This window comes from Salmonella sp. 2020_1459, assembly GCF_043847915.1.
GTDB classification, from domain to species: domain Bacteria; phylum Pseudomonadota; class Gammaproteobacteria; order Enterobacterales; family Enterobacteriaceae; genus Salmonella; species Salmonella enterica.
The window spans coordinates 346029-721362 of record NZ_JBCMFA010000003.1 but is presented as its reverse complement, the minus strand read 5'-3'; the positions used below and the strand labels follow the sequence as shown (position 1 = coordinate 721362).

Genomic DNA, 375334 nt, shown 5'->3' with positions numbered 1-375334 from the left:
GAATTTGCCTGGCGGCACTAGCGCGGTGGTCCCACCTGACCCCATGCCGAACTCAGAAGTGAAACGCCGTAGCGCCGATGGTAGTGTGGGGTCTCCCCATGCGAGAGTAGGGAACTGCCAGGCATCAGATTTAGTGTGCTGATATGGCTCAGTTGGTAGAGCGCACCCTTGGTAAGGGTGAGGTCCCCAGTTCGACTCTGGGTATCAGCACCACTTAATACGGTTAAAGTTCGGCATTTGAAAAAGAATTTGTCTGGCGGCAGTAGCGCGGTGGTCCCACCTGACCCCATGCCGAACTCAGAAGTGAAACGCCGTAGCGCCGATGGTAGTGTGGGGTCTCCCCATGCGAGAGTAGGGAACTGCCAGACATCAAATAAAACAAAAGGCTCAGTCGAAAGACTGGGCCTTTTGTTTTATCTGTTGTTTGTCGGTGAGCACTCTCCTGAGGAGGACAAATCCGCCGGGAGCGGATTTGAACGTTGCGCAGCAACGGCCCGGAGGGTGGCGGGCAGGACGCCCGCCATAAACTGCCAGACATCAAATAAAGCAAAAGGCCCAATCGAAAGATTGGGCCTTTTTGCATTTATCTCTCTATGGAAAAAGTTATCGGTTAATGGCGCCGACGCGTTTTATATTTGGTTTATACCCTTCATACTTCAAGTCGCTTATGTGTTGGCTACGGATTACTCGGCCCATTCATGGGCCTCGCCCTGACGGGCCGTCGCACGCGACGTTCAAATCTGCTCCCGGCAGATTTGTCGCTCACCCCAGTCACATAGTTATCTATGCTCCTGGGGACTCACTCCCTTGCCGCCTTTAAGCAACTCGAATTATTTTGGGTATATAACATCTTCGTAGAGTGGATAAAAACCGTTTTAGTCAACGTGATTTCCCGCCATATATCCGCCTGAACCATAGAATGTGAACCGTGCTGAAGTGGATGTACAAACGGCTTTTACTTACGCCTCTAATAAGCAATAGAGATATTCGCTGAGGACTAAGAATCTGGCCCATTAGGCTATTTTATTTGCCAGTTTGGCCCTGGGACAGTGCTCAAAATCCTCATGTATTACGTGTATGCTCCGGTTTTTATCCAGACTGTCTGCGATAATTACGCCTAATGACCACGCTCTAAGTCTTACTGTATAAAGCGTGTTTGTAATGCGGCTTACGATGCTATCAAGCTACAATTTTGTCTGCATCGGACAAGGAATAGAATAAATACCATCGGGATGGGCGAGTAAGAAAAGAGAGCGTTTTATCGTGTTAACTTTCGGGGGACAGGCTGAACAGATTACGTCGCTGAGTATCCTTACGACCTTTATATTATTACTGAAAGCGCGGCATTGCCGCGCCTGCATGTATCATTTAGAAAGCGCAATGATACCCATCGTCAACCCTGCTACCGCCGCAGCGCCGCCAGCGATAGCGCCTGCTGTCTCCCAGTTATCCTGCGTTGTACCTTTCATACATGTATTGGTATGAACCAGCCGCCCTTGATCGTCATAAACCGGTACGCAGGGAGAATCATGTGCACAACCTGCCAATAAGGTGGTAAGCAATGCAACTGGAATTAGTCTTTTCATGGTGTTACCTCATTAATCAGCGTTTCGCGAAGTACAGCAACGTAAATGCTGGCTCTAACCGCTGCGAAAACGAGAGTTATTTTACCACCACAGAAAAAATGGCCGACATGAGGAATCATCTCAATTCATGTGAATTGTAAAAACTATGGAGAATGCAAAAGTAAGCGGAGAGGGGGGGATAGCGGAGATAAAGACGTACCGTTTAAAAAGGCGTCCGAAGACGCCTCTGTTTACCGGTTAATCATGATGGCGATTAAATCGGCGTTTTACAACAACGAAGAATACTGGCACGAAGAAGATAGCTAATAAGGTTGCGGTTAACATTCCCCCCATAACCCCTGTGCCTACTGCGTTCTGTGCCCCACTACCTGCGCCACGACTGATAACTAACGGCATTACCCCGAGAATAAAGGCCAGCGAGGTCATTAGAATAGGACGTAAACGCATACGGGATGCTTCCAGCGTCGCTTCAATCAATCCACGTCCTTCTTTTTCCATGAGATCTTTGGCGAACTCGACAATCAGGATGGCGTTTTTAGCAGAAAGGCCAATAGTGGTTAACAAGCCAACCTGGAAGTAAACGTCATTGTTCAGACCGCGCAATGACGCTGCAAGCAGAGCGCCAACCACGCCAAGCGGTACGACCAGCATTACCGAGAACGGAATTGACCAGCTTTCATACAGAGCGGCAAGGCAGAGGAAAACGACAATGAGTGAGATTGCGTACAGCGCCGGCGCCTGGTTACCTGACAACCGTTCCTGATACGACATACCTGTCCAGTCATAGCCAATACCGTTTGGCAGCTGTGAAGCCAGGTTTTCCATTAACGACATGGCTTCACCGGTACTTCGTCCGGGCGCTGCTTCACCGAGCAGTTCCATTGACGGCATCCCGTTATAGCGTTCCAGGCGTGGCGAACCATAAATCCACCGTGCTGAGCTAAAGGTAGAGAAGGGCACCATCTCGCCATTAGCGCTGCGAACATAAAGATTGTTGATATCTCCCGGCAGCATACGGAACTGAGCGTCAGCCTGAACGTATACTTTTTTCACTCGTCCGCGATCGATAAAGTCGTTAACGTAATAGCCGCCCAACGCCGCGGAGATGGTTTCGTTGATATCAGACAGCGAAACGCCGAGCGCCTGCGCTTTTTCTTGATCGACATCCAGCTTGAACTGTGGCGTGTCTTCCAGCCCGTTCGGGCGTACGCGCACTAATAGATCAGGATGCTTCGCGACCATACCCAGGAGTTGATTACGCGCTTTTGTTAACGCATCGTGACCGAGTCCTCCCTGATCAATCAGTTCGAAGTCGAAACCTGTTGCGGTACCTAACTCGACAATTGCCGGCATGTTGAAGGGGAACACCAACCCGTCGCGAATCTGGCTAAAGGCGCGTGTCGCTCTGGCGATAACGGCTTCGACGCTATTTTCTTCACCGTTACGCTCTTCCCAGGGTTTAAGGCTGACAAATGCCATCCCTGAGTTTTGTCCCTGACCGCTAAAGCTAAAGCCGTTTACGGTAAACACGCTTTCGACGTTCGCTTTTTCATTATTCAGGTAGTAATGAGTGACTTGATCCAGCACTTTCTGCGTACGTTCTTGCGTAGCGCCAGAGGGGAGCTGAATCATGGTCAGGAATACCCCCTGATCTTCTTCCGGCAGGAAGGATGTCGGGAGGCGTAAAAACAGAACCGCCATTCCGACTACAATAAGTAGATAGATAATGAGATAGCGACCCGTATTACGCACGATGCCGCTTACGCTGTTAGTATAGTGGTTAACGCTGTGGTCAAACCTGGTATTGAACCAGCCAAAGAAGCCGCTTTTTTTCTCGTGATGTTCAGCAGATACGGGTTTAAGCAGCGTAGCGCACAGCGCTGGCGTCAGAATCAACGCAACCAGAACGGATAGCGCCATTGCTGAAACAATAGTAATAGAGAACTGGCGATAAATTGCCCCGGTCGAGCCGCCAAAAAAGGCCATCGGGATAAATACCGCAGACAGTACCATCGCGATACCAACCAGCGCTCCCTGAATCTGCGACATGGATTTTTCCGTCGCCTCTCGGGGAGGAAGGTTATCCTCCATCATTACACGTTCAACGTTTTCTACGACCACTATCGCATCGTCAACCAACAGCCCTATCGCCAGTACCATGCCGAACATCGTCAGGGTATTGATGGAATAGCCAAAGGCGGCGAGTACCGCAAAAGTGCCTAGCAACACGACAGGAACAGCGATGGTAGGAATCAGGGTTGCCCGGATATTCTGTAAGAACAGATACATTACCAGGAACACCAGAATAATCGCTTCAAACAGCGTTTTTACCACTTCGTGGATAGATATTTTTACGAAGGGCGTTGTGTCATAAGGATAAACCACCTTCATTCCCTGGGGGAAGAAAGGCTGCAGCTCCGCCAGTTTCGCTTTGATTGCGGTTGCGGTATCCAGCGCGTTAGCGCCGGTCGCCAGTTTAATACCGAGACCGGAGGCCGGTTTACCGTTAATGCGCGCTACAACGTTATAGTTTTCACCGCCAAGCTCAATACGCGCGACATCTTTGAGATGGACGACAGAGCCGTCGGTATTGACGCGCAACGTAACTTTGCCGAACTCTTCCGGATCTTTCAGACGCGTTTGGGCGATGATTGAGGCGTTAAGCTGCTGGCCCGGTAATGCTGGCGTACCGCCCAGTTGGCCTGCCGCAATCTGGTCGTTCTGTACTTTTAACTGGTTGATGACGTCAACTGGCGTGAGCTGGTATTTATTTAGCAGATTCGCATCCAGCCAGATACGCATGGCGTACTGTGCGCCAAAGAGCTGAACGTCGCCCACACCATTCAGACGGCTGATAGAATCCTTAATGTTAGAGGCGACATAGTCAGAGATGTCGTCCTGGGTAGTGTTCGGATTATCCGAGACGAACCCGGCGACCATCAAAAAGCTGCTGCTGGACTTTTCAACGCTAATCCCCTGCTGCTGGACTTCTTGCGGCAGTAAAGGCGTGGCGAGCTGCAATTTATTTTGCACCTGAACCTGCGCGATATCCGGATCGGTTCCGGACTGGAAGGTCAGGGTGATGGTCACGCTACCAGCAGAGTCGCTGGTAGAGGACATATACATCAGGTTATCGATACCGTTCATATTTTGTTCGATAACCTGAGTAACCGTATCCTGTACCGTCTGCGCATCCGCGCCAGGATAGGTTGCAGAAATAGAAACCGCTGGCGGCGCAATGGTTGGATACTGCGCAACGGGAAGTTGCATTATTGCCAGTGCGCCAGCCATCATCAGGATAATGGCCAGAACCCAGGCGAAAATAGGACGTCTAATAAAAAAGTTTGCCATGTACGGTTACCTTATTGCGCCGTTTTCGCTGCAGGAGCATCGGTAGTGGCTTTCACCTGGACGCCCGGTCGCGCTTTTTGTAAGCCGCTGACGATGACCTTATCGCCCGGTTTTAACCCTTCGCTGATGAGCCATTTATCGCCAATAGCCTGCGCCGCCACGACATTGCGGGCTTCGACCTGGCTTTTATCGTTAACCACCATCACCATTGCGTCGCCGCGCGGCGTGCGGGTTACGCCCTGCTGGGGGACAAGGATGGCATTGGGCTGGACGCCTTCATCAATGCGGGCGCGAACAAACATACCGGGAAGCAGACTGTGTTGCGGGTTAGGGAAAACCGCCCTGAGCGTGATAGAGCCGGTGCTTTCATCTACGGTAACGTCGGAAAATTGCAGCGTGCCTTTAATCGGGTAGACCTGACCATTTTCCATTACCAGTTGAACCGTGCTACTGGCGCTGTCTTTATGCAGGTTACCTTGTTCGACGGATTGCTTGAGTCGCATAAAGTCGTTGCTTGATTGCGTCACGTCGACATAAATCGGGTCGAGTTGTTGCACGGTAGCCAGTTCAGTTGACTGACCATTAGTCACCAGCGCGCCTTCAGTCACATTAGATTTTCCTATACGCCCGCTGATGGGTGAGGTGACTTTGGTATACGCAAGGTTAATACGCGCGCTTTCAACAGCGGCTTTTGCCGCCACAACGGCGGCATCGGCCTGGCGGGCGTCGGCAATCGCCTGATCATATTCCTGTTGGCTGATATATTTTGTGCCGACCAGTGGAACATAGCGTTTGACCGTCAGGTGCGCGATAGCCGCAGCCGCTTCGCTTTTAGCAAGTTCGCCTTTAGCGCTGTCATAATCAGCCTGATAAGTGGCAGGATCGATCTGATAGAGCGACTGCCCGGCCTCTACATCGCTACCTTCGGTGAAGTTTCTTTTAAGCACGATCCCGCTCACCTGGGGGCGAACCTCCGCAATGCGAAATGCGGACGTACGTCCGGGAAGTTCGGTCGTTACGGCTAGCGGCGCTGTTTCGACCACATGGACGGTGACTTGCGGCTCGCCGACATGAGCCTGGGTATCTCCCTGGTCATTACAACCGGCCAGCAGCGCAGCAGAGAATATGATGAATGAGGGCAGGAGTGAAAACCTGGCATGTTTCGTCATTACTGTTCCTTAAAAAACCGAAAGCTCGTTATTCACCGGATAACGGTAAGGCGTTAACGCGCGAAAAATAGAATAGCAGTGGGGTATCCTACAAATTATTAGCTTGTGATGTAAGCAATACTTATTTTGGGATGGGGTTCACGGCACATAAAAGCAAAAAAAAAGAACTATTCCCTGTCGTTTCATAATGTCCCGATTAGTAAAATCATGATGTTGAATAACATAAATAGAAATATATATTTTATATGAATGTGTTTTATTAATTTATTTGTTTTTATTATTGATTTGGCGATATTGTGCGAAATAAAAATAGCTGTCTCTCGTCTGACTAAAAAGGACATGATAAAGTTGTTTTTTGTGCTGAGTATTTTATCAGCGTATTTATCGTTTTTATGGTCCAGGATATCTTAATTATGGCGAAGAAAACGAAGGCGGATGCGCTTAAAACGCGGCAACATTTGATTGAAACCGCTATTGCGCAGTTCGCTTTGCGCGGCGTTGCCAACACGACGTTGAATGATATCGCTGATGCCGCTGATGTCACGCGGGGCGCCATCTACTGGCACTTTGAGAATAAAACGCAGTTGTTTAATGAGGTTTGGTTACAGCAACCACCTTTACGCGAACTTATTCAGGATAGGCTTACGGGATGCTGGAATGATAATCCTTTACAGGATCTACGAGAGAAATTTATTGCAGCCTTACAATATATTGCGGCAGTGCCTCGTCAGCAGGCATTAATGCAGATTTTATATCATAAATGTGAATTCCATAATGGTATGATATCGGAACAGGCCATTCGGGAGAAGATGGGTTTCCATCATCAGTCGCTGCTTGAAGTATTACAGCGATGTATGGATAAAAAACTGATCTCAGGCAGTCTTGATCTGGATGTCATATTAATTATTCTGCATGGTAGTTTTAGCGGAATAGTAAAAAACTGGTTAATGAATCCCACAAGTTATGATCTTTATAAGCAGGCGCCTGCATTAGTCGATAATGTATTAAAAATGCTAAGCCCGGATGGCAGTGTGAGGCAATTAATGCCAAATGAACAACAGGCGGAAGAAGCCTGAGATTATTTTGAGTTGATATTATATATTGACCTTGTGAATATATTGGCAGGATCCCGAATATCGCGAGCAATTTCCTCTGCCGTACGCGGCTTGCCAAGCAGGAACCCCTGAAGCGTATGGCATCCTAACTGGGTCAAAAATTGTTGCTGCGTTTCATTTTCTACCCCTTCTGCCACAATTTGCAGATTTAACGCTTTCGCCAGCGCGACAATAGCCGCAACAATGGTCGCGCCGTCGCCTGCCTCGCTGAGTTCATGTACGAAAGCGCGATCAATTTTTAGTTCGCACGCCGGAAGACGTTTCAGATAGAGAAGGCTGGAATAACCGGTGCCAAAGTCGTCAATAGAGGCCTTAACCCCCATTTCCGTTAATCTGGTGAGTATAGCGACGCTTTGCTCTGGCTTGTTCATCGCCGTGGTTTCGGTGATTTCCAGAATCAATAAATCGGGACGGATACTGTGTCGGGCCAGGCTCCGCGTAATGGTGTCCACAAGCCCGGGCTGCTCAAATTGTAAGGCGGACAGATTTACCGCCACTGACCATAAGGCGTATCCCTGTAAGTGCCACTCGCGGAGCTGTCGACACGCCTCGTCTATCACCCAGCTACCGATAGTGACGATAAGACCCGTTTTTTCCGCCAGCGGTAAAAACTGGTCAGGATTCAGTACGCCTTGTTTTGGATGATACCAGCGCAACAGGGCCTCAAATCCTACAATGGGGCCGGCAGGGGCCTGAAATTTAGGCTGGTACACCAGCCTGAGCTCTTGTCTTTCCAGCGCCAGCCACAGGTCATTCATTAGCTGAAGTTGGGTTTGCGCCAGCATATTCATTGATGGCTGAAAGAAATGGTATCCGTTACGCCCCGTATGTTTCGTGTAGTACATTGCGGCATCGGCGTTGAACATCAGTTCCCGTTCGTTTTTTCCGTCCAGCGGATAGAGCGCTATTCCCACGCTAAGGGTGACGACCAGTTCATACGGATCTATCGTAAAGGGCGCATCTATCGAATGTACCAGCGCGCTGGCAAGGGAAGCCGCTTCGTCAGGCGCGCTGACTTCTGCAAGCAGCACAAATTCGTCGCCGCCAATCCGCGCCAGGGTAAACTGACCGCTCAGCGGTTGGTTCAGACGATGCGTGACCGCCACCAGTAGCTTATCGCCAATATCATGACCATAGGCGTCATTAACGGTTTTAAAGCCATCCAGATCCATAAACAGTAGCGCGAAAGACGTGTTTTCCCGATTCGCTTTGCTGATGGCCTGTTCCAGACGATCCTCAAGGAGTACCCGGTTTGGTAAACGGGTGAGCGTATCATGCAGCGCCAGCTGCGCCAGTTCCTGGTTCGCCTGCGCCAGCGAAGAGGCAAGTAGTGCGGTACGGGCCTGAAGCCGGGCGTCAAATAAAGAAACCAGCAGAGTAATGCCCAAGATAGTCAGCGCGACCACGCTGACAAGAACAGCCAGCCAGTTGCTATCGACGCCACGATGCTCCATCGGCCAGTTTTGGGGAAAGTGTGCGGCCTTCATGCCGGCGTAATGCATGCCGGCGATAGCTATCCCCATTAATACCGCGGCGCCTGCTCGCCTCAGGGCGACATCTGTTCCCTCATGACGCAGGCGGAACGTGAGCCACAGCGCGCCGCAGGACGCCAGTAGCGCGATAATGATAGAGAGGGCAACCCACGCGCTATTCCAGACGATAATGGAAGCAAATTGCAGCGCCGCCATCCCGGTATAATGCATTGCGCTGATGCCCAGTCCCATCACCAGCGCGCCCGGTAGTAAACGGCGCAGGCGCAGTTTTTCAGCGCTAACCAGCCATAGCGCAAACAGGGAGGAGCCGATCGCGATCAGCATGGAGAGGCCGGTGAGGAACGGATCGAAGCGCATGTTCATCGCGTGATCCATCGCCAGCATCCCGACAAAATGCATCGCCCAAATACCGACGCCCAGCGCGAAGCCGCCGCCCATTAGCCATATTCTGGCGTTTGATCGGGCGCTTCCGGCTACGCGTCCGGCCATATTTAATGCGGTATAGGACGCAAAAATAGCGACAGCAAATGAAACCGCCACAAGGATGTGGTTGTACTCACTAACCGGCATGTATCATTAGCTCATTGGTTATGCAGGAAAAGAACAGGACGAGACAGTATCACCCCTTCTTTTATCCTCAACGTGTTTTAATTCCCTGTTTTTATAAGGGATAAAAGAAATCCGGGTGATAAATAATCATAGGTTAAATCGCCCGGTTCGCTACTCCAGATCGGTACAATTGATCAATTTGAGAGGGTTAACCGAATCCATGTTTCGGCACTTATCCTGTTCAGTTGCCATCAATTCGATCCATTGCATCAAAAGCGCATCAAAAAGAAAAACGGAGACGGCAAAAACAACCAGCCACCAATACTTACGTATCATCGTCAAATCCTGTGTATTCATGCCCATGCGTGCTGGGAATATACATGAAATTTTGACGCTGAAAAGCGGACTTACAATGCTTTTACTTCTCTGAAGATAGCGCGTTTATCCCGACATTTCGCTGCTTTTTGGACAAGTTTTGTGTTTTTCTCTTTTTGACTTTTGCAAGTTCATTTTCTGAATAATGCGAAGTGACGCTCAATCTTCTGAGCCCCATTTTTACGTACTCATTATTGAGTTCAATACCGATAAACTTACGACCTGACGCCGCTGCGACAGCGCCTGTGGTGAAACTGCCCGCGAAAGGGTCCAATACGGTATCGCTCGGGTTAGAAGAGGCCAGTATGATCCGTTTTAACAGCGCGCTGGGCTTTTGCGTAGGATGGTTTTCATATTCATCCATCAGATAACGTACGCGAGGAAATGACCAGACGTTGCCCGGCACTTTTTTCTGATTGTATGGTTGGGGCGGGTTTTTTCGATAATCGATTAGCGCGCGCTTAGCGCCCGTCGTGGTTTCGACCAGAATCGCGTCACGGTTAAAGGTATAGCTTTTCGGGTTTTTTACCATCATCAGGATCGGTTCATACATAGAACCAAAGTATTTTTTCGCCTGCACCCCGGAACTATCATAGGACCAGACGATACGGCTTTTGATGGTAAAAAGCGTTCGGCATTTGAGATCGATATACGGCATATTTTCTGTGCTATTCATGATGTACATGGTGCCGTGTTTCTTCAGTACGCGGTGGCACTCATCAATGCATTCATACAGCCAGGCCAGAAAAGACGCTTCGTCCCAGGATTCCACCATACCGTCGAAATCTTTTCCGATATTGTAAGGCGGATCGGCAAAAATTAAGTCAATGCTTTCAGAAGGCAGTTTTTTAAGTTCTGTTAGCGCGTCACCGTGAATAATCTTCTTCGATTCATCGCCAAAGTACTGAGGTTCACATTCCGCTTTCATGACCAAATTCCATGTGATGCGTATAAAAAAGGCGCTTCCCCATGCCGAGTAGCGCCTTTTTAAACAAGCAGTTAGCTAATCGAAATTAGTTCATGCCGTATTTTTTTAATTTTTTACGCAGCGTACCACGGTTGATGCCCATCATCAGAGCAGCACGGGTCTGGTTACCACGGGTGTATTGCATCACCATGTCCAACAGGGGCTGTTCTACTTCAGCCAGTACCAGCTCATACAGGTCATTAACGTCCTGACCATTCAGTTGAGCAAAATAGTTCTTCAGTGCCTGTTTAACCGAGTCACGCAGGGGTTTTTGGGTTACCTGATCCTGAGAGTTAACGGTAGAAACGGTCAGTACGTCAGAATTTACGCGTTGTTCGAACATAGTTCTGTCAGCTCTTTATTTCTGTTTACGCAAAATTTTCGAAGTATGCCTCCAACGCCTCCAGCTGTTCGCTGGCGTCCTCAATAGCGTTGAATGTGCGCCGAAACTGGTCGTCTGGAGCGTGCTCCTGGAGATACCAGGAGACGTGTTTACGCGCGATTCGGTACCCTTTTGCCTGACCGTAAAAGTCATGCAGTTCCCGAACATGCGTGCAAAGCAAGCGCTTTACCTCTGCCAGCGGCAGCGGCGGAAGCAGCTCCCCAGTGTCCAGATAATGCTGGATTTCCCGAAAGATCCAGGGTCTTCCCTGAGCTGCGCGGCCTATCATCAGGGCATCCGCCCCTGTATAGTCGAGAACAGCTCTGGCTTTATGCGGGTTAGTAATGTCGCCATTCGCGATAATCGGAATGGAAACTTTCTGCTTAACTGCCCGAATACTGTCGTATTCAGCTTCTCCGTTGAACAAACAGGCGCGGGTGCGGCCATGGATGGTCAGAGCCTGAATACCACAATCTTCAGCCAGTTGGGCAATCTCTACGCAGTTACGGTGTTCCGGCGCCCAGCCGGTGCGAATCTTGAGAGTCACAGGAACGTCCACTGCGTTTACGACCCCGATGAGTATAGACTTCACTAAATCCGGGTACTGCAAGAGGGCTGAACCTGCCAGCTTACGATTCACTTTCTTCGCCGGGCACCCCATATTGATATCAATAATCTGGGCGCCGCTTTCCACGTTAATACGTGCGGCATCGGCCATCTCAACAGGGTCGCTACCGGCAATTTGCACCGTGCGAATTCCTGGCTCATCAACGTGCACCATCCGTAAACGAGATTTATCGCTTTCCCACACTTGCGGGTTAGAAGACATCATCTCGGATACTGTCAATCCTGCTCCCATCTCATAGCACAGCGTCCGGAAAGGTCTGTCAGTAATGCCAGCCATGGGCGCTGCGATCAGGCGATTTCTGAGCTGATATTGTCCGATGCGCATGAGTTAAGAAATGACCATACTGTGACTGCAAGGCGGCGTATATTACGCATTTTTTGCACGAGATGAAAGGCCAAACTTTGAACAATCCACTGTTGTAGATCAATGAATCGTGCTTAAAAACAGCAAAATAAATTTATAATTCAGTAAAATCATAGGGTTATTTATTGTCGGCGGTTTTGTACGCGCTTACAAATTCCCGTAACTTCTCTCTATTTCTTCGTTCAGAAACAAGTTAAACGGAATAATCTGCTTTTTTTATAAGCTAATTACCCCAAATGAATGGGATCGCCGTCTCGTTTCAGGACAAGATCACTTCCCGCTGCGCGTGATTTTTCTCCATTGTCAGTCGGAAGGGGGCGCACAGACACGCTTTTGTGTTCATGAATGGCACGCATAAATTTTTCCAGCTGCGCTGAAGAGAGGGTTAGCGGATGCTGCAGAACAACCCGGACAGCATTTACTAAGCACGAGGACGATGGCTGCGACCCGTTAAAACGCCAGTATCTTTTGTCCGCTGGTAGCAGCTGTTTATCCAGACGGATAGTGACAAAGAAGTTATTTCAGGCATTTATTTGATGAATTTAATGATGTCTCGGTGACAGAAAGGTGTTAAGGCAGTTGTGTGGAGAAAAGCGTGGCCGGGCGACCACGCTGACAAGAATTATTTCTTACGGCCAGTAATGCGGCACCACTCTTCTTTTTCGACGACCGGGTCGAGAGTAAAAAGCTCGGCGTAAGCATCACAGACGCTTTCCGCCTGGCTGGCGAGAATACCTGAAAGCCCCAGCAGACCGCCCTCAACGGGCAGTACGCTGATTAACGGGGCCAGTTCGCGTAATGGGCCTGCCAGGATGTTAGCGACGACCACGTCGGCTTTCATGGCTTCTGGCTGGTCTTTCGGCAGGTACAGCTCCAGCCGGTCAGACACGCCGTTGCGTTCGGCATTATCGCGACTGGCCTGAATAGCTTGCGGATCGATATCAATACCAATCGCTTTTGCCGCTCCCAGTTTCAGCGCGGCAATCGCCAGAATGCCTGAACCGCAGCCAAAGTCGATCACGGTTTTGCCGTTGAGATCGAGCCCGTCCAGCCATTGCAGACATAAAGAGGTGGTGGGGTGCGTACCCGTACCGAACGCCAGTCCCGGGTCGAGCATCACGTTGACGGCATTCTCGTCCGGAATGTCACGCCAGCTGGGACAAATCCACAGACGCTCGCCAAAACGCATCGGATGGAAATTATCCATCCATTCGCGTTCCCAGTCTTTATCTTCCAGTTGTTCGATTTTATGGGCAAATCCGGCACCCAGCAGCGGATGTTGCTCCAGAATCGCGACAACGTCTTTCATGTCGGTTTCGGCGTCGAACAGACCGATCACATCGGTATCGCCCCACAGACGGGTTTCGCCCGGCAACGGCTCAAAAACCGGCGTATCGTGCGTATCCTGAAAGGTAATGGAAACGGCGCCCGCTTCCATCAGCGCATCACTCAGCTCTTCAGCATTCGCGCCGGTGGTATTCAGTTTCAATTGGATCCATGGCATGGCAAAACTCTTTATTTATCAGTAGACAATACGGTGGCTTGCGAAGCGGAAGAGCCGAATCGGTTTCCGATCAGAAAAGCCAATAAACTTAACAGTAACGCGGGCACAATCGGATGAAAGCCCAGGTACTGAATATTAAATGTGGCAAGCAGGGCATATAGCACGCCGCCCACGATCATGGCGCTTAATGCGCCTGCCGCGTTTGCCCGCTCCCAGTAAAGACCCAATACCAGCGGCCATAAGAACACCGCTTCCAGGCCGCCAAACGCCAGCAGGTTGAGCCAAATGATCATCTCTGGCGGTTTCCACGCGGCCAGCAGCAACAGCGCGCCTAGCAGTAATGTAATCACTGCCGACATACGCTTCAGCCGGATCTCATTTTGCATCTGATCGGGGCGCAGGTTGAGATAGAGATCTTTAATGATCGTCGCGGAACTTTGCAGCAGTTGGGCGTTAATTGTTGACATAATCGCCGCCATTGGCGCAGCAAGGAAGATCCCGGCGGCAAACGGCGGCAAAACTTTCACCATTAGCGTTGGGATCACCAGATCCGGCACCGTCAGATCCGGAAGCACCGCGCGACCCAGCGCGCCGGCAAGGTGCATCCCGAACATTAAAATCGCCACGACAATCGTACCGATAATAATGCCCCGGTGTACCGCTTTACTGTCTTTATAGGAGATGCAGCGCACCGCCGTATGCGGCAGGCCAATCACACCAAAACAGACCAGTACCCAAAAAGAGGTCATAAAGGCGGGAGAAAGTATGTCATCGGCGCCCTGCGGCGTTACCAGTTTGGGGTCGAGAGCGTGCAGCGTGTCAACGGCCTGATTTAGACCGCCCGCCGCATGGATCACGCCCACCAGCAGCACTATCGTGCCGACCAGCATCACCAGGCCCTGTAGCGTATCGTTAAGTACGCTGGCGCGAAAGCCGCCAAACGCCGTATAGAGTGCGATACTGACGCCAAATATTAGCAGGCCGGTTTCGTAGGGAATCCCCGCCGCGGTTTCCAGCAGTCGCGCGCCGCCGATAAATTGTACGGTCATTGCGCCAATAAACGCGACCAATAAACTCAGGCTTGCCAACCACACCAGCAGGCGGCTTTGGTAACGAGCGAATAGCATATCGTTAAGCGTGACGGCATTATAGCGACGCGCCAGGATAGCGAATTTTTTACCCAGAATACCCAGTGAAAGCCAGACGGCGGGAAGCTGGATCATCGCCAGCAAGACCCAGCCCAGACCGTATTTATAAGCCGCGCCGGGACCGCCGATAAATGAACTGGCGCTAATATAGGTGGCGGTAAGCGTCATCGCGAGCACGATCCCGCCCATCGAACGGCTGCCAAGAAAATATTCGTTTAAAAAGGTGCCGGCGGTACGCTTGCGCATAGCGTAAATCGAGACCCCGAAGACCACGACCAGATAGGCTACCAGCGGTAGAATGACCTCAAGCTGCATCGTCATCCTCCAGCGAAATATCGCGATAAATGAATTTCACCATCGCCCAGCACAGCAAAATAAAGACCAGCGGCGTCAATAAGCAGGCCATCTCGAACCAGTGCGGCAGACCGGTAATTCCCGGCGAGTCTCCAGGTAAGTAAGCAGCCACTAACCATGCCGCCAGATAGCAAAGGGTCAGCCACAGCGCCCAGCGCGCCTCTTTATGGGCCTGAACAAAACGAGCGTCCATTTTTTGTCCCTTATGGGTGAAGAAAGCGGGAATTGTACATGATGGGGCATCGCTATCCCCAGAAATAAAAAAGGCCGGATTCACCGGCCTTTTGAGATTAACGTGCGATTACTTTTCCTGAAGACCGAGTTTTTTCTCCAGATAGTGGATGTTGGTTCCACCGTGCTGGAAGTGCTCGTCATTCATGATGCGGGTCTGCAGATCGATATTGGTTTTGATACCATCGATAATCAGTTCCTGCAGGGCATTTTTCATACGGGCAATCGCCACGTCGCGGTTTTCACCGTAGCAGATGAGCTTGCCGATCATGGAATCATAGTACGGCGGCACCGTGTAGCCCGCGTAGATATGAGATTCCCAGCGAACGCCAAAGCCGCCAGGCGCATGGAAGCGCGTGATTTTGCCTGGGCTTGGCAGGAAGGTGTTCGGATCTTCGGCATTGATACGGCATTCTACCGCATGGCCTCGAACGACAACTTCGTCCTGTGTGATCGACAGCGGCTGACCCGCCGCGATGCGCAACTGCTCTTTGATCAAATCGACGCCGGTAATCATTTCAGTCACCGGGTGTTCAACCTGAATACGGGTGTTCATTTCGATGAAATAGAACTCGCCGTTTTCGAACAGGAATTCGAACGTCCCTGCGCCGCGATAGCCGATGTCTACGCACGCTTTCGCGCAGCGTTCGCCGATATAGCGACGCAGTTCCGGCGTAATGCCTGGCGCCGGGGCTTCTTCAACCACTTTCTGGTGGCGACGCTGCATGGAACAGTCGCGTTCCGCCAGATAGATAGCGTTGCCCTGGCCGTCCGCCAGCACCTGAATTTCGATGTGGCGTGGATTTTCCAGGTATTTTTCCATGTATACCATGTCGTTGCTGAAAGCTGCTTTCGCTTCCGCTTTGGTCATGGAGATGGACTGCGCCAGTTCAGCATCGCTACGAACTACGCGCATACCGCGGCCGCCGCCGCCGCCGGACGCTTTGATGATCACCGGATAGCCAATACGTTTGGCATGAGCGCGGTTCGCATTCATATCGTCGCCCAGCGGGCCGTCAGATCCTGGTACGGTCGGCACGCCCGCTTTTTTCATCGCGGTAATCGCGGACACTTTATCGCCCATCAGGCGGATGGTGTCCGCTTTCGGGCCGATAAAGATAAAGCCGGAGCGTTCAACCTGCTCGGCAAAATTGGCGTTCTCAGAAAGGAAGCCGTAACCCGGGTGGATTGCCACCGCGCCGGTGATTTCAGCGGCGCTAATGATAGCCGGGATGTTCAGATAACTTTTTACGGACGGTGCCGGGCCAATACAGACCGTCTCATCCGCCAGCAATACGTGTTTTAAATCGCGATCCGCGCTTGAGTGCACAGCGACGGTCTTGATGCCGAGTTCTTTACAGGCTCGAAGAATACGTAGTGCGATCTCGCCGCGGTTGGCGATGACAATTTTATCCAACATGTTCGCCTCGTTACTCGATGACGACCAGTGGCTCGTCAAATTCTACCGGTTGACCACTTTCGACCAGAATCGCTTTCACAGTACCTGCTTTGTCAGCTTCGATCTGGTTCATCATTTTCATGGCTTCAACGATGCACAGGGTATCGCCCACGTTCACTTTCTGGCCCACTTCGATGAACGCTTTCGCGTCCGGGCTTGGGGTGCGGTAGAAAGTACCAACCATTGGGGAGCGTACGATGTGACCACTGATTTCCGCTGCGGCAGGCGCTTCCATTGCTGGAGTAGCCGCTGGCGCGACAGCGTTAGACAGAGCGGGTTGCTGCATCATCGGCGCCGCATAAGCCTGCTGCATCACCGGAAAACCGGCGTTTGCCGTTGTGCGGCTGATGCGAACAGATTCTTCGCCTTCAGAAATTTCCAGTTCGGAGATACCTGATTCTTCAACCAGCTCGATCAGTTTTTTAATCTTACGAATATCCATGAGTGGGTTCCGTACTCTTTGTTTAGTGTGATTGTGACAGGCGTTTTAGCGCCGTCTGTAAAGCATGTGAATGACTGCCGCGGGTAAAATACCGCGCATCTTTGATTTGCCTGTTATGCCGTAGCACCCGAAGGTGAAATTCATGATTTGCCAGTCATTGTGTGGCTATCTTCTGCCATTTTCGGGCAAAAAACAAAATATACCTTCATTGCTCGATTGTCACCCTTTCTGCGAACGAAAATCGCCGTTGGGGAATGTAAAGTCGCACATTATAACTATTTCGTCGCAATTGGCAGCTAAATACTGGTCTTATCAGGGAAGATAATCAACCCGAAACATAAAAAGGACATTACCTGTTTTGCGTTTTGCAATCGACCGCACAGTTCACCAAACTAGCGCCACCACTGGCGAAACTTCCGGTAACGCAACGCTAAAAGGGCTAACGCTAATGCCGCGTAGATGACCGGTTGCGGTGATAAAATCTTTACCGACCACAGGTAATGTATGGGAGCCAGGATCGCGACAAGATAGACGACGTTATGCAGTGTTTGCCAGCGTTTGCCCAATTTACGCTGCGCAAATTGCGTTGAGGTCAACGTCAGCGCTAGTAACACCAGCCAGCTAATGACCCCAAGCGTCAAATAAGGGCGTGAAATCAACTCGCTTCCTAACAGCGCCAGGTTATGTATCCCCAGTTCCAGCAAGGCATAGCTGGTTAAATGCAGCGTAGCCCAAACGAAACACCATAACCCCAACAGGCGGCGTGTGCGTATCAATAATGGCTGTTTAGCGTAGCGCGCCAGCGGTGAAACCAGCAAGGTGGCGAGCAAAAATTTGAGCGCGGTTCTGCCGGTAAAGTGTTGGATATCCTTTACCGGGTCTGCGCTGAGTCCACCGTGATTTATCGCCCAAAAGAGCCACAGAAGCGGCAAAAAACCGGCAAGATGCAGACAAACTTTTAGCCAGGTTATCTGTTTTACTGTCAGACGCACTTAAAAATTCTCCCGCAAATTGAGACCGCGATACAGCGAAGCGACTTCATTGGCGTAGCCGTTAAACAGCAGCGTCGGCTGCCTTTGCACATCAAGGATACCGCCTGAACCAATAAAGCGTTCGGTAGCCTGAGACCAGCGTGGATGATCCACATGCGGGTTCACATTGGCGTAAAAACCATATTCGTTGGGAGCCGACAAATTCCAGGTGGTTGGCGGACGTTCGCGGGTGAGTTTAATGCTGACAATAGATTTAATACCTTTAAAACCATACTTCCATGGAACGATGAGTCGAATAGGCGCACCGTTTTGCGGGGGTAACGCCTTACCATAGACGCCAACGGTCATCAGAGTCAGCGGATGCATGGCTTCGTCCAGACGTAGCCCTTCGACATAAGGGTATTTCAGTCCGCCGCCAATAAAACGATCTTTCTGTCCTGGCATATCATCCGGCGCGTATAGCGTTTCGAATGCCACATATTTAGCGTGGCTGGTGGGCTGTGCCTGCGCGAGTAGCTTATATAAAGGGAAACCAATCCACGGCACGACCATGGACCACGCTTCGACGCAGCGCATTCGATAGATACGCTCTTCTAATGGGAAACGATGTGTTAAATCGTCATAATCCAGCGTAAATGGCTTCGCGACTTCCCCGCTGATTTTCAACGTCCACGGTTCGGTTTTCAGACTTCCGGCATTGGCCGCCGGGTCGGCTTTATCAAGGCCAAACTCATAGAAATTGTTGTAGCCCGTCACCTTATCTTCCGGCGTTAACGCTAAATCGCTTCGCCAGGCGGCAGGCTGACTAAACTCAAGCGGTTTACCGGCAGGCGCTTTCGGACGATCGTTGCCTTTAAACCAACTGAAGAGATCGGCCTGCGCCGTTGAGGGTAAGGATAAGGCGGCCGCGCTGATGCCTAATGCTTTTAGCACCTGTCGGCGCTGCATAAAAAAAGCCGATTCCGCAGTCACATCGGCTTCTGTTAATGGACGTATCTTTTTCATCACAGACTCCCGGTCTACCCACCACAACACAACATAGCGTGTAGTGAATATGACAGGGAGTGTGTCAATGTGTAAAAATAAATAGTTAATTAAGTGTAAATTTTTTTATACGTGACGTTATTTTATCTTCACCAGCGTACGGCCCTGAACCTGATTATTGATGATGGCATCGGCGAACTTCGGCGCATCCGCCAGCGTAATCTCTGTGGCGGCCTGAGCATAGAACGATTCCGGCAGATCCTTAACCAAACGCGCCCAGGCTTCTGCGCGACGTGCCGGTGGGGTCATCACCGAGTCCACCCCTTGCAAACGCACATTACGCAGAATGAATGGCATAACGGTGGTCGGCAGCGCGAAGCCGCCCGCCAGGCCGCAGGCGGCCACGCAACCGCCATAGTTCATCTGTGCCAGGACTTTCGCCAGCACTTTATCGCCAACGGTATCAATTGCACCGGCCCACAGCTGTTTTTCCAACGGGCGAGATTCAGCAAACTCATCGCGGCTGAGAATACGGTTAGCTCCCAGGCTCTTAAGATAGCCGTGGGTGCTTTCACGTCCTGATACTGCTGCAACCTGATAGCCCAGCTTATGCAGTAATGCAACGGCAGTGCTGCCCACGCCGCCGCTGGCGCCGGTGACGACAATCTCACCGTCTTGCGGGCGAATACCTGCATCTTCAAGCGCCATGACGCACAGCATGGCGGTAAAACCGGCGGTGCCGATGATCATGGCGTTACGGCTGCTCAGTCCCGCAGGCAGCGCGACCAGCCAGTCGCCTTTAACGCGTGCGCGTTCGGCCAGGCCGCCCCAGTGGTTTTCGCCCACGCCCCAGCCAGTCAGTAGTACTTCCTGGCCTGCATGAAAGCGAGGATCTTCGCTTGCGTGAACGGTGCCGGCGAAATCAATACCAGGAATCATCGGAAAATGACGGATAATTTTCCCTTTTCCGGTGATAGCCAGAGCATCTTTATAATTCAGGCTGGACCAGTGGACATCCACCGTCACATCACCTGCCGGCAGTTGACTCTCTTCGAGATGTTGCACGGATGCGAGGGTTTTACCGTCCTGCTGTTCTAAGATCAACGCCTGCATAACCTGTCCTCACTTTACATGGTAGATTGGAAAAATAGCTACGAAGACTATACTCGCTAATTAAAACGTGATGCCGATGCAACGCAATAAATTGCCAGATAGATCCATTTTGGTAGTATGCCTGCTTCATTGCGCGCCGTGGCGAATTCCGCCTTCAGATTCGCTTTTTCATACTGTTTATAACCGTCGGAGTTAACTCAAGGATGCGATTAACGACGAAATTCTCAGCTTTTATCACGCTGCTCACGGGGTTAACGATCTTCGTGACTCTGATAGGTTGCTCGCTAAGCTTTTATAACGCCGTACAGTATAAGTATGTCAGCCGTGTGCAGGCGACGGCGACAGCCATTGATACGCACCTGGTGACCCATGATATTGTCTCGCTGACGCCGCAAATCGACGAACTCATGATCGCTTCCGATATTGTGCGTGTCGATCTGTTGCAGGGGGAGCGCAGCGTCTACAGCCATTCTCGCGCCAGAGGTTATCGGCCAGCTGGCACCAGCGACATGTATCGCGAGCTGGTCGTACCGCTGATAAAACATCCAGGAATGTCGCTACGTCTGGTTTATCAGGACCCGATGGGTAACTATTTTCACTCACTGATCACCACGGCGCCGCTGACGCTGGCGATCGGTTTTATCGTTCTGATTTTGTTTTTATCGGTGCGCTGGCTGCAGCGGCAGCTTTCCGGGCAAGAGCTTCTGGAAATTCGCTCCACGCGTATTCTGAACGGCGAACGCGGGGCGAATGTCCGCGGTTCTGTTTACGAATGGCCAGCGCGCACCAGTAGCGCGCTTGATGTATTGCTTTCCGAAATTCAGTTTGCTCACGAACAGCGTAGTCGCCTGGACACCCTCATTCGCTCCTACGCCGCGCAGGACACCAAAACCGGACTCGGTAACCGTCTGTTCTTTGATAACCAACTGGCGACGCTGCTGGAAGATCAGGAAAAAGTGGGAGTGCATGGCGTGGTGATGATGATCCGCTTGCCAGACTTCAATCTTCTGCGCGACAGCCTGGGAGGCAATCAGGCGGAAGAGCAGATGTTTATGCTTATCAATCTGCTATCGACATTTATTATGCGTTACCCAGGCTCGCTGCTGGCGCGTTATCACCGCAGCGACTTTGCCGTGCTGCTACCGCATCGAACGCTGAAAGAAGCGGAAAGTATTGCCGGACAACTTTTAAAAGCTGTCGATGCGCTACCGGCTAACAAAATGCTCGATCGTGACGATATGGTACATATCGGCATTTGCGCCTGGCGCAGCGGACAGTCCACCGAGCAGGTGATGGAACATGCTGAAGCCGCGGCGCGGAATGCCGCCCTGCAGGGGGGAAATAGCTGGGCTATCTACGACGACACTCTGCCGGAAAAAGGGCGCGGCAATGTGCGCTGGCGCACATTGATTGAGCAGATGCTGAACCGGGGCGGACCGCGACTTTATCAAAAACCGGCGGTCACGCGAGAAGGTCGCGTACATCATCGGGAATTGATGTGTCGCATCTATGACGGTAAAGAAGAGGTGAGCTCGGCGGAGTATATGCCGATGGTGTTGCAATTTGGTTTATCGGAAGAGTATGACAGATTACAAATTAGCCGCCTGATTACGTTGCTGGGCTACTGGCCGGATGAAAATCTGGCAATGCAGTTGACGGTTGAGTCGCTGATTCGTCCGCGTTTTCAGCGCTGGTTGCGCGATACGTTAATGCAGTGTGAAAAATCACAGCGAAATCGCATAATTATTGAACTTGCGGAGGCAGATGTTTGTCAACACATCAGCCGGTTACAACCCATCCTTCGCTTAGTCAATGCGCTTGGCGTTCGGGTGGCGGTGACACAGGCGGGTTTGACGCTGGTTAGCACGAGCTGGATTAAAGCGCTCAATGTGGAATTACTCAAGCTGCATCCGAGTCTGGTCAGAAACATTGAGAAGCGAACGGAAAACCAGCTTCTGGTTCAAAGTCTGGTAGAGGCCTGCGCGGGCACGCCTACGCAGGTTTACGCGACGGGCGTCCGTTCGCGCGGCGAGTGGCAGACGCTGACAAAACGCGGCGTGGCTGGCGGGCAGGGTGATTTTTTTGCCTCCTCCCAACTACTTGACACAAACGTGAAAAAATATTCGCAAAGATACTCGGTTTAACCTGCCGTTTAATTTGTTTTCACGTAGAATAACGCGCGCTGCGCCTCATGGGGGTGTGCTTGTCTGCTCGCCAGATTGTTGCAGCAAATATGCAGGTGAATGACCTTTGACAGGTTGCAAACGAAGGCGAGGATTGCTGCTGATTTTTTCAGCCCTGAGGGACTCAGGCCGAGATTTGTAACAAAGGAAACGAACTGCACTAATTTTCACCGTAGCAGATGATTTTTGCGCCTTGTCGCTGCTGCGTGTGGTTGGTAAAGTAAGCGGATTTTGTTTTCCGCCCCAGCTTTCAGGATTATCCCTTAGTATGTTGAAAAAATTTCGTGGCATGTTTTCCAATGACCTGTCCATTGACCTGGGTACCGCGAATACCCTCATTTATGTAAAAGGACAAGGCATCGTATTGAATGAGCCTTCCGTTGTGGCCATTCGTCAGGATCGTGCCGGTTCGCCGAAAAGCGTGGCTGCAGTCGGTCATGATGCGAAGCAGATGCTGGGCCGTACGCCGGGCAATATCGCTGCGATCCGTCCGATGAAAGACGGCGTTATCGCTGACTTCTTTGTGACCGAAAAAATGCTCCAGCACTTTATTAAACAAGTGCACAGCAACAGCTTTATGCGCCCAAGCCCGCGCGTACTGGTATGCGTGCCGGTCGGCGCGACGCAGGTAGAACGCCGCGCAATTCGTGAATCCGCTCAGGGCGCAGGCGCCCGTGAAGTCTTTTTGATCGAAGAGCCGATGGCGGCCGCGATCGGCGCAGGTCTGCCAGTTTCTGAAGCAACCGGTTCAATGGTTGTGGATATCGGTGGTGGTACCACTGAAGTTGCCGTGATCTCCCTGAACGGCGTGGTTTACTCTTCTTCTGTCCGTATTGGTGGTGACCGCTTCGACGAAGCCATCATTAATTACGTTCGTCGTAACTACGGTTCTCTGATCGGTGAAGCCACCGCAGAACGTATTAAACACGAAATCGGTTCCGCTTATCCGGGCGACGAAGTCCGCGAGATTGAAGTGCGTGGCCGTAACCTGGCGGAAGGCGTTCCACGCGGCTTTACCCTGAACTCAAACGAGATTCTGGAAGCGTTGCAGGAACCGTTGACCGGTATCGTCAGCGCGGTAATGGTGGCGCTGGAACAGTGTCCGCCGGAGCTGGCGTCAGACATCTCCGAGCGCGGTATGGTGCTCACCGGCGGCGGCGCGCTGCTGCGTAACCTTGACCGTCTGTTAATGGAAGAGACGGGCATTCCTGTCGTGGTTGCTGAAGATCCGCTGACCTGTGTGGCGCGCGGCGGCGGCAAGGCGCTGGAAATGATCGATATGCACGGCGGCGACCTGTTCAGCGAAGAGTAGTTGGATACGGGCAGGATTATCCCTGGATTGTCCTGCCTCTCCGACGCGAGAATACGCATAGCCTATGAAGCCAATTTTTAGCCGTGGCCCGTCGCTACAGATTCGCCTTATTCTGGCGGTGCTGGTGGCGCTCGGCGTTATCATTGCCGACAGCCGCCTGGGGACGTTCAGTCAAATCCGAACGTACATGGACACTGCCGTCAGTCCTTTCTATTTTATTTCAAACGGCCCTCGTGAACTGCTCGACAGCGTGTCGCAAACGCTGGCTTCTCGCGACCAGCTTGAGCTGGAAAACCGGGCGCTGCGCCAGGAATTACTGCTAAAAAACAGCGACCTGCTGATGCTGGGGCAGTACAAACAGGAGAACGCGCGGTTGCGCGAGCTGCTGGGGTCTCCGCTGCGTCAGGACGAGCAGAAAATGGTGACTCAGGTTATTTCAACGGTTAACGATCCTTACAGCGATCAGGTCGTTATCGATAAAGGCAGCGTTAATGGCGTATATGAAGGTCAACCGGTCATTAGCGACAAAGGCGTCGTAGGGCAGGTTGTCGCCGTGGCGAAACTGACCAGTCGCGTACTGCTGATTTGCGATGCGACTCATGCGCTGCCGATTCAGGTACTGCGCAATGACATCCGCGTGATTGCCGCCGGTAACGGCTGCACTGACGATCTTCAGCTTGAACATCTGCCCGCCAATACCGATATTCGCGTCGGCGATGTGCTGGTAACGTCCGGACTTGGTGGGCGTTTCCCGGAAGGGTATCCGGTGGCGGTGGTCTCCTCCGTCAAGCTGGACACTCAGCGCGCCTATACCGTCATTCAGGCACGTCCAACCGCGGGTTTGCAGCGTTTACGCTATCTGCTGCTGTTGTGGGGAGCCGATCGTAACGGCGCCAATCCGATGACGCCGGAAGAGGTTCACCGCGTCGCCAATGAGCGCCTGATGCAGATGATGCCGCAGGTGTTGCCTTCTCCGGATGCGATGGGGCCGCCGGCGCCAGTGCCGGACCCGGCGACGGGGATTACTCAGCCATCTGCGGGCCAGACTGCGCCGGTATCAACGCAACCATCGCCTTCGGGCGCGACCACGCCGCCTGCGCGTGCGCCGGGAGGGTAATGGTGGCGAGCTATCGTAGCCAGGGGCGCTGGGTTATCTGGCTCTCTTTTCTTATTGCGCTGTTGCTGCAAATCATGCCCTGGCCGGACGACATCATTGTTTTCCGGCCAAACTGGGTTTTGCTCATCTTACTGTACTGGATTCTGGCCCTGCCGCACCGCGTAAATGTGGGGACGGGATTTGTGATGGGTGCCATACTTGATCTCATCAGCGGTTCCACACTTGGCGTGCGCGCTCTGTCGATGAGTATTGTCGCCTATCTGGTCGCTCTGAAATTCCAGCTCTTCCGTAACCTGGCGCTCTGGCAGCAGGCGCTGGTGGTAATGTTGCTTTCACTGGCCGTGGACATTATTGTTTTCTGGGCCGAGTTTTTAGTGATCAACGTCTCTTTCAGACCGGAAGTGTTCTGGAGTAGTGTAGTCAATGGCGTGCTGTGGCCCTGGCTCTTTTTGCTGATGCGTAAAGTACGCCAGCAGTTTGCTGTGCAATAAAGGTCGATATGACAACTCTGTATCTTGCTTCCGGTTCCCCGCGTCGCCAGGAATTATTGACTCAACTTGGATTTTCATTCGAGCAGGTCGTGCCTGGTATTGAAGAGCAACGGCGTGCTCAGGAAAGCGCGCAGCAGTATGTTGTTCGGCTGGCACGCGAAAAGGCGCAGGCTGGCGTGGCGCTGGTTCCCCGTGATCTGCCGGTGTTGGGCGCGGATACGATAGTCGTGTTAAACGGCGAGGTGCTGGAAAAGCCGCGCGACGCCGCTCATGCCGCAGAAATGCTGCGTTTGCTTTCCGGAAATACGCATCAGGTGATGACTGCTGTTGCGCTTGCGGACTCGCAGCAGACGCTGGATTGTCTGGTGGTAACGGAGGTGACTTTCCGCACGCTTTCTGCGCAGGATATTACTGGCTATGTCGCCAGCGGCGAGCCTTTAGATAAAGCAGGTGCATACGGTATTCAGGGGCGGGGTGGCTGTTTTGTCAGGAAGATAAATGGCAGCTATCACGCCGTGGTCGGCTTACCGCTGGTTGAAACGTATGAGTTGTTGAGTCATTTTAACGCACTGCGTGATAAAAGGGATAAACATGACGGCTGAATTGTTGGTAAACGTAACGCCATCGGAAACGCGCGTGGCGTACATTGATGGCGGTATTCTTCAGGAAATCCATATTGAGCGCGAAGCGCGACGCGGAATCGTAGGCAATATCTACAAAGGTCGTGTAAGTCGTGTACTTCCAGGTATGCAGGCGGCTTTTGTAGATATTGGGCTGGATAAAGCCGCATTTCTTCATGCTTCCGACATTATGCCGCATACCGAATGCGTGGCGGGCGACGAGCAAAAACAGTTTACCGTGCGCGATATCTCCGAACTGGTGCGTCAGGGACAGGATCTGATGGTGCAGGTAGTGAAAGATCCGCTCGGCACGAAAGGCGCGCGTTTGACCACGGACATCACGTTGCCCTCCCGTTACCTTGTTTTTATGCCCGGCGCGTCACACGTTGGCGTTTCCCAGCGCATCGAAAGCGAAAGTGAACGCGAGCGCCTGAAAAAGGTGGTGGCGGAATACTGCGACGAACAGGGCGGGTTTATTATCCGTACCGCGGCGGAAGGCGTGTGTGAAGAGGATCTCGCGTCTGACGCCGCCTATCTCAAGCGCGTCTGGACGAAAGTCATGGAGCGCAAAAAGCGTCCGCAAACGCGCTACCAGATGTATGGCGAACTGGCGCTGGCGCAGCGCGTGCTGCGCGATTTCGCCGATGCGCAGTTGGACCGAATTCGCGTCGACTCACGTCTGACCTATGAGTCGCTGCTGGAGTTTACCGCAGAATACATCCCGGAAATGACCAGTAAGCTGGAGCATTACAGTGGCCATCAGCCGATCTTCGATCTTTATGACGTGGAAAATGAGATCCAGCGCGCGCTGGAGCGTAAGGTTGAACTCAAGTCCGGCGGTTATCTGATTATCGACCAAACCGAAGCGATGACGACGGTAGATATCAATACCGGCGCGTTTGTCGGACACCGTAATCTCGACGACACCATTTTTAATACCAATATTGAAGCGACGCAGGCCATTGCCCGCCAGCTACGCCTGCGTAATCTGGGCGGCATTATCATTATCGATTTTATCGACATGAATAATGAAGATCATCGCCGTCGGGTGCTGCATTCGCTGGAACAGGCGTTAAGTAAGGATCGCGTGAAAACCAGTATTAACGGTTTTTCGCCGCTGGGACTGGTGGAAATGACCCGTAAACGGACCCGTGAAAGCGTGGAACATGTGCTTTGTAACGAGTGTCCAACCTGTCATGGCCGCGGGACGGTAAAAACGGTGGAAACCGTCTGCTATGAGATCATGCGTGAAATTGTACGTGTTCATCACGCTTATGACTCCGATCGCTTCCTGGTTTATGCTTCTCCTGCGGTGGCGGAAGCGCTGAAAGGCGAAGAATCACACGCGCTGGCGGAAGTCGAAATCTTTGTCGGCAAACAGGTTAAAGTTCAGGTCGAACCGCTTTATAACCAGGAGCAGTTTGACGTCGTAATGATGTAAAAGACCGCGACCCGTACGAGCATTTGCAGGCCGGATAAGGCGTTCACGCCGCCGTCCGGCAAAGCAAGGTTGTGAGTCGTATTTTTTGGCAGACAAGGAGAGACGCGTGAGGCGATTGCCGGGGATTTTATTGCTCACTGGAGCCGCGCTCATCGTCATTGCAGCGCTGCTGGTTAGCGGGCTGCGCCTGGCGTTGCCTCATCTTGACGCCTGGCGTCCAGCTATCCTGAATAAGATTGAGTCTGTGACCGGCGTGCCGGTGGCCGCCAGCCAACTCTCCGCAAGCTGGCAAAATTTTGGCCCTACGCTGGAAGCGCATAATATTCATGCCGCCCTGAAAGATGGCGGCGAACTGTCGATAAAACGCGTTACGCTGGCGCTGGACGTCTGGCAAAGCCTGTTGCACATGCGCTGGCAGTTTCGCGACCTGACCTTCTGGCAACTCAATTTCCGCACCAACACGCCTCTTCAAAGCAGCGACGGCGAAGGCATCGAAACCAGCCGTTTAAGCGATCTTTTCCTGCGTCAGTTCGATCATTTCGATCTGCGCGATAGCCAAATCAGTTTTCTGACGCTTTCCGGACAACGCGCGGAGCTGGCGATCCCACAGCTTACCTGGCTAAACGGCAAAGAGCGTCACCGCGCCGAAGGCGAGGTCAGCCTCTCCAGCCTGACTGGGCAGCACGGCGTGATGCAGGTGCGGATGGATTTACGCGATGACGACGGTTTGCTAAATAACGGCAGAGTCTGGTTACAGGCCGACGATATTGACGTCAAGCCGTGGCTGGGCAAATGGATGCAGGATAATGTGGCGCTCCAGACGGCGCGTTTCAGTCTGGAAGGCTGGATGACGCTCAGTAAAGGCGAAATCGCCGGAGGGGACGTCTGGCTGAAACAGGGCGGCGCAAGCTGGCTGGGCGATAACACGACGCACACGCTGTCTGTCGATAACCTGACGGCGCAGATTAGCCGCGAGCAGCCGGGCTGGCAGTTTTATATTCCGGACACACGGATTACGCTTGATGGTAAACCCTGGCCGAGCGGAGCCTTAACCGTGGCCTGGCTCCCGCAGCAGGACGTCGGCGGCGAGAATCACACACGTAGCGATGAACTACGCATTCGCGCCAGTAATCTTGAACTGGCGGGGCTGGAAGCATTACGTCCGCTGGCGGCTAAACTGTCGCCTGTGCTGGGCGAAATATGGCAGGCTACGCAGCCGAGCGGAAAGATCGCCACACTGGCGCTGGATATTCCGCTACAGGCGACCGAAAAAACGCGTTTTCAGGCATCGTGGGAAAATCTTGCATGGAAACAGTGGAAGCTGTTGCCCGGCGCGGAACATTTTTCCGGTACGCTGGCGGGAAGCGTAGAAGACGGGCAGATGAAGGTTGCGATGCAGCAGGCTAAAATGCCCTATGAAACCGTTTTTCGCGCGCCGCTGGAAATTGAAAACGGCGTCGCGACGCTTAGCTGGTTGAAGAATGAGAACGGCTTTCAGCTTGATGGCCGCGACATTGACGTCAAAGCAAAGGCGGTACATGCGCGCGGCGGGTTCCGCTATCTGCAACCGACGGGCGACGAACCGTGGCTGGGTATTCTGGCCGGAATCAGTACCGATGATGGATCTCAGGCGTGGCGCTATTTTCCGGAAAACCTGATGGGCAAAGCGCTGGTCGATTACCTTAGCGGCGCGATTCAGGGCGGCGAGGCGGATAACGCCACGTTGGTTTACGGTGGTAACCCGCACCTCTTTCCCTATAAGCATAACGAAGGTCAGTTTGAAGTGCTGGTGCCGCTACGCAATGCGACGTTTGCTTTTCAACCCGACTGGCCGGCGCTAAAAAATCTCAACATTGAACTGGATTTCCTGAACGACGGTCTGTGGATGCGTTCGGATAGCGTCGATTTGGGCGGGGTGAAGGCCAGCAAACTCGCGGCGGCGATTCCGGATTATTCCAAAGAGAAACTGCTCATTGATGCCGATATTAACGGGCCGGGAAAAGCCGTTGGGCCTTATTTTGACGAGACGCCGCTAAAAGACTCGCTTGGCTCGACGCTGGCGGAGCTCCAGTTAGATGGCGATGTGAATGCTCGCTTACATCTTGATATTCCGCTGGACGGCGAACAGGTTACCGCCGAGGGCGATGTCTCGTTGCGTAATAACAGTCTGTTTATTAAGCCGCTAAACAGCACGCTCAAAAATCTGAACGGTAAATTCAGCTTTGTGAATGGCGCGCTAAAAAGCGGGCCGCTGACGGCAAACTGGTTTAATCAGCCGCTTAACCTGGATTTCAGTACGACGGAAGGGGCAAAAGCCTATCAGGTCGCCGTCAACCTGAACGGTAACTGGCAACCAACGCGTATGGGCGTCTTACCGCCGCAACTGAATGACGCCCTGAGCGGCAGCGTGACGTGGAATGGTAAAGTCGGCATCGATCTTCCGTATCACGCTGACACCACTTATCACATCGAACTGAACGGCGATCTGAGAAATGTGAGCAGTCACTTACCTTCTCCGCTAAATAAACCCGCAGGCGAAGCCATTCCGGTGAACATTCAGGCTGACGGCAACCTGAAAAGTTTTGCGCTAACGGGGAGCGCAGGGAGTAAAAATCACTTTAACAGCCGCTGGTTATTAAATCAGAAGCTGACGTTGGATCGGGCTATCTGGACGACGGACAGCCGGACGATTCCACCATTACCTGCTCAACAAGGCGTTGAACTCAATCTGCCGGCGCTGGATGGCGCGCAATGGCTGGCGTTATTCCAGAAAGGCGCGGCGGATAACGTGAGCAGTTCGGCCGAGTTTCCTCAACGCGTCACGTTGCGTACTCCCGCGCTATCGCTGGGCGGCCAGCAGTGGAACAATTTGAGCGTCGTTTCAGCCCCCTCGCTGAATGGAACAAAAATTGAAGCGCAGGGCCGTGAGGTGAACGCCACGCTGCTCATGCGCAACCATGCGCCGTGGCTGGCGAACATTAAGTACCTGTATTACAACCCTGGTGTCGCAAAAACGCACGCCTCGTCACCAACGCCGACATCGCCGTTGGCTTCGGCGAACACGATTAGCTTCCGCGGCTGGCCGGACTTACAGCTTCGCTGCGAAGAGTGCTGGCTGTGGGGGCAAAAATATGGGCGTATTGATGGCGATTTCGCCATCAAAGGCAATACGCTGACTCTGGCGAATGGCCTGATCGATACCGGATTCGCCCGTTTGAAAGCGAACGGTGAGTGGGTGAATGCGCCGGGTAATGAACGAACCTCGCTGAAAGGTAGTCTGCATGGAAATAACCTCGACACAGCTGCCGGGTTCTTCGGCATCTCGACGCCAATCCAGAACGCGTCTTTTAACGTAGATTACGATCTGCACTGGCGAAACCCGCCCTGGCAACCTGAGGAAGCCACGCTCAACGGGATTTTACGTACGCGTCTGGGTAAAGGCGAGTTTACTGATCTCAGTAGCGGTCATGCCGGACAGTTACTGCGGTTGCTCAGTTTTGATGCGTTGCTGCGTAAGCTGCGGTTTGACTTCAGAGATACCTTTAGCGAGGGCTTCTATTTCGACTCTATTCATAGTACCGCGTGGATTAAAGATGGCGTCCTGCATACTGACGATACGCTGGTGGATGGGCTGGAAGCGGATATTGCAATGAAAGGTTCTGTTGATCTGGTGCGTCGTCGTCTTGATATGGAGGCCGTTGTCGCGCCGGAAATTTCCGCCACCGTGGGCGTCGCCGCCGCGTTTGCCGTTAACCCGATTGTCGGCGCGGCGGTATTTGCCGCCAGTAAAGTGTTGGGGCCGCTATGGAGCAAGGTCTCCATTCTGCGTTATCGCATTACCGGTCCGGTCGATGCGCCGCAGATCAACGAAGTTCTGCGCCAACCGAGAAAAGAAAGCCAGCAATGATTTGACGGGGGCGAGGAATTGCCCCACTCTCAGTAAATAGTCATGCCGGACGGCGCTGCGTTTATCCGGTTTGTACAATCTAACAACGTAGTCCGGATAAGGCGTGAACCGCCATCCGGCAGAAATCAACGAGTAGCAAAAACGATGAGTCTGAACCTGGTAAGTGAACAATTGCTAGCGGCGAATGGCCTGAACCATCAGGATCTGTTCGCTATTTTGGGCCAACTGGCCGAACGCCGTCTTGATTATGGCGACCTCTATTTTCAGTCGAGCTATCACGAATCCTGGGTTTTAGAAGACCGCATCATTAAAGATGGTTCATATAATATCGACCAGGGCGTTGGCGTTCGCGCCATTAGCGGCGAAAAAACCGGTTTTGCTTATGCTGACCAGATAAGCCTCCTGGCGCTGGAGCAGAGTGCGCAGGCAGCGCGAACCATTGTACGCGAGAACGGCGAAGGCAAGGTAAAAACGCTCGCCGCCGTAGCGCATCAGCCGCTCTACACCACCCTTGATCCGCTGCAAAGTATGAGCCGCGAAGAGAAGCTGGATATCCTCAGACGCGTTGACAAAGTGGCGCGAGAAGCCGATAAACGCGTGCAGGAAGTTAACGCCAGCCTGACCGGCGTATATGAATTAATCCTCGTGGCGGCGACCGACGGGACGCTGGCGGCGGATGTCCGTCCACTGGTGCGGTTGTCCGTTAGCGTGCAGGTGGAAGAAGACGGTAAACGCGAGCGCGGCGCCAGCGGCGGCGGCGGTCGCTTTGGTTATGAGTATTTTCTTGCCGATCTCGACGGCGAGGTTCGCGCCGACGCGTGGGCGAAAGAAGCGGTACGCATGGCGCTGGTTAATCTCTCCGCGGTCGCTGCGCCAGCGGGGACGTTACCGGTGGTTCTGGGCGCCGGGTGGCCGGGCGTATTGCTGCACGAAGCGGTCGGTCACGGGCTGGAAGGTGATTTTAACCGTCGTGGGACATCTGTGTTTAGCGGTCAGATCGGCGAGCAGGTTGCCTCCGCGCTTTGCACCGTAGTGGACGACGGCACAATGATGAACCGTCGCGGCTCCGTTGCTATCGATGATGAAGGTACGCCAGGCCAGTACAACGTATTGATTGAAAATGGCGTGCTGAAAGGATACATGCAGGACAAGCTGAACGCGCGCCTGATGGGCGCTACGCCGACCGGTAACGGGCGTCGCGAATCTTATGCGCATCTGCCGATGCCGCGTATGACGAATACCTATATGTTGGCGGGGCAGTCAACGCCGCAGGAAATTATCGAATCCGTTGAGTACGGCATCTATGCGCCTAACTTTGGCGGCGGTCAGGTGGATATCACCTCCGGCAAGTTTGTGTTTTCTACCTCGGAAGCGTATCTGATTGAAAACGGCAAAGTCACGACGCCGGTGAAGGGCGCGACGTTGATTGGATCAGGCATTGAAACGATGCAACAGATCTCCATGGTCGGCAATGACCTTAAGCTGGATAACGGGGTGGGGGTTTGCGGTAAAGAGGGGCAAAGTCTGCCGGTAGGCGTAGGCCAGCCGACGCTGAAAGTCGATAACCTGACGGTTGGCGGCACCGCATAACTGTCCGCCTTATCAGGCCTGTGGTATGTGCCCCCAGGCCTGATAAGCGCAGCGCCACCAGGCAATGTCTGCGTCGGGTGGCATCTGACCTACAATCGTCTTCAGCAATTACCCGGTGTTTTTATTTTTCTTTCCCTCGCCCGTGCATTCCCTGAAACAGGTGTGCGACATCGACAAAATAGTCAGTTAACGCGTTAATCACTACCTGCACTTTAAGCGGCAGCTTATCTTTTTCGGTGTACAGCGCGTACACCGGACGGGGATCGGACTGATAGCGAGGCAGCAGGATCTCCAGATCGCCACGATTGATCTCATCGATCACCCACATCAGCGGCACATAGGCGATTCCGGTTCCGGCGGTCAGCCAGCGTACCAGCGTCATCGGATCGTTAGTGACGAACCGCCCCTGTGGAATCAGTCGGGTAGAAATTCCTTCCGGCGCGATAAGTTCAAACTCATTATCCGGGCGCACGCTATATTCCAGCCAGGAATGGCTACTGAGATCGGCGGGTTTTTCCGGGACGCCGTACTGAGCGAGGTAGGGCTTGGCGGCGCACACAACCATCGGCATCGCGCCGAGTCGACGGGAAAACAGGCTGGAGTCTTGCAGCGCGCCCACGCGGATCACCACGTCCAGCCCGTCGGCAATTAAATCCGGGGCCGGAATTCCTGTCACCAGATTGACCGCCAGACCGGGATACTCTTTTAATAATTTTGCGGTAAGCCCGGCCAGCACATTTTGCGCCATGGTTGAAGAACAGCCGATACGCAATGTACCGATAGGCGTGTTATTAAAAGCGTAAAGCTGCTCATGAACATCCTGCACTTCATGCAGCATACGACGACAGCCCTGATAATAGATTTTTCCAGCTTCGGTGAGCCCAATGCTGCGTGTGCTGCGGTTGAGCAATTTAACCTGAAGCTCATCTTCCAGTTTCGCCACAGTCTGGCTGATGGACGATACGCTCATTTGCAGCTGTCTGGCTGCGGCGGTAAAAGAGCCAAACTCGACAACTTTGGCGAATACCGACATTCGTTTTAATCGTTCCATTATTCACTCTGGCTTAAAAGTGATTTAGATCACATAATATAGATAACAGCATAACAATTACGTTAATATACTATTATTCGAATAAGAGCTATGTCGCTCTCGCCTGGCGTCTCTTGCCCTTCTCTGCGGCGATGTAGCTTAACAATCTATCGCCTGCTCTCTCTCAGAAATCAAGGTCAACATGAGTCTGTTTCCCGTTATCGTGGTGTTTGGTCTTTCCTTCCCACCGATATTTTTCGAATTGCTTTTGTCACTGGCTATTTTTTGGCTGGTGCGTCGGATGCTTGTGCCGACGGGTATCTATGATTTTGTCTGGCATCCGGCTCTGTTCAATACCGCGCTGTATTGTTGTCTGTTTTATTTAATATCGCGCCTGTTCGTTTGAGGTTGAAGTGAAAACACTAACAAGAAAACTCTCCCGTACGGCCATTACCCTCGTACTGGTTATTCTGGCCTTTATCGCCATTTTCCGCGCCTGGGTGTATTACACCGAATCTCCCTGGACGCGCGACGCGCGTTTTAGCGCCGATGTCGTCGCTATTGCCCCGGATGTCGCGGGCCTGATTACCCATGTAAACGTGCATGATAACCAACTGGTGAAAAAGGATCAGGTCCTGTTTACCATCGATCAGCCACGCTATCAAAAAGCGCTGGCGGAAGCGGAAGCTGATGTAGCCTATTATCAGGTACTGGCGCAGGAAAAACGCCAGGAAGCCGGTCGCCGTAATCGCCTCGGCGTACAGGCGATGTCCCGGGAAGAGATCGATCAGGCGAACAACGTCTTGCAGACGGTACTGCATCAACTGGCTAAAGCCCAGGCGACGCGCGACCTGGCTAAACTCGATCTGGAGCGCACCGTTATTCGCGCGCCTGCTGACGGCTGGGTGACTAACCTCAATGTTTATGCCGGTGAATTTATTACCCGCGGTTCCACGGCCGTCGCCCTGGTGAAAAAGAACTCTTTTTACGTGCAGGCCTATATGGAAGAGACCAAGCTGGAAGGCGTGCGTCCGGGATATCGTGCCGAAATCACGCCGCTTGGCAGCAACCGGGTATTAAAAGGTACCGTCGATAGCGTGGCGGCAGGGGTAACGAATGCCAGCAGTACCAGCGATGCGAAAGGGATGGCGACGATAGACTCTAACCTCGAATGGGTGCGTCTGGCCCAGCGTGTTCCGGTGCGCATCCGGCTCGACGAGCAGCAGGGGAATTTGTGGCCTGCCGGTACGACGGCAACCGTCGTGATCACCGGTAAGCAGGATCGTGACGCAAGCCAGGACTCCTTCTTCCGTAAACTGGCGCACCGGCTGCGCGAATTCGGTTAATCGTCATGGGCATTTTCTCCATTGCCAACCAGCACATTCGTTTTGCGGTAAAGCTGGCGTGCGCCATTGTGCTGGCATTATTTATCGGCTTCCATTTTCAACTGGAGACGCCGCGTTGGGCGGTGCTGACCGCCGCGATCGTGGCGGCAGGCCCGGCATTTGCCGCCGGCGGAGAACCCTATTCCGGCGCTATCCGTTATCGCGGAATGTTGCGTATTATCGGGACGTTTATTGGCTGTATCGCCGCGCTTATCATTATTATCTCTATGATCCGCGCGCCGTTATTGATGATTCTGGTGTGCTGTGTCTGGGCCGGTTTTTGTACCTGGATCTCCTCTTTAGTACGGATCGAAAACTCTTATGCGTGGGGACTGTCAGGTTATACTGCGCTGATCATTGTGATTACCATTCAGACGGAGCCGCTGCTCACGCCGCAATTTGCGCTTGAGCGCTGTAGCGAAATCGTTATCGGCATTGGCTGCGCTATTTTAGCGGATCTGCTTTTCTCGCCGCGATCGATAAAGCAGGAGGTTGATCGCGAACTGGACAGTTTACTGGTAGCGCAATATCAGCTAATGCAGCTTTGTATTAAGCATGGCGACAGCGAAGAAGTCGACAACGCTTGGGGCGATCTGGTGCGACGCACGGCGGCGCTGGAGGGGATGCGAAGTAATCTGAATATGGAATCTTCGCGCTGGGTACGCGCTAACCGCCGCCTGAAAGCGTTGAATACGCTTTCGCTCACGCTGATTACGCAATCCTGTGAAACTTATCTTATTCAAAACACGCGGCCGGAACTGATTACCGATACATTCCGGGAACTGTTCGAGACGCCGGTTGAAACGGTACAGGACGTCCACAGACAGTTAAAACGGATGCGGCGTGTCATTGTCTGGACTGGCGAGCGCGAAACGCCCGTCACGCTTTATAGCTGGGTAGGCGCTGCGACGCGCTATCTATTGCTTAAACGCGGCGTGATCAGTAACACCAAAATCAGCGCGACGGAAGAAGAGATCCTGCAAGGCGAGCCCGTAGTTAAAGTGGAATCCGCTGAACGTCACCATGCGATGGTGAACTTCTGGCGCACCACGCTTTCCTGCATTCTGGGGACATTATTCTGGCTATGGACCGGCTGGACATCGGGTAATGGCGCGATGGTGATGATTGCCGTGGTGACCTCGCTGGCGATGCGTTTACCCAATCCGCGCATGGTCTGCATCGATTTTATTTATGGCACTCTGGCGGCGTTGCCGCTGGGATTGCTCTATTTCCTGGTGATTATTCCCAATACGCAGCAAAGTATGCTGTTGTTATGTTTGAGCCTGGCGGTATTGGGGTTCTTTATCGGCATTGAGGTCCAGAAACGGCGTCTGGGGTCGATGGGGGCGCTGGCCAGTACGATTAACATTATTGTGTTGGATAATCCGATGACGTTCCATTTCAGCCAGTTCCTCGACAGCGCGTTGGGGCAAATTGTCGGCTGTATGCTGGCGTTTATCGTTATCCTGCTGGTGCGTGATAAATCCAAAGATCGAACCGGTCGCGTGCTGCTTAATCAGTTTGTTTCCGCTGCGGTCTCGGCAATGACGACCAACGTGGTACGCCGTAAAGAAAACCGTCTGCCTGCGTTATATCAGCAACTCTTTTTGCTGATGAATAAATTTCCTGGCGATTTGCCGAAGTTCCGCCTGGCGCTAACGATGATCATTGCTCATCAACGTCTGCGCGACGCGCCGATACCGGTTAATGAAGATCTGTCAGTGTTCCACCGTCAGCTTCGTCGTACCGCAGACCATGTTATTTCCGCCGGAAGCGATGATAAACGGCGACGCTACTTTGGTCAGTTGCTGGATGAGCTGGATATCTATCAGGAGAAATTACGTATCTGGGAGGCGCCGCCGCAGGTGACGGAACCGGTTAAACGCCTGACGGGTATGTTACATAAATACCAGAACGCGCTTACCGATAGCTAACCCACAAGAACCGATGCCAAAAGCGTCGGTTTTTTTATGACTATACTTATTTGAGATACAAAAACAGCGCAAGAGTGCTCCGGGGCTAAAAGCGTTTCTGGAAGTGAAACCTCTGCATAATGATGCTTAGTAGTAAAACAGACAATTGTCTGTCGGGGATGGTGGCTGGCTATGAATGTCTATACTTTTGATTTTAATGATATTAAAAACCAAAGCGATTTTTATCGCGAGTTTACGCAGACGTTTGGTCTTGCCAGTGAGAAAGTAAGCGATCTTGATACATTATGGGATGCGGTAATGAGCGATATCTTACCCCTACCGCTAGAGATTGAGTTCGTTCACCTGCCTGATAAACTGCGCAGGCGCTACGGGGCGCTGATTTTACTCTTTGATGAAGCGGAAGAAGAGCTGGAGGGGCGGCTACGGTTTAATGTCCGGCATTGAAAAAGCATAAAAAAGCCCCGGCAGGCGGGGGCAAGTCGTCGGGTTAGACGACGAGGGTTTACTTATACAACTCGGCGGTGGCGTGCCAGTTATCACCTTCTTTTAATTCGATGATGCGATAGCTATTAGCGCCTGCTTTTTCAGCTTTAGCGACGATCTCCTGGCGCATATCCATTGGCGTACTACCAATCTGCGAGACGGAAATGGTGCCCATCGGTTGCAGATTCTGCGCCTGTTCCGCGTTGACCTGATGTACTGCGGCATTTGCGCCGAAAGAGAGCAGAGTGGCCAGGCCGAGTGATGCGATAATGTATTTCGTTTTCATGATCTTTTATTCCTTTATAGGGTCAACCTCGCGGATTAATGGGCTTTTCTTATGTGATATCTCCGCGAAGCAATGACACGTTATATGCGATGGCAGGTGAATTTTATTTGTACAGTTCGGCAGTGGCGTGCCAGTTGCTGCCGCTACGCGCTTCGGTAATGTGGTAGGCCGTAGCGCCTTGTTCATCCGCTTTTTTGCTCAGCATGGCGTTCATATCCATAGGCGATGAGCCGATAGCGCTGACTGAAACCGATCCGATTGCTTCACGGTTTTGCGCTTGCTCTGCGCTGATAGGTTCTGCGGCGAAAGCGCCAAAAGAGAGAACGGACAGAATACTTAATGTTGCAACAGTGGTTTTGATTTTCATGATTTTTACCTCGTCGAATTCCTTTACTGGGGTCTTTGTTTCGTGACCCTCATCACAAAATTAAGTATACACTAATCACGCGATTAATTAATACTACGCTAATTGTTTCTGCTTTTTAAAGACATTAAAAATTTTATTTTTTATAACGTTATGGAATTAAAATTGCTGTTTTTCGCCGCTGTCGTTTGAAAAATTAAAGAAAATCAATTGGTTAAAAAAATTGACATTTTGTGCGTTTTTTTGATTTGTCATTCATGTGGTGAATGTTTAAGGGCATGATTTGCCAAATGATAGCCGTACAGGAAAGCGGCGAGGGGAGAGGACAAAAAGGTGCCTCCGCCGTACGACGACGGAGGAAGTGGGACTAAAGCTCTTGTTCAAAAAGTTCCAGAATGGCTTCGTACAGATCTCTTACGGAAAAGCCGCTGGCAGGCGTAGTGAAGATAGTATCGTCGCCGGCAATCGTGCCGAGAATACCTTCTGCTTTCCCCAGTGAATCCAGCAGGCGCGCGATGAGTTGTGCCGCGCCGGGGCTGGTATGAATCACCACGACAGCGTCGTTATAGTCGATATCCAGCACCAGATTTTTCAACGGACTGGATGTTGTTGGGACGCCCAGTTCAGCCGGAAGACAGTACACCATTTCCATTTTTGCGTTACGTGTACGCACTGCGCCGAACTTAGTCAACATGCGCGAGACCTTGGACTGATTGATATTTTCAAAGCCCTGATCCTGCAACGCGAGGACGATTTCGCCCTGTGAGCTGAATTTTTCTTCTTTGAGGAGCGCTTTAAACGCTCTTACTAGTTCTTCTTGTTTAGCCGAGCTTCGCATAAGTCACCCGTAATATGGCAGTAGAAACAACATTATTGTGCATACAGATGAATTTTTATGCAAACAGTCTGCCTTGTTTAAGGCTGAAATAATGTTATGAAAGAGCGGAATTTTATCAAATTTCGTTATCAAGAAACATGCCTGTGTCACGCCTCGCAAATAAGATTAAAAGTAAATTAATTGTTATCAAAATGATGTTGTTTTGAGAGGATAGTAGGGTATATTGTCACCACCTGTAGGAACGTTGCTCTCTGGTTGCAGTCGATCCGGATTACGCAAATTAAATGCATAAAAGCCAAAATTGCGCGACTCCGCATTCTTGATGAGTGAGGATTGTAATCATTGAATTTGTGAATTAAGGTCGCCGCCGCGGAGCAATAGACACTTAGCTAATCATATAATAAGGAGTTTAGGATGAAAGTCGCAGTCCTCGGCGCTGCTGGTGGTATCGGTCAGGCGCTGGCATTACTTTTAAAAAACCAACTGCCTTCAGGTTCAGAACTCTCCCTGTACGACATCGCTCCAGTGACTCCCGGTGTGGCCGTTGATTTGAGCCACATCCCCACCGCTGTAAAAATCAAAGGTTTCTCCGGTGAAGACGCAACCCCGGCGCTTGAAGGCGCTGACGTAGTACTGATTTCTGCGGGTGTGGCGCGTAAGCCGGGTATGGACCGTTCCGACCTGTTTAACGTTAACGCTGGCATCGTGAAAAACCTGGTGCAGCAGATCGCTAAAACCTGCCCGAAAGCGTGCGTGGGCATTATCACCAACCCGGTGAACACCACCGTTGCGATTGCGGCGGAAGTGCTGAAAAAAGCAGGCGTATACGACAAAAACAAACTGTTTGGCGTTACCACGCTGGATATCATCCGCTCTAATACCTTTGTCGCAGAGCTGAAAGGTAAGCTGCCAACGGAAGTTGAAGTTCCGGTGATTGGCGGACACTCCGGCGTGACGATTCTGCCGCTGCTGTCGCAGATTCCAGGCGTAAGTTTTACCGAACAAGAAGCGGCCGAGCTGACTAAACGTATTCAGAACGCCGGTACTGAAGTCGTCGAGGCGAAAGCCGGCGGCGGATCGGCAACCCTCTCTATGGGCCAGGCTGCCGCGCGTTTCGGTCTTTCTCTGGTTCGCGCTCTGCAGGGCGAAAAAGGCGTGGTGGAATGCGCCTATGTGGAAGGCGACGGTCAGTATGCCCGTTTCTTCTCTCAGCCGCTGCTGCTGGGTAAAAACGGTGTAGAAGAGCGTAAATCCATCGGCACACTGAGCGCTTTCGAGCAACATTCGCTGGACGCTATGCTGGATACGCTGAAAAAAGATATTCAGTTGGGTGAAGATTTTATTAATAAATAAGCTGTTCCTGCCCGATGCCGGGGCTTTTGCTCCGGCTTCTTTGACTGTAAACAAGCCACGAAATCAAGTACTAAATCTGCTAAACTCCTCACGTCTTATCGGTTATTAACGAGAACGTCGTGAAAAAGATCCAAAGAACGCAAACCCGCGATCACATTACGCAAATGCTTCGCTATGAAATTCTTTCCGGCAATATAAAAGCGGGAGAAGAACTCGCGCAGGAATGTATTGCGGAGCAGCTTGGTCTTTCACGAATGCCGGTTCGAGAAGCGCTACAGTCACTCGAACAGGAAGGTTTTTTAATCCGACTGCCCAACAGGCACATGCAGGTCGCGCATCTTGAGGCCGATCGCGTGAGTCATATTTTTCGCGTGATTGCCGCGATGGCCGCCGAAATGTTTTCGCTGATACCCAGCGAAGTAGGCGATGCCCTCCTGATACGTGCGCAAGCGCTGGCTGTCGCAGAAGACAAATCCTGCGAACTGGAGTGTCATGCGATGCTGATTTCTTATGTGAATAACCGCTATCTGGAAAAGGTGTATCAGCAGTTCCTGGACGGTTATGTCTCTTATGTTATTTTGCATCTGAAAAAAGATAATCAGGAGTCGGCGCAGCTTTTCGCTGAACTGGCTGACGTCATACGCCAGGGGCGGCGTGATGAGATTGGGCAAGTTATGCAGCGTTATTTCCTCTCTTTAGCAGAAATAATGCGTCAACATATGAAGGATTGGGAAAGTGCAGAAGCCTAAGTTAGGGAAGATTAAGCTTCTTTCAGCGAAAGAACAGGTCGCGGCAGTGCTGCGTAAAGCGATTCTTTCGAGGGAGTTAGTGGAAGGGCAGGAGATTACGTTAGAAGGCATTGCCAGAATGGTCGGCGTGTCCAGTATGCCAGTGCGCGAGGCGTTTCAGATTCTGGCGGCGGATGGGCTGATAAAAGTGCGCCCTAATAAAGGGGCGGTGGTGTTGGGCATCAATGAACAAACGATCCGTGAACACTATGAAATTCGCGCGCTGTTAGAAAGTGAGGCGGTGGCTAAAGCTTCTCGTCCTGGCACCGATATCTCGCGGATAGCCCAGGTGCATTATGCCGCTGAAAAGGCTCTCGCGGAAAATAACTCGGCGGAATACTCCGACCTGAATCAGGCATTTCATATGGAAATATGGAATGTTGCTGGCAACGAAAAAATGAAAATGTTGCTCTGTAATATGTGGAACGGCCTGTCGATGGGCCATAAGGTCACCGAAGAAGAGTATGCCGTGATTTCCATTCAGGAACATAAAAGTATTCTGCAAGCTCTTGAACTTCATGATGAAACATTGGCACGCCAGCGCATGCGCGAACACATTATTCGCTCAATGGAGAATATGCTGACCCGCTATGTTGGTGACCCTTCTGCCTGATCTTTTCGCCTGCGTGAGCATCGCAGGCGCTTCAACCAATTCTTCAATTCTATTAATCACGTCCAGTAACGATCTAACCACGATCTTGATGTAGATCCCACTCCTGCATCTTTCCTGAGAAACGATTTGACTTAGTTTTTGTATGGGAATAATTTCTCCCTGTCAACATTGGATACAATATCATATATCATTGATTGGATAATTATAAATATGGAACCCATTACCCTTACCTTATGTTTATTGGTGTTCGCTATCGTCATGTTTGTATGGGAAAAAGTGCCACTGGCCGTCACTTCCATGATTGTCTGCGTGGCCTTAGTGATCACCGGAGTTCTGAATATCAAACAGGCCTTTGCTGGCTTTATCGACACTAACGTCATCCTCTTTGTCGCGATGTTCATCGTGGGCGGCGCGTTGTTCGAGACCGGTATGGCAAACAAAGTGGGCGGCGTCATCACGCGCTTCGCGAAAACAGAAAAACAGCTGATCTTCACCATTATGGTGGTGGTGGGTTTGATGTCTGGCGTCCTTTCTAACACCGGTACCGCTGCGGTTTTGATTCCGGTGGTGATCGGCGTGGCGGCAAAATCGGGCTTCTCGCGTTCTCGTCTACTGATGCCGCTGGTTTTCGCCGCTGCGTTGGGCGGTAACCTGTCGTTAATTGGCGCGCCGGGAAATCTTATCGCGCAGTCTGCGCTACAGAATATTGGCGGCGGCTTTGGCTTTTTTGAATACGCAAAAATCGGTCTCCCGATGCTCATCTGCGGCATTCTCTACTTCCTGACTATTGGCTATCGCTTTCTGCCGAATAATGCGACCGGCGGTGAGGTGGGGAGCGTCGGGGAGCAACGTGACTACAGCCATGTTCCACAGTGGAAACAACGGCTCTCACTGGTGGTGTTGATCGCAACGATCCTCGGCATGATCTTTGAGAAGAAGATCGGTGTCAGCCTGGCCGTGACCGGTTGTATTGGCGCTCTTGTGCTGGTAGTAAGCGGCGTACTCACGGAAAAACAGGCCTATAAAGCCATTGATTCACAGACTATTTTTATCTTTGGCGGCACCCTGGCGCTGGCAAAAGCGCTGGAAATGACCGGGGCAGGCAAGCTGGTTGCGGACTATGTAATCGGCATGCTGGGGCAAAACTCCTCACCGTTCATGTTGCTGATCGCCGTTTTCGCCTTATCCGTTGTGATGACCAACTTTATGTCCAATACCGCAACGACAGCGCTATTGGTGCCGGTGAGTTTGTCCATTGCCGCAGGCATGGGGGCCGACCCGCGTGCGGTTCTGATGGCGACGGTCATTGGCGGTTCCTGCGCCTACGCAACCCCTATCGGTATGCCTGCCAACATGATGGTGCTCTCCGCGGGTGGCTATAAATTTGTCGACTACGCTAAGGCCGGTATCCCCCTGATTATCGTTTCAACCATTGTCAGCTTGATCCTGCTGCCAATCCTTTTCCCTTTTCATCCGTAATTAACGGAAGCTGTTCTGACTAAGGAGCATTTATGAGTAAAAGTGAACAGATATCCCATATGACCGACGTTATGGCCAAGTTTGTGGGATATACCGGCAAAGTTTTGCCTGATGATGTCACTGCAAAACTGGAAGATTTGCATAAGAAAGAGACCAGTAAACTGGCCGACGTCATCTTTACTACCATGATTGAGAACCAGCGTCTGGCGAAAGAGCTGGATCGACCTTCCTGCCAGGACACCGGTGTCATTCAGTTTCTGGTGGAGTGCGGGACGAACTTTCCGCTGATTGGCGAGCTGGAAGCGTTGTTGCGTGAGGCGGTGATCAAAGCAACTGTAGATTCTCCGCTGCGCCACAACAGCGTAGAAACTTTTGATGAATACAACACCGGTAAAAACGTGGGTAAAGGTACGCCGACGGTCTTCTGGGAAATCGTTCCCAATTCCGATCAGTGCAGCATTTATACCTATATGGCGGGCGGTGGTTGTTCTCTGCCGGGGAAAGCGATGGTGCTGATGCCGGGTGCAGGCTATGAAGGTGTGACCCGCTTTGTACTGGATGTGATGACCAGCTACGGCCTCAACGCTTGTCCGCCGCTGCTGGTTGGCGTGGGCGTAGCGACCTCTGTTGAAACGGCGGCACTGCTATCGAAAAAAGCGCTGATGCGTCCGATCGGTTCGCATAACGAGAATGAGCGTGCAGCCTCGCTGGAAAAAATGCTGGAAGACGGCATTAACAAAATTGGCCTGGGGCCGCAGGGGATGTCCGGTAATACCTCCGTTATGGGCGTGAACATTGAAAACACCGCGCGTCATCCTTCTACCATCGGCGTGGCGGTAAACGTCGGCTGCTGGTCGCACCGTAAAGGGCATATCGTTTTCGATAAAGATTTGAATTACACCATTACGTCTCACAGCGGAGTGAATTTCTGATGACTAAAAAAATCCTGACTACGCCAATTAAAGATGAAGATTTAGCGGATATTAAGGCTGGCGATATTATTTATCTCAATGGTCATATTGTTACCTGCCGTGACGTAGCCCATCGCCGTTTAATTGAAGGTGGTCGCGAGCTTCCGGTAGATGTTCGCGGCGGCGCTATTTTACACGCTGGCCCCATTGTCCGCCCAATTAAAGGCGAAGACGATAAGTTTGAAATGGTCTCCGTGGGACCAACCACCAGCATGCGTATGGAGAAATTCGAAAAAGAATTTATTGCGCAAACCGGTGTGAAATTAATTGTGGGTAAAGGCGGTATGGGTAAAGGTACCGAAGAGGGCTGTGCTGAACACAAAGCGCTGCACTGCGTATTCCCTGCCGGTTGTGCGGTTGTAGCCGCCGTGTGCGTGGAAGAAATTGAAGATGCTCAATGGCGCGATCTGGGGATGCCGGAAACGCTGTGGGTCTGTCGGGTTAAAGAGTTTGGCCCGCTGATTGTTTCTATTGATACCCATGGGAATAATCTGTTTGAACAGAACAAAATTATTTTTAATCAGCGTAAAGAGATCGTCGCTGATGAAATATGCCAGAACGTAAGTTTCATCAAATAAACCTGATTACGTAAATTGCACGATAATGGTGGTAATACGTTATGACGATAATAATAACCAAGGGCTCTGGCCGGGGGCGGCTCAGGGAAATCCACCCTTATTATTTCATCGTCATAAATAGCCCCATTATCGTGCCTCCTGCCTGAAGACTATTTTATGACTAATGCAGCTCTGCTATTAGGTGAAGGCTTCACCCTGATGTTCCTCGGCATGGGGTTCGTGCTGGCGTTTCTGTTCCTGCTGATTTTCGCCATTCGCGGCATGTCTGCCGTGATTACTCGCTTCTTCCCGGAACCCGTCGCCGCGCCCGCACCGCGCGCCGTTCCCGCCGTGGACGACTTCACCCGCTTAAAGCCGGTGATTGCCGCCGCCATTCACCATCACCGCCTTAACGCTTAATTCCCGGAGGGATCCATGACCATTTCCATTACCGACGTCGTCCTGCGTGACGCCCACCAGTCCCTTTTCGCCACCCGTCTGCGCCTTGACGATATGCTGCCGATTGCCGCCGCGCTCGACGACGTGGGCTACGGGTCGCTGGAGTGCTGGGGCGGCGCCACCTTTGACGCCTGCATCCGTTTCCTCGGCGAAGACCCGTGGCTGCGCCTGCGCGAACTGAAAAAAGCCATGCCCAAAACCCCGTTGCAGATGCTGCTGCGTGGTCAGAACCTGCTCGGTTATCGCCACTACGCCGATGACGTGGTGGAACGCTTCGTTGAGCGGGCGGTGAAAAACGGCATGGACGTGTTCCGCGTCTTCGATGCCATGAACGACCCGCGCAATATGAAAGCCGCCCTGCAGGCGGTGCGCAGCCACGGCGCGCACGCCCAGGGCACGCTGAGCTATACCACCAGCCCGGCACACACGCTGCAGACCTGGCTGGACCTGACCGAACAGTTGTTAGAGACCGGCGTTGACTCGATTGCCATCAAGGATATGTCCGGCATTCTCACGCCGATGGCGGCGTATGAGCTGGTCAGCGAAATCAAAAAACGTTTTGAGGTACGCCTGCATCTGCACTGTCACGCCACCACCGGGATGGCGGAGATGGCCCTGCTGAAGGCCATTGAAGCGGGCGTCGACGGCGTGGACACGGCGATTTCCTCCATGAGCGCCACCTACGGCCACCCGGCCACCGAAGCGCTGGTGGCGACGCTTGCCGGCACGGAACACGACACCGGGCTGGATATCCTGAAGCTGGAAAATATCGCCGCGTACTTCCGCGAGGTGCGCAAAAAGTATCACGCCTTTGAAGGCCAGCTGAAGGGCTACGACAGCCGCATTCTGGTGGCCCAGGTGCCGGGCGGAATGCTCACTAACCTGGAAGGCCAGCTGAAGCAGCAGAACGCGGCGGACAAACTCGACCAGGTGCTGGCGGAAATCCCCCGCGTGCGCGAGGACCTCGGCTTTATCCCGCTGGTGACCCCGACCTCGCAGATTGTCGGCACCCAGGCGGTGCTCAACGTCCTGACCGGCGAGCGCTACAAAACCATTGCCAAAGAAACCGCCGGCATTCTGAAAGGCGAATACGGCCACACCCCGGTGCCGGTTAACGCCGCGCTACAGGCCCGCGTGCTGGAAGGGGGCACTCCGGTGACCTGCCGTCCGGCGGATTTACTCAAACCGGAACTGGCTGAACTGGAAGCGGACGTCAGGCGCCAGGCGCAGGAGAAGGGCATTCAGCTTGCGGGAAACGCCATCGACGACGTGCTCACCGTGGCGCTGTTCCCGCAAATCGGCCTCAAATTCCTTGAGAACCGCAATAACCCGGCGGCGTTTGAGCCACTGCCGCAGGCGGAAGCCGCGCAGCCGGTGGCAAAAGCAGAGAAGCCTGCCGCTTCCGGTATCTACACCGTGGAAGTGGAAGGCAAAGCCTTTGTGGTGAAGGTCAGCGACGGCGGCGATATCAGCCAGCTCACTGCGGCTGCACCTGCTGCCTCTTCTGCTCCTGCCACCGCCCCGGCAGGCGCCGGCACCCCGGTCACCGCGCCGCTGGCGGGCAACATCTGGAAGGTGATTGCCACCGAGGGCCAGACGGTGGCCGAAGGCGATGTGCTGCTGATTCTGGAAGCCATGAAGATGGAAACCGAAATCCGCGCCGCGCAGGCCGGGACGGTACTCGGTATCGCGGTGAAGTCCGGGGACGCGGTTTCCGTGGGCGACACCCTGATGACGCTGGCGTAAGGACGAGGAGCGGAAATGGAAAGTCTGAACGCCCTGCTTCAGGGCATGGGGCTGATGCACCTTGGCGCAGGCCAGGCCATCATGCTGCTGGTGAGCCTGCTGCTGCTGTGGCTGGCGATAGCGAAGAAGTTCGAGCCGTTACTGCTGCTGCCGATTGGCTTCGGCGGTCTGCTCTCCAACATCCCGGAAGCGGGTATGGCGCTGACCGCGCTGGAGAGCCTGCTGGCTCATCACGACGCCGGGCAGCTGGCGGTGATTGCCGCGAAGCTCAACTGCACGCCGGACGTGCACGCCATCAAGGAAGCATTAGCGCTGGCGCTGCCGTCGGTGCAGGGCCAGATGGAAAATCTGGCGGTGGACATGGGCTACACGCCGGGGGTGCTGGCGCTGTTCTATAAAGTGGCGATTGGCTCCGGTGTCGCGCCGCTGGTCATCTTTATGGGCGTGGGCGCGATGACCGACTTCGGCCCGCTGCTGGCCAACCCGCGCACCCTGCTGCTCGGCGCGGCGGCGCAGTTCGGCATCTTCGCCACCGTGCTGGGGGCGCTGACGCTGAACTACTTCGGCCTGATTTCCTTCACCCTGCCGCAGGCGGCGGCCATCGGCATTATCGGCGGCGCGGACGGCCCGACGGCGATTTATCTGTCGGGCAAGCTGGCGCCGGAGCTGCTGGGGGCCATCGCGGTGGCGGCGTACTCGTATATGGCGCTGGTGCCGTTAATCCAGCCGCCGATTATGCGCGCGCTGACCAGCGAGAAAGAGCGGAAAATCCGCATGGTGCAGCTGCGCACGGTGAGTAAGCGGGAAAAAATCCTCTTCCCGGTGGTGCTGTTACTGCTGGTGGCGCTGCTGCTGCCGGACGCCGCGCCGCTGCTGGGGATGTTCTGCTTTGGCAATCTGATGCGTGAAAGCGGCGTGGTGGAGCGTCTGAGCGACACGGTGCAGAACGGGCTGATTAATATCGTGACCATTTTCCTCGGGCTGTCGGTGGGCGCCAAGCTGGTGGCGGACAAGTTCCTGCAACCGCAGACGCTGGGCATTCTGCTGCTGGGGGTGGTTGCGTTCGGTATCGGCACCGCCGCCGGGGTGCTGATGGCGAAGCTGCTGAACCTGTGCAGTAAGAACAAAATCAACCCGCTGATTGGCTCCGCCGGCGTGTCGGCAGTGCCGATGGCGGCACGCGTATCGAACAAGGTGGGGCTGGAATCGGACCCGCAGAACTTCCTGCTGATGCACGCGATGGGCCCGAACGTGGCGGGGGTGATTGGCTCGGCCATTGCGGCGGGCGTGATGCTGAAGTACGTGCTGGCGATGTAATCCAATCTAATCGGGAGCAGTGATTCTGCTCCCGCAAAATGAGGACACAGTAATGAGTGAAATGGTTGCGTTTCGGCAAGGTACATCCATGCCATCCAGAGAAACCATCTTGCATTATGTTGTTGAGACGGTGAATCAGATAACTGAGCTTGAGCCAGCGCTGCATTTGCTGCCGTGGTCTGGCGTCAACTCAGCAATATATGAGCAACGTTTTGCACAGTGTTACGACGAGGGGCTTTGTGCCGCACAGACGTCGGCACCGAATGTTCCGCAGGGGATTCTGCCATCGACCGATTGGGCTCAGGGTATCGGGTTACTCTGTTTTGCCGCAGGGTATATGAGCGCAGGCGAGCGGCCATTAGCACACAATCAGTTATGCGATTTCGTCAAACAGGCGGCTGTTGGTTTATCGCCGATTGAGGGGGAGGCGGCGAGCGGTTTCTCGACGGTACGTAGTATTGCATTACCCATATTCAGGCGATTACAACGCGATGGTCACGCGTCTCGGATCCTGCTGTTACAAACGTTGCTGCATCTGGTTGCCTGGAAAAGCGCATCGCAGTATGCGCGTCAACAGGCGCAACGACTGCTCTGGATGGGCGGCATTCTGGGGGAAGGGGGCGAGTCTGGCTTATTGGCACTCGATAAGGCGCTGCGTGAAGAAGCCGTCGGGGAGAAAAGTCTCCCCGCTCTGCTGATCTTCACGAGTTTCCTGGCGCATTTTCCGGCAGGGCCAGTCTTTATTGACTAGTCGTCGAACGACGCGGGCAAAAGCCGCGTCGTTTTAGTTCGACGCCGGGTATTCCTGCACCGTCACCTGGAACGTGAGCTGCTTATCATCCCGCATTACCACGACCGGAATGACGGAGCCCGGGCGGATTTCCGCCACCTGATCCATCGTCTCCAGCGCGGACACAGCGGGTTTATTATTGACCGAAATAATCAAATCATTAACCTGAATACCGGCAAGCGCGGCGGGGCCGTTTGGCGTCACTTCATTAACGACAATGCCCTGAATCGGGTCCATGCCGCTACCCTGCTGCGCGTGCAGCGGCGCGATTTCTCGTCCGCCAATACCGATATAGCCGCGAATCACGCGACCGTCGCGGATAAGCTTATCCATAATTTTCGTGGCTAGCTGGAAGGGAATCGCAAAACCAAGGCCTTCCGGTGTTTCGCCATCGTTACTCTTATCAAAAGAGAGGGTGTTGATCCCCATCAGTTCGCCTAACGAGTTGACCAGCGCGCCGCCGGAATTACCGTGGTTAATCGAGGCGTCGGTCTGGAGAAAATTCTGTCGCCCTGTCGGGTTCAGGCCGATACGACCCGTTGCGCTGATGATTCCCTGGGTGATGGTCTGTCCCAGATTATATGGGTTGCCGATAGCCAGTACGACGTCGCCAATATGCGGTGTACGCTTTGTATTAATCGGGATGGTAGGCAGCCCGCCAGTGGCGTTGATCTTCAGCACCGCCAGGTCGGTAAGCGAATCGGAGCCAACCAGTAGCGCTTCAAAGACGCGGCCATCCTGTAGCGCGACGATAATCTGATCGGCATCGTTAATCACGTGCTTGTTGGTAATAATATAACCGCGTTGATCCATGATCACGCCGGAACCCAGCGTGCGGATCTCCAGTTGATTATGTGCGGTACTGTTCATACTGCGGTTATAGACATTGACGACGGCAGGCGCGGCGCGGCGAACCGCAAAATTATAACTGGCTGGCGTCTCATCGGTACTGTCGAATTGCGGGACGGCGATAGGATTAATTTTGCGCAAAGAAGGCATGACGGCCAACAGAATAGCGCCGACAATTAAACCTATTGCGACCGAACGTAAGAGCTTCACAAACATGATGGAGGCGTCGTTAAAAAAGGGAACGGCAGCAGCATACCATGAGTTAACCGGACATCACATCGCAGGCTGATGCCCGGTTTAAGACAGGATTAGCGCAGCAACAGATAAATATTCTCGTTGCCGCGTACTACCTGAAGAGCAATGATGGACGGTTTTGCCGCCATCACTTTGCGCATTTCGGCGATAGAACTGATGCGATCGCGATTAACGCCGATGATAACATCATCTTTTTGCAAACCGGCCTGCGCGGCAGGACTGCTTTTTTCGACGCTATCAACCTTAACGCCTTTCGTCCCGTCTTTCAGCTGGCCGTCGCTCAACGTCGCGCCTTGCAACGCCGGGGCGATCATTTCGGCGCTGGCGGAAGAAGAGGTATTGGAATCCAGCGTGACTTCCACCTCCAGCGGCTTACCATCGCGCAACAGGCCCAGTTTCACTTTCGTGCCCGGTTCGGTGGTGGCGATACGTGAACGCAGTTCGGCAAAGCTATTCAGCGGCTTACCGTTAAGACTGATAATCACGTCTCCGGATTTCACTCCAGCCTTCGCCGAACCTGAATTGGGTAAAACCTCGCTGACAAAAGCGCCACGCTGAACGTTCAGTTTGAATGCCTTGGCGATATCAGCGGTCATTTCAGTGCCTTTAATTCCCAGCAATCCGCGTTTGATTTCCCCGAACTGAATCAACTGCTGCGCCAGCGTCTGCGCCATATTGGAAGGAATAGCAAAGCCAATGCCGATGCTCCCGCCCCCTGGCGCGAGGATCGCGGTATTAATCCCGATCAGCTCGCCGTTCAGGTTAAGCAGCGCGCCGCCGGAGTTGCCGCGGTTAATAGAGGCATCGGTTTGAATAAAGTTCTCAAGCCCTTCCAGATTAAGCCCGCTGCGTCCCAGCGCTGAAATAATCCCGGAGGTGGCGGTTTGCCCAAGGCCAAACGGATTACCGACCGCCACGGCGAAATCGCCGACGCGGAGTTTGTCGGAATCGGCGATGGCAATTTGCGTTAACTTGCTGGGATTCTGAATTTGTAACAGAGCGATATCGCTCTGGTCGTCGCCGCCGATCAGCTTCGCGTCGAATTCGCGTCCGTCATTCAGTTGAATACTGATCTTCTGTGCCTGATTAATCACATGATTATTGGTTAATACATAGCCTTTCGCGGCATCAATAATCACCCCCGAACCGAGTCCTTCAAACGGCTGGGACGGCTGGTCTGGCAGATCCTCGCCAAAGAATTTTTTAAACTCCTCCGGCACTTTTTGGCTCTGGGCGGCGGTTCCCTCGACTTTTACGCTGACGACAGCAGGCAGCACTTTCTCCAGCATAGGGGCAAGGCTTGGCAGCGTCGCCTGGCCTGGCACCTGGCCTGGTATCGATGCAAGGGCTGGAAACGGCGCCGAAAGAGTTAACCCGACACTTAACGCTAATGCACTTAACAGCTGGGTGTGTTTTTTCATGGATGCTGCTCTCGTACCTTGAATGAACGGATAGACAATTCAAAACAGATTGATGTTATTGAATTTTCAGCCTGGTAACAATGATAATAGCTGGGACAGGAAAGATAGAGAGAGGGCGCAAGCGATGCGCCCGATAAATTTCTTAACGGCGTGCGATTAATCGCGCTTTGCGCCGCTACGTAACAGGCCAGACGCGCCTTCAGAATAATCACGTGGCATTTGTACTGGCGCCTGATCGTTGCTCGCCTCAGACTCCGCCAGACGGTTACGGAACGGATTCGACTCCGCAGACATTTCCGGCAGCAGGCTGCTGGAGCTTTTCGCCATATGCTGATACAGCTGGCGGTAATCATGCGCCATGGTATCCAGCAGTTCCGCGCTGCGGGCAAAGTGGCTAACCAGCTCTTCACGGTACTCTTCCAGCTCAGCTTTGTTTTTTTCCAGTTCGTACTGCAATGCCTGCTGTTGACGTAACTTACGATTACCAAAACGCATGGCCACGGCACCAATGATGATACCGACGACTAATCCAATTAGCGCATATTCCCAGGTCATGAACATCTCCCGTTGTCTTATGTTTCCGTAGGGTGTTGGCTCCAGGCTCCATGCCCGCGCCTGATTATGCCACTATAACCGCTAATTCCGTAGAAGTGGAATCCCGACAGCATATCGCGTAGTGTAGAACGGCCTTTTTTTCGTCAGCCGTGAACGACGGCACATCGATTTTCAAGGAATAACAATAACATTATGCAAAGCCTTTCCCCTACATCGCGTTATCTCCAGGCACTCAACGAAGGCACCCATCAGCCTGACGACGTACAGAAAGAGGCGGTCGACCGTCTGGAAACCCTTTATCAGGCGCTCACCGCGAAAAAATCGTCGGCTACGCCACCCGGCGGTCTGATAGCGCGACTGGGGAAATTATTAGGCAAAAACGAACCGGACGCGCAAATACCGGTTCGCGGGCTGTATATGTGGGGGGGCGTGGGTCGCGGCAAAACATGGCTCATGGATCTCTTCTACCACAGCCTGCCGGGCGAGCGAAAACTACGCCTGCATTTTCATCGGTTTATGCTGCGCGTGCATGAAGAGCTTACCGCGTTACAGGGACAGATCGATCCGTTAGACATTATTGCCGATCGGTTTAAAACCGAGACGGACGTACTGTGTTTCGATGAGTTTTTCGTCACCGATATTACCGACGCCATGCTGCTGGGCGGTTTAATGAAAGCGCTGTTTGCACGCGGCATTACGCTGGTCGCGACCTCCAATATTCCGCCGGATGAACTCTACCGCAACGGTTTGCAACGCGCCCGCTTCCTGCCGGCTATCGATGCCATTAAACAGCACTGCGACATTATGAATGTGGACGCCGGCGTCGATTACCGGCTGCGGACGCTGACGCAGGCCCATTTATGGCTAACGCCGCTTAATGATGAAACCCGGCGGCAAATGGATAAACTGTGGCTGGCGTTAGCGGGGGCCGCGCGCGAGCACGCTCCGACGCTGGAAATCAATCATCGCTCTTTATCCACCCTGGGCGTTGAAAACCAAACGCTAGCGGTCTCTTTCGCTACGCTGTGCGTCGAGGCCCGCAGCCAGCATGATTACATTGCGCTCTCAAGGTTATTTCACACGGTTCTGCTGTTTGACGTGCCGGTCATGACGCCGCTGATGGAGAACGAAGCGCGCCGCTTTATTGCGCTGGTGGATGAGTTTTACGAGCGCCACGTTAAGCTGGTGGTCAGCGCTGCCGCGCCGTTATATGAAATTTATCAGGGGGAGCGGCTCAAGTTTGAATTTCAGCGCTGTCTGTCGCGCCTGCAAGAGATGCAGAGTGCGGAGTATCTCAAGCGGGAGCATATGCCGTAAGCCGGACAAGCGCAGCGCTCCGGCATTATGCGGTATTATATCTGTGCAACCTCCCCGACCGGAGGGTGAACCAGGCCTGAACAAAACCCGCGGCAAATCGCAAAAAGGGGTCGATCTTTGACCTGGACTTCTCTATAATCCTGCGACCCCACGTTACAAGAGAGTTTTTTCCCAAACTTTCTCTGTGCCGGCCAAACATATCCGAGGGGGTAGGTTTACCGGACTTTGTCGTGTGAACCTCAACTATTTAAAACGTTTGGGTGTTCACCAACGTGTAACTTATTTATTTGGGTAAGCTTTTAATGAAAACTTTTACAGCTAAACCAGAAACCGTAAAACGCGACTGGTATGTTGTTGACGCGACCGGTAAAACTCTGGGCCGTCTGGCTACTGAACTGGCTCGTCGCCTGCGCGGTAAGCACAAAGCGGAATACACTCCGCACGTAGATACCGGTGATTACATCATCGTTCTGAACGCTGACAAAGTTGCTGTAACCGGCAACAAGCGTACTGACAAAGTGTACTATCACCACACCGGCCACATCGGTGGTATCAAACAAGCGACCTTTGAAGAGATGATTGCCCGCCGTCCTGAGCGTGTGATTGAAATCGCGGTTAAAGGCATGCTGCCAAAAGGCCCGCTGGGTCGTGCTATGTTCCGTAAACTGAAAGTTTACGCGGGCAACGAGCACAACCACGCGGCACAGCAACCGCAAGTTCTTGACATCTAATCGGGATTATAGGCAATGGCTGAAAATCAATACTACGGCACTGGTCGCCGCAAAAGTTCCGCAGCTCGCGTGTTCATCAAACCGGGCAACGGTAAAATCGTTATCAACCAACGTTCTCTGGAACAGTACTTCGGTCGTGAAACTGCCCGCATGGTAGTTCGTCAGCCGCTGGAACTGGTCGACATGGTTGAGAAACTGGATCTGTACATCACTGTTAAAGGTGGTGGTATCTCTGGTCAGGCTGGTGCGATCCGTCACGGTATCACCCGCGCTCTGATGGAGTACGACGAGTCCCTGCGTGGCGAACTGCGTAAAGCTGGCTTCGTTACTCGTGACGCTCGTCAGGTTGAACGTAAGAAAGTCGGCCTGCGTAAAGCACGTCGTCGTCCGCAGTTCTCCAAACGTTAATGGGTTTCTGCTTCGGCAGACAACTGTTAGCGAAAAAACCCGCTTCGGCGGGTTTTTTTATGGGCAATGCATTTCTGTCACGATGAAATGCGGATTGTTGTCTCTTTTTCCCCATTTCCAGAATCGACTCACCACAAAGGTCACAAAATCTGGTAAACTATCATCCAATTTTCTGCCCAAATAGCGGGGAATGTTCATTTTTTGTCTCGTTTCTGAGCAATGATGGCTTTTTTCGCCCTGGGTGACATAACATCTGGCTGGTCACATTGTGGCTGGTAGCAGTAAAAATTCTGAATATACCTGGAGGTTTTCATGGCTGTCGCTGCCAACAAACGTTCGGTAATGACGCTGTTTTCTGGTCCTACTGACATCTATAGCCATCAGGTCCGCATTGTGTTGGCTGAAAAGGGTGTTAGTTTTGAGATCGAACATGTGGAAAAGGACAATCCACCTCAGGATCTGATTGACCTCAACCCGAATCAAAGCGTTCCGACACTGGTGGATCGTGAGCTGACCCTGTGGGAATCTCGCATCATTATGGAATATCTGGATGAGCGTTTCCCTCATCCGCCGCTGATGCCGGTTTATCCGGTCGCGCGCGGTGAAAGCCGTCTGTACATGCACCGTATTGAAAAAGACTGGTATACGCTGATGAACGTCATCGTAAACGGGTCTGCTTCCGAGGCCGACTCTGCGCGTAAACAACTGCGTGAAGAGCTGCTGGCGATTGCGCCGGTATTTGGTCAGAAACCGTATTTCCTGAGCGACGAATTCAGCCTGGTTGATTGCTACCTGGCGCCTCTCCTGTGGCGTTTACCGCAGTTGGGTATTGAATTCAGCGGCGCAGGGGCGAAAGAGCTGAAAGGCTATATGACCCGCGTCTTTGAACGTGATTCTTTCCTGGCTTCTTTAACCGAAGCTGAACGTGAAATGCGCCTCGGTCGGGGTTAACCTGTATGGATTTGTCACAGTTGACGCCGCGTCGTCCCTATCTGTTGCGTGCTTTCTACGAGTGGTTGCTGGATAACCAGTTGACTCCGCATCTGGTGGTGGATGTGATGCTGCCTGGCGTGCATGTCCCTATGGAATATGCGCGCGATGGGCAAATCGTCCTCAATATTGCGCCGCGGGCGGTAGGTAATCTGGAGCTGTCTAATGATGAAGTGCGTTTTAATGCGCGCTTCGGCGGCGTTCCCCGTCAGGTTTCTGTGCCTTTGGCTGCGGTGCTGGCGATTTACGCCCGTGAAAACGGCGCAGGCACCATGTTTGAGCCTGAAGCCGCCTATGATGAAGACGTTGTCAGCTTAAATGATGATGACAATACCGCAGGCGCGGAAAGCGAGACCGTGATGTCCGTCATTGATGGCGATAAGCCCGACCACGATGACGACAGTAGTCCTGATGACGAGCCGCCTCCGCCGCGTGGCGGACGTCCGGCACTGCGCGTAGTAAAATAATCAACAGGCCCTGAAGGGCCTGTTTTGTTTGGCCTCCTCGCGGGTTCACCCTGCTTTTGAAGCTGTGTTACGATAAGCTTGCTATTATTTGCCACCGACCACTCATGAATGGACGTTATGAACGCATTTGATTCGCAAGCAGAAGATTCACCGACATCCCTCGGGCGTAGTTTGCGCCGCCGCCCGCTGGCGCGTAAAAAACTGTCTGAAATGGTTGAGGAAGAGCTGGAGCAGATGATCCGCCGTCATGAGTTTGGCGAGGGAGAACAGCTACCGTCTGAACGTGAATTAATGGCCTTCTTCAATGTGGGGCGTCCCTCCGTGCGTGAAGCGTTAGCTGCGCTGAAACGTAAAGGTCTGGTGCAAATCAATAACGGCGAACGCGCCCGCGTCTCGCGCCCCTCTGCTGATACCATCATCAGCGAACTGTCGGGTATGGCGAAAGATTTTCTTACTCATCCTGGCGGCATCGCTCACTTTGAACAGCTACGGCTTTTCTTTGAATCCAGCCTGGTACGCTATGCGGCGGAACATGCCACCGACGAGCAGATCGCGTTGTTAACGAAAGCGCTGGAAATTAATAGCCAGTCGCTGGATGACAACGCGCTGTTTATTCGTTCGGATGTCGAGTTTCACCGGGTGCTGGCTGAAATTCCCGGCAATCCGATCTTTATGGCTATTCATGTTGCTCTGCTGGACTGGCTAATCGCCGCTCGCCCAAGCGTTCCCGATCGTGAGCTGCATGAACATAATAACGTGAGTTATCAACAGCATATTGTGATTGTTGATGCCATTCGCCAGCGAGATCCCGATAAAGCGGATCGCGCTCTGCAAACCCACCTCAATAGCGTTTCCGCTACCTGGCACGCGCTCGGTAAAAAAAGTCAAAAAATGCGGTAGCGATCGCACCTCCGATCCCGGTTTAGTGAAGCAGATCGCACTATAAGCGTTCTGTATTATTTGCTGCTTATTTGATCTGGTATAACAGGTATAAAGGTAGGTAGTTAATATATTCATCATCCGTAGAGGTAGGTATGGCAAAAGCATTGCAAGGCGTAATGGCGGCGTTGTTGACCCCATTTGATCATCAGCAGCAACTGGATAGCGAAAGCCTGCGCCGTCTGGTGCGTTTTAACATCGGGCAGGGTATCGACGGGCTGTACGTTGGCGGTTCCACCGGGGAAGCATTCGTACAGAGCCTTGCTGAAAGAGAGCAGGTACTGGAGATTGTCGCCGAAGAGGCGAAGGGAAAAATCACGTTGATCGCCCATGTCGGGACAGTAAGCACCGCAGAAAGCCAGCAGCTTGCCAGCGCCGCAAAGCGTTACGGTTTTGATGCAGTCTCTGCGGTGACGCCTTTTTATTACCCTTTCAGTTTTGAAGAGCACTGTGACCATTATCGGGCAATCATTGATTCCGCAGATGGATTGCCGATGGTGGTATACAACATTCCGGCGTTAAGCGGCGTAAAACTTACCCTCGATCAGATCAATACGCTGGTGACATTACCGGGCGTGAGCGCGCTGAAGCAAACCTCCGGCGATCTCTTCCAGATGGAGCAGATCCGCCGCGCGCATCCGGATCTGGTGCTGTACAACGGTTATGACGAAATCTTCGCTTCCGGCCTGCTGGCGGGCGCGGACGGCGGTATCGGCAGCACATACAACATTATGGGCTGGCGTTATCAGGGGATTGTTCAGGCATTGCGTGAGGGCGATGTGGCGAAAGCGCAGCGTCTGCAAACCGAGTGCAATAAGGTTATTGATTTACTGATTAAAACCGGCGTATTCCGCGGCCTGAAAACGGTCCTGCATTATATGGACGTGGTATCGGTGCCGCTATGTCGTAAACCGTTTGCGCCTGTTGATGAAAAATATCTGCCGGCGCTCAAGGCGCTGGCTCAACAACTGATGGAAGAAAAGGCGTAACAGCATAATGCCGGGGGCGCTACGCTTGCCCGGCCTACAACAGTGCGAACAGTAGGCCGGATAAGGCGGAGCCGCCATTCGGCATAACGACAACAAAAATCGTCGGGAGAGTAAAATGAGTACTTCTACCCAGAACATCCCGTGGTATCGCCATCTCAACCGGGCGCAGTGGCGGGCATTTTCCGCTGCCTGGCTGGGATATCTGCTTGATGGTTTTGATTTTGTGTTAATTGCTCTTGTACTGACTGAGGTACAAAGCGAATTTGGGCTGACGACGGTACAGGCGGCAAGCCTGATTTCTGCGGCTTTTATCTCTCGCTGGTTCGGCGGGTTATTACTGGGCGCGATGGGCGATCGCTATGGGCGTCGTCTGGCGATGGTCAGCAGCATCATTCTGTTTTCGGTGGGAACCCTGGCATGCGGGTTTGCGCCCGGTTACACCACCATGTTCATCGCCCGACTGGTGATTGGTATGGGCATGGCGGGCGAATATGGTTCCAGCGCGACCTATGTGATTGAAAGCTGGCCAAAACATTTACGCAATAAAGCCAGCGGTTTTCTGATTTCCGGCTTCTCCGTCGGCGCGGTCGTTGCCGCGCAGGTGTACAGCCTGGTGGTGCCTGTCTGGGGCTGGCGCGCGCTGTTTTTCATTGGCATTTTGCCAATTATCTTCGCTCTCTGGCTGCGGAAAAACATTCCGGAAGCGGAAGACTGGAAAGAGAAACACGCGGGTAAAGCGCCGGTACGCACGATGGTCGACATTCTTTATCGGGGCGAGCATCGCATCATCAACATTTTAATGACTTTCGCCGCCGCCGCTGCGCTGTGGTTCTGTTTTGCCGGTAACCTACAAAATGCTGCGATTGTGGCGGGGCTGGGACTACTGTGCGCGGTTATCTTTATCAGCTTTATGGTGCAGAGCAGCGGTAAACGCTGGCCCACTGGCGTCATGCTGATGCTGGTGGTACTGTTTGCTTTCCTCTATTCCTGGCCGATTCAGGCGCTATTACCCACTTATCTGAAAACCGAGCTGGCCTACGATCCGCATACGGTGGCGAATGTCCTGTTCTTTAGCGGATTTGGCGCGGCGGTTGGTTGCTGCGTAGGCGGTTTTCTTGGCGACTGGCTGGGAACGCGTAAAGCATATGTCTGTAGCCTGCTGGCCTCGCAAATCCTCATTATTCCGGTCTTTGCGATTGGCGGCACAAACGTCTGGGTTCTGGGTCTGCTACTGTTTTTCCAACAGATGTTGGGGCAGGGGATTGCCGGGATTCTACCGAAACTGATCGGCGGTTACTTCGATACCGATCAGCGCGCGGCGGGGCTGGGCTTTACTTATAACGTCGGCGCGCTCGGCGGCGCGCTGGCGCCGATCCTGGGAGCGCTGATCGCTCAACGTCTGGATTTGGGCACTGCGCTGGCATCGCTCTCTTTCAGCCTGACGTTTGTCGTGATCCTGCTTATTGGGCTTGATATGCCGTCTCGCGTACAGCGTTGGCTACGTCCGGAAGCGTTACGCACCCACGATGCTATTGACGACAAACCGTTCAGCGGAGCCGTACCGCTTGGCAGTGGTAAAGGTGCCTTTGTAAAAACGAAAAGTTAATCCGCTTGCCCGGTTTTCAACCGGGCAATATTTGTAAGGGAGTAGTATGTCGTTACTTGAACAACTGGATAAAAATATTGCCGCTTCTGGCGGCCTGATTGTCTCCTGCCAGCCCGTTCCGGGCAGTCCGCTGGATAAGCCGGAGATTGTAGCGGCAATGGCGTTGGCAGCGGAACAGGCGGGCGCGGTTGCGGTGCGTATTGAAGGCATAGACAACCTGCGTATGACCCGCTCGCTCGTTTCGGTACCCATTATCGGCATTATCAAACGCGATCTGGACGACTCTCCAGTGCGCATTACCCCTTTTCTCGACGATGTAGATGCGCTGGCACAGGCCGGAGCAGCTATTATCGCCGTTGATGGAACCGCTCGGCAACGGCCGGTAGCCGTTGAGGCGTTGTTGGCGCGCATTCATCACCACCATCTACTGGCGATGGCCGACTGCTCATCCGTGGACGATGGTCTCGCCTGTCAACGGTTGGGTGCGGACATTATCGGCACGACAATGTCCGGCTACACCACCCCCGATACGCCGGAGGAACCCGATCTGCCCTTAGTCAAAGCGTTGCATGACGCCGGATGCCGGGTAATAGCCGAAGGGCGCTATAACTCGCCAGCACTGGCAGCGGAGGCGATCCGCTATGGCGCATGGGCGGTGACGGTGGGGTCCGCCATTACCCGTCTGGAACATATCTGTGGATGGTATAACGACGCATTAAAAAAGGCGGCGTCATGACTACGTTAGCAATTGATATTGGCGGGACTAAACTTGCCGCCGCGCTCATCGACAAAAACTTGCGCATTAGCCAGCGTCGCGAGCTACCGACCCCCGCGAGCAAAACGCCGGATGCGTTACGTGAAGCATTAAAGGCGCTGGTTGAACCACTACGGGCAGAGGCGCGTCAGGTAGCGATAGCTTCTACCGGGATCATTCAGGAAGGGATGCTGCTGGCGCTAAACCCCCATAATCTGGGCGGCTTGCTACACTTTCCGTTAGTACAAACACTGGAAACGATCGCTGGCCTGCCGACGTTGGCGGTGAACGACGCGCAGGCGGCGGCCTGGGCGGAGTATCACGCGCTCCCTGATGATATCCGCGATATGGTATTTATCACCGTTTCAACCGGCGTTGGCGGCGGCGTTGTCTGCGACGGCAAGCTCCTTACCGGAAAAGGCGGTCTGGCCGGGCACCTGGGACACACCCTGGCGGACCCACACGGGCCCGTATGCGGCTGTGGACGCGTTGGCTGCGTAGAGGCCATCGCCTCTGGACGAGGGATGGCCGCGGCGGCGCGGGACGATCTGGCGGGATGCGACGCCAAAACCCTATTTATTCGCGCTGGCGAAGGTCATCAGCAGGCGCGACATCTGGTAAGCCAATCCGCGCAGGTAATAGCGCGAATGATCGCCGATGTGAAAGCGACTACCGACTGCCAGTGTGTGGTCATTGGCGGCAGCGTAGGGTTAGCTGAGGGATACCTGGAGCAGGTTCGCGCGTTTTTGATGCAAGAGCCTGCGCCTTATCACGTGGCGCTGAGCGCCGCTCGCTATCGGCATGACGCAGGATTATTAGGCGCTGCGTTGTTAGCTCAAGGAGACACATTATGATGATGGGGGAAGTACAGTCGTTGCCTTCTTGCGGGTTGCATCCGCGATTGTTGGATGCCTTGACTCTCGCGCTGGCGGCAAGGCCGCAGGAGAAAGCGCCGGGGCGCTATGAATTGCAGGGCGACAATGTCTTTATGAATGTAATGCAGTTAACGACGCAAATGCCGGCCGAGAAGAAAGCGGAATTGCATGAACAATACATTGATATTCAGCTACTACTAACCGGCGTCGAGCGTATTGCGTTTGGGATGTCCGGTGCCGCTCGCCAGTGCGAGGAGATGCACGTTGAAGAGGATTACCAGCTTTGTAGTCAAATTGTCGACGAGCAGACTATTACGCTGCAAGCGGGGATGTTTGCTGTGTTTATGCCGGGAGAACCGCATAAACCGGGATGTGCAGTGGGTGAGCCGGATGACATCAAGAAAGTGGTAGTGAAAGTACGCGCCAGTCTGCTGACGGCCTGAATCTCTTGCCGGAGCAGTCTTCCGAACGCAGCCCCTTACGGGGCTGCGTGGTGAATGTGCCGGAGAGCGCGGGTATGACGGGTTAACGCTTAAACGTCACGGCTTCCGGCTGGGTCAGGTGCAGCGTCGTCTGGCTCGGCACCGTCTCGGCAATCACTCGCCCGTGGCGAATCGAGTAACGCGCAGGCGTCTGGCGACGTACCGCATCGAATCCATTCTCAGCGGGTAAGATAACCAGATTCGCGGCATTGCCGACGCTCAGACCGTAGTCCTGTAAATGCAGGGTTTTTGCGCTGTGGGTAGTGATCAGATTTAACCCGTCGTTGATTTGCCCATACCCCATCAACTGGCAAACGTGTAACCCCATATGCAGCACCTGCAGCATATTGGCGGTGCCTAATGGATACCACGGGTCGAAGACGTCATCATGGCCAAAGCAGACGTTGATCCCCGCTTCCAGCATCTCTTTCACCCGCGTGACGCCACGACGTTTCGGGTAAGTGTCAAACCGTCCTTGCAGATGAATATTCACCAGCGGGTTGGCGACGAAGTTAATCCCCGACATTTTCAACAGGCGGAACAAGCGTGACGCATACGCGCCGTTGTACGAGTGCATAGCCGTGGTATGGCTGGCGGTCACGCGCGCCCCCATGCCATCACGATGCGCCAGCGCCGCGACCGTTTCGACAAAGCGAGACTGCTCGTCATCAATTTCGTCGCAGTGCACATCGATCAAGCGATCGTATTTTTGCGCCAGGGCGAAGGTTTTGTGCAGCGATTCAACGCCATATTCCCGCGTGAACTCAAAGTGCGGAATGGCGCCAATAACGTCAGCGCCCAAACGCACGGCTTCCTCTAACAGCGCTTCACCGTTAGGATAAGACAGAATACCTTCTTGCGGAAAGGCGACAATTTGCAGGTCTACCCACGGCGCAACCTCTTGCTTCACTTCCAGCATGGCTTTCAGCGCGGTGAGCGTAGGATCTGAAACGTCAACGTGAGTACGAACGTACTGGATGCCGTTAGCCATCTGCCATTTCAGGGTCTGCATCGCGCGCGCTTTCACATCTTCATGCGTGAGCATTGCTTTACGTTCTGCCCAGCGCTCAATCCCTTCAAACAGTGTGCCGGACTGGTTCCAGCTCGGTTCACCCGCCGTTTGCGTGGTATCCAGGTGGATATGTGGCTCAACAAACGGTGGAATAGCCAGGCCGCCTTCGGCATCAAGCACTTCGCCCTGCGGTAACGATGCGGCTTCCTGAGGCTCAATCCGGCTAAAGCGCCCGTTTTCAATCGTAATCTGCCATAATCCTTCGTGTCCCTGCAGACGCGTCTGACGAATAGTGATGTTATTGTTCTGCATGGCTGACCTCTGGTGATTTAGCAAGGCTGCGGTTGAAAAGTGGATTCAGCAGGATATAGCTGAAGACGCCGCCGAGTACGGCGTTGACGGGCACAATACCAGGAACATAATGTCCGGCGGCGATGCCCAGCGCGACGGAAAGAATAGCAATCCAGTTAACGGGAATAAAGCGCACGGTGTTGAAGTCGGCATAGCGGCGGCGGTTCAACAGATAGTCGGCAATAATCACTCCGCCAATCGGTGGGATGGCAGATGACAGGAACGTCAGCCAGCCGACAAAATTATTGTAAAGCCACAGCGCGCACACGGTACCGATAATCCCGTTCACCACCGACAGCGTGCGGCTGGAAAGACCGGTAATATTGGCGAAGCCCAGACCCGATGCGTACAGCGCGTTATCGTTGGTGGTCCATATATTCAGGCCGAGCACCACAATCGCGGGCAGCAGCAGCCCCTGCGCTATCATCACGTCAGAGATATCCGCCTGACCGACAGCGGCAGCGCCTGCCGCGCCAAAGATAAACATCAGCGAGTTGCCGAGGAAAAAAGCGATCATCGCAATCAGTACGGCGCTTTTGGCATGACGCCCGAAGCGGACGAAGTCGGCGGTCAATGTACCGGCGCTGACAAACGATCCCACCACCAGCGCCAGCGCGCTGGAAAAATCCAGCGGCGTCTGCGGCACTATCGTTTTTAAATGCTCCAGCCCACCCACGCCGCTGATCGCCAGCCAGACGGAGTAGCTGCCCAGTATAACGATCGCGGGTACGGCAATGATAGACAAAATGGTCAACGCCGAGATGCCGAAAAAAATGGTCAGGGTCATCAGTAGACCCGAAACGGCAATCAGAATATTGGCATCAATGCCCGTCGCTTTACTGACCGGAATAGCGAACATCGCTACGCCAACGCCAAACCAGCCTACCTGTGTGCCGCCTAGCAGCAGCGAGGGAAGCCATGAGCCTTTAACGCCAAAGGAGTAACGTGCAAGGAGGTGGGTGGAGAGTCCGGTTTTTGCGCCGATGTAACCAAGAAATGCAGTGTAGATACCGAGGAGGAGATTACCGAAGAGAACTGCGAGGAAGAAATCATTATAAGAAAGACCGGTGCCGAGTGTCCCTCCGGTCCACATACTGGCGGAAAAAAACGTTAAACCCAACATGACAAACGTCAGTGGAATCACGCCCTTCCGCGCCGCCAGAGGGACGGGGCCCTGGCTATAATTGTTGTCCTGCGACACAACGCCTCCATGAATTTTGCCCAAAAAATCCGCCGCATAATATACAGTTCTCAGAATAAAGCAAACGTTTTCGTGTGATGTTTTTTTGATAATTATTCATGGCATTAATGGTTCGTTAGTTTTTCTCCGTTGTCAGTGAACCACCGCGTGTGAGTTGAGTTTCCAGCATGGTTTGCGAACGAATAAGTTCGTCTGTGAGTAATTTTTCGTCGGGCAGCTGCACTTTGTATTCGCTCGCCATGATGGTGTTTGGCAGGCCAGTCAGCGCGTAATGCGCTTCCCCCGCGCCTTTCCCTGCGCACAAAACCAGGCCGACTGGCGGGTTTTCTCCGGGCATTGTCCAGTGCTCTTTGGCATAGTTCAGGTACATATTCATCTGCCCGGCATCCGCATAACCGAATTTGCCTACCTTCAGGTCAACGAGCAACAGGCAGCGCAAGCGACGATGGAAGAACAGCAGGTCGACGCGGAACCAGCTATCGTCTATGCGTAGTCGGCGTTGGCGGCCAACAAAAGCAAAATCGTCACCGAGCTCCAGCATAAAGTCCATCAGGTGGCTGAGCAGCGCGTCTTCGAGATCTGATTCGGAATACTCGTCCTTCAGGTTAAGAAATTCCAGAATGAACGGGTCGCGTATGGCTTGCTCCGGCAAAACGTTTGGCTCGGCGGGTGCAGGCTGCTGCAACATGGCGGATTTGTCGTGGGACAGTAGCGTTCGTTCGTAAAATTGAGTGGCAATTTGCCTGTCGAGCTGCCTAACTGACCAGCCGTTACGTAGCGTCTCTTTCTCGTAAAAAGTGCGGGCATCGGGATTTTTTACCGACAAGAGGCGGACATACGCCGACCAGGGGAGTGGGAAAGATTTAGCCAGTTGCGCCAAATGGAGAGATTCTCCAGACACTGTCTGGAGAATCTCAATTTTTTGAAAATAAAGATAAAACTTTTTAAATTGCCATAGATTACTGGCAGAAAAACCTCGTTTATATCTTTGGCTTAAATCCTGTGATAAACGATCAATTAGCTGTTCACCATAAGCCGCTCTGGCTTCACCGCCTTGTTCAAATTCAACAATGCGTCGACCCATTTCCCAATAGGTTGCTGTCATGATGGTGTTGATGCTGCGAACGGTTTGTGTCCGCGCTGTGTCCAGCAGTTGAACAATTCCGTTATGGATTTGCTGATATTCATCAGACTGTGGCGCTAAAGTTGGATTCGTCATGTCATCCCTTACGTGATAGTTTCATTGTGAAATTAGAACGCTATCAATACGCTTCAGGCGTAAACGGATCAATCCATGAACGGATTTTACATGGCATTACATCTCGATTTACGAGCGGGTTTCCAGAATCGGCAGGAGAGATATTGAGGAGAGGAATATCGGCTCCCCAGCCATCAGCCAAGGCATCAAGTGGGGAGCCGGAAGGGTTACACTTCGAGGTAGTTCATAATCCCGTCAGCCGCCTTACGGCCTTCGGCAATCGCCGTCACCACCAGATCGGAACCGCGCACGATGTCGCCACCGGCGAAGATTTTCGGGTTGCTGGTCTGGAAAGCATTATCGCTGCGTTCCGGCGCGATAATTCGTCCCTGCGAGTCCAGTTCCACGCTGTGTTTCGCCAGCCATTCCATGCTGTGTGGACGAAAACCAAATGCCATCACCACCGCATCAGCTGGAACCACATGCTCGGAACCGGCGACGATCTCCGCCCGTCGACGGCCTTGGGCATCCGGTTCGCCCATTTCAGTGCGCACCATTTTTACGCCGCTCACTTTGCCGTTGGCATTGACTTCAATGCCCAGCGGTTGAACGTTAAACTGAAACTCGACACCTTCCTCGCGCGCGTTTTTCACTTCGCGTCTGGAACCCGGCATGTTCTCTTCATCACGACGATAAGCACAGGTTACGTGCGTTGCGCCCTGGCGTATGGAGGTACGTACGCAGTCCATTGCGGTATCGCCGCCGCCCAGCACCACCACGCGCTTTCCTTCCATACTGACATATGGTTCGTCGCTGGTTTCGCCAAACCCCATGATCTGCTTCGTATTGGCGATCAGGAACGGCAGAGCGTCGAAAACCCCGTCCGCATCTTCATTTTCCAGCCCGCCGCGCATCGACTGATAGGTGCCGACGCCAAGGAATACCGCATCGTAATCTTTCAGCAGATCTTCAAGCTGTACATCACGACCCACTTCGGTATTAAGTTTGAACTCAATACCCATGCCGGTGAAGATCTCGCGACGGCGGGTCATCACCTCTTTTTCCAGTTTGAAAGCTGGAATACCGAAGGTCAGCAGGCCGCCGATTTCCGGATGGCGATCAAAGACCACCGCCTTCACGCCGTTGCGGGTCAGCACGTCGGCGCACGCCAGCCCTGCCGGACCTGCGCCGATTATCGCTACCCGTTTGTCCGTCTGGCGTACGCCGGTCATATCCGGGCGCCAGCCCATCTCAAACGCTTTATCGTTGATATAGCGCTCAATGTTACCGATGGTCACTGCGCCGAACTCATCGTGCAGCGTACAGGAGCCTTCGCACAGGCGGTCCTGCGGGCAGACGCGGCCACACACTTCCGGCAGGGTGTTGGTCTGGTGCGATAGCTCAGCCGCCTCAAAAATACGCCCTTCGTTAGCCAGTTTCAGCCAGTTCGGGATGTAGTTATGTACCGGACATTTCCACTCGCAGTAGGGATTCCCGCAGGACAAACAGCGATCCGCCTGGGCTTTCGCCTGACCTTCAGAAAACGGTTCGTAGATTTCAACAAACTCGATCTTACGGATCTTCAGCGGTTTCTTCGGCGGATCAACGCGCTGCAGGTCGATAAATTGATAAACATTCTGGCTCATTTCAATTCCTTACTGCGCCTGCACGCGCAATTCTGCCGCACTACGACTACGGTGGCCCAACAGGGCTTTGACATCGCTGGACTTGGGCTTCACTAACGCGAATTGGGTTGAGAAGCTTGACCACCTGGACAGGATCTCTTCGCCGCGTTGCGAACCAGTATGCTGCACGTGCTCGGTGATCAGACCGCGCAGATGCTCTTCGTGGATAGCCAGCGAATCAACGTCCAGTACTTCTACCAGTTCCGGGTTCACGCGTTTACGGAATTCGCCATCTTCGTCCAGCACATAGGCGAAGCCGCCGGTCATCCCCGCGCCGAAGTTAACGCCGGTTTTACCCAGCACGCAGACGATGCCGCCGGTCATGTATTCACAGCCGTTGTCGCCGATGCCCTCTACTACGGTAATCGCCCCGGAGTTACGCACGCCGAAACGTTCGCCCGCGCGCCCCGCCGCGTACAGACGGCCACCGGTCGCTCCATACAGGCAGGTGTTGCCGATAATGCTGGCTTTATGACTGAGGAAGGCGGAACCTACCGGTGGTCTGATGGCGATCAAACCGCCTGCCATACCTTTACCGACATAGTCGTTGGCATCGCCAGTCAGATATAACTCCACGCCGCCCGCGTTCCACACGCCAAAGCTCTGGCCTGCGGTACCGCTGAAGTGCGCTTTAATCGGATCGGAAGCCAGCCCCTGATCGCCGTGGGTCTGTGCGATGTAGCCGGAAAGCGACGCGCCGACGGAACGATCGGTGTTGCGGATGTCGAACCAGAAGGTTTTGCTCTGGCGCGCATCGACAAACGGCTTCGCCTGCTGCAACAGTTGCGCATTCAGCACGCCGTTATCAAACGGCGGGTTATTCTCGGTGCAGTACAGCGCTTTACCCGGATGAGGTTCAGCGGTTTCCAGTAGACGAGACAGCGCCAGCTTCTGCTGTTTAGCGGTGAAGCCCTCCAGCTCTTTCAGCAGGTCGGTGCGGCCAATCAAATCCACCAGGCGGGTCACGCCAAGCGAAGCCATCAGCTCGCGCACTTCGCGGGCGATAAATTCAAAGTAGTTGGTTACTTTGAACGGCAGGCCGTGATAGTGGTTCTTACGCAGTTTTTCATCCTGCGTCGCCACGCCGGTTGCGCAGTTGTTCAGATGGCAAATGCGCAGGTATTTACAGCCCAGCGCCACCATCGGGCCGGTGCCGAAGCCGAAACTTTCCGCACCGAGAATTGCCGCTTTAATGATATCGACGCCGGTTTTCAGACCGCCGTCCACCTGCAGACGAATCTTGTGACGCAGACCGTTGGCGACCAGCGCCTGCTGGGTTTCAACAAGTCCGAGTTCCCACGGGCAGCCAGCATATTTCACCGAAGAGAGCGGGCTGGCGCCAGTACCGCCGTCGTAACCGGCGATAGTAATCAGATCCGCATAGGCTTTCGCCACGCCGGTCGCGATGGTGCCGACGCCCGGTTCGGACACCAGCTTCACGGAGATCATCGCCTTCGGGTTGACCTGTTTGAGGTCGAAAATGAGCTGCGCTAAGTCCTCGATAGAGTAGATATCGTGGTGCGGCGGCGGGGAGATCAGCGTCACGCCCGGCACTGAATAGCGCAGTTTGGCGATGTACGGAGTGACTTTATCCCCCGGCAACTGACCGCCTTCGCCCGGTTTCGCGCCCTGCGCGACTTTAATCTGAATCACATCGGCATTGACCAGGTAGGCCGGCGTCACGCCAAAGCGACCGGAGGCCACCTGTTTGATACGCGACACTTTATTGGTGCCGTAGCGCGCCGGGTCTTCGCCGCCTTCGCCGGAGTTGGAGTTGCCGCCGAGGCTGTTCATCGCTTCCGCCAGCGCTTCGTGCGCTTCCGGACTTAATGCGCCGATAGACATGGCTGCGGTATCAAAGCGTTTAAACAGCTCACTGGCGGGCTCAACCTCGTCGATAGTCACCGCCTCGCCGTCTGGATGTATCGCCAGCAGATCGCGCAGCGTTGCCGCCGGACGCTCATTGACCAGTTTGGCGTATTCCTGATAATCGCTGTACTCGCCGCTCTGTACCGCCTGTTGCAGGGTACGCACGACATCCGGGTTATAGGCGTGATATTCGCCGCCGTGGACGTACTTCAGCAGGCCGCCCGGGCTAATGGGTTTGCGCGCCAGCCAGGCGCGTTTGGAGAGATTCAGCAGATCCTGCTGGAAGTCATCAAAGCTCGCGCCGCCGATACGGCTGACCACGCCCTGGAAGCACAGGTTTACCACATCATCGTGCAGCCCGACCGCTTCAAACAGTTTGGAGCAGCGGTAAGAGGCAATGGTCGAAATGCCCATTTTGGACATAATTTTGTACAGCCCCTTGTTGATGCCGTTACGGTAGTTCTGCATCACGGTACGGTAGTTTTTGGCGATGGCCTGGGTATCAATCAGACGCCCCAGCGTTTCGTAGGCCAGGTACGGATAGATGGCCGTTGCGCCAAAGCCGAGCAGTACCGCAAAGTGATGCGGATCGCGGGCGCTTCCGGTTTCTACGATGATGTTGGCGTCGCAGCGCAGGCTTTGTTCTACCAGACGAGTCTGCACCGCGCCCACCGCCATCGGCGCGGGGACCGGCAGGCGATTCTTACCGATATTGCGATCCGAGAGGACCAGCAGCACGGTGCCGTTACGCACCATCTGTTCCGCTTTATCGCACAGCGCTTTAACCGTCGCGTCCAGTGTGGTTTCGGTGACATCAAAGGTAATATCAAGCCAGTCGGCGCGGTAGTGATGCTCGCTCATGGTGGTGAGCTGTTTGAAATCGGAGTACAGCAGAATTGGCGATTTAAAACTCAGGCGATGGGCCTGACCTTCCGCTTCGCAGAAGACGTTCATTTCGCGACCGATGCTGGTGGCGAGCGACATGACGTGCGCTTCACGCAGCGGGTCGATAGGCGGGTTAGTGACCTGCGCGAACTGCTGGCGGAAGTAGTCGTAAATAATACGCGGCTGGCTGGAGAGCACGGCAAAGGGGGTATCGTCGCCCATTGAACCGACGGCTTCCTGGCCGTTTTCGCCCAATACGCGGATAACCGAGTCCAGCTCTTCGGCGCTGTAGTTAAACTGTTTCTGATAGCTGGCGAGCAGGTCATCGTCCAGTTCGCGGCTACCAACTTCTTCATCAGGCAGCTCTTCAAACGGCACCAGGCGGCGGACGTTTTTCTCCATCCACTCTTTATATGGATGGCGGCTTTTCAGATCGTCATCGGTTTCCGCGGAATGCAGAATACGTCCGCCGCGGGTGTCGATCACCATCAGTTCACCTGGGCCGACGCGGCCTTTCTCGACCACTTCATCCGGCTGATAGTCCCAGATACCGACTTCGGAGGCGCAGGTGATCAGCTTATCTTTGGTAATGACATAGCGTGCCGGGCGCAGACCGTTACGGTCAAGGTTACAGGCGGCGAAGCGCCCGTCGGACATCACGATGCCTGCCGGACCATCCCACGGCTCCATATGCATGGAGTTAAAGTCAAAGAAGGCGCGCAGATCCTGGTCCATATCCGGGTTGTTCTGCCAGGCGGGCGGCACCAACAGGCGCATGGCGCGGATAATGTCCATCCCGCCTGCCAGCAGCAGTTCCAGCATGTTGTCCAGCGAGCTGGAATCCGAACCGGTTTCGTTAACAAACGGCGCAGCGGACTGTAAATCCGGGATCAGCGGCGTCTGGAATTTATAGGTACGGGCGCGCGCCCACTGGCGGTTGCCGGTGATGGTGTTAATCTCGCCGTTATGCGCCAGGTAGCGGAACGGCTGCGCCAGCGGCCAACGCGGCACGGTGTTAGTGGAAAAGCGCTGGTGGAACAGACAGATGGCCGATTCCAGACGCAGATCCGCAAGATCCAGGTAGAAGCGCGGCAGATCCGCCGGCATACACAGACCTTTATAAATGTTGACCAGGTTCGACAGGCTGCATACGTAGAAATCTTTGTCGTTCTGCAGGCGTTTTTCAATGCGTCGGCGGGCGATAAACAGACGGCGCTCCATATCGCGCGGACGCCAGCCCGCCGGAGCGTTGACAAAAATCTGCTCAATACGCGGCAGGGAGGAGAGGGCGATTTCACCGAGCACGCCTTCATTGGTTGGCACATCGCGCCAGCCGACAATCGACAGGGTTTCCTGCTGTAATTCTTCTTCGACAATATGGCGTGACGCGGCGGCCAGTTCAGGATCTTTATTCAAAAAGATCATCCCGACGGCGTAGTTTTTGGCTAAGCGCCAGCCGCGCTCTTCGGCCACGATGCGAAAGAAACGGTCAGGTTTTTGTAACAGCAAGCCGCAACCGTCGCCGGTTTTACCGTCGGCAAGGATCGCGCCACGGTGCTGCATCCGGGCCAGCGCGTGTATGGCGGTACGCACTACCTTGTGGCTAGGTTCGCCTTCTATGTGGGCGATCAGGCCGAAACCACAGTTATCCTTCTCAAGGGATTTATCGTACAACATATCAGTGAACCTCCCCAGGCTCTACGGGACGCTCTCCCAACCGACGGCGCGCGGGCACAGCAAGAGCATGGCGACGGGGCTGGCGCATCATACGCTTACCTCGCATTCGCCCTCTTTGTGTCCTTTGCGCATTGGTAAATACGGTTAAGAGGGAATCTCAATTACTGCATAAATATGATGAGCAGACGGCTCATCCAGAAAGCTTCCAGCGGATCCCCAACTTATCGGGAATCCACACCCAGGTCAAATGGCAAACTGATTTATGCAAAAGTGTGCTGTAGCACAGATAACTTTTTGAATCTGTTGAAATTAAAAGGTTTTTTATAGAAGGGCTGCTAATACGGAGCGGCAGAAAGCCTGTGATCTGTCTCACTATAAGAGTCGCTCGCCAGGCATTATCTGACCTTGCTTTTTCAAAAATCTTGGCATTTTATGCTGTTTTAAGCGTGAGCAGTATTGAATGCTACTGTTTTTATCGATGACCCAGCAAACGCTGAAAAAAGAGGGGAATATCAGGAAAAATCATCAGCGGGATTATGAATGAAATATCGTTTATTTTGCTTGATTATGCAATGGGTAAAAGCCTTCCGGGACGATTGATCCAGGTCATCGCCAAAGGAGACTAAAAATGGCAGGCTTTGGCCTCTTTTTAAGAGGCGGTCTATCAGATTATGCAGTTACAGAAATTAGTCAATATGTTTGGTGGGGATCTTTTACGTCGGTATGGGCAAAAGGTTCATAAGCTGACGCTTCATGGCGGTTTTAGCTGCCCTAATCGCGACGGCACCATCGGGCGTGGCGGTTGCACCTTCTGTAATGTCGCCTCTTTTGCCGATGAGGCGCAGCAGCATCATTCGATTGCCGAGCAGCTTGCGCATCAGGCGCATCTGGTGAACCGCGCTAAACGCTATCTGGCCTATTTCCAGGCCTACACCAGCACCTTTGCAGAAGTGCAGGTGCTGCGTTCCATGTATCAACAGGCGGTCAGCCAGGCCAGTATCGTCGGGTTATGCGTCGGTACGCGTCCGGATTGTGTCCCGCAGGCAGTAGTAGATTTACTGTGTGAATATAAAGATCAAGGCTACGAGGTGTGGCTGGAACTGGGATTGCAAACCGCACACGATAAAACCCTGCGCCGAATTAACCGCGGGCATGACTTCGCCTGCTATCAGCGTACCACCCGGATTGCCCGGGAGCGCGGGCTGAAAGTGTGCGCGCATCTGATTGTGGGGCTGCCGGGCGAAGGGCAGGCAGAATGCCTGCAAACCATGGAGCGTGTGGTGGAGACGGGCGTTGACGGTATTAAACTGCATCCGCTGCATATTGTGAAAGGCAGTACGATGGCCAAAGCCTGGGAAGCGGGGCGGCTGAACGGCATCGAACTGGACGACTACACGCTAACGGCAGGTGAGATGATTCGTCATACGCCGCCGGAGGTGATTTATCACCGAATTTCAGCCAGCGCTCGCCGTCCGACGCTGCTTGCCCCGCTGTGGTGCGAGAATCGCTGGACGGGGATGGTTGAGCTGGACAAATACCTGAATGAGCATGGCGTACAGGGCTCTGCGCTGGCCCGTCCCTGGATACCACCTGTAGCGTAGCGTGATGAGGGGCGCTACGCATATTTCGCACAATATTCAACGCGGTTCCCATAATTGGGTATTATGTGCGAAGTTGTGGTGAAGGAATCCTCTATGAAGCAAATTCGTATGCTGGCGCAATACTATGTCGACCTGATGATGAAATTGGGTCTGGTGCGCTTTTCCATGCTCCTGGCGTTGGCATTGGTGGTGCTGGCGATTGTCGTGCAGATGGCGGTGACCATGGTGCTGCATGGTCAGGTTGAAAGTATCGACGTTATTCGTTCCATCTTTTTTGGCCTGTTAATTACGCCCTGGGCGGTCTATTTCTTATCCGTTGTTGTTGAACAACTGGAAGAGTCAAGGCAGCGACTGTCGCGTCTGGTGCAAAAGCTGGAGGAGATGCGCGAGCGCGATCTCAAGCTTAACGTACAGTTGAAGGACAATATTGCCCAGCTTAATCAGGAAATTGCCGATCGCGAAAAAGCGGAAGCGGAGCTGCAAGAGACATTTGAACAGCTAAAAGTAGAAATTAAAGAGCGTGAAGAAGCGCAAATCCAGCTAGAACAGCAATCCTCTTTTCTGCGCTCCTTTCTGGACGCCTCGCCGGATTTGGTTTTTTATCGTAATGAGGATAAAGAATTTTCCGGCTGTAACCGCGCAATGGAATTGCTAACCGGCAAGAGCGAAAAACAGCTGGTGCATTTGAAGCCGGAAGATGTGTACTCTCCCGAAGCGGCGGAGAAAGTCATTGAAACCGATGAAAAAGTATTCCGCCATAACGTCTCCCTGACCTACGAACAGTGGCTGGATTACCCGGACGGACGAAAGGCCTGCTTTGAAATTCGTAAAGTGCCTTATTACGACCGTGTCGGTAAACGTCATGGCTTGATGGGATTTGGTCGTGATATTACCGAACGTAAGCGTTATCAGGACGCGCTGGAGCGCGCCAGCCGCGACAAGACCACGTTTATCTCTACCATCAGTCATGAGCTGCGCACCCCGCTTAACGGCATCGTCGGTTTAAGCCGCATCCTGCTGGATACCGATCTCACCGCCGAACAGGAAAAATACCTTAAGACAATCCATGTCTCCGCCGTGACGTTAGGCAATATTTTCAATGATATCATTGATATGGATAAGATGGAGCGGCGTAAGGTTCAGCTTGATAACCAACCCATTGATTTCACCAGCTTTATGGCCGATCTGGAAAACCTTTCCGGTTTGCAGGCGCAGCAAAAAGGGCTACGTTTTGTGCTTGAGCCGACGCTGCCGTTGCCGCACAAAGTCATTACCGACGGAACGCGTCTGCGCCAGATTTTGTGGAATTTGATCAGCAATGCGGTGAAGTTTACTCAGCAGGGCCAGGTGACGGTGCGGGCGCGCTATGATGAAGGCGACATGCTGCACTTTGAAGTGGAAGATTCCGGGATCGGCATTCCGCAGGATGAGCAGGATAAAATTTTCGCCATGTATTATCAGGTGAAAGACAGTAACGGCGGCAAACCGGCAACGGGTACCGGTATCGGGCTGGCGGTCTCCCGTCGGCTGGCGAAAAATATGGGCGGCGATATTACCGTTTCCAGTCTGCCGGGCAAAGGATCGACCTTTACGCTAACGGTTCATGCGCCAGCGGTGGCGGAAGAGGTGGAGGACGCCTTTGATGAAGATGACATGCCGCTGCCCGCGCTGCATGTTCTGCTGGTCGAAGATATTGAACTGAACGTGATCGTGGCGCGTTCGGTACTGGAAAAACTGGGGAACAGCGTGGATGTCGCGATGACCGGCAAGGCGGCGCTGGAGATGTTCGCGCCAGGCGAATATGACCTGGTCTTACTGGATATTCAGCTACCGGATATGACGGGTCTGGATATCGCCAGAGAACTGACCCGTCGCCACACGCGGGAAGATTTACCGCCGCTGGTAGCGCTTACGGCTAACGTTCTGAAAGATAAAAAAGAGTATCTGGACGCTGGTATGGACGATGTGCTGAGTAAGCCGCTGTCGGTGCCGGCCTTAACCGCGATGATTAAAAAATTCTGGGATGCCACCGATAAAGAGGAGAGTACCGTGACGCCTGAAGAGAGCGATAAAGCGCAAGCGCTGCTGGATATCCCGATGCTGGAACAATACATCGAGTTGGTTGGGCCTAAATTGATCACCGACGGTCTCGCGGTGTTTGAAAAAATGATGCCTGGCTATTTAAGCGTGCTGGAGTCCAATCTGACGGCGCGTGACAAAAAAGGCGTCGTTGAGGAAGGGCATAAGATTAAAGGCGCCGCCGGTTCGGTAGGGCTGCGTCATCTGCAACAGCTTGGCCAGCAAATCCAGTCGCCGGATCTTCCCGCCTGGGAAGATAATGTCGCGGAATGGATTGAAGAGATGAAGCAGGAGTGGCAGCACGATGTCGCGGTGCTGAAAGCCTGGGTGGCAAACGCGGAAAAAAAATGACCCCGGTTTGACCGGGGTGCGCGAATACTGCGCCAACACCAGGGAAATCGTGGCTGCGCCGTGCTTATTATGATGATGTCAAAGGCGCAGTCCTGTTTTCAGGCCGCACGCAGTTAAGATAGCAAATCCTAAATGATTTGTTACATGAATCATTTAAATGTGTGAAGCGTAGCATTTTAATCAAAATTATTAATGGGCTTGAGTCGGTTGCAGGAGGATGTTCACCATGAAAAAAATTGGCGTAGTGCTCAGCGGATGCGGCGTCTATGACGGCACCGAAATTCATGAGGCCGTTCTGACGCTGTTGGCCATTGCCCGCAGCGGCGCGCAGGCTGTCTGCTTCGCGCCGGATAAACCACAAGCGGATGTTATTAATCACCTGACCGGCGAAGCGATGGCGGAAACGCGTAACGTTCTGATTGAGGCGGCGCGTATTACGCGGGGCGATATTCGTCCCCTGTCCCAGGCGCAGCCAGAGGAACTGGATGCGCTCATTGTGCCCGGTGGTTTCGGCGCGGCGAAGAACCTGAGTAATTTCGCCAGCCAGGGGAGCGAATGCCGGGTGGATAGTGATGTCGTCGCGCTGGCGAAGGCCATGCACCAGTCCGGCAAGCCGCTGGGATTCATCTGTATCGCGCCCGCAATGTTGCCGAAAATCTTTGACTTCCCGCTACGTCTGACAATAGGGACGGATATTGATACCGCTGAAGTACTTGAAGAGATGGGGGCCGAACACGTACCTTGCCCGGTTGATGATATCGTTGTGGACGAGGATAACAAGGTCGTGACCACCCCTGCCTATATGCTGGCGCAGGATATCGCCCAGGCGGCAAGCGGCATTGATAAATTAGTGTCGCGCGTGCTGGTTCTGGCGGAATGAGCAAACGACGCATCGCGCCGTTAACGTTTTTGCGCCGTCTACTTTTACGTATCCTTGCTGCGCTCGCCGTCTTTTGGGGCGGCGGCATTGCGCTGTTTAGCGTGGTTCCGGTGCCTTTTTCGGCGGTGATGGCGGAACGGCAGATTAGCGCCTGGCTCGGCGGAGAGTTCGGTTATGTGGCGCATTCTGACTGGGTCAGTATGGCGGATATCTCGCCGTGGATGGGGCTGGCGGTAATTGCGGCGGAAGACCAGAAGTTCCCTGAGCACTGGGGCTTTGATGTTCCGGCGATTGAAAAAGCGCTGGCGCATAATGAGCGGAATGAGAGCCGTATTCGCGGCGCCTCTACGCTTTCGCAGCAAACGGCGAAAAATCTCTTTTTATGGGATGGGCGCAGTTGGGTGCGCAAAGGTCTGGAGGCCGGGCTAACGCTGGGCATTGAAACTGTCTGGAGCAAAAAGCGCATTCTCACGGTTTATCTGAATATCGCGGAGTTTGGCGATGGTATTTTCGGCGTGGAGGCTGCGGCACAACGGTATTTTCATAAACCTGCCAGTCGCTTGAGTGTGTCTGAAGCCGCGTTGCTGGCGGCGGTATTGCCAAATCCGTTACGCTATAAGGCGAATGCGCCGTCTGGCTATGTGCGTAGCCGGCAGGCGTGGATTATGCGCCAGATGCGACAACTGGGCGGGGAATCTTTTATGACGCGCAACCAGCTTAATTAATTTTGCCGATTGGCGGCGCGAACGCCTTATCCGGCCTGCGATCTGTGTCGTCCAGGCCTGATAAGCACAGGCCATTAAGCTTCGTGAGAAGTAAGCGCCAGCCGTTTCTTGTCTTTTGGCTGCGCGTCCCTCTCCAGGGCAACGGCCAGCGCAGGCTGGGCGATAAACCGCTGCCACACTCTCTCCAGTTTGCGTTCACAGCACCATGTTGACCAGGTCGCCAGCGGGATAAAGGTACTTTCCCCCAGATTGTCGCAAACCACCGGAACCACTTCTGACTCGCTGATACGCTGGCACAGGATATTTTGCGGCTTCAGCGACATCGTCACAATATGGTTATCCAGCAGGTAACGTTTCAGTTTTTTCAGTAGCCGCCGCAGGACAGCGACATCCTCTTCATAACGACATTGCGCGGCGAACTCGGTCAGGGTAATAGAGGGCGCGCCGTTGAAATCGGTAATCATGTCGTAGACATAGCCGGTGCCGCAATCGGTTTCTACCGTGCCGTAATAACGGGGGATAGCGCTCCAGTCCGTCAGGTAGCGGGACAGATGTGCATAGTAGCTCAGTTCACGCCGAATCTCTTTATCACCGCCGTGGTCACGGTTGTAAATAACTTTTATGCAACGCCGGGCATTATCCGGATGCGTATAGCATTTACGATGTCGACCAGCGCCCAGCGGAGTCTGTTTCGATAAGAGGATCATGGCAAGTCCTGGAAAAATTTATTCACATAAATTTAGTATGGACAAAGAACTTAAACAAAACCTAAACGAAATTTTTTAAGGTTTTCTTAATGTTTTTATGCATAGGTAAAGCGCACGAAATGTACAAATCTTACGAAAGGGCGGGGCTGCGGGACAAGAGGCAGGCAGGCGTAACACGCCCGGTTTTGGGGTGACTGTCATCAAATACCGGGACGGCGTTGGGGGAAATAGGGTATAGAGGGGGAGGTTTAGTCTTCGTCAAAGCCGGAATTGAACAGCGCGATAACCGCCGCCAGCGCTTCAACTTCTTGCGGGCCGGTGGCTTCAATTTCGATCTGACGCCCCTTGGCGGAGTCGAGCATTAACAGCGCGATGACGCTGTTCGCTTCCGCTTCAGTGCCTTCGTCATTGCGTAATAGCACCTCGGCGTCAAACCCCTGCATCAGTTCGAAAAGCTTCATGGCAGGCCGGGCATGCATGCCCAGCTTATTGGTGACTTCAACAGTTTGCTTTACGGTCATGTTTTGCGTTTTTCCAGCGTGCGATGGCGAGACTGGACATTTTTACCGCGCGAGCGGAAGTAGTCTGCCAGCTGTTCTGCAATATACACCGAACGGTGTTTCCCGCCGGTACAACCGATAGCGACGGTAAGGTAGCTGCGGTTGTTGGTCTCCAGCATCGGTAACCATAGCTCAAGATAGCTGCGAGTCTGATAGATAAAATTGTGAACTTCTGTGTGTCGGTCAAGAAACGCGGCTACCGGCTTATCAAGCCCGGTCATGGGGCGCAGTTTTGGATCCCAGTGCGGGTTGGGCAGAAAGCGGACATCGAACACATAGTCCGCATCAATCGGGATACCATGTTTAAAGCCGAAGGACTCAAATACCATCGTCAGTTCGCGCTCGCGTTTGCCCAACAGCCGGGTACGCAGCATCTCCGCCAGCTCATGGACGGACATTTCTGAAGTGTCGACGATCAGATCCGCACGTGAGCGTAACGGCTCCAGCAAGTCACTCTCTTTATCGATCGCACTCTCTAAAGAAAGATTTTTGCTGGAAAGCGGATGCAAACGGCGCGTGTCGCTGTAGCGGCGAATCAAGGTATTGCGGTCGGCATCAAGAAACAGCAATTGCGGCGAGAAAGCGCCAGGCAGATTATTCATCGCCTGTTCAAAAATCTCAGGTGATTCAGGCATATTGCGCACATCAATGCTGACGGCGGCGGAAATCTGGCGATCGGCCAGCGTTCGCGCCAGATCGGGCAACAGCACGACGGGGAGGTTATCCACGCAGTAAAATCCCATATCTTCCAGCGCGCGCAGAGCGACAGATTTACCTGATCCGGAACGCCCGCTGACGATCATCAGTACCATGTACCGTTTCTCCTCACAACGACAGAAAGAAATGCCATTGAGTTGTTATGCCTCATTCTGCTCACCTTCGGTGTCAGTAATGATTTGATACAGCTCTTCATCATTCAGCGCCGCGCGCAGGCGGCGGCAGATCGTTTTATCCGCCAGACGTTTCGCCACCAGCGACAGCGTGTGCAGATGCGTTTTAGTTTGATCGGCGGGCACCAGCAGGGCGAAGAGGAGATCGACCGGCTGGTTATCGATGGCGTCGAACGCGATCGGCGTTTCGAGCTGAACGAACACGCCGACGGCGCGTAAGGTATCTTCTTCCAGTTTCCCGTGCGGGATGGCGATACCATTACCAATACCGGTACTGCCCATTTTTTCGCGTGTCAGAATGGCTTCAAACACGACCTGAGGAGGTAAACTGAGCTGTTTTGCCGCCAGTTCGCTGATGATTTCCAGCGCGCGTTTCTTACTCTGACAATGAACGCCGCTACGCGTACACTCCTGGTTAAGTACACTGCTCAGTTGTAGAGTCGTATCGTTATTTATCATAATTTCACCTAAGAACCTGTCCTGTCAGGTTGATGGCCAGGTTCGGAGCGCTAACTGTACAAATGGCCCGTTGTGTCACACAACAGGCCGTCCTGCACTGGCTAACTGCCCGGACAATTAGTGTTGTTTCAGTTTATCTTTATGCCTGGTTAACTGCCTTGCCAGTTTATCAATCAAGCCGTCAATGGCGGCATACATATCCTGGCCTTCCGCGCTGGCGTGAATTTCGCCGCCGTTAACGTGTAGCGTCGCATCCGAGATATGCGTGACCTTCTCCACTTTCAACACCACGTATACCTGATTAATCCGCTCAAAATACTGTTCAAGTTTGGCGAATTTTGTCGTCACAAATTCACGCAGGGCTTCAGTAATTTCGACATTATGTCCGGTGATATTGAGCTGCATAGTGTCTTCCTTATCGGTTGGGTCAAACCAGCTGTTTGCGTTGGTTTGACGGCGGAATGGATAAAGACTCTCGGTACTTCGCAACAGTGCGGCGCGCCACCATGATACCTTGTTCTGACAGCAGAGAGGTTAACTTGCTGTCGCTCAGTGGTTTCGCGGGGTTTTCCGCCGCAATTAACTTCTTCACCAGCGCGCGAATCGCGGTGGAAGAGGCTTCGCCTCCGCCTTCGGTATTGACGTGGCTGGAAAAGAAATATTTGAGTTCAAAAATACCGCGCGGGCTGTGCAAATACTTCTGCGTGGTCACGCGGGATATAGTGGATTCGTGCATCTCGACGGCCTGGGCGATATCCGCCAGTACCATCGGTTTCATATATTCTTCGCCCTGTTCAAAAAAGGCTTGCTGTTGCTCGACGATGCAGCGACTGACGCGCAGCAGCGTGTCGTTGCGGCTTTCAAGGCTTTTTATCAGCCATTTCGCATCCTGTAAATTACTGCGGATGAACTGGCTGTCGGCATCGTTGCGCGCGCTATTGCACATGGCGGCATAGTGCTGGTTAATCTGTAAACGGGGAATACTGTCGCTATTAAGCTCCACCGTCCAGCGACCGTTATGCTTGCGTACCAGCACATCCGGGATAACGTACTCCGGCTCGCCGGTCTGGATCGATTGACCGGGTCTGGGATCGAGCGACTGAATCAGGTTTACCGCCTCTTTCAGCACCTCTTCTTTTAGTCGGGTAACGCGCATCAATGTGCGGAAATCGTGGTTGGCCAGCAGATCAAGGTGATCGCAGATAATAAGCCGCGCCTCTTCCAGCCACGGCGTGGATTTGTCGAATTGTGAAAGCTGGATCAGCAGACAGTCGCGAAGATCTTTTGCCGCGACGCCTACCGGATCAAAACGCTGAATGCGCTTCAGGACGGCTTCAACCTCATCGAGATCCACCTCTACATCGCCCATGCTTTCGCGAATTTCGTCCAGGGATACGGTGAGATAGCCGGTATCATCTACCGCGTCGACAATGGATGTCGCAATAGCGCGATCGGTATCCGAGAAGGGCGTTAGCTCAACCTGCCACATCAGATAATCCTGCAACGACTGCGTCGTTTCGCCCTGATAGACGGGCAGCTCATCGTCGATATAATCGCCGCTGGGGCCGGACGGCGTCCCGGCGGTGTAAATTTCATCCCAACTGGCGTCAAGCGGCAGCTCTTCCGGCATCTCTTTTTGTTCGAGCGCGTCGGCGGTATCGAGAGGATCGTTATCCTGAGGTTGCTGAGTGTCGATTTCGTCATGAAGATCGGTTTGCTCAAGCAGCGGGTTATTTTCCAGCGCTTGCTGGAGTTCCTGCTGAAGTTCCAGCGTAGACAACTGCAACAGACGGATGGCCTGTTGTAGCTGAGGCGTCATCGCCAGTTGTTGGCTAAGCCTGAGTTGCAAACCTTGCTTCATATTCAGAGTCGTTTTCTCCCGCTAGAGCAGCATAGCCCTCTACCCTATCAGAGTCTGAAGTCTTCCCCAAGATATACACGCTTAACGTGTTCGTCTTGCAGGATTTCTGTCGGCGTACCGTGGGCAATAAGGTGGCCCTGGCTCACGATATAGGCACGTTCACAGACTGCCAGCGTCTCACGGACGTTATGGTCGGTGATCAGCACGCCGAGCCCGCTATCGCGCAGATGCTCGATAATGCGTTTGATGTCGATAACGGAAATCGGGTCAACGCCGGCAAAGGGTTCATCCAGCAGGATAAATTTGGGATTAGCGGCCAACGCGCGGGCAATTTCTACACGACGGCGTTCACCACCGGACAACGCCTGTCCCATGCTGTCGCGCAGATGCTCAATATGAAACTCTTCCATCAGCTCGTTGGCGCGGTCTTCTCGCTGTTCTGCGGTCAAATCGTCACGAATTTGCAGTACCGCCATCAGGTTATCAAATACGCTGAGACGGCGGAAAATAGAGGCTTCCTGCGGCAAATAGCCGATACCGCGGCGCGCGCGCGCGTGCAGCGGCAGCAGACTGATATCTTCATCATCGATGATGATATTGCCCGCGTCACGCGGCACGATACCGACGACCATATAAAAGGTGGTGGTTTTACCCGCGCCGTTTGGACCGAGCAGCCCGACAATCTCCCCGGAGTTAACGGTCAGACTGACATCTTCCACTACGCGACGGCCTTTATAGGCCTTCGCCAGATTCTTTGCAGTTAATGTTGCCATAACGAATTAGTTACTCTTCTTTTGCGCCGGAGTCTGGCCTTTGTTTTTGTCTTGCAACTGCGACGGCACCAGAACGGTGGTGACGCGTTTGCCTTTCTCGCTGAAGGCCTGCATTTTCTGCTCTTTCACCAGGTAGGTGATTTTGTCGCCGGTAATGTTGCTGTCAAGCTGCTCCAGATAAGCGTTGCCGGTCAGCACCACAAAATCTTTCGCCAGCTCGTAATGCATATGGGAAGCGTGGCCTTTCACCGGCTTACCGTTGTCCTGCATCTGGTAGAAGGTGGCCGGATTGCCGTAACCGTCGATCACCTCTTTCCCCTGTTCGCCGCCAGGGCGGGTAACCACGACTTTATCGGCGTTGATCTTAATCGTGCCCTGGGTCATCACCACGTTGCCCGTAAAGGTCACGACGTTGCCTTGCATATCCAGCGACTGTTGATCCGAGTCAATATGAATAGGCTGTTCGGTATCGCCCGTGACGGCGAAAGCCGGAATGCTGGCGGCCAGCAGCGAGCCGGCAAGCATAAGATTAAGGCTGAGTTTGTTTGTTTTGAATTTCATAAGAGGTTCTAACCTTTTCAATCAGCTCGGCGTTCTTGCTGCGTAAGTTACCGCGCATTTTCAGTCCGCTGGAGTTAAATGTTGTGCCGTATAACGTCACCAGATCGTTCGAGGTAACATCCTGCGTCACCAGATTAATCTGCGCGTTATCGGTGGTAATTCTGCGTAATTGAGCGTCAGGCACCAGGGCGTTGACTTCAACATGGCCATACAGATAGAGCATCCGATCGTTAGTCAATTTGGCTTTATCGGCCTTGATCGACCATGTCGGCACTTTATCCTTATCAAAGGTGGTTAATACCGGTTGCGTAAACCATGAGACCGCCTGGTCGGAAAAATATTCAACGTGCTGCGCGATCAGACGATAGCTCAACGCGCCTTCCGGACTGTACACGACGGTATCCGTATGCTCGCTTTTATACGTGGGATCGTTGCTGTTGACCATCACGGCAGCAGGATCGTCTTTATCCGCCAGATTGATACCAATCAGTACCAGAATGGCCAGCGACAGTAGAATGATAACCCAACGTCTGGTTTTACTCATATCGATTGCCCTTTGGCCTCATCCAGCTTGCCCTGCGCCAGCAGCAGCAAATCGCACACCTCACGTACCGCGCCGCGCCCGCCGGCAATGTGCGTCACATAGTCAGCGCGGGGGATCAGCAGCGGATGCGCATCCGCAACGGCAACGCTTAACCCCACTTTTTCCATCACCGGCCAGTCAATCAGATCATCGCCGACATAGGCAACATTTTCCGGCGCAATGGCCAGTTTTTCCAGCAGATCGCTAAAGGCGATCAGCTTATTCGACTGTCCCTGATAAAGATGGACAATCCCCAGCGTGGCGCAGCGATCTTCTACAAGTTTAGCCTTTCGTCCGGTAATAATGGCAACCTCGATATTGGAGGTCAAAGCACAGCGAATACCATAGCCGTCACGAACGTTGAAAGCCTTCAGCTCTTCGCCGTTATTGCCCATATAAATCAGGCCGTCAGACAATACGCCATCCACGTCCAGGATGAGCAGGCGGATATTCTCCGCTTTGGTCATGACATGGGTGCTGACGGGGCCATAACAGGTCGCAAGCGACGCACCTGCTTTACTCATCGTTAATTATCCTTGAGTTTCTACACGACGCCTGCACGCAGGAGATCATGCATATGTAACACACCGAGTAACTGGTCGCCATCAGCAACCAGTACGGAGGTGATATGGCGGGACTGCATTAAATTCAGCGCATCGACAGCGAGAATACCGGGACGCACGCGAATGCCCCCTGGCGTCATCACCTCGGCGATCCCCAACTGGCGCATATCGCCGCCCATATCGAACACGCGACGTAAATCGCCGTCGGTGAAGATACCGTCGATCTTCATGGATTCATCGCAAATGACGGTCATACCGAGATTTTTACGCGTAATTTCTAACAGCGCATCACGCAGGGTGGCATGTTTATTAACATGCGGGATCTCATCGCCAGTATGCATAATATCGCTTACGCGCAGCAGTAGCTTACGTCCCAGCGCGCCGCCAGGATGCGACAGAGCGAAATCCTCGGCGGTAAAGCCGCGCGCTTTTAACAACGCCACGGCGAGCGCGTCGCCCATCACCAGCGTTGCGGTGGTACTAGTGGTAGGCGCCAGGCCTAACGGACACGCTTCTTTGGGCACTTTAACACACAGATGCACATCTGCCGCACGCGCCATGCTGCTTTCCGGTCGCCCGGTAATGCAAATTAACGGTACGTGCAGCCGTTTAAGCACCGGTATTAGCGCCGCGATCTCGCTGGATTCGCCGGAGTTGGAGATAGCGATAACCACATCCTGCGGCGTAACCATCCCCAAATCGCCGTGCGCGGCTTCGCCTGGATGTACAAAAAAGGAAGAGGTGCCGGTACTGGCGAACGTGGCGGCCATTTTCCGTCCGATATGACCGGATTTTCCCATTCCCATGACCACCACTTTTCCGGTGCAGTTGAATATTTTTTCACAGGCCAGCGTGAAATGCTGGTTGATATATTGATCAAGCTCCGCCAGGCCTTCACGTTCAATTTCCAGGACCTCTTTGCCTGCCTGCTGAAAGTCAAACCCCGGTTGCAACGCTAAATGCGACATAATCCGTTTCCAGTTATCCAACAAGAAGTGGCGATAGCCAATAGAGCATCGCCAGCCATACGATAAACCCGCCGGTCAGCAGTATACCTGCGCCCCGACCAATCTGGCGCGGATGCCGCCAGCAAAGTAAAGCGAAAACCACGCTAACCAGCAACATCACGCTATAATCTCGCCCAAACGCCAGCGGGTTGATCTCCCCCGGCGCGATCAGCGCAGGCAGTCCCAGCACGATGGCGAGATTAAAAATATTGGCGCCAATGAGATTACCAACGGCAATATCATTTTCGCCTTTTCGCACGCCGGCAATCGCCGTCGCCAGCTCTGGCAGACTGGTGCCGACAGCGATGACTGTCAGACCGAGCGTTAATTCACTCATGGCGAAATAGTTCGCCAGCACCGTAGCGTTATCGATTACCATGCGCGTCGCCATCGGCATGATGACCAGCGCAATGCCCAGCCATAAGAACGCGACGGGGAGCCCGCCTTCGCGCGGCAGCTCCGCCAGTTGTTCGCGGGTGAGGCTGTCATTCCCCTGGCGTTCGGCCAGACGCGCGATTTTAACAATGAATAACAGCCATAGCACAGCCAGAAGCAGGAGAAAGATACCATCACTGCGACTTAACTGTCCGTCATGCAGTACGGAACCGGCTACCACGCTAACAAATAACATTAATGGCAATTCGCGACGTAGAACATCGGAATGCACGGTAAATGGACGAACTAGCGCCGCCAGCCCTAAGATCAGCAAAATATTGGTGATGTTAGAACCGAGCGCCGCGCCGACGGCCAAATCGAGCTGACCGTGTAGCGATGCGGCGGCCGACACAATAATTTCCGGCAGCGAGGTGCCGATACTCACGACCGTCATCCCGATGATCAGCGGGGGAATACCGAATGTACGGCATAAAATAGAGGCCGCAAACACCAGACGATCGGCGCCGTAGGCCACCAGAAGCAAACCAATTATGAGTAGCGCCATCGCTAAAAGCATCTAAAGTCCTTTCTTCAGGTATACTCGCCGGTCCCCTGGAAGGGATATCTGGAAGCCGTAACGAAGTCCTAATTTTGACTTTATGCGGCTAAAAAGTAAAACGAATGCCAGCTTTCGCTAACCCTGTCAGTTAATATTCTGTAATTATGTCGAACCCATGGTTAAATTCAGCGCCATGGTTACCTCAACAAGGCAATACGAAGGATGAATCAATGGGTCAGTCTGCGGCCAATTTAGTCGATATGCGCGACGTCAGCTTTTCCCGTGGCGAACGCTGCATTTTCGATAATATTTCCCTGACGGTGCCGCGCGGGAAGATCACGGCGATCATGGGGCCGTCGGGCATCGGTAAAACCACGCTGTTGCGCCTGATTGGCGGACAGATCCCGCCGGATAAGGGCGAGATCTTATTTGATGGCGAGAATGTGCCGGCCATGTCCCGTTCGCGGCTCTACACCGTCCGCAAACGTATGAGTATGCTGTTTCAGTCGGGAGCACTGTTTACCGACATGAACGTGTTTGACAATGTGGCCTATCCGCTACGGGAGCACACCAATTTACCCGCGCCGCTGCTAAAAAGCGTCGTGATGATGAAACTGGAAGCTGTCGGGCTGCGCGGCGCGGCAAAACTGATGCCTTCCGAGCTCTCCGGTGGGATGGCGCGCCGCGCCGCGTTGGCGCGCGCCATCGCTCTGGAACCGGATCTCATCATGTTCGATGAGCCGTTTGTCGGCCAGGACCCGATTACCATGGGCGTTCTGGTGAAGTTGATTTCAGAATTGAACAGCGCGCTGGGCGTGACCTGCGTGGTGGTCTCGCATGATGTGCCAGAGGTGCTCAGTATTGCGGATCACGCCTGGATCATGGCGGACAAAAAAATCGTCGCTCACGGTAGCGCTCAGGCGTTGCAGGAGAATACGGACCCGCGCGTGCGTCAGTTCCTTGACGGTATTGCCGACGGGCCGGTTCCGTTCCGCTATCCGGCGGGCGACTATCACCTTGATTTACTCGAAACAGGGAGTTAAGCCACTCATGCTGTTAAATGCGCTGGCAGCACTCGGACACAGCGGGATCAAAACCGTCAGGACGTTCGGGCGCGCCGGGTTAATGTTATTCAATGCGATTATCGGTAAGCCGGAGTTTCGCAAACATGCGCCGCTGCTGGTGCGCCAGCTTTATAATGTGGGCGTCTTGTCGATGCTTATCATTATTGTCTCCGGCGTATTCATCGGTATGGTGCTGGGGCTGCAAGGCTATCTGGTTCTGACCACTTACAGCGCGGAGACCAGTCTTGGCATGTTAGTGGCGCTTTCGCTGCTGCGCGAGCTGGGGCCGGTGGTCGCGGCGTTGCTGTTTGCCGGGCGGGCCGGGTCGGCGTTGACGGCGGAAATCGGCCTGATGCGGGCGACGGAGCAGCTCTCCAGTATGGAGATGATGGCGGTCGATCCATTGCGCCGGGTGATTTCGCCGCGCTTTTGGGCGGGCGTGATTTCATTGCCGCTACTGACCATTATCTTTGTGGCGGTCGGTATCTGGGGCGGCTCGCTGGTCGGCGTAAGCTGGAAGGGAATCGACGCCGGGTTCTTCTGGTCCGCGATGCAGAATGCCGTCGACTGGCGTATGGACCTGGTGAACTGTCTGATAAAGAGCGTGGTGTTCGCCATTACGGTAACATGGATTGCGTTATTCAACGGTTATGACGCAATACCGACTTCTGCCGGGATTAGCCGGGCAACGACGCGTACCGTGGTTCACGCATCGTTGGCCGTTCTGGGGCTGGATTTTGTGCTGACCGCACTGATGTTTGGGAATTGAGTTCATGCAAACGAAAAAAAATGAAATTTGGGTAGGCGTTTTTTTGCTGGTAGCGTTGCTGGCGGCGCTGTTTGTTTGCCTGAAGGCGGCAAATGTGACCTCTATGCGCACGGAGCCGACCTATAAGGTTTATGCGACCTTCGATAACATCGGCGGTCTGAAAGTGCGTTCCCCGGTACGCATCGGCGGGGTGGTTGTCGGGCGGGTTGAAGATATCTCGCTTGATCCGAAAACATACCTGCCGCGCGTAACGCTCGACATCGAAGAGCGTTATAACCATATTCCCGATACCAGCTCGTTGAGTATTCGAACTTCCGGACTGCTGGGGGAGCAATATCTGGCATTAAACGTCGGTTTTGAAGATCCTGAGCTGGGAACGTCTATCCTCAAAGATGGGAGTACGATTCAGGACACCAAGTCTGCAATGGTGCTGGAAGATATGATTGGTCAGTTCCTTTATAACAGCAAAGGCGACGACAATAAGAATTCTGGCGATACGCCAGCCGCAACGGAAGGCCATACTGAAGCCACAACGCCCGCGGGCGAAACGAAATAATCTCAGGAGAATTGAGGCATGTTTAAACGACTGATGATGGTGGCCCTGCTGGTCATTGCGCCATTAAGCGCAGCAACGGCAGCGGATCAGAGCAATCCTTATAAACTGATGAACGAGGCGGCGCAGAAAACGTTTGATCGCCTGAAAAACGAACAGCCGAAAATTCGTGCCAATCCGGATTACCTGCGCGACGTTGTTGATCAGGAACTTCTGCCGTACGTGCAGGTAAAATATGCCGGCGCGCTGGTGTTGGGCCGCTATTACAAAGAGGCGACTCCGGCGCAGCGTGAAGCCTATTTTGCCGCGTTTCGCGAATACCTGAAACAGGCCTACGGTCAGGCGCTGGCGATGTACCACGGTCAGACTTACCAGATAGCGCCTGAGCAACCGCTGGGCGATGCGACCATTGTGCCTATCCGTGTAACGATTATCGATCCTAACGGTCGTCCGCCGGTACGCCTGGATTTCCAGTGGCGCAAAAACACCCAGACCGGCAACTGGCAGGCGTATGACATGATTGCGGAAGGCGTCAGCATGATCACCACCAAGCAAAATGAGTGGAGCGACCTGCTGCGTACTAAAGGCATCGACGGCCTGACCGCACAACTGAAATCTATCTCTCAACAGAAAATTACTTTGGACGAGAAACAGTAATGACGCCGCAACTCACCTGGACGCGTGAGGCGGACACTCTGGTGCTGGCGGGAGAGCTGGATCAGGACGTGTTGGCGCCGCTATGGGACGCGCGCGTAGAAGCGATGAATGGCGTTACCCGTATCGACCTGAGCCAGATCTCCAGGGTAGATACGGGGGGACTGGCGCTGCTGGCGCACCTTGTGAACCAGGCAAAAAAGCAGGGCAATGCCGTGTCGCTATCTGGCGTTAACGACAAGGTTTACGCGCTGGCGCAATTATATAACTTGCCCGAAGACGTACTTCCCCGTATGTAATGAATGCCGGATGGTTTATCCGGCCTACACTTCGCATGATCCCCGTAGGCCGGATAAGTTGCGTTAGCAGCACCATCCGGCACTTTTACCGCGCTGATTTATCAGCGTAATCTTTTGCTTATTTAAGACGGCGCGACTTTGCTCTAAGATGTTGGGCTGTTTTCACTATTTGACGAATAAAGAACCCATGGAAAATCATGAAATTCAGAGTGTGCTGATGAATGCCCTCTCCCTCCAGGAAGTCCACGTCTCCGGCGATGGCAGTCACTTTCAGGTTATTGCCGTGGGCGAGATGTTTGACGGCATGAGCCGGGTCAAGAAACAGCAAACGGTCTATGGGCCGCTAATGGAGTACATTGCGGACAACCGTATCCATGCCGTATCGATCAAAGCATATACCCCGGCAGAATGGGCGCGCGATCGTAAACTTAACGGATTTTAAGCTACGGGTAACCTGCCGGTAGCGGAGATGAATGCTTAACTGAGAATACAATAATGGATAAATTTCGTGTACAGGGGCCAACGACGCTCCAGGGCGAAGTCACAATTTCCGGCGCCAAAAACGCCGCGCTGCCGATCCTGTTCGCCGCTCTGCTGGCAGAAGAACCGGTAGAGATCCAAAACGTTCCAAAACTGAAAGACGTGGATACGTCGATGAAGCTTCTGAGCCAATTAGGCGCGAAAGTGGAACGCAATGGATCGGTACATATTGACGCCAGCCAGGTGAACGTGTTCTGCGCGCCTTATGATCTGGTTAAGACCATGCGCGCCTCGATATGGGCGCTGGGGCCGCTGGTTGCCCGTTTTGGTCAGGGACAAGTCTCTCTGCCGGGGGGCTGTACTATCGGCGCGCGTCCGGTTGATCTGCATATTACCGGTCTGGAACAACTGGGTGCGACCATCAAGCTGGAAGAGGGCTACGTAAAGGCCTCCGTAGAAGGGCGTCTTAAAGGGGCGCATATCGTGATGGATAAGGTCAGCGTCGGCGCGACCGTCACCATTATGTGCGCCGCCACGCTGGCGGAAGGGACGACCATCATTGAAAACGCCGCGCGCGAGCCGGAAATTGTCGACACCGCTAACTTCCTGGTTACGCTGGGGGCGAAGATCGCCGGGCAGGGCACCGATCGTATTACGATCGAGGGCGTAGAGCGTCTGGGCGGCGGCGTTTATCGTGTGCTGCCGGATCGCATCGAAACGGGGACTTTCCTGGTGGCGGCAGCGATCTCTCGCGGCAAAATCCTCTGCCGTAACGCGCAACCGGACACTCTGGACGCGGTACTGGCGAAACTGCGCGATGCTGGCGCGGATATCGAAGTGGGCGAGGACTGGATTAGTCTGGACATGCACGGCAAACGACCGAAGGCGGTCAATGTCCGTACCGCGCCGCACCCGGCATTCCCGACCGATATGCAGGCGCAGTTCACGTTGCTGAACCTGGTGGCGGAAGGGACGGGCTTTATCACTGAAACCGTCTTTGAAAACCGTTTTATGCACGTGCCTGAACTCAGTCGCATGGGCGCGCGTGCGGAAATTGAAAGCAATACCGTCATATGCCATGGCGTAGAAACGCTCTCTGGCGCCCAGGTCATGGCGACAGATCTGCGGGCATCTGCGAGCCTGGTGCTGGCGGGCTGTATTGCGGAAGGCACGACGATTGTGGATCGCATTTATCACATCGATCGCGGTTATGAGCGCATCGAAGACAAACTGCGCGCGCTAGGCGCGAATATTGAACGCGTGAAAGGCGAATAACCTTCTGTACGCTGAATAACCCCCGCGAACGCGATTGCGGGGGTTGTTTTACAGGCACTTACTCTACATTCTGTTTGTCTTTATTACGCGCTCTCATAAGCCGCGTTCTGTCGATAAACTCATGCGTGCGCGGATCGTGATAACGCGATGGCCAAATAACCCAGGGTTCCGTTCCCAATGCTTTCGCGATAATCAACTCTCCTTTCGGCCACGGGCGCGTTAATGCATTGGCCAGCGTGGATGAACTCAATCCATTCCGACGTGACTCAGCGGCCATTGAAGTCCCTTTTTTACGTAGTCCGGCAATGATATCGGCCGGATGCCAGTCAATAAGCTTGCTTTCCATACATCCATCACTCCTTAGGTTAATCACTTACGGTTTTAACAACCCGACGACGTTCGATACTATAACGCTTCGTGAAGGAATGTTCTAAAAAGTTCATGTAAGTGGCGGCAATATTCAGAATATGCCAGGGGAAATCCTGGATGAGTATGTGAAAAACAGGCGATAGGGTATCTGGAGTTTATTAGAACTTAATGGGATATCCCGCGCAGTACGCGGGATAAGAGAACGGCATTAACGATCGCGCTGCACCGCGATGTGTGCGAGACCGATTAGCGCCTCACGCCATGGAGTATCCGGCAATATCTGCAACGCGGATATCGCTTTGTCGGCTTCTTCTTCCGCTCGCTGACGCGTCCATTCCAGCGAGCCGCAGGTGGTCATCGCTTCCAGAACCGGTTCCAGAAGATGACGGCCATTACCTTGTTCAATAGCGGTACGGATCATCGCTGACTGTTCTGGCGTACCGTGGCGCATGGCGTGAAGCAACGGTAAGGTAGGTTTGCCCTCATTGAGGTCATCACCCACATTTTTACCGAGATGCTCGCCGTCGGCACTGTAATCCAGCAGATCGTCAATGAGCTGGAAAGCCGTACCAAGGTAGCGGCCATAGTCCTGCAACCCTTTCTCTTGCTCAGGCGTACAACCGGCAAGAATACCGGAGCACTGGGCGGCGGCTTCGAACAGACGCGCCGTTTTACTGTAAATCACCCGCATGTAATTTTCTTCGGTAATGTCCGGGTCATTCACGTTCATCAATTGCAGCACTTCGCCTTCTGCAATCACGTTGACCGCTTCCGACATCACTTCCAGCACTTTTAACGAGCCGAGGCTGGTCATCATCTGGAAGGCGCGGGTATAGATAAAGTCGCCGACCAACACGCTGGCGGCATTACCGAAAGCGGCATTTGCCGTCGCTTTGCCGCGACGCATATCGGATTCATCCACCACATCATCATGTAGCAGCGTCGCCGTGTGGATAAACTCGATCAGAGCGGCGATAGTCACGTGCGCGTTACCCTGATAACCCACCGCACGCGCGGCAAGAACGGCAATCATCGGACGAATGCGTTTTCCGCCGCCGCTAATAATGTAATATCCTAGCTGATTAATCAGTTGAACGTCGGAATTAAGCTGTTCAAGGATTGTCGCATTGACACCCGCCATATCTTGCGCGGTTAACTCGTTGATTTTTTCTAAATTCATCGCAAAAGCCGGGCTTATCGCCCCGATTATCCCATGTCTGAATGAGGTAACGTAGGGTTTATGGTTAGAAATATACCCTGATTGTACTGAAAAAACGCCGCAGATAAACGTTACCGTATGCGTTGTGTTTTTTTTCTTCATGTATTGATGGTAGCACTTGTCAAAGCCGTGCAATTTGCGTAATATTCGCGCCCTATTGTGAATATTTATAGCGCGCTCTGAATCATTGAAAGGTGTGCGCGGAAGCGGAGTTTTTTATGTACGCGGTTTTCCAAAGTGGTGGTAAACAACACCGAGTAAGCGAAGGTCAGACCGTTCGCCTGGAAAAGCTGGACATCGCAACTGGCGAAACTATCGAGTTCGCTGAAGTTCTGATGATCGCAAACGGTGAAGAAGTCAAAATCGGCGTTCCTTTCGTTGATGGCGGCGTAATCAAAGCTGAAGTTGTTGCCCACGGTCGTGGCGAGAAAGTTAAAATCGTTAAGTTTCGTCGCCGTAAACACTACCGTAAGCAGCAGGGCCATCGTCAGTGGTTCACTGATGTGAAAATTACCGGCATCAGCGCTTAAGATTAGGGGAGCAGATTAAATGGCACATAAAAAGGCTGGCGGCTCGACTCGTAACGGTCGCGATTCTGAAGCTAAACGTCTGGGCGTAAAACGCTTTGGCGGTGAAGCAGTTCTGGCAGGCAGCATCATCGTTCGTCAACGTGGTACTAAATTCCACGCTGGCACCAACGTTGGTTGCGGTCGTGACCACACTCTGTTTGCTAAAGCAGACGGTAAAGTGAAATTCGAAGTTAAAGGCCCGAAAAACCGTAAATACATCAGCATCGTTGCTGAGTAAGTTTTTTGTGGTCCGGTAACGGATGAAAGCCCCGCACCTGTTGCGGGGCTTTTTACATTCGATGGCCGACTAAAATATACCCGTGTGGCTGTGCGAATGCCGTTAACGGGTCTTTGCAGGGAACACGGCATGAAGCAGCAGGCAGGCATTGGCATTCTTTTAGCGCTCACTACCGCGATGTGCTGGGGAGCGTTGCCAATAGCAATGAAGCAAGTGCTGGAGGTGATGGAGCCTTCAACCATTGTCTTCTACCGCTTCTTAATGGCCAGTATTGGCCTCGGGGCGATACTGGCAGTAAAAAGAAAGCTGCCGCCGCTGCGTGTTTTTCGTAAGCCGCGCTGGTTGGTGTTATTGGCGATAGCGACCTGCGGACTGTTCGGTAATTTCATTTTGTTCAGTTCTTCCCTGCAATATTTAAGCCCAACCGCGTCGCAGGTTATCGGCCAGCTCTCGCCGGTTGGCATGATGGTCGCCAGCGTCTTTATTCTGAAAGAAAAGATGCGCGGTACGCAGGTGATTGGCGCGCTGATGTTATTGAGCGGGCTGGTGATGTTTTTTAACACCAGTCTGATCGAGATTTTTACCCGACTGACCGACTACACCTGGGGCGTTATTTTTGGCGTAGGCGCGGCGATGGTGTGGGTGAGCTATGGCGTGGCGCAAAAAGTATTATTGCGACGTCTGGCCTCGCAGCAGATCCTGTTTTTACTGTACACTTTATGTACGATAGCGCTCTTGCCGCTGGCAAAACCGATGGTGATAGCGCAACTGAGCGACTGGCAGCTCGCCTGTTTGATTTTCTGCGGGCTAAATACGCTGGTAGGATATGGCGCCCTGGCGGAAGCGATGGCGCGTTGGCAGGCGGCGCAGGTGAGCGCGATAATCACGCTTACACCGCTATTTACCCTGCTGTTTTCAGATCTTTTATCTATGGCCTGGCCCGATTTCTTCGCCAGACCGATGTTAAACCTTTTAGGTTATCTCGGTGCGTTTGTCGTGGTTGCGGGCGCGATGTATTCCGCCATTGGTCATCGTATTTGGGGCGGTTTACGCAAGCATGAAACGGTGGTTTCGCAACCCCGCTCAGGCGAATGATTTACGGAGAATAAAATGAAGTTTGTTGATGAAGCATCGATTCTGGTCGTTGCAGGCGATGGCGGTAATGGCTGTGTGAGCTTCCGCCGCGAAAAATATATCCCGAAAGGCGGCCCGGACGGCGGTGATGGCGGCGACGGCGGCGACGTCTGGATGGAAGCCGATGAAAACCTGAATACGCTGATCGATTACCGCTTTGAGAAATCGTTCCGCGCTGAACGTGGTCAGAATGGCGCGAGCCGCGACTGTACCGGTAAACGCGGTAAAGACGTGACCATCAAAGTGCCGGTCGGTACGCGCGTTATCGACCAGGGAACCGGTGAAACGATGGGCGACATGACCAAACACGGTCAGCGTCTGTTGGTCGCGAAGGGCGGCTGGCATGGGTTAGGCAATACCCGTTTTAAATCCTCGGTTAACCGTACGCCGCGCCAGAAAACCAATGGTACGCCGGGCGATAAGCGCGACCTGCTGCTGGAACTGATGCTGCTGGCGGATGTCGGGATGCTGGGGATGCCAAACGCCGGTAAATCAACGTTCATTCGCGCGGTATCGGCAGCAAAACCGAAAGTCGCGGACTATCCGTTTACCACGCTGGTGCCGAGCCTCGGCGTGGTACGTATGGACAGCGAAAAGAGTTTTGTGGTGGCCGATATTCCGGGGTTGATCGAAGGCGCGGCGGAAGGCGCGGGCCTGGGGATTCGCTTCCTGAAGCACCTCGAACGTTGCCGCGTACTGCTGCACCTCATTGATATCGATCCGATCGATGGTTCCGATCCGGTGGAAAACGCCCGTATCATTATTGGCGAACTGGAAAAATACAGCCAGGATCTGGCGGCTAAACCGCGCTGGTTAGTGTTCAACAAGATCGATCTGATGGATAAAACCGAAGCGGAAGAGAAAGCGAAAGCGATCGCCGAAGCGTTGGGCTGGGAAGGGAAATACTATCTGATTTCCGCCGCCAGTCAGCTAGGGGTGAAAGATCTCTGCTGGGATGTGATGACCTTTATCATCGAGAATCCGATTGCGCAGGCTGAAGAAGCAAAACAGCCGGAAAAAGTCGAGTTCATGTGGGACGATTATCATCGCCAGCAGTTGGCTGAAGTGGAAGAAGATGCAGACGATGACTGGGATGACGACTGGGATGAAGACGACGAAGAAGGCGTCGAGTTCATCTACAAACGTTAATCTCGTAGCCGGATGGCGCTAACGCTTATCCGGCCTATAAAAGCCAACGGGCCGCATTTGCGGCCCGTTTTATTATGTTCGTTGTAGGCCGGATAAGACGCGTTAGCGCCGCCATCCGGCAATAATGCACTCAGTTAGTCTGATAAATATCCTTATACAACCGACTCTCGAAGCGTACCAGCGGGATTCGGCGATTACGCTGATCGGCAGGTGGAACCGCGTAGCCGGACAAATACTGTACAAATGCCATCCGTTGCCCGCTTGCGGTGGTAATAAAGCCCGCCAGATTATACACGCCCTGCAGTGACCCGGTTTTCGCTGAAACCTTACCGTCTACGCCCGCCTGATGCAGCCCGGCGCGGTATTGTAATGAACCATCATAGCCCGCCAGCGGCAGCATAGAGATAAAGTTCAGCTCGTTATCATGTTGGGCGATATATTGCAGCACCTGCATCATCGTGGCGGGAGCGATCAGATTATGGCGAGAAAGACCGGAACCGTCGGCAATAATGGTATTGCCGATATCAATTCCCGCCTGTTGGCGCAGAATCTGGCGAACGGCATCCGATCCCGCCCGCCAGGTGCCAGGCACGTTAAACCTGACATGACCAATCATCCGAAAAACAGTATCGGCGATCATGTTGTCTGACTTTTTCAGCATAATCTTAAGCAGATCGTGCAGTGGCGCCGACTGTTTACTGGCGACGATCGTTCCGGGCTCGTTAACCTGCGTCTGGCGCAGCAGCGTGCCGCGGTAAGTTATCCCGGCCTCTTTCAGTTCCTGCTTGAGGATCGCGCCCGCGTAGCTGGCGCCGTCCTGAATAGCAAAGGCCAGCGGCAGCGGGTCGGCGCGCTGTGGTAAACAGCCGGTAAGCGTATAACGGTTCAAATCGCCAGGCACAACATCCAGCTCGCAATACTGCGCGTCTGCCGAACCGCGCGGTAGAGTCCGTACCTGGCTGAACATCGTTACCGGATAATAAGAGGCCACGCGAATAAAGGCTAAATCGTTTGGTTTTTGCGCGCTATAAAGCGACACAGAAAAACAGTTGCGGTCAACAATGGCGGCGGCGGGAGGCGCGCTGAAACACTGCGTCAGGTCGTTCCACGGCCAGCCTGGCGCTTTATCGTGGCTGGCGAAAATCGACGTGTCGATAAGCACATTGCCGTCGATTTGCGTGACGCCGGACTTTTTCAGCGTCGCGACCATATTGCGAATATCCTGACGTTTTAGCGTTGGATCGCCACCGAAGCGCGCAATTACGTCACCTTTCAGGATGCCGTTATCGACGTTGCCTTTAGTCTCCAGCGTGGTCGTAAAACGGAAATCCGGGCCGAGTTGAATCAGCGCCGCCAGCGCGGTAATCACCTTTTGGGTACTGGCGGGAAGCGCCATCTGCTGACTATGATAATCAATAGCCGGCGCGGGCGCGCCAATCTTTTGCACCATCAGCGCGAGGTTGGCGCCGGCCGGAAGCTGTTTGATGTATTCGTCAATATTCGCGGCCTGAACGCTGAACGCTATACTGGTGGTCAATCCGATGATAAATCTGGAAAATCGCATAATCTCGCGCTAACACCCTGGAAACAAGCCGTCATACTACGGCGCAACGCCCTAAAAAGTAAACGATGACCCATAGGGAACTCCAGGGTAAAATGGTTATCAAAGAGGAAATTGTAGCTGACCTGGGACTGCGCGCCCGGGTTGGTGTTTTTTTGCTTCTGACCCTGGTATGGCATATGCCGGGGCTGGCTTAGCAGCCGGGGTAGAGTTCATTGCCCCCTACAGGAATGTTCAAGAGGTATAACAAATGCAAGCTATTCCGATGACCTTACGCGGAGCCGAAAAACTGCGCGAAGAGCTGGATTTTCTGAAATCTGTGCGCCGTCCTGAAATCATCGCCGCTATCGCCGAAGCGCGCGAACATGGCGATTTAAAAGAAAACGCGGAGTATCATGCTGCACGCGAACAGCAGGGTTTCTGCGAAGGGCGCATTAAAGATATCGAAGCAAAACTGTCGAATGCGCAGGTGATTGATGTCACTAAAATGCCGAACAATGGTCGCGTGATTTTCGGTGCTACCGTCACGGTGCTGAACCTGGACACCGACGAAGAGCAGACCTACCGCATTGTTGGCGATGATGAGGCGGATTTTAAGCAAAATCTCATTTCGGTAAACTCGCCAATCGCTCGCGGTCTGATCGGCAAAGAGCAGGATGACGTCGTGGTGATCAAAACGCCTGGCGGCGATGTGGAATACGAAGTGCTTAAAGTGGAATACCTTTAAGCAGTACTCAATACGCAAATTGTTGGTGTATTGTAAAGAAAGGAAAAAGGCCGCATAGCGGCCTTTTATCAACGGAGAGAGCGTGGCATTTTGCTCTCCTGCTCGTGGAAAACCCCTCGTTTTACACAGATTTTGTGTTCGACTTTAGGATATCCTTAACGCGGCAGCGAGATTTTACGCTCTTTAGTTGGGCGATACAGCACCAGCGTTTTACCGATGACCTGTACGTTACAGGCGCCGGTTTCGCGCACGATAGCGTCCACGATCAAGGTTTTTGTTTCGCGATCTTCCGAGGCGATTTTCACCTTGATAAGTTCATGGTGCTCTAACGCTTGTTCAATCTCGGCCAGTACCCCTTCGGTCAAACCATTATTGCCAAGCATAACAACAGGCTTGAGCGGATGTGCCAGACCTTTTAGGTGCTGTTTTTGTTTAGTACTCAGATTCATCGTATATTTTTGCTTACGTTGGGATTGAAAACGGGTCATTCTACCGCCATCTCCCTTATATCGCCAAATAGGCGTGTAGAAATTTACGCCATTGGCTACGATGAACTGCCCCGACGGGAAAGTTAAATGACAGGTAAAAAGCGTTCTGCCAGCTCAAGCCGCTGGCTTCAGGAACACTTTAGCGATAAATATGTTCAACAGGCGCAGAAAAAGGGGCTACGCTCCCGTGCCTGGTTTAAACTTGATGAAATACAGCAAAGTGACAAACTTTTTAAGCCGGGAATGACGGTAGTCGATCTCGGCGCTGCGCCAGGAGGCTGGTCACAGTATGTGGTCACGCAGATTGGCGGCAAAGGCCGCATCATCGCTTGTGATCTTTTACCTATGGATCCTATCGTTGGTGTGGACTTTCTTCAGGGCGATTTTCGTGATGAACTTGTCATGAAAGCGTTACTGGAACGCGTGGGTGACAGTAAAGTACAAGTTGTCATGTCGGATATGGCACCAAACATGAGCGGAACACCGGCGGTGGATATCCCCCGCGCCATGTATCTGGTGGAGCTGGCGTTAGAGATGTGCCGCGATGTGCTGGCGCCAGGCGGAAGTTTTGTAGTGAAGGTGTTCCAGGGCGAAGGTTTCGATGAGTATCTAAGGGAAATTCGCTCCCTGTTTACGAAGGTTAAAGTTCGTAAGCCGGACTCTTCGCGTGCGCGTTCGCGTGAAGTGTACATTGTAGCGACCGGGCGAAAGTGATAACCGGCAGATTTCAGACGTAAGGTTTGAAAGAAACTGGATATAGAGTATCCTGACGCTGTTTTTAACACAGTTGTAATAAGAGGTTAATCCCTTGAGTGACATGGCGAAAAACCTAATACTCTGGCTGGTCATTGCCGTTGTGCTGATGTCAGTATTCCAGAGCTTTGGGCCCAGCGAGTCTAATGGCCGTAAGGTGGATTACTCTACCTTCCTGCAAGAGGTCAATCAGGACCAGGTTCGCGAAGCGCGTATCAACGGACGTGAGATCAACGTTACCAAGAAAGATAGTAACCGTTACACGACTTACATTCCGATTAATGATCCGAAGCTGCTTGATAACCTGCTGACTAAAAACGTCAAGGTTGTTGGCGAACCACCTGAAGAGCCAAGCCTGCTGGCTTCTATCTTCATTTCCTGGTTCCCGATGCTGTTGCTGATCGGCGTCTGGATCTTCTTCATGCGTCAGATGCAGGGCGGCGGTGGCAAAGGCGCCATGTCGTTCGGTAAGAGCAAGGCGCGTATGCTGACGGAAGATCAGATCAAAACCACGTTTGCTGACGTCGCGGGTTGTGACGAAGCGAAAGAAGAAGTGGCGGAACTGGTTGAATACCTGCGTGAACCGAGCCGTTTCCAGAAGCTGGGCGGTAAAATTCCGAAAGGCGTCCTGATGGTCGGCCCGCCGGGTACCGGTAAAACCCTGCTGGCAAAAGCCATTGCGGGTGAAGCGAAGGTGCCGTTCTTTACGATTTCCGGTTCTGACTTTGTGGAAATGTTCGTCGGTGTCGGCGCGTCTCGTGTGCGTGACATGTTCGAACAGGCCAAGAAAGCGGCGCCGTGCATTATCTTCATCGATGAAATCGACGCCGTAGGCCGCCAGCGTGGCGCAGGTCTGGGCGGCGGTCACGATGAACGTGAGCAGACGTTGAACCAGATGCTGGTTGAGATGGACGGCTTCGAAGGTAACGAAGGTATCATCGTTATCGCTGCAACTAACCGTCCGGACGTCCTTGATCCGGCGTTGCTGCGTCCAGGCCGTTTTGACCGTCAGGTGGTGGTAGGCTTGCCGGATGTTCGCGGTCGTGAGCAGATTCTGAAGGTGCATATGCGTCGCGTACCGTTAGCGACGGATATTGATGCGGCGATCATTGCGCGCGGTACGCCTGGCTTCTCCGGTGCTGACCTCGCGAACCTGGTCAACGAAGCGGCGCTGTTTGCCGCACGCGGCAACAAACGCGTTGTGTCGATGGTTGAGTTCGAGAAAGCGAAAGACAAAATCATGATGGGCGCCGAACGTCGCTCCATGGTGATGACGGAAGCGCAGAAAGAGTCGACCGCGTACCACGAAGCGGGCCACGCGATTATCGGTCGCCTGGTGCCGGAACACGATCCGGTGCACAAAGTGACGATTATCCCGCGCGGTCGTGCGCTGGGCGTGACCTTCTTCCTGCCTGAAGGCGACGCGATCAGCGCCAGCCGTCAGAAACTGGAAAGCCAGATCTCCACCCTGTACGGCGGTCGTCTGGCGGAAGAGATCATCTACGGTGCCGAACATGTTTCTACCGGGGCGTCGAACGATATTAAAGTCGCGACTAACCTGGCGCGTAACATGGTGACTCAGTGGGGCTTCTCCGACAAACTTGGTCCGCTGCTGTATGCGGAAGAAGAGGGCGAAGTGTTCCTCGGCCGTAGCGTCGCAAAAGCGAAACATATGTCTGATGAAACTGCGCGTATCATCGACCAGGAAGTGAAAGCGCTGATTGAACGTAACTACAATCGCGCTCGTCAGATCCTGACTGACAATATGGATATTCTGCACGCGATGAAAGATGCGTTGATGAAATATGAAACCATCGATGCGCCGCAGATTGATGACCTGATGGCGCGTCGTGAAGTGCGTCCGCCTGCGGGCTGGGAAGATCCAAACGGCACCAATAACTCTGACAGCAATGGTACGCCTCAGGCGCCGCGTCCGGTTGATGAACCACGCACGCCGAACCCGGGCAACACGATGTCAGAGCAGCTGGGCGACAAATAAACGTTTGTTGTGCAACATTATGTTTAGCGCTCACCGAAACCCTGGGGCTTGCCCCGGGGTTTTTCTTTTTTTAACTCACCACAAATAAAACAGGGATTTTGACCATGAAACTCTTCGCTCAGGGCGCCACGCTCGATCTCACTCATCCGCATGTTATGGGTATCCTGAACGTAACGCCGGATTCGTTCTCCGACGGCGGCGCGCATAACACGCTGATTGAGGCGGTGAAACATGCGAATTTAATGGTGAATGCCGGGGCGACAATTATTGATGTGGGGGGGGAATCAACGCGACCAGGCGCGGCAGAAGTGAGCGTGGAAGAAGAGCTGGATCGCGTTATTCCGGTACTGGAAGCAATCGCGCAACGTTTTGAAGTGTGGATTTCTGTGGATACCTCTAAACCCGAGGTGATCCGTGAAGCGGCAAGGGCGGGCGCGCATATTATCAATGATGTCCGTTCACTCTCCGAACCCGGCGCGTTGGAAGCGGCAGCGGAAACCGGCTTGCCGGTCAGTCTTATGCACATGCAGGGCAACCCCAAAACCATGCAGGAGGCGCCGAAATATGACGATGTCTTTGCCGAGGTGAATCGCTACTTTATTGAGCAAATAGCACGTTGTGAGAAGGCCGGCATCGCAAAAGAGAAATTGTTGCTCGACCCAGGATTCGGTTTCGGTAAAAATCTCTCTCACAATTATACCTTACTGGCGCGACTGGGTGAGTTTCATCATTTTAACCTGCCGCTGTTGGTGGGCATGTCACGTAAAACGATGGTTGGTCAGCTACTTAACGTGGGACCATCAGACCGTCTGAACGGCAGCCTTGCGTGCGCGGTAATTGCCGCGATGCAGGGCGCGCAGATCATTCGCGTCCATGACGTCAAAGAAACCGTAGAGGCAATGCGGGTGGTGGAAGCCACTCTGTCTGCAAAGGGAAACAAACGCTATGAGTAATCGTAAATATTTCGGTACCGATGGGATTCGCGGACGTGTAGGCAATGCCCCCATTACACCTGATTTCGTGCTTAAACTGGGTTGGGCTGCCGGAAAAGTGCTGGCGCGTCATGGCTCGCGTAAAATCATTATCGGTAAAGATACGCGTATTTCCGGCTATATGCTGGAGTCCGCGCTGGAGGCGGGCCTTGCCGCTGCGGGACTGTCGGCCTCGTTTACCGGACCTATGCCAACGCCAGCCGTCGCCTATCTGACGCGGACTTTCCGCGCGGAGGCGGGTATCGTTATCTCGGCTTCGCATAACCCGTTCTATGATAACGGCATTAAATTCTTCTCTATCGACGGTACGAAACTGCCTGACGATGTGGAAGAAGCCATCGAAGCCGAAATGGAAAAAGAGATCACCTGCGTAGACTCCGCCGAGCTGGGGAAAGCGAGCCGCATCGTCGATGCCGCCGGACGCTATATTGAGTTCTGTAAAGGCACCTTCCCGAACGAACTGAGCCTCAATGGCCTGAAAGTGGTTGTGGATTGCGCCAACGGCGCTACCTACCATATCGCGCCGAATGTGCTGCGCGAGCTGGGCGCGACCGTTATCGCCATCGGCTGTGAGCCAAACGGCGTCAACATTAACGAAGAAGTGGGCGCGACCGACGTGCGCGCGTTGCAGGCGCGCGTGTTGGCGGAGAAGGCGGACCTCGGCATCGCGCTTGACGGCGACGGCGACCGGGTCATCATGGTTGACCATGAAGGCAATAAAGTCGATGGCGATCAGATCATGTATATCATCGCGCGCGAAGGGCTGCGCCAGGGGCAACTGCGCGGCGGCGCGGTGGGGACGCTGATGAGCAATATGGGGCTGGAGCTGGCGCTCAAGCAGCTTGGCATTCCGTTTGCCCGGGCGAAAGTGGGCGACCGCTACGTGCTGGAAAAATTGCAGGAAAAAGGCTGGCGCATCGGCGCGGAAAACTCTGGTCACGTTATTCTGTTGGATAAAACGACCACTGGCGACGGTATTGTAGCGGGGCTACAAGTTCTGGCGGCGATGGTGCGTAATCATATGAGTCTGCACGATCTGTGCAGCGGTATGAAAATGTTCCCGCAGATTCTGGTTAACGTGCGTTACACCGCCGGTAGCGGCGATCCGCTGGAAAATGAAGCGGTGAAAGCGGTAACGGCGGACGTAGAAGCCACGCTCGGCAATCGTGGGCGGGTACTGCTACGTAAATCCGGTACCGAACCGCTGATTCGCGTGATGGTTGAAGGCGAGGATGAAGCGCAGGTTACGGCATTCGCCCATCGTATCGCGGATGCGGTAAAAGCCGTTTAAGCGTTTAAGTGACTAAAAAGGCGGCGGTTGCCGCCTTACGGCCCGCAAAAAACAACGCTTTTGCTGTTTTTTTCCGCAGTTGATACAATGCGCTTAAATTGCCCTTGCGAAGGTCATTCGCTTTGGTTAGTATTCACACCCGCTTCAGTGGGAAACAGTAAAAATCCCGCTTTATTGGTAGAAGCATTGGTACGCGGCAACTCCGCAAGGAACAGGTTGATTATGTACGAAGCTCTTTTAGTTGTTTTCCTTATTGTGGCAATTGGCCTTGTAGGTCTGATCATGCTGCAGCAAGGTAAAGGCGCTGATATGGGAGCCTCCTTCGGAGCAGGCGCTTCCGCTACGCTATTTGGTTCAAGTGGTTCTGGTAACTTCATGACCCGAATGACGGCGGTATTGGCGACGCTGTTCTTCATCATCAGTCTGGTGTTGGGTAATATCAATAGCAACAAAACCAATAAAGGAAGCGAGTGGGAAAATCTGAGCGCGCCGGCGAAGACCGAGCAGACTCAACCTGCTGCACCGGCCCAGCCGACCAGCGATATCCCGCGCTAATAGCAGTATCCGTGCCGAGGTGGTGGAATTGGTAGACACGCTACCTTGAGGTGGTAGTGCCCAATAGGGCTTACGGGTTCAAGTCCCGTCCTCGGTACCAATATCCCAGAAAAGAGACGCTGAAAAGCGTCTTTTTTTTCGTCTGTTATTTGTGGTTGTCTGTAGGTCGGATAAGGCGTTTACGCCGTCATCCGACATTATTACAACCCATGATGGCGCTACGTTTATCAGGCCTACAGACACCTTATATTCCGCGCATAAAAAAGGCCGCTTTCGCGGCCTTAAAATGATAAATGTTTACTTCGCTTTGTTTTCCAGATTCTCAACCTGCGGCAGACCGGTCGCGGAAGAGGCGGTTAACAGACCCGCTTTCGCGTAGCCGAACAGTTTCTCGCGGGTATCGGTAATGTCCAGATTACGCATGGTCAACTGGCCAATACGATCGTCCGGTGAGAATACGGACTCGCCTTTCTCCATGGTCAGACGCTCAGCCTTATAGGTCAGGTTGTCTGACACGGTGTTCAGGATGGAGTAGTCGTTGCCGCGACGCAGCTCCAACGTCACTTCACCGCTAATCTGGCTGGCGACCCAACGTTGCAGGCCGTCACGCAGCATCAGCGCCTGCGAGTCGAACCAGCGGCCCTGATACAGCAGTTTGCCCAACTGACGACCATGAGAGTGATATTGCTCAATGGTGTCTTCGTTGTGAATACCGGTCAACAGACGCTCGTAAGCGATGTGCAGCAGTGCCATTCCGGGGGCTTCATAAATACCGCGGCTTTTTGCTTCAATGATGCGGTTTTCAATTTGGTCGCTCATACCCAGGCCGTGACGGCCGCCGATGCGGTTCGCTTCCAGCATCATCTCAACATCATCGCTGAAGGTTTTACCGTTCAGGGCAACAGGGTGACCCTGCTCGAAGCGGACGGTCACAACTTCTGCCGGGATCTTCACGCTCTCGTCCCAGAACTTCACGCCCATAATCGGGTTGACGATCTTGACGCTGGAGTTAAGAAACTCCAGATCTTTCGCTTCATGCGTGGCGCCGAGCATGTTGGAGTCGGTGGAGTAGGCTTTTTCGACTGACATCTTATAGTCGAAACCGCAGGCAATCATAAATTCAGACATCTCATGGCGACCACCCAGCTCATCGATAAAGTCGGTATCCAGCCACGGTTTGTAAATCTGTAATTCAGCATTCGTCAGCAGGCCGTAACGATAGAAACGTTCAATATCGTTGCCTTTATAGGTACTGCCGTCGCCCCAGATATTCACGCCGTCTTCTTTCATCGCGGCGACCAGCATCGTGCCGGTTACGGCACGGCCCAGCGGCGTGGTATTGAAATAGGTCAGTCCGCCAGTCGTATTATGGAAAGCGCCGCACTGAATCGCTGCGATCCCTTCTGCAACCAACTGCTTGCGGCAATCAATCAGGCGAGCATTCTCTGCGCCATACTCCATTGCGCGACGAGGAATGGCGTCATAGTCATCCTCATCCGGTTGTCCCAGATTCGCAGTATAGGCATATGGGACAGCTCCTTTTTGTCGCATCCACAGCAGCGCGGCGCTGGTGTCCAGACCGCCGGAAAAAGCGATACCAATACGTTGACCTGCTGGAAGATGCTTAAGAATCGTCGTCATAGAATAGAACCCTGCTTGATTGACTGATAATGAGATCGGTTTCTGCTTTAGTGCATTTTTATGCAAAATAAATGAGTTTTCATTTAATCATCTTTTAGCAGAGACAGGAAGCGTTTAGTGAAGGTTTACTGAAATAACGTTGTGAAATGCATGTATAAGCCGGAGAGGTGGGATGAGTATAACGAAGAGTGATATTCATTCATCTGCATATTGGGAATAGGGTTGACATAACTCATGCCTGGTCACTATACTGTGCGCAGATTTTACGTCCCGTCCTCGGTACCAAATCCCAGCAGTATTTGCAAATTTTGCCCAAAACGAGTAGAATTTGCCACGTTTCAGGCGCGGGGTGGAGCAGCCTGGTAGCTCGTCGGGCTCATAACCCGAAGGTCGTCGGTTCAAATCCGGCCCCCGCAACCACTTTCCCTTAGAGTTCTTTTTCAAATATACTGTGAAGATTATGTCCTTCGTAGCTGGATTTGAAAAAAATTCTTTCGGAAGGTACACCAGACCGCCGTTGCGGTTATAGGGTTCAGTTATCTAAAGCCCCGATTTATCGGGGTTTTTTGTTATCTGACTACAGAATAACTGGGCTTTAGGCCCTTTTTTTATGTCTTGGGGGTGGGCTTGTCCACATTAGAGCAAAAATTAACAGAGATGATTACAGCGCCAGTTGAAGCCTTAGGCTACGAGCTGGTCGGCATCGAATTTATTCGCGGTCGCACATCCACACTGCGCATCTATATTGATAGTGAAGATGGCATCAATGTTGATGATTGTGCTGATGTGAGCCACCAGGTAAGCGCGGTGCTGGACGTTGAAGATCCTATCTCCGTGGCTTACAACCTTGAAGTCTCGTCACCGGGTCTCGACCGTCCTATGTTCACTGCCGATCATTATGCGCGTTTCCAGGGTGAAGAAGTTGCGCTGGTTCTTCGCATGGCGGTACAGAACCGTCGCAAGTGGCAGGGCATTATCAAAGCGGTGGACGGTGAAATGATTACCGTCACAGTCGAAGGCAAAGATGAAGTGTTCGCGCTGAGTAATATCCAGAAGGCGAACCTGGTTCCCCACTTTTAACAGTCTGGATGAGGTGAAAAGCCCGCGATGAACAAAGAAATTTTGGCTGTTGTTGAAGCCGTCTCCAACGAAAAAGCGCTGCCACGCGAGAAAATTTTTGAAGCGCTGGAAAGTGCGCTGGCGACAGCAACAAAGAAAAAATATGAGCAGGAGATCGATGTTCGTGTAGAAATCGATCGTAAAAGCGGTGATTTTGATACTTTCCGCCGTTGGTTGATCGTTGAAGAAGTGACCATGCCGACGAAGGAAATTACGCTGGAAGCGGCGCGTTTTGAAGACGAAAGCCTGAATGTCGGCGACTATGTTGAAGATCAGATTGAATCTGTCACCTTTGACCGTATCACCACGCAGACTGCGAAACAGGTTATCGTACAGAAGGTCCGTGAAGCTGAACGGGCGATGGTTGTCGATCAGTTCCGCGACCAGGAAGGCGAAATCGTCACTGGCGTGGTGAAGAAAGTGAACCGCGACAATATCTCTCTGGAAATTAAATCCGAAGGGATGGCCGGTAACGCTGAAGCGGTGATTCTGCGTGAAGATATGCTGCCGCGTGAAAACTTCCGTCCGGGCGACCGTATCCGCGGCGTGCTGTATGCTGTTCGACCGGAAGCGCGTGGCGCGCAGCTGTTTGTCACCCGTTCCAAGCCGGAAATGCTGATCGAACTGTTCCGCATCGAAGTGCCGGAAATCGGCGAAGAAGTGATTGAAATTAAAGCGGCGGCTCGCGATCCGGGTTCTCGTGCGAAAATCGCAGTGAAAACCAACGATAAACGTATCGATCCGGTCGGCGCTTGCGTGGGGATGCGCGGCGCGCGCGTTCAGGCGGTCTCTACCGAACTGGGCGGTGAGCGTATCGATATCGTGCTGTGGGATGATAACCCGGCGCAGTTCGTCATTAATGCGATGGCGCCGGCAGACGTCGCGTCTATCGTGGTGGACGAAGATAAACATACCATGGATATCGCCGTTGAAGCCGGTAATCTGGCGCAGGCGATCGGACGTAATGGTCAGAACGTCCGCCTGGCTTCGCAATTGAGCGGCTGGGAACTCAACGTAATGACCGTTGATGACTTGCAGGCTAAACATCAGGCTGAAGCACATGCCGCTATCGAGATCTTTACTAAATATCTTGATATTGATGAAGAGTTCGCGACCGTTCTGGTAGAAGAAGGTTTCTCCACGCTCGAAGAACTGGCCTATGTGCCAATGAAAGAACTGCTGGAAATTGACGGCCTTGATGAGCCGACCGTTGAAGCACTGCGCGAGCGTGCTAAAAACGCACTGGCCACTCTGGCGCAGGACCAGGAAGCAAGCCTCGGTGATAACAAACCGGCTGACGATCTGCTGAATCTGGAAGGATTAGATCGCGATATGGCTTTCAAACTGGCGGCTCGTGGTGTTTGTACGCTGGAAGATCTCGCCGACCAGGGCATTGATGATCTGGCTGATATCGAAGGGTTGACCGACGAAAAAGCCGGTGAGCTGATTATGGCTGCCCGTAATATTTGCTGGTTCGGCGACGAAGCGTAATAAACTGTAGCAGGAAGGAACAGCATGACAGATGTAACCCTAAAAGCGCTGGCCGCAGAGAGACAGGTTTCCGTGGATCGCCTGGTACAGCAGTTTGCTGATGCAGGTATCCGGAAATCTGCTGACGACTCTGTGTCCGCACAAGAAAAACAGACTTTACTGGCGCACCTGAACCGCGAAGCGGTTTCTGGTCCCGATAAACTGACGCTGCAGCGTAAAACGCGCAGCACCCTGAATATTCCAGGTACCGGTGGAAAAAGTAAATCGGTACAAATCGAAGTCCGCAAGAAGCGCACCTTTGTGAAACGCGATCCGCAAGAGGCTGAACGCCTGGCCGCGGAAGAGCAGGCGCAGCGTGAAGCGGAAGAGCAAGCCCGTCGTGAGGCAGAAGAACAGGCCAAACGCGAGGCGCAACAAAAAGCTGAACGCGAGGCCGCAGAACAAGCTAAGCGTGAAGCCGCTGAAAAAGCGAAACGTGAAGCTGCGGAAAAAGACAAAGTGAGCAATCAACAGACTGACGATATGACCAAAACCGCCCAGGCCGAAAAAGCCCGCCGTGAGAATGAAGCTGCAGAGCTGAAGCGTAAAGCGGAAGAAGAAGCACGTCGCAAACTCGAAGAAGAAGCGCGTCGTGTAGCAGAAGAAGCTCGCCGCATGGCGGAAGAAAACAAATGGACCGCAACGCCTGAGCCAGTAGAAGACACCAGTGACTATCATGTCACCACTTCTCAGCACGCGCGCCAGGCCGAAGACGAAAACGATCGTGAAGTAGAAGGCGGTCGTGGTCGTGGCCGTAATGCAAAAGCGGCGCGTCCGGCGAAAAAAGGCAAACATGCCGAATCCAAAGCCGATCGCGAAGAAGCGCGTGCTGCGGTTCGCGGCGGTAAAGGCGGCAAGCGTAAAGGGTCTTCTTTACAGCAAGGCTTCCAGAAGCCCGCTCAGGCCGTTAACCGTGACGTGGTGATCGGTGAAACCATCACCGTTGGCGAACTGGCGAACAAGATGGCGGTTAAAGGCTCTCAGGTCATCAAAGCGATGATGAAGCTGGGTGCTATGGCCACCATCAACCAGGTCATCGACCAGGAAACCGCACAGCTGGTTGCCGAAGAGATGGGCCACAAAGTTATCCTGCGTCGTGAAAACGAACTGGAAGAAGCGGTAATGAGCGACCGTGATACCGGCGCTGCTGCTGAACCGCGCGCACCGGTTGTGACCATCATGGGCCACGTTGACCACGGTAAAACCTCTCTGCTGGACTACATTCGTTCCACGAAAGTGGCCTCTGGCGAAGCGGGCGGCATTACCCAGCACATCGGTGCTTACCACGTTGAAACTGACAACGGGATGATCACCTTCCTGGATACCCCGGGTCACGCCGCGTTTACTTCTATGCGTGCTCGCGGCGCCCAGGCAACGGATATCGTGGTTCTGGTGGTAGCGGCAGACGACGGCGTGATGCCGCAGACTATCGAAGCTATCCAGCACGCGAAAGCGGCAGGTGTGCCGGTCGTGGTTGCAGTGAACAAAATCGATAAGCCGGAAGCCGATCCGGATCGCGTTAAGAACGAACTGTCCCAGTACGGCATTCTGCCGGAAGAGTGGGGCGGTGAAAGCCAGTTCGTTCACGTGTCTGCGAAAGCGGGTACCGGTATTGACGAACTGCTTGATGCTATCCTGCTGCAGGCCGAAGTTCTGGAACTGAAAGCGGTACGCAAAGGTATGGCGAGCGGCGCGGTGATCGAATCCTTCCTGGATAAAGGTCGTGGTCCGGTTGCAACCGTTCTGGTACGCGAAGGTACGCTGCATAAGGGCGATATCGTGCTGTGTGGCTTCGAATACGGCCGCGTGCGTGCGATGCGTAACGAACTGGGTCAGGAAGTGCTGGAAGCGGGTCCGTCCATTCCGGTGGAAATCCTCGGCCTGTCCGGCGTTCCGGCTGCCGGTGACGAAGTGACCGTGGTGCGTGACGAGAAGAAAGCCCGTGAAGTCGCTCTGTATCGTCAGGGTAAATTCCGTGAAGTTAAACTGGCGCGTCAGCAGAAATCTAAACTCGAGAACATGTTCGCCAACATGACCGAAGGCGAAGTTCACGAAGTGAACATCGTGCTGAAGGCCGACGTACAGGGTTCTGTGGAAGCGATCTCCGACTCCTTGCTGAAACTGTCTACCGACGAAGTGAAAGTGAAGATCATCGGTTCTGGCGTAGGTGGTATCACCGAAACCGACGCGACCCTGGCTGCGGCGTCCAACGCCATTCTGGTGGGCTTCAACGTTCGTGCCGATGCCTCTGCGCGTAAAGTGATCGAATCTGAAAGCCTGGATCTGCGTTACTACTCCGTCATCTATAACCTGATCGACGAAGTGAAAGCGGCGATGAGCGGTATGCTGTCTCCGGAACTGAAACAGCAGATCATCGGTCTGGCTGAAGTGCGCGATGTGTTCAAATCGCCGAAATTCGGCGCGATCGCGGGCTGTATGGTTACCGAAGGTACGATTAAACGCCATAACCCAATCCGCGTACTGCGCGACAACGTGGTTATCTATGAAGGCGAGCTGGAATCCCTGCGCCGCTTCAAAGATGACGTTAACGAAGTCCGTAACGGCATGGAATGTGGTATCGGCGTGAAGAACTACAACGACGTTCGCGTTGGCGATATGATCGAAGTATTCGAGATTATCGAGATCCAACGTACCATCGCTTAATCTTCGTCGTCTTTTGGGCCGCAACGGCGTTGGCTGCGCTCGCTCACCCCGGTCACATAGTTATCTATGCTCCCGGGGATTTACGAGCTTGCCGCCTTGTTGCAATCCAAAATCCTTAGAAGATGATTAGGCGTAGGCCGGGTAAGCGAAGCGCCACCCGGCAAGAAATTTAAAAAGGGGCTTATGGCCCCTTTTTTGTCTTTATTCTGGAGAATTTATTATGGCGAAAGAATTTGGTCGCCCTCAGCGCGTAGCGCAAGAGATGCAAAAAGAGATCGCAATCATCCTGCAGCGCGAAATTAAAGACCCGCGCCTGGGTATGATGACCACCGTTTCCGGTGTCGAAATGTCCCGTGACCTGGCCTATGCCAAAGTGTTTGTCACTTTTTTGAACGACAAAGATGAAGACGCAGTAAAAGCGGGCATCAAAGCGTTGCAGGAAGCGTCTGGTTTCATCCGCAGCTTGCTGGGTAAAGCGATGCGTCTGCGCATCGTACCGGAACTGACCTTCTTCTACGACAACTCGCTGGTGGAAGGGATGCGTATGTCCAACCTGGTGACTAACGTGGTGAAACATGACGAAGAACGTCGTGTGAACCCGGACGACAGCAAGGAGGACTGATGAGTCGTCCTCGTCGTCGTGGCCGCGACATTCACGGCGTTCTGCTGCTGGATAAGCCGCAGGGTATGTCCAGCAATGACGTGCTGCAGAAAGTTAAGCGCATCTACAATGCCAACCGCGCCGGGCATACCGGCGCGCTGGACCCGCTGGCGACCGGCATGTTGCCGATTTGCCTCGGCGAAGCGACCAAATTTTCGCAGTACCTGCTGGATTCTGACAAACGCTATCGTGTTATTGCCCGTCTGGGGCAGCGCACGGATACTTCTGACGCCGATGGTCAAATCGTGCAGGAGCGTCCGGTGACTTTCAGCGCTGAGCAGCTTGCGAGCGCGCTGGAGACCTTTCGTGGGGATATCGAACAGATTCCCTCGATGTATTCGGCGCTGAAGTATCAGGGCAAGAAGCTGTACGAATATGCCCGCCAGGGTATCGAAGTGCCGCGCGAAGCCCGCCCGATTACCGTCTATGAGCTGCTGTTTATTCGCCATGAAGGTAACGAGCTGGAGCTGGAAGTTCACTGCTCCAAAGGCACCTATATTCGTACCATTATTGATGATTTAGGTGAAAAACTGGGCTGTGGCGCGCACGTAACGTACCTGCGTCGTCTGACGGTCAGCAAGTATCCGGTGGATCGTATGGTGACGCTGGAGCATTTGCAGACGCTGGTAGCACAGGCGGAGCAGCAGGGCGTTCCGGCGGCGCAGTTGCTCGATCCATTATTGATGCCAATGGACAGTCCAGCTTCGGACTACCCTGTTGTTAATCTGCCGTTAACATCTTCGGTATACTTCAAAAATGGCAACCCGGTTCGTACCACGGGCGCGCCGTTGAAGGGACTGGTTCGTGTGACGGAAGGTGAAGACGATAAATTTATCGGTATGGGCGAAATTGACGACGAAGGCCGTGTCGCGCCTCGTCGGCTGGTAGTAGAGTACCCAGCGTAATGTCGCTTCGTCTTGCGATAAGAGAGCGCTGCGAGTAGAATACCGCCGCTTAACGTCGCGTAAATTATTTAACAGTTTACGCGGCGTACACTGGGATCGCTGAATTAGAGATCGGCGTCCTCTCATTCTTAAATACTTTGGAGTTTTAAAATGTCTCTAAGTACTGAAGCTACAGCTAAAATCGTTTCTGAGTTCGGTCATGACGCAAACGACACCGGTTCTACCGATGTTCAGGTTGCTCTGTTGACTGCACAGATTAACCACCTGCAGGGTCACTTTGCAGAGCATAAAAAAGATCACCACAGCCGTCGTGGTCTGCTGCGTATGGTTTCTCAGCGTCGTAAACTGCTCGACTACCTGAAACGTAAAGATGTTGCACGCTACACCGCGCTGATTGAGCGTCTGGGTCTGCGTCGCTAATTCTTTCGAGTTTCAGAAAGAGGGGGCCTTCATGGCCCCTTTTTTCCAGCAGATGGCAGCAATTCGCTGGAAACTAATGTATTGTTGCTATGAATGATCTTCCGTTGCAGAGGTTCGCGCGGCTAATGAGAGGCTTTACCCATATCAGGGTTAGGGTTGTCATTAGTCGCGAGGATGCGCAGAAGATCGGGTATTAACGACGGCGCGTATTATGCCGTCAAAAATTGGAAAGGATATTATTTTGCTTAATCCGATCGTTCGTAAATTCCAGTACGGTCAGCATACCGTTACGCTGGAAACTGGCATGATGGCGCGTCAGGCCACTGCCGCTGTTATGGTAAGCATGGATGACACCGCCGTATTCGTTACCGTTGTCGGCCAGAAAAAAGCCAAGCCAGGCCAGGACTTCTTCCCACTGACCGTTAACTATCAGGAGCGTACCTACGCTGCTGGTCGTATCCCGGGCAGCTTCTTCCGTCGTGAAGGCCGTCCAAGCGAAGGCGAAACCCTGATCGCGCGTCTGATTGACCGCCCGGTTCGTCCGCTGTTCCCGGAAGGCTTCGTTAACGAAGTGCAGGTTATCGCGACCGTCGTTTCCGTTAACCCGCAGGTTAACCCGGATATCGTGGCGATGATCGGCGCATCCGCTGCGCTGTCGCTGTCCGGCATTCCGTTCAACGGCCCAATCGGCGCGGCGCGCGTAGGTTACATCAATGACCAGTACGTGCTGAACCCGACCCAGGACGAGCTGAAAGAAAGCAAGCTGGACCTGGTGGTTGCCGGTACCGAAGCGGCTGTGCTGATGGTGGAATCCGAAGCTGAACTGCTGAGCGAAGACACTATGCTGGGCGCGGTGGTATTCGGTCACGAGCAGCAGCAGGTTGTTATCCAGGCGATCAACGATCTGGTGAAAGAAGCCGGTAAACCGCGTTGGGACTGGCAGCCGGAGGCCGTCAACGACGCGTTGAACGCGCGTGTTGCTGCGCTGGCTGAATCTCGTCTGAGCGACGCGTACCGCATTACCGATAAACAAGAGCGCTATGCTCAGGTTGACGTAATCAAATCCGAAACCATCGAGCAGCTTATTGCAGAAGATGAAACTCTGGATGCTAACGAGCTGGGCGAAATCCTGCACGCCATCGAGAAAAACGTGGTGCGTAGCCGCGTACTGGCAGGCGAGCCGCGTATTGATGGCCGTGAAAAAGACATGATTCGTGGTCTGGACGTGCGCACTGGCGTACTGCCGCGTACTCACGGTTCCGCTCTGTTTACCCGTGGTGAAACGCAGGCGCTGGTTACCGCGACTCTGGGTACTGCCCGTGACGCGCAGGTGCTTGATGAACTGATGGGCGAGCGTACTGACAGCTTCCTGTTCCACTACAACTTCCCTCCGTACTCCGTAGGCGAAACCGGCATGGTCGGTTCTCCGAAGCGTCGTGAAATTGGTCACGGTCGTCTGGCGAAGCGCGGCGTGCTGGCAGTGATGCCGGACATGGATAAATTCCCGTACACCGTTCGCGTAGTGTCTGAAATCACCGAATCCAACGGTTCTTCCTCTATGGCTTCCGTGTGCGGCGCTTCTCTGGCGCTGATGGACGCTGGCGTGCCAATTAAAGCCGCCGTAGCAGGTATCGCTATGGGTCTGGTGAAAGAAGGCGACAACTACGTTGTACTGTCTGACATTCTGGGCGACGAAGATCACCTGGGCGATATGGACTTCAAAGTGGCGGGTTCCCGCGACGGTATCTCTGCGCTGCAGATGGATATCAAAATTGAAGGTATCACCAAAGAGATCATGCAGGTTGCGTTGAACCAGGCTAAAGGTGCGCGTCTGCACATCCTGGGCGTGATGGAACAGGCGATCAACGCGCCGCGCGGCGATATCTCTGAATTCGCGCCGCGTATCCATACCATCAAGATCAGCACGGACAAGATCAAAGACGTGATCGGTAAAGGTGGTTCTGTGATCCGCGCGCTGACTGAAGAGACCGGCACCACCATCGAAATCGAAGATGACGGTACTGTGAAGATCGCGGCGACCGACGGTGAAAAAGCGAAATACGCTATCCGTCGTATCGAAGAGATTACCGCAGAGATCGAAGTCGGCCGTATCTACAATGGTAAAGTGACCCGTATCGTTGACTTTGGCGCGTTTGTTGCCATCGGCGGCGGTAAAGAAGGTCTGGTTCACATCTCTCAAATCGCGGATAAGCGTGTAGAGAAAGTGACCGATTATCTGCAGATGGGTCAGGAAGTCCCGGTTAAGGTTCTGGAAGTTGACCGCCAGGGCCGTGTACGTCTGAGCATTAAAGAAGCAACCGAGCAGTCTCAACCTGCGGCTGCGCCGGAAGCTCCGGCGAGCGAACAGGCCGAGTAAGGTAGCCTTTTGCCCTCCGCAGTGCGGAGGGCTTTAGACCTGGCTGGACGCCTTGTTGAGCCACCGGGGAACAGGACGTTCATTCAATCGTTGTCTTCGGGAGTGGGAAATGAAGCCTTTTTTGCGCTGGTGTTTCGTTGCGACAGCACTTACGCTTGCAGGATGCAGTAATTCCGCCTGGCGTAAAAGTGAAGTCCTCGCAGTACCATTGCAACCGACTTTACAGCAGGAAGTGATTCTGGCGCGTATGGAACAGATTCTTGCCAGTCGGGCTTTAACCGATGACGAACGCGCACAGCTTTTATATGAGCGCGGAGTGTTGTATGATAGTCTTGGTTTGAGGGCATTAGCGCGAAATGATTTTTCACAAGCGCTGGCAATCAGACCGGATATGCCTGAAGTATTCAATTACTTAGGCATTTATTTAACGCAGGCAGGCAATTTTGATGCTGCCTATGAAGCGTTTGATTCTGTACTAGAGCTTGATCCAACTTACAACTACGCGCACTTAAACCGCGGTATCGCATTGTATTACGGCGGCCGTGATAAGTTAGCGCAAGATGATCTGCTGGCGTTTTATCAAGACGATCCCAATGATCCTTACCGCAGCCTGTGGCTGTATCTTGTTGAGCAGAAGCTTAATGAGAAGCAGGCGAAAGAAGCGTTAAAAGCACGCTTCGAAAAATCGGATAAAGAGCAATGGGGATGGAACATTGTCGAGTTCTACCTGGGCGACATTAGCGAAGCAACGCTGATGGAAAGGCTCAAGGCGGACGCAACGGATAACACCTCGCTCGCTGAGCATCTCAGTGAAACCAACTTCTATTTAGGTAAGTATTACCTAAGTCTGGGGGATTTGGACAGCGCCACGGCTCTGTTCAAACTGGCGGTGGCCAACAACGTTCATAACTTTGTTGAGCACCGATACGCATTGTTGGAATTATCGCTCCTGGGCCAGGACCAAGATGACCTGGCAGAATCGGACCAGCAATAGCTGACGAACATATCAGCCCGTAATCTTTTTGATTGCCATCACCTTCGCGGGTGAGGGCGTTGTTGTTCGTTAATACACCTACTTTGAGCCGGTTCACACTTTTCAATGAAAATTGCAGATCAATTTCATGATGAGTTATGTAGACTGGCCGCCATTAATTTTGAGGCACACGTACTACATGGCTGAATTCGAAACCACTTTTGCAGATCTGGGGCTGAAGGCTCCTATCCTTGAAGCCCTTACCGATCTGGGTTACGAAAAACCATCTCCAATCCAGGCAGAGTGCATTCCGCATCTGCTGGGCGGTCGCGACGTGCTGGGCATGGCCCAGACCGGTAGCGGCAAAACCGCAGCGTTCTCTTTACCGCTGCTCAACAATCTTGATCCTGAGCTGAAGGCACCTCAGATTCTGGTGCTGGCGCCAACCCGCGAACTGGCGGTACAGGTTGCCGAAGCCATGACGGATTTCTCTAAACACATGAGCGGCGTAAACGTGGTTGCCCTGTACGGCGGTCAGCGTTATGACGTGCAGTTACGCGCCCTGCGTCAGGGGCCGCAGATCGTTGTCGGTACGCCGGGACGTCTGCTTGATCACTTAAAACGCGGCACCCTCGACCTCTCTAAACTGAGTGGTCTGGTGCTGGATGAAGCCGACGAAATGCTGCGTATGGGCTTCATCGAAGACGTTGAAACTATTATGGCGCAGATCCCGGAAGGTCATCAGACCGCTCTGTTCTCCGCCACCATGCCGGAAGCGATTCGTCGCATTACCCGCCGCTTTATGAAAGAGCCGCAGGAAGTGCGCATTCAGTCCAGCGTGACTACCCGTCCTGACATCAGCCAGAGCTACTGGACTGTCTGGGGTATGCGTAAAAACGAAGCGCTGGTGCGTTTCCTGGAAGCGGAAGACTTTGATGCGGCGATTATCTTCGTGCGTACCAAAAACGCGACCCTGGAAGTAGCAGAAGCGCTGGAACGTAGCGGCTACAACAGCGCCGCGTTGAATGGCGATATGAACCAGGCGCTGCGTGAGCAGACTCTGGAACGCCTGAAAGATGGTCGTCTGGACATCCTGATCGCTACCGACGTTGCGGCACGTGGTCTGGACGTTGAACGTATCAGCCTGGTGGTGAACTACGATATCCCGATGGATTCCGAGTCCTACGTTCACCGTATCGGTCGTACCGGCCGTGCGGGTCGCGCCGGTCGCGCGCTGCTGTTCGTTGAGAACCGCGAGCGTCGTCTGCTGCGCAACATCGAACGCACCATGAAGCTGACCATTCCGGAAGTGGAACTGCCGAACGCAGAACTGCTGGGTAAACGCCGTCTGGAAAAATTCGCCGCGAAAGTTCAGCAGCAACTGGAAAGCAGCGATCTGGATCAGTACCGTGCGCTGCTGGCGAAAATCCAGCCGTCTGCTGAAGGTGAAGAGCTGGATCTCGAAACGCTGGCTGCCGCACTGCTGAAAATGGCGCAGGGCGAGCGTCCGCTGATTCTGCCGCCGGATGCGCCGATGCGTCCTAAGCGTGAATTCCGTGACCGTGATGACCGTGGTCCGCGCGATCGTAACGACCGTGGCCCGCGTGGCGATCGTGAAGATCGTCCGCGTCGTGAACGTCGTGACGTTGGCGATATGCAGTTATACCGCATTGAAGTGGGCCGTGATGACGGCGTTGAAGTTCGTCATATCGTGGGCGCTATCGCTAACGAAGGCGACATCAGCAGCCGTTACATTGGTAACATTAAGCTGTTCGCGTCTCACTCCACCATCGAGCTGCCGAAAGGTATGCCGGGCGAAGTGCTCCAGCACTTCACGCGTACCCGCATTCTGAACAAGCCGATGAATATGCAGCTGTTGGGTGATGCTGTTCCGCACGCGGGCGGCGAACGTCGCGGCGGTGGTCGTAGCTTCAGTGGCGAGCGTCGTGAAGGCGGTCGTAATTTCAGCGGCGAACGTCGTGAAGGCGGTCGTGGTGATGGTCGTCGCTTCAGCGGCGAACGTCGTGAAAGCCGTGGTCCGCGTCGTGATGACTCTACCGGTCGCCGTCGTTTCGGCGGTGATGCGTAACTCACGCTGACCTGCGCATTCACAGCGTAAAGTAAAATATACAGCCCCGATCGTCACAATCGGGGCTTTTTTTATTTCTTTTGTACTCGTGTACTGGTACAGTGCAGCGTATTGAGAGATAGTCATACTATAAATGACTGGAGAGAGAGCTGAATGGCAACACTTACCACCACCCAAACGTCACCTTCGCTGCTTGGCGGCGTGGTGATTATCGGCGGCACCATCATTGGCGCGGGGATGTTCTCCCTGCCGGTGGTCATGTCCGGGGCGTGGTTCTTCTGGTCGATGGCGGCGCTGGTCTTTACCTGGTTTTGTATGCTGCACTCCGGGCTGATGATCCTCGAAGCCAACCTTAACTACCGCATTGGTTCGAGTTTCGACACCATCACCAAAGATCTGTTGGGGAAAGGCTGGAACATTGTCAACGGTATTTCCATTGCCTTTGTGCTCTACATCCTGACTTACGCCTATATCTCGGCGAGCGGCTCAATTCTGCATCATACCTTTGCTGAGATGTCGCTGAACGTTCCGGCGCGAGCGGCAGGTTTTGCCTTTGCGCTGCTGGTGGCGTTTGTTGTGTGGCTGAGTACGAAGGCGGTCAGTCGGATGACGGCGATTGTGCTGGGCGCGAAAGTGATTACTTTCTTCCTGACCTTCGGCAGCCTGTTGGGGCACGTCACGCCGACCACATTGTTTAACGTGGCTGAAAGCCACGCGTCATATACGCCGTACCTGCTGATGACGCTGCCATTTTGTCTGGCCTCTTTTGGTTATCACGGTAACGTACCGAGCCTGATGAAATATTACGGCAAAGATCCGCGCACCATCGTCAAATGCCTGATTTATGGGACGTTACTGGCGCTGGCGCTCTATTCCGTCTGGCTGCTGGGGACGATGGGCAACATCCCGCGTCCGGAATTTATCGGCATTGCGCAGAAAGGCGGCAATATTGATGTGCTGGTACAGGCGTTGAGCGGCGTGCTGAACAGCCGCAGCCTGGATCTGCTGCTGGTGGTGTTCTCTAACTTTGCTGTCGCCAGTTCCTTCCTTGGCGTGACGCTGGGGCTGTTTGACTATCTGGCGGATCTGTTTGGTTTGGATGACTCGGCAATGGGGCGTTTTAAAACCGCACTGCTGACGTTTGTGCCGCCAATTGTCGGTGGCCTGCTGTGGCCGAACGGCTTCCTGTACGCCATTGGCTATGCAGGTTTAGCTGCAACTATCTGGGCGGCCATTGTGCCTGCGCTGTTGGCGCGTAAATCTCGCGAACGTTTCGGCAGCCCGAAATTCCGCGTCTGGGGCGGTAAACCGATGATTGCCCTGATTTTGGTCTTCGGTGTTGGCAACGCGGTTATCCATATTCTGTCGAGCTTTAATTTGCTGCCGGTGTACCAGTAACGTTATTGTGCCGGATGGCGGTTGCACCTTATCCGGCCTACTTGATGCTGTAGGCCCGGTAAGCGAAGCGTCACCGGGCAAAACAACGCACTACCCCAACAATTCCTGCTTCACATCCATCGCCAAATCAAACGAATGCAGCCGCGCCTGATGATCGAAAATCTGCCCGTTTACCATAATTTCATCCGCCTGGGTCTCCCGCAGGATGGATTCCAGCCCGTGGCGGACTTTCGCCTTATCACCGACCAGCGACATACTCAGCGCCTGTTGCACGCCATACTGCTCGGATGGCGACCAGAAGGTCTCCATATTCTCAATCGGCGGCGGCAGTTGGCCGGTTTCTCCACGGCGTAGCTTCACAAAAGCCTGCTGCATAGAGGTAAACAGGAATTCGGCGTCGCGGTTGCTGTCGGCGGCGATAATATTGATACACACCATCGCGTACGGTTTTTCCAGCCGCGCTGAAGGTTTGAACTGGGTACGGTACAGATGCAGCGCCTGGAACAACATATCCGGCGCGAAATGCGAAGCAAAGGCGAACGGTAGGCCAAGCTGGGCCGCCAACTGTGCGCTATACAAGCTGGAGCCCAGCAGCCAGACCGGGACCTGCTCGCCGTAGCCGGGCACCGGGCGCACATGCGGATTAGGGTCGCGAGCGTCGAACCAGTCCACCAGCTCTGCGACATCGCGTGGAAAGTTATCGATATCGCCGCTCATATGGCGACGTAGCGCGCGCATCGTCGGCTGATCGCTACCCGGCGCGCGTCCCAACCCTAAGTCGATACGTCCCGGATAGAGCGTATTCAGCGTGCCGAACTGCTCGGCAATCACCAGCGGTGAATGGTTAGGCAGCATCACGCCGCCGGAGCCAAGATGTAATGTTGTGGTATTGGCCGCCAGATAACCAATCAATACCGAGGTCGCCGCGCTGGCGATACCGGTCATGTTGTGATGTTCTGCCAGCCAGTAGCGGTGATAACCGCGCTTTTCAGCCAGCCGTGCGAGATCCAGCGAGTGCGTGAAGGCTTCTTTTGCCGAAGCTCCTTCAGGGATCGGCGCCAGATCCAGCGCCGAGAACGGAATAGTTTTGTCAGTCATAACGGCTCACTTTGTTACCGGTTAATCTTTTAATACTGCATTAAAGATTAGCGAATGTTGTTAACAAAGTGAGCTTTATGAGACTGACGGCAAAAACAATGCCCGATAGCGCTGCGCTTATCGGGCCTACGGGATCGCTATTTGTAGGCCAGATAAGGTCTTTATGCCGCCATCCGGCTAGGCCTGTAGCTCCAGCCCGGCCAGCCGCTTCCAGTAGCCGTTGCAGTCGCTATGCGCGGCAAGCGCTAATGGCGCGCCGCCGTTTTCGTTAGCGCGAAAGGCATCAAGCATGGCAAATGTCTCCGTACCCAACGGCGACAGGCGCACGATATCGACCAATCCCTGCATCGACGTCAGTTCGTTGCCAAGGTTATAGACATAGCCGCTCATGGTCTGAATACCGTTAAGCACAAACACCTGCTGATTCTCTTGCGAGAGCACGTCACGACCGTTTGGATACTTGATACAGCAGGTTTCGCACTCATCTTTCGGGCGGTCTTCCGAACGGGCGGTAAAGCAGCGAGCGGAGTAGGCCAGCGGCAGATGCCCGTAGCTCAACACTTCCACTTCAAACTGATTGCGGATGCCCAGTTCATCGCACTGATTAAGCAAATTCACCAGCCAGTCGCGGGAGAGCTCCACCGGCATACACCAGCGTACCATGCCTTCTTTCAGCAACCGGCGCAGCGTGACCGCGTTGTAGCAGTTCAGCGCATGGCCAGCGACAAACGGCAGTTTGCGCTCGGCGCACAGATTCACCACGCCGAGATCGCTGGCTTCCAGCAGAAAATCGCCGTTGTCCACATAGCGTTTCAGTTCGCTTAATTCAGATGACGCCTGTACCAGCGCCAGGGTGGAGAGCGCCACCTGCTTACCGCTGGCAGCGAGGGATTTCGCCATTTCCAGCCAGTCGCCGACTTTAGTCGCGCGACGCTTGCTGCACACCGCTTCGCCCAGATAAATGACGTCAGCGCTGCTTTTTGCGGCCTGCTGATAAAAATCTTCCAGCGTCTCTTTCGGCCAGTAATAAAGCACCGGTCCTAAGGAATATTTCATAGCTCCTCTCACTGCCATTTACGGTGATATGCGCCAAGCGTGGTTTGAGTGCCTTCGGACATCGCGCCGAGCGTCTCCATCCAGTCGCGCTGTGGAACGAAGTTTTGCGGGGCGGCTTTGCAGCGATCGATCGCCTGGCGCCACACTTTCGCCACCTGGCTGACATAGGCCGGGCTGCGCTGGCGGCCTTCGATCTTCACCGAAGCGATGTTCGCCGCCATGAGCTCCGGCAGCAGTTCCAGCGTGTTCAGGCTGGTTGGCTCCTCCAGCGCGTGATAGCGCTCGCCGTCCACTAAATAGCGGCCTTTGCACAGCGTTGGGTAGCCCGCGTTTTCGCCATCCTGGTAACGGTCAATCAGGACATCATTCAGGCGCGATTCCAGCCCCTGCGGCGTTTGCTGCCAACGGACAAAGCGGGCGGGCGAGCAGGCGCCGACGGTATTGGGCGACTCCCCCGTCAGGTAGGAAGAAAGATAGCAGCGACCTTCCGCCATAATGCACAAGCTGCCAAACGCGAATACCTCCAGCGGCACCGGCGTGACGCGGGCCAGTTGTTTTACCTGGTGAATCGACAGTACACGCGGCAGTACTACGCGGTGGACATCAAAGTTGCGGTGATAAAAGCGAATCGCCTCTTCGTTGGTTGCCGAGGCCTGAACGGAAACATGGCGCTCAATATGCGGGTAACGCTCTGCGGCATATTCCAGCATAGCGAGGTCGGCGAGAATCAGCGCGTCGGCGCCAAGCTGCGCCGCCATATCCACGGCGCGCTGCCAGCGAGCATAGCCGTCCGGATGCGCAAAAGTATTAATGGCGATGTGTAATTTGCGGCGATGCTGGTGAACAAAACTCACCGCTTCCTGCAATTTTTTTTCGGTAAAGTTAAGGCCGGCAAAATGACGGGCATTGGTATCGTCTTTTAACCCGATATAAACGGCGTCAGCGCCGTTTTCGATGGCCGCCTTCAGCGCCGGGAGATTTCCGGCAGGGCAGAGCAGCTCCATAATTTATCCTGAGGGTTACGTCTGAGACGCAAAATTGTTAACGAACAGGGATTTTAGTTAACCTTGCTGCGACAATTTTTGATTTAAGGCAGTTAAAGGCGTATTGGTAACACCAATAATGGGGTAGAAAATCAGACCCAATTGTTGATTTACGCCGCCATGTGATTTATTGGATATGGCAAAATAACAGGACTATTGAAACAGGGAGTAAAGCTCGTGTTAGATAAACTGCGTTCACGCTTAGTCCATGCTGGCCCGTCTCTGATGAGTGTACCGGTTAAACTGACGCCCTTTGCGCTAAAGCGCCAGGTTCTGGAACAGGTTCTGAGCTGGCAGTTTCGTCAGGCGCTGGCCGATGGAGAGCTGGAATTCCTCGAAGGTCGTTGGTTAAGCATTCATGTTCGTGACATCGACTTAAAATGGTATACCACAGTTGAAAATGAAAAGCTGATCGTTAGCCAGCAGGCGGATGCCGACGTCAGTTTTAGCGCCGACGCCAGCGATCTGCTAATGATCGCCGCCCGTAAACAGGATCCGGATACGCTCTTTTTCCAGCGTCGACTGGTCATTGAAGGCGATACTGAGTTAGGGTTGTATGTGAAGAATCTGATGGACGCCATCGAACTGGAGCAGATGCCGAAAGCGTTACGCGTTATGCTGCTGCAACTGGCGGATTTTGTTGAGGCGGGAATGAAAAACTCGCCGGAAACCAAACAGACCTCGGTAGGTGAACCATGCTAATTCGAGTAGAAATTCCCATTGATGCGCCTGGTATTGATGCGCTGTTACGCCGTTCATTCGAAAGCGATGCGGAAGCGAAGCTGGTTCACGATTTGCGTGAAGATGGTTTTCTGACGCTCGGACTGGTGGCCACGGATGATGAAGGCCAGGTGGTGGGCTATGTCGCCTTTAGCCCGGTTGATGTGCAGGGCGAAGATTTACAGTGGGTCGGCATGGCGCCGCTGGCGGTCGATGAAAAGTATCGCGGGCAAGGGCTGGCGCGCCAGTTAGTGTATGAAGGGCTGGATTCGCTCAACGAGTTCGGCTACGCGGCGGTCGTGACGCTGGGCGACCCGGCGTTATATAGCCGCTTCGGTTTTGAACTGGCCGCGCATTACGATCTTCACTGCCGTTGGCCCGGTACGGAAAGCGCTTTCCAGGTACACCGTTTGGCTGAGGATGCGCTGGAAGGCGTGACGGGGCTGGTGGAGTATCACGACCACTTCAATCGTTTTTAAGCACCGGCGTTTGCAGGCTGGACAGCAGCGCCTCAAACGCTTCGCGTTCCGTCACAAGGCGCTCCTTCTGGCGCTTTGTGAGCTGTTTGATGCGATACTCTATGCGCAGGGCCAGCGAGCGATCGCCGACCTGCGCCGCAAACGCCAGCGTTAACTCGCCTTTTCCCCGTAATGCTTTTGCGCCTTTTCCCGTTTGATGCTGCCTGTAACGACGCGCCACATCGGTGGTTATTCCGGTGTAAAGCGCATTGTCTGCAGTACGAATCAGATACAGATACCAGGGTGTCATTGTCGCCATCAGCATGATAATTTTCAGGTTCCCAGTATAAGCGAGAATAAAGATGGACACACTTACCGCTATTGGCCGTTGGCTGGCGAAACAACACGTGGTGACCTGGTGCGTACACTATGAGGGAGAGCTGTGGTGCGCCAATGCGTTTTATTTGTTCGATGCGCAAAACGTCGCACTGTATCTGTTAACGGATGATAAAACCCGCCATGCGCAAATGTCCGGCGCGTGCGCGCCAGTTGCGGGAACGGTCAATGGGCAGCCGAAAACGGTGGCGCGCATTCGCGGCGTGCAGTTTAAAGGGGAAATTCGCCGTCTGGAGGGGCAGGAGAGCGACGCCGCGCGTAAAGCTTACCTTCGTCGCTTCCCGGTCGCCAGGGTGCTGCCAGCGCCGGTATGGGAAATTCGGCTGGATGAAATTAAATTCACCGACAACACGCTGGGGTTTGGTAAAAAACTGCACTGGTTACGCGACTCACGCGCCCAGCAGGCGTAGCGCCTCGCGGTTAAATGCCGGCAGGTCGTCAGGCGTGCGGCTGGTCACCAGCTGATCTTTATCGACGACGACTTCCTGATCGTAAAATTCCGCGCCCGCGTTCTTCACATCGATAATAATCGGTTTCACCGCCGTGAGTTTGCGGCCACGAATGACATCGGCGCTGATCAACAACTGCGGGCCGTGGCAAATGGCAAAAACCGGTTTACCGCTGTTAACGAAATCGCGGGTAAAATCCACGAAACGGCTGTCGCCGCGCAGGTAGTCCGGCGAATGACCTCCCGGCAATAGCAAGGCGTCGAACTCGTCGGGACGAACGTCATCAATAGCCTTATCAATGGTGACGCTGGCCTCGCCTTTTTTTCCTTTCACCGTTTTACCCGCCTCTTTTTCGATGGTGATGACCTCATGGCCGGCCTGACGGAATTCTGCAGCCGGCGAGGTAAATTCTGAATCTTCAAATTCATCGGTAATCAAAACGGCAATTTTCTTACTCATGCGTTTCCTCCGCAGTGGTGGCGTCGGGTAAGGCAAATTTTCCACAATGATGGATACTTACCTCGTAGACTATTAAGCCTGGTCGATAGGGCCGAGAGTGCAAGGTGGACAAATCTGTAAAGGAGCGAGGATGAGTCAGGTACTGATTACCGGCGCGACCGGACTGGTCGGCGGACATCTGCTGAGAATGTTAATCAACACGCCGCAGGTGAGCGCTATCGCCGCGCCGACGCGTCGCCCGCTGACGGATATTGTCGGCGTTTATAACCCTCACGATCCGCAGCTTACCGACGCGTTAGCTCAGGTGACCGACCCGGTAGATATTGTTTTTTGCTGCCTGGGCACGACCCGGCGTGAAGCGGGAAGTAAAGCGGCGTTTATTCATGCGGATTATACGCTGGTGGTTGATACCGCGCTGACCGGGCGTCGACTGGGCGCGCAGCACATGTTGGTGGTCAGCGCAATGGGAGCAAACGCGCACTCTCCGTTTTTCTACAATCGGGTGAAAGGAGAAATGGAGGAGGCGTTAATCGCGCAAAATTGGCCTCGTTTGACGATTGCCCGGCCTTCTATGCTGCTCGGCGACAGAACAACGCGGCGGGTGAATGAAACGCTTTTTGCTCCGCTATTTCGGCTGTTGCCAGGAAACTGGAAATCGATTGATGCGCGGGATGTGGCGCGGGCCATGCTGGCGGAAGCGCTGGCGCCAGCACAAGAAGGCGTGACGATTCTGACCTCATCGCAACTGCGGGAAAAAGCGGGGTAGCGAAGCCGGATGATTTACCGGATGGCGACGCGGTTTACACATTTTTATCGCCACCCGGCACACCGGTTACTTAATATACGTAAAGGCGGTGGTCACGCGTTTCACGCCGCTCACCCGGCTGGCGATGTCCGCTGCCGCTTTACCTTCACGTTCAGTCACCAGGCCCAGCAGGAACACTTCGCCATTCTCGGTGGTGACTTTCACATTTGACGATTTTACCTGATCGCTGGTCAGTAGCTGTGAGCGAACTTTCGTGGTGATCCAGGTATCGTTAGAGGCGGTCCCCAGGCCGATAGGCTGACCCTGGCGAATCTCGTTATAGACCTCGGTGGTGCCTTCAACGCCCATCGCTATCTGTTTAGCGCGTGCGGAGAGTTCGCTGTTTGGCGACTGCCCCACTAACAAAACTTTGCCCTGATAAGCCGTGACATTGATGCGCGTCTCTTTTTTGATTTGCTCATCTTTCGACAGCGCGCTGCTGACACGCAGTTCCAGCGTTCCGTCATCCACCTGGGTGCCCACGCTACGCGGGTCGGTTGCGGCTTTGGTGCCGACGGCTGCCGTACCCACTACCGCGGCGGCGACGCAACCTTGCAATAGCAACGCAGAAATAAGGACTGCGAGCGGCGAAAATGCCTTCATGTGTACTCCTTAATCATCCTGGTGAGGAAAAAGCGTGTTATCGATCAAATCGCACAGGCAGTTTACCGTCAGCATATGCATTTCCTGAATGCGCGCGCTGTGATGTGAAGGGATACGAATTTCAACATCCTGCGGCCCTAATAGTCCGGCCAGCTCACCCCCGTCATACCCGGTTAGCGCCACAATGGTCATGTCACGTGTGACGGCTGCTTCAACGGCTTTTACGATATCGCGACTATTACCACGCGTAGAGATCGCCAATAAAACATCGCCTGCATGTCCCAGCGCCCGGACTTGTTTTGCATAAACTTCATCGTGCAGGCGATCGTTAGCGATCGCAGTTAAGACCACATTATCGGTATTTAGTGCAATGGCGGGTAAACTGGGTCGCTCCGTTTCAAAGCGGTTAATCATGCTGGCAGCAAAATGCTGTGCGTTGGCCGCGGACGTCCCGTTTCCACAACAGAGGATTTTGTTGCCGTTAAGCAGGGAATGAACCAGCGTCATGGCGGCGCGGGAAATGGCATCCGGAAGCGCTTCCGCCGCAGCAATTTGAGTTTGAATGCTTTCTGTAAAGCAAACTTTGATTCTTTCGAGCACGCTAATCCTTAAAATCTTCAATTATGAGTGGTCGTTAAACGCATCCCGAAACCACTCAATCTCATTTCCGGTGAAGGCTAACACATCGAACCGACAATCCACAGTATCAAAACTCCCATTCTGGCGGGCGAGCCACAAGCGGGCAGTATGTAATAATTTGTGTTGCTTGCTGCGGGTCACACTGGCCGCCGCGCCGCCATAAAGTCCGGAGCGCCGATAGCGGACCTCAACAAAAACCGTCGTTTTTCCGTCGCACATGATCAGATCGATTTCGCCGCCGCGCTCGCGCACGTTGGCGGCGATAAACCGCAGTCCTTTGCTTTCCAGCCAGCGACGCGCGGCAGCTTCCCACGCGTCGCCAGCCTGTTTACGCGTTAGCTGGCGGGAACAATCTCCCCTTGCTGGTATTTGAGCCATGATAACTTCCTGTTAATCACACAATCCGGGCTGGCGGTTAATGCGCCGGTATTACCATTGATCTCAAACCCCTGCACCTGACGCATCTGCGAAAAGTGGTTCGCCAGCGTCCAGGCATCCACGCCCATGGCGTACATCCGCGCCAGAGAATAGTCGTTATGTACAGCGCTCAGCGCCTGCTGCATCAACGGCATATTGCCGCCTGCCAGCATAGGAATTTCACTGTATTGTAAACCTTCCATCTCCAGACGGAAGTCGGGGCCGGAGGTGCCTTGCGCGCTGCGGGAGCTGGCATACAGCGTCGCGCCGCTCTGGGTGCCGTTACGCATGGCGATCATCGGTTTGATAAAGCCAATCTCTTCCGGCGTAGCCAGAATATAGACCGCGTCTACGCGTCCGCCGCCGGTGATTTGCGCGTCGGTCGGCGGCGCAGGGATAGTCAGACCGCCAATGGTGACGCCCGGCTGCGCAGGCACGCTGGCGGCGACCGGACTGCCCGTCAACGCGATACCCGCGCCGCCGTTCACGCCCATTTTCAGCTCGGCTACGGAGCCGAATTTTTGCTGTAATACGATGCCGCCGCCCAGTTTTTGCCACTCCTGGGTGAAGGCGTTCGCCACGCGATCGCCAAGCGCGCTGCGTGGGATCAACAGCAGCGGCGACTGCTTGCCCTGGTCATAAATATGATGCGCCGCGTCACGGGCTTCATCTTCAGGAGAGAGCGCGAAATAGCAGATATTAGGGAAGCTACGTACAGTTTCCGGCTGGTTGAGCGCCAGCACGTTGAGCGGCGTGTTGCTTTTCATCAGCGCTTCCACATTGTTTTTCAACAGCGGCCCGACCACGATACTGGCGCCGTCTTGCTGAACCTGAGCGAGCACCTGATCCAACGGCTGGGAAGAGGTATCGTAGATTTTTAATTCAGCGGAGGGATCCGCCGGCGCGCTTGCTGTAGCAGGGGGAGTTTGTGGCGCGCTGACTGGCGTAGCGGACTGGGATGGAGCGTCATCAGTCAGATCGCTCACCGAGGCCTGCGACGGACTGGCGACGCCGTTGGTCATTTGTGGTTGCGTCTCCTCCACGCCAGGTTCGACCGGCGCGTCAGGCGCGGCGGCAGGCTGCATTTCCACCGCCTGGGTGCCGAGGTTTTTCGCGGCTTCGAAACCTTGCTGGATGGTATGGCCAAACACGGCAGCCTGACCGTTCAGCGGCAGCAGCAGAGCGATTTTGCTGGTGGAAGCTGGTTTAAAACGTTGTACATTGACGAGCTGCGTCGGCAGCATTTTCGCCCCCGGATTTTGCGGGTAGCGTTTTTGCCAGTCGGCGATCCCGGCTTTCAGCATGTCCGGATCGTTGCGGTTGTCAAACCAGACGCGTTGCAGATCCAGCCAGCCCTGAAGCACATTTTCATCGGCGTTGATAACCAGCGTCCTGGCCTGATCCGGCGTCATGGCGGAGAGCGCCTGCCAGGTGGCGTCGATATTTTTTTGTTTCTCTTTCGCCGCCAGTAGCGGTTCCTGGGCGATTAACGCCCGCAATAGGGTAAGCGACGGGCGTCCCTGGCTGGCAACGATCTGCGCCTGCCAGTAACGCGCTTGCTGATTTGGCGCAAAGTCGGCGGGTTTTAGTTTATCCAGCAAGGCCTGCGCGCCTGCGACATCTTTTTGCGCCAGTTTGATTTCTACCGCTAATAAAGACTGTTCGCGACGCTGGGTATCGTTCAGATTTTGCGGGAGTTGATTGAACAGGTCGACGGCCTGCTGGCTTTTTCCTTCTTTCAGCAGTGCATGAATGGCGAGTAATTGCCAGTTGGTCTTGCTATCATCTGCGCTTTGCTGCATCTGATGCAGGTAAAAGGCGGAGTCAGCTTGCGCTGAACCCTGCATATAGGCTGCGCTTTGATCTGGCGCCTGGGTGCCGCACCCGGCGAAAAGTAGCGCAGCCAGGACGACAGGCAGCGCGCGTGCGGCGTTCAAACGAGAAAATGTTGAGGGTACCATACTGTATCCAGTGATATTTTTTTACGCAATGCTCAATATTAAATCGGCAATACGGACGACACAATGAAACAAAACGAATCGGCGGATAATTCTCAGGGCCAACTCTTTATTGTACCTACTCCTATCGGTAATCTGGCGGATATTACCCAGCGTGCGTTGGAGGTGTTACAGGCTGTAGATCTGATTGCCGCCGAGGATACTCGTCACACCGGTTTATTGCTGCAACATTTTGGGATTAATGCCCGATTGTTCGCGCTGCACGACCATAACGAACAACAAAAAGCGGAAACGCTGGTCGCGAAGCTAAAAGAAGGGCAGAACATTGCGCTGGTTTCCGACGCCGGTACGCCACTAATTAATGACCCCGGCTATCACCTGGTGCGTACCTGCCGTGAAGCGGGGATTCGCGTGGTGCCGCTACCGGGGCCATGTGCGGCGATTACCGCCCTGAGCGCCGCTGGCCTGCCATCTGACCGTTTCTGCTATGAAGGCTTTTTACCGGCGAAATCCAAAGGCCGCCGTGATGCGCTAAAAGCCATTGAAACGGAACCGCGAACGCTGATTTTTTATGAGTCAACCCACCGCCTGTTAGATAGCCTGGAAGATATCGTCGCGGTATTGGGAGAATCCCGTTATGTGGTGCTGGCGCGTGAGCTGACCAAAACCTGGGAAACCATTCACGGCGCGCCGGTTGGCGAGCTGCTGGCGTGGGTCAAAGAAGATGAAAACCGTCGCAAAGGCGAAATGGTGCTGATTGTCGAAGGCCATAAAGCGCAAGAAGACGACCTGCCCGCCGACGCGCTGCGCACGCTGGCGCTGCTACAGGCAGAACTGCCGCTGAAAAAAGCGGCGGCGCTGGCAGCAGAAATTCACGGCGTGAAGAAAAATGCGCTGTATAAGTATGCGCTGGGGCAGCAGGAAGAGTAAAAGCGAGCGCCCGGGAACCGCCTTTTATCGCCATCGCGTTAATACTCAATCAGGTGATTGATGTGGGTAAATTGATGGGAGCATTGGGCGGTGATAGCGGGCCGGGCCTTTCCTTCGGGCTTACTCTCGCGATCAGCAACGCATAACCGACTCCTTTTTAGACGATCATTAATTCCACGCCTGTTTTCGCTAATGCCGCTTTATCCTGTTTGCTGATGGTGTCATCGGTTATCACACAGTCGATCTTGTCCATCGGCAATACCTGGTTAAAGCCGCGACGGTTAAATTTGGTCGCGTCCAGTACCGCGATAACTTTGTGTGCCGCCGCCGCCATGACGCCGCTAATGGAATAACCTTCGTTAAACGTGGTAATACCGTTTGTCGCATCAATACCATCCGCCCCGACAAACATGACATCGGCGCTGATGCCGTGTAGCGATCGTTCCGCAATCGTGCCGTGCATTGAGTGGGTTTTATGCCGTACCGTACCGCCGCAGACCACCAGCGTGAGATCTTTATTTTCTGATAGCGTAAAAGCGGCAGGCAAGCTGTTAGTGATCACCGTAATATTGCTTTTTCGCGCGAGCGCTTCCGCAATCAGTAATGTTGTGCTCCCGCTATCCAGAATGATGGTCATTCCTTCTTCAACCATTGCCGCAGCCGCCTGGGCAATCCGCTTTTTCGGATCGCTGGCGAGTTGATACCGATCTTCCAGAATGACTTCCTGATTGTCGCCTTCCGCCAGATGACTTCCCGGTTTTGCCGCGCCGCCATGAAAACGGGTGACAAGGCCTTTCTCTTCCAGCAGACGCAGGTCAGCACGGATAGTCACTTCAGAAATACCAAAGGTATTTGAAAGGTCCATCACCAGCACGCTGCCTTGCGTATTAATCAGGTCGACAATTTTATTTCTTCGCTCAAATGAGTTCATATTGATTTGCCTGATAATTAACTGTAACTAGTTTAAACGAAGGATTGCGAAAGGTGAACGCTAAATTTCGAAAGGAAATGTGAGCCAGCGCAGGTTGCTGGCTCGTACCATCAGGAAAGTTGAAGTAAAATTTTGCCCTGCATGGGCGCGCCATTAAGCGCTTTGACTGCTTCTGCAAAGCTTTCCGCATCGCCGCGATGGGCAATGAGAGGGGCCAGTTGAAGACGTTTTTCAGCCAACAGGCGCGCTGCGGTTTCCCATTCCTCTCCTGGCCATGGCGCGGAGTAGTTCATCCAACTGCCGAGGAGCGTGAGCTCTTTACGCAAAATTAACCCGAATGTACGCGTTGTCAGGGTGAGATCGTGATGTAACGTCCCCACCAGCGCCAGTTGCGCGCGCGGCCCGGCGATATCGATAGCCAGCGAGACGGTCTGGGGAGTTCCTGCCGTTTCGAGAACCAGTTGATCAAACTGAATGTCGGACAACGCGGTCTGGATGTCGTCGGCGGTCATTTCCCGGCTATTACAGGTATGCGTTGCGCCGAGCGCTTTCGCAAGTTCCAGTTTCTGCGGATTGATATCAATCGCCGTTACGCTTCGCGCGCCCAGTTCCCGCGCGCACTGTAAGGCCAACAGGCCAATTGTCCCGGCCCCGACGATAATTACGTTTTTCCCCTCGCAGCCCTGCGCCAGATGAAAGGCGTGTAAGCCCACGGTAATCGGTTCGATAAACGCGCCATCTTCAATTGGCATATCAGACGGCAAGCGGAAAAGATTGGCCCGTTTGACCACCACATATTCCGCATTACCGCCTTCGCTGCGCGATCCTACAAACTGATACTGTTTGCATAAAGAAAAGTAACCGCGTTCGCATTGCGGACAGTGAAAGCAGGGAAGAAGCGGGACACAAGCGACGGCATCGCCGGGCTGCATATCCGTTACGCCTGTGCCGTAGGATTCAACGTAGCCGCTGAATTCATGACCTAACGTAATAGGATAATAATGGGCGCCCTGCGCGAAAATACGCGGGATATCCGACCCGCAAAGCCCTGAGCTAACGACCTTGACCAACACATCGTCCTCGGCTTGCAGTTGTGGTAAGGGGCGTTCTTCAACGCGCACGTCTCCCTCAGCGTGAATAACCACTGATTTCATAACATTCTCCAGGAAGGTGAGGGGAGCGATTGCTCCCCTAAAATTAAGAGGCGATTTGACTTTGCTGTAGCGCCGTGGCTTTCTCAGCCGCGACAAACTGTCGGGCGCGACGCCAGGTCAGCAGTACACCGGCCAGATAGATAATGGCAATGACGGCGAAGCCGACGATATTCTGCCAGGTAAAAAGTTGAATCAGCAGCCAGGTGATGGGGGAACCGCCCTGATCCAGCGAGGCGACTTGTCCGCCAGCTTTTAGCGCTCCGGCATTGGCAGCCAGTTGGGTATGCAGGCCAATCGTCTGGGTGGCTATCCACAGGGTGATACCCATAATAATGACACCTGAAATCAGCGTGCGGAACAGGTTGCCCTGGTGTACCGCGACCGCCATCGCAATAAAGAAACCGATGGTGGCGAGGTCGCCGAACGGCAGCACCTGGTTCCCCGGTACTAAGACGGCAATCAGGATGGTCAGCGGAATGAATATCAGGCTCGCGGAGACAACAGAGGTATGACCGAGCAGTAGCGCTGGATCAAGGCCTATCAGGAACTCCTGCCCGCCAAATTTAGCCTGTAGACGTTTACGCGCATGTTTCGCGATAGGCGTTAGGCCATCCATAATAGGTTTAATGACGCGTGGCATAAGCAGCATCACCGCTGCGGTTTTGACCGCCAGTTGCAGAACGGCTTTGGCGTCGTAGCCTGCCAGTACACCAATCACCAGCCCCATCACGAAGCCGACAGTCACCGGCTCGCCAAACGGTCCGAAGCGTTTCTGGACATCATCTGCGCTAAAGTGAATACGATTGAGACCCGGAATTTTTTCGATAATGGTATCAACGAGCACCGCCACGGGGCCCAGGTATGCGGATGAACCGTGTGGGATAGCAATCCCCTCCAGGCCAAAATAGTCGCGGGTATCTTTGGCAAACCAGTCCCCCAGTTTGTAGACAAAGGCGGCATGAACCACAACGCCCAGAATCCCCAGCCAGTATGAACCGGTCGCCAGATGCAGCATGGCGCCCGTGAAGGTCATGTGCCAGATATTCCAGATATCGACATTCACCACGCGGGTCATGCGGGTCACCAGCATCAGGACGTTAACCCCGATGGCGACAGGGATCGCGACCAGCGCGATTTGTGACGCCCAGGTCATGGGCGATGAACCTGGCCAGCCGACGTCAATAACGTGGAGATTGATTTGGAAATGTTCCGCCATGGCTTTCGCCGCGGGGCCGATAGAATCCAGCATCAGGCCGATGACCAGACCAATACCCACGAAGCCGATACCAATATGCAAACCCGATTTAAAACAATCCCCAAGCTTCATTCCCAGCAGTTTAGAGAACACGATGATCACCAGAGGCAACATCACCGTTGGGCCTAAGTCGAGGATATAACGCATTATTTCGCTAAACATACGTTACCCCATGAGAATGGACAGAATTTTTTGCTGTAATGCTTCAATACCCACGCCGGAAACAAAAGGCATACCGTGAACGACGGGAATATCGCCGAAGGCGCGATCGACCCTGGCAGTGGTACAGATAAGATCGGCGCCGTCCATATAGGTTTCGATTTCGGTGACCCGGCATTGCACTAAGTCGAGCTCAATATGGTTGGCATCACATAGCTCTTTAATTTCTTCCGCAGCCATCGTTGAGGTTGCAACCGCACCGCCACAGGCCACAATTACTTTACGTTTCATAGGGTATTCCTCATTATTATCAATTTATTATCAAACCTGGACGCACTGCTCAGGCTCAAGGATGGTTTCCTGAAAGCGTATCGCCAGTTCGGCATCCGGCGCGCTTAACAGGGCATCGAGGGTGCTCGGGTTCTGTAGCTCACTAAACAGGCGGCGCAGAAGTTTTAGCTGTGCCGCCGGGTTTTCAACGATTAAGGCGATGATTAACGAAACAGCAATCTCTTCGTCATCATCCGCCTGTTGAAACATGACCGGCTTATCTGGACGAATCAGATAGATAGCGGGTGATTTCGCATGAACCGCCTCGCAATGAGGGATAGCGACGGCGTGACGCTCCAGCGCAATGCCGGTAGGAAAAGACGCTTCACGTTCCACCAGCGCCTGCGGATAACTATCATGTACCACGCCTTTCGCCAGCATCTCTTTGCCAATGTGCGCCAGCGCCTGTTGGCTCGAGTCGAATGTGATTCCGGTTCGGACAAATAGTTGGCTCATAAATTCTCCATTATTCAGGCGACATCCGGCGTGCAACCGAAGCGATAAGCGCGCAGAACATCCTGAATTTTGTCAATAATCAGGTTATGCGGCGTAGGGGTGAGCACGCCCTCAGACAGGCGTTCAAACTGTACGGGCATAAACTGGCTAATTAATCCCAGCGGCAATGTGACGTTGTTCAGATTGGCGATTAACTTCTCTACGCTTTGACGAATACGCGGGTGCGGCCAGTAATAGCGAATACGGTCAGACAAACTAAAGTGGATGTCGACCATCGCTTGGCTCCAGGTTGGACGGTAGTATTTTTTCCAGTAGCCCGGTTCGTTTAGCATAACTTCATCAATGACCTCCAGTACCCGACTACGTTGTTCCGGGGAGATCAGCTCGTTTTCCATTTGCGCAAGTGCGAAAATGGCTTCGCGCAGGGCGAAAGTGAGCGCCGGGCCGACCTTCAAAATGGCGTAATGATCGCGTACCAGCGCACGGTAGGCCTGTCGCGTCTGATAATCAGTCGAATGCGCTTCATAGACCATCGGCGTTTCTTTTATCCAGTCGGAAAGCGCTTTAGCGGCCTGCGGTTGATAGTGGATAATCTGTGTATGGTCGAATTCTACGCCCGGCTGTACGACAATCGCGATAACCCGGTTCAATGCCTCCTCCAGCCCCAGGGCGCGAAAAGCAGCCTGATGCGTTTGCAGCGTGCGGGCCGCATCCTGTTCGCGGGTAACATGCACGGCGTTAATGGCGCTGGCTTCCCCGCCAGGAACCGGAACTTCAGTGCCGATAACATAGGTTAAATGGCGTTTTTGTTCGTCGGTCGCCGTCGTTTCCGCTGCCTGGCAAAGCAGGGCGGCGCGTTTAGCGACAACCATTGGGTCCAGCGGCGTCGGGTCGTCAGCGCAGGACATAGAGGCATCAAGATGGATTTTGCTAAACCCGGCAGCGACGTAAGCCTTAATGAGTTCGACGGATTTTTCCATCGCCGTATCTGCAGGTTCGTTTTGCCAGCAGTTAGGTCCTAAATGATCGCCACCAAGAATCAACCGCTCACGTGGAAATCCCACTTCCTGAGCAATGCCATAAACAAAATCACGAAAATCAGCCGGTTTCATTCCGGTATAACCGCCAAACTGATTAACCTGGTTAGAGGTCGCTTCGATCAGAACTTTGTTCCCGCTATTCAGATCAAAACGTAATGCGGATTCAATCACCAGCGGGTGTGCTGAACATACGGAACAGATCCCTATCTGTTCTCCTGCTTTGTGACGAGAAATTATTTCTTTCACTTCTGGCTCCGATATCTTTTGTTTATCTTCATAATATTTTTGGTTTGAAGGCAAAGGATAATAATGGCTTTCGTGATCCAGCTATGAAAACGCCCTTTGCCGTGCTAAATCCGGGGGCTTTAGAGCTTCCCTTCACAACCGCAGTCGGCAATCACTTTACGTACAACCTCTTTCATGGCCGCTTTCGCGGGGATCATGTAATGGCGGGGATCGCTGGCCTCTGCGTGTTGCGTTAAATAGTTTTTAAGCGCGCCAGAAAAGGCGATTTTAAGCTCGGTGGCGACGTTAACTTTGCAGATGCCCAGCGAAATAGCGCGGGTAATATCGCGGGTCGGCAGGCCAGAGGCGCCGTGAAGGACTAAGGGGACATCAACCCGCTGACGAATTTCCGTCAGTCGTTCAAAATCAAGTTTTGGTTCAGCGGTGTAGAGGCCGTGAGCGGTGCCGATAGCAATGGCTAACGAGTCGATACCCGTTTTTTCTACAAATTCCCGGGCCTGTTCCGGATGGGTATAAAGCGCATCTTTACCGTCAACGATAAGATCGTCTTCCTGCCCGCCGAGACGCCCAAGTTCAGCTTCAACGCTGACATCGTAGCGATGACAGTAATCAACCACGCTTTTCACCAGCGCAATATTGTCGGCAAAGGGGAAATGCGACCCGTCGATCATGACCGAGCGTACCCCGGCGGCGACTTTCATTTTGATGTCGGCCAGTTTTTCATGATGATCGAGATGTACCGCGAGAGGATGGTTCCAGCTTTTCGCCAGTTCTGCGGCGATGGCCACGATATTACCGACGCCTGCGTAGCTAAAGGTGCCTGGCGTACCGGCGACAATCAGCGGAGAGCGCAATTCTGCGGCGGTTTCCACCACCACTTGCAATGTCTCCAGGTTGTGGATGTTAAACGCCGGCACAGCATAACCTTCCTGCTGCGCCTTCTTTAGCATTGTTCTGCCTGAAATGATAAACATCCTTCCTCCGAAATCTTTCGTTTGTTTTCTTTGAAAGAATTTATAGGCTTTCGGAATGTTTTTTTGTGATTTTGATCTGATAAATGAAAGTTTCGAAATAAAATGGAAGTTATCGAAAGTCAGGCGTAAAAAAAGCATGTCGGGCAGACATACTTCAGGCTACAGACTAAGGGCGAAAAAATACCGGGTAGCGCTGGCGCTTACCCGGTCTACAGATTATGCGGTTATACCCTGCTCGGAGAAGGGTACTGACTGGATCAGGTCACTGGTGCCGGGTTAAATATCGCCAGTTGGTTATGTAGGCCCCACTGGTCCGAGAAAGTCTTTTTCCGGCCGCTGGCGACATCGAGAATAAAGTGAAACAGCTTCCAGCCCACATCTTCGATTGTCTCTTCACCCGTGGCGATGGTGCCTGCATTGATATCCATTAAGTCATACCAGCGGTTCGCCAGCTCGGTACGCGTCGCCATTTTAATAACCGGTACTGCCATCAGGCCATATGGCGTGCCGCGTCCGGTGGTAAAGACCTGTACGGTAATGCCGGAAGCGACCTGCTGCGTGCCGCAGACGAAATCGCTGGCGGGCGTCGCGGCGTAAATCAGGCCGCGTTTGGTGGGGCGCTGGCCCGGCGACAATACTTCGACAATGGCGCTCTTACCCGATTTAGCGATAGAGCCCAACGCTTTTTCCACGACGTTCGCCAGGCCGCCTTTTTTGTTGCCAGGGGACGGGTTAGCGCTGCGATCGGTTTTCCCCATATCAAGGTAGTTATCGTACCAGGCCATTTCATCCAGCAGGCGTTTACCCACGGCTTCGTTGATAGCGCGCGGCGTCAGAAGATGAATGGCATCGCGCACTTCGGTGACCTCCGAGAACATGACGGTCGCGCCGCAGCGTACCAGCAGATCGGAAGCATAACCCACCGCCGGGTTTGCCGTGACGCCGGAAAACGCATCGCTGCCGCCACACTGCATCCCGACGACCAGCTCGGAGGCCGGGCAGGTTTCGCGCTGGCGCTGGTTCAGTTTCGTCAGATGGCGTTCGGCGACCCGTAAAATATCGTCGACCATTGATTTAAAGCCGACATGCTGCTCGTCCTGTAAACGCACAATACTGGCGCTTTCAACGGCGATGGCGGGAACATCCTCGGTGCCTTCCAGCAGCCGTTCCGGCTGCAGTTTTTCGCAACCGAGGCCAATCACCATCACTTCGCCGCCAAAATTGGGGTTGAGCGCGATATTATGAATCGTGCGAATCGGCACGACCGCCGCCGGCGCGTTGATTGCCACGCCGCAGCCGTACAGATGGTTTAGCCCTACAACGCCATCGACATTCGGGTATTTGGGCAGGAGATCGCGCTCAATCACTTTCACCACATAATCGACCACGCCCGCCACACAGTGCACGCTGGTGGTAATGCCAAGCAGATTTTTGGTGCCGACGCTGCCATCGGCGTTACGATAGCCCTCAAACGTATAGCCTTCCAGCGGCGGCAGCGGTTCCGGTACTTTGGTCGCCAGCGGTAGCGTATTCAGCGGCGGCGCTTTTGGCAGTTCAACCAGCGACTCGTCGATCCAGCTTCCGCGCGGGATGTCGCGTACCGCATAACCGATGACTTCGCCATAACGGATGATTTCGCCGTGAGCGGGGATATCCGTCAGAGCGACTTTATGGCCTTGCGGAATATGTTCAGTCAGTTCCAGGCCATCCGGAAAACGTGTTCCGGCTTTAAGGCCGTGGTCATTAACAATAATTGCGACATTATCGGTTTCATGTACTTTTATATAAAACGCCGATGGCGATTCCTGGCGAATTTCGATATTGGCCATTGTTCAACATTCTCCAGCCTGGATGATAGAAATAGGATTATCTATTTTGGTTATGGTTAAATCGTTAAATCTCAATATAAGAAATAAAGTTCATGCATAATGAAATAAGAATGACAGGAGTATAAATATAAGAATGTGATCCAGATCACCGCAAATTATGAAATTTTTTATGCAGGCCGGGTAAAGCGTAAATGTGTGCATTAGCGCCCAGTATCATGGGCGTATGCTCAAAAATAAGCGTTAAATAATCCCTTTTTAATGAGCGTTTGCACAATGATTATCCGCCATAGGCTGTTTATACTGAATGGCGAATTCAGTGTATCTGACGAGTTATTTGAAAATACCATGATAATAATAAAAGACGATAAAGATATCAGAACGGTATATTGTGCTACAGGATGTGTACCACATTAGAAATAGAATGCGGAGACCCATTCTGATTTCAGATAAGCATTTTATTGTCGTTGCTATAAGTTATGGTGGCGGCATCACATGTAGAGAATTAAAGAAATAAGCGAAGGTATAAGCGATGAATAACGCTATTTTCCCGAATAAGTTTAAAGCGGCGCTGGCGGCGCAACAGGTGCAGATTGGCTGCTGGTCTGCACTGGCAAGCCCAATCACCACCGAAGTTCTTGGTCTGGCGGGATTTGACTGGCTGGTGCTGGATGGCGAACATGCGCCGAACGATGTGACCACCTTAATTCCGCAGTTAATGGCATTGAAAGGCAGCGCCAGCGCGCCTGTGGTACGTGTGCCAACCAATGAACCGGTCATTATCAAACGGATGCTGGATATTGGGTTTTATAACTTCCTGATCCCCTTTGTTGAAACGCAAGAGGAAGCGGCTCGCGCCGTCGCCTCGACGCGTTACCCGCCGGAAGGCATTCGCGGCGTTTCCGTTTCTCACCGCGCGAATATGTTCGGTACGGTGCCTGATTACTTTGCGCAGTCGAACAAAAACATCACCATTATTGTTCAAATCGAAAGCCAGTTGGGTGTCGACAATGTTGATGCCATCGCCGCAACGGAAGGCGTTGATGGCATTTTTGTCGGCCCCAGCGATTTGGCCGCCGCGCTGGGTCATCTCGGCAATGCTTCTCACCCTGACGTGCAGCAGACGATTCAACATATTTTCGCCCGCGCTAAAGCGCACGGTAAACCGTGCGGCATTCTGGCGCCGGTAGAGGCGGATGCCCGCCGTTATCTGGAATGGGGCGCGACCTTTGTCGCCGTTGGCAGCGATTTAGGCGCATTCCGCGCCAGCACGCAGAAACTTGCCGACACCTTTAAAAAATAATCCTGGTATGGAAAGAGAGAACGCTATGACGATGAAAGTTGGCTTTATTGGCTTAGGCATCATGGGTAAGCCCATGAGCAAAAACTTACTGAAAGCAGGGTATTCGCTGGTGGTGTCCGATCGTAATCCTGAAGCGATTGCTGACGTCATTGCCGCAGGCGCGGAAACGGCCTCTACGGCGAAGGCGATCGCTGAACAGTGTGACGTCATCATCACGATGCTGCCTAACTCTCCGCATGTGAAAGAGGTTGCGCTGGGCGAGAACGGTATCATCGAAGGCGCGAAGCCAGGAACCGTATTGATTGATATGAGTTCTATCGCGCCGCTGGCAAGCCGTGAAATCAGCGATGCGCTGAAGGCGAAGGGCGTTGAGATGTTGGATGCGCCGGTCAGCGGCGGCGAGCCGAAGGCGATTGATGGCACGCTGTCGGTGATGGTGGGGGGCGATAAAGCCATTTTCGACAAGTACTACGACCTGATGAAAGCGATGGCGGGTTCAGTGGTGCATACCGGCGATATCGGCGCAGGCAACGTCACAAAACTGGCTAACCAGGTGATCGTGGCGTTGAATATCGCCGCCATGTCTGAAGCGCTGACGCTGGCGACTAAAGCGGGCGTCAACCCGGATCTGGTCTATCAGGCGATTCGCGGCGGTCTGGCTGGCAGCACGGTACTGGATGCGAAAGCGCCGATGGTCATGGACAGAAACTTTAAACCAGGTTTCCGTATCGATCTGCACATTAAAGATCTGGCGAATGCGCTGGATACCTCCCACGGCGTTGGCGCGCAGCTCCCGCTGACCGCCGCCGTTATGGAAATGATGCAGGCGTTACGCGCGGATGGACACGGTAATGACGACCATAGCGCGCTGGCGTGCTACTACGAAAAACTGGCGAAAGTGGAAGTCACTCGCTAACGACGTTGTGCCCGGATGGCGTGTAGCGATCCGGGCCTGAATTTCAGGCTGGATAAGTGAAACGCCATCCGGCGTTGTGCAGTAACAGGCTACCACTATGAAAATCGTAATTGCCCCCGACTCCTATAAAGAAAGCCTTTCTGCCGCCGAGGTAGCGCAGGCGATAGAAAAAGGATTTCGGGAAATTTTCCCCGATGCGCAATATGTCTCTGTTCCGGTTGCCGATGGCGGCGAAGGAACGGTCGAAGCCATGATTGCCGCGACGCAGGGCGTTGAACGCACCGCATGGGTGACCGGGCCGTTGGGTGAAAAAGTGAAAGCCTGCTGGGGAATGTCCGGGGATGGTAAAACCGCGTTTATTGAAATGGCGGCGGCCAGCGGACTGGCGCTGGTTCCACCAGAAAAACGCAACCCTTTGATTACTACCTCGCGGGGAACGGGGGAGCTGATATTGCAGGCGCTGGAAAGCGGCGCAAGCAATATCATTATCGGCATTGGCGGCAGCGCGACAAATGACGGCGGTGCGGGGATGATGCAGGCGTTAGGCGCAAAACTGCGCGATGCAAACGGCGCGGATATCGGTTACGGTGGCGGAAGCCTTCATTGTCTAAGCGACATTGATATTTCAGAGCTCGATCCCCGTTTAAAACTCTGCGCGATTCGTGTCGCTTGCGATGTCTCTAATCCTCTGATCGGCGACAACGGCGCATCACGAATTTTTGGGCCGCAGAAAGGCGCGACCGAAGAGAACATTGTTGAGCTGGACAGAAATCTTGCTCACTATGCCGACATCATAAAAAAATCGCTGAATGTCGACGTAAAGGCGGCGCCCGGCGCAGGCGCGGCAGGCGGTATGGGGGCGGCGTTAATGGCTTTTCTCGGTGCGGAATTACGCAGCGGGATCGAAATTGTCACGGCGGCACTGAACCTGGAGGAGCATATCCACGACTGTACGCTGGTGGTGACGGGAGAAGGGCGGATTGATAGCCAAAGTATTCGCGGTAAAGTGCCGATTGGCGTCGCGAATGTGGCGAAAAAATATCATAAGCCAGTGATTGGCATTGCCGGCAGCCTGACGCACGATGTAGGGATAGTACATCATTATGGCATCGACGCTGTCTTTAGCGTACTCACGCGCATCGTGACGCTGGAGGAGGCTTTTCGGGGCGCTTTTGACAATATTTATCGGGCATCCAGAAATGTTGCTGCCGCTCTGGCGATAGGAATGCGCAGCGCAGGGTGACAAAGTCGCGCGAACCCTCTATACTGCGCGCCGAAGCTGACCAGACAGTCGCCGCTTCGTCGTCGTCCTTTCGGGGAGACGGGCGGAGGGGAGGAAAGTCCGGGCTCCATAGGGCAGGGTGCCAGGTAACGCCTGGGGGGGAAACCCACGACCAGTGCAACAGAGAGCAAACCGCCGATGGCCCACGCAAGTGGGATCAGGTAAGGGTGAAAGGGTGCGGTAAGAGCGCACCGCGCGGCTGGTAACAGTCCGTGGCACGGTAAACTCCACCCGGAGCAAGGCCAAATAGGGGTTCATAAGGTACGGCCCGTACTGAACCCGGGTAGGCTGCTTGAGCCAGTGAGCGATTGCTGGCCTAGATGAATGACTGTCCACGACAGAACCCGGCTTATCGGTCAGTTTCACTTCTTCATGCAAAAACCCGTCAGTGTAAGCTGGCGGGTTTTTGCTTTTACCGGGCGACAGGATGAATGACAGTCCACGACGCTATACCCAAAAGAAAGCGGCTTATCGGTCAGTTTCACTTCTTCATAAAACCCGCTTCGGCGGGTTTTTGCTTTTACAGGGCGGCAGGATGAATGACTGTCCACGACGCTATACCCAAAAGAAAGCGGCTTATCGGTCAGTTTCACCTCTTCATAAAACCCGTCAGTGTAAGCTGGCGGGTTTTTGCTTATCAGGCCGGTGAGGGGTATAGAGGTTCCAGAAGACGCCAGCGTCACCATTCGGCAATTAATTGACAGCCGTGGTGACATAATATTATTCGTTTTTGTGATGAGAAACACAAAACGCTATGGATTGCGCTCTTTTTAGTTGAAGTGAAAAGCAATCGATTTCTTTCACAAAATTACATCCTGAAAAACAGCAAGAAAGCGGTGTAAATTATTTGTTGTAAATGAAAATTAAATGTATGAAATATTTTGGTTAAAATTTTATTAAATGTTTCTTTACAAACAAATAAGGTAAAAAAATGTGACGCGTAACGGTTTTTAAGCGCATTTACCTTCGGTTTATACTTAAATTTGAGAAATTACGCTTTAAATTTAACGCTGGAATTGCCGATAAAATGTCCCGTAATTGATTGAAATATCGTCTTCATGGGATGTCGAAAATAGGAGATAAAATAGGCTGGTTATCGCCATAATATATCGTTATCCCGACCCTGTTTTTTGATTGAAATCAGGCTAAGTTGCTGTTTTGTTTTTGTAACTCATTGAAGTGATGGGTTTTCTTTATTTAATAAAGACCATGTAAAAACTGCGGTAAGTTAATTTGTGAGTGGTCGCACATAACCTTTAAGATTTAATTTGCTACACTTCCTGCCGTTCACAATGTTATTTCAGAGCGGTAGATATGAATACTCTTGTTCTCCCTAAAACACAGCATTTGGTGGTCTTTCAGGAAGTCATTAGAAGTGGTTCTATCGGTTCTGCCGCAAAATCGTTAGGGTTAACCCAACCCGCCGTCAGTAAAATCATTAGCGATGTTGAGGCCTATTTTGGCGTTGAGCTAATTGTACGTAAAAATACCGGCGTTACGTTGACCGAAGCGGGACAGGTACTGCTTTCCTGGTCTGAATCTATCACCCGCGAAATGAAAAACATGATCAACGAGATGAACAGTATGACGTGCAATACCGTTGTCGACGTCTCGTTTGGCTTTCCTTCGCTGATTGGCTTTACCTTCATGTCCGATATGATTCATAAGTTCAAAGAGGTCTTTCCAAAAGCACAGGTATCCATGTACGAAGCCCAGCTCTCTTCATTCCTGCCGGCCCTGCGCGACGGGCGGCTGGACTTTGCTATCGGTACGCTCAGTAATGAAATGCAACTACAGGATCTGCATGTCGAGCCGCTGTTTGAATCAGAGTTTGTCCTGGTAGCCAGCAAGTCCCGAACATGCACCGGCACCATCACACTGGAATCGTTAAAAGACGAACAGTGGGTGTTGCCGCAAACGAATATGGGCTACTACAGCGAATTACTCACCACTCTACAACGAAATGGCATCAACATCGAAAACATTGTTAAAACAGATTCCGTTGTCACAATATATAATCTTGTTCTCAATGCTGATTTCTTAACTGTTATTCCCTGCGATATGACCACGCCTTTTGGCTCTAATCAATTTATCACGATACCAATCAAAGACACGTTACCCGTCGCACGTTATGCGGCGGTATGGTCTAAAAATTATCGTATCAAAAAAGCCGCTTCAGTATTAGTAGAATTGGCTAAACAATATTCATCATATAATGGATGCAGACGCAGGCAGTTAATAGAAATTGAATGATATGGAATAAACATATTTAGCGAAATTGACGTCACCTGTTTCTTTTGAACAGTGGGCAACGGTAACTTATTTTTAATACCCAGGTTAAGAGGTTATAATGCACATTACATACGATCTCCCGGTTGCAATTGAAGATATCCTCGAAGCGAAAAAAAGACTGGCGGGGAAGATATATAAAACGGGAATGCCTCGCTCTAACTATTTTAGTGAACGTTGCAAAGGCGAAATATTTCTCAAGTTTGAAAATATGCAGCGTACGGGTTCATTTAAAATTCGTGGCGCTTTTAACAAACTTAGCTCGTTAACGGAGGCGGAAAAACGTAAAGGCGTCGTGGCCTGTTCCGCAGGTAATCATGCACAGGGCGTTTCTCTTTCTTGCGCAATGCTGGGTATTGACGGCAAAGTCGTGATGCCGAAGGGCGCGCCAAAGTCAAAAGTGGCGGCCACCTGTGATTATTCGGCGGAAGTGGTGCTCCACGGTGACAACTTCAATGACACCATTGCTAAGGTGAGTGAAATTGTCGAAACCGAAGGCCGCATTTTTATTCCGCCTTACGACGATCCAAAAGTCATTGCCGGGCAGGGCACTATTGGTCTGGAAATTATGGAAGATCTGTACGATGTCGATAATGTCATCGTGCCTATTGGCGGCGGTGGTTTAATTGCAGGTATTGCCATTGCGATTAAATCGATTAACCCGACCATTAAAGTTATCGGCGTACAGGCCGAAAATGTTCACGGTATGGCGGCGTCTTATTACGCTGGCGAAATAACCACGCACCGAACGACCGGCACCCTGGCGGATGGTTGTGATGTCTCCCGCCCGGGTAATTTAACCTATGAAATTGTTCGTGAATTAGTCGATGACATTGTTCTGGTTAGCGAAGATGAAATTCGTAACAGCATGATCGCTTTAATTCAGCGCAATAAGGTTATTACTGAAGGCGCTGGCGCTCTGGCCTGCGCCGCACTATTAAGCGGGAAATTAGATAGCCATATTCAGAACAGAAAAACGGTCAGTATTATTTCTGGCGGCAATATCGATCTTTCTCGTGTATCACAAATTACGGGTTTAGTTGACGCTTAATCTTTTCGTGAGGATAGGATATGAGTACTACTGATAGCATTGTATCCAGCCAGGCAAAACAGTCGTCATGGCGTAAATCGGACACGACGTGGACGCTGGGTTTATTTGGTACCGCCATCGGCGCCGGGGTGCTGTTTTTCCCTATCCGCGCCGGGTTTGGCGGGCTTATCCCCATTCTGCTGATGCTGGTTTTAGCTTACCCCATTGCGTTCTATTGTCACCGGGCGCTGGCGCGTCTGTGTTTATCCGGATCTAATCCGTCCGGCAATATTACGGAAACGGTCGAAGAGCACTTTGGTAAAACGGGCGGGGTAGTTATCACGTTCCTTTACTTCTTTGCGATTTGTCCGCTGCTGTGGATTTATGGCGTCACCATCACTAACACGTTCATGACGTTTTGGGAAAACCAGTTGCAGATGCCAGCGTTGAATCGCGGTTTCGTGGCGCTGTTCTTGCTGCTGCTGATGGCCTTTGTGATCTGGTTTGGTAAAGATCTGATGGTTAAGGTGATGAGTTACCTGGTATGGCCGTTTATCGCCAGCCTGGTGCTAATCTCATTATCGCTGATTCCTTACTGGAACTCGGCGGTTATCGATCAGGTTGATCTCAGTAATATCGCGCTGACCGGGCACGATGGCATACTGGTTACGGTGTGGCTGGGCATCTCTATCATGGTGTTCTCCTTTAACTTTTCGCCCATCGTCTCTTCCTTCGTGGTGTCTAAGCGGGAAGAGTATGAGAAAGAGTTTGGCCGCGAATTTACCGAGCGTAAATGTTCACAGATCATCTCGCGCGCCAGTATGTTGATGGTCGCCGTGGTGATGTTCTTCGCCTTTAGCTGCCTGTTTACGCTCTCTCCACAGAACATGGCGGATGCGAAAGCGCAGAACATTCCGGTACTTTCCTACCTGGCCAACCATTTCGCCTCTTTGTCGGGGACAAAATCTACTTTTGCAACGGTGCTGGAGTATGGCGCGTCTATCATCGCGCTGGTTGCTATTTTCAAATCTTTCTTCGGTCACTACCTGGGGACGCTGGAAGGGCTGAACGGCCTGGTGCTGAAATTCGGTTATAAAGGCGATAAAACCAAAGTCTCTATGGGCAAGCTTAATACCATCAGCATGATCTTTATTATGGGGTCTACCTGGGTCGTAGCTTACGCAAACCCGAACATTCTGGACCTGATTGAAGCGATGGGCGCGCCGATTATCGCCTCGCTGTTATGCCTGCTGCCGATGTACGCCATTCGTAAAGCGCCGTCGCTGGCGAAGTACCGTGGTCGTCTGGATAACGTGTTCGTCACCCTGATTGGTCTGCTGACCATCCTGAATATTGTCTACAAATTGTTCTAATCCTCACGTTTAGCCTGCGTTCCGCCCCAGGGCGTGGACGCAGGCTGACATCGACGGAGGCACTACATGAATGAATTTCCGGTCGTTCTGGTCATTAATTGCGGATCATCTTCTATCAAATTCTCTGTACTGGATGTCGCTACCTGTGATGTTTTAATGGCGGGAATAGCAGATGGGATGAATACTGAAAACGCCTTTTTATCTATTAATGGCGATAAGCCGATAAACCTCGCGCACTCTAATTATGAGGACGCGTTAAAAGCCATTGCCTTTGAGCTGGAAAAACGTGATTTAACGGATAGCGTGGCATTAATTGGTCACCGTATCGCGCACGGTGGAGAGCTATTTACGCAGTCCGTCATTATTACCGATGAGATTATCGATAATATTCGTCGGGTATCACCTTTAGCGCCGCTGCATAATTACGCTAATTTAAGCGGCATTGACGCGGCGCGGCACCTTTTCCCGGCCGTGCGTCAGGTGGCGGTATTTGATACCAGTTTCCACCAGACGCTGGCGCCGGAAGCCTATTTGTACGGATTGCCGTGGGAATATTTTTCCAGCCTGGGTGTGCGTCGCTACGGCTTTCACGGTACGTCGCATCGCTATGTTTCGCGGCGCGCGTATGAACTGCTTGACCTCGATGAAAAAAACTCGGGTCTGATTGTCGCGCATCTGGGCAATGGGGCGTCTATCTGCGCGGTACGCAATGGTCAGAGCGTGGATACCTCAATGGGGATGACGCCGCTTGAGGGGCTGATGATGGGCACTCGCAGTGGCGACGTTGATTTCGGCGCGATGGCGTGGATAGCCAAAGAAACCGGGCAGACGTTGAGCGATCTGGAGCGAGTGGTGAATAAAGAGTCCGGTTTGCTCGGCATCTCCGGGTTGTCATCCGACCTTAGAGTCCTGGAAAAAGCCTGGCACGAAGGACATGAGCGCGCCCGGTTAGCGATAAAAACGTTTGTCCACCGTATCGCCCGTCACATTGCCGGACACGCGGCATCGTTACATCGGCTGGATGGCATTATTTTTACCGGCGGTATTGGTGAAAATTCAGTATTAATTCGCCAGTTGGTCATTGAACATCTGGGCGTGCTGGGGCTTACGTTAGACGTTGAAATGAATAAGCAGCCGAATTCTCACGGCGAGCGCATTATTTCCGCTAACCCTTCTCAGGTTATTTGCGCTGTTATTCCCACGAATGAAGAGAAAATGATTGCCCTTGATGCCATTCATTTAGGCAACGTGAAAGCACCAGTGGAATTTGCATAACTTAACGGCTGTTCTGTAGAGAGATTATTTTTCATGAAGGTAAATATCGATACCAGCGATATGCTGTATGCCGAAGCATGGCGTGATTTTAAAGGTACGGACTGGAAAGAAGAAATTAATGTCCGTGATTTTATTCAGCATAACTATACGCCCTATGAGGGGGATGAATCTTTTCTCGCCGACGCGACGCCAGCGACCACAGCGTTGTGGGAAAAGGTGATGGCGGGAATACGTATCGAGAACGCGACCCATGCGCCGGTGGATTTCGATACCAACATCGCGACGACGATTACCGCGCACGATGCGGGGTATATTGAAAAAGAGCTGGAAAAAATCGTCGGTTTACAAACGGATAAGCCGCTTAAACGCGCTTTGCATCCGTTTGGCGGCGTTAACATGATCAAAAGTTCATTCCACGCCTATGGCCGCGAAATGGACGCTGATTTTGAATATACCTTTACCGACCTGCGGAAAACCCATAATCAGGGCGTATTCGATGTTTACTCGCCGGATATGCTGCGCTGCCGTAAATCCGGCGTATTAACCGGTTTGCCGGATGGTTATGGTCGCGGGCGCATTATTGGCGATTATCGCCGCGTCGCGCTGTATGGCATCCGTTATCTGGTGCGCGAACGCGAGCTGCAATTCGCCGACCTGCAGTCGAATCTGGAGCGGGGACAGAATCTTGAGGCGACGATTCGCCTGCGTGAGGAGTTGGCGGAGCATCGTCGCGCGCTGCTGCAAATGCAGGAGATGGCGGCGAAATACGGCTACGATATCTCCCGCCCGGCGCGAAACGCGCAGGAAGCGGTACAGTGGCTCTACTTCGCTTATCTGGCGGCGGTAAAATCGCAAAATGGCGGTGCAATGTCGCTGGGAAGAACCGCCTCGTTCCTTGATATCTACATTGAGCGCGATTTCAACGCGGGCCTTCTGACAGAGCAGCAGGCGCAGGAACTGATCGACCATTTCATCATGAAGATCCGCATGGTGCGCTTCCTGCGCACGCCGGAATTTGATTCGCTCTTTTCCGGCGATCCGATCTGGGCCACCGAAGTTATTGGCGGAATGGGGCTTGATGGCCGCACGCTGGTGACGAAGAACTCTTTCCGTTATCTGCATACCCTGCACACGATGGGGCCAGCGCCGGAGCCGAACCTGACCATACTGTGGTCTGAAGCGTTGCCGGTGGCATTCAAAAAATATGCTGCGCAGGTCTCCATCGTGACCTCATCTTTGCAGTATGAAAACGACGATTTAATGCGTACCGACTTTAACAGCGACGATTACGCCATCGCTTGTTGCGTCAGCCCGATGGTCATCGGTAAGCAGATGCAGTTCTTCGGCGCGCGCGCCAACCTTGCCAAAACGTTGCTGTACGCTATCAATGGCGGCGTTGATGAGAAACTGAAAATCCAGGTCGGGCCGAAAACCGCGCCGTTAACGGATGAGGTGCTGGATTATGACGCGGTAATGGAGAGTCTCGACCATTTTATGGACTGGCTGGCGGTGCAGTACATTAGCGCGCTGAACATCATTCACTACATGCACGATAAGTACAGCTATGAAGCTTCGCTGATGGCGCTGCACGACCGTGATGTGTATCGGACGATGGCGTGCGGCATCGCCGGACTGTCGGTGGCGGCGGATTCCCTGTCCGCCATCAGGTACGCTCAGGTGAAGCCGATCCGCGACGAAAACGGCCTTGCCATCGACTTTGCTATTGAAGGCGAGTATCCGCAGTACGGCAACAACGATGAGCGCGTGGACAGCATCGCCTGCGACCTGGTGAAACGCTTTATGCAAAAAATTAGCGTGTTGCCGACGTATCGCAATGCGGTGCCGACGCAGTCCATTTTGACCATCACCTCGAACGTCGTGTACGGGCAGAAGACCGGCAATACGCCGGATGGACGCCGCGCCGGAACGCCGTTCGCGCCGGGGGCGAACCCGATGCATGGTCGTGACCGCAAAGGGGCGGTGGCCTCGCTGACGTCGGTGGCGAAACTGCCGTTTACCTACGCCAAAGACGGTATTTCGTACACCTTCTCGATTGTGCCTGCGGCGCTCGGGAAAGAAGATGCGGTGCGGAAAACCAATCTTGTCGGCCTGCTGGACGGCTATTTCCATCATGAAGCACAGGTAGAAGGCGGGCAGCATCTGAACGTCAATGTCATGAACCGTGAAATGTTGCTGGATGCGATTGAACATCCGGAAAACTACCCGAACCTGACGATCCGCGTTTCCGGCTATGCCGTGCGCTTCAATGCGCTGACGCGTGAACAGCAACAGGACGTTATTTCGCGCACCTTTACTCAGGCGATGTAACGTGAACGGGGCGATCGTGTGGATCGCCCCGCGACGGATCTTCGCTGAACGGTAATCTTAGGGGGAGATATGATTAGCGCATTTGATATTTTTAAGATTGGCATTGGACCTTCAAGCTCCCATACCGTAGGGCCAATGAATGCAGGAAAATGTTTTATCGATCGGCTGATCGACAGCGGCGACCTGCCGCGAACGACGCGCATCACGGTTGATCTTTACGGATCGCTATCGCTGACGGGCAAAGGCCACGCGACCGATACCGCCGTCATTATGGGCCTGGCGGGCAATACGCCGCAGGATGTCAATATTGATAGCATTCCGGCGTTTATCCAGGAGGTTGCCCGCAGCAGCCGTTTATCGGTGGCGGGTGGCGCGCATGTGGTGGATTTTCCCGTCGCCGACAGTATTTTCTTTCACGCTGAAACCCTGGCGCGCCATGAAAACGGTATGCGTATTACCGCCTGGAACGGACAAGCGCCGCTTTTACACAAAACGTATTACTCTATTGGCGGCGGCTTTATTGTCGAAGAGGAGCGTTTTGGTCAGTCGCACGACGTAGAAAAATCGGTGCCGTATGATTTTCATTCCGCCAGCGAACTGTTGACGCTGTGTGAAAGACAGGGGCTCTCGGTTTCCGGCCTGATGATGCAAAATGAACTGGCGTTGCGGAGCAAAGAGCAGATTGACGCTGGCTTTGCCCGCATCTGGCAGGTGATGGCGACCGGAATTGAACGTGGCATGAATACTGAGGGCGTGCTGCCGGGGCCGCTGAACGTTCCACGCCGCGCGGTAGCGTTACGGCGTCTGCTGGTCTCCAGCGATAATCTCTCCCGCGATCCGATGAACGTTATTGACTGGATTAACATGTTCGCCCTGGCCGTGAGCGAAGAGAACGCGGCGGGCGGGCGAGTGGTCACCGCGCCGACCAACGGCGCGTGCGGCATTATTCCTGCGGTGCTGGCCTATTACGACAAATTCCGTCGTCCGGTCAATGCCAACTCTATCGCCCGTTATCTGCTGTCGGCGGGGGCGATTGGTATGCTGTACAAGATGAACGCCTCGATATCCGGCGCGGAAGTGGGGTGTCAGGGCGAGGTTGGCGTCGCGTGTTCGATGGCGGCGGCGGGGCTGACAGAACTGCTGGGCGGCAGCCCGGCGCAGGTCTGTATTGCGGCGGAAATTGCGATGGAGCATAACCTTGGCCTCACCTGTGACCCGGTGGCGGGTCAGGTACAAATCCCTTGTATTGAACGTAATGCGATTAACGCCGTTAAAGCGGTAAATGCGGCGCGAATGGCGCTACGCCGTACCTCTGAACCGCGGGTTTCGCTCGATAAAGTAATCGAAACCATGTACGAAACGGGTAAAGACATGAACGACAAATATCGCGAGACGTCGCGCGGCGGTCTGGCGATTAAAGTCGTTTGTGGATAGGCCCGACAGGCGCAGAGTGAGCAGGCTATGGGATAACGTAGAAGACAGAAGTTGAGAAAAGGGCGCACCAAAGTGCGCCCTTTTTTGTTGTGATACGCGTCAAATAGAGAAAATAACAACATTAAACCAATAGTAAATAGAAAAGAATTCTTAACCCACAAGAAATGCAGGCGTTTTATTGGTAAGTTTTTCTCTTATCGTGCGCGTATGATTTTCTTATTACAAGAAAGTACCTGCACCTCACGTTCTGCATATCGCCTTGCTGCGGCACGAAAAATAAAAAAAACCTCTACCTACACATTGAGCGAGAATTTTATGGAATCGGCAAGTAATACCAGCGTAATCCTCGACGCATCAGCCCCGGCGCGTCGGGCAGGGATGACTGAAAGCGAATGGCGTGAAGCCATCAAATTTGATAGTACCGACACCGGTTGGGTCATTATGAGTATCGGGATGGCGATTGGCGCAGGGATCGTTTTTCTTCCTGTCCAGGTTGGCCTGATGGGACTTTGGGTCTTTTTACTCTCTTCTATTATTGGCTATCCGGCCATGTACCTGTTCCAGCGGCTGTTTATTAATACGCTGGCGGAATCCCCGGAATGTAAAGACTACCCCAGCGTGATCAGTGGCTATCTGGGCAAAAACTGGGGTATTTTATTAGGCGCGCTGTACTTTGTGATGCTCGTCATCTGGATGTTCGTCTATTCTACGGCGATTACTAACGACAGCGCCTCTTATCTGCATACTTTCGGCGTAACGGAAGGATTGCTTTCCGATAGTCCATTTTATGGTCTGGTGCTGATCTGCATCCTGGTGGCGATTTCCTCACGCGGTGAAAAATTACTGTTCAAAATCTCCACTGGCATGGTGCTGACCAAGCTACTGGTAGTGGCGGCGCTGGGCGTCTCTATGGTGGGTATGTGGCATCTGTATAACATTGGCGCGCTGCCGCCGATGGCCCTGCTGATTAAAAACGCCATTATTACCCTGCCATTTACGCTGACCTCGATTTTATTTATCCAGACGTTAAGCCCAATGGTGATCTCTTACCGTTCACGCGAAAAATCTATTGAGGTCGCACGCCATAAAGCGCTGCGTGCCATGAATATTGCGTTTGGCATCCTGTTCGTTACCGTATTTTTCTATGCGGTTTCCTTCACCCTGGCGATGGGGCATGACGAAGCGGTGAAAGCCTACGAGCAGAATATTTCCGCCCTGGCGATCGCCGCGCAATTTATTAGCGGCGATGGCGCTGGCTGGGTCAAAGTGGTTAGCGTAATTCTGAACATCTTTGCCGTCATGACCGCCTTCTTTGGCGTTTATTTAGGATTCCGCGAAGCGACGCAAGGCATTGTGATGAATATCCTGCGCCGTAAAATGCCCGCCGAGAAGATTAAGGAAAATCTGGTACAGCGCGGCATTATGATTTTCGCTATTTTGCTGGCCTGGAGCGCCATTGTGCTCAACGCGCCGGTACTGAGCTTCACCTCTATTTGTAGCCCTATCTTCGGTATGGTGGGCTGTTTAATTCCGGCATGGTTGGTCTACAAGGTTCCCGCATTGCACAAATATAAAGGCGCTTCGTTGTACCTGATTATTATTACCGGTCTGCTGCTATGCGTTTCTCCGTTCCTGGCATTCTCTTGATATACCTGAGATTAAGGTTGTTGTTATGTTTGAATCTAAAATAAATCCATTGTGGCAAAGTTTTATTCTGGCCGTACAGGAAGAAGTAAAACCGGCGCTGGGGTGTACTGAGCCAATTTCACTGGCGCTGGCGGCAGCGGCGGCGGCGGCTGAACTTAACGGCACAGTTGAACGCATTGACGCGTGGGTTTCGCCCAATCTGATGAAAAATGGTATGGGCGTTACCGTTCCAGGAACGGGAATGGTAGGGCTACCGATCGCCGCGGCGTTGGGCGCGTTGGGCGGTGATGCGAAAGCCGGGTTGGAGGTGTTAAAAGACGCTTCCGCTAAAGCCGTTGCCGATGCAAAAGCGATGCTGGCCGCTGGACATGTCGCGGTGATGTTGCAGGAGCCATGTAACGATATCCTGTTTTCACGGGCGAAAGTGTATAGCGGCGATAGCTGGGCATGTGTCACGATCGTCGGCGATCATACAAATATTGTGCGGATAGAAACCGACAAGGGTGTGGTATTTACCCAGGCCGATAATGCGCAGGAAGAAGAAAAAACCTCGCCACTGGGAGTGCTGTCTCATACCTCGCTGGAAGAGATCCTGGCGTTTGTGAATGCGGTGCCCTTTGACGCTATCCGCTTTATTCTCGATGCGGCCAGGCTAAACGGCGCGTTGTCGCAGGAGGGACTGCGTGGTTCCTGGGGGCTGCATATCGGTTCGACGCTGGCCAAACAGTGCGATCGCGGTCTGCTGGCGAAAGATCTCTCCACGGCGATTTTGATCCGTACCAGCGCGGCGTCAGACGCCAGAATGGGCGGTGCCACGTTGCCCGCGATGAGCAACTCCGGCTCCGGCAACCAGGGGATTACCGCCACGGTGCCAGTCATGGTGGTTGCTGAACATGTCGGCGCCGATGACGAGCGCCTGGCGCGCGCGCTAATGTTATCGCATTTGAGCGCTATCTATATTCACCATCAGCTTCCGCGTTTGTCGGCGCTGTGCGCGGCAACTACGGCGGCGATGGGCGCGGCAGCGGGTATGGCGTGGCTGATAGATGGTCGTTACGACACTATCGCAATGGCTATCAGCAGTATGATTGGTGATGTCAGCGGGATGATTTGCGATGGCGCGTCGAATAGCTGCGCGATGAAAGTCTCTACCAGCGCGTCGGCGGCGTGGAAAGCCGTACTGATGGCGTTGGATGATACGGCGGTGACCGGAAACGAAGGGATTGTGGCGCACAATGTCGAACAATCTATTTCGAATTTGTGTTCGCTGGCGTGTCGCTCAATGCAGCAGACCGACAAGCAGATCATCGAGATTATGGCCAGTAAAGCGCATTAATAATAACGCCCCGGCATGACGTCGGGGCAGCGTGTTGCCCGATGGCGCTGCGCTTATCGGGTCTACCCGTTATCAGCCGGATCGGGCGCTTGCGCCGCCATCCGGCATGATTTCAGGCTGCGGCCTCTTCTTCTGCCAGCCGGGCTTCGGCGTCCGCCACGATGGCTTCCAGTTCGGTTAGCATCTCTTCATAGCCCAGCGGCACAGCGGCGCTCATCGCCTCCTGTACGGCAGGTTTTACCACGGGCTGACGTTTCTTCGCCGATTTTTTGCTCATCTTGCGACTCCTTTTCTGGCTGGCTACACCGGTAAATCTACCAGTAATGCGCGCAGCGGCGTATCGGCAACCAGCGTAATGTTAGGTTCATCACGAATAAATGCGCCATCTCCGCAGGTTAACGCCTCGCGTTCTTCGTTGTGCGTCATCGCGTGGAACGTACCGTGAATCGACTGCAAATAGGCGCGCGGCCCGTGAAGCTGGAAATTAAGCGATTCGCCTTTCTCCAGCGTAATATGATGTACCCAGACCTGTTGGCGCAGTTGTAAGCTGTTTTGCTCACCGTCGGGCGAGGCAAGAAGCTGTTGTTGCGCCGCCAGGAGTGGGATTTTTTGTACCAGCGTGTTTTCCCGTTCAGGACAGGCGTCAAGCCACAGTTGCATTCGGGTTAACGGCTTAACTTTGCTGATATTATGTTCGCTGTAGCTAATGCCCGGCTGCGCGGCGAGCAGTAACGCTTCGCCCGCTTTAGCCTGTACATGGTTGCCGTCGCTGTCGCGGTATTCCGCTTCGCCGTCCAGAATCAGGTTTAAAATATCCACCTTTGGGTAAGTTCGAGGCTGAAAAGAGGCGCCCGGCGCCAGCACTTCCTGGTTCAGTACGCGCAACGACGCGTAGCCTAGCAGTGTAGGGTCGAAATAGTGTCCAAAGGAGAAGGTATAGCGGGCCTGTAGCCATCCGTAGTCTGCCTGTCCACATTGTTTGGCGGTTCGGGTCGTAATCATCGTTATTAACCTCTCTTTACTTCCTTTTATGTTAAGGGGCTGGACGCTGCATTGTTAGCCAGATATTCTGCCCGGTATGTTCAAATTTCCTGAATGAGAACGTTATGGCTAAAGAGAGAGCGCTGACGCTTGAAGCATTGCGTGTGATGGACGCCATTGACCGCCGGGGCAGTTTTGCCGCAGCGGCTGATGAGTTGGGGCGTGTGCCCTCCGCGCTGAGTTACACCATGCAGAAGCTGGAAGAAGAGTTGGACGTTGTACTGTTCGATCGCTCCGGCCATCGTACAAAATTCACCAACGTCGGACGTATGCTGCTGGAACGCGGGCGGGTATTGCTGGAAGCGGCAGACAAGTTAACGACGGATGCTGAAGCGTTGGCCCGCGGTTGGGAAACGCATCTGACGCTGGTCACTGAAGCTCTGGTACCGACGCCTGCTTTTTTTCCACTGATCGACCGGCTGGCCGCTAAAGCCAATACGCAGCTTTCATTGATTACCGAAGTACTGGCTGGCGCATGGGAGCGGCTTGAGCAGGGACGGGCGGATATCGTTATCGCTCCGGATATGCATTTTCGATCGTCGTCGGAAATTAACTCCCGTAAGTTGTATACGTTAATGAATGTGTATGTCGCCGCGCCTGACCACCCTATTCATCAGGAGCCGGAGCCGCTTTCGGAAGTGACGCGGGTTAAATACCGCGGCGTAGCGGTAGCGGATACCGCGCGCGAGCGGCCGGTATTAACGGTGCAACTGCTGGATAAGCAGCCACGTCTGACGGTAAGCACGATTGAAGATAAACGTCAGGCGCTGCTGGCCGGGCTTGGCGTCGCGACCATGCCATATTCGATGGTGGAACAGGATATTGCCGAAGGGCGGCTACGCGTGGTCAGCCCGGAATCGACCAGCGAAATCGATATTATTATGGCCTGGCGGCGCGACAGTATGGGGGAGGCAAAAGCCTGGTGCCTGCGGGAAATACCTAAGCTATTCGCCGGAAAATAAATAGCGCGCGGCGCTTTAAAAGCGGCGCCGCGCCGCCATCAGGAAAAACGTTTCGGATCGGGGCCGAAGCGGTTGTCGCCCGGCGTACCATTCTGGCAGTTGAACGCGATGATGATAAGCCAGCCGATAATGGGGATAAGTAGCAACAGTAGCCACCATGCGGAGCGGTCAGTGTCATGCAGACGACGGAACTGCACGGCCCACCACGGTAAAAAGATCAGAACGCCGTAAATGGTGGTCAGAACGCCTTCACCCCCGGCGCGTTGCCAGCCAAGCATGGCGTCCAGCAGGCCCAACACAAAGGTAAAGATGATATTGACCAGAATAAACATCCAGTACTCTTTGCGTCGCGCGCGGCCGCCAAATCCCAGATAATTTTTTAAAACCTTTAAATACCAATCCATTTTCGCCTCAATAATGGTTCAATCACTTGTTTTTAAAGTAATCAAACTAAGAATAGCCGCGAATGAAATGCTGGTAAATATTTGTGGTATTTATTAATAAGGCGTCCCGGAGGACGCCTGAAATTAGCCAAAGCGCACGTCGCGCCCGTGAGGTTCGAGCAGATCCTGCCACGGTCCGACAGAAATGATACCCGTGGGGTTAATCGTTTTATGGCTACGGAAATAGTGGTGACGAATATGGTCCATATTAACAGTTTCAGCAATGCCCGATATTTGATAGATATCGCGCAGGAAACCGTACAGATTCAGGTAGTCGCTGATTCGGTATTTGTCGCATTTGAAATGAGTCACGTAAACCGGATCAAAGCGTACCAGGGTCGTCCATAAGCGGATATCCGCCTCGGTCAACTGGTCGCCCGTCAGATAGCGGTGCTGTCCGAGAATCTGTTCCAGGCGCGCCAGCGCAGTAAATACCTTGTCTACCGCTTCATCATACGCTTGCTGGCTGGTGGCGAAGCCTGCTTTATAAACGCCGTTATTAACGTTGTCATAAATCCAGCCGTTTAACTCGTCAATTTTGCTTTGCAGCGCGGGGGGATAGTAATCCCCGGCTTTAGCGCCCAGCCCATCGAAGGCGGAGTTAAACATACGAATGATTTCGGCGGACTCGTTGCTGACGATAGTATGATTTTTTTTATCCCATAAGACCGGTACGGTGACGCGGCCGCTGTAGTGTGGATCGGCGTGCAGATACAACTGGTAGAGAAATTCATGCTGATAGAGGGTATCGCCGGTGGCCGCCGGAAAAGTATCATCAAACGTCCAGCCGTTTTCCAGCATCAATGGATTCACGACGGAAACCGGAATAAACGGCTCCAGACCTTTCAGTTTACGGAAAATGAGCGTGCGATGCGCCCAGGGGCAGGCAAGGGAAACGTACAGATGGTAACGATCTTTTTCTGCGGCGAATCCGCCTTCGCCGGAAGGTCCGGGCGCGCCGTCAGCGGTAAGCCAGTTGCGGAAAGCCGACGCTGAACGCTGAAATTTCCCCCCGGAAGATTTGGTGTCATACCAGGTATCGTGCCAGACGCCATCGATCAGTTGTCCCATGTCTCTCTCCTTCAGATGACAAAAGCGAGGCGCTATTCCCTCGCTTTTTTAATTGAGTATAGATTGCTTACCACTTTTTATTCAGCAGACGGTCAAGGCTGAACGCGCCAGGCCCGGTTAACGCCAGTAATAAGAATCCGCCGGCAATGGTCAGGTTTTTCATAAACATCAGCGAGTTTACACCTTCTGCAAAATTGCTATGGAAGATCAATGCCGTCAGCAACGTAAAACCAGCGGTGAAAAGCGCAGTGGTGCGGGTGAGGAACCCCAGCAGAATCGCCAGACCGCCGCCGAACTCAAGCAGTATGGTGAGCGGCAGCAGGAATCCTGGTACGCCCATCGCTTCCATATACTGCTGTGTGCCCGCATAGCCGCTAATTTTTCCCCATCCTGCGGTAATAAACAGAACTGGCATTAAAATACGCGCTATCAGTACACCAACATCTTCTAATTTTTTCATTTTATTCTCCAGGGGGCCGATTCGGCGGCTGCTGCTATTTTCATGAGCAATGACGCGGTTTGGCGCATCATTTTTATCGCTGGAGAGAATCATAAACGTGGCGTGCAGGAATTGTTAGCAAGGAAAATTGCCAAATTTTTTCAAAAAATTTGAGTGATTGCTAAAGAGACGATATGCATAAAAGTATCGCGCCACCAGGTGATAACCTGATGGCGCGATGCTATAAAAGAAAAGATATTAACCGCGGAGCTGTTGTTGACGGAGGGTAGTTTTTACCAGGCGCCAGGCGCTCCAGATACCCAGGCCGCGTTTCGCCCAGCGTACCAACATATTAGGATGACGGATGGTCCAGATGGCCATTACGCTGCTACCGACCAGCGCCCAGGAGCGCAGGCTTAACACCGTATTCCAGCCGCGATCGTACGCGCCGGTGGTCTCCAGCCAGTCGCGACGGCTGGCGGACAGATCCAGCCGTTGCTGCTGGATCTGACTGAGAAGCAGCGCTTTACGTTTTTCGCGTTCGCCTTTGCTGCTCACGACTGATCGTCCTCCAGAATTTGCCGATCGTTAGCCAGTTCGTGCCGCGTATGGCGCAATAGCGTGGACTGACGCGCTTTGCGCAAAGTCCAGATGCCGCCGATTAGCGCAAGCACTAACAGCACAACTGTGGTAGCGATCATCGCGTTCAAACGGTACTGAGGATCGATAGCCCAGATGACCAGAACCATCAGGCTCATTAAGCCAAACGCCGCGAAGAGCATGGTAAGACCTACCATCAGCAAAAGCTGAAAGAGGTTCGCTTTCTCTTCTTCCAGTTCTACTACCGCCAGTCGCAGCCGGGTTTCCACCATCTCAACGATAATGGTGACAATCCGCTGCCCGATACCCAGTACGCTTTTGCCTGGTCCTTGTGCCTGTCGAGAGTCCGCCATAATTAACGACGCGTCAGCAGTACGCCCAACACCAGACCGACAGCGGCGCCAATGCCTACGCCTGTCCAGGGATTTTCGCGCACATAATCATCGGCGCGGGCGGCGGCGACGCGAGTCTGTTTGGCAATCACATCACCCGTTTCGCCCAGGCGGTAACGGCTCTCTTTCAGCGCGCGCTCGGCTTTGCTACGAATCTTACTCAACTCTTCTTTCGACTTTTCGCCCGAAGAGCTCAGCACTTCTTCAAGCGTATCGGTCAGGGATTTCAACTCAGCGCGCAGATGTTCCGTAGTGTTATCTTTCGACATAGTTTTCTCCAGGTGAGTGAGTATTTACATTCGGCGTTAATTTAGTAGTCTCTGGCCTCAAGTTTTTTTAGCTCATCCTGAGCCTCGGCCAGCTTACGTTCACGTTTGTCTATTTTATCCGCATCGCCTTTTGCTTTTGCCTCGGCTAAATCACGTTGGCGTTCGGCTACCTCTTCTTTTTGCTCAGCGATCTTTTTCTGATGCTCGGCGCGCAGCTTGCTGTCAGTACAATTGGCGCGTACTTCGCTGAGCGCCTTGTTCAGACCCTCAATACGGCGCTGATTGTTGTGCTTTTCAGCGTAGCTAATTTCCTTTTGTATATCCTGCTCTTTTTCCTGACAAAGCGAATTAGCGTAGCTACCGGCGCTAAGTGTAAAAAGCGTGATAGCCAAAGCGATGCGGTATTTCATTCCTGAACTTTCCCTTATGTTCGGACCCGTTGTCCGGGGCGGTGATCCCGATAATAACGCGGTGGGTTAAACACCGCTTTATTAATCATAGTCATTAAACAATGAAATCACCAAAGTGAGTGATATGATTCGGATTCCTGGAGATTAGCCAAAGCGGTGTGAGCTTTCCCGTAAGCGGGACAGCCACTGTACCGTTTCGTTGTCATCGTCCTGCTGAGCGACGACATAACCGTGTGGTAACGTTTGATCAAGCACTGTTTTTGCTGCGGCGCTTTGCGCAGGGGAATCGAAGGTAATGAGCAACATGTCATTTTTAGGCGTAATGCTTTTAAAATGAATGCCGTTCGCATCCAGATGATGCAGAACTGAGAAGCCGTCTGGCATACTGGCGCCCTGGTTAACCGCGCGAATGGCCAGCGTCGACTCTTGCTGACGCAGCGTTGACCACGTCATCATGAGTATGGTCAGCATCAGTAGAAAAGCGCTGATCCAAATGAGTTGTCGGGCAGTTATGCGTGGTTTAAGCATAAGTTATCCCCGGCTCCCATACTTCTTTTTCCACAGCATGACCAGTGAACCCGCCAGGCCAAAAAAGAGCAGCACCACGGGCAGCAGCATCAGGCATGACATTAACTGATCTTCATACTTCATAAAGACGGGCGTTTTGCCCAGCAGATAGCCCAGCGACGTCAGGATAAGCACCCACAACAAGCCGCTCATCCAGTTGAAGAACTGAAAGCGCGCGTTATTCAGACCGGATATGCCGGCAATGGTGGGCAGCAGCGTTCTGACAAACGCGATAAAACGGCCTATCAATAGTGCCGACAGGCCGTGTTTATGGAAAAGGTGATGGGCGCGTTGATGATAATGTGCGGGGAGATGAGAGAGCCAGTTTTGCACGGTGCGGGTATTCCCCAGCCAGCGGCCCTGAATATAGCTGACCCAGCAACCCAGGCTGGCCGCGACGGTAAGCAGCAAAATGGTTTGTGGATAACCCATCGCGCCTTTGGCGATCAGCACGCCGACCAGGATCAACAGGCTGTCGCCAGGCAAAAAGGCGGCAGGGAGCAGCCCATTTTCCAGAAACAAAATCATAAATAACACAAAATATAACATGCCAATCATGGAAGGATTGGCCAGTGTTTCAAAGTCCTGAGCCCACAGGGCATTCAGCAATTGAGTCAGTAGTTCCATTCAGTATTCCTGGAGAATCGGTTAACGTCACGCCGGTGATCTGAGGTTTGCACTGCCGCAACAGAGTTGGAGTTTTTATCAGCGTTGCGGAAACGGCAAATTCGCGGCCTGAACTATTCCTTGTTAAGTTGTGAAGTAAGCAAGCACTAACACACAAAAATTCAAAATGCATCTAATTGTAACAAAGGTCAACGAAGTCCGTTATAGAAATTACGCGTCGTTGAGCTTTGATTTTGCTTATCGCAAGGGAGGGTGGCGAGAGGATTTACACAGGCTGACACTTTATACTTTACGCTGACCGAGCGCCGCGGCAGACGCCATCTACATATAACGTTACGCGAGGATGTTGCGCGTGAACATCAATTCGCTTTCCATCACAGCCTATGGATTGGGAGATTCAGATCTATCGTTACGCCGGATGGCATACGCCATCCGGCATCGATAATCACTTAGCTACGCAAGGCGTTATTCGCCAGACGTTCGTCCTCTGCCTGGCAGGCTGCCGCAGTGAACAGAACATCGGTAGACGAGTTCAGCGCCGTTTCACACGAATCCTGCAATACGCCGATAATAAAGCCGACCGCTACTACCTGCATCGCGATATCGTTCGGGATGCCAAACATGTTGCACGCCAGCGGGATCAGCAGCAATGAACCGCCTGCCACGCCGGAGGCGCCGCAAGCACACAGCGAGGCCACCACGCTCAGCAGCAGCGCTGTAGGCAGATCCACCGGGACGCCTAACGTATGGACTGCCGCCAACGTCAGAACCGTAATGGTAATTGCCGCGCCGGCCATATTGATAGTGGCGCCCAGCGGAATGGAAACGGAGTAAGTATCCCTGTCCAGATTCAGCTTTTCGCACAGCGCCATATTCACTGGAATATTGGCGGCAGAGCTGCGGGTAAAGAAGGCATAAACGCCGCTTTCACGCAGGCAGGCGAACACCAGCGGATAAGGGTTGCGACGAATTTTCCAGAATACCAACAGCGGGTTGACCATCAGCGCGACCAGCAGCATACAGCCAATCAAGACGACCAGCAGGTGCGCATAACCCCACAGGGTAGAGAAGCCGGTGGTTGCAAGCGTTGATGAAACCAGACCAAAAATACCGACTGGCGCGAAACGGATCACCAGTTTCACCATAAAGGTCACGGCGTTAGACATATCGTTCACGAGGTTTTTGGTGGTTTCATTGCCATGACGCAGGGCAAATCCCAGACCGACGGCCCATACCAGAATCCCGATATAGTTAGCGTTCAGCAGCGCGTCGATGGGGTTCGACACCATGCTCATCAGCAGACCGCGCAGGACTTCTACAATGCCGGACGGCGGCACGATATCCTGGGCGCTACTGGACAAATGCAGGGTTGAAGGGAAGGCGAAGCTGAACACAACGGCCGCCAGCGCGGCTGAAAAGGTGCCTAGCAGGTAAAGAAAGAGAATAGGGCGAATATTGGTTTTTTGGCCGTGCTGGTGGTTGGCGATCGAGGCCATTACCAGCATCAGCACCAGAACGGGGGCGACCGCTTTTAAGGCGCCGACGAACAGGGTGCCAAGCAAGCCAACCGCTTCTGCCGCAGGCTTAGAAATCCATGCCAGTAAAATCCCCAGTACCAGACCCACTAAAATTTGTTTAACCAGACTGCCTTGCGCTAAACGCTGCAGTAGCCCTGATGCTCGTTGCGTAGCCATTTCATGTTCCTTGTATTGTGTTGCTGGTCATCCCCTGCACGCTCTTACGGCGCATCTTTCAGGATGTAACAAAGTGTTTGCCTGGTTGAGTATAAGGAAAGTTGAAGGTTCGGGAAGCGAAATATCCTGGATTTTTTGCTGTGATCATGTTTTATAACTTTATATTAACAGTATTGTGACATGTTAAACAAAAACGCCCGACAGGTGTGCGCTGTCGGGCGTTTTTGACGGGGCAGGTTTACCCCGATAAAAGATTATTGCGCTCGTAGTTTCTTATCGCGCTGATGGTTAACCCAGGCGTTAATCACCAGCGTAATGGTCAGAATACCAAACACTACGCCCAGCGAAATCGCGATAGGAATATGGTAGAAGTCGACGATCAGCATCTTAATGCCGATAAAGACCAGAATGACCGCCAGACCATATTTCAGCATCGAGAAGCGTTCCGCCACGCCGGACAGCAGGAAGTACATCGCGCGCAGTCCTAAGATGGCAAACAGGTTAGAGGTCAGTACGATGAACGGGTCGGTGGTGACCGCAAAGATCGCCGGAATACTGTCAACGGCGAAGATCACATCGCTGAACTCAACCATAATCAGCACCAGCAGCAGCGGCGTGGCATACAGCAGGCCGTTTTTACGTACGAAAAAGTGCTCGTTCTCGATCGTATCGGTCATGCGCAGATGCCCGCGCAGCCAACGCACCATCGGTTTTTCGCCAATGCCGGATTCATCTTCCTTCGCCAGCGCCATTTTTACGCCGGTAAACAGCAGGAAGGCACCGAACACATACAGCAGCCATTCGAACTGAGTGATAAGCCAGGTACCGGCGAAAATCATGATAGTACGCAACACGATCGCGCCAAGAACCCCATACACCAGCACCCGGCGTTGCAGAGCCGGAGGGACGGAGAAATAGCTAAACAGCATCAGCCAGACAAAGACGTTATCTACGGCCAGCGACTTTTCAATCAGATAGCCGGTAAGGAACGCTAATGCCTGCGGGTCAGCAACTTCGCGCCCTTGCGTTTCAGCCAGATACCACCAGAAAGCGGCGTTAAACAGTAGCGAGAGCGTTACCCACAGGATTGACCATCCTGCCGCTTGTTTCATCGACATAGCATGTGCGCCACGGCGTCCCTGCAACAACAGGTCGATGGATAGCATTATCACCACAACAACCGCGAATCCACCCCATAATAATGGCGTACCAACAGTATTCATTATTTCTCCCTATGCAAAAAAAAAAAACGGCTAACGCCGAATGGCATTAGCCGCTGCTTTTATGCATAGACCTTGCCATTCGGCAAGGTCTCACTTACAACAATAAAGGAATACGCTGACGCATTCCTTTATGGCTGCCCGGTGACCGGATGTGGTTTTGCACACATCGTAATGACGATCGACCGGCAATGAAGTTACTCCCCTTTGCGCGTAACAAAGTATGACAGGCCACGCGTAGAGTCAATGACCTGTAACATATGATTTACATAATTTTACGCAGTAAGGGGATGGGTCAGATCGTCCGCCGGGAAGATGACCCCGGTTTGACGGCGTATTTCTGTCAGCCATTTTGCCGTGGCGCGACTTAGCGACAACCCCGGATGTTCCACGGCATGGTTTTCAATAAGCTGGGCAAACGCCCCGGCTTCATACAGCATGGTATTAATATGCTGAGGCTGGGTCAGATCCTGCATCAGCGCGCCGCGCGGCGCAAAACACACTTTCTGGCATTCCGACAGCTTTTCAATGACCAGCGATCCCCTCTCGCCCTGAATTTCACTGGCCAGTACCGAGTCGCTGACTTTGGAATGCTGTAGCGTGACGCTAAAATCGCCGTAATCCATAACCACGACGCCGTGCGCATCTACTCCGCTTTCCAATAAATTCGCCGACGCCTGAACACTGCGCGGCTCGCCCCATAGCGCGATCGCCGACGCCAGACAGTAATACCCGATATCCATAATCGAACCATTGGAGAAGGCCGGATTAAACGTATTCGGATTTTCACCGTTCAGATAGCGCTGATAACGTGAAGAGTACTGGCAGTAATTTAGGAATGCTTTATGCATTCTGCCGATTTTCGGCAACGATTCCCGCAGCAGCAGGAAATTGGGCAGGCAGGCGGTTTTAAAGGCTTCAAACAGTACCCGCTGATTATCGCGCGCGCAGGCGATAGCGGCATCAACCTCCGCCAGGTTAGAAGCCAGCGGCTTTTCGCACATGACATGCTTTTTATGCTGCAAAAAGCGCTGCGTCTGGGAGAAATGCAGGGAATTCGGGCTGGCGATATAAACCGCCTCAATCGCGTCGCTTTGCGCCATCGCTTCCAGCGAGGTAAACAGATGCTCGACGGGATAATCATTTGCGAAAGACTGCGCCTGTTCAAGACTACGGGAGTAAACGGCGGCGAGCCTGAATTTGCCGGTTTCATGGGCGGCGTCGACAAACTGGCGCGTGATCCAGTTAGTCCCAATTACAGCGAAACGTATCATAAACGTCAGCGGACTCCAGAAAGGGATTTTTCGTCAATGTAGCACGCCTTTCCGCCCTTGCCAGTGCGCTGCGACGCACTCTGGCATTTTACTGGCGAGAAGGGCACCCGTGTGCGCTATCAGCCCCAATAGTGACGCCAGCGCCCAGATATTTAGGCTGACGGTGCAAAATTTTGGCATCCAGCACCGCGCTAACCCGCGCCAGCTTTTCCCGAAGTCGTGTGTAGGTTCCGTGCCTTTTATTCAGATCCGGCGCGTTAACGCCGATAGCGTCAATGCCATATTGTTGCGCCAGCCAGATCGCCCGTTGATTATGGAATGCTTGCGAGATAATCGTAATGCGGCTTTCGCCAAACACTTTCCGGGCGCGAACTACGGAGTCCAGCGTGGAGAATCCGGCATAATCACAAAAAATGGCCGCTTCCGGCACACCTTTCGCTATCAGCGCCTGCTGCATCGCCGAAGGTTCATCGTACTCTTTTTTGCCGTTATCGCCGCTGACTAACAGCCACTTCACTTTACCGGCGTGATACAACGCGGCGGCAGTATTAATCCGCCGGGTAAAATACCGATTGCCGGGTTTGGCGCCTAACACCAGCCCGACGTTGCGGGCGGGAACGGTCTGAATGTCATTCCATGTCAGATGCTGTGAGGCGTTGACGATAAGCCAGTTGGAATAGAAAAGCGCGACGCCTGCTGCGACAAGCAGAAAACACGCCACTGTTAACGCCCGGCGTGTAAAACAGAGGCGGCGGATAAAACGGGCACATTGTGAGAGCATGGTCGTTGCGCGGTTCCGTTGGCGGTGGATAAAAAATACCCTCTACAGATCGTCATCCTTGACGTGGCGGCAGGCAATGAGCGAAATGTGAACGCGTCGATTTTATGCCCACGCCGTTAAAAAGATACGGGGGAAGGGGCATTTTCAGAATTTATTGTGCCGACAGCGCCTGATGCGTCAGCCACAGGCGCGTATCAAACTCCAGTTGATGGTACTGCGGCTCCATATGGCAACAGAGCTGATAAAACGCTTTGTTATGATCTTTCTCTTTCAGGTGTGCCAGTTCGTGAACCACAATCATCCGTAAGAATGGCTCCGGAGCGTTGCGAAACACGGTAGCGACGCGGATCTCCGCCTTTGCCTTGAGCTTGCCGCCCTGAACGCGCGAGACAGCGGTATGCAGTCCCAGCGCATTTTTCAGCACATGGATCTTGCTGTCATACATCACTTTATTGATGGGCGGCGCATTGCGCAGAAACTGACTTTTCAGTTCCTGAGTATAGTGATATAGCGCTTTGTCAGTAGCGTAATCATGCGCGCCGGGATAACGTTTTTCCAGCACCGCCCCCAGGCGCTGCTCGGCGATTAAGGCGCGCACCTGGGCAAGGAGATGTTCCGGATACCCCTGAAGGTAAGTTAGTGAGGTCATCAAAGCTCCATGTTGCTGATAAAAAGTGTATACTCACGCACCCTTTTCAGGGATAACGCCGCAATTTTACCATTCAGGAGGCCTAATGAGCCACGTAGACGACGGTTTCCGTTCACTGACGCTGAAACGTTTTCCGCAAACGGATGATGTTAACCCGCTTCTGGCGTGGGAGGCGGCCGATGAGTATCTGCTGCAACAGTTGGATGAGACGGAAATTCGCGGCCCGGTGCTGATCCTGAATGATACGTTTGGCGCGCTAAGCTGTGCGCTGGCGGAGCATTCGCCATACAGTATTGGCGATTCGTATTTAAGCGAACTGGGTACGCGAGAGAATTTACGCCATAACGGCATCGCGGAGTCCAGCGTAACGTTTCTCGACAGTACCGCTGACTACCCGCAGGCGCCGGGCGTGGTATTGATTAAGGTACCGAAAACGCTGGCGTTGCTGGAACAGCAGTTACGCGCTTTGCGTAAGGTCGTTACGGCGCAAACGCGTATTATCGCCGGCGCGAAAGCGCGAGATATTCATACCTCTACGCTGGAACTGTTTGAAAAAGTGCTGGGCCCAACCACGACGACGCTGGCGTGGAAGAAAGCGCGCCTGATTAACTGTACCTTCAGTCATCCGCAACTGGCCGACGCGCCGCAAACGCTAAACTGGAAACTGGAAGATACAGGCTGGACGATTCACAACCACGCGAATGTGTTTTCTCGTACCGGATTGGATATCGGCGCGCGCTTCTTTATGCAGCATTTGCCGGAAAACCTCGACGGGGAGATTGTCGATCTCGGCTGCGGCAATGGGGTGATTGGCCTGAGCTTACTGGCGAAAAATCCGCAGGCGAACGTGGTATTTGTCGATGAATCGCCGATGGCGGTAGATTCCAGCCGTTTGAATGTAGAAACGAACCTGCCGGAAGCGTTCGAACGCTGCGAATTTATGATCAACAACGCGCTCTCCGGCGTGGAGCCGTTCCGTTTTAACGCTGTGTTCTGCAACCCGCCGTTCCACCAGAAACATGCGCTGACGGATAATATCGCCTGGGAGATGTTCCATCATGCCCGCCGCTGCCTGAAAATCAACGGCGAACTGTATATTGTGGCGAACCGCCATCTGGACTATTTCCACAAGCTGAAGAAGATTTTCGGTAATTGCGCGACGATAGCAACCAACAATAAGTTTGTTATTTTGAAAGCGGTGAAGCAGGGACGCCGTCGATAAGGCGCTCAAGCGTCATACCGGCCTATAAAACCGGTATGACGACGTAAGCCCGATAAGCGCAGCGCCATCAGGTAAAGTCGTTAAATCTCCAGCGCCAGTCGGGTGCCCTGGGCAATCGCCCGTCGGGCATCCAGCTCCATCGCGACATCGCATCCGCCGATAAGATGTACCGTTTTACCTGCGGCGCGTAACGGGTCCGCCAGCTCGCGGCGAGGTTCCTGTCCGGCGCAGATCACCACATGATCCACTTCCAGCAACTGCGGTTCGCCGCCGATCAAGAGATGTAATCCGTCGTCGTCGATCTTCTGGTAACTGACCGCCGGGATCATCTTCACGCCGCGCGCCAGTAACGTCGCGCGATGGATCCAGCCGGTGGTTTTACCTAACCCTTCGCCCGGCTTGCTGGCTTTGCGTTGCAGCATGACGATTTGCCGTGGACTACGTGCCAGGCGCGGGCCTTCCGGGCGCAGACCGCCTGCCTGTTGCAGGCTGGTATCAATTCCCCATTCCGTACAAAATTCAGCAATATTTTGGCTGGTGGATTCGCCGTGCTGGCTCAGATACATGGCCGTGTCAAAACCGATCCCGCCGCAGCCAATGATCGCCACTCGCTTACCAACCGGCGCTTTATCGCGCAATACCTCCAGGTAGGTCAATACTTTTGGATGATCGATACCGTCTATCGGCGGGCGTCGCGGTACTATTCCGCAGGCGAGGATCGCTTCGTCAAACGGCTGAAGATCCTCTGCGTTCACCCGTTGGTTCAGTTTCAGCGTAACGCCAGTAACATCGATCATTCGACGGTAGTAGCGCAGCGTTTCATAAAACTCCTCTTTACCCGGGATCTGCCTGGCGATAGTAAACTGACCGCCAATTTCACTCTGGGCGTCAAACAGCGTGACATGATGGCCGCGCGACGCGGCGTTAATCGCGAAAGCCAGCCCCGCCGGGCCTGCGCCGACAACGGCCAGGTTCTTTTTGCGTATGGCCGGCGTTATCGGCATGTGGGTTTCGTGACAGGCGCGCGGGTTCACCAGACAGGAGGTCACTTTGCCGATGAAGATCCGATCCAGACAGGCCTGATTACAGCCGATACAGGTATTGATCTCATCTGCGCGTCCGGATTGCGCTTTAGTCAGGAATTCAGCATCGGCAAGGAAGGGACGCGCCATCGACACCATATCGGCATCGCCGCGCGTCAGGATCGTCTCGGCGACCTGCGGATCGTTAATGCGATTGGTCGCGATCAGCGGAACCGACACATGACCTTTGAGTTTCCGCGTCACCCAGCTAAAGGCGCCACGCGGTACTGGCGTGGCGATGGTCGGGATTCGCGCCTCATGCCAGCCAATGCCGGTATTAATTAGGCTTGCGCCTGCGGCTTCAATGGCTTGCGCCAGTTGTACCGTTTCGTCGAACGTGCCGCCATTTTCCACCAGATCGAGCATCGACAGGCGATAGATAATAATAAAGTCGTTCCCTACCCGCTGGCGTACCGCGCGTACTACCTCAACCGCGAAGCGCATACGGCTGGCATAGTCGCCGCCCCATTCGTCATCGCGATGGTTAGTTCGCCGCGTGAGAAATTCATTAATCAGATAGCCCTCTGATCCCATCACCTCTACGCCGTCGTAGCCTGCTTCCCGCGCCAGCTGCGCGCAATGCGCGAAGTCGTCGATTAACTGCAAGATTTCACCATGCGTCAGTTCGTGCGGCATAAAGCGGTTGATTGGCGCCTGAATTGCCGACGGCGCGACCAGGTGCGGCTGATAGCTGTAACGTCCGGTGTGCAGAATTTGCAGCGCGATTTTACCGCCTTGCGCATGTACGGCATCGGTCACCACGCGGTGAGGCGTTAACTGGCTGGCGTCGTTCAGCATCGCGCCGCCGGTCATCACGACCCCGGAGGGAACGGGCGCAATACCGCCGGTGACGATTAACGCTACGCCGTGTCGCGCGCGCTCGGCATAAAATGCCGCCAGGCGCTCGGCGCCATCAGGATGTTCTTCCAGACCCGTGTGCATCGATCCCATCAGCACGCGGTTTCTGAGAGTAGTAAAGCCCAGATCGAGCGGGGCGAACAGCGACGGGTAGCTCATAAGCGTATCCAGTATGTAAAATTATTGTTATGTGGTCGGATGAGTTACTACTGTAGCCGTCGCGAGGTAAAAGGGAAAAGGGGAATGTGGTGATTGTGATGGGATTCAAAAAAGAGGCCGCGACCCGGGGAAAACAGGCCGGATAAGCATAGCGCCATCCGGCATGTTTTTAAACCTCTTCAACGCTCACCTGCATCGCCGCCAGCGCATTACGCGCTGATTTCAATACCTGTTCGCACAGTTCAATGGTTAGCGTGAGCGGTGGCTCGATACGAATTGTTTTCGCATTATTCAGCGTACCAGCGACCAGCACGCGTTGACGGAACATCTCACTGGCAAAACGGTAGCCCGTTTCGTTATCGACAAATTCAATGGCCATCAACATACCTTTGCCGCGCGCCTCGTGTACCAGATTGGGATATTCACGCGCAAGTTGTCGAAAACCATCCAGGAGCGTATCGCCTTTTTGTTCCGCCTGGGCCGGGAGATTTTGCTCCAGCAGGACGTTAATGGTCGCCAGCGCGGCAGCACAAGCCAGCGGATTACCGCCAAAAGTGGTGGTATGCAGGAAGGGGTTGTCGAACAGAACCGAAAACACCTCTTCAGTCGCGATGGTGGCGCCAATCGGCATCACGCCGCCGCCCAGGGCTTTCGCCAGACACAGAATATCAGGCTGCACATTTTCGTGCTCACAGGCAAACATCTTGCCGGTACGCCCCATGCCGGTTTGTACTTCATCCAGAATCATCAGCGCGCCGAATTCGTCACAGAGCTTACGTACCTCTGTCAGGTATCCCTGCGGCGGCAGGATCACGCCGCCTTCACCCTGAATAGGCTCCAGAATCACGGCTGCTATCTCGTCGCCCGTTTTTTTGCCTTCGCTAAATGCCATGCTCATCGCGTCGATATTGCCAAACGGCACATGGCGGAAGCCCGGCAGTAAAGGCATAAAGGGTCTGCGGAAGGTGGATTTGGCCGTGGCGGAGAGCGCGCCCAATGATTTGCCATGAAATGCGCCGCTGGTGGCGATAAAGGTAAACTTGCCGCGCGGCGACTGATACGCTTTTGCCAGTTTTAGCGCCGCTTCGACGGATTCGGTGCCGCTGTTACAGAAAAAGCTGTACTTGAGTTTCCCCGGTGTCAGCGCCGCCAGCGTTTTTGCCAGCATCGCCCGCAAGGGATCAAGTAACTCCTGGCTGTGGAGAGGTTGTTTTGCGAGTTGATTCTGGACGGCGGATACCACAACAGGATTACGGTGCCCCACGTTAAAGATGCCAAACCCCCCAAGACAGTCGATAAACTCCTGCCCCTGGGTGTCGACAAGCGTATTCAAACTGCCCGCTTGCCACTCTACGGCTCCGTAATCCCCGCCGGCGGTAACAGATTTCCGGTATTCCAGAAATCCTGGATTTACATGCTCTTTAAAGTAGTCAATGACCTCTCGGTTTAGTGCTTTCATTTCCTCATGGTTTAGCGTTCGCTTCTCGATGAGATTCAGTGCGTGCGCGCTACAGGCCAAAGCCGATGCGCTGGAAGGTAACCTGTTCAAAATGAGCTCCAGAGGGCCGTGTATCACATGATACTGAATTAAGTATTGCAGGGATTAGCGGGGGTCTAAGCCCATAGTGAAAATCGGGATAAACACCAGGAATAATCACATTTACACAACATTTAATATCATGTGTTAACAATTGGATGCATTTTGAGCAGATCTTGTTTTACGGTTTACGGTGTGTTGCGTTAGCGGCGGCGTGAGAAAAAGGTGAGCCAGGGCAGATTTTAAAGAAAAAGGTTGTCCACGCTAAACAATTTCATAATGAAAATAAGGCGCAGGATGAGGTGAAAATCGTACAAATATTAAGGATTAATCGCAAATTGCGATCCAGAGCAATTTTAACAACTAAAGATAAATAGATTAGCGCCGAAATAACATCTGAGCGAAAAATTAACATCCAGATAACCTGCACAGGACGCTATCATGTCTTCTCATCCCTACGTCAGCCAGCTAAATACCCCGCTGGATGATGATACCACTCTGATGTCTACGACCGACCTGGAAAGCTATATCACTCACGCCAATGACACTTTTGTCCAGGTGAGCGGCTATCAGTTAAACGAGTTACTGGCGCAGCCACATAATCTGGTGCGTCATCCGGATATGCCGAAAGCTGCCTTCGCAGATATGTGGTACACCCTAAAACAGGGCGAACCGTGGAGCGGCATTGTGAAAAACCGGCGTAAAAACGGCGACCATTATTGGGTGCGGGCCAACGCGGTACCGATGATACGTGAAGGGCGTGTGACTGGATATATGTCGATCCGTACCCGCGCCACGGATGATGAGGTTGCCGCCGTCGAGCCTTTATATCAGGCGCTAAATGAAGGGCGGTGTAGTAAACGAATTCATAAAGGCCTGGTGGTTCGTCAGGGTTTGCTGGGCAAACTGCCCGCTATGCCTGTTCGCTGGCGAGTGCGTAGCATTATGGGGCTAATGGCCGTAATGCTGGCGTTGGCGTTGTTCGGTACGGATGCCTCATGGCAGGCGTTGCTGTTGGGCGCGTTGGCGATGCTGGCAGGTACGGCGCTATTGGAATGGCAAATTGTGCGTCCCATTGAAAATGTGGCGACGCAGGCGCTGAAAGTGGCGACCGGCGAACGCAACAGCGTACAACATCTTAATCGTAGCGATGAGTTGGGGCTGACGCTGAGGGCCGTGGGGCAGCTTGGCTTGATGTGCCGCTGGCTGATCAATGACGTATCAAGTCAGGTTTCCAGCGTCAGAAACGGCAGTGAAAGGCTGGCGAAGGGTAATAATGATCTGAACGAACACACCCGTCAGACCGTGGAGAATGTTCAGGAAACGGTAACGACCATGAACCAGATGGCGGAGTCCGTGAAGCTCAATTCCGAGACGGCTTCCGCTGCGGATAAGCTTTCCATGGCGGCCAGTAGCGCGGCGACTCAGGGAGGTGAGGCGATGGATACGGTGATTAAAACGATGGATGATATCGCTCACAGTACGCAACGTATCGGGACGATCACCACGCTAATTAACGATATCGCTTTTCAGACGAATATCCTGGCGCTGAATGCGGCGGTAGAAGCGGCGAGAGCGGGCGAGCAGGGGAAAGGGTTTGCCGTGGTTGCTGGCGAGGTACGCCATCTTGCCAGCCGCAGCGCTAATGCGGCGAACGATATTCGTAAATTAATTGATGCCAGCGCAACAAAGGTGCAGTCAGGCTCCGAGCAGGTTCACGCCGCAGGCCGTACCATGGATGACATTGTAGCTCAGGTGCAAAATGTCACCCTGCTTATCGCACGTATCAGTCAGTCGACGCAGGAACAGACAGATGGGCTTTCCAGCCTGACCCGCGCCGTGGACGAGTTGAACCGCATAACCCAGAAAAATGCGGCGCTGGTGGAAGAGAGCGCACAAGTCTCCGCAATGGTAAAACACCGTGCCAGCCGGCTGGAGGATGCGGTCACGGTACTGCATTAAGTTTATTTGTAGGTAGCAATGGTAATGACATCCGCCCGGTAGCAACAGGCTTACCGGGCGGATGCGCTCTGATAGAAGGCGGTGCCTGCCATCATAGAGAGTATCAGTGGCCTGTGATGTTAAAAATAATGTGATATTTATTCCTTCTCCCTTGTCTACCTATTAATAGGTATAAACTCAGTTAATAAATAAGAAATGGTTAACCTTTTAGCGTATTTCTTTCATTATTAGTGCCAATTTATGTCACTTTTGGTTCATCTTTCTGTGAACAATAAATATTACTTACTAATAATGTTCCGAAATAAAAAGCGATCAATATCATAAAGTTAGTAACATTATTGCCGATAAATCTTCCTGTATGAGGATATGCAATCCCAGGGAGAAAATATGTTTTTGCATAACATTAAAATACGTTCAAAATTATTTATGGCCTTTGGCTTATTCATTGTTCTCATGGTGGTGAGTTCCGCTCTGTCTTTGTTTAGCCTTGATCGGGCTAATACGGGTATGCAGAACATTATTACCAATGATTATCCCACCACGGTGAAAGCCAATCTGTTAATCGATAATTTTAATGATTTCATCATCGCGCAGCAGCTCATGTTACTGGATGAAGAGGGGCGCTGGAGCCAGAGTTCGCAGAAAGAGCTGGATGAAATAAGCCAGCGTATTACGGCGTTACTGGATGAGCTTTCCAGCAATCGTCACGATGCGGCTTCGCAGAAAATCATTACCGAGATCCGTGAAGCGCGCCAGCAATACCTGGAGTCCAGATTCCGTATTTTGCAAGATATTCAAAGCCATAATCGTCAGGCGGCCATTCAGGAGATGATGACCAGAACGGTGCAAGTGCAAAAGGTCTATAAGGACAAAGTTCAGGAACTTATCGCCGTTCAGGATGCGCAGATGCACAACGCGGGCGTGCAGGTCGAAGGAGATTTTAAAACTAACCGGACGCTGTTAATTACCCTGGCGCTGATAAGCATCGCTGCCGGATGCGTAATGGGATGGTATATCGTACGTTCCATTACCCGACCGCTTGATGAAGCGGTACGCTTTGCCGAGGCGATTGCCGATGGCGATCTGACTCGCCATATCACCACCGACTATAAAGATGAAACAGGCGTACTACTGCAAGCATTAATGGCGATGAAAACGCGTCTGCTGGATATCGTACAGGAAGTGCAAAACGGTTCGGAGAGTATCTCCACGGCGGCGGCGCAAATTGTCGCCGGTAACCAGGATTTGGCCGCGCGTACGGAAGAACAGGCCAGCTCGGTTGAAGAAACGGCGGCGTCGATGGAACAGATTACCGCCACGGTTAAAAACACAGCTGACCATACCAGTGAAGCGACCAAACTCTCTGCCGGCGCCGCCAGCGTAGTGAAAAACAATGGGGAGATGATGAATCAAGTGACGCAGAAAATGCGCGTCATTAACGATACGGCAAATCGTATGTCGGATATCATCAATATCATTGATTCCATTGCCTTTCAGACCAATATTCTGGCGCTGAACGCGGCGGTTGAAGCGGCGCGTGCGGGCGAACATGGACGTGGTTTTGCCGTTGTCGCCGGAGAGGTTCGCCAGTTGGCGCAAAAGAGCGCCTCGTCAGCCAGTGAAATCCGTAATTTGATTGAAGATTCAACCAGTCAGACTCAGGAAGGGATGCACCTGGTGGAGAAAGCCAGCGCCCTGATTAATGGCATGGTGGATAACGTCGAAGAGATGGATGTGATATTACGCGAGATTGGGCAGGCCAGCCGTGAGCAAACTGACGGTATTTCGCAGATTAACAGCGCGATTGGCCTGATTGACGCCGCCACGCAACAAAACTCCTGCCTTGTGGAAGAGTCTGTTGCCGCCGCGGCGTCGCTGAACGAACAGGCGTTACATTTAAAAGAGCTGGTTAACGTGTTCCGCGTCCGCGAAGAGGACACGCAGCCCGCTTAATCCAGTTCGGCGATTTCCAGCGCCGCGCGATCAATCACGCCGATAATGCGTTTGATTTGCGCGTCGTTGATATCGCTGTGGTTTATCCGCAGATCCAGCACGGCCTTGAAGTTATCCAGCGCCCGCTTCATCTGCGGATTTTTACGTAACTCCATGCCCACACAACGGGCTTTTAGCCGCGCCTGAATATGCGTCAGGTGTTCGCGATTTTCATCAAGCCATTGCGCGCCGTTCGCGGTAATCGCGATTTTTTTCCGCCCGCCTTCTTCGTCGCTAATCGTGATAAATTGCTGATCCTGTAAAAAATCCAGCGTAGGGTAGATCACACCAGCGCTTGGCGTATAGCCGCCCCCCGTCAGGTTTTCTATCGCTTTAATCAGTTCATAGCCGTGGCTGGCGTCCCGGGTCAGGATATCAAGAATGACCAGCCGAAGTTCCCCGTGGCCAAAAAATCGCTGACGTCGACCACCGCCCTGTCCATGACGACCACAGCCGTGTCCGTGACGGTGCTCGCCGCCGCAACTGGCGTTCTCATGCTGATGCGCGCTATGGCAGCCTTCATGCTGATGTTCTCGATCTTTGCAGCAACCATCGTGCATATGATCCCGGTTTTTGCAACACCCTTCATGTTGATTTTGCATCATTGCCTCCTGCTTATTTAGATATATCTAATTTATATCTAAATGATGGTTTTTAGCAAGGATAAAAGCGATTGTTGATATAATCTATTAATTTATAACGTTTTATTTTGAAGTTGTGATTAGCGATGTGTTGCCAGAACACTATCAAAAAACAGTTGCATTTTTACTGATTAACAATCATTATCATTTAAAACTTTAATTTAGATATATCGTATTACTTCACGAAGGCAAAAAATGACGACATCATCCGTACGCTACCCACAGCGTGTTCGTAATGAGCTGCGTTTTCGCGAGCTGATCGTTCTGCGGGTAGAACGTATTAGCGCAGGATTTCAGCGGATCGTACTTGGCGGCGAGGCGCTGGACGGTTTCATCTCCCTGGGCTTTGACGATCACACGAAAGTTTTTTTCCCTGAGCCAGGCTGTCGCTTTACGCCTCCGACAGTCACTGAGGAAGGCATTATCTGGGGGGAGGGCGTTCGCCCGGTCTCCAGGGATTACACGCCGCTGTATGACGAGGCGCGTCGCGAGCTGGCGCTGGATTTCTTTATCCACGATGGCGGCGTAGCCAGCCGTTGGGCAATGGAAGCCCGTGAAGGCGATACACTGACGATCGGCGGGCCGCGCGGTTCGCTGGTGGTGCCGGAAGAGTATGCCTGTCAGGTTTATGTCTGCGATGAGTCCGGTATGCCTGCGCTACGTCGTCGTCTGGAATCGCTTAGCCGTCTGCCTGTGCGCCCTGCGGTAACCGCGCTGGTGAGCATTCAGGATGCGGCATACCGCGATTATCTCACCCATTTGACGGATATTACTGTGGAATATGTTGTTGGCGGCGATGAACAGGCAATGCAAACGCGCCTGTCGCAGCTGACAATACCAGAATCAGACTATTTCATCTGGATTACTGGCGAAGGCAAAACGGTAAAACGTTTAAGTCAGTGCTTTGAAAAGGGGTTTGATCCACACCTGGTACGTGCGGCAGCCTATTGGCATCGTAAATAGCGGTATGGGGTGAGCCCTGTCAGAAACAAAAAGGCCACTCTTTAGAGTGGCTTAATTATATGATTTTAAAGCTAAAATTTGGTGGCCCCTGCTGGACTTGAACCAGCGACCAAGCGATTATGAGTCGCCTGCTCTAACCACTGAGCTAAGGGGCCGTGGCGGTGGATTATAATGTAACTTTACGCTGTAATCCAGCCGTAACCGTGCGGGTGCTGTTTTTATAAACAATGTGTTTTCAACCCGTTATACTTAAAGAACGTTGTATTGCTCAGGAGTAATAATGGTTAAGGACATACTGGCGCCAGGGCTACGGGTGGTTTTTTGCGGCATCAATCCGGGACTCTCCTCGGCGAATACCGGCTTTCCGTTTGCGCATCCCGCGAATCGTTTTTGGAAAGTTATTCATTTGGCCGGTTTCACCGATCGACAGTTGAAACCGGAAGAGGCGGAAAAATTACTGGATTTTCGCTGCGGGGTAACGAAACTCGTCGACCGACCGACGGTACAAGCGACTGAGGTGAAGTTGCATGAATTACGTAGCGGCGGACGAAACCTGATTGAAAAAATAGAGGACTACCAGCCCGCGGCGCTGGCGGTGCTTGGTAAACAGGCTTTTGAACAGGGGTTCAGCCAGCGCGGTATCGCCTGGGGTAAACAAAAGATCGCCATTGGCGCGACGATGGTGTGGGTGTTGCCGAATCCCAGCGGCTTAAACCGAATTAAAACGGAAAAACTGGTCGAGGCCTATCGCGAACTGGATCAAGCGCTCATTATGCGTGGGCTATAGCAATGGGGAATGAGGGCGCGAATACTCGCGCTGTGTAGAAATTCTGCAGGCCAAATAGGGCGCTTGCGCATGGCCTGATAAAAAAACGCCGCCTTGCGGCGGCGTTTATACGTGTGCGGCGAATTAATCGTCGAGGAAGCTGCGCAGCACTTCAGAACGGCTCGGGTGGCGCAGTTTACGCAGCGCCTTCGCTTCGATCTGACGGATACGTTCGCGGGTAACATCGAACTGTTTACCCACTTCTTCCAGCGTGTGGTCGGTGTTCATATCGATACCGAAACGCATACGCAGCACTTTCGCTTCACGAGCGGTCAGGCCAGCCAAAACGTCGTGAGTGGCGGCACGCAGGCTCTCGGTAGTGGCAGAGTCCAGCGGCAGCTCGAGGGTGGTATCCTCGATGAAATCACCCAGATGCGAATCTTCATCGTCGCCGATCGGCGTTTCCATGGAGATTGGCTCTTTGGCAATCTTTAGCACCTTACGAATTTTATCTTCCGGCATCAGCATCCGTTCAGCCAGCTCTTCCGGCGTTGGCTCGCGGCCCATCTCTTGCAGCATCTGGCGAGAAATACGGTTGAGCTTGTTGATGGTCTCAATCATATGCACCGGAATACGGATGGTGCGCGCCTGATCGGCGATAGAACGGGTGATCGCCTGACGGATCCACCAGGTTGCATAGGTGGAGAATTTGTAGCCGCGACGGTATTCGAACTTATCTACCGCTTTCATCAGACCGATGTTGCCTTCCTGAATCAGATCAAGGAATTGCAAGCCACGGTTGGTGTATTTCTTAGCGATAGAAATAACCAGACGCAAGTTCGCTTCAACCATCTCTTTCTTCGCACGGCGGGCTTTCGCTTCCCCGATGGACATGCGACGGTTGATGTCTTTCACCTGTTCGATGGTCAGACCGGTCTCTTCTTCAATCTGCCGCAGTTTTTGCAGGCAGCGTTGCACTTCTTCCGCGACATCGTGCAGTTTTTCCGACCACGGTTTGTTCATCGCGATAGCGGCATTGAACCAGGTTTCGCTGGTTTCATTACCGGTAAACAGCGTGATAAAGTTCTTCTTCGGCATTTTGCACTGCTCGACGCAGAGCTTCATGATCAGACGTTCCTGGGTACGCACGCGATCCATCATCACGCGCATACTGTTGACCAGATAGTCGAATTGCTTCGGTACCAGACGGAACTGTTTGAACACTTCAGACAGCTTCAGAATCTCTTCCTGCGCGGCAGCATGGCTGCGGCCTTTCGCTTTGATGGTGTCGCGCGTAACGACGTATTGCGCGCGCAGCTCAGCGAATTTTTCGCGTGCCAGTTCAGGGTCAATGCTGTTGTCGTCATCGGCGGCGTCATCGTCGCCGTCTTCTTCATCTTCGTCTTCGTCATCATCCAGGTCTTCCTGGGAGAGTTCAGAACCGACGTGAGTTGCGGTCGGCGCCATCTCTTCTTCCGCGTTCGGATCGACAAAGCCGGTGATAAGATCGGACAAACGAGCCTCTTCAGCCTCAACGCGATCGTACTGTTCCAGCAGATAGGTAATGGCTTCCGGGTATTCGGCAACGGAGCATTGAACCTGGTTGATCCCGTCTTCGATACGTTTAGCGATGTCGATTTCGCCTTCCCGGGTCAACAGTTCAACAGTGCCCATTTCACGCATATACATGCGTACCGGGTCAGTCGTACGACCGATTTCAGACTCAACACTGGACAGAACTTGTGCAGCAGCTTCTTCCGCATCTTCATCGGTGCTGGTGGTATTTTCAGCCAGCAGCAGATCATCGGCATCAGGCGCTTCTTCCATTACCTGAATACCCATGTCGTTGATCATTTGGATGATATCTTCAATTTGATCTGAATCGACGATATCTTCCGGCAGATGGTCATTGACCTCAGCATAGGTCAGATAGCCTTGCTCCTTACCACGGGTGACAAGAAGTTTCAGCTGTGACTGCGGGTTTTGCTCCATAAGACGGTATCCACACTTATTCGTTTGATTGGTGTCGACGGTATAGCTGTCGACATTTAAAGCGAGGGCATACTTATATTTTGGCCGCTGCCTCTCACTGCGGCTGTCGGGGGCTTCCCGATCGATATGCGGCATTTAAGCCGTTAAATTCATTTTCTGGCCAGCTCCTGGTTTAACGTCCAGAGCTCTCGGCGTTCTTCGCTGCTTAAACCGTGAGTGCGATCGCGAGCGATCAGCTCTTCTTGTCGCAGTTGCAGCAGCGAATCAAACATATGGTTGAGTGAGTCGGTAAAGGTCTTTTCGGCAATCGCCTTATCTGCTATATCGTCCCACATCGATAATTTTTCAAGGGTCGCAGCATCATTTGTGCCACGGTAGAGTTCCAGAAGTTGTCCGGTAGTAAGACCTGGCTGAGCCAAACAAGTTTTGACCAATTCTTTAAATAAGCCAAGTCCAGGCAGCTTATTCTGATCCAGCGCGTCTAAGGGCGGCACTAACGGCGCGAGATCCGGGTTTTGCACCAGTAATCCTATCAGTATACGCATGGTCGTGCGTTTTAGCTGCGGAGCCGGGCGGGAAACGCCGCTTTCCGCCTGTTTTGGCACTAAACGATCAAGCTGACTATCATCGAAAATGCCTAACTTCAGCCCCAACGTCTGGCGCAACTGAATACGGTGTGCGTCGCCAGGCACCTGATTAATGAGCGGCAGCGCCAGTGCGGCTAACTGCGTGCTGCCATCCGGCGAGCTTAAATCCACCTGCGGCAGGAGGCTATTAAACAGAAACGTAGAGAGCGGCTGCGCCTGCTCCATCCGCGCTTCAAAAGCCGCCTTGCCTTCTTTACGCACCAGCGTATCCGGGTCTTCGCCGTCAGGTAAAAACATAAAGCGTACCTGCCGACCGTCGGTCATATAAGGCATTGCTGTTTCCAGCGCTCTCCAGGCGGCATCACGGCCAGCCCGGTCGCCGTCGTAACAGCAAATTACGTTGTTCGTCGCCCGGAATAACATATGCATATGGTCTGCCGTGGTTGAGGTACCCAGCGAAGCGACCGCATAGTTAATGTCGTATTGCGCTAGTGCGACGACATCCATATAACCTTCGACCACAAGCAAGCGTTGCGGTTCAGCACTATATTGCTGAGCCTCATAAAGACCATATAGCTGGCGGCCTTTATGGAAAATGTCCGTTTCCGGAGAGTTAAGGTATTTCGGCGTGTCGTTCCCCAGTACTCGACCGCCAAAACCAATCACCCTGCCGCGTTTGTCCCGAATAGGGAACATGACCCGATTACGGAAACGATCGTAAGTGCTGCCCTGCTCGTTATTGACCAGCATCCCGGCATCCAGCAACAATGCCTTGTTATCGCTGTTATTACCGAAGCGCTTTAACGCGTTATCCCACCCTGGCGGCGCGAAGCCAATGGCGAAACGCTGAATAATTTCAGCGCTCAGACCGCGCTTTTGCAGATAGTCACGCGCAGGTTTTGCCGCAGGATGGGTAAGCGACTGCTGATAAAAGTCATTCAGACCATTCATCAACTGATAGAGGTTTTGCCGTTGATGGCGCTCTATCTGGCTAAGCCCGGTGCCTGCTTCATAGGGAATTTCCAGGTTATGCATGGCCGCTAATTCTTCGACGGTTTCGACAAATTCGAGCTTGTCGTAATTCATCAAAAAGTCGATCGCATTGCCATGCGCGCCGCATCCAAAGCAGTGATAAAACTGTTTTTCACCGTTTACGGTGAAAGAAGGGGTTTTCTCATTATGGAATGGACAACACGCGTGATAGTTCTTGCCCTGTTTCTTGAGTTTTACGCGCACGTCGATCAGATCGACGATATCGGTTCTCGCCAGCAGGTCATTAATGAATACGCGTGGGATTCGTCCAGCCATATGCCCCTTTTATACACGTCATTCTTCAGGCTGCCGTAGTGTTGGCTACGTTTGCTCACCCCTGTCGCTGACTTGCGTAAGCGCCGGGGATTTACTCTCTTGCCGCCTGGACGCAGCATGAATGATTTTGTGTATATGCTAATGCATAAACGAAAACAAGCCGCGCATTCCTTTCGGAAGCACGGCCTTACAACTACAACTCGATCTGAATTGAGAGCAGCCCGCTCTCAAAAGATTAGTACAGACGAGTACGGCGTGCGTTTTCGCGAGCCAGTTTCTTCGCGTGACGTTTCACTGCAGAAGCTTTAGCGCGCTTACGTTCGGTCGTCGGTTTTTCATAGAACTCACGACGACGAACTTCCGCCAGAACACCTGCTTTTTCGCAGGAACGCTTGAAGCGACGCAGAGCTACGTCGAACGGCTCGTTTTCACGTACTTTAATTACCGGCATGTGCCTCTCACCTTTGATTAATTCGGTTTGCCGCTGGCATCAACGCCAGCTTATTTCAAAATGGTGCGGAATTTTACTGCAATTGCTGCTGCTTTGTAAAGCACCGCGGCCTTTTTTGAAAGGGACTTTTATAAGGGGAGGGAGTATACACGAAGTCGGGACTGAGGGTATACATCCACCCGCATTCGACCTACACTGCGCGGTATTAGAGCGAGGTAAAACAAGTCATGCGTGTACTGGGTATTGAAACATCCTGCGATGAAACCGGCATCGCTATTTACGACGACAAAAAGGGTCTGTTAGCCAACCAATTGTATAGTCAGGTGAAATTACATGCTGACTACGGCGGCGTAGTGCCTGAACTGGCTTCCCGCGATCATGTGCGTAAAACCGTGCCGCTGATTCAGGCGGCATTAAAAGAAGCCGGTCTGACGGCGAGCGATATCGACGCGGTGGCCTATACCGCAGGCCCGGGCCTGGTCGGCGCGCTGCTGGTCGGCGCAACCGTCGGGCGTTCACTGGCATTTGCCTGGAATGTGCCGGCCATTCCTGTACACCATATGGAAGGTCATCTGCTGGCGCCAATGCTGGAAGATAATCCCCCGGAATTCCCGTTTGTGGCGCTACTGGTCTCCGGCGGACATACGCAGCTCATTAGCGTGACCGGAATCGGTCAGTACGAACTGCTGGGAGAGTCGATTGACGATGCCGCCGGTGAAGCGTTTGATAAAACCGCCAAATTGTTGGGGCTGGATTATCCTGGCGGCCCGATGCTGTCGAAAATGGCGTCGCAGGGGACGGCGGGGCGTTTTGTCTTTCCGCGCCCGATGACCGATCGTCCGGGGCTGGATTTTAGTTTTTCCGGTCTGAAAACCTTTGCCGCTAACACCATTCGTAGTAATGGCGGCGACGAACAAACTCGCGCTGATATCGCGCGCGCTTTTGAAGATGCGGTCGTGGATACGCTGATGATCAAGTGCAAGCGCGCGCTGGAAAGCACCGGTTTTAAGCGTCTGGTCATGGCGGGCGGCGTCAGCGCTAACCGCACGCTGCGCGCGAAGCTTGCCGAAATGATGCAAAAACGCCGCGGCGAAGTGTTCTATGCGCGTCCGGAGTTTTGTACCGACAATGGGGCGATGATCGCCTATGCCGGAATGGTGCGGTTTAAGGCGGGCGTTACGGCGGATCTTGGCGTAACGGTACGTCCGCGCTGGCCGCTGGCCGAGCTGCCGGCGGCGTAAAAGCGGAGAAAGGGGGCGACATCATGCCGCCCCAACGGGTTTACAGCAAAACGACGGGCATCCACAACAGTCTGGAGACGATCAGCAGCACCAGGAAGATCAGGCCGAAAATCGCGCCTAACCACGCCAATGGTGGAAGGGTGACGCGCGGCGGATTCGATATGTAAGCCCATCAACCGAGCTATTGCCGGTCAACCCTTGTGGGCCGATCCCCAGACGGTTGCGGCCCTCTTCCAGACGCAGCTCCAGCTCAATCTTTCTGGCGTTTCTTTTTCAGCTTCGTCCAGATTTTCGTCTCCTGGCGACGCCACAGACGCTGGATGTTGTCATGATGGCGCAGCAAAATGAGACATGACAGCATCGATACCGGGAAGGTGAACTGCGGTTTAAACCACCAGACGTAAAACGGCGCAATCAAGGCGCTGACAATCGCCCCTAACGATGAATAACCGCTTAACAGGACCGTCAGCAGCCAGGTGCCTGCCATGACGCCGGTTAAATCCCAGCCGATGGGCGCGATGGCGCCAAACGCGGTTGCTACGCCTTTCCCACCTTTAAAGCCAAAAAAGACCGGCCAGATATGCCCCAGACAGGCGGCGATAGCGATAAGCCCCAGCCAGAAAGGGGTAACGCCTAACGCATACGCGCCCCAGACGGGCAACATACCTTTAAGGATGTCAAAAATAAGTACCGCGACAGCCGCTCCCTTGCCACCGATTCGTAATACGTTCGTCGCGCCCGGGTTGCCGGAGCCGCTTTCTCGCGGATCGGGCAGCCCGGCGATGCGGCAAACCAGAATGGCACTGGAAATTGAGCCGCAGAGGTACGCGAAGAGGATCATTCCAGGCGCGATTGCACTCATAAGCTGTTCCGTATTGAAAGTGTCGTTTTATTTACTATTTCTGTGGATAATACGCACATTTCGCCGGAAGTGGTATCCGGGTTAGCCAAAAAGCAGGCAGGTCGTGATGGATATTGTATTTATAGAGCAACTTTCGGTAATCACCACTATCGGTGTTTACGACTGGGAACAGACTATCGAGCAAAAACTGGTGTTCGATATCGAAATGGCATGGGATAACCGCAAGTCGGCGAAAAGCGATGATGTCGCAGATTGTCTAAGTTACGCGGATATCGCCGACACGGTGATAAATCATGTTGAAGGCGGGCGTTTTGCTCTGGTCGAGCGTGTGGCGGAAGAGGTGGCGGATCTGCTGCTTAGCCGATTCAATTCTCCGTGGGTTCGCATCAAACTGAGTAAGCCTGGCGCCGTCGCGCGCGCGGCGAACGTAGGGGTAATTATTGAGCGTGGCAATAATCTGAAATAAAAATAAATAATTTTATATTTTTTAAACCAAACGGTTATATATGGGGTCTTAACGCGAGATCCATTTTTGCAGTGTTTTTCATTTTAGGGGTTTATTGATGAGCGATATGCACTCGCTGCTGATAGCGGCAATTTTGGGTGTGGTCGAAGGATTGACGGAGTTTTTGCCGGTATCCAGCACGGGCCATATGATTATTGTGGGTCATCTGCTGGGGTTTGAAGGCGATACGGCCAAGACATTCGAAGTGGTGATTCAACTTGGATCTATTCTGGCGGTCGTGGTGATGTTCTGGCGGCGGTTGTTTGGTCTCATCGGTATTCACTTTGGCCGCCCGCTACAGCGTGAAGGTGAAAGTAAAGGTCGATTAACGTTGATTCACATCCTGCTGGGCATGATTCCGGCGGTGGTGCTGGGGTTAGTCTTTCATGACACGATCAAGTCGCTATTTAACCCAATTAACGTGATGTACGCGCTGGTGGTAGGCGGTCTGTTGCTGATTGCCGCCGAGTGCCTGAAGCCGAAAGAACCGCGCGCGCCGGGGCTGGATGATATGACGTATCGTCAGGCGTTTATGATTGGCTGTTTCCAGTGTCTGGCGCTGTGGCCGGGCTTCTCGCGTTCCGGAGCGACCATTTCCGGTGGGATGCTGATGGGCGTCAGCCGTTACGCCGCCTCTGAGTTCTCGTTCTTACTGGCTGTGCCGATGATGATGGGCGCAACGGTTCTGGATCTCTACAAAAGTTGGTCATTCCTGACCGCAGCGGATATTCCAATGTTCGCGGTGGGCTTTGTGACGGCGTTTGTGGTGGCGCTGATCGCTATCAAGACCTTCCTGCAACTGATTAAGCGTATCTCGTTTATTCCGTTTGCGATTTACCGCTTTGTGGTGGCGGCTGCCGTTTACGTTGTCTTCTTCTGATGATTGACCGTGCCGGATGGCGGAGTACCGCCTTGTCCGGCCTAACTGTTTTGTCGGTCTGATAAGCGCAGCGCCATCAGGCAATTTATCGTGCCGGATGGCGTTTAGCTGGCGGGGTTCGGGCAGCGCTTCTCTTTCCAGTTGGCGACCGCTGCAATTCGTCGCTTCGTCAGCTCCTCGCGAATCTCAATGCCCTTAAATCCGGCCTCCACCACCTCTTTCGTCGGTACCGCTTGGGCCACCTGCCAGGCTTCGCGCAGCCAGCGCCCCTGCGGGTAATCCGACGCTTCAAATCCGGTACGTCCACGGACATCGGCTTCGCTGGTCAGCGCAATCTGCTCGACGCGCTGCGGTTTACGCCATGCATCAATGGCGTCAAACAGCTTAACGATCGTTTTCGGCTGGAGTATCGGAAAGGTGTGGATCAGATCATGGTATTCGGCGACCAGTTTAGCTAAATCACGCAGGTCATTGGGGACGCGCAAACGCTGGCATAACTGTTCGACCAGTTTCACGCCCGCCGGGCCGTGACCATGATGGCGCGGCCAGAGGTTTTTCGGCGTTAAGCCTTTGCCCAGGTCATGACAAAGCGTGGCGAAACGGACATCAAGCTGCGGACTGAGCATGGCGGCCATCGACAGCGTCATCAGCGTATGAACTCCGGTATCAATTTCCGGATGCCACTTTGCCGGCGCGGGTACGCCAAACAGGGCGTCGATTTCCGGAAACAGGACGCGCAGGGCGCCGCAGTCGCGCAATACCTGGAAGTAAACCTGCGGATTGCGGGTGGTAAGCGCATTTTCCGTCTCTTTCCATACCCGTTCCGGCGTCAGATGTTCCAGCTCGCCTGCCGCGGTCATTTCGCGCATTAGCGCCAGTGTTTCATCGGCGATACGGAAACTAAGATGAGCGTAACGGGCGGCAAAACGCGCCACGCGCAATACGCGCAAGGGATCTTCGCCAAACGCGGGAGAGACATGTCGCAGTAGACGCGCCTCCAGATCCCGGCGCCCGTGGTAAGGGTCGATAATCTGGCCGTCATCGTCGCGCGCCAGAGCATTAATGGTCAGATCGCGACGCTGGAGGTCGGCTTCCAGGGTAACGTCCGGCGCGGCATAACAGGTGAAGCCCGTGTAGCCGGAACCGGATTTACGCTCGGTACGCGCCAGCGCATATTCTTCGTGAGTTTGCGGGTGGAGAAACACAGGAAAATCACGGCCTACCTGCTGGTAGCCCGCATCAAGCATCTCCTGCGGCGTGGCGCCGACAACGACCCAATCTTTATCTTTAACCGGTAGCCCTAACAACGCATCCCGAACCGCACCACCGACCAGATAAATCTTCACGCCACTTTCCTTTTAAAAACGATCATCCTCTAATGATAAGACAGTGCCGCAGAGAAGGCGATTTAGTTCATCCAGCGGTCTTTGCGTTTACGGCTTGGGATCATATGCGGCAGCACCAGCCCTAACAGCAAGCCAATACCCAATACGCCGCCGCCATACATAAACCACTGCATAATAATGGTGCGCTGTTTGTCATCCAGTTGCAGATTCGCGGCGCTAACTTTTTTCTGCGCGACAATCAGCTCGTTTTTCAGCTTCTGGTTCTCTTCTTTTAGCCCGTTGATGACGCTGTCGCTTTGCGCCACTTTCTGCTGCATATCGGCGGTGCGCTGATTCCACGTGGTATCAATATTGTTGAGTTTATCGGTCAACGTTTTGACCTGATTTTCAAGATCCGGCACGCGGGTACGCAGGCTTGGCGTGGTATTCAGTTCTTTTAACGGTATCCAGGCAGTACGACCAGAACTGTCTTTAATTTGACCATAGTTGGCATCGCTCTGTAAGAGCGTGACTTCCTCGCCGGCGTTGACGGTACCCACAAGGCGATAATTATCTCCCGGACCGCTGCGGACCCAGGTATTCAGTTCATCAGAAACGTAACGCGTCTCTTCAGCATGAGAGACGGCGGTGGCGCTAAGCGCAAGTAAAGTTAGTCCAATCAGGCGTAATTTTGGCATCAGGCTGTCGTTATTGTCAGAGAAAGTGGAACGATAGTAACGGCATCAGTGTCGCTACGCAAAGTAGTCGACATCAATCGGAATCATCTGTGTCGCCTTTGCCGCTACGTCAAACTTTTACGCCCGTCAAATTGCTCGTTGCATGGCAATTTGGCGCAAAATACTATCTACTGACAAAAATAATGCGGGTAAGTTCGCCAAGAATCTTCCCAGATGTGACATAACCCATAAGTACAAGGCCATGGCTCAGGAAATCGAATTAAAGTTTATCGTCAATCACGACGCCGTAGATGCGCTGCGAAATCATCTTCATACGCTCGGCGGCGAGCATCATGCGCCCAGCCAGTTGCTGAATATCTACTTCGAAACGCCTGATAACTGGCTACGCCGCCATGATATGGGGCTGCGTATTCGTGGTGAAAATGGGCGCTATGAAATGACCATGAAAATTGCCGGCCGGGTAACGGGCGGGCTGCACCAGCGACCCGAATACAATGTCGCGCTAAGCGAACCCGTGCTGGATCTGACGCAACTTCCGGCGGAGGTCTGGCCGGATGGCAAACTGCCCGCTGGCCTGGCATCAAGCGTACAGCCGCTGTTCAGTACCGATTTTTACCGGGAAAAATGGTGTCTGGACGTTGACGGCAGCAGGATTGAAATTGCGCTCGATCTCGGCGACGTAAAAGCGGGCGAGTTTGCCGAACCGATTTGTGAGCTGGAGCTTGAGTTGCTTCGCGGCGATACGCGCGCCGTGTTAAAACTGGCGAAGCAACTGCTGTCGCAAACCGGTTTGCGTCAGGGCAGTCTGAGTAAGGCGGCGCGAGGTTATCACCTGGCGCAGGGGAATGCGCCGCGAGAGAATACACCAACGACAATTCTGCGGACCGCCGCGAAAGCCACGGTAGAGCAAGGGCTGGAGGCCTCGCTGGATCTGGCGTTGTCACAGTGGCAGTACCATGAAGAGCTCTGGCTGCGCGGCGACGAGTCGGCGAAAGAACACGTGCTGGATGCTATGGGATTAGTGCGCCATGCCTTAATGCTTTTTGGTGGCATTGTTCCACGTAAAGCGAGCGCTCACTTACGTGATCTACTTACCCAGGCGGAAGCGACGATGACATCCGCGGTGTCCGCCGTCACAGCCGTTTATAGTACGCAAACGGCGATGGCGAAACTGGCATTGACGGAATGGCTGGTGACGAAAGCCTGGCAGCCATTTCTGGACGCGAAGGCGCAGGCCAAAATGGCCGATTCTTTTAAGCGTTTCGCCGACATTCATCTTTCTCGTCATACTGCTGAATTAAAAAAAGTTTTTGGACAACCGCTGGGTGATAAGTATCGCGACCAGTTGCCGCGTTTGACTCGCGATATCGACAGCGTTTTACTGCTGGCCGGGTATTATGATGCGATGGTCGCGCAGGCATGGCTGGAAAACTGGCAGGGATTGCGTCACGCCATTCTTACCGGACAACGTATTGAAATTGAATATTTCCGTAATGAGGCCATTAACCAGCAGCCGTTCTGGTTGCACAGCGGAAAACGATAATCAGAACCGTAGAAAGCGCCTGATGACGCTGCGCTTATCAGGCTTACGGTATGCGGACTTGTAGGCCGGATCAGGCGAAACGCCGCCATCCGGCATTATTTAAAGGATATCCCCTAAATGACGCCGCTCTCTTCACCCTTATCGCAGTACTGGCAGACCGTTGTTGAGCGCCTACCAGAAGGATTTACTGAGACATCGCTTAGCGCGCAGGCGAAGTCAGTACTTACATTTAGCGATTTTGCGCTGGATAGCGTGATAGCGCATCCGGAGTGGCTTGCCGAACTGGAATCCGCATCGCCGCAGGCTGATGAATGGCGACATTATGCTGGCTGGTTACAGGAGGCGTTGGCAGGTGTCTGTGACGACGCCTCGCTGATGCGTGAACTGAGGTTTTTTCGTCGTCGCATCATGGTACGCATCGCCTGGGCGCAGACGCTGTCGCTGGTGGACGATGAGACTATTTTACAACAGTTGAGCCATCTGGCGGAGACGCTCATTGTGGGGGCGCGCGACTGGCTGTATGCCGCCTGTTGCCGCGAATGGGGAACCCCCTGTAACCCGCAGGGCGTTCCGCAGCCGCTGTTGATTTTAGGCATGGGCAAGCTGGGCGGCGGCGAACTGAATTTTTCGTCTGATATCGATCTGATTTTCGCCTGGCCGGAACATGGCGAGACCCGGGGCGGGCGTCGTGAACTCGATAACGCCCAGTTTTTTACGCGTCTCGGGCAGCGGCTGATCAAAGCGCTGGATCAGCCCACAATGGATGGTTTTGTCTATCGGGTGGACATGCGCCTGCGACCGTTTGGCGACAGCGGCCCGCTGGTACTGAGTTTTGCCGCGCTGGAGGATTACTATCAGGAGCAAGGACGCGACTGGGAACGCTACGCCATGGTGAAAGCGCGGCTAATGGGCGATAACGACGACGCCTGGTCTCGTGAATTGCGCGCCATGCTGCGGCCTTTCGTTTTCCGCCGCTATATCGATTTCAGCGTCATCCAGTCGCTACGTAATATGAAAGGGATGATCGCCCGCGAAGTGCGACGCCGCGGTTTGAAAGACAACATTAAACTTGGCGCGGGCGGTATTCGTGAAATTGAGTTTATCGTGCAGGTATTCCAGCTCATCCGCGGCGGACGCGAGCCGTCGCTACAGTCGCGTTCGTTACTGCCAACGCTGGATGCTATCGCTGCGCTGCATTTGCTGCCTGAGAATGACGTGGCGCAACTGCGCGTGGCCTATCTTTTTCTACGTCGTCTGGAGAATCTGCTGCAAAGCATCAATGACGAACAGACGCAAACGTTGCCTGCCGACGATCTGAATCGGGCGCGGCTGGCCTGGGGAATGAAGGCGGAGAACTGGCCGCAGCTTGTTGGCGAACTGACGGATCATATGGCTAATGTACGCCGCGTATTCAACGAATTAATTGGCGATGATGAAGCCGATACCCCGCAGGAGGAAGAACGTTCAGAGCCGTGGCGTGAAGTATGGCAGGATGCGCTACAGGAGGATGATTCGACGCCAGTGCTGGCGCATTTAGCCGATGAGGATCGGCGACAGGTTCTGACCCTCATCGCTGACTTCCGTAAGGAACTGGATAAACGCCCTATCGGCCCGCGCGGGCGGCAAGTGCTGGACCAACTGATGCCGCACCTGCTTGCTGATGTCTGTTCTCGCGAAGACGCCGTTGTTACGCTATCGCGGATAACGCCATTGCTGGCGGGGATTGTCACTCGCACCACCTATCTGGAGCTGCTGAGCGAATTTCCCGGCGCGCTGAAACACCTGATTATGCTCTGCGCCGCTTCGCCAATGATAGCGAGCCAACTGGCGCGTTATCCGTTGTTGCTTGATGAACTGCTCGACCCCGGCACGCTTTATCAGCCGACGGCTACCGACGCTTACCGCGACGAATTACGCCAATATTTGCTGCGCGTGCCGGAAGAAGACGAAGAACAACAACTGGAGGCATTACGCCAGTTTAAACAGGCACAGCTTTTGCGGATTGCGGCGGCGGATATTGCCGGTACGCTGCCGGTGATGAAAGTGAGCGATCACCTCACATGGCTGGCGGAGGCGATGATTGATGCTGTGGTGCAGCAGGCGTGGACGCAAATGGTTGCGCGTTATGGTCAGCCAGCGCATCTGGACGAGCGCCAGGGGCGGGGGTTTGCGGTTGTCGGTTATGGCAAGTTGGGCGGATGGGAGCTGGGCTACAGTTCCGATCTGGATCTCATCTTCCTGCATGACTGTCCGATGGACGTCATGACCAACGGCGAACGCGAAATCGACGGGCGGCAGTTTTATCTGCGCCTGGCGCAGCGCATTATGCATCTGTTCAGTACGCGCACCTCCTCCGGAATTTTGTATGAGGTGGATGCGCGTCTACGCCCCTCTGGCGCGGCGGGAATGCTGGTGACTTCAGCGGACGCGTTTGCCGATTATCAGCAGCATGAAGCCTGGACCTGGGAACATCAGGCGTTGGTACGCGCTCGCGTGGTATATGGCGACCCGCAGCTTACCTCACAGTTTGATGCGGTGCGCCGCACTATCATGACGACGGCGCGCGACGGCAAGACATTGCAGACTGAAGTACGTGAAATGCGCGAGAAAATGCGGGCGCATCTCGGCAATAAGCATCGCGATCGTTTTGATATTAAAGCTGATGAAGGCGGTATTACGGATATTGAGTTTATCGCGCAATATCTGGTACTGCGCTACGCTCATGAAAAACCTAAATTAACGCGCTGGTCTGATAACGTGCGCATCCTGGAGCTTCTGGCGCAAAACGGCATTATGGATGATCACGAGGCGCAGGCGCTGACGGTAGCCTACACCACACTGCGTGATGAACTGCACCACCTGGCGTTGCAGGAGCTTCCCGGTCATGTGGCGCAGACGTGTTTTAGCAAAGAGCGCGCGCTGGTGCAGGCAAGCTGGCGGAAGTGGCTGGTAGCCGTTTGAATTATGCTATTATCGCGCGCAAATTTTGAATCTCTCAGGAGACAGGAATGAAAGTAAATCTGCCAGCGTTTGAACGTGCAGGCGTCATGGTTGTGGGTGATGTAATGCTGGATCGCTATTGGTATGGCCCCACTTGCCGTATTTCACCGGAAGCGCCGGTGCCCGTGGTTAAGGTAAATACCGTTGAGGAACGCCCGGGCGGCGCGGCGAACGTGGCGATGAACATTGCGTCTCTGGGAGCGAACGCCCGTCTGGTCGGCCTGACGGGTATTGATGACGCCGCGCGCGCGCTGAGCAAAACGTTGGCAGAGGTCAATGTGAAGTGCGACTTCGTTTCTGTGCCGACGCATCCGACGATTACCAAACTGCGCGTGCTATCACGTAATCAGCAGCTCATTCGTCTTGATTTTGAAGAAGGCTTTGAGGGCGTGGACCCACAGCCGTTGCATGAGCGTATCAACCAGGCGCTGGGATCGATCGGCGCGCTGGTATTGTCCGATTATGCCAAAGGCGCTCTGACCAGCGTGCAGACTATGATTTCCCTGGCGCGCCAGGCGGGCGTGCCGGTGCTCATCGATCCGAAAGGAACGGATTTTGAACGTTACCGCGGCGCCACGCTGCTGACGCCAAACCTTTCTGAATTTGAGGCGGTCGCGGGGAAATGTAAAAGCGAAGACGAACTGGTTGAACGTGGCATGAAACTCATTGCCGATTACGACCTTTCCGCGCTGTTGGTCACGCGTTCCGAACAGGGAATGACTCTGCTGCAACCGAATAAAGCGCCGCTACATATGCCGACGCAGGCGCAGGAAGTTTATGATGTTACCGGTGCGGGCGATACGGTGATCGGCGTGCTGGCGGCGACGCTGGCGGCGGGAAATACCCTGGAAGAGGCGTGTTATTTCGCCAATGCGGCGGCGGGCGTAGTGGTAGGTAAACTCGGGACGTCAACGGTTTCCCCTATTGAGCTGGAAAACGCAGTGCGCGGACGCGCGGATACCGGCTTCGGCGTTATGACCGAAGAGGAGTTGAGACAGGCCGTCGCCAGCGCGCGTAAGCGTGGCGAGAAAGTGGTCATGACCAACGGCGTTTTCGATATTCTGCACGCGGGCCATGTCTCTTATCTGGCGAACGCGCGCAAACTGGGCGACCGCCTGATTGTTGCGGTCAATAGTGACGCCTCGACTAAACGCCTGAAAGGCGAAAGCCGTCCGGTTAATCCGCTCGAACAGCGTATGATCGTGCTGGGCGCGCTGGAGTCAGTCGACTGGGTTGTCTCTTTTGAAGAGGATACGCCGCAACGACTGATTGCCGGTATTCTGCCGGATCTGCTGGTAAAAGGCGGCGACTATAAGCCGGAAGAGATCGCGGGCAGCGAAGAGGTCTGGGCCAACGGCGGCGAAGTCATGGTGCTGAACTTCGAAGATGGTTGTTCCACGACCAATATCATCAAAAAGATCCAGACCGAGAGCGAGAAGTAAAACCGCGACATCAGGCGTTACAGACGCGGCGGGCGCTGATTTTGAAGGCGCGTCGGACATTTTGTTTCGACGCGTATCTCGCGGTTGACGCTGCTTTTTTTTCGACCTAAAGTAAAGGAATAAGGGTGAGAGGGGATCTCTCCCCCCTCTGATTGGCTGTTAGTAAGCTGCGAAACTTATCAGTAACAGAACAATCAGTATGATGACCTGTTGCATCATAACCCTTTCCTTATTAAAGCCCCTTCCTCGGGAGGGGCTTTCCCGTTTCAGCCCCTTGCTGACATCGCGATTGTTGGTGAGTGGCCTGTCTGGCGCAAGGGCTTTCTCCCGCCGATTTTGCGTTACTGGATCGCCCACGCAAAATGGCCTGCTGGTCATAACGCTTTGTACAGACAAGGTGGAAAAAAGATAAAAAAATCCCCGGCCTTATGGCCAGGGACAGGAGATATAGCGGGGGGTTATTGCTCTTTTACCGTTGCTTCGCGATTAATCTCATCCGTTGCCGATGAAACCAACGGTGTGGTCAGCGCCTTTAGCGAGCCGCCGGCGATGCCAATCTCGTTTAACAGCGAATCGATCAGCGGCGCCTGGGTACGATAGGTGAGCGCGGCAGATAACGCTTGTTCCGCCAGGTTTCCCCCGTTAGCGCCGCCAGCGGCGACGTCGCCCGCCGTCGCGCCGCGATTGAGGCCATCGACCTGAATAATCTTAATGCCGTCGATGGATTTCATCGGTTCAACAGACTTCTCAATAACAGCAGGCAACGATTGTAAGAGCGCTAGTTTAAATTTGAGGCTGGTTTGTTCGTCAGATAGTACGTTGATAGCGTCATTCAGCGCCCGTTGCGCTTCGGCTTCCGCCAGACCTTTTTTACGCGTTGCTTCCGCCAGTTCGATGATGGCGGCGGCTTGCAATTCTGCCGCTTCTTTCTCTGCTTTTGCCCGAACGGTCAGTTCGACCGCTTTGGTTTCCGCATCCTGCGCCGCGGCGATCAGAGCGACCTGCTTGGCGCGATCCGCTTCGGCGGTCTGGCGGGTGGTTTCTACGTTTTGCTGGGCGCGAACCGCATCGGCCAGCGCGTCGTTGGCGCGCGCTTCCGCTTGTGATTGCTGCTCGGATTTGGCGGCAATGGCGATAGATTTCGTCTGGTTGGCGATTTCTGTCACCTGTTGCTGTTCGATCTCTTTAATACGTACTTCACGCTCGGCCTCAACTTTCCTGGACCGTACTGCTTGCTCACGTTCGATCTCCGTCTCCTGGATCTGCCGCTCAGCAAGAATGCGCGTCTGTTCTGCTTCACGATGGCGCTCGGCCTCAAAAGCGGCAATTTTGGCGTTTTGTTCGGCGGTGCGGGTTTTAACCTGTTGCTCCTGCTCCAGAGTCATAAAGGCTTCTTGCTGCTCGATTTCCAGCTTGCGTTCAAGCGCGTCGCGGTTCTTTTCGCGCACCGCCACTTCCACATCCTGTTCCACTTCATTACGTTCACGACGGCGGCGTTCGGTTTCCTGCGTCAGTTTCGTCAGACCTTCGGCATCAAAGGCGTTGTTTGGGTTGAAATGTTCTTTGGACGTTTGGTTAAAGTTGGTTAATGAGACGCTTTCCAGTTCCAGGCCGTTTTTCGACAAATCTTCCGCAACGGTGTTTTGTACGCCCTGAACGAAGTTTTCACGCGTATCCTGTAGCTCATGCATCGTCATCTGGGCCGCGGTAGCGCGTAAGGCGTCAACGAATTTATCCTCAACCAGCATACGCAGATCTTCCGGCGACAGCGTTCGCTGGCCAAGCGTTTGTGCGGCGGTGGCAATACCTTCAACAGAGGGTTTTACACGTACGAAGAAAGCGACGACCACGTCAACGCGCATACGATCTTTGGTGATCAGGCTATCGACGGTAGCACGGCTAACTTCAAGTTTTAGGGTATTCATATTGATCGGAATAATTTCGTGAAAGATTGGCATCACAATAGCGCCGCCGCTCATCACCACTTTTTGCCCGCCAAGCCCGGTACGGACAAACGCCTGTTCCGCAGATGCGCGGCGATAGAGGCGAGCAAAAATGATCCCGATAATTAGTAAGACGATAACCGCAACGATGGCGGTAAACATCCATGATGGCAATATGCCAAAAACATCATCCATTATGTAAGTTCCTCTCAATTAAACGTAGAAGGTACGCTCAGCCAAATAGCGCGTTGCGGAAAGTCGGCAGACAATCAGCACCTTGTCTCCTTTTTTAAATTCTTTTCCCTTTTCGGGTTCCAGCAGTAAATAGTGAATCTGGCCGAACTTATCGGTAAATTTTCCTTCGCAAGGTGTACCGGCGACGGCGGCGTGGCCGGTAATAATCGCCATGCCGCCGATAAATTCCTCTTCCCGGAGGGCGGAGCTTTCATCTCTGGGTAGCCAGGGCGCGAGGATTTTTCCGCTGTAATGCACGGCAAAGACCGACAGGACAATGCTCAACGGGACCAGCAGCAGATTGCTGAGCGGCGCTTGCCAGAGCATGATCCCGCCATGCTGGATGAGGATACCGAAGAGGCCGAAATAACCGGCCAATAGACAGAGGACGACCAGGGCGGGAACGCGTCCAATATTCAGATAATGAAGCGCCTGGCCCGCAGGGCCGGATGACAGGGCGTCATAATGATCGAGATGGGCGTCGAGCGCGCCTGAAAGAAAGTGGCCAAAAATCAGCGAAATCATCTCCAGCACGCCGATAAAGAAAACGAACGCGATGGCAAACAGATAGGGGCTGTTATACTCCGCAAATAAGGTCATATTTTCTATCCTTGTCGCCGCCTTCAGAAGGATGTTCGCGTGATAATTTTCATGCTTGTTATTTCATTGCGTTACAATATCATGTGACCCATATCTCCTTAAGTCCGAAAAGCGATTTATCCGTCGTTATCTTTGGTGAATATTGTGATTTTGCGCATTAAATTTGCGCACGTTATGTATAAAACCGCCGTACATATAGGGAAATACTGAAATCAGAAAAAGCATATAGCCTTAACAGAATTCAATAACTGGAGGGTATGCTGATGAACAACAATAACGTCTATTCATTAAATAATTTCGATTTTCTGGCGCGCAGTTTTGCCAGAATGCAGGCGGAGGGGCGTCCTGTTGATATCCAGGCGGTAACCGGCAATATGGACGAGGAGCATCGCGACTGGTTTTGCAAGCGTTACGCGCTTTACTGCCAGCAGGCGACTCAGGCGAAAAGGTTAGAATTAGAACACTAATGCAGGCTCCCTTTACAGGTGCAGGGCATTATTCAGATCTTATATGAGCGGGCCGTCAGGCCCGTTCACGTTTTTACTCTTGTTGTGGATCGACTGGCGGGATGGCGGGCGCAGGTTTTACTTCTTCAGGCTTGTCGCGAGCTTCCAGTTCGCTGAGGCGTTGCTCCAGCAGCGCCAGTTTTTCCCGGGTGCGCAGCAAGACCTGAGTCTGGACATCAAACTCTTCGCGGCTCACCAGATCGAGACGCGTCAGCTGAGATTGCAGCGTTTGACGGATTTTTTTCTCGATATCTTCCCCGAACTCGCGAATACCTTTCGGCATTGACTCATGAACCTGGCGTGCGATTTGCTCAATTTTTTTCGGGTCAATCATTGTGGTTTCCCTGAACTGATAAGTGTTAGCTCTTATTGTAGTGCGATATGTGGACGCCATAAACCAGAATTGTGTGACGTCATACGGAGTAAAGGCGTTGATGAAGGTAATCAATAGCGTTATAGTTAACCCGCTTATTCTCAGGGCGGGGCGAAATTCCCCACCGGCGGTAAATCAGCGATGTTTAACGCATTTCTCATCACGGCGCGCCGTGACGGAACGCGGAGAGCAGGTTGAAAGCCCGCGAGCGCTTTTTGCCATAGCGAAAAGGTCAGCAGATCCGGTGTAATTCCGGGGCCGACGGTTAAAGTCCGGATGGGAGAGGGTAACGATCCAGTCGGGCATGGACCCGCTCACGTTATTTTTTTGCCGCTTGTCGGCACTCCTAAGACTGCCCTGATTCTGGTAACCATAATGTTAATGAGGTTTTTTTACCATGAATCAGACGCTACTTTCCTCTTTTGGTACGCCTTTTGAACGTGTTGAACTTGCACTGGATGCGCTGCGTGAAGGACGCGGTGTGATGGTGCTTGATGATGAAGATCGTGAAAACGAAGGCGATATGATTTTCCCCGCAGAGACGATGACCGTAGAACAGATGGCGTTAACCATTCGTCACGGTAGCGGTATTGTTTGCCTGTGTATTACTGAAGACCGTCGTAAGCAGCTCGACTTGCCAATGATGGTGGAAAACAACACCAGCGCCTACGGCACCGGTTTTACCGTGACCATTGAAGCCGCAGAAGGCGTGACCACCGGCGTTTCCGCCGCTGACCGTGTCACTACGGTGCGTGCGGCAATTAAGGATGGCGCAAAACCGTCCGATCTTAACCGTCCGGGGCACGTTTTCCCACTGCGCGCTCAGGCGGGCGGCGTGCTGACGCGCGGCGGTCATACGGAGGCGACCATCGATCTGATGACGCTGGCCGGTTTTAAACCTGCAGGCGTACTGTGCGAGTTGACTAACGACGATGGGACGATGGCGCGCGCGCCGGAGTGTATCGCGTTTGCAGGCCAGCATAATATGGCGGTGGTCACGATTGAAGATCTGGTGGCTTACCGCCAGGCGCATGAGCGCAAAGCCAGCTGATCGAACGGATCATGGTTGAAAAAAGCCGATGAGATGTCATCGGCTTTTTTGTATTCCTTCGGTGCCATATCGTTCAGTTTCAAAGAACGACGAATAAGCTGAATGGTAAAATTATTGTGAGAAAAGCAGAGGCCTGAATGCAGACCTCTGCTTTGGTTTATCTATTCAGGTTATTTGCCTCTGGCCAGTTTTAATGCCCAGGCGCCGCTCATCACCAGCAGCAGAATCAGGCACAACCCAAAGGCCAACATACATGCCTGCGCCATGTTCATAAAGTGCCAGGGCGGAAGCAGATACCAGCCTTCGGACTGCTGGTAGAGATCGACAAACCACTGCTGTACGCTACTGAGCGTTACGCCATCAGGGACGATAGGCGCGTCATAACCGCAGTCTCCGGTAGGTTTAAACCACTCCGGTGCCCATTCCGCCAACGGTAAGTTGAAAGGAAAGGTCGGGTCAGTCGAACATCCTTGCACGCCAAAAAGTGAATCGGGGTCCGCATTATGTACCGCATGATGGATACCATTAAGCTTAATAGAAAACTTAATGCCCATAATGCTGCCATAAAACGCCGCGATGCAGCCAATCAGCTTCAGCACGATATTTTTGGGATTTATCGCCGCAATCACCCCGCCAATTACCATCACAAACATCGCGTAACGAATGTAAACACACTGTTCGCACGGCGCCATGTAGAGATAGATTTGGAAGAACGAGTGCGCCAGGATAATTAACCCTCCCATCGCGATGGCCATTAACAGCCACAGAAAGCGCTGTTCCTGCCATCTCACCAGCGTATCTACTGGTCTTGCGCGTAGGTCTCGCCATAATCCCTTAATAAAATCCATAATCGTTTCCCTGCTTATTTTTTAGTGGCCAGTTCCCGAACGAGTTCAGCCATAGAATCGATGGATTTGATGTTTTTGGTATAGATAAGGTACTTACCGTTGACGACGTAAGCCGGAACACCCTGAATTTTGGCAACGTCATAGGCGGCTTTCCATTTTTCCAGAGTCTCCTGAACGGCAGGATCTTTCAGCGCTGCTTCAAAATCAGCCTGGCTCATGCCTGCGGCGTCCAGCCCGGTTTTAATAAATGCCGCCGGATCTTTCCCATCTGACCAGCGCTCTTTCTTATCATGGTAAGCCGCATACCAGGCGAACTTCGCTTTTTTGAATTGTGATTTAGCATCAAATAACGAAATCCCGGCAGCTTTATCTTTGGCGATCAGGACTGCAAATACTTCGCTGGCCTGTTTTCCATATTCGCCTTTTGTTTCCAGGTGGAACGGGGTGAACGTAACGAGATCGGCTACTTTATCAGAAACCGGACCTGTTACGGCTTTGTCATATTTGTAGCAGAAAGGGCAGGCATAGCTAAATACCTTAATCAGCGTTTTATCCGCATTAGGAATCGGTTTCTCCAGAACCATATAATCTGTGCCCTCGGTAAAAGCCGATGCCGCAAAAGGAGTGACCAATGCCGCGGTTAATACTACGCTTTTAAATAAAGAGGTAATCCATTTAGATGACATATTAATTCCTTCCCGTTATTTATTTAAACATTTGCGTTGGATGAACCAGTAATGCACGATAGTGAGTCTGGTTGGGTTTATCCGACAGCACATCAATTTCAACTTTCACTTCTTTCGTTTTATAGTCAATCTCATTCAGTTTGCCGACTGTGGGTTTACCAACGTCGAACAGGTTAATAGAACCGCCAAAGCCGAACATGGTGTCGCGGTCTTTTTGATATTCAACAACCGAGGTAATAGGACTATAGAAATCATATCCACGTTCTTTACCGTATTCCCAAACTTGTTGTACGGTGCCTTTCTTCTCATCGATCTTATATTCGACAAAACGGGAATATTTCATGGTCGGTAGAGCCGGTTGCTCCAGGCCGCGACCATCGCCGTTATCAAAGACCGTTAACGTGCCTTTGCTGGAAAGCCATGCCGTATGTTGGGTATAGGTGAAATCGAAATCGGTATCCTTACACTTGCCGTTTTCGTCACAGGTCAACGGCTTACCATGATCGTCTACCGGTTTCAGCAATTTACTGGCTAGCTGCTTATTCCAGCCTTTAGACGGTGCCAGTATCCATTTCACCTGCTTATCGCGACCAATTTTTACAATACCCTGATGGCGGGAAGAAAGGATGATGGAGTCGTCTTTCGCGTCATAAGCGATAGAGTTGACGTGCGCCCAGTTACGACCGGCACCAACGCCAAGCGCATCGCCATACGGCGTATCCGGTTCGAGTTTCGCCTGCTGTCCGGCATGGGCCAGATCGACGTTCACGCATACTGCGCCCGCATCCAGCGCGCCGAGCAGCGCATCACGCATAGGGTCGAGGATTTTGGTTAAATCCCAAACGTCTACTACGCGGCCAGACTTATCAACCTCAATGATTTGGTCACGAATCGTATGAACATGTATGCCGTCTTCTTTGCGGTAATCGCGTTTGCCGACGCGCAGCAGTACGGTGCCGTTCACGGTTTCGATGGATTCATGAGACGCATCCAGGAACCCGCGCGGCAGTTTGTGATCGGCAAGAATTTGCCCCATCATGTCAAACTCGTACCAGTGTTGGCCCTGCACCGCGGTAAAGGTGCCGCGAGGCGTTTCACGAATACCCATCAGGTAGCCGCGTTTGTTGATATTCATATCGTGGCCGTCGTAGAAGGTATCTTGATCCAGCCACCAGCGGTATTCACCCTGGGTGTCGACCACAAACGTATAAGGGGCGATATCGAAAGGCAAAGCACCGCCCGCCGGGCCGGCATCAAGAATGCCCGCATTTTTATCTTTTTCGCCGTGCCAGTGAAATTCAGCGCCCTGCGGCGTAAAGGTATGGGTATTTACCAGATAAAGGCGATCTTCAAATCCTGGCGCAACTTTAATAACTTTCGTTTGCTGGAGATCTGAAATAGAACGGTTATCCATATAATGGTTGACGATGGCGGACGTCTGCACCACATAGTCATCCTTCATGGCTTTGCCGTTTTCTTTATATTCTACCGTGACGTTGTTGGCAAATTTCTGATAAAGGCCAAAAATAGGAATACCGTCATAGGTTTCTAAAGACTCTTTCCCAACAGTATAAGTAACAGGAACGCCTTTTTCCCCTTTGCCATGTACAGTAACTTTAACGTCTGAAATAATATGGCTATCTAATTCCACCAGCGCGGTGAGAGGGGCATTTCCGTAAGGATCGACAACGACTGCGCCTAATTTTCCTGCGGGCTGTGCCGGTTGAAAACCTGCGGCAAACGTACTGGCTGCGGTGAGTCCGCATGTCAGTGCGACGGCACCGGCAAGTATTGTTTTCCGGTATTGGTCAAACATGGATATATCTCCTTATATACAACTTCTAAATATAATACTTCTGAATATACTATGTTTTTATGAATAATAAATGAGGTAAATGATTGGTCTTTAAATATAAGTCATGATGCTGTTACTTATTTTAAAGTATATTCTGTATCAATATTTTTTAATTGCCTGAGTGAGTCGATAGTAGGAGTGTGATATTTTAAGAACAATATAAATTAGTACGAAGTGTGATCTTATCGACATTGTTTTCTGCTTAATACCTCTTTCATTATTGTGTTTCACCACTGATTTATATGATCAAAATCATTTATTTGTTCCACAAATATGCCAGTATATGAATACGTCAAAATAAGGGTATGTAAAATTTTAACGTTAAATGTTTAGTGATGTTAAATTTTAAGGGTAAAAAGGATGTTTATTGCCTGGTATTGGATAATATTAATCGTTCTGGTGGTAGTAGGGTATATTTGCCATATGAAGCGTTATTGCAGAGCGTTTCGGCAAGACAGAGATGCATTACTTGAAGCGCGAACGAAACGTTTTCGCCAGACGAGCGAAGGCGACAGCGTGATGAATGAGCAGAAATAGCGCATATCCTTGACGGGCAGCCGGATGTTGCCTGGCTAAAGGCCTGCATCCGGCGCGACGTTTCTCTTAACCGATACCTATCGTCTGCAAAATGACGAGACTGAGCCCCATGATGGACATACCGCAAAGCACGCCATAGCTGGGGTTATTGTTAGGATCGATCTCTTTTGCCAGCGGCATCAGTTCATCGACGGAGAGCGCCACCATAATACCGGCGACTGCCGCCATGATAGCCGCCATAACGATTGGCGAAACCAGACTGCCCAAAATCAGCCACGCCAGCACGCCGCCAAGAATTTCCGCCATGCCGGAGATACCGGCCCAAAAAATCGCGGTACGTTTTGAGCCCGTCGCGGCATAAACCGGACCGGCAACCGCCAGACCTTCAGGAATATTGTGCAACGCCACCGCCAGTGCGATGCCGAAACCCAGTTCAAGATTGCTGCTGGCAGTGACAAAGGTGGCGATCCCTTCCGGAAAGTTATGCAGGCTAATGCCGAGCGTCAATAAAATCGCAGTGCGTTTTATCGAGCCGGGAAGCGGCTGCTGCCTTTTTTGCATCAGATCCTGCGGATGAGCGTGAGGAAGCAGGCGGTCCAGCCCGAAGTAGCCCAACAGGCCGATAATAAACATTCCGTAGCCCAGTACAGGCGACATCCCCTCGGTATCAAGCGCGGCGGGCAGCATCTCCATCAGCGAGATAAGCAGCATGATCCCTGCGGCGAAGCCCAGCGAAAAAGCCAGCACGCGGTTAGACGGTTTTTGGCCGAGAACGCCAAGAAACGCGCCAATAAAGGTGGCGGCGCCCGCCAGTAAGGTCAGAATAAGTGGTACTGACATCCATTACTCCTTATCAATTTGCCGTCCGAACCTGACCTTCAAAATAACTGATGATCTTCATCATAGTTATCTGAGTTCTTCCTCTGTGAAGAAAGCGTATGGTGATGTTAACAAAATGTCTTTCCTGTAAGGATAACATCATGTCTTTAACGTGTATGCCAGCATTGTTTTTGGGGCATGGCAGCCCGATGAACGTGCTGGACGATAATGATTATACCCGCGCCTGGCGGCGATTGGGGGAAGCCCTGCCGCGACCACAGGCGATAGTGGTGGTGTCGGCGCATTGGTATACCCGCGGGACGGGCGTCACAGCGATGGAAAGGCCGCAAACTCTCCATGATTTTGGCGGTTTTCCGCAGGCGCTGTATGACACGCATTATCCGGCCCCTGGATCGCCTGCGCTGGCGCAGCGTCTGGTTGAACTGTTGGCTCCCGTTCCCGTCTCGCTCGATAAAGAAGCGTGGGGATTTGATCACGGCTCCTGGGGCGTATTGATCAAGATGTACCCGAATGCGGATATCCCGATGGTGCAGCTTAGTGTTGATAGTACCAAACCGGCGGCATGGCATTTTGAGTTGGGCCGTAAACTGGCGACGCTGCGTGACGAAGGCGTGATGCTGGTGGCCAGCGGGAATGTGGTTCATAACCTGCGGACTGTGCGTTGGCACGGTGACAATATACCGTATCCCTGGGCGGCGTCATTTAATGACTTTGTGAAAGCCAATCTGACGTGGCAGGGGCCGGTAGAACAGCATCCGCTGGTGAATTATCTGCAACATGAAGGGGGGGCCTTATCGAACCCGACGCCGGAGCACTTTTTACCTTTGCTGTATATACTTGGCGCCTGGGACGGCAAGGAACCTATCACCATCCCGGTCGACGGTATTGAGATGGGCAGTATAAGTATGTTGTCGGTGCAGGTGGGGTAGGCCGGATAAGGCGCTGAATGATTGCCCGATGGCGCTACGCGCATCGGGCTTACAGGAGAATCTATCCTTCGACAAAAATATGCGGATAGAAGCGGGAGAGATCCTGGGTGATCAGCGCCCGATCTTCACGGATACCAATTCCGGCGGGCTGATCGTTAATCAGCCAGCTACCAATCAGGGTGTAACTGTCGCCGAATTTTGGCAGCGGATAGAACTGTTGCACGATCATACCCTCTTCGCCATACGGGCCTTCCACGGATTCGATCGTTTTACCGTTCTCAATAATCGATACGTTCGCCCCTTCGCGGGAGAAGATCGGTTTCACGACATATTTATCCATTGGCGGATGTTCGTCTTCGGCGAAATACGCAGGCAACAGATTCGGATGGTCCGGGAACATCTCCCACAACAGCGGCAACAACGCTTTATTGGAGATAATGCTTTTCCAGGCCGGTTCCAGCCAGCGCACGCCGGCATCTTCCAGCTTGGTGGAAAACATCTCGCGCAGCATAAATTCCCACGGATAGAGCTTGAACAGGTTCGCAATGACCTGATCCTGCAGATCCGTAAATTGGCCTTTTTCCCCCAGACCAATATCGTCGATATAGAGAAATTCGGTGGCGATTTCCGCTTCGGCCGCGCAATCCTGTAAATACTGAATGGTGCCGCGATCCTCAACCGTATCGCGACAGCAGGTGAGATGCAGCAACTGAAAACCGTACTGCTCGCGAAGTTCAGCAAAGCGTTCAATCAGCTTTTCCTGCAGGCTATTAAACTGATCGCTGCCTTCCGGCAGATTGCCCGCGTTGATCTGATCTTCCAGCCAAATCCACTGGAAAAACGCCGCTTCATACAGCGATGTTGGCGTGTCGGCATTATTTTCGAGCAGCTTAGGCTCGCCGATACCGTCCCAGGCCAGATCGAGGCGGGAATAGAGCGACGGTTGTTGCGTTTGCCAGGACTGGCGAACAAAACCCCAGGTATGTTTTGGAATACGAAACTTCGTCATCAGCTCATCGCTGGCGATGACGCGTTCTACTACCTTGAGGCACATCTGGTGCAGCTCGGCGGTAACGTCTTCCAGTTTTTCCACCTGGGCGAGCGTTAACTTGTAATAAGCGTCTTCACACCAGTACGGTTCACCATACATAGTGTGAAAATTAAACCCGTATTCAGTCGCTTTATCGCGCCAGTCCGGGCGCTCGGTAATACTGACTCTTTCCATGCGTATCAGCCGCCCATCGAACGTGTTGAAGTACCGGCAGCGCTACGTTGCATGGTGCTCTGTTTGGCGACGGATTCGCCAAAACCGCCGCGGGTAACGGTTGTTGTGGTGGCAGGTTTCGGCGCCATCGCGGTTTTTGGTACGGTCATTGTCCGGCCCGGTTGCGCCGCGCCGTAGTTTTTACCTGCCGCATCGGTATATTTGCCGTATGCAGGGCTGGCCGGGTTTTTCGAGCTAAACAGCGGCTGTTGCGCAAAGCCTGCGCCGCCGCCCATCAGACGCCCCATCATGTAACCTGCCATAAGCGGCATCCAGAAACTGCCGCTGGATTGTTGGGCCTGCGCCTGATTTTCCGGCGCCATGCCAGCCTGTGCGGGCGCTTGCTGGCACTGGCCTTCGCCAAACTCAGCGACGCAATCTTCGCGTGTAGCGTACTTAGGCGCAGTACGTTCGGCCTCTTTCAGCGCATTGTTATACGCGGTTGTACATTCCGCGCTTTTGCCCGGATTCGCCGCTGAACAGTCATCAGCGTTTTGATACAGCGATACGGTTTCATCGCTTTTTTCACAGCCAGCCAGCATAAAAACAGCCGTAACCGCCAGGGCGACCGGCGTTAAATGCCGCGCGCTCCAGCTTTTGCGAAATGATGCGTGATGGATGGATTTTGTCCGTTTCATATTTGTCTTCCAGGACCCAGTGGTAAATACAACATGCGTTCAGAATAGAGGATGACTGGTCGAAATTGAAGCGAGAAAAGGCGAGAATGCGGCGGAATAGCAGGATCTTTACGTTGTCTTACGTTCAGGTGCGGCTTTATGACAGGTAGCGCCGCGCTTACCAGACCTACAAGGGCACAGGTCTGATAAGCGCAGCGCCAGCGAATAACTTATCAATGCCGGAATGGATTGCCGTTATTGCTGTTGGCGCGAGCGGCGGTCGGCTGTACTGCCGGCGCGGCGCTATGGGCATTATAACCGTCTGCGGCGGCATCCTGATCTGGCGTTTCCGGCGCTACGCTTTCCGGCGACGTCGGGATAGGTTTACCCAACGTACTGTTAAGCGCGAGCAGATCCTGCTCGTTCAGCGTACCGAGCGCATATTTGATATTTAACTGATTAATCAAATAGGTATAACGCGCGTTGGCCAGTTGCTGCTTGGCATCATACAGAGTGGTGGTGGCATCCAGTACGTCAACAATGGTACGTGTACCGACCGAGTAACCGGCTTCCATTGCATCCAAAGAACTTTGCGCGGAAACGACTGCTTGTTTATACGCGTTGATGCTGCTGATGGAGGCGTTAATATTGTTAAAGGAAGAACGTACGGTCTGCACCACGCTACGGTGCGCGCTTTCCAGCTGTTCGCTTGCGCCGACGAAGTTATACTGCGCCTGTTTTACCTGCGAGTTAACCATCCCGCCTTGATACAGCGGCAGGGAGAAGTTCAGGCCGATTTTATTCTGCCCCATATTGCTATCGTCGTACTGGGTGGAGTTGGTTTTAGAACCGCTATAAGAGGTATCAGAAATGCCGGTTGAGGCCGTTAAATTCAGCGTCGGCAGATGGCCATCCTGCGCCTGACGGATTTGCTCGCGCGCCAGATCCTGACTTAAACGCGCCTGCAACAGCGACAGGTTACGGTTTTCCGCTTCCTTCAGCAGCGCATTAACAGCTTTGGGTTTGTCGGTTTTAAAATGCTCGACGTTAAGCGACGCCAGCTCCGGGTAATAATTGCCGGTCACCTGGCGCAACTCTTCTACCGCGTTATCCAGGTTGTTGCGGGCGGTCACTTCATTCGCCAGTACGGTATCATATTGCGCACGGGCGTTTTGCACGTCAGTAATGGCGACCAGACCCACGTTAAAACGTTGCGTCGTTTGATCTAACTGACGGTAGATAGCCTCTTTTTGCGCCTGGGTATAGGAAAGCACATCAATAGCGTTCAATACCTTAAAATACGCGTTCGCGGTATTGAGGATCAGCGTCTGCTGATCGGTCTGATAGGTGACATCCTGAATGCCTGCTGCTTTTTCTTGCAGGGTGAGCCCACGCCATTTCGACATATCAAATAGCGTCTGCGTTAATTGCAGGGAAGCGCTGGTTTCATTGGAGTTGATACCGTTCGCATCGCGATAACCGTTGCTGTAGGTGTAGTCGGCACCTAAACCCAGTTGCGGCAGTAAAGGACTACGCGCTTCGTTAATTTTTTCGAATGCAGCATCGCGATCGGCAGCGGATTTACGCAATTCCGGGTTGCTCAGGCGTGCTTGCTGATAAACTTGCATCAGGTTCTCTGCCTGGCTTAGTGTGCTGAACCCCGACAGGCTCAGGCCGATAAGGATGGGGAGCAATTTCTTCATTTGCATTCCTTGTTGTGAAGCAGTATTTAGCGCTGATCAATTTGTAAAAATAATTGCTGATTCTAGCAGAATCCGCCACTGCAAAAAGTTGGCGTTACGTGCCATACGAGCCTTAATTGGCACCAATTTACCACAAGGGTGATAAAACAGCAGTCAACCACCCTTGAAATTCATCATTTAATCATTATTGCTAGCAGGGCAGCACAATGCGTAAATCAGACAACTTGCCAGTTACTTTCACCAAAAGCGATGTAGAAATTATTGCACGGGAAACGCGCTATCGCGGTTTTTTTTCATTGGATGTGTATCGATTCCGCCATCGTTTATTCAACGGAGAAATGAGTGGCGAGGTAAAGCGCGAAATTTTTGAGCGCGGGCACGCCGCCGTCTTGCTACCCTTTGACCCTGAACGCGACGAGGTGGTGCTGGTCGAACAGATTCGTATTGCCGCGTACGACACAAGCGTTACGCCGTGGCTGCTGGAGATGGTCGCCGGCATGATAGAAGAAGGCGAAACCATTGAGGCGGTCGCCCGGCGGGAGGCGATGGAAGAAGCGGGGCTGACCGTAGGCCGCACCCGACCGGTCATCAGTTACCTGGCGAGTCCAGGAGGAACCAGCGAGCGCTCATCTATTCTGGTGGGTGAAGTGGACGCCACGACCGCGGCAGGTATTCATGGTCTGGCGGATGAAAACGAAGATATTCGGGTTCATGTGGTAAGCCGGGAACAGGCATACCAGTGGGTAGAAGAGGGGAAAATCGACAACGCAGCCGCAGTCATCGCTTTGCAATGGCTTCAGTTGCATCATCAAGAGTTAAAAAACGAGTGGAAAAAATGAAGCGTTATACACCTGACTTCCCAGAAATGATGCGTTTGTGCGAAACCAATTTTTCGCAATTGCGCCGCCTGCTGCCGCGCAATGACGCCCCCGGTGAAACGGTGAGCTATCAGGTGGGCAACGTACAATATCGGTTAACGATTGTGGAATCGACCCGATACACTACGCTTGTAACGATCGAGCAAACGGCGCCAGCCATCACCTACTGGAGCCTGCCGTCGCTGACGGTGCGCCTCTACCATGATGCGATGGTGGCTGAAGTGTGTTCAAGCCAGCAGATCTTTCGCTTCAAAGCGCGGTATGATTATCCAAATAAAAAGTTGCATCAACGCGACGAAAAGCATCAAATTAATCAGTTTCTGGCCGACTGGCTACGATTCTGTTTAGCACATGGAGCGATGGCGATTCCGGTTTATTAGCGTCGTGAAACCTAAGGACACCATTTGGAAAGCCTGTTAACCCTACCTCTGGCTGGTGAGGCCCGAGTCAGGATTTTACAAATTACAGATACTCACCTGTTTGCCGAAAAGCATGAAACGCTGTTAGGCGTCAATACCTGGGAAAGTTACCAGGCCGTGCTGGAGGCTATTCGGGCGCAACAGTATGAATATGATCTGATCGTGGCCACCGGCGATCTGGCGCAGGATCAATCCGCTGCGGCTTATCAGCATTTTGCTGAGGGTATCGCAAGCTTTCGCGCGCCTTGCGTTTGGCTACCGGGCAATCATGATTTTCAGCCGGCAATGTACAGCGCGCTGCAAGAGGCGGGGATTTCCCCGGCTAAGCGCGTGTTAATCGGTGAACAATGGCAGATTTTGTTGCTGGATAGCCAGGTGTTTGGCGTCCCGCATGGCGAACTGAGCGAGTTCCAACTGGAATGGCTTGAGCGTAAGCTCGCCGATGCGCCAGAGAGACAGACATTGCTCCTTTTGCACCACCATCCGTTGCCGGCAGGGTGCAGTTGGTTGGATCAGCACAGCTTGCGTAATGCCGGTGAGCTGGATAGCGTGCTGGCGAATTTCCCGCGTGTAAAATATCTGTTATGCGGACATATTCACCAGGAGCTGGATCTTGACTGGAACGGTCGCCGTCTGCTGGCGTCGCCGTCAACCTGCGTACAGTTCAAACCGCACTGCGCGAACTTTACGCTGGATACTATCGCGCCGGGCTGGCGTACGCTGGAGCTCCGGGCGAACGGCGTCCTGGAGACGGAAGTGCATCGCCTGCAGGATACCCGGTTCCGACCCGATACCGCTTCGGAAGGATACTGATGTCTACGCTTCTCTATTTGCACGGATTCAACAGTTCCCCTCGCTCGGCAAAAGCGTGCCAGCTAAAAAACTGGCTGGCGGAGCGTCATCCGCATGTCGAGATGATCGTCCCTCAGCTGCCGCCGTATCCTGCCGATGCGGCGGAGTTGCTGGAATCTCTCGTGCTTGAGCATGGCGGTGCGCCATTAGGGCTGGTAGGATCGTCGCTGGGTGGTTATTACGCCACCTGGCTGTCGCAATGTTTTATGCTGCCGGCTGTGGTGGTGAATCCCGCCGTGCGGCCCTTTGAATTACTGACCGACTATCTCGGTCAGAACGAGAACCCCTACACCGGGCAGCAATATGTGCTAGAGTCTCGCCATATTTATGATCTTAAAGTCATGCAGATTGACCCGCTGGAAGCGCCGGACCTGATCTGGCTACTGCAACAGACGGGCGATGAAGTGCTGGATTACCGCCAGGCGGTGGCATATTACGCCTCCTGCCGTCAGACAGTGACCGAGGGGGGTAATCACGCATTCACGGGCTTCGAAGATTATTTCAACCAGATTGTCGATTTTCTTGGACTGCACAGTTGCTGACAATCAATTCGAATTGCTAATTAAACCATGACGCAAACTTATAACGCTGATGCCATTGAGGTACTCACTGGGCTTGAGCCGGTACGCCGCCGCCCGGGGATGTACACCGATACGACCCGCCCCAACCATTTGGGTCAGGAAGTGATTGATAATAGTGTGGATGAAGCACTGGCAGGTCACGCCAAACGCGTGGATGTCATTTTACATGCCGATCAATCGCTGGAAGTGATTGACGACGGACGCGGGATGCCGGTGGATATCCATCCGGAAGAGGGGGTTCCGGCGGTAGAACTGATCCTCTGTCGACTTCATGCCGGCGGTAAATTCTCCAATAAGAACTATCAGTTCTCTGGTGGTCTGCATGGGGTGGGGATTTCGGTAGTAAATGCCCTGTCAAAGCGCGTGGAAGTGACCGTGCGCCGCGACGGTCAGGTCTATAACATCGCGTTTGAAAACGGCGAAAAAGTGCAGGATTTGCAGGTTGTCGGCACCTGCGGTAAACGTAATACTGGCACCAGCGTGCACTTCTGGCCGGACGAAAGCTTCTTCGACAGCCCGCGTTTTTCTGTCTCTCGCTTAATGCACGTTCTGAAAGCAAAAGCGGTGCTGTGTCCCGGCGTGGAAATCACTTTTAAAGATGAAGTGAATAACAGCGAGCAGCGCTGGTGCTACCAGGATGGTCTGAACGACTATCTGGGCGAAGCGGTAAACGGCCTGCCGACGCTGCCGGAAAAGCCGTTTATCGGTAATTTTAACGGTGAAACGGAAGCGGTTGACTGGGCGCTATTGTGGCTGCCGGAAGGCGGCGAATTACTGACGGAAAGCTACGTCAACCTGATCCCGACCATGCAGGGGGGGACGCACGTCAACGGTCTGCGCCAGGGCCTGCTCGACGCGATGCGCGAATTTTGCGAATACCGCAATATTTTGCCGCGCGGCGTCAAACTGTCGGCGGAAGATATCTGGGATCGCTGCGCTTATGTGCTCTCCGTGAAAATGCAGGACCCGCAATTTGCCGGGCAGACTAAAGAGCGTCTGTCGTCGCGTCAATGTGCGGCATTTGTTTCCGGCGTGGTGAAAGATGCCTTCAGCCTGTGGCTGAACCAGAACGTGCAGGCGGCGGAACAACTGGCAGAGATGGCGATTGCCAGCGCGCAGCGGCGACTGCGCGCCGCAAAAAAAGTGGTGCGCAAAAAGCTCACCAGCGGTCCGGCGTTGCCGGGGAAACTGGCGGACTGTACCGCGCAGGATCTTAATCGGACCGAGCTGTTCCTTGTGGAAGGGGATTCGGCGGGCGGTTCCGCCAAGCAGGCGCGCGATCGCGAATATCAGGCGATCATGCCGCTCAAAGGTAAGATCCTTAACACCTGGGAGGTCTCTTCCGATGAAGTGCTGGCCTCGCAAGAGGTGCATGATATTTCCGTGGCGATCGGTATCGATCCGGACAGCGACGATCTGAGTCAGCTGCGCTACGGCAAGATCTGTATCCTGGCGGATGCGGACTCCGATGGTTTGCATATCGCTACGCTGCTTTGCGCGCTGTTTGTCAGACATTTCCGCGCGCTGGTGAAGAATGGTCATGTCTACGTCGCGCTGCCGCCGCTATACCGTATCGATTTGGGTAAAGAGGTCTATTACGCGCTGACGGAAGAAGAGAAGGCGGGCGTACTGGAACAACTGAAGCGTAAGAAAGGCAAGCCGAACGTACAGCGTTTCAAAGGCCTGGGAGAAATGAACCCGATGCAGTTACGCGAAACCACGCTTGATCCGAATACTCGCCGCCTGGTGCAGCTCACCATTAGCGATGAAGACGATCAGCGTACTAATGCGATGATGGATATGCTGCTGGCGAAGAAACGTTCTGAAGATCGACGCAACTGGCTACAGGAAAAAGGCGATCTCGCGGATCTCGACGTGTAACGGTTGTTGCACGCTTTATCCGGTCTGCATGCCGCAGGCCGGATAAGCGAATCCGACATGACGCCGCAGCCTGATGGCGACACTTGCGCATCGCATCAGGGCGACGTCAGACGAGGGTAATAACTTAAACGCCGGATTCCAGAATACGAATATTCATTTCCAGCACATCGTCTTTTACCGCGTCGCTGTAGGCTTTCATATGCGGGGTTTGCAGATGCGCTTCAAGGTGCGCAACGCTTTCCCACTGTTCAATCATCACGATCGAGTCAGGCGCCAGAGTCTGAAAACTCACGCCCGCGGCATGATCCACCATCGGCGCGTAACCGTGGCACCCCTCTTCTTTAAGAACGGTTGGAATAATTTTCGCAAACTGATCGAGGACGGCCTGACGGTGATGTTGGCCCGGACGCGTGCGAATTTCGGCAATGACGGTAAGCATGGTTAACTCCTTCTAATTCCAGGATGACCAGTTAAGCAAAAATTTCGCTCAGATGCTTGCGATATTCTGCGGTATAGCGCGGAACATCCGGCATTTTAATCACGTCGTTGGCAATAAACGTTGGCAGCGCGTCCATGCCCAGGAACTGGTTGGCTTTATGGAATGGCAGATAGACGCCATCTACGCCTACGCCGTGGAAAAACTGATCTTTTTCGGTAAATGCTTCCATCGGCGCGTTCCACGTCAGTGACAGCATATATTTTTTCCCCTGCACCAGACCGCCGGAACCGTACTTTTTAGCGGCATCGGAACGCGTGCGGCCATCGCTGGCATAGAGCGTGCCGTGACCTTCGGTAAAGACATCATCCATATATTTTTTTACTGTCCATGGTGCGCCCATCCACCAGCCTGGCATCTGCCAAATCACCACGTCAGCCCAGACGAAATTCTGCACCTCTTCTTTAATGTCATAGTCGCTGTCGGCGCGGACGATCTTAACCTGATGACCCAGATCGCGCAGCAGCCCATCGGCAACTTCGGTCAGGGTGTCATTCAACTGGCCGTTGGAGTGCGCGAATTTTTTCGCCCCGTTGATAATCAGGATGTTACTCATTTTGTGTCCTCAAGAAATGCGTTTGCTGCTGATTCTACGCTGACGGGCGGTGCGGTGAAATTAGCAAAATGTGCAAAGTCTTTTGCGTTTTTGGCAAAAGTCTCTGTTACCAACTTACTACGGCCTCAAATCCACCTTCCGCGGCGTTGCCAAACGACACCGTCATGCCGTGCAGCGTAGCGATGCGGCGGACGATTGATAATCCCAGACCGCTGCCGGTCACACTTTGGCCTGGCGGGCGGTAAAAACGCTCGCCGATATGCGTCAGAATCTCTGGCGCTACGCCAGGGCCATTATCTCTGACGGTGAAGCTGCGGGCATGTAAGGTAACGTCGACGACGCTGCCCTGCGGACTGTAGCGAATCGCATTATCCAGCAGGTTACGCACTAACAGGCTTAAGAGTAGCGGCTGACCGGTACGTATGACGTCATGGGCGTTAAGCTGTAAACGCACGTCGATATTCGCCTGCTGCGCCGGATGATAAATATCCATTACCGCGGACTGCAGCAGCTCTTCCAGCGAAATCTCCGCCACATCCTGCAAATTATTGAGCGAGTCGAGGCGCGATAACGTCAGTAGCTGATCGACCAGCCGCGTGGCGCGATCGATCCCCGCATGGAGCTGGGTCAGCGCTTTATCACGCGATAGCGGATCGTCGCCCGAGAGCTGCGCCACCTCGGTTTGTACTTTCAGCGCGGCCAGCGGGCTGCGCAATTCATGGGCGGCGTCGGAGGTAAATCGCCGTTCGCGCACCATCATGGAGTGGATGCGGCTAAAAAGCTGATTAAGCGCTTCGACCAGTGGGCGAACCTCGCTCGGTACGCCTTTGGCGTCGAGCGGCGTTTCCGATTCCGGCGACCGGAAGCGCAGCGCCTGCGCCAGTTTTTTCAACGGTCTGAGCTCGCGGTGAAGCAGGAGTAATAAAATCAGTAGCATGAAGGGAAGGGCGAGCAGCCACGGCGTTAATTGCGCCGCCACGATCGCCAGCGCCATATCTTCGCGGTAATCCCACTCCTGACCGACGACGATACGATACTTGCCGTCCGCCGAGTTCAACCACAAAAAACGCCAGAGGTCGTTGTCATCCTTCAGATAGCCATTGTCGAAACCTTCCCGGCGATAGCGATACGGAATATCCTGACCGTTGTCGCCATCATGCAGCAACATTTTGCCATCAGCGGAAAAGATGGCGAACGCCAGCGCATCGTCATCGATATGCCCATGTTTTAATTTCTTTGGCGTATGCGCCATGCGCTGCGGGGCGTTGATCTCGTTAAGATCGAGGGTGCTAAGCCGTCTGGCGAACAACATCAACTGTGTGTCAAACAGCTCGTCGACATTATCCGTCGTCTTTCTCCAGGCCACAAAACTGGAAATTGCCCAGGTGATGGAGACCAGAATCAGGAAAATAAGCGTCAGCCTGACGCGCAGGCTGAGACGTTGCGTCAATTTCATGCGTCACCCAGGGTGTAGCCGATGCCGTGTACGGTGCGAATAAATTCGCTGCCGAGCTTGCGGCGTAAATGATGAACATGGACTTCCACTGCATTGCTGGACACGTCGTCATCCCAGTTATACAGCTTCTCTTCAATAAGCTTGCGCGGCAGCACGCGACCTTTGTTGCGCAGTAAGAGTTCCAGCAACGCGAACTCTTTTGGTTTTAGGGCCAGTGGTTCGCCGGCAAGCGTCGCGACGAGATTGCCTGGATTGAGCGTCACCTGGCCGTGGCGCAATTCGCTACTGGCCTGACCGCTGGCGCGGCGTACCAGCGCCTCCAGACGGGCGGCGACCTCAATGAGCGCGAAAGGTTTACATAAATAGTCATCGGCGCCGAGACGTAGCCCCTCGACGCGCTCTGCTAACGCGTCGCGCGCCGTCAGGATCAGTACCGGTTCCTGTTTACCCTTTTCGCGCCATTCGCGCAAAATATCCCGTCCGTCCATGCCTGGCAGCGTCAAATCTAAAATAACCGCATCATAAGGCGCGCTGTAAAGCGCCTCTTTGCCCGGGCGTCCCTCGGTAAACCAGTCGACGCTGAAACCCATTTTACTCAGGCCCGCTTTTATGCCATCGCCAATAAGTGTGTCATCTTCTACCAGTAAAATTCGCATCTGTTCTTCCTTGCGGTAACTCGCGTTACCGTCAGTTAACCTTGTCGCCGCAGGCGATGTACAGAAAAAAAGATTCTTTTTTTGCCTTAAGAAGTTGTTAAGGATTACCTTATTAAATGGATCTGAAACGACATGAAAGGGAAAAGTAATCATGAAAAAATTAGCTGCAATCGTTGCCGTTATGGCACTGTGTTCTACCCCGGTTCTGGCGGCTCAGCAGGGCGGTTTCTCCGGCCCGTCGGCGACGCAAACGCAAGGCGGCGGATTTGTCGGCCCGAACGGCAGCAGCACGACGGTAGAGAGCGCTAAATCGCTGCGTGACGATGCGTGGGTAACGCTGCGCGGGAATATCGTCGAGCGCATTTCCGACGACCTGTATGTGTTTAAAGATGCGACCGGTACTATCAATGTGGATATTGACCACAAGCGTTGGAACGGCCTGACCGTAACCCCGCAGGATACCGTTGAAATTCAGGGCGAAGTGGATAAAGACTGGAACTCTGTCGAAATCGACGTAAAACAGATTCGTAAAGTGAATCCGTAATCCCACATTGCGCAAGATCGGTCAGGATTCACAGCCGCCCGGTGGGCAGAATAGGCCACAAGGAGGCAGTGATGAATGACCTGATCAGCGCGGCTTATTCCGAACGTCTGCGGCGCGTTTGCGACCACATTGAGCGTCATCTGGATGAGCCTCTGTCGCTTGAGGTGTTAAGCCGGATGGCGCACAGCTCGCCGTTTCATTTTCACCGGCAGTTTACCGCCTGGAGCGGGCTTCCGCTCTATCGCTATATCCAGTGGCTGCGTTTGCGCCGGGCGTCATGGCGGCTGGCGTTTAATCCGCAAGATAAAGTTATCGATATCGCGCTGGATGCCGGATTTCAGAATCCGGAGTCGTTCACACGTGCTTTCAAAACCGCGTTTGGTCAAAGCCCGCGCCGGTTTCGGCAATCGCCGGACTGGCTGGCCTGGCACCAACGCGTTCCTAAACTTGCGTTACAGGAGCAGCATGTCATGGACGTAAAAATCGTTGAATTTCCACCTACCCGCGTCGCGATGCTGACGCATCTGGGGCATCCGGATAAGGTCAACGCCAGCGCGGCGAAATTTATTGCATGGCGACGCGAAACGGGCCAGTCGCCGATTGCCAGCAGTCAAACTTTTGGTATTGCCTGGCACGACCCGCAGACGACGCCGCCGGCTCAATTCCGCTTTGATATCTGCGGCAGCGTCCGCCAGCCGATAGCCGAAAATGACGTTGGCGTGGTGAATAGCGAGATTCCTGGCGGGCGCTGCGCGGTGGTGCGCCATCAGGGATCGCTCGACAGCCTCCCGGAGAGCGTGTGGTATTTATTCCGCGAATGGCTACCCGCCAGCGGTGAGACGCCGCGCGATTTTCCGGTCTTCTTCCAGTACCTGAATTTCGTCCATGAGGTCGCGGAACATGAGCTGCTGACGGATATCTATCTGCCGCTTCGTTAACTTCCTCGCCACCTGTCTCACGGTTTGTGACTCAGACCGTGAGATAGGGTATTATCTGCGGCAATATTGCCGTCCGAACGGTCAGCATGCAGATTGAGGATCCCCTGTTAATGAGCGATATGGCAGAGCGCCTTGCGCTACATGAATTTACGGAAAACGCCTACTTAAACTACTCCATGTACGTGATCATGGATCGTGCGTTGCCGTTTATTGGCGACGGCCTGAAGCCGGTACAGCGCCGCATCGTCTATGCGATGTCAGAGCTGGGGCTGAACGCCACCGCTAAATTTAAAAAATCCGCCCGTACCGTTGGTGACGTACTGGGTAAGTATCACCCGCATGGCGACAGCGCCTGCTATGAAGCCATGGTGCTGATGGCGCAGCCGTTCTCTTACCGTTACCCGCTGGTCGATGGCCAGGGGAACTGGGGCGCGCCGGATGATCCGAAGTCATTCGCGGCGATGCGTTATACCGAATCCCGCCTGTCCAAATACGCCGAGCTGCTGTTAAGCGAACTCGGTCAGGGGACGGCGGACTGGGTGCCAAACTTCGACGGCACCATGCAGGAACCGAAAATGTTACCGGCGCGTCTGCCGAACATCCTGCTGAACGGCACCACCGGTATTGCGGTGGGCATGGCAACAGATATCCCGCCGCACAACCTGCGCGAAGTGGCGAAAGCGGCGATTACGCTGATTGAGCAGCCGAAAACGACGCTGGATCAGTTGCTGGATATCGTTCAGGGGCCGGATTACCCGACCGAAGCGGAGATCATTACCCCACGTGCGGAAATTCGTAAAATTTACGAAAACGGGCGGGGCTCCGTGCGTATGCGCGCGGTATGGACCAAAGAAGACGGCGCTGTGGTAATTTCCGCGCTGCCGCATCAGGTCTCTGGCGCGAAAGTGCTGGAGCAGATTGCTGCGCAGATGCGTAATAAAAAACTGCCGATGGTGGACGATCTGCGCGATGAATCGGATCACGAAAACCCGACGCGTTTAGTGATTGTGCCACGCTCCAACCGTGTGGATATGGAGCAGGTGATGAACCATCTGTTCGCCACCACCGATCTGGAAAAAAGCTACCGTATTAACCTGAACATGATCGGTCTGGATGGTCGTCCGGCGGTGAAAAACCTGCTGGAGATCCTCACCGAGTGGCTGGCGTTCCGCCGCGACACGGTATGCCGTCGTCTGAACTACCGTCTGGAGAAAGTGCTTAAGCGCCTGCATATCCTCGAAGGTTTGCTGGTGGCGTTTCTCAACATCGATGAAGTGATCGAGATTATCCGTAACGAGGATGAGCCGAAACCCGCGCTGATGTCGCGTTTCGGCATCAGCGAGACCCAGGCGGAAGCGATTCTCGAACTGAAACTGCGCCATCTCGCCAAACTGGAAGAGATGAAAATTCGCGGCGAGCAGGACGAGCTGGAAAAAGAGCGTGACCAGTTGCAGGGCATTCTCGCGTCCGAACGCAAAATGAATACCTTGCTGAAAAAAGAACTACAGGCGGACGCCGATGCCTATGGCGACGATCGCCGTTCTCCGCTGCGTGAGCGCGAAGAAGCTAAAGCGATGAGCGAACACGACATGCTGCCGTCCGAACCGGTGACTATCGTGCTGTCGCAGATGGGCTGGGTGCGCAGCGCCAAAGGTCATGATATTGATGCGCCGGGGCTTAACTATAAAGCGGGCGACAGCTTTAAAGCCGCGGTGAAAGGTAAGAGTAATCAACCGGTGGTGTTTATTGATACCACCGGGCGCAGCTATGCTATTGATCCCATTACGCTTCCGTCGGCGCGTGGGCAGGGCGAGCCGCTGACCGGCAAACTCACGCTGCCGCCGGGGGCGACCGTAGAGCATATGCTGATGGAAGGCGATGACCAGAAACTGCTGATGGCGTCGGATGCGGGCTACGGCTTCGTTTGTACGTTTAACGATCTGGTTGCCCGTAACCGTGCCGGTAAGGCGTTGATTACACTGCCGGAAAATGCGCACGTCATGCCGCCGCTGGTGATTAAAGACGAGCACGATATGCTGCTGGCGATTACCCAGGCCGGACGGATGTTGATGTTCCCGGTAGACTCTCTGCCGCAGCTGTCGAAAGGCAAAGGCAATAAGATCATTAATATCCCCTCTGCGGAAGCGGCGAAAGGCGATGATGGACTGGCGCACCTGTACGTGCTGCCGCCACAAAGCACTCTGACTATCCATGTCGGGAAGCGCAAAATCAAACTGCGCCCTGAAGAGTTACAGAAGGTGGTCGGCGAACGCGGACGCCGTGGCACATTAATGCGCGGCCTGCAGCGTATCGATCGCATTGAGATTGATTCACCGCATCGCGTAAGTCATGGCGACAGCGAAGAGTAAGACAGGGGCACCCGTAAGCCGGACAAGGCATCTAAGCCGCCATCCGGCGCTCTGCCGTTGCCGGATGACGACGCAGTAGCGTCTTATCCGGCCTACGGTTTCAGATCGGATTAACATTAAAATTTCCCGTAAAACCGTTGTTTATTCGTGCATTGCGATTAACAATACGTTTTTCCAGAGAGCCACACTTACCAAAATCCTAACCTGAATTTCAGGTGACGTAGAATGCCGGGCTCTTAGGCCTTCAGAGGTTGTTATGCTATATATTTTTCGTCTTATTGTTACCGTTATTTACTCCATTCTGGTCTGTGTTTTCGGTTCTATTTACTGCCTTTTCAGCCCACGTAACCCAAAACACGTGGCGACGTTTGGACATATGTTCGGCCGTCTGGCCCCGCTGTTTGGCCTGAAAGTGGAGTGCCGCAAACCCGCCGACGCGGAAAACTATGGCAATGCTATCTATATTGCTAACCACCAGAATAATTATGATATGGTCACGGCGGCGAATATTGTGCAGCCGCCAACGGTGACGGTGGGGAAAAAAAGCCTGCTTTGGATCCCGTTTTTTGGGCAACTGTACTGGCTGACCGGTAATCTGTTGATTGACCGTAATAACCGCGCCAAAGCGCATAGCACCATTGCGGCAGTGGTTAACCATTTTAAAAAGCGCCGTATTTCTATCTGGATGTTCCCTGAAGGTACGCGTAGCCGGGGACGCGGTCTGCTGCCGTTTAAAACCGGCGCGTTTCATGCGGCTATCGCGGCTGGTGTGCCGATCATTCCTGTCTGCGTTTCCAACACCTCTAACAAAGTCAATCTAAACCGCCTGAACAACGGACTGGTTATTGTGGAAATGCTGCCGCCAGTCGATGTCAGCGAATATGGTAAAGATCAGGTTCGCGAGCTGGCGGCCCACTGCCGTGCGTTAATGGAGCAAAAAATCGCGGAACTTGATAAAGAGGTTGCGGAACGTGAAGCGACCGGTAAGGTTTAAGCAGTCTTACTCTGTTATTGTAGAAATCATTTTTTCAGGCACAACTCTTTAGCCTGTTTTACATGGAGCTTATATGTCATTCAGTCGGCGTCAGTTTCTTCAGGCATCGGGAATCGCACTATGTGCAGGCGCGATTCCCCTCAGGGCGAATGCTGCCGGTCAGCAACAGCCGTTGCCTGTTCCGCCGTTGCTGGAGTCCCGTCGCGGGCAGCCGTTGTTTATGACGCTACAGCGAGCGCACTGGTCCTTTACGCAAGGCACGCGCGCGCCGGTCTGGGGAGTGAACGGTCGTTATCTGGGGCCGACAATCCGCGTCTGGAAAGGCGATGACGTTAAACTCATCTATAGCAACCGCCTGGCGGAAAATGTCTCCATGACGGTTGCTGGTTTACTGGTGCCGGGGCCGCTGATGGGTGGCCCGGCGCGTATGATGTCGCCGAACGCGGACTGGGCGCCGGTGCTGCCGATTCGTCAGAGCGCCGCCACGCTGTGGTATCACGCTAACACGCCTAACCGCACTGCGCAGCAGGTGTATAACGGCCTGGCCGGAATGTGGCTGGTCGAAGACGACATCAGTAAAACGCTGCCCATTCCGAACCATTACGGCGTGGATGATTTTCCCGTCATTATCCAGGATAAACGGCTGGATAACTTTGGGACGCCGGAGTACAGCGAACCGGGAAGCGGTGGTTTTGTCGGCGATACGCTGCTGGTGAACGGCGCGCAAAGCCCCTATGTCGAAGTGTCCCGCGGCTGGGTGCGGTTACGGTTGTTGAACGCCTCGAACTCGCGGCGCTATCAGCTTCAGATGAGCGATGGCCGGGCGCTGCATGTGATTTCAGGCGATCAGGGCTTTTTACCTGCGCCGGTTTCCGTCAAACAGTTGTCACTGGCGCCCGGCGAGCGACGTGAAATCCTGGTTGATATGACCAACGGCGACGAAGTCTCGATCACCTGCGGGGAAGCGGCCAGCATAGTCGATCGGATTCGCGGTTTCTTTGAGCCTTCCAGTATTCTGGTTTCGACCCTGGTGCTGACGTTACGGCCAACCGGATTGCTGCCGCTGGTGACCGATAATCTGCCGATGCGTCTGTTGCCGACGGAGATCATGAGCGGCGCGCCTGTCCGCAGTCGGGACATCAGTCTTGGCGACGATCCGGGGATTAACGGCCAACTGTGGGATGTGAATCGCATTGATATTACCGCCCAACAAGGCACCTGGGAGCGCTGGACGGTACGCGCCGATATGCCGCAGTCGTTCCATATTGAGGGCGTCTCTTTCCTGATTCGTAACGTCAACGGCGCTATGCCGTTCCCGGAAGATAGAGGCTGGAAAGATACCGTCTGGGTGGATGGGCAAGTCGAATTGCTGGTCTATTACGGTCAGCCGTCCTGGCCGCACTTCCCGTTCTATTTCAACAGCCAGACGCTGGAAATGGCTGACCGCGGCTCGATTGGGCAAATGCTGGTGAATCCGGCGTCGTAAAGCGTCCGAGTACGGGTCTGAATAGCGCAGACCCGTCAGGGTTTTCAGGAAGGAGCAAACAACGTGGGAAGCAGCAGACTCAACTGCGGGAAGTAGCAAATCATCGCCATGACCACAAAGAGTGCCAGAAACATCGGTAATAGCGGTTTGACGACTTTATCAATACTGATTTTGCCGATACTGCAACCGACGAACAAAATAGTGCCTACCGGGGGCGTACACAGTCCGATGGTTAAATTGAAAACCATAATAATGCCAAAATGGACAGGGTCGATTCCCAGATGTTGAGCAATGGGAAGGAAAATAGGCGTAAAGATTAGAATAGCCGGGGTAATATCCATAAACGTCCCGACGAATAACAAAATGAGATTGATAATCAGCAAGATGACCCATTTATTTTCGGACACGCTGGTAATCATTTCATTAATCAGTTCAGGAACATCGGCATTGGTCATCGCCCATGACATTCCCATTGAGCAGCCGACCAGTAAGAGAACAATAGAGCTGGTTACTACCGAATCCAGCAGAATATCGCGCAACTTACTCACATTAATTTCTCGATAAATGGCCGCCAGCGCCAGGCTATAGATTACCGCGATCGCAGAGGCCTCTGTTGGCGTAAATACGCCGCCGATAATGCCGCCGATAATAATAAATATCAGCAACAGGCTGGGCAATGAATCGCGGAATACCGACAGAAACTGCCGCAGGTTGATGCGTTCGGCAACCGGGTAATGGTGGCGATGGGCATACAGCGCCGCTACCGTCATTAAAGCCAGCGCGGTTAAGATGCCGGGCAGGTAGCCCGCCAAAAACAGGGCGGCGACAGAGGTGCCGCCGCTAGCCAGCGAATAGACAATTAGCACATTGCTGGGCGGGATCATCAGGCCAATCGGCGCCGAAGCGACGTTGATCGCCGTAGAGAACGCCGGAGAGTAGCCCTCTTTTTCCTGTAATGGCGACATGATGCCGCCCACCGCGGCCGCAGAAGCGACAGCCGAGCCGGATATCGCGCCAAACAGGGTGTTCGCCAGAATATTGCAGTGCGCTAGCGAACCGGGAAGGCGGCCAACTAACGCCTGAGCCAGATTCACCAGGCGCCGGGCGATTCCCCCGGTATTCATGATATTGCCGGCTAACACAAAAAAGGGGATCGCCAGCAGCGTAAAGCCATCGAGACCGACGGTCATTTTTTGTGAAATAACCGAGATTGCCGCATCCGGGGGAAGGGCTATCAGGATTGAGAATAAGGACGACAGCCCGATAGCGAATGTAATAGGAACGCCGACCGCCAGCATAATGGCAAAGCTGCCAAATAAAACAATTATTGGGTAAATATATTCAAAGTCCATATATCCCTCGTTAGCGAAGATGGCGCTGATGATAATTATCAATAACGTTCACAATGGTGTAGTACACCAGGATGACGCCGCTAATCGGCATGACCCAATAGACTTTATCCATAGGCCATTTTAATACCGGGGACATTTGGCTGACGTGCGCCGCTTTTTCAACAATAATATCACCGCCGTACACCATAAAAATCAGCGCGAACACGGTAATAATCACCTGAATGATACTGTCGAGCACGAGGGCGGGCGTTCGGGAGAGTTTTTGCGCTAACAAATCGATAGCTAAATGTTTTTTTAATCCGGCGGTATAGACGCCGCCTAACAGAATCATCCACATAAAAAGAATCTGGGTGAATTCGTCGAGCGTGCTGCTTGGCGCGTTGAATATAAAGCGCGCCGCCACCTGCCAGGATACGCAGGCAACCATGATCGCCAGAATAATACAGCAGCACCCGGCTAGTATTTTGTTCAGTGCATTGGTGAGTATTCGCATATTACATCCTGTAAAGGGCAGGAGAACCCTGCCCGGCAGATTTACATATTCTCGATGTATTCCAGATCCTTCGCTGACTGAGCGTCTTTTGCGCGGAACTCATCAAACAAGGGCTTAACACGCTGTTTGAACACGGATTTATCAATATCAACAACGGTCGCGTTCATGGCCTTCATGCTCTCATAAGCCCCTTTTTCCGCGGCGGGCCAGATGACGTCTTTCATTTGCTGCATGGATTCATCTGCGGCTTTATATAACGCTTTCCGCTCTTTATCGCTCAATTTGTTAAGTACTTTGGTACTGATGACCAGGACATCCGGCACCATCGTGTGCTCGTCGCGGGAATAGAATTTCGCCACCTCCGCATGACGCATATCGGCATAAACCACGGGGTTGTTTTCGCCGCCATCGACCACGCCTTGCTGGAGCGCGGTATAGAGTTCGCCTTGCGCCATCGGCGTCGGCACGCCGCCGAGCGCTTTCACCATCGCGATAGCGCTGGGGCTTTGCTGCACTCTGATTTTCATACCGGCTAAATCGTCGGGTTGAGTGATGGGCTTACCAGCGTAAAAACTGCGGGCGCCGCCGTCGTACCAGGTTAAGCCGACGAAGCCTTTGCTTTCGGAGGACGCGAGAATGCGTTTCCCTAAGTCGCTTTTCAGTACGTTGTAGTAGTGATCGCGGTCACGGAATAAAAACGGCAGGCTAAACACGCTATATTCCGGCGCAAAAGACTCCAGCGATGCCGCATTGACTTTCACCATTTGCAGAGCGCCGGAGTTCATCAATTCCAGCGATTCACGTTCGTTGCCCAGCGTGGCGTTGGGGTAAATACGAATATTTAATTCGCCGTCCGAATAGGCTTTCGCTTTATCGGCCAGATAGCTCATCGCTTTGTGAACGGCGTGGCTTTTATCCTGATTGTGGCTCAGTTTCAGCGTGGTTTTGGCGAGCGCTGGAAATGCCAGTAGCAAACAGCCGGCCAGTAATACCGCTGATGTTGTGAATGAACGTGTGTTTTTCATATCTGCTTCCTTATAGGTTGGGATTCCTGTGGTTATCGTTGATTAATTAATAACCTGCTGATACGTAAGGTGTTGCGTTGGGGAAAGGCGTGGTGATGGTGTTCTTTATCCCCTGAATTCTGTCAGCCAATTTAATTTAATCAATAGACCAAAGAAAGAGATCTGGTTCACAGAAGAAAGTCATGGTAAAAACAGTGTCGTGAGCAATTCAGCGAAGTTTTTTTATATATTGCTGATAATGTGATGTTTTTTTACTTTTTGTTGTTATGGCGATACTGCGTTTTTAGACGTGGGTATAATTAATTGCATACCAATTTGAAGATATTCATAAGACCAATTTCAAACACCTCAGGCCAGGCCGTTGAAAGTTGTTTCTATTTCGCGCCAGCCCTGCATATAAGGCGATAATCTCCTTCATTTTCGCTATAGATACGGCTTATAATCCCCGACCTTTGATTATTTTTTTGCCAATCGTTTTGGAAGCAATATGAGCGCTATCTCCCTGATCCAACCGGATCGCGACCTTTTCTCCTGGCCGCAGTACTGGGCCGCCTGCTTTGGGCCGGCGCCGTTTTTGCCGATGTCACGTGACGAGATGGATCAACTTGGCTGGGATAGCTGCGACATTATTCTGGTAACCGGCGACGCCTACGTCGACCATCCGAGCTTCGGCATGGCGATTTGCGGTCGTATGCTGGAAGCGCAGGGCTTCCGCGTGGGGATCATCGCCCAGCCGGACTGGAACAGCAAAGACGACTTTATGCGTCTGGGAAAACCGAACCTGTTCTTCGGCGTCACCGCCGGCAACATGGACTCGATGATCAACCGTTACACCGCTGACCGTAAGCTGCGCCACGATGACGCCTACACCCCAGATAACGTCGCGGGCAAACGCCCGGACCGCGCCACGCTGGTCTATACCCAGCGTTGCAAAGAAGCGTGGAAAGATGTCCCGGTGATCCTCGGCGGCATTGAGGCCAGTCTGCGCCGTACCGCGCATTACGACTACTGGTCTGATACTGTGCGTCGTTCAGTGTTAGTCGATTCCAAAGCCGACATGCTGATGTTTGGCAACGGCGAGCGTCCACTGGTGGAAGTGGCGCATCGTCTGGCAATGGGCGAAACCATCGATCAGATTCGTGATGTGCGTAACACTGCGATTATGGTTAAAGAAGCGCTGCCAGGCTGGAGCGGCGTCGACTCCACTCGTCTGGACACGCCGGGTAAAATCGATCCAATTCCCCATCCCTATGGCGAGGATCTGCCGTGCGCGGATAACAAGCCAGTCGCGCCGAAAAAGCAGGAAGCTAAAGCGATTACCGTGCAGCCGCCGCGTCCGAAGCCGTGGGAAAAAACCTATATCCTGCTGCCATCCTTTGAAAAGGTGAAAGGCGACAAGGTGCTGTACGCCCATGCGTCGCGTATTCTGCATCACGAAACTAACCCTGGCTGCGCGCGGGCGCTGATGCAAAAACACGGCGACCGCTATGTCTGGATCAACCCGCCCGCCATACCGCTCTCCACTGAAGAGATGGATAGCGTGTTTGCGCTGCCGTATCAGCGTGTGCCGCACCCGGCTTACGGCAATGCCCGTATTCCGGCCTATGAGATGATCCGCTTTTCGATCAATATCATGCGCGGCTGCTTTGGCGGCTGCTCTTTCTGCTCGATCACTGAACATGAAGGGCGCATCATTCAGAGCCGCTCGGAAGACTCTATTATCAACGAGATCGAAGCGATCCGCGACACGGTGCCGGGGTTTACCGGCGTGATCTCCGATCTGGGCGGTCCTACCGCGAACATGTATATGCTGCGCTGTAAGTCGCCGCGTGCGGAGCAGACCTGTCGTCGCCTGTCATGCGTCTATCCGGATATCTGTCCGCATATGGATACTGACCATACGCCGACGATCAATCTTTATCGCCGCGCCCGTGAGCTGAAAGGCATTAAGAAAATCTTAATTGCCTCCGGCGTGCGCTACGACATCGCTGTAGAAGATCCTCGCTACATTAAAGAGCTGGCAAGCCATCATGTGGGCGGCTATCTGAAGATTGCGCCGGAGCATACTGAAGAAGGTCCGCTGTCGAAAATGATGAAGCCGGGTATGGGCAGCTACGATCGCTTTAAAGAGTTATTTGACCTTTACTCTAAACAGGCCGGAAAAGAGCAGTATCTGATCCCGTATTTTATCTCCGCGCATCCGGGCACGCGGGACGAGGATATGGTGAATCTGGCGCTGTGGCTCAAGCGCCACCGCTTCCGTCTGGATCAGGTGCAGAACTTCTACCCGTCGCCGTTGGCGAATTCGACCACTATGTATTACACCGGCAAAAACCCGCTGGGTAAAATTGGTTATAAGAGTGAAGATGTGGTGGTGCCGAAGGGAGACAGGCAACGTCGCCTGCATAAGGCGCTGCTGCGTTATCACGATCCGGCGAACTGGCCGCTGATTCGCCAGGCGCTGGAAGCGATGGGGAAAAAGCATTTGATTGGCGGTCGCCGTGAGTGTCTGGTGCCTGCGCCGACCATTGAAGAGATGCGCGAAGCGCGTCGCCAGAACCGCAACACGCGCCCGGCGTTGACCAAGCATACGCCGGTGGAACATCAGCGGCAGGGGCTTGCTGCGAATAAGAAGCGCGGGAAAGGCGCAGGGCGTTAATTACCTTTGAATCTGTTGCTTCTGGAAGCTAATGTTTCTGGAAGTAACAGACATCTAAATATATTGTGTCGATCTTTAGTAATTGCTAAATTACGGGGAGCTTTATATTTTATTTAAATATTATTGATTGTATAAATTAATTATATATTACCTTAATGATTAAGGCATGATGCTTGTATACAGCCCCAGAGGAGGGGATATCATGGGTATGATTATTATTCCCTGTTTTATCGTAATTGCTATAATAGCTGTTGTTATATTCATAATGGCTATTAAAGCATGTAATATGGAAAAACGTGAAGACAGGCAAATGACTCTTGCAGGGATAATTTTAATGGGTGTTATTGCCGCTATTCCTGGATGGTTTTTGTACGAAATATTTAGCCACGCGCCGTAATATTTAACCTACCAGGGTTGATATATTAAAATAGATAAGAAGTATATAATCTAAGGTATAATGCCTGAAGGCGCTGCGCTTATCAGGTCTATGAATAGCATAGTTTTGTAGGCCGGATAAGGTGCTTACACCGCCATCCGGCAGAAGTGCTCCGTATTTATGCCTCACGAATTCTGGCCGCCAGCGCGGCCAGTTTTTCATCATCAGCCCGTTCATGATCGTGTGACGACAGATATCCTTCATACTGTTCGAAAAATTTATTCTGCCGCGATTCAATCGGTTTCCAGTGGGTTAAATCGCCAGTACCGTGCATGGGGCTTAATTTACTGTGCACATGGTCTACGCCGAAACCTTCGAAGAACATTCCCGTACGACTGACATCCGGGAAAGCCTTATCCAGTTTCTTCGCCACTTTTTGGGTCGCCAGCATCAGGTCCGCTAACGCCTGCGGCGGTAGATCGAACGCGTAGCTGGGGTAATGTTTTTTCGGGATCACTACGGTAAACCCATCGGTATTCGGAAAAATCGACAAAAAAGCCAGGTGATGCTCATCTTCCCAAACTTTATGACAAGGTGCTTTACCTTCAACTATTTGACAGAAAATGCAGGTCATTCCATTTCTCCGTTAACCGAGGGGTTTATCGATGCGTTAAGCGTTTAATACAACCCCAGCACTTTCCACCATGCGAGGCCGACTGTCAAAAAGACCGCCTGATTAAAGAGACTGATAATAAATCCCGTTCGCCACCAGACGCCCGTCGGTACATAGCCGGCGCCAAAAAGAATGGGGCCGCGTGCGTGGGTATACTGCGTAAGAGAGCAGTACAGGCTGCTGGTAAACGCCAGCATAAGCGCCATCGGCGCTGCCGGTATATTCAGATGCAGACCGACACCCAGAAACACCGCATACAGCGCGGCGATTTGCGCGTTGCCGCTGGCGAAAAAATAGTGGGTATAAAAATAGGCTGCGTTAAGCAGCAGCAGAATGATTATCCAACTGGTTCCATGCATCGTACTGCCGATGCTGTCGCCAATCAGGTTGCCAAACCAACTGGTGAATCCTAGTTTCTTCAACTGGTTAGCCATCATCAGCAGCGCGGCAAACCAAATCAACGTATCCCAGGCGCCTTTTTCGCTTTTAACGTCTTCCCAGGTGAGCACGCCGCTCAGTAATAAAATCGAGAGACCGACAAAAGAGGCCGTCGTGGCATCCACGCCGAGCGAGCTGCCAAAAATCCATAGCACCAGCAACACGCCGACGGTCGCCAGCATGAGCCACTCGCCGCGCGTCATACTGCCCATTTGCGCCAGCTCTTTGCGCGCCAAATCCGGCGCATCCGGCGTATGTTTAATTTCCGGACGCGTCAGCCAGTAGACCAGCAGCGGGACGATAAGAAAAGAGACCAGGCAAGGCAGGAGCGCGGCGATAAACCAGCTTCCCCAGCTCAACGTAACGCCGGCGTTCGCCGCCAGTTTTACCGCCAGCAGGTTACCCGTATAACCGGTCATAAACAGTGCGGCGGTGACGTCGTTAACATTGCCAATACAGGTGATCAGAAAGGTGCCGATTTTGCTGCGAGACTCATCTTCCGGATGTGAATCAAAGCTGCGCGCCAGCGAGTCGGCGATCGGGTAAATCACGCCGCCGCAGCGCGCGGTGTTACTGGGCATCGCGGGGGAGAGGATCAGATCGGCAAACGCCAGACCATAAGCCAGACCCAGCGTTCGTTTACCTAACAGACGGATCATTTGTAGGGCGATACGCCGACCCAGCCCGGTTTTGATAAACCCACGGGCAATCATAAAGGCGACGACGATAAGCCAGATCAGCGAACTGTTCAGCTCGCTCAAGGCCGTGGTAATCGCGCCGCTGGCCGTTTTGTCGCCGGCAGCATAGGCGAGCGCAAAGACGGTGATGCCGATAATACCGACTGCGCCAATAGGCAGCACTTTCGCCACGATAGAGGCGATCGTCGCGACAAAAATAATCGCGGAATGCCAGGCCGGCGCGCTTAACCCGGAAGGGGGCGTTAGCTGCCACAGTCCGGCGGCGATAACCAGAATAAGAATAAATGGGAGCCATTTGACGCCCTGAGATTTTTTTTCCGCCACAATCACACATCCATAAATATTTTATATAAATTAAGTAAATTGATAATAATTATGAATAAATATTCATAAAATCAGAATAATTCTGCGCTTGTGTGTGGGGGAAATATACTGTTAAATGCGCGTAATTGTTTCTTAATATTTCGAAATGAAAAAAAGCCCGACGACATCGTCGGGCATGGCGTGCGATAAATCCGGCTTAACCGCCGAACTGATCCGGATCGGGGCCGAGGCGTTTTCCTTGATCCAGTTTTGCGATCTCGCCTAATTCATCTTTATCGAGACGGAAATCCCAGACAGCAAAGTTTTCCGCGATACGGGAAGGGGTGACGGATTTCGGAATGACGACCAGCCCGCAGTCCAGATGCCAGCGAATAACAATCTGGGCGGGCGTTTTGCCGTATTTATCCGCCAGTTCGCGAATCACTTTCTGATCGAATACGCCTTCGCCACCCTGCGCCAGCGGGCTCCAGGACTCGGTCTGGATTTTATGCGTCGCATTCCACGCATGTAGCTGGCGCTGTTGCATCAAGGGGTGAAGCTCGATCTGGTTGATCACAGGGGTAACGCCGGTTTCATCGATCAGACGCTGGAGGTGATGGATCTGAAAGTTACAGACCCCGATACTCTTTACCAGCCCCTCTTTTTGCAGCGCGATCATGCCCTTCCAGGCGTCGACATAGTGATCGATAGCCGGTACGGGCCAGTGCATCAGATAGAGATCGAGATAATCAAGTTGCAGTTTTTTCAGACTCTCCTGCAGGGCTTCGCGGGGACGTTTTTGATCGTCATTCCACAACTTAGTGGTGATAAACAGCTCTTCCCGCGCCACGCTCGCTGCTTTTAGCGCTTTGCCGACGCCTTCTTCATTCTGATATGCTGTGGCGGTATCAATCGATCGATAGCCCACCTCCAGCGCTTTATGAATCGCCGCGATCACCTCTTCATTGCTTGCTTTCCAGACTCCCAGCCCAAGTTGTGGCATTACGTTGCCATCCTGTAGCCTGATAATGGTTGGATTAGCCATGATGTGTTCCTCTTTTAATTGGCTCGCCGGAGTCGGGTCCGGCGAGACTAAGTGACTTAAGTCTGGACGAAATGGCCAAAAACGAAAGTCAGAGGCGAAAAAACCTTAGCGCGCCGCTTCATAAATCCGACGGCTGACATCCAGCGTAATATCCTGATTTTCACCTAAATTTGTGCATCCATGCGCCTCAAGTTTAGCCAGTAGCGCCGGAATAGTGCTGCCATCCAGACCGTAATCGGACAAGTGGGTAGGCACGCCCATCTGTTCAAAGAAACGGCGGGTGGCGGCAATGGCGGCATCAATACGCTCGTCGTCGGAACCGTCGGTGATATTCCATACACGTTCAGCGTATTGCAGGAGTTTTGCGCGTTTAACGTCTCGTTTTTCGTTCCATAGCGCAGGCAGAATGATAGCCAGCGTCTGGGCATGATCGAGACCGTGCATCGCGGTAAGCTCGTGGCCCAGCATATGCGTCGCCCAGTCCTGCGGAACACCAGCGCCAATCAGGCCATTCAACGCCTGAGTAGCGGCCCACATCACGTTGGCGCGGACGTCATAGTTTTCAGGCTCTTGCAGCGCTTTGGGACCTTCTTCGATCAGTGTGAGTAAAATACCTTCGGCGAAACGATCCTGAATTTTGCCGTTAACCGGGTAAGTGACGTACTGCTCAACGGTATGGACGAAAGCATCCACGACGCCGTTCGCAACCTGGCGTGGCGGCAATGTATAGGTGTAGACCGGGTCCAGTACGGCAAACACCGGTTGCACGAACGAGGAGTGGAAGGCCTGTTTGTCGCCAGTGGTTTTACGGGAAATGACTGCGCCGGCGTTCGATTCTGAGCCGGTTGCCGGTAGGGTTAGCACAGACCCCATCGGGATTGCGCTACGAATCTCAGTACCGCCGGTTTCCAGAATGTGCCACGGATCGACGCCGTCCGTATACTGCGCCGCTGCGGCGATAAATTTGGTGCCGTCCAGTACGGAACCGCCGCCAACGGCCAGCAGGAAGGTAATATTTTCGTCGCGCACAAGCTGCACGGCCTTCATCAGCGTTTCATAGGACGGGTTCGGTTCAATACCGCCAAACTCCCGAACATCCAGTCCTTTTAACGCTTCCTGAACTTGCGCCAGTACGCCGGTCTTTTTCACGCTACCGCCGCCATAGGTAATCAGCACGCGGGCGTCCTGCGGGATTTGATCGCGAAGATCGACGATAGCGCCTTTACCAAACAGAATGCGGGTAGGGGTATGTAATTTGAAATTGTTCATTGCTCATTCCCTTATGTGGGTAAAAAGAGGGCAGGCGGCTGTCTGCCTGATGGTCATCATTGTGGTCTTGTGAGGGATGTCTCTCAATGCACATTTCTGCCAATGTTTTGCCTATTTCTCCAGAATGCTGGAGAAAATCGCTAAAAATGCGCACAATCCAGCGGAGTGGATTTGATGAAAAAATGGCGCGTTATGAATCGTGAAGCAATTTGCTTACAGTTGGCGGATAAAATTAATCATTTAAAAAATAATGATAAAATAATCAGCGAGCGGCTGGCGGGCATTCGTCTGTTGTATGGTGTTGAACCGGGGCCGCGCACGCCGGTCATGTATCAGCCTGGCATCATATTTCTCTTTTCCGGCCATAAAATTGGCTATATTAACAAGCGCAAGTTTCGTTATGACGCTAATGAATATCTCTTACTGACCGTGCCGCTCCCTTTTGAATGCGAGACCTGGGCGACGCCGGAGGTACCGCTGGCCGGTATTCGGCTCGATATTGATGTGCTGCAACTGCAAGAGTTGCTCATGGACATTGGCGAAGATGAGCGTTTCCAGTTGCCGATGGCGGCCAGTGGGATTAACTCCGCCACGCTGTCGGACGAGATTTTATGTGCGGTGGAAAGATTGCTGGATGTGATGGAGCGCCCGCTGGATGCGCGGATTCTGGGAAAACAGATTATTCGCGAAATTCTTTATCATGTGCTGATGGGGCCGCGCGGCGGGGCGCTGCTTGCGCTGGTTAGTCGCCAGACGCACTTTAGCCTGATCAGTCGCGTACTTAAACAGATCGAAATGAAATACACCGAGAACCTGAATGTTGAGCAACTGGCGGCAGAAGCGAACATGAGCGTGTCGGCGTTTCACCATAATTTTAAGGCGGTCACCAGCACCTCGCCGTTGCAGTATTTAAAAAGCTACCGACTGCATAAAGCGCGGATGATGATGATTCACGATGGTATGAAGGCCAGCGCCGCGGCGATGCGGGTCGGCTATGAGAGCGCATCGCAGTTTAGCCGGGAGTTTAAACGTTATTTTGGCGTTACGCCGGGCGAAGATGCGGCAAGAATGCGGACAATGCAAGGGAGCTAAGTGGGGCATCCCGCCACGGGTCAACGAAGCGTAACCGGGCCATCCTGGCCGATTATGGATACGTCAGGCGTTACAGTATTTCTTTTTAATCACCACGACCAGCGTACCTAACAGCCCGGCGACCAGTAGCGCGACGGGAAGGATCATTAAAAATGTCATTACCTGGTCTTCATGGCGCTTAACAAACGGGATCATACTGAGCGCGTAGCCGAAGCTGGTCACGACAGTCACCCACAGCAGGCCGCTTAACCAGTTAAAAAACTGAAACCGGCGGTTGGACAGGCCGGAAATGCCCGCCATTGTTGGCAGCAGAGTGCGGACAAACGCCAGAAAGCGCCCGGCAAGCAATGCTAACAAACCGTGACGGTCAAACATGCAGGTGGCGCGCTGATGATATTTTGCCGGAAGCTGCGCCAGCCAGCCTTTGACGGTACGCGTATTACCGAGCCAGCGTCCCTGGATATAACTTAGCCAGCAGCCGAGACTGGCCGCGGCGGTGAGAATGCCAATCGTCGGCAAAAAATGCATCACATCCTGGGCGATCAACGCGCCTGCCAGTAGCAGCAGACTATCGCCAGGTAAGAATGATGCTGGCAGCAGACCGTTTTCTAAAAATAGCGTGGCGAACATGACAAAGTAGACGACGCTAACAACGTGTGGATTCGCCAGCGCGGCAAAATCATGTTGCCAGAGCGCAGCGATAATATCTTGAATGACAGCCATGAACTTTCCTGTGGAACAGCATTTATGCTTTTATTCGCCTATTGTACTCCTGAATCGTCCGGGATGCCTTGATCCCGGACGCAACAAACGCAGACTTTTCCACGGAAATTGTCTGCATATATGTCCATCCCCGGCAACTTTACACAATTCTGGCGAAGCCGGCGGCTAAATCAGCGATCAAATCATCAACACTCTCTAAACCAATATGCACCCGAATCAGCGTACCGGTAAAATCTACGCCGCCTGCGGGACGAATCGCGGCGATCTGTTCCGGCTGATTAGCAATAATCAGCGATTCGTAGCCTCCCCAGGAGTAAGCCATACTGAACAGCGAAAAGTTATCCAGATAGGCTGATAATTCTGCCTCGGTCAGCTTTTTATTGAGCACAAAGGAGAACAGGCCGCTGCTACCTGTAAAGTCTCGTTTCCAGAACGCATGACCTTTGCTACCCGGCAGGGCCGGATGATTAACGCGCGCGACCTGAGGATGGTTCGCCAGCCATGCGGCGATTTTGAGGCTGCTTTCTTGATGCTGGCGCAGTCGGACACCGAGTGTGCGCAGACCGCGGCTGGTCATATAAGCCGTGTCGGCGTCGAGCATTTGCCCCATCAGATAGGCGTTTTCCCGCAATTGTTCCCAGCAGCGCGCATTTGCAACGGCAGTACCGACCATCGCATCAGAATGACCAATCAGATACTTAGTGCCCGCCTGGATAGAGATATCAATATCGAATTCCAGAGCTTTGAACAGAACGCCAGCCGCCCAGGTATTATCAATCATGATGACGGCTTCTGGCGCGACGCGTCTGACCGCACTGACAATGCTCGGAATATCATGTACTTCCATGGTAATAGAACCGGGGGATTCCAGAAATACGACTTTCGTGTTCGGTTGAATATGTTGCGTGATATCAGCGCCGATGAGCGGGTCGAACCAGCTTGTCGTCACGCCCAGTTTGCCGAGAATTTTGCTGCAGAAATCCTGGCTGGGTTCATAGGCTGTGTTGGTCATCAGGATGTGGTCGCCCTGCTCAACGAATGCCAGAATGGTGTTGGCAACCGCCGCCGCGCCGCACGGGAAGAGCGCGCATCCGGCGCCGCCTTCCAGTTCACACATGGCTTCCTGGAGCGAAAAGTGGGTCAGCGTTCCCCGGCGTCCGTAAAATAATTCGCCGTTGGCGAGATTGCGGGTAGCGTGTTTTTTGGCCTCGACGGTGTCAAACACCAGTGAAGAAGCGCGTTGAATCACACTATTCACTGAGCCAAGCGTGTATTTTTTGCTGCGTCCTGCGTTTACCAGTTTGGTATCCAACTGTTTATCCGTCATGTTGCGTTTCCTGATTTTAACCGTCTGGATGTCTAAACTAGCATGAATATAACCATCTGCACCCTGGCGACGTGTGATACAGATGAAAATTTTGCCAAAATAAAAACAGGTGGCTTTTTTAATGCGTAAGCGCAAAGAAAAAGCAGTAAAGGTGCGGCAGTATGTAAATAGTAATGAGAACGACTATCAATTCGACGCCGTTTTGATATTATTATGCTCAGATTTTGTGATTTGCGTCCTGGAGATACAGAGTGGGTAATAATTTGATGCAGACGGATCTCTCCGTCTGGGGTATGTATCAGCACGCCGATATTGTCGTGAAGTGCGTGATGATTGGTCTGATTCTGGCGTCAGTCGTCACCTGGGCTATCTTCTTCAGTAAAAGCGTTGAATTTTTCACTCAAAAGCGCCGCTTAAAGCGCGAACAACTGCAATTAGCCGATGCGCGCTCTTTAGATCAGGCTTCCGACATTGCGGCAGGTTTCAGCGCAAAAAGCCTCAGCGCACAGCTCATCAATGAAGCGCAGAATGAACTGGAACTCTCTCAGGGCAGCGAAGATAACGAAGGGATTAAAGAACGTACCGGCTTCCGTCTGGAACGTCGCGTCGCAGCGGTGGGCCGCTACATGGGACGAGGCAACGGTTATCTGGCGACGATCGGCGCCATTTCCCCCTTCGTCGGGTTGTTTGGCACCGTATGGGGCATTATGAATAGCTTCATCGGTATTGCGCAAACGCAGACCACCAACCTGGCGGTGGTCGCTCCTGGTATTGCGGAAGCGCTGCTGGCGACGGCGATTGGGCTGGTAGCCGCGATCCCGGCGGTCGTCATTTACAACATCTTCGCACGTCAGATAGGCAGTTACAAAGCGACGCTGGGCGACGTGGCGGCGCAGGTATTGCTGCTGCAAAGCCGCGATCTTGATCTGAATGCGAGCGCCAGTGCGCAGCCGGTACGCGCCGCGCAGAAATTACGGGTAGGGTAATGCGTCATGGCAATGCGTCTTAACGAGAACCTGGATGACAACGGCGAAATGCATGAAATCAACGTGACGCCGTTTATCGATGTCATGTTGGTTCTGCTGATTATCTTTATGGTGGCTGCGCCGCTGGCGACGGTGGACGTCAAGGTGAATCTGCCCGCTTCTACCAGTACGCCACAGCCGCGTCCGGAAAAACCGGTTTATCTGTCGGTGAAAGCGGATAACACCATGTTTATCGGTAACGATCCGGTGACGGATGATACGATGATTGCCGAGCTAACGGCCCTGACGGAAGGGAAAAAGGATACTACGATTTTCTTCCGTGCGGATAAAACCGTAGAGTATGAAACCCTGATGAAAGTGATGGATATGCTGCATCAGGCGGGCTATCTCAAGATTGGTTTGGTCGGCGAAGAGACCGCGAAAGCGAAATAAATATTCTGCTGATACTGTAGGCCGGGTAAGGCGAAGTCGCCACCCGGCTTTTTTTATTGCCTAAGATGGCGCCTTGCTTAACAGAATTGCGCCACCTTAATCGACTTCATGCGTTAGCCTAAATGTTCCCCGCCGCACACGCCGTGCACTTCTGCGGTAACGTAACTGGATTCCTGGCTTGCCAGATAGACATACACCGGCGCCAGCTCTGCCGGTTGGCCGGCCCGCTTCATTGGCGTCTGCTGACCAAACTGCGGAATTTTATCCTGGGTTTGACCGCCGGAAATTTGCAGCGCTGTCCAGATAGGGCCAGGCGCGACAATATTCACACGAATTCCTTTTTCCGCCACCTGTTTCGCCAGGCCACGGCTGTAATTGAGGATTGCCGCCTTGGTTGCCGCATAATCCAGCAGGTGCGGACTGGGCTGATACGCCTGGATAGACGACGTTGTGATAATACTGGCGCCTTTTGGCAGCAGCGGAATCGCTTCCTGGGTTATCCAGAACAGAGCAAAAACGTTAACGGCGAAAGTTTGCTGAAATTGCTCGCTGGTCAGATCTTTTATCTCCGGGATTGCCGTCTGTTTACCGGCCACCAGCGCCAGAATGTCCAGCCCGCCCAGCGCTTCACGCGCCTTATGGACCAGCGAACGGGCGAAAGATTCGTCGCTAAGATCGCCTGGCAATAACACCGCTTTACGGCCGCACTCCTCAATCAGCGCTTTAACCTGCTGGGCGTCCTCTTCTTCCGCTGGCAGATAGTTGATCGCGACATCTGCGCCTTCACGCGCGTAAGCGATAGCGGCAGCGCGCCCAATCCCGGAGTCGCCCCCTGTCACCAGCGCCTTACGATCTTTAAGGCGACCACTGCCGACATAACTTTTTTCACCACAGTCAGGAACAGGCGTCATTTTCGCCTGGACGCCGGGCGCCGGCTGTTTTTGCTTAGGATACTCGCCGGTGTAATACTGCGTGGTAGGGTCGTATAGATGAGACATTGAGCTTCTCCCTTCAGGTTGAACACCCTTTAAGCGTAGACACTTTTACTACCGTAAGAGGGAGAATCAGAACGATCCTTATGCTTCGCCCGTATTCACAACAGAGTTAACTAGCCATGAAGGTTATTTTTCTCGCCGTGCGACGGTGGTGACGTTGCGCGTCCGGTAGTCGCCATCGGAAAGCTTACGCGTCAGACGTAGGGTTGCCGTCTCGCGAGCCAGCAGATGCTGCCAGTCACTTTCAAGACGAGACATAATTTTGTCTCGTAATTCAGGATGCTGCTCGATAATGGCATTGATGGTCGCGCCATAAATCTCCTCTTTGACCTGTAACGCATACATCTCCCGTCGGTTTTGCCACTTCAGGCGTACTAACGCCGCCGGTATGGATACCACCTCCTGCGTTACCTTTTCTAGGGTGGCATTTTTGCTGGCGATTAGCGCTGCAAGATTTTGCTTTAAGATAAATTCATCACTTTTATGGTTGTCTAAAGCCAAATAAACGTTATTGTCTTCAACTTCTTTCATCTTTATCTTCCAGTGAATAAAATAGCGGCATATTGGTTTCGCGAGTGATTAAATTAAGCCAAATGGCATTGCCTTTTTCATTTATCATTGCGGTTTTATCCGCCAGTATTTTACTTAGCGTTTGGGCATCAATATCGCCTTCTGCCTGTAGTGCGTTTATCAGGCGGGCAAACGTTTCAATTTTAGCCACACAATACAGACGTTCTTTAATATGACGGTCACGTTCTTCAAATAATACGTTTCTGTGTTGCCCGGCAGCGTTAGCGCTAATTAAAATATCGGGCTCATAATCGCTGAGTTTTGTCTTTCCCTTAGGCAAATTTTTACTGTTTTCTGTGGCTTCAGGGGGCGGCGATGACAGGCGAAAATGAGAGGAAACCAGATGCTCAGGAAGCATGACTAAATATCCTTTACGATCAGTGGTATACTATTTTTAATAGTGTGGGTTTCGTTGACAATAACATGGCGTAATTTTAAAATCAAAAAAAATGGAGCCTGCTATGAACAGTATTTTTTATTCTGTTATTATATTGCTATTACTGACCGGCGCGATACTCTTCCTGATGTGGGAGGTTAATAAAAAACGTCCTGGTGGAAAAGTCGTAAATTTAAATCAAACTGAACCCATGACAAAGGAAGAGGGCGAAGATCATTTCTCAGTATTAATGAATTCGATAACGCCGGTATGGTACTGGCGCGTTAACCATGAATATATCGATTTCCTTCATGCAACGATAAAACGAATGACAATGGCTGAGTTGAATGAAACGCCTGGATTATTTGACGCACAGCGTCGTTGCAGCGACCTTAACTCTGCCGTTTATAAGTATTACGACAATATTAAGAAGCGTTGTCTGAACGGAGAAAAGGTGCCGTATTCGGATTTGGACGTCCTTAATTTACGCCAGTGTTTTCGTGAGTTCAGTCTTGAAGCCTACCCGGCGTTGGTCGCACTGGTATGGCCGGAATATCAGCGCCCACAGGTTAAACCGGATGAGATTTAGAGCCTATCCCATTAGGGCTATTTTACTTGCCATTTTGGACCTGGGCAGTGCTCGCCAAAACGCGTTAGCGTTTTGAACGCCGCTAGCGGCGGCCCGAAGGGCGAGCGTAGCGAGTCAAACCTCACGTACTACGTGTACGCTCCGGTTTTTGCGCGCTGTCCGTGTCCAAACTGGCTGCGCCAATAACGCCTGGTGGGATAGGCTCTTAACTGCATGTTGATCTGATGTTGCATGGTTGAGATATACTGTTGCTGGTTTTAGTTACCTGACAGGTCCCTATGGAACGCTTTCTTGAAAATGTAATGTATGCGTCTCGCTGGCTGCTCGCGCCGGTGTATTTTGGCCTCTCTTTGGCGCTGATCGCTTTAGCGCTAAAATTTTTCCAGGAAATTCTACACGTTCTGCCGAACGTTTTTGCCCTGGCGGAAGCCGATCTGATTCTGGTGCTGTTATCGCTGGTTGATATGACGCTGGTCGGCGGGTTGCTGGTAATGGTCATGTTTTCCGGGTATGAGAATTTTGTCTCTCAGCTGGATATCACTGCGGGCAAGGAGAAGCTGAACTGGCTGGGGAAAATGGATGCGACGTCGCTAAAAAATAAGGTGGCGGCATCGATAGTCGCTATCTCTTCCATTCACCTGTTACGCGTGTTTATGGACGCGAAAAACGTCCCGGATAACAAATTAATGTGGTATGTCATCATCCATCTGACCTTTGTCCTGTCGGCATTTGTGATGGGCTATCTGGACAGATTGACGCGGCATAACCATTGAGCCGCCGTCCACGGCGGGGCAGTCGGGCAAAGGATGCTGAGCCCGGCTGTAAAACAGCGCTTCTTTAACGGTGGATAACCGTCTCCCTGCAGCCTTACGCAATATTTTTACTACATCTATTCATTTACTCAGTAATAACACTGAAAGATTTTCTCTGCGTTCACAGATATATAACATCTGCGGGTACGTAAACGGCGATAACTGTAAAAAAATGGAGAATGCATTATATATTCTCCGCGCCTTGCCGATAACGAGAGTGCGTCATCGTCTGATGACTAATCTCTTATATTCAGCAAGGAAATTCATATGCGTTTGCTGCAAAACTTTACTATTCGTATGGTCATGCTGACGATACTGGGACTTTTTTGTCTACTCTGGTCGGGGGTGGGGTTATACAGCGTCCATGCTTTATCCGAAGTTTCGGAAGGAAATGATATTGACCGGCATCTTGTGCGGCAAATGACGGTGCTAAGCCAGGGTAACGATCAATATTTCCGCTTTGTTACCCGCCTTAGCCGCGCGATGGATGTAAAAATCGGCGGCGGCACGCCCGATTTTGCGCCCGCCCGGCAGTCGCTCGAGAATATGCGTCAGAAGCTGGAGGAGATGAAAGCGCTATCGCCAGGGCCGATGAACCCTGATATCTCAAGGGAGGTCTTGTCCAACTGGCAGGCCTTGCTGGAGAAAGGCGTCGTTCCTCAAATGCAACTGGCGCAGCAAGGATCGCTGACCGCCTGGAGCGAACATGCCAGTACGGTCACGCCCGCACTCAGTCGCGCGTTCGGCGCCAGCGCGGAACGGTTTAGTCATGAAGCTGGCACCATGCTGGATAACACACGTGTGATGGTCGATGGTAAAACCTATACCATCCGCATCCTGCTTATCACGGCGGTGATTCTGGGCATTGCTATCCTGATTTTTACCGATCGCTATCTGGTTGCAATGATGGTGAAACCGCTGGAGCGCATCCGTCAGCAGTTTCAGCGCATCGCGCAAGGCGATCTTAGCCAGCCGATTGAAGCGTTGGGGCGTAACTGCGTAGGCCGGTTGGTGCCGCTACTGCGCGCGATGCAGGACAGTTTACGCGAAGCCGTGAGTACGATCCGCGCCGGAAGCGACAATATCTGGCGCGGCGCGACGGAAATTTCTACCGGTAATAACGATCTCTCTTCCCGAACGGAAGAACAGGCCGCCGCGCTGGAAGAAACTGCCGCCAGCATGGAACAGCTTACCGCAACGGTGAAAATGAACGCCGAACACGCCCGCCAGGCGAGTCAGCTTGCGGATGCCGCCTCGCTAACGGCAGGAAAAGGCGGTGAACTGGTTTCCGATGTGGTAGAAACAATGAACGGTATTTCCGCCAGTTCGCAGCAGATCGCCGAAATTACTACCGTGATTAATAGTATTGCTTTCCAGACCAATATTCTGGCCTTGAACGCAGCGGTAGAAGCGGCCAGAGCGGGCGAGCAGGGACGCGGCTTCGCGGTGGTCGCCGGTGAGGTACGTAACCTGGCCAGCCGCAGCGCGGGGGCGGCGAAAGAAATTGAAGCCTTAATTGGCGAATCGGTACGTCGCGTAGCGCAGGGCGCGCAGTTGGTCCAGGAGACCGGCGCGACGATGGACGCCATCCTGCGCGGCGTCACGGAAGTGACGACGATTATGAAACAGATCGCGTCCGCCTCCGAAGAACAGAGTAAAGGTATTTCTCAGGTTGGCGTGGCGATCACGCAAATGGATAGCGTTACGCAACAAAACGCCGCGCTGGTTGAGCAGGTTTCCGCGGCGGCGGCGGCGCTGGAACGGCAGACGGAGGATTTGCAACGCTCCGTACAGCAGTTCCGGCTTTCCGCTAGTGAGCCGCAACAACGCGTAACGGCGAAAGCGGCGCCTGGCGTTCAGAGAATGGCGTCGGCTCCCGCACAGTCTACTGATGAATGGGTTTCCTTCTGATGTGAAGCAAAAAAGCGCGTAATGCGCTGGCCTTCATTTAATTAGTCGCTATATAATTTATTATATAGCGACTAAGGAGGTCAGATGAATAATCATTTTGGGAAAGGGTTAATGGCCGGGTTGCACGCGCCATATGCATATAGCGCGCATCATGCGGTGAATTTCTGTTCTGAGTATAAACGTGGCTTTGTATTGGGTTTTACACACCGTATGTTCGAAAAGACCGGCGATCGTCAACTTAGCGCGTGGGAGGCTGGAATTCTGACGCGTCGCTATGGTCTGGATAAAGAAATGGTGATGGATTTCTTTAAAGAGAATCATTCCGGGATGGCGGTTCGCTTCTTTATGGCCGGTTATCGACTCGAAGGTTGATCCAACAGGGGTATTATCTTGCTTTAATTAATTACACTATCGCCTCTTCCCTTCGTTTTACTGTTCCGTCGAAGTATTATGGCGCACATAACCATAAAAAAAGTGTGGTAAATGGCGTACCGATCGCAATAACTTCTTCGCGAACAGTGCAAAATAAAAGCCAGGTCTTCGTAACGGAATAACTATAAAATGACTGGAGATAATACTCTCATCACTTCTCACGGCATTAACCGTCGTGATTTCATGAAGCTTTGTGCAGCACTGGCCGCTACTATGGGGCTCAGTAGCAAAGCCGCCGCAGAAATGGCAGAATCGGTATCCAATCCACAGCGTCCGCCCGTTATCTGGATTGGCGCTCAGGAGTGTACCGGTTGTACCGAATCACTGCTTCGTGCTACACACCCAACCGTTGAAAACCTCGTTCTGGAGACCATCTCTCTGGAATACCACGAGGTGCTTTCCGCCGCATTCGGTCACCAGGTCGAAGAAAACAAACATAACGCTCTGGAGAAGTATAAAGGGCAATATGTTCTGGTGGTGGATGGTTCTATCCCACTAAAAGATAACGGTATCTACTGCATGGTTGCCGGCGAGCCGATCGTGGATCACATCCGCAAAGCCGCTGATGGCGCAGCCGCGATTATCGCTATCGGTTCCTGCTCGGCATGGGGCGGCGTTGCTGCGGCTGGCGTAAACCCAACCGGCGCTGTCAGTCTGCAGGAAGTCTTACCGGGCAAAACGGTTATCAATATTCCAGGTTGTCCGCCAAACCCGCATAACTTCCTGGCGACCGTCGCGCATATCATCACTTACGGCACGCCGCCGAAGCTGGATGCGAAAAATCGTCCAACCTTTGCCTATGGCCGTCTGATTCATGAGCATTGCGAACGTCGTCCACACTTCGACGCAGGCCGTTTTGCCAAAGAATTTGGCGACGAAGGCCACCGTCAGGGCTGGTGTCTCTACCATCTTGGCTGTAAAGGGCCGGAAACCTGGGGCAACTGTTCTACGTTACAGTTCTGTGACGTTGGCGGCGTCTGGCCAGTGGCGATCGGTCATCCTTGCTATGGCTGTAACGAAGAAGGTATCGGCTTCCATAAGGGCATTCACCAGCTTGCTCATGTCGAAAACCAAACTCCGCGTTCAGAGAAACCTGACGTCAATATGAAAGAAGGCGGCAATATCTCTGCGGGCGCTGTCGGTCTGCTTGGCGGCGTAGTCGGTCTGGTTGCCGGCGTCAGCGTGATGGCGGTACGTGAACTGGGGCGTCAGCAAAAGAAAGATAACGCTGACTCACGGGGAGAATAACCGTGAACAGACGTGACTTTATTAAAGCAGCCTCCGGTGGAGCATTGCTGTTGGGCGCCGCGCCGTCTGTCAGCCATGCGGCTGCAGAAAACCGTCCGCCGATTCCAGGTTCGCTGGGTATGCTGTATGACTCCACTCTGTGCGTGGGCTGTCAGGCCTGCGTCACAAAGTGTCAGGATATCAACTTCCCGGCGCGTAACCCGGAAGGGGAGCAGACCTGGTCGAACAACGACAAGCTGTCGCCGTATACCAATAACATTATTCAGGTATGGCGTAGCGGTACGGGCGTGAACAAAGATCAGGAAGAGAACGGCTATGCCTACATCAAGAAACAGTGTATGCACTGCGTCGATCCTAACTGCGTTTCCGTTTGCCCGGTGTCGGCGCTGAAAAAAGATCCGAAAACCGGCATCGTCCACTATGACAAAGATGTCTGCACCGGCTGCCGTTACTGTATGGTTGCCTGCCCGTACAACGTACCTAAGTACGACTACAACAACCCGTTTGGCGCGCTTCACAAGTGTGAGTTGTGTAACCAGAAAGGCGTTGAGCGTCTGGATAAAGGCGGTTTGCCTGGGTGTGTGGAAGTTTGTCCGGCAGGGGCCGTCATTTTCGGTACTCGTGAAGAGCTGATGGCGGAAGCGAAAAAACGTCTGGCCCTCAAACCAGGCAGTGAATATCACTATCCGCGCCAGACGTTGAAAACGGACGACACCTATCTGCATACGGTGCCTAAATACTACCCACACCTCTACGGTGAAAAAGAGGGCGGTGGTACTCAGGTGCTGGTGCTGACAGGCGTTCCTTATGAAGATCTGGATCTGCCGAAGCTGGATGACCTTTCAACCGGAGCGCGCTCCGAGCATGTTCAACACACGCTTTATAAAGGCATGATACTACCCCTGGCTGCGCTGGCGGGCTTAACCGTGCTGGTTCGTCGTAATAGCAAAAACGACCATCACGATGGAGGAGACGATCATGAGTCATGATCCAAAACCGCTGGGCGGAAAAATCATCAGTAAACCGGTCATTATTTTTGGACCGTTAATCGTCCTGTGTATGCTCCTTATCGTGAAGCGTCTGGTCTTCGGGTTGGGCTCCGTTTCCGACCTGAACGGCGGTTTCCCGTGGGGCGTCTGGATTGCCTTTGACCTGTTGATCGGCACCGGCTTTGCCTGCGGCGGTTGGGCGTTGGCATGGGCGGTGTATGTCTTTAACCGTGGGCAATACCATCCGTTGGTGCGCCCGGCGTTGCTGGCAAGCTTGTTTGGTTACTCGCTGGGCGGCCTGTCGATCACTATCGACGTCGGTCGTTACTGGAACCTGCCGTACTTCTACATTCCAGGTCACTTCAACGTGAACTCGGTACTGTTTGAGACGGCGGTCTGTATGACCATCTACATCGGCGTGATGGCGCTGGAGTTTGCGCCTGCCCTGTTTGAACGTCTGGGCTGGAAAGTGTCGCTCAAGCGTCTGAATAAGGTGATGTTCTTTATTATCGCGCTGGGCGCGCTGCTGCCGACGATGCACCAGTCCTCAATGGGGTCATTGATGATCTCGGCGGGCTATAAAGTGCATCCGCTATGGCAAAGCTATGAAATGCTGCCGCTGTTCTCGGTTCTGACCGCGTTTATCATGGGCTTCTCCATTGTCATATTTGAGGGTTCGCTGGTTCAGGCAGGCCTGAAAGGAAACGGTCCGGATGAGAAAAATTTGTTTGTTAAGCTGACGAATACCATCAGCGTGCTGCTGGCGATTTTCGTCGTCCTGCGCTTTGGCGAACTGATTTATCGCGACAAGCTGTCCTATGCGTTTGCCGGCGATTTTTACTCCGCTATGTTCTGGATTGAAGTCGTCCTGATGGTCTTCCCGTTAGTGGTGCTGCGTGTGGCGAAACTGCGTAATGACTCTCGTATGCTGTACCTGTCGGCGCTGAGCGCGCTGTTGGGCTGCGCGACGTGGCGTCTGACCTATTCGCTGGTGGCATTCAACCCGGGTGGCGGCTACCACTACTTCCCAACCTGGGAAGAATTGTTGATTTCTATTGGTTTTGTGGCCATTGAGATTTGTGCATACATCGTACTCATTCGTCTACTGCCGATACTTCCTCCTTTAAAACAAAACGATCATAATCGTCATGAGGCGAGCAAAGCATGAGCCAGAGAATTACTATTGATCCGGTAACCCGTATTGAGGGTCATTTACGCATTGACTGCGAAATTGAGAACGGCGTCGTATCCAAAGCATGGGCGTCCGGCACCATGTGGCGCGGTATGGAAGAGATCGTGAAGAACCGCGATCCGCGCGATGCGTGGATGATTGTGCAGCGTATTTGCGGCGTTTGTACGACAACTCACGCGATCTCCTCCGTTCGTGCGGCGGAAAGCGCGCTGAATATTGATGTTCCCGTCAACGCGCAGTATATCCGTAATATTATTCTGGCGGCGCATACCACCCATGACCACATTGTCCATTTCTACCAGCTCTCTGCGCTGGACTGGGTGGACATTACCTCTGCGCTGAAAGCCGATCCGGAAAAAGCCTCCGCGATGCTGGATGGTGTGTCGAGCTGGCACCTGAACAGCGCGCAAGAGTTCACGAAAGTTCAGAACAAGATCAAGGATCTTGTCGCCAGCGGTCAGTTAGGTATTTTCGCCAACGGCTACTGGGGGCACCCGGCAATGCAGTTACCGCCGGAGGTCAACCTGATTGCGGTCGCTCACTATCTGCAGGCGCTGGAATGTCAGCGTGACGCTAACCGCGTGGTGGCGTTGCTGGGCGGTAAATCGCCGCATATCCAGAACCTGGCGGTCGGTGGGGTGGCGAACCCGATCAATCTCGACAGCATCGGTACGTTGAACCTTGAACGCCTGATGTACATCAAATCGTTTATTGATAAGCTGAGCGATTTTGTCGAGCAGGTGTATAAAGTGGATACCGCAGTCATCGCGGCCTACTATCCGGAATGGCTGGAGCGTGGCAAAGGCGCGGTGAACTACCTGAGCGCGCCGGAATTCCCGACCGACGGTAAAAACGGCAGTTTCCTGTTCCCGGGCGGTTACATTACCAATGCCGATCTGTCGACATACCGTCCGATCACCTCTCACTCCGACGAGTTCCTGATTAAAGGTATTCAGGAGAGCGCGAAGCACGCCTGGTACAAAGATGAAGCGCCGCAGGCGCCGTGGGAAGGCACTACGATCCCGGCTTACGACGGTTGGTCGGATGACGGTAAATACTCATGGGTCAAGTCGCCGACATTCTACGGCAAAACCGTCGAAGTCGGGCCGCTGGCGAACATGCTGTGTAAACTGGCTGCAGGTCGTGAATCCACGCAGACCAAGCTCAATGAAATCATTGCGCTTTATCAGAAGCTGACCGGCAAAACGCTGGAAATGGCGCAACTTCACTCTACGCTGGGTCGTATCATCGGGCGTACCGTTCACTGTTGTGAACTGCAAAACATATTGCAGGATCAATACAACGCGCTGATTGTAAATATCGGCAAAGGCGATTACACCACGTTTGTGAAGCCGAACATTCCGGCGACGGGCGAGTTCAAAGGCGTGGGCTTCCTGGAGGCGCCGCGCGGTATGCTGTCTCACTGGATGGTGATTAAAGACGGTATTATCAGTAACTATCAGGCAGTGGTGCCATCGACCTGGAACTCAGGTCCGCGTAACTTCAACGATGACGTGGGGCCGTACGAACAGTCGCTGGTCGGTACGCCGATCGCCGATCCGGCGAAGCCGCTGGAAGTGGTACGTACCATCCACTCCTTCGACCCTTGCATGGCGTGCGCGGTACACGTGGTGGACGCCGATGGCAATGAAGTGGTCTCGGTGAAGGTTTTGTAATGCGGATATTAGTCTTAGGGGTCGGCAATATTTTGCTGACCGATGAAGCCATCGGGGTGCGTATTGTTGAAGCGTTAGAGCAACGATACACCCTGCCGGATTTCGTTGAGATTCTGGATGGCGGTACGGCGGGAATGGAACTTCTTGGCGATATGGCGAATCGTGATCATTTGATCATTGCCGACGCCATCGTGTCGAAAAAGAACGCGCCGGGAACCATTATGGTACTGCGCGACGATGAAGTTCCGGCGCTGTTCACCAACAAAATCTCCCCCCATCAGCTTGGACTGGCCGACGTATTGTCGGCCCTCCGCTTTACCGGCGAGTTTCCGAAGAAACTGACCCTGGTTGGCGTTATTCCACAGTCGCTGGAACCGCACATCGGCTTAACGCCAACCGTCGAGGCGATGATTGAGCCTGCGCTTGAGCAGGTTCTTGCTGCGCTGCGTGAATCCGGCGTCGAAGCAATTCCTAAGGAGACGGCGCATGTCTGAAACGTTTTCCGGATTCGACACGGCGCCCGTCGCCCGGGTTCAGGCGGCGTTTGAAGAGATAGCCCATCGTTCGATGCACGATCTTTCGTTTCTGCATCCGACTATGCCAGTGCATGTCTCTGATTTTACGTTATTTGAAGGACAATGGACGGGCACGGTAATTACGCCGTGGATGTTAAGCGCATTAATCTTCCCTGGCCCGGACCAGATCTGGCCCAGGCGTACCGTCGGTGAAAAACTCGGTCTGCAACTGCCTTATGGCACGATGACCTTTACCGTTGGCGAACTGGAAGGCGTTTCGCAATATCTTGCCTGCTCGTTGATGTCGCCGCTTTCCCGTAGCCTGTCGCCGGAAGAGGGCGTCCGGCTGGCGGATGACTGCGCGCGGATGCTGTTATCTCTGCCGGTAAGCAATCCTGATGCGCCGCAGACAAGCCGGCGTGCGTTGCTGTTTGGCCGTCGGAGCTGTGAGAATGCATGAGCTGTCTCTTTGCCAAAGCGCCGTTGAAATTATTCAGCAGCAGGCAGAACAGCACGGCGTGGCGCGCGTCACCGGCGTATGGCTGGAGATAGGCGCGCTTTCGTGCGTTGAAGAGCGCGCGGTTCGTTTCAGTTTTGATATCGCCTGCCAGGGGACTTTAGCGCAAGGGTGCGAATTGCACATCGACTACAGACCGGCCCAGGCCTGGTGCTGGGATTGCAGTCAGGTGGTGGAAATTCTCAGGCATGACGCGCAATGTCCGCGTTGTCATGGCGATCGCCTGCGGGTGGATACCGGCGATTCGTTGAAAGTAAAGAGTATTGAGGTCGAATAACCCGCATTTTATTTCAGGTGGTTAATTATGTGTATTGGCGTCCCCGGTCAGGTGCTGGCCGTCGGAGATGATATTCACCAGCTTGCGCAGGTGGAAGTGTGTGGCATCAAACGTGATGTCAATATTGCTCTGATTTGTGAAGGTAAGCCAGCCGATCTGGTAGGGCAATGGGTATTGGTACACGTTGGTTTTGCGATGAGCATCATTGACGAAGACGAAGCGAAAGCCACGTTAGATGCGCTGCGCCGCATGGAGTACGACATCACCAGCGCGTGATCCCTTAATCACCTCTATTATATCGCTCTATAATCGCTGTATAATTATTTATATATCGATTGTGGGGCGAAACCTATGAATAAATTTTTGCGCCAGCTCTCTCTGCTGGCGTTGCTTTTTTGCTGGCCGTTAATGTCACAGGCGGCGCGTACTTTTACCGATCAAATTGGCCGCCAGGTCACGGTTCCGGACACCGTCGACAGAGTGGTGGTGCTCCAGCATCAAACGCTCAATCTCCTTGTACAGATGAATGCCACTGACAAAATCGTTGGGGTCATGGCGAACTGGAAACAGCAATTAGGCGACGGCTATGCGCGTCTGGCGCCGGAACTGGCGCAAAAAGCCTCGCTGGGCGATCTAACGCACGTTGATCTTGAAAAACTGGTGGCGCTGCACCCGCAGGTGGTGTTTGTCACGAATTACGCTCCGCAGGAGATGATCGACAAGATCAGCCGTCTTGGCATTCCGGTGGTGGCGATTTCGCTGCGCCATGATATTGCTGGCGAGCAGGCTAAAATGAACCCGACCCTGGCCGATGAAGAGCAGGCTTATAATCGCGGGCTGCGTGAAGGAATAACGCTGATTGGCGATATCGTCAATAAACCGCAGGAGGCGAAAGCGCTGATTGAGGCGATGGATAAAGGTCGCAAGATGGTCAGCGACCGTTTGCAGTCGGTTCCTGAAAATGAGCGAGTTCGCGCCTATATGGCGAATCCGGAGTTGACCACCTACGGTTCCGGTAAATATACCGGTCTGATGATGGCCCATGCGGGGGCGCTGAATGTAGCGGCATCCTCGGTGAAAGGCTTTAAGCAGGTGACAATGGAGCAGGTGATCGCCTGGGATCCGCAGGTGATCTTTGTCCAGAATCGCTATCCAAAGGTCGTCAATGAGATCCTGCACAATCCCCAGTGGCAGGTCATTGACGCGGTGAAGCATCATCGGGTTTACCTGATGCCGGATTATGCCAAAGCCTGGGGATATCCGATGCCGGAGGCGGTGGGAATCGGCGAACTGTGGATGGCGAAAAAACTCTATCCGCAAAAATTCCACGATATTGACATGCAAAAGGCCGCTAACGACTGGTATCAACGTTTTTACCGTACTGACTATCAGGGCGTACAGTGATGCGAATACTGGCAGCGGGGAGCTTGCGCGTCGTCTGGCCGCAGCTAATGACGGCGTTTCAGGCGGATGCGGTATGTGATTTCGGTCCGGCGGGGCTGTTACGTGAACGCATCGAAGCGGGCGAAGCGTGCGACTTTTTTGCTTCGGCGAACCTGGCGCATCCGCAGGCGCTGCTGGAAAGCGGGCGGGCGCTGCGGGTCGCGCCTTTTACGACGAACCGTTTGTGTCTGAGCGTGCGGGCACAGGCGATGCGTGAAGGCGAGGACTGGCTGTCGCTATTAACCCGGCGGGATCTGCGGATCGGCACCTCAACAGCAGGTTGCGATCCTTCCGGCGATTATACGCAGCAGCTTTTTTCGCGGATGGGCAAGGAGGGCGAAGCGGTCCGAAAACGCGCGGTAGCGCTGGTTGGCGGCAGGCAGACTTTGCCGTTACCGGCGGGCCGGCTGGCTGCGGAATGGCTCATCAATCATGATTACACCGATATCTTTATCGGCTATGCCAGCTATGCTCCCAGGCTACGGCAGGTTAATTCGCTGCGAGTGGTTGATATCCCGGAACCTTATAATCCCGTGGCTGAATATGGCTTTGCCTGCCTGAGCGAGCAGGGAAAAACGCTTGCCGACTTTTTACTGTCAGCACGGGCGAGGTTGATTCTCATGCAACATGGGTTTAGTGAAGCGCCGAATATGACACACTCGCAGAACTGATAAGCGAAGCGTCAGCAGGGAATACCATGCCGGATGACGACATTACTACCTCATCCGGCATCATGGTTTAACTTTGACGTTTATCTTCGGTATTGTTTTCGAAGTCGCTGGCGTCATGGCGTTCGTGAAGCTGTTCGTTCAATGGGCCGTTGGTCCGGTTGACAATGCGCCCCCGCTTTACCGCCGGACGTTCGGCTACCTGCTTCGCCCAGCGTTGTACGTTTTGATAACTTCCGGCATCCAGAAACTCCGCTGCATCATAGACATTCCCCAGCACCACGTTGCCGAACCACGGCCAGATGGCCATATCGGCAATAGTGTACTCTTCTCCCGCGACATACGGGTGGTGAGCTAACTGCTTATCCAGCACGTCCAGCAGACGCTTGGCTTCCATGGTGAAGCGATTAATGGCGTACTCAATTTTTACCGGCGCATAATGATAGAAGTGACCGAAACCGCCGCCGAGGAACGGCGCCGCGCCCTGTAGCCAGAACAACCAGTTAAGGGTTTCTGTGCGCTTAGCCAGATCCTGCGGCAGGAAATGGCCAAACTTATCCGCCAGATAAACAAGAATTGCGCCCGACTCAAAAACCCGAATCGGCGGGTTGTGTGAGTTATCGCGCAGCGCCGGAATTTTTGAGTTCGGATTGATGTCAACAAAGCCGCTGGAGAACTGATCGCCCTCGCCGATGCGAATCAACCAGGCGTCATATTCGGCGCCGGTCACGCCCAGCGCCAGGAGTTCTTCCAGCATAATGGTCACTTTCTGGCCGTTAGGCGTCCCCAGCGAATAAAGCTGTAACGGATGTTTGCCGACGGGCAGCGTTTTGTCGTGCGTCGGGCCGGAAACCGGGCGATTAATGTTAGCGAACGCGCCGCTGCCGGATTTATCCCACGTCCAGACTTTTGCGGGTTGATAAGTATTATCTGCCATATTGACCTGCCTTCACAGTGGTGGTGTTGAAGCAGTGTAGCAGCTTGCTAACCGGACATTTAACCGATTGGGACATTCCGACGAGTGAAATTTTAACCTTCTGGCCTCAGTGTGCCTTATTGAGGTGTATGATTATGTCGACCTCTGTCCGGTTAGTGTCACAGAGCAGACAATCAGAGCGAAATCACGCCAGGCTGCTCAGGCGGTCTTGTTTTGAGGTAAGTGCATGAGCAAAGGAACCACCAGTCAGGATGCCCCCTTCGGGACATTATTGGGTTACGCCCCCGGCGGCGTAGCGATCTACTCTTCAGATTACAATTCCCTCGATCCGTGGGACGACGACGACGCAGCTTTTCGTAGCTACATCGACGATGAATACATGGGGCATAAATGGCAGTGCGTGGAATTTGCCCGCCGTTTTCTCTTTCTGAATTATGGCGTTGTTTTTACTGACGTCGGCATGGCCTGGGAAATCTTCTCGCTGCGTTTTCTGCGCGAGGTCGTGAATGACAATATTTTGCCTTTGCAGGCCTTCCCGAACGGTTCGCCGCGCGCGCCGGAGGCCGGGGCGCTGCTCATCTGGCAAAAGGGCGGCGAGTTTAACGAAACCGGGCACGTTGCGATTATCACCCAGCTCCTGGATAACAAAATTCGTATTGCTGAGCAAAACGTTATCCACACGCCATTGCCGCCAGGGCAGCAGTGGACTCGCGAACTGGAAATGGTTGTAGAAAACGGGTGTTACACCCTGCGCGACACCTTTGATGACACGACGATTTTAGGCTGGATGATCCAGACCGACGACACGCAATACAGTTTGTCACAGCCTGACATCGCGAATCAGTCGCTGGCGATTCGCGGCGCAAGACTGCCAGAGAAAGGTCAGTTTGACGGTCCGTGGCTGGATGAGCGCGATCCGTTACAAAAAGCCTATGTGCAGGCGAACGGACACGTTATCAATCAGGACCCGTACCAGTATTTTACCATCACCGAGAGCGCTGAACAGGAGCTTATCAAAGCGACCAATGAGTTGCATTTGATGTACCTGCACGCCACGGACAAAGTTTTAAAAGACGATAATCTGCTGGCGCTATTCGATATCCCCAAAATTCTTTGGCCGCGTCTGCGCCTCTCCTGGCAGCGCCGTCGTCACCATATGATCACCGGTCGTATGGATTTCTGCATGGATGAACGCGGGCTGAAAGTCTATGAATACAATGCCGATTCCGCATCATGCCATACCGAAGCGGGATTAATTCTCGAAAAATGGGCTGAGCAGGGCTATACCGGTAAAGGGCATAACCCGGCGGAGGGCTTAATTAACGAGCTGGCAGGCGCCTGGAAACACAGTAAAGCGCGTCCTTTCGTCCATATCATGCAGGATGATGATATCGAGGAGGACTATCACGCGCAGTTTATGCAGCAGGCGCTGCATCAGGCCGGTTTCGCGAGCAAAATTCTCCGCGGGCTGGGCGAGTTGCGCTGGGATGACGCCGGGCAGTTGATCGATGGCGACGGACGGCTGGTGAATTGTGTCTGGAAAACCTGGGCGTGGGAAACGGCGATGGAGCAGATACGCGAAGTCAGCGAGACGGAGTATGCCGCAGTGCCTATTCGTACCGGGCACCCGGAAAATGAAGTCCGGCTGATTGATGTATTACTGCGCCCGGAAGTGTTGGTGTTTGAACCGCTGTGGACGGTGATCCCGGGTAACAAAGCGATCCTGCCCATCCTGTGGTCGCTCTTCCCGCATCATCGCTATTTGCTCGACACGGATTTTACCGTTAACGATGAGCTGGTGCAGACCGGCTATGCGGTAAAACCGATTGCCGGACGTTGCGGTAGTAATATTGATTTGGTGAGCCATCAGGAAGAGCTCCTGGATAAAACCAGCGGCAAGTTCGCCACGCAGAAAAATATCTATCAGCAGTTGTGGTGCCTGCCGAAGGTCGCCGGGAAGTATATTCAGGTCTGTACGTTTACCGTGGGCGGTAACTACGGCGGTACGTGCCTGCGCGGCGATGATTCATTAGTCATTAAAAAAGAGAGCGATATTGAACCGTTAATCGTCATCAAAGCGTAACGGGGTCATTCTCGTCGGGATATCGGCGTGGGTGCCGATATCCCGCCTGTTGTGTTTACCAGCGAACGGCTGTCAGCCTGCCATTTACTGGTAACATATGAGAAATAATATCACAAATTATTCTTAACTTTTCTGACGCAGGCGGTGACGCTCGCCGTGTTGGCGCACTCGTTTCCTGATTTTCGTCTAATTGGTACTTTTTGCGGCTGGTTACGCCGCCCCCCTCCCTTTGGATTTAGGTCATGCCTGTTTGGTTGGTAAACGGACAGCATAATATATTGACGAGTTCAAATGACATTATTAGTCATATAAAAAGTTTACGTTAGGTTATTTTTCTATTGCAAAAGTTTGCGTTTAAACCCTGTCTGCAATCTTCGGGCTGAGATATAGATACACCTAAGTAAATGCAGTTAATTATTATTCAACTATTATTGTCAGCCTTGTAAATAATATTTCCGTATAAAGTGAAGCGACTTCCATTATGACTATTAATAGTATTGTTGAATAGTTTACTCTGTAATTATTTAAGTTTAGTGGACGTTTTGTCTTATTCTGGTGAACGTATGGTTATGGCAGATGACAGCCGATTTTTCATTATGTTAGCATGAGTTGATAATACTTTATCCAGGCATAGATCAGGATGTCCACATATAATAAGGAGAATGGTATATGTTTAAAAAAGTATTAGGCTTGCGCCACTGGAATAATAATGTTGTAAAAATACCGCCGCCAGCAGCAGAATCTGGCGCTAATGCATCTGACGTGGTGGTGGATACTCCTGAGCCTTATGAGCGGATACTGTGTCAAAAAATTCTGATGGGGATCTCGACGATCGATATCATTCGTAATGCCATCATTAAGTCCTGTGAGCAGCTCAACATTGAAAAAGAACGCATTAATGAACTTAACGAACAGAATGATAAAGCCAGAAGTTCATTAAAATCGCTCGTGGAATTTATCACCGAAATTGGCACGACTTCATCGGATATTGGCTGTCGTATGGGCGACTTAAATACCTCCTTAACGCAAATTAATGCGTGTATTAAAGAGATACAGAAGATCGCTAACCAGACCAATTTGATAGCGATTAACTCCGCGATCGAGGCCGCGCGCGTAGGGGATGCCGGGCGTGGCTTTAGCGTTATTTCGAAAGAAGTGAAAAACCTGTCCGAAGATGTTAAACACAGTTCGAAAAGCGTCAGTACGTTAACCTCTGTAATCAAAGATAATACGGCCAGAGTGAGTGAGGTGCTGGATAACCAACAGCCGGTTATTGATAATATTACGACTAACATAAATCAAATTGTGGAGTCTATTGGCATCGTCATCGATAAATCGCTGAGCATGAAATCGGTCATGCAGTACATCTCTACGGTGCAGTTTTTGAATATTGTCAAAGTTGACCATGTTATCTGGAAAATGGAAGTCTACAAATTACTCTTAAATAAAGACATAAACAGTAAAATAACGATGCACGATCAGTGTCGGCTGGGGAAATGGTACTACGGTTTTGAAGGGCAGCAGTTTAGCAATTACTACAGTTTCCGTAGTCTGGAAGCGCCGCATAAAGAGGTGCATACCGCTGGTCACTCTGCGCTGAACTATTTTGCCGCAGGCGATATGAATGCGATGTCGCAAGAACTCGACAGAATGGAGCGCTCCAGTAATGAGGTGGTTAACCAGCTGGAAATGCTGGCTGTCGATTTATTAAAAGAAACCACACTGTGAGGTCATGAGTTATTACCGTATAACCAACAGGAGCCATCATCAACAGGACTGATGTATCACACTTTCTGCACTGGAGTTATTCCGGACAGAGAAAAAAAGCATGACGCAGAAGATGGCTGTGTTTGTTTACCCGAATCACTTACCTTAGTAAGTGATTCGGGATTAATCAGCAACCTCTTTGCTTTTTATCGGCGGCCAGACTTTGGCTGGAAAAGTGCGTTACTGCTAAATTTCTCACTCTCTTACCGCCTTCCTGCCCCTCGAAATACCTGAAACCTGTGCTCACAGATTAATAGCGATTATTTAATCGTGAAATAACGCTGGGCATTATTGAAGCAGATATCCTGAACCATACGGCTTAGCATCGCTTCATCATCAGGAATCTCTCCGTCCTGCGCCCACTGTCCCAGCAGGTTACAGAGAATACGCCGGAAATATTCATGTCGCGTATAAGAAAGGAAACTGCGGGAGTCGGTCAGCATCCCGACAAACTGACTTAACAGTCCCATTTGCGACAGTTGCTCCAGTTGGCGCAGCATCCCGTCTTTCTGATCGTTAAACCACCAGCCGGAACCGAACTGCACTTTTCCGGCAATTCCCGGCCCCTGGAAGTTACCGATCATGGTCGCCAGGACTTCGTTATCACGTGGGTTCAGGCAATAGAGGATAGTCTTGGGCAGTTCATTGGTCACATCCATACTGTCGAGCAAACGGGAGAGCGCCCAGCTAATGTTATTATCGCCAATAGAGTCAAAGCCGGTATCCGGCCCGAGCAGGCGGAACATACGGGTATTATTGTTACGGATCGCGCCAATATGTAGCTGCATCACCCAGCCGCGCGCGGCGTACTGACGGCCCAGCCAGACCAGCACCGCCGTGGTAAACTGGGCGATCTCAAGTTCGCTCAACGTTTCGCCTGCCAGACGTTTGCCCAGAATGGCGTCAAGCTGCGCGTCGTCGGGCACCGGCGCAAATCGCAGCGTTTCAATGCCATGATCGGACGCGCGGCAGCCGCAGGCGGCGAAATGGTCGAGGCGGCGAGTGAGCGCCTGACGTAAATCGTCGAAACGGGTAATGCTGACATCTGCCGCCGCTTCCAGTTTCCCCAGGTAATCGACAAAGCCGTCCAGTTCGATTTTGAAAACTTTGTCGGGGCGCCAGCTTGGCGCGACTTCAATATCAATGCTGTCGTCGGCGGCTATCTGGCGGTGATATTCCAGAGAATCTATAGGGTCGTCGGTGGTTCCGACCATCCGCACATTCATCTGCTGCATAATACCGCGCGCGGAAAAGGCCGGCGTCGCCAGTTTCTCATTACACTGCGTCCAGATACTTTCCGCGGTATCCGGTCCGAACAGCGTACCTGTAATGCCAAATGGACGGCGTAGTTCAAGGTGCGTCCAGTGATACAGCGGATTGCCCAGCGTTTTTGGAACGGTATTGGCCCAGGCCATATATTTTTCATAATCGCTGGTCTCTTTGCCGGTGATCAGCGACTCATCCACGCCTGCGCTTCGTAGCGCTCGCCATTTATAGTGGTCGCCTTCCAGCCAGATCTGACCGAGGTTATCGAAACGGCGATCGTCGGCGATTTCCTGCGGACTTAAATGGCAGTGGAAGTCATAAATCGGCATGGGCGCGGCGTATTTATGGTACAGCGTGCGGGCAATGTCGTTTTTAAGTAGAAAATCTTCAGTCATAAACGTAGCCATGATTTATCTCCTTACTTAGCCAGCGCTTCTACCGTGGCTTTCGCGCCATTCTGCAATAGCTGTTGGTAAGCGTCGGTAACGGCTTGCACAAATTCGTGGTTCTTCGGCAGGTCGTTGCCAAAGATAGACTCGATGGCCAGTAGCCCGCGAACGCGTTCTTCCGGCGTCTGATATTGCTGATGAATCGCCTGATACTGCGCGAGCAGCGGATCGACGACATCAATGGTTTTACCTTGCTCATCGACACCGCCGACGTAACGCATCCATCCGGCGACGCCCAGCGTCAGGCGGCGATAGTCATCGCCCTGTTGCAAGTGCAGGCGCACCGGGTCCAACAAACGCTGCGGCAGTTTCTGACTGCCATCCATCGCGATCTGCCAAGTGCGGTGTTTCAACGAGGGGTTAGTGAAACGCGCGATCAACAAATTCGCATACCCTTCCAGATCGGTGCCTTCCGGCATTGACAACGTCGGCGCTTGTTCATCAAGCATCAGCGCCAGCGCCGCGCGCCGGTAAGCCGGGTTGGTCATGGTATCGGCGATAGTGTCATACCCGCCGAGATAACCCAGATAGGCGAGGAAAGAGTGACTGCCGTTAAGCATACGCAGCTTCATCATTTCAAACGGTACGACGTCTGCAACGAATTGCGCGCCGACGGTGTCCCAGTCCGGGCGACCATTCACAAAGTTATCTTCGATGACCCACTGGCGGAAGGGTTCGCAGGCGATAGCGCAAGGATCATAAACCCCTAACTGGTCGGCAACCAGCTGTAGCGTCTCTTCGGTCGCCGCCGGAACAATGCGGTCAACCATGGTGCAGGGGAAGGTCACATTGTCGGCAATCCATGCGGCGAGGGCGGCATCGCGAGCTTTCGCCAGGCCGAGGACGGCAGCCTTCGCGACGTGACCATTCTCGCGCACGTTATCACACGACAGCACGGTAAAAGCTTTCAGTCCTTGCTCCCGGCGCATGTTTAGCGCTTCGACAATATAGCCAATGGCGGATTTAGGCTGCTGTGGATGGGCAAGATCGTTTTGGATCAGCGGGTTATTGACATCAAGCTCGCCGCTGGCGGGGTCGGTGCAGTAGCCTTTTTCGGTCACGGTTAAGGAGACGATGGCGGTTTCCGGGCGCGCCATTGCCGCCAGAATCCCTGCATGGCCGTCGAATTCAGGGTGCAGCGCTTCTTTCATTGAACCGATAATTTTCAGTTCGGTGCTTTCTGCGCCGCGTTCTGCAACGGTGTACAGCAGATTTTGCGCTTTCAGGTTCGCGATCAGCCGCGCGTCGTTACCCGGCATCAGGTTCACTTCACAAATGCCCCAGTCGCTGTCGCTCTTTTCCAGTAGATGATGGGTAAAGAGCGCCTGGTGCGCGCGGTGAAACGCCCCGCAGCCCAGATGCACAATACGGGATACCAGACGTGATTTGTCCCAGTTTGGGCGGGCGACGGAAACCTGGGCGGTGGCGATATTCTGTTCCATTGCAAACTCCTGTCATTCGACGTCTTCGCCCGCGATCTCCGGGGCGAGGCATGTTGCTATTGCATTGAGTAGGGGAAATCGCATGACGCGTCGCGCCATGCGAAAGAAGGTTATTTGCTAAAGAAAGCGCGCTGGATAGCCAGTTCGACGCCGCGGACTTCCGCAAGCCCTTTCAGACGGCCAATGGCGGAATAACCCGGATTCGTTTTCTTCTTCAGATCGTCCAGCATCTGATGACCGTGGTCCGGGCGCATTGGGATCAGATCGTCGCTACCTTCGGCTTTACGACGGTGCTCTTCTTCCACAATCGCTTTAACGACTTCATACATATCCACATCGCCGTGCAAATGGGCGGCCTCGTGGAAGGTCTTCGGATTCTCTTCGCGCAGCGTAGAACGCAGATGCGTAAAGTAGATGCGCGGACCAAATTGCTTGATCATATCAACCAGATCGTTGTCGGCGCGCACGCCGTAAGATCCGGTACACATGGTGAAGCCGTTCGCCATGCTATTAACGGTTTCCACCATCCATTGCATGTCTTCAATGGTAGAGACAATGCGCGGCAGGCCGAGAATAGGGCGCGGCGGATCGTCAGGGTGAACGGCCATACGCACGCCAACCTCGTCGGCAACCGGAATAATGGCTTTCAGGAAATAGGCAAAATGTTCACGCAGTTTTGCTTTATCGATATCTTTATACGTCGCCAGGTGTTGACGGAACTGATCCAGCGTATAGCCTTCTTCCGCGCCAGGTAAACCGGCAATAATGTTGCGGGTCAGACGTGCTTTGTCTTCCTCGCTCATGGTGGCGAAACGTCGCTCTGCCTGAGCAATTTCTTCTGCCGTATAGTCGGCTTCTGCTCCCGGACGCTTCAGGATATGCAGTTCGAACGCGGCGAATTCAATCTGGTCAAAACGCAACGCTTTTGAACCATCCGGCAATACGTATTCCAGATCCGTACGTGTCCAGTCCAGCACCGGCATAAAGTTATAGCAAACCGTATAGATACCGCATTGCGCCAGGTTACGCAGCGTTTGCTGGTAGTTTTTGATCCATAAATCGTACTGACCGGTGTGGGTTTTGATATCTTCGTGGATAGGTACGCTCTCTACCACAGACCACTCCAGACCCGCCTCTTCAACGATAGCTTTACGTTTCTGGATCTCGTCTATCGACCAAATTTCTCCATTCGGGATATGGTGTAACGCCGTTACCACGCCGGTTGCGCCAGCCTGGCGTACATCTGACAGCGTTACCGGGTCGTTAGGTCCGTACCAGCGCCAGGTTTGTTTCATATCTCGTTTCCTCTTCTTGCGATAACGTCTTCGTGGTTGACCCATTGCCAGCCAACATCGAAACGTGCTTTGTAAACCCGTTCTGACCCCTAAATTCAACCAAAATTTTTCTCATGTCAACCTTATTGTCTAAATTGGCTAACCAAATCACAAATATCATCATTCACGGTCTGCCAATTTTATTTATTTGATCTGTGTCAATTTTTGCTGGGTGAAAAGCATTCACCATTCAACTTGAAATGAGTTGATGTATTTATTTCAAGAATATTAAGGGCGGGAGTTGCCGCCAGATTTTGACCGGTCCGGATGAGAAAATATTGATTGGTCAACCAATTTTTGTGATTTCAGTTTTCCCGCTACAGGTCAGACGGCGCGGAGCTAATGTTTTTTAACGAGGCTTTATCATGAAGATGACAAAATTAAGATGGTGGATTATCGGCCTGGTCTGCGTAGGGACCATCGTAAACTACCTGTCCCGTAGCTCGCTTAGCGTTGCGGCGCCAGCGATGATGAAAGAACTCCATTTTGATGAGCAACAATATTCCTGGGTGGTGAGCGCCTTCCAGCTTTGTTACACCATTGCGCAGCCGATCACCGGCTATTTGATGGATGTCATCGGACTGAAAATCGGCTTCTTTATCTTTGCCTTGTTGTGGTCGCTGATCAACATGGCGCACGCGCTGGCCGGCGGCTGGATAAGTCTGGCATTTCTGCGTGGTCTGATGGGGCTGACCGAAGCGTCAGCGATTCCGGCCGGGATTAAAGCCAGCGCCGAATGGTTCCCGACGAAAGAACGCGGTATTGCGGGGGGCCTGTTTAATATCGGTACTTCGATTGGTGCGATGCTGGCGCCGCCGCTGGTGGTCTGGGCGATGCTGACCTTTGCTGATAGCGGCATCGGTACTGAAATGGCGTTTGTGATTACCGGTGGGATCGGCGTGCTGTTCGCCATCACCTGGTTCCTGATTTATAACTCGCCAAATAAACACCCGTGGATCACCCACAAAGAGCTGCGTTATATCGAAGACGGCCAGGAAAGCTATCTCCAGGACGATAATAAAAAACCGGCCGTTAAAGAGATCGTTAAAAAGCGTAACTTCTGGGCGTTGGCGATTACCCGTTTTCTGGCTGACCCGGCATGGGGAACGCTGAGTTTCTGGATGCCGCTGTATCTGATTAACGTGATGCATCTGCCGTTAAAAGAGATCGCCATGTTTGCCTGGCTGCCATTCCTGGCGGCGGACTTTGGCTGCGTTGCAGGCGGTTTCCTGGCGAAGTTCTTCATGGAAAAGATGCACATGACCACGATCAATGCGCGTCGTTGTAGTTTTACCATCGGCGCTGTTTTGATGATTTCGATCGGTTTTGTCAGCATTACGACTAACCCGTATGTCGCCATTGCATTGATGAGTATTGGCGGTTTTGCGCACCAGACGCTGTCTACCGTCGTGATTACCATGAGCGCTGACCTGTTCAAGAAAAATGAGGTCGCGACGGTTGCCGGTCTGGCAGGATCTGCGGCATGGATGGGACAGTTAAGCTTCAACCTGTTTATGGGGGCATTGGTCGCTATTATCGGTTACGGCCCGTTCTTCATTGCACTCAGTCTGTTCGATATTATCGGCGCCATCATCCTGTGGGTACTGATTAAAGATCCAGAAAAGCACCACCCGCCAATGACGGAACAGCCGCTGGCGTCTCACCGCTAAAGCTGTCTCGGTTTCACTGGCCTGATAAGCGAAGCGCTACCGGGTTCTAACGGCCACCTTCGGGTGGCCGTCTTCATTACCCTTATCGGTAAAAATACGCGTTGGTTTTATACCAGCGCGTTATCATTTAGTTTGCCTGATTATTTTCAGATGCTGAAAATAATATTGTGGTAAGGGTTATTGTTTTTCGCCTGGATTTTTATCGACTCTCTGTCTCGCTGCGATCATCGATAAAGTCCCCTTTATGTAAATAAAGGTTCAATGCTTCTACTCTTTTCTCCATATATTTTGCGCAGCTTCACAAAAAATAACCTGATGTCGTAATGTCCGCTCCCTAATATTCTCCATGCGCTATACGTTAATTTAAGTTTAAATTTCATGCCGGGGATATCACGATGTCACGTAATTTTACTGTTTCAGCCTGTCAGTATATTGTTACCGAAATAAACACTTTTGAAGATTTCATAACAAAGGTAAGGATACTTCTTAATAAAAGTCAGGGGGCTGATGTCGTTATCTTCCCGGAGCTATTTACCATTGAGTTATTTACATTATTGAAAAAATGGCAAGAAAGACCCATTTCACACCTTACTTTAATTGATCAGTTCACGGATGCCTATAAGCAGCTTTTTCAACAGGAAGCGAAAGAAAGAGGACAGTTCATTATTGCTGGCTCTCATCTGGAGCAGACTGGAGCAGATCGCTATGAGAATGTTGCGCATATATGGGGACCCGATGGCGAACATTATGCTCACAGTAAGACGCATATCTTCCCGGCTGAACGGGGTTGGTATACTCAGGAAGGCGATAAAATGGCTGTTTTTCAACTGCCATTTGCAAAGGTGGGTTTTAATATTTGTTATGAAGCAGAAATACCGGAGTGTGCCGCGACGCTGGCGGAACAGGGTGCGGAGTTAATTTTAACGCCTTCCGCTACGTTTACTGAACAGGGATTTTGGCGAGTCAGGCATTGTTGCCACGCACGTTGTATTGAAAATCAAATTTATCTTGTTCACTGTTGCCTGGGCGGAAACCCGGGCGGGCCACTGCCTGGCTGCTGGGCCCGAAGTTCAATTTTAAGCCCCTGTGATGTCGTGTGGAAAAATCCACAAGGTATTATCGCAGAGGCGCACGTCAATCAAGAGGATGTCATTTCAGGAGAAATTAACCTCGATGTTCTATATGAAAATAGACTTGGGGGGGCAGCAACAACGTTCAAGGACAGACGCAGAAAAGCAGGCATATATAATATCTGGCCATCACACATTAAATAACAGAATGTGTCCCTTCTATGTATTAGCTGGAGGTCGTTATGGGATATTTAAAATTACCTGAGGGTAAAAGGATTGCGGTCAATCTTGGTGTCGATGTAGATGCTCAGTCTTTATGGCTGGGCGGATTTAATCGACCGTCGCCATCCTTTATGTCACGAGGAGAGTTTGGTGCACAAGTTGGCGTACCAAGGCTTCTGAAATTGTTCAAAGAAAATAATATCAAAACCACCTTTTTTATTCCCGGACACACTGTAGACACCTTCCCGGAAATCAGTAAAGCGATTTTTGATGCCGGGCATGAAATCGCTCACCATGGCTACTATCATGAAAATCCGACGCTGGTGAATCGTGATACAGAACGCCGACTTATGGATCTGGCGTTCGCCTGTTATAAAAGACATTTCGGCATACGTCCTGTGGGATACCGTTCTCCCTATTGGGATTATAGCGAGAATACGCTGGATCTTCTGGAGGAAGCCGGTTTTCTCTATGACAGTAGCCTGATGGCGAGAGATCTTGTGCCTTACCATCCTCAACGTTGGCAGGTGAATTGGGAAACGGGAAATATCGCAGGCCCGGCCAGCGCGATTCTGGAAATTCCTGTTAGCTGGTATCTGGATGATTTTCCCGCACTGGCGTATACCGGCAACCAGGAGGGGATGAGCGATACTGACGGTGTTCTGCGACGCTGGAAGGATATTTTTACCTATGCTTATAACCATCAGGAAAACGGCTTATATGCGATGGCTCTTCATCCGCAGATAATCGGTCATGGGCATCATATGATGATGTTGTCACGTTTGATTGAACATATTAAAGGGCATGATGGCGTATGGTTTGCAACCTGTGAAGAGATAGCCAGTGTCTGGGTGGATGACGAAGAGGATCGACAAAAAATGCTCCGTCCTGATGTTCGTGGCGTAGCGCCGGTTCCGGATGATTATGGCTGGCCGGGCAAATGATATCACCTCATGACAATGTTAATATCAGTCGGGTAACGGATTACCCGGGCAGAAGTTACCTGTTTGCCCGCTTGTTAATGCATATTGTCCATCAGAAAGGGAGATTATCCCGGGACGTATAAAATCTTTTTTATTTCGGTCAAAACGTTAATCAACGAGAATAGTTTGTTTTTTTGATTTAAATCATTTTTTAGTGTTCACAGGAAAATAAGCAAATAACATTTATAATGTGAGTATTAAGAAAAATAAAATTTCCATAGTGATTAATTTTTATTTAACCATTTGATTTTTAATGTTTTTGTGTGTGTTAATTGATGTAAATCAATTTGGATTTTTTTATTAAATAAGTAAAAATTAAGTTGATATTTGCTTTTTGATGTGTTTTTTATATATAGCTGATTATTATTCTGAAATGTCAATTTTTGAATAACGACGCTGTGATACCGGCACCAGGGATACTTTGCGATAAAAGGGATTGAATATGGCAGAGAGCGTTCAGTATAACCTCAATTGTATTTGGCCACAGCGGGCCAAAACCTTCTATTGCATTGCAACCAGCGGAATAACGTTCATCAGACGTGGGTAAACGTTGGCAAAATCCCTGCAAACCTGGCGCTTTTCACGCTGTGTTTTTTGGTCGTTGCGCTTTTAATAAGAGTCACAAGCGTTGGCCGCCGATATTCGTCTGGCTGCTGAACTGCCACTTGATCAACAAGGAGATAAATCATGGATGCGATTTTTTTAAAGCTCGACAATATCAAAGGCGAAAGCCAGGTTGAAGGCTTTGAAGATCAGATAGAGATCATGTCTTATAGCCACAATGTGGCAATGCAGGTAAATAACGATGTTAGCCTCACGGAGCGGACCTCCGGGCGTGCACATGTTGGTGAAATGTCGCTCACCAAATTTGTCGACCTCGCCACGCCTGTGCTCAATGAGTACTGCTGTAGCGGGAGGCTAATTAGAACCGCGGTGCTGACGTTGTGCCACAATGACGGCGGCAAAATGCGGTCGCTTATCGTTTATACCCTGACAAACGTGCTGATATCACAACTCAGTGTTAGCGGCGGCGCCGGCGGTAAGCCGGTGGAAACGATGTCGCTGAACTTCACGAAAATCGAATGGCAAATCACTGCCGAGAAATCAGACGGCGCTCAACAGGAGTCCAGAGCGTCAGTATGGGATCTGGCGATGGACCAGATAGGGAAATGATGATGACGCCAACCATTCCGGTCGCGCTATTCGACAGGCTCTTGGTTGAGGGGATAAGCCCACATGAATTGGTACGCTGCAAGTTAATGTGTTTATTCAACTCTTGCGCCGTGCCAGGTGGCGAGACATTACCGCCGCTGCTCACTCGGGGTATGCCGGAATGGCACGAGGTGAATGTGGGTGACAAACGGGTTCTCAACTGGTTTTGCCGTGAGCTTCGCGCTGCTATTTTACGTTATGAACCGAGCATCAACATGTTGAAAGTCAGTGTAAAAGATGCCCATCATCAGACGCTGGCGTTGTCTTTGGAAGCGATGTTACAGGATGAGTCTGAACCGTTAAGGCTGGAGATAGCCTACTCTAACGGTAGATGGCGCTAGTAATGCAGGAAGGAACGCCGGGCCGGGCGTTTAACATTATCCCAAAAGCAAAAAAACGCAGCGAGCGAACCTGATAATCAGGCAGACAGTCCACCTTTCGGTATGGTTGATCTGCCTGCATCATTTTCAGGATGGTTAATAACGGACCATGACAGATTTAAGTTCGGTATAGTCATCAATAAACGCGCTGCCAAATTCACGACCACTACCCGATCCTTTCATCCCTCCAAAGGGTACCGCGGGATCGAGGAAGGTATGCATATTGACCCACACCATGCCAGCATCAATATCTTCAGCGTAGCGTAATGCCTTAGACATATTTTCCGACCACACACTTGCAGCAAGGCCGAATGGCGAAGCGTTGATATGCGAAAGCGCCTCTTTTTCATTCTGATAACCGATAAAGCTACAGACAGGGCCAAAGGTCTCCTCGTGCATCAGCGTACTGTTTTTACTACGCACTTTTACCGCTGTCGGCTGTAAAAAGTACCCTTCGCCGGGTAAAGTTTCACCGCCGTAAACAATGGTATCCCCTTCTTCCCGTGCACGTTGAATCAGACGCAGCACTTTTTCAAGCTGAACCTGATTCGCCAGCGGGCCCATCACCGTTTTTTCATCTAAAGGCGAGCCGGGCACGATCTCCGATAACCGTTGCCTGAGGAGCGTCATGACTGTATCCAGTTTTTCCTGGGGCAGATAAAAACGCTCTGCGGCAGCACAAATCTGTCCTTGATTCAGATAACCGGCTTCAAGAATACCGTTGACCATGGCTTGTGCCGAGAGATCATTGAGAAACAGCGCCGCATTTTTCCCTCCCAGTTCGAGGGTAACGCGTTTTCCTGACGATGTTGCCGAACGCCGGACTTTCTCACCTGTCGCGACTGACCCGGTGAAACTCACTTTGGCGCAATCTGGATGCGCGATCAGCTGTTGCGCTATCTCACCGCCAACACCGTTTACCACGTTAATTACGCCATCAGGGAAACCTGCCTCTTTAGCCAGTTCAGCGACTCGCAGCAGTGTCAGCGGGGTATATTCACTTGGTTTAATGACGATGGTGCAGCCACATACCAGCGCTGCGGCCAGCTTCCAGATAGCAATCATAATGGAGAAATTCCACGGCACAATACCGACGACCACTCCAATGGGTTGGCGTTGGGTAAACGCGGTGTATCTCTCTTCTCCCATTGATGGCAGGGAGACATTCAGCGTTTCACCGGTTATTTTTCCTGCCCAACCGGCAAAGTAACGCAGGAAGGCCACTGACTGATCGAGTTCAAGACCGCGCGACAGCATAATCGTTTTACCTGAACAGACGCTTTCCAGTTGAGCTAACTCTTCACGATGAGCGGCAAGAGTATCAGCCAGTTTCAGCAGTAATGCGCCGCGTTGTAACGTTGGCATTTTACGCCAGACATCAAACGCCCGTCTGGCGCTCTGCATGGCCTCTTCTGCCTGCGCAGGGGTTGCCGACACAACGTCGGCGATGATTTTGCCGGTGGCTGGGTTAGTGACCGAGAAGTTCGTGCCGTTTCCGGCCTGACGTTCACCTGCAATAAATTGTCCGTGTCGTTGGCGTAAAAAAGTCGTTACTTCGGCAAGTAATGTCACGTCGCTCATCAGAAGTGCCTGTAGGTCAGGAATGTACGTTTTTCCATCTCAACATACTTGCCTGGAACTGAATATCGTTCCAAAGAACGTCATTCTTCCGGACGATATTTTGTAAAACGTTACCGTGCTGTGATAGCTGTCTTAGTCAAGCGTGATGACAAGGTAACGCGATGAATACAAAAATCGATGCGTTGAATTACTACGGCGCGACGAAAAAATACCCGTTGCATTTTCCTGCTCTGCAAGAGGATATTGATGCCGATGTGGTGATCATTGGCGGTGGCTTTTCAGGCATCAATACCGCGCTGGAACTGGCGGAGCAGGGGATCACTAATGTTGTCGTTCTGGAAGCCCGCCATCTTGGGTATGGCGGCACCGGGCGAAATGGCGGTCAGGTGATGGCCGGTATAGGTCACGACATCGAAGCCGTTAAAAAATATGTAGGCGCAGCGGGAATGGAGACGCTGTTTAAAATCTCGAACCTCGGCGCAGGTATTATTCGGGAGCGAATTCGTAAATACCATATTGATGCTGATTTTGTCCCCGGATATGGTTATCTGGCCTACAACCAGCGGCAGTTAAAAACGCTGCAACAATGGGAAAAAGAATTCAAAGCTGCTACGCCGGAAGATGATATTGAACTCTATACCGGTAAAGACGTGCAGCAGGTTATTGGTTCCGACGTCTACTGCGGTGTTCTCAAGCATATGGGGGGAGGGCATGTCCACTCGCTGAATTTATTGCTGGGCTCCGCTCAGGCTGCGAATTCGCTGGGGGTGAAGATATTCGAATATTCACCTGTGGTTGAGGTCAGTTACGGTAAAACTGTGCGGGTACGTACTGCGATGGGCAGCGTAAAAGCGGCCAAATTGCTGTGGGCCTGTGATAGTTTTCTCAATAATCTGGAACCAGAAATTTATAAGAAAACGCTGGTTACTTATTCTTATCAGGTCTCTACAGAACCTCTCTCCAGCGAGCTTGTTGAGCGGATCAGTCCCTTGCGCGGGGCTTTTAGTGATATCCGCCCGGTGATAAATTACTACCGTCTCACAAAAGAAAACCGTCTGCTGTTTGGCAGCGCCACAAGGTTTCTTGAATATACCCCGCACGATTTTGCTGCCTGGAACCGCACTCTGTTGACGGAGGTCTTCCCTTATTTGAAAGACGTTAAAATCGATTTTGCCTGGGGCGGACCGATGGCCTGTAGCGCGAATCTGTTTCCGCAGATTGGCACGCTTCGTGAACACAATAATGTTTTTTATGTTCAGGGTTATTCCGGATTTGGCGTCACGCCTTCCCATATTGTATGCAAAATCCTGGCCGAAGGAATAAATGGCGGTTCCGAGCGGTATCGTCTGATGAGTAGCATTCCCCACGCGACAATTTATGGTCGCGACAGTCTACGTCTATTGCTGGTCAGTGCGGGAAAACTGATACATCAAACAGCCGGTTTCTGGAAAGGCCGGAATTAACCAGGAGAACATTAATGCACGCTTTTAAACTCAATCAACCTGTTCCTGAATTACAGCCAATCGGGAGTGTCAGCCTGTTGGGGGCGTTGCCAACAGAAGGCGATCCCCAGGTCGCCGTTGCGATGATTTACGGTAAACCTGAGGACGTATTTACCTGTGGACTGTTTTCATCGACCCGCGGCGGTTTCACTATGATTTATCCCTTTACCGAGCACGCAACCGTGCTGGAAGGGGAAGTGGAACTCACTGTTGCGGGTCAGGAACCGATACGTTTTTCACCAGGCGATAGTTGGTTTGTTGAACAGGGAACCGAAGTGGCATGGAAAGTTTTAACGCCCCGTTTTGTAAAACATTATCTGGCAAAAGTTGAAAGCCATAAGCAGGGTTGAATCCTTTAATTGTTCGTCAGTAGCGTTGGCATCACTGGGGAGAATAACGCGCTCCCCACTTGCTATTAGCGCATGCGGGGACGGCGTCACAACGTTATTTACCGTTATCCCTCTTCAGGACGATACCTGTTAGATACGGTGCCTGCCATAAATAAGCGTTATTCCGGAGCGGTAATTTATTGTTGTAATAATAGTGAAGAGGTTGACCATGTTTAAAAACAGACTTGCCAGCCATCTTGAACGTGGCGTTATTGGTTTCCCCACGACGCTTGCCAGCTCCGTTGGGCTGATTATGGCAAGCCCGGTGATCCTGACCGTGACCAGTGGTTTTGGCTCAGGGGGAGATACCTTTGCTCTTGCGGTATTACTGGCATTTATTATGATGCAAGCGCAGATTACCACCTTTGCCGAAGCGGCAACGCTCATTCCCACGACTGGCTCCGTCTACGACTATATCTCCTGCGGGATGGGGCGTTTTTTCGCTATCACCGGTGCGCTTTGCGCTTACCTGATCGTACACATTTTTGCCGGCACGGCAGAAACGATTCTCGCTGGCGTCATGGCGCTGGTGAACTTTGAGTCTGTTAGCGAACACGTGGCCATGCAGCACAATACCTGGATGGTTGGCGTCGGCATGGTAGTGGTTTTCGGGATACTGAATGCCATTGGTGTTGAAGTATTTGGCAAGGTGGAAGTGTTTCTTACATTCGGTATGTGGACTACCCTGACCATCTTCGGTTTATGCGGGATCCTGTTATCCCCGGTCACTTATCATTCCGGGTGGTTTGGCGCACCGCTTGATGTCAGTAATCTTTCTGGTCTGTTTGGTTATATAGGCATGGCGATGTTTATGTTCGTCGGTTGTGAACTGGTCACGCCAATGGCGCCGGAAATTAAAAAAGCGCATCGTACGATTCCCAGAGCGATGGCGCTTGGCCTTTTAGCGGTGGCAGGTTGTATGTTCCTCTATGGCGCTGCGATTAACCGGCAGGTAAATAATGTGGTGGTCGATGCGGCAAACCATATCTTTTTACTGGATACGCCGATGGCTATTCCCGCCTTTGCCAATCGTGTCATGGGACATGTCGGGCAATACTGGCTGGGCGTGGGGTTGTTGTTAGCGGGATGTGCGACGATTAATACGCTAATGGCGGCAGTACCGCGTATTATATACGGCATGGCGCTGGACGGCGCTTTGCCGCGGTTTCTGACCTGGTTGCACCCCCGCTTTAAAACACCGGTCATCGCCATCGCATTCGGTGTTGCGATTCCCTGTTTACATGCCTGGTATCTGAACGGTGATATCGACCACATTGTTCCGCTGATCCTCGCTGCGGTCTGCGCCTGGGGAGTAGCTTATCTGCTGGTAACGTTATCGGTCGTTATCTTACGTATTCGGCGCCCCGATTTACCACGCGCTTACCGGGCCCCCTGGTTTCCCTTACCTCAGATTATTTCGAGCGTGGGTATTATTATCGCCATTATTAATATCGCGCCTCCAGGAATGAACAGTCGGGATGTACTTATACCATTCGGTATTATGCTTGGATTGACTGCCGCCTATGCCTTATTCTGGACATTATGTGTGCAACGGGTTAATCCTTTCCTCCCGCTTCCGGTAGAAGAGGTCGTGGAACGGGCTATGGGCAATTATGAAAAGCGAAACAATGAAGAGATGACGCCAGATGTCCTCCGTCCCCTGGTTTAAGAACGCATTAATGAATATGGTGTTACGTGATTTGAGCGGCTGGCGTTGTGAAAAATTGACCGAACATAGCGCCGTGCTGCATCTGAATGCATTTACCCAGGTTATCTGCCATGTTCAGCAAAAACGGTTATTCATGGCCAGTATTCACAGTTGTGAATTCAGGGTGAAAGGCACAATCAATTATCCTTTGCAGGGCAAAATTCGCGCTCATCAGCCCGGATGGCTGAAACGTTATCCCGTCATTTTTACTGGCAGTAAAAGTACCGCCGGGCTGATTAACTATCTTAATCGTTTCCCCAATTTACAACAGGCTCTGAGTGAACTGGATTATCGTCGGTTCACGCTGGTTTTACATCATAAGGAATGGTATTGCAGCATTGAGCTATGGGCTGCGAGCGAAGTGGTTTGTAAAATGCCGCCGCTGCGCCGTTATCTGCGGCTTGAGCGGCACCAGCGTGTTCTTCTGCTTAGTGTGATAAATATGATCAATCAGGCCATGAATCAATGGCTGCAACAGGATACCGACGCCAGATAATATGACATTTTATTGCGGCATCAGCTCAGAGGGTGGTATTAATTCAGGCATATATGACATATGGGGAAAAGACCCGCAATTGACGCGGGTTAAAAAGAACGCTTTCACATATTCAGTGAATGTTGTACCGAGGACATTCTGGTTCGGGAAACCAGTTCCGTGCGATTTATCACTTCTGTTTTAGCAAAAATATTACGTAAATGCGTTTTCACTGTTGAGAGAGAAATATTCAACTGACGGGCAATCAATTTGTTGCTGGCCCCTTCGCAGACCATTCCCACAATTTCACGCTCTTTGGCGGTCAATATTGACGCCAGATCGTTGTCTTCCTGAAGAGAATCATGAATTGACAGTCCCAGTAATGGTTGTACTGCCTGGGCTCGCAAACGCTCTTCGCTGGAAAAAGGTATATCGCGCATTAATGAAATGCCCGCGATAATACGATGGCCCCGACGAATAAAGATCTCAATCATGTCGCACACATGATTAGGTAGCATAAATTCATGATAATAATGGCGATGACGAGCACAGATGCCGGGCGTCATCGTCGCTACTGTAATAACCTGTTGGCCGAATCGGGAAGGCGATAGCGGGTCTAATGGTTGAAAATGCTCCAGATATTGTTGGTGTGTGCTATTAGAAATATTATGTAAAACATAGGCTTCCGGCTTTAAATAAGCATTAACACGATAAAAAACCGCCGACGACAGAGGAATGAGTTGCGCAATGCTCTGTAAGCAATGGAGAGTGATCCCGTCATTATGGCCAGTAGTTGATAAGGCTGACATGTTATCTCCTTCCATCCGGATGAGCGCGTCGGGGCGCAGTAAAATAGTGGTATGCTGAAACATACAATTTACATTCGGTTAACACAATCATTCACATGTTAATAATGTGACGTATGTTGCGGTATTTTTTATAACATCTTGAAAATAAATGATTTTAATTTAAATCCTGTCTGGTTTTCTAAAAAATAATTTAAAATTATTAATATGATTTTTTTCTGTCGCGGTTGACTCATCTCCTGAAAATGCCGTGAGTTCTCGTCCTTCAGGACGATATTCTTTTGAGACGACTGTTCTATGATTTTCTGTAATAGCGCAGGTTAACAGAGACTTAATTTCTGGCTCAGACAGGATTTGCTAAATAACGTTTCAATAGCGTCATGCGCTATGCAGAAAACCGGCGTATCAATAGATACAGCCTGCTCTCGGCATTCTGCCCGCAGCGCCAGACGAACGCTATTGCGAAATGTGAGTCATGCCTCCGCATCAGAAATGAGAATTACAGGACAGAATAATGTTGAATCTCAACACATTACGGCAACAACAAATCCCCGTAATGACGGAATATCGCGCGCAGATACCCTTTCATATATTGGCAAAACCCATAGGCCCTGCATGTAATCTGGCCTGCCGCTATTGTTATTACCCACAGGGCGAAACGCCCGTAGAAAAAATGAATGAATCAACGCTGGAGGTTTTTATTTGTCGCTATATTGCGGCGCAACCTGCCAGTGCGCGTGAAATTAATTTTGTCTGGCAAGGCGGTGAACCGCTTTTAGCCGGAATCGGTTTTTATAAAAAGGTAATAGCGCTTCAACAACGATATGCGCCTGACGGCGTGACGATCAGTAATAGTCTGCAAACGAATGCGACGTTGTTAAACGATGCCTGGTGCCGTCTGTTTCGCGACAATAATTTTACTATTGGCATCAGTCTTGAGGGCAGTGAAGACTTGCAAAATCATCATCGTCCGGGCAAACGCGGCGAGGCCAGCTATCCGGCGGTGTTGCGGGGAATCACATTGTTACAACACTATCGAGTCGATTTTAATGTACTGATTGTCGTGCATGATGACATGGCTCGCCATGCGGCAGCCATCTACGATCATGTTGTTAGCCTTGGCGCTCGTTATCTGCAATTTCAGCCACTGATGGACGAAGGCAACGCCCTACAGCAACGTTACCAATTGAGTGCGGATAACTGGGGACGTTTCATGATTGATATCTGGCGTCAATGGCGCAAACGCGGTGATATGGGACGGGTTTTTGTGATCAACATTGAACAGGCATGGGCACAATATTTTACGCATATCAGCGCCACCTGTGTCCATTCCGCCCGCTGCGGCACGAATCTGGTCATGGAGCCGGACGGCAAACTCTATGCCTGCGATCATCTGATTAATAGCCAGCATTACCTGGGACAGCTTTCTAATAATACGTTAGCGCCAGCCGTAGATTCCGCAACCCGGCTTCCCTTTGGTATTAAGAAAAGCCAGCGCCGGGAGTGTCAACGGTGTTCTGTGAAAATAGTCTGCCAGGGAGGCTGCCCCGCACATATCAACAGTGCCGGCTACAACCGACTTTGTAGCGGCTATTACTCTTTTTTCACGGAGATTCTGGCTCCGCTACGCGCCTGGCCCCGGAATCTGAATGGACTGAAGGCCTGGCGTGCTGACGTTATGGGCAGATTTTCGGGCTGATGGTCCCTCTTGCCGCATTTGCCTGCCGCTCTTGTACAACACCCGTAGTCTGAAATGGAGAATAAGCCGTGAAAAAAGAAGTAACACTTGCCACACTCAGCATTATCTTCTCCGGTACGGCACACAGTACGCAAAACGAACGTCCTGATATTATCGTGATTATCGCTGATGATATGGGATATTCTGATATCACTCCCTTCGGTGGGGAAATCCCAACGCCTAATTTGCAGGCGATGGCTGAGAACGGCGTGCGGATGAGTCAATATTACACGTCTCCCATGTCTGCTCCCGCCCGTGCGATGCTATTAACCGGGAACACCAGTCAGCAAGCGGGTATAGGCGGTATGTGGTGGTATGAAAATACCATAGGTAAGGAAGGCTATGAATTGCGCCTGACTGATCGGGTGACGACCATGGCTGAACGCTTTAAAGATGCTGGTTACAATACGCTGATGGCGGGTAAATGGCATCTTGGTTTTACGCCAGGCTCGACGCCAAAAGATCGGGGCTTTCGTCATTCTTTCGCCTTGATGGGGGGAGGCGCCAGTCACTTTGATGATGCCGTGCCGCTGGGAACCGTGGAGATATTTCATACCTATTATACCCGTGACAATCAGCGCATTTCACTGCCCTCCAGTTTTTACTCCAGCGAAGCCTATGCCAGCCAGATTAATCGCTGGATCAGCGAGACGCCACGGGAACAACCTATCTTCGCGTGGTTGGCCTTTACTGCGCCACATGATCCTCTGCAGGCGCCGGATGAATGGATTAGTCGTTTTAAAAGTCAGTATGAACAGGGCTATGCAGACGTCTATCGTCAGCGTATTGCTCGTTTGAAGAAACTGGGTTTCCTGCGTGATGACATACCTCTGCCAGGACTGGAACTTGATAAAGAATGGCAGGCGATGACCCCGGAACAGCAGAAATATACGGCGAAGGTGATGCAGGTTTACGCTGCTATGATCGCCAATATGGATGCACAGATTGGCACCGTTATTGAGACATTAAAAAAGACCGGGCGCGATAAAAACACGATTCTGGTCTTCTTAAGTGATAATGGGGTGAATCCGGCAGAGGGCTTTCACTATGAATCTGAACCAGATTTTTGGAAGCAATTCGATAATCGTTACGAAAATATTGGTCGTAAAAATTCATTTATCTCTTATGGTCCCCACTGGGCTGATGTCAGCAATGCGCCTTATGGTCGCTATCACAAAACGACCAGCGGTCAGGGGGGAATTAATACCAGTTTTATGATTTCCGGTCCTGGTATCATCCATCATGGCGCCATAGATAACGCCACGATGGCGGCGTATGATGTTGCGCCCACGCTCTATGAATTTGCAGGTATTGATGCCAGTAAATCATTATCTGAAAGACCGACACTGCCAATGATCGGCGTGAGTTTTAAACGCTATCTGACCGGTGAAAGTCTGCACGCGCCTCGCACACAATATGGTGTTGAACTCCATAATCAGGCGGCCTGGATAGATGGGGAATGGAAATTGCGTCGTCTTGTCACAGTATTCCCACAGGCGGGTAATGCGCCATGGGAATTATTCAACCTGCAACGTGACCCCCTGGAAACGCATAATCTCGCAGCAAATTATGCGGATAAAGTGAAAATACTGAGCAGCGCATATGAGGCATTTGCAAAACAGACAATGGTGCTTTATGCCAAAGGCAAGCTTATCGATTATGTGGGTATCGACAGTAAAACCGGGCGTTATCTGGCTGTCGATCCACAGACATTGCAGCCAGTTCCTGCTCCGTTAGCGATTCCTTTAGACACAAAATCGGACCAATAATTATTGGTTACGTTTCAAATGATTATTCAACGCTCACATAACCGCATTCAGCCAGTGACTTTCAGGATGAAGTTTCTCAGCGTTGGCGATGTATCGCCGCGCCGGTATGCCAGAGCCAGTTTTGCGACGGGCATCTGGTCTGCAACGGGGCGGTATACTACTCCCTTGACATTAACCTGTCTCATTGAATCTGGAACCATCGACACGCCCATCTCTGCCGACACAAGGTTAATGACTGACGAAATTTGCGGCACGAGTTGACCAATTTTCGGTTCAAAGCCCGCTTTACCGCAGGCCTCGATCACTGCGTCATAAAGCGACAGGCCGATTTCACGTGGGAAGAGTAAAAAAAACTCATCTTTGAGAATCGAGAGTGCAATCTGTTTACACGCCGCAGCAGGATGCGTTTCTGCCAGCACAATAACCATTGGCTCTTCAGACAGTAACCTGAGCTGGAACCGTTCATTGCCTGTAAAACCGGGTCTCAGAAAGGCAACATCCAGCGATCCTTCATTCAATTCATCAGCCAGTTGAGTTGTATTTCCTTCCTCAAGCTGCAAACGAACGTCAGGATAAGCCCGCTTGAAAGTACGGATTGCGCTGGGCACCACACTGTTAAATGCCGCAGAGGCAGTAAAACCCACCCTTAACACGCCCGACTCCCCCCTGGCGACACGCTGCGCCGCCAGCACGGCTCTTGTCGCGGTAGCAGGCATCCCTTTAACAACATCATAAAATGCTTTTCCAGCCTCGGTTAATTCCGCGCCATGAGGCACTCTCCGGAATAGCTGCGCTCCCAGCTCTCTTTCCAGATCCTTAATCTGTTGGCTTAGCGGCGGCTGACCTATGCCTAATTTTGTCGCAGCCCGCGTGAAATGCCGCTCTTCAGCGACGGCGAGAAAATAGCGAATATGGCGCAGTTCCATCCTCATCTCCAAAAGCAATTAAGAATGGCACCATCATATATTGGAAGAATGAAACCAGCGAGCGCATAGTGAGGTTAACAGGAGGTGCTATATGCCCGATATTTCTCATACACCGACACGTAGCTGGCTTTTTACCCCAGCAATTCGACCAGAACGTTTCATAAAAGCAGTTGAAAGTGCGGCGGACATTTCTATTATCGATCTTGAAGACTCTGTCACCCCGAATGACAAGGCGCAGGCCCGGAAAATTGCGATGCAGTTCCTTTCATCCCGACCAAACTCATCGCTGAAAATAGCATTAAGAATTAATGGAATGAATACTCATGCTGGCATTGAAGACCTGCATATGTTACTGGAATGCCGTTTTTTTCCTGATTACATTATTCTTCCAAAAACAGAGTCAGCCGCGCACCTGCAAATCGTGGATAGTCTTATCATGATGGCTGGTTCTGATACTCGCCTTATTGGCATTATTGAGTCAGTTGTTGGGCTTAATGCCGTAGAGTCTATTGCGGACGCCACCCCCAGACTCTGCGGGTTGATGTTTGGCGCCGCAGATATGGCGGCTGACATTGGCGCCACACCCGCCTGGGAGCCTCTTGCGCTGGCGCGGGCCAGAATAGTGGCTGCCTGCGCTATGAAAGGGCTTCTTGCAATAGATGCTCCCTTCTTTGATATAGGCGATTTTTCAGGTCTGAAAGAGGAAACGCTGCAGGCGCTCAGTTTTGGTTTTTCTGCAAAATCGGCTATTCACCCCGCTCAGATTAGTGTAATCAACGCCGCATTTACTCCTACAACGGCAGAAATTAATCATGCTCGTGCAGTACTGACAGAGAATGCCAAAGGCGTCGGGATCGTTAGCGGCATGATGATAGATGCAGCCGTTGCCCGTCAGGCCCGGAGATTACTCGCCCGGGCAGGGATCTTTTCCTGATTTTATTAACAGAGGAATTGATTATGAACACGTTATTACCCGCTTATAAAACCATTAGCGAGGGGCGCTACCGAGAAATTTCGGGTCTTTACTGGGAGGATTTTCATCCCGGTGATGTTTTTGAACATCGTCCCGGCCGGACGGTTCTGGACGCCGATAATGTGTGGTTTACCCTGCTCACTCTCAATGTGCAGCCGGTCCATTTCGATGCGGCTTACGCCAGCAAAACGGAATGGAAAAAGTTACTGGTTGATTCAACGTTCACTCTGGCGCTTTTAACCGGTATGAGCGTGCGTACTGTCAGCGCCAAGGTCGTGGCCAATCTTGGCTGGGATAAGGTACAAGCCGTCCATCCGGTTTTCGCAGGGGATACACTTTATGCTGAAAGCACTGTACTCAGCAAACGCCTGTCAAATAGTCGCCCGGGACAAGGCATCGTTACCGTTCGGACATGTGGTATTAACCAGAATGGTGTAGAGGTCATGCGCTTCGAACGAACAATGTTAGTTTATTGCTGTGGATGTTCGCCTGAAGAAGACGCCGCTTATTGAGAAATCGCCCTGAGGTTTAGAGTCATGATGAATGTTAATGCAGTGTATGCCGAAAAATGCGTGACGCCTGACGAGGCGGTTACTTTAATTACCTCCGGCAGTCACCTCTCTATGGGAATGTTTGCAGCAGAGCCTCCAGCTTTGCTGAATGCGCTGGCAAAGCGAGCGAAAAGGGGAGAAATCAACGATCTGCGGGTTTACTGTTATGAAACAGCCAGCATTGCCGGGAACACTATTTTCCGTTATGAGCTAAGTGACTATATTCATCTCTACAGTATGTTTATTACCGGTATTGAACGGGCTTTAATACGTCAGGGGATTGAGAGTTCCGGGCGAAAAATAGTTAACTATGTACCTTCAAATTTTCATCAGGCGACGCGATTACTAGCTGATGATATTGGTATTGATACCTTTATTCACACCGTGTCCCCTATGGATAAGTATGGCTATTTTAATTTTGGAACTGGAAACGATTATTCCACCCGGATTGCGAGGACAGCTAAAAAGCTTATTGTCGAAGTTAACAAATATATGCCGCGCGTTCATGGAGAAGGTGCTGCAATCCATATTTCAGAAATTGACGCCATTGTTGAAAACCATGTCCCTTTAATTGAACTACCAATACGTACTGCCGTAGCCGAAGATATTGCTATCAGTCAGATTATCGCTTCTCTTGTGCCAGATGGCGCTTGTCTCCAGATGGGGGTCGGCGCATTACCGGAGCTCATCTGTAATGCGCTCAAGGAACATAATGATCTGGGGGTCCATACAGAGGCGCTGAATCCGGGGTTGGTAAGTTTGATTCAACAAGGCGTCGTTACCAATCAGCGTAAAAATATCGACCGGGGAATGTCTGTATTTACTTTTGCTATGGGACAAAAGGATATGTATGACTATCTCAACGACAACCCCTCTTTTTTTAGTCGGCCTGTCGATTATGTTAACGATCCGGGGATCATTGCGCAAAATGAGAATGTTGTCTCCATTAACGCTACCTTACAAATCGATCTCACTGGTGCCTGTAACTCTGAATATTTGCTTGGACACCAGTACAGCGCTTCAGGAGGGCAATTGGATTTTGTCAGAGGCGCATATGCATCTAAAGGAGGTCGTTCCATTATTACGACCCGCTCAACGGCCGCGAATGATACGATTTCTCGTATTGTTCCCCGCCTTGAGGGGCCTGTAACAACCCCACGAACGGATACGCACTGGATAGTCACTGAATTTGGCTCCGTAAACCTGAAGGGGCTCTCTTCAACCGAGCGTGCGCTCAGCATCATTGAATTGGCACATCCCAATTTTCGGCAGCAACTTAGAGTAGATGCAAAAAAAATGCATCTGATTTAAAAGTAGGTTAATGCTATTTTTTAATGTAGCATCCCTAAAATATAAACATCATGAGTCTATTCAAATGATAATTGACAGAATTGATCACCTTGTATTAACGGTATCTGATATATCAACCACAATAAGATTCTACGAAGAGGTACTTGGTTTTTCTGCGGTAACATTTAAACAAAACAGAAAAGCGTTAATATTTGGAGCGCAAAAAATTAACCTCCATCAGCAAGAAATGGAGTTCGAACCAAAAGCGAGTAGACCAACGCCGGGATCTGCCGATTTATGTTTTATTACATCGACACCGATAAATGATGTTGTGTCTGAGATCTTACAGGCAGGCATTTCCATTGTTGAAGGCCCGGTTGAGAGAACTGGAGCCACAGGCGAGATAATGTCTATCTACATCAGGGACCCTGATGGAAACTTAATTGAAATTTCGCAGTATGTTTAATGTTAAAACTTACTATTACTGCCTTTATTATGATCACGCATCCGTTTATATTGGTCTAATGGAGATCATATGGCAATAATTTCTGGAAAGAGTCTATGTTCAAACTTATTGACTTGAAGACATCGAGGAATTCATAAGAAAGCATAAAAAAGGGAAGGTGGTGCCCGGACTCGGGGACATTCAGTTACTTACCAATTTGATTTACATAATAAATTCTTCTGCCATCTATTGTCAAGACCCTGCGTGTGACCCGTATTTCCTCTTGTAAATCATAAAGGTGGATAAAAATGAGTAGAAAACCTTTCGGTTTGATACTCCGGTTCTATTCCTTCTAAATTTATCGTAATGACATCTGCGTTACGCGTGTTGTATACTTAATATCCACAGAAACACAAGAGGACAACACCATGCCAGCCGCAAACAGTATGGCGATGAAACGCGAAACCCTGAACCTGCGCATCAGGCCCGCCGAGCGCGATCTTATCGATCGGGCGGCGAAAGCCAGAGGGAAAAACCGCACTGACTTTGTGCTGGAAGCCGCCCGCGCTGCCGCAGAGGAAGCGCTGATCGAGCAGCGCATCATCATGGCCGATCCGCAGGCTTATCAGGAATTTCTCACTCGTCTGGATCAGGCTCCTGCGCCCAATGCTGCGCTGCGTAAAACCATGCAGACCCCTGCGCCGTGGGAGCAGAAAAAATGATCTCCGCACCAGAGCCGCTTCATGCCGGGCATATTCTTACCCCGTTCTGCTGCGGCGTGGATTCTATGGATAACTGGCTGAAACAGCGGGCGATGAAGAACCAGCTTTCTGGCGCGTCCCGTACGTTTGTCTGCTGCGATGATGCGAAGGTAATGGCTTACTACTCGCTGGCGTCCAGCGCGGTAACGACCAACACTGCCCCCGGCCGCTTTCGTCGCAATATGCCCGATCCGATCCCTGTTGTGGTGCTGGGACGTCTGGCGGTGGATCGGTCGCTACATGGACAAGGCATCGGGCGGGCGCTGGTGAGGGATGCCGGACTGCGGGTGATTCAGGTGGCGGAAACTATCGGTATTCGCGGGATGCTGGTTCATGCCCTGTCGGATGAAGCGCGGGAGTTTTACCTGCGGGTGGGGTTTGAGCCGTCGCCGATGGATCCGATGATGTTGATGGTGACGTTGGGGGATTTGGTGGGGAGTGCTATCTGAAAAATGGTCGTTTAGTAATACTATAACAACAAAAACACCACTTAACCCTCAAAAGCTAAGCATGTTGGTGTAAGATTCCTTACACAGGGGTATAATCTTTCTCTATGATTTTATGGGAAATTAACAACCAGGTGCGGTTTGTTATAAGAAGATACTTGGTATGGGCATATGAGCAGTGTTTTCGAGAGAGAAAACGATAATATTCGGGTACTTTCACTATTCTCCGGTTGTGGTGGTATGGATTTTGGGATTACCTCAGCCGGTGGAGACATCGTCTTTGCCAACGATGTTGTAGAGAATGCCTGCAAAACATTAGGGAACTATTTCCCCGATACTGATATCAGGCATAGCGATATCTCTCAAATTCAGTCTTTTCCAGATGTTGATATTGTTGTTGGTGGCTATCCCTGCCAGTCATTTTCAATGGCAGGTAACAGAAAACCAAACAATGACGACAGAACAAACCTTTATAAACACTTTCTACGGGTATTAGAGACTGTTCGGCCTAAGTATTTTGTTGCTGAAAATGTTTCTGGCTTGAAACATTTAGGTGCAGGTAGCTTTCTGGAACAACAGCTCACGGCATATAAAGCTGCCGGGTACCAGGTCAGCTATCATATGGTAAACGCAAGGGCTTACGGCGTGCCCCAGTCGCGCAAGCGTTTGTTTATTATTGGCGTCAGAAACGATCTTGGGCAATGCTTTGAATTTCCTGCTGAAACACATGGCAAAGCGACAAAAAAGAATCCTCATTTAAAACCCTATGTTTCACATGGTGAGGCCATTAGGGATTTACCACTATGGCCTGAAGGTGAGTTTTACGAACGACCACATGATCCTGAAGGGCATTTCTCATGGTATTTCATGTCCCGAAATCGTAAAGCTCTATGGGACAGCCCTGCTTATACCGTCGTAGCTAACTGGCGTCATGTGACATTACATCCTGCCAGTCCGGTGATGAAGTTAACATGGTCAAACCTGGAGGATGGCTGGAAGCAGCGCTGGGACTTTTCTGATGAATATGAACATCTAATTGTTGATACTTCTCGTCCCAAACTGGAACAGGCAAGGCGGTTATCATGGCGGGAATGTGCACGAATACAAACTTTTCCACAGGGTTTTGAACCTGTAGGTGACGTCGAGTCAAAATTTACCCAAATTGGTAATGCTGTTCCTCCTCTACTGGCTGAGGTTCTTTTTCGGCATTTGTTTTCTGGTGCCGGTTTGAAAAAGATGACAGCGAACGGTAATTAGGCGGTGAGTATGGATGATTCTTTCCCGGTTACTTTAGAGCAATGGAATGCTGAACTAGTAAATATCGTCTTTTTTGAGTCTTCGCATACGGGCTCGACTTTAAGCCGAATTGATGCCACGGGGCGCGTTTTTGAGCAACTTGCAGGTTCACGTAGCAAAGAGGATGCTAAGCGAAGTTTTCTGGATTCGTTTGGAAAAAAGGCGTCTAAAATCCAGGATGCACTCAGGGATGAGTCGCGGTTAGATATTTTAGCGCAAAGAAAAGGATACCCTACTTATTTTGCCATTTTATATTTAACATTGCTTGCTGCCAGTGCTGATGATGAGACGCATGACGAAGGGGATTTTCGGGTTCGATTTTCTGTACTGCTCGGTTTTGATAAAAATAAAAAATTTGTTTTTACTGAATTACCCAATTTATGGGAAAGATTAGAACGATGGAGTAGTAGAAAACAAAACTGTACCCGTTTAGTCCTCCCAGAACCATCAAAACATGAAAGATTGATTGGGTATTCTAAGAGAATTGCTTTTCCCTGCTATAAGGATGAGGTTTTTTTACGGGATATACTCGTCAATAATGAATTAGATAGCCATTCAACTTTTGAGTCAGTTAATAAGCTAGTACATCAATATCTATCTTATTTTGGCGAGATTTTTAATCAGGAGTTTATTGAGTTCAGAACATTACTTTCAAAGGCTGCCATGCGGCAGGCTTATGACTCTCCTTTTTGGGGCGCGGTTCGTGATATTACTGTACATACTGAGAGAGAACAACTCAAAGAGAATGGTAAGTATTGTATTCACATGGAGCTTAATGATTCAGGTCATCCAGAGATTTATCTTCTTATGGATGACGCTGCTGTTACTGCCTCAGAAATTAAGCATTATTACTCCTTGTCTAATGAAATAGAGAACTATAATAATATATATTACGAACGAGACATAGGTACTACATTAAATTCCCTGGATTTATTATTAAAAAGACGGAAGGGTTATTTCTATAAATCACGAGCGGGGGCTGCACTGCGGTCTGGGTGTTTGCCGCTTTTTCGTGATGATTTTTTTCATATTAGTTCAGAAGGAGATTATTATGATAATTCTCCACTCTATTTAATTCTTCACCATAAATATGCAGACAGTATTTTCATAGCCTTGAAGAATGCTGGTGAAAGAGCACAACGTCGGGATATTAAATCTACCAAGTGGTCGGTAGTTTCTTCCGATAACGTTGGCAGGCAAACGCTGGATAAGATAGCTCATTTGTTACCAGAGGAAGCCCGTCGTTTTCTAATACAGGGATGGCGCCCTGCCCGGCCTCGTATGTCAGGCGCAGCTCGGTTTGGACAGGCTATACTGCTTAACCCTGCCAGTACGCCTATTATTCATATGCCTGAAGTATTAAGAGGATGCTATGTCATTAGAAATAAAAACGGAGAAGAATTAACCCATGGCTCGCTATCGCAGGGGGCTGAAGGATTATTCATTCCACCAGAGGAACTGATGGAAATATCTGGTCAGGCATTTTGTCGCTATGAACTTACGTTGGCGTATTCAGATATCCCAGTAAATTTTGATGTACACGTGTTAGATCATGCGCCTTACGCCACTTATTGTAAAATTACAGAGCCACATGATTGGTTGACTGATGGACCATCGGGAGTATTAATGGCGTTAGGGGATACGGCAGTGCTCCCCCCACTGAAACGCGAAGAAATAACGCCATTGAGTGGTGCTCAGATGTTATGGCAGTATGAAAATTGCCTTCCTGTAACATGTCAATATACCGAATTACATAATATACCCGCAGCATTTGACTGGATCGCTGAGGCGCTGGCCTTGCGTTTTCAGCGCCGTAGCACATTGCCTTTTGGTGAATTAAAACAACACATTGAACCAGTATCACAGGTAACAAGGATACCCGAATGGCAATTGCGTCGCATGCTCTTTGCCGCTGGCTGGCTTTGTGTAGTACAACGACGTTATTCGCCATATTCGTTAGTCTCATTGGCTGAAAGAACCATTTCCGTTGATGTCACTGAACAGGGAATTATTGCCCGAATTATGGGAATGTTTACAAGAAGTGAACGTAATCTTCTACAAGAAGCACTTAATGACGGTGAGCGAATAGGGCGCCGGTTAGTTGAGGATAACGGCTGTTCAATGGGGTGTATTGAATTGCATCTGTCAGCCAGAGAACGTGTCCATACTTTCATTGAGCAGTTTGGGTTACGTTTGATTAATTACGACGATTTACCCGTCAATGCTTTGAGTGGAGTATTGTTACCGTCGTCTCAAATGCAGTTTATCCCGACTTTACCCCCGGATCTCCATGTATCGCTTTGGCAAGCTGAAAAATACCAATGGTCAGAAGAACAACGGCTAACTCAAACGGCTAATAACCTATTGTTACGATGTCAGGAAAAACAGCGTTATCGTTATTTTATTCGGCAGAATGCCGGATACTGGCAAACCGATAGCTTCTCCTGGGCCTTAATGGCTCAGATGATATGTTCAGGAGTAACGTTTGGTGTGCGTAAAGGCGATAGTGACTGGTCCTGGTCAACGAAGTTCATTGCGTTACCGCCCTCCGTTTTACAGTGGTGGTTCCACGTTGCTCATGGCTGTTTGTCGATAACAGATAATGGTAGCTACTTATTTGCAGGCGGCAAAGTACCACTCTGGGACAATGTAATGACCTTCCCTTCCTGCCAACGAGCGTTGGCACGACGGAGCAGAGCGCTGACAATACGCAAGCTGCGCAGAACCTTACAGTAATTTTACAGAATCAGGTGGTAAGGAGAACGTTTAAGATGGCTAAAAAGAAAAGTATTATCAGCGACCGGCTGGGCCAAATGTACTACTTCGGTACAGAATCTCATGAATTGAGCAGATGCTTGCAAGAGTGCAAACAACGACTCACCAGAAATGGCGCTAAAGCGGATAATTTACCGAAAGGACCAGAGAAAAGGTTACATTTTCTCCGTACGTTACCACTTAAGGCCAAACCTGTTGTGTCTGATTGGCTTCGTGAAAATTTAACGTTTCCTGAACAAAATGACCCACAAATCGTTCTTAGGGATCTGTTAGAAGCAGAAAGTAATGCGGAAGATATTGAACTCTGTAAACCGTTATGGCGCACTATTCTTGGATTCTATATTTCTTCTGACTGTCCTGAAATTATAACGAGATTCCTGAATGGTGAAAAAATTGATTTACCCCAACAAGGTGTTTCTGACTCCTTGACAATTAATGTCACTGATGAAGACATTGAACAATGTGCTTTAATTAGCCAGGGTAAAGAAATTCCTATACCGGAGCGTACTATTCCACTGTTTATTGGAGGATTGGTTGACGTACTCAAGGGAACGCATACAGCTGATAATCGATGGCGGACAAAGCTATCAGAACATTCTTTACCGCTGGCACGAAAACTGGGTGAACTTATCGATCAGTTTGAAGCTAGTAACGACATTAAAGCGATGGATAGTACCAGTATTATACAGGCTCCTCCCGTTGTATCCAAAGAAATCGACGGTACGATGGATGAGGTTATGTTCATTGGTAAAGTGTTAGCGCTAACTGCGTCCGGTGCTTTTTTTGTTACACCGATTAGTCTGTTAATTGATGGCAACCTACGAGACCTCCCTGAGGCACTGGTAAAAGATCTTTACCCTCATAGCGGTGAAGCCATTGGTTTTGAGAACCATTTCAGCAAAAAATTTGCTCGGGGTGAAATGGCAATATGGAAAGCCCGATATCAGCCGTCTGATAAACCTGCGCAGTATGTCATTACTGACTACCTGTCGCGCGTTTATCCTGTAGTTGCGCTACCCCATGCCTCCGATGAGCCTGACGCTGTCAGGGAGTGGCTACTCACCAACTACCAGCCGCAAAACGATACGCCGGTCATTTTTCAGCTAAGTGATGGCGTATCCCTGAGATTACCGGGTGACTTGCTTGATCCTAAAAAATATGACTTTGATATGCCGCTGGAGAGTTATCGTCAGGTTCCTCAGACACTACTTAATTCTCATGCCCTAACGGTGATCACTGAACTTCCTCAGGTGAGTGAAAAATATGATTGCGCTGAAGCCAGCACGTGGATCAAACGCCTGCTTAAACGAACTGATTCAGCAAAATATTTCCCTCAATTTAGTAAAGGGCAGCTACAAAATTTAACTCATTTTATTGCTGAACATGAGTCTGATAACGAGGCGTCCTATCTTCGCGCAGTATCTCATCTGGAACAGATAGCAGATATGAGATCCTTTCTTAATGATACGACTCAACAGTTACTGGCTTTACCTGAGGTTGAGACGCAAATTAATATTGAGAAACAGGAAATATTGGCTCGTTACGAAGACGAACAGCACCAGATTAAACAATCAATAACGGTATTATCTGAAAAGAAAATACAGCTTGAAAATGAAATAGCCGATCAGAAGAAAAAGTTGAAAAAAGAAACTGATCGCATTAATAAAGCGCTACGTCAGCAAGAAAATGAACTGGAACAACGGATAAAAAAGACCTTCGAAGCCGCATCTCAAGCGGGAGTGGAAACGCTGGCCCAGACAGCGCTACTGCGGGCAATAATCAAAAATGAAACAGCACAGGAGCAACCTGTCCAACAACGAATAACCTCAGAACCTGTAGCCGAATCAGCAAATTCTAATTTCCCATTAGCAGAGACGAATGCTCTGACTCGCAAGCATCAACTGATATCGGCTATCGAAAAACAGGCACTGGCGACGGGACTAAGTGAATCTTTATTATCCAGCCTGATTGCTACTGCGAGTATTACACCCGCGGTCGGATTGATGGGAAAACAGACAAAACAGGCTATCGCCTCATTAGCGAACCTTTTAGCTGGTAATGTTTGGGGGGAAGTGTCGGTACATAGCGATCATTTTAGCTTCAGTGATTTAATGAACTCCCCCACACTGATCCGCTTATCTGGCGATGCTCTTACCATGACGCTGGGTGATTTTTTGACCCAACAACAAGAGGCAGGGCTGGCGAGCATCGTTGAATTGCGTGGTTTTAACCGCACTCCGCCAGAAACTCTACTTCCTGAACTCCATGAGTGTTTATTCAGAACTCCCTATCCTGCCGCATGCAGTTGGACGGATCGGCGGCAGGCTCTACGACATTTACCCATTCGGCACCCGATGCTTTTTTTACTCACATTCACCACCGGGAAAAGCACGTTTCCATTGCAGGCTCCTCTTGCTCACCAGTTCCCCCTGTTTCTGGCAGAGAATATATGGTCGGATGAACGACCATTTGCGCAAAATACTGACATCACGCCTTCTCGTATTACTCCAGAACTATGGCAGACAATGTATGTGGGCAACCACCAGCCAGGGCATCAGGCTTGTGCTCCATGGGAAGCGCTAAAAGCAGCGCTACTCTCTTTACTTCCTGATGAACAAGCGCAAGCCGTTGCCCGTCTGGCTTACGGTCTCGGCCGTAGTACAACACAAGATATTGCGACCACGATTGACGCTCTTGCCCCAGAATTAGGGCCATATGTTCAGGAAATGACTACCGGCGAATCGGCAAGCGTACTTGAGCACCTTTTCCAGTTATAAGCAAAGGAATAATAATGAATAACCCACTGGAAACATTTGAATCGATAAGAGATTTTTATATTTCGTATCTTGAAACGGCCTTCCGTATTGATTCATCAGATATACAGTCTGAACGGCGAGCGTTACTGGAACAGCAAGGGACATTATGCGCCGATCTATTTCTTGAGCCGATGCCCCGATATCAGCACTATGGCTTAACTATCAGTGAATTACGAAATGATGCTCATGGTCAGACATGGTTGCCTGGGTTTAATGCGCAACAAAGGGCGGCATTCATCGACCTCTGTTTAGGTGGGCTTCTGCCCTGCAATAAAACAGATCCGGCTAAGGGACGTTTTAATCTTTATACCCATCAACTGGACATGCTGAAAAGAGGGGTACAGCCAGGGAAGCCGGGCATCGTCACCTCCGGAACCGGCTCCGGTAAAACAGAATCATTTTTGCTGCCGGTTCTGGCGCAGATCGCAAAAGAAGCCACTGGCTGGCCGCAAAGTCCGGCGTTGAAGCACTGGCAACCGTGGTGGCAGAAGGTAGCGGATAAACAGCCCACCTTTATGCGCGAGCATGAGGCCGTCGCACGTCCGAAAGCGGTACGCGCGCTGATTCTCTACCCGATGAATGCCCTGGTAGAAGATCAACTGGTACGTATGCGACGGGCACTGGATTCCAGCGAAGCTCATGATGTCATGGATGCGCATTTTGGCGGCAACCGAATCTTTTTTGGCCGTTATACCAGCGCAACTAAAGTAACTGGCTGGCTCAAACATCCCCGACTCAGTGAAGAAAAAAATGAGAAAAAGCGCGTGGCTAAAAAAATCACTGAGCTACGTAAGTATATGCAATTAACGGAAGAGACCCATCAGGAGGCTGTACGACAAGCACAGCAGGGCAAGGATAACGAATTGTCGTTTAATTTCCCCAGAACTGCTGGTGGAGAGGTTCTCAGCCGCTGGGAAATGCAAAAGACACCGCCCGATATTCTGATCACCAACACCAGCATGCTCTCAACGATGCTGGTTCGTGAGGTGGACGATTCTATTTTTGAACAAACCCGACAGTGGATTGAGCGTGACCCTGATGCCTATTTTTATCTTATCCTTGACGAACTTCATCTACAGCGAGGAACCGCCGGTACCGAAGTCAGCTACTTGCTTAAGCATTTGATCAGTCGGCTGGGGCTGGATCAGGAAAAACACCGACACAAATTGCGTATTCTGGCCTCCAGCGCCTCTTTACCCGTTGAAGGTCCTGAAGGCGAACAAAGCGTCGAATATTTATGGGGAATGTTTGGTCAGAGGGGACTACCTTCAGGGGCCACCTCCAGCGACTGGAGGGAATGTATTATCAAAGGCGACACCCTTCCCCCGGGCAACATGTCTCTTTTCCAGGGGGACCAGGAGGCGTTTTATCACGCAGTGCTTCAGTTACAGCAAGCACCACTTACATCATTACAACACTGGCAAAATGTCGCCCGCAGCATGGGAATGACAACCAGTGAAGTTTCTACAGAGCAATTGGCGCAACGTGTCGTCTTACAGGCTGCCAACTTGCTTGAAAGTGGCTGCTATACGGACGATCTCTCTCCGAGAGCCACGTCAATTAAAATGCTCAGTTCACGCCTGTTTAACGCCCAACCCCATAGTGAAAAAGCGCTCCGGGCATTAATCTGGTTGCGCTCGACTGAGGGAGACTGGTCGCAATGGTTTTCACATGATTTTCCTGATGATATCGGCGCGCCGCGTTTCCGCGCGCATGCTTTTTTACGCGCCCTGGAAGGGTTATATGCCGCGCCATTGCCCGCCTCCAGCGCCGCATCTACGCAAGAAATCAATCACCGCTATTTTGGCGATCTTACCGTAGAGTCCGGCTTACGTTACGGCAAAGATAAAACATCGCGGCGTGTCGAGTTGCTCTATTGTGAATGTTGCGGCAATCTCTTTTTGGGCGGTAAACCTTCAGTCTTTTCTGGTTCAGAAAGTCGAATTGAACTTTTACCCAACGACCCGGATACGGAACAGCTACCGGAACACGCAAAATCAGTCATGATAGAACGCCGATCTGCTGAAGAATACGCGCTATTTATGCCCGTCGTTGAACGTTTCTGGCCGAAAGGCAACGAAACGTTAAATGGTGATGATGCTTTCGGTACATGGGGCAAAGCCAGTTACGATCCATTTACCGCCACCATTCAACACCCAGTATCGCTCTTAAAACCGCTACCTGAAAACCATATCGCGGGCTGGTTCTATTACGTCAAACCCGGTGAATTTGCCTCCCCGGAAAGAGGCCAGTCATCCAGCCAGTCACCGGGAACGGCGCTACCTTTTCAGTGTCCGGCATGTGGTACATCCTACAAATACGGCAAAGGTAAGCTCTCCCCAATCCGTAGCTTTCGCGTCGGTTTTTCGAAAACGACACAGCTACTGACCAGCTCGCTAATGGCGGAACTACAGCGCTCGGGTAACCGTGAGCAACTGGTAACGTTTTCAGACAGTCGTCAGGATGCCGCCAGGGCGGCGCTCGATCTGGAATCGGGTCATCATGACGACGTCAGACGAGAAATTGTTGTCCATTCGCTACAGTCTATTGCGGCTGATAAACCGTCCCATAACCAACTAAAAATACGCCAGGCAGAGATAGAGGACCGGAACAAAACACTGATTAACCTCAACGTAAGGTCAGATGAGGAAGAGGATGAGATGGATCGACTCGCTGATGAACGGAAGAAAATCAGAGGGTTATTATCAAAACCTGAAACTGACAGCATACCTCTGCGTGAAATCCTCGAACCTGAATCACCGGATGCAGGCCAACCGCTTGGCTTGCTGTTAAGGGCGCAGGTAGATGCCGGTATTCACCCTTCCGATCGTACTGGCATCGCGCCTGTTCCCGATCCTGAAAAACATGAAGAAGGTACGCTGACCTTTGCATGGCAACAACTCTTTGAAAAGAATGCGCAGGGGGTGTGGTGCTGGAAGGCGCTTCCATCCTATGAAGATAACCTGCTGGTAGCACGACAGGAGATTTCACGCGATCTGAAACGGCTGGTGGGGGAAAGCGTATTCAGTAAAACCTACTTCGCGTTGGAAGAGTCCGGCTGGGGTTATCCCTGCCTTCCGATTACCGGAAACGACTCACGGGAACATCTCGCGATTTATGACGCAATGTTTCGCGTGTTGGCGGACGCGTACCGGGTTACTCCTTCACAATATACAAAGCCAGAAACCCCATGGAGTTCAGCGAGCGATGTCAAATCTAGAAACCGCCTGTACCGCTTTACTCAGGCAATATGCCAGCGCTCGGGAGGCGAGCCTTTATCTTTAATTGATAGTTTTCTCCGGCGACTGGAGCTGGCGGGTCATCAGGGCGGCATTATTGATATTGGCAAAATGCACTTTAAGCTGGCGGAACCTGCCGATCGCGTCTGGCGTTGCTCCCGTTGCGGGCGTATACACATGCACACCGGCGCGGGAATCTGTACTCGCTGCTACTCTCCTTTACCAGAAACGCCATGTAGCGACGCAAAAACGCTCCAGATGCAACACTATCTCGGCAAACGCCTCTCACATTCTTCTGGTATTCACCGGATGCGCTCAGAGGAACTGACTGGAATGACCGAAAACCCGGCGGCAAGGCTACGCCGGTTTAAAGGTATTCTGATTGCTGACGATGATGATATTTTGCCGGAAGGAATGAAAGATTTTGCGCCCGATCGAGATCTTGACCGGGCAGCTCGCGTGGTAGATGTTCTTTCCGTAACCACAACCATGGAAGTGGGAGTGGATATTGGTGATTTACGTGCGGTCTTTCAGGCCAACATGCCGCCACAGCGCTTTAATTATCAACAGCGTGTCGGACGAGCCGGACGACGTGGACAGGCGTTTTCATTCGTATTAACCGCGTGTCGCAGCAAGAGTCACGATCTGTTTTACTTCCGCCATCCGGAAAAAATTACCGGCGATCTCCCTCCGCCACCGTTTTTGACCACAAAGCTGGAAATGATCTGCCAGAGACTGGTACGAAAAATTTGGCTGGTGTCGGCATTCAAATGGTTAAGGCAGCAAACGGAAAAAGCCGATCACCCATGGCCGGTTGACGACTACGCGCATGCCCCTGATAACCACGGTGAGTTTTTTCCGGTGCACTGGCTGAAAGAAAACCAAACGGACTGGCTGCCAAAAATCCGGCAGGCCATCGAAGCAGCCATCCTGGCACGCGATGAATTTGCCCGGACTTGCACGCAGCAAGACCATCATTTGTTCCAGAGAGTTATTCAGCCTTTGACGCCGGAACAACTGATTCAGGATATTAACGCCGTACTAAACGACAGTGCAATGGAGGCGAAAGGACTGGCAGAAGCGCTGGCGGAACACGGTAAATTCCCAATGTATGGCATGCCGACCCGCTCTCGCCTTTTGCTGACAAGGCCCGTCAGCACAGGCGAAAAAGAAATCGAATTTGCCAGCATGGATCGCGATCTGGATATTGCGATACAGGAATTTGCCCCCGGAAAAATTCTGGTTCAAGACAAACGACGCTACTTTACGGCAGGTTATAGTGGAATGCTTAAACAGAGCAGAAAAAATCCACGATCATTTTATTCAAATGCCCCCGAACCGGGTGAACTCAGAACAATGACCGCCTGTCCGGTATGCAACATCTGGGCTCCGGCAAACTCTCTGGCCACCGAATGTACTATCTGTGGTGCCGTTATGGATAAGGCGGAACGCTATCAATGCTATGTTCCTTACGGATTTATCACCACGCTGGAACCAAAATCGGCCAAAGAGGATTTTGATCAAATCCTGACCACGGCCAGTCGTGTATCAATTGCAGAAGCCTACACTTTTTCTGCAATGCCAGAGCCTGACGTTAATGTGGCGATACAGCTCCAGCCACAGACATGTCTGCACCGCCTGAATCGGGGAATTTACACTGATAAAACATGGCGTGGTTTCAGCGCAACACAGGGGAGCCTATCGGTCCCTTTCAGAAAGCAGGGGACTTACCAGCCGCTTTGGGCGAACCGGGTTTGGATGGATAATCAAATTATTGAGGCCGACCTGTTAGTTAAAAACCGCTTTACCGATCGGGGAGAAACCCGAAACACATTTTACCTTGCCGCGCCTAAAGTGACTGATCTACTTGCGCTGATGGTTGCCCAAACCCCGCCGGGTCTCCGGCTACAGTATTCCACTCTAACGCCGGCATTCAGAGCTGCTGCGCTCTCGGCGTCTTTTATCATTGTCAACTATGCATCAAAAGAGCTACTGGATATTGATCCTGAAGAAATCGAAATTCTGGAACCCCGCGTTCAAATGCTGAAAAACGGTAAGTCGGTACCGGTTCTGCAAATGGCCGATCGTCTGGTTAATGGTTCAGGGTTATGTGAACGGCTACAGCAGAAGGGCGCATCCGGTTCTCTCATTATCCTTGAGGTCATGAAGAATATTTTAAATAACAAAACGGCCTACCCGCTGGCTGAGTTCCTGCAATCCGATCATCGCGAACGATGCTTTCAAGGGTGTTATCACTGCCTGCACCGATACGGAAACCAGCCGTATCACGGATTGCTGGACTGGCGTCTGGGACTGGATGTTATTCAACTTCTTCTGGATCAAACCTATAACGCCGGGCTGAACAGTGATTTTACATCTCCGGGCGTGTCTGACTGGCCGGAAAATGCCCTACGATTAGCCAAAGAGGCCGCTTCGCTATACAGCGACAGTGACGTAAAAGTGATAGGGAATATACCCGTGATTCGCACCGGGGACGGGCGCTGGGCCGCCGTACTACATCCATTCTGGGATCCCGATGCTGTATTTGCTGCAAACCCCGAACTTGAGGCATTTTCATATGAGGTGGACGTAGACGCGACGAATACTTTTGCATTGTCCCGCCGCATGGGGACTGAAATGGCGAAATTACGGACTCAGGCGTTCTCATCTCAGGAGTGATAATGCAATGAATGAAATGACGCTATCGCGTACTCGTCCGGTGCTTCCTTCTCTGTTGGGGAGCTTCGTCGTTTGCCCGGCGAAATACCTGCTGGAAAGCGAAGCTCATTCTTACGCACGCTTACCGCTGCATCCGGGAGTGATTCTGGGCCAGGTAATACATCAACGCGTCAATTCAGTGATATACAGGGAGGCCGCTTTCGGGAATTATACCCTCAGGCAACTGGAAAATGATTTTACGATCGCGCTGACAGCCAATCGACGTGCTGGGCCGGTAGCAAACTGGATATATGACCGTCACGGCGTTGCCGGGCTGGTATCGCGGCAAATGCTTGTTACCCAGATCCGCTACGTCAGATCGCTTCTGCCGCCTGTTTTCGTAAAAGGGGGGCCTGCACACGAAAAAACATTACCCGTTGGCCGGGAGGTTATGCTGACCAGCAGTGATTTTGATATGCATGGGCGGGCCGACCTCATATATCAGGAGCGACCCGATCGGTTAAACGTAGTTGATTTGAAAACCGGAAAGGTAACAGATGAGCAAAACCAACCGAAAGAAGCTAACCTGTTACAGATTGCGGCCTATGGCATAATGGTAAAAGAGCGAGCACCTGATATGAACATTGGGTTAGTTCTGACGGGGTGCCGTGATAGCTGGGAAGGGACACTGAATACAGACCTGATTGAACGGGTCACTACAGTTATCAAAAATATTAATCGGCTTTTGCCACGGAATATCCCACTTCCGCTATACGAGCTGGTTTGTCCTGGCACGTACTGCTCCCATTGTTCCTGTCGTTGCTCATGCCCGGCCTGGGCAGAAAAGCTACGCAAACAGATGCAACCGTCTCTTTCTGATCATCAGCATGGCGGAATCGATATCAGCGGGAAATTACTTGAAGTGGAAAGTGACGATCATCTTCTTACGCTGAAGATCCTTCTCCCCGATAGTTCAGTTGTTAAGGTCTTTCGTGTGCCTTCCAGCATCATCCCAGAACCAACGGAAATAACAGGAAAAAAAATCGTACTGTACGGATTAAACACCTTCAGCGAGACATCAACAGAGTATTTTCCCCGCAACTTCTACGTCATCAATATGCAGGATACGAGAAGATCGGCGTTTCAGTTTCACTGGCAAAGTGAAAGAGAGAATTAAACTATGGATGGTTTCTGCTCTACTTGTCAAAGGGATAGTATAAGGTATTGGATTGCTGTTTTTTTTTTGAACCAGCTGGCTTTTTTATTTTCTGCGATCTGCTTCCAGAACCCCTCACTTGCTGCTATTGGCTAATTGCGGTATCTTTTACCCGCACCTGCAAATTCAGGTGCCGGGCTTGACCTCCTGACTAACTTCATCGACGACACAAAGGCGCGTCTGCGCTTTTTTTGTGCCGTGCGTTTGGCTACATCTCAATGGTGGGCCGGGCGGGGGCGCTGCAAAGCGCGCCGGTGTCGATGAGGCCGGTAAGGTCAACCCCGTCCGGTTCCACCACCCGCGAGATTGACCTCTCCGGTGGTGGTGATAAACACTGCTCATCGGAGGATGCCTTATGGCTACGACCCTCACCCAGACACACCCGCTACTCTCCATTTCCTTCAATGCCGCCATGGATTTCACCGTACTGGCAGAACACTGCAAACAGTTCGCCGAAACCCTGATTGAAAGCGACGATCCGGCGCTACGTCTGGCGCTTTGCGGACGGCTTGTCGCCTGCCTTTCGCTGCCGCGCCCCACGCTGATCGATCCCATCCCGCCGCACCTGGTTGAAAGCCTGACCACCGATACCCTTCCCGCCAGTTCAACCCATTTTGACCCCGGTTCCGAATTACTTTGTGACTACTCACTCACGTTGGCGCAACTTCTGACGGGGCGGGCGTTGCTGCCGAAAATGGAACAGACGCTGACCGGATTACTGTGTGAGTTGGTCTGGTGCTTTGCCGCTGAACTCAAGGCCCCGCGCTGGGTACGTACCACTGACGGCGTGAAGTTTATCGATGAGGTGACAGCATGACGCAACCGGACTGGCATCCCGCCGACATTATCGCTGGGCTGAGAAAACGGGGCACCTCGCTGGCGGCGCTGTCCCGTCAGGCCGGGCTGGCGTCCTCCACGCTGGCAAACGCCCTTAACCGCCGCTGGCCCAAAGGTGAGAGGCTGATCGCCGAAGCGTTGGGCATTGCGCCAGAGCAAATCTGGCCTTCCCGCTACCATAAGCCTGAAAATTACTAAATCGTCTCCCCCGATCTTCTGATGGCTTTGCTGTCAGAAGATCGGGTGAAAGCAAGCGAAGCGCGGCAGCTCCGGTTCGCAAATAACCTTTTTGATGCAAAAACAGTTTTTCCTTTCTGTACCAGCGGTACTGGCATAGTCTCCCTCCTGCTCCATGCTGTCGTTGACAGCGCCCAACGCTTCACAACCTGAAAGAAGCGCCTGTTATCAGGACGGTTGATCCATTTACCGGTGCAGACCTCTGCAAACACCGGGTTGCAGAACATCGCGACGGAGGTCTGAGTTTTAACATGATACGTCCTTTTACTGCGCCAGCCTGCTGGTCTGAATCTGCACCTCACCGAAATTCTCCCGGCTAACCTGTATCTGCTGACACCCTCAGAGCCCTTTACCTTACGGACTGCGGCCTGCATTGCCGCAAGGCATTTGCTGCCGCGTGACCGTAAAACTGCACCAGACGATAAATTTTCAGACACTGCACCAGTCCAGTGCGTCACTTTAACCGCGCTAAGCGGGAAAGTGACGCACGCAGCCCTTTCGACCTGCACCAGAAAACTCAACTGCGCCAGCCCACGGCTGGATTCTGACACCGCCTTTTCAGGCCATTTTACCCATAAGGAGAACATGAACCGATACCGAGGCGGATCCGGACGATCCGGGGGATAAACCGCGCAAGCGGGCGGCTGCTCTGAGAGCACAACCGAAGCCCCACCACACCTCAACGGCTGCCGCCCCGGCGCTCAGGTATCGTTCGCAGCCCCGACAAAAAAACAGGGGCTATCGGCCTGTGCGCCGGGGAAAGCTGTATCAGTGTTGGGTTTTTGGGATGAGTTTGCGGCAATCATGAAAAGGGGAATGTATGGGAATACTGGAGCAGGAAATGAAGCGGTTTGCGCAGCAGGCGGGCGGCAGCCATAAAACCGTTCATGACCGCATTAAGCTGGCGCAGCGGTTTTGTGAGCGTCTGGTGCTGGCGCAGAGTGAGCGGCTGAACAACCGTTCTCTTGGTCTGTCTGGCGCATCCCGCAACGGTACAAAGCAGGCGATCACGCCGGAGCATTATCGTGACGTGCTGGAGACGGCCCGCGTAAAAGATCCGGGGATGGCGGCAGCGCTGGAACTCTCAAGGCTGATGGGATTACGTTCGCAGGAGGCGGTGCAGAGCGTACAGTCGCTGAAAACGTGGTGACACCCGCTTAACCGTGGTGTTTGGCACCAAAGGGGGGCGACCCCGTGAGACGACTATTCTTGATGCTGTCGCTGTCAGAAAAGCGCTGGATAATGCGCTGACCGTGGCAGAAGATCGCCACAGCAGGCTGATAGATAAGCCGGATCTGAAAAGCGCGATGAAATACTGGCACAGCCAGGCGTCACGTCTCGGCTTAACGGGCGCATACTCTCCGCACTCCCTTCGTTACGCCTGGGCGCAGGATGCGATCAGTCATTATCTGGCGCAGGGGTTTTGTGAGAAGGAAGCGCTGGCAATGACGGCGATGGATTTGGGCCACGGCGACGGGCGCGGGCGGTATGTGGCGCAGGTTTACGGGAGAAAGCATGGTGCTGACTGATAGCTTCAAACTTGCAATATGATGTTATCCATCGGTTTTCGTACAAAAAATTTTGGGGCCAAAATTTTTTGTATACTTTCCTATCAATATTGATAAAAACAATAATTATCGGCTATTAAATTCATGTTTATTAATTATAAATCAATGAATTAAGTTTTGTGGTCGATTTTTGATAGACACTACATTATAAAATATCCTTTATTCATCGTTATCCACCGAAAAAATTTCTACGTAGAAATTTTTTGTACGGTTTCCTCTTAATAACGGTGCTTACGAACGGTATAGCCTATTAACAGGCTTCTGGTGCAGCATTACGGTATTTTTCTGATGATTGCGCCAGTAAAAGGAAAAAGGCCAGATAAGGTAAAGAGGGGTTAAGGGTAACAGCGCCAGACCGGAAAAGGCCAAAGGGCTAAAAGGGCCTTAACACTGGCGCAGTTTGATGCTTATCCGATAATATCTGGCGCAGTCCTGACACAGGCAGGCGACGGCGGACTGGTGCAGGTAAACGATGACACTGAACTGGTGCAGACAAAATCTTTCGATACAAAAAGCAGATCCGGATTCAATCAGGATCTGCTTTTTCATTATCAACAAATTATATTTTCGTTGGCTCAGGCCGCCTTATGCCGCCGCGCATAAATATACGGCGCAACGTACCCCTCGCGGCTCATGTCGAGATAATCCGACCACCACTGCATCATCTCCATACGCGCTTCCAGATGCTCCGCCTTATGCACATATGCCGCCCGCACACCGTTGCGCTCCTTGTGGCTCATCTGGCGCTCGATGGCGTCCTTAGACCACAGTGCGGACTCGTTCAGGGCGCTACAGGCCATCGTGCGGAAGCCATGGCCGCACACCTCGGTTTTGGTGTCATAACCGATAACACGCAGCGCCTTGTTGATGGTGTTTTCGCTCATTGGCTTGTTCATGGAGTGCGCCCCCGCAAAGACGAAAACCGATTCTCCGGTAATTTCCTTTATTTGCTCCAGCAGGGCGACAGCCTGCGCGGATAACGGCACCAGATGCTCGTCCTTCATCTTTGCGCCACGCGATGAAAATCTCACGCCCTTAACCGCTTCCCGCTGTGCAGGCACCGTCCAGATATGGGCTTTCAGGTTGAACTCATCCCAGCGGGCGAGGCGTAGCTCGCTGGAACGCAGGAAAACGTGCAGATTCAGCTCCAGCGCCAGACGGGTCAGTTCCCGCCCCTTATAGCCATTGATCTTGTCCAGCAGCTCCGGCAGGCGTTTCAGAGGCAGGGCGGGGTGATGTTGGGTCACAACCGGGGTCACGACGCCATCCAGATCGTAAGCCGGATTATATTTAATCGTTCCCTGCTGTACGGCGTGGCGCATGATTTTGGTCAGATGTTGGCGCACCCGCCCGGCAACGTCATGCACGCCCTTATCATCGATGGATTTTACAAGTTGCGCCAGATGGCGGGTTTCAACCTTCGTAATGTCCATTGTACCGATATCGGGAAAGACATAGCGCTTCAGGCAGGTGAGGATTTTATCGGCGTGGCCTTCCGACCAGAGTTTAAGGCAACTGGTGTGCCACTCAGTGGCAATAAATTTAAACGTGCGGGATTCGTCAACGGCGGCGTTATCCATCTTGCGGCTCTGCGAAGGGCAGATACCGGACGCCAGCAGCTTACGCGCGGCATCGCGCTTTTCGCGGGCTTCCGCCAGAGTGACCAGCGGATAAGCGCCAAAGGCCAGGCGGTTTTCTTTGCCGCCGAAGCAATAGCGAAAATACCATAACTTAGCGCCACTACGGGATACAGTCAGGTACAGACCTTGCGCGTCGGTGAGTTTGTAAGATTTAGCGAGGGGCTTAGCTGCGCGGATTTTACTGTCATTCAGGGCCATAATACGGGTCTCCATCGTTCATCGAACTGAACGACCCGTAATCTGACCCCAAATTTTCCGGATACGTAGGGATAAATCAAAACGCATCTGGAAAGATTTTTACGCTAACTTATTGAATTACATACACATAGGAATTCATAGGGAAGCATAAAAAAGGGAAGGTGGTGCCCGGACTCGGAATCGAACCAAGGACACGGGGATTTTCAATCCCCTGCTCTACCGACTGAGCTATCCGGGCAACGAGGCGCATTAAACCGTAATCGCCTCGCTTCGTCAACGAAATTTCTTCAAATCAACGTAGACTGCACAATCTATCACCACTTTGTTGTTATTGCACGCAGAATCAGGCAAAAAACATCGCCCATGCGGCGGAGATCGGCATCGCCAGCAACAGCGCCGGGAGCATATTCACTACCGGAAACATTTTGATTCCACATACACGCAAGCCGGTCGCCACCAGCAGCAGTCCGCCCACGGCGCTAAAGTCGCCCATCATTGCCGGCGTAGTCAGTGGAAGAATGAGGGTGGCGCAGGCGGCAAGCGTTAACTGGATAATCAACATCGGTGCGCAAATCGCCGAAACGGCGATGCCAAGCGAACAGGCGAAAATTATGGCAGTGAAAAAATCCAGAAAAGATTTAGCGATCAAAATGTTTGGATCGCCGGTCATCCCTTCATGCATCGCGCCGAAAATACCGGTGCCGCTGGCGCAAAAAAGTACAATGATAGCGACGTAACTTTGAATAAATGAGTCGTGTGTCGGTTTCTTACCCGATGCCATAAATAATTGTTGGATTTTCGCGACTGCGCCATTAATGCCTTTTTCCAACAAACAAAACTCGCCGATGAGCGCGCCGACCAGCGTCGCCAGCACCATCACCGGAAGATTAGCGCACTTCATCACCAGCAGAATACCAATTCCCAGAGAGCACAGACCAAAAATAGACGTCATTGAGACGCGAATCCGTTCTGGCAGACGCTGACTTAACAGCGCGCCAATAACGCCGCCGAATAAAATTGCGCCAGCGTTAATAAAAGGTCCAATTACCACAATGACTCCTGTTATTTGTCTTTCAAATTGCCTTATTATCACGCGATTAAGCTGTTAATAGCTTGATTATCTGTGACGTATAGAGCGCTGATTTTACCTTGCGCCGTCTGGTGAAAGGTGCCATGATTGCGCGAAATTTCTCCTGCCAGCATGGGGCTCTCCGGGATGAACATAGCGCCTTTATATTGTCTTCACTGTCGCCTGACTGCGCGAGGTTTGCCCCTTTCTTTCCTTTTTTTGTCATCCCCGCTATGCGGTGAGGGCAGCGCACGCTCACTGCAGGACAACAGTAAAATCAGAAACAGTCTGTTTTTAATGATGTCTGGCGGTCGGAGCTGGTATCCAGTTTGACCCGGCATCTCGTTGGGCAAGGCATCGGGCCTTGTCTGGGGTTACTCTACTCCCGAAACGGGTATTTGCGCTTATGAAATCAATGAATATTGCCGCCAGCAGTGAACTCATCCCCCGTCTCTCCACCCACCGAAACGTAGTGGCGCTGGACAGTACCGACTTTACCGATGTGGCCGCAGTCGTCATTACCACTGCCGACAGCCGTAGCGGTATTCTGGCGTTGCTTAAACGCACCGGTTTTCACCTGCCGGTGTTTATGCTTGCGGATGAACCCGTTAGCGCGCCTGTCGGCGTTACGGCGGTAATAGGCGGGAACGCGCAGGAATGGCTGGAGCTGGAAAACGCTGCCTGTCGCTACGAAGCGGAACTTCTGCCGCCCTTTTATGGCACCCTGACCCAGTATGTCGACATGGGGAATAGTACTTTTGCTTGCCCGGGGCACCAGCATGGCGAATTTTTTAGAAAACATCCCGCAGGCCGCCATTTTTATGACTTTTTTGGTGAAAACCTGTTTCGTGCGGATATGTGTAACGCCGATGTGAAACTTGGCGATCTGCTAATACATGAAGGTTCTGCCAAACACGCGCAGAAATTTGCGGCAAAAGTGTTTAATGCGGATAAAACCTACTTTGTGCTGAATGGGACTTCGGCGGCGAATAAAGTGGTCACCAACGCCCTGCTGACGCGCGGCGATCTGGTGCTGTTTGATCGTAATAATCATAAATCCAACCACCACGGCGCCCTGATTCAGGCCGGGGCGACGCCAGTCTATCTTGAAGCGGCGCGTAACCCGTTTGGTTTTATCGGTGGCATTGATGCGCACTGTTTTGATGAAACGTACCTGCGCGACCAGATTCGTGACGTGATGCCGGAAAGCGCCGATGCGTCGCGTCCGTTCCGCCTGGCGATCATTCAGCTGGGTACCTATGACGGCACTATTTACAACGCCCGTCAGGTGGTGGATAAAATCGGGCATCTCTGCGATTACATTCTGTTTGACTCCGCGTGGGTAGGCTATGAGCAGTTTATCAATATGATGGCGGATACCTCGCCGTTGCGGCTGGAGCTTAATGAAAACGACCCAGGGATCTTTGTGACCCAATCGGTACATAAGCAACAGGCGGGGTTCTCACAAACCTCGCAGATCCACAAAAAAGATAACCATATTCGCGGCCAGGCGCGTTTTTGTCCGCACAAACGCCTGAACAACGCCTTCATGTTGCATGCTTCAACCAGTCCGTTCTACCCGCTGTTTGCGGCGCTGGATGTCAATGCCAAAATCCACGAAGGGGAGAGCGGTCGCCGCCTGTGGGCGGAGTGCGTTGCGCTGGGCATTGACGCGCGTAAAGCCATTCTCGCCCGTTGCAAACTGCTTCAGCCCTTTATCCCACTGGTGGTTGACGGCAAGCCGTGGCAGGCATATCCGACGGAGACCATTGCCAGCAATCGTCGTTTCTTCAGTTTTGAACCCGGGGCGAAATGGCATGGCTTTGAGGGCTATGCGGATGACCAGTATTTTGTCGACCCCTGTAAACTGTTACTGACCACGCCAGGTATTGATGCCGATAGTGGGCGATACACCGAATTCGGCATCCCGGCGACCATTCTCGCCCACTATCTGCGTGAGAACGGTATTGTGCCTGAGAAGTGCGATCTCAACTCGATTCTGTTCTTGCTGACACCCGCCGAGAGCGAAGAGAAGCTGGCGCGACTGGTCGCGATGCTGGCGCAATTTGAACGGCACATTGAAGACGATACGCCGCTTGAGGATGTATTGCCGACGGTTTTTCAGAAATACCCGGTGCGCTACCGCGATTACACCCTGCGTGAGCTATGTCAGGAGATGCACAACCTGTACGTTAGCTTTGACGTTAAGGATCTGCAAAAAGCGATGTTCCGCAAAGAAAGCCTGCCACATGTGGCGATGAACCCACAGGACGCCAACAGCGCCTTTATTCGCGGCGATGTAGAACTGGTGCGTATCAGCGAGGCGGGCGGGCGTATTGCTGCCGAGGGGGCATTGCCATACCCGCCGGGCGTACTGTGCGTGGTGCCGGGGGAGATTTGGGGCGGCGCGGCGCAGCGTTATTTTTTGGCGCTGGAAGAGGGCATCAATCTGTTGCCTGGTTTTTCGCCGGAATTGCAGGGGGTATATAGCGAGACCGATGCCGATGGAATTCAACGTTTGTACGGATATGTTTTAAAGTAACGTTGCCTGCAGGCCGGATAAGGCATTTACGCCTTATCCGGCCTGCGAAACAGGGCAAGAATTAATGTGCGACGGGTTGCGAACTTGCCGGAACGCGAACGTGTTTGTATTTGAACAAGGCTACGAACGCGAAGGCCAGCACCAGCGAGTAGCCTGCGAAGATGAGCCACACGGTCTGCCAGTCGGTAATGCCGTTTTGAGTGTAATACTCCACCACTTTACCGCTCACAATGCCGCCCAGGATACAGCCGAAGCCATTGGTCATCATCAGGAACATCCCCTGCGCGCTGGCGCGGATTTCCGGGCGTACTTCTTTTTCGACAAACACCGAGCCAGAAATGTTGAAGAAGTCGAAGGCGCAGCCGTACACAATCATCGACAATACCAGCAGAACGGTACCGAACGGCGTCGGGTCGCCATAAGCGAACAGGCCGAAACGCAGCATCCACGCCACAATACTGATAAGCATAACATTCTTAATACCATAACGGCTCAGGAAGAACGGAATGGTCAGGATGAATAACGTTTCAGAAATCTGCGAAATCGACATCATCACCGAAGCGTGCTGCACGATAAAGCTACTGGCGAATAGCGGATCTTTATCAAAGCTATGCAGGAAGGTGTTGCCAAACATGTTGGTGATCTGCAGTTCCGCGCCCAGCATCATGGAGAAGATGAAGAAAATCGCCATCCGCTTATTTTTAAACAGCGCAAAAGCGTCAAGGCCCAGCATTGATGTCCAGCTCTGGTTTTTCTGTTGGTTCGCCACCGGAATGTGCGGCAGGGTAAAGGTAAACAGTACCAGCAGAACGGAAAGCGTCGCGCCGATATAAAGCTGCATATGGCTCAGCTCGAAACCGGAGAAACTCACGCCCCACATCGCCAGAATAAAGCCAATGGTGCCCCAGATACGGATAGGCGGAAAGTCAGTCACAATATCCATGCCGGCAGACTGCAGGCGGTAATACGATATAGTATTGATCAAGCCCAACGTCGGCATATAGGCCAACGAGTTAAGCAGGATCACAAAGAACATCGCCCCAGGCGTAGTGACTTCCGCGGCCATGAATAGCGTGATGGCGCCGACGACATGACACAGGGCATAGACCCATTTCGCGCTCAGCCATTTGTCAGCCACAATGCCTAGCAAGGTCGGCATAAAGACGGCGGCAATCCCCAGTGAACTATAAACTGCGCCAATAGATGCGCCGTCAAATTTTAAGGTGACGAACATATACGAGCCCAGGGTAGTGAGCCAGCTTCCCCACAGACAGAACTGCAGAAAAGAGAGTATTTTAAGCTGCAGCTTAAGATTCATGTTAATTTCCTCACACCTGAGAGCGGATGAATGTTTTAAAAGGCACATTTGCCGTTGTGATTTGGTGTGATTCTATCAATGAGAGGCGGGCTTTTTTTGTTACCTGTGACAAATATTTGCAAACAATTTCTGATTGCAAAGCAAAAGGGTGACGGAGTTAACACTTTTACCTTTCCCGCCTCTGTCATTTGCCAACCAGAGGCGGGATGCGATGGTTTATCGGCGGCGATACGATCGCTGGGCGGAATTCACCTTATACAGATAGCGGCGCGACTCCGCAGATGGATGTCGGGTGGTTAATATCTGGTACACATCCCCCGGCGACATGCGGTTAATCATATTCGCGGCCTGAATCTTATCGTTCGAGAATACGCGTAATACGCTGCCTGCGCCGCCATTGTAGGCGGTAATGACCGCATAGCGCCGCGACGTCGGATTCTCAATACCGCTCAGATAGACATTATTCAACATTGCCAGATACGCTGTGCCGGTATCGATATTGCTGGCGGGGTCGAACAGGAAGTTACGGCTTGGCGTGCCGGACTTACCCTGAGAACGGAAAACATCTTTCCCGGCGCTGTGTTGCACCACCTGCATCAGGCCCAGCGCATCCGCGTGGCTGACCGCATACGGGTTAAACGAGGACTCCGTTTGCATAATCGCCAGAATCAGCGACTCGTCAACGCCGTATTTACGGGAGGCCTGGCGTACCATGCCAATGTATTTATGCGCGCGTTTATCAAGGTGGTTCGGCACCAGATTAATGGTGACGCTGTAAATAATACGCAGGCCGTTACTGCGGCTTTTGAGCCGCGTTTTCAGCAAGTAATCCGCGAATGTCGTGGCGCGGCCTTCCCAGCGAATAGGCTGGCCGGTATTGTCGAGGACCTGACCATACAGGAAGGGTTCTTTAGAAATTTTTATGTCATCGACATCGGAGTAAAGATCAACGGAGGTTGGGTCGTCACCCATGAGCAACGTTTTAATAATGGCCCGGCGCAGATGTGCGGTAGGTTCCGTCCCGGCGATGGTTTCAACGGTAATGGTCCCATCATCAAAGTTGATGTGGCTACGGGTCTGGAACTGATCGGTATATTTGACGTAGTCTTTCGGCCCGGCGATCAGGACTTCCTTATATCCCCACAGATTTTCAATATTGTTGGCAAATTGCCCCATCAAAATATCAAAGCCGTTGGTATCCTTGACCCAGGCTTCATTATACGTCTCGCCTTTTTTGGTCGAACTGGAGCAGGAGATGAGCAACGGCGCAATAACAGCAAGCGCGAGTAATTTTTTCATCATTCCGGGAGTGCATGTTGTGTTGTCGTTATGCCATGTTGCCGGGCAGCGGCGCTAAGGGCTTATCCGGCATAACTCACAGGCCGAATAAGCGCAGCCTCATTCAGCAACGGGCCTATTTTTTATCTTCCGGCGTATAACCTTCGATATGAACGTCTTTGCCTTCGAACAGGAAGCTCACCATCTCCTGTTCCAGCAGTTTACGGTGCTCGGCGTTCATCATGTTGAGCTTTTTCTCGTTAATCAACATGGTCTGCTTATGCTGCCACTGCGCCCACGCGTCCTTAGAGATCTCGTTATAGATACGTTTTCCTAGTTCGCCAGGGTAGAGCTGAAAATCTTGCCCTTCAGCGTCGCGTTGCAGGTAAGTACAAAAAATCGTTCTGCTCATAAGTCATCCTCTTCATCGACCGGGGCGTTAAACTGGCGCTCCGGTACGTAACTGCTGTAACAAGCGCTCCACGGGGGCCGCCAGTCCGACTGACGGCGGTTGCGCTAAGTTATACCAGAGCGCGCTGCCTTCATCCATGCAGGCGTCCAGTGACGACACGGGAAGCCACATAGGCACAATATCCAGGTGGAAATGGCTAAATGTGTGGCGAAACGCGTTAAGCTGGGTCAAATTATCAGCGTTAACATGCCGTTGCGCCAGCCATTCACGTAATTCATCTTCGCTGGCGAACTGCGGGAAGCAGTAGAGTCCGCCCCATAAACCGCTGGGAGGGCGCTGCGCCAGGAAAATCTCCTGATTATGCTGTAACAATAAAAAGTAACCCGTCCGCTCCGGCAACGTCTGTTTCGGTTTCTTGCCCGGATAGCGTGACCAGCTTTCATGCGCAGCGGCGATACAACCGTTTTGCAGCGGACACAGGGTGCACTTTGGCTTTGAACGCGTACAAACCATCGCGCCCAGATCCATCATCGCCTGATTAAAACGCTCCACGCCGCGTGCGGGCGTCACTTGCTCGCTCAACGTCCACAGCGTATTCTCTACCTCTTTTTTTCCAGGCCAGCCGCTAACAGCATAACAGCGAGCCAGCACACGTTTAACGTTTCCATCAAGAATCGGATAATGTTTACCTAACGCGAGGGAGAGAATCGCGCCGGCGGTTGAGCGCCCGACGCCGGGTAGCGCGGCGATTTCGGCAAAAGTTTGCGGGAATTCTCCACCGTGAAGCGTCGCCACCTGTTGCGCCGCTTTATGCAAATTACGCGCGCGGGCGTAATAGCCGAGCCCGGTCCATAAATGGAGCACTTCATCCAGCGGCGCATTCGCTAAATCCGTCACTGTGGGAAAGCGCGCCATAAATCGCTCAAAGTAAGGAATCACCGTCGTCACCTGCGTTTGTTGCAACATGACTTCCGAGAGCCATACTTTGTAAGGCGTCTTGTTAATTTGCCAGGGCAGCGTTTTCCGCCCGTATTTGTCGTACCAGTCCAGAACCTGGGCTGAAAATTGAGACGCTTGCATGGAAACTCATTCATTATTGCCGGGGGCAAGATTGCAGCACAGAGGCCGCAGGGTGTAAACCGGAACTTTCCGCAGTGCGCTTCATGCTTGCATCCGGCAACTAACTTTGGATAATGCCCGTTTTCAGAACTCAAACACAGCAGACTACACTTTTATGAAAAACGACGTCATTTCACCGGAATTTGATGAAAACGGTCGCCCGCTGCGCCGTATTCGTAGTTTTGTTCGTCGCCAGGGGCGACTGACAAAGGGGCAAGAACACGCGCTGGAAAACTACTGGCCGGTGATGGGCGTCGAGTTCAGCGAAGCGCCGGTAGATTTCGCCACGTTGTTTGGTCGCGAAGCGCCGGTGACGCTGGAGATTGGTTTTGGCATGGGGGCGTCTCTCGTGGCGATGGCGAAAGCGCGCCCGGAGCAGAATTTCCTCGGCATTGAAGTGCATTCACCCGGTGTCGGCGCGTGTCTGGCGTCCGCTCATGAAGAGGGCGTTGAAAACCTGCGCGTCATGTGCCACGACGCGGTAGAAGTGTTGCATAAAATGATTCCTGACAATTCTTTATCGATGGTTCAGCTCTTTTTCCCTGACCCGTGGCATAAAGCGCGTCATAATAAACGCCGTATCGTTCAGGTGCCGTTTGCTGAACTGGTATTGAGCAAGCTGAAATTGGGCGGCGTTTTCCATATGGCGACCGACTGGGAAGCGTATGCGGAACACATGCTTGAAGTCATGTCTTCTATCGACGGGTACAAAAATCTGTCAGAGAGCAATGATTATGTACCGCGCCCGGAATCGCGCCCGGTAACGAAATTTGAACAACGTGGCCATCGTCTTGGTCATGGCGTATGGGACTTAATGTTCGAGAGGGTGAAATAATGGCAAAGAACCGTAGTCGTCGTCTGCGTAAAAAAATGCACATTGACGAATTCCAGGAATTAGGATTTTCGGTGGCATGGCGTTTTCCGGAAGGTACATCTGAAGAGCAGGTCGATAAGACTGTCGATGACTTTATTAATGACGTTATTGAGCCTAATAAACTGGCGTTTGACGGCAGCGGCTACCTGGCCTGGGAAGGGCTGATTTGTATGCAGGAAATCGGTAAATGTACCGAAGAACATCAGGCGATTGTGCGTAAGTGGCTGGAAGCGCGCAACCTTGAAGAAGTCCGAACCAGCGAACTTTTCGACGTTTGGTGGGACTAATAAGTACAGGGTCGGCAAATGCCGGCCCGCTTTGTCTTGAGGGAAAGTTATGATGCGCAAAACGCTGCTGGCGACAGTGCTAACGTTTACGGCGATGGCCGCTCATGCAGATTACAAATGCAGCGTCACGCCGCGTGACGATGTGATCCTGAGTCCACAAACGGTGCAGGTGAAAGGTGAAAACGGCAACCTGGTGATCACGCCGGACGGCAATGTGATGTACAACGGTAAGCAGTACACCCTTAGCGCCGCGCAGCGCGAGCAGGCGAAAGATTACCAGGCGGAACTGCGAAGCGCGCTGCCGTGGATTGATGAGGGCGCCCGATCGCGCGTCGAAAAAGGCCGCGTGGCGCTGGATAAAATCATCGCTAAAGAGGTGGGCGAAAGCAGCAACATGCGTAGCCGTCTGACGAAGCTTGATGCGCAATTAAAAGCGCAAATGAACCGCATTATCGAACATCGTACGGACGGCCTGACGTTCCACTATAAGGCTATCGACCAGGTGCGTGCCGACGGTCAGCAGTTGGTGAATCAGGCGATGGGCGGTATTTTGCAGGACAGCATTAACGAAATGGGCGCCAAAGCGGTGCTTAAAGGCGGCGGCAATCCTTTACAGGGCGTGATGGGCAGTCTAGGTGGTTTGCAAACCGCTATCCAGAACGAATGGAAAAACCAGGAGAAAGATTTCCAGCAGTTTGGCAAAGATGTCTGTAGCCGCGTAGTGACCTTAGAAGATAGCCGCAAAGCGCTGGTTGGCAGCCTGAAGTAATCTTTCCTTTTTAAACAATGGCGCAGATCGTATCTGCGCCTTTTTATTCTGTTTTTTCCTGCATTTTGTTATCCATCTCTAAAAAATACTCTCTGTCGGATATATATCGCTGGTTAATCGTATGGCGTCACATTATTCGTCTGCAATATAGAGATAATGCGACCAGTTGACATAACTGGAGATATAACATGGAGTTTTTCAGGAAAACGGCATTAGCTGCTCTGGTAATGGGTTTCAGCGGCGCAGCGTTCGCTTTACCGAATATCACCATCTTAGCGACCGGCGGAACGATCGCTGGCGGTGGTGATTCAGCAACAAAATCAAATTATACGGCAGGTAAAGTCGGCGTCGAGAATCTGGTGGATGCCGTTCCTCAATTGAAGGACATTGCGGTAGTGAAAGGCGAGCAGGTCGTTAACATTGGCTCGCAGGATATGAACGATGAAGTCTGGCTCACGCTGGCGAAAAAAATCAATACCGAGTGCGACAGCACCGACGGTTTCGTGATCACCCACGGTACTGATACGATGGAAGAGACCGCTTATTTCCTCGATCTGACCGTGAAATGCAATAAACCGGTGGTACTGGTCGGCGCGATGCGTCCCTCCACGTCAATGAGCGCAGATGGCCCGTTCAATCTTTATAATGCGGTAGTAACAGCGGCTGATAAACAGTCTGCCAACCGCGGCGTGCTGGTGGTAATGAATGATACCGTCATGGACGGACGCGACGTCACTAAGACCAATACGACTGACGTGGCGACGTTTAAAGCGGTTAACTACGGCCCGCTGGGTTATATCCACAACGGTAAAATTGACTACCAGCGTACGCCAGAGCGTAAACATACCACCTCCACCCCGTTCGACGTGTCGAAGCTGACCGCGTTGCCGAAAGTCGGTATCGTTTATAACTATGCGAATGCGTCCGATCTGCCGGCAAAAGCGCTGGTAGACGCGGGTTATGACGGGATCGTGAGCGCAGGCGTGGGTAACGGCAACTTGTATAAAACGGTCTTTGATACCCTGGCGACCGCCGCGCACAACGGTACGGTAGTGGTGCGTTCTTCACGTGTGCCGACTGGCGCAACCACGCAGGATGCGGAAGTTGACGATGCAAAATACGGCTTTGTCGCTTCCGGCACGCTGAACCCGCAAAAAGCGCGTGTCTTACTGCAACTGGCGTTAACCCAGACTAAAGATCCAAAACAGATCCAGACGATGTTCAATCAGTATTAAAGATAATGCCCCGGTCGGAAGGCCGGGGCCATCTTTGGAAGACCTCTCGCATAATCAACACTATTATCTTGCTAATTATCATCCTGGTTATGATAATCGTGGGTGTCATGTCTCTGGACGGGAGGTCCACAAGTGGTTCGACAATGGATTGCTGGCGCAGCGCTGTTTGCCCTGATTTCAGGCTATAGTTGGGCAGAGGTTGCTCAACCCTCCGATAACATCTTAAAAGAACAGTTTAGTAAGCAGTACCACGGCATACTTAAACTGGATTCCATTACCTTAAAAAATCTTGATTCGACGGGCAATCAGGCCACCTGGTCTGCCGAAGGGGATATTTCTTCCCGTGAAGATATGTATACCGGCGTTGGTATGGCGGCGGATTATTATTTTGTTGAAAAAACCTGGACCAAAGATCGTCCCGTTAAATTTTCTGCCATGTTAACCAGTAAAGGGACGCCAGCCTCTGGCTGGACGGTGAACTATTACTCATTACAAATGGCAGCCAGCGATCAGGGCCGGGCTATTGACGACATTAAAACGAATGATAAATACCTGATCGTCAACAGTGATGACTTTAACTATCGGTTTGGCAACATTGAAGCCTCCTGGCGTGCGCAGAAAGCGTCGATCCCCGGTCTTGAAGAACAACTCTCTGCCCTGGATAAGAAAATAGCGGTAGCTAAAAAAGAAGCGGACGCGTATTGGGGAAAAGGCGCTGATGGGAAACCGTTGACCCGCGCCGAGGCGTTTAAAAAGACGTTAAAAGAGCGCGATGATTATGTAAAAGCCAACGATAGCAGCGTATATGCCGAGAAATACGAAAAAGAGGTCTATCAACCGGCATTAGACGCGTGCCGTAAGCAGAGTGAGCCGTGCAATGAAGCGGCTATTCAGCAGAAAAGAGATTTAGACATACACGAGCAACGGCGGCAGGTATTTTTGAAATCAGAAGAGCTGCGTCGAAAAGCGCAGAATGACTGGATAACGTTAGAGAAAGGACAATATCCGCTGAATATAGCGGTACAGAAACTTCAGATGCAACAGAGTGATATCCGTCTGAAAATTATGGATATTAATGACGGTTACGAGCGCTGGAAAAAAGATACGGACGATTTGCGTCGTAAAGGGGTTATTAAATAATGCGCTTGCCGGCGGCGCATTAACCGCCACAGGTCGGTAAGCGTCGCGCCATCAGGTATTTTACCCGCTGGCGCGACAGGCTTATTCCTTGTTATTCCGCGAGAAACAACTCAAGAAGAGAGTTTAAAAACAGTTTACCGTGCTGGGTAATCTGCCAGTATTGCTCGCATTCGGTCAGGTAGCCCTGGGCAATAGCCTCGTCGATTGGCTGACGAATAACCGCTTCCGTAAGCCCGGTGTAGTCGACAAATTCGGCGCGAGGCGCGCGCTCCAGCAACCGAAAACGGTTCATAAAGAACTCAAAGGGTTTGTCATCATCACTCACGTCACGCTGGCTTTCCTGGTAACGTCCCTGCATATAACCGCGTGGGTGACGGGTTTTGGTGGTGCGCAAGATCCTGCTGTCCGGGAAGGTGACTTTACCGTGGGCGCCGCAGCCAATACCCAGATAGTCGCCAAAGCGCCAGTAGTTCAGATTATGCTGGCACTGATAACCGGGTTTGGCATAGGCCGACGTTTCGTATTGCTGATAGCCCGCGGCGGTTAATAACTGGTGGCCCTGCTCAAAGATATCCCACAGAGCGTCATCGTCCGGTAAAACCGGCGGACGCGAACCGAACAGAGTGTTGGGTTCAATCGTCAATTGATACCATGAGAGATGCGGCGGATTAAGCGCAATCGCCTGTCGCAAATCATTCAGCGCCTCTTCCAGCGTTTGATCCGGCAATCCATGCATCAAGTCGAGGTTAAAGCTGCGTAGTCCAAGCCCATTTGCCAGTCTTGCTGCCCGCATCGCCTCTTGTGGACCGTGAATACGGCCAAGACGTTTCAGCTTAGGCTCACTAAAGCTCTGCACGCCAATGGAGATCCGGTTTACGCCGGCGCGCTGATAGTCGATGAAGCGGTCGGCTTCGACCGTGCCGGGGTTCGCTTCCATGGTAATTTCCGCATCCGCCGCCAGATTCAGGCGCGCACGCACGCCGTCCAGCAGCGTTTGCATCGCCGGCCCGGAAAGCAGGCTTGGCGTACCGCCGCCAATAAAAATGGTCTTTACTTCACGCCCTTGCGCCCAGGCGACGTCGGCATCCAGATCGCTTAACAGATGCTGGACGTAGTCGTCATGCGGCACCTCGCCCTTCAACGCATGGGAATTGAAGTCGCAATATGGACATTTTTGTACACACCAGGGAATATGAATATAAAGACTGAGCGGCGGTAGTTTAGCCATTGCGTAACGCATCCAGCAGCAGCTTGAGCGCTTGTCCTCGGTGGGAAATCGCGCTTTTTTCTTCACGGGTCAGTTCTGCGGCGGTTTTGCCTTCAGACGGTACGAAGAAAATAGGATCATAGCCAAATCCGCCATTTCCGGCCGCCTGGCGAGTAATGACGCCAGGCCAGCTACCGTGACAGACTATCGGTGTGGGATCTTCGGCATGACGCAAATAAACCAGTACACAATGGAATCGCGCCTGGCGTTTGTCGTCCGGAACATCCCGTAGAGTATGCAGCAGTTTTTCCAGATTTTGCTGATCTGTCGCGTTTTCACCAGAATAGCGCGCGGAATAGATACCCGGCGCGCCGCCTAAAACGTCAACGGCCAGACCGGAGTCATCGGCAATGGCGGGCAGACCGGTCATTTTAGCGGCATGGCGCGCTTTGATAATCGCGTTTTCAATAAACGTCAGGCCGGTTTCTTCCGCGGAGTCAACGCCCAGTTCCGTTTGCGCTACCACATCAAGCCCAAAATCGCTTAACAGCGACGCGAGCTCGCGCACTTTACCGGCGTTGCCGGTTGCGAGAACAACTTTTTGCATGGAATACCTACTCAGTTAACGCCGCAATTTCCGGCGGGATCTGTTGCGGGTGAATAATTTTTACCTGTTTGTGACGGCCCAGCTCGCCTTTTTCGATGACGATCTGACTTTTCGCCACGCGAAACTGTTTACCAAGAAACTTGGTCAGATGGCTGTTTGCCTGACCGTCAACCGGCGGGGCAGTAATGGCGACTTTCACCTCGTCGCCATGTAAGCCCACAATACTGTCGCGGCTGGCTTTCGGCTGAATATAAAGCCGTAACACCAGACCGTCTTCGCAGCGAGTCACAGCACTCATAGCGCCATCCACAGCCCCGGCAGCAACATGTTGCCTGTCGCTTGTAAGACTTCAGCGATCCCCATATTAACGACATACAGCAGCAGCACCAGAACCATCGGCGAGAAGTCGATGCCGCCCATCGCAGGCAGTATACGGCGAATCGGGCTGAGCAGCGGCTCGGCAAGCTGAATCAATACATATTCAATCGGGCTACGACCCTGGCTCACCCAGCTCATGATAGCCATGACCAGCAGCACCCAGAAGATCAGCAGGCCGATTGTTTTAAGCAAGATAAGCACTGCGGCAATCCAGATAATCGCCTGAAACGTAATGACCTTAAACAGCACTATCGCCTTAATAACGCTAAGAATAAACGCCACCAGCAGGGAAGCGCTGTCAATCGGCCCCATTGGCGGGATAATACGACGCAGCGGTCCGATGATGGGCTGCGTAATTTTCACCACGAACTGGGAGAAAGGGTTGTAAAAGTCACAGCGGGCCCACTGCATCCACACGCGCAATAATAGCACCATGGTATACAGCTCAATTACCGTTGAGAGCAGGAAGGTCAACGTATTCATGGCGTTCCTCAGTTTTCCTTAATTTTTTGTGTAATCACGAGCACCAAAGATAGCGGTGCCGATGCGCACCATTGTGCTACCTGCCGCAATCGCGGCTTCCATATCGTCGCTCATACCCAGAGATAAGGTATCAACGTCAGGGTAGCGCGCTTTCAGCCCGGCAAATGCTACAGCCATTTGACGTGCGACTTCAAACTGCCTTACATAATCTGACTCTGGCGCCGGGATCGCCATCAGTCCGCGAAGCCGCAGACGCGGCAGTGTAGCCACCGCAGCGGCCAGCTCATCCAGTTCCGCCAGTGGAATGCCTGATTTGCTGTTTTCATCGCTGATATTAATTTGGATCAGAACATTTAGCGCCGGCAGATTATCCGGACGCTGTTCGCTCAGCCGCGAGGCGATACGCAGGCGATCGATGGTATGACACCAGTCAAAATGCTCGGCCACCAGCCGACTTTTGTTGGACTGTAAAGGGCCAATAAAGTGCCAGTGCAGGCCTTCCACTTTCGCTTCCTGAAAGTGGCGGATTTTTTCCACCCCCTCTTGTACATAATTTTCACCAAATGCCCGTTGTCCGGCGGCAATGGCTTCTGCGATGTCGCTCGCAGGTTTGGTTTTACTCACTGCAAGCAACGTAACTTCTTCTGAAGAGCGGCCGCAACGCGTCGCCGCGGCGGAGATTTTGTCCCGGATGTATGCCAGGTTATGCGCGATATCGTTCATTTTCCGAGGATGTTTATATGAATATGGAAGAAATTGTGACGCTTAGTGTAAAGCATAACGTCTCGGATCTACACCTGTGTAACGCCTGGCCTGCGCGATGGCGCAAACAAGGACGCATGGAGAACGCGCCTTTTACCGCGCCTGATGTCGACAGGCTTCTGCTTGATTGGCTTAATGATGCGCAACAATATCAGTGGCGAACGCACGGCCAGCTTGATTTCGCCGTCTCGCTGTCTGGCACGCGGCGCCTGCGCGCCAGTGCGTTCACACATCAACAGGGAACGTCGCTGGCGCTACGGCTATTGCCCGAGCGTTGTCCTGATCTGGCGGAAATCCAGACGCCGCCGATAGTACCCGCACTGCTTGCCAGCGAGAACGGACTGATTCTGGTCACTGGCGCTACTGGCTGCGGGAAATCCACTACGCTGGCGGCGATGGTGGGACATCTTAATCAACATGCCGATAAACACATCCTGACGCTGGAAGATCCTATTGAGTACCGTTACACCAGCAAGCGTTGCCTGATACAGCAGCGGGAAATCGGCCAGCATTGCGCCACTTTTGCCGCCGGGCTGCGCGCGGCGTTACGTGAAGATCCCGATGTCATTTTACTGGGAGAGCTGCGTGACAGCGAGACCATTCGCCTGGCGCTGACGGCGGCGGAAACGGGGCATCTGGTACTGGCAACCCTGCATACTCGCGGTGCGGCGCAGGCGGTGGAAAGATTAGTGGATAGTTTTCCGGCGCAGGAAAAAGAACCGGTACGCAGCCAACTGGCGGGTAGTCTGCGCGCCGTACTATCACAAAAACTGGAGGTCGACAGACAGGATGGGCGCGTGGCGTTGTTTGAATTACTGATTAATACGCCAGCCACAGGGAATTTGATCCGTGAAGGCAAACTCCATCAGTTGGCCCACGTGATACAAACCGGGCAGCAGCAGGGGATGATGACATTCGCCCAGAGCGCGCAATGGCGTCAGGTGCAGGGACGGCTGTAGCGAAGATGGCGGCGTAGGGGGGGGAGGAAAGTGTTGACTGGCGCGGTGGATTGAACGGCATGCAGGCTTGTATCCTGGCGAACCGGCGTTAAAATCGCAGCTTTGTTAAAACCACAGCGAAGCCATTTAACGATGTCATCACAACCGAATCAAAGCCTGATAGATGGCATTCGCTGTCTGCAATATCTGGTTTCCAGCGACCGTGCTATCGGATGTCGCGAGCTTGCCCGGCTGATGGATATTAATACCACGCGCGTTAATCGCCTGTTAATGACGATGGCCTCTATTGGACTCACGATGCAGGATGAGCACCGACGCTATTTACCCGGGCCAGGCATTCATGCTTTGGCGGCGCAGGCGATTCGTGGTTCAGCGCTGTTCTCCCATGCGTTGCCTATCCTTGAACGCCATGCGCCCAAAGACATCGTGGTGGCATTAGGCGTGCTATGGGAAGACCAGATTATCTATATTTATCACTCTACGCCGGGTTCGCAGGGAAGTCAGGCGCTGGCGGGGTTTCGCATGTGCCCGGCCTGGCAGTCGGTAACAGGAGTGGCGTTACTGGCGGCAGAAAGCGATGAGGCGCTAATGCAGCGTTTTACTCCGGAGCAGTGGCGTAATCTGGCGCCGCATGTGGCGCAGCAGCGCCAGCGGGGATACGTGCTGTGGCATCACGCTGATGGTGAAGTTTCTATGGCGCAACCGCTAGACAAGCACGCCGCAGCGCTGGCCTTTGCGGGAATGTGGCGGATTGATGAGGCGGAGGCGGCTGCGCGTTTACAGGCGTTGAAGGCATTAAACCAGCTTATTGCCCAGTAAGCCTGGCAACCGTGACCGCGTTATCCGCCTGCTGACAAAAACGGCTTTAATACCCCTGTTCAAAATAGCTTTCGAGGATAATCACGGCGGAGGCCGAGTCCACTTTGCCTTTGTTCAGTGCGCGATACCCACCTCGTTCAAACAGACCGGAGCGTGCTTCAACGGTGCTGAGTCGTTCATCGTGCAGCGTGACAGTTACCCCGAAACGCCCATGAATACGGTTGGCGAATTTACGTGCGCGCGCCGTCAGCGGCTGTTCAGTGCCATCCATATTGAGCGGTAGCCCGACAATAATTTCGTCCGGCTGCCACTCTTTCAGCAAACGTTCAATGAGCGTCCAGTCGGGCGTGCCGTCCTGTGCTTTGATTGCCGGAAGCGGACGGGCGGTGCCGGTAATGCGTTGTCCTATTGCAACGCCGATGCTTTTTGTGCCGAAGTCAAAGGCCAGTAAGGTGCCGCTCATCAGGCGTGCCCCGCAACGCCAGGCATGGTCAGAATATCAATGCCAATAAGTTTTGCCGCTTCGCGCCAGCGCTCGGCAATGGGTGTTTTGAACAAAATATTGAGATCGGCGGGCGCGGTAAGCCAGGCGTTATCAAGCAACTCTTGTTCAAGCTGGCCTTTATCCCAGGAGGCGTAGCCCAGCGCGACCAGCACATCGGAAGGCTGTTGTTGGGTACCTAACGTTTCCAGCACATCGCGGGAGGTGGTAATCACGGTATTGTCTGAGATACGAATGCTGGAGGCGAAACGTGACGGCGGAGTATGGAGAATAAATCCGCGATCTTCCGCCAGCGGGCCGCCGAGCATCACGGCTTTATCAAGACGAATTGACGAATCGCGCGGTTCCGGCGTAATTTTTAGTTTTTCCAGAATCCCTTCAATTTGCAGATTTTCCAAAGGCTTATTAACAATAATCCCCATAGCGCCGTCCTGGTTGTGCTCGCAAATATACACCACGGAACGGCGGAAAATCGGGTCCTGGAGCGCAGGCATGGCAATAAGAAAGTGATGCTGTAAATTCATTGTCAGAGGTTCTGTTTCCTGGTTCAAAAAAACGACAGCGTTCAGTATGTGGGGAAAGCGGACGGTTGTCACTCATATAAGCCGTCTTTTGCCAAAGGACGGCGGCCTTATCGGGCAATAGATTGCCGGATAGCGACGCTGATGCGCCGCCTTATCCGACCGGGGCGGCGTGATTGCTCAGGCCCGGTAAGCGCACGCCACCGGGCAATAAACCTTTACTTCGCCAGACGCGCTTCGATGGCGTCCATCAACATCCCGGTGATAGAGATCGGGTATTCCGCTTCAATTTCACGCACGCAGGTTGGGCTGGTCACGTTAATTTCCGTTAAGCGGTCGCCGATAATATCCAGACCGACGAAAATAAGCCCTTTGGCTTTAAGCGTTGGCCCAACGCGGCGGGCGATTTCCCAGTCGCTTTCGCTCAACGGACGGGGTTCGCCGCGACCACCAGCCGCCAGGTTGCCGCGGGTTTCGCCGCCCTGCGGAATACGCGCCAGGCAGTAAGGCACCGGCTCGCCGTCGACGACCAGGACGCGCTTATCGCCATCTTTGATAGCGGGCAAATAGTTCTGTGCCATGCAGTAGCGGTTGCCCAGCTCGGTCAGCGTTTCGGCAATAACGCCTATGTTAGGATCGCCTTCCTTAACGCGGAAAATGGACGCGCCGCCCATACCGTCCAGCGGTTTCATAATGATATCGCCGTGTTTTTCCCAAAACGCTTTGAGCTGCGCTTTATTGCGCGTTACCAGCGTTTCCGGGGTCAGGTCGGCAAACCAGGCAGTATACAGTTTTTCATTACAGTCGCGCAGGCTTTGCGGTTTGTTGACGATCAGCGTCCCTTCTTCTTCAGCGCGTTCCAGAATATAGGTCGCATAAATAAACTCGGTATCAAACGGCGGATCTTTGCGCATCAAAATGACGTCCAGATCGGCGAGTTTAATCTCCTGCTCGCTGCCGAACTCGTACCATTTATCGTAATTTTGCTCCACGCTCAACGTTCGCGTGCGGGCGCGGGCTTCGCCGTTAATCAGATAAAGGTCGGCCATCTCCATATAATGAAGTTCATAACCACGACGTTGGGCTTCCAGCAGCATAGCGAAACTGGTGTCTTTCTTGATGTTGATGTGTGCGATGGGGTCCATCACGATGCCGAGCTTGATCATTATTTTCTCCGTTAACGCTTCATCCTAAGTCGCCAAAACGCACCTGTAGCGCGGTAATGGCGGTGAGCGCGGTTGTCTCAGTACGCAGAACGCGAGGTCCTAACAGAATATCAGTAAACTGATAGCGCGCGGTCATCGCGATTTCGTCCGCCGACAGCCCGCCTTCCGGGCCGATCAGCAGTCGGACGCGTTCAACCGGCAGCGGCAGAGTGTTGATGCTGGCATGGGCGCGCGGATGAAGATTGAGCTTCAGCCCGGAATCTTGCTCGGCGCACCAGGCTTCCAGCGCCATCGGCGGGCGAATTTCCGGCACCCGGTTACGCCCGCATTGTTCGCAGGCGGCGATGGCGATCTTTTGCCACTGCTGGCGCTTTTTGTTCAGACGTTCACTATCCAGTTTAACGCCGCAGCGCTCAGAGAACAGTGGCGTAATGAGGCTTACACCCAGTTCGATCGATTTCTGGATAGTAAATTCCATTTTTTCACCGCGCGACATCACCTGGCCCAGATGGATATGCAGCGGCGATTCACGATCGTCGATTTCGCCTTTCATCACTTGCACTTCAACGCTTTTCTTACTGGCGCTAATGATTTCAGCATCGAATACCTGATTACTGCCGTCAAACAGCTGTAACGCTTGTCCCGGTCCCATGCGCAGTACACGACCAATATGGTTGGCCGCATCTTCGCATAACGAAATCTGCGTACCGGACGTCAACAATTCAGGGTGATAAATGCGGGGAATACGCATAATAAAAAAATCCGCGTCATGGCCCCGGCGTTTGGCTATCCAGGGCATGGGTTAACAAGAATCCCGCTAGTGTAGGTTAGCTCTTTCGCGCCTGGCAAGCGCGTTGCACATAGGGATTATGATTACCCTGGACCTTCGCGATACGCGCATCGCGCTCGCACTCCCAGGCGGTAACGGGGTACTGCTTATCCCAGACGTTAAAAAGCTGCGTTTGTTGGCGGGAAAGTTTCAGTTGGTATTGGTCGCGCATATAAAAATAAGTGCGGGCGATTGCGCCACGGGCGCGGGCGGGCGGCTCGGCGAGCTTCGCTTTGAAATCCACTTTCATGGCGCACTGCCCGTACTGACCTTCGCCGCCGTTCCACTGGCTATACATAAAGTTGCCGCGATCGCCATTCACTTCGCCAATCGCGGGTTGCAGGTTATGCATATCGCTTTCCATTTTGCGGTAGACCGGGTCTTTAGCGCAGTTTTTTCGCCCGCCGTCCTGCCAGCACTGGCGCTGATGACCGAATTGCCAGGCGGGGACAACGTGCTCCCACTCAATGCGTCTGGCGCGATTCTCGTTTTTACGCACCTTATAGCCGCAGGACTCCAGGTCTACGACGCCTTTTTTACCCTGCCAGCGGATTTGGCACCCGCAGTAAAAGCTGCCGGGCGCGTCGGCATTGACTTTGACGCTCGCCGCTTTGGCCTGAGAAAAATTGTTAATGCCATCGGCCAGGGCCTGGCCTGAAAACGCTGCGGCCAGCAACACAGCGGCAAAAGAGAAATTACGGTACATTGCACACTCCATAGCAAAACGAGCCCGCAACGTAACGAAAGTTGTGTCTGTATGCAATCAGTCCGCTCAGGAAAGTTCCCGGACGTTTCGGGAAACTACCCGGCGACCAGTGGTTCGCCGCAGTGAACGCAACGATAAACCGCTTCGCCGCGTACTACGCGGTTATGACGGCGGACGGTGAGTTGATGTTGCTGGCATTGGCAATGGTAGGGAAAGGTATTGCGCCGTACGGATTGCAGCGCAAATTGATGAGTACGTCTGGCCGGAACGCCCAGCACGCTTTCCATCATCCACTTCCATTCCTTGCCATGCGGAGCCTTGCGTCCGAAGTGCTTCCACACCAACAGATGCGCCAGTTCATGCGGTACGACCTCTGCTATAAAGGTGTCGATGTTTTCCAGCAGTAACACCGGGTTGAGGCGGATTTCGTAGCTCTCCAGCCAGGCGGTGCCCGCCGAGGTGCCGCGTTGCGTATACACCAGTTTCGGCTCCGGATAATGTCTATCGAGCTTGAGGTTCGCCTGGGCGAGATTTTCCCGCAGACGGCGCATCACGGCCTGCTGGATAGCGATAGGGAGACGAGGGGTTTTCATAGCGGCAGAGAATAGTGCGACGGAAGAGGGACTGCAAGAAAAACGCTTCCTCCTGTGGCAGGAGGAAGCGTGGAGGGATTAGTCGTGGGCGCCGATTTCGCGCAGTTTACGACCTTTCATCAGGTTACGTTCAATGTGTTCCAGCGAAACGTGTTTGGTTTCCGGCACCAGCCACAGGGTCAGCAGGATAAACAGCACGTTCAGGCCAGCGTAGACCCAGAAGGTGTTGGCGTTACCCAGATTGTTCAGCATGGTCAGGAACGTTGCGCCGACGATCATATTGGCGATCCAGTTGGTCGCGGTGGAGCAGGTGATGCCGAAATCGCGGCCTTTCAGCGGCTGGATTTCGGAGCACAGTACCCAAATCAGCGGACCAGCGCTCATCGCAAATCCAATGATGAACATCAGCAGCATAGCGATAGCGAAGTATTGCGCAGACGGCGAATGGATGCCGATGTGCATCATCGTACCCAGAATCCCCATACCAATCGCCATGACCAGGAAGCCCAGCGTCAGGGTCGGCTTGCGGCCCCAGCGGTCAACCAGGCCGATAGCGATGAAGGTTGCCAGCACGTTAGTCAGACCAACAATAACGGTGCCCCACATCTGCTCCGTGGTATTCGTGTACCCCGCCAGTTCGAAGATTTTCGGCGCGTAATACATGATGACGTTCATCCCGGTAAATTGCTGCATGACCTGCAACAAAATGCCAAGAAACACGGCGCGGCGGAAGTTGCTGTTCTCTTTGAACAGCGCCCAACCGCTCTGTTTAACCTGCAAACTTTCGCGAATTTCATCGAGCTCACGTTTTGCTTCCGCACTGGTGTCACGCAGGCGCAACAGGACGCGTTCAGCATCATGGAAACGGCGTTTCGCCGCAAACCAGCGCGGGCTGTCCGGCAGGAAGAAGACGCCGATCAGCAGCAGAATGGCCGGGATGATGATCACGCCGAGCATCCAGCGCCATGCGCCGCTGTAGCTGAACGCGGTATCGGACAGATAAGCGCCCAGAATCCCGATGGTGATCATGAGTTGGTACATTGAGATCATACTGCCGCGAATTTTTTCCGGCGCGATCTCGGACAGGTACAACGGTGCAGTGTAGGAAGCGACGCCGACGGCCAGACCCAGCAGCACGCGAGAAATAATCAGGACTTCAACGTTAGGCGCCGCAGCGGAGAACAGCGAACCGGCGACGAACAGGATAGCGCCGATCATCAGGCTTTTTTTACGGCCCAGCTTAAAGGAGAGCCAGCCGCTGCCGACAGCGCCGACGGCCGCGCCAAACATCATGGAGCTGACCACCCATTCCTGAGTGTGTGCGGTAATCTGAAACTCGTCGGTAATGAAGGGTAAAGCACCGGCGATAACGCCGATATCCAGGCCAAAAAGTAATCCTGCCAGGGCTGCAAGAAAGCAGACAAAAAATGTCATGGCCTTGTTGGAACGCCCTTGTTTTTTATTGTCAGGCATTATGCCCTCCGGTTGGGTTAGCAATTTTATCGATGTTAAGAGTAGGTGAGTACGCCGTAAAAAGATGTGAGGCTAATCACAATGGTGTAATCGTTTACACTACTATTTATCTCGGTGATTATTTAATTATCTGAAAAATAATAGTTTTAATAATCTTATAACCATATCAATCGCCTGGTATTCAGACAAAGTTGAAAAATTATGTAATATTTTCATCGCAGAATTAGCATACCGATAGTGAGGCGGTCAGTTCTTAATGAAAATGAATGTAACCGCTTTCATGATGACTGAAACTGAATGATAAAAAGTGTAGTCGAAGAAACGAAAGGGGAAAGTGGATTGTGCTGCGCATCACAAAAAGGTCAGTATAAATTCACGCTGGAATATCTGATAACGTTGCGTGTATCAGCAATGATAAAGGCCAGCAGGGCGCTGGCCTTGATAAGTACGGTATGGTTTACCTGACTGAAAAACAGCGTCAGGCGCGGGCGATTATTTCAGACCGGCAGCATCGCGCAGCAGTTGCGCTTTGTCGGTTTTTTCCCATGGGAAGTTTTCGCGACCGAAGTGGCCGTAAGCCGCAGTTTCTTTGTAGATCGGGTGCAGCAGATCCAGCATCTGAATCAAGCCGTACGGGCGCAGGTCGAAGAATTCGCGTACCAGCAGAATCAACTGTTCAGCAGGCACTTTTTCAGTACCGAACGTTTCCACCATGATGGACGTCGGCTCCGCTACGCCGATAGCGTAGGAGACCTGGATTTCACAGCGATCCGCCAGACCTGCCGCCACGATGTTTTTCGCGACATAACGCGCAGCGTAAGCTGCAGAACGGTCAACTTTAGACGGATCTTTACCGGAGAAGGCGCCGCCGCCGTGACGCGCCATACCGCCGTAGGTATCAACGATGATCTTACGACCGGTCAGACCACAATCGCCCATCGGGCCGCCGATAACAAAACGCCCGGTTGGGTTGATAAAAAACTTAGTGGACGTATTTAACCATTCAGACGGCAGAATGGGTTTGATGATCTCTTCCATCACCGCTTCTTGCAGCGATTTTTGGTCGATATCTTCTGCGTGCTGCGTAGAGAGAACTACGGCGTCGATACCGACGATTTTGCCGTCGTCATACTGGAAAGTGACCTGGCTTTTTGCATCCGGACGCAACCATGGCAGGGTGCCATTTTTACGCACTTCAGCCTGACGCTGTACCAGACGGTGCGCGTAGGTGATTGGCGCAGGCATCAGTACGTCGGTTTCATTTGTCGCGTAGCCAAACATCAGGCCCTGGTCGCCCGCGCCTTGTTCCAGCGGGTCTGCGCGGTCAACGCCCTGGTTGATATCCGGAGACTGTTTGCCAATTGCGCTCAGTACCGCGCAAGAGTTGGCGTCAAAGCCCATGTCGGAATGCACATAGCCAATTTCGCGCACCGTATTACGGGTAATCTCTTCGATATCGACCCAGGCGCTGGTGGTGATCTCACCGCCAACTAAAACCATGCCGGTTTTAACGTAGGTTTCACAGGCGACGCGTGCTTTCGGATCCTGTTGCAGGATAGCGTCCAACACGGCATCAGAGATTTGGTCTGCGATTTTGTCAGGATGCCCTTCTGATACGGACTCAGACGTAAAAAGGTGTTTTGCCATATTTAATTTCACCTAAGGAGAATTTAGTTAGCTCAAACTGTTGTGCGGAATAGTCATGACAGAAGATTCTACCATGAGTCTGAAGGTTACTGACACTGGCAGTCTGAGTGTTAATCAGTATGGATGGATTAACATCTGGACGGCTATTTTAGGTCACTTCTTCGCCCAATTTCCAGCTTTTTTTGAAGGCCGTCGCAATGTCGGTCAAAATCAGGCGATAAACGTTTCTGATAATGCTGACATTATGCGCATTTATGCTTTGCTTTTTTTCTGCGTTCTGGGTATAAAACGCGACGCGCGGCTCATACAAAAGCACACGACGTTTTCTTCGTGTCGCCACTTCCAGCCGGGTTAAAACGTTGCTTTGGCTTGTGGGTTCGTCTTACGAGGCGGCCGTGGAGGTGATACGAGATAATGAACCGTTGTATTCTGCTGAATCTGTCGCATCGTTCTGGTGCGCGCATGTCCCCCGCAATCTGCATCTCTGCTTTGCATACCTGCCGATGTTATACCCATCTCGGCGCTTCTCAGGATTCCAGAGCCGGCAATGGCGCTGAAGACTGAACAAGGGCGCTCTTGTTAACGCAAGAGTTTTCTCGTGGTTTCGCCGAACCGTTATCTGTGAGTTCGGTTACGTGTTTACAATGATATGAAAAAGAAACCGGTCGCGCAGGCGGAGCATCAGCGCTATCTGCTGGAAAATCCGCTTGTCTATGGGTTGTTATCGCGTCTTCGGATTGCGATAGTAGTCAACTGTTTTACACTTGCTAATAAAAATTGAGGTTCGCTATGTCTGACGACATGTCTATGGGTTCGCCTTCGTCAGCAGGCGAACAGGGTGTACTACGCTCCATGCAGGAGGTTGCAATGAGCTCCCAGGAAGCCAGCAAGATGCTGCGCACTTACAATATTGCCTGGTGGGGCAATAACTACTACGACGTCAACGAGCTGGGCCATATTAGCGTATGCCCCGATCCCGACGTACCGGAAGCGCGTGTCGATCTTGCCAAACTGGTGAAAGCGCGCGAAGCGCAAGGTCAGCGTCTGCCGGCGCTGTTCTGCTTCCCGCAGATCCTGCAACACCGTTTGCGTTCAATTAACGCGGCGTTTAAGCGTGCGCGTGAATCTTACGGTTATAACGGCGACTACTTCCTCGTTTATCCGATTAAGGTCAATCAGCATCGCCGCGTGATCGAGTCCCTTATCCATTCCGGTGAACCGTTGGGGCTGGAAGCGGGGTCAAAAGCGGAATTGATGGCGGTGCTGGCGCATGCCGGCATGACCCGTAGCGTGATCGTCTGTAATGGTTATAAAGACCGTGAATACATTCGGCTGGCGCTGATTGGCGAGAAGATGGGCCATAAGGTTTATCTGGTCATCGAAAAGATGTCTGAAATCGCGATTGTGCTGGAAGAGGCCGAGCGCCTGAATGTGGTTCCTCGCCTGGGCGTGCGTGCGCGTCTGGCCTCTCAGGGGTCCGGTAAGTGGCAATCCTCTGGCGGCGAAAAATCAAAATTCGGCCTGGCGGCAACCCAGGTGCTGCAACTGGTGGAGACCCTGCGTGACGCCGGGCGCCTGGACAGTTTGCAACTGTTGCACTTCCACCTGGGATCGCAGATGGCGAACATTCGCGATATCGCGACCGGCGTGCGCGAGTCCGCGCGTTTCTATGTTGAGCTGCATAAGCTGGGCGTGAATATCCAGTGCTTCGACGTGGGCGGCGGTCTGGGCGTGGATTATGAAGGTACCCGCTCGCAGTCCGACTGTTCGGTGAACTATGGCCTGAACGAATATGCCAATAACATCATCTGGGCGATTGGCGATGCCTGCGAAGAGCATGGTTTACCGCATCCGACGGTGATTACCGAGTCTGGCCGCGCCGTCACTGCGCACCATACGGTACTGGTCTCTAACATTATCGGCGTGGAGCGTAACGAATACACGGATCCGACTGCCCCTGCTGAAGATGCGCCGCGCGCGCTGCAAAATCTGTGGGAAACCTGGCAGGAGATGCATAAACCTGGCACCCGCCGCTCGCTGCGTGAGTGGCTGCATGATAGCCAAATGGATCTGCACGATATTCATATCGGCTACTCTTCCGGCGCGTTTAGTTTGCAGGAGCGCGCCTGGGCGGAGCAACTTTATCTCAGCATGTGCCATGAAGTGCAGAAGCAACTGGACCCGCAAAACCGTGCGCATCGCCCGATTATCGACGAACTGCAAGAGCGGATGGCGGACAAAATGTACGTCAACTTCTCGCTGTTCCAGTCGATGCCGGACGCGTGGGGAATCGATCAGCTCTTTCCGGTGCTGCCGCTGGAAGGGTTAGATCAGGTACCGGAACGTCGTGCCGTGCTGCTGGATATAACCTGTGATTCCGATGGCGCTATTGACCACTATATCGATGGCGACGGTATCGCCACGACGATGCCGATGCCGGAATACGATCCAGAGAATCCACCGATGCTCGGCTTCTTTATGGTCGGCGCCTATCAGGAGATCCTCGGTAACATGCACAACCTGTTTGGCGATACTGAAGCGGTTGACGTGTTTGTCTTCCCGGATGGTAGCGTCGAGGTTGAACTGTCGGACGAAGGCGATACCGTTGCGGATATGCTGCAATATGTGCAACTGGATCCAAAAACGCTGTTAACGCATTTCCGCGACCAGGTAAAACAGACGGATCTGGACGATGCGTTGCAGCAGCAGTTCCTTGAGGAATTTGAAGCGGGACTGTACGGTTATACTTATCTTGAAGATGAGTAATTAAGAGTATTCCGCTTGTGGGTCGATTTAATTATTTAAATCGACCCTTTTATATTTTATAAATTCTTAATTATCAGCGGTGCCGCTTCTCTATGTAATTTTATGGGCCTACAATCCCCCTAATAATTAAAAAGGGGGTTAGGTATGAGCAAATTTAAATTTAATGCCGTCATTGTTGGCTTGTTTTTGCTGTTAGGCGGTTGTTCCAGCGGAATGCAATCTAATAATGGCTCTTCATCCGACGTCGGCACCGCCTGGGGCGGCGACGTGCATTCATCGGTACAAAGCGTTTCGGTAGAACGTGCCGATCGAGAACCTGCCGAAATGGTGATAATAAATTACTCCACTCAATATCCGTCAGGTTACGATAAAGTTTATAGTATACGTATCAGCGATCTTGAATATGCTGTGCGCGACGCGAATTTTAATTCGATTCCAATTACTCGTCGCTACAACGCATCAATGGGACAATGGCAATATAGTATTCCTGCAAGATCAGGGATGAACTATCAGTTATATATCCGTAATTACAGTCATGATACCAATTACGAAATCGTCGCAACGGTTGATGGCCTGGACGTGTTGAACGGAAAAGCAGGCTCGCTGAATCATCATGGCTATATTGTTAACGCCGGCGATTCACTGGCGATTAAAGGGTTTCGCAAAGATAAACACACTGAGGCGGCATTCCAGTTCGCCGACGTAGCTGACGCTTATGCGGCCCACTCCGCTCAGGGCGATGTACGCAACATCGGCGTCATTGGCTTTGCCGCTTTTGCATTGCAGGGTAAAGCAACAAATACGCAACCGCCTTGTTCCTCGCAGGCTTTCCCGGCGGACAATAACGGGTATGCGCCGCCGCCCTGCCGCAAATAAACCCGGCATCAAACGTCAAATATGCGTTATGGGAATCAGCGCCTTTCCTGCCGAGTCTGGTGGGGAAGGACTGTGTGACGCGCATAGCCGTAGGTTGCGGGAAAGAAACGACCACTCTCTGGCAGGGAAATTGTTTACCATAAACATTAGGATTTGTTTACACTACCCTCAAGTGGAGCAATTGCTGTCTACATAGGTATGTGCATGGAACAAATTTTAACCAAGCGGCGCTATTTTGATATAGGGCTGCAAATAGAAGAACTACTCTATTCAGGGGTATTTAAAGCTGGCGAGCGACTTCCGGCGGAGAGAGAACTCAGCGAGCGTTTTCAAACCAGCCGCACGACGATTCGTGAGGCGATTATTATGCTTGAGCTGAAGGGAGTGGTAGAGGTTAAGCAAGGCGCAGGCACTTACTTTATTGATAGTCTGGAGAAAATCAATCAAAAAGCGCTCTTGCCTTACTCAGACATTGGCCCCTTTGAATTGCTACAGGCCCGGCAGGTCATCGAAAGCAACATCACCGGTTTTGCCGCTACGCAGATAAGATTTAATGAACTTAAGCAGCTTAAACGTATTATTGAGCAGCAGGAAAAGCAGATTGGCGGCGACAGCGACAAATTTGAAGAACTGGATCGCCAGTTCCACAATATCATCGCGGAATCCACGCAAAATCGTGTATTAATGAAACAATCTGCCGAGCTGTGGCGGGCTGTCAGGACCGAAAATCCGCGCTGGAAGCAGTTAAACTATAAGTATTTACATAAGAAAGAGTTAAGAATGAAATGGGTGGAAGATCACCGTAGTATCTTCCTTGCATTGCAAAAACGCGATGCTGAGCAGGCCAGACAGGCTTCGTGGACCCATCTTGAAAACAGTAAAAATGAGCTGGTAAAAATCTTCCAACAGGATGATTCGCTGGAAGATTTTGATGATTTTTTCTTCGCCACCTGACGGCTATTTTCAGGCGGATGACATTTTTGTCAGCGATTAACCGGGCCTGCCGCCAAAAACAAACCCGGAGAGAGGGAATCAGGCTTCGTAAACGCTCAGCTTATCCCAGTCAAACTCTACGCCAATGCCGTAGGTGTCCGGTGCCACGGCGCGATAATTGTCGACCACCAGCGGATGTTTGGTATATTGATCGATCGGGAAACTGTGAACCTCCAGTCAGCCAGTCTCGAATGCGGAAACCAGTCTGACGTGTAATTCCTGCATACCGAGCGAGCATACCAAACGACCGCCATTCGTCGACAGACGCGCCGCCTTCAACCAGCCATTTTCCACAGCGGCAGTTTTTCACGTTTGCCTTTCAAATCCCAAAGGGCGATATCCACCGCAGACATCGCAAACGATGCGATGCCTCCGCGACCCACATAGTGAATATGCTATTCCATAAAGTCATAGATATCGTCAATCGCAGCGCCTCTTTCCCTGACAGTACCGGGGCAAGATCGTGGTCGATCATCGCTTTAATTGCATACCCACCCTTTCCGCCGGTATAGGAATATCCGGTGCCAGTTGAACCGTCTTCCAGCGTAATCGTCGTGGTTACCAGTTCGAAATGGCTATTATGCCATGTTTCGCGTCAACTAAGACCTCGGCCTGAGGGGCTTTGAAAGCTTTGTTTCAACGTACCTAATCTGCGTCTTCATCAATTTTTTCCTGTGTTCAATCAATGGATTAATTTGCCAATTACGTCTAAAGGCGGCTTACTCCTCATCGCTTTAGCAGCGACCCGGATGATCAAAACCGTAACTGATGTTCTTAGGTTAACGTTGATGCTGATAATAAATTGAGTTCATTAATTCACTAGACAAATTATCAGGTTTGGTTTGCTGTATTTCGGGTGATTATTGAACCAATCATGCGTGACATATACGCTTGTAGCGGGGTGTTATTCAATAAGATATTGTTTTTCATGGTGTTTAATGATTGCTGGTTGTATGGGTGGTATGCCAATTCGTGGCCGATTTTTCTAATCAAAATCACGCTTTTGTGAATCGTAAAATTTATCCTGAGAAGTGCTTTTGTAACTATTTGATAAATAAATTATTTTTGTTCATTGGCTATTAGTCAGCATACCAGGGTAAAGAATCTGGTGCCATGAGTGTGATCATATTCACGGATTTTGGTATGGTGTTTAAGCAGAATTGGTAAACAAAGCAGGAGTGGGAAAAATTCATGGACACCATAGCTCGCCAGTTAGACGCCGCAAGGCACCAATTCAAAACGACTTATTCACGTCAGGGAATGGAAGCCAACATCGTACATATTGGATTTGGCGCCTTTCACCGTGGTCATCAGGCTGTTTATAACGATCTCACGAATGAGATAACCGGCAACCGCTGGGGGATTTTTGAACTGAATCTGTTCGGCGATGCGGAGCTGGTGGATGCGCTAAATGCGCAACAGGGGCTGTTTTCAGTGGTGGAAACGTCAGCCAGCGCCATCAATAGTCGCCTGGTTCGTACCGTCACCGGCGCGTTGCATACGCCGAAGTCAGGTATTCAGGCGGCGATCGAGAAGCTAACTGAGCCGCAGGTAAAAATTGTTTCGTTGACGATAACGGAAAAAGGTTACTGCACCGATCCGCGGTCCAGAACGCTCGATCTCAGCCATCCGCTCATCAAACACGATCTTGCCGATCCTGAACATCCCCGGTCAGCACTCGGACTGATCGTCGAAGCGCTACGGATACGCCGCCAGCAAGGGCTTCCCCCGTTTAGTGTACTGTCGTGCGATAACATTCCGGAAAACGGTCATTTGACCAAAACGGCGATCGTTACGTTTGCCGATAATCTTGATCCGCAACTGGCGGCCTGGATAGCGAAGCATGTCACCTTTCCTGGCACCATGGTCGATCGCATCGTGCCGGCAATGACGCCAGAGCAATTTGACATGATTAAAGACCAGATCGGTTTTGCCGATCCCTGCGGCATCGTATGCGAGGATTTCCGTCAGTGGGTTATCGAAGATAATTTCGTTGCCGGTCGTCCTGACTGGGATAAAGCAGGGGCGATGTTCGTCTCGGACGTGCTTCCCTATGAAGAAATGAAACTTCGTATGCTGAATGGCAGCCATTCGTTTCTCGCCTATAACGGCAGCCTGGCCGGATATGAGTTTATCTATCAGTGCATGGAAGACGACGCTTTTAAAACCGCCGTACATCATTTAATGACGGAAGAGCAGGCAAAATCGCTGCGCCCGAATTTGGCGGTAGATGTACATCAATATGCGCAGTTGCTCATTGAGCGATTCAGCAACCCGAATATTAAACATAAGACCGGACAGATTGCGATGGACGGTTCTCAGAAGCTGCCTCAGCGGGCCGTCGATCCTTATCTGACGCTCCAGGCGCGCGGCGTTAAGGGCAGGGCGTTGGCGACGCTGATTGCGGGCTGGCTCCATTACGTCATTAATACGCTCTCTCAGGGGCAGAGCGTGGCCGACCCGCTCAATGATACCTTCAATGCGGCTATTAAAAATAAAAACACGCGATGGGAACAAGCGCTGTCTTTGCTGCAGATAAATAGCATCTTTGGAACGCTGGTCAGCGACAACGCAGACTTTTTAAACAACATTCAGCAGGCCTTTAACCATATTGAATTACATGGCGTCACGGCCACCATTCACCGTTTATCTTCAAAGGGTTAAGTATGAAAACGCTTATCTGTAATAATCCGGGAAATATCGAATACATTGAAAGGGATATTCCTCATTTAAAAGACGATGAAGTACTGTTAAAAATTAAAGCGGTTGGTATTTGCGGCACCGATATCCATGCGTTTGCCGGTCGCCAGCCCTTTTTTGCCTATCCGCGCGTGCTGGGTCATGAAATTTGCGGCGTGGCAGAAATGTTGGGTAAATCGTGCAGCACGGCGAAGGTCGGCCAACGCTATAGCGTTATTCCCTGTATTCCTTGCGGCGCTTGCGCAGCCTGCCGGGAAGGAAAAACCAACTGCTGTGAGAACGTCTCGCTGTATGGCGTTCACCAGGACGGCGGCTTTAGCGAATATCTGGCCGTTCGTGAACAAAATCTGGTTGAACTGTCGGATAACCTCACCGACAGCGCGGGCGCGCTGGTTGAGTGTTTCGCCATCAGCGCCCATGCAGTACGCCGCGCTGACGTGAAGCCGCAGCAAAACATTGTGGTGGTCGGCGCCGGGCCGATTGGGCTGGCCGCCGCCGCGATAGCAAAAGCCAAAGGCGCTCGCGTCGCGGTAGCTGATATTGACGCCGAACGCCGTCGTCTGGTCGCCGAAAAGGTAGGCGTTGCAACGCTCGATCCGTCGTCAGACGACTATATTGATGCGCTGAAAGCCTGTTTCTCCGGTGAATTAGCCGGCACTGTGCTTGATGCCACCGGCAATAAATCCTCCATGAGCCGCGCTGTCGATCTGATTCGTCACGGCGGAAAAATCGTCTTCATCGGGCTGTATATCGGCGAGCTCGTCATTGACGATCCGACCTTCCATAAAAAAGAGACCACGCTATTGAGCAGCCGTAACGCGACGCGGGAAGACTTCGAATGTGTCATTGAGCTAATGGCTCAGGGCGCTATTAGCGAAACAATGATGAAAAACCAGGAATTCGATTTCTATACGTTCGGCAACCAGTACCAGAAGAACGTGGTAGAAAACAAAAAATTGGTTAAAGGCGTTATCAAATTTTAATAGCGGGATAGTTATGTCAACAATATTAGTCAAAGAAAATGAATTGAAAGCGCTGGCGTTTAATAAACTCACCCAGGCGGGTCTTGACGCGCAAACGGCGCAGCAGGTAGCCGACGTTTTGGTTCATGCCGATATTACCGGCGTTCACTCCCACGGCGTTATTCGCGTAGAGCACTATTGTACCCGCCTGAACGCAGGCGGGCTCAATCCAAAAGCAACATTCAGCATCGAACAGATTTCGCCTTCTGTCGCTATTCTGGACTCTGATGATGGAATGGGGCACTGCGCGCTGATAAAGGCGACAGACCACGCTATTAGTCTGGCAAGAGAGACGGGGCTGGGCTTCGTCAGCGTCAAAAATACGTCCCACTGTGGCGCGCTCTCGTGGTTTATTGAGCAGGCGACAAGCCAGGGAATGGTGGCTATCGCCATGACGCAAACGGATACCTGCGTTGCGCCGTATGGCGGCGCGGAGCGCTTTCTGGGGACTAACCCAATCGCCTTCGGCTTCCCCGTTAAAGACAGCCATCCGATGATCGTCGATATGGCGACCAGCGCCATTGCGTTTGGTAAAATTCTGCACGCCAAAGAAACCGGGAAACCAATAGGTCATGGCCTGGCGCTGGATAAAGAGGGACATATCACTACCGATCCGCATAAAATTGAAAATCTGCTGCCCTTTGGCGGACACAAAGGTTCTGGTATTGCCCTGGCGATTGATGCGCTCACGGGCGTCCTGATGGGGGCAAACTTTAGCAACCATATTGTTCGGATGTATGGCGACTATGACAAGATGCGCAAGTTAGCGAGTCTGGTTATCGTTATTGATCCGCAGATGTTGGGCAATCCGCTGTTTTCCTCAATAATGAGCACAATGGTCAATGAGCTAAGGGCTGTAAAACCGATGCCCGGTGTTGATAAAGTGCTGGCGCCAAACGATCCGCAAATCGCCTATAAAGAAAAATGTTTAAAAGAAGGTATTCCTGTGGCTGAAGGTATTTACCAGTACCTGATTGGCTGATAATTATAATCACGACCATTATTTAGGATAACTATAGTATGCTATATGGAAATATAGAGCAGCTTACTTTATTACCTTACGTTAACCACATTATTAAAAAACTTATCATCGAAGCGGTGAAGATAGCTGAAGATCAGCCTGCTGGTAGATATGAACTTTCTTTCCCGGAGTCATTTCTTATGATAAGCGAAGGAGAAACACACTCTTCGTTAAACCGCAAAGCTGAACTTCATAAAAAATATATCGATGTTCAGATTTTACTAAGCGGTTATGAGGAGATTGGCTATTCCAACAAAATTGATACCAGGATAAAGGAGCTTGAGCATCTTCCTGATGACATCATCTTTCCTGAATGTGTCGCTAATGAGCAGTTCGTTACATTAAATCCTGGCGATTTCGCGCTTTTTTATCCCAACCAGGTCCACCGTCCACTTTGTACGCGTGGTAAACCTGCGCCGGTTAAAAAAGCGATTGTGAAAATTCCGGCCACGGCATTTAGCGAGTCAAGCTAGTCTTGTCAGGCGAAGGAATAAAGAAAGCGCTAAATGCAATTCAGGAAGAGACCTTCAAGTCATCCTGAATTACAGCCAGAATGAATAAGGTGGCACTTTTCTGACTTCAGAGCCTTTTCGCGTTGGGGCTAATCGCGGAAAGGCTTTTTACGTTCTGTAAAAAGAGGCTACGGGGTCTCCCCGGTAAATAAGTGAAAATGATACAAATCGATTTTGATGTTATTTTTGTTCAATCTGAATAATATGGTCTTTTACACGGAAAGTGATTGGCGAGGTGTTATGAATCATATTTTTAAATTCGCATTTATTTTTATTATCAATATTATATTTTTAATAAATGCTTCAGCAACAACGATGGACAAAGATAAATTTGTGGAAGCGAATGGTATCAAAATTCATTACGTTGAAGAGGGCGAGGGGCCTCCGCTGCTGTTGATTCACGGTGGTGGTCTGACGGCGAAAAGTTGGCAGGGATTAGCGAAAGAGGCATCTCGATATTTTCGCGTCATCATGCCGGACAGTCGTGGACATGGATTGACGAATAACCCGCAAGGAACGTTTAGCTATGATCTGATGGCGGAAGATATGGCGGCTTTTGTTAAAGCGCTGAAGCTGGAAAAACCGCTGGTGATGGGTTACAGCGATGGCGGCATGGTCGTTCTGAAGTTAGCCAGCCGATACCCGGATCTAGCGCGCGCTGCTATCGTCGGCGGCGCAACGCATCGCTTTGCTACGACCCATTACATGCAGGGGATGGAAATTTTTTATGGTAAAGGAATGCCTCAGGGGCAATTGACGGATCGCGATCTGGATAAAATGGCTTCGGATGCGCCCGGGATGGTTAAATTTTATCAGAACATGCATCATCCAGAGCAAAAAGACTACTGGCGCACGTTCCTCAAAGGTGTCTGGCCAATGTGGACAACGCCCACATCGCTGGCGGAAGAAGAGGTGAAAAAAATCCACATTCCTGTGCTATTACTGGACGGCGACCGGGATGAATTTTTCACCGTTGAAGAAGTTACCGAGCTGTACCGGCTGCTGCCTCAGGCGGAGATGACCCTCATTCCCGGTAGCGGTCACGCCATTTTCCAGACGCCGGGGAAAACACCGCTGTTTTACGCATTAGTGCTTGAGTTTTTACAGCGGCAAATCCCTAAGACCTCTTAACTGGCCGCGATGGACGTATGAGCCTACTGATTTGCGCTGGATATATATTTTTTTCGGGCGTTGTCTACTGTACCTGGCTAAACTGACTTCAATAATGCGGTCTGTCAGAGTAAACTTTGAGCCGTAAACAAATTCAAACCCTTCCTCGTCGGGCCTAACGACGCGGGAGGGTTTTTTTATATTGACTAAGAAGAGGTTTTTGCCATGAGCACCTTAGGTCATCAGTACGATAACTCACTGGTTTCTAATGCGTTTGGTTTTTTACGTCTGCCAATGAACTTCCAGCCGTATGACAGCGATGCCGACTGGGTGATCACTGGCGTACCGTTTGATATGGCAACGTCCGGTCGCGCTGGCGGTCGTCATGGCCCGGCGGCGATCCGTCAGGTGTCGACCAACCTCGCCTGGGAACATCACCGTTTCCCGTGGAATTTTGACATGCGCGAGCGCCTGAACGTCGTGGACTGCGGCGATTTGGTGTATGCGTTTGGCGATGCCCGTGAGATGAGTGAAAAATTACAGGCGCACGCTGAAAAACTGCTGTCTGCAGGCAAGCGTATGCTCTCTTTCGGCGGCGACCACTTCGTCACGCTGCCGCTGCTGCGCGCCCACGCGAAACATTTTGGCAAAATGGCGCTGGTACATTTTGATGCGCATACCGATACCTACGCTAACGGCTGCGAATTCGATCACGGCACGATGTTTTACACCGCGCCGAAAGAAGGCCTGATCGATCCGCATCATTCGGTACAGATCGGTATTCGCACTGAGTTTGACAAAGACAATGGCTTTACCGTGCTGGATGCCTGCCAGGTCAACGATCGCGGCGTGGATGATATCCTCGCTCAGGTGAAACAGATCGTTGGCGATATGCCGGTCTATCTGACCTTTGATATCGACTGTCTGGACCCGGCGTTTGCGCCTGGCACCGGTACGCCGGTGATCGGCGGTTTGACCTCCGATCGCGCCATTAAACTGGTACGCGGTCTGAAAGATCTGAACATTGTCGGTATGGATGTAGTGGAAGTCGCGCCGGCTTACGATCAGTCGGAGATCACCGCTCTGGCGGCCGCGACGCTGGCATTAGAAATGCTCTATATCCAGGCGGCGAAGAAAGGCGAGTAAGTTGTTTTGCCGGATGGCGCTGCGCTTATCCGGCCTACAGCTGATTGATGCTTGTAGGCCGGATAAGGCGTTCACGCCGCCATCCGGCACTGTTCGGGGATTATTTGATCCCGTCTGCGCTCATACGATCGCGCACATGCTGTGCGCGTGCGGCGGACGCCGGGTGATCGTCGAACATTGAGCTTTGACGACCCGCTTCCAGTTTTGCCAGTTTCTCAAAGCTGGTGGCGAGTCCTGCCGGACTGATACCGCGTTTGCGCAACAGATCGTAAGAATAATCATCCGCTTCGGACTCCTGACGCTGGGAGAACTGCGAGTTCACCAGTTTTTCGCCAAGATCGCCAAGCTGTGATTGCGACAGGCTGCCGACTACGCCTCCTGCCGATGCCGCCGCAACACGAACGGCGTTAGTGCCCAGCGCGACCTGCATCCCTTTCTTTACATGACCCAGCGCGACATGGCCCATTTCATGGCCGATCACGGCTTCAACTTCGTTGTCGGTCATCATATCCATCAGTCCGCTGTAGACGCGAATACAACCGTTCGCCATGGCAAACGCGTTGACGTCTTTCGTCTCGTAAACCTTATAGTTCACCGGCTGGCCGTTAATGTTATCCCCCAGCGCGGCGGCAATTTTTGTCAGTCGTTTAGTGTATTCGCTGCTCGCCGGCGCGATTTTCGCTTTGCTGTCGAGCTCTTGACAGGATTGATCGCTCAACGCTTTTACCTGCGCATCGCTTAACGTATAGGCCTGAAAAGCTTCAGCGCCCGAAGAAAGCAGTCCATTAGAGTCCATATTCTGGCAACCGGTCAGCACCGTCGCCATGCCCAAAGCAAGCAGTAAAGCGCGAATTTTCATTTTTCTCTTCCATACGAATTAATATTATTTTGAAATGCGCCCGTTGCAGATGAATTAGCGCCTGGGTTAAGTATAAAGAAAAGCGTGGCAGGCAAGTTAGCTAATTGCGCAACATGCGAGCACGATCCGGAGATTTCTGAAGCGGTAAAAGGATGTTCCATGTACATGACGCGCGGCTTGGGGTAAATTGTTGGCAAATTTTCCGGCGTAGCCCAAAACGCGCTGTCGTCAAGTCGTTACGGGCATGGCCTTTCAACATCCGATCTGGAGTCAAAATGTCCTCACGTAAAGAGCTTGCCAATGCTATTCGTGCGCTGAGCATGGACGCAGTACAGAAAGCCAAATCCGGTCACCCGGGTGCCCCGATGGGTATGGCTGACATTGCCGAAGTCCTGTGGCGTGATTTCCTGAACCACAACCCGACCAACCCGTCCTGGGCCGACCGCGACCGCTTTGTGCTGTCCAATGGCCACGGCTCAATGCTGATTTACAGCCTGCTGCACCTCACCGGCTATGACCTGCCGATGTCCGAACTGCAGAATTTCCGTCAGCTACATTCAAAAACCCCGGGTCACCCGGAAGTGGGCTTCACCGCTGGCGTTGAAACCACTACTGGCCCGCTGGGGCAGGGTATTGCCAACGCCGTCGGGATGGCGATTGCCGAGAAAACTCTGGCGGCGCAGTTTAACCGTCCTGGCCACGACATCGTTGACCACTTCACCTACGTCTTTATGGGCGACGGCTGCATGATGGAAGGCATTTCTCACGAAGTGTGCTCTCTGGCTGGTACTCTGAAACTGGGCAAACTGATCGCGTTCTATGATGACAACGGTATCTCTATCGATGGTCACGTTGAAGGCTGGTTCACCGATGACACCGCGAAACGTTTTGAAGCCTACGGCTGGCACGTTATCCGTGGCATTGACGGTCACGATGCTGACGCCATTAAACGCGCCACGGAAGAAGCTCGCGCCGTGACTGACAAACCGTCTCTGCTGATGTGCAAAACCATCATCGGTTTCGGTTCGCCGAACAAACAGGGTACCCACGATTCCCACGGCGCGCCGCTGGGCGACGCGGAAATCGCGCTGACCCGCGAACAGTTGGGCTGGAAATACGCGCCGTTCGAAATCCCGTCTGAAATCTACGCCCAGTGGGATGCGAAAGAAGCCGGCCAGGCGAAAGAGTCTGCATGGAATGAGAAATTCGCGGCTTATGAGAAAGCCTTCCCGCAGGAAGCTGCTGAATTCACTCGTCGTATGAAAGGCGACATGCCGGCTGACTTCGATGCGAAAGCGAATGAATTCATCGCTAAACTGCAGGCTAACCCGGCGAAAATCGCCAGCCGCAAAGCGTCCCAGAATGCCATCGAAGCCTTCGGTCCGCTGTTGCCGGAATTCCTCGGCGGCTCCGCTGACCTGGCACCGTCTAACCTGACCCTGTGGTCCGGTTCTAAGGCTATCAACGAAGACGCGGCGGGTAACTATATTCACTACGGTGTGCGCGAATTCGGTATGACCGCTATCGCCAACGGTATCGCCCTGCACGGCGGTTTCCTGCCGTACACCTCCACCTTCCTGATGTTCGTCGAATATGCCCGTAACGCAGTGCGTATGGCAGCGTTGATGAAACAACGTCAGGTGATGGTGTACACCCACGACTCCATCGGTCTGGGCGAAGATGGCCCGACGCACCAGCCGGTCGAGCAGGTGGCAAGCCTGCGCGTAACGCCGAACATGTCCACATGGCGTCCGTGCGACCAGGTGGAATCCGCGGTGGCGTGGAAATATGGCGTAGAGCGTCAGGATGGCCCAACCGCGCTGATCCTCTCCCGTCAGAACCTGGCGCAGCAGGAACGTACTGAAGAGCAACTGGCGAATATCGCCCGCGGTGGTTACGTACTGAAAGATTGTGCGGGCCAGCCGCAGATTATCTTCATTGCGACCGGTTCTGAGGTTGAGCTGGCGGTTGCCGCCTACGAAAAACTGGCTGCCGAAGGCGTGAAGGCGCGTGTGGTTTCCATGCCGTCCACCGACGCGTTCGACAAGCAGGATGCGGCTTACCGTGAATCCGTGCTGCCGAAGGCGGTCTCTGCGCGTGTGGCGATTGAAGCGGGTATCGCTGACTACTGGTTCAAATACGTCGGCCTGAACGGCGCTATTGTCGGTATGACCACCTTCGGTGAGTCTGCTCCGGCAGAGCTGCTGTTTGAAGAGTTTGGCTTCACGGTGGACAACGTGATCGCCAAAGCGAAAGCGCTGCTGTAATCCTTAATACGGCATAAAACGGGTCGCTTCGGCGACCCGTTTTTTATTCTCCCTTTGACAACCTGCCGTTTTCCAGCCGTACCACCCGTGAAAAATGACGCCGGGTAAACGCAGCGTCATGGCTAATCGCCACGACGCTGGTTCCCCGTGCCCGGCATGTCGCCAGCCAGTGTTCAAATACGGTTAGCCAGTGGGCGTCAAAATCCCGGCTGGGTTCATCCAGCAATAACACAGGCGGCGCCATCGCCTCCAGACTGGCGACCGCCACCATCCGGCGCTGTGCGGCGTGCAGATCAAGCGGGTGCGCCTCGGCGACGTCCGTTAGCTGGCATAACCGCAGCGCGGCCTGCGTGCGCCGTGAAATTTCCTCTGCCGGTAAGCGTTGTAGTTTCAGCCCAAAAGCGACCTCTTGCGCGACATTGCTGTGGAAAATCTGGTTTTCCGCTTCCTGAAAGCGTACGCCGATAGCGGCGGCGCGTTGACGATTTTTAAGCTGCGCAATCGGCTCTCCATTAAGCGTTACCGAGCCGGAAGTGGGGGAAAGCAGGCCGGCCATAATCCGTAACAGTGTTGATTTTCCCGCGCCGTTATCGCCGGTCAACGCCAGCCATTCGCCGTCACGAAGTTCAAGCGAGATAGCGTGCAGACAGTCGGCTGCGGCATCCGGCCAGCGATAAGCGACCTGATTTAACGTCAACATAATGGGGTTAGCGCTCCGTCGCGCAATTGCCATACCCGCTGGCATCGCGTCAGAAAAGGAAAATGGTTACGCTCAAAAAGCACAATGAGAGAATGACGTTCCAGCGCCCACTGTTGTAGCCGTTCCAGCAGCATCCCGGTGGCCGCTGACGTCAGCCGACTGAAGGCTTCATCAAGAATTAACAGTCTGGGCTGCATGGCAAGCGCGCTGGCAATTACTACCCGCTGCGTTTCGCCGCCGGAGAGCGTGCCGGGATAGCGATGGCGTAACGACTGGCAGTTTGTCAGGGTCAGCGCCTCGTCAATGCGCCGTAGAATTTCCGCTTCATGGAGGCCGAGATTCTCCGGGCCAAACGCCACCTCTTCCTCTACGCTAAAGGTACAGCCGGAAAGCTGTAAATAAGGCGATTGCTGCACCAACTGGATGGTGGGCGACTGTTCTACCAGCGGGAGCTGCCCGATAGGGACGCCAAGCAGTAAGCCTGTGCCGTCAATATCACCGGGAAGATAATCCGGATACCAGCCAGCCATCAGTTGCGCCAGCGTACTTTTTCCGCTGCCGTTATCGCCGACTATCGCCACTATTCCGGGTGTTGAATAGTGGAAATCAAAACATGCCGGCGGGCGTGTCGCATCGGACGGAAGATAACGAAACTGCTCTAACGTAACCATATCCACACTCCCGCTTCCGCCAGTATTAGCAGTACCATGCCATACCGCGCAACCCGTTGTAACATGCTATCTTTCGGCGCCCACAGCGTGGTTCGGGCTCGATGCAGCCGAAACCCCCGCATATCCAACGCCGCGCCGCGTATTGTCAGATCGTTAAGCGCATTTTGCGTAAGCGGCACGATCAGCGCAGGCATTGCCCGTAGCCGCTGATACCAGCCTTCATCCAGCGGTACGCCACGCGCGCGCTGGGCTTCATGAACGATCGTCAGTTGTCGTTTGAGCTGTTCGACGACCAGCAGAGGGCCAGCGAACAGGTAAGCGATGCCGGGCGGCAGACGTGAAGCGAACAGGGCGCGAATAAACCGCTGAACCGGCACATACTGCATCCATAGCTGCGACGTCGACACGATCGCCAGCAGACGTAGCCATAGCGTAACGGCATATACCCAGCGCTGCGGATCGCGAGGCTGCCCGCTTATCCATTCCGTTAGCCAACCGCCATGTACCAGCCATAGCCCAAACCCTAAAGACAGCATCAGCCAGGCGACATACTTCGCCCGCCGCCGCGTTGATTTCAGCGCCAGCAGACAGAGGAAGGCCGCCGCGCTATAAACCGGGAGCACGGTCTGCGCAGGGAGTAGCAGCGTGGTGCAGGTCGCCAGCGCCCATAAGGTTAACGAGGTAAACGGATGCATTTAGCGTACAGCTGACATCGCAGGAAAATGCCGTGTCGTACGTAACGGTAGCTGACGCAACAGCACCCAAACGATGATCGCCGTCAGAATTTTATCGACCAGATTAGCGCCTATGACGGTAATCGCGACTGACTCCACCAGGTTTTGGCCCATTGAATGCATCCAGGCGACGAACAAATCAGCGCCGCTACCGGTAACGCCGCCAAAAAGCGCGGTACGAAGCGGTACGGCGACCAGCGTCACCGCCAACGTAATGACGACCCCGCTGACGATCACTTTGGGCAGGGTACGAAACCAGCCTGCGCGCGCCAGCCACCCGGCGACCAGACCGATAACCATCGCTACCGGGGCAAACGCGGCAGCGATAGGGTCGGTAAGCAGCCCCCACAGCAAATTGGTCAGAAGCCCAGTCAACATGCCGATGAACGGCCCTAACAGTACCGCGCTAATTAAGGTGCCGATCGAGTCGAGAAAAATAGGCAGCTTCAACATGCTAATAAGCTGTCCGCCAATCATATTGATGGCAATAGCGATGACAATCAGCACCAGAGACTGGCTGGAAAACGGGCGACGCGACATAAAGTACCTCTTAAAGAGTCGTCAATTAACGGGAAGAAATATGCAGTTCGTCATAACCGGAAATGGCGCACGGTTGACGGCTGAACGTCAGCGCTGGCAGCTCGCCGATAACCAGTTCCAGCGTGGTACGCACGGTACACCCTGGCATCATATGGCCGCCGAGCATGGCCCCGTAGGGATCCGATACCGCGAGATGCAGATGCTCGCCGGTCAATTCAAGCGTGCCGTTTAGCGAGATAACTTCAAACGTGCCGGTGAGCGATGTGGTCGCTTCTTGCCCGGCATAACGCAGCGCAACGTCGGTCAGACTGCCGGTACACCCTGCAATCCAGGCGGCATGTAATTGGTTCTGTTGCACAAAGGCGTGTAATTGGGAAAACACTTCCTGGCCGGGAAGCAGACGAAGCGCGTAAAAGCGCGCTGTAGAGGCATTGTGGTGAGATACAGTCATCGTTACAGGACTCCGAGACTCGGACGTGGCGCTGATAATATAGACGCTGGCGACAGCGCTTTCTGATATAAATCAGTATTTGTGACGCGACGATGAAAAGATCTGACGGATGTACTGGTGATTCTTAAATATGGAATAAATTGCAGCGTAAGCGGCCATGAAATGTGATGCAGGTCAGATAACTGTCTTCTTCGACTGGACAAACATTCCTTTTATTCCCCGTTTCGCTTATTCTAGCTGAAGCGTTTCAGTTAATTAAATGTTCGACAATTAACCAATCAGTCGCAGTTTGCGACAGGTGAGGTTTTACTCGACGATGAGCTGCATTACTCTGTCAGCCTCATCTGAATCGGGATAGCCTTGCAGGAGACCTATGACCGTACGCATAGCGATTAATGGCTTTGGTCGCATCGGGCGTAACGTGGTTCGTGCTTTGTATGAATCCGGACGTCGGGCGGAAATTACCGTGGTGGCCATCAACGAGCTGGCGGATGCCGCAGGCATGGCGCATTTGTTGAAATACGATACCAGCCACGGGCGTTTTGCATGGGAGGTTCGCCACGAGCGCGAGCAGCTTTTTGTCGGCGACGATGTCATTCGTATTCTGCATGAACGAACGCTGGCGGATCTGCCGTGGCGCGAACTGGGCGTGGATGTTGTGTTGGATTGTACGGGCGTATATGGCAACCGGGAGCATGGCGAGGCGCATATTGCCGCTGGCGCGAAGAAAGTGCTCTTTTCTCATCCGGGCAGCAACGATCTTGACGCCACCGTCGTTTTTGGCGTGAACCAGAACCAACTGCGTGCGGAACATCGTATTGTCTCAAACGCGTCCTGTACCACGAATTGCATAATTCCCGTCATTAAATTGTTGGATGATGCTTACGGCATCGAGTCTGGTACCGTCACGACGATCCACTCCGCGATGAACGATCAGCAGGTGATCGACGCGTATCACTCCGATCTGCGGCGCACGCGCGCGGCCAGCCAGTCGATTATCCCGGTAGATACAAAACTGGCGGCAGGCATTACGCGTATATTCCCGCAGTTTAACGACCGTTTTGAGGCGATTGCGGTGCGCGTTCCAACCATTAATGTGACGGCGATCGATTTAAGCGTAACGGTGAAAAAACCAGTAAAAGCCAGTGAAGTCAACCAGTTGCTGCAAAAAGCAGCACAAGGTGCATTTCATGGTATAGTTGACTATACGGAATCACCGTTGGTCTCGATAGATTTTAACCACGACCCGCACAGCGCCATTGTTGATGGCACGCAAACCCGGGTCAGTGGCGCCCACCTGATCAAGACGCTGGTCTGGTGCGATAATGAATGGGGCTTTGCTAACAGGATGCTCGACACCACGTTAGCGATGGCCGCAGTTGGTTTCAGGCTCGACGCGTCAGCGTCGACAAAACTTTAAGCATCATTGAGAGGATTCACCATGTCTGTAATTAAGATGACCGATCTGGATCTGGCCGGGAAACGCGTTTTTATCCGTGCGGATCTGAACGTACCTGTTAAAGAAGGGAAAGTGACCAGCGACGCGCGTATCCGCGCCTCTCTGCCGACCATCGAACTGGCTCTGAAACAGGGTGCGAAAGTGATGGTAACTTCCCACCTGGGTCGTCCTACCGAAGGCGAGTACAACGAAGAATTCTCTCTGCTGCCGGTTGTTAACTACCTGAAAGACAAACTGTCTAACCCGGTTCGCCTGGTCAAAGATTACCTGGACGGCGTTGACGTGGCCGAAGGTGAGCTGGTGGTTCTGGAAAACGTTCGCTTTAACAAAGGCGAAAAGAAAGACGACGAAGCGCTGTCTAAAAAATACGCCGCCCTGTGTGACGTATTCGTGATGGACGCCTTTGGTACCGCGCACCGCGCGCAGGCTTCTACCCACGGTATCGGCAAATTTGCTGATGTCGCGTGCGCAGGCCCGCTGCTGGCCGCTGAACTGGATGCTCTGGGTAAAGCGCTGAAAGAACCGGCTCGTCCGATGGTGGCTATCGTTGGTGGTTCTAAAGTATCTACCAAACTGACCGTTCTGGATTCCCTGTCTAAAATCGCTGACCAGCTGATTGTCGGCGGCGGTATCGCCAACACCTTCGTTGCCGCTCAGGGCCACAGCGTCGGTAAATCCCTGTACGAAGCTGACCTGGTTGACGAAGCAAAACGTCTGCTGACCACTTGCGATATCCCGGTTCCGACCGATGTTCGCGTTGCCACCGAGTTCTCCGAAACCGCACCGGCGACTCTGAAATCCGTTAACGACGTGAAAGAAGACGAGCAGATCCTGGATATCGGCGATGCTTCCGCTCAGCAGCTGGCTGAAATCCTCAAGAATGCCAAAACCATTCTGTGGAACGGCCCGGTTGGCGTGTTTGAGTTCCCGAACTTCCGTAAAGGGACTGAAATCGTGGCGAATGCCATCGCTGATAGCGAAGCGTTTTCCATCGCTGGCGGCGGCGACACCCTGGCGGCAATCGACCTGTTCGGCATTGCTGACAAAATCTCCTACATTTCTACTGGCGGCGGCGCATTCCTCGAATTCGTGGAAGGTAAAGTTCTGCCAGCCGTAGCGATGCTCGAAGAGCGCGCTAAGAAGTAATCGTTACGGGCAGGGATTCCTGCCCGTTGATTTATCGCCGATCTGACATTCAGGGCGGCCCGTGTTTTTTCCCAAAGCCCGACGATACAGGACAACGAAACATGTCTAAAATTTTTGATTTCGTAAAACCAGGCGTGATCACTGGTGATGACGTACAGAAAGTGTTCCAGGTAGCAAAAGAAAACAATTTTGCTCTGCCGGCAGTTAACTGCGTGGGCACTGATTCCATCAACGCTGTTCTGGAAACCGCTGCAAAAGTTAAAGCACCGGTCATCGTTCAGTTCTCCAACGGCGGCGCTTCCTTCATCGCGGGTAAAGGCGTGAAAACTGACGTACCTCAGGGCGCGGCAATCCTGGGCGCTATCTCTGGCGCGCATCACGTTCACCAGATGGCTGAACACTACGGCGTTCCGGTTATCCTGCACACTGACCACTGCGCGAAGAAACTGCTGCCGTGGATCGACGGTCTGCTGGACGCGGGTGAAAAACACTTCGCGGCTACCGGTAAACCGCTGTTCTCTTCTCACATGATTGACCTGTCTGAAGAGTCTCTGCACGAAAACATCGAAATCTGCTCCAAATACCTGGCGCGCATGTCCAAAATTGGCATGACTCTGGAAATCGAACTGGGTTGCACCGGTGGTGAAGAAGACGGCGTGGACAACAGCCACATGGACGCTTCTGCTCTGTACACCCAGCCGGAAGACGTTGATTACGCGTACACTGAACTGAGCAAAATCAGCCCGCGTTTCACCATTGCCGCTTCCTTCGGTAACGTACACGGCGTTTACAAGCCGGGTAACGTGGTTCTGACCCCGACTATTCTGCGTGATTCTCAGGACTATGTTTCTAAGAAACACAACCTGCCGCACAACAGCCTGAACTTCGTTTTCCACGGCGGTTCCGGTTCTACTGCTCAGGAAATCAAAGACTCCGTAAGCTACGGCGTAGTGAAAATGAACATCGATACCGATACCCAATGGGCAACCTGGGAAGGTGTTCTGAACTACTACAAAGAAAACGAAGCGTATCTGCAAGGTCAGCTGGGCAACCCGAAAGGCGAAGATCAGCCGAACAAGAAATACTATGACCCGCGCGTATGGCTGCGTGCTGGCCAGACTTCGATGATCGCTCGTCTGGAAAAAGCATTTAAAGAACTGAACGCGATTGACGTTCTGTAATATAGTCTGCTGATTGAAATGGCTTCCCTCGGGAAGCCATTTTTTTATCGTTATTTCCGGAGAGCGGCGTTAGTTAGCGCTTTCATCCGGCCAACTCACAGTGTACCTGCCTTTTTTGGTTTTGGGATGATGCCGAAAAATGGCATATTCCTCTGTTTTTGTTTACCTTTAAAAAGTTCTTTTCGTGAGAATGATCTCATTTGCTTGTTTTGCTATGACCAAGGAATATTGAATGGAAGATTTGAATGTTGTCGACAGCATAAATGGTGCGGGCACCTGGCTGGTACGCAACCAGGCGTTATTGCTCAGCTATGCTGTGAATATTGTTGCGGCTATCGCTATTATCATCATCGGCTTGATTGTAGCGCGCGTGATCTCCAATACGGTAAATCGTCTGATGCGTGCGCGTCATATTGATGCGACAGTAGCCGACTTTCTTTCTGCGCTGGTGCGCTATGGGGTTATCGCTTTTACGCTGATTGCGGCTCTGGGTCGCGTGGGGGTTCAAACCGCCTCGGTTATTGCCGTACTGGGCGCCGCTGGTTTAGCCGTTGGCCTGGCATTACAGGGATCGCTTTCTAACCTTGCGGCTGGGGTATTGCTGGTTATGTTCCGTCCGTTCCGCGCCGGTGAGTATGTCGATTTGGGCGGCGTTGCCGGTACGGTACTGAACGTGCAAATCTTTTCCACGACAATGCGCGCGGTAGACGGCAAAATTATTGTGATTCCGAATGGCAAAATTATCGCGGGAAATATCATCAACTATTCTCGTGAGCCGGTTCGCCGTAACGAATTCATTATTGGGGTGGCCTACGATTCGGATATCGATCAGGTGAAACAACTGCTAACGACGATTATCGAGTCCGACGATCGTATTTTAAAAGATCGCGAAATGACGGTGCGTTTGAATGAGCTGGGCGCCTCATCGATTAATTTTGTGGTGCGTGTCTGGAGTAAAAGCAGCGACCTGCAAAATGTCTACTGGGACGTGCTGGAACGTATTAAACGTGAATTTGACGCCGCTGGTATTAGCTTCCCGTACCCGCAGATGGACGTCAATTTTAAACGCGTGAAAGATAACGCCGCGGAGTAATTTTCCTCCCGTGCTGCCTGCCGGTGCTGCGCTTATCCGCCTCCAGTATTCTCTGGTTATTGAGCGGATAAGCGTAGCCGCCATCCGTTATTCAGTCTCTTTATTAGCTTTTCTTATTAGTGATTAAAATTATCAATTTCCGCTAATAATATTCCCGCGCTATAGTCTGCCTTTAAGAAAAACAGCTCAGGGTAGTTAACGTGATATCTTATTATTTTCAAGGGTTTGCCCTTGGCGCCGCCATGATCCTTCCGCTTGGCCCGCAAAATGCGTTTGTGATGAATCAGGGGATTCGTCGCCAGTACCACCTCATGATAGCGCTGCTTTGCGCGTTAAGTGATTTAGTCCTGATTAGCGCCGGTATTTTTGGCGGCAGCGCTTTGCTGATGCAGTCGCCGTGGCTGCTGGCGCTGGTCACATGGGGCGGGGTCGCGTTCTTGTTATGGTACGGTTTTGGCGCGCTGAAAACGGCAATGAGCAGTAATCTGGAGCTGGCCAGCGCCGAGGTTATGAAGCAGGGGCGCTGGAAAATTATTGCTACGATGCTGGCGGTAACGTGGCTGAATCCGCACGTTTATCTGGATACGTTTGTCGTGTTGGGCAGTCTCGGCGGACAACTGGCTATGGAGCCAAAGCGCTGGTTCGCCCTCGGCACGATTAGCGCGTCGTTCTTATGGTTTTTTGGGTTAGCGCTACTGGCGGCCTGGCTTGCGCCTCGACTGCGTACGGCGAAAGCTCAACGCATTATCAACATTCTGGTTGGGGTGGTGATGTGGCTTATCGCCTTCCAACTGGCGCGGGAAGGCGTCGCGCATATGCACGCGCTTTTCAACTAAGCGTTGTCTGATGGACAACAGGCCGATATCCGCTAAGCTTGCCTGCATGCGCCCTGTATATCAGGGCAATGACTGCAATATGGAGGAGAGACTGTGAAGTTCAAAGTGATGGCCCTGGCGGCATTAGTGGGTTTAAGTGCAATGTCGGCGCAGGCAAGCGAATTGCCGGAAGGCCCGCACATCGTGACTTCCGGTACGGCAAGCGTCGATGCTGTGCCTGATATCGCCACCTTAGCGATTGAAGTGAACGTCGCGGCGAAGGATGCGGCGACGGCGAAGAAGCAGGCCGATGAGCGCGTGGCGCAATATCTTTCCTTCCTTGAGCAAAATCAGATTGCGAAAAAAGACATTAGCGCGGCGAATCTGCGCACGCAGCCGGATTATGATTACCAAAACGGTAAAAGCATTCTGAAAGGGTATCGCGCGGTGCGAACCGTTGAGGTGACACTGCGTCAGTTAGATAAACTTAATTCTCTGCTGGACGGCGCGCTGAAGGCGGGTCTGAACGAGATTCGTTCGGTATCGCTGGGCGTGGCGCAACCGGACGCCTATAAAGACAAGGCCCGCAAAGCCGCCATTGATGACGCGATTCATCAGGCGCAAGCGCTGGCAGTCGGTTTTAACAGCAAATTGGGGCCGGTTTACAGCGTTCGCTACCATGTCTCTAATTATCAGCCGAGTCCTGTGGTGCGAATGATGAAAGCCGCAGATGCTGCGCCGGTATCTGCGCAGGAAACTTACGAGCAGCCGACCATTCAGTTCGACGATCAGGTCGATGTGGTATTCCAGCTTGAACCTGGAGCAGGGCAGACGTCGACAACGGCCGCCAGCACGCAGTAATCTCGCCCGGCTTGGGCGCTTCCAGGCCGCGTTTTCTCCCGGTGTTCTCGTTTTTTGCTCCGTATTACGCAATGAAATGAAGATTTGCTGATACGGTGAGCGTTTTAAATCGTCTTGCCGCCAGCAAAAAATAGCCAATGGCGCGTCGTTTTTTGCCGCCTGAACGCAATGATTTTGTGATGAATTTCAAAGAAGCGACGGGGGAATAATGGGGCATGCAGGCCGGATAAGACGTTCACGCCGCCATCCGGCATTCATAGAGAGGCTAATCCTGACGCAGCACCTTGTGCCCGTACTCCAGCAGCGCGTCGGTCACTTTGCGCATCATCCGGCTTTCCGGGGCAAAGCGGTGCCAGTAAAGCATCCGGCGTTGTAGCAAACCAGGCGTTAAGTTGATCAACTCGCCGCTTTCCAGCTCTTTCTCAATCTGCAGGTGAGGGATCATGCAGCAGGTCGTGCCCTGACGCGCAAGCTGTACAAACGCTTCGGATGAATTAACGATATGGCACGGCACGCTGCCGGGCGGTAGATCGAAATTCTGTTGCAAAAAGGCCTGATGCATATCATCCAGATGGTCGAACGCGACGGCGGGCGCTTTCAGCAGCGACGACCGGGTAACGCCATTGGGGAAATAGCGCTCGGCAAACGGCCTTGACGCGACAAACAGATAGTCGAGCGCGCCCAGTTTGTCTACCAGGCAACTGGGCAGCGCCTGATGCTGAATACTCACCGCGCCCACCACCTCGCCGCGCCGCAGACGTTCTTGCGTGCGCGTTTCATCTTCCACCTGTAAATTGAGACGGATAGGGGAGTCCGCCAGCACCGGCGCCAGCGCCGGAAGCAGCCAGGTCGCCAGACTGTCGGCGTTAACCGCCAGCGACAGCAGCAGCGGCGTAGAGCCGGTTTGTTCATCGCCCAGCCACTCTTCTTCCAGCAGTTCAACCTGACGCAGCAGAGCCAGTAATTTTTGCCCTTGCTCCGTGGGGCGAGGAGGAACGGTACGCACCAACAAAGGTTGTCCGAACATATTCTCAAGCTGTTTTATGCGCTGTGAGACGGCGGATTGCGTGATGCACAGCTTCTGGGCGGCGCGCTCGAATCCTCGTTCACGTATAACGGCATCCAGCGCCTGTAGTGTTCTGTAGTCCGGACGTTTCATTGTTGTGTCATGCTCCTGTTATTTTTTTCCGCACTATGACATAAATTTGCCGTCGGTACAGATGAAATCCGTAGCCTGTGTACGGACACGGAGATTTTTCCCGACAATGTTCTATAATGCGGCTGTATTTTCACACCACAGGCGAAACGATCTATGACGCAGGATGAACTGAAAAAAGCGGTAGGATGGGCGGCACTTCAGTATGTACAGCCCGGCACCATTGTGGGCGTTGGTACAGGCTCAACGGCCGCACACTTTATTGATGCGCTGGGCACAATGAAAGGCCAGATTGAAGGCGCGGTCTCCAGCTCGGACGCCTCGACTGAAAAACTCAAAGGCCTCGGTATTCACGTGTTTGATCTCAACGAAGTGGATAGCCTGGGTATCTATGTCGACGGCGCGGACGAAATCAACGGTCATATGCAGATGATCAAAGGCGGCGGCGCGGCATTAACCCGTGAGAAAATTATTGCTTCCGTGGCGGAGAAATTTATCTGTATTGCGGATGCCTCTAAACAGGTGGATATTCTTGGCAAATTCCCGTTGCCGGTCGAAGTGATTCCGATGGCGCGCAGCGCGGTCGCTCGTCAACTGGTGAAGCTGGGCGGGCGTCCGGAGTACCGTCAGAACGTGGTCACGGATAACGGCAACGTGATTCTGGATGTTTATGGTATGGAAATCCTTGATCCCATCGCGCTGGAAAACGCCATTAACGCGATTCCGGGCGTCGTGACCGTAGGGTTGTTCGCCAACCGTGGCGCCGATGTCGCACTGATCGGCACGCCGGACGGGGTGAAAACCATCGTAAAATGATCCCGCCAGGCGTATTTCCTGCCGCGTAAAAAATTCGGTCAGGGCAAATTTGGTGACATGTATCACGTTTAATCGTTTGCCCTGCCGATCCCTCCAAAGAAAAAGTTATTCCCGGTATTTTCATCTGCTATTTCCCGCTGTATGCGATTCCTTCACGACGCTGGCGCAAACGTTCATATTGCCGTGATAATTTTTTTTGATATGTTGAAGGACGGATGCAAATCCACACACAACATCAGATGGCAAAAAAAGACAGGATCGGGGAAATGGCAAAGGTATCGCTGGAGAAAGATAAAATTAAATTTCTGCTGGTTGAAGGGGTGCATCAAAAGGCGCTGGAAAGCCTTCGTGCGGCAGGTTACACCAACATTGAATATCACAAGGGCGCGCTGGACGCTGAACAGTTGAAAGCGTCCATCCGCGATGCCCACTTCATCGGTCTGCGATCCCGTACTCATCTGACAGAAGAAGTGATTAACGCCGCAGAGAAGCTGGTGGCGATTGGCTGCTTTTGCATCGGCACTAACCAGGTGGATTTAAATGCGGCGGCAAAACGCGGTATTCCGGTCTTTAACGCGCCATTCTCGAATACCCGTTCCGTGGCGGAGCTGGTGATTGGCGAGCTATTGCTGCTGCTGCGCGGCGTGCCGGAAGCGAACGCCAAAGCGCACCGCGGCGTATGGAATAAACTGGCGGCGGGATCGTTCGAAGCGCGCGGTAAAAAGCTTGGCATTATCGGTTACGGCCATATCGGAACGCAGTTGGGCATTCTGGCGGAATCGCTGGGGATGCATGTCTATTTCTATGATATTGAAAATAAACTGCCGCTTGGTAACGCAACTCAGGTGCAGCACCTGTCTGAATTGTTGAATATGAGCGATGTGGTCAGTCTGCACGTACCTGAAAACGCCTCCACCAAAAACATGATGGGCGCAAAAGAGATTGCCCTGATGAAGCCGGGTTCGCTGCTGATTAACGCCGCGCGCGGTACGGTAGTGGATATCCCGGCTTTGTGCGACGCGCTGGCGACGAAACATCTGGCGGGGGCGGCTATCGACGTCTTCCCGACGGAACCGGCCACTAATAGCGATCCGTTTACCTCTCCGCTGTGCGAATTCGATAACGTGATCCTGACGCCGCATATCGGCGGCTCGACGCAGGAGGCGCAAGAAAACATCGGTCTGGAAGTCGCAGGAAAACTGATTAAGTACTCGGATAACGGCTCGACGCTGTCCGCCGTGAACTTCCCGGAAGTGTCGCTGCCGCTGCACGGCGGTCGTCGCCTGATGCACATCCACGAAAACCGCCCGGGCGTATTGACCGCGCTTAACCAGATCTTTGCCGAGCAGGGCGTTAACATTGCCGCGCAGTATCTGCAAACCTCCGCCCGAATGGGGTATGTGGTGATTGATATAGAAGCCGATGGCGATGTGGCGGAGAAAGCGCTGCTGGCGATGAAGGCGATTCCGGGCACCATTCGCGCCCGTCTGCTGTACTAATTTCTTCTAAATGGGCAGGAGATGACCTGCCCATCCTTTCTCTGGTTTCCCTGCCTCAACATCTCTTCGTGTAACGCATACATTCTGTTTTCGAGCCTTGCCGCAATTGGTAATTAAAGGCAGCGTTGCGTGTTGTACAGCAATAAAAGGAATTTACGATAAGGGCTCAGCATAGCGCTGAAACGGGAAAGCCCCTACCGAAGCAGGGGCTCTAAAAAGGAAAGGGACGATGATGAGATACGTCATCATGCTGCTGATCCTGTTAATCATCGCTACGCCAGCATATTAACAGAGAGTACGCAGGAGGGAGGTTCGCCTCCCTCACCCTTCACCGAGAAATTTAGGTCAAAAAAGCGACGCTGTCAATCGGCAAAACACGGCTACCACTCCCAAATTTTGGACGGCGTCACCACCGCAGGCAGCGGGATATCCCACTCTTCAACCGGCAGTTTTTCCACTAACTGGCAATCATGCGCGTAACCCACAGGTAGGATCTTATGCTGCTGCCAGTTTTGTAGCGTACGGTCATAAAATCCGCCGCCCATCCCCAGGCGCTGCCCGCCTTCGTCAAACGCCACTAACGGCGTTACCAGCACATCCAGCTTTGCCAGCGGCAATACGTCGCGGACATCAAGCCGTGGCTCCTGGATCTTTAAGCGGTTGGTCACCAGCGCACTCTGCGGATGATAGTGCAGGAACAGGAGGTTGCCAGGGCTAAAGGGATGAAGAACCGGAAGGTAGACGCGCTTGCCCGCTTGCCATAGCTGTTCTATCAGCGGCTGGGTGTCGAGTTCGCCATCAAAGGAGAGAAACACGGCGACAGTGTGCGCCATCACGACGGGAGGAAAGCTGAGCATTCGGGCGGCGGCCTGTTGACCAAAGCGGCGTTGCTGCTCTGGCGTCAGCGCACGGCGACGTTGCCGAATCATTCGGCGGATTTCTTGTCGTGATAAAGAGAGTTCGGGAAGTTGCGTCATGGCTGTCGCCAGTCAGAAGGGGAATCTCCGAGATGCCGCCGCAGGCTGTAACCCTTGAACCCTTGGTTCAAGGTGAATGTGTCGTCACAGTTTTAAGGCTTCTCGGACGAACCGAGCATGCTCACCAACCGCGGAGCGCCACATTCTTGTGGTATGAAATATCGGCTCAGGGGACTGGCCCGCTTGCAAACATCTCAGAGAAATTCTGTTTTCACAATCACTTTACCATAGTAAAGCGAAAAGTGTTATTCAAAGTTTTGGCCCGTTTTTTCGGTTATGCGACCTTGATCAAGCAACGCCTGTTCGATGGTCTGTTGTAGCATCCGAATACGTTGTTCCATGCTCGCCGCGTAATCGCGGGTCTTCGCTTTTTCCTGAGTTAACTCATAGCTGATATTCAATGCGGCAATGAAAACCAACTGCTCAGTATTTGTGACTCTAGTGCGAACTTTCAGATCTTGCAACCGCTGATTCAGATCGTCCGCAGCCTGATTCAACGCATCCCTTTGGTCAGGCGGGCAATTCACTCGCAGTGAACGGCCAAATATTTGGATATCGACGGGTTGTGCAGACATGCCACCTTCCTGCTGATTGACTGCGCTGCCTTCGTCTCCAGACCCAGGGTCCGCGAAGGGGCGACACTATAGCTACCCTGGTGTGAAGATACAAGCCCTTTTCTGGTTCACCAGGGTCCAAAGTGGTAGCATATCATGAATATCCTCCCTTTGATGACGAATGCTTATGTCTATACAGAACGAAATGCCTGGTTACAACGAAATGAACCGGTTTTTGAATCAACAAGGGGCCGGTCTGACCCCGGCTGAAATGCATGGTTTAATCAGCGGGATGATTTGCGGCGGCAACAACGACAGCTCATGGCAGCCGCTGCTGCACGACCTGACGAACGAAGGTCTGGCCTTCGGGCATGAGCTTGCTCAGGCGCTGCGCAAAATGCACGCGGCGACCAGCGACGCGCTGGAAGACGACGGCTTTCTTTTTCAGCTTTATCTGCCTGAAGGCGACGATGTCAGCGTATTCGATCGCGCAGATGCATTAGCCGGGTGGGTTAACCACTTTTTGCTTGGCCTCGGCGTAACGCAGCCTAAACTTGATAAAGTCACCGGCGAAACGGGTGAAGCGATTGACGACCTGCGTAATATTGCGCAGCTTGGTTATGATGAGAGCGAAGATCAGGAAGAGCTGGAGATGTCGCTCGAAGAGATCATCGAATATGTCCGTGTTGCGGCGCTGTTATGTCATGACACTTTCACGCGCCAACAGCCGACCGCGCCGGAAGTGCGTAAACCGACGCTACACTAAGAAAAAACGAAATGGAGGCCATGTCATGACTCAGCAGGAATACCAACGCCGTCGCCAGGCATTACTGGCGCAAATGCAGCCCGGCAGCGCCGCGCTGATCTTTGCCGCGCCGGAGGCGACGCGCAGCGCAGACAGTGAATATCCGTATCGCCAGAGTAGCGACTTCTGGTATTTCACCGGTTTTAACGAACCGGAAGCCGTGCTGGTACTGATTAAGAGTGATGACACCCACAACCACAGCGTTTTGTTCAACCGCGTTCGCGACCTGACGGCGGAAATCTGGTTTGGTCGCCGTTTAGGACAGGATGCCGCGCCGGAAAAACTGGGCGTTGACCGGGCGCTGGCGTTTAGCGAAATCAACCAGCAACTCTTTCAGTTGCTTAATGGTCTGGATGTGGTGTACCACGCGCAGGGCGAATATGCGTATGCCGACGAGATTGTTCTGGCTGCGCTGGAGAAGCTGCGTAAAGGCTCCCGCCAGAATCTGACCGCGCCGGCCACTATGACTGACTGGCGACCGATCGTCCATGAGATGCGCCTGTTCAAATCGCCGGAAGAGATTGCTGTCCTGCGCCGCGCCGGGGAAATTAGCGCGCTGGCGCATATCCGCGCGATGGAAAAATGCCGTCCGGGGATGTTTGAGTATCAACTGGAGGGGGAAATTCACCACGAATTTAATCGCCACGGCGCGCGCTATCCCTCCTATAACATCATTGTCGGCAGCGGCGAAAATGGCTGTATCCTGCATTACACTGAAAACGAAAGTGAAATGCGCGACGGCGATTTAGTGCTTATCGACGCGGGCTGTGAATATAAAGGTTACGCGGGCGACATCACGCGTACTTTCCCGGTGAACGGGAAATTTACGCCAGCTCAGCGTGAAATTTATGACATCGTTCTGGAATCGCTGGAGACCAGCCTGCGACTGTTCCGTCCTGGTACCTCTATTCAGGAGGTGACCGGCGAAGTCGTGCGCATCATGATAACCGGGCTGGTGAAGCTGGGGATTTTGCAAGGAGAGGTTGATCAACTGATTGCCGAAAATGCGCATCGTCCTTTCTTTATGCATGGCTTGAGCCACTGGCTGGGGTTGGATGTTCATGATGTCGGCGTTTATGGGCCGGATCGCTCCCGCATCCTGGAGCCGGGCATGGTGCTGACCGTAGAGCCAGGCCTCTATATCGCGCCGGATGCCGACGTGCCGGAAGCGTATCGCGGCATTGGCGTTCGAATTGAAGATGACATTGTCATTACCGAAACCGGTAATGAAAACCTGACCGCTGGCGTTGTGAAGAAGGCGGATGACATTGAGGCATTAATGGCGGCGGCGCGGCAGCAATGAGCGTCATTATCGTTGGCGGCGGCATGGCAGGCGCGACGCTGGCGCTGGCCATCTCTCAGTTCAGTCATGGGACGTTGCCGGTACACCTGATTGAAGCGAAAGCGCCTGAAGCCGACGGTCATCCCGGCTTTGACGCCAGAGCGATTGCGCTGGCGGCGGGCACTTGTCAGCAACTGGCGCGAATTGGCGTCTGGCAGGCGATTTCCGATTGCGCAACGGCAATCAACACCGTACACGTCAGCGATCGCGGCCATGCCGGATTTGTGACTCTCGACGCGCAGGACTACAGTCTGGCAGCGTTGGGGCACGTTGCGGAGCTGCATGATATCGGGCTGCGTCTGTTTGCGCTCTTGCGTAAAGCGCCAGGCGTTACGCTGCACTGCCCGGAGCGCGTAGCCAGCGTGTCGCGTACCCAACAGCAGGTTAACGTCACTCTGGAAAACGGCAATGTGATAGCTGGCAGCGTGCTGGTGGCGGCTAACGGTACCCACTCCGCGCTCGCGTCAGCCTGCGGCGTTGACTGGCATCAGGAGCCTTACGAACAGTTAGCGGTGATAGCGAATGTCGCGACCGCTATCCCGCATCAGGGACGCGCCTTTGAACGTTTTACCCCCAATGGCCCGCTGGCGATGTTGCCGATGTCGCATGGCCGATGTTCGCTGGTTTGGTGTCACCCGCTCGACCAGCGCGATGAGGTGCTGAGCTGGTCCGACGCGCAGTTCTGCCATGCATTGCAGGCCGCGTTCGGCTGGCGGCTGGGGCGAATTACTCAGGCCGGTAAGCGCAGCGCGTATCCGCTTGCCCTGACTACGGCGGCGAAAGTGTTTTCTCACCGGACTGTCGTGGTCGGCAATGCGGCGCAGACGTTGCATCCTATCGCCGGACAAGGGTTTAATCTCGGTCTGCGCGATGTCATGAGCCTGGCGGAAACGCTGGTCGCGGCACAGGACGCGGGCGAGGATATTGGCGCCTGGCACGTGTTATCGCGCTATCAGCAGCGTCGTCAGGTTGACCGGGATACGACGATTGGCGTAACGAACGGTCTGGTCCATCTGTTTGCAAATCGTTGGGCGCCGCTGGTTATTGGGCGCAATATCGGTTTAATGGCGATGGAATTATTACCACCTGCGCGCGATGCGCTGGCACAGCGGACCTTAGGTTGGGTTGCGCGTTAAGCCGATCTGTAGGCCGGATAAGGCGTTCACGCCGCCATCCGGCATCGTGTTCGTAAAAATACCGGATGGCGGCTTCGCCTTATCCGGCCTACGGTTTTGATTGTTCCGGTTTCCAGGAGTAAATAGTGCAAAGTGTTGATGTAGCAATAGTTGGCGGAGGCATGGTGGGACTGGCTGTCGCCTGCGGCTTGCAGGGGAGCGGTTTGCGCGTTGCGGTACTGGATCACGTTGTCCCCCAGCCGTTGGCGAACGATGCGCCGCCTCAGCTTCGGGTGTCGGCGATTAATGCCGCCAGCGAAAAACTGCTTACCCGTCTTGGCGTATGGTCAAACATTGTGGCGCGACGGGCAAGTTGCTACCACGGTATGGAAGTCTGGGATAAAGACAGCTTTGGCCGTATTACGTTTGATGACGCAAGCATGGGATATAGCCATCTGGGGCATATTGTTGAAAACAGCGTCATTCACTACGCATTGTGGCAAAAAGCGCAGCAAGCGGCGGATATCACCTTAATGGCGCCAGCGGAGTTACAGCAGGTTGCCTGGGGAGAGAACGACGCCTTCCTGACTTTAAAAGACGGCGCGATGTTAACCGCGCGTCTGGTGATTGCCGCGGATGGCGCCAACTCCTGGCTGCGTAACAAAGCGGATATTCCCTTAACTTTCTGGGACTACCGTCACCATGCGCTGGTAGCGACTATCCGCACCGAAGAGCCGCACGGCGCGGTTGCTCGCCAGGTGTTTCATGGTGAAGGTATTCTGGCGTTTTTGCCGTTAAGCGATTCGCATCTGTGTTCCATTGTCTGGTCGCTTTCTCCGCAGGATGCGGAGCGTATGCAACAGAGCGGCGACGAGGCGTTTAACCAGGCGTTGACTATCGCCTTCGATAATCGGCTGGGCTTATGCCGCCTGGAAAGCGAACGGCAGGTTTTTCCGCTGACGGGCCGCTATGCTCGCCAGTTTGCCGCGCATCGTCTGGCGTTAGTCGGCGATGCCGCGCACACCATCCATCCGCTGGCAGGGCAAGGCGTCAACCTCGGCTTTATGGACGCGGCCGAACTGGTGGACGATCTGCGCCGGCTTCAGCGTCAGGGCAAAGACATTGGTCAACATCTTTATCTCCGTCGTTATGAGCGTAGCCGTAAACATAGCGCGGCGATGATGCTTGCCGGGATGCAAGGTTTTCGTGACCTGTTTGCCGGCGAAAACCCGGCAAAAAAATTGCTGCGCGACATCGGGCTGAAACTGGCGGATACGCTCCCCGGCGTCAAACCCCAACTGCTTCGCCAGGCAATGGGGCTAAACGACCTTCCGCAATGGCTTCGTTAAGTGTCTGACTGCACGCCAGCAAGAGTTTGAAACCCGTCACACTTTGCTTTCCCGGCTATCGCGCCGGGGGGCTTTCCTCGTTTGAAATAATCTAATTTCACCGCTTATTTCGCATTATATTTTCTAATGCCGCTATTTTTGGCGAACGCGATTTTCGACATTTTTTCCGCATTTAATATTAATTTATGTTGTAGTAAATCGTATCAGCTTCCTTTTTATGACGGTTATTTAGCGTAATAGTGGTTTTTTGTGCTGATTGGGTTTTAGCGTTTTTTAGTCATAAGCTAATGTGATGGTAAATTCAGCCTTATGGTTTAGCGACTGGTTCGGTGGTAAGTTCAGGAGCAAGAGAACGTTTGCGTCGGCGCAGGAAAAAGGGCGTCGATGCCAGGTTTCGTGGCGAAGATTTCCCATGAAAATGGTTGTTAGCCCCCGCTAATTCAACGAGGAAAAGATGGCCCAACAGACGCCTTTGTACGAACAACACACGCTATGCGGCGCCCGCATGGTCGATTTTCATGGCTGGATGATGCCCCTGCATTACGGCTCTCAGCTTGATGAACACCACGCTGTGCGCACCGATGCCGGGATGTTTGATGTATCGCATATGACCATTGTCGATCTTCATGGCAGCCGCACACGAGAGTTTCTACGTTATCTGCTGGCAAACGACGTCGCGAAGCTAACGAAGACGGGTAAAGCCCTCTACTCCGGTATGCTTAACGCATCGGGCGGCGTGATTGATGACCTTATCGTCTACTACTTCACTGAAGATTTCTTCCGTCTCGTTGTTAACTCCGCCACCCGCGAAAAAGACCTCTCCTGGATTACCCAACACGCTGAACCTTATGCCATCGACATCACCGTTCGTGACGACCTGTCGCTGATTGCGGTACAGGGGCCGAATGCGCAGGAAAAAGCGGCGACTCTGTTTACTGACCAACAGCGCCATGCAGTAGAAGGTATGAAGCCGTTCTTCGGCGTTCAGGCGGGCGATTTGTTTATCGCCACCACCGGTTATACCGGCGAAGCAGGCTATGAAATCGCCATGCCGAATGAAAAAGCGGCGGATTTCTGGCGTGCGCTGGTGGAGGCGGGCGTGAAGCCGTGCGGTCTTGGCGCGCGCGACACGCTGCGTCTGGAAGCAGGCATGAACCTGTACGGTCAGGAGATGGATGAAGGTATCTCTCCGCTGGCGGCTAATATGGGATGGACTATCGCCTGGGAACCTGCTGACCGCGACTTTATTGGCCGTGAGGCGCTGGAGATGCAGCGTGAAAAAGGCCATGAGCAGCTTGTCGGTCTGGTGATGACCGAGAAAGGCGTATTGCGTAATGAACTGCCGGTGCGTTTTACCGATGCGCAGGGCAATCAGCAAGAAGGCATTATCACCAGCGGGACGTTTTCCCCAACGTTGGGCTACAGCATTGCGCTGGCGCGCGTTCCAGCGGGCATCGGCGAGACGGCGATTGTACAAATTCGTAACCGTGAAATGCCGGTAAAAGTGACTAAACCTGTTTTTGTGCGTAACGGCAAAGCCGTCGCGTGATTCATCCTTTTTTGGAGATTAATTGATGAGCAACGTACCCGCAGAACTGAAATACAGCAAAGAACACGAATGGCTGCGTAAAGAAGCGGATGGCACTTACACCGTTGGCATTACTGAACACGCTCAGGAGCTGTTGGGCGATATGGTTTTTGTTGATCTGCCGGAAGTCGGCGCGACCGTAAGCGCGGGCGACGACTGCGCCGTGGCGGAGTCCGTAAAAGCGGCGTCCGACATTTATGCGCCGGTAAGCGGCGAGATCGTGGCGGTAAACGATGCGCTGAGCGACTCCCCGGAGCTGGTGAACAGCGAACCGTATGCCGGTGGCTGGATCTTTAAAATCAAAGCCAGCGATGAAAGCGAACTTGAATCGCTGCTGGATGCCACCGCGTACGAGGCATTGTTAGAAGACGAATAATGTTGTGCCGGATGGCGCTAATGCTTATCCGGCCTACTCACTGCAACGCGAATTATTTTGCGTATTCGTTTTCGCACGCGTAGGCCCGGTAAGCGTCAGCGCCACCGGGCAATTGAGTTAGAGACAATCACGATTCACTGCACGTTTCAGGAACCATCGCCCATGACACAGACGTTAAGCCAGCTTGAAAACCGCGGCGCTTTCATTGAACGCCACATCGGACCGGACGCCGCACAGCAACAAGAGATGCTGAATGCGGTTGGCGCCGAGTCGTTAAACGCGCTGACAGGTCAGATTGTGCCGAAAGACATTCAGCTCGCGACTCCGCCGCAGGTTGGCGAGGCGGCAACCGAATATGCCGCACTGGCGGAATTAAAAGCCATCGCCGGGCGTAACAAGCGCTTCACGTCGTACATTGGCATGGGCTACACCGCCGTGCAGCTACCGCCGGTTATCCTGCGCAACATGCTGGAAAATCCAGGCTGGTACACCGCCTACACCCCTTATCAGCCGGAAGTCTCTCAGGGGCGTCTGGAAGCGTTGCTCAACTTCCAACAGGTGACGCTGGACCTGACGGGACTGGACATGGCTTCCGCCTCGCTGCTGGATGAAGCGACCGCCGCCGCTGAAGCGATGGCGATGGCAAAGCGCGTCAGTAAACTGAAAAATGCCAACCGTTTCTTTGTCGCCTCTGATGTCCATCCGCAAACTCTGGACGTCGTGCGTACTCGCGCCGAAACCTTTGGCTTTGACGTCATTGTGGATGACGCGGCGAAAGCATTGGATCACCAGGATGTGTTTGGCGTGCTGTTGCAGCAGGTTGGCTCCACGGGCGAAATTCACGATTACAGCGCGCTGATTAGCGAACTCAAAGCCCGTAAAGTGATTGTCAGCGTCGCCGCCGACTTTATGGCGCTGGTGCTGCTTACCGCGCCGGGTAAACAGGGCGCGGACATTGTTTTCGGCTCTGCGCAACGCTTCGGCGTACCGATGGGGTACGGTGGCCCGCATGCGGCGTTCTTTGCCGCCAAAGACGAATTTAAACGCTCCATGCCAGGCCGTATTATCGGCGTCTCAAAAGATGCGGCGGGCAATACCGCACTGCGCATGGCGATGCAGACTCGCGAGCAGCATATCCGTCGTGAGAAAGCGAACTCCAACATTTGTACCTCGCAGGTACTGCTGGCTAACATCGCCAGTCTGTATGCCGTTTATCATGGTCCGGTCGGTCTGAAGCGCATTGCGAATCGTATCCACCGCCTGACCGATATTCTGGCGGCAGGTCTGCAACAGAAAGGCTTAAAGCTGCGTCATGCGCACTACTTCGACACCCTGTGTGTGGAAGTGGCTGATAAAGCTGCGGTACTGGCGCGTGCGGAAGCGGCAGAGATCAATCTGCGCAGCGATATTCATAACGCGGTGGGTATTACGCTCGATGAAACCACCACCCGTGAGAATGTGGCGCAGTTGTTCAATGTTTTGCTGGGCGACAGCCACGGTCTGAACATTGAAACACTGGATAAAGACGTGGCGCTTGATAGCCGTTCCATTCAGCAAAGTATGCTGCGTGACGATGCGATTCTGACGCATCCGGTATTTAACCGTTACCACAGCGAAACCGAGATGATGCGCTATATGCACTCGCTGGAGCGTAAAGATCTGGCGCTGAACCAGGCGATGATCCCGCTGGGTTCCTGCACCATGAAGCTGAACGCCGCCGCCGAGATGATTCCTATCACCTGGCCGGAATTCGCTGAACTGCATCCGTTCTGCCCGCCGGAACAGGCCGAAGGATATCATCAGATGATTAGCCAGCTTTCTGACTGGCTGGTGAAACTCACCGGGTACGACGCCGTCTGTATGCAGCCTAACTCCGGCGCACAGGGGGAATACGCGGGGCTGCTGGCGATTCGTCACTATCACGAAAGCCGCAACGAAGGGCATCGCGATATCTGCCTGATTCCGGCCTCTGCTCACGGCACTAACCCTGCTTCTGCACATATGGCAGGAATGCAGGTGGTGGTAGTCGCCTGTGATAAGAACGGCAACATCGACCTGGACGATCTGCGGGCCAAAGCAGAACAACATGCTGCGAACCTTTCTTGCATCATGGTGACCTATCCGTCCACCCACGGCGTGTATGAAGAAACGATCCGTGAGGTGTGTGAAGTTGTGCACCAGTTCGGCGGTCAGGTTTACCTTGACGGCGCGAACATGAACGCTCAGGTCGGCATTACCTCACCGGGCTTTATTGGCGCGGACGTTTCGCATCTTAACCTGCATAAAACTTTCTGCATTCCGCACGGCGGCGGTGGCCCAGGCATGGGACCGATCGGCGTGAAAGCGCATCTGGCACCGTTCGTACCGGGTCATAGCGTGGTGCAAATCGAAGGCATGTTAACCCGTCAGGGCGCGGTTTCTGCGGCGCCGTTCGGTAGTGCCTCTATCCTGCCAATCAGCTGGATGTACATCCGCATGATGGGCGCAGAAGGCCTGAAGCAGGCAAGTCAGGTCGCGATTCTTAACGCTAACTACATTGCCAGCCGTCTGAAAGATGCCTATCCGGTACTGTATACTGGTCGCGATGGCCGTGTGGCGCACGAATGTATTCTTGATATTCGCCCATTGAAAGAAGAAACCGGCATCAGCGAGCTGGATATTGCCAAGCGTCTGATCGACTACGGTTTCCATGCGCCAACCATGTCGTTCCCGGTGGCGGGCACGCTGATGGTAGAGCCGACGGAATCTGAAGGTAAGGCTGAGCTGGATCGCTTTATCGATGCGATGCTGGCTATTCGCGCAGAGATTGACCAGGTGAAAGCGGGTGTCTGGCCGCTGGAAGATAACCCGCTGGTGAACGCGCCGCACATTCAGAGCGAACTGGTCGCCGAGTGGGCGCATCCGTACAGCCGTGAAGTTGCCGTATTCCCGGCAGGCGTGGCAGACAAATACTGGCCGACGGTGAAACGTCTGGATGATGTTTATGGCGACCGTAACCTGTTCTGCTCCTGCGTACCGATTAGCGACTACCAGTAATTTACTGATTCGACTGTTTTCTAAAGGCGCTTCGGCGCCTTTTCAGCTTGTTAATAAAGTGCGCTTTGTTTATGTCGGATGCAGTGTGAGTGCCTTATTCAGGCTACAAAGTGTTACTAATTCAATATATTACACTAAATCGTTGGCTCCTGTCAGGCAACCTGGCGTTTGTATCAGTGTATTAGCCAGAATTAAATTACCGGTTTTTTAGAGCCTAATGATTCATTGTGCATCATTTTTACCTTGCTGTTATTTAATCAAAACAACACAGTATATTTACATGTAGTTACAAATAGTTTCTCTCCGGAATCGTTATTTACCTCTCAATATAGTTACAAAAATTTCCGTATATTAAATTCATCAAGTTATTAATTTAAATTATAAATTAAAAATAAACATAAATAACGTAAATATTTATTAACTTAGCGCTTTGTTTTTTATACCTGGAGGGAATAATGAAACGATTTATATTTCTGCCATTAATGACATATTTTCTATTAATGAATGCAATGGCAGCTAACGGAGAAAATAATCCCAGTAATCTATTAGGTGCACCAGTTAATACCGCTATTTCTGGTGGTTCAGTATTGCCGGAAGGAAAGTTATTAACCGCCGTGAATAGCTCATTTCGCGATAAAGATCATCAAATCGAGGGGCACGGAAGTCCGGATGTTTACTCCCAGATATGGTTATTGAAGATTCGTTACGGTTTGACCGACAGACTGGAATTATCAACTGTGGGTTCCTATATCAATAACAAACGAGACAATCTGTCTCCTGAGCACATAGAGGGAATGGGCGACCAATCGGTGGGGGTCAATTATGCTTTAATGAGCCAGCGAAGAGGTGATCCGTTTTGGGTTACGGTAGGTGGGGCAGTATTACTACCCACCGGGCAAGATGGAGATAATCATTTGCCTGGGAATAGCGCCTGGGGAGGAAGAGTAACACTCACTTTAACAAAATTATTTACTCCTAACATTAAAGGGGATATGGGTTTTGTATATCAGGGACCATTTGAGCGCGGTAACCAGGACGTGAAACGAGGTAACGAATTCCAGTGGAATACCCAGGTGCGGTATATGTTTAGCGATTTACCGCTGGATCTTGGTCTGGAAAGTGCCTACAGCAATAATGCCTCTGGAACGAAAAAACTGTCTAATGGCAGTGTAATTAATAACCATTCTGGAACTACCGAATGGGTTGTTGGTCCGTCATTTAATATCGCCGTCGATTCACTGAAATTATGGTTTGGTGCCGGAGCCTTCTTCCCGGTAATGCAGGAAGCGAAGTCGCCAACCAAAATGGAAGATGTACGCTGGGAATTTAAAATAGGTAAGACCTGGTAAGACTCGTTCCAAGTGTTACCCGCCGACTGGCGGGTAACATGCAGGAGTTAAAGCTTCTCGCCGTTGCTGGCAATCACCTCTTTGTACCAGTTGAAGCTCTTCTTACGCGAACGCGACATATCGCCCGTACCGTCATCGTGCTTGTTCACGTAGATGAAGCCGTAGCGCTTGCTGTACTGACCGGTGGTGAACGACACGCAGTCGATGCAGCCCCACGGCGTGTAGCCCATCAGGTCGACACCATCGTAAGTCACCGCTTTTTTCATCTCTTCAATATGGGCGCGCAGGTAGTCAATTCGGTAGTCGTCGTTGATGCTGCCATCTTCTTCTACTTTGTCGTAAGCACCAAAACCGTTTTCGACAATAAACAGCGGCTTTTGATAGCGTTCGTACAGTTCACACAATGAATAACGCAGGCCCACCGGGTCAATCTGCCAGCCCCAGTCAGATGCTTTAACATAGGGGTTCGGTACGCTGCCTTCAAAACCGGAAATCGCATCGCCGCTACCGCCTTCGGCTTTGACCGCGTTGGTCATGTAATAACTGAAACCAAGATAATCGCAGGTGCCTTCGCGCAGCACTTCAAGATCGCCATCTTCCATTTTGATGTTAAATCCGCGGCGCTCCCACTCGTTCAACACATAGGACGGGTAATAGCCGCGCAGCTGCACATCGGTAAAGACGTAGCGTTCACGCATCGACTCCTGAGCAAACATCACATCTTCTGGTTTACAGGAGAAAGGATACAGCGCGACCATCGCCAGCATACAACCCACTTTCATCTGCGGGTTAATGCGACGTGCCGCTTTTACCGCCAGCGCGCTGGCGACAAACTGATGATGTAAGACCTGATACATGGTTTCTTCTGGATTCTCATGCTCGGTATACACCACGCCGGAACAGCAGTAGCCAAACAGCGGCGCGCGCCAGTTTCGCTGGTTGTTAATTTCGTTGAAGGTCATCCAGTATTTGACCTTATGTTTGTAGCGTTCAAACACGACTTCAGCAAAACGGACAAAGAAATCAACGACCTTACGATTGGTCCAGCCGCCGTAGTGCTGTACCAGATGTAATGGCATTTCAAAGTGGGAAAGGGTAATGACCGGTTCGATGTTGTATTTGAGTAACTCATCAAACATGTCGTCGTAGAATTTCAGACCGGCCTCGTTTGGCTGGGATTCGTCGCCATTCGGGAAGATACGCGTCCAGGCAATAGAGGTACGGAAGCATTTGAACCCCATTTCGGCGAAAAGACGGATGTCTTCTTTGTAATGTCCGTAAAAATCCACCGCCTCGTGGTTCGGATAGTATTTCCCAGCAACGACATTCTGGGTGATTTCGCGTGGCACGCCGTGTGCGCCGCCGGTTAGCACGTCGCAGATGCTGGGGCCTTTACCGTCTTTATTCCAGCCGCCTTCAACCTGGTGTGCAGCAACCGCGCCGCCCCATAAAAAATCTTTTGGCAGGGTGAGTTTTCTCATTGTTGCATAATCTCAATTTATTTAGTCTGTTATCATTCATTCTGCACCAAATGACATGTAAAGCGTACGCAAAATTCCAGGGTGCTCGCGTGTCGGGGCAAGAACACATTCAGATCGTAACATCCACTTCAAGAGTTCATATTCAGGGGATAACCACATGCAGCCAAACGACATTACTTTCTTTCAACGTTTCCAGAATGACATTCTGGCAGGGCGTAAAACCATCACTATTCGTGATGCCTCCGAGTCCCACTTTAAAGCAGGCGATGTGCTACGCGTGGGGCGGTTCGAAGATGATGGCTATTTTTGCACAATCGAAGTGACAGGAACGTCAACTGTGACGCTGGATACGTTGAACGAAAAACATGCGCAACAGGAAAATATGTCGCTTGATGAGCTGAAACGGGTCATTGCTGAAATCTATCCCAACCAGACGCAATTTTATGTGATTGATTTTAAATGCCTTTGATAAATATGAACGCGTGTTAGTTGAGTTTTTGTAGTTAATTTATTGAATAATAAACAAAATTTAATTTTGCGAATTTATTTTAGCTAACATGTGTTCACTGGAACCATTCTCAGTTACGCTAGAGGCGCAGTTCATCGTTATGAACGTTTCTCCGGAGTAAGTTATGGTGCAAAAACCATTAATGACGCAGGGATATTCGCTGGCTGAGGAAATCGCCAACAGTATTAGCCACGGCATTGGATTGGTATTTGGTATTGTCGGCCTGGTGCTGTTGTTGGTTCAGGCGGTAGAGGCGAATGCGGGTATGACAGCTATCGCCAGCTACAGTTTATATGGCGGGAGCATGATCCTGCTTTTTCTTGCCTCAACGCTTTATCATGCCATTCCTCATCAGCGGGCAAAAATCTGGTTAAAGAAATTTGATCACTGCGCTATCTATCTGCTCATTGCCGGAACCTATACGCCATTTCTGCTGGTAGGTCTGGATTCGCCGCTGGCGCGCGGACTAATGATTGTGATCTGGAGCCTGGCGCTATTCGGTATCCTCTTCAAGTTGACGATTGCGCACCGATTTAAAGTGCTTTCACTGGTTACGTATCTGGCAATGGGCTGGCTGTCGCTGATAGTGGTTTATCAGTTGGCGATTAAGCTGGCGATAGGCGGCGTGACGCTGCTGGCGGTAGGTGGCGTCGTTTACTCGCTGGGCGTAATTTTCTATGTTTGCAAACGCATACCTTATAACCACGCCATCTGGCATGGCTTTGTGCTGGGCGGCAGCGTGTGCCACTTCCTGGCCATCTATTTGTATGTGGGACAGGCGTAATTCCCGGATGCCCGTGCCGGATGGCGGCGCTGTCGTACCTTATCCGGCCTACGAGAGCAGCACGTGCGAGCCTGATGGCGTTGCGCTATCAGGCTATCCGGCTTTTAACGTGATATCACTCTTCCAACGAGTAAGGCAGCGGGACGATATGCAGGGTGTTGGCATCGTCGCGAACACGGAAGACGCTTTCGGCTTCTAAATCGTTATTCATGACGGCCTGAACCAGTAACTGACCATCGTCTAACTGCGTCGCCGCCAGAATAGCGCCAGTACGACGCCAGTTCTCGCCCATCTGTAGCTCCAGATCTTCTCCTGCTTCCGGTACCCGGCTGGCTTTGCCCGCCAGCAACCAAAGCGCGCGTTTATTGGCGCCGCGGAATTTTGCCCGTGCGACCATCTCCTGTCCGGTGTAGCAGCCTTTCTTGAAGCTGATGCCGCCCAGCGCCTGTAGGTTAGTCGCCTGGGGGATAAACTGACCGCTGTTCGCCGCGTCAATCACCGGAATGCCTGCTTCAATATCCAACGCCAGCCACTGTTGGCTGTTATTCAGTTCGGCTTCGCCATGCAACTTCTCCGTTAACATGTTGGCCGTCGCGACATCGGTGACAAGCAGGAATCGTTCCGCAGGATGTTCAAACCATAGCAGCGTGGAGGCGCCGTCTCTGACCACCTGATTTTCGCTATTGGGCAGTTCGCTAAAGACATTAGCCAGCGCCGCGCGGGCCTGAAAACCGGCCACGCCAAGCAATACGCGTTCGTCATCTGGCGCGATGACCACTTTGGAAAATACGGCGTACTTTTTCAGCTCCGTTAATTGTGCTTCACGCACGCTACGGCGTTCAATCCAGGCGAAACCGTCGCGCTCACGGAACAGGCGCAGAGTGCTCCACATCTTACCTTTAGCATCGCAGTGGGCGGCGAGAAGGTGTTGCTGTTCAGTCATCTGGCTTACGTCAGCGGTGACCTGGCCCTGAATATACTTTTCACTGTCTACGCCGGTAATGGTCGACAGCGCCCAGTCGTCAAGCGCGATCAGCGTCAGCGGCAGGCGGGCTGACGATGAAGGATGACGCGGTGGAAAGGAGATAAAAGCCATAAATAATGTCCTGGTTAGCTGCAACAATAATGGTTAATGGTAAAAGAGCCATCGGTCATTGCAAGTGCTTTAAATAGCCCATTGAGAGCGGATTGATCGTTTTGCGAGGCGGTATCCAAAATGGATGAACATATTGATTCCCAGCCTTTTATTTCGCGATCGCGTTCCAGATTACTGAGATTCCCGTAAAACAACGCCAAAAACACGTTACAATAGCCCGGTACTTCATTTTCGCGAGGCAGGAAGAACATGGATATTCACAATAAAGCACGTATTCACTGGGCATGTCGTCGCGGTATGCGCGAACTTGATATTTCCATCATGCCGTTTTTTGAACATGAGTACGATAGTTTAAGTGATGAAGAAAAGCGTATTTTTGTCCGTTTGTTGCAGAGTGATGACCCGGATTTATTTAACTGGTTAATGAATCACGGTAAACCGGCTGACGCTGAACTGGAACAGATGGTCCGACTCATTCAGACACGGAATCGGGAACGTGGTCCTGTGGCAATCTGATTTACGCGTCTCATGGCGCGCTCAGTGGATCTCATTGCTCATTCATGGGCTGGTTTCTGCGGTGATTTTATTGATGCCCTGGCCGCTGAGTTATACCCCGTTATGGATGATACTACTGTCGCTGGTCGTGTTTGACTGTGTACGTAGCCAGCGCAGGATTAATACCTGCCAGGGAGAGATCAAGCTACTCATGGACGGGCGCTTACGCTGGCAGGGGCAGGACTGGACGCTCTTGCGTCCGCCCTGGTTACTGAAGAGCGGGATGGTGTTGCGTTTACGCGCAGAGTCTGGACGTCATCAGCATTTATGGCTGGCGGCGGATAGCATGGAAGAAGCGGAATGGCGTGAGTTGCGTCGGATACTGTTACAGCAGCCGATATCAGGCCAACACTGACGGAACGGCGTAAACGCGGTTCCGTCGAGAGGGAAGTACAGCGAGTAAGGTTTCAGGCGTAGTGTTCGGCCATTTCGCCGAGAATTTGTTCACACCAGGTCTGTATACGCTCATCGCTGAGATCGTACTGGTTCGTTTCATCCAGCGCCAGGCCGACAAACAGTTGCCCATCCGCAATGACCGGTTTATTGCTGGTAAATTCGTAGCCCTCTGTGGGCCAGTAGCCGACAAATTTAACGCCTTTGAGGGCAAGTTTGTCATGCAACATACCCAGCGCATCCAGGAACCACTCACCGTAGCCGAGCTGGTCGCCCATACCGTAAAGCGCAACGATTTTGCCTTCCAGATTGAGATCGTCCAGTTGCTCCCAGACGGCTTCCCAGTCCTCCTGAATTTCGCCAAAATCCCAGGTGGGGATGCCTAAAATGAGCACGTCGTACTGCTCCATTAAGGCGGGGGCGTCATCCTTGAGGTTATGTAATGTCACCAGCTCCGGGCCGAGAATATCGCGAATTTTCTCTGCGGCCATCTCGGTGTAGCACGTGCTGGAACCGTAAAAAAGACCCATGTTCATTACGTTACATCTCGATTCTGCTATAGCGTTGCGGGTAGTGTAACAGAATCGCTGCATTCACGGCACAATGAGGCATAATGCACCCAAAGTCAGCGTGAAGTGGGGAGCGCGAATGGAACAGGATTTAGCGCGTATTGAGCAGTTTCTGGATGCCCTGTGGCTGGAACGAAATCTGGCGGAAAATACATTAAGCGCGTATCGTCGCGATTTATCGATGGTCGTTGCGTGGTTGCATCATCGCGGAAAAACGCTTGCGACGGCGCAGGCTGATGATTTACAAACGCTGCTGGCTGAACGGGTGGAGGGCGGATACAAAGCGACCAGTTCCGCACGCCTGTTAAGCGCTATGCGGCGCTTCTTCCAGCATCTGTACCGTGAAAAGTATCGTGAGGATGATCCGAGCGCGCAGTTGGCCTCGCCTAAGCTTCCGCAGCGTTTACCGAAAGACCTTAGCGAGGCGCAGGTTGAGCGGCTCTTGCAGGCGCCGCTTATTGATCAACCTTTGGAGTTGCGCGATAAAGCTATGTTGGAAGTGCTGTATGCCACCGGTTTGCGCGTGTCGGAACTGGTGGGGCTGACAATGAGCGATATCAGTCTGCGGCAGGGCGTGGTGCGGGTTATCGGTAAAGGCAATAAAGAGCGGTTGGTGCCGTTAGGCGAAGAGGCGGTATATTGGCTGGAAACGTATCTGGAGCATGGGCGTCCCTGGTTACTCAATGGCGTATCGATTGACGTATTATTCCCCAGCCAGCGTGCGCAGCAGATGACGCGGCAGACCTTCTGGCACCGTATTAAACATTATGCGGTACTGGCTGGAATCGATAGCGAAAAACTATCGCCGCATGTTTTACGTCACGCTTTCGCCACGCATTTGCTGAATCACGGCGCCGACTTGCGCGTTGTACAAATGCTACTTGGGCATAGCGATCTTTCGACGACACAAATTTATACGCATGTCGCAACGGAGCGTTTGCGTCAACTTCATCAACAGCACCATCCGCGGGCATGAGTGCTGACAGGAAAGGATAGTTTATGAAAAAGCGTTTTATGATGTTCACTTTACTGGCGGCGGCGTTTTCAGGCGTGGCCCATGCGGATGATGCGGCTATCCGTCAGTCGCTGGCTAAGTTGGGCGTTCAGAGTACGGAAATTCAGGCCTCGCCAGTGGCAGGGATGAAAACCGTCCTCACTCACAGCGGCGTACTGTACGTCACTGATGACGGCAAACATATTATTCAAGGGCCGATGTATGACGTGAGCGGCGCGCATCCGGTAAACGTGACGAACAAACTGCTGATGAGCCAGCTAAATGCGCTGGAAAAAGAGATGATCGTCTATAAAGCGCCGGATGAGAAACATGTCATTACTGTTTTTACCGATATCACCTGCGGCTATTGTCATAAGCTACATGAAGAGATGAAAGATTATAACGCGCTGGGGATCACGGTACGTTATCTGGCCTTCCCGCGCCAGGGGCTGGAAAGCCAGGCGGAGCAGGATATGAAATCTATCTGGTGCGCCAAAGACAAAAACAAAGCGTTTGATGACGCCATGGCAGGTAAGGGCGTGAAACCGGCAAGCTGTGACGTGAACATTGCTGATCATTATGCGTTGGGCGTGCAGTTGGGCGTTAGCGGTACGCCAGCCATTGTATTGAGTAACGGCTATGTGGTGCCTGGCTATCAGGGACCGAAAGAGATGAAAGCGTTTCTTGATGAGCATCAAAAACAGACCAGTGGTAAATAATACGCGTGAAACAACAGAGACAACTTCGTCGGCGCGAGGCTGATGAGACGGCGGAACTCCCCGCCGATCTTCCTCCATTACTACGACGTTTATATGCCAGCCGGGGCGTTCGTAGCGCCCGCGAACTGGAGCGCAGCGTGAAAGGAATGCTGCCCTGGCAACAGCTTAGCGGTATAGATAACGCGGTGGAGATCCTCTACAACGCCTTTCGCGAAGGTATCCGCATTATTGTTGTTGGCGATTTTGACGCCGACGGCGCGACCAGTACTGCGCTAAGCGTATTGGGAATGCGTGCGTTGGGATGTGACAACATCAGTTATCTGGTGCCTAATCGCTTTGAGGACGGCTACGGTTTAAGCCCGGAAGTGGTCGATCAGGCGAAGGCGCGCGGCGCGCAGCTTATCGTCACCGTAGACAACGGCATTTCATCCCACGCCGGCGTAGCGCATGCAAAGACGTTGGGGATTCCGGTGATCGTGACCGATCACCACCTGCCAGGCGACACGTTGCCGGATGCCGAAGCGATTATTAATCCCAATCTGCGCGACTGCGAATTCCCGTCTAAGTCGCTGGCGGGCGTCGGCGTGGCGTTTTACCTGATGCTGGCGTTGCGAACATTTTTGCGCGACAAAGGATGGTTCGACGAGCGCAACATCGCGCCGCCGAATCTGGCGGAGCTGCTGGATTTAGTGGCGTTGGGTACGGTAGCAGACGTTGTGCCGCTGGACGCTAACAACCGTATTCTGACCTGGCAAGGGCTAAGTCGTATTCGTGCCGGGAAATGCCGTCCGGGAATTAAAGCGTTGCTGGAGATATCGAATCGCGATCCGCAGCAGCTTGCCGCCAGTGATTTAGGCTTCGCGTTGGGGCCTCGCCTGAATGCCGCCGGCAGGCTGGATGATATGTCCGTTGGCGTGGCGTTACTGTTGTGCGACAACCTCGGCGAAGCGCGTGTTCTGGCCAGCGAGCTGGATGCGCTTAACCAGACGCGCAAAGAAATAGAGCAGGGGATGCAGGCGGAAGCGCTTATCCTGTGCGAAAAGCTTGAGCGCAGTAGTGAAACGCTTCCGGGCGGTCTGGCGATGTATCATCCTGAATGGCACCAGGGCGTGGTCGGAATTCTGGCGTCGCGCATTAAAGAGCGTTTTCACCGCCCGGTGATCGCCTTTGCGCCTGCGGGCGACGGCACGCTAAAAGGCTCAGGCCGATCGATTCAGGGGTTGCATATGCGCGATGCGCTGGAACGGCTGGATACGCTTTACCCTGATCTGATGATCAAGTTCGGCGGTCATGCGATGGCGGCGGGATTGTCGCTGGAAGAGCATAAATTCGAGCAGTTTCAGCAACGTTTTGGCGAGCTGGTGACGGAATGGCTCGATCCTGCCCTGTTGCAAGGCGAGGTGATCTCCGATGGTCCATTAAGCGCGGCGGAGATGTCTATGGAAGTGGCGCAACTGTTGCGGGATGCCGGACCGTGGGGGCAAATGTTCCCGGAACCGTTATTCGATGGTCG

At 52.5% G+C, this 375334-nt stretch carries 352 protein-coding genes, 5 tRNA genes, 2 rRNA genes, 2 other RNA genes, 4 pseudogenes and 1 riboswitch (1 of these 366 running past the window's edge); of the genes and pseudogenes, 206 read left to right on the top strand and 159 right to left on the bottom strand.

Annotated features, from left to right (window positions below; all coding sequences use genetic code 11):
* The first annotated feature begins 7 nt into the window (after positions 1 to 7).
* From rrf (ACH0VJ_RS11930) to rrf (ACH0VJ_RS11920), 3 genes are all read left to right on the top strand, one after another.
* Positions 8 to 123, top strand: a 5S ribosomal RNA gene (rrf, locus tag ACH0VJ_RS11930).
* Between the two features lie 14 nt (positions 124 to 137).
* A tRNA-Thr gene (locus ACH0VJ_RS11925) sits at positions 138 to 213 on the top strand.
* Positions 214 to 252: 39 nt separating this feature from the next.
* Positions 253 to 368: ribosomal RNA gene (rrf, locus tag ACH0VJ_RS11920) — 5S ribosomal RNA — on the top strand.
* Positions 369 to 1364: 996 nt separating this feature from the next.
* Here rrf (ACH0VJ_RS11920) and ACH0VJ_RS11915 read toward each other — a convergent pair.
* From ACH0VJ_RS11915 to ACH0VJ_RS11905, 3 genes are all read right to left on the bottom strand, one after another.
* On the bottom strand, positions 1365 to 1586 hold the full coding sequence (locus ACH0VJ_RS11915) for a membrane protein (protein WP_000825645.1): 222 nt from the start codon (positions 1584 to 1586) through the stop codon (positions 1365 to 1367).
* A gap of 237 nt (positions 1587 to 1823) precedes the next feature.
* A complete protein-coding gene (locus ACH0VJ_RS11910; RefSeq protein ID WP_001273277.1) occupies positions 1824 to 4937 on the bottom strand; it encodes an efflux RND transporter permease subunit in 3114 nt (1037 codons plus the stop codon).
* 11 nt (positions 4938 to 4948) lie between these two features.
* Positions 4949 to 6106, bottom strand: coding sequence for an efflux RND transporter periplasmic adaptor subunit (locus ACH0VJ_RS11905; protein ID WP_000160388.1), 1158 nt, complete (start codon positions 6104 to 6106; stop codon positions 4949 to 4951).
* 413 nt (positions 6107 to 6519) lie between these two features.
* On the opposite strand from ACH0VJ_RS11905, the gene envR reads away from it, so the two are divergent.
* Positions 6520 to 7182: an acrEF/envCD operon transcriptional regulator gene (envR, locus tag ACH0VJ_RS11900; protein ID WP_001085725.1), complete on the top strand. Its 663-nt coding sequence runs from the start codon at positions 6520 to 6522 to the stop codon at positions 7180 to 7182.
* Positions 7183 to 7184: 2 nt separating this feature from the next.
* Here the strand turns inward: envR and ACH0VJ_RS11895 are convergent, their stop codons facing one another.
* The 14 genes from ACH0VJ_RS11895 to ACH0VJ_RS11830 form a co-directional block, all read right to left on the bottom strand.
* Positions 7185 to 9284, bottom strand: a complete 2100-nt coding sequence (locus ACH0VJ_RS11895; RefSeq protein WP_001145334.1) for a bifunctional diguanylate cyclase/phosphodiesterase — start codon at positions 9282 to 9284, stop codon at positions 7185 to 7187.
* 150 nt (positions 9285 to 9434) lie between these two features.
* The gene (locus ACH0VJ_RS11890) at positions 9435 to 9599 is read right to left on the bottom strand and encodes a DUF2556 family protein (protein ID WP_000620015.1); all 165 of its coding nucleotides are present in this window, start codon (positions 9597 to 9599) and stop codon (positions 9435 to 9437) included.
* 82 nt (positions 9600 to 9681) lie between these two features.
* Positions 9682 to 10566 carry an adenine-specific DNA-methyltransferase gene (gene yhdJ, locus ACH0VJ_RS11885; RefSeq protein WP_000642611.1) on the bottom strand — a complete coding sequence of 295 codons (885 nt, stop codon included), beginning with the start codon at positions 10564 to 10566 and terminating at the stop codon, positions 9682 to 9684.
* A gap of 85 nt (positions 10567 to 10651) precedes the next feature.
* The gene (gene fis / locus ACH0VJ_RS11880) at positions 10652 to 10948 is read right to left on the bottom strand and encodes a DNA-binding transcriptional regulator Fis (protein ID WP_000462905.1); all 297 of its coding nucleotides are present in this window, start codon (positions 10946 to 10948) and stop codon (positions 10652 to 10654) included.
* A gap of 25 nt (positions 10949 to 10973) precedes the next feature.
* Positions 10974 to 11939, bottom strand: coding sequence for a tRNA dihydrouridine synthase DusB (gene dusB / locus ACH0VJ_RS11875; RefSeq protein ID WP_001219664.1), 966 nt, complete (start codon positions 11937 to 11939; stop codon positions 10974 to 10976).
* Positions 11940 to 12205: 266 nt separating this feature from the next.
* Positions 12206 to 12463, bottom strand: a complete 258-nt coding sequence (locus ACH0VJ_RS11870; protein WP_229023608.1) for a carbonic anhydrase family protein — start codon at positions 12461 to 12463, stop codon at positions 12206 to 12208.
* A gap of 137 nt (positions 12464 to 12600) precedes the next feature.
* Positions 12601 to 13482, bottom strand: a complete 882-nt coding sequence (gene prmA, locus ACH0VJ_RS11865; protein ID WP_001145849.1) for a 50S ribosomal protein L11 methyltransferase — start codon at positions 13480 to 13482, stop codon at positions 12601 to 12603.
* A gap of 11 nt (positions 13483 to 13493) precedes the next feature.
* Positions 13494 to 14945, bottom strand: coding sequence for a sodium/pantothenate symporter (gene panF, locus ACH0VJ_RS11860; protein ID WP_001175740.1), 1452 nt, complete (start codon positions 14943 to 14945; stop codon positions 13494 to 13496).
* Complete coding sequence (locus ACH0VJ_RS11855) at positions 14935 to 15177, bottom strand: YhdT family protein (RefSeq protein ID WP_000340018.1); 243 nt, start codon at positions 15175 to 15177, stop codon at positions 14935 to 14937. Before ACH0VJ_RS11855 ends, panF begins: the two co-directional genes overlap by 11 nt.
* A 108-nt stretch (positions 15178 to 15285) precedes the next feature.
* Positions 15286 to 16635 carry an acetyl-CoA carboxylase biotin carboxylase subunit gene (accC, locus tag ACH0VJ_RS11850; protein WP_000884627.1) on the bottom strand — a complete coding sequence of 450 codons (1350 nt, stop codon included), beginning with the start codon at positions 16633 to 16635 and terminating at the stop codon, positions 15286 to 15288.
* A 10-nt stretch (positions 16636 to 16645) separates the two neighbouring features.
* Positions 16646 to 17116 (bottom strand): acetyl-CoA carboxylase biotin carboxyl carrier protein, encoded by a 471-nt coding sequence (accB, locus tag ACH0VJ_RS11845; RefSeq protein WP_000354626.1) that lies wholly within the window; start codon positions 17114 to 17116, stop codon positions 16646 to 16648.
* Positions 17117 to 17508: 392 nt separating this feature from the next.
* The gene (msrQ, locus tag ACH0VJ_RS11840) at positions 17509 to 18108 is read right to left on the bottom strand and encodes a protein-methionine-sulfoxide reductase heme-binding subunit MsrQ (protein WP_001241497.1); all 600 of its coding nucleotides are present in this window, start codon (positions 18106 to 18108) and stop codon (positions 17509 to 17511) included.
* Positions 18109 to 19113 carry a protein-methionine-sulfoxide reductase catalytic subunit MsrP gene (gene msrP, locus ACH0VJ_RS11835; protein ID WP_000723876.1) on the bottom strand — a complete coding sequence of 335 codons (1005 nt, stop codon included), beginning with the start codon at positions 19111 to 19113 and terminating at the stop codon, positions 18109 to 18111.
* 117 nt (positions 19114 to 19230) lie between these two features.
* Positions 19231 to 20205, bottom strand: coding sequence for an MDR family oxidoreductase (locus ACH0VJ_RS11830; protein WP_001148240.1), 975 nt, complete (start codon positions 20203 to 20205; stop codon positions 19231 to 19233).
* A gap of 203 nt (positions 20206 to 20408) precedes the next feature.
* Here ACH0VJ_RS11830 and csrD point away from each other — a divergent pair, with 203 nt between their 5' ends.
* From csrD to tldD, 8 genes are all read left to right on the top strand, one after another.
* Complete coding sequence (gene csrD, locus ACH0VJ_RS11825; protein WP_001241381.1) at positions 20409 to 22349, top strand: RNase E specificity factor CsrD; 1941 nt, start codon at positions 20409 to 20411, stop codon at positions 22347 to 22349.
* 307 nt (positions 22350 to 22656) lie between these two features.
* A complete protein-coding gene (gene mreB, locus ACH0VJ_RS11820) occupies positions 22657 to 23700 on the top strand; it encodes a rod shape-determining protein MreB (protein ID WP_000913396.1) in 1044 nt (347 codons plus the stop codon).
* Between the two features lie 64 nt (positions 23701 to 23764).
* Entirely contained in the window at positions 23765 to 24817 is a 1053-nt protein-coding gene (gene mreC, locus ACH0VJ_RS11815) for a rod shape-determining protein MreC (protein WP_000802538.1), read from the top strand.
* 2 nt (positions 24818 to 24819) lie between these two features.
* Positions 24820 to 25308, top strand: coding sequence for a rod shape-determining protein MreD (gene mreD / locus ACH0VJ_RS11810; protein ID WP_000179403.1), 489 nt, complete (start codon positions 24820 to 24822; stop codon positions 25306 to 25308).
* A gap of 8 nt (positions 25309 to 25316) precedes the next feature.
* Entirely contained in the window at positions 25317 to 25910 is a 594-nt protein-coding gene (locus ACH0VJ_RS11805; RefSeq protein ID WP_000210306.1) for a nucleoside triphosphate pyrophosphatase, read from the top strand.
* Positions 25900 to 27369, top strand: coding sequence for a ribonuclease G (gene rng / locus ACH0VJ_RS11800; RefSeq protein WP_000123188.1), 1470 nt, complete (start codon positions 25900 to 25902; stop codon positions 27367 to 27369). Before ACH0VJ_RS11805 ends, rng begins: the two co-directional genes overlap by 11 nt.
* 106 nt (positions 27370 to 27475) lie before the next feature.
* Complete coding sequence (gene yhdP / locus ACH0VJ_RS11795; RefSeq protein ID WP_001253497.1) at positions 27476 to 31276, top strand: AsmA2 domain-containing protein YhdP; 3801 nt, start codon at positions 27476 to 27478, stop codon at positions 31274 to 31276.
* A gap of 144 nt (positions 31277 to 31420) precedes the next feature.
* A complete protein-coding gene (tldD, locus tag ACH0VJ_RS11790) occupies positions 31421 to 32866 on the top strand; it encodes a metalloprotease TldD (RefSeq protein ID WP_000055941.1) in 1446 nt (481 codons plus the stop codon).
* Positions 32867 to 32987: 121 nt separating this feature from the next.
* Here the strand turns inward: tldD and aaeR are convergent, their stop codons facing one another.
* Entirely contained in the window at positions 32988 to 33917 is a 930-nt protein-coding gene (gene aaeR / locus ACH0VJ_RS11785) for an HTH-type transcriptional activator AaeR (protein WP_000440300.1), read from the bottom strand.
* Positions 33918 to 34098: 181 nt separating this feature from the next.
* Between aaeR and aaeX the strand changes: the two genes are divergently transcribed.
* From aaeX to ACH0VJ_RS11765, 4 genes are all read left to right on the top strand, one after another.
* On the top strand, positions 34099 to 34302 hold the full coding sequence (aaeX, locus tag ACH0VJ_RS11780; RefSeq protein WP_000051840.1) for a p-hydroxybenzoic acid efflux pump operon protein AaeX: 204 nt from the start codon (positions 34099 to 34101) through the stop codon (positions 34300 to 34302).
* Positions 34303 to 34309: 7 nt separating this feature from the next.
* Positions 34310 to 35242 (top strand): p-hydroxybenzoic acid efflux pump subunit AaeA, encoded by a 933-nt coding sequence (aaeA, locus tag ACH0VJ_RS11775; RefSeq protein WP_000855134.1) that lies wholly within the window; start codon positions 34310 to 34312, stop codon positions 35240 to 35242.
* Between the two features lie 5 nt (positions 35243 to 35247).
* Complete coding sequence (gene aaeB / locus ACH0VJ_RS11770; RefSeq protein WP_000510913.1) at positions 35248 to 37215, top strand: p-hydroxybenzoic acid efflux pump subunit AaeB; 1968 nt, start codon at positions 35248 to 35250, stop codon at positions 37213 to 37215.
* Between the two features lie 171 nt (positions 37216 to 37386).
* The gene (locus ACH0VJ_RS11765; protein WP_001103887.1) at positions 37387 to 37659 is read left to right on the top strand and encodes a hypothetical protein; all 273 of its coding nucleotides are present in this window, start codon (positions 37387 to 37389) and stop codon (positions 37657 to 37659) included.
* A 58-nt stretch (positions 37660 to 37717) separates the two neighbouring features.
* Here ACH0VJ_RS11765 and yhcN-B read toward each other — a convergent pair whose 3' ends face one another.
* From yhcN-B to argR, 3 genes are all read right to left on the bottom strand, one after another.
* On the bottom strand, positions 37718 to 37984 hold the full coding sequence (gene yhcN-B / locus ACH0VJ_RS11760; RefSeq protein ID WP_000853277.1) for a DUF1471 family stress response protein YhcN-B: 267 nt from the start codon (positions 37982 to 37984) through the stop codon (positions 37718 to 37720).
* A gap of 103 nt (positions 37985 to 38087) precedes the next feature.
* A complete protein-coding gene (gene yhcN / locus ACH0VJ_RS11755; RefSeq protein ID WP_000695693.1) occupies positions 38088 to 38351 on the bottom strand; it encodes a peroxide/acid stress response protein YhcN in 264 nt (87 codons plus the stop codon).
* A 364-nt stretch (positions 38352 to 38715) separates the two neighbouring features.
* Positions 38716 to 39186 (bottom strand): transcriptional regulator ArgR, encoded by a 471-nt coding sequence (gene argR / locus ACH0VJ_RS11750; protein ID WP_001257852.1) that lies wholly within the window; start codon positions 39184 to 39186, stop codon positions 38716 to 38718.
* 414 nt (positions 39187 to 39600) lie between these two features.
* Between argR and mdh the strand changes: the two genes are divergently transcribed.
* The 10 genes from mdh (at position 39601) to ACH0VJ_RS11700 (ending at position 49220) form a co-directional block, all read left to right on the top strand.
* A complete protein-coding gene (gene mdh / locus ACH0VJ_RS11745; RefSeq protein ID WP_000861586.1) occupies positions 39601 to 40539 on the top strand; it encodes a malate dehydrogenase in 939 nt (312 codons plus the stop codon).
* Positions 40540 to 40658: 119 nt separating this feature from the next.
* The gene (locus ACH0VJ_RS11740; RefSeq protein WP_000723773.1) at positions 40659 to 41288 is read left to right on the top strand and encodes a GntR family transcriptional regulator; all 630 of its coding nucleotides are present in this window, start codon (positions 40659 to 40661) and stop codon (positions 41286 to 41288) included.
* On the top strand, positions 41275 to 41940 hold the full coding sequence (locus ACH0VJ_RS11735; protein WP_001171585.1) for a GntR family transcriptional regulator: 666 nt from the start codon (positions 41275 to 41277) through the stop codon (positions 41938 to 41940). Before ACH0VJ_RS11740 ends, ACH0VJ_RS11735 begins: the two co-directional genes overlap by 14 nt.
* 210 nt (positions 41941 to 42150) lie before the next feature.
* Complete coding sequence (locus tag ACH0VJ_RS11730; RefSeq protein ID WP_000433390.1) at positions 42151 to 43419, top strand: SLC13 family permease; 1269 nt, start codon at positions 42151 to 42153, stop codon at positions 43417 to 43419.
* A 32-nt stretch (positions 43420 to 43451) separates the two neighbouring features.
* Positions 43452 to 44351, top strand: a complete 900-nt coding sequence (gene ttdA, locus ACH0VJ_RS11725) for a L(+)-tartrate dehydratase subunit alpha (protein WP_000045349.1) — start codon at positions 43452 to 43454, stop codon at positions 44349 to 44351.
* Positions 44351 to 44968, top strand: coding sequence for a L(+)-tartrate dehydratase subunit beta (ttdB, locus tag ACH0VJ_RS11720; RefSeq protein ID WP_000162405.1), 618 nt, complete (start codon positions 44351 to 44353; stop codon positions 44966 to 44968). Before ttdA ends, ttdB begins: the two co-directional genes overlap by 1 nt.
* A gap of 156 nt (positions 44969 to 45124) precedes the next feature.
* Entirely contained in the window at positions 45125 to 45367 is a 243-nt protein-coding gene (locus ACH0VJ_RS11715) for an oxaloacetate decarboxylase subunit gamma (protein WP_000180120.1), read from the top strand.
* A gap of 15 nt (positions 45368 to 45382) precedes the next feature.
* Positions 45383 to 47152 carry a sodium-extruding oxaloacetate decarboxylase subunit alpha gene (gene oadA / locus ACH0VJ_RS11710; RefSeq protein WP_061378749.1) on the top strand — a complete coding sequence of 590 codons (1770 nt, stop codon included), beginning with the start codon at positions 45383 to 45385 and terminating at the stop codon, positions 47150 to 47152.
* A gap of 15 nt (positions 47153 to 47167) precedes the next feature.
* Positions 47168 to 48469, top strand: coding sequence for an oxalacetate decarboxylase subunit beta (locus ACH0VJ_RS11705; protein WP_000444893.1), 1302 nt, complete (start codon positions 47168 to 47170; stop codon positions 48467 to 48469).
* A 19-nt stretch (positions 48470 to 48488) separates the two neighbouring features.
* Positions 48489 to 49220: a triphosphoribosyl-dephospho-CoA synthase gene (locus ACH0VJ_RS11700; RefSeq protein WP_000602021.1), complete on the top strand. Its 732-nt coding sequence runs from the start codon at positions 48489 to 48491 to the stop codon at positions 49218 to 49220.
* A gap of 33 nt (positions 49221 to 49253) precedes the next feature.
* On the opposite strand, the gene degS is transcribed toward ACH0VJ_RS11700, so the two are convergent.
* From degS to zapG, 3 genes are all read right to left on the bottom strand, one after another.
* A complete protein-coding gene (gene degS / locus ACH0VJ_RS11695; RefSeq protein WP_000497705.1) occupies positions 49254 to 50324 on the bottom strand; it encodes an outer membrane-stress sensor serine endopeptidase DegS in 1071 nt (356 codons plus the stop codon).
* Between the two features lie 92 nt (positions 50325 to 50416).
* Positions 50417 to 51784 carry a serine endoprotease DegQ gene (degQ, locus tag ACH0VJ_RS11690; RefSeq protein WP_000716690.1) on the bottom strand — a complete coding sequence of 456 codons (1368 nt, stop codon included), beginning with the start codon at positions 51782 to 51784 and terminating at the stop codon, positions 50417 to 50419.
* Between the two features lie 156 nt (positions 51785 to 51940).
* Positions 51941 to 52339, bottom strand: a complete 399-nt coding sequence (zapG, locus tag ACH0VJ_RS11685) for a Z-ring associated protein ZapG (RefSeq protein ID WP_001519074.1) — start codon at positions 52337 to 52339, stop codon at positions 51941 to 51943.
* 192 nt (positions 52340 to 52531) lie between these two features.
* Here zapG and zapE point away from each other — a divergent pair, with 192 nt between their 5' ends.
* The 11 genes from zapE (at position 52532) to nanQ (ending at position 61858) form a co-directional block, all read left to right on the top strand.
* On the top strand, positions 52532 to 53656 hold the full coding sequence (gene zapE, locus ACH0VJ_RS11680) for a cell division protein ZapE (protein WP_001191222.1): 1125 nt from the start codon (positions 52532 to 52534) through the stop codon (positions 53654 to 53656).
* 302 nt (positions 53657 to 53958) lie between these two features.
* Positions 53959 to 54387: a 50S ribosomal protein L13 gene (gene rplM, locus ACH0VJ_RS11675; RefSeq protein WP_000847559.1), complete on the top strand. Its 429-nt coding sequence runs from the start codon at positions 53959 to 53961 to the stop codon at positions 54385 to 54387.
* Between the two features lie 15 nt (positions 54388 to 54402).
* On the top strand, positions 54403 to 54795 hold the full coding sequence (rpsI, locus tag ACH0VJ_RS11670) for a 30S ribosomal protein S9 (RefSeq protein ID WP_000829815.1): 393 nt from the start codon (positions 54403 to 54405) through the stop codon (positions 54793 to 54795).
* A 312-nt stretch (positions 54796 to 55107) separates the two neighbouring features.
* On the top strand, positions 55108 to 55746 hold the full coding sequence (gene sspA / locus ACH0VJ_RS11665; RefSeq protein WP_000257298.1) for a stringent starvation protein SspA: 639 nt from the start codon (positions 55108 to 55110) through the stop codon (positions 55744 to 55746).
* 5 nt (positions 55747 to 55751) lie between these two features.
* A complete protein-coding gene (gene sspB, locus ACH0VJ_RS11660) occupies positions 55752 to 56252 on the top strand; it encodes a ClpXP protease specificity-enhancing factor (protein WP_000366112.1) in 501 nt (166 codons plus the stop codon).
* 108 nt (positions 56253 to 56360) lie between these two features.
* Positions 56361 to 57152 (top strand): transcriptional regulator NanR, encoded by a 792-nt coding sequence (gene nanR / locus ACH0VJ_RS11655; protein ID WP_000382926.1) that lies wholly within the window; start codon positions 56361 to 56363, stop codon positions 57150 to 57152.
* Between the two features lie 134 nt (positions 57153 to 57286).
* Positions 57287 to 58180: an N-acetylneuraminate lyase gene (gene nanA, locus ACH0VJ_RS11650; protein ID WP_001029667.1), complete on the top strand. Its 894-nt coding sequence runs from the start codon at positions 57287 to 57289 to the stop codon at positions 58178 to 58180.
* 115 nt (positions 58181 to 58295) lie between these two features.
* On the top strand, positions 58296 to 59786 hold the full coding sequence (gene nanT, locus ACH0VJ_RS11645) for a sialic acid transporter NanT (protein WP_000108071.1): 1491 nt from the start codon (positions 58296 to 58298) through the stop codon (positions 59784 to 59786).
* A 46-nt stretch (positions 59787 to 59832) separates the two neighbouring features.
* Positions 59833 to 60522, top strand: a complete 690-nt coding sequence (locus ACH0VJ_RS11640) for an N-acetylmannosamine-6-phosphate 2-epimerase (protein WP_000054439.1) — start codon at positions 59833 to 59835, stop codon at positions 60520 to 60522.
* Positions 60519 to 61394: an N-acetylmannosamine kinase gene (nanK, locus tag ACH0VJ_RS11635; RefSeq protein ID WP_000208970.1), complete on the top strand. Its 876-nt coding sequence runs from the start codon at positions 60519 to 60521 to the stop codon at positions 61392 to 61394. Before ACH0VJ_RS11640 ends, nanK begins: the two co-directional genes overlap by 4 nt.
* Positions 61391 to 61858: an N-acetylneuraminate anomerase gene (nanQ, locus tag ACH0VJ_RS11630; RefSeq protein ID WP_000979906.1), complete on the top strand. Its 468-nt coding sequence runs from the start codon at positions 61391 to 61393 to the stop codon at positions 61856 to 61858. Before nanK ends, nanQ begins: the two co-directional genes overlap by 4 nt.
* Before the next feature lie 82 nt (positions 61859 to 61940).
* Here nanQ and ACH0VJ_RS11625 read toward each other — a convergent pair whose 3' ends face one another.
* The 5 genes from ACH0VJ_RS11625 to gltB all read right to left on the bottom strand — a co-directional run bounded on the left by ACH0VJ_RS11625 (position 61941) and on the right by gltB (position 71775).
* A complete protein-coding gene (locus tag ACH0VJ_RS11625; RefSeq protein WP_001180687.1) occupies positions 61941 to 63221 on the bottom strand; it encodes a cytosine deaminase in 1281 nt (426 codons plus the stop codon).
* Positions 63208 to 64461, bottom strand: coding sequence for a cytosine permease (gene codB / locus ACH0VJ_RS11620; protein WP_000076261.1), 1254 nt, complete (start codon positions 64459 to 64461; stop codon positions 63208 to 63210). The genes ACH0VJ_RS11625 and codB overlap by 14 nt, the downstream gene beginning before the upstream one ends.
* A 115-nt stretch (positions 64462 to 64576) precedes the next feature.
* The gene (locus ACH0VJ_RS11615) at positions 64577 to 65680 is read right to left on the bottom strand and encodes a YhcG family protein (protein ID WP_000184312.1); all 1104 of its coding nucleotides are present in this window, start codon (positions 65678 to 65680) and stop codon (positions 64577 to 64579) included.
* Positions 65681 to 65886: 206 nt separating this feature from the next.
* Positions 65887 to 67305, bottom strand: coding sequence for a glutamate synthase subunit GltD (gene gltD / locus ACH0VJ_RS11610; RefSeq protein ID WP_000081637.1), 1419 nt, complete (start codon positions 67303 to 67305; stop codon positions 65887 to 65889).
* Between the two features lie 9 nt (positions 67306 to 67314).
* The gene (gene gltB / locus ACH0VJ_RS11605; RefSeq protein WP_000965035.1) at positions 67315 to 71775 is read right to left on the bottom strand and encodes a glutamate synthase large subunit; all 4461 of its coding nucleotides are present in this window, start codon (positions 71773 to 71775) and stop codon (positions 67315 to 67317) included.
* A 671-nt stretch (positions 71776 to 72446) separates the two neighbouring features.
* On the opposite strand from gltB, the gene ACH0VJ_RS11600 reads away from it, so the two are divergent.
* The 4 genes from ACH0VJ_RS11600 (at position 72447) to mtgA (ending at position 77411) form a co-directional block, all read left to right on the top strand.
* The gene (locus ACH0VJ_RS11600; RefSeq protein WP_001176887.1) at positions 72447 to 73376 is read left to right on the top strand and encodes a TIGR01212 family radical SAM protein; all 930 of its coding nucleotides are present in this window, start codon (positions 72447 to 72449) and stop codon (positions 73374 to 73376) included.
* A gap of 93 nt (positions 73377 to 73469) precedes the next feature.
* Complete coding sequence (gene arcB, locus ACH0VJ_RS11595) at positions 73470 to 75806, top strand: aerobic respiration two-component sensor histidine kinase ArcB (RefSeq protein WP_000809813.1); 2337 nt, start codon at positions 73470 to 73472, stop codon at positions 75804 to 75806.
* A 226-nt stretch (positions 75807 to 76032) separates the two neighbouring features.
* A complete protein-coding gene (gene elbB / locus ACH0VJ_RS11590) occupies positions 76033 to 76686 on the top strand; it encodes an isoprenoid biosynthesis glyoxalase ElbB (RefSeq protein WP_000719822.1) in 654 nt (217 codons plus the stop codon).
* Positions 76683 to 77411 carry a monofunctional biosynthetic peptidoglycan transglycosylase gene (mtgA, locus tag ACH0VJ_RS11585; protein ID WP_000044653.1) on the top strand — a complete coding sequence of 243 codons (729 nt, stop codon included), beginning with the start codon at positions 76683 to 76685 and terminating at the stop codon, positions 77409 to 77411. The genes elbB and mtgA overlap by 4 nt, the downstream gene beginning before the upstream one ends.
* A 74-nt stretch (positions 77412 to 77485) precedes the next feature.
* On the opposite strand, the gene yrbL is transcribed toward mtgA, so the two are convergent.
* The 12 genes from yrbL to ACH0VJ_RS11525 form a co-directional block, all read right to left on the bottom strand.
* The gene (yrbL, locus tag ACH0VJ_RS11580; RefSeq protein WP_000602196.1) at positions 77486 to 78118 is read right to left on the bottom strand and encodes a PhoP regulatory network protein YrbL; all 633 of its coding nucleotides are present in this window, start codon (positions 78116 to 78118) and stop codon (positions 77486 to 77488) included.
* 248 nt (positions 78119 to 78366) lie between these two features.
* Positions 78367 to 78639 (bottom strand): PTS phosphocarrier protein NPr, encoded by a 273-nt coding sequence (npr, locus tag ACH0VJ_RS11575; protein ID WP_000216797.1) that lies wholly within the window; start codon positions 78637 to 78639, stop codon positions 78367 to 78369.
* Entirely contained in the window at positions 78636 to 79490 is an 855-nt protein-coding gene (gene rapZ / locus ACH0VJ_RS11570) for an RNase adapter RapZ (RefSeq protein WP_000243749.1), read from the bottom strand. The genes npr and rapZ overlap by 4 nt, the downstream gene beginning before the upstream one ends.
* Positions 79491 to 79535: 45 nt before the next feature.
* Complete coding sequence (ptsN, locus tag ACH0VJ_RS11565) at positions 79536 to 80027, bottom strand: PTS IIA-like nitrogen regulatory protein PtsN (RefSeq protein WP_000609332.1); 492 nt, start codon at positions 80025 to 80027, stop codon at positions 79536 to 79538.
* A gap of 117 nt (positions 80028 to 80144) precedes the next feature.
* Positions 80145 to 80432: a ribosome hibernation promoting factor gene (hpf, locus tag ACH0VJ_RS11560; RefSeq protein ID WP_001176589.1), complete on the bottom strand. Its 288-nt coding sequence runs from the start codon at positions 80430 to 80432 to the stop codon at positions 80145 to 80147.
* Between the two features lie 22 nt (positions 80433 to 80454).
* A complete protein-coding gene (gene rpoN / locus ACH0VJ_RS11555; protein ID WP_000809020.1) occupies positions 80455 to 81888 on the bottom strand; it encodes an RNA polymerase factor sigma-54 in 1434 nt (477 codons plus the stop codon).
* 47 nt (positions 81889 to 81935) lie between these two features.
* The gene (lptB, locus tag ACH0VJ_RS11550; protein WP_000224104.1) at positions 81936 to 82661 is read right to left on the bottom strand and encodes an LPS export ABC transporter ATP-binding protein; all 726 of its coding nucleotides are present in this window, start codon (positions 82659 to 82661) and stop codon (positions 81936 to 81938) included.
* A gap of 6 nt (positions 82662 to 82667) precedes the next feature.
* Positions 82668 to 83222: a lipopolysaccharide ABC transporter substrate-binding protein LptA gene (lptA, locus tag ACH0VJ_RS11545; RefSeq protein ID WP_000669770.1), complete on the bottom strand. Its 555-nt coding sequence runs from the start codon at positions 83220 to 83222 to the stop codon at positions 82668 to 82670.
* Positions 83191 to 83766 carry an LPS export ABC transporter periplasmic protein LptC gene (gene lptC / locus ACH0VJ_RS11540; RefSeq protein ID WP_000047845.1) on the bottom strand — a complete coding sequence of 192 codons (576 nt, stop codon included), beginning with the start codon at positions 83764 to 83766 and terminating at the stop codon, positions 83191 to 83193. Before lptC ends, lptA begins: the two co-directional genes overlap by 32 nt.
* Entirely contained in the window at positions 83763 to 84329 is a 567-nt protein-coding gene (kdsC, locus tag ACH0VJ_RS11535; RefSeq protein ID WP_000030029.1) for a 3-deoxy-manno-octulosonate-8-phosphatase KdsC, read from the bottom strand. Before kdsC ends, lptC begins: the two co-directional genes overlap by 4 nt.
* Positions 84330 to 84349: 20 nt before the next feature.
* Positions 84350 to 85336 (bottom strand): arabinose-5-phosphate isomerase KdsD, encoded by a 987-nt coding sequence (gene kdsD, locus ACH0VJ_RS11530; RefSeq protein WP_000018614.1) that lies wholly within the window; start codon positions 85334 to 85336, stop codon positions 84350 to 84352.
* A gap of 13 nt (positions 85337 to 85349) precedes the next feature.
* Positions 85350 to 86327, bottom strand: coding sequence for a calcium/sodium antiporter (locus tag ACH0VJ_RS11525; protein WP_000922736.1), 978 nt, complete (start codon positions 86325 to 86327; stop codon positions 85350 to 85352).
* A gap of 212 nt (positions 86328 to 86539) precedes the next feature.
* Between ACH0VJ_RS11525 and mlaF the strand changes: the two genes are divergently transcribed.
* From mlaF to murA, 7 genes are all read left to right on the top strand, one after another.
* A complete protein-coding gene (gene mlaF / locus ACH0VJ_RS11520) occupies positions 86540 to 87352 on the top strand; it encodes a phospholipid ABC transporter ATP-binding protein MlaF (RefSeq protein WP_000531566.1) in 813 nt (270 codons plus the stop codon).
* 7 nt (positions 87353 to 87359) lie between these two features.
* A complete protein-coding gene (mlaE, locus tag ACH0VJ_RS11515; protein ID WP_000925786.1) occupies positions 87360 to 88142 on the top strand; it encodes a lipid asymmetry maintenance ABC transporter permease subunit MlaE in 783 nt (260 codons plus the stop codon).
* Positions 88143 to 88146: 4 nt separating this feature from the next.
* Positions 88147 to 88698: an outer membrane lipid asymmetry maintenance protein MlaD gene (mlaD, locus tag ACH0VJ_RS11510; RefSeq protein WP_001193592.1), complete on the top strand. Its 552-nt coding sequence runs from the start codon at positions 88147 to 88149 to the stop codon at positions 88696 to 88698.
* 18 nt (positions 88699 to 88716) lie between these two features.
* Complete coding sequence (gene mlaC / locus ACH0VJ_RS11505; RefSeq protein WP_000476475.1) at positions 88717 to 89352, top strand: phospholipid-binding protein MlaC; 636 nt, start codon at positions 88717 to 88719, stop codon at positions 89350 to 89352.
* The gene (gene mlaB / locus ACH0VJ_RS11500) at positions 89352 to 89648 is read left to right on the top strand and encodes a lipid asymmetry maintenance protein MlaB (RefSeq protein ID WP_000188843.1); all 297 of its coding nucleotides are present in this window, start codon (positions 89352 to 89354) and stop codon (positions 89646 to 89648) included. Before mlaC ends, mlaB begins: the two co-directional genes overlap by 1 nt.
* A gap of 187 nt (positions 89649 to 89835) precedes the next feature.
* Positions 89836 to 90090, top strand: coding sequence for a BolA family iron metabolism protein IbaG (gene ibaG, locus ACH0VJ_RS11495; RefSeq protein ID WP_001518349.1), 255 nt, complete (start codon positions 89836 to 89838; stop codon positions 90088 to 90090).
* A 53-nt stretch (positions 90091 to 90143) separates the two neighbouring features.
* Positions 90144 to 91403 carry a UDP-N-acetylglucosamine 1-carboxyvinyltransferase gene (murA, locus tag ACH0VJ_RS11490; RefSeq protein ID WP_000357288.1) on the top strand — a complete coding sequence of 420 codons (1260 nt, stop codon included), beginning with the start codon at positions 90144 to 90146 and terminating at the stop codon, positions 91401 to 91403.
* A gap of 58 nt (positions 91404 to 91461) precedes the next feature.
* Here murA and sfsB read toward each other — a convergent pair whose 3' ends face one another.
* The gene (gene sfsB / locus ACH0VJ_RS11485; RefSeq protein WP_000444167.1) at positions 91462 to 91749 is read right to left on the bottom strand and encodes a DNA-binding transcriptional regulator SfsB; all 288 of its coding nucleotides are present in this window, start codon (positions 91747 to 91749) and stop codon (positions 91462 to 91464) included.
* 231 nt (positions 91750 to 91980) lie between these two features.
* Positions 91981 to 92952, bottom strand: a complete 972-nt coding sequence (ispB, locus tag ACH0VJ_RS11480; protein ID WP_001047354.1) for an octaprenyl diphosphate synthase — start codon at positions 92950 to 92952, stop codon at positions 91981 to 91983.
* 257 nt (positions 92953 to 93209) lie between these two features.
* Here ispB and rplU point away from each other — a divergent pair, with 257 nt between their 5' ends.
* From rplU to cgtA, 4 genes are all read left to right on the top strand, one after another.
* Positions 93210 to 93521, top strand: coding sequence for a 50S ribosomal protein L21 (gene rplU / locus ACH0VJ_RS11475; RefSeq protein WP_000271396.1), 312 nt, complete (start codon positions 93210 to 93212; stop codon positions 93519 to 93521).
* Between the two features lie 19 nt (positions 93522 to 93540).
* Positions 93541 to 93798, top strand: coding sequence for a 50S ribosomal protein L27 (rpmA, locus tag ACH0VJ_RS11470; protein ID WP_000940593.1), 258 nt, complete (start codon positions 93541 to 93543; stop codon positions 93796 to 93798).
* A gap of 129 nt (positions 93799 to 93927) precedes the next feature.
* Complete coding sequence (locus tag ACH0VJ_RS11465; protein WP_000813054.1) at positions 93928 to 94893, top strand: DMT family transporter; 966 nt, start codon at positions 93928 to 93930, stop codon at positions 94891 to 94893.
* A 15-nt stretch (positions 94894 to 94908) separates the two neighbouring features.
* On the top strand, positions 94909 to 96081 hold the full coding sequence (gene cgtA, locus ACH0VJ_RS11460) for an Obg family GTPase CgtA (RefSeq protein WP_000673556.1): 1173 nt from the start codon (positions 94909 to 94911) through the stop codon (positions 96079 to 96081).
* Positions 96082 to 96211: 130 nt separating this feature from the next.
* Here cgtA and dacB read toward each other — a convergent pair whose 3' ends face one another.
* Positions 96212 to 97645: a serine-type D-Ala-D-Ala carboxypeptidase gene (gene dacB, locus ACH0VJ_RS11455; protein ID WP_001212681.1), complete on the bottom strand. Its 1434-nt coding sequence runs from the start codon at positions 97643 to 97645 to the stop codon at positions 96212 to 96214.
* 247 nt (positions 97646 to 97892) lie between these two features.
* Here dacB and greA point away from each other — a divergent pair, with 247 nt between their 5' ends.
* Positions 97893 to 98369, top strand: a complete 477-nt coding sequence (gene greA, locus ACH0VJ_RS11450) for a transcription elongation factor GreA (protein WP_001148008.1) — start codon at positions 97893 to 97895, stop codon at positions 98367 to 98369.
* A gap of 155 nt (positions 98370 to 98524) precedes the next feature.
* Here greA and yhbY read toward each other — a convergent pair whose 3' ends face one another.
* The gene (gene yhbY, locus ACH0VJ_RS11445; RefSeq protein WP_001592995.1) at positions 98525 to 98818 is read right to left on the bottom strand and encodes a ribosome assembly RNA-binding protein YhbY; all 294 of its coding nucleotides are present in this window, start codon (positions 98816 to 98818) and stop codon (positions 98525 to 98527) included.
* Positions 98819 to 98944: 126 nt separating this feature from the next.
* On the opposite strand from yhbY, the gene rlmE reads away from it, so the two are divergent.
* The 6 genes from rlmE (at position 98945) to ACH0VJ_RS11415 (ending at position 104547) form a co-directional block, all read left to right on the top strand.
* Positions 98945 to 99571 (top strand): 23S rRNA (uridine(2552)-2'-O)-methyltransferase RlmE, encoded by a 627-nt coding sequence (gene rlmE / locus ACH0VJ_RS11440; protein ID WP_000145974.1) that lies wholly within the window; start codon positions 98945 to 98947, stop codon positions 99569 to 99571.
* Between the two features lie 103 nt (positions 99572 to 99674).
* A complete protein-coding gene (gene ftsH, locus ACH0VJ_RS11435) occupies positions 99675 to 101609 on the top strand; it encodes an ATP-dependent zinc metalloprotease FtsH (RefSeq protein WP_001107480.1) in 1935 nt (644 codons plus the stop codon).
* Between the two features lie 104 nt (positions 101610 to 101713).
* Entirely contained in the window at positions 101714 to 102562 is an 849-nt protein-coding gene (gene folP / locus ACH0VJ_RS11430; protein WP_000764711.1) for a dihydropteroate synthase, read from the top strand.
* The gene (gene glmM, locus ACH0VJ_RS11425; protein ID WP_000071169.1) at positions 102555 to 103892 is read left to right on the top strand and encodes a phosphoglucosamine mutase; all 1338 of its coding nucleotides are present in this window, start codon (positions 102555 to 102557) and stop codon (positions 103890 to 103892) included. Before folP ends, glmM begins: the two co-directional genes overlap by 8 nt.
* A gap of 222 nt (positions 103893 to 104114) precedes the next feature.
* Positions 104115 to 104447 carry a preprotein translocase subunit SecG gene (gene secG, locus ACH0VJ_RS11420; RefSeq protein ID WP_000272680.1) on the top strand — a complete coding sequence of 111 codons (333 nt, stop codon included), beginning with the start codon at positions 104115 to 104117 and terminating at the stop codon, positions 104445 to 104447.
* Between the two features lie 13 nt (positions 104448 to 104460).
* Positions 104461 to 104547: transfer RNA gene (locus ACH0VJ_RS11415), tRNA-Leu, on the top strand.
* A gap of 197 nt (positions 104548 to 104744) precedes the next feature.
* Here the strand turns inward: ACH0VJ_RS11415 and argG are convergent.
* A complete protein-coding gene (gene argG, locus ACH0VJ_RS11410; protein ID WP_000207652.1) occupies positions 104745 to 106088 on the bottom strand; it encodes an argininosuccinate synthase in 1344 nt (447 codons plus the stop codon).
* 343 nt (positions 106089 to 106431) lie between these two features.
* On the opposite strand from argG, the gene ACH0VJ_RS11405 reads away from it, so the two are divergent.
* From ACH0VJ_RS11405 to mtr, 12 genes are all read left to right on the top strand, one after another.
* Positions 106432 to 106508: transfer RNA gene (locus ACH0VJ_RS11405), tRNA-Met, on the top strand.
* A gap of 207 nt (positions 106509 to 106715) precedes the next feature.
* Positions 106716 to 107168, top strand: coding sequence for a ribosome maturation factor RimP (gene rimP, locus ACH0VJ_RS11400; protein ID WP_000105461.1), 453 nt, complete (start codon positions 106716 to 106718; stop codon positions 107166 to 107168).
* Between the two features lie 27 nt (positions 107169 to 107195).
* Entirely contained in the window at positions 107196 to 108698 is a 1503-nt protein-coding gene (nusA, locus tag ACH0VJ_RS11395) for a transcription termination factor NusA (RefSeq protein WP_001031038.1), read from the top strand.
* 24 nt (positions 108699 to 108722) lie between these two features.
* Positions 108723 to 111401: a translation initiation factor IF-2 gene (gene infB, locus ACH0VJ_RS11390; protein WP_000133064.1), complete on the top strand. Its 2679-nt coding sequence runs from the start codon at positions 108723 to 108725 to the stop codon at positions 111399 to 111401.
* 220 nt (positions 111402 to 111621) lie between these two features.
* Complete coding sequence (rbfA, locus tag ACH0VJ_RS11385; protein ID WP_001040199.1) at positions 111622 to 112023, top strand: 30S ribosome-binding factor RbfA; 402 nt, start codon at positions 111622 to 111624, stop codon at positions 112021 to 112023.
* The gene (truB, locus tag ACH0VJ_RS11380; protein ID WP_000089674.1) at positions 112023 to 112967 is read left to right on the top strand and encodes a tRNA pseudouridine(55) synthase TruB; all 945 of its coding nucleotides are present in this window, start codon (positions 112023 to 112025) and stop codon (positions 112965 to 112967) included. The genes rbfA and truB overlap by 1 nt, the downstream gene beginning before the upstream one ends.
* Positions 112968 to 113117: 150 nt before the next feature.
* Entirely contained in the window at positions 113118 to 113387 is a 270-nt protein-coding gene (gene rpsO, locus ACH0VJ_RS11375; protein WP_000059464.1) for a 30S ribosomal protein S15, read from the top strand.
* Between the two features lie 241 nt (positions 113388 to 113628).
* Positions 113629 to 115764, top strand: coding sequence for a polyribonucleotide nucleotidyltransferase (gene pnp / locus ACH0VJ_RS11370; RefSeq protein ID WP_001670767.1), 2136 nt, complete (start codon positions 113629 to 113631; stop codon positions 115762 to 115764).
* 109 nt (positions 115765 to 115873) lie between these two features.
* Positions 115874 to 116758: a lipoprotein NlpI gene (gene nlpI / locus ACH0VJ_RS11365; RefSeq protein ID WP_000802069.1), complete on the top strand. Its 885-nt coding sequence runs from the start codon at positions 115874 to 115876 to the stop codon at positions 116756 to 116758.
* 105 nt (positions 116759 to 116863) lie between these two features.
* Positions 116864 to 116944 (top strand): protein YrbN, encoded by an 81-nt coding sequence (gene yrbN / locus ACH0VJ_RS11360; RefSeq protein WP_010723222.1) that lies wholly within the window; start codon positions 116864 to 116866, stop codon positions 116942 to 116944.
* Positions 116937 to 118826, top strand: coding sequence for an ATP-dependent RNA helicase DeaD (gene deaD / locus ACH0VJ_RS11355; RefSeq protein ID WP_000807255.1), 1890 nt, complete (start codon positions 116937 to 116939; stop codon positions 118824 to 118826). The genes yrbN and deaD overlap by 8 nt, the downstream gene beginning before the upstream one ends.
* A 153-nt stretch (positions 118827 to 118979) precedes the next feature.
* Positions 118980 to 120224 carry a tryptophan permease gene (gene mtr / locus ACH0VJ_RS11350; protein ID WP_000224380.1) on the top strand — a complete coding sequence of 415 codons (1245 nt, stop codon included), beginning with the start codon at positions 118980 to 118982 and terminating at the stop codon, positions 120222 to 120224.
* A gap of 90 nt (positions 120225 to 120314) precedes the next feature.
* Here mtr and ACH0VJ_RS11345 read toward each other — a convergent pair whose 3' ends face one another.
* The 3 genes from ACH0VJ_RS11345 to ACH0VJ_RS11335 form a co-directional block, all read right to left on the bottom strand.
* Entirely contained in the window at positions 120315 to 121322 is a 1008-nt protein-coding gene (locus ACH0VJ_RS11345; RefSeq protein ID WP_000130411.1) for an LLM class flavin-dependent oxidoreductase, read from the bottom strand.
* A gap of 177 nt (positions 121323 to 121499) precedes the next feature.
* On the bottom strand, positions 121500 to 122396 hold the full coding sequence (locus ACH0VJ_RS11340; RefSeq protein WP_077907188.1) for a U32 family peptidase: 897 nt from the start codon (positions 122394 to 122396) through the stop codon (positions 121500 to 121502).
* On the bottom strand, positions 122387 to 123382 hold the full coding sequence (locus tag ACH0VJ_RS11335; RefSeq protein WP_000421309.1) for a peptidase U32 family protein: 996 nt from the start codon (positions 123380 to 123382) through the stop codon (positions 122387 to 122389). Before ACH0VJ_RS11335 ends, ACH0VJ_RS11340 begins: the two co-directional genes overlap by 10 nt.
* 216 nt (positions 123383 to 123598) lie before the next feature.
* On the opposite strand from ACH0VJ_RS11335, the gene ACH0VJ_RS11330 reads away from it, so the two are divergent.
* Together ACH0VJ_RS11330 and ACH0VJ_RS11325 are read left to right on the top strand one after the other, a co-directional pair.
* On the top strand, positions 123599 to 124123 hold the full coding sequence (locus tag ACH0VJ_RS11330) for an SCP2 domain-containing protein (protein ID WP_000884721.1): 525 nt from the start codon (positions 123599 to 123601) through the stop codon (positions 124121 to 124123).
* A complete protein-coding gene (locus ACH0VJ_RS11325) occupies positions 124117 to 124620 on the top strand; it encodes a GNAT family N-acetyltransferase (RefSeq protein ID WP_000908562.1) in 504 nt (167 codons plus the stop codon). Before ACH0VJ_RS11330 ends, ACH0VJ_RS11325 begins: the two co-directional genes overlap by 7 nt.
* Here ACH0VJ_RS11325 and ACH0VJ_RS11320 read toward each other — a convergent pair.
* A complete protein-coding gene (locus tag ACH0VJ_RS11320) occupies positions 124607 to 124924 on the bottom strand; it encodes a GIY-YIG nuclease family protein (protein ID WP_000928379.1) in 318 nt (105 codons plus the stop codon). The two genes, ACH0VJ_RS11325 and ACH0VJ_RS11320, sit on opposite strands and share 14 nt — an antisense overlap.
* A gap of 37 nt (positions 124925 to 124961) precedes the next feature.
* Here ACH0VJ_RS11320 and ACH0VJ_RS11315 point away from each other — a divergent pair, with 37 nt between their 5' ends.
* Positions 124962 to 125405: a YhbP family protein gene (locus tag ACH0VJ_RS11315; RefSeq protein WP_000380412.1), complete on the top strand. Its 444-nt coding sequence runs from the start codon at positions 124962 to 124964 to the stop codon at positions 125403 to 125405.
* Here the strand turns inward: ACH0VJ_RS11315 and yhbO are convergent.
* Positions 125385 to 125903 carry a protein/nucleic acid deglycase gene (yhbO, locus tag ACH0VJ_RS11310; protein WP_000037599.1) on the bottom strand — a complete coding sequence of 173 codons (519 nt, stop codon included), beginning with the start codon at positions 125901 to 125903 and terminating at the stop codon, positions 125385 to 125387. The two genes, ACH0VJ_RS11315 and yhbO, sit on opposite strands and share 21 nt — an antisense overlap.
* 130 nt (positions 125904 to 126033) lie before the next feature.
* Here yhbO and ACH0VJ_RS11305 point away from each other — a divergent pair, with 130 nt between their 5' ends.
* Positions 126034 to 126669: an NAD(P)H-binding protein gene (locus ACH0VJ_RS11305; protein ID WP_001517952.1), complete on the top strand. Its 636-nt coding sequence runs from the start codon at positions 126034 to 126036 to the stop codon at positions 126667 to 126669.
* A gap of 66 nt (positions 126670 to 126735) precedes the next feature.
* Here ACH0VJ_RS11305 and dolP read toward each other — a convergent pair whose 3' ends face one another.
* Genes dolP through ACH0VJ_RS11285 form a run of 4 tightly spaced genes read right to left on the bottom strand, consistent with a single transcriptional unit; the run spans position 126736 to position 130328 of the window.
* Positions 126736 to 127311, bottom strand: a complete 576-nt coding sequence (dolP, locus tag ACH0VJ_RS11300) for a division/outer membrane stress-associated lipid-binding lipoprotein (RefSeq protein WP_000643280.1) — start codon at positions 127309 to 127311, stop codon at positions 126736 to 126738.
* 9 nt (positions 127312 to 127320) lie between these two features.
* Positions 127321 to 127911, bottom strand: a complete 591-nt coding sequence (gene diaA, locus ACH0VJ_RS11295; RefSeq protein ID WP_000893481.1) for a DnaA initiator-associating protein DiaA — start codon at positions 127909 to 127911, stop codon at positions 127321 to 127323.
* A gap of 21 nt (positions 127912 to 127932) precedes the next feature.
* The gene (locus tag ACH0VJ_RS11290) at positions 127933 to 128328 is read right to left on the bottom strand and encodes a YraN family protein (protein ID WP_000057283.1); all 396 of its coding nucleotides are present in this window, start codon (positions 128326 to 128328) and stop codon (positions 127933 to 127935) included.
* Positions 128286 to 130328, bottom strand: a complete 2043-nt coding sequence (locus ACH0VJ_RS11285; RefSeq protein WP_000249234.1) for a penicillin-binding protein activator — start codon at positions 130326 to 130328, stop codon at positions 128286 to 128288. The genes ACH0VJ_RS11290 and ACH0VJ_RS11285 overlap by 43 nt, the downstream gene beginning before the upstream one ends.
* Before the next feature lie 63 nt (positions 130329 to 130391).
* Here ACH0VJ_RS11285 and rsmI point away from each other — a divergent pair, with 63 nt between their 5' ends.
* Entirely contained in the window at positions 130392 to 131255 is an 864-nt protein-coding gene (gene rsmI / locus ACH0VJ_RS11280) for a 16S rRNA (cytidine(1402)-2'-O)-methyltransferase (RefSeq protein ID WP_000812296.1), read from the top strand.
* A 157-nt stretch (positions 131256 to 131412) separates the two neighbouring features.
* Here the strand turns inward: rsmI and ACH0VJ_RS11275 are convergent, their stop codons facing one another.
* The 8 genes from ACH0VJ_RS11275 to garD all read right to left on the bottom strand — a co-directional run bounded on the left by ACH0VJ_RS11275 (position 131413) and on the right by garD (position 139629).
* Entirely contained in the window at positions 131413 to 132186 is a 774-nt protein-coding gene (locus ACH0VJ_RS11275) for a DeoR/GlpR family DNA-binding transcription regulator (RefSeq protein ID WP_001083899.1), read from the bottom strand.
* Positions 132187 to 132296: 110 nt separating this feature from the next.
* The gene (gene gatD / locus ACH0VJ_RS11270; protein ID WP_000844173.1) at positions 132297 to 133340 is read right to left on the bottom strand and encodes a galactitol-1-phosphate 5-dehydrogenase; all 1044 of its coding nucleotides are present in this window, start codon (positions 133338 to 133340) and stop codon (positions 132297 to 132299) included.
* Positions 133341 to 133383: 43 nt separating this feature from the next.
* Positions 133384 to 134757: a galactitol-specific PTS transporter subunit IIC gene (locus ACH0VJ_RS11265; protein WP_000490601.1), complete on the bottom strand. Its 1374-nt coding sequence runs from the start codon at positions 134755 to 134757 to the stop codon at positions 133384 to 133386.
* Positions 134758 to 134760: 3 nt separating this feature from the next.
* Positions 134761 to 135045, bottom strand: a complete 285-nt coding sequence (gene gatB, locus ACH0VJ_RS11260; protein WP_000824293.1) for a PTS galactitol transporter subunit IIB — start codon at positions 135043 to 135045, stop codon at positions 134761 to 134763.
* 30 nt (positions 135046 to 135075) lie between these two features.
* The gene (gene gatA, locus ACH0VJ_RS11255) at positions 135076 to 135540 is read right to left on the bottom strand and encodes a PTS galactitol transporter subunit IIA (protein ID WP_000080445.1); all 465 of its coding nucleotides are present in this window, start codon (positions 135538 to 135540) and stop codon (positions 135076 to 135078) included.
* Between the two features lie 14 nt (positions 135541 to 135554).
* Positions 135555 to 136826, bottom strand: coding sequence for a tagatose-bisphosphate aldolase subunit GatZ (gene gatZ / locus ACH0VJ_RS11250; protein ID WP_001805535.1), 1272 nt, complete (start codon positions 136824 to 136826; stop codon positions 135555 to 135557).
* Positions 136827 to 136945: 119 nt separating this feature from the next.
* Positions 136946 to 137800: a tagatose bisphosphate family class II aldolase gene (locus ACH0VJ_RS11245; protein ID WP_000469979.1), complete on the bottom strand. Its 855-nt coding sequence runs from the start codon at positions 137798 to 137800 to the stop codon at positions 136946 to 136948.
* A 257-nt stretch (positions 137801 to 138057) separates the two neighbouring features.
* A complete protein-coding gene (gene garD, locus ACH0VJ_RS11240; protein ID WP_001273722.1) occupies positions 138058 to 139629 on the bottom strand; it encodes a galactarate dehydratase in 1572 nt (523 codons plus the stop codon).
* 529 nt (positions 139630 to 140158) lie between these two features.
* Here garD and garL point away from each other — a divergent pair.
* From garL to rnpB, 4 genes are all read left to right on the top strand, one after another.
* Positions 140159 to 140929, top strand: a complete 771-nt coding sequence (gene garL / locus ACH0VJ_RS11235) for a 2-dehydro-3-deoxyglucarate aldolase (RefSeq protein ID WP_001057715.1) — start codon at positions 140159 to 140161, stop codon at positions 140927 to 140929.
* A gap of 25 nt (positions 140930 to 140954) precedes the next feature.
* A complete protein-coding gene (gene garR, locus ACH0VJ_RS11230; RefSeq protein ID WP_000178106.1) occupies positions 140955 to 141845 on the top strand; it encodes a 2-hydroxy-3-oxopropionate reductase in 891 nt (296 codons plus the stop codon).
* Between the two features lie 97 nt (positions 141846 to 141942).
* Positions 141943 to 143088 (top strand): glycerate 2-kinase, encoded by a 1146-nt coding sequence (garK, locus tag ACH0VJ_RS11225; RefSeq protein WP_000706464.1) that lies wholly within the window; start codon positions 141943 to 141945, stop codon positions 143086 to 143088.
* Between the two features lie 32 nt (positions 143089 to 143120).
* Positions 143121 to 143495: RNase P RNA component class A (gene rnpB / locus ACH0VJ_RS11220), an RNA gene on the top strand.
* Here the strand turns inward: rnpB and ACH0VJ_RS11215 are convergent.
* Entirely contained in the window at positions 143490 to 143843 is a 354-nt protein-coding gene (locus tag ACH0VJ_RS11215; RefSeq protein WP_137975623.1) for a hypothetical protein, read from the bottom strand. The two genes, rnpB and ACH0VJ_RS11215, sit on opposite strands and share 6 nt — an antisense overlap.
* Positions 143844 to 144441: 598 nt before the next feature.
* Here ACH0VJ_RS11215 and tdcA point away from each other — a divergent pair.
* The 8 genes from tdcA to ACH0VJ_RS11175 all read left to right on the top strand — a co-directional run bounded on the left by tdcA (position 144442) and on the right by ACH0VJ_RS11175 (position 155839).
* Positions 144442 to 145380 (top strand): transcriptional regulator TdcA, encoded by a 939-nt coding sequence (gene tdcA, locus ACH0VJ_RS11210; protein WP_001094905.1) that lies wholly within the window; start codon positions 144442 to 144444, stop codon positions 145378 to 145380.
* A gap of 97 nt (positions 145381 to 145477) precedes the next feature.
* A complete protein-coding gene (gene tdcB / locus ACH0VJ_RS11205; protein ID WP_000548368.1) occupies positions 145478 to 146467 on the top strand; it encodes a bifunctional threonine ammonia-lyase/L-serine ammonia-lyase TdcB in 990 nt (329 codons plus the stop codon).
* Between the two features lie 20 nt (positions 146468 to 146487).
* A complete protein-coding gene (tdcC, locus tag ACH0VJ_RS11200) occupies positions 146488 to 147819 on the top strand; it encodes a threonine/serine transporter TdcC (RefSeq protein ID WP_000108129.1) in 1332 nt (443 codons plus the stop codon).
* 66 nt (positions 147820 to 147885) lie between these two features.
* The gene (gene tdcD, locus ACH0VJ_RS11195; protein WP_001001855.1) at positions 147886 to 149094 is read left to right on the top strand and encodes a propionate kinase; all 1209 of its coding nucleotides are present in this window, start codon (positions 147886 to 147888) and stop codon (positions 149092 to 149094) included.
* Between the two features lie 33 nt (positions 149095 to 149127).
* Complete coding sequence (gene pflB, locus ACH0VJ_RS11190; protein ID WP_000867326.1) at positions 149128 to 151422, top strand: formate C-acetyltransferase; 2295 nt, start codon at positions 149128 to 149130, stop codon at positions 151420 to 151422.
* A 69-nt stretch (positions 151423 to 151491) separates the two neighbouring features.
* Positions 151492 to 152856 carry an L-serine ammonia-lyase gene (gene tdcG / locus ACH0VJ_RS11185; RefSeq protein WP_000622080.1) on the top strand — a complete coding sequence of 455 codons (1365 nt, stop codon included), beginning with the start codon at positions 151492 to 151494 and terminating at the stop codon, positions 152854 to 152856.
* 315 nt (positions 152857 to 153171) lie between these two features.
* Positions 153172 to 154503, top strand: a complete 1332-nt coding sequence (locus tag ACH0VJ_RS11180; protein ID WP_000443187.1) for an amino acid permease — start codon at positions 153172 to 153174, stop codon at positions 154501 to 154503.
* Positions 154504 to 154528: 25 nt separating this feature from the next.
* Positions 154529 to 155839, top strand: coding sequence for a serine dehydratase subunit alpha family protein (locus ACH0VJ_RS11175; RefSeq protein ID WP_000463090.1), 1311 nt, complete (start codon positions 154529 to 154531; stop codon positions 155837 to 155839).
* 112 nt (positions 155840 to 155951) lie between these two features.
* On the opposite strand, the gene ACH0VJ_RS11170 is transcribed toward ACH0VJ_RS11175, so the two are convergent.
* Positions 155952 to 156116: a hypothetical protein gene (locus ACH0VJ_RS11170; protein ID WP_000039324.1), complete on the bottom strand. Its 165-nt coding sequence runs from the start codon at positions 156114 to 156116 to the stop codon at positions 155952 to 155954.
* A gap of 23 nt (positions 156117 to 156139) precedes the next feature.
* Positions 156140 to 156841: a pirin family protein gene (locus ACH0VJ_RS11165; protein ID WP_000633547.1), complete on the bottom strand. Its 702-nt coding sequence runs from the start codon at positions 156839 to 156841 to the stop codon at positions 156140 to 156142.
* Between the two features lie 104 nt (positions 156842 to 156945).
* Here ACH0VJ_RS11165 and yhaJ point away from each other — a divergent pair, with 104 nt between their 5' ends.
* Complete coding sequence (gene yhaJ / locus ACH0VJ_RS11160) at positions 156946 to 157842, top strand: DNA-binding transcriptional regulator YhaJ (RefSeq protein WP_001041026.1); 897 nt, start codon at positions 156946 to 156948, stop codon at positions 157840 to 157842.
* A 38-nt stretch (positions 157843 to 157880) separates the two neighbouring features.
* Here yhaJ and ACH0VJ_RS11155 read toward each other — a convergent pair whose 3' ends face one another.
* From ACH0VJ_RS11155 to ACH0VJ_RS11090, 14 genes are all read right to left on the bottom strand, one after another.
* Entirely contained in the window at positions 157881 to 158246 is a 366-nt protein-coding gene (locus tag ACH0VJ_RS11155; RefSeq protein WP_000384139.1) for a DUF805 domain-containing protein, read from the bottom strand.
* Positions 158247 to 158369: 123 nt separating this feature from the next.
* Entirely contained in the window at positions 158370 to 159356 is a 987-nt protein-coding gene (locus ACH0VJ_RS11150; RefSeq protein ID WP_000531161.1) for a glutathione S-transferase family protein, read from the bottom strand.
* Positions 159357 to 159423: 67 nt separating this feature from the next.
* Positions 159424 to 159816 carry a DoxX family protein gene (locus ACH0VJ_RS11145; RefSeq protein ID WP_001592732.1) on the bottom strand — a complete coding sequence of 131 codons (393 nt, stop codon included), beginning with the start codon at positions 159814 to 159816 and terminating at the stop codon, positions 159424 to 159426.
* A gap of 237 nt (positions 159817 to 160053) precedes the next feature.
* Complete coding sequence (locus tag ACH0VJ_RS11140; RefSeq protein ID WP_000095496.1) at positions 160054 to 160353, bottom strand: YqjK-like family protein; 300 nt, start codon at positions 160351 to 160353, stop codon at positions 160054 to 160056.
* Positions 160350 to 160748 (bottom strand): phage holin family protein, encoded by a 399-nt coding sequence (locus ACH0VJ_RS11135; RefSeq protein WP_000785626.1) that lies wholly within the window; start codon positions 160746 to 160748, stop codon positions 160350 to 160352. Before ACH0VJ_RS11135 ends, ACH0VJ_RS11140 begins: the two co-directional genes overlap by 4 nt.
* A gap of 2 nt (positions 160749 to 160750) precedes the next feature.
* The gene (locus tag ACH0VJ_RS11130) at positions 160751 to 161056 is read right to left on the bottom strand and encodes a YqjD family protein (protein WP_000031219.1); all 306 of its coding nucleotides are present in this window, start codon (positions 161054 to 161056) and stop codon (positions 160751 to 160753) included.
* A 41-nt stretch (positions 161057 to 161097) separates the two neighbouring features.
* Positions 161098 to 161466, bottom strand: a complete 369-nt coding sequence (locus tag ACH0VJ_RS11125) for a DUF1090 domain-containing protein (protein WP_000877297.1) — start codon at positions 161464 to 161466, stop codon at positions 161098 to 161100.
* 144 nt (positions 161467 to 161610) lie between these two features.
* The gene (gene mzrA / locus ACH0VJ_RS11120; RefSeq protein ID WP_000917516.1) at positions 161611 to 161994 is read right to left on the bottom strand and encodes an EnvZ/OmpR regulon moderator MzrA; all 384 of its coding nucleotides are present in this window, start codon (positions 161992 to 161994) and stop codon (positions 161611 to 161613) included.
* A gap of 3 nt (positions 161995 to 161997) precedes the next feature.
* Positions 161998 to 162660 carry a DedA family general envelope maintenance protein YqjA gene (gene yqjA / locus ACH0VJ_RS11115; protein ID WP_000422143.1) on the bottom strand — a complete coding sequence of 221 codons (663 nt, stop codon included), beginning with the start codon at positions 162658 to 162660 and terminating at the stop codon, positions 161998 to 162000.
* 449 nt (positions 162661 to 163109) lie between these two features.
* On the bottom strand, positions 163110 to 164354 hold the full coding sequence (gene sstT, locus ACH0VJ_RS11110) for a serine/threonine transporter SstT (RefSeq protein ID WP_000235361.1): 1245 nt from the start codon (positions 164352 to 164354) through the stop codon (positions 163110 to 163112).
* Between the two features lie 254 nt (positions 164355 to 164608).
* On the bottom strand, positions 164609 to 165577 hold the full coding sequence (locus tag ACH0VJ_RS11105; RefSeq protein WP_001098833.1) for a TerC family protein: 969 nt from the start codon (positions 165575 to 165577) through the stop codon (positions 164609 to 164611).
* 272 nt (positions 165578 to 165849) lie between these two features.
* Complete coding sequence (locus ACH0VJ_RS11100) at positions 165850 to 166848, bottom strand: Gfo/Idh/MocA family protein (RefSeq protein ID WP_000617682.1); 999 nt, start codon at positions 166846 to 166848, stop codon at positions 165850 to 165852.
* A gap of 88 nt (positions 166849 to 166936) precedes the next feature.
* Positions 166937 to 167629 (bottom strand): vancomycin high temperature exclusion protein, encoded by a 693-nt coding sequence (locus ACH0VJ_RS11095; protein ID WP_000951045.1) that lies wholly within the window; start codon positions 167627 to 167629, stop codon positions 166937 to 166939.
* Positions 167630 to 167780: 151 nt separating this feature from the next.
* Complete coding sequence (locus ACH0VJ_RS11090) at positions 167781 to 168278, bottom strand: M48 family metallopeptidase (RefSeq protein ID WP_000202966.1); 498 nt, start codon at positions 168276 to 168278, stop codon at positions 167781 to 167783.
* Between the two features lie 85 nt (positions 168279 to 168363).
* Here ACH0VJ_RS11090 and rlmG point away from each other — a divergent pair, with 85 nt between their 5' ends.
* Entirely contained in the window at positions 168364 to 169500 is a 1137-nt protein-coding gene (rlmG, locus tag ACH0VJ_RS11085) for a 23S rRNA (guanine(1835)-N(2))-methyltransferase RlmG (RefSeq protein ID WP_000019983.1), read from the top strand.
* 80 nt (positions 169501 to 169580) lie between these two features.
* Here the strand turns inward: rlmG and ACH0VJ_RS11080 are convergent, their stop codons facing one another.
* Entirely contained in the window at positions 169581 to 171599 is a 2019-nt protein-coding gene (locus tag ACH0VJ_RS11080; RefSeq protein WP_000121536.1) for an NADPH-dependent 2,4-dienoyl-CoA reductase, read from the bottom strand.
* A gap of 169 nt (positions 171600 to 171768) precedes the next feature.
* Entirely contained in the window at positions 171769 to 173148 is a 1380-nt protein-coding gene (gene ygjG / locus ACH0VJ_RS11075; RefSeq protein WP_001536702.1) for a putrescine aminotransferase, read from the bottom strand.
* A 429-nt stretch (positions 173149 to 173577) separates the two neighbouring features.
* On the opposite strand from ygjG, the gene ACH0VJ_RS11070 reads away from it, so the two are divergent.
* Together ACH0VJ_RS11070 and ACH0VJ_RS11065 are read left to right on the top strand one after the other, a co-directional pair.
* Positions 173578 to 175098 carry a PAS domain-containing methyl-accepting chemotaxis protein gene (locus tag ACH0VJ_RS11070; protein WP_000094651.1) on the top strand — a complete coding sequence of 507 codons (1521 nt, stop codon included), beginning with the start codon at positions 173578 to 173580 and terminating at the stop codon, positions 175096 to 175098.
* Positions 175099 to 175485: 387 nt separating this feature from the next.
* Positions 175486 to 177051: a methyl-accepting chemotaxis protein gene (locus tag ACH0VJ_RS11065; protein WP_000478472.1), complete on the top strand. Its 1566-nt coding sequence runs from the start codon at positions 175486 to 175488 to the stop codon at positions 177049 to 177051.
* On the opposite strand, the gene ACH0VJ_RS11060 is transcribed toward ACH0VJ_RS11065, so the two are convergent.
* A complete protein-coding gene (locus ACH0VJ_RS11060) occupies positions 177048 to 177695 on the bottom strand; it encodes a PadR family transcriptional regulator (RefSeq protein ID WP_000983441.1) in 648 nt (215 codons plus the stop codon). The two genes, ACH0VJ_RS11065 and ACH0VJ_RS11060, sit on opposite strands and share 4 nt — an antisense overlap.
* Before the next feature lie 231 nt (positions 177696 to 177926).
* On the opposite strand from ACH0VJ_RS11060, the gene ACH0VJ_RS11055 reads away from it, so the two are divergent.
* Positions 177927 to 178694, top strand: coding sequence for a siderophore-interacting protein (locus ACH0VJ_RS11055; protein WP_086048290.1), 768 nt, complete (start codon positions 177927 to 177929; stop codon positions 178692 to 178694).
* A gap of 79 nt (positions 178695 to 178773) precedes the next feature.
* Here the strand turns inward: ACH0VJ_RS11055 and ACH0VJ_RS11050 are convergent.
* Positions 178774 to 178849: transfer RNA gene (locus ACH0VJ_RS11050), tRNA-Ile, on the bottom strand.
* Positions 178850 to 178974: 125 nt separating this feature from the next.
* On the opposite strand from ACH0VJ_RS11050, the gene mug reads away from it, so the two are divergent.
* Positions 178975 to 179481: a G/U mismatch-specific DNA glycosylase gene (gene mug, locus ACH0VJ_RS11045; RefSeq protein ID WP_000237776.1), complete on the top strand. Its 507-nt coding sequence runs from the start codon at positions 178975 to 178977 to the stop codon at positions 179479 to 179481.
* 123 nt (positions 179482 to 179604) lie between these two features.
* Here mug and rpoD read toward each other — a convergent pair whose 3' ends face one another.
* The 3 genes from rpoD to rpsU all read right to left on the bottom strand — a co-directional run bounded on the left by rpoD (position 179605) and on the right by rpsU (position 183798).
* Positions 179605 to 181587, bottom strand: a complete 1983-nt coding sequence (gene rpoD, locus ACH0VJ_RS11040; RefSeq protein WP_001120159.1) for an RNA polymerase sigma factor RpoD — start codon at positions 181585 to 181587, stop codon at positions 179605 to 179607.
* A gap of 14 nt (positions 181588 to 181601) precedes the next feature.
* Positions 181602 to 183347 carry a DNA primase gene (gene dnaG / locus ACH0VJ_RS11035; protein WP_000918865.1) on the bottom strand — a complete coding sequence of 582 codons (1746 nt, stop codon included), beginning with the start codon at positions 183345 to 183347 and terminating at the stop codon, positions 181602 to 181604.
* Positions 183348 to 183582: 235 nt separating this feature from the next.
* Positions 183583 to 183798 carry a 30S ribosomal protein S21 gene (gene rpsU / locus ACH0VJ_RS11030; RefSeq protein ID WP_001144069.1) on the bottom strand — a complete coding sequence of 72 codons (216 nt, stop codon included), beginning with the start codon at positions 183796 to 183798 and terminating at the stop codon, positions 183583 to 183585.
* 227 nt (positions 183799 to 184025) lie between these two features.
* Here rpsU and tsaD point away from each other — a divergent pair, with 227 nt between their 5' ends.
* The gene (gene tsaD, locus ACH0VJ_RS11025; protein WP_001264394.1) at positions 184026 to 185039 is read left to right on the top strand and encodes a tRNA (adenosine(37)-N6)-threonylcarbamoyltransferase complex transferase subunit TsaD; all 1014 of its coding nucleotides are present in this window, start codon (positions 184026 to 184028) and stop codon (positions 185037 to 185039) included.
* Between the two features lie 23 nt (positions 185040 to 185062).
* On the top strand, positions 185063 to 185206 hold the full coding sequence (locus tag ACH0VJ_RS11020; protein ID WP_001135050.1) for a hypothetical protein: 144 nt from the start codon (positions 185063 to 185065) through the stop codon (positions 185204 to 185206).
* Here the strand turns inward: ACH0VJ_RS11020 and ACH0VJ_RS11015 are convergent.
* Both ACH0VJ_RS11015 and plsY read right to left on the bottom strand, forming a co-directional pair.
* Positions 185162 to 185306: pseudogene (locus ACH0VJ_RS11015) on the bottom strand (fumarate hydratase); the annotation flags it as partial. The gene ACH0VJ_RS11020 and the pseudogene ACH0VJ_RS11015 sit on opposite strands and share 45 nt — an antisense overlap.
* Entirely contained in the window at positions 185290 to 185901 is a 612-nt protein-coding gene (plsY, locus tag ACH0VJ_RS11010) for a glycerol-3-phosphate 1-O-acyltransferase PlsY (RefSeq protein WP_001272784.1), read from the bottom strand. The gene plsY and the pseudogene ACH0VJ_RS11015, both read right to left, overlap by 17 nt.
* A 106-nt stretch (positions 185902 to 186007) precedes the next feature.
* Here plsY and folB point away from each other — a divergent pair, with 106 nt between their 5' ends.
* A complete protein-coding gene (gene folB / locus ACH0VJ_RS11005) occupies positions 186008 to 186367 on the top strand; it encodes a bifunctional dihydroneopterin aldolase/7,8-dihydroneopterin epimerase (RefSeq protein ID WP_000355776.1) in 360 nt (119 codons plus the stop codon).
* 97 nt (positions 186368 to 186464) lie between these two features.
* Complete coding sequence (gene bacA, locus ACH0VJ_RS11000; protein WP_001281933.1) at positions 186465 to 187286, top strand: undecaprenyl-diphosphate phosphatase; 822 nt, start codon at positions 186465 to 186467, stop codon at positions 187284 to 187286.
* A gap of 104 nt (positions 187287 to 187390) precedes the next feature.
* Here bacA and ACH0VJ_RS10995 read toward each other — a convergent pair whose 3' ends face one another.
* Both ACH0VJ_RS10995 and ACH0VJ_RS10990 read right to left on the bottom strand, forming a co-directional pair.
* Entirely contained in the window at positions 187391 to 188632 is a 1242-nt protein-coding gene (locus ACH0VJ_RS10995; RefSeq protein ID WP_000708447.1) for a multifunctional CCA addition/repair protein, read from the bottom strand.
* A 62-nt stretch (positions 188633 to 188694) separates the two neighbouring features.
* Positions 188695 to 189309: a TIGR04211 family SH3 domain-containing protein gene (locus ACH0VJ_RS10990; RefSeq protein WP_001125344.1), complete on the bottom strand. Its 615-nt coding sequence runs from the start codon at positions 189307 to 189309 to the stop codon at positions 188695 to 188697.
* 241 nt (positions 189310 to 189550) lie between these two features.
* On the opposite strand from ACH0VJ_RS10990, the gene ACH0VJ_RS10985 reads away from it, so the two are divergent.
* From ACH0VJ_RS10985 to hldE, 3 genes are all read left to right on the top strand, one after another.
* Positions 189551 to 190852 carry an inorganic triphosphatase gene (locus ACH0VJ_RS10985; protein WP_000046215.1) on the top strand — a complete coding sequence of 434 codons (1302 nt, stop codon included), beginning with the start codon at positions 189551 to 189553 and terminating at the stop codon, positions 190850 to 190852.
* A gap of 117 nt (positions 190853 to 190969) precedes the next feature.
* The gene (gene glnE / locus ACH0VJ_RS10980; RefSeq protein ID WP_000188295.1) at positions 190970 to 193813 is read left to right on the top strand and encodes a bifunctional [glutamate--ammonia ligase]-adenylyl-L-tyrosine phosphorylase/[glutamate--ammonia-ligase] adenylyltransferase; all 2844 of its coding nucleotides are present in this window, start codon (positions 190970 to 190972) and stop codon (positions 193811 to 193813) included.
* Positions 193814 to 193860: 47 nt separating this feature from the next.
* Positions 193861 to 195294, top strand: a complete 1434-nt coding sequence (hldE, locus tag ACH0VJ_RS10975) for a bifunctional D-glycero-beta-D-manno-heptose-7-phosphate kinase/D-glycero-beta-D-manno-heptose 1-phosphate adenylyltransferase HldE (RefSeq protein WP_000867682.1) — start codon at positions 193861 to 193863, stop codon at positions 195292 to 195294.
* Positions 195295 to 195453: 159 nt separating this feature from the next.
* Here the strand turns inward: hldE and ACH0VJ_RS10970 are convergent, their stop codons facing one another.
* The 3 genes from ACH0VJ_RS10970 to ACH0VJ_RS10960 form a co-directional block, all read right to left on the bottom strand.
* A complete protein-coding gene (locus tag ACH0VJ_RS10970) occupies positions 195454 to 195513 on the bottom strand; it encodes a type I toxin-antitoxin system Ibs family toxin (protein WP_111754053.1) in 60 nt (19 codons plus the stop codon).
* A gap of 239 nt (positions 195514 to 195752) precedes the next feature.
* Positions 195753 to 197432 (bottom strand): flotillin family protein, encoded by a 1680-nt coding sequence (locus ACH0VJ_RS10965; RefSeq protein ID WP_000342879.1) that lies wholly within the window; start codon positions 197430 to 197432, stop codon positions 195753 to 195755.
* A gap of 18 nt (positions 197433 to 197450) precedes the next feature.
* Positions 197451 to 198071 carry an OB-fold-containig protein gene (locus tag ACH0VJ_RS10960; RefSeq protein ID WP_000171739.1) on the bottom strand — a complete coding sequence of 207 codons (621 nt, stop codon included), beginning with the start codon at positions 198069 to 198071 and terminating at the stop codon, positions 197451 to 197453.
* 257 nt (positions 198072 to 198328) lie between these two features.
* Between ACH0VJ_RS10960 and glgS the strand changes: the two genes are divergently transcribed.
* Complete coding sequence (gene glgS / locus ACH0VJ_RS10955) at positions 198329 to 198538, top strand: cell surface composition regulator GlgS (RefSeq protein ID WP_000928927.1); 210 nt, start codon at positions 198329 to 198331, stop codon at positions 198536 to 198538.
* A gap of 73 nt (positions 198539 to 198611) precedes the next feature.
* Here glgS and ubiK read toward each other — a convergent pair whose 3' ends face one another.
* Positions 198612 to 198911, bottom strand: coding sequence for a ubiquinone biosynthesis accessory factor UbiK (ubiK, locus tag ACH0VJ_RS10950; RefSeq protein ID WP_000566825.1), 300 nt, complete (start codon positions 198909 to 198911; stop codon positions 198612 to 198614).
* A 132-nt stretch (positions 198912 to 199043) separates the two neighbouring features.
* A riboswitch (FMN riboswitch) is annotated at positions 199044 to 199242 on the top strand.
* A 105-nt stretch (positions 199243 to 199347) separates the two neighbouring features.
* Here ubiK and ribB point away from each other — a divergent pair.
* A complete protein-coding gene (gene ribB / locus ACH0VJ_RS10945) occupies positions 199348 to 200001 on the top strand; it encodes a 3,4-dihydroxy-2-butanone-4-phosphate synthase (protein ID WP_001076978.1) in 654 nt (217 codons plus the stop codon).
* A 170-nt stretch (positions 200002 to 200171) separates the two neighbouring features.
* Here ribB and dsbI read toward each other — a convergent pair whose 3' ends face one another.
* The 3 genes from dsbI to ACH0VJ_RS10930 are packed head-to-tail and all read right to left on the bottom strand — an operon-like array spanning position 200172 to position 203351.
* Positions 200172 to 200849 (bottom strand): protein-disulfide oxidoreductase DsbI, encoded by a 678-nt coding sequence (gene dsbI / locus ACH0VJ_RS10940; RefSeq protein WP_000345576.1) that lies wholly within the window; start codon positions 200847 to 200849, stop codon positions 200172 to 200174.
* A 14-nt stretch (positions 200850 to 200863) separates the two neighbouring features.
* Positions 200864 to 201535, bottom strand: coding sequence for a thiol:disulfide interchange protein DsbA/DsbL (locus tag ACH0VJ_RS10935; protein ID WP_000096230.1), 672 nt, complete (start codon positions 201533 to 201535; stop codon positions 200864 to 200866).
* 19 nt (positions 201536 to 201554) lie between these two features.
* Positions 201555 to 203351, bottom strand: a complete 1797-nt coding sequence (locus ACH0VJ_RS10930; protein WP_000460259.1) for an aryl-sulfate sulfotransferase — start codon at positions 203349 to 203351, stop codon at positions 201555 to 201557.
* Positions 203352 to 203750: 399 nt separating this feature from the next.
* Between ACH0VJ_RS10930 and ACH0VJ_RS10925 the strand changes: the two genes are divergently transcribed.
* On the top strand, positions 203751 to 203927 hold the full coding sequence (locus ACH0VJ_RS10925) for a hypothetical protein (protein WP_000469259.1): 177 nt from the start codon (positions 203751 to 203753) through the stop codon (positions 203925 to 203927).
* Positions 203928 to 203993: 66 nt separating this feature from the next.
* Here the strand turns inward: ACH0VJ_RS10925 and zupT are convergent, their stop codons facing one another.
* On the bottom strand, positions 203994 to 204767 hold the full coding sequence (zupT, locus tag ACH0VJ_RS10920) for a zinc transporter ZupT (protein ID WP_000115871.1): 774 nt from the start codon (positions 204765 to 204767) through the stop codon (positions 203994 to 203996).
* A gap of 140 nt (positions 204768 to 204907) precedes the next feature.
* On the opposite strand from zupT, the gene ygiD reads away from it, so the two are divergent.
* Positions 204908 to 205696 (top strand): 4,5-DOPA dioxygenase extradiol, encoded by a 789-nt coding sequence (gene ygiD / locus ACH0VJ_RS10915; protein WP_001536714.1) that lies wholly within the window; start codon positions 204908 to 204910, stop codon positions 205694 to 205696.
* Between the two features lie 61 nt (positions 205697 to 205757).
* Here the strand turns inward: ygiD and ACH0VJ_RS10910 are convergent, their stop codons facing one another.
* From ACH0VJ_RS10910 to tolC, 3 genes are all read right to left on the bottom strand, one after another.
* The gene (locus ACH0VJ_RS10910; protein WP_000442833.1) at positions 205758 to 206921 is read right to left on the bottom strand and encodes a glutathionylspermidine synthase family protein; all 1164 of its coding nucleotides are present in this window, start codon (positions 206919 to 206921) and stop codon (positions 205758 to 205760) included.
* Between the two features lie 5 nt (positions 206922 to 206926).
* The gene (locus tag ACH0VJ_RS10905) at positions 206927 to 207598 is read right to left on the bottom strand and encodes a DUF1190 family protein (protein WP_000831528.1); all 672 of its coding nucleotides are present in this window, start codon (positions 207596 to 207598) and stop codon (positions 206927 to 206929) included.
* A gap of 212 nt (positions 207599 to 207810) precedes the next feature.
* Positions 207811 to 209286, bottom strand: a complete 1476-nt coding sequence (gene tolC / locus ACH0VJ_RS10900; RefSeq protein ID WP_014343899.1) for an outer membrane channel protein TolC — start codon at positions 209284 to 209286, stop codon at positions 207811 to 207813.
* A gap of 200 nt (positions 209287 to 209486) precedes the next feature.
* On the opposite strand from tolC, the gene nudF reads away from it, so the two are divergent.
* Genes nudF through parE form a run of 5 tightly spaced genes read left to right on the top strand, consistent with a single transcriptional unit; the run spans position 209487 to position 213891 of the window.
* The gene (gene nudF, locus ACH0VJ_RS10895; RefSeq protein ID WP_001231950.1) at positions 209487 to 210119 is read left to right on the top strand and encodes an ADP-ribose diphosphatase; all 633 of its coding nucleotides are present in this window, start codon (positions 209487 to 209489) and stop codon (positions 210117 to 210119) included.
* Complete coding sequence (locus tag ACH0VJ_RS10890) at positions 210116 to 210538, top strand: DUF1249 family protein (protein ID WP_000833404.1); 423 nt, start codon at positions 210116 to 210118, stop codon at positions 210536 to 210538. The genes nudF and ACH0VJ_RS10890 overlap by 4 nt, the downstream gene beginning before the upstream one ends.
* Before the next feature lie 24 nt (positions 210539 to 210562).
* Complete coding sequence (gene cpdA / locus ACH0VJ_RS10885) at positions 210563 to 211390, top strand: 3',5'-cyclic-AMP phosphodiesterase (protein ID WP_000444735.1); 828 nt, start codon at positions 210563 to 210565, stop codon at positions 211388 to 211390.
* Positions 211390 to 211971 (top strand): esterase YqiA, encoded by a 582-nt coding sequence (yqiA, locus tag ACH0VJ_RS10880; protein ID WP_000105725.1) that lies wholly within the window; start codon positions 211390 to 211392, stop codon positions 211969 to 211971. The genes cpdA and yqiA overlap by 1 nt, the downstream gene beginning before the upstream one ends.
* A 27-nt stretch (positions 211972 to 211998) precedes the next feature.
* Positions 211999 to 213891, top strand: a complete 1893-nt coding sequence (gene parE / locus ACH0VJ_RS10875) for a DNA topoisomerase IV subunit B (protein ID WP_000195318.1) — start codon at positions 211999 to 212001, stop codon at positions 213889 to 213891.
* A gap of 124 nt (positions 213892 to 214015) precedes the next feature.
* On the opposite strand, the gene ACH0VJ_RS10870 is transcribed toward parE, so the two are convergent.
* From ACH0VJ_RS10870 to qseB, 4 genes are all read right to left on the bottom strand, one after another.
* Positions 214016 to 214330, bottom strand: a complete 315-nt coding sequence (locus ACH0VJ_RS10870) for a putative quinol monooxygenase (protein ID WP_000958587.1) — start codon at positions 214328 to 214330, stop codon at positions 214016 to 214018.
* Between the two features lie 31 nt (positions 214331 to 214361).
* The gene (locus ACH0VJ_RS10865; RefSeq protein WP_000065416.1) at positions 214362 to 214943 is read right to left on the bottom strand and encodes an NAD(P)H-dependent oxidoreductase; all 582 of its coding nucleotides are present in this window, start codon (positions 214941 to 214943) and stop codon (positions 214362 to 214364) included.
* A 106-nt stretch (positions 214944 to 215049) separates the two neighbouring features.
* Complete coding sequence (qseC, locus tag ACH0VJ_RS10860; protein ID WP_000779333.1) at positions 215050 to 216399, bottom strand: quorum sensing histidine kinase QseC; 1350 nt, start codon at positions 216397 to 216399, stop codon at positions 215050 to 215052.
* The gene (gene qseB, locus ACH0VJ_RS10855) at positions 216396 to 217055 is read right to left on the bottom strand and encodes a quorum sensing response regulator transcription factor QseB (RefSeq protein ID WP_001221574.1); all 660 of its coding nucleotides are present in this window, start codon (positions 217053 to 217055) and stop codon (positions 216396 to 216398) included. The genes qseC and qseB overlap by 4 nt, the downstream gene beginning before the upstream one ends.
* A 151-nt stretch (positions 217056 to 217206) precedes the next feature.
* Here qseB and ACH0VJ_RS10850 point away from each other — a divergent pair, with 151 nt between their 5' ends.
* The 5 genes from ACH0VJ_RS10850 (at position 217207) to ftsP (ending at position 223386) form a co-directional block, all read left to right on the top strand.
* Entirely contained in the window at positions 217207 to 217599 is a 393-nt protein-coding gene (locus ACH0VJ_RS10850; RefSeq protein ID WP_000731552.1) for a YgiW/YdeI family stress tolerance OB fold protein, read from the top strand.
* A gap of 71 nt (positions 217600 to 217670) precedes the next feature.
* Entirely contained in the window at positions 217671 to 218537 is an 867-nt protein-coding gene (locus ACH0VJ_RS10845) for a GyrI-like domain-containing protein (RefSeq protein ID WP_000998807.1), read from the top strand.
* 110 nt (positions 218538 to 218647) lie between these two features.
* Entirely contained in the window at positions 218648 to 220906 is a 2259-nt protein-coding gene (parC, locus tag ACH0VJ_RS10840) for a DNA topoisomerase IV subunit A (RefSeq protein WP_001281906.1), read from the top strand.
* A gap of 256 nt (positions 220907 to 221162) precedes the next feature.
* Complete coding sequence (plsC, locus tag ACH0VJ_RS10835; protein ID WP_000965730.1) at positions 221163 to 221900, top strand: 1-acylglycerol-3-phosphate O-acyltransferase; 738 nt, start codon at positions 221163 to 221165, stop codon at positions 221898 to 221900.
* 73 nt (positions 221901 to 221973) lie between these two features.
* A complete protein-coding gene (ftsP, locus tag ACH0VJ_RS10830; RefSeq protein ID WP_000010658.1) occupies positions 221974 to 223386 on the top strand; it encodes a cell division protein FtsP in 1413 nt (470 codons plus the stop codon).
* A 44-nt stretch (positions 223387 to 223430) separates the two neighbouring features.
* Here ftsP and ACH0VJ_RS10825 read toward each other — a convergent pair whose 3' ends face one another.
* The 3 genes from ACH0VJ_RS10825 to ACH0VJ_RS10815 are packed head-to-tail and all read right to left on the bottom strand — an operon-like array spanning position 223431 to position 226256.
* On the bottom strand, positions 223431 to 224738 hold the full coding sequence (locus tag ACH0VJ_RS10825) for a TRAP transporter large permease (protein WP_000345259.1): 1308 nt from the start codon (positions 224736 to 224738) through the stop codon (positions 223431 to 223433).
* 10 nt (positions 224739 to 224748) lie between these two features.
* Complete coding sequence (locus ACH0VJ_RS10820) at positions 224749 to 225231, bottom strand: TRAP transporter small permease (RefSeq protein ID WP_001221825.1); 483 nt, start codon at positions 225229 to 225231, stop codon at positions 224749 to 224751.
* Between the two features lie 41 nt (positions 225232 to 225272).
* Positions 225273 to 226256, bottom strand: a complete 984-nt coding sequence (locus ACH0VJ_RS10815) for a TRAP transporter substrate-binding protein (protein ID WP_000799368.1) — start codon at positions 226254 to 226256, stop codon at positions 225273 to 225275.
* A 487-nt stretch (positions 226257 to 226743) separates the two neighbouring features.
* On the opposite strand from ACH0VJ_RS10815, the gene ACH0VJ_RS10810 reads away from it, so the two are divergent.
* Positions 226744 to 228915 carry a YgiQ family radical SAM protein gene (locus ACH0VJ_RS10810; protein WP_001274458.1) on the top strand — a complete coding sequence of 724 codons (2172 nt, stop codon included), beginning with the start codon at positions 226744 to 226746 and terminating at the stop codon, positions 228913 to 228915.
* A gap of 202 nt (positions 228916 to 229117) precedes the next feature.
* Positions 229118 to 229312: a hypothetical protein gene (locus ACH0VJ_RS10805; protein WP_000525382.1), complete on the top strand. Its 195-nt coding sequence runs from the start codon at positions 229118 to 229120 to the stop codon at positions 229310 to 229312.
* 157 nt (positions 229313 to 229469) lie between these two features.
* Here the strand turns inward: ACH0VJ_RS10805 and ACH0VJ_RS10800 are convergent, their stop codons facing one another.
* The 4 genes and pseudogenes from ACH0VJ_RS10800 to yqhD all read right to left on the bottom strand — a co-directional run bounded on the left by ACH0VJ_RS10800 (position 229470) and on the right by yqhD (position 233717).
* Positions 229470 to 229925 (bottom strand): HIT family protein, encoded by a 456-nt coding sequence (locus ACH0VJ_RS10800; RefSeq protein WP_000128242.1) that lies wholly within the window; start codon positions 229923 to 229925, stop codon positions 229470 to 229472.
* Positions 229926 to 229969: 44 nt separating this feature from the next.
* Positions 229970 to 231455: pseudogene (locus tag ACH0VJ_RS10795) on the bottom strand (DASS family sodium-coupled anion symporter).
* 165 nt (positions 231456 to 231620) lie between these two features.
* Entirely contained in the window at positions 231621 to 232448 is an 828-nt protein-coding gene (gene dkgA, locus ACH0VJ_RS10790) for a 2,5-didehydrogluconate reductase DkgA (RefSeq protein ID WP_000013100.1), read from the bottom strand.
* A gap of 105 nt (positions 232449 to 232553) precedes the next feature.
* Positions 232554 to 233717, bottom strand: a complete 1164-nt coding sequence (gene yqhD / locus ACH0VJ_RS10785; RefSeq protein ID WP_001058720.1) for an alcohol dehydrogenase — start codon at positions 233715 to 233717, stop codon at positions 232554 to 232556.
* Between the two features lie 192 nt (positions 233718 to 233909).
* On the opposite strand from yqhD, the gene ACH0VJ_RS10780 reads away from it, so the two are divergent.
* Positions 233910 to 234809 carry an AraC family transcriptional regulator gene (locus ACH0VJ_RS10780; RefSeq protein ID WP_001078198.1) on the top strand — a complete coding sequence of 300 codons (900 nt, stop codon included), beginning with the start codon at positions 233910 to 233912 and terminating at the stop codon, positions 234807 to 234809.
* Between the two features lie 63 nt (positions 234810 to 234872).
* Here the strand turns inward: ACH0VJ_RS10780 and yghB are convergent, their stop codons facing one another.
* Complete coding sequence (gene yghB / locus ACH0VJ_RS10775; protein ID WP_000268441.1) at positions 234873 to 235532, bottom strand: DedA family general envelope maintenance protein YghB; 660 nt, start codon at positions 235530 to 235532, stop codon at positions 234873 to 234875.
* Positions 235533 to 235671: 139 nt separating this feature from the next.
* Positions 235672 to 236859 (bottom strand): cystathionine beta-lyase, encoded by a 1188-nt coding sequence (gene metC, locus ACH0VJ_RS10770; protein ID WP_000130261.1) that lies wholly within the window; start codon positions 236857 to 236859, stop codon positions 235672 to 235674.
* 251 nt (positions 236860 to 237110) lie between these two features.
* Here metC and exbB point away from each other — a divergent pair, with 251 nt between their 5' ends.
* Together exbB and exbD are read left to right on the top strand one after the other, a co-directional pair.
* Positions 237111 to 237845, top strand: a complete 735-nt coding sequence (exbB, locus tag ACH0VJ_RS10765; RefSeq protein WP_000527859.1) for a tol-pal system-associated acyl-CoA thioesterase — start codon at positions 237111 to 237113, stop codon at positions 237843 to 237845.
* Positions 237846 to 237851: 6 nt separating this feature from the next.
* Positions 237852 to 238277: a TonB system transport protein ExbD gene (gene exbD, locus ACH0VJ_RS10760; RefSeq protein WP_001251476.1), complete on the top strand. Its 426-nt coding sequence runs from the start codon at positions 237852 to 237854 to the stop codon at positions 238275 to 238277.
* A 113-nt stretch (positions 238278 to 238390) separates the two neighbouring features.
* Here exbD and ACH0VJ_RS10755 read toward each other — a convergent pair whose 3' ends face one another.
* From ACH0VJ_RS10755 to ACH0VJ_RS10745, 3 genes are all read right to left on the bottom strand, one after another.
* The gene (locus tag ACH0VJ_RS10755; RefSeq protein ID WP_000019032.1) at positions 238391 to 239275 is read right to left on the bottom strand and encodes an SDR family oxidoreductase; all 885 of its coding nucleotides are present in this window, start codon (positions 239273 to 239275) and stop codon (positions 238391 to 238393) included.
* Between the two features lie 123 nt (positions 239276 to 239398).
* Positions 239399 to 239803 carry a hypothetical protein gene (locus tag ACH0VJ_RS10750; RefSeq protein ID WP_000665658.1) on the bottom strand — a complete coding sequence of 135 codons (405 nt, stop codon included), beginning with the start codon at positions 239801 to 239803 and terminating at the stop codon, positions 239399 to 239401.
* Positions 239790 to 240200 carry a hypothetical protein gene (locus tag ACH0VJ_RS10745; RefSeq protein WP_000936446.1) on the bottom strand — a complete coding sequence of 137 codons (411 nt, stop codon included), beginning with the start codon at positions 240198 to 240200 and terminating at the stop codon, positions 239790 to 239792. The genes ACH0VJ_RS10750 and ACH0VJ_RS10745 overlap by 14 nt, the downstream gene beginning before the upstream one ends.
* A 103-nt stretch (positions 240201 to 240303) precedes the next feature.
* Between ACH0VJ_RS10745 and ACH0VJ_RS10740 the strand changes: the two genes are divergently transcribed.
* The 14 genes from ACH0VJ_RS10740 to ACH0VJ_RS10675 all read left to right on the top strand — a co-directional run bounded on the left by ACH0VJ_RS10740 (position 240304) and on the right by ACH0VJ_RS10675 (position 252490).
* Positions 240304 to 240807, top strand: a complete 504-nt coding sequence (locus ACH0VJ_RS10740; RefSeq protein WP_001536683.1) for an ESA_00282 family adhesion-associated protein — start codon at positions 240304 to 240306, stop codon at positions 240805 to 240807.
* A gap of 278 nt (positions 240808 to 241085) precedes the next feature.
* Entirely contained in the window at positions 241086 to 241580 is a 495-nt protein-coding gene (locus ACH0VJ_RS10735; RefSeq protein ID WP_000439338.1) for a TIGR00645 family protein, read from the top strand.
* A 306-nt stretch (positions 241581 to 241886) separates the two neighbouring features.
* The gene (locus ACH0VJ_RS10730) at positions 241887 to 243530 is read left to right on the top strand and encodes a methyl-accepting chemotaxis protein (RefSeq protein ID WP_001238437.1); all 1644 of its coding nucleotides are present in this window, start codon (positions 241887 to 241889) and stop codon (positions 243528 to 243530) included.
* 84 nt (positions 243531 to 243614) lie between these two features.
* Positions 243615 to 243902: a DUF2623 family protein gene (locus tag ACH0VJ_RS10725; protein ID WP_001059119.1), complete on the top strand. Its 288-nt coding sequence runs from the start codon at positions 243615 to 243617 to the stop codon at positions 243900 to 243902.
* Positions 243903 to 244091: 189 nt separating this feature from the next.
* Complete coding sequence (gene hybO / locus ACH0VJ_RS10720; RefSeq protein WP_000145429.1) at positions 244092 to 245210, top strand: hydrogenase 2 small subunit; 1119 nt, start codon at positions 244092 to 244094, stop codon at positions 245208 to 245210.
* Positions 245211 to 245212: 2 nt separating this feature from the next.
* Positions 245213 to 246199 carry a hydrogenase 2 operon protein HybA gene (hybA, locus tag ACH0VJ_RS10715; protein ID WP_001081721.1) on the top strand — a complete coding sequence of 329 codons (987 nt, stop codon included), beginning with the start codon at positions 245213 to 245215 and terminating at the stop codon, positions 246197 to 246199.
* Positions 246189 to 247367 (top strand): Ni/Fe-hydrogenase cytochrome b subunit, encoded by a 1179-nt coding sequence (hybB, locus tag ACH0VJ_RS10710; protein WP_000017678.1) that lies wholly within the window; start codon positions 246189 to 246191, stop codon positions 247365 to 247367. Before hybA ends, hybB begins: the two co-directional genes overlap by 11 nt.
* On the top strand, positions 247364 to 249067 hold the full coding sequence (hybC, locus tag ACH0VJ_RS10705) for a hydrogenase 2 large subunit (protein ID WP_000083044.1): 1704 nt from the start codon (positions 247364 to 247366) through the stop codon (positions 249065 to 249067). The genes hybB and hybC overlap by 4 nt, the downstream gene beginning before the upstream one ends.
* Positions 249067 to 249561, top strand: a complete 495-nt coding sequence (locus ACH0VJ_RS10700) for a HyaD/HybD family hydrogenase maturation endopeptidase (protein ID WP_001221960.1) — start codon at positions 249067 to 249069, stop codon at positions 249559 to 249561. The genes hybC and ACH0VJ_RS10700 overlap by 1 nt, the downstream gene beginning before the upstream one ends.
* On the top strand, positions 249554 to 250042 hold the full coding sequence (gene hybE / locus ACH0VJ_RS10695) for a hydrogenase-2 assembly chaperone (RefSeq protein WP_000004953.1): 489 nt from the start codon (positions 249554 to 249556) through the stop codon (positions 250040 to 250042). The genes ACH0VJ_RS10700 and hybE overlap by 8 nt, the downstream gene beginning before the upstream one ends.
* The gene (gene hypA, locus ACH0VJ_RS10690; protein WP_000544946.1) at positions 250035 to 250376 is read left to right on the top strand and encodes a hydrogenase maturation nickel metallochaperone HypA; all 342 of its coding nucleotides are present in this window, start codon (positions 250035 to 250037) and stop codon (positions 250374 to 250376) included. Before hybE ends, hypA begins: the two co-directional genes overlap by 8 nt.
* A 27-nt stretch (positions 250377 to 250403) precedes the next feature.
* Complete coding sequence (gene hybG, locus ACH0VJ_RS10685) at positions 250404 to 250652, top strand: hydrogenase maturation factor HybG (protein WP_000334889.1); 249 nt, start codon at positions 250404 to 250406, stop codon at positions 250650 to 250652.
* A gap of 75 nt (positions 250653 to 250727) precedes the next feature.
* Positions 250728 to 251780, top strand: a complete 1053-nt coding sequence (locus ACH0VJ_RS10680) for an ABC transporter substrate-binding protein (protein ID WP_001032005.1) — start codon at positions 250728 to 250730, stop codon at positions 251778 to 251780.
* Positions 251780 to 252490: a molybdate ABC transporter substrate-binding protein gene (locus ACH0VJ_RS10675; protein ID WP_001626693.1), complete on the top strand. Its 711-nt coding sequence runs from the start codon at positions 251780 to 251782 to the stop codon at positions 252488 to 252490. Before ACH0VJ_RS10680 ends, ACH0VJ_RS10675 begins: the two co-directional genes overlap by 1 nt.
* Positions 252491 to 252557: 67 nt before the next feature.
* Here ACH0VJ_RS10675 and yghU read toward each other — a convergent pair whose 3' ends face one another.
* On the bottom strand, positions 252558 to 253424 hold the full coding sequence (gene yghU, locus ACH0VJ_RS10670) for a glutathione-dependent disulfide-bond oxidoreductase (protein ID WP_000774862.1): 867 nt from the start codon (positions 253422 to 253424) through the stop codon (positions 252558 to 252560).
* Positions 253425 to 253650: 226 nt separating this feature from the next.
* On the opposite strand from yghU, the gene gss reads away from it, so the two are divergent.
* Together gss and ACH0VJ_RS10660 are read left to right on the top strand one after the other, a co-directional pair.
* Positions 253651 to 255507 (top strand): bifunctional glutathionylspermidine amidase/synthase, encoded by a 1857-nt coding sequence (gene gss, locus ACH0VJ_RS10665; protein ID WP_000033685.1) that lies wholly within the window; start codon positions 253651 to 253653, stop codon positions 255505 to 255507.
* Positions 255508 to 256176: 669 nt separating this feature from the next.
* Positions 256177 to 257235, top strand: a complete 1059-nt coding sequence (locus tag ACH0VJ_RS10660) for a methyl-accepting chemotaxis protein (protein ID WP_000475246.1) — start codon at positions 256177 to 256179, stop codon at positions 257233 to 257235.
* Between the two features lie 299 nt (positions 257236 to 257534).
* Here the strand turns inward: ACH0VJ_RS10660 and uxaC are convergent, their stop codons facing one another.
* The 3 genes from uxaC to uxuA form a co-directional block, all read right to left on the bottom strand.
* On the bottom strand, positions 257535 to 258947 hold the full coding sequence (uxaC, locus tag ACH0VJ_RS10655; RefSeq protein WP_000190180.1) for a glucuronate isomerase: 1413 nt from the start codon (positions 258945 to 258947) through the stop codon (positions 257535 to 257537).
* An 11-nt stretch (positions 258948 to 258958) separates the two neighbouring features.
* Positions 258959 to 260431: a fructuronate reductase gene (locus ACH0VJ_RS10650; protein WP_000437132.1), complete on the bottom strand. Its 1473-nt coding sequence runs from the start codon at positions 260429 to 260431 to the stop codon at positions 258959 to 258961.
* Positions 260432 to 260541: 110 nt separating this feature from the next.
* On the bottom strand, positions 260542 to 261726 hold the full coding sequence (gene uxuA, locus ACH0VJ_RS10645; protein ID WP_000815479.1) for a mannonate dehydratase: 1185 nt from the start codon (positions 261724 to 261726) through the stop codon (positions 260542 to 260544).
* A gap of 404 nt (positions 261727 to 262130) precedes the next feature.
* On the opposite strand from uxuA, the gene ACH0VJ_RS10640 reads away from it, so the two are divergent.
* The 5 genes from ACH0VJ_RS10640 to iraD all read left to right on the top strand — a co-directional run bounded on the left by ACH0VJ_RS10640 (position 262131) and on the right by iraD (position 267263).
* Positions 262131 to 263435, top strand: coding sequence for an MFS transporter (locus ACH0VJ_RS10640; protein ID WP_000784371.1), 1305 nt, complete (start codon positions 262131 to 262133; stop codon positions 263433 to 263435).
* A gap of 395 nt (positions 263436 to 263830) precedes the next feature.
* Entirely contained in the window at positions 263831 to 264709 is an 879-nt protein-coding gene (locus tag ACH0VJ_RS10635) for a carbon-nitrogen hydrolase family protein (RefSeq protein WP_000089254.1), read from the top strand.
* A gap of 38 nt (positions 264710 to 264747) precedes the next feature.
* Positions 264748 to 265671: a polysaccharide deacetylase gene (locus tag ACH0VJ_RS10630; protein ID WP_000540892.1), complete on the top strand. Its 924-nt coding sequence runs from the start codon at positions 264748 to 264750 to the stop codon at positions 265669 to 265671.
* Positions 265672 to 266397: 726 nt separating this feature from the next.
* Positions 266398 to 266883 carry an Hcp family type VI secretion system effector gene (locus tag ACH0VJ_RS10625; RefSeq protein WP_000338749.1) on the top strand — a complete coding sequence of 162 codons (486 nt, stop codon included), beginning with the start codon at positions 266398 to 266400 and terminating at the stop codon, positions 266881 to 266883.
* On the top strand, positions 266883 to 267263 hold the full coding sequence (iraD, locus tag ACH0VJ_RS10620; RefSeq protein WP_001805643.1) for an anti-adapter protein IraD: 381 nt from the start codon (positions 266883 to 266885) through the stop codon (positions 267261 to 267263). The genes ACH0VJ_RS10625 and iraD overlap by 1 nt, the downstream gene beginning before the upstream one ends.
* A gap of 135 nt (positions 267264 to 267398) precedes the next feature.
* Here iraD and ACH0VJ_RS10615 read toward each other — a convergent pair whose 3' ends face one another.
* On the bottom strand, positions 267399 to 268883 hold the full coding sequence (locus ACH0VJ_RS10615; RefSeq protein ID WP_001286391.1) for an NAD-dependent phenylacetaldehyde dehydrogenase: 1485 nt from the start codon (positions 268881 to 268883) through the stop codon (positions 267399 to 267401).
* 161 nt (positions 268884 to 269044) lie between these two features.
* Here ACH0VJ_RS10615 and ACH0VJ_RS10610 point away from each other — a divergent pair, with 161 nt between their 5' ends.
* The 4 genes from ACH0VJ_RS10610 (at position 269045) to ACH0VJ_RS10595 (ending at position 272978) form a co-directional block, all read left to right on the top strand.
* Positions 269045 to 270346 (top strand): FAD-binding oxidoreductase, encoded by a 1302-nt coding sequence (locus tag ACH0VJ_RS10610; protein WP_001092825.1) that lies wholly within the window; start codon positions 269045 to 269047, stop codon positions 270344 to 270346.
* Between the two features lie 14 nt (positions 270347 to 270360).
* On the top strand, positions 270361 to 270735 hold the full coding sequence (locus ACH0VJ_RS10605; RefSeq protein ID WP_000542979.1) for a cupin domain-containing protein: 375 nt from the start codon (positions 270361 to 270363) through the stop codon (positions 270733 to 270735).
* A 208-nt stretch (positions 270736 to 270943) separates the two neighbouring features.
* Positions 270944 to 272443 (top strand): APC family permease, encoded by a 1500-nt coding sequence (locus ACH0VJ_RS10600; RefSeq protein ID WP_079833532.1) that lies wholly within the window; start codon positions 270944 to 270946, stop codon positions 272441 to 272443.
* Positions 272421 to 272978, top strand: a complete 558-nt coding sequence (locus ACH0VJ_RS10595) for a DUF3156 family protein (protein ID WP_000100096.1) — start codon at positions 272421 to 272423, stop codon at positions 272976 to 272978. Before ACH0VJ_RS10600 ends, ACH0VJ_RS10595 begins: the two co-directional genes overlap by 23 nt.
* Before the next feature lie 104 nt (positions 272979 to 273082).
* Here the strand turns inward: ACH0VJ_RS10595 and ACH0VJ_RS10590 are convergent, their stop codons facing one another.
* Positions 273083 to 273766 (bottom strand): helix-turn-helix transcriptional regulator, encoded by a 684-nt coding sequence (locus ACH0VJ_RS10590; RefSeq protein ID WP_001275359.1) that lies wholly within the window; start codon positions 273764 to 273766, stop codon positions 273083 to 273085.
* A 511-nt stretch (positions 273767 to 274277) separates the two neighbouring features.
* On the opposite strand from ACH0VJ_RS10590, the gene ACH0VJ_RS10585 reads away from it, so the two are divergent.
* Together ACH0VJ_RS10585 and ACH0VJ_RS10580 are read left to right on the top strand one after the other, a co-directional pair.
* Positions 274278 to 275462 (top strand): anaerobic sulfatase maturase, encoded by a 1185-nt coding sequence (locus tag ACH0VJ_RS10585; RefSeq protein WP_000933437.1) that lies wholly within the window; start codon positions 274278 to 274280, stop codon positions 275460 to 275462.
* A 68-nt stretch (positions 275463 to 275530) separates the two neighbouring features.
* On the top strand, positions 275531 to 277270 hold the full coding sequence (locus tag ACH0VJ_RS10580) for an arylsulfatase (protein WP_000712459.1): 1740 nt from the start codon (positions 275531 to 275533) through the stop codon (positions 277268 to 277270).
* 47 nt (positions 277271 to 277317) lie between these two features.
* On the opposite strand, the gene ripR is transcribed toward ACH0VJ_RS10580, so the two are convergent.
* Positions 277318 to 278196, bottom strand: coding sequence for an itaconate degradation transcriptional regulator RipR (ripR, locus tag ACH0VJ_RS10575; RefSeq protein WP_000423173.1), 879 nt, complete (start codon positions 278194 to 278196; stop codon positions 277318 to 277320).
* A 91-nt stretch (positions 278197 to 278287) separates the two neighbouring features.
* Between ripR and ripC the strand changes: the two genes are divergently transcribed.
* The 14 genes and pseudogenes from ripC to ACH0VJ_RS10505 all read left to right on the top strand — a co-directional run bounded on the left by ripC (position 278288) and on the right by ACH0VJ_RS10505 (position 299265).
* Positions 278288 to 279130 carry an itaconate degradation C-C-lyase RipC gene (gene ripC, locus ACH0VJ_RS10570; protein WP_001112897.1) on the top strand — a complete coding sequence of 281 codons (843 nt, stop codon included), beginning with the start codon at positions 278288 to 278290 and terminating at the stop codon, positions 279128 to 279130.
* Positions 279131 to 279153: 23 nt separating this feature from the next.
* The gene (gene ripB / locus ACH0VJ_RS10565) at positions 279154 to 279681 is read left to right on the top strand and encodes a (R)-specific enoyl-CoA hydratase RipB/Ich (protein ID WP_001094307.1); all 528 of its coding nucleotides are present in this window, start codon (positions 279154 to 279156) and stop codon (positions 279679 to 279681) included.
* A 24-nt stretch (positions 279682 to 279705) separates the two neighbouring features.
* Positions 279706 to 281031, top strand: a complete 1326-nt coding sequence (ripA, locus tag ACH0VJ_RS10560) for an itaconate CoA-transferase RipA/Ict (protein ID WP_000982337.1) — start codon at positions 279706 to 279708, stop codon at positions 281029 to 281031.
* 64 nt (positions 281032 to 281095) lie between these two features.
* Positions 281096 to 281476 carry a VOC family protein gene (locus tag ACH0VJ_RS10555; RefSeq protein ID WP_000582675.1) on the top strand — a complete coding sequence of 127 codons (381 nt, stop codon included), beginning with the start codon at positions 281096 to 281098 and terminating at the stop codon, positions 281474 to 281476.
* A gap of 407 nt (positions 281477 to 281883) precedes the next feature.
* Complete coding sequence (locus ACH0VJ_RS10550) at positions 281884 to 282177, top strand: DUF1778 domain-containing protein (RefSeq protein ID WP_001110461.1); 294 nt, start codon at positions 281884 to 281886, stop codon at positions 282175 to 282177.
* Positions 282174 to 282665 (top strand): GNAT family N-acetyltransferase, encoded by a 492-nt coding sequence (locus tag ACH0VJ_RS10545; protein WP_000622304.1) that lies wholly within the window; start codon positions 282174 to 282176, stop codon positions 282663 to 282665. Before ACH0VJ_RS10550 ends, ACH0VJ_RS10545 begins: the two co-directional genes overlap by 4 nt.
* Before the next feature lie 168 nt (positions 282666 to 282833).
* Entirely contained in the window at positions 282834 to 283919 is a 1086-nt protein-coding gene (locus tag ACH0VJ_RS10540; protein WP_000099895.1) for a DNA cytosine methyltransferase, read from the top strand.
* 9 nt (positions 283920 to 283928) lie between these two features.
* Positions 283929 to 286694 carry a hypothetical protein gene (locus ACH0VJ_RS10535; protein WP_000342767.1) on the top strand — a complete coding sequence of 922 codons (2766 nt, stop codon included), beginning with the start codon at positions 283929 to 283931 and terminating at the stop codon, positions 286692 to 286694.
* A 35-nt stretch (positions 286695 to 286729) separates the two neighbouring features.
* Positions 286730 to 289510 carry a hypothetical protein gene (locus ACH0VJ_RS10530; protein WP_001085178.1) on the top strand — a complete coding sequence of 927 codons (2781 nt, stop codon included), beginning with the start codon at positions 286730 to 286732 and terminating at the stop codon, positions 289508 to 289510.
* A 14-nt stretch (positions 289511 to 289524) separates the two neighbouring features.
* Positions 289525 to 295467, top strand: coding sequence for a DEAD/DEAH box helicase (locus ACH0VJ_RS10525; RefSeq protein ID WP_001064274.1), 5943 nt, complete (start codon positions 289525 to 289527; stop codon positions 295465 to 295467).
* A 7-nt stretch (positions 295468 to 295474) separates the two neighbouring features.
* Positions 295475 to 296623 (top strand): PD-(D/E)XK nuclease family protein, encoded by a 1149-nt coding sequence (locus tag ACH0VJ_RS10520; protein ID WP_001004641.1) that lies wholly within the window; start codon positions 295475 to 295477, stop codon positions 296621 to 296623.
* A 394-nt stretch (positions 296624 to 297017) separates the two neighbouring features.
* Entirely contained in the window at positions 297018 to 297479 is a 462-nt protein-coding gene (locus ACH0VJ_RS10515) for a hypothetical protein (protein ID WP_000246266.1), read from the top strand.
* Positions 297476 to 297697 (top strand): helix-turn-helix transcriptional regulator, encoded by a 222-nt coding sequence (locus ACH0VJ_RS10510; RefSeq protein WP_000193311.1) that lies wholly within the window; start codon positions 297476 to 297478, stop codon positions 297695 to 297697. Before ACH0VJ_RS10515 ends, ACH0VJ_RS10510 begins: the two co-directional genes overlap by 4 nt.
* 859 nt (positions 297698 to 298556) lie before the next feature.
* Positions 298557 to 299265, top strand: a pseudogene (locus ACH0VJ_RS10505) (integrase domain-containing protein).
* A gap of 614 nt (positions 299266 to 299879) precedes the next feature.
* Here the strand turns inward: ACH0VJ_RS10505 and ACH0VJ_RS10500 are convergent.
* The 3 genes from ACH0VJ_RS10500 to ACH0VJ_RS10490 form a co-directional block, all read right to left on the bottom strand.
* Entirely contained in the window at positions 299880 to 301142 is a 1263-nt protein-coding gene (locus ACH0VJ_RS10500; RefSeq protein WP_001196925.1) for an integrase arm-type DNA-binding domain-containing protein, read from the bottom strand.
* Between the two features lie 162 nt (positions 301143 to 301304).
* A tRNA-Phe gene (locus tag ACH0VJ_RS10495) sits at positions 301305 to 301380 on the bottom strand.
* Between the two features lie 105 nt (positions 301381 to 301485).
* On the bottom strand, positions 301486 to 302193 hold the full coding sequence (locus ACH0VJ_RS10490; RefSeq protein WP_000234466.1) for a DUF554 domain-containing protein: 708 nt from the start codon (positions 302191 to 302193) through the stop codon (positions 301486 to 301488).
* Between the two features lie 424 nt (positions 302194 to 302617).
* On the opposite strand from ACH0VJ_RS10490, the gene ACH0VJ_RS10485 reads away from it, so the two are divergent.
* Positions 302618 to 304753, top strand: a complete 2136-nt coding sequence (locus ACH0VJ_RS10485) for an ornithine decarboxylase (RefSeq protein ID WP_079833531.1) — start codon at positions 302618 to 302620, stop codon at positions 304751 to 304753.
* Between the two features lie 61 nt (positions 304754 to 304814).
* On the opposite strand, the gene ACH0VJ_RS10480 is transcribed toward ACH0VJ_RS10485, so the two are convergent.
* From ACH0VJ_RS10480 to mutY, 4 genes are all read right to left on the bottom strand, one after another.
* Positions 304815 to 306071 (bottom strand): nucleoside permease, encoded by a 1257-nt coding sequence (locus ACH0VJ_RS10480; protein WP_001049804.1) that lies wholly within the window; start codon positions 306069 to 306071, stop codon positions 304815 to 304817.
* Between the two features lie 216 nt (positions 306072 to 306287).
* Positions 306288 to 307373 (bottom strand): membrane-bound lytic murein transglycosylase MltC, encoded by a 1086-nt coding sequence (mltC, locus tag ACH0VJ_RS10475; protein WP_000976289.1) that lies wholly within the window; start codon positions 307371 to 307373, stop codon positions 306288 to 306290.
* Positions 307374 to 307485: 112 nt separating this feature from the next.
* Positions 307486 to 307761, bottom strand: a complete 276-nt coding sequence (locus ACH0VJ_RS10470; protein ID WP_000091706.1) for an oxidative damage protection protein — start codon at positions 307759 to 307761, stop codon at positions 307486 to 307488.
* Between the two features lie 27 nt (positions 307762 to 307788).
* Entirely contained in the window at positions 307789 to 308841 is a 1053-nt protein-coding gene (gene mutY / locus ACH0VJ_RS10465) for an A/G-specific adenine glycosylase (RefSeq protein ID WP_001148959.1), read from the bottom strand.
* 154 nt (positions 308842 to 308995) lie between these two features.
* Here mutY and trmB point away from each other — a divergent pair, with 154 nt between their 5' ends.
* The 5 genes from trmB (at position 308996) to ACH0VJ_RS10440 (ending at position 313185) form a co-directional block, all read left to right on the top strand.
* Positions 308996 to 309715, top strand: coding sequence for a tRNA (guanosine(46)-N7)-methyltransferase TrmB (gene trmB, locus ACH0VJ_RS10460; protein WP_000786890.1), 720 nt, complete (start codon positions 308996 to 308998; stop codon positions 309713 to 309715).
* Positions 309715 to 310041 (top strand): YggL family protein, encoded by a 327-nt coding sequence (locus tag ACH0VJ_RS10455; protein ID WP_001107574.1) that lies wholly within the window; start codon positions 309715 to 309717, stop codon positions 310039 to 310041. The genes trmB and ACH0VJ_RS10455 overlap by 1 nt, the downstream gene beginning before the upstream one ends.
* Before the next feature lie 49 nt (positions 310042 to 310090).
* Complete coding sequence (locus ACH0VJ_RS10450; RefSeq protein ID WP_000984838.1) at positions 310091 to 310810, top strand: DUF2884 domain-containing protein; 720 nt, start codon at positions 310091 to 310093, stop codon at positions 310808 to 310810.
* A 188-nt stretch (positions 310811 to 310998) separates the two neighbouring features.
* Positions 310999 to 312045 (top strand): L-asparaginase 2, encoded by a 1047-nt coding sequence (gene ansB, locus ACH0VJ_RS10445; RefSeq protein WP_000394189.1) that lies wholly within the window; start codon positions 310999 to 311001, stop codon positions 312043 to 312045.
* Between the two features lie 132 nt (positions 312046 to 312177).
* Complete coding sequence (locus ACH0VJ_RS10440) at positions 312178 to 313185, top strand: DUF1202 domain-containing protein (RefSeq protein ID WP_000252195.1); 1008 nt, start codon at positions 312178 to 312180, stop codon at positions 313183 to 313185.
* Between the two features lie 91 nt (positions 313186 to 313276).
* Here ACH0VJ_RS10440 and hemW read toward each other — a convergent pair whose 3' ends face one another.
* The 5 genes from hemW to ACH0VJ_RS10415 are packed head-to-tail and all read right to left on the bottom strand — an operon-like array spanning position 313277 to position 316583.
* Positions 313277 to 314413 carry a radical SAM family heme chaperone HemW gene (hemW, locus tag ACH0VJ_RS10435; RefSeq protein ID WP_001096531.1) on the bottom strand — a complete coding sequence of 379 codons (1137 nt, stop codon included), beginning with the start codon at positions 314411 to 314413 and terminating at the stop codon, positions 313277 to 313279.
* Positions 314406 to 314999 carry an XTP/dITP diphosphatase gene (locus ACH0VJ_RS10430; RefSeq protein WP_001174764.1) on the bottom strand — a complete coding sequence of 198 codons (594 nt, stop codon included), beginning with the start codon at positions 314997 to 314999 and terminating at the stop codon, positions 314406 to 314408. Before ACH0VJ_RS10430 ends, hemW begins: the two co-directional genes overlap by 8 nt.
* A 7-nt stretch (positions 315000 to 315006) precedes the next feature.
* Complete coding sequence (gene yggU / locus ACH0VJ_RS10425) at positions 315007 to 315297, bottom strand: DUF167 family protein YggU (protein WP_001277205.1); 291 nt, start codon at positions 315295 to 315297, stop codon at positions 315007 to 315009.
* A complete protein-coding gene (locus tag ACH0VJ_RS10420; RefSeq protein WP_001094848.1) occupies positions 315294 to 315860 on the bottom strand; it encodes a YggT family protein in 567 nt (188 codons plus the stop codon). The genes yggU and ACH0VJ_RS10420 overlap by 4 nt, the downstream gene beginning before the upstream one ends.
* An 18-nt stretch (positions 315861 to 315878) precedes the next feature.
* Complete coding sequence (locus ACH0VJ_RS10415; RefSeq protein WP_000997812.1) at positions 315879 to 316583, bottom strand: YggS family pyridoxal phosphate-dependent enzyme; 705 nt, start codon at positions 316581 to 316583, stop codon at positions 315879 to 315881.
* Positions 316584 to 316600: 17 nt separating this feature from the next.
* Here ACH0VJ_RS10415 and ACH0VJ_RS10410 point away from each other — a divergent pair, with 17 nt between their 5' ends.
* On the top strand, positions 316601 to 317581 hold the full coding sequence (locus ACH0VJ_RS10410) for a type IV pilus twitching motility protein PilT (RefSeq protein ID WP_001055643.1): 981 nt from the start codon (positions 316601 to 316603) through the stop codon (positions 317579 to 317581).
* Between the two features lie 132 nt (positions 317582 to 317713).
* The gene (locus ACH0VJ_RS10405; RefSeq protein WP_000098324.1) at positions 317714 to 318400 is read left to right on the top strand and encodes an IclR family transcriptional regulator; all 687 of its coding nucleotides are present in this window, start codon (positions 317714 to 317716) and stop codon (positions 318398 to 318400) included.
* Between the two features lie 46 nt (positions 318401 to 318446).
* Here ACH0VJ_RS10405 and ruvX read toward each other — a convergent pair whose 3' ends face one another.
* The 8 genes from ruvX to metK all read right to left on the bottom strand — a co-directional run bounded on the left by ruvX (position 318447) and on the right by metK (position 325837).
* Complete coding sequence (ruvX, locus tag ACH0VJ_RS10400; RefSeq protein WP_000017096.1) at positions 318447 to 318863, bottom strand: Holliday junction resolvase RuvX; 417 nt, start codon at positions 318861 to 318863, stop codon at positions 318447 to 318449.
* Complete coding sequence (locus tag ACH0VJ_RS10395) at positions 318863 to 319426, bottom strand: YqgE/AlgH family protein (RefSeq protein ID WP_001053173.1); 564 nt, start codon at positions 319424 to 319426, stop codon at positions 318863 to 318865. The genes ruvX and ACH0VJ_RS10395 overlap by 1 nt, the downstream gene beginning before the upstream one ends.
* 215 nt (positions 319427 to 319641) lie before the next feature.
* Positions 319642 to 320589, bottom strand: a complete 948-nt coding sequence (gene gshB, locus ACH0VJ_RS10390; protein WP_000593248.1) for a glutathione synthase — start codon at positions 320587 to 320589, stop codon at positions 319642 to 319644.
* Positions 320590 to 320608: 19 nt separating this feature from the next.
* Positions 320609 to 321340: a 16S rRNA (uracil(1498)-N(3))-methyltransferase gene (gene rsmE, locus ACH0VJ_RS10385; protein ID WP_001222489.1), complete on the bottom strand. Its 732-nt coding sequence runs from the start codon at positions 321338 to 321340 to the stop codon at positions 320609 to 320611.
* 76 nt (positions 321341 to 321416) lie between these two features.
* The gene (gene endA / locus ACH0VJ_RS10380) at positions 321417 to 322124 is read right to left on the bottom strand and encodes a deoxyribonuclease I (RefSeq protein WP_000286133.1); all 708 of its coding nucleotides are present in this window, start codon (positions 322122 to 322124) and stop codon (positions 321417 to 321419) included.
* A gap of 95 nt (positions 322125 to 322219) precedes the next feature.
* Positions 322220 to 322717 carry a SprT family zinc-dependent metalloprotease gene (locus ACH0VJ_RS10375; protein ID WP_000856775.1) on the bottom strand — a complete coding sequence of 166 codons (498 nt, stop codon included), beginning with the start codon at positions 322715 to 322717 and terminating at the stop codon, positions 322220 to 322222.
* A gap of 78 nt (positions 322718 to 322795) precedes the next feature.
* A complete protein-coding gene (gene galP, locus ACH0VJ_RS10370) occupies positions 322796 to 324190 on the bottom strand; it encodes a galactose/proton symporter (RefSeq protein WP_001113171.1) in 1395 nt (464 codons plus the stop codon).
* Between the two features lie 492 nt (positions 324191 to 324682).
* Positions 324683 to 325837 carry a methionine adenosyltransferase gene (gene metK / locus ACH0VJ_RS10365; RefSeq protein ID WP_001062140.1) on the bottom strand — a complete coding sequence of 385 codons (1155 nt, stop codon included), beginning with the start codon at positions 325835 to 325837 and terminating at the stop codon, positions 324683 to 324685.
* Between the two features lie 55 nt (positions 325838 to 325892).
* Here metK and ACH0VJ_RS10360 point away from each other — a divergent pair, with 55 nt between their 5' ends.
* The 6 genes from ACH0VJ_RS10360 to ACH0VJ_RS10335 all read left to right on the top strand — a co-directional run bounded on the left by ACH0VJ_RS10360 (position 325893) and on the right by ACH0VJ_RS10335 (position 330433).
* The gene (locus ACH0VJ_RS10360; protein WP_023196414.1) at positions 325893 to 326192 is read left to right on the top strand and encodes a hypothetical protein; all 300 of its coding nucleotides are present in this window, start codon (positions 325893 to 325895) and stop codon (positions 326190 to 326192) included.
* Between the two features lie 59 nt (positions 326193 to 326251).
* Positions 326252 to 326401: a hypothetical protein gene (locus ACH0VJ_RS10355; RefSeq protein ID WP_001751809.1), complete on the top strand. Its 150-nt coding sequence runs from the start codon at positions 326252 to 326254 to the stop codon at positions 326399 to 326401.
* Positions 326402 to 326486: 85 nt separating this feature from the next.
* Positions 326487 to 326618, top strand: coding sequence for an acid stress response protein YqgB (gene yqgB / locus ACH0VJ_RS10350; RefSeq protein WP_000729109.1), 132 nt, complete (start codon positions 326487 to 326489; stop codon positions 326616 to 326618).
* A gap of 8 nt (positions 326619 to 326626) precedes the next feature.
* The gene (gene speA / locus ACH0VJ_RS10345; RefSeq protein ID WP_001278580.1) at positions 326627 to 328603 is read left to right on the top strand and encodes a biosynthetic arginine decarboxylase; all 1977 of its coding nucleotides are present in this window, start codon (positions 326627 to 326629) and stop codon (positions 328601 to 328603) included.
* Positions 328604 to 328747: 144 nt separating this feature from the next.
* A complete protein-coding gene (locus ACH0VJ_RS10340; protein WP_000032794.1) occupies positions 328748 to 329479 on the top strand; it encodes a hypothetical protein in 732 nt (243 codons plus the stop codon).
* A 153-nt stretch (positions 329480 to 329632) separates the two neighbouring features.
* Positions 329633 to 330433, top strand: coding sequence for a FadR/GntR family transcriptional regulator (locus ACH0VJ_RS10335; RefSeq protein WP_001576357.1), 801 nt, complete (start codon positions 329633 to 329635; stop codon positions 330431 to 330433).
* 314 nt (positions 330434 to 330747) lie between these two features.
* On the opposite strand, the gene ACH0VJ_RS10330 is transcribed toward ACH0VJ_RS10335, so the two are convergent.
* Positions 330748 to 330825, bottom strand: coding sequence for a hypothetical protein (locus ACH0VJ_RS10330; protein ID WP_023228383.1), 78 nt, complete (start codon positions 330823 to 330825; stop codon positions 330748 to 330750).
* A gap of 838 nt (positions 330826 to 331663) precedes the next feature.
* Between ACH0VJ_RS10330 and ACH0VJ_RS10325 the strand changes: the two genes are divergently transcribed.
* From ACH0VJ_RS10325 to ACH0VJ_RS10295, 7 genes and pseudogenes are all read left to right on the top strand, one after another.
* Positions 331664 to 333136, top strand: a complete 1473-nt coding sequence (locus ACH0VJ_RS10325; protein ID WP_000379534.1) for a mannitol dehydrogenase family protein — start codon at positions 331664 to 331666, stop codon at positions 333134 to 333136.
* Positions 333137 to 333138: 2 nt separating this feature from the next.
* Positions 333139 to 334155: a zinc-binding alcohol dehydrogenase family protein gene (locus ACH0VJ_RS10320; protein ID WP_000853913.1), complete on the top strand. Its 1017-nt coding sequence runs from the start codon at positions 333139 to 333141 to the stop codon at positions 334153 to 334155.
* Between the two features lie 13 nt (positions 334156 to 334168).
* On the top strand, positions 334169 to 335176 hold the full coding sequence (locus ACH0VJ_RS10315) for an Ldh family oxidoreductase (protein WP_000104231.1): 1008 nt from the start codon (positions 334169 to 334171) through the stop codon (positions 335174 to 335176).
* A 38-nt stretch (positions 335177 to 335214) separates the two neighbouring features.
* Positions 335215 to 335688: a YhcH/YjgK/YiaL family protein gene (locus ACH0VJ_RS10310; RefSeq protein ID WP_000965538.1), complete on the top strand. Its 474-nt coding sequence runs from the start codon at positions 335215 to 335217 to the stop codon at positions 335686 to 335688.
* A gap of 213 nt (positions 335689 to 335901) precedes the next feature.
* Complete coding sequence (locus tag ACH0VJ_RS10305; RefSeq protein WP_077907573.1) at positions 335902 to 336858, top strand: alpha/beta fold hydrolase; 957 nt, start codon at positions 335902 to 335904, stop codon at positions 336856 to 336858.
* Positions 336859 to 337062: 204 nt separating this feature from the next.
* Positions 337063 to 337983 (top strand): agmatinase, encoded by a 921-nt coding sequence (gene speB / locus ACH0VJ_RS10300; protein WP_000105550.1) that lies wholly within the window; start codon positions 337063 to 337065, stop codon positions 337981 to 337983.
* 3 nt (positions 337984 to 337986) lie between these two features.
* Positions 337987 to 338071 (top strand): annotated as a pseudogene (locus ACH0VJ_RS10295) (hypothetical protein); the annotation flags it as partial.
* A 12-nt stretch (positions 338072 to 338083) separates the two neighbouring features.
* Here the strand turns inward: ACH0VJ_RS10295 and ACH0VJ_RS10290 are convergent.
* Positions 338084 to 338842, bottom strand: coding sequence for a M48 family metallopeptidase (locus tag ACH0VJ_RS10290; RefSeq protein WP_000701834.1), 759 nt, complete (start codon positions 338840 to 338842; stop codon positions 338084 to 338086).
* A gap of 275 nt (positions 338843 to 339117) precedes the next feature.
* On the opposite strand from ACH0VJ_RS10290, the gene tkt reads away from it, so the two are divergent.
* Positions 339118 to 341109: a transketolase gene (gene tkt / locus ACH0VJ_RS10285; protein ID WP_079833530.1), complete on the top strand. Its 1992-nt coding sequence runs from the start codon at positions 339118 to 339120 to the stop codon at positions 341107 to 341109.
* A 43-nt stretch (positions 341110 to 341152) separates the two neighbouring features.
* On the opposite strand, the gene ACH0VJ_RS10280 is transcribed toward tkt, so the two are convergent.
* The 5 genes from ACH0VJ_RS10280 to ACH0VJ_RS10260 are packed head-to-tail and all read right to left on the bottom strand — an operon-like array spanning position 341153 to position 344205.
* Complete coding sequence (locus ACH0VJ_RS10280) at positions 341153 to 341809, bottom strand: ABC transporter ATP-binding protein (protein WP_000956928.1); 657 nt, start codon at positions 341807 to 341809, stop codon at positions 341153 to 341155.
* Positions 341803 to 342480 carry an ABC transporter ATP-binding protein gene (locus tag ACH0VJ_RS10275; RefSeq protein WP_001536355.1) on the bottom strand — a complete coding sequence of 226 codons (678 nt, stop codon included), beginning with the start codon at positions 342478 to 342480 and terminating at the stop codon, positions 341803 to 341805. The genes ACH0VJ_RS10280 and ACH0VJ_RS10275 overlap by 7 nt, the downstream gene beginning before the upstream one ends.
* Complete coding sequence (locus ACH0VJ_RS10270) at positions 342468 to 343175, bottom strand: energy-coupling factor transporter transmembrane component T (protein ID WP_000553284.1); 708 nt, start codon at positions 343173 to 343175, stop codon at positions 342468 to 342470. Before ACH0VJ_RS10270 ends, ACH0VJ_RS10275 begins: the two co-directional genes overlap by 13 nt.
* Positions 343176 to 343754, bottom strand: a complete 579-nt coding sequence (locus ACH0VJ_RS10265; RefSeq protein ID WP_000091208.1) for an ECF transporter S component — start codon at positions 343752 to 343754, stop codon at positions 343176 to 343178.
* A gap of 25 nt (positions 343755 to 343779) precedes the next feature.
* Entirely contained in the window at positions 343780 to 344205 is a 426-nt protein-coding gene (locus tag ACH0VJ_RS10260) for a PPC domain-containing DNA-binding protein (protein ID WP_000218564.1), read from the bottom strand.
* Positions 344206 to 344578: 373 nt separating this feature from the next.
* Here ACH0VJ_RS10260 and epd point away from each other — a divergent pair, with 373 nt between their 5' ends.
* The 6 genes from epd to ACH0VJ_RS10230 all read left to right on the top strand — a co-directional run bounded on the left by epd (position 344579) and on the right by ACH0VJ_RS10230 (position 350760).
* On the top strand, positions 344579 to 345625 hold the full coding sequence (gene epd / locus ACH0VJ_RS10255; RefSeq protein WP_000218338.1) for an erythrose-4-phosphate dehydrogenase: 1047 nt from the start codon (positions 344579 to 344581) through the stop codon (positions 345623 to 345625).
* 21 nt (positions 345626 to 345646) lie between these two features.
* Positions 345647 to 346810 carry a phosphoglycerate kinase gene (gene pgk / locus ACH0VJ_RS10250; RefSeq protein WP_000111274.1) on the top strand — a complete coding sequence of 388 codons (1164 nt, stop codon included), beginning with the start codon at positions 345647 to 345649 and terminating at the stop codon, positions 346808 to 346810.
* 101 nt (positions 346811 to 346911) lie between these two features.
* A complete protein-coding gene (gene fbaA / locus ACH0VJ_RS10245; RefSeq protein ID WP_000034386.1) occupies positions 346912 to 347991 on the top strand; it encodes a class II fructose-bisphosphate aldolase in 1080 nt (359 codons plus the stop codon).
* 232 nt (positions 347992 to 348223) lie between these two features.
* Positions 348224 to 349084: a small-conductance mechanosensitive channel MscS gene (locus ACH0VJ_RS10240; RefSeq protein ID WP_000389833.1), complete on the top strand. Its 861-nt coding sequence runs from the start codon at positions 348224 to 348226 to the stop codon at positions 349082 to 349084.
* A gap of 200 nt (positions 349085 to 349284) precedes the next feature.
* Positions 349285 to 349920: an arginine exporter ArgO gene (argO, locus tag ACH0VJ_RS10235; protein ID WP_000626863.1), complete on the top strand. Its 636-nt coding sequence runs from the start codon at positions 349285 to 349287 to the stop codon at positions 349918 to 349920.
* Between the two features lie 93 nt (positions 349921 to 350013).
* Complete coding sequence (locus tag ACH0VJ_RS10230; RefSeq protein WP_000669857.1) at positions 350014 to 350760, top strand: oxidative stress defense protein; 747 nt, start codon at positions 350014 to 350016, stop codon at positions 350758 to 350760.
* A 265-nt stretch (positions 350761 to 351025) separates the two neighbouring features.
* Here ACH0VJ_RS10230 and argP read toward each other — a convergent pair whose 3' ends face one another.
* On the bottom strand, positions 351026 to 351919 hold the full coding sequence (argP, locus tag ACH0VJ_RS10225; protein ID WP_000828348.1) for a DNA-binding transcriptional regulator ArgP: 894 nt from the start codon (positions 351917 to 351919) through the stop codon (positions 351026 to 351028).
* A 153-nt stretch (positions 351920 to 352072) separates the two neighbouring features.
* On the opposite strand from argP, the gene rpiA reads away from it, so the two are divergent.
* Both rpiA and serA read left to right on the top strand, forming a co-directional pair.
* Positions 352073 to 352732, top strand: a complete 660-nt coding sequence (gene rpiA, locus ACH0VJ_RS10220; RefSeq protein ID WP_000189741.1) for a ribose-5-phosphate isomerase RpiA — start codon at positions 352073 to 352075, stop codon at positions 352730 to 352732.
* A gap of 266 nt (positions 352733 to 352998) precedes the next feature.
* Entirely contained in the window at positions 352999 to 354231 is a 1233-nt protein-coding gene (gene serA, locus ACH0VJ_RS10215) for a phosphoglycerate dehydrogenase (RefSeq protein ID WP_001151627.1), read from the top strand.
* A gap of 380 nt (positions 354232 to 354611) precedes the next feature.
* On the opposite strand, the gene ACH0VJ_RS10210 is transcribed toward serA, so the two are convergent.
* The 3 genes from ACH0VJ_RS10210 to zapA all read right to left on the bottom strand — a co-directional run bounded on the left by ACH0VJ_RS10210 (position 354612) and on the right by zapA (position 355783).
* Positions 354612 to 355208 (bottom strand): 5-formyltetrahydrofolate cyclo-ligase, encoded by a 597-nt coding sequence (locus tag ACH0VJ_RS10210; protein WP_001536377.1) that lies wholly within the window; start codon positions 355206 to 355208, stop codon positions 354612 to 354614.
* Between the two features lie 20 nt (positions 355209 to 355228).
* A non-coding RNA gene (ssrS, locus tag ACH0VJ_RS10205) (6S RNA) lies at positions 355229 to 355412 on the bottom strand.
* Positions 355413 to 355453: 41 nt separating this feature from the next.
* Positions 355454 to 355783, bottom strand: a complete 330-nt coding sequence (gene zapA / locus ACH0VJ_RS10200) for a cell division protein ZapA (protein WP_001276011.1) — start codon at positions 355781 to 355783, stop codon at positions 355454 to 355456.
* Between the two features lie 166 nt (positions 355784 to 355949).
* On the opposite strand from zapA, the gene ACH0VJ_RS10195 reads away from it, so the two are divergent.
* The 8 genes from ACH0VJ_RS10195 to ACH0VJ_RS10160 all read left to right on the top strand — a co-directional run bounded on the left by ACH0VJ_RS10195 (position 355950) and on the right by ACH0VJ_RS10160 (position 366722).
* Positions 355950 to 356528: a YecA family protein gene (locus ACH0VJ_RS10195; protein WP_000027236.1), complete on the top strand. Its 579-nt coding sequence runs from the start codon at positions 355950 to 355952 to the stop codon at positions 356526 to 356528.
* A gap of 25 nt (positions 356529 to 356553) precedes the next feature.
* Entirely contained in the window at positions 356554 to 357870 is a 1317-nt protein-coding gene (gene pepP, locus ACH0VJ_RS10190) for a Xaa-Pro aminopeptidase (RefSeq protein ID WP_000193678.1), read from the top strand.
* Positions 357867 to 359045 carry a 2-octaprenyl-6-methoxyphenyl hydroxylase gene (gene ubiH / locus ACH0VJ_RS10185; protein ID WP_000111140.1) on the top strand — a complete coding sequence of 393 codons (1179 nt, stop codon included), beginning with the start codon at positions 357867 to 357869 and terminating at the stop codon, positions 359043 to 359045. Before pepP ends, ubiH begins: the two co-directional genes overlap by 4 nt.
* A gap of 125 nt (positions 359046 to 359170) precedes the next feature.
* On the top strand, positions 359171 to 360373 hold the full coding sequence (gene ubiI, locus ACH0VJ_RS10180; protein ID WP_001192147.1) for an FAD-dependent 2-octaprenylphenol hydroxylase: 1203 nt from the start codon (positions 359171 to 359173) through the stop codon (positions 360371 to 360373).
* Between the two features lie 454 nt (positions 360374 to 360827).
* Positions 360828 to 361922 carry a glycine cleavage system aminomethyltransferase GcvT gene (gene gcvT / locus ACH0VJ_RS10175; RefSeq protein WP_000068738.1) on the top strand — a complete coding sequence of 365 codons (1095 nt, stop codon included), beginning with the start codon at positions 360828 to 360830 and terminating at the stop codon, positions 361920 to 361922.
* Between the two features lie 25 nt (positions 361923 to 361947).
* Positions 361948 to 362337, top strand: coding sequence for a glycine cleavage system protein GcvH (gene gcvH / locus ACH0VJ_RS10170; RefSeq protein WP_001295377.1), 390 nt, complete (start codon positions 361948 to 361950; stop codon positions 362335 to 362337).
* 162 nt (positions 362338 to 362499) lie between these two features.
* Positions 362500 to 365373, top strand: a complete 2874-nt coding sequence (gcvP, locus tag ACH0VJ_RS10165) for an aminomethyl-transferring glycine dehydrogenase (RefSeq protein ID WP_000194964.1) — start codon at positions 362500 to 362502, stop codon at positions 365371 to 365373.
* A 455-nt stretch (positions 365374 to 365828) separates the two neighbouring features.
* Positions 365829 to 366722 carry a transporter gene (locus ACH0VJ_RS10160; RefSeq protein WP_000819375.1) on the top strand — a complete coding sequence of 298 codons (894 nt, stop codon included), beginning with the start codon at positions 365829 to 365831 and terminating at the stop codon, positions 366720 to 366722.
* A 47-nt stretch (positions 366723 to 366769) separates the two neighbouring features.
* Here the strand turns inward: ACH0VJ_RS10160 and bglA are convergent, their stop codons facing one another.
* Entirely contained in the window at positions 366770 to 368203 is a 1434-nt protein-coding gene (gene bglA, locus ACH0VJ_RS10155; protein WP_001230141.1) for a 6-phospho-beta-glucosidase BglA, read from the bottom strand.
* Between the two features lie 157 nt (positions 368204 to 368360).
* Here bglA and yqfB point away from each other — a divergent pair, with 157 nt between their 5' ends.
* Entirely contained in the window at positions 368361 to 368672 is a 312-nt protein-coding gene (gene yqfB / locus ACH0VJ_RS10150) for a N(4)-acetylcytidine aminohydrolase (RefSeq protein ID WP_001182976.1), read from the top strand.
* Positions 368673 to 368835: 163 nt separating this feature from the next.
* Entirely contained in the window at positions 368836 to 369495 is a 660-nt protein-coding gene (locus ACH0VJ_RS10145; RefSeq protein ID WP_000250289.1) for a hemolysin III family protein, read from the top strand.
* A gap of 115 nt (positions 369496 to 369610) precedes the next feature.
* On the opposite strand, the gene ygfZ is transcribed toward ACH0VJ_RS10145, so the two are convergent.
* Positions 369611 to 370591 carry a tRNA-modifying protein YgfZ gene (ygfZ, locus tag ACH0VJ_RS10140; RefSeq protein ID WP_000874176.1) on the bottom strand — a complete coding sequence of 327 codons (981 nt, stop codon included), beginning with the start codon at positions 370589 to 370591 and terminating at the stop codon, positions 369611 to 369613.
* A gap of 249 nt (positions 370592 to 370840) precedes the next feature.
* Here ygfZ and sdhE point away from each other — a divergent pair, with 249 nt between their 5' ends.
* On the top strand, positions 370841 to 371107 hold the full coding sequence (sdhE, locus tag ACH0VJ_RS10135; RefSeq protein WP_000351186.1) for an FAD assembly factor SdhE: 267 nt from the start codon (positions 370841 to 370843) through the stop codon (positions 371105 to 371107).
* Positions 371088 to 371501: a protein YgfX gene (locus tag ACH0VJ_RS10130; protein ID WP_000244761.1), complete on the top strand. Its 414-nt coding sequence runs from the start codon at positions 371088 to 371090 to the stop codon at positions 371499 to 371501. Before sdhE ends, ACH0VJ_RS10130 begins: the two co-directional genes overlap by 20 nt.
* 52 nt (positions 371502 to 371553) lie before the next feature.
* Here the strand turns inward: ACH0VJ_RS10130 and fldB are convergent, their stop codons facing one another.
* Positions 371554 to 372075 (bottom strand): flavodoxin FldB, encoded by a 522-nt coding sequence (gene fldB / locus ACH0VJ_RS10125; RefSeq protein ID WP_001055885.1) that lies wholly within the window; start codon positions 372073 to 372075, stop codon positions 371554 to 371556.
* Between the two features lie 112 nt (positions 372076 to 372187).
* Between fldB and xerD the strand changes: the two genes are divergently transcribed.
* The 3 genes in view from xerD to recJ are tightly spaced (at most 23 nt apart) and all read left to right on the top strand, a layout consistent with a single transcriptional unit that may run on beyond the window.
* Positions 372188 to 373084, top strand: coding sequence for a site-specific tyrosine recombinase XerD (gene xerD / locus ACH0VJ_RS10120; protein WP_000434302.1), 897 nt, complete (start codon positions 372188 to 372190; stop codon positions 373082 to 373084).
* A 23-nt stretch (positions 373085 to 373107) separates the two neighbouring features.
* On the top strand, positions 373108 to 373821 hold the full coding sequence (gene dsbC, locus ACH0VJ_RS10115; protein WP_000745614.1) for a bifunctional protein-disulfide isomerase/oxidoreductase DsbC: 714 nt from the start codon (positions 373108 to 373110) through the stop codon (positions 373819 to 373821).
* A gap of 5 nt (positions 373822 to 373826) precedes the next feature.
* Positions 373827 to 375334, top strand: the 5' portion of a protein-coding gene (gene recJ, locus ACH0VJ_RS10110) for a single-stranded-DNA-specific exonuclease RecJ (protein ID WP_000813387.1). The gene runs 226 nt beyond the window's last position; only the first 1508 of its 1734 coding nucleotides appear in the window; its start codon is at positions 373827 to 373829; the stop codon falls past the right edge of the window.

Coding starts and splice junctions, on each gene's coding strand:
- ACH0VJ_RS11305 (WP_001517952.1), top strand. CDS start 126,034: ATGAGTCAGGTACTGATTACCGGCGCGACCGGACTGGTCGGCGGACAT.
- dsbC (WP_000745614.1), top strand. CDS start 373,108: ATGAAAAAGCGTTTTATGATGTTCACTTTACTGGCGGCGGCGTTTTCA.
- ptsN (WP_000609332.1), bottom strand. CDS start 80,027: ATGATAAATAACGATACGACTCTACAACTGAGCAGTGTACTTAACCAG.
- ACH0VJ_RS10680 (WP_001032005.1), top strand. CDS start 250,728: ATGAATAAATTTTTGCGCCAGCTCTCTCTGCTGGCGTTGCTTTTTTGC.
- ACH0VJ_RS10990 (WP_001125344.1), bottom strand. CDS start 189,309: ATGCCAAAATTACGCCTGATTGGACTAACTTTACTTGCGCTTAGCGCC.
- yghU (WP_000774862.1), bottom strand. CDS start 253,424: ATGGCAGATAATACTTATCAACCCGCAAAAGTCTGGACGTGGGATAAA.
- nanA (WP_001029667.1), top strand. CDS start 57,287: ATGGCAAAAGCATTGCAAGGCGTAATGGCGGCGTTGTTGACCCCATTT.
- ACH0VJ_RS11805 (WP_000210306.1), top strand. CDS start 25,317: ATGACAACTCTGTATCTTGCTTCCGGTTCCCCGCGTCGCCAGGAATTA.
- arcB (WP_000809813.1), top strand. CDS start 73,470: ATGAAGCAAATTCGTATGCTGGCGCAATACTATGTCGACCTGATGATG.
- ACH0VJ_RS10375 (WP_000856775.1), bottom strand. CDS start 322,717: ATGAAAACCCCTCGTCTCCCTATCGCTATCCAGCAGGCCGTGATGCGC.
- ACH0VJ_RS11155 (WP_000384139.1), bottom strand. CDS start 158,246: ATGGATTGGTATTTAAAGGTTTTAAAAAATTATCTGGGATTTGGCGGC.
- ACH0VJ_RS10820 (WP_001221825.1), bottom strand. CDS start 225,231: ATGCGAATACTCACCAATGCACTGAACAAAATACTAGCCGGGTGCTGC.
- yrbN (WP_010723222.1), top strand. CDS start 116,864: ATGAAAATTGCAGATCAATTTCATGATGAGTTATGTAGACTGGCCGCC.
- dolP (WP_000643280.1), bottom strand. CDS start 127,311: ATGAAGGCATTTTCGCCGCTCGCAGTCCTTATTTCTGCGTTGCTATTG.
- ispB (WP_001047354.1), bottom strand. CDS start 92,952: ATGAATTTAGAAAAAATCAACGAGTTAACCGCGCAAGATATGGCGGGT.
- ACH0VJ_RS11705 (WP_000444893.1), top strand. CDS start 47,168: ATGGAAAGTCTGAACGCCCTGCTTCAGGGCATGGGGCTGATGCACCTT.
- yqgB (WP_000729109.1), top strand. CDS start 326,487: ATGAAAAAGAAACCGGTCGCGCAGGCGGAGCATCAGCGCTATCTGCTG.
- gss (WP_000033685.1), top strand. CDS start 253,651: ATGAGCAAAGGAACCACCAGTCAGGATGCCCCCTTCGGGACATTATTG.
- garL (WP_001057715.1), top strand. CDS start 140,159: ATGAATAACGCTATTTTCCCGAATAAGTTTAAAGCGGCGCTGGCGGCG.
- dnaG (WP_000918865.1), bottom strand. CDS start 183,347: ATGGCTGGACGAATCCCACGCGTATTCATTAATGACCTGCTGGCGAGA.
- ACH0VJ_RS11080 (WP_000121536.1), bottom strand. CDS start 171,599: ATGAGCTACCCGTCGCTGTTCGCCCCGCTCGATCTGGGCTTTACTACT.
- ruvX (WP_000017096.1), bottom strand. CDS start 318,863: ATGAGCGGCACCTTACTGGCCTTTGACTTCGGCACAAAAAGCATCGGC.
- ACH0VJ_RS11905 (WP_000160388.1), bottom strand. CDS start 6,106: ATGACGAAACATGCCAGGTTTTCACTCCTGCCCTCATTCATCATATTC.
- garK (WP_000706464.1), top strand. CDS start 141,943: ATGAAAATCGTAATTGCCCCCGACTCCTATAAAGAAAGCCTTTCTGCC.
- ACH0VJ_RS10270 (WP_000553284.1), bottom strand. CDS start 343,175: ATGCATCCGTTTACCTCGTTAACCTTATGGGCGCTGGCGACCTGCACC.
- nudF (WP_001231950.1), top strand. CDS start 209,487: ATGCGTAAATCAGACAACTTGCCAGTTACTTTCACCAAAAGCGATGTA.
- ACH0VJ_RS10780 (WP_001078198.1), top strand. CDS start 233,910: ATGAATCGTGAAGCAATTTGCTTACAGTTGGCGGATAAAATTAATCAT.
- rpoN (WP_000809020.1), bottom strand. CDS start 81,888: ATGAAGCAAGGTTTGCAACTCAGGCTTAGCCAACAACTGGCGATGACG.
- ACH0VJ_RS11615 (WP_000184312.1), bottom strand. CDS start 65,680: ATGACGAATCCAACTTTAGCGCCACAGTCTGATGAATATCAGCAAATC.
- rplU (WP_000271396.1), top strand. CDS start 93,210: ATGTACGCGGTTTTCCAAAGTGGTGGTAAACAACACCGAGTAAGCGAA.
- glmM (WP_000071169.1), top strand. CDS start 102,555: ATGAGTAATCGTAAATATTTCGGTACCGATGGGATTCGCGGACGTGTA.
- ACH0VJ_RS10240 (WP_000389833.1), top strand. CDS start 348,224: ATGGAAGATTTGAATGTTGTCGACAGCATAAATGGTGCGGGCACCTGG.
- iraD (WP_001805643.1), top strand. CDS start 266,883: ATGATGACGCCAACCATTCCGGTCGCGCTATTCGACAGGCTCTTGGTT.
- lptC (WP_000047845.1), bottom strand. CDS start 83,766: ATGAGTAAAACCAGACGTTGGGTTATCATTCTACTGTCGCTGGCCATT.
- ACH0VJ_RS10985 (WP_000046215.1), top strand. CDS start 189,551: ATGGCTCAGGAAATCGAATTAAAGTTTATCGTCAATCACGACGCCGTA.
- ACH0VJ_RS11070 (WP_000094651.1), top strand. CDS start 173,578: ATGTCTTCTCATCCCTACGTCAGCCAGCTAAATACCCCGCTGGATGAT.
- ACH0VJ_RS10630 (WP_000540892.1), top strand. CDS start 264,748: ATGGGATATTTAAAATTACCTGAGGGTAAAAGGATTGCGGTCAATCTT.
- degS (WP_000497705.1), bottom strand. CDS start 50,324: ATGTTTGTGAAGCTCTTACGTTCGGTCGCAATAGGTTTAATTGTCGGC.
- mutY (WP_001148959.1), bottom strand. CDS start 308,841: ATGCAAGCGTCTCAATTTTCAGCCCAGGTTCTGGACTGGTACGACAAA.
- gcvT (WP_000068738.1), top strand. CDS start 360,828: ATGGCCCAACAGACGCCTTTGTACGAACAACACACGCTATGCGGCGCC.
- gatD (WP_000844173.1), bottom strand. CDS start 133,340: ATGAAATCAGTGGTTATTCACGCTGAGGGAGACGTGCGCGTTGAAGAA.
- ftsP (WP_000010658.1), top strand. CDS start 221,974: ATGTCATTCAGTCGGCGTCAGTTTCTTCAGGCATCGGGAATCGCACTA.
- hybC (WP_000083044.1), top strand. CDS start 247,364: ATGAGCCAGAGAATTACTATTGATCCGGTAACCCGTATTGAGGGTCAT.
- nanT (WP_000108071.1), top strand. CDS start 58,296: ATGAGTACTTCTACCCAGAACATCCCGTGGTATCGCCATCTCAACCGG.
- argG (WP_000207652.1), bottom strand. CDS start 106,088: ATGACGACGATTCTTAAGCATCTTCCAGCAGGTCAACGTATTGGTATC.
- mreC (WP_000802538.1), top strand. CDS start 23,765: ATGAAGCCAATTTTTAGCCGTGGCCCGTCGCTACAGATTCGCCTTATT.
- npr (WP_000216797.1), bottom strand. CDS start 78,639: ATGACCGTAAAGCAAACTGTTGAAGTCACCAATAAGCTGGGCATGCAT.
- ACH0VJ_RS10330 (WP_023228383.1), bottom strand. CDS start 330,825: ATGTCTGCGGTGGATATCGCCCTTTGGGATTTGAAAGGCAAACGTGAA.
- nanQ (WP_000979906.1), top strand. CDS start 61,391: ATGATGATGGGGGAAGTACAGTCGTTGCCTTCTTGCGGGTTGCATCCG.
- ribB (WP_001076978.1), top strand. CDS start 199,348: ATGAATCAGACGCTACTTTCCTCTTTTGGTACGCCTTTTGAACGTGTT.
- parE (WP_000195318.1), top strand. CDS start 211,999: ATGACGCAAACTTATAACGCTGATGCCATTGAGGTACTCACTGGGCTT.
- ACH0VJ_RS10210 (WP_001536377.1), bottom strand. CDS start 355,208: ATGACGCAACTTCCCGAACTCTCTTTATCACGACAAGAAATCCGCCGA.
- yhbY (WP_001592995.1), bottom strand. CDS start 98,818: ATGAATCTGAGTACTAAACAAAAACAGCACCTAAAAGGTCTGGCACAT.
- ACH0VJ_RS10590 (WP_001275359.1), bottom strand. CDS start 273,766: ATGTCAGCCTTATCAACTACTGGCCATAATGACGGGATCACTCTCCAT.
- ACH0VJ_RS10450 (WP_000984838.1), top strand. CDS start 310,091: ATGATGCGCAAAACGCTGCTGGCGACAGTGCTAACGTTTACGGCGATG.
- ACH0VJ_RS11345 (WP_000130411.1), bottom strand. CDS start 121,322: ATGACTGACAAAACTATTCCGTTCTCGGCGCTGGATCTGGCGCCGATC.
- ACH0VJ_RS11830 (WP_001148240.1), bottom strand. CDS start 20,205: ATGCAGGCGTTGATCTTAGAACAGCAGGACGGTAAAACCCTCGCATCC.
- tdcA (WP_001094905.1), top strand. CDS start 144,442: ATGAATACTCTTGTTCTCCCTAAAACACAGCATTTGGTGGTCTTTCAG.
- kdsC (WP_000030029.1), bottom strand. CDS start 84,329: ATGAGTAAAGCAGGTGCGTCGCTTGCGACCTGTTATGGCCCCGTCAGC.
- aaeB (WP_000510913.1), top strand. CDS start 35,248: ATGGGCATTTTCTCCATTGCCAACCAGCACATTCGTTTTGCGGTAAAG.
- ACH0VJ_RS11855 (WP_000340018.1), bottom strand. CDS start 15,177: ATGGACGCTCGTTTTGTTCAGGCCCATAAAGAGGCGCGCTGGGCGCTG.
- deaD (WP_000807255.1), top strand. CDS start 116,937: ATGGCTGAATTCGAAACCACTTTTGCAGATCTGGGGCTGAAGGCTCCT.
- ACH0VJ_RS10260 (WP_000218564.1), bottom strand. CDS start 344,205: ATGACTGTATCTCACCACAATGCCTCTACAGCGCGCTTTTACGCGCTT.
- ACH0VJ_RS10905 (WP_000831528.1), bottom strand. CDS start 207,598: ATGAAACGGACAAAATCCATCCATCACGCATCATTTCGCAAAAGCTGG.
- lptB (WP_000224104.1), bottom strand. CDS start 82,661: ATGGCAACATTAACTGCAAAGAATCTGGCGAAGGCCTATAAAGGCCGT.
- ACH0VJ_RS11640 (WP_000054439.1), top strand. CDS start 59,833: ATGTCGTTACTTGAACAACTGGATAAAAATATTGCCGCTTCTGGCGGC.
- yhaJ (WP_001041026.1), top strand. CDS start 156,946: ATGGCTAAAGAGAGAGCGCTGACGCTTGAAGCATTGCGTGTGATGGAC.
- ACH0VJ_RS10545 (WP_000622304.1), top strand. CDS start 282,174: ATGATCTCCGCACCAGAGCCGCTTCATGCCGGGCATATTCTTACCCCG.
- ACH0VJ_RS10585 (WP_000933437.1), top strand. CDS start 274,278: ATGTTGAATCTCAACACATTACGGCAACAACAAATCCCCGTAATGACG.
- rplM (WP_000847559.1), top strand. CDS start 53,959: ATGAAAACTTTTACAGCTAAACCAGAAACCGTAAAACGCGACTGGTAT.
- ansB (WP_000394189.1), top strand. CDS start 310,999: ATGGAGTTTTTCAGGAAAACGGCATTAGCTGCTCTGGTAATGGGTTTC.
- metK (WP_001062140.1), bottom strand. CDS start 325,837: ATGGCAAAACACCTTTTTACGTCTGAGTCCGTATCAGAAGGGCATCCT.
- ACH0VJ_RS10550 (WP_001110461.1), top strand. CDS start 281,884: ATGCCAGCCGCAAACAGTATGGCGATGAAACGCGAAACCCTGAACCTG.
- folB (WP_000355776.1), top strand. CDS start 186,008: ATGGATATTGTATTTATAGAGCAACTTTCGGTAATCACCACTATCGGT.
- rng (WP_000123188.1), top strand. CDS start 25,900: ATGACGGCTGAATTGTTGGTAAACGTAACGCCATCGGAAACGCGCGTG.
- ACH0VJ_RS10650 (WP_000437132.1), bottom strand. CDS start 260,431: ATGGAACAGAATATCGCCACCGCCCAGGTTTCCGTCGCCCGCCCAAAC.
- sstT (WP_000235361.1), bottom strand. CDS start 164,354: ATGGCTACGCAACGAGCATCAGGGCTACTGCAGCGTTTAGCGCAAGGC.
- ubiK (WP_000566825.1), bottom strand. CDS start 198,911: ATGATTGACCCGAAAAAAATTGAGCAAATCGCACGCCAGGTTCATGAG.
- yqhD (WP_001058720.1), bottom strand. CDS start 233,717: ATGAACAATTTCAAATTACATACCCCTACCCGCATTCTGTTTGGTAAA.
- pflB (WP_000867326.1), top strand. CDS start 149,128: ATGAAGGTAAATATCGATACCAGCGATATGCTGTATGCCGAAGCATGG.
- ACH0VJ_RS11290 (WP_000057283.1), bottom strand. CDS start 128,328: ATGGCTCAAATACCAGCAAGGGGAGATTGTTCCCGCCAGCTAACGCGT.
- ACH0VJ_RS11095 (WP_000951045.1), bottom strand. CDS start 167,629: ATGCTCTCACAATGTGCCCGTTTTATCCGCCGCCTCTGTTTTACACGC.
- ACH0VJ_RS10485 (WP_079833531.1), top strand. CDS start 302,618: ATGAAATCAATGAATATTGCCGCCAGCAGTGAACTCATCCCCCGTCTC.
- accB (WP_000354626.1), bottom strand. CDS start 17,116: ATGGATATTCGTAAGATTAAAAAACTGATCGAGCTGGTTGAAGAATCA.
- ACH0VJ_RS11525 (WP_000922736.1), bottom strand. CDS start 86,327: ATGCTTTTAGCGATGGCGCTACTCATAATTGGTTTGCTTCTGGTGGCC.
- mtr (WP_000224380.1), top strand. CDS start 118,980: ATGGCAACACTTACCACCACCCAAACGTCACCTTCGCTGCTTGGCGGC.
- parC (WP_001281906.1), top strand. CDS start 218,648: ATGAGCGATATGGCAGAGCGCCTTGCGCTACATGAATTTACGGAAAAC.
- ACH0VJ_RS10500 (WP_001196925.1), bottom strand. CDS start 301,142: ATGGCCCTGAATGACAGTAAAATCCGCGCAGCTAAGCCCCTCGCTAAA.
- gcvH (WP_001295377.1), top strand. CDS start 361,948: ATGAGCAACGTACCCGCAGAACTGAAATACAGCAAAGAACACGAATGG.
- ACH0VJ_RS11915 (WP_000825645.1), bottom strand. CDS start 1,586: ATGAAAAGACTAATTCCAGTTGCATTGCTTACCACCTTATTGGCAGGT.
- ACH0VJ_RS10530 (WP_001085178.1), top strand. CDS start 286,730: ATGGCTAAAAAGAAAAGTATTATCAGCGACCGGCTGGGCCAAATGTAC.
- ACH0VJ_RS10810 (WP_001274458.1), top strand. CDS start 226,744: ATGAGCGCTATCTCCCTGATCCAACCGGATCGCGACCTTTTCTCCTGG.
- fbaA (WP_000034386.1), top strand. CDS start 346,912: ATGTCTAAAATTTTTGATTTCGTAAAACCAGGCGTGATCACTGGTGAT.
- qseB (WP_001221574.1), bottom strand. CDS start 217,055: ATGCGAATTTTACTGGTAGAAGATGACACACTTATTGGCGATGGCATA.
- ACH0VJ_RS10845 (WP_000998807.1), top strand. CDS start 217,671: ATGAATGACCTGATCAGCGCGGCTTATTCCGAACGTCTGCGGCGCGTT.
- hpf (WP_001176589.1), bottom strand. CDS start 80,432: ATGCAGCTCAATATCACCGGACATAATGTCGAAATTACTGAAGCCCTG.
- ripB (WP_001094307.1), top strand. CDS start 279,154: ATGAACACGTTATTACCCGCTTATAAAACCATTAGCGAGGGGCGCTAC.
- hybE (WP_000004953.1), top strand. CDS start 249,554: ATGTCTGAAACGTTTTCCGGATTCGACACGGCGCCCGTCGCCCGGGTT.
- gcvP (WP_000194964.1), top strand. CDS start 362,500: ATGACACAGACGTTAAGCCAGCTTGAAAACCGCGGCGCTTTCATTGAA.
- ACH0VJ_RS10610 (WP_001092825.1), top strand. CDS start 269,045: ATGAATACAAAAATCGATGCGTTGAATTACTACGGCGCGACGAAAAAA.
- yhcN (WP_000695693.1), bottom strand. CDS start 38,351: ATGAAAATCAAAACCACTGTTGCAACATTAAGTATTCTGTCCGTTCTC.
- dacB (WP_001212681.1), bottom strand. CDS start 97,645: ATGCGATTTTCCAGATTTATCATCGGATTGACCACCAGTATAGCGTTC.
- ACH0VJ_RS10965 (WP_000342879.1), bottom strand. CDS start 197,432: ATGGATGATGTTTTTGGCATATTGCCATCATGGATGTTTACCGCCATC.
- ftsH (WP_001107480.1), top strand. CDS start 99,675: ATGGCGAAAAACCTAATACTCTGGCTGGTCATTGCCGTTGTGCTGATG.
- sspB (WP_000366112.1), top strand. CDS start 55,752: ATGGATTTGTCACAGTTGACGCCGCGTCGTCCCTATCTGTTGCGTGCT.
- ACH0VJ_RS10265 (WP_000091208.1), bottom strand. CDS start 343,754: ATGTCGCGTCGCCCGTTTTCCAGCCAGTCTCTGGTGCTGATTGTCATC.
- bacA (WP_001281933.1), top strand. CDS start 186,465: ATGAGCGATATGCACTCGCTGCTGATAGCGGCAATTTTGGGTGTGGTC.
- ACH0VJ_RS11145 (WP_001592732.1), bottom strand. CDS start 159,816: ATGAAAAAATTAGAAGATGTTGGTGTACTGATAGCGCGTATTTTAATG.
- garD (WP_001273722.1), bottom strand. CDS start 139,629: ATGGCCAATATCGAAATTCGCCAGGAATCGCCATCGGCGTTTTATATA.
- ygfZ (WP_000874176.1), bottom strand. CDS start 370,591: ATGGCTTTTATCTCCTTTCCACCGCGTCATCCTTCATCGTCAGCCCGC.
- mzrA (WP_000917516.1), bottom strand. CDS start 161,994: ATGCTTAAACCACGCATAACTGCCCGACAACTCATTTGGATCAGCGCT.
- hybB (WP_000017678.1), top strand. CDS start 246,189: ATGAGTCATGATCCAAAACCGCTGGGCGGAAAAATCATCAGTAAACCG.
- fldB (WP_001055885.1), bottom strand. CDS start 372,075: ATGAACATGGGTCTTTTTTACGGTTCCAGCACGTGCTACACCGAGATG.
- pepP (WP_000193678.1), top strand. CDS start 356,554: ATGACTCAGCAGGAATACCAACGCCGTCGCCAGGCATTACTGGCGCAA.
- rpoD (WP_001120159.1), bottom strand. CDS start 181,587: ATGCCGCATATCGATCGGGAAGCCCCCGACAGCCGCAGTGAGAGGCAG.
- ACH0VJ_RS11765 (WP_001103887.1), top strand. CDS start 37,387: ATGAATGTCTATACTTTTGATTTTAATGATATTAAAAACCAAAGCGAT.
- ACH0VJ_RS10520 (WP_001004641.1), top strand. CDS start 295,475: ATGAATGAAATGACGCTATCGCGTACTCGTCCGGTGCTTCCTTCTCTG.
- ACH0VJ_RS10195 (WP_000027236.1), top strand. CDS start 355,950: ATGTCTATACAGAACGAAATGCCTGGTTACAACGAAATGAACCGGTTT.
- ACH0VJ_RS11130 (WP_000031219.1), bottom strand. CDS start 161,056: ATGTCGAAAGATAACACTACGGAACATCTGCGCGCTGAGTTGAAATCC.
- tdcG (WP_000622080.1), top strand. CDS start 151,492: ATGATTAGCGCATTTGATATTTTTAAGATTGGCATTGGACCTTCAAGC.
- speA (WP_001278580.1), top strand. CDS start 326,627: ATGTCTGACGACATGTCTATGGGTTCGCCTTCGTCAGCAGGCGAACAG.
- pgk (WP_000111274.1), top strand. CDS start 345,647: ATGTCTGTAATTAAGATGACCGATCTGGATCTGGCCGGGAAACGCGTT.
- yhdJ (WP_000642611.1), bottom strand. CDS start 10,566: ATGAAAGCGGAATGTGAACCTCAGTACTTTGGCGATGAATCGAAGAAG.
- ACH0VJ_RS11125 (WP_000877297.1), bottom strand. CDS start 161,466: ATGAAATACCGCATCGCTTTGGCTATCACGCTTTTTACACTTAGCGCC.
- ACH0VJ_RS10935 (WP_000096230.1), bottom strand. CDS start 201,535: ATGTCATCTAAATGGATTACCTCTTTATTTAAAAGCGTAGTATTAACC.
- oadA (WP_061378749.1), top strand. CDS start 45,383: ATGACCATTTCCATTACCGACGTCGTCCTGCGTGACGCCCACCAGTCC.
- yrbL (WP_000602196.1), bottom strand. CDS start 78,118: ATGATCCTCTTATCGAAACAGACTCCGCTGGGCGCTGGTCGACATCGT.
- ACH0VJ_RS10660 (WP_000475246.1), top strand. CDS start 256,177: ATGTTTAAAAAAGTATTAGGCTTGCGCCACTGGAATAATAATGTTGTA.
- argP (WP_000828348.1), bottom strand. CDS start 351,919: ATGAAACGTCCGGACTACAGAACACTACAGGCGCTGGATGCCGTTATA.
- ACH0VJ_RS10515 (WP_000246266.1), top strand. CDS start 297,018: ATGGCTACGACCCTCACCCAGACACACCCGCTACTCTCCATTTCCTTC.
- mreB (WP_000913396.1), top strand. CDS start 22,657: ATGTTGAAAAAATTTCGTGGCATGTTTTCCAATGACCTGTCCATTGAC.
- ACH0VJ_RS10640 (WP_000784371.1), top strand. CDS start 262,131: ATGAAGATGACAAAATTAAGATGGTGGATTATCGGCCTGGTCTGCGTA.
- rpmA (WP_000940593.1), top strand. CDS start 93,541: ATGGCACATAAAAAGGCTGGCGGCTCGACTCGTAACGGTCGCGATTCT.
- zapA (WP_001276011.1), bottom strand. CDS start 355,783: ATGTCTGCACAACCCGTCGATATCCAAATATTTGGCCGTTCACTGCGA.
- hldE (WP_000867682.1), top strand. CDS start 193,861: ATGAAAGTAAATCTGCCAGCGTTTGAACGTGCAGGCGTCATGGTTGTG.
- ACH0VJ_RS10960 (WP_000171739.1), bottom strand. CDS start 198,071: ATGACCTTATTTGCGGAGTATAACAGCCCCTATCTGTTTGCCATCGCG.
- ACH0VJ_RS11895 (WP_001145334.1), bottom strand. CDS start 9,284: ATGCCGGTTAGTGAGTACAACCACATCCTTGTGGCGGTTTCATTTGCT.
- ACH0VJ_RS11170 (WP_000039324.1), bottom strand. CDS start 156,116: ATGAGCAAAAAATCGGCGAAGAAACGTCAGCCCGTGGTAAAACCTGCC.
- ACH0VJ_RS11340 (WP_077907188.1), bottom strand. CDS start 122,396: ATGGCAGTGAGAGGAGCTATGAAATATTCCTTAGGACCGGTGCTTTAT.
- ACH0VJ_RS11020 (WP_001135050.1), top strand. CDS start 185,063: ATGCCGCCCCAACGGGTTTACAGCAAAACGACGGGCATCCACAACAGT.
- ACH0VJ_RS11730 (WP_000433390.1), top strand. CDS start 42,151: ATGGAACCCATTACCCTTACCTTATGTTTATTGGTGTTCGCTATCGTC.
- cgtA (WP_000673556.1), top strand. CDS start 94,909: ATGAAGTTTGTTGATGAAGCATCGATTCTGGTCGTTGCAGGCGATGGC.
- ACH0VJ_RS10320 (WP_000853913.1), top strand. CDS start 333,139: ATGAAAACGCTTATCTGTAATAATCCGGGAAATATCGAATACATTGAA.
- rpsO (WP_000059464.1), top strand. CDS start 113,118: ATGTCTCTAAGTACTGAAGCTACAGCTAAAATCGTTTCTGAGTTCGGT.
- ACH0VJ_RS10315 (WP_000104231.1), top strand. CDS start 334,169: ATGTCAACAATATTAGTCAAAGAAAATGAATTGAAAGCGCTGGCGTTT.
- yqjA (WP_000422143.1), bottom strand. CDS start 162,660: ATGGAACTACTGACTCAATTGCTGAATGCCCTGTGGGCTCAGGACTTT.
- ACH0VJ_RS10625 (WP_000338749.1), top strand. CDS start 266,398: ATGGATGCGATTTTTTTAAAGCTCGACAATATCAAAGGCGAAAGCCAG.
- ACH0VJ_RS11325 (WP_000908562.1), top strand. CDS start 124,117: ATGCTAATTCGAGTAGAAATTCCCATTGATGCGCCTGGTATTGATGCG.
- ACH0VJ_RS10535 (WP_000342767.1), top strand. CDS start 283,929: ATGGATGATTCTTTCCCGGTTACTTTAGAGCAATGGAATGCTGAACTA.
- ttdB (WP_000162405.1), top strand. CDS start 44,351: ATGACTAAAAAAATCCTGACTACGCCAATTAAAGATGAAGATTTAGCG.
- ACH0VJ_RS11165 (WP_000633547.1), bottom strand. CDS start 156,841: ATGATTACGACCCGAACCGCCAAACAATGTGGACAGGCAGACTACGGA.
- tsaD (WP_001264394.1), top strand. CDS start 184,026: ATGCGTGTACTGGGTATTGAAACATCCTGCGATGAAACCGGCATCGCT.
- ACH0VJ_RS10740 (WP_001536683.1), top strand. CDS start 240,304: ATGAACAGTATTTTTTATTCTGTTATTATATTGCTATTACTGACCGGC.
- dkgA (WP_000013100.1), bottom strand. CDS start 232,448: ATGGCTAATCCAACCATTATCAGGCTACAGGATGGCAACGTAATGCCA.
- csrD (WP_001241381.1), top strand. CDS start 20,409: ATGCGATTAACGACGAAATTCTCAGCTTTTATCACGCTGCTCACGGGG.
- tkt (WP_079833530.1), top strand. CDS start 339,118: ATGTCCTCACGTAAAGAGCTTGCCAATGCTATTCGTGCGCTGAGCATG.
- hybG (WP_000334889.1), top strand. CDS start 250,404: ATGTGTATTGGCGTCCCCGGTCAGGTGCTGGCCGTCGGAGATGATATT.
- zapE (WP_001191222.1), top strand. CDS start 52,532: ATGCAAAGCCTTTCCCCTACATCGCGTTATCTCCAGGCACTCAACGAA.
- ACH0VJ_RS10735 (WP_000439338.1), top strand. CDS start 241,086: ATGGAACGCTTTCTTGAAAATGTAATGTATGCGTCTCGCTGGCTGCTC.
- ACH0VJ_RS11715 (WP_000180120.1), top strand. CDS start 45,125: ATGACTAATGCAGCTCTGCTATTAGGTGAAGGCTTCACCCTGATGTTC.
- ACH0VJ_RS11105 (WP_001098833.1), bottom strand. CDS start 165,577: ATGAATACTGTTGGTACGCCATTATTATGGGGTGGATTCGCGGTTGTT.
- ACH0VJ_RS10470 (WP_000091706.1), bottom strand. CDS start 307,761: ATGAGCAGAACGATTTTTTGTACTTACCTGCAACGCGACGCTGAAGGG.
- ACH0VJ_RS11180 (WP_000443187.1), top strand. CDS start 153,172: ATGGAATCGGCAAGTAATACCAGCGTAATCCTCGACGCATCAGCCCCG.
- tdcC (WP_000108129.1), top strand. CDS start 146,488: ATGAGTACTACTGATAGCATTGTATCCAGCCAGGCAAAACAGTCGTCA.
- gltD (WP_000081637.1), bottom strand. CDS start 67,305: ATGAGCCAGAATGTTTATCAATTTATCGACCTGCAGCGCGTTGATCCG.
- ubiH (WP_000111140.1), top strand. CDS start 357,867: ATGAGCGTCATTATCGTTGGCGGCGGCATGGCAGGCGCGACGCTGGCG.
- mdh (WP_000861586.1), top strand. CDS start 39,601: ATGAAAGTCGCAGTCCTCGGCGCTGCTGGTGGTATCGGTCAGGCGCTG.
- bglA (WP_001230141.1), bottom strand. CDS start 368,203: ATGAGAAAACTCACCCTGCCAAAAGATTTTTTATGGGGCGGCGCGGTT.
- rlmG (WP_000019983.1), top strand. CDS start 168,364: ATGAGCCACGTAGACGACGGTTTCCGTTCACTGACGCTGAAACGTTTT.
- rlmE (WP_000145974.1), top strand. CDS start 98,945: ATGACAGGTAAAAAGCGTTCTGCCAGCTCAAGCCGCTGGCTTCAGGAA.
- ACH0VJ_RS11315 (WP_000380412.1), top strand. CDS start 124,962: ATGGACACACTTACCGCTATTGGCCGTTGGCTGGCGAAACAACACGTG.
- truB (WP_000089674.1), top strand. CDS start 112,023: ATGAGTCGTCCTCGTCGTCGTGGCCGCGACATTCACGGCGTTCTGCTG.
- ACH0VJ_RS11275 (WP_001083899.1), bottom strand. CDS start 132,186: ATGAACTCATTTGAGCGAAGAAATAAAATTGTCGACCTGATTAATACG.
- ACH0VJ_RS10675 (WP_001626693.1), top strand. CDS start 251,780: ATGCGAATACTGGCAGCGGGGAGCTTGCGCGTCGTCTGGCCGCAGCTA.
- ACH0VJ_RS11175 (WP_000463090.1), top strand. CDS start 154,529: ATGTTTGAATCTAAAATAAATCCATTGTGGCAAAGTTTTATTCTGGCC.
- ACH0VJ_RS11055 (WP_086048290.1), top strand. CDS start 177,927: ATGACGACATCATCCGTACGCTACCCACAGCGTGTTCGTAATGAGCTG.
- ACH0VJ_RS10325 (WP_000379534.1), top strand. CDS start 331,664: ATGGACACCATAGCTCGCCAGTTAGACGCCGCAAGGCACCAATTCAAA.
- ACH0VJ_RS10275 (WP_001536355.1), bottom strand. CDS start 342,480: ATGGTTACGTTAGAGCAGTTTCGTTATCTTCCGTCCGATGCGACACGC.
- ACH0VJ_RS10865 (WP_000065416.1), bottom strand. CDS start 214,943: ATGAGTAACATCCTGATTATCAACGGGGCGAAAAAATTCGCGCACTCC.
- ACH0VJ_RS10750 (WP_000665658.1), bottom strand. CDS start 239,803: ATGAAAGAAGTTGAAGACAATAACGTTTATTTGGCTTTAGACAACCAT.
- ACH0VJ_RS10290 (WP_000701834.1), bottom strand. CDS start 338,842: ATGAAAATTCGCGCTTTACTGCTTGCTTTGGGCATGGCGACGGTGCTG.
- rsmI (WP_000812296.1), top strand. CDS start 130,392: ATGAAACAAAACGAATCGGCGGATAATTCTCAGGGCCAACTCTTTATT.
- fis (WP_000462905.1), bottom strand. CDS start 10,948: ATGTTCGAACAACGCGTAAATTCTGACGTACTGACCGTTTCTACCGTT.
- ACH0VJ_RS10395 (WP_001053173.1), bottom strand. CDS start 319,426: ATGAATTTACAGCATCACTTTCTTATTGCCATGCCTGCGCTCCAGGAC.
- folP (WP_000764711.1), top strand. CDS start 101,714: ATGAAACTCTTCGCTCAGGGCGCCACGCTCGATCTCACTCATCCGCAT.
- lptA (WP_000669770.1), bottom strand. CDS start 83,222: ATGAAATTCAAAACAAACAAACTCAGCCTTAATCTTATGCTTGCCGGC.
- ACH0VJ_RS10755 (WP_000019032.1), bottom strand. CDS start 239,275: ATGTCTCATCTATACGACCCTACCACGCAGTATTACACCGGCGAGTAT.
- secG (WP_000272680.1), top strand. CDS start 104,115: ATGTACGAAGCTCTTTTAGTTGTTTTCCTTATTGTGGCAATTGGCCTT.
- ACH0VJ_RS11065 (WP_000478472.1), top strand. CDS start 175,486: ATGTTTTTGCATAACATTAAAATACGTTCAAAATTATTTATGGCCTTT.
- sfsB (WP_000444167.1), bottom strand. CDS start 91,749: ATGGAAAGCAAGCTTATTGACTGGCATCCGGCCGATATCATTGCCGGA.
- msrP (WP_000723876.1), bottom strand. CDS start 19,113: ATGAAAAAGATACGTCCATTAACAGAAGCCGATGTGACTGCGGAATCG.
- ACH0VJ_RS10430 (WP_001174764.1), bottom strand. CDS start 314,999: ATGCAAAAAGTTGTTCTCGCAACCGGCAACGCCGGTAAAGTGCGCGAG.
- ACH0VJ_RS11335 (WP_000421309.1), bottom strand. CDS start 123,382: ATGGAGCTGCTCTGCCCTGCCGGAAATCTCCCGGCGCTGAAGGCGGCC.
- ACH0VJ_RS10510 (WP_000193311.1), top strand. CDS start 297,476: ATGACGCAACCGGACTGGCATCCCGCCGACATTATCGCTGGGCTGAGA.
- nanR (WP_000382926.1), top strand. CDS start 56,361: ATGGACGTTATGAACGCATTTGATTCGCAAGCAGAAGATTCACCGACA.
- prmA (WP_001145849.1), bottom strand. CDS start 13,482: ATGCCATGGATCCAATTGAAACTGAATACCACCGGCGCGAATGCTGAA.
- dusB (WP_001219664.1), bottom strand. CDS start 11,939: ATGCGCATCGGACAATATCAGCTCAGAAATCGCCTGATCGCAGCGCCC.
- zupT (WP_000115871.1), bottom strand. CDS start 204,767: ATGTCAGTACCACTTATTCTGACCTTACTGGCGGGCGCCGCCACCTTT.
- panF (WP_001175740.1), bottom strand. CDS start 14,945: ATGCAGCTTGAGGTCATTCTACCGCTGGTAGCCTATCTGGTCGTGGTC.
- tldD (WP_000055941.1), top strand. CDS start 31,421: ATGAGTCTGAACCTGGTAAGTGAACAATTGCTAGCGGCGAATGGCCTG.
- garR (WP_000178106.1), top strand. CDS start 140,955: ATGACGATGAAAGTTGGCTTTATTGGCTTAGGCATCATGGGTAAGCCC.
- uxuA (WP_000815479.1), bottom strand. CDS start 261,726: ATGAAACAAACCTGGCGCTGGTACGGACCTAACGACCCGGTAACGCTG.
- rpiA (WP_000189741.1), top strand. CDS start 352,073: ATGACGCAGGATGAACTGAAAAAAGCGGTAGGATGGGCGGCACTTCAG.
- ACH0VJ_RS11465 (WP_000813054.1), top strand. CDS start 93,928: ATGAAGCAGCAGGCAGGCATTGGCATTCTTTTAGCGCTCACTACCGCG.
- plsC (WP_000965730.1), top strand. CDS start 221,163: ATGCTATATATTTTTCGTCTTATTGTTACCGTTATTTACTCCATTCTG.
- ACH0VJ_RS11285 (WP_000249234.1), bottom strand. CDS start 130,328: ATGGTACCCTCAACATTTTCTCGTTTGAACGCCGCACGCGCGCTGCCT.
- ACH0VJ_RS10410 (WP_001055643.1), top strand. CDS start 316,601: ATGAATATGGAAGAAATTGTGACGCTTAGTGTAAAGCATAACGTCTCG.
- ACH0VJ_RS11910 (WP_001273277.1), bottom strand. CDS start 4,937: ATGGCAAACTTTTTTATTAGACGTCCTATTTTCGCCTGGGTTCTGGCC.
- ACH0VJ_RS10725 (WP_001059119.1), top strand. CDS start 243,615: ATGAATAATCATTTTGGGAAAGGGTTAATGGCCGGGTTGCACGCGCCA.
- qseC (WP_000779333.1), bottom strand. CDS start 216,399: ATGAAATTGACGCAACGTCTCAGCCTGCGCGTCAGGCTGACGCTTATT.
- ACH0VJ_RS11060 (WP_000983441.1), bottom strand. CDS start 177,695: ATGATGCAAAATCAACATGAAGGGTGTTGCAAAAACCGGGATCATATG.
- ACH0VJ_RS10910 (WP_000442833.1), bottom strand. CDS start 206,921: ATGGAAAGAGTCAGTATTACCGAGCGCCCGGACTGGCGCGATAAAGCG.
- ACH0VJ_RS11135 (WP_000785626.1), bottom strand. CDS start 160,748: ATGGCGGACTCTCGACAGGCACAAGGACCAGGCAAAAGCGTACTGGGT.
- ACH0VJ_RS10405 (WP_000098324.1), top strand. CDS start 317,714: ATGTCATCACAACCGAATCAAAGCCTGATAGATGGCATTCGCTGTCTG.
- metC (WP_000130261.1), bottom strand. CDS start 236,859: ATGACGGATAAACAGTTGGATACCAAACTGGTAAACGCAGGACGCAGC.
- ripA (WP_000982337.1), top strand. CDS start 279,706: ATGATGAATGTTAATGCAGTGTATGCCGAAAAATGCGTGACGCCTGAC.
- ACH0VJ_RS10420 (WP_001094848.1), bottom strand. CDS start 315,860: ATGAATACGTTGACCTTCCTGCTCTCAACGGTAATTGAGCTGTATACC.
- ACH0VJ_RS10730 (WP_001238437.1), top strand. CDS start 241,887: ATGCGTTTGCTGCAAAACTTTACTATTCGTATGGTCATGCTGACGATA.
- ACH0VJ_RS10540 (WP_000099895.1), top strand. CDS start 282,834: ATGAGCAGTGTTTTCGAGAGAGAAAACGATAATATTCGGGTACTTTCA.
- mlaB (WP_000188843.1), top strand. CDS start 89,352: ATGACGCCGCAACTCACCTGGACGCGTGAGGCGGACACTCTGGTGCTG.
- ACH0VJ_RS10930 (WP_000460259.1), bottom strand. CDS start 203,351: ATGTTTGACCAATACCGGAAAACAATACTTGCCGGTGCCGTCGCACTG.
- ACH0VJ_RS11625 (WP_001180687.1), bottom strand. CDS start 63,221: ATGCAGAACAATAACATCACTATTCGTCAGACGCGTCTGCAGGGACAC.
- nusA (WP_001031038.1), top strand. CDS start 107,196: ATGAACAAAGAAATTTTGGCTGTTGTTGAAGCCGTCTCCAACGAAAAA.
- ACH0VJ_RS10145 (WP_000250289.1), top strand. CDS start 368,836: ATGGTGCAAAAACCATTAATGACGCAGGGATATTCGCTGGCTGAGGAA.
- ttdA (WP_000045349.1), top strand. CDS start 43,452: ATGAGTAAAAGTGAACAGATATCCCATATGACCGACGTTATGGCCAAG.
- ACH0VJ_RS10355 (WP_001751809.1), top strand. CDS start 326,252: ATGAACCGTTGTATTCTGCTGAATCTGTCGCATCGTTCTGGTGCGCGC.
- ACH0VJ_RS10925 (WP_000469259.1), top strand. CDS start 203,751: ATGTTTATTGCCTGGTATTGGATAATATTAATCGTTCTGGTGGTAGTA.
- gatA (WP_000080445.1), bottom strand. CDS start 135,540: ATGAGCCAACTATTTGTCCGAACCGGAATCACATTCGACTCGAGCCAA.
- ACH0VJ_RS10870 (WP_000958587.1), bottom strand. CDS start 214,330: ATGCTTACCGTCATTGCCGAAATTCGCACGCGTCCGGGCCAACATCAC.
- yghB (WP_000268441.1), bottom strand. CDS start 235,532: ATGGCTGTCATTCAAGATATTATCGCTGCGCTCTGGCAACATGATTTT.
- ACH0VJ_RS10615 (WP_001286391.1), bottom strand. CDS start 268,883: ATGAGCGACGTGACATTACTTGCCGAAGTAACGACTTTTTTACGCCAA.
- infB (WP_000133064.1), top strand. CDS start 108,723: ATGACAGATGTAACCCTAAAAGCGCTGGCCGCAGAGAGACAGGTTTCC.
- rpsI (WP_000829815.1), top strand. CDS start 54,403: ATGGCTGAAAATCAATACTACGGCACTGGTCGCCGCAAAAGTTCCGCA.
- ACH0VJ_RS10595 (WP_000100096.1), top strand. CDS start 272,421: ATGTCCTCCGTCCCCTGGTTTAAGAACGCATTAATGAATATGGTGTTA.
- rapZ (WP_000243749.1), bottom strand. CDS start 79,490: ATGGTACTGATGATCGTCAGCGGGCGTTCCGGATCAGGTAAATCTGTC.
- zapG (WP_001519074.1), bottom strand. CDS start 52,339: ATGACCTGGGAATATGCGCTAATTGGATTAGTCGTCGGTATCATCATT.
- uxaC (WP_000190180.1), bottom strand. CDS start 258,947: ATGGCTACGTTTATGACTGAAGATTTTCTACTTAAAAACGACATTGCC.
- mlaE (WP_000925786.1), top strand. CDS start 87,360: ATGCTGTTAAATGCGCTGGCAGCACTCGGACACAGCGGGATCAAAACC.
- envR (WP_001085725.1), top strand. CDS start 6,520: ATGGCGAAGAAAACGAAGGCGGATGCGCTTAAAACGCGGCAACATTTG.
- ACH0VJ_RS10600 (WP_079833532.1), top strand. CDS start 270,944: ATGTTTAAAAACAGACTTGCCAGCCATCTTGAACGTGGCGTTATTGGT.
- ACH0VJ_RS10805 (WP_000525382.1), top strand. CDS start 229,118: ATGGGTATGATTATTATTCCCTGTTTTATCGTAATTGCTATAATAGCT.
- ACH0VJ_RS10455 (WP_001107574.1), top strand. CDS start 309,715: ATGGCAAAGAACCGTAGTCGTCGTCTGCGTAAAAAAATGCACATTGAC.
- greA (WP_001148008.1), top strand. CDS start 97,893: ATGCAAGCTATTCCGATGACCTTACGCGGAGCCGAAAAACTGCGCGAA.
- ACH0VJ_RS11215 (WP_137975623.1), bottom strand. CDS start 143,843: ATGTCACCACGGCTGTCAATTAATTGCCGAATGGTGACGCTGGCGTCT.
- ACH0VJ_RS11090 (WP_000202966.1), bottom strand. CDS start 168,278: ATGACCTCACTAACTTACCTTCAGGGGTATCCGGAACATCTCCTTGCC.
- yggU (WP_001277205.1), bottom strand. CDS start 315,297: ATGAGTGCTGTGACTCGCTGCGAAGACGGTCTGGTGTTACGGCTTTAT.
- ACH0VJ_RS10525 (WP_001064274.1), top strand. CDS start 289,525: ATGAATAACCCACTGGAAACATTTGAATCGATAAGAGATTTTTATATT.
- mtgA (WP_000044653.1), top strand. CDS start 76,683: ATGAGCAAACGACGCATCGCGCCGTTAACGTTTTTGCGCCGTCTACTT.
- ACH0VJ_RS10825 (WP_000345259.1), bottom strand. CDS start 224,738: ATGGACTTTGAATATATTTACCCAATAATTGTTTTATTTGGCAGCTTT.
- glnE (WP_000188295.1), top strand. CDS start 190,970: ATGACGCCGCTCTCTTCACCCTTATCGCAGTACTGGCAGACCGTTGTT.
- ygiD (WP_001536714.1), top strand. CDS start 204,908: ATGTCTTTAACGTGTATGCCAGCATTGTTTTTGGGGCATGGCAGCCCG.
- ripC (WP_001112897.1), top strand. CDS start 278,288: ATGCCCGATATTTCTCATACACCGACACGTAGCTGGCTTTTTACCCCA.
- yhcN-B (WP_000853277.1), bottom strand. CDS start 37,984: ATGAAAACGAAATACATTATCGCATCACTCGGCCTGGCCACTCTGCTC.
- yqfB (WP_001182976.1), top strand. CDS start 368,361: ATGCAGCCAAACGACATTACTTTCTTTCAACGTTTCCAGAATGACATT.
- accC (WP_000884627.1), bottom strand. CDS start 16,635: ATGTTGGATAAAATTGTCATCGCCAACCGCGGCGAGATCGCACTACGT.
- galP (WP_001113171.1), bottom strand. CDS start 324,190: ATGCCTGACAATAAAAAACAAGGGCGTTCCAACAAGGCCATGACATTT.
- ACH0VJ_RS11150 (WP_000531161.1), bottom strand. CDS start 159,356: ATGGGACAACTGATCGATGGCGTCTGGCACGATACCTGGTATGACACC.
- ACH0VJ_RS10850 (WP_000731552.1), top strand. CDS start 217,207: ATGAAAAAATTAGCTGCAATCGTTGCCGTTATGGCACTGTGTTCTACC.
- ACH0VJ_RS10280 (WP_000956928.1), bottom strand. CDS start 341,809: ATGTTGACGTTAAATCAGGTCGCTTATCGCTGGCCGGATGCCGCAGCC.
- speB (WP_000105550.1), top strand. CDS start 337,063: ATGAGCACCTTAGGTCATCAGTACGATAACTCACTGGTTTCTAATGCG.
- ripR (WP_000423173.1), bottom strand. CDS start 278,196: ATGGAACTGCGCCATATTCGCTATTTTCTCGCCGTCGCTGAAGAGCGG.
- ACH0VJ_RS11320 (WP_000928379.1), bottom strand. CDS start 124,924: ATGCTGATGGCGACAATGACACCCTGGTATCTGTATCTGATTCGTACT.
- tdcD (WP_001001855.1), top strand. CDS start 147,886: ATGAATGAATTTCCGGTCGTTCTGGTCATTAATTGCGGATCATCTTCT.
- sdhE (WP_000351186.1), top strand. CDS start 370,841: ATGGATATTCACAATAAAGCACGTATTCACTGGGCATGTCGTCGCGGT.
- tdcB (WP_000548368.1), top strand. CDS start 145,478: ATGCACATTACATACGATCTCCCGGTTGCAATTGAAGATATCCTCGAA.
- ACH0VJ_RS10160 (WP_000819375.1), top strand. CDS start 365,829: ATGAAACGATTTATATTTCTGCCATTAATGACATATTTTCTATTAATG.
- ACH0VJ_RS10605 (WP_000542979.1), top strand. CDS start 270,361: ATGCACGCTTTTAAACTCAATCAACCTGTTCCTGAATTACAGCCAATC.
- nlpI (WP_000802069.1), top strand. CDS start 115,874: ATGAAGCCTTTTTTGCGCTGGTGTTTCGTTGCGACAGCACTTACGCTT.
- epd (WP_000218338.1), top strand. CDS start 344,579: ATGACCGTACGCATAGCGATTAATGGCTTTGGTCGCATCGGGCGTAAC.
- hybO (WP_000145429.1), top strand. CDS start 244,092: ATGACTGGAGATAATACTCTCATCACTTCTCACGGCATTAACCGTCGT.
- hemW (WP_001096531.1), bottom strand. CDS start 314,413: ATGGCTAAACTACCGCCGCTCAGTCTTTATATTCATATTCCCTGGTGT.
- ACH0VJ_RS11245 (WP_000469979.1), bottom strand. CDS start 137,800: ATGTTTATCATTTCAGGCAGAACAATGCTAAAGAAGGCGCAGCAGGAA.
- hypA (WP_000544946.1), top strand. CDS start 250,035: ATGCATGAGCTGTCTCTTTGCCAAAGCGCCGTTGAAATTATTCAGCAG.
- aaeX (WP_000051840.1), top strand. CDS start 34,099: ATGAGTCTGTTTCCCGTTATCGTGGTGTTTGGTCTTTCCTTCCCACCG.
- ibaG (WP_001518349.1), top strand. CDS start 89,836: ATGGAAAATCATGAAATTCAGAGTGTGCTGATGAATGCCCTCTCCCTC.
- mltC (WP_000976289.1), bottom strand. CDS start 307,373: ATGATGAAAAAATTACTCGCGCTTGCTGTTATTGCGCCGTTGCTCATC.
- kdsD (WP_000018614.1), bottom strand. CDS start 85,336: ATGTCGCATTTAGCGTTGCAACCGGGGTTTGACTTTCAGCAGGCAGGC.
- trmB (WP_000786890.1), top strand. CDS start 308,996: ATGAAAAACGACGTCATTTCACCGGAATTTGATGAAAACGGTCGCCCG.
- mlaC (WP_000476475.1), top strand. CDS start 88,717: ATGTTTAAACGACTGATGATGGTGGCCCTGCTGGTCATTGCGCCATTA.
- ACH0VJ_RS10480 (WP_001049804.1), bottom strand. CDS start 306,071: ATGAATCTTAAGCTGCAGCTTAAAATACTCTCTTTTCTGCAGTTCTGT.
- ACH0VJ_RS10340 (WP_000032794.1), top strand. CDS start 328,748: ATGAGCAAATTTAAATTTAATGCCGTCATTGTTGGCTTGTTTTTGCTG.
- mug (WP_000237776.1), top strand. CDS start 178,975: ATGGTTAAGGACATACTGGCGCCAGGGCTACGGGTGGTTTTTTGCGGC.
- ACH0VJ_RS10360 (WP_023196414.1), top strand. CDS start 325,893: ATGACAGAAGATTCTACCATGAGTCTGAAGGTTACTGACACTGGCAGT.
- rpsU (WP_001144069.1), bottom strand. CDS start 183,798: ATGCCGGTAATTAAAGTACGTGAAAACGAGCCGTTCGACGTAGCTCTG.
- argR (WP_001257852.1), bottom strand. CDS start 39,186: ATGCGAAGCTCGGCTAAACAAGAAGAACTAGTAAGAGCGTTTAAAGCG.
- ACH0VJ_RS10415 (WP_000997812.1), bottom strand. CDS start 316,583: ATGAACGATATCGCGCATAACCTGGCATACATCCGGGACAAAATCTCC.
- plsY (WP_001272784.1), bottom strand. CDS start 185,901: ATGAGTGCAATCGCGCCTGGAATGATCCTCTTCGCGTACCTCTGCGGC.
- rbfA (WP_001040199.1), top strand. CDS start 111,622: ATGGCGAAAGAATTTGGTCGCCCTCAGCGCGTAGCGCAAGAGATGCAA.
- aaeR (WP_000440300.1), bottom strand. CDS start 33,917: ATGGAACGATTAAAACGAATGTCGGTATTCGCCAAAGTTGTCGAGTTT.
- ACH0VJ_RS10635 (WP_000089254.1), top strand. CDS start 263,831: ATGTCACGTAATTTTACTGTTTCAGCCTGTCAGTATATTGTTACCGAA.
- endA (WP_000286133.1), bottom strand. CDS start 322,124: ATGTACCGTAATTTCTCTTTTGCCGCTGTGTTGCTGGCCGCAGCGTTT.
- ACH0VJ_RS10310 (WP_000965538.1), top strand. CDS start 335,215: ATGCTATATGGAAATATAGAGCAGCTTACTTTATTACCTTACGTTAAC.
- mlaD (WP_001193592.1), top strand. CDS start 88,147: ATGCAAACGAAAAAAAATGAAATTTGGGTAGGCGTTTTTTTGCTGGTA.
- gltB (WP_000965035.1), bottom strand. CDS start 71,775: ATGTTGTACGATAAATCCCTTGAGAAGGATAACTGTGGTTTCGGCCTG.
- exbD (WP_001251476.1), top strand. CDS start 237,852: ATGGCAATGCGTCTTAACGAGAACCTGGATGACAACGGCGAAATGCAT.
- nanK (WP_000208970.1), top strand. CDS start 60,519: ATGACTACGTTAGCAATTGATATTGGCGGGACTAAACTTGCCGCCGCG.
- serA (WP_001151627.1), top strand. CDS start 352,999: ATGGCAAAGGTATCGCTGGAGAAAGATAAAATTAAATTTCTGCTGGTT.
- gshB (WP_000593248.1), bottom strand. CDS start 320,589: ATGATCAAGCTCGGCATCGTGATGGACCCCATCGCACACATCAACATC.
- ACH0VJ_RS10555 (WP_000582675.1), top strand. CDS start 281,096: ATGATAATTGACAGAATTGATCACCTTGTATTAACGGTATCTGATATA.
- ACH0VJ_RS11100 (WP_000617682.1), bottom strand. CDS start 166,848: ATGATACGTTTCGCTGTAATTGGGACTAACTGGATCACGCGCCAGTTT.
- ACH0VJ_RS11890 (WP_000620015.1), bottom strand. CDS start 9,599: ATGATACGTAAGTATTGGTGGCTGGTTGTTTTTGCCGTCTCCGTTTTT.
- glgS (WP_000928927.1), top strand. CDS start 198,329: ATGCTGATGAACAACAATAACGTCTATTCATTAAATAATTTCGATTTT.
- ACH0VJ_RS11265 (WP_000490601.1), bottom strand. CDS start 134,757: ATGTTTAGCGAAATAATGCGTTATATCCTCGACTTAGGCCCAACGGTG.
- ACH0VJ_RS10745 (WP_000936446.1), bottom strand. CDS start 240,200: ATGCTTCCTGAGCATCTGGTTTCCTCTCATTTTCGCCTGTCATCGCCG.
- tolC (WP_014343899.1), bottom strand. CDS start 209,286: ATGCAAATGAAGAAATTGCTCCCCATCCTTATCGGCCTGAGCCTGTCG.
- elbB (WP_000719822.1), top strand. CDS start 76,033: ATGAAAAAAATTGGCGTAGTGCTCAGCGGATGCGGCGTCTATGACGGC.
- ACH0VJ_RS10800 (WP_000128242.1), bottom strand. CDS start 229,925: ATGACCTGCATTTTCTGTCAAATAGTTGAAGGTAAAGCACCTTGTCAT.
- degQ (WP_000716690.1), bottom strand. CDS start 51,784: ATGAAAAAACACACCCAGCTGTTAAGTGCATTAGCGTTAAGTGTCGGG.
- xerD (WP_000434302.1), top strand. CDS start 372,188: ATGGAACAGGATTTAGCGCGTATTGAGCAGTTTCTGGATGCCCTGTGG.
- ACH0VJ_RS10815 (WP_000799368.1), bottom strand. CDS start 226,256: ATGAAAAACACACGTTCATTCACAACATCAGCGGTATTACTGGCCGGC.
- gatB (WP_000824293.1), bottom strand. CDS start 135,045: ATGAAACGTAAAGTAATTGTGGCCTGTGGCGGTGCGGTTGCAACCTCA.
- sspA (WP_000257298.1), top strand. CDS start 55,108: ATGGCTGTCGCTGCCAACAAACGTTCGGTAATGACGCTGTTTTCTGGT.
- yqiA (WP_000105725.1), top strand. CDS start 211,390: ATGTCTACGCTTCTCTATTTGCACGGATTCAACAGTTCCCCTCGCTCG.
- yhbO (WP_000037599.1), bottom strand. CDS start 125,903: ATGAGTAAGAAAATTGCCGTTTTGATTACCGATGAATTTGAAGATTCA.
- ACH0VJ_RS11600 (WP_001176887.1), top strand. CDS start 72,447: ATGCAGTTACAGAAATTAGTCAATATGTTTGGTGGGGATCTTTTACGT.
- dsbI (WP_000345576.1), bottom strand. CDS start 200,849: ATGGATTTTATTAAGGGATTATGGCGAGACCTACGCGCAAGACCAGTA.
- murA (WP_000357288.1), top strand. CDS start 90,144: ATGGATAAATTTCGTGTACAGGGGCCAACGACGCTCCAGGGCGAAGTC.
- ACH0VJ_RS10700 (WP_001221960.1), top strand. CDS start 249,067: ATGCGGATATTAGTCTTAGGGGTCGGCAATATTTTGCTGACCGATGAA.
- mlaF (WP_000531566.1), top strand. CDS start 86,540: ATGGGTCAGTCTGCGGCCAATTTAGTCGATATGCGCGACGTCAGCTTT.
- rsmE (WP_001222489.1), bottom strand. CDS start 321,340: ATGCGTATTCCCCGCATTTATCACCCTGAATTGTTGACGTCCGGTACG.
- ACH0VJ_RS10890 (WP_000833404.1), top strand. CDS start 210,116: ATGAAGCGTTATACACCTGACTTCCCAGAAATGATGCGTTTGTGCGAA.